This is a genomic window from Cupriavidus nantongensis (assembly GCF_001598055.1).
In the GTDB taxonomy this organism is placed as follows: Bacteria; Pseudomonadota; Gammaproteobacteria; order Burkholderiales; family Burkholderiaceae; genus Cupriavidus; species Cupriavidus nantongensis.
The window spans coordinates 4,122,773-4,576,397 of record NZ_CP014844.1 but is presented as its reverse complement, the minus strand read 5'-3'; the positions used below and the strand labels follow the sequence as shown (position 1 = coordinate 4,576,397).

420 protein-coding genes, 2 tRNA genes, 3 rRNA genes and 1 pseudogene (1 of these 426 only partly in view) are annotated in these 453,625 nt (G+C 66.8%); 256 read left to right on the top strand and 170 right to left on the bottom strand.

Annotated elements, in window-relative coordinates; genetic code table 11:
* The 10 genes from secY to dsbD form a co-directional block, all read left to right on the top strand.
* On the top strand, positions 1–261 hold the end of the coding sequence (gene secY, locus A2G96_RS21160) for a preprotein translocase subunit SecY (RefSeq protein ID WP_062801963.1). 1,083 nt of this gene lie to the left of the window's left edge; the window shows 261 of its 1,344 coding nt (coding positions 1,084–1,344); its start codon lies beyond the left edge, outside the window; it ends in the stop codon at positions 259–261.
* Between the two features lie 23 nt (positions 262–284).
* Positions 285–503, top strand: a complete 219-nt coding sequence (gene infA, locus A2G96_RS21155) for a translation initiation factor IF-1 (RefSeq protein ID WP_010812378.1) — start codon at positions 285–287, stop codon at positions 501–503.
* 30 nt (positions 504–533) lie between these two features.
* Positions 534–650 carry a 50S ribosomal protein L36 gene (gene rpmJ / locus A2G96_RS21150; RefSeq protein WP_008642959.1) on the top strand — a complete coding sequence of 39 codons (117 nt, stop codon included), beginning with the start codon at positions 534–536 and terminating at the stop codon, positions 648–650.
* Positions 651–669: 19 nt separating this feature from the next.
* Positions 670–1,035 carry a 30S ribosomal protein S13 gene (gene rpsM, locus A2G96_RS21145; protein ID WP_008642961.1) on the top strand — a complete coding sequence of 122 codons (366 nt, stop codon included), beginning with the start codon at positions 670–672 and terminating at the stop codon, positions 1,033–1,035.
* Positions 1,036–1,059: 24 nt separating this feature from the next.
* A complete protein-coding gene (gene rpsK, locus A2G96_RS21140; protein ID WP_010812376.1) occupies positions 1,060–1,458 on the top strand; it encodes a 30S ribosomal protein S11 in 399 nt (132 codons plus the stop codon).
* A gap of 315 nt (positions 1,459–1,773) precedes the next feature.
* Positions 1,774–2,397, top strand: coding sequence for a 30S ribosomal protein S4 (gene rpsD / locus A2G96_RS21135; RefSeq protein ID WP_012354133.1), 624 nt, complete (start codon positions 1,774–1,776; stop codon positions 2,395–2,397).
* 165 nt (positions 2,398–2,562) lie between these two features.
* Positions 2,563–3,543 carry a DNA-directed RNA polymerase subunit alpha gene (locus A2G96_RS21130; RefSeq protein ID WP_010812374.1) on the top strand — a complete coding sequence of 327 codons (981 nt, stop codon included), beginning with the start codon at positions 2,563–2,565 and terminating at the stop codon, positions 3,541–3,543.
* 135 nt (positions 3,544–3,678) lie between these two features.
* Positions 3,679–4,074 (top strand): 50S ribosomal protein L17, encoded by a 396-nt coding sequence (gene rplQ / locus A2G96_RS21125; protein ID WP_010812373.1) that lies wholly within the window; start codon positions 3,679–3,681, stop codon positions 4,072–4,074.
* A gap of 125 nt (positions 4,075–4,199) precedes the next feature.
* The gene (gene cutA, locus A2G96_RS21120) at positions 4,200–4,610 is read left to right on the top strand and encodes a divalent-cation tolerance protein CutA (protein ID WP_062801962.1); all 411 of its coding nucleotides are present in this window, start codon (positions 4,200–4,202) and stop codon (positions 4,608–4,610) included.
* Positions 4,607–6,523 (top strand): protein-disulfide reductase DsbD, encoded by a 1,917-nt coding sequence (gene dsbD, locus A2G96_RS21115; protein ID WP_062801961.1) that lies wholly within the window; start codon positions 4,607–4,609, stop codon positions 6,521–6,523. Before cutA ends, dsbD begins: the two co-directional genes overlap by 4 nt.
* A gap of 28 nt (positions 6,524–6,551) precedes the next feature.
* Here the strand turns inward: dsbD and A2G96_RS21110 are convergent, their stop codons facing one another.
* From A2G96_RS21110 to yihA, 3 genes are all read right to left on the bottom strand, one after another.
* Positions 6,552–7,772: a magnesium transporter CorA family protein gene (locus tag A2G96_RS21110; RefSeq protein ID WP_062801960.1), complete on the bottom strand. Its 1,221-nt coding sequence runs from the start codon at positions 7,770–7,772 to the stop codon at positions 6,552–6,554.
* A 17-nt stretch (positions 7,773–7,789) separates the two neighbouring features.
* Positions 7,790–8,782 carry a porphobilinogen synthase gene (gene hemB / locus A2G96_RS21105; protein ID WP_062802261.1) on the bottom strand — a complete coding sequence of 331 codons (993 nt, stop codon included), beginning with the start codon at positions 8,780–8,782 and terminating at the stop codon, positions 7,790–7,792.
* Positions 8,783–9,033: 251 nt separating this feature from the next.
* Entirely contained in the window at positions 9,034–9,744 is a 711-nt protein-coding gene (yihA, locus tag A2G96_RS21100) for a ribosome biogenesis GTP-binding protein YihA/YsxC (protein WP_062801959.1), read from the bottom strand.
* Between the two features lie 498 nt (positions 9,745–10,242).
* On the opposite strand from yihA, the gene A2G96_RS21095 reads away from it, so the two are divergent.
* The 8 genes from A2G96_RS21095 to msrQ all read left to right on the top strand — a co-directional run bounded on the left by A2G96_RS21095 (position 10,243) and on the right by msrQ (position 18,438).
* Positions 10,243–10,902, top strand: a complete 660-nt coding sequence (locus A2G96_RS21095) for a c-type cytochrome (RefSeq protein ID WP_062801958.1) — start codon at positions 10,243–10,245, stop codon at positions 10,900–10,902.
* Between the two features lie 188 nt (positions 10,903–11,090).
* Positions 11,091–13,298, top strand: coding sequence for a cytochrome c biogenesis protein ResB (locus A2G96_RS21090; protein WP_062801957.1), 2,208 nt, complete (start codon positions 11,091–11,093; stop codon positions 13,296–13,298).
* A gap of 49 nt (positions 13,299–13,347) precedes the next feature.
* Positions 13,348–14,514, top strand: a complete 1,167-nt coding sequence (gene ccsB, locus A2G96_RS21085) for a c-type cytochrome biogenesis protein CcsB (protein ID WP_150124222.1) — start codon at positions 13,348–13,350, stop codon at positions 14,512–14,514.
* A gap of 157 nt (positions 14,515–14,671) precedes the next feature.
* Positions 14,672–15,109, top strand: a complete 438-nt coding sequence (locus A2G96_RS21080) for a COG4315 family predicted lipoprotein (RefSeq protein WP_026164031.1) — start codon at positions 14,672–14,674, stop codon at positions 15,107–15,109.
* Between the two features lie 51 nt (positions 15,110–15,160).
* The gene (locus A2G96_RS21075; protein ID WP_062801955.1) at positions 15,161–15,700 is read left to right on the top strand and encodes an RNA polymerase sigma factor; all 540 of its coding nucleotides are present in this window, start codon (positions 15,161–15,163) and stop codon (positions 15,698–15,700) included.
* Positions 15,697–16,560 (top strand): anti-sigma factor family protein, encoded by an 864-nt coding sequence (locus tag A2G96_RS21070; protein WP_062801954.1) that lies wholly within the window; start codon positions 15,697–15,699, stop codon positions 16,558–16,560. The genes A2G96_RS21075 and A2G96_RS21070 overlap by 4 nt, the downstream gene beginning before the upstream one ends.
* Before the next feature lie 178 nt (positions 16,561–16,738).
* Entirely contained in the window at positions 16,739–17,740 is a 1,002-nt protein-coding gene (msrP, locus tag A2G96_RS21065) for a protein-methionine-sulfoxide reductase catalytic subunit MsrP (RefSeq protein ID WP_062801953.1), read from the top strand.
* Positions 17,741–17,754: 14 nt separating this feature from the next.
* Positions 17,755–18,438 carry a protein-methionine-sulfoxide reductase heme-binding subunit MsrQ gene (gene msrQ / locus A2G96_RS21060; protein WP_062801952.1) on the top strand — a complete coding sequence of 228 codons (684 nt, stop codon included), beginning with the start codon at positions 17,755–17,757 and terminating at the stop codon, positions 18,436–18,438.
* A gap of 26 nt (positions 18,439–18,464) precedes the next feature.
* Here the strand turns inward: msrQ and lysA are convergent, their stop codons facing one another.
* Entirely contained in the window at positions 18,465–19,724 is a 1,260-nt protein-coding gene (gene lysA / locus A2G96_RS21055) for a diaminopimelate decarboxylase (RefSeq protein WP_062801951.1), read from the bottom strand.
* A gap of 369 nt (positions 19,725–20,093) precedes the next feature.
* Between lysA and cyaY the strand changes: the two genes are divergently transcribed.
* The gene (gene cyaY / locus A2G96_RS21050) at positions 20,094–20,429 is read left to right on the top strand and encodes an iron donor protein CyaY (protein WP_062801950.1); all 336 of its coding nucleotides are present in this window, start codon (positions 20,094–20,096) and stop codon (positions 20,427–20,429) included.
* A gap of 81 nt (positions 20,430–20,510) precedes the next feature.
* Here cyaY and A2G96_RS21045 read toward each other — a convergent pair whose 3' ends face one another.
* Positions 20,511–22,886, bottom strand: a complete 2,376-nt coding sequence (locus A2G96_RS21045) for a penicillin-binding protein 1A (RefSeq protein WP_082819027.1) — start codon at positions 22,884–22,886, stop codon at positions 20,511–20,513.
* Between the two features lie 399 nt (positions 22,887–23,285).
* On the opposite strand from A2G96_RS21045, the gene pilM reads away from it, so the two are divergent.
* The 11 genes from pilM (at position 23,286) to A2G96_RS20990 (ending at position 39,064) form a co-directional block, all read left to right on the top strand.
* Positions 23,286–24,356 (top strand): type IV pilus assembly protein PilM, encoded by a 1,071-nt coding sequence (gene pilM, locus A2G96_RS21040; RefSeq protein ID WP_174549321.1) that lies wholly within the window; start codon positions 23,286–23,288, stop codon positions 24,354–24,356.
* A 17-nt stretch (positions 24,357–24,373) separates the two neighbouring features.
* Complete coding sequence (locus A2G96_RS21035; RefSeq protein ID WP_062801947.1) at positions 24,374–25,051, top strand: PilN domain-containing protein; 678 nt, start codon at positions 24,374–24,376, stop codon at positions 25,049–25,051.
* Between the two features lie 2 nt (positions 25,052–25,053).
* Positions 25,054–25,725, top strand: coding sequence for a type IV pilus inner membrane component PilO (locus tag A2G96_RS21030; protein ID WP_062801946.1), 672 nt, complete (start codon positions 25,054–25,056; stop codon positions 25,723–25,725).
* Positions 25,722–26,270 (top strand): pilus assembly protein PilP, encoded by a 549-nt coding sequence (locus A2G96_RS21025; RefSeq protein WP_062801945.1) that lies wholly within the window; start codon positions 25,722–25,724, stop codon positions 26,268–26,270. The genes A2G96_RS21030 and A2G96_RS21025 overlap by 4 nt, the downstream gene beginning before the upstream one ends.
* Complete coding sequence (pilQ, locus tag A2G96_RS21020; protein WP_062801944.1) at positions 26,267–28,411, top strand: type IV pilus secretin PilQ; 2,145 nt, start codon at positions 26,267–26,269, stop codon at positions 28,409–28,411. The genes A2G96_RS21025 and pilQ overlap by 4 nt, the downstream gene beginning before the upstream one ends.
* A 222-nt stretch (positions 28,412–28,633) precedes the next feature.
* Complete coding sequence (locus tag A2G96_RS21015) at positions 28,634–29,314, top strand: shikimate kinase (protein WP_417926418.1); 681 nt, start codon at positions 28,634–28,636, stop codon at positions 29,312–29,314.
* Positions 29,311–30,417 carry a 3-dehydroquinate synthase gene (gene aroB, locus A2G96_RS21010; RefSeq protein ID WP_062801943.1) on the top strand — a complete coding sequence of 369 codons (1,107 nt, stop codon included), beginning with the start codon at positions 29,311–29,313 and terminating at the stop codon, positions 30,415–30,417. Before A2G96_RS21015 ends, aroB begins: the two co-directional genes overlap by 4 nt.
* 48 nt (positions 30,418–30,465) lie before the next feature.
* Complete coding sequence (locus tag A2G96_RS21005; protein WP_062801942.1) at positions 30,466–31,608, top strand: deoxyguanosinetriphosphate triphosphohydrolase; 1,143 nt, start codon at positions 30,466–30,468, stop codon at positions 31,606–31,608.
* A 55-nt stretch (positions 31,609–31,663) separates the two neighbouring features.
* Positions 31,664–32,383, top strand: coding sequence for a transposase (locus tag A2G96_RS21000; RefSeq protein WP_062801941.1), 720 nt, complete (start codon positions 31,664–31,666; stop codon positions 32,381–32,383).
* Positions 32,384–32,675: 292 nt separating this feature from the next.
* Positions 32,676–37,472, top strand: a complete 4,797-nt coding sequence (locus A2G96_RS20995; protein ID WP_417926417.1) for a glutamate synthase-related protein — start codon at positions 32,676–32,678, stop codon at positions 37,470–37,472.
* Between the two features lie 128 nt (positions 37,473–37,600).
* Positions 37,601–39,064 (top strand): glutamate synthase subunit beta, encoded by a 1,464-nt coding sequence (locus tag A2G96_RS20990; protein WP_062801939.1) that lies wholly within the window; start codon positions 37,601–37,603, stop codon positions 39,062–39,064.
* A 74-nt stretch (positions 39,065–39,138) separates the two neighbouring features.
* On the opposite strand, the gene A2G96_RS20985 is transcribed toward A2G96_RS20990, so the two are convergent.
* Positions 39,139–39,678 (bottom strand): GNAT family N-acetyltransferase, encoded by a 540-nt coding sequence (locus A2G96_RS20985; RefSeq protein WP_062801938.1) that lies wholly within the window; start codon positions 39,676–39,678, stop codon positions 39,139–39,141.
* A gap of 221 nt (positions 39,679–39,899) precedes the next feature.
* Here A2G96_RS20985 and A2G96_RS20980 point away from each other — a divergent pair, with 221 nt between their 5' ends.
* From A2G96_RS20980 to A2G96_RS20850, 27 genes are all read left to right on the top strand, one after another.
* Positions 39,900–40,988 carry a Bug family tripartite tricarboxylate transporter substrate binding protein gene (locus tag A2G96_RS20980; protein WP_062801937.1) on the top strand — a complete coding sequence of 363 codons (1,089 nt, stop codon included), beginning with the start codon at positions 39,900–39,902 and terminating at the stop codon, positions 40,986–40,988.
* A gap of 178 nt (positions 40,989–41,166) precedes the next feature.
* A complete protein-coding gene (locus A2G96_RS20975) occupies positions 41,167–41,985 on the top strand; it encodes an ABC transporter ATP-binding protein (RefSeq protein ID WP_062801936.1) in 819 nt (272 codons plus the stop codon).
* An 8-nt stretch (positions 41,986–41,993) separates the two neighbouring features.
* Entirely contained in the window at positions 41,994–42,773 is a 780-nt protein-coding gene (mlaE, locus tag A2G96_RS20970) for a lipid asymmetry maintenance ABC transporter permease subunit MlaE (protein ID WP_062802259.1), read from the top strand.
* A 133-nt stretch (positions 42,774–42,906) separates the two neighbouring features.
* Positions 42,907–43,419, top strand: coding sequence for an outer membrane lipid asymmetry maintenance protein MlaD (gene mlaD / locus A2G96_RS20965; RefSeq protein ID WP_062801935.1), 513 nt, complete (start codon positions 42,907–42,909; stop codon positions 43,417–43,419).
* Positions 43,416–44,351 (top strand): MlaA family lipoprotein, encoded by a 936-nt coding sequence (locus A2G96_RS20960; protein ID WP_062801934.1) that lies wholly within the window; start codon positions 43,416–43,418, stop codon positions 44,349–44,351. The genes mlaD and A2G96_RS20960 overlap by 4 nt, the downstream gene beginning before the upstream one ends.
* Positions 44,352–44,549: 198 nt before the next feature.
* Positions 44,550–45,179 (top strand): MlaC/ttg2D family ABC transporter substrate-binding protein, encoded by a 630-nt coding sequence (locus tag A2G96_RS20955; RefSeq protein WP_012354098.1) that lies wholly within the window; start codon positions 44,550–44,552, stop codon positions 45,177–45,179.
* Between the two features lie 146 nt (positions 45,180–45,325).
* Positions 45,326–45,622 carry an STAS domain-containing protein gene (locus tag A2G96_RS20950; RefSeq protein ID WP_062801933.1) on the top strand — a complete coding sequence of 99 codons (297 nt, stop codon included), beginning with the start codon at positions 45,326–45,328 and terminating at the stop codon, positions 45,620–45,622.
* A 259-nt stretch (positions 45,623–45,881) separates the two neighbouring features.
* Positions 45,882–46,832, top strand: a complete 951-nt coding sequence (locus A2G96_RS20945; protein WP_062801932.1) for an ABC transporter ATP-binding protein — start codon at positions 45,882–45,884, stop codon at positions 46,830–46,832.
* Positions 46,829–47,650, top strand: coding sequence for an ABC transporter permease (locus tag A2G96_RS20940; protein ID WP_082819026.1), 822 nt, complete (start codon positions 46,829–46,831; stop codon positions 47,648–47,650). Before A2G96_RS20945 ends, A2G96_RS20940 begins: the two co-directional genes overlap by 4 nt.
* Before the next feature lie 50 nt (positions 47,651–47,700).
* A complete protein-coding gene (locus A2G96_RS20935; protein WP_062801931.1) occupies positions 47,701–47,949 on the top strand; it encodes a BolA family protein in 249 nt (82 codons plus the stop codon).
* A 73-nt stretch (positions 47,950–48,022) separates the two neighbouring features.
* Complete coding sequence (murA, locus tag A2G96_RS20930; RefSeq protein ID WP_062801930.1) at positions 48,023–49,273, top strand: UDP-N-acetylglucosamine 1-carboxyvinyltransferase; 1,251 nt, start codon at positions 48,023–48,025, stop codon at positions 49,271–49,273.
* 20 nt (positions 49,274–49,293) lie between these two features.
* Positions 49,294–49,968 (top strand): ATP phosphoribosyltransferase, encoded by a 675-nt coding sequence (gene hisG / locus A2G96_RS20925; protein ID WP_062801929.1) that lies wholly within the window; start codon positions 49,294–49,296, stop codon positions 49,966–49,968.
* A 32-nt stretch (positions 49,969–50,000) separates the two neighbouring features.
* Positions 50,001–51,338: a histidinol dehydrogenase gene (gene hisD, locus A2G96_RS20920; RefSeq protein ID WP_062801928.1), complete on the top strand. Its 1,338-nt coding sequence runs from the start codon at positions 50,001–50,003 to the stop codon at positions 51,336–51,338.
* 30 nt (positions 51,339–51,368) lie between these two features.
* Entirely contained in the window at positions 51,369–52,469 is a 1,101-nt protein-coding gene (hisC, locus tag A2G96_RS20915; protein ID WP_062801927.1) for a histidinol-phosphate transaminase, read from the top strand.
* Between the two features lie 4 nt (positions 52,470–52,473).
* On the top strand, positions 52,474–53,061 hold the full coding sequence (gene hisB / locus A2G96_RS20910; RefSeq protein WP_010812330.1) for an imidazoleglycerol-phosphate dehydratase HisB: 588 nt from the start codon (positions 52,474–52,476) through the stop codon (positions 53,059–53,061).
* 88 nt (positions 53,062–53,149) lie between these two features.
* The gene (locus tag A2G96_RS20905) at positions 53,150–53,773 is read left to right on the top strand and encodes a YchE family NAAT transporter (protein WP_062801926.1); all 624 of its coding nucleotides are present in this window, start codon (positions 53,150–53,152) and stop codon (positions 53,771–53,773) included.
* Positions 53,770–54,423, top strand: coding sequence for an imidazole glycerol phosphate synthase subunit HisH (gene hisH / locus A2G96_RS20900; RefSeq protein ID WP_062801925.1), 654 nt, complete (start codon positions 53,770–53,772; stop codon positions 54,421–54,423). Before A2G96_RS20905 ends, hisH begins: the two co-directional genes overlap by 4 nt.
* Before the next feature lie 166 nt (positions 54,424–54,589).
* Entirely contained in the window at positions 54,590–55,336 is a 747-nt protein-coding gene (gene hisA / locus A2G96_RS20895; RefSeq protein WP_029047635.1) for a 1-(5-phosphoribosyl)-5-[(5-phosphoribosylamino)methylideneamino]imidazole-4-carboxamide isomerase, read from the top strand.
* 68 nt (positions 55,337–55,404) lie between these two features.
* A complete protein-coding gene (gene hisF / locus A2G96_RS20890; RefSeq protein WP_062801924.1) occupies positions 55,405–56,175 on the top strand; it encodes an imidazole glycerol phosphate synthase subunit HisF in 771 nt (256 codons plus the stop codon).
* A 2-nt stretch (positions 56,176–56,177) separates the two neighbouring features.
* Positions 56,178–56,582 (top strand): phosphoribosyl-AMP cyclohydrolase, encoded by a 405-nt coding sequence (gene hisI / locus A2G96_RS20885; protein WP_062801923.1) that lies wholly within the window; start codon positions 56,178–56,180, stop codon positions 56,580–56,582.
* Positions 56,579–56,950, top strand: a complete 372-nt coding sequence (locus A2G96_RS20880) for a phosphoribosyl-ATP diphosphatase (RefSeq protein ID WP_012354084.1) — start codon at positions 56,579–56,581, stop codon at positions 56,948–56,950. Before hisI ends, A2G96_RS20880 begins: the two co-directional genes overlap by 4 nt.
* Positions 56,951–57,009: 59 nt before the next feature.
* Positions 57,010–57,402, top strand: a complete 393-nt coding sequence (locus tag A2G96_RS20875) for a DUF4870 family protein (protein ID WP_018004939.1) — start codon at positions 57,010–57,012, stop codon at positions 57,400–57,402.
* A gap of 61 nt (positions 57,403–57,463) precedes the next feature.
* Positions 57,464–57,820 (top strand): histidine triad nucleotide-binding protein, encoded by a 357-nt coding sequence (locus A2G96_RS20870; RefSeq protein WP_018004940.1) that lies wholly within the window; start codon positions 57,464–57,466, stop codon positions 57,818–57,820.
* A gap of 147 nt (positions 57,821–57,967) precedes the next feature.
* On the top strand, positions 57,968–58,198 hold the full coding sequence (gene tatA, locus A2G96_RS20865) for a Sec-independent protein translocase subunit TatA (protein WP_062801922.1): 231 nt from the start codon (positions 57,968–57,970) through the stop codon (positions 58,196–58,198).
* 94 nt (positions 58,199–58,292) lie between these two features.
* Positions 58,293–58,814 (top strand): Sec-independent protein translocase protein TatB, encoded by a 522-nt coding sequence (gene tatB / locus A2G96_RS20860; protein WP_062801921.1) that lies wholly within the window; start codon positions 58,293–58,295, stop codon positions 58,812–58,814.
* A 124-nt stretch (positions 58,815–58,938) separates the two neighbouring features.
* Positions 58,939–59,745 carry a twin-arginine translocase subunit TatC gene (gene tatC, locus A2G96_RS20855; RefSeq protein WP_062801920.1) on the top strand — a complete coding sequence of 269 codons (807 nt, stop codon included), beginning with the start codon at positions 58,939–58,941 and terminating at the stop codon, positions 59,743–59,745.
* 234 nt (positions 59,746–59,979) lie between these two features.
* Positions 59,980–61,074, top strand: a complete 1,095-nt coding sequence (locus tag A2G96_RS20850) for a porin (RefSeq protein ID WP_062801919.1) — start codon at positions 59,980–59,982, stop codon at positions 61,072–61,074.
* A 412-nt stretch (positions 61,075–61,486) separates the two neighbouring features.
* Here the strand turns inward: A2G96_RS20850 and A2G96_RS20845 are convergent, their stop codons facing one another.
* Positions 61,487–62,680 (bottom strand): Do family serine endopeptidase, encoded by a 1,194-nt coding sequence (locus A2G96_RS20845; protein WP_018004945.1) that lies wholly within the window; start codon positions 62,678–62,680, stop codon positions 61,487–61,489.
* A 20-nt stretch (positions 62,681–62,700) separates the two neighbouring features.
* Here A2G96_RS20845 and A2G96_RS20840 point away from each other — a divergent pair, with 20 nt between their 5' ends.
* Complete coding sequence (locus A2G96_RS20840) at positions 62,701–63,447, top strand: Nif3-like dinuclear metal center hexameric protein (protein ID WP_062801918.1); 747 nt, start codon at positions 62,701–62,703, stop codon at positions 63,445–63,447.
* Between the two features lie 56 nt (positions 63,448–63,503).
* Here the strand turns inward: A2G96_RS20840 and mscL are convergent, their stop codons facing one another.
* Positions 63,504–63,929 carry a large conductance mechanosensitive channel protein MscL gene (mscL, locus tag A2G96_RS20835; RefSeq protein ID WP_062801917.1) on the bottom strand — a complete coding sequence of 142 codons (426 nt, stop codon included), beginning with the start codon at positions 63,927–63,929 and terminating at the stop codon, positions 63,504–63,506.
* A 213-nt stretch (positions 63,930–64,142) separates the two neighbouring features.
* Between mscL and petA the strand changes: the two genes are divergently transcribed.
* The 8 genes from petA (at position 64,143) to A2G96_RS20795 (ending at position 70,337) form a co-directional block, all read left to right on the top strand.
* Positions 64,143–64,760 carry a ubiquinol-cytochrome c reductase iron-sulfur subunit gene (gene petA / locus A2G96_RS20830; RefSeq protein ID WP_012354074.1) on the top strand — a complete coding sequence of 206 codons (618 nt, stop codon included), beginning with the start codon at positions 64,143–64,145 and terminating at the stop codon, positions 64,758–64,760.
* A 2-nt stretch (positions 64,761–64,762) separates the two neighbouring features.
* Positions 64,763–66,166 carry a cytochrome b gene (locus tag A2G96_RS20825; RefSeq protein WP_062801916.1) on the top strand — a complete coding sequence of 468 codons (1,404 nt, stop codon included), beginning with the start codon at positions 64,763–64,765 and terminating at the stop codon, positions 66,164–66,166.
* Positions 66,167–66,202: 36 nt separating this feature from the next.
* A complete protein-coding gene (locus A2G96_RS20820; RefSeq protein ID WP_062801915.1) occupies positions 66,203–66,946 on the top strand; it encodes a cytochrome c1 in 744 nt (247 codons plus the stop codon).
* Between the two features lie 206 nt (positions 66,947–67,152).
* Positions 67,153–67,764 (top strand): glutathione S-transferase N-terminal domain-containing protein, encoded by a 612-nt coding sequence (locus tag A2G96_RS20815; RefSeq protein ID WP_010812311.1) that lies wholly within the window; start codon positions 67,153–67,155, stop codon positions 67,762–67,764.
* Between the two features lie 57 nt (positions 67,765–67,821).
* Positions 67,822–68,310, top strand: a complete 489-nt coding sequence (locus A2G96_RS20810) for a ClpXP protease specificity-enhancing factor (RefSeq protein ID WP_062801914.1) — start codon at positions 67,822–67,824, stop codon at positions 68,308–68,310.
* A 52-nt stretch (positions 68,311–68,362) separates the two neighbouring features.
* Positions 68,363–68,438: transfer RNA gene (locus tag A2G96_RS20805), tRNA-Thr, on the top strand.
* 208 nt (positions 68,439–68,646) lie between these two features.
* A complete protein-coding gene (locus A2G96_RS20800; RefSeq protein WP_062801913.1) occupies positions 68,647–69,561 on the top strand; it encodes a sensor histidine kinase in 915 nt (304 codons plus the stop codon).
* A gap of 14 nt (positions 69,562–69,575) precedes the next feature.
* Positions 69,576–70,337 carry a LytR/AlgR family response regulator transcription factor gene (locus A2G96_RS20795; protein WP_062801912.1) on the top strand — a complete coding sequence of 254 codons (762 nt, stop codon included), beginning with the start codon at positions 69,576–69,578 and terminating at the stop codon, positions 70,335–70,337.
* Between the two features lie 38 nt (positions 70,338–70,375).
* On the opposite strand, the gene A2G96_RS20790 is transcribed toward A2G96_RS20795, so the two are convergent.
* Both A2G96_RS20790 and A2G96_RS20785 read right to left on the bottom strand, forming a co-directional pair.
* A complete protein-coding gene (locus tag A2G96_RS20790; RefSeq protein ID WP_062801911.1) occupies positions 70,376–70,696 on the bottom strand; it encodes a 2TM domain-containing protein in 321 nt (106 codons plus the stop codon).
* 155 nt (positions 70,697–70,851) lie between these two features.
* A complete protein-coding gene (locus A2G96_RS20785; protein WP_231909661.1) occupies positions 70,852–71,373 on the bottom strand; it encodes a carbohydrate kinase family protein in 522 nt (173 codons plus the stop codon).
* 837 nt (positions 71,374–72,210) lie between these two features.
* On the opposite strand from A2G96_RS20785, the gene istA reads away from it, so the two are divergent.
* The 3 genes from istA to A2G96_RS20770 are packed head-to-tail and all read left to right on the top strand — an operon-like array spanning position 72,211 to position 74,670.
* Positions 72,211–73,713: an IS21 family transposase gene (gene istA / locus A2G96_RS20780; protein WP_062797539.1), complete on the top strand. Its 1,503-nt coding sequence runs from the start codon at positions 72,211–72,213 to the stop codon at positions 73,711–73,713.
* Positions 73,700–74,467 carry an IS21-like element helper ATPase IstB gene (istB, locus tag A2G96_RS20775; RefSeq protein WP_062797542.1) on the top strand — a complete coding sequence of 256 codons (768 nt, stop codon included), beginning with the start codon at positions 73,700–73,702 and terminating at the stop codon, positions 74,465–74,467. The genes istA and istB overlap by 14 nt, the downstream gene beginning before the upstream one ends.
* Entirely contained in the window at positions 74,464–74,670 is a 207-nt protein-coding gene (locus A2G96_RS20770) for a hypothetical protein (RefSeq protein ID WP_062797544.1), read from the top strand. Before istB ends, A2G96_RS20770 begins: the two co-directional genes overlap by 4 nt.
* Positions 74,671–74,780: 110 nt before the next feature.
* Here A2G96_RS20770 and A2G96_RS20765 read toward each other — a convergent pair.
* The 3 genes and pseudogenes from A2G96_RS20765 to manD all read right to left on the bottom strand — a co-directional run.
* Positions 74,781–75,170 (bottom strand): annotated as a pseudogene (locus A2G96_RS20765) (PfkB family carbohydrate kinase); the annotation flags it as partial.
* 1 nt (position 75,171) lies between these two features.
* Positions 75,172–76,206: a Zn-dependent oxidoreductase gene (locus A2G96_RS20760; RefSeq protein WP_062801910.1), complete on the bottom strand. Its 1,035-nt coding sequence runs from the start codon at positions 76,204–76,206 to the stop codon at positions 75,172–75,174.
* Positions 76,207–76,240: 34 nt separating this feature from the next.
* Positions 76,241–77,467: a D-mannonate dehydratase ManD gene (manD, locus tag A2G96_RS20755; RefSeq protein ID WP_082819061.1), complete on the bottom strand. Its 1,227-nt coding sequence runs from the start codon at positions 77,465–77,467 to the stop codon at positions 76,241–76,243.
* A gap of 251 nt (positions 77,468–77,718) precedes the next feature.
* Between manD and A2G96_RS20750 the strand changes: the two genes are divergently transcribed.
* The 4 genes from A2G96_RS20750 to A2G96_RS32705 all read left to right on the top strand — a co-directional run bounded on the left by A2G96_RS20750 (position 77,719) and on the right by A2G96_RS32705 (position 82,796).
* Complete coding sequence (locus A2G96_RS20750) at positions 77,719–79,164, top strand: mannitol dehydrogenase family protein (RefSeq protein ID WP_062801908.1); 1,446 nt, start codon at positions 77,719–77,721, stop codon at positions 79,162–79,164.
* 36 nt (positions 79,165–79,200) lie between these two features.
* Positions 79,201–80,220: a TRAP transporter substrate-binding protein gene (locus tag A2G96_RS20745; RefSeq protein ID WP_062801907.1), complete on the top strand. Its 1,020-nt coding sequence runs from the start codon at positions 79,201–79,203 to the stop codon at positions 80,218–80,220.
* Between the two features lie 38 nt (positions 80,221–80,258).
* Complete coding sequence (locus tag A2G96_RS20740; RefSeq protein ID WP_062801906.1) at positions 80,259–82,133, top strand: TRAP transporter large permease; 1,875 nt, start codon at positions 80,259–80,261, stop codon at positions 82,131–82,133.
* A gap of 192 nt (positions 82,134–82,325) precedes the next feature.
* Positions 82,326–82,796 (top strand): hypothetical protein, encoded by a 471-nt coding sequence (locus tag A2G96_RS32705; RefSeq protein WP_082819025.1) that lies wholly within the window; start codon positions 82,326–82,328, stop codon positions 82,794–82,796.
* Between the two features lie 177 nt (positions 82,797–82,973).
* Here the strand turns inward: A2G96_RS32705 and A2G96_RS20735 are convergent, their stop codons facing one another.
* Complete coding sequence (locus tag A2G96_RS20735; protein ID WP_062801905.1) at positions 82,974–83,162, bottom strand: DUF1484 family protein; 189 nt, start codon at positions 83,160–83,162, stop codon at positions 82,974–82,976.
* 540 nt (positions 83,163–83,702) lie between these two features.
* Here A2G96_RS20735 and A2G96_RS20730 point away from each other — a divergent pair.
* The 4 genes from A2G96_RS20730 (at position 83,703) to A2G96_RS33445 (ending at position 90,495) form a co-directional block, all read left to right on the top strand.
* On the top strand, positions 83,703–86,588 hold the full coding sequence (locus tag A2G96_RS20730; protein ID WP_062801904.1) for a type VI secretion system Vgr family protein: 2,886 nt from the start codon (positions 83,703–83,705) through the stop codon (positions 86,586–86,588).
* Between the two features lie 13 nt (positions 86,589–86,601).
* Positions 86,602–88,854 (top strand): hypothetical protein, encoded by a 2,253-nt coding sequence (locus A2G96_RS20725; RefSeq protein WP_062801903.1) that lies wholly within the window; start codon positions 86,602–86,604, stop codon positions 88,852–88,854.
* Positions 88,842–89,513 (top strand): hypothetical protein, encoded by a 672-nt coding sequence (locus tag A2G96_RS34045; RefSeq protein WP_197672298.1) that lies wholly within the window; start codon positions 88,842–88,844, stop codon positions 89,511–89,513. Before A2G96_RS20725 ends, A2G96_RS34045 begins: the two co-directional genes overlap by 13 nt.
* 148 nt (positions 89,514–89,661) lie before the next feature.
* Positions 89,662–90,495: a hypothetical protein gene (locus A2G96_RS33445; protein ID WP_150124190.1), complete on the top strand. Its 834-nt coding sequence runs from the start codon at positions 89,662–89,664 to the stop codon at positions 90,493–90,495.
* Between the two features lie 6 nt (positions 90,496–90,501).
* On the opposite strand, the gene A2G96_RS20720 is transcribed toward A2G96_RS33445, so the two are convergent.
* Entirely contained in the window at positions 90,502–91,917 is a 1,416-nt protein-coding gene (locus A2G96_RS20720) for an amidohydrolase family protein (protein ID WP_062801902.1), read from the bottom strand.
* Between the two features lie 4 nt (positions 91,918–91,921).
* Complete coding sequence (locus tag A2G96_RS20715) at positions 91,922–93,271, bottom strand: nucleobase:cation symporter-2 family protein (RefSeq protein ID WP_062801901.1); 1,350 nt, start codon at positions 93,269–93,271, stop codon at positions 91,922–91,924.
* A gap of 506 nt (positions 93,272–93,777) precedes the next feature.
* Between A2G96_RS20715 and A2G96_RS20710 the strand changes: the two genes are divergently transcribed.
* Positions 93,778–94,785, top strand: coding sequence for an AraC family transcriptional regulator (locus tag A2G96_RS20710; protein ID WP_062801900.1), 1,008 nt, complete (start codon positions 93,778–93,780; stop codon positions 94,783–94,785).
* Between the two features lie 31 nt (positions 94,786–94,816).
* Here A2G96_RS20710 and A2G96_RS20705 read toward each other — a convergent pair whose 3' ends face one another.
* From A2G96_RS20705 to A2G96_RS20680, 6 genes are all read right to left on the bottom strand, one after another.
* Positions 94,817–95,920 carry a CobW family GTP-binding protein gene (locus tag A2G96_RS20705; RefSeq protein WP_062801899.1) on the bottom strand — a complete coding sequence of 368 codons (1,104 nt, stop codon included), beginning with the start codon at positions 95,918–95,920 and terminating at the stop codon, positions 94,817–94,819.
* Positions 95,921–96,082: 162 nt separating this feature from the next.
* On the bottom strand, positions 96,083–97,186 hold the full coding sequence (locus tag A2G96_RS20700; protein ID WP_062799342.1) for an IS5 family transposase: 1,104 nt from the start codon (positions 97,184–97,186) through the stop codon (positions 96,083–96,085).
* Positions 97,187–97,314: 128 nt separating this feature from the next.
* Positions 97,315–97,911, bottom strand: a complete 597-nt coding sequence (locus A2G96_RS20695; RefSeq protein WP_062801898.1) for a UbiX family flavin prenyltransferase — start codon at positions 97,909–97,911, stop codon at positions 97,315–97,317.
* A complete protein-coding gene (locus A2G96_RS20690; RefSeq protein ID WP_082819023.1) occupies positions 97,908–100,196 on the bottom strand; it encodes a xanthine dehydrogenase family protein molybdopterin-binding subunit in 2,289 nt (762 codons plus the stop codon). The genes A2G96_RS20695 and A2G96_RS20690 overlap by 4 nt, the downstream gene beginning before the upstream one ends.
* Positions 100,196–100,708 (bottom strand): (2Fe-2S)-binding protein, encoded by a 513-nt coding sequence (locus A2G96_RS20685; protein ID WP_062801896.1) that lies wholly within the window; start codon positions 100,706–100,708, stop codon positions 100,196–100,198. Before A2G96_RS20685 ends, A2G96_RS20690 begins: the two co-directional genes overlap by 1 nt.
* Positions 100,696–101,580, bottom strand: coding sequence for an FAD binding domain-containing protein (locus A2G96_RS20680; protein WP_062801895.1), 885 nt, complete (start codon positions 101,578–101,580; stop codon positions 100,696–100,698). The genes A2G96_RS20685 and A2G96_RS20680 overlap by 13 nt, the downstream gene beginning before the upstream one ends.
* 210 nt (positions 101,581–101,790) lie before the next feature.
* Between A2G96_RS20680 and A2G96_RS20675 the strand changes: the two genes are divergently transcribed.
* Entirely contained in the window at positions 101,791–102,714 is a 924-nt protein-coding gene (locus A2G96_RS20675; protein WP_470290485.1) for a LysR family transcriptional regulator, read from the top strand.
* Between the two features lie 24 nt (positions 102,715–102,738).
* Here A2G96_RS20675 and A2G96_RS20670 read toward each other — a convergent pair whose 3' ends face one another.
* The 4 genes from A2G96_RS20670 to A2G96_RS20655 all read right to left on the bottom strand — a co-directional run bounded on the left by A2G96_RS20670 (position 102,739) and on the right by A2G96_RS20655 (position 107,786).
* Positions 102,739–104,130 carry a nucleobase:cation symporter-2 family protein gene (locus tag A2G96_RS20670; RefSeq protein WP_062801893.1) on the bottom strand — a complete coding sequence of 464 codons (1,392 nt, stop codon included), beginning with the start codon at positions 104,128–104,130 and terminating at the stop codon, positions 102,739–102,741.
* A 237-nt stretch (positions 104,131–104,367) separates the two neighbouring features.
* A complete protein-coding gene (locus A2G96_RS20665) occupies positions 104,368–105,819 on the bottom strand; it encodes a UbiD family decarboxylase (protein ID WP_062801892.1) in 1,452 nt (483 codons plus the stop codon).
* Between the two features lie 98 nt (positions 105,820–105,917).
* Positions 105,918–106,832 carry an amidohydrolase family protein gene (locus tag A2G96_RS20660; protein WP_062801891.1) on the bottom strand — a complete coding sequence of 305 codons (915 nt, stop codon included), beginning with the start codon at positions 106,830–106,832 and terminating at the stop codon, positions 105,918–105,920.
* A gap of 51 nt (positions 106,833–106,883) precedes the next feature.
* The gene (locus tag A2G96_RS20655; RefSeq protein WP_062801890.1) at positions 106,884–107,786 is read right to left on the bottom strand and encodes an amidohydrolase family protein; all 903 of its coding nucleotides are present in this window, start codon (positions 107,784–107,786) and stop codon (positions 106,884–106,886) included.
* A 582-nt stretch (positions 107,787–108,368) separates the two neighbouring features.
* Here A2G96_RS20655 and A2G96_RS20650 point away from each other — a divergent pair.
* Positions 108,369–109,253, top strand: coding sequence for an endo alpha-1,4 polygalactosaminidase (locus A2G96_RS20650; RefSeq protein ID WP_062801889.1), 885 nt, complete (start codon positions 108,369–108,371; stop codon positions 109,251–109,253).
* Here the strand turns inward: A2G96_RS20650 and A2G96_RS20645 are convergent.
* Together A2G96_RS20645 and A2G96_RS20640 are read right to left on the bottom strand one after the other, a co-directional pair.
* Entirely contained in the window at positions 109,235–109,768 is a 534-nt protein-coding gene (locus A2G96_RS20645; protein WP_062801888.1) for a M48 family metallopeptidase, read from the bottom strand. The genes A2G96_RS20650 and A2G96_RS20645 overlap by 19 nt on opposite strands.
* Before the next feature lie 49 nt (positions 109,769–109,817).
* Positions 109,818–110,042 (bottom strand): hypothetical protein, encoded by a 225-nt coding sequence (locus A2G96_RS20640; RefSeq protein WP_010812270.1) that lies wholly within the window; start codon positions 110,040–110,042, stop codon positions 109,818–109,820.
* A gap of 149 nt (positions 110,043–110,191) precedes the next feature.
* On the opposite strand from A2G96_RS20640, the gene ettA reads away from it, so the two are divergent.
* A complete protein-coding gene (gene ettA, locus A2G96_RS20635; protein WP_018005229.1) occupies positions 110,192–111,859 on the top strand; it encodes an energy-dependent translational throttle protein EttA in 1,668 nt (555 codons plus the stop codon).
* A gap of 497 nt (positions 111,860–112,356) precedes the next feature.
* Here ettA and A2G96_RS20625 read toward each other — a convergent pair whose 3' ends face one another.
* Positions 112,357–113,505: a metallophosphoesterase gene (locus A2G96_RS20625; RefSeq protein ID WP_062801886.1), complete on the bottom strand. Its 1,149-nt coding sequence runs from the start codon at positions 113,503–113,505 to the stop codon at positions 112,357–112,359.
* A 242-nt stretch (positions 113,506–113,747) separates the two neighbouring features.
* Between A2G96_RS20625 and A2G96_RS20620 the strand changes: the two genes are divergently transcribed.
* The 4 genes from A2G96_RS20620 (at position 113,748) to A2G96_RS20605 (ending at position 122,255) form a co-directional block, all read left to right on the top strand.
* A complete protein-coding gene (locus tag A2G96_RS20620) occupies positions 113,748–116,189 on the top strand; it encodes a carbohydrate-binding family V/XII (RefSeq protein WP_062801885.1) in 2,442 nt (813 codons plus the stop codon).
* Positions 116,190–116,374: 185 nt separating this feature from the next.
* Positions 116,375–117,616 carry an efflux RND transporter periplasmic adaptor subunit gene (locus A2G96_RS20615; RefSeq protein WP_082819022.1) on the top strand — a complete coding sequence of 414 codons (1,242 nt, stop codon included), beginning with the start codon at positions 116,375–116,377 and terminating at the stop codon, positions 117,614–117,616.
* On the top strand, positions 117,613–120,810 hold the full coding sequence (locus tag A2G96_RS20610; protein WP_062801883.1) for an efflux RND transporter permease subunit: 3,198 nt from the start codon (positions 117,613–117,615) through the stop codon (positions 120,808–120,810). The genes A2G96_RS20615 and A2G96_RS20610 overlap by 4 nt, the downstream gene beginning before the upstream one ends.
* Complete coding sequence (locus A2G96_RS20605) at positions 120,807–122,255, top strand: efflux transporter outer membrane subunit (protein ID WP_062801882.1); 1,449 nt, start codon at positions 120,807–120,809, stop codon at positions 122,253–122,255. Before A2G96_RS20610 ends, A2G96_RS20605 begins: the two co-directional genes overlap by 4 nt.
* 15 nt (positions 122,256–122,270) lie before the next feature.
* Here A2G96_RS20605 and A2G96_RS20600 read toward each other — a convergent pair whose 3' ends face one another.
* The 3 genes from A2G96_RS20600 to A2G96_RS20590 all read right to left on the bottom strand — a co-directional run bounded on the left by A2G96_RS20600 (position 122,271) and on the right by A2G96_RS20590 (position 125,185).
* A complete protein-coding gene (locus A2G96_RS20600) occupies positions 122,271–123,629 on the bottom strand; it encodes an MATE family efflux transporter (RefSeq protein ID WP_062801881.1) in 1,359 nt (452 codons plus the stop codon).
* Complete coding sequence (locus A2G96_RS20595; protein ID WP_062801880.1) at positions 123,622–124,137, bottom strand: winged helix-turn-helix transcriptional regulator; 516 nt, start codon at positions 124,135–124,137, stop codon at positions 123,622–123,624. Before A2G96_RS20595 ends, A2G96_RS20600 begins: the two co-directional genes overlap by 8 nt.
* A gap of 133 nt (positions 124,138–124,270) precedes the next feature.
* Entirely contained in the window at positions 124,271–125,185 is a 915-nt protein-coding gene (locus tag A2G96_RS20590) for a LysR family transcriptional regulator (protein WP_062801879.1), read from the bottom strand.
* 69 nt (positions 125,186–125,254) lie between these two features.
* On the opposite strand from A2G96_RS20590, the gene A2G96_RS20585 reads away from it, so the two are divergent.
* The 4 genes from A2G96_RS20585 to A2G96_RS20570 all read left to right on the top strand — a co-directional run bounded on the left by A2G96_RS20585 (position 125,255) and on the right by A2G96_RS20570 (position 130,366).
* Positions 125,255–126,802 carry an acyl-CoA synthetase gene (locus A2G96_RS20585; protein WP_257732247.1) on the top strand — a complete coding sequence of 516 codons (1,548 nt, stop codon included), beginning with the start codon at positions 125,255–125,257 and terminating at the stop codon, positions 126,800–126,802.
* 52 nt (positions 126,803–126,854) lie between these two features.
* Positions 126,855–127,871, top strand: coding sequence for a Bug family tripartite tricarboxylate transporter substrate binding protein (locus A2G96_RS20580; RefSeq protein ID WP_062801877.1), 1,017 nt, complete (start codon positions 126,855–126,857; stop codon positions 127,869–127,871).
* A 103-nt stretch (positions 127,872–127,974) separates the two neighbouring features.
* Positions 127,975–129,465 carry a chloride channel protein gene (locus A2G96_RS20575; RefSeq protein WP_150124189.1) on the top strand — a complete coding sequence of 497 codons (1,491 nt, stop codon included), beginning with the start codon at positions 127,975–127,977 and terminating at the stop codon, positions 129,463–129,465.
* 169 nt (positions 129,466–129,634) lie between these two features.
* The gene (locus A2G96_RS20570) at positions 129,635–130,366 is read left to right on the top strand and encodes a hypothetical protein (protein ID WP_062801875.1); all 732 of its coding nucleotides are present in this window, start codon (positions 129,635–129,637) and stop codon (positions 130,364–130,366) included.
* A gap of 45 nt (positions 130,367–130,411) precedes the next feature.
* Here the strand turns inward: A2G96_RS20570 and dapB (A2G96_RS20565) are convergent, their stop codons facing one another.
* Positions 130,412–131,221 carry a 4-hydroxy-tetrahydrodipicolinate reductase gene (dapB, locus tag A2G96_RS20565; protein WP_062801874.1) on the bottom strand — a complete coding sequence of 270 codons (810 nt, stop codon included), beginning with the start codon at positions 131,219–131,221 and terminating at the stop codon, positions 130,412–130,414.
* 45 nt (positions 131,222–131,266) lie between these two features.
* The gene (locus A2G96_RS20560) at positions 131,267–131,716 is read right to left on the bottom strand and encodes an Lrp/AsnC family transcriptional regulator (protein WP_062801873.1); all 450 of its coding nucleotides are present in this window, start codon (positions 131,714–131,716) and stop codon (positions 131,267–131,269) included.
* A gap of 128 nt (positions 131,717–131,844) precedes the next feature.
* Here A2G96_RS20560 and A2G96_RS20555 point away from each other — a divergent pair, with 128 nt between their 5' ends.
* The 3 genes from A2G96_RS20555 to A2G96_RS20545 all read left to right on the top strand — a co-directional run bounded on the left by A2G96_RS20555 (position 131,845) and on the right by A2G96_RS20545 (position 134,884).
* Positions 131,845–133,026: a saccharopine dehydrogenase family protein gene (locus A2G96_RS20555; protein WP_062801872.1), complete on the top strand. Its 1,182-nt coding sequence runs from the start codon at positions 131,845–131,847 to the stop codon at positions 133,024–133,026.
* Entirely contained in the window at positions 133,023–134,540 is a 1,518-nt protein-coding gene (amaB, locus tag A2G96_RS20550) for an L-piperidine-6-carboxylate dehydrogenase (RefSeq protein ID WP_062801871.1), read from the top strand. Before A2G96_RS20555 ends, amaB begins: the two co-directional genes overlap by 4 nt.
* A gap of 143 nt (positions 134,541–134,683) precedes the next feature.
* Positions 134,684–134,884, top strand: coding sequence for a hypothetical protein (locus A2G96_RS20545; protein ID WP_025585764.1), 201 nt, complete (start codon positions 134,684–134,686; stop codon positions 134,882–134,884).
* A gap of 28 nt (positions 134,885–134,912) precedes the next feature.
* On the opposite strand, the gene A2G96_RS20540 is transcribed toward A2G96_RS20545, so the two are convergent.
* The 6 genes from A2G96_RS20540 to hemA form a co-directional block, all read right to left on the bottom strand.
* Positions 134,913–135,536, bottom strand: coding sequence for a UbiX family flavin prenyltransferase (locus tag A2G96_RS20540; protein ID WP_062801870.1), 624 nt, complete (start codon positions 135,534–135,536; stop codon positions 134,913–134,915).
* 8 nt (positions 135,537–135,544) lie between these two features.
* Positions 135,545–135,856, bottom strand: a complete 312-nt coding sequence (gene grxD, locus A2G96_RS20535; RefSeq protein ID WP_012354019.1) for a Grx4 family monothiol glutaredoxin — start codon at positions 135,854–135,856, stop codon at positions 135,545–135,547.
* 120 nt (positions 135,857–135,976) lie between these two features.
* A complete protein-coding gene (gene prmC / locus A2G96_RS20530) occupies positions 135,977–136,870 on the bottom strand; it encodes a peptide chain release factor N(5)-glutamine methyltransferase (protein WP_062801869.1) in 894 nt (297 codons plus the stop codon).
* A 160-nt stretch (positions 136,871–137,030) separates the two neighbouring features.
* The gene (locus tag A2G96_RS20525) at positions 137,031–137,357 is read right to left on the bottom strand and encodes a hypothetical protein (RefSeq protein WP_062801868.1); all 327 of its coding nucleotides are present in this window, start codon (positions 137,355–137,357) and stop codon (positions 137,031–137,033) included.
* Positions 137,358–137,547: 190 nt separating this feature from the next.
* On the bottom strand, positions 137,548–138,630 hold the full coding sequence (gene prfA, locus A2G96_RS20520) for a peptide chain release factor 1 (protein ID WP_018005249.1): 1,083 nt from the start codon (positions 138,628–138,630) through the stop codon (positions 137,548–137,550).
* Positions 138,631–138,729: 99 nt separating this feature from the next.
* Positions 138,730–140,034: a glutamyl-tRNA reductase gene (gene hemA / locus A2G96_RS20515; RefSeq protein ID WP_062801867.1), complete on the bottom strand. Its 1,305-nt coding sequence runs from the start codon at positions 140,032–140,034 to the stop codon at positions 138,730–138,732.
* A 166-nt stretch (positions 140,035–140,200) separates the two neighbouring features.
* Between hemA and A2G96_RS20510 the strand changes: the two genes are divergently transcribed.
* Entirely contained in the window at positions 140,201–140,446 is a 246-nt protein-coding gene (locus tag A2G96_RS20510) for a hypothetical protein (protein WP_062801866.1), read from the top strand.
* Between the two features lie 72 nt (positions 140,447–140,518).
* Here A2G96_RS20510 and A2G96_RS20505 read toward each other — a convergent pair whose 3' ends face one another.
* The gene (locus A2G96_RS20505) at positions 140,519–141,286 is read right to left on the bottom strand and encodes a 5'-methylthioadenosine/adenosylhomocysteine nucleosidase (RefSeq protein ID WP_062801865.1); all 768 of its coding nucleotides are present in this window, start codon (positions 141,284–141,286) and stop codon (positions 140,519–140,521) included.
* 153 nt (positions 141,287–141,439) lie between these two features.
* Between A2G96_RS20505 and A2G96_RS20500 the strand changes: the two genes are divergently transcribed.
* From A2G96_RS20500 to A2G96_RS20490, 3 genes are read left to right on the top strand one after another with little or no spacing between them, the layout of a single operon-like run.
* A complete protein-coding gene (locus A2G96_RS20500) occupies positions 141,440–142,486 on the top strand; it encodes a DUF2157 domain-containing protein (protein ID WP_062801864.1) in 1,047 nt (348 codons plus the stop codon).
* Positions 142,483–143,598, top strand: coding sequence for a DUF4401 domain-containing protein (locus tag A2G96_RS20495; RefSeq protein WP_062801863.1), 1,116 nt, complete (start codon positions 142,483–142,485; stop codon positions 143,596–143,598). Before A2G96_RS20500 ends, A2G96_RS20495 begins: the two co-directional genes overlap by 4 nt.
* Entirely contained in the window at positions 143,595–144,092 is a 498-nt protein-coding gene (locus A2G96_RS20490; RefSeq protein WP_062801862.1) for a GDYXXLXY domain-containing protein, read from the top strand. Before A2G96_RS20495 ends, A2G96_RS20490 begins: the two co-directional genes overlap by 4 nt.
* A 38-nt stretch (positions 144,093–144,130) precedes the next feature.
* On the opposite strand, the gene A2G96_RS20485 is transcribed toward A2G96_RS20490, so the two are convergent.
* The 5 genes from A2G96_RS20485 to A2G96_RS20470 all read right to left on the bottom strand — a co-directional run bounded on the left by A2G96_RS20485 (position 144,131) and on the right by A2G96_RS20470 (position 148,763).
* Positions 144,131–144,772 carry a LysE family translocator gene (locus A2G96_RS20485; RefSeq protein WP_062801861.1) on the bottom strand — a complete coding sequence of 214 codons (642 nt, stop codon included), beginning with the start codon at positions 144,770–144,772 and terminating at the stop codon, positions 144,131–144,133.
* A gap of 87 nt (positions 144,773–144,859) precedes the next feature.
* Positions 144,860–146,692, bottom strand: coding sequence for an NAD(P)-binding domain-containing protein (locus A2G96_RS20480; RefSeq protein ID WP_231909602.1), 1,833 nt, complete (start codon positions 146,690–146,692; stop codon positions 144,860–144,862).
* A 153-nt stretch (positions 146,693–146,845) separates the two neighbouring features.
* Positions 146,846–147,130 (bottom strand): DUF2237 domain-containing protein, encoded by a 285-nt coding sequence (locus A2G96_RS33440; protein WP_150124188.1) that lies wholly within the window; start codon positions 147,128–147,130, stop codon positions 146,846–146,848.
* Between the two features lie 10 nt (positions 147,131–147,140).
* On the bottom strand, positions 147,141–148,232 hold the full coding sequence (gene ychF, locus A2G96_RS20475) for a redox-regulated ATPase YchF (RefSeq protein ID WP_062802256.1): 1,092 nt from the start codon (positions 148,230–148,232) through the stop codon (positions 147,141–147,143).
* Positions 148,233–148,517: 285 nt separating this feature from the next.
* A complete protein-coding gene (locus A2G96_RS20470) occupies positions 148,518–148,763 on the bottom strand; it encodes a hypothetical protein (RefSeq protein WP_062801860.1) in 246 nt (81 codons plus the stop codon).
* A gap of 228 nt (positions 148,764–148,991) precedes the next feature.
* Here A2G96_RS20470 and A2G96_RS20465 point away from each other — a divergent pair, with 228 nt between their 5' ends.
* From A2G96_RS20465 to A2G96_RS20445, 5 genes are all read left to right on the top strand, one after another.
* Positions 148,992–150,281, top strand: coding sequence for a UbiH/UbiF family hydroxylase (locus A2G96_RS20465; RefSeq protein WP_062801859.1), 1,290 nt, complete (start codon positions 148,992–148,994; stop codon positions 150,279–150,281).
* Positions 150,282–150,358: 77 nt separating this feature from the next.
* Positions 150,359–151,117, top strand: coding sequence for a DsbC family protein (locus A2G96_RS20460; protein ID WP_062801858.1), 759 nt, complete (start codon positions 150,359–150,361; stop codon positions 151,115–151,117).
* 112 nt (positions 151,118–151,229) lie between these two features.
* Complete coding sequence (gene acuI / locus A2G96_RS20455; RefSeq protein ID WP_062801857.1) at positions 151,230–152,234, top strand: acrylyl-CoA reductase (NADPH); 1,005 nt, start codon at positions 151,230–151,232, stop codon at positions 152,232–152,234.
* Positions 152,235–152,317: 83 nt separating this feature from the next.
* Positions 152,318–154,132 (top strand): M61 family metallopeptidase, encoded by a 1,815-nt coding sequence (locus A2G96_RS20450; RefSeq protein WP_062801856.1) that lies wholly within the window; start codon positions 152,318–152,320, stop codon positions 154,130–154,132.
* A gap of 59 nt (positions 154,133–154,191) precedes the next feature.
* Entirely contained in the window at positions 154,192–156,567 is a 2,376-nt protein-coding gene (locus A2G96_RS20445) for an FUSC family protein (protein WP_062801855.1), read from the top strand.
* Between the two features lie 157 nt (positions 156,568–156,724).
* Here A2G96_RS20445 and A2G96_RS20440 read toward each other — a convergent pair whose 3' ends face one another.
* The 3 genes from A2G96_RS20440 to A2G96_RS20430 form a co-directional block, all read right to left on the bottom strand.
* Complete coding sequence (locus A2G96_RS20440; RefSeq protein WP_062797860.1) at positions 156,725–157,717, bottom strand: IS110 family RNA-guided transposase; 993 nt, start codon at positions 157,715–157,717, stop codon at positions 156,725–156,727.
* 226 nt (positions 157,718–157,943) lie between these two features.
* Positions 157,944–159,275, bottom strand: coding sequence for an ABC transporter ATP-binding protein (locus tag A2G96_RS20435; protein ID WP_062801854.1), 1,332 nt, complete (start codon positions 159,273–159,275; stop codon positions 157,944–157,946).
* A gap of 12 nt (positions 159,276–159,287) precedes the next feature.
* Positions 159,288–161,042, bottom strand: coding sequence for an ABC transporter permease (locus A2G96_RS20430; protein ID WP_174549305.1), 1,755 nt, complete (start codon positions 161,040–161,042; stop codon positions 159,288–159,290).
* 217 nt (positions 161,043–161,259) lie between these two features.
* Here A2G96_RS20430 and A2G96_RS20425 point away from each other — a divergent pair, with 217 nt between their 5' ends.
* Positions 161,260–161,538 (top strand): acylphosphatase, encoded by a 279-nt coding sequence (locus tag A2G96_RS20425; RefSeq protein WP_062801853.1) that lies wholly within the window; start codon positions 161,260–161,262, stop codon positions 161,536–161,538.
* A gap of 12 nt (positions 161,539–161,550) precedes the next feature.
* On the opposite strand, the gene A2G96_RS20420 is transcribed toward A2G96_RS20425, so the two are convergent.
* The 8 genes from A2G96_RS20420 to rpe all read right to left on the bottom strand — a co-directional run bounded on the left by A2G96_RS20420 (position 161,551) and on the right by rpe (position 168,888).
* Positions 161,551–162,327, bottom strand: coding sequence for a uracil-DNA glycosylase (locus tag A2G96_RS20420; RefSeq protein ID WP_062801852.1), 777 nt, complete (start codon positions 162,325–162,327; stop codon positions 161,551–161,553).
* 29 nt (positions 162,328–162,356) lie between these two features.
* A complete protein-coding gene (locus A2G96_RS20415; RefSeq protein WP_062801851.1) occupies positions 162,357–162,986 on the bottom strand; it encodes a CYTH domain-containing protein in 630 nt (209 codons plus the stop codon).
* 11 nt (positions 162,987–162,997) lie between these two features.
* The gene (gene trpC / locus A2G96_RS20410) at positions 162,998–163,801 is read right to left on the bottom strand and encodes an indole-3-glycerol phosphate synthase TrpC (protein WP_062801850.1); all 804 of its coding nucleotides are present in this window, start codon (positions 163,799–163,801) and stop codon (positions 162,998–163,000) included.
* Between the two features lie 11 nt (positions 163,802–163,812).
* The gene (gene trpD, locus A2G96_RS20405; RefSeq protein ID WP_062801849.1) at positions 163,813–164,838 is read right to left on the bottom strand and encodes an anthranilate phosphoribosyltransferase; all 1,026 of its coding nucleotides are present in this window, start codon (positions 164,836–164,838) and stop codon (positions 163,813–163,815) included.
* A 74-nt stretch (positions 164,839–164,912) separates the two neighbouring features.
* On the bottom strand, positions 164,913–165,482 hold the full coding sequence (locus tag A2G96_RS20400; RefSeq protein WP_062801848.1) for an aminodeoxychorismate/anthranilate synthase component II: 570 nt from the start codon (positions 165,480–165,482) through the stop codon (positions 164,913–164,915).
* Positions 165,483–165,502: 20 nt separating this feature from the next.
* Positions 165,503–167,020, bottom strand: a complete 1,518-nt coding sequence (trpE, locus tag A2G96_RS20395) for an anthranilate synthase component I (protein WP_062801847.1) — start codon at positions 167,018–167,020, stop codon at positions 165,503–165,505.
* A 426-nt stretch (positions 167,021–167,446) separates the two neighbouring features.
* On the bottom strand, positions 167,447–168,190 hold the full coding sequence (gene gph, locus A2G96_RS20390; RefSeq protein ID WP_062801846.1) for a phosphoglycolate phosphatase: 744 nt from the start codon (positions 168,188–168,190) through the stop codon (positions 167,447–167,449).
* Positions 168,187–168,888 (bottom strand): ribulose-phosphate 3-epimerase, encoded by a 702-nt coding sequence (rpe, locus tag A2G96_RS20385; RefSeq protein ID WP_062801845.1) that lies wholly within the window; start codon positions 168,886–168,888, stop codon positions 168,187–168,189. The genes gph and rpe overlap by 4 nt, the downstream gene beginning before the upstream one ends.
* A 225-nt stretch (positions 168,889–169,113) precedes the next feature.
* Between rpe and apaG the strand changes: the two genes are divergently transcribed.
* Positions 169,114–169,488 (top strand): Co2+/Mg2+ efflux protein ApaG, encoded by a 375-nt coding sequence (apaG, locus tag A2G96_RS20380; protein WP_012353991.1) that lies wholly within the window; start codon positions 169,114–169,116, stop codon positions 169,486–169,488.
* Positions 169,489–169,501: 13 nt separating this feature from the next.
* Here the strand turns inward: apaG and A2G96_RS20375 are convergent, their stop codons facing one another.
* Positions 169,502–169,720 carry a hypothetical protein gene (locus A2G96_RS20375; RefSeq protein ID WP_062801844.1) on the bottom strand — a complete coding sequence of 73 codons (219 nt, stop codon included), beginning with the start codon at positions 169,718–169,720 and terminating at the stop codon, positions 169,502–169,504.
* A 122-nt stretch (positions 169,721–169,842) separates the two neighbouring features.
* Here A2G96_RS20375 and mltA point away from each other — a divergent pair, with 122 nt between their 5' ends.
* Positions 169,843–170,997, top strand: coding sequence for a murein transglycosylase A (gene mltA, locus A2G96_RS20370; RefSeq protein WP_062801843.1), 1,155 nt, complete (start codon positions 169,843–169,845; stop codon positions 170,995–170,997).
* Positions 170,998–171,002: 5 nt separating this feature from the next.
* Here mltA and paaK read toward each other — a convergent pair whose 3' ends face one another.
* The 3 genes from paaK to paaG are packed head-to-tail and all read right to left on the bottom strand — an operon-like array spanning position 171,003 to position 173,678.
* The gene (paaK, locus tag A2G96_RS20365) at positions 171,003–172,307 is read right to left on the bottom strand and encodes a phenylacetate--CoA ligase PaaK (protein WP_062801842.1); all 1,305 of its coding nucleotides are present in this window, start codon (positions 172,305–172,307) and stop codon (positions 171,003–171,005) included.
* A 52-nt stretch (positions 172,308–172,359) separates the two neighbouring features.
* Complete coding sequence (gene paaI, locus A2G96_RS20360) at positions 172,360–172,812, bottom strand: hydroxyphenylacetyl-CoA thioesterase PaaI (RefSeq protein ID WP_062801841.1); 453 nt, start codon at positions 172,810–172,812, stop codon at positions 172,360–172,362.
* A gap of 41 nt (positions 172,813–172,853) precedes the next feature.
* Positions 172,854–173,678, bottom strand: coding sequence for a 2-(1,2-epoxy-1,2-dihydrophenyl)acetyl-CoA isomerase PaaG (gene paaG, locus A2G96_RS20355; protein WP_062801840.1), 825 nt, complete (start codon positions 173,676–173,678; stop codon positions 172,854–172,856).
* A 241-nt stretch (positions 173,679–173,919) separates the two neighbouring features.
* Here paaG and A2G96_RS20350 point away from each other — a divergent pair, with 241 nt between their 5' ends.
* From A2G96_RS20350 to A2G96_RS20335, 4 genes are all read left to right on the top strand, one after another.
* Positions 173,920–174,711 carry an amino acid ABC transporter substrate-binding protein gene (locus tag A2G96_RS20350; RefSeq protein ID WP_062801839.1) on the top strand — a complete coding sequence of 264 codons (792 nt, stop codon included), beginning with the start codon at positions 173,920–173,922 and terminating at the stop codon, positions 174,709–174,711.
* Positions 174,712–174,817: 106 nt separating this feature from the next.
* Positions 174,818–175,471, top strand: coding sequence for an amino acid ABC transporter permease (locus tag A2G96_RS20345; RefSeq protein WP_012353984.1), 654 nt, complete (start codon positions 174,818–174,820; stop codon positions 175,469–175,471).
* A 37-nt stretch (positions 175,472–175,508) separates the two neighbouring features.
* Positions 175,509–176,261 (top strand): amino acid ABC transporter ATP-binding protein, encoded by a 753-nt coding sequence (locus tag A2G96_RS20340; protein WP_062801838.1) that lies wholly within the window; start codon positions 175,509–175,511, stop codon positions 176,259–176,261.
* 90 nt (positions 176,262–176,351) lie between these two features.
* A complete protein-coding gene (locus A2G96_RS20335) occupies positions 176,352–177,128 on the top strand; it encodes an enoyl-CoA hydratase (protein WP_062801837.1) in 777 nt (258 codons plus the stop codon).
* A 115-nt stretch (positions 177,129–177,243) separates the two neighbouring features.
* On the opposite strand, the gene A2G96_RS32690 is transcribed toward A2G96_RS20335, so the two are convergent.
* Positions 177,244–177,696 carry a hypothetical protein gene (locus A2G96_RS32690; protein ID WP_197672297.1) on the bottom strand — a complete coding sequence of 151 codons (453 nt, stop codon included), beginning with the start codon at positions 177,694–177,696 and terminating at the stop codon, positions 177,244–177,246.
* On the opposite strand from A2G96_RS32690, the gene A2G96_RS20330 reads away from it, so the two are divergent.
* From A2G96_RS20330 to A2G96_RS20315, 4 genes are all read left to right on the top strand, one after another.
* Positions 177,687–179,234: ribosomal RNA gene (locus tag A2G96_RS20330) — 16S ribosomal RNA — on the top strand. The two genes, A2G96_RS32690 and A2G96_RS20330, sit on opposite strands and share 10 nt — an antisense overlap.
* A gap of 335 nt (positions 179,235–179,569) precedes the next feature.
* Positions 179,570–182,473: ribosomal RNA gene (locus A2G96_RS20325) — 23S ribosomal RNA — on the top strand.
* Positions 182,474–182,588: 115 nt separating this feature from the next.
* Positions 182,589–182,701: ribosomal RNA gene (gene rrf, locus A2G96_RS20320) — 5S ribosomal RNA — on the top strand.
* The 16S, 23S and 5S rRNA genes sit together here, the layout of an rRNA operon.
* Before the next feature lie 295 nt (positions 182,702–182,996).
* On the top strand, positions 182,997–183,944 hold the full coding sequence (locus tag A2G96_RS20315) for a DUF3047 domain-containing protein (RefSeq protein WP_062801836.1): 948 nt from the start codon (positions 182,997–182,999) through the stop codon (positions 183,942–183,944).
* Positions 183,945–183,965: 21 nt separating this feature from the next.
* On the opposite strand, the gene A2G96_RS20310 is transcribed toward A2G96_RS20315, so the two are convergent.
* Both A2G96_RS20310 and A2G96_RS20305 read right to left on the bottom strand, forming a co-directional pair.
* On the bottom strand, positions 183,966–184,991 hold the full coding sequence (locus A2G96_RS20310) for a DUF2891 domain-containing protein (protein ID WP_062801835.1): 1,026 nt from the start codon (positions 184,989–184,991) through the stop codon (positions 183,966–183,968).
* 87 nt (positions 184,992–185,078) lie between these two features.
* A complete protein-coding gene (locus A2G96_RS20305) occupies positions 185,079–186,272 on the bottom strand; it encodes a M20 aminoacylase family protein (RefSeq protein ID WP_062801834.1) in 1,194 nt (397 codons plus the stop codon).
* Positions 186,273–186,328: 56 nt separating this feature from the next.
* On the opposite strand from A2G96_RS20305, the gene A2G96_RS33430 reads away from it, so the two are divergent.
* From A2G96_RS33430 to A2G96_RS20280, 6 genes are all read left to right on the top strand, one after another.
* Positions 186,329–186,529 (top strand): hypothetical protein, encoded by a 201-nt coding sequence (locus A2G96_RS33430; RefSeq protein WP_145987336.1) that lies wholly within the window; start codon positions 186,329–186,331, stop codon positions 186,527–186,529.
* A gap of 66 nt (positions 186,530–186,595) precedes the next feature.
* Positions 186,596–188,182, top strand: a complete 1,587-nt coding sequence (locus A2G96_RS20300) for an ABC transporter substrate-binding protein (RefSeq protein ID WP_062801833.1) — start codon at positions 186,596–186,598, stop codon at positions 188,180–188,182.
* A gap of 131 nt (positions 188,183–188,313) precedes the next feature.
* Positions 188,314–189,291, top strand: coding sequence for an ABC transporter permease (locus tag A2G96_RS20295; protein ID WP_012353976.1), 978 nt, complete (start codon positions 188,314–188,316; stop codon positions 189,289–189,291).
* A gap of 3 nt (positions 189,292–189,294) precedes the next feature.
* On the top strand, positions 189,295–190,227 hold the full coding sequence (locus A2G96_RS20290) for an ABC transporter permease (RefSeq protein WP_062801832.1): 933 nt from the start codon (positions 189,295–189,297) through the stop codon (positions 190,225–190,227).
* A gap of 13 nt (positions 190,228–190,240) precedes the next feature.
* The gene (locus tag A2G96_RS20285; RefSeq protein ID WP_018003713.1) at positions 190,241–191,239 is read left to right on the top strand and encodes an ABC transporter ATP-binding protein; all 999 of its coding nucleotides are present in this window, start codon (positions 190,241–190,243) and stop codon (positions 191,237–191,239) included.
* Positions 191,236–192,306, top strand: a complete 1,071-nt coding sequence (locus A2G96_RS20280) for an ABC transporter ATP-binding protein (protein WP_150124186.1) — start codon at positions 191,236–191,238, stop codon at positions 192,304–192,306. The genes A2G96_RS20285 and A2G96_RS20280 overlap by 4 nt, the downstream gene beginning before the upstream one ends.
* A 25-nt stretch (positions 192,307–192,331) precedes the next feature.
* On the opposite strand, the gene A2G96_RS20275 is transcribed toward A2G96_RS20280, so the two are convergent.
* A complete protein-coding gene (locus A2G96_RS20275; protein WP_062801831.1) occupies positions 192,332–193,534 on the bottom strand; it encodes an ABC transporter substrate-binding protein in 1,203 nt (400 codons plus the stop codon).
* 289 nt (positions 193,535–193,823) lie between these two features.
* Between A2G96_RS20275 and A2G96_RS20270 the strand changes: the two genes are divergently transcribed.
* From A2G96_RS20270 to A2G96_RS20255, 4 genes are all read left to right on the top strand, one after another.
* Positions 193,824–195,932 (top strand): molybdopterin-containing oxidoreductase family protein, encoded by a 2,109-nt coding sequence (locus tag A2G96_RS20270; protein ID WP_062801830.1) that lies wholly within the window; start codon positions 193,824–193,826, stop codon positions 195,930–195,932.
* On the top strand, positions 195,929–197,062 hold the full coding sequence (locus A2G96_RS20265) for an aminopeptidase (protein ID WP_062801829.1): 1,134 nt from the start codon (positions 195,929–195,931) through the stop codon (positions 197,060–197,062). Before A2G96_RS20270 ends, A2G96_RS20265 begins: the two co-directional genes overlap by 4 nt.
* 68 nt (positions 197,063–197,130) lie before the next feature.
* Entirely contained in the window at positions 197,131–197,793 is a 663-nt protein-coding gene (locus A2G96_RS20260) for a TetR/AcrR family transcriptional regulator (RefSeq protein ID WP_062801828.1), read from the top strand.
* Between the two features lie 189 nt (positions 197,794–197,982).
* Positions 197,983–199,665 carry a long-chain fatty acid--CoA ligase gene (locus A2G96_RS20255; protein ID WP_062801827.1) on the top strand — a complete coding sequence of 561 codons (1,683 nt, stop codon included), beginning with the start codon at positions 197,983–197,985 and terminating at the stop codon, positions 199,663–199,665.
* A gap of 76 nt (positions 199,666–199,741) precedes the next feature.
* Here A2G96_RS20255 and A2G96_RS20250 read toward each other — a convergent pair whose 3' ends face one another.
* From A2G96_RS20250 to A2G96_RS20235, 4 genes are all read right to left on the bottom strand, one after another.
* The gene (locus A2G96_RS20250) at positions 199,742–200,185 is read right to left on the bottom strand and encodes a hypothetical protein (protein ID WP_062801826.1); all 444 of its coding nucleotides are present in this window, start codon (positions 200,183–200,185) and stop codon (positions 199,742–199,744) included.
* Entirely contained in the window at positions 200,182–200,685 is a 504-nt protein-coding gene (locus tag A2G96_RS20245; protein ID WP_062801825.1) for a MarR family winged helix-turn-helix transcriptional regulator, read from the bottom strand. The genes A2G96_RS20250 and A2G96_RS20245 overlap by 4 nt, the downstream gene beginning before the upstream one ends.
* A gap of 164 nt (positions 200,686–200,849) precedes the next feature.
* Entirely contained in the window at positions 200,850–201,851 is a 1,002-nt protein-coding gene (locus A2G96_RS20240; RefSeq protein ID WP_062801824.1) for a Bug family tripartite tricarboxylate transporter substrate binding protein, read from the bottom strand.
* Between the two features lie 181 nt (positions 201,852–202,032).
* Positions 202,033–203,166 carry a porin gene (locus A2G96_RS20235; RefSeq protein WP_062801823.1) on the bottom strand — a complete coding sequence of 378 codons (1,134 nt, stop codon included), beginning with the start codon at positions 203,164–203,166 and terminating at the stop codon, positions 202,033–202,035.
* Between the two features lie 347 nt (positions 203,167–203,513).
* Between A2G96_RS20235 and coq7 the strand changes: the two genes are divergently transcribed.
* The 18 genes from coq7 to lpxC all read left to right on the top strand — a co-directional run bounded on the left by coq7 (position 203,514) and on the right by lpxC (position 224,182).
* Complete coding sequence (coq7, locus tag A2G96_RS20230; RefSeq protein WP_062801822.1) at positions 203,514–204,137, top strand: 2-polyprenyl-3-methyl-6-methoxy-1,4-benzoquinone monooxygenase; 624 nt, start codon at positions 203,514–203,516, stop codon at positions 204,135–204,137.
* A gap of 437 nt (positions 204,138–204,574) precedes the next feature.
* Positions 204,575–205,003: a division/cell wall cluster transcriptional repressor MraZ gene (mraZ, locus tag A2G96_RS20225; protein WP_010814778.1), complete on the top strand. Its 429-nt coding sequence runs from the start codon at positions 204,575–204,577 to the stop codon at positions 205,001–205,003.
* A 7-nt stretch (positions 205,004–205,010) separates the two neighbouring features.
* A complete protein-coding gene (rsmH, locus tag A2G96_RS20220) occupies positions 205,011–206,012 on the top strand; it encodes a 16S rRNA (cytosine(1402)-N(4))-methyltransferase RsmH (protein ID WP_062801821.1) in 1,002 nt (333 codons plus the stop codon).
* Positions 206,009–206,320: a cell division protein FtsL gene (gene ftsL, locus A2G96_RS20215; RefSeq protein WP_062801820.1), complete on the top strand. Its 312-nt coding sequence runs from the start codon at positions 206,009–206,011 to the stop codon at positions 206,318–206,320. Before rsmH ends, ftsL begins: the two co-directional genes overlap by 4 nt.
* Entirely contained in the window at positions 206,320–208,125 is a 1,806-nt protein-coding gene (locus A2G96_RS20210) for a peptidoglycan D,D-transpeptidase FtsI family protein (protein WP_062801819.1), read from the top strand. The genes ftsL and A2G96_RS20210 overlap by 1 nt, the downstream gene beginning before the upstream one ends.
* A gap of 10 nt (positions 208,126–208,135) precedes the next feature.
* Entirely contained in the window at positions 208,136–209,707 is a 1,572-nt protein-coding gene (locus tag A2G96_RS20205) for a UDP-N-acetylmuramoyl-L-alanyl-D-glutamate--2,6-diaminopimelate ligase (protein WP_062801818.1), read from the top strand.
* Positions 209,704–211,104 (top strand): UDP-N-acetylmuramoyl-tripeptide--D-alanyl-D-alanine ligase, encoded by a 1,401-nt coding sequence (locus A2G96_RS20200; RefSeq protein WP_062801817.1) that lies wholly within the window; start codon positions 209,704–209,706, stop codon positions 211,102–211,104. Before A2G96_RS20205 ends, A2G96_RS20200 begins: the two co-directional genes overlap by 4 nt.
* A 13-nt stretch (positions 211,105–211,117) precedes the next feature.
* Complete coding sequence (gene mraY / locus A2G96_RS20195) at positions 211,118–212,287, top strand: phospho-N-acetylmuramoyl-pentapeptide-transferase (protein ID WP_012353957.1); 1,170 nt, start codon at positions 211,118–211,120, stop codon at positions 212,285–212,287.
* Between the two features lie 73 nt (positions 212,288–212,360).
* Complete coding sequence (murD, locus tag A2G96_RS20190) at positions 212,361–213,875, top strand: UDP-N-acetylmuramoyl-L-alanine--D-glutamate ligase (RefSeq protein WP_062801816.1); 1,515 nt, start codon at positions 212,361–212,363, stop codon at positions 213,873–213,875.
* Positions 213,872–215,125 (top strand): putative lipid II flippase FtsW, encoded by a 1,254-nt coding sequence (gene ftsW, locus A2G96_RS20185; protein ID WP_062801815.1) that lies wholly within the window; start codon positions 213,872–213,874, stop codon positions 215,123–215,125. The genes murD and ftsW overlap by 4 nt, the downstream gene beginning before the upstream one ends.
* Positions 215,122–216,192: an undecaprenyldiphospho-muramoylpentapeptide beta-N-acetylglucosaminyltransferase gene (gene murG / locus A2G96_RS20180; RefSeq protein WP_062801814.1), complete on the top strand. Its 1,071-nt coding sequence runs from the start codon at positions 215,122–215,124 to the stop codon at positions 216,190–216,192. Before ftsW ends, murG begins: the two co-directional genes overlap by 4 nt.
* A 21-nt stretch (positions 216,193–216,213) precedes the next feature.
* The gene (gene murC / locus A2G96_RS20175; RefSeq protein WP_062801813.1) at positions 216,214–217,641 is read left to right on the top strand and encodes a UDP-N-acetylmuramate--L-alanine ligase; all 1,428 of its coding nucleotides are present in this window, start codon (positions 216,214–216,216) and stop codon (positions 217,639–217,641) included.
* On the top strand, positions 217,638–218,621 hold the full coding sequence (locus A2G96_RS20170) for a D-alanine--D-alanine ligase (protein ID WP_062801812.1): 984 nt from the start codon (positions 217,638–217,640) through the stop codon (positions 218,619–218,621). The genes murC and A2G96_RS20170 overlap by 4 nt, the downstream gene beginning before the upstream one ends.
* 27 nt (positions 218,622–218,648) lie before the next feature.
* Complete coding sequence (locus tag A2G96_RS20165; protein WP_062801811.1) at positions 218,649–219,587, top strand: cell division protein FtsQ/DivIB; 939 nt, start codon at positions 218,649–218,651, stop codon at positions 219,585–219,587.
* Entirely contained in the window at positions 219,584–220,816 is a 1,233-nt protein-coding gene (gene ftsA, locus A2G96_RS20160) for a cell division protein FtsA (protein WP_010814765.1), read from the top strand. The genes A2G96_RS20165 and ftsA overlap by 4 nt, the downstream gene beginning before the upstream one ends.
* A 179-nt stretch (positions 220,817–220,995) precedes the next feature.
* Entirely contained in the window at positions 220,996–222,189 is a 1,194-nt protein-coding gene (gene ftsZ, locus A2G96_RS20155; RefSeq protein ID WP_012353949.1) for a cell division protein FtsZ, read from the top strand.
* Positions 222,190–222,594: 405 nt separating this feature from the next.
* Positions 222,595–223,101 carry a peroxiredoxin gene (locus A2G96_RS20150; RefSeq protein ID WP_062801810.1) on the top strand — a complete coding sequence of 169 codons (507 nt, stop codon included), beginning with the start codon at positions 222,595–222,597 and terminating at the stop codon, positions 223,099–223,101.
* Positions 223,102–223,264: 163 nt separating this feature from the next.
* On the top strand, positions 223,265–224,182 hold the full coding sequence (gene lpxC / locus A2G96_RS20145) for a UDP-3-O-acyl-N-acetylglucosamine deacetylase (RefSeq protein WP_062801809.1): 918 nt from the start codon (positions 223,265–223,267) through the stop codon (positions 224,180–224,182).
* Between the two features lie 69 nt (positions 224,183–224,251).
* On the opposite strand, the gene A2G96_RS20140 is transcribed toward lpxC, so the two are convergent.
* Positions 224,252–224,755 carry a DciA family protein gene (locus A2G96_RS20140; protein ID WP_062801808.1) on the bottom strand — a complete coding sequence of 168 codons (504 nt, stop codon included), beginning with the start codon at positions 224,753–224,755 and terminating at the stop codon, positions 224,252–224,254.
* A gap of 257 nt (positions 224,756–225,012) precedes the next feature.
* Here A2G96_RS20140 and secA point away from each other — a divergent pair, with 257 nt between their 5' ends.
* The 5 genes from secA (at position 225,013) to A2G96_RS20115 (ending at position 232,716) form a co-directional block, all read left to right on the top strand.
* Entirely contained in the window at positions 225,013–227,790 is a 2,778-nt protein-coding gene (secA, locus tag A2G96_RS20135) for a preprotein translocase subunit SecA (protein WP_062801807.1), read from the top strand.
* 140 nt (positions 227,791–227,930) lie between these two features.
* Positions 227,931–229,169, top strand: a complete 1,239-nt coding sequence (argJ, locus tag A2G96_RS20130) for a bifunctional glutamate N-acetyltransferase/amino-acid acetyltransferase ArgJ (RefSeq protein WP_062801806.1) — start codon at positions 227,931–227,933, stop codon at positions 229,167–229,169.
* Between the two features lie 68 nt (positions 229,170–229,237).
* A complete protein-coding gene (locus A2G96_RS20125; protein WP_062801805.1) occupies positions 229,238–230,143 on the top strand; it encodes an ATP-binding protein in 906 nt (301 codons plus the stop codon).
* Complete coding sequence (locus A2G96_RS20120; protein ID WP_062801804.1) at positions 230,140–230,586, top strand: NUDIX domain-containing protein; 447 nt, start codon at positions 230,140–230,142, stop codon at positions 230,584–230,586. The genes A2G96_RS20125 and A2G96_RS20120 overlap by 4 nt, the downstream gene beginning before the upstream one ends.
* Before the next feature lie 90 nt (positions 230,587–230,676).
* A complete protein-coding gene (locus A2G96_RS20115) occupies positions 230,677–232,716 on the top strand; it encodes an OPT family oligopeptide transporter (RefSeq protein ID WP_062801803.1) in 2,040 nt (679 codons plus the stop codon).
* A gap of 25 nt (positions 232,717–232,741) precedes the next feature.
* On the opposite strand, the gene A2G96_RS20110 is transcribed toward A2G96_RS20115, so the two are convergent.
* The 6 genes from A2G96_RS20110 to pilB form a co-directional block, all read right to left on the bottom strand.
* Positions 232,742–232,930, bottom strand: a complete 189-nt coding sequence (locus A2G96_RS20110) for a DNA gyrase inhibitor YacG (protein WP_018006248.1) — start codon at positions 232,928–232,930, stop codon at positions 232,742–232,744.
* A gap of 17 nt (positions 232,931–232,947) precedes the next feature.
* Entirely contained in the window at positions 232,948–233,706 is a 759-nt protein-coding gene (gene zapD, locus A2G96_RS20105; protein WP_062801802.1) for a cell division protein ZapD, read from the bottom strand.
* A 230-nt stretch (positions 233,707–233,936) separates the two neighbouring features.
* Positions 233,937–234,563 (bottom strand): dephospho-CoA kinase, encoded by a 627-nt coding sequence (gene coaE, locus A2G96_RS20100; protein WP_062801801.1) that lies wholly within the window; start codon positions 234,561–234,563, stop codon positions 233,937–233,939.
* 83 nt (positions 234,564–234,646) lie between these two features.
* Complete coding sequence (locus A2G96_RS20095; protein ID WP_062801800.1) at positions 234,647–235,570, bottom strand: prepilin peptidase; 924 nt, start codon at positions 235,568–235,570, stop codon at positions 234,647–234,649.
* A 3-nt stretch (positions 235,571–235,573) separates the two neighbouring features.
* Positions 235,574–236,845, bottom strand: a complete 1,272-nt coding sequence (locus tag A2G96_RS20090; protein WP_062801799.1) for a type II secretion system F family protein — start codon at positions 236,843–236,845, stop codon at positions 235,574–235,576.
* A gap of 65 nt (positions 236,846–236,910) precedes the next feature.
* The gene (pilB, locus tag A2G96_RS20085; protein WP_062801798.1) at positions 236,911–238,635 is read right to left on the bottom strand and encodes a type IV-A pilus assembly ATPase PilB; all 1,725 of its coding nucleotides are present in this window, start codon (positions 238,633–238,635) and stop codon (positions 236,911–236,913) included.
* A gap of 319 nt (positions 238,636–238,954) precedes the next feature.
* Between pilB and A2G96_RS20080 the strand changes: the two genes are divergently transcribed.
* A complete protein-coding gene (locus tag A2G96_RS20080) occupies positions 238,955–239,293 on the top strand; it encodes a type II toxin-antitoxin system RelE/ParE family toxin (protein ID WP_062801797.1) in 339 nt (112 codons plus the stop codon).
* Positions 239,274–239,594, top strand: coding sequence for a helix-turn-helix domain-containing protein (locus A2G96_RS20075; RefSeq protein WP_062801796.1), 321 nt, complete (start codon positions 239,274–239,276; stop codon positions 239,592–239,594). Before A2G96_RS20080 ends, A2G96_RS20075 begins: the two co-directional genes overlap by 20 nt.
* Positions 239,595–239,653: 59 nt before the next feature.
* Here A2G96_RS20075 and A2G96_RS20070 read toward each other — a convergent pair.
* Positions 239,654–239,730 (bottom strand) — tRNA-Pro (locus tag A2G96_RS20070).
* A gap of 107 nt (positions 239,731–239,837) precedes the next feature.
* Positions 239,838–240,767, bottom strand: coding sequence for an octaprenyl diphosphate synthase (ispB, locus tag A2G96_RS20065; protein WP_062801795.1), 930 nt, complete (start codon positions 240,765–240,767; stop codon positions 239,838–239,840).
* 49 nt (positions 240,768–240,816) lie between these two features.
* On the opposite strand from ispB, the gene A2G96_RS20060 reads away from it, so the two are divergent.
* The 5 genes from A2G96_RS20060 to proB all read left to right on the top strand — a co-directional run bounded on the left by A2G96_RS20060 (position 240,817) and on the right by proB (position 244,243).
* Positions 240,817–241,050 carry a hypothetical protein gene (locus tag A2G96_RS20060; RefSeq protein ID WP_150124185.1) on the top strand — a complete coding sequence of 78 codons (234 nt, stop codon included), beginning with the start codon at positions 240,817–240,819 and terminating at the stop codon, positions 241,048–241,050.
* 196 nt (positions 241,051–241,246) lie between these two features.
* Complete coding sequence (gene rplU / locus A2G96_RS20055; RefSeq protein WP_006576525.1) at positions 241,247–241,558, top strand: 50S ribosomal protein L21; 312 nt, start codon at positions 241,247–241,249, stop codon at positions 241,556–241,558.
* A gap of 39 nt (positions 241,559–241,597) precedes the next feature.
* Positions 241,598–241,858, top strand: coding sequence for a 50S ribosomal protein L27 (gene rpmA, locus A2G96_RS20050; protein ID WP_012353931.1), 261 nt, complete (start codon positions 241,598–241,600; stop codon positions 241,856–241,858).
* 121 nt (positions 241,859–241,979) lie between these two features.
* A complete protein-coding gene (gene obgE, locus A2G96_RS20045; RefSeq protein WP_062801793.1) occupies positions 241,980–243,077 on the top strand; it encodes a GTPase ObgE in 1,098 nt (365 codons plus the stop codon).
* 47 nt (positions 243,078–243,124) lie between these two features.
* Positions 243,125–244,243, top strand: a complete 1,119-nt coding sequence (gene proB / locus A2G96_RS20040) for a glutamate 5-kinase (RefSeq protein WP_062801792.1) — start codon at positions 243,125–243,127, stop codon at positions 244,241–244,243.
* A gap of 69 nt (positions 244,244–244,312) precedes the next feature.
* On the opposite strand, the gene A2G96_RS20035 is transcribed toward proB, so the two are convergent.
* Positions 244,313–244,894: a CNP1-like family protein gene (locus A2G96_RS20035; RefSeq protein ID WP_062801791.1), complete on the bottom strand. Its 582-nt coding sequence runs from the start codon at positions 244,892–244,894 to the stop codon at positions 244,313–244,315.
* Positions 244,887–245,570, bottom strand: a complete 684-nt coding sequence (locus A2G96_RS20030) for an RNA pyrophosphohydrolase (protein WP_062801790.1) — start codon at positions 245,568–245,570, stop codon at positions 244,887–244,889. The genes A2G96_RS20035 and A2G96_RS20030 overlap by 8 nt, the downstream gene beginning before the upstream one ends.
* A 193-nt stretch (positions 245,571–245,763) precedes the next feature.
* Here A2G96_RS20030 and A2G96_RS20025 point away from each other — a divergent pair, with 193 nt between their 5' ends.
* From A2G96_RS20025 to A2G96_RS20000, 6 genes are all read left to right on the top strand, one after another.
* Positions 245,764–247,485, top strand: a complete 1,722-nt coding sequence (locus A2G96_RS20025) for a proline--tRNA ligase (protein WP_062801789.1) — start codon at positions 245,764–245,766, stop codon at positions 247,483–247,485.
* A gap of 5 nt (positions 247,486–247,490) precedes the next feature.
* Positions 247,491–248,252, top strand: coding sequence for a lytic transglycosylase domain-containing protein (locus A2G96_RS20020; RefSeq protein ID WP_062801788.1), 762 nt, complete (start codon positions 247,491–247,493; stop codon positions 248,250–248,252).
* A complete protein-coding gene (locus tag A2G96_RS20015) occupies positions 248,249–249,139 on the top strand; it encodes a 2OG-Fe(II) oxygenase (RefSeq protein WP_062801787.1) in 891 nt (296 codons plus the stop codon). Before A2G96_RS20020 ends, A2G96_RS20015 begins: the two co-directional genes overlap by 4 nt.
* Complete coding sequence (locus tag A2G96_RS20010) at positions 249,136–249,975, top strand: AraC family transcriptional regulator (protein WP_062802253.1); 840 nt, start codon at positions 249,136–249,138, stop codon at positions 249,973–249,975. The genes A2G96_RS20015 and A2G96_RS20010 overlap by 4 nt, the downstream gene beginning before the upstream one ends.
* Before the next feature lie 88 nt (positions 249,976–250,063).
* Complete coding sequence (locus tag A2G96_RS20005) at positions 250,064–250,735, top strand: LysE family translocator (RefSeq protein WP_062801786.1); 672 nt, start codon at positions 250,064–250,066, stop codon at positions 250,733–250,735.
* A 125-nt stretch (positions 250,736–250,860) separates the two neighbouring features.
* Positions 250,861–251,484, top strand: coding sequence for a LysE family translocator (locus A2G96_RS20000; RefSeq protein WP_062801785.1), 624 nt, complete (start codon positions 250,861–250,863; stop codon positions 251,482–251,484).
* Between the two features lie 58 nt (positions 251,485–251,542).
* On the opposite strand, the gene A2G96_RS19995 is transcribed toward A2G96_RS20000, so the two are convergent.
* Positions 251,543–252,085, bottom strand: coding sequence for a hypoxanthine-guanine phosphoribosyltransferase (locus tag A2G96_RS19995; protein ID WP_062801784.1), 543 nt, complete (start codon positions 252,083–252,085; stop codon positions 251,543–251,545).
* A 54-nt stretch (positions 252,086–252,139) separates the two neighbouring features.
* Positions 252,140–253,534 carry a signal recognition particle protein gene (gene ffh / locus A2G96_RS19990; RefSeq protein ID WP_062801783.1) on the bottom strand — a complete coding sequence of 465 codons (1,395 nt, stop codon included), beginning with the start codon at positions 253,532–253,534 and terminating at the stop codon, positions 252,140–252,142.
* Between the two features lie 142 nt (positions 253,535–253,676).
* On the opposite strand from ffh, the gene A2G96_RS19985 reads away from it, so the two are divergent.
* From A2G96_RS19985 to A2G96_RS33420, 10 genes are all read left to right on the top strand, one after another.
* Complete coding sequence (locus tag A2G96_RS19985) at positions 253,677–254,612, top strand: cytochrome C assembly family protein (protein WP_062801782.1); 936 nt, start codon at positions 253,677–253,679, stop codon at positions 254,610–254,612.
* 6 nt (positions 254,613–254,618) lie between these two features.
* Positions 254,619–254,942 (top strand): PP0621 family protein, encoded by a 324-nt coding sequence (locus A2G96_RS19980; protein ID WP_062801781.1) that lies wholly within the window; start codon positions 254,619–254,621, stop codon positions 254,940–254,942.
* Positions 254,939–257,086, top strand: coding sequence for a sensor histidine kinase (locus tag A2G96_RS19975; protein WP_062801780.1), 2,148 nt, complete (start codon positions 254,939–254,941; stop codon positions 257,084–257,086). The genes A2G96_RS19980 and A2G96_RS19975 overlap by 4 nt, the downstream gene beginning before the upstream one ends.
* Positions 257,087–257,112: 26 nt before the next feature.
* Positions 257,113–258,756, top strand: a complete 1,644-nt coding sequence (locus A2G96_RS19970; protein WP_062801779.1) for a sigma-54-dependent transcriptional regulator — start codon at positions 257,113–257,115, stop codon at positions 258,754–258,756.
* Positions 258,753–259,397, top strand: coding sequence for a 1,6-anhydro-N-acetylmuramyl-L-alanine amidase AmpD (gene ampD, locus A2G96_RS19965; protein ID WP_062801778.1), 645 nt, complete (start codon positions 258,753–258,755; stop codon positions 259,395–259,397). The genes A2G96_RS19970 and ampD overlap by 4 nt, the downstream gene beginning before the upstream one ends.
* Before the next feature lie 491 nt (positions 259,398–259,888).
* A complete protein-coding gene (locus A2G96_RS19960; protein WP_062801777.1) occupies positions 259,889–262,828 on the top strand; it encodes a ribonucleoside-diphosphate reductase subunit alpha in 2,940 nt (979 codons plus the stop codon).
* A gap of 233 nt (positions 262,829–263,061) precedes the next feature.
* A complete protein-coding gene (locus tag A2G96_RS19955; protein ID WP_062797860.1) occupies positions 263,062–264,054 on the top strand; it encodes an IS110 family RNA-guided transposase in 993 nt (330 codons plus the stop codon).
* A 129-nt stretch (positions 264,055–264,183) separates the two neighbouring features.
* Positions 264,184–265,371 carry a ribonucleotide-diphosphate reductase subunit beta gene (locus tag A2G96_RS19950; RefSeq protein ID WP_062801776.1) on the top strand — a complete coding sequence of 396 codons (1,188 nt, stop codon included), beginning with the start codon at positions 264,184–264,186 and terminating at the stop codon, positions 265,369–265,371.
* Between the two features lie 371 nt (positions 265,372–265,742).
* Positions 265,743–266,387 carry a hypothetical protein gene (locus A2G96_RS33425; RefSeq protein ID WP_150124184.1) on the top strand — a complete coding sequence of 215 codons (645 nt, stop codon included), beginning with the start codon at positions 265,743–265,745 and terminating at the stop codon, positions 266,385–266,387.
* A gap of 2 nt (positions 266,388–266,389) precedes the next feature.
* Positions 266,390–267,526: a hypothetical protein gene (locus tag A2G96_RS33420; RefSeq protein WP_150124183.1), complete on the top strand. Its 1,137-nt coding sequence runs from the start codon at positions 266,390–266,392 to the stop codon at positions 267,524–267,526.
* 265 nt (positions 267,527–267,791) lie between these two features.
* Here the strand turns inward: A2G96_RS33420 and A2G96_RS19940 are convergent, their stop codons facing one another.
* The 3 genes from A2G96_RS19940 to A2G96_RS19930 form a co-directional block, all read right to left on the bottom strand.
* A complete protein-coding gene (locus A2G96_RS19940) occupies positions 267,792–268,367 on the bottom strand; it encodes a TetR/AcrR family transcriptional regulator (RefSeq protein ID WP_062801774.1) in 576 nt (191 codons plus the stop codon).
* A 285-nt stretch (positions 268,368–268,652) separates the two neighbouring features.
* Entirely contained in the window at positions 268,653–269,723 is a 1,071-nt protein-coding gene (hisC, locus tag A2G96_RS19935) for a histidinol-phosphate transaminase (RefSeq protein WP_062802252.1), read from the bottom strand.
* A 72-nt stretch (positions 269,724–269,795) separates the two neighbouring features.
* Positions 269,796–271,514, bottom strand: a complete 1,719-nt coding sequence (locus A2G96_RS19930) for an ATP-binding cassette domain-containing protein (RefSeq protein ID WP_231909601.1) — start codon at positions 271,512–271,514, stop codon at positions 269,796–269,798.
* A gap of 320 nt (positions 271,515–271,834) precedes the next feature.
* Here A2G96_RS19930 and A2G96_RS19925 point away from each other — a divergent pair, with 320 nt between their 5' ends.
* From A2G96_RS19925 to A2G96_RS19890, 9 genes are all read left to right on the top strand, one after another.
* On the top strand, positions 271,835–272,377 hold the full coding sequence (locus A2G96_RS19925) for a PAAR domain-containing protein (protein ID WP_417926416.1): 543 nt from the start codon (positions 271,835–271,837) through the stop codon (positions 272,375–272,377).
* A gap of 7 nt (positions 272,378–272,384) precedes the next feature.
* Positions 272,385–272,888: a DUF4123 domain-containing protein gene (locus A2G96_RS19920; protein ID WP_062801771.1), complete on the top strand. Its 504-nt coding sequence runs from the start codon at positions 272,385–272,387 to the stop codon at positions 272,886–272,888.
* Positions 272,872–273,237 carry a hypothetical protein gene (locus tag A2G96_RS19915; RefSeq protein WP_062801770.1) on the top strand — a complete coding sequence of 122 codons (366 nt, stop codon included), beginning with the start codon at positions 272,872–272,874 and terminating at the stop codon, positions 273,235–273,237. Before A2G96_RS19920 ends, A2G96_RS19915 begins: the two co-directional genes overlap by 17 nt.
* 148 nt (positions 273,238–273,385) lie before the next feature.
* Positions 273,386–273,976, top strand: coding sequence for a restriction endonuclease fold toxin 5 domain-containing protein (locus A2G96_RS32685; protein WP_082819019.1), 591 nt, complete (start codon positions 273,386–273,388; stop codon positions 273,974–273,976).
* Positions 273,973–274,683, top strand: coding sequence for an Imm52 family immunity protein (locus A2G96_RS19910; protein WP_062801769.1), 711 nt, complete (start codon positions 273,973–273,975; stop codon positions 274,681–274,683). Before A2G96_RS32685 ends, A2G96_RS19910 begins: the two co-directional genes overlap by 4 nt.
* Positions 274,684–274,831: 148 nt before the next feature.
* A complete protein-coding gene (locus tag A2G96_RS19905; protein ID WP_167354379.1) occupies positions 274,832–275,476 on the top strand; it encodes an Imm52 family immunity protein in 645 nt (214 codons plus the stop codon).
* Between the two features lie 35 nt (positions 275,477–275,511).
* On the top strand, positions 275,512–276,240 hold the full coding sequence (locus tag A2G96_RS32680; RefSeq protein WP_082819017.1) for an Imm52 family immunity protein: 729 nt from the start codon (positions 275,512–275,514) through the stop codon (positions 276,238–276,240).
* A 69-nt stretch (positions 276,241–276,309) separates the two neighbouring features.
* On the top strand, positions 276,310–276,672 hold the full coding sequence (locus A2G96_RS19895) for an Imm52 family immunity protein (protein ID WP_062801766.1): 363 nt from the start codon (positions 276,310–276,312) through the stop codon (positions 276,670–276,672).
* Positions 276,673–276,916: 244 nt separating this feature from the next.
* Positions 276,917–278,089, top strand: a complete 1,173-nt coding sequence (locus A2G96_RS19890) for an MFS transporter (RefSeq protein ID WP_062801765.1) — start codon at positions 276,917–276,919, stop codon at positions 278,087–278,089.
* Between the two features lie 32 nt (positions 278,090–278,121).
* On the opposite strand, the gene A2G96_RS19885 is transcribed toward A2G96_RS19890, so the two are convergent.
* Positions 278,122–278,919 carry a PaaX family transcriptional regulator C-terminal domain-containing protein gene (locus A2G96_RS19885; RefSeq protein WP_197672296.1) on the bottom strand — a complete coding sequence of 266 codons (798 nt, stop codon included), beginning with the start codon at positions 278,917–278,919 and terminating at the stop codon, positions 278,122–278,124.
* 114 nt (positions 278,920–279,033) lie between these two features.
* Here A2G96_RS19885 and A2G96_RS19880 point away from each other — a divergent pair, with 114 nt between their 5' ends.
* From A2G96_RS19880 to A2G96_RS19855, 6 genes are all read left to right on the top strand, one after another.
* Positions 279,034–280,680 carry an isovaleryl-CoA dehydrogenase gene (locus tag A2G96_RS19880; RefSeq protein WP_062801763.1) on the top strand — a complete coding sequence of 549 codons (1,647 nt, stop codon included), beginning with the start codon at positions 279,034–279,036 and terminating at the stop codon, positions 280,678–280,680.
* A 34-nt stretch (positions 280,681–280,714) separates the two neighbouring features.
* Positions 280,715–282,223, top strand: coding sequence for an o-succinylbenzoate--CoA ligase (menE, locus tag A2G96_RS19875; RefSeq protein WP_062801762.1), 1,509 nt, complete (start codon positions 280,715–280,717; stop codon positions 282,221–282,223).
* Between the two features lie 188 nt (positions 282,224–282,411).
* The gene (locus A2G96_RS19870; protein WP_062801761.1) at positions 282,412–283,359 is read left to right on the top strand and encodes a LysR family transcriptional regulator; all 948 of its coding nucleotides are present in this window, start codon (positions 282,412–282,414) and stop codon (positions 283,357–283,359) included.
* A gap of 61 nt (positions 283,360–283,420) precedes the next feature.
* The gene (locus A2G96_RS19865) at positions 283,421–284,386 is read left to right on the top strand and encodes a Bug family tripartite tricarboxylate transporter substrate binding protein (RefSeq protein WP_062801760.1); all 966 of its coding nucleotides are present in this window, start codon (positions 283,421–283,423) and stop codon (positions 284,384–284,386) included.
* A gap of 59 nt (positions 284,387–284,445) precedes the next feature.
* Positions 284,446–285,684, top strand: a complete 1,239-nt coding sequence (locus A2G96_RS19860) for a CaiB/BaiF CoA transferase family protein (protein ID WP_062802251.1) — start codon at positions 284,446–284,448, stop codon at positions 285,682–285,684.
* Positions 285,681–286,484: an enoyl-CoA hydratase/isomerase family protein gene (locus tag A2G96_RS19855; protein WP_062801759.1), complete on the top strand. Its 804-nt coding sequence runs from the start codon at positions 285,681–285,683 to the stop codon at positions 286,482–286,484. The genes A2G96_RS19860 and A2G96_RS19855 overlap by 4 nt, the downstream gene beginning before the upstream one ends.
* A gap of 90 nt (positions 286,485–286,574) precedes the next feature.
* Here A2G96_RS19855 and A2G96_RS19850 read toward each other — a convergent pair whose 3' ends face one another.
* Positions 286,575–287,084, bottom strand: coding sequence for a GNAT family N-acetyltransferase (locus tag A2G96_RS19850; protein ID WP_062801758.1), 510 nt, complete (start codon positions 287,082–287,084; stop codon positions 286,575–286,577).
* 389 nt (positions 287,085–287,473) lie between these two features.
* On the opposite strand from A2G96_RS19850, the gene A2G96_RS19845 reads away from it, so the two are divergent.
* Together A2G96_RS19845 and A2G96_RS19840 are read left to right on the top strand one after the other, a co-directional pair.
* Complete coding sequence (locus tag A2G96_RS19845; RefSeq protein WP_062799342.1) at positions 287,474–288,577, top strand: IS5 family transposase; 1,104 nt, start codon at positions 287,474–287,476, stop codon at positions 288,575–288,577.
* A gap of 391 nt (positions 288,578–288,968) precedes the next feature.
* The gene (locus A2G96_RS19840) at positions 288,969–289,490 is read left to right on the top strand and encodes a hypothetical protein (RefSeq protein WP_062801757.1); all 522 of its coding nucleotides are present in this window, start codon (positions 288,969–288,971) and stop codon (positions 289,488–289,490) included.
* 39 nt (positions 289,491–289,529) lie between these two features.
* Here A2G96_RS19840 and A2G96_RS19835 read toward each other — a convergent pair whose 3' ends face one another.
* Positions 289,530–290,066, bottom strand: a complete 537-nt coding sequence (locus tag A2G96_RS19835; protein WP_062801756.1) for an ureidoglycolate lyase — start codon at positions 290,064–290,066, stop codon at positions 289,530–289,532.
* Between the two features lie 301 nt (positions 290,067–290,367).
* On the opposite strand from A2G96_RS19835, the gene A2G96_RS19830 reads away from it, so the two are divergent.
* Complete coding sequence (locus A2G96_RS19830) at positions 290,368–291,702, top strand: MFS transporter (RefSeq protein ID WP_062801755.1); 1,335 nt, start codon at positions 290,368–290,370, stop codon at positions 291,700–291,702.
* A gap of 101 nt (positions 291,703–291,803) precedes the next feature.
* Complete coding sequence (locus A2G96_RS19825) at positions 291,804–292,511, top strand: FadR/GntR family transcriptional regulator (protein WP_062801754.1); 708 nt, start codon at positions 291,804–291,806, stop codon at positions 292,509–292,511.
* Between the two features lie 15 nt (positions 292,512–292,526).
* Here A2G96_RS19825 and A2G96_RS19820 read toward each other — a convergent pair whose 3' ends face one another.
* The 4 genes from A2G96_RS19820 to A2G96_RS19805 form a co-directional block, all read right to left on the bottom strand.
* Complete coding sequence (locus A2G96_RS19820) at positions 292,527–294,029, bottom strand: methyl-accepting chemotaxis protein (protein ID WP_150124182.1); 1,503 nt, start codon at positions 294,027–294,029, stop codon at positions 292,527–292,529.
* A gap of 223 nt (positions 294,030–294,252) precedes the next feature.
* Positions 294,253–295,293 carry a TauD/TfdA family dioxygenase gene (locus tag A2G96_RS19815; RefSeq protein ID WP_062801752.1) on the bottom strand — a complete coding sequence of 347 codons (1,041 nt, stop codon included), beginning with the start codon at positions 295,291–295,293 and terminating at the stop codon, positions 294,253–294,255.
* 36 nt (positions 295,294–295,329) lie between these two features.
* Positions 295,330–296,100 (bottom strand): class II aldolase/adducin family protein, encoded by a 771-nt coding sequence (locus tag A2G96_RS19810; protein WP_062801751.1) that lies wholly within the window; start codon positions 296,098–296,100, stop codon positions 295,330–295,332.
* Between the two features lie 27 nt (positions 296,101–296,127).
* Positions 296,128–297,111, bottom strand: coding sequence for a tripartite tricarboxylate transporter substrate binding protein (locus A2G96_RS19805; protein WP_062801750.1), 984 nt, complete (start codon positions 297,109–297,111; stop codon positions 296,128–296,130).
* Between the two features lie 243 nt (positions 297,112–297,354).
* Between A2G96_RS19805 and A2G96_RS19800 the strand changes: the two genes are divergently transcribed.
* Positions 297,355–298,254 (top strand): LysR family transcriptional regulator, encoded by a 900-nt coding sequence (locus A2G96_RS19800; protein ID WP_062801749.1) that lies wholly within the window; start codon positions 297,355–297,357, stop codon positions 298,252–298,254.
* Between the two features lie 23 nt (positions 298,255–298,277).
* On the opposite strand, the gene A2G96_RS19795 is transcribed toward A2G96_RS19800, so the two are convergent.
* Positions 298,278–299,270 carry a Bug family tripartite tricarboxylate transporter substrate binding protein gene (locus A2G96_RS19795; RefSeq protein WP_062801748.1) on the bottom strand — a complete coding sequence of 331 codons (993 nt, stop codon included), beginning with the start codon at positions 299,268–299,270 and terminating at the stop codon, positions 298,278–298,280.
* Between the two features lie 287 nt (positions 299,271–299,557).
* On the opposite strand from A2G96_RS19795, the gene A2G96_RS19790 reads away from it, so the two are divergent.
* Positions 299,558–300,001 carry a thioesterase family protein gene (locus A2G96_RS19790; protein ID WP_018006295.1) on the top strand — a complete coding sequence of 148 codons (444 nt, stop codon included), beginning with the start codon at positions 299,558–299,560 and terminating at the stop codon, positions 299,999–300,001.
* Positions 300,002–300,055: 54 nt separating this feature from the next.
* On the opposite strand, the gene A2G96_RS19785 is transcribed toward A2G96_RS19790, so the two are convergent.
* Positions 300,056–300,955: a recombination-associated protein RdgC gene (locus A2G96_RS19785; protein WP_018006296.1), complete on the bottom strand. Its 900-nt coding sequence runs from the start codon at positions 300,953–300,955 to the stop codon at positions 300,056–300,058.
* Between the two features lie 107 nt (positions 300,956–301,062).
* Positions 301,063–301,641, bottom strand: coding sequence for a BPSL1445 family SYLF domain-containing lipoprotein (locus A2G96_RS19780; RefSeq protein WP_062801747.1), 579 nt, complete (start codon positions 301,639–301,641; stop codon positions 301,063–301,065).
* Between the two features lie 215 nt (positions 301,642–301,856).
* Here A2G96_RS19780 and A2G96_RS19775 point away from each other — a divergent pair, with 215 nt between their 5' ends.
* Positions 301,857–302,270, top strand: coding sequence for a hypothetical protein (locus A2G96_RS19775; protein ID WP_062801746.1), 414 nt, complete (start codon positions 301,857–301,859; stop codon positions 302,268–302,270).
* 18 nt (positions 302,271–302,288) lie between these two features.
* Here the strand turns inward: A2G96_RS19775 and A2G96_RS19770 are convergent, their stop codons facing one another.
* From A2G96_RS19770 to A2G96_RS19760, 3 genes are all read right to left on the bottom strand, one after another.
* On the bottom strand, positions 302,289–303,122 hold the full coding sequence (locus A2G96_RS19770; protein WP_062801745.1) for an aldo/keto reductase: 834 nt from the start codon (positions 303,120–303,122) through the stop codon (positions 302,289–302,291).
* A gap of 101 nt (positions 303,123–303,223) precedes the next feature.
* Positions 303,224–304,615, bottom strand: coding sequence for a GntP family permease (locus A2G96_RS19765; RefSeq protein WP_062801744.1), 1,392 nt, complete (start codon positions 304,613–304,615; stop codon positions 303,224–303,226).
* A 201-nt stretch (positions 304,616–304,816) separates the two neighbouring features.
* Positions 304,817–305,209, bottom strand: coding sequence for a tautomerase family protein (locus A2G96_RS19760; protein WP_062801743.1), 393 nt, complete (start codon positions 305,207–305,209; stop codon positions 304,817–304,819).
* 132 nt (positions 305,210–305,341) lie between these two features.
* Here A2G96_RS19760 and A2G96_RS19755 point away from each other — a divergent pair, with 132 nt between their 5' ends.
* Both A2G96_RS19755 and A2G96_RS19750 read left to right on the top strand, forming a co-directional pair.
* Positions 305,342–306,214 carry a LysR family transcriptional regulator gene (locus tag A2G96_RS19755; RefSeq protein ID WP_062801742.1) on the top strand — a complete coding sequence of 291 codons (873 nt, stop codon included), beginning with the start codon at positions 305,342–305,344 and terminating at the stop codon, positions 306,212–306,214.
* A gap of 179 nt (positions 306,215–306,393) precedes the next feature.
* Positions 306,394–308,535 (top strand): TonB-dependent receptor, encoded by a 2,142-nt coding sequence (locus tag A2G96_RS19750; protein WP_062801741.1) that lies wholly within the window; start codon positions 306,394–306,396, stop codon positions 308,533–308,535.
* A gap of 125 nt (positions 308,536–308,660) precedes the next feature.
* Here A2G96_RS19750 and A2G96_RS19745 read toward each other — a convergent pair whose 3' ends face one another.
* Positions 308,661–309,125 (bottom strand): DUF2147 domain-containing protein, encoded by a 465-nt coding sequence (locus tag A2G96_RS19745; protein ID WP_062801740.1) that lies wholly within the window; start codon positions 309,123–309,125, stop codon positions 308,661–308,663.
* Between the two features lie 1,517 nt (positions 309,126–310,642).
* Between A2G96_RS19745 and A2G96_RS19740 the strand changes: the two genes are divergently transcribed.
* Positions 310,643–311,224, top strand: a complete 582-nt coding sequence (locus tag A2G96_RS19740) for a histone H1-like DNA-binding protein (RefSeq protein WP_062801739.1) — start codon at positions 310,643–310,645, stop codon at positions 311,222–311,224.
* A 270-nt stretch (positions 311,225–311,494) separates the two neighbouring features.
* On the opposite strand, the gene A2G96_RS19735 is transcribed toward A2G96_RS19740, so the two are convergent.
* From A2G96_RS19735 to A2G96_RS19690, 10 genes are all read right to left on the bottom strand, one after another.
* Positions 311,495–311,971, bottom strand: a complete 477-nt coding sequence (locus A2G96_RS19735; protein ID WP_062801738.1) for an outer membrane lipoprotein — start codon at positions 311,969–311,971, stop codon at positions 311,495–311,497.
* Positions 311,972–312,009: 38 nt separating this feature from the next.
* Positions 312,010–312,957 (bottom strand): carbohydrate kinase family protein, encoded by a 948-nt coding sequence (locus tag A2G96_RS19730; RefSeq protein WP_062801737.1) that lies wholly within the window; start codon positions 312,955–312,957, stop codon positions 312,010–312,012.
* Between the two features lie 131 nt (positions 312,958–313,088).
* Complete coding sequence (tpx, locus tag A2G96_RS19725) at positions 313,089–313,589, bottom strand: thiol peroxidase (RefSeq protein ID WP_062801736.1); 501 nt, start codon at positions 313,587–313,589, stop codon at positions 313,089–313,091.
* Between the two features lie 98 nt (positions 313,590–313,687).
* Entirely contained in the window at positions 313,688–315,115 is a 1,428-nt protein-coding gene (locus A2G96_RS19720) for a DUF3426 domain-containing protein (RefSeq protein WP_062802250.1), read from the bottom strand.
* Positions 315,116–315,124: 9 nt separating this feature from the next.
* A complete protein-coding gene (prmA, locus tag A2G96_RS19715) occupies positions 315,125–316,018 on the bottom strand; it encodes a 50S ribosomal protein L11 methyltransferase (protein ID WP_062801735.1) in 894 nt (297 codons plus the stop codon).
* Positions 316,019–316,057: 39 nt separating this feature from the next.
* A complete protein-coding gene (accC, locus tag A2G96_RS19710) occupies positions 316,058–317,410 on the bottom strand; it encodes an acetyl-CoA carboxylase biotin carboxylase subunit (protein ID WP_062801734.1) in 1,353 nt (450 codons plus the stop codon).
* A gap of 246 nt (positions 317,411–317,656) precedes the next feature.
* Entirely contained in the window at positions 317,657–318,124 is a 468-nt protein-coding gene (accB, locus tag A2G96_RS19705) for an acetyl-CoA carboxylase biotin carboxyl carrier protein (protein ID WP_062801733.1), read from the bottom strand.
* Between the two features lie 167 nt (positions 318,125–318,291).
* On the bottom strand, positions 318,292–318,789 hold the full coding sequence (gene aroQ / locus A2G96_RS19700) for a type II 3-dehydroquinate dehydratase (protein WP_062801732.1): 498 nt from the start codon (positions 318,787–318,789) through the stop codon (positions 318,292–318,294).
* A gap of 197 nt (positions 318,790–318,986) precedes the next feature.
* The gene (locus tag A2G96_RS19695; protein ID WP_062801731.1) at positions 318,987–319,535 is read right to left on the bottom strand and encodes a TlpA family protein disulfide reductase; all 549 of its coding nucleotides are present in this window, start codon (positions 319,533–319,535) and stop codon (positions 318,987–318,989) included.
* Positions 319,536–319,570: 35 nt separating this feature from the next.
* On the bottom strand, positions 319,571–320,260 hold the full coding sequence (locus A2G96_RS19690; protein WP_062801730.1) for a hypothetical protein: 690 nt from the start codon (positions 320,258–320,260) through the stop codon (positions 319,571–319,573).
* A 192-nt stretch (positions 320,261–320,452) separates the two neighbouring features.
* On the opposite strand from A2G96_RS19690, the gene mpl reads away from it, so the two are divergent.
* From mpl to mtgA, 8 genes are all read left to right on the top strand, one after another.
* Positions 320,453–321,841: a UDP-N-acetylmuramate:L-alanyl-gamma-D-glutamyl-meso-diaminopimelate ligase gene (gene mpl, locus A2G96_RS19685; RefSeq protein ID WP_062801729.1), complete on the top strand. Its 1,389-nt coding sequence runs from the start codon at positions 320,453–320,455 to the stop codon at positions 321,839–321,841.
* Positions 321,842–321,852: 11 nt separating this feature from the next.
* Positions 321,853–322,467, top strand: coding sequence for a YqiA/YcfP family alpha/beta fold hydrolase (locus tag A2G96_RS19680; protein ID WP_062801728.1), 615 nt, complete (start codon positions 321,853–321,855; stop codon positions 322,465–322,467).
* On the top strand, positions 322,464–323,129 hold the full coding sequence (locus A2G96_RS19675) for a chorismate--pyruvate lyase family protein (protein WP_062801727.1): 666 nt from the start codon (positions 322,464–322,466) through the stop codon (positions 323,127–323,129). The genes A2G96_RS19680 and A2G96_RS19675 overlap by 4 nt, the downstream gene beginning before the upstream one ends.
* Positions 323,126–323,866, top strand: coding sequence for a 3-oxoacyl-ACP reductase FabG (gene fabG / locus A2G96_RS19670; RefSeq protein ID WP_062801726.1), 741 nt, complete (start codon positions 323,126–323,128; stop codon positions 323,864–323,866). The genes A2G96_RS19675 and fabG overlap by 4 nt, the downstream gene beginning before the upstream one ends.
* 261 nt (positions 323,867–324,127) lie before the next feature.
* Positions 324,128–326,230, top strand: a complete 2,103-nt coding sequence (locus A2G96_RS19665) for a ribonuclease catalytic domain-containing protein (protein ID WP_062801725.1) — start codon at positions 324,128–324,130, stop codon at positions 326,228–326,230.
* 144 nt (positions 326,231–326,374) lie between these two features.
* Positions 326,375–327,307, top strand: coding sequence for an energy transducer TonB (locus tag A2G96_RS19660; RefSeq protein ID WP_082819012.1), 933 nt, complete (start codon positions 326,375–326,377; stop codon positions 327,305–327,307).
* Positions 327,307–328,194 carry a shikimate dehydrogenase gene (gene aroE, locus A2G96_RS19655; RefSeq protein WP_062801723.1) on the top strand — a complete coding sequence of 296 codons (888 nt, stop codon included), beginning with the start codon at positions 327,307–327,309 and terminating at the stop codon, positions 328,192–328,194. The genes A2G96_RS19660 and aroE overlap by 1 nt, the downstream gene beginning before the upstream one ends.
* An 85-nt stretch (positions 328,195–328,279) precedes the next feature.
* A complete protein-coding gene (mtgA, locus tag A2G96_RS19650; RefSeq protein ID WP_062801722.1) occupies positions 328,280–328,981 on the top strand; it encodes a monofunctional biosynthetic peptidoglycan transglycosylase in 702 nt (233 codons plus the stop codon).
* An 11-nt stretch (positions 328,982–328,992) separates the two neighbouring features.
* On the opposite strand, the gene corA is transcribed toward mtgA, so the two are convergent.
* Together corA and A2G96_RS19640 are read right to left on the bottom strand one after the other, a co-directional pair.
* Positions 328,993–329,955, bottom strand: coding sequence for a magnesium/cobalt transporter CorA (gene corA / locus A2G96_RS19645; protein ID WP_018006324.1), 963 nt, complete (start codon positions 329,953–329,955; stop codon positions 328,993–328,995).
* A 566-nt stretch (positions 329,956–330,521) separates the two neighbouring features.
* Entirely contained in the window at positions 330,522–331,421 is a 900-nt protein-coding gene (locus tag A2G96_RS19640; RefSeq protein WP_062801721.1) for a DMT family transporter, read from the bottom strand.
* A gap of 218 nt (positions 331,422–331,639) precedes the next feature.
* Here A2G96_RS19640 and pyrF point away from each other — a divergent pair, with 218 nt between their 5' ends.
* Positions 331,640–332,458: an orotidine-5'-phosphate decarboxylase gene (gene pyrF, locus A2G96_RS19635; RefSeq protein WP_062801720.1), complete on the top strand. Its 819-nt coding sequence runs from the start codon at positions 331,640–331,642 to the stop codon at positions 332,456–332,458.
* A 92-nt stretch (positions 332,459–332,550) separates the two neighbouring features.
* Here pyrF and A2G96_RS19630 read toward each other — a convergent pair whose 3' ends face one another.
* The 3 genes from A2G96_RS19630 to thiL form a co-directional block, all read right to left on the bottom strand.
* A complete protein-coding gene (locus A2G96_RS19630) occupies positions 332,551–333,048 on the bottom strand; it encodes a CinA family protein (RefSeq protein WP_012353857.1) in 498 nt (165 codons plus the stop codon).
* A gap of 46 nt (positions 333,049–333,094) precedes the next feature.
* Positions 333,095–333,661: a phosphatidylglycerophosphatase A family protein gene (locus A2G96_RS19625; RefSeq protein WP_062801719.1), complete on the bottom strand. Its 567-nt coding sequence runs from the start codon at positions 333,659–333,661 to the stop codon at positions 333,095–333,097.
* Between the two features lie 125 nt (positions 333,662–333,786).
* Positions 333,787–334,767, bottom strand: coding sequence for a thiamine-phosphate kinase (thiL, locus tag A2G96_RS19620; protein WP_062801718.1), 981 nt, complete (start codon positions 334,765–334,767; stop codon positions 333,787–333,789).
* Positions 334,768–335,158: 391 nt separating this feature from the next.
* On the opposite strand from thiL, the gene A2G96_RS19615 reads away from it, so the two are divergent.
* From A2G96_RS19615 to A2G96_RS19605, 3 genes are all read left to right on the top strand, one after another.
* A complete protein-coding gene (locus A2G96_RS19615) occupies positions 335,159–337,480 on the top strand; it encodes an NADP-dependent malic enzyme (RefSeq protein WP_062801717.1) in 2,322 nt (773 codons plus the stop codon).
* 382 nt (positions 337,481–337,862) lie between these two features.
* A complete protein-coding gene (locus tag A2G96_RS19610; RefSeq protein WP_062801716.1) occupies positions 337,863–338,234 on the top strand; it encodes a guanyl-specific ribonuclease in 372 nt (123 codons plus the stop codon).
* Positions 338,231–338,848, top strand: a complete 618-nt coding sequence (locus A2G96_RS19605) for a barstar family protein (protein WP_062801715.1) — start codon at positions 338,231–338,233, stop codon at positions 338,846–338,848. The genes A2G96_RS19610 and A2G96_RS19605 overlap by 4 nt, the downstream gene beginning before the upstream one ends.
* 80 nt (positions 338,849–338,928) lie before the next feature.
* On the opposite strand, the gene A2G96_RS19600 is transcribed toward A2G96_RS19605, so the two are convergent.
* From A2G96_RS19600 to A2G96_RS19590, 3 genes are read right to left on the bottom strand one after another with little or no spacing between them, the layout of a single operon-like run.
* Complete coding sequence (locus A2G96_RS19600; protein ID WP_062801714.1) at positions 338,929–339,561, bottom strand: YidB family protein; 633 nt, start codon at positions 339,559–339,561, stop codon at positions 338,929–338,931.
* Between the two features lie 57 nt (positions 339,562–339,618).
* Complete coding sequence (locus tag A2G96_RS19595) at positions 339,619–340,380, bottom strand: 16S rRNA (uracil(1498)-N(3))-methyltransferase (RefSeq protein WP_062801713.1); 762 nt, start codon at positions 340,378–340,380, stop codon at positions 339,619–339,621.
* The gene (locus A2G96_RS19590) at positions 340,380–340,814 is read right to left on the bottom strand and encodes a VOC family protein (protein ID WP_062801712.1); all 435 of its coding nucleotides are present in this window, start codon (positions 340,812–340,814) and stop codon (positions 340,380–340,382) included. Before A2G96_RS19590 ends, A2G96_RS19595 begins: the two co-directional genes overlap by 1 nt.
* Before the next feature lie 324 nt (positions 340,815–341,138).
* Between A2G96_RS19590 and tkt the strand changes: the two genes are divergently transcribed.
* From tkt to A2G96_RS19575, 3 genes are all read left to right on the top strand, one after another.
* Positions 341,139–343,172, top strand: a complete 2,034-nt coding sequence (gene tkt / locus A2G96_RS19585; protein ID WP_174549304.1) for a transketolase — start codon at positions 341,139–341,141, stop codon at positions 343,170–343,172.
* A gap of 84 nt (positions 343,173–343,256) precedes the next feature.
* Positions 343,257–344,255: a type I glyceraldehyde-3-phosphate dehydrogenase gene (gap, locus tag A2G96_RS19580; protein WP_062801710.1), complete on the top strand. Its 999-nt coding sequence runs from the start codon at positions 343,257–343,259 to the stop codon at positions 344,253–344,255.
* Between the two features lie 371 nt (positions 344,256–344,626).
* Positions 344,627–345,622, top strand: a complete 996-nt coding sequence (locus A2G96_RS19575) for a LysR family transcriptional regulator (protein WP_062802249.1) — start codon at positions 344,627–344,629, stop codon at positions 345,620–345,622.
* A gap of 91 nt (positions 345,623–345,713) precedes the next feature.
* On the opposite strand, the gene fur is transcribed toward A2G96_RS19575, so the two are convergent.
* Positions 345,714–346,145, bottom strand: coding sequence for a ferric iron uptake transcriptional regulator (gene fur / locus A2G96_RS19570; protein WP_012353845.1), 432 nt, complete (start codon positions 346,143–346,145; stop codon positions 345,714–345,716).
* Between the two features lie 246 nt (positions 346,146–346,391).
* On the opposite strand from fur, the gene A2G96_RS19565 reads away from it, so the two are divergent.
* The 9 genes from A2G96_RS19565 to A2G96_RS19525 all read left to right on the top strand — a co-directional run bounded on the left by A2G96_RS19565 (position 346,392) and on the right by A2G96_RS19525 (position 356,303).
* Positions 346,392–347,048, top strand: a complete 657-nt coding sequence (locus tag A2G96_RS19565) for an outer membrane protein assembly factor BamE (RefSeq protein WP_062801709.1) — start codon at positions 346,392–346,394, stop codon at positions 347,046–347,048.
* Positions 347,049–347,156: 108 nt separating this feature from the next.
* A complete protein-coding gene (dapB, locus tag A2G96_RS19560) occupies positions 347,157–347,954 on the top strand; it encodes a 4-hydroxy-tetrahydrodipicolinate reductase (RefSeq protein WP_062801708.1) in 798 nt (265 codons plus the stop codon).
* 169 nt (positions 347,955–348,123) lie between these two features.
* Complete coding sequence (gene leuS / locus A2G96_RS19555; protein ID WP_062801707.1) at positions 348,124–350,745, top strand: leucine--tRNA ligase; 2,622 nt, start codon at positions 348,124–348,126, stop codon at positions 350,743–350,745.
* Positions 350,746–350,789: 44 nt separating this feature from the next.
* Positions 350,790–351,305 carry an LPS-assembly lipoprotein LptE gene (locus A2G96_RS19550; RefSeq protein ID WP_062801706.1) on the top strand — a complete coding sequence of 172 codons (516 nt, stop codon included), beginning with the start codon at positions 350,790–350,792 and terminating at the stop codon, positions 351,303–351,305.
* A gap of 21 nt (positions 351,306–351,326) precedes the next feature.
* The gene (gene holA / locus A2G96_RS19545; RefSeq protein ID WP_062801705.1) at positions 351,327–352,385 is read left to right on the top strand and encodes a DNA polymerase III subunit delta; all 1,059 of its coding nucleotides are present in this window, start codon (positions 351,327–351,329) and stop codon (positions 352,383–352,385) included.
* Positions 352,386–352,567: 182 nt separating this feature from the next.
* Positions 352,568–353,848, top strand: a complete 1,281-nt coding sequence (locus A2G96_RS19540) for a glutamate-5-semialdehyde dehydrogenase (protein ID WP_062801704.1) — start codon at positions 352,568–352,570, stop codon at positions 353,846–353,848.
* 62 nt (positions 353,849–353,910) lie between these two features.
* A complete protein-coding gene (locus tag A2G96_RS19535; protein ID WP_035817206.1) occupies positions 353,911–354,333 on the top strand; it encodes a CopD family protein in 423 nt (140 codons plus the stop codon).
* Between the two features lie 47 nt (positions 354,334–354,380).
* A complete protein-coding gene (locus A2G96_RS19530; RefSeq protein WP_062801703.1) occupies positions 354,381–354,986 on the top strand; it encodes a 2-hydroxychromene-2-carboxylate isomerase in 606 nt (201 codons plus the stop codon).
* Between the two features lie 63 nt (positions 354,987–355,049).
* Complete coding sequence (locus tag A2G96_RS19525) at positions 355,050–356,303, top strand: THUMP domain-containing class I SAM-dependent RNA methyltransferase (RefSeq protein WP_062801702.1); 1,254 nt, start codon at positions 355,050–355,052, stop codon at positions 356,301–356,303.
* A gap of 27 nt (positions 356,304–356,330) precedes the next feature.
* On the opposite strand, the gene A2G96_RS19520 is transcribed toward A2G96_RS19525, so the two are convergent.
* The 5 genes from A2G96_RS19520 to A2G96_RS19500 all read right to left on the bottom strand — a co-directional run bounded on the left by A2G96_RS19520 (position 356,331) and on the right by A2G96_RS19500 (position 361,103).
* A complete protein-coding gene (locus A2G96_RS19520) occupies positions 356,331–357,377 on the bottom strand; it encodes a response regulator (protein WP_062801701.1) in 1,047 nt (348 codons plus the stop codon).
* A gap of 217 nt (positions 357,378–357,594) precedes the next feature.
* Entirely contained in the window at positions 357,595–359,070 is a 1,476-nt protein-coding gene (locus A2G96_RS19515) for an NAD(P)(+) transhydrogenase (Re/Si-specific) subunit beta (protein WP_062801700.1), read from the bottom strand.
* A complete protein-coding gene (locus A2G96_RS19510; RefSeq protein WP_035817213.1) occupies positions 359,070–359,411 on the bottom strand; it encodes an NAD(P) transhydrogenase subunit alpha part 2 in 342 nt (113 codons plus the stop codon). Before A2G96_RS19510 ends, A2G96_RS19515 begins: the two co-directional genes overlap by 1 nt.
* Before the next feature lie 150 nt (positions 359,412–359,561).
* Positions 359,562–359,924: an aspartate 1-decarboxylase gene (gene panD / locus A2G96_RS19505; RefSeq protein WP_012353832.1), complete on the bottom strand. Its 363-nt coding sequence runs from the start codon at positions 359,922–359,924 to the stop codon at positions 359,562–359,564.
* A 57-nt stretch (positions 359,925–359,981) separates the two neighbouring features.
* Positions 359,982–361,103 (bottom strand): Re/Si-specific NAD(P)(+) transhydrogenase subunit alpha, encoded by a 1,122-nt coding sequence (locus A2G96_RS19500; protein WP_062801699.1) that lies wholly within the window; start codon positions 361,101–361,103, stop codon positions 359,982–359,984.
* Between the two features lie 246 nt (positions 361,104–361,349).
* Between A2G96_RS19500 and A2G96_RS19495 the strand changes: the two genes are divergently transcribed.
* Positions 361,350–361,841 carry an NUDIX hydrolase gene (locus tag A2G96_RS19495; protein ID WP_062801698.1) on the top strand — a complete coding sequence of 164 codons (492 nt, stop codon included), beginning with the start codon at positions 361,350–361,352 and terminating at the stop codon, positions 361,839–361,841.
* Complete coding sequence (gene mnmA / locus A2G96_RS19490; protein WP_062801697.1) at positions 361,838–362,923, top strand: tRNA 2-thiouridine(34) synthase MnmA; 1,086 nt, start codon at positions 361,838–361,840, stop codon at positions 362,921–362,923. The genes A2G96_RS19495 and mnmA overlap by 4 nt, the downstream gene beginning before the upstream one ends.
* Positions 362,924–362,996: 73 nt before the next feature.
* Here mnmA and A2G96_RS19485 read toward each other — a convergent pair whose 3' ends face one another.
* The gene (locus A2G96_RS19485; protein ID WP_062801696.1) at positions 362,997–363,611 is read right to left on the bottom strand and encodes a glutathione S-transferase C-terminal domain-containing protein; all 615 of its coding nucleotides are present in this window, start codon (positions 363,609–363,611) and stop codon (positions 362,997–362,999) included.
* A 349-nt stretch (positions 363,612–363,960) separates the two neighbouring features.
* Between A2G96_RS19485 and purB the strand changes: the two genes are divergently transcribed.
* The 8 genes from purB (at position 363,961) to A2G96_RS19445 (ending at position 372,725) form a co-directional block, all read left to right on the top strand.
* Positions 363,961–365,337, top strand: coding sequence for an adenylosuccinate lyase (gene purB, locus A2G96_RS19480; protein WP_062801695.1), 1,377 nt, complete (start codon positions 363,961–363,963; stop codon positions 365,335–365,337).
* Between the two features lie 281 nt (positions 365,338–365,618).
* A complete protein-coding gene (locus A2G96_RS19475) occupies positions 365,619–366,173 on the top strand; it encodes a cytochrome b (protein WP_062801694.1) in 555 nt (184 codons plus the stop codon).
* A 66-nt stretch (positions 366,174–366,239) separates the two neighbouring features.
* On the top strand, positions 366,240–366,821 hold the full coding sequence (locus tag A2G96_RS19470; protein ID WP_062801693.1) for a YceI family protein: 582 nt from the start codon (positions 366,240–366,242) through the stop codon (positions 366,819–366,821).
* A 75-nt stretch (positions 366,822–366,896) separates the two neighbouring features.
* Positions 366,897–367,487, top strand: a complete 591-nt coding sequence (locus tag A2G96_RS19465; protein ID WP_062801692.1) for a YceI family protein — start codon at positions 366,897–366,899, stop codon at positions 367,485–367,487.
* Between the two features lie 348 nt (positions 367,488–367,835).
* Positions 367,836–369,239, top strand: coding sequence for a class I SAM-dependent methyltransferase (locus A2G96_RS19460; protein WP_062801691.1), 1,404 nt, complete (start codon positions 367,836–367,838; stop codon positions 369,237–369,239).
* Between the two features lie 4 nt (positions 369,240–369,243).
* On the top strand, positions 369,244–370,581 hold the full coding sequence (locus A2G96_RS19455; RefSeq protein ID WP_062801690.1) for a sensor histidine kinase: 1,338 nt from the start codon (positions 369,244–369,246) through the stop codon (positions 370,579–370,581).
* 6 nt (positions 370,582–370,587) lie between these two features.
* Positions 370,588–371,718 carry a hybrid sensor histidine kinase/response regulator gene (locus A2G96_RS19450; RefSeq protein WP_062801689.1) on the top strand — a complete coding sequence of 377 codons (1,131 nt, stop codon included), beginning with the start codon at positions 370,588–370,590 and terminating at the stop codon, positions 371,716–371,718.
* The gene (locus tag A2G96_RS19445; RefSeq protein ID WP_062801688.1) at positions 371,718–372,725 is read left to right on the top strand and encodes a response regulator; all 1,008 of its coding nucleotides are present in this window, start codon (positions 371,718–371,720) and stop codon (positions 372,723–372,725) included. Before A2G96_RS19450 ends, A2G96_RS19445 begins: the two co-directional genes overlap by 1 nt.
* Before the next feature lie 69 nt (positions 372,726–372,794).
* Here A2G96_RS19445 and secF read toward each other — a convergent pair whose 3' ends face one another.
* From secF to queA, 5 genes are all read right to left on the bottom strand, one after another.
* Positions 372,795–373,766 (bottom strand): protein translocase subunit SecF, encoded by a 972-nt coding sequence (gene secF / locus A2G96_RS19440; RefSeq protein WP_062801687.1) that lies wholly within the window; start codon positions 373,764–373,766, stop codon positions 372,795–372,797.
* 41 nt (positions 373,767–373,807) lie between these two features.
* Complete coding sequence (gene secD, locus A2G96_RS19435) at positions 373,808–375,679, bottom strand: protein translocase subunit SecD (RefSeq protein ID WP_062801686.1); 1,872 nt, start codon at positions 375,677–375,679, stop codon at positions 373,808–373,810.
* 216 nt (positions 375,680–375,895) lie between these two features.
* A complete protein-coding gene (gene yajC, locus A2G96_RS19430) occupies positions 375,896–376,222 on the bottom strand; it encodes a preprotein translocase subunit YajC (protein ID WP_012353816.1) in 327 nt (108 codons plus the stop codon).
* A 187-nt stretch (positions 376,223–376,409) separates the two neighbouring features.
* The gene (gene tgt / locus A2G96_RS19425; RefSeq protein ID WP_062801685.1) at positions 376,410–377,540 is read right to left on the bottom strand and encodes a tRNA guanosine(34) transglycosylase Tgt; all 1,131 of its coding nucleotides are present in this window, start codon (positions 377,538–377,540) and stop codon (positions 376,410–376,412) included.
* A gap of 16 nt (positions 377,541–377,556) precedes the next feature.
* Positions 377,557–378,633: a tRNA preQ1(34) S-adenosylmethionine ribosyltransferase-isomerase QueA gene (gene queA / locus A2G96_RS19420; RefSeq protein WP_062802248.1), complete on the bottom strand. Its 1,077-nt coding sequence runs from the start codon at positions 378,631–378,633 to the stop codon at positions 377,557–377,559.
* A 239-nt stretch (positions 378,634–378,872) separates the two neighbouring features.
* Between queA and recG the strand changes: the two genes are divergently transcribed.
* The 5 genes from recG (at position 378,873) to ubiA (ending at position 385,648) form a co-directional block, all read left to right on the top strand.
* Positions 378,873–381,074: an ATP-dependent DNA helicase RecG gene (gene recG, locus A2G96_RS19415; protein ID WP_062801684.1), complete on the top strand. Its 2,202-nt coding sequence runs from the start codon at positions 378,873–378,875 to the stop codon at positions 381,072–381,074.
* Between the two features lie 119 nt (positions 381,075–381,193).
* Positions 381,194–382,144, top strand: a complete 951-nt coding sequence (locus A2G96_RS19410; RefSeq protein WP_062801683.1) for a LysR substrate-binding domain-containing protein — start codon at positions 381,194–381,196, stop codon at positions 382,142–382,144.
* Between the two features lie 407 nt (positions 382,145–382,551).
* Positions 382,552–383,994 carry a catalase gene (locus A2G96_RS19405; RefSeq protein ID WP_062801682.1) on the top strand — a complete coding sequence of 481 codons (1,443 nt, stop codon included), beginning with the start codon at positions 382,552–382,554 and terminating at the stop codon, positions 383,992–383,994.
* A 169-nt stretch (positions 383,995–384,163) separates the two neighbouring features.
* Entirely contained in the window at positions 384,164–384,649 is a 486-nt protein-coding gene (locus tag A2G96_RS19400) for a Dps family protein (protein WP_012353810.1), read from the top strand.
* Positions 384,650–384,790: 141 nt separating this feature from the next.
* On the top strand, positions 384,791–385,648 hold the full coding sequence (gene ubiA, locus A2G96_RS19395; RefSeq protein WP_062801681.1) for a 4-hydroxybenzoate octaprenyltransferase: 858 nt from the start codon (positions 384,791–384,793) through the stop codon (positions 385,646–385,648).
* A 187-nt stretch (positions 385,649–385,835) separates the two neighbouring features.
* On the opposite strand, the gene proC is transcribed toward ubiA, so the two are convergent.
* A complete protein-coding gene (proC, locus tag A2G96_RS19390; protein WP_062801680.1) occupies positions 385,836–386,672 on the bottom strand; it encodes a pyrroline-5-carboxylate reductase in 837 nt (278 codons plus the stop codon).
* Positions 386,673–386,715: 43 nt separating this feature from the next.
* Entirely contained in the window at positions 386,716–387,405 is a 690-nt protein-coding gene (locus A2G96_RS19385; RefSeq protein WP_062801679.1) for a YggS family pyridoxal phosphate-dependent enzyme, read from the bottom strand.
* Positions 387,406–387,471: 66 nt separating this feature from the next.
* On the opposite strand from A2G96_RS19385, the gene A2G96_RS19380 reads away from it, so the two are divergent.
* The 3 genes from A2G96_RS19380 to A2G96_RS19370 are packed head-to-tail and all read left to right on the top strand — an operon-like array spanning position 387,472 to position 390,247.
* Positions 387,472–388,515 (top strand): type IV pilus twitching motility protein PilT, encoded by a 1,044-nt coding sequence (locus A2G96_RS19380; protein WP_025583874.1) that lies wholly within the window; start codon positions 387,472–387,474, stop codon positions 388,513–388,515.
* Positions 388,516–388,558: 43 nt separating this feature from the next.
* Positions 388,559–389,698, top strand: a complete 1,140-nt coding sequence (locus tag A2G96_RS19375; RefSeq protein WP_062801678.1) for a PilT/PilU family type 4a pilus ATPase — start codon at positions 388,559–388,561, stop codon at positions 389,696–389,698.
* 54 nt (positions 389,699–389,752) lie between these two features.
* Positions 389,753–390,247: a glutathione peroxidase gene (locus tag A2G96_RS19370; RefSeq protein ID WP_062801677.1), complete on the top strand. Its 495-nt coding sequence runs from the start codon at positions 389,753–389,755 to the stop codon at positions 390,245–390,247.
* A 14-nt stretch (positions 390,248–390,261) separates the two neighbouring features.
* Here the strand turns inward: A2G96_RS19370 and A2G96_RS19365 are convergent, their stop codons facing one another.
* The 11 genes from A2G96_RS19365 to A2G96_RS19315 all read right to left on the bottom strand — a co-directional run bounded on the left by A2G96_RS19365 (position 390,262) and on the right by A2G96_RS19315 (position 400,691).
* A complete protein-coding gene (locus tag A2G96_RS19365; RefSeq protein WP_062801676.1) occupies positions 390,262–390,951 on the bottom strand; it encodes a helix-turn-helix transcriptional regulator in 690 nt (229 codons plus the stop codon).
* A 22-nt stretch (positions 390,952–390,973) separates the two neighbouring features.
* Positions 390,974–391,345: a VOC family protein gene (locus A2G96_RS19360; protein ID WP_179949068.1), complete on the bottom strand. Its 372-nt coding sequence runs from the start codon at positions 391,343–391,345 to the stop codon at positions 390,974–390,976.
* Between the two features lie 99 nt (positions 391,346–391,444).
* Entirely contained in the window at positions 391,445–392,170 is a 726-nt protein-coding gene (locus A2G96_RS19355) for an LrgB family protein (protein WP_082819011.1), read from the bottom strand.
* Positions 392,167–392,553, bottom strand: a complete 387-nt coding sequence (locus tag A2G96_RS19350) for a CidA/LrgA family protein (RefSeq protein WP_062801674.1) — start codon at positions 392,551–392,553, stop codon at positions 392,167–392,169. The genes A2G96_RS19355 and A2G96_RS19350 overlap by 4 nt, the downstream gene beginning before the upstream one ends.
* A gap of 85 nt (positions 392,554–392,638) precedes the next feature.
* The gene (gene glcF, locus A2G96_RS19345) at positions 392,639–393,892 is read right to left on the bottom strand and encodes a glycolate oxidase subunit GlcF (RefSeq protein WP_062801673.1); all 1,254 of its coding nucleotides are present in this window, start codon (positions 393,890–393,892) and stop codon (positions 392,639–392,641) included.
* Between the two features lie 40 nt (positions 393,893–393,932).
* Complete coding sequence (glcE, locus tag A2G96_RS19340; RefSeq protein ID WP_062801672.1) at positions 393,933–395,036, bottom strand: glycolate oxidase subunit GlcE; 1,104 nt, start codon at positions 395,034–395,036, stop codon at positions 393,933–393,935.
* 35 nt (positions 395,037–395,071) lie between these two features.
* On the bottom strand, positions 395,072–396,001 hold the full coding sequence (locus tag A2G96_RS19335; protein ID WP_062801671.1) for an ion transporter: 930 nt from the start codon (positions 395,999–396,001) through the stop codon (positions 395,072–395,074).
* Positions 396,002–396,009: 8 nt separating this feature from the next.
* Complete coding sequence (locus tag A2G96_RS19330; RefSeq protein WP_062801670.1) at positions 396,010–397,551, bottom strand: FAD-linked oxidase C-terminal domain-containing protein; 1,542 nt, start codon at positions 397,549–397,551, stop codon at positions 396,010–396,012.
* A gap of 256 nt (positions 397,552–397,807) precedes the next feature.
* On the bottom strand, positions 397,808–398,335 hold the full coding sequence (locus tag A2G96_RS19325; RefSeq protein WP_082819059.1) for a GNAT family N-acetyltransferase: 528 nt from the start codon (positions 398,333–398,335) through the stop codon (positions 397,808–397,810).
* 21 nt (positions 398,336–398,356) lie between these two features.
* Complete coding sequence (locus A2G96_RS19320; RefSeq protein ID WP_062801668.1) at positions 398,357–399,247, bottom strand: LysR substrate-binding domain-containing protein; 891 nt, start codon at positions 399,245–399,247, stop codon at positions 398,357–398,359.
* Positions 399,248–399,260: 13 nt separating this feature from the next.
* A complete protein-coding gene (locus A2G96_RS19315; protein ID WP_062801667.1) occupies positions 399,261–400,691 on the bottom strand; it encodes an FAD-binding oxidoreductase in 1,431 nt (476 codons plus the stop codon).
* A 303-nt stretch (positions 400,692–400,994) separates the two neighbouring features.
* Here A2G96_RS19315 and A2G96_RS19310 point away from each other — a divergent pair, with 303 nt between their 5' ends.
* From A2G96_RS19310 to dnaJ, 3 genes are all read left to right on the top strand, one after another.
* Positions 400,995–401,555, top strand: a complete 561-nt coding sequence (locus tag A2G96_RS19310; protein ID WP_062801666.1) for a cob(I)yrinic acid a,c-diamide adenosyltransferase — start codon at positions 400,995–400,997, stop codon at positions 401,553–401,555.
* Positions 401,556–401,751: 196 nt separating this feature from the next.
* A complete protein-coding gene (gene dnaK / locus A2G96_RS19305; RefSeq protein ID WP_062801665.1) occupies positions 401,752–403,698 on the top strand; it encodes a molecular chaperone DnaK in 1,947 nt (648 codons plus the stop codon).
* Between the two features lie 171 nt (positions 403,699–403,869).
* On the top strand, positions 403,870–405,003 hold the full coding sequence (gene dnaJ, locus A2G96_RS19300; protein WP_062801664.1) for a molecular chaperone DnaJ: 1,134 nt from the start codon (positions 403,870–403,872) through the stop codon (positions 405,001–405,003).
* Positions 405,004–405,171: 168 nt separating this feature from the next.
* Here the strand turns inward: dnaJ and A2G96_RS19295 are convergent, their stop codons facing one another.
* The gene (locus tag A2G96_RS19295; protein WP_062801613.1) at positions 405,172–406,347 is read right to left on the bottom strand and encodes an IS481 family transposase; all 1,176 of its coding nucleotides are present in this window, start codon (positions 406,345–406,347) and stop codon (positions 405,172–405,174) included.
* A gap of 204 nt (positions 406,348–406,551) precedes the next feature.
* On the opposite strand from A2G96_RS19295, the gene pabB reads away from it, so the two are divergent.
* Positions 406,552–408,480: an aminodeoxychorismate synthase component I gene (gene pabB, locus A2G96_RS19290; protein WP_062801663.1), complete on the top strand. Its 1,929-nt coding sequence runs from the start codon at positions 406,552–406,554 to the stop codon at positions 408,478–408,480.
* An 8-nt stretch (positions 408,481–408,488) separates the two neighbouring features.
* Here the strand turns inward: pabB and A2G96_RS19285 are convergent, their stop codons facing one another.
* From A2G96_RS19285 to A2G96_RS19245, 9 genes are all read right to left on the bottom strand, one after another.
* Positions 408,489–409,187: an ATP-binding cassette domain-containing protein gene (locus A2G96_RS19285; RefSeq protein ID WP_062801662.1), complete on the bottom strand. Its 699-nt coding sequence runs from the start codon at positions 409,185–409,187 to the stop codon at positions 408,489–408,491.
* A complete protein-coding gene (locus tag A2G96_RS19280) occupies positions 409,184–409,882 on the bottom strand; it encodes an ABC transporter permease (protein WP_062801661.1) in 699 nt (232 codons plus the stop codon). Before A2G96_RS19280 ends, A2G96_RS19285 begins: the two co-directional genes overlap by 4 nt.
* A 4-nt stretch (positions 409,883–409,886) precedes the next feature.
* Positions 409,887–410,708 carry a 3-methyl-2-oxobutanoate hydroxymethyltransferase gene (gene panB, locus A2G96_RS19275; protein ID WP_062801660.1) on the bottom strand — a complete coding sequence of 274 codons (822 nt, stop codon included), beginning with the start codon at positions 410,706–410,708 and terminating at the stop codon, positions 409,887–409,889.
* Positions 410,709–410,810: 102 nt separating this feature from the next.
* A complete protein-coding gene (locus A2G96_RS19270; RefSeq protein WP_062801659.1) occupies positions 410,811–411,452 on the bottom strand; it encodes a deoxynucleoside kinase in 642 nt (213 codons plus the stop codon).
* Positions 411,453–411,508: 56 nt separating this feature from the next.
* Positions 411,509–412,048 (bottom strand): 2-amino-4-hydroxy-6-hydroxymethyldihydropteridine diphosphokinase, encoded by a 540-nt coding sequence (folK, locus tag A2G96_RS19265; RefSeq protein WP_062801658.1) that lies wholly within the window; start codon positions 412,046–412,048, stop codon positions 411,509–411,511.
* Positions 412,049–413,578, bottom strand: coding sequence for a polynucleotide adenylyltransferase PcnB (gene pcnB / locus A2G96_RS19260; RefSeq protein WP_062801657.1), 1,530 nt, complete (start codon positions 413,576–413,578; stop codon positions 412,049–412,051). It lies immediately after the preceding gene.
* A gap of 1 nt (position 413,579) precedes the next feature.
* Positions 413,580–414,254, bottom strand: a complete 675-nt coding sequence (locus A2G96_RS19255) for a histidinol-phosphatase (RefSeq protein ID WP_062801656.1) — start codon at positions 414,252–414,254, stop codon at positions 413,580–413,582.
* Between the two features lie 74 nt (positions 414,255–414,328).
* Positions 414,329–415,036, bottom strand: a complete 708-nt coding sequence (hda, locus tag A2G96_RS19250) for a DnaA regulatory inactivator Hda (RefSeq protein WP_062801655.1) — start codon at positions 415,034–415,036, stop codon at positions 414,329–414,331.
* A 66-nt stretch (positions 415,037–415,102) separates the two neighbouring features.
* Positions 415,103–416,173 carry an AI-2E family transporter gene (locus tag A2G96_RS19245; protein WP_062801654.1) on the bottom strand — a complete coding sequence of 357 codons (1,071 nt, stop codon included), beginning with the start codon at positions 416,171–416,173 and terminating at the stop codon, positions 415,103–415,105.
* Between the two features lie 191 nt (positions 416,174–416,364).
* Between A2G96_RS19245 and purM the strand changes: the two genes are divergently transcribed.
* The 5 genes from purM to A2G96_RS19220 all read left to right on the top strand — a co-directional run bounded on the left by purM (position 416,365) and on the right by A2G96_RS19220 (position 422,683).
* A complete protein-coding gene (gene purM / locus A2G96_RS19240) occupies positions 416,365–417,417 on the top strand; it encodes a phosphoribosylformylglycinamidine cyclo-ligase (protein ID WP_062801653.1) in 1,053 nt (350 codons plus the stop codon).
* 271 nt (positions 417,418–417,688) lie between these two features.
* A complete protein-coding gene (locus tag A2G96_RS19235; RefSeq protein ID WP_062801652.1) occupies positions 417,689–419,017 on the top strand; it encodes an MFS transporter in 1,329 nt (442 codons plus the stop codon).
* A 42-nt stretch (positions 419,018–419,059) separates the two neighbouring features.
* The gene (gene hydA / locus A2G96_RS19230; protein ID WP_062801651.1) at positions 419,060–420,496 is read left to right on the top strand and encodes a dihydropyrimidinase; all 1,437 of its coding nucleotides are present in this window, start codon (positions 419,060–419,062) and stop codon (positions 420,494–420,496) included.
* A gap of 42 nt (positions 420,497–420,538) precedes the next feature.
* On the top strand, positions 420,539–421,930 hold the full coding sequence (locus A2G96_RS19225; protein WP_062801650.1) for an amidase: 1,392 nt from the start codon (positions 420,539–420,541) through the stop codon (positions 421,928–421,930).
* Between the two features lie 9 nt (positions 421,931–421,939).
* Positions 421,940–422,683: an aspartate/glutamate racemase family protein gene (locus A2G96_RS19220; protein ID WP_012353775.1), complete on the top strand. Its 744-nt coding sequence runs from the start codon at positions 421,940–421,942 to the stop codon at positions 422,681–422,683.
* Positions 422,684–422,720: 37 nt separating this feature from the next.
* On the opposite strand, the gene A2G96_RS19215 is transcribed toward A2G96_RS19220, so the two are convergent.
* The 4 genes from A2G96_RS19215 to mutL all read right to left on the bottom strand — a co-directional run bounded on the left by A2G96_RS19215 (position 422,721) and on the right by mutL (position 427,142).
* Positions 422,721–423,464 (bottom strand): GntR family transcriptional regulator, encoded by a 744-nt coding sequence (locus A2G96_RS19215; RefSeq protein ID WP_062801649.1) that lies wholly within the window; start codon positions 423,462–423,464, stop codon positions 422,721–422,723.
* Positions 423,465–423,561: 97 nt separating this feature from the next.
* Positions 423,562–424,086, bottom strand: coding sequence for a GNAT family N-acetyltransferase (locus A2G96_RS19210; RefSeq protein WP_062801648.1), 525 nt, complete (start codon positions 424,084–424,086; stop codon positions 423,562–423,564).
* Positions 424,087–424,165: 79 nt separating this feature from the next.
* A complete protein-coding gene (miaA, locus tag A2G96_RS19205; protein WP_062801647.1) occupies positions 424,166–425,134 on the bottom strand; it encodes a tRNA (adenosine(37)-N6)-dimethylallyltransferase MiaA in 969 nt (322 codons plus the stop codon).
* 31 nt (positions 425,135–425,165) lie between these two features.
* On the bottom strand, positions 425,166–427,142 hold the full coding sequence (gene mutL, locus A2G96_RS19200; RefSeq protein ID WP_062801646.1) for a DNA mismatch repair endonuclease MutL: 1,977 nt from the start codon (positions 427,140–427,142) through the stop codon (positions 425,166–425,168).
* A gap of 166 nt (positions 427,143–427,308) precedes the next feature.
* Between mutL and A2G96_RS19195 the strand changes: the two genes are divergently transcribed.
* Positions 427,309–427,962: a VTT domain-containing protein gene (locus A2G96_RS19195; RefSeq protein WP_062801645.1), complete on the top strand. Its 654-nt coding sequence runs from the start codon at positions 427,309–427,311 to the stop codon at positions 427,960–427,962.
* 24 nt (positions 427,963–427,986) lie between these two features.
* Here A2G96_RS19195 and A2G96_RS19190 read toward each other — a convergent pair whose 3' ends face one another.
* Complete coding sequence (locus tag A2G96_RS19190; protein WP_062801644.1) at positions 427,987–428,835, bottom strand: SirB1 family protein; 849 nt, start codon at positions 428,833–428,835, stop codon at positions 427,987–427,989.
* Between the two features lie 91 nt (positions 428,836–428,926).
* Positions 428,927–430,477 carry a murein biosynthesis integral membrane protein MurJ gene (murJ, locus tag A2G96_RS19185; protein ID WP_062801643.1) on the bottom strand — a complete coding sequence of 517 codons (1,551 nt, stop codon included), beginning with the start codon at positions 430,475–430,477 and terminating at the stop codon, positions 428,927–428,929.
* A 320-nt stretch (positions 430,478–430,797) separates the two neighbouring features.
* Between murJ and rpsT the strand changes: the two genes are divergently transcribed.
* Positions 430,798–431,064 (top strand): 30S ribosomal protein S20, encoded by a 267-nt coding sequence (rpsT, locus tag A2G96_RS19180; RefSeq protein WP_006579059.1) that lies wholly within the window; start codon positions 430,798–430,800, stop codon positions 431,062–431,064.
* Positions 431,065–431,184: 120 nt separating this feature from the next.
* Here rpsT and A2G96_RS19175 read toward each other — a convergent pair whose 3' ends face one another.
* Positions 431,185–431,484 (bottom strand): DUF3579 domain-containing protein, encoded by a 300-nt coding sequence (locus A2G96_RS19175; protein WP_012353767.1) that lies wholly within the window; start codon positions 431,482–431,484, stop codon positions 431,185–431,187.
* A 442-nt stretch (positions 431,485–431,926) separates the two neighbouring features.
* On the opposite strand from A2G96_RS19175, the gene argF reads away from it, so the two are divergent.
* On the top strand, positions 431,927–432,850 hold the full coding sequence (gene argF / locus A2G96_RS19170; protein ID WP_062801642.1) for an ornithine carbamoyltransferase: 924 nt from the start codon (positions 431,927–431,929) through the stop codon (positions 432,848–432,850).
* Positions 432,851–432,929: 79 nt separating this feature from the next.
* The gene (ppnP, locus tag A2G96_RS19165; protein ID WP_062801641.1) at positions 432,930–433,241 is read left to right on the top strand and encodes a pyrimidine/purine nucleoside phosphorylase; all 312 of its coding nucleotides are present in this window, start codon (positions 432,930–432,932) and stop codon (positions 433,239–433,241) included.
* A gap of 30 nt (positions 433,242–433,271) precedes the next feature.
* On the opposite strand, the gene murB is transcribed toward ppnP, so the two are convergent.
* The gene (murB, locus tag A2G96_RS19160) at positions 433,272–434,291 is read right to left on the bottom strand and encodes a UDP-N-acetylmuramate dehydrogenase (RefSeq protein ID WP_062801640.1); all 1,020 of its coding nucleotides are present in this window, start codon (positions 434,289–434,291) and stop codon (positions 433,272–433,274) included.
* A gap of 122 nt (positions 434,292–434,413) precedes the next feature.
* Here murB and A2G96_RS19155 point away from each other — a divergent pair, with 122 nt between their 5' ends.
* Complete coding sequence (locus A2G96_RS19155) at positions 434,414–434,899, top strand: YajQ family cyclic di-GMP-binding protein (RefSeq protein ID WP_012353763.1); 486 nt, start codon at positions 434,414–434,416, stop codon at positions 434,897–434,899.
* A gap of 47 nt (positions 434,900–434,946) precedes the next feature.
* On the opposite strand, the gene A2G96_RS19150 is transcribed toward A2G96_RS19155, so the two are convergent.
* From A2G96_RS19150 to A2G96_RS19140, 3 genes are all read right to left on the bottom strand, one after another.
* Positions 434,947–435,399, bottom strand: coding sequence for a DUF192 domain-containing protein (locus A2G96_RS19150; protein ID WP_062801639.1), 453 nt, complete (start codon positions 435,397–435,399; stop codon positions 434,947–434,949).
* 171 nt (positions 435,400–435,570) lie between these two features.
* Entirely contained in the window at positions 435,571–435,780 is a 210-nt protein-coding gene (locus A2G96_RS19145) for a hypothetical protein (RefSeq protein WP_062801638.1), read from the bottom strand.
* A gap of 107 nt (positions 435,781–435,887) precedes the next feature.
* Positions 435,888–436,550 (bottom strand): pseudouridine synthase, encoded by a 663-nt coding sequence (locus tag A2G96_RS19140; RefSeq protein ID WP_062801637.1) that lies wholly within the window; start codon positions 436,548–436,550, stop codon positions 435,888–435,890.
* Between the two features lie 278 nt (positions 436,551–436,828).
* Between A2G96_RS19140 and icd the strand changes: the two genes are divergently transcribed.
* Both icd and A2G96_RS19130 read left to right on the top strand, forming a co-directional pair.
* Positions 436,829–438,079, top strand: coding sequence for an NADP-dependent isocitrate dehydrogenase (gene icd / locus A2G96_RS19135; protein ID WP_062801636.1), 1,251 nt, complete (start codon positions 436,829–436,831; stop codon positions 438,077–438,079).
* A gap of 141 nt (positions 438,080–438,220) precedes the next feature.
* Entirely contained in the window at positions 438,221–438,682 is a 462-nt protein-coding gene (locus tag A2G96_RS19130; RefSeq protein ID WP_062801635.1) for a VOC family protein, read from the top strand.
* Between the two features lie 228 nt (positions 438,683–438,910).
* Here the strand turns inward: A2G96_RS19130 and A2G96_RS19125 are convergent, their stop codons facing one another.
* The gene (locus tag A2G96_RS19125) at positions 438,911–439,117 is read right to left on the bottom strand and encodes a cold-shock protein (RefSeq protein ID WP_012353757.1); all 207 of its coding nucleotides are present in this window, start codon (positions 439,115–439,117) and stop codon (positions 438,911–438,913) included.
* Positions 439,118–439,626: 509 nt separating this feature from the next.
* Between A2G96_RS19125 and clpS the strand changes: the two genes are divergently transcribed.
* From clpS to A2G96_RS19105, 4 genes are all read left to right on the top strand, one after another.
* Positions 439,627–439,953 (top strand): ATP-dependent Clp protease adapter ClpS, encoded by a 327-nt coding sequence (gene clpS / locus A2G96_RS19120; RefSeq protein ID WP_010814998.1) that lies wholly within the window; start codon positions 439,627–439,629, stop codon positions 439,951–439,953.
* Positions 439,950–442,244 carry an ATP-dependent Clp protease ATP-binding subunit ClpA gene (gene clpA, locus A2G96_RS19115; RefSeq protein WP_018007976.1) on the top strand — a complete coding sequence of 765 codons (2,295 nt, stop codon included), beginning with the start codon at positions 439,950–439,952 and terminating at the stop codon, positions 442,242–442,244. Before clpS ends, clpA begins: the two co-directional genes overlap by 4 nt.
* 129 nt (positions 442,245–442,373) lie before the next feature.
* Positions 442,374–443,381 carry a tripartite tricarboxylate transporter substrate binding protein gene (locus A2G96_RS19110; protein ID WP_062801634.1) on the top strand — a complete coding sequence of 336 codons (1,008 nt, stop codon included), beginning with the start codon at positions 442,374–442,376 and terminating at the stop codon, positions 443,379–443,381.
* 44 nt (positions 443,382–443,425) lie between these two features.
* On the top strand, positions 443,426–444,274 hold the full coding sequence (locus A2G96_RS19105; protein ID WP_062802246.1) for a VOC family protein: 849 nt from the start codon (positions 443,426–443,428) through the stop codon (positions 444,272–444,274).
* Positions 444,275–444,330: 56 nt separating this feature from the next.
* On the opposite strand, the gene dut is transcribed toward A2G96_RS19105, so the two are convergent.
* The 5 genes from dut to A2G96_RS19080 form a co-directional block, all read right to left on the bottom strand.
* A complete protein-coding gene (gene dut, locus A2G96_RS19100) occupies positions 444,331–444,831 on the bottom strand; it encodes a dUTP diphosphatase (RefSeq protein WP_062801633.1) in 501 nt (166 codons plus the stop codon).
* A 29-nt stretch (positions 444,832–444,860) separates the two neighbouring features.
* Positions 444,861–446,063 (bottom strand): bifunctional phosphopantothenoylcysteine decarboxylase/phosphopantothenate--cysteine ligase CoaBC, encoded by a 1,203-nt coding sequence (gene coaBC, locus A2G96_RS19095; RefSeq protein ID WP_062801632.1) that lies wholly within the window; start codon positions 446,061–446,063, stop codon positions 444,861–444,863.
* 46 nt (positions 446,064–446,109) lie between these two features.
* On the bottom strand, positions 446,110–446,634 hold the full coding sequence (gene lspA, locus A2G96_RS19090; RefSeq protein ID WP_062801631.1) for a signal peptidase II: 525 nt from the start codon (positions 446,632–446,634) through the stop codon (positions 446,110–446,112).
* Complete coding sequence (gene ileS / locus A2G96_RS19085; RefSeq protein ID WP_062801630.1) at positions 446,634–449,525, bottom strand: isoleucine--tRNA ligase; 2,892 nt, start codon at positions 449,523–449,525, stop codon at positions 446,634–446,636. The genes lspA and ileS overlap by 1 nt, the downstream gene beginning before the upstream one ends.
* A gap of 119 nt (positions 449,526–449,644) precedes the next feature.
* The gene (locus tag A2G96_RS19080) at positions 449,645–450,658 is read right to left on the bottom strand and encodes a bifunctional riboflavin kinase/FAD synthetase (RefSeq protein WP_062801629.1); all 1,014 of its coding nucleotides are present in this window, start codon (positions 450,656–450,658) and stop codon (positions 449,645–449,647) included.
* 236 nt (positions 450,659–450,894) lie between these two features.
* Between A2G96_RS19080 and A2G96_RS19075 the strand changes: the two genes are divergently transcribed.
* Positions 450,895–452,709: a hybrid sensor histidine kinase/response regulator gene (locus A2G96_RS19075; protein ID WP_062801628.1), complete on the top strand. Its 1,815-nt coding sequence runs from the start codon at positions 450,895–450,897 to the stop codon at positions 452,707–452,709.
* 45 nt (positions 452,710–452,754) lie between these two features.
* On the opposite strand, the gene A2G96_RS19070 is transcribed toward A2G96_RS19075, so the two are convergent.
* On the bottom strand, positions 452,755–453,414 hold the full coding sequence (locus tag A2G96_RS19070; protein WP_012353747.1) for a response regulator: 660 nt from the start codon (positions 453,412–453,414) through the stop codon (positions 452,755–452,757).
* Positions 453,415–453,625: the final 211 nt, after the last annotated feature.

Sequence of the window (453,625 nt, the reverse complement as noted above, 5' to 3'; positions counted from 1 at the left end):
GAGCAGACGACGCGCTATATCGACAAGATCCTGGTGCGTCTGACGCTGGCTGGTGCGATCTACATCACACTGGTCTGCCTGTTGCCGGAATTCCTGGTGCTGCGCTGGAACGTTCCGTTCTATTTCGGCGGAACTTCCCTGCTGATCATCGTGGTCGTCACGATGGACTTCATGGCCCAGGTTCAGTCCTATGTCATGTCGCAGCAGTATGAGTCGCTGCTGAAGAAGGCGAATTTCAAGGGCAATCTGACCTTGCGCTGACTTCGGATCGGTACAGGCTAGGTATGGCTAAAGACGACGTCATCCAGATGCAGGGCGAGGTCCTGGAAAACCTGCCCAACGCGACGTTCCGAGTCAAGCTGGAGAATGGCCATGTAGTGCTGGGCCATATCTCCGGCAAGATGAGAATGAACTACATCCGGATTCTTCCGGGTGACAAGGTGACGGTCGAGCTGACCCCATATGATCTGTCGCGCGCACGAATCGTCTTCCGGACGAAGTGAGCGAACAGGAATTGAAGGAAGAGGAAAATTATGAAAGTGCTGGCTTCTGTTAAGCGCATTTGCCGCAACTGCAAAATCATCAAGCGCAACGGTGTCGTGCGCGTGATCTGCTCGTCGGATCCCCGCCACAAGCAACGCCAAGGCTAATCGGAAAGAGGATTGACGAATGGCACGTATCGCAGGGGTTAACATCCCGAACCACAAGCATACCGAAATCGGCCTGACGGCTATTTACGGTATCGGCCGCTCGCGCGCCCGCAAGATTTGCGAGGCCACCGGTGTACCGTTTGACAAGAAGGTCAAGGATCTGACCGACGCCGACCTGGAAAAGCTTCGTGACGAAGTGGGCAAGGTCACGGTCGAGGGTGACCTGCGTCGTGAAACCACGATGAACATCAAGCGTCTGATGGACCTTGGTTGCTATCGTGGCATGCGTCACCGCAAGGGCCTGCCGATGCGCGGCCAGCGTACGCGCACCAACGCCCGTACCCGCAAGGGTCCGCGCAAGGCCGGCGTGGCTCTGAAGAAGTAAAGCCGAAGGCAGAGGAAGAAACTAATGGCAAAAGGTCCGAATAACGCCGCTCGCGCGCGTAAAAAGGTCAAGAAGAACGTTGCCGACGGCATTGCGCACGTCCACGCTTCGTTCAACAACACCATCATCACGATCACCGATCGCCAGGGCAACGCCCTGTCGTGGGCGACCGCCGGTGGCCAGGGCTTCAAGGGTTCGCGCAAGTCGACCCCGTTCGCTGCCCAGGTTGCTGCCGAGAACGCCGGCCGCGTGGCGCAAGACCAGGGCATCAAGAACCTGGAAGTGCGCATCAAGGGCCCCGGCCCGGGCCGTGAATCGGCTGTCCGCGCGCTGAACGCGCTGGGCATCAAGATCGCGATCATCGAAGACGTCACGCCGATTCCGCACAACGGCTGCCGTCCGCCGAAGCGCCGCCGCATCTGATGCGTTGGCGTGTCCGCAGCCGGCGGGTTTACCTGCCGGTTTCGGATATGGTAGTATCGCGCGTTGACCTGCTGCATTTTAATGCGGCAGGTTTTCGTTTTGCGCCGGAGCAGTGTCTTTCAAGGCACATTGCAGTCCCGGCGCATTGGTGAAGTACTGGTAAATGCTTGCAGCGACGCCTCCCGCAACGGAGCGCGCTTAATAAGCCCACCGTCCGTCACGGTCTGGCGCGTGCCCCGAGGCACCGCGGCAGCACTGCGTTGGCGGACTCACGGCGCGTCCTGAAGGCGCCGTGATCGATCAAAGGAAGACAACGTGGCACGTTATACCGGCCCGAAGGCCAAACTTTCCCGCCGTGAAGGCACCGACCTGTTCCTGAAGAGCTCGCGCCGCTCGCTGGCCGACAAGTGCAAGCTGGACAGCAAGCCGGGCCAGCATGGCCGCACCTCGGGTGCCCGCACCTCGGACTACGGCAACCAGCTGCGCGAAAAGCAGAAGGTCAAGCGCATCTACGGCGTGCTCGAGCGCCAGTTCCGCCGCTACTTCGCCGAAGCCGACCGCCGCAAGGGCAACACCGGCGAAAACCTGCTGCAACTGCTGGAATCGCGCCTGGACAACGTGGTGTACCGCATGGGCTTCGGCTCGACCCGCGCCGAAGCGCGCCAGCTGGTGTCGCACAAGGCGATCCTGGTGAACGGCCAGACCCTGAACGTGCCGTCGGCCCAGATCAAGTCGGGCGACGTCATCACCATCCGCGAGCAGTCGAAGAAGCAGGTCCGTATCGCCGAAGCGCTGTCGCTGGCCGAGCAGTCGGGCTTCCCGACCTGGGTCGCGGTGGATGCCAAGAAGTTCGAAGGCACCTTCAAGCAAGTCCCGGATCGCGCCGATATCTCGGGCGACATCAACGAAAGCCTGATCGTCGAACTGTACTCGCGTTAATCCGCGAGCATCCGGCCCAGAGCTTGCGTTCGTCGCAAAGCTTCTCCTTCAGCCCGACGCGCTTCGCGCGCGTCGGGCTTCGCCCATCGTTACGATGGGATTTCCAGGTTCCAAACGTCAGCCTTATCGGTGTAACGAGCCGAGGGTATTGAAAAGGACAACCTAATGCAAACAGCACTCCTCAAGCCAAAAATCATCGCCGTCGAGCCTCTGGGCGACCATCACGCCAAAGTCGTGATGGAGCCGTTCGAGCGCGGCTACGGCCATACGCTCGGTAACGCCCTGCGTCGCGTGCTGCTGTCGTCGATGGTCGGTTATGCCCCGACCGAAGTCACGATCGCTGGGGTGGTCCACGAGTATTCCACCATCGACGGCGTGCAGGAAGACGTCGTCAACCTGCTGCTCAACCTGAAGGGCGTGGTGTTCAAGCTGCACAACCGCGACGAAGTCACGGTGTCGCTGCGCAAGGATGGCGAAGGCGTGGTCACGGCCGCCGATATCGAGCTGCCGCACGACGTCGAGATCATCAACCCGAACCACGTGATCGCCCATCTGTCGGCCGGCGGCAAGCTGGACATGCAGATCAAGGTCGAGCAGGGCCGCGGCTATGTGCCGGGCAACGTGCGCAAGTTCGGCGACGAATCCGGCAAGGTCATCGGCCGCATCGTGCTGGACGCCTCGTTCTCGCCGGTGCGCCGCGTGTCGTACGCGGTGGAATCCGCCCGTGTCGAGCAGCGTACCGACCTCGACAAGCTGGTGATGAACATCGAAACCGACGGCGTGATCTCGCCCGAGGAAGCGATCCGCCAGTCGGCCCGCATCCTGGTCGACCAGCTGTCCGTGTTCGCCGCGCTGGAAGGCACCGAGTCGGCCGCCGAGGCCGCCTCGAGCCGCACGCCGCAGATCGACCCGATCCTGCTGCGCCCGGTCGACGACCTGGAGCTGACGGTGCGTTCGGCCAACTGCCTGAAGGCCGAAAACATCTACTACATCGGCGACCTGATCCAGCGTACCGAGAACGAACTGCTGAAGACCCCGAACCTGGGTCGCAAGTCGCTCAACGAGATCAAGGAAGTCCTCGCCTCGCGTGGCCTGACCCTCGGCATGAAGCTCGAGAACTGGCCGCCCGCAGGTCTGGAGAAGTAATCGTGGCGCGGGGCATCCGTCCCGCACCGCAGCAACCGCCCCGGCTCCGGCCGGGGCATGTATGACTACCGGCCCGCGTCCAGCCGCATCGGACGATAGAAGAGCTGGTCAAACACTTAACTGAAAGGAATCATCATGCGTCACCGTCATGGTCTGCGGAAACTGAACCGCACCTCGTCGCACCGTCTCGCGATGCTGCGCAACATGTCCAACTCGCTGTTCCAGCACGAGCTGATCAAGACCACCGTGCCCAAGGCCAAGGAACTGCGCAAGGTCGTCGAGCCGCTGATCACGCTGGCCAAGAAGGACACCGTTGCCAACCGCCGCCTGGCCTTCGCCCGCCTGCGCGACCGCGACATGGTCACCAAGCTGTTCACCGAACTGGGCCCGCGCTACGCCACCCGTCCGGGCGGCTACACCCGCATCCTGAAGTTCGGCTTCCGTCAGGGCGACAACGCGCCGATGGCGCTGGTCGAGCTGGTGGATCGTCCGGAAATCACCGAAGCCCCGGCCGAAGAAGCCGCGGAATAAGTGCGTTTCCTGCCCGCTGCCGTCGCGCGACGGTTGCGGGCACACCGCTTACAATCGAGCCAGGCAACCGCCTGGCTCTTTTGTTTTGTGCGGCCCGGATGCAAACGGCCACAGGGAGAGTGTCGATGCAAAGCCATACCGATCAGGGTGCCGGTCCGGACGAGGTGCTCGTCGTCCTCACCAATACGCCCGATGCGGATACCGCGGCGCGCTTGTCGCGAGCCGTGCTGCAGGCGCGCGCCGCTGCCTGCGTGAACCGTCTGGCGCCGGTCGAATCCGAGTACTGGTGGCAGGGCAAGCTCGAGCAGGCGCAGGAATGGCCGCTGCTGATCAAGACCACGCGCGCGCGCTACGCTGCGCTCGAGGCCGTGATCCGGCAACATCACCCCTATGACGTGCCGGAGCTGCTGGCGTGGCCCGTGTCAGCGGGCTACGCGCCCTACCTGGAATGGGTGCGCGGAGAGACCGCCGGCTTGCCGGCGCAGGGTGGCACGGCAGCACCCCGGGATAATGACCAACAGGAATCGGCTTCATGAACATCGGTTTGGCACGGCGGGCGGGCACGCCCGGGCAGATGTGGGCGCGGCATATTGCCGCAGCGCTGCTGGCGGCGCTGGCCTGGCTGTGCCTGGCGGGCAGCCTCCACGCCGCTACCGAGGACGACTTCCTGCCGCCCGAGCAAGCCTTCCGCTTCGCCGCCAGCCAGGCTGACGACAAGACCATCGAAGTGCGCTTTGACGTCGCGCCCGGCTACTACATGTACCGCGAGCGCTTCGCCTTCGCCGCGCAGCCGGCCGGGGTGAAGCTGGGCGCGCCGGGCTACCCGCAGGGCAAGGTCAAGTTCGACGAGACCTTCGGCAAGGAGATGGAGACCTACCGCGACAGCGTGGTCATCCGTGTGCCGGTCGAGGCCGCGCCAGCCGATGGCAAATGGACGCTGACGGTGACCTCGCAGGGCTGCGCCGACAAGGGCCTGTGCTATCCGCCGATGGAAAGCGTCTACAAGGTGGGCGGCAGCGCGCTGGCCGACCTGTTCGGCAAGCGCGGCCGCAGCGACGCACCGGCGGCCGAGCCGGTTCCGGCGCCCGCGGTTCCCGCAGTACCGGGTTCGGCCGCGACCCTGCGCGCCGACGACAGCGACCGCATCGCCGGCGCACTGGCCAGCCGCAACCTCGGCCTGATCGGAGCACTGTTCTTCGGCCTGGGCCTGCTGCTGACCTTTACCCCATGCGTGCTGCCGATGGTGCCGATCCTGTCGTCGATCGTGGTCGGCGAGCATGTCACGCGCGGCCGCGCGCTGCTGGTGTCGCTGGCCTATGTGCTGGGCATGGCAGTCGTGTACACCGCGGTCGGCGTGGCCGCGGGGTTGCTCGGCGAAGGGCTGTCGGCGGCGCTGCAGACGCCCTGGGTGCTGGGCGCGTTCGCGGCGCTGATGGTGGCGCTGGCGCTGTCGATGTTCGGCTTGTACGAACTGCAGCTGCCGCAGCGCTGGCAGACCCGTCTGACGGAATCGTCCAACCGCCGCCAGGGCGGTCAGGTGGCCGGGGCCGCGGCGATGGGGGCAATCTCCGCGCTGATCGTCGGGCCGTGCGTGACGGCACCGCTGGCGGGTGCGCTGGCCTATATCGCGCAGAGCCGCGATGCCGTGATCGGCGGCGCGGCGCTGTTCGCGATGGCATTGGGCATGGGCGTGCCGCTGGTGCTGGTCGGTGTGGGCGCGGGCAACCTGCTGCCGCGCGCCGGCCGCTGGATGGAGGTGACCAAGCGCTTCTTCGGCTTCCTGCTGCTGGGCGTGGCGCTGTGGATGCTGGGGCCGGTGCTGCCGGCGTGGACCACGATGCTGCTGCTGGCGGCGCTGCTGCTGGTGGCGGCGGTGTTTCTCGGTGCCTTCGACGGGCTGGGGCCGGATCCGCGCAACCTGGTGCGGGTGGGCAAGGGCGTGGGCGTGCTGTTTGCCATCGCCGCCGCAATCGTGCTGATCGGCGTGGCTTCGGGCGGACGCGACCCCCTGCAGCCGCTGTCGCATTTGAGCGTGGCGCGCACTGGCGGCGAAAGCGCCGGTGGTGCGCAGGCGGTGCGTTTCGAGCGCGTGCGCAGCGTGGCCGAACTCGACGCCCGCGTGGCGCAGGCTGCCGCCGCGGGCAAGCCGGTGCTGCTGGACTTCTATGCCGACTGGTGCGTCAGCTGCAAGGAAATGGAGCGCATGACCTTCGTCGATCCGCGCGTGCGCGCGCGGCTGTCGGAAATCGTGCTGCTGCAGGCGGACGTCACCGCCAACAATGCCGACGACAAGGCCCTGCTCAAGCGCTTCGGCCTGTTCGGCCCCCCCGGCATTATCCTGTTCGGCCCGGATGGTCGCGAGCGCCCGGTGCGCGTGATCGGCTACCAGTCGGCCAACCGCTTCCTGGAAAGCCTGGAGCGCGCGTTCGGCACGCGTACGCGTACCTGAAGCAGCCGGGGCGTACCCGGGCCTGCGGCTAGCGCTCCAGTTGCCGCGCCAGCGCCCACAGCGCCGCCAGTACCACCGCCACCGCACCCATCAGGCCGATCGACCACCAGAAGCCCTGCGGCTCCTGCAGCCAGGGCATGCGCTCGAAGTTCATGCCGAACACGCCGGTGATCAGCGTCAGCGGCATGAACAGCGCCGTGATCAGCGTCAGCGCGCGCATGGTGCGATTGGTCCGGTGCGCCACCGCCGAGAAGTGGATCTGCACCGCCGATTCGATCGAATCCTCCAGCCGGCGCGCATGCGCCAGCACCCGCTGGATATGCTCCATGACGTCGTTGATGCGCACCAGCAGCACCTCGTCGCGACCTGGCGCATTGGCCGCGCCGCCGGGCTGGTCGCTGCTGTAGCGGTTGTCGAGCAGGCTGTCGCGGAATTCCTGCAGCGCGTCGCGCTGCTCCTCGCTCAGGTGCTCCAGCTTGCGCAGCTGGATGCGCGCATCGAGCAGTCCTTCCCAGCTGGAAAAGCTGCGGCGCGAGTTCAGCAGCGCGCGCTGCCAGCGGTCGAGCTGGCGCGTCAGCGGCGCGCGCAGTTCCAGGTAGCGGTCGACCATGGCGTTGAGCAGCCGCAGCATCAGGTCTTCGGGCCGGCTGGGCGGGCGGATGCCGTGGAGCAGCGACTGGCCGTTGCCGCGCGCGGGCGCGGCTTGTGGACGCGGGGCCTGGCACAGCTCGAGCAAACGCTGGCGCACCTGGTCGATGGTGCGCGACGGCCCCGAGCGCACCGTCACCAGCACCGTGTCGAACATGAAGAACGTGACCGGCTGGGTATCGATCTTGGCCAGTGCCGGCAGGAAGCCGGGCGCATAACGCTTCTGCCGGGCCGCTGCCTCGGCCGCGGGCGGCTTGGCGGTGCTGGCGCCGCCGGGCGCATCCTGCGGCTCGGCTTCGGCGATGGCGCGGCTGGTTTCGAAGGTGAGCTTGCGGAAGATCACCATGTCGTACGCATGGGTCGTATCGAAGTACGACGGATGCGCGGCGTTGGTGGCGTCGGCCAGGTGCAGGTCGAGGATGGGCGCGCCGGCCAGCTGGCGCACCTGCTCGCGCCACGTGTCGGGCGCCGCGGTGACTTCTTCGGTGGAAAAATCCGCCCACACGAACAGCGACGCGGCATTGCCCGACAGAAAGCTGCCCGCGTCGGTGAGCGAGGCGAGCGGGTGTACCTGGCTCGCTGAAAACCCTAGCAACTCCATGCGCGCTCGGTCGGCCGTCAGGCCTGCAGCAGCCGCGCGGCGTCGCGCGCGAAATAGGTCAGGATGCCGTCAGCGCCGGCGCGGCGGAACGCCAGCAGCGATTCCATCATGACCTTGTCGTGGTCCAGCCAGCCGTTCTGCGCGGCGGCCTTGAGCATCGCGTACTCGCCGCTGACCTGGTACACGTAGGTGGGGAAGCGGAACTCGTCCTTGACGCGGCGCACGATGTCCAGGTACGGCATGCCGGGCTTGACCATCACCATGTCGGCGCCTTCCAGGATGTCCTGCGCCACTTCGCGCAGGGCCTCGTCGGTATTGGCCGGATCCATCTGGTAGGTCATCTTGTTGCCCTTGCCCAGGTTCGCGGCCGAGCCCACCGCGTCGCGGAACGGGCCGTAGAACGCCGACGCGTACTTGGCCGAGTACGCCATGATGCGGGTATGGATATGGCCGTTGTCCTCCAGCGCGGTGCGCACCGCGCCGATGCGGCCGTCCATCATGTCGGACGGGGCGACGATATCGACCCCCGCCTCGGCCTGCGCCAGCGCCTGGCGCACCAGGATCTCCACCGTCGCATCGTTGATCACGTAGCCGTTGTCGTCGAGCACGCCGTCCTGGCCATGGCTGGTGTACGGGTCGAGCGCCACGTCGCACAGCACGCCCAGTTCGGGGAAGCGGTCCTTGAGCGCGCGCACGGCGCGCGGCACCAGTCCGTCCGGGTTGGTGGCCTCGATGCCGTCGGGCGTCTTCAGCGACGGGTCGATCACCGGGAACAGCGCCAGCACCGGGATGCCGAGCTTGACGCAGTCTTCAGCCACCGGCATCAGCAGGTCGACCGAGACGCGCTCCACGCCCGGCATCGAGGCTACGGCCTGGCGCTGGTTGTGGCCGTCGAGGATGAAGACCGGGTAGATCAGGTTGTCCGGGGACAGGCGATGCTCGCGCATCATGCGGCGGGAGAAATCATCGCGGCGCATGCGGCGCGGGCGGAAGTCGGGGAAGGTGGACATGGCGGCTTCTTGGCGGAAGAGGACGGAATGCAGGGCCGGCAAGCGCGGCGCGCGCAGCGTCGTGCGGCTGGCCGAAGAAAAACTAAACTTTTGTGCGTGCCCGCCATCATACTCGCGGACACTTTGCGTTGCGCGCTGCGTGGCGCGGTGTTCCCCGCTACTCCTCCCTGAGCGGGTACCCGCCCCACCGGCGGGAAAGTTTGTCCCCGTTGCTTGCGACGGGGCTTTTTTTTGCGCGCTCGCTGCCGGGGTCACGCGGCCGGATCGGACGCGGGGGGCGCGGCGGGGGGCGCGCCGTTCGCGGCGGCGGCCTCGCGTTGCTTCTGCGCTTCGGGCAGGTTCAGCCAGCCGGCGATCACGCCCTGGGCTTCTTCGATGCCGCGGCGCTTCAGGCTGGAGAACAGCTGCGCCGTCATCGGCACCGGCGTTTCCAGCTGCTCGGCATAGCCTTGCAGCATCTTGCGGGTCTCGCGCAGGGCCTTGGCGTTGTCGCTGTTGGTGAGCTTGTCGGCCTTGGTCAGCAGCACGTGGATCGGCCGACCGGTGGGCAGGAACCACTCGACCATCTGGCAATCGAGATCCGTGAAGGGCCGGCGCGCATCCATCATCAGGATCAGGCCGGCGAGCTGCTGGCGGGTCTGCACGTAATCGCTCAGCAGGCCCTGCCAGTGGTACTTGGCCGAGCCCGAGACCTCGGCATAGCCGTAGCCGGGCAGGTCGACCAGGAACGCGAGCGGGTCGGGCGCCTTGACCGGTGCCACCGAGAAATAGTTGATGTGCTGGGTGCGCCCGGGGGTGCGCGACGAGAACGCCAGCCGCTTCTGGTTGCACAGGATGTTGATCGCCGTGGACTTGCCGGCGTTGGAGCGGCCGGCGAACGCGACCTCGGGCACGGCCGTGGCGGGCAGGTCGCGCAGGTGGTTCACGGTGATGAAGAAGCGGGCCTGGTGAAGAAGGGACATGCGCTAGAGCGGTGGGGCGGGCCGCGGAGGGCGCGCGCAAGCGCGTGCCGGGGCCGGGGTCTCGCCAGGGTGGGATGGCTGCGGCGTGGGCCGCCCGCCGGGCTTGATCTGGCGCAGCCCGAAGCGGGCACGACAAGGCGCAAGGCATCAATCCGGCACATAACTTATTGTACAATACGCCGGTTTACGGTCTCCTGAGCGGGTGACGCGTGGCATCCATGCCGCGTGCCTCGGCTGCCGTCGTCCGGGCGGGAAGCCTAGTGTGTCGTTCCATCGTGGGCAAGGCCTTGCCCCGCATTGCGCGTTGCACCGGACGGTGCGGCGGCGGCGGGCGCGGGCTGGCGGGGTCTGCCGCCACGGCCAGCGTTGCGCGGATCGGTCAGCCGCACGCGGGTCGCCACGATTCCCAGCCTTTTGCACCGGCGCGTCCTCACCGCCGGCAAAGCGCCGGAGCGGCACGCATCACGGTATCCAAAACAATTCAGAGAAGGTGTGCGAATGAACCGCATTGCGAAGATTCTGGGTGTCCTGGCTCTGGCCGTTCCTGCCGCCGCCCTTTCCGGTCTGGCATCTGCCGCAGAGCAGGCCGCGCCGAAGGCGGACCCGGCCAAGGGTGAAACGCTGTACACGCAAGGTGCCCCCGATCGCAATGTGCCCGCCTGCCTGAGCTGCCACGGTGCCGCCGGCAACAGCGCGGCCGCCGCCAATCCCAAGCTGGCCGCGCAGCATCCCGAGTACGTGCACAAGCAGCTGGCCGACTTCAAGGCCAAGACCCGCAGCAACGCGATCATGGTGCCGATGGCGTCGGTGCTGACCGACGAGGAAATGCGCAACGTCGGCGCCTACCTGGCCAAGCAATCGCTCAAGCCGGCCACCGCCAAGAACAAGGACAGCATCGAAGCCGGCCAGAAGATCTACCGCGCCGGCATCGCCGCCAAGGGCGTGCCGGCCTGCGCTGCCTGCCATGGCCCCGCCGGCGCAGGCATTCCGGCGCAGTATCCGCGCATCGGCGGCCAGTGGGCCGACTACACCGAGGCACAACTGGTGGCATTCCGCCAGGGCACCCGCAAGAACAACCCGGTCATGACGACCATCGCCGCCAAGATGTCGGATGCCGAGATCAAGGCGGTGGCGGACTACGTCGCCGGGGTTCGCTGACGATCCGGGATTCCGCGACGCTGGCGCCTTTGCGCGCCGGCGCATCGGTTGAGCGGCCGCCGCCGGATGGCGCGGCCAGTCATGCAACCGAACGCGCTTGTCACAATCGAAAAGGGTGGCCTGCTTGCCAAAGCATGTCCACCCTTTATTCATTTCCAGGCCGTACGCTGTTTTAGGTTTCACTGCACATGTCGACCGCTTCCACTTCAGGGCTGCACCTGAAGACCTCTCACCGCGTGCTGCGCGACGCGGTCGAATTGTTGTCCTCGATGCGCTTTGCGATCGCGCTGCTGACGGTGATCTCCATCGCCAGCGTGATCGGCACCGTGCTCAAGCAGAACGAGCCATATCCCAACTACGTCAACCAGTTCGGGCCGTTCTGGGCCGATGTGTTCCACACGCTGTCGCTGCAGAAGGTCTACGGTTCGTGGTGGTTCCTGCTGATCCTGGCGTTCCTGGTGGTGTCGACCAGCCTGTGTCTGGTGCGCAACGCGCCCAAGATGATCGCGGACATGCGCTCGTGGAAAGACCATGTGCGCGAGCGCAGCCTGCGCGCCTTCCATCATCGCGGCGAATTCGACGGCGCGCGACCGCGCGCCGAGGCTATCGGCCGGCTGACGGCGTTGCTGCGCAACCGCGGCTACCGCGTCAAGGCGGTCGAGCATGACGGCGCCACGCTGCTGGCGGCCAAGGCCGGCGCCGCCAACAAGGTCGGCTATATCCTGGCGCACACCGCCATCGTGGTGATCTGCATCGGCGGGCTGCTCGACGGCGACCTGCTGATCCGCGCGCAGATGTGGCTGGGCGACAAGACCCCGATCCGCGGCAACGCGGTGATCAGCGAGATCCCGCCGCAGCACCGGCTGTCGGTGAACAACCCCGGCTTCCGCGGCAACGCCTACGTGCCCGAGGGCTCGACCGTCTCCACCGCCATCCTCAACATTGCCGACGGAGCGCTGGTGCAGGATCTGCCATTCGCGATCACGCTGAAGAAGTTCAAGGTCGACTTCTACGAGACCGGCATGCCCAAGCTGTTTGCCTCGGACGTGATCGTGACCGATCGCGCCACCGGCAAGCGCACCGAGGCCACCATCAAGGTGAACGAGCCGCTGATCATCGACGGCATCGCCATCTACCAGTCCAGCTTCGAGGACGGCGGTTCGCGCCTGAAGTTCGTCGGCTACCCGATGCAGGGCAGCGGTCACGCCACCTTTACCATCGACGGCGCGGTGGGCGGCAACAAGCCGCTGGCCGGCACCGGCACCAGCGCGGACAGCGACGGACTGACGGTGGAGTTCAGCGACTTCCGGCTGATGAATATCGAGAACGTCACCGATGCCTCGGGCAAGCCCGATGCGCGCGGCGTGGCGCGCAAGTCCTTCAACGAAACGCTGGACCAGCATCTCGGCGCGGCCGCCAGCACCGACCGCGCCAAGACCCTGCGCAATGTCGGCCCGTCGGTGCAGTACAAGCTGCGCGATCGCACCGGACAGGCGCGCGAGTACAACAACTACATGGTGCCGGTGCAGATGGACGGCCAGTCGGTGTTCCTGGCCGGCATGCGCGAGTCGCCCAGCGAGCCGTTCCGCTACCTGCGCATTCCCGCCGACGACCAGGGCAGCGTGGCCGACTGGATGCGCCTGCGCGCCGCGCTGCAGGACCGCGCGCTGCGCGGCGAGGCCGCGCGCCGCTTTGCGCTGGCGTCGATGCCCGGCGACGACAAGGCCGAGCTGCGCCGGCAGCTGGCCGAAAGCGCGCTGCGTGCGCTCGACCTGTTCGCGGGTGCGACGCGCCCCACGCCGGACTCGCCGCCGGGCGGCTTCACCGCCATCGCCGCCTTCCTGGAAAAGTCGGTGCCGCCGGCCGAGCAGCAGAAGGCCGCCGACGTGCTGCTGAAGATCCTGAACGGTTCGATGTGGGAGCTGTGGCAGCTCGCGCGCGCGCAGGACCAGTTGCCGGTGGTGGCCAACAGCGCGCAGAGCGGCGCCTTCCTGCAGCAGGCCATCAATGCGCTGTCGGATAGTTTCTTCTACGGCGCACCGGTGTTCCTGCAGCTCGACGACTTCCAGGAAATCAAGGCCAGCGTGTTCCAGCTGACCCGTGCGCCGGGCAAGAACATCGTGTATCTTGGCTGTCTGCTGCTGGTGCTGGGCGTGTTCGCGATGTTCTATATCCGCGAGCGCCGGGTCTGGATCTGGGTGAAAGACAAGCTCGCGGACCAGTCTGCCGCGGGCGACACCGGCGACGGCGATGCCGGCAGCCATGTGCTGATGGCGATGTCGACCCAGCGCCGCACCATGGATTTCGAGAAGGAATTCACGGCACTGCGCGACGACATCGGCCGCGCCGCAGGCGGCCGCAGCGCCGCCCATGAGCCCGCCGGCACTCCCCACTGAATCGAGCAGGTACGCTATGTCTTCTAATGTGAACCAGGCCGGTCCCGCCATGCGCGGCACTCCGCACGCCGACAGCGGCGCCGACGAGGCCTACCTCGAACCCTCTTTCCTGCGCCGGCTGAGCTGGGTGGACTGGCTGTTCGCGCTGGCGCTGGCCGCCGGCGCCGGCGTGGCGCTGGCGCAATACGGGCAATGGATGGACGGCTACGACAAGGCCGTGCTGATCGGCGCAGTGCCCACCTTCGCGCTGCTCGGCTGGCACTGGAAGCCGGTGCGGCCGCTGATGGTGGCGCTGGCGGTGCTGTCGCTGTTCGCGATCCAGCTCTACCAGGGCCAGTTGGCGCGTGCCGACCAGGCCTTCTTCCTCAAGTACTTCCTGTCGAGCCAGTCGGCCATCCTGTGGATGAGCGCGCTGGTGTTCCTGTCGACGCTGTTCTACTGGGTCGGGCTGGCCACGCGCTCGGGTACGGGCTACAGCATCGGCAGCAAACTGTGCTGGGCGGCAGTGGTACTCGGCTTTGTCGGCATGCTGGTGCGCTGGTATGAGTCCTACCTGCTCGGCGCCGACATCGGCCACATCCCGATCTCGAACCTGTACGAAGTCTTCGTGCTGTTCACGCTGATCACGTCGCTGTTCTACCTGTACTACGAAGGCCGTTACGCCACGCGCGCGCTGGGCCCGTTCGTGATGCTGGTGGTATCGGCCGCGGTGGCCTTCCTGCTGTGGTACACGGTCAGCCGCAATGCGCAGGAAATCCAGCCACTGGTGCCGGCGCTGCAAAGCTGGTGGATGAAGATCCATGTGCCGGCCAACTTTATCGGCTACGGCACCTTTGCGCTGGCGGCGATGGTTGCGGTGGCCTACCTGCTCAAGCAGCGCGGCATCCTGGCCGAGCGCCTGCCGTCGCTGGAGCTGCTCGACGACGTGATGTACAAGGCCATCGCGGTCGGCTTTGCCTTCTTCACCATCGCCACCATCCTGGGCGCACTGTGGGCGGCCGAGGCCTGGGGCGGCTACTGGAGCTGGGACCCGAAGGAAACCTGGGCGCTGATCGTCTGGCTGAACTACGCGGCCTGGTTGCATATGCGGCTGATGAAGGGGCTGCGCGGCACGGTGGCGGCCTGGTGGGCGCTGGTCGGCCTGCTGGTGACGACCTTTGCCTTCCTCGGCGTGAACATGTTCCTGTCGGGACTGCACAGCTACGGCGAACTCTGACGCGCGCATGCTGCAATGCAAAAGACCTGCCTCCGGGCAGGTTTTTTTTCGACTTTTTCAATTTTTTTGGCCGCTTTGGGAATAAAGAGATCACATCCAGTGTTTACTGGAGGGACGGTGCCGGCTGGCGGCGCCGAATTGCATGGAGAACAAGATCATGGCAAGTCTGCGTCGTAACGCTGCTGCATCCCTGGTTCGTCCCGGCGCGCTCGCGCTCGGCTGCGCGGCCGTCCTGCTCGCCGGTTGTGCCGGCATGGGCATGGGCGGCGGCAGCGCCGGCAATCTGCCGCCCACGGTGAAGGTGACCAATGGCGTGCTGACCGATCCGCAGGGCCTGACGCTGTACACCTTTGACCGCGACACCGCCGGCAGCGGCAAGAGCGCCTGCAACGGCCCCTGCGCGACCAACTGGCCGCCGCTGATGGCGGCCCCGGGCACCAGCGGCTCTGGCCAGTACACCATCATCACGCGCGACGACGGCAGCAAGCAGTGGGCCTACCGCGGCCAGCCGCTGTACCGCTTCGCCAAGGACGCCAAGCCGGGCGACCGCACCGGCGACAACGTCAACAACGTCTGGCACGTGGCCAAGCCCTGACGCGGCGGCAGCCACCCCCAGAGCCACCACAACCACCACGGCCACCCCGGCATGGAAGGGTTTGACGGCCAGCTCGTTGCGCTGGCGCCGCGGCTGCGGCGCCATGCGCGCGGCCTCACCGGCGACGCGGCGCTGGCCGACGACCTGGTGCAGGACACGCTCGAGCGCGCGCTGCGCTACCGCTGGCGCTTCCGCCTGCGCCCCGGCGCGTGGTGGGGCGACGGCGCCGATGGCCTGTTGCCGTGGCTGCTGACGCTGATGCACCGCCTGCGCCTGAACGCGTTGCGCCGCAATGACCTGGTGGTGACCACCGACACCCTGCCCGAGGTCAGCGGCCCCGCCGAAGACCCGGGCCTGCGCCGCGACCTGTCGCAGGCGCTGGCGCAGCTGCCCGAGCCGCAGCGCGCGGTGCTGCTGCTGGTGAGCCTGGAACAATTGACCTACGCCGAGGCCGCGCGCGTGCTCGACATCCCGCCAGGCACGGTGATGTCGCGGCTGGCGCGGGCACGCGAACAGATGCGGCGGCTGCTCGACGGCGCGGCGCCGACACGAACCCCCACGGCCGCCAATGCGCTGCAACGGGTGAAATGATGGCGGGCATCCACGAAGCCGATCTCCACGCCTATGCCGACGGCCAGCTGGCCGGTGCGCGCCGTGCCGCCGTCGAGGCCTACCTGGCGCAGCACCCGGACGCGGCGGCACAGGTTGCCGCCTGGCGCCGGCAGGCCGAGGCGCTGCACCGCGCGCTCGACCCCGTACTCAACGAACCGGTGCCGCTGGCGGCCTTGCCGCCGGCTTTGCACGGCGACCAGGGACGCAAGAGCGGCCGCGACGGCCGGCGCGATGGCGCCCGTCCCTGGCCGCGCTGGACCATGGCCCTGGCGGCCACCTGCGCGTCGGTCGCGCTGCTGGCCGTCGGCGGTACGCTGGGCTGGCTGGCGCACGACCGCCTTGGCGGCAGCACGCTGGTGCTGGCACCCGGCGAGCGCTTTGCGCGCGAGGCGCTCGCCACGCACGCGGTCTACGCCCCCGAGATGCGCCACCCGGTCGAAGTCGCCGCGACCGAAGAGGCCCACCTGGTCGCCTGGCTGTCCCGGCGCCTGGGCACGGCGCTGCAGGTGCCCGACCTGCGCGCCCAGGGCTTCCACCTGATCGGCGGCCGGCTGGGCGTGGCCGAGGGCGGCCCGTCGGCGATCCTGATGTATGAAGCCGACGACGGCACGCGCCTGTCGCTGCAGCTGCGGCGCATGGCGCAGGGCACGCCCGATACCGGCTTCCGCGTCGAGCGCATGACGGGCGAGGGCGCGCGGCGGCGAGCGCCGGGCCGCGACCCGATGATGGCGTTCTACTGGATCGACCGTGACCTGGGCTTTGCGCTGGCGGGGCCGCTGGAACGCGCCCGGCTGCTGACGCTGGCGCAGGTGGTGTACCAGCAATACCAAGGCGGATAACGCACCTGCACCGCGCTTGCGGCACATGGCCGGCGCAGGCCTGCGTCATTTCGACCCCATCACAAAAAACTGTCAGGACTGGCCAGCACTCCACGACCAAGCCCGGAGTCCAATCCTGCAAGCACGCGGCGCCGCCGGCGCCGGCACGACCGGGCAACCGAGGCAACCGAGGCAAACCATGCTGATTCCTTCCCCCAAATGGCTGCGCGGCGGCGACATTGCCGCCAGCGAGATCACGCCGCGCCATGTCTTCGAAGCGCGCCGCCGCATGCTGGCGCTCGCTGCCGCCGGTGCCGCCGGCGGCACGCTGGCGCCGTGGTTCGCGCGCCAGGCCTTCGCGCAAGGGCAGCATGGCGCCCGGCTGCCCGCCACGCCCAACAACGCCTATGTCATCACCGAGAAGCGCACGCCGTACGACGACGTGACCACCTACAACAACTTCTACGAGTTCGGCACCGACAAGTCCGACCCGGCGCGCCACGCCGGCACGCTGCGTCCGCGTCCGTGGCAGGTGGCGGTCGAAGGGCTGGTGAAGAAGCCGAAGGTCTATGACCTGGACGAGCTGACAAAGCTGGCGCCGATGGAGGAGCGCGTCTACCGGCTGCGCTGCGTCGAGGGCTGGTCGATGGTGATCCCGTGGATCGGCTATCCGCTGGCCGAACTGATCCGCCGCGTCGAGCCGCAGCCGGGGGCGAAGTACGTGCAGTTCATCACGCTGGCCGACAAGAAGCAGATGCCCGGGCTTAGCAGCGGCGTGCTCGACTGGCCGTACAGCGAGGGCCTGCGCATGGACGAGGCCATGCATCCGCTGGCGTTGCTGACCTTCGGCCTGTACGGCGAGGTGCTGCCCAACCAGAACGGCGCGCCGGTGCGCATGGTGCTGCCGTGGAAATATGGCTTCAAGAGCGCCAAGTCGATCGTGAAGATCCGCTTTGTCGACAAGCAGCCGCCGACCAGCTGGAACCTGGCCGCGCCGCAGGAATACGGCTTCTATTCGAACGTGAATCCGGACGTCGACCATCCGCGCTGGAGCCAGGCCACCGAGCGCCGCATCGGCGAAGAGCGCGGCAGCGGCTTTGGCGCGCTGTTCGCGCCCAAGCGGAAGACCTTGCCGTTCAACGGCTATGGCCAGCAGGTGGCGGCGCTGTACCAGGGCATGGACCTGAAGAAGTTCTTCTGATGCAAGGCGAGCGTATGGCTACCTCCTCCCCCGCGGCCGCGGCAGCGGCACGCAAGCCCGCCGGCCAGGCCACGCTGTCGCCGCAGCGGGTGCGCGCGCTCAAGCTGGTGATCTGGGTGCTGGCGCTGCTGCCGTTCGTGCGGTTGCTGTACCTGGGCGCGACCGGACAATACGGCGCCAACCCGCTCGAATTCGTCACGCGTTCCACCGGCACCTGGACCCTGGTGATGCTGTGCCTGACGCTGGCGATCACGCCGCTGCGCCGCCTGACCGGCTGGAACTGGCTGATCCGGATGCGGCGCATGCTGGGCCTGTTCGCGTTCTTCTATGGCCTGCAGCACTTCCTGCTGTGGATCGGCGTCGACCGCGGCTTCGACCTCGCCTACATGATCAAGGACGTGTACAAGCGGCCCTTCATCACGGTCGGTTTCACCGCGTTCATGCTGATGGTGCCGCTGGCGCTGACCTCGACCAACGGCATGGTGCGCCGCCTCGGCGGCAAGCGCTGGCAGGCGCTGCACCGGCTGGTCTATGCCATCGCGGTGCTGGCCATCCTGCACTACTGGTGGCACAAGGCCGGCAAGAACGACTTCGGCGAGGTCTCGATCTACGCCGCGGTGGTGTTCGTGCTGCTGGGGATGCGGGTGTGGTGGCGGCTGCGCAAGCCAGCCGCGGGGACGCGCCAGCCCGCCGCGTAAGCAGCGGCGGGCCGGGCCTGTGGGGCTCAGTCCTGCAGCAGGCGCTCGTCGCGGAACATGTCTTCGACCAGCTCGCGCTCGCGCACCAGATGCACCTTGCTGCCGTCGACCATCACTTCGGCGGCGCGCGGGCGGGTGTTGTAGTTGGAACTCATGGTGAAGCCGTAGGCGCCGGCCGACATCACCGCCAGCAGGTCGCCGGGCTGCACCGCCAGCGCGCGGTCGCGGCCGAGCCAGTCACCCGATTCGCACACCGGGCCGACGATGTCGTAGGTCACGGCCGCGCCATCGCGCAGCGCCACCGGCTCGATGCGGTGGTAGGCCTCGTACATGGCCGGGCGCGCCAGGTCGTTCATGGCGGCATCGACGATGCAGAAGTTCTTGGCCGCGCCCGGCTTGAGGAACTCGACCTGTGTCAGCAGCACGCCGGCGTTGCCGACCAGCGAGCGGCCCGGCTCGAACAGCACCTCGCGATGGCCATGGCCGCGCGCGGCAACGCGCTCCAGCAGGGTGGTGGCGAAGCCGGTGATGTCCGGCGGGGTCTCGTCGGTGTAGGTGATGCCCAGCCCGCCGCCCACGTCGATGTGCTCCAGGCTGATGCCTTCGCGCTCGAGCGCCTCGACCACGTCCAGCACCTTGTCCAGCGCTTCCAGGTAGGGCTCGACCTCGGTGATCTGCGAACCGATATGGCAGTCGATGCCGGTCACCGCCAGGTGCGGCAGCGCGGCGGCGGCGCGGTAGGTCGGCAGCACGTCTTCGAAGGCGATGCCGAACTTGTTGCCCTTCAGGCCGGTGGAGATATAGGGATGGGTCCTGGCGTCGACGTCGGGGTTGATGCGCAGCGACACGCGCGCGCGCTTGCCGGCGCGGCCGGCCACTTCATTGAGGCGGTCCAGCTCGGGGATCGACTCGACGTTGAAGCAGCGCACGTCCTGCGCCAGCGCCAGTTCCATTTCGGCGGCGCTCTTGCCCACGCCCGAGAACACCACCTTGCGCGGATCGCCGCCGGCGGCCAGCACGCGCTTGAGCTCGCCGCCCGAGACGATGTCGAAGCCCGCGCCCAGGCGGGCGAACACCTGCAGCACCGCCAGGTTGGAGTTGGCCTTCATCGCGTACTGGACCTGCGCCTTGCGGCCCGCGCAGGCGGCGGCGTAGGCCTGGTACGCGGCGGTCAGCGCCCCGCGCGAATAGACGTAGGTCGGCGTGCCGAACTCGGCGGCGATGCGCGCCAGCGGCACCTGCTCGACGGCAAGCGCGCCGTCCTGGCGATGGAAAAATGCGGTCATGGTTATCGGGTGGTGGGGGCGGCGGGGGACGATGCCGGTGCCGGCGTGGCCGCTGCAGGCGGCACGGCATCGGCACGGCCCAGCCCAGGATCCGGCACGGTCGGCGGGGTTGGTTCGGGCGGCACCTTGGGCAGGGTCAGCGGCCCGCGGATACCGCATCCGCCCAGCAGGGGCATCGCAAGGGCGGCGGCAAACGCCGATACAATCGCAACACGACGCAGCATCGGGTCGTCCTTTTGGCTTGTTGGCAAGGCGTTGGAGGGCCCGGCGCGATGGCCGGCCATCCGGAGGATTCTTAACAAAAAAAGCCGTTCGCGCCACGTACGCCCGGTCCGGGCAGCGGCGGCAACGGCGGTCTCGGAGTTTAGCATGCCCCCCTTGAGCGAAAGCGAGTTCCTGGCCCTGGCCACGCGCGAGCTGGACCGCATCGAAGCCGCGGTCGAGGCGGCCGCCGACGCGGCCGATGCCGACATTGAAATCAGCCGCACCGGCAACGTGATGGAACTGGAATTCGAGAACGGTTCCAAGATCATCATCAACAGCCAGGCGCCGATGCAGGAACTGTGGGTGGCCGCGCGCGCGGGCGGTTTCCACTTCCGCCGCGAGGGCGAGCGCTGGGTCGATACGCGCAACGGCGGCGAGCTGTACGCGGCGCTGTCGGGCTATGTCAGCGAGCAGGCGGGCGCCAGCCTCAGCCTGCACTGAAGCCGGCATTCCGGGGCGGGTCCCCGAGCGCAAAAAAAAAGCCGGCCTCGCGGCCGGCTTTCTGCTGTCTGGCGAGCCCGTTCAGGCGCCGCCGAACATTTCCAGGATCTTGCGTTTCTCGGACTCGGTATCGACCGGCGGGGTGGAGGACTCCTCCGGCTTGCCCGGCCACGGATCGCCCAGGCCCACCGATGCCACGCCGGCGCCGCCGGCGTTCTCTTCGAAGGTCCAGTCGCCGCCCACCATCAGCACGCCTTCGGGCGCGGGCCGTTCCGGAGATTCCGGCACGCCCTTGAGCGCCTTGCTCATGTAGCCGACCCAGATCGGCAGCGCCAGGCCGCCGCCGGTCTCGCGCACGCCCAGGCTCTTGGGCTGGTCATAGCCCATCCAGGCGATCGCCACCAGGTTGGGGGTGTAGCCGGCGAACCAGGCATCGACGGCGTCGTTGGTGGTGCCGGTCTTGCCGGCCAGGTCGTTGCGGCCCAGGCGTTGCTTGGCGCTGTTGGCGGTGCCGTAGCGCACCACGTCGCGCAGCATGGTGTCGGCGATAAAGGCGGTGCGGGCGTCTAGCACGCGCACGGCGTCGGTGCCGGCGCGCTGCGGACGGGTTTCAGAGATCACGTTGCCGCGCGCGTCGACCACCTTCTGGATCAGGTAAGGGTTGACGCGGTAGCCGCCGTTGGCGAACACCGAGTAGGCGCCCGCCATCTGCAGCGGCGTCACCGCGCCGGAGCCCAGCGCCATCGGCAGGTAGGCGGGGTGCTTGTCGGCCTCGAAGCCGAAGCGGGTGATGTAGTCCTGCGCGTACTGCGTGCCGATCGCGCGCAGGATCCGCACCGAGACCAGGTTCTTGGACTTGGCCAGCGCGCGGCGCATGGTCATCGGGCCCTCGAAGCGGCCGTCGTAGTTCTTCGGTTCCCACACCTGGCCGCCGGTATCGGGCCCGATCGACAGCGGCGCGTCGTTGATCACCGTGGCCGGCGAGAAGCCCTTTTCCAGCGCCGCCGAGTAGATGAACGGCTTGAAGCTGGAACCGGGCTGGCGCCAGGCCTGGGTCACGTGGTTGAACTTGTTGCGGTTGAAGTCGAAGCCGCCCACCATCGAGCGGATCTCGCCATCCTGCGGGTTGATCGACACGAACGCCGCGGCCACTTCGGGCAGCTGCGTCACCGACCAGTTGTTCTTGTCGTCCTGCGTCACGCGGATCACCGCGCCCGGGCGCATCTTCATCTTGGGCTGCGCGTTGGCCGACAGCGACGGCGCGATAAAGCGCAGCGCCGAACCTTCGATGGTCGCGACTTCGCCGGACAGCAGCGTCGCCTTGACCTGCTTGGGCGACACGCTGGTGACCACGGCCGAGCGCAGGTCGCCGCTGCCCGGGTGCTCGACCAGCGCATCGTCGATGGCCTGCTCGCGCTCGGCCGGGTCGGAGGGCAGGTCGATAAAGGCCTCGGGACCGCGGTAGCCGTGCTTGCGCTCGTAGTTCATGATGCCGGTGCGCACGGCTTCATAGGCGGCGTCCTGGTCGGTCTTGGTCAGCGTGGTGTAGACCGTCAGGCCGCGCGTGTAGGTTTCCTCGCGGTACTGCGCGTACATCAGCTGGCGCACGATCTCTGCGACGTATTCGGCGTGCGTCGAGAACTCGTTGCCTTCGGTGCGTACCTTCAGCTCGGCCTGCACGGCTTCGTCGTACTGCTCGGGCGTGATGTAGCGCAGGTCGCGCATGCGCTGCAGGATGTATTCCTGGCGCACCTTGGCGCGGCGCGGATTGACCACCGGGTTGTACGCCGACGGCGCCTTCGGCAGCCCGGCCAGCATCGCCGCCTCGGCCGGCGTCACATCGCGCACCGACTTGCCGAAGTACACGCGCGCGGCACTGTCAAAGCCGTAGGCACGCTGGCCCAGGTAGATCTGGTTCATGTACAGCTCGAGGATCTGGTCCTTGCTCAGGTTGGCCTCGATCTTGTACGCCAGCAGCATCTCGTAGATCTTGCGGGTGTAGGTCTTCTCGCTGGACAGGAAGAAATTGCGCGCCACCTGCATGGTGATGGTCGAGGCGCCCTGCGACAGCCCGCCGCGCAGGTTGGCCAGGCCGGCACGCATCACGCCGACGAAGTCGACGCCGCCGTGCTCGTAGAAGCGGTCGTCCTCGATCGCCAGCACTGCCTTTTTCATCACGTCGGGGATTTCGGCGATGGGCACGAAGTTGCGCCGCTCCTCGCCGAATTCGCCGATCAGCACATTGTCGGCGGTGTAGATCCGCAGCGGAATCTTGGGCCGGTAGTCGGTGATGGTGTCCAGCGAAGGCAGGTTGGGCGCGGCCACCAGCAGCGCGTAGCCAAGCAGCAGCGCAATCACGACGGCACCGGCAACAACCAGTCCCACCGCCCAGAACATGAGCCGCGTCCAGATCGAACGGCGGGCAGGGTGGGGCGGCTTGTGTTGTGCTGTGGCCATAAGGGAAATACCTAGTCAGGGGTGCCCGCGATTATATCTTCCGGCATCGGCCGGCCCGGGCGCACAGTGGCGGGGGCGCCGCTATCGCGCTGTTACAAGATGTAAGGCCACGGATGCCGGCGTGCAGGGCGACGTTGGGGACCACTACGGGGGAAGCGCGCGGCACAGGCAGGCATGGAAGGGAACCCGACGACCGTGGGGTTTTGACAACGGATTGATGAGGGCCTTCTCAAAAACAAGTTCGGCCCAGTTCGGCACGTTGCCACCAATGCTGGATTTTGTGAGAATCGGCCAACATAAAAAGCAGACGTTTCATTCAAGAAACTAGGCTCGCCCGATTAGAGCGTTCAAGCCAGGGGCGAGTTCAAAAGTCAGGGGGTCACCTTGCGTCGGGGCATTTTGTCGGGGCTTCTGCGCCGGACTACGGTCGGCGTGGATATCGGGTCGTCCAGTGTCAAGGTAGTCGAGCTCTCCGTGGGGGGCAGCAGGCAAGACTACCGGCTGGAAAAATGCGCCAGCGAACTGCTGGACCGCAATGCCGTTGCCGATGGCAACGTCATCAACATCGAGGCAGTCGGGATCGCGCTCAGGCGTGCGCTCGGCAAGGCCGGCATCCGCTCCAAGGACGTGGTGCTGGGCGTTCCCTCCATGCTGACCGAATCGCAGACGGTCAGCCTGCCGGACAACCTGTCCGAAGACGAACTCTATTCCCAGGTCGAATCCGAGGCGCACCGGCTCTATCCGCCGTCGCAGGCGGTCAACTTCGACTTCGCCGTGATCGGCCCCAGCGAGACCGAGGGCGGCATCGGCGTGCGCGTGACCGCGGCCAACAGCGACCGCGTGCAGGAACGCGTGACCGCGGCTGAAATGGCCGGCCTCAAGCCGCAGGTGATGGACGTCGAGGAATACGCGGTGCAGCGCTCGATCGTGCAGATGCTGGGCGTGCCGCACGAGATGTCCGAGGCCGACGCGCGCGCGCTGCCGGTGGTGGCGGTGGTCCACCTGGGCGGCAGCCGCTCCAAGGCCATCTTCTACCAGGGCTGGAAAGAACTGTACGAACAGCCGCTGAACAGCTACGGCGACCAGCTCACGCAAAGCGCGGCGCGCATGTTCACGCTCGACGCGCTCAAGGCCGAGATCAAGAAGCGCAAGAACACGCTGCCCGAGGCCTGGCGCGCGCAGCTGCTCAAGCCATCGCTCGATGCCCTCGCCATGGAAGTGCAGTCAGCGATCGGCAACTTCATCGCCAGTTCCAGCCTGGGCCGGGTCGACGAGATCCTGCTGTCCGGCGGGCACGCCTCGCTGTTCGGCGTGCAGGCGGCGATCCAGCACCAGACCAAAATCACCACCACGCTGGCGAATCCGTTCGCCAACATGGCGACCAACGCCAAGGTCAATGAGCGCTACCTGCAGCGCGACCTGCCGGCGTATATCGTCAGTGCCGGCCTGGCCCTGCGCGGCCTGCAATAACGCACCGGAGGCAACAGATGTCAACGAACACACTGCCTTCGGTCAACCTGCTGCCCTACCATGAAGCCCGCAAGGCGGCGCGGCGCAAGAAGGTCTTCACCATGCTTGGCGCAGCGGCGGGGGCCGGCGCGGCCGTGGTGCTGCTGGGCGGGGTCTATATCGACGGGCGCATCGCGTCCGTGGTGGCGCTCAACCAGGTGCTGAGCGCGGAAAACGCCAGGCTCGACGGGCAGATCCGCGAGGTCAACACGCTGAAGAAGGACATCGACGCGCTGCTGCAGCGCCAGAAGGCCGTCGAGAGCCTGCAGACCGAGCGCAACCGCCCGGTGCAGCTGCTCGAGGAACTGGTGCGGCAGGTGCCCGAAGGCGTCTACCTGACCAGCCTGAAGCAGGCCGGCGAGGCCTTCACCATCGCCGGCGTGGCGCAGTCCAACGAACGTATCTCGGAGCTGCTGCGCAACCTGGGCGGCGTGGCCTGGCTCGACAAGGCCGAGCTGGTCGAGTCCAAGGCGGTCACCATGACCAACAACCTGCGCGAGCAGCGCCGGCTGTTCGATTTCTCGATGCGTTTTGCGTACCGTGCGCCGGAGGCCCCGGCCGACGGCAAGAGGGCTGCGCCGGGCGCTTCGGCGCCATCCGCCGCACCCGCAACAGTACCCGTAACCGCACCCGCCCCCGCGGCCGGAAAGGCCTGACCATGGCGCTCAATACCGAAATCGACCTGGCTGACCTGACCAGCCAGTTCCGCGGGCTCAACCTGAACGAGCCGGAGACCTGGCCGGCCGCGCCGCGCGTGCTGTTCGCGGTGCTGGCCGCGGCGGTGGTGCTGCTGCTGGGCTGGCAGTTCTACTGGAGTGCAAAGTTCGACGAACTCGAGCGCCAGCGCCAGGAGCAGGAAAGCCTGAAGCAGGCGTACCAGTCCAAGGTGGCGCAGGTCGCCAACCTCGAGGCGCTGCGCGAGCAGAAGAAGCAGGTCGAGCAGCGCGTGGCGCTGTTGGAGCGGCAACTGCCCAACAAGACGGAAATGGATGCGCTGCTGGCCGACGTCAACCATGCCGGCGTCGCGCGCGGGCTGCAGTTCGAGCTGTTCAAGCCGCAGGCGGCGGTGATCAAGCCCTACTTTGCCGAGATCCCGGTGAACCTGCGCGTGACCGGGCGCTATCACGAGGTGGCGCAGTTCAACGCCGACGTCGCGGCGCTGTCGCGGATCGTGTCGATGCAGAACCTGCAGCTGGCCAATACCAAGGAGGGCGGGCTGTCGATGGAGGCGGTGGCGATGGCCTACCGCGCGCTCGATGCCGAAGAACAGGCGGCGCAGCGCAAGGCCGCCGCGGCCGCGGCTGCAGCCAAGGCGGGAGGCGCGAAATGAGCCGCATCGTTCGAACCCGCGCCCTGGCCCGGAGCGCGTCGCGGCGCACGCTGGCGGCGGCGCTGGCGCTCGGCCTGCTGGGCGCCTGCGGCGCCAGCGACGAGGACGCGCTGCGCCAGTGGATGGACGCCACCCGCAGCGCCCGCGCCAAGCCGCCCGAGCCCGTGCCCGACGCCCGCCCCTACGTGCCGCGCGAATACGCCGCGGCCAGTGCGCCCGAGCCGTTCGCGCAGGCCAAGATCGGCGAACTGAACAAGACCCTGGCCGATTCGCCCGAAGCCGGCCGGCGCCGCGAGCCGCTGGAAGACTATCCGCTCGAAAACTTCAAGATGCTCGGGATGATGAAGAAGCAGGGGGAAACCTTCGGCATCGTCCGTGTTGATAACAAGATCCACCATGTGAAGGTGGGTCAGTATCTCGGCCAGAGCTATGGCCGGGTGGTCCGCATCACCGATCAGGAGATCGTGCTGCGCGAATTGGTCCGGGAGGGGGTATCCGAGTGGAAAGAGAAAATGACCAGCCTGAAGCTGGACGTGGCGGCATGACCCCCGCGCGCTGGTATCGTGCGCGCGCGGGCGCCGTGGTCAGGACCGTGGCCACCGCGCTGGCGCTATGGCTTGCGCTTGGCGCACCGGAGGCGCTGGCACAGGGCAACCGGATCAAGTCGGTCGACGTCAGCACGACCGGGGAGCAGACCGTGCTGGTGGTCGAGCTGGAACGGCCGCTGGCGCAGAAGCCGGCGGACTTCACCACGCAGAACCCGGCACGGCTCGCGATCGATTTCTTCGATACCGGCTTTGCCGAGCGGCGCGCGCAATATGAATACGGCGGCAAGCTGGTCAAGGCCGCCAATGTGATGCAGATCGGCGACCGCACGCGCGTGATCCTCGACCTGACGCGCAGTGCCACCTATCGCACCGACCAGCGCGGCAATGTCTTCGTGGTGTCGCTCGATAACGTGGCGCCGGCGGCCAAGAGCGCCGCGCCGACCTTCGCGCCGGCCGCGACGGCGCCTGGCGCCGCGGCGGGGCGGCCGTCGGTGCGCGCGATCGACTTCCGCCGGGGCGCCGACGGCGCCGGGCGCGTGGTGGTCGACCTGTCCTCGCGCGAGTCGGGCATCAATATCGCGCAACAGGGCAAGAACGTGGTGGTCGATTTCCTCGGCACCACGCTGCCGGAGAACCTGCGGCGGCACTTCGACGTCAGCGACTATGGCTCGCCGGTGCAGGGCATGCGTGCCTCCGACGCCAATGGCAACGCGCGCCTGACCATCGAGCCGCGCGGCAACTGGGAATACAGCTCGTACCAGACCGACACCCAGTTCGTGGTCGAGGTCCGCCCGGTCAGGGAAGACCCGACCAAGCTGATCAGCGGCCCGGGCTACCGCGGCGAGCGCCTGTCGCTGAACTTCCAGAACATCGACATCCGCTCGCTGCTGCAGGTGTTCGCCGACTTCACCAACCTGAACATCATCACCAGCGAAAGCGTGCAGGGCAACCTCACGCTGCGGCTCAAGGACGTGCCGTGGGACCAGGCGCTGCAGATCGTGATGGATGCGAAGGGGCTGGCCTCGCGCCGCAACGGCAATGTGCTGTGGGTGGCGCCCAAGGCCGAGCTGCAGACCAAGGAAAAGCTGGAGCTCGAGTCGCAGCAGCAGATCAACGACCTCGAGCCGATCCGCAGCCAGGTGTTCCAGCTCAATTACCAGCGCGCCGAGGACGTGCGCAGGATGCTGCTGGGCATGGGCGCCGGCGGCGGCGCGGCCGCGCCCATCGCGCCCATCGGGTCCGCCGGGGCGGCGGGTGCCAGCACGCGCATGCTGTCCAGGCGCGGTTCGCTGACGGCCGATGCGCGCACCAACCAGCTCTTTGTGTCGGATATCGCTTCCAAGCTGGAAGAGGTGCAGAACTTTATCGGCAAGATCGACATCCCGGTGCGCCAGGTCATCATCGAGGCCCGCATCGTCGAGGCCACCGATACCTTCAGCCGCAACCTGGGCGTCAAGCTGGGCTTTGCCGGGCAGTACAACAATGCCCGCGTCGGCAACACCTACAACAACGTGCTGCCGGGCTCGACCTCCGACAACGGCCCGTTCCTGAGCCTGCCGGCCGGATCCATCAACGGCACCAACCCGGCCAATATCGCGGTGAGCCTGTTCAACAGCGCCGCCACGCGCTTCCTGGCGCTGGAGCTGTCGGCGCTGGAGGCGGACGGCAAGGGCAAGATCATTTCCAGTCCGCGCGTGGTCACGGCCAACAACATCAAGGCGCTGATCGAGCAGGGCACCGAACTGCCTTACCAGGCGGCCACGTCCAGCGGCGCCACCTCGGTGCAGTTCCGCAAGGCCAACCTGAAGCTCGAGGTGACGCCGCAGATCACGCCCGAAGGCAATGTGCTGCTCGACGTCGACGTGAACAAGGACAGCGTGGGCATCCAGACCACCTCGGGTTTTGCCATCGACACCAAGCACGTGCAGACCCAGGTGCTGGTCGAGAACGGCGGCACCGTGGTGATCGGCGGCATCTATACCCAGACCGAGTCCACCGATGTCGACAAGGTGCCGCTGCTGGGCGATATCCCGGTACTCGGCTACCTGTTCAAGAACAACGCCAAGGTCCGCAACCGGACCGAGCTGCTGGTGTTCCTGACCCCGCGCATCCTCAACGAAAGCGTATCGCTCAGGTAGGGTCGGGGCGCCGGATACAGTAGACTGGCAGGCCGCATCGACCGATGCGGCCTTTTTTTGCGCCGCGCGCCGCGAACCGCCGGGCCAGAATGCCGGCGCGACGGCAGGAAATGCGGTCTATGCCGCATTCGGCACTTGCCGGCCGCGCCACAACATAAGAAGATGATGCAGTTCCCAACCGGGGAGGACGGCCCGCATGCCGCGCTCCCGAACCACAGTCCCGTGACAGCCTCAGCGACAGGGCCGGCGGCGCAGCGCCAGGCGCCGGATCGGCGCGAAGCCGAACGATCCGGTGCCGAGCGCCCCGAATCCGATCGACCCAACCTCTTTTTCGTCGGCCTGATGGGCGCCGGCAAGACCACCGTGGGCCGCACGGTGGCGCGGCGCCTGCACTATCCGTTTTTCGATTCCGACCACGAGCTGGAGGCGCACTGCGGCGTGCGCATCCCGGTGATCTTCGAGCTCGAGGGCGAGGTCGGCTTCCGCGACCGCGAGGCCGCGATGATCCGCGAACTGGCGCAGCGCCAGGGCATCGTGCTGGCCACCGGCGGCGGCGCGGTGCTGCGCGCCGAGAACCGCGAGGTGCTGAAGGCCCGCAGCACGGTCGTGTACCTGCGCGCCAGCCCGCACGACCTGTGGCTGCGCACCCGGCACGACCGCAACCGGCCGCTGCTGCAGACCGAGGACCCCAAGGGCAAGCTCGAGGCGCTGTACGCCGAGCGCGATCCGCTGTACCGCGAAGTCGCCGACTTCATCATCGAAACCGGCAAGCCCTCGGTGGCGCAGCTTGCTAATATGGTGTTGATGCAACTTGAAATGGCCGGTTTCCGGATCGATCCCCCGCAGCCGGCGTCGCCGCCCGCGGGCGATGCCGGGCCGCCGGCGCAGGACCCCAATCCATGATTACCCTTGAAGTCGACCTGGGCGAGCGCAGCTACCCCATCCATATCGGCACCGGGCTGCTCGACAACGCCGAGCTGCTGCGCCCGCATGTGCGCGGCCAGCACGCCGTCATCGTCACCAACGAAACCGTCGGGCCGCTCTATGCGGCGCGGGTCGAGGCCGCGCTGGCGGCGCTGGGCAAGACCGTGCGCACCGTGACGCTGCCCGACGGCGAGGCCTTCAAGCACTGGGAAACGCTGAACCGCATCTTCGACGCGCTGCTGCAGGCCGGCGCCGACCGCAAGACCACGCTGGTGGCGCTGGGCGGCGGCGTGGTCGGCGACATGACCGGGTTTGCGGCCGCCTGCTACATGCGCGGCGTGCCCTTCGTCCAGATGCCGACCACGCTGCTGGCGCAGGTCGATTCGTCGGTGGGCGGCAAGACCGGCATCAACCACCCGCTCGGCAAGAACATGATCGGCGCGTTCCACCAGCCCAACGCGGTGATCGCCGACATCGACACGCTGCGCACGCTGCCGCCGCGCGAACTGGCCGCCGGCATGGCCGAGGTGATCAAGCACGGCGCCATTGCCGACGCCGATTACTTCGCCTGGATCGAGCGCAACATCCAGGCACTGAATGCCTGCGACCCGGAACTGATGGCGGTTGCCGTGCAGCGCTCGTGCGAGATCAAGGCGGGCGTGGTGGCGCAGGACGAGCGCGAGGGCGGGCTGCGTGCCATCCTCAATTTCGGCCATACCTTCGGCCACGCGATCGAGGCCGGCATGGGCTACGGCGCCTGGCTGCACGGCGAAGCGGTGGGCTGCGGCATGGTGATGGCCGCCGACCTGTCGCACCGGCTCGGCTTTATCGATATCGAGACGCTGGCGCGCGTGCGCACGCTGACGCAGGCGGCGATGCTGCCGGTGGTGGCGCCGGAACTGGGCGCCGACCGCTATATCGAACTGATGAAGGTCGACAAGAAAGCCGAGGCCGGCAGCATCAAGTTCATCCTGCTGAAGAAGCTCGGCGAGGCGTTCATCACCAGCGTGCCGGACGCGGATCTGCGCGCGACGCTGGCCCACGCCGTGCTGAAACCTCCCACCGAGGCACCGGTCGCCTGACCGATCGGTTATGCCTCGCCACCCCGACCCAGCCACCGGACGCGCTGCATGACCGACTTTGAAAGCCACCTCGCCCCGTACGCCGCCCGCTCCGCGCAGACGCGCGGGCGCGTGCACGCCGAACCCGCGTCGCTGTCGCGCAGCGAATTCCAGCGCGACCGCGACCGCGTGATCCACAGCACGGCGTTCCGGCGGCTCGAGTACAAGACCCAGGTCTTCGTCAACCATGAGGGCGACCTGTTCCGCACTCGGCTGACGCACAGCCTGGAGGTGGCGCAGATCGCCCGTTCGATCGCGCGCAACCTGCGCCTGAACGAGGACCTGGTCGAGGCGATCTCGCTGGCGCACGACCTGGGCCACACGCCCTTCGGCCACGCCGGGCAGGACGCGCTGAACCAGTGCATGAAGAACCACGGCGGCTTCGAGCACAACCTGCAGAGCCTGCTGGTGGTCGACGAGCTCGAAGAGCGCTACGGCGGCTTCAACGGCCTGAACCTGACCTTCGAGACGCGCGAGGGCATCCTCAAGCATTGCTCGCGCGTCAATGCGTCGGCGCTGGGCGAGCTGGGGCGGCGCTTTCTGGAGGGCACGCAACCGTCGCTGGAGGCCCAACTGGCCAACCTTGCCGACGAGATCGCCTACAACAACCACGATATCGACGACGGCCTGCGCTCCGGGCTGCTGACGCTGGAGCAGCTCGACGAGGTGCCGATGTGGGGCCGCCACCGCGCCGAGGTGACCGAGGCCTTCCCCGGCATCAATGGCCGGCGCGCCATCAACGAGACGGTCCGGCGCATGATCAACACGCTGATCGTCGACCTGATCGAAACCACCAGCCGCAATATCGCCGACGCCAACCCGCGCAATATCGACGCGGTGCGGGCTGCCGGCCCGCTGGTCGGCTTCAGTACGCAGATCCACGAGGAAGCCGCGGCGCTCAAGCGCTTCCTGTTCCGGCACCTGTACCGGCACTACCTGGTGATGCGGATGTCGGCCAAGGCCCAGCGCATCGTCGGCGACCTGTTCCAGGCGTTCATGTCCGACCCGCGCCTGCTGCCGCCGCAGTACCAGGCCAGCCATGGCGGCGACCAGTCGCGGCTGATCGCCCATTACATTGCCGGCATGACCGACCGCTACGCCATCCGCGAGCATCGCCGCATCTTCGCGGTGAGCGAGGGCACCTCGCCCTGAAAATTGGGGACGGATCAGGCTATGATGCGGGCATCGCAGCCCGCACGATCCTGTCATGGCCCGCCTTCCCCGTTTTTCCCCCACCGGACTGCCCGCGCTGGTGTTGCAGCGCGGCAACAACCGCCAGCCCGTCTTCCTGCGCCCCGATGACTACCTGCATTACCTCGATTGCCTCCGCATGGCCGCGCGCGAGCACGACCTCGCCGTCCACGCCTATGCGCTGCGGCCCAACCATGTACACCTGGTGGCAACGCCGAAAAGTGAGGACGCGCTTAGCCTGACCATGCAGGCGGTCGGGCGCCGCTACGCGCGCTACTTCAATCGGGTCGCGGGCCGCACCGGCACCTTGTGGGAGGGGCGCTTCCGCTCCGCCGTGTTCGATCCGGCGCAATGGATGCTGCCGGCAATGCTCTACGTCGAGGGCAATGCGGTGCGCGCGGGGGAGGTCAGCACCCCTGAGGCCGACCGCTGGAGCAGTTACCGCCACCACGCCGGCATCGAGGCCAGTCCCTTTGTCAGCGACCACGCCGCTTACTGGGAACTGGGCAATACCCCGTTCGAGCGGCAATCGAATTACCGGATGCTCAGCGCCGAAGGCCTGTCCGGCAAGACCCTGGAGGTGTTGCGCGCCCATGCGCATAGCGGCTGGCCCCTAGGAGACGAGGCATTCCTGGCGCAGCTGGAGAGACATGGCTCAAGACGCGTTCAGCCCTTGCCGAAGGGACGCCCCAAAAAGGTGCAATCGCCACCAGAAAATGCGGCAAAAACGTCATAAAAATAATGTGTCCCCATTTAATCGATTCACCGAAACGGTGCGTTATTTAATGTATTCCGACCCCATTTAATTTTTTTGCGAGCCGCAGGCGATTCCCATATAGTTGCTCCACCCACAGTCATTGTGCGGCGCGTCACGCTCGTGTACGCCGCTGCGGCCCGCTGACAGCTTCGTCCCCATTTCCCTTCCCGCCGGTCCACCGGTTTGGGTGGATTTAAAGAAAGCGCGCGGTCCCCGTTCCGGTAGTCCAGCAGTTCGCGCAGCCTTCACCGGAATTCAGCCCGTGGACCAAATGAAGAACCTTTCGGCCCAAGCGCAGACCAGCGAGCAAATCAGCGAGTCTTCCTCCGCCATCGACCTGCGTCCGCAGGCGCAAGGCATGTACGACCCGAGCAACGAGCATGACGCCTGCGGCGTCGGCATGGTCGCGCATATCAAGGGCAAGAAGTCGCACGAGATCATTTCCCAGGGCCTGAAGATCCTGGAGAACCTGGACCACCGCGGCGCCGTCGGCGCCGACCCGCTGATGGGCGACGGTGCCGGCATCCTGATCCAGATCCCCGACCAGTTCTACCGCGAGGAAATGGCGGCGCAGGGCGTGAGCCTGCCGCCCGCCGGCGAGTACGGCGTGGGCATGATCTTCCTGCCGAAGGAACACGCTTCGCGCCTGGCCTGCGAGCAGGAACTGGAGCGCACGGTCCGCCTGGAAGGCCAGGTCGTGCTGGGCTGGCGCGACGTGCCGGTCGACGCCGCCATGCCGATGTCGCCCACGGTGCGCAAGACCGAGCCGGTGATCCGCCAGATCTTCATCGGTCGCGGCCGCGACATCATGACCACGGACGCGCTGGAACGTAAGCTCTACGTCATCCGCAAGACCGCCAGCCACGCCATCCAGGCGCTCAAGCTCAAGCACGGCAAGGAATACTTCGTGCCGTCGATGTCGGCCCGTACCGTGGTGTACAAGGGTCTGCTGCTGGCCAACCAGGTCGGCGAGTATTACCTGGACCTGCAGGACCCGCGCGCCGTGTCGGCGCTGGCCCTGGTGCACCAGCGCTTCTCGACCAACACCTTCCCGGCCTGGGAACTGGCCCACCCGTACCGCATGGTCGCCCACAACGGCGAAATCAACACGGTCAAGGGCAACGTCAACTGGATCAACGCGCGTACCGGCGCGATCTCGTCGCCGGTGCTGGGCGACGACCTGCCCAAGCTGTGGCCGCTGATCTACCCGGGCCAGTCCGATACGGCATCGTTCGACAATTGCCTCGAACTGCTGACGATGGCCGGCTACCCGCTGGTCCACGCGATGATGATGATGATCCCGGAAGCGTGGGAACAGCACACGCTGATGGACGATAACCGTCGCGCCTTCTACGAATACCACGCCGCCATGATGGAGCCGTGGGACGGCCCGGCCGCAATCTGCTTCACCGATGGCCGCCAGATCGGCGCCACGCTGGACCGCAACGGCCTGCGCCCGGCACGTTTCTACGTGACCGAGGACGACGTCGTGGTGCTGGCCTCGGAAGCCGGCGTGCTGCCGTTCCCCGAGTCGCGCATCGTGCAGAAGTGGCGCCTGCAGCCGGGCAAGATGTTCCTGATCGACATGGAGCAGGGCCGCATCATCGACGACAAGGAGCTCAAGGACAACCTGGCCAACGCCAAGCCGTACAAGAGCTGGATCGACGCCGTGCGCATCAAGCTGGACGAGATCGATGCCAAGCCGGAAGACGTCGCCGCCGAGAAGAAGCCGGTGGCCAAGCTGCTGGACCGCCAGCAGGCCTTCGGCTACACCCAGGAAGACGTCAAGTTCCTGATGGCTCCCATGGCGCTGGCCGGCGAGGAAGCCACCGGCTCGATGGGCAACGACTCGCCGCTGGCGGTGCTGTCGTCGAAGAACAAGACGCTGTACCACTACTTCAAGCAGCTGTTCGCCCAGGTCACCAACCCGCCGATCGACCCGATCCGCGAGAACATGGTGATGTCGCTGGTGTCGTTCATCGGCCCGAAGCCGAACCTGCTCGAGCTGAACAACATCAACCCGCCGATGCGCCTCGAAGTGTCCCAGCCGGTGCTGGACTTCAAGGACATCGCCAAGATCCGCAACATCGAGCACTACACCGGCGGCAAGTTCCGTTCGTACGAACTGAACATCTGCTACCCGACCGCGTGGGGCAAGGAGGGCATCGAAGCGCGCCTGGCCTCGCTGTGCGCCGAAGCCGTGGATGCGGTGCGTTCGGGCTACAACATCCTGATCGTGACCGACCGCCCGGTCGATGCCGACCATGTCGCCATCCCGGCGCTGCTGGCCACCTCCGCGATCCACCACCACCTGGTGGAGAAGGGCCTGCGCACGTCGACCGGCCTGGTAGTCGAGACCGGCACCGCGCGTGAAGTGCACCACTTCGCGCTGCTGGCCGGCTACGGCGCCGAAGCCGTGCACCCGTACCTGGCGATGGAAACCCTGGCCGACATGGCCAGCGGCCTGTCGGGCGACCTGTCGCCGGAAAAGGCGGTCAAGAACTTCGTCAAGGCGATCGGCAAGGGCCTGTTCAAGGTGATGTCCAAGATGGGCATCTCGACCTACATGTCGTACACCGGCGCGCAGATCTTCGAGGCCATCGGCCTGTCGCGCGAGCTGGTGCAGAAGTACTTCCACGGCACGCCGTCGAACGTCGAGGGCATCGGCATCTTCGAGGTCGCCGAGGAAGCGCTGCGCCTGCACAAGGACGCCTTCGGCAACAGCCCGGTGCTGGAGAACATGCTCGACGCCGGCGGCGAATACGCCTTCCGTATCCGCGGCGAAGAGCACATGTGGACCCCGGACTCGATCGCCAAGCTGCAGCACTCGGTGCGCGCCGACGACGGCAAGGGCGCCTACCAGACGTACAAGGAATACGCCAACATCATCAACGACCAGAGCAAGCGCCACATGACGCTGCGCGGCCTGTTCGAGTTCAAGGTCGATCCGGCCAAGGCGATTCCGCTGGAAGAAGTCGAGCCGGCCAAGGAGATCGTCAAGCGCTTCGCCACCGGCGCGATGTCGCTCGGCTCGATCTCGACCGAGGCCCACACCACGCTGGCGCTGGCGATGAACCGCATCGGCGGCAAGTCCAACACCGGCGAAGGCGGCGAGGACGAGAAGCGCTACCGCAACGAACTGCGCGGCATTCCCATCAAGCAGGGCGACACGCTCAAGGGCGTGCTCGGCGACGGCGTGATCGAGAAGGACCTGGAACTGCAGGCCGGCGACTCGCTGCGCTCGAAGATCAAGCAGGTGGCGTCGGGCCGTTTCGGCGTGACCGCCGAATACCTGGCCTCGGCCGACCAGATCCAGATCAAGATGGCGCAGGGCGCCAAGCCGGGCGAAGGCGGCCAGCTGCCGGGCCACAAGGTCTCGGACTACATCGGCAAGCTGCGTTACTCGGTGCCGGGCGTGGGCCTGATCTCGCCGCCCCCGCACCACGACATCTACTCGATCGAGGACCTGGCGCAGCTGATCCACGACCTGAAGAACGTCAACCCGTCGTCGGATATCTCGGTCAAGCTGGTGTCCGAAGTGGGCGTCGGCACCGTGGCCGCGGGCGTGTCCAAGGCCAAGGCCGACCACGTCGTGATCGCCGGCCATGACGGCGGCACCGGCGCCTCGCCGTGGTCGTCGATCAAGCACGCCGGCACGCCGTGGGAACTGGGCCTGGCCGAAACCCAGCAGACGCTGCTGCTCAACGGCCTGCGCAACCGCATCCGCGTGCAGGCCGACGGCCAGATGAAGACCGGCCGCGACGTCGTCATCGGCGCGCTGCTGGGCGCCGACGAGTTCGGCTTCGCCACCGCGCCACTGGTTGCCGAGGGCTGCATCATGATGCGCAAGTGCCACCTGAACACCTGCCCGGTGGGCGTGGCCACGCAGGATCCGCAGCTGCGCAAGAAGTTCCAGGGCAAGCCCGAGCACGTGGTCAACTTCTTCTTCTTCGTTGCCGAGGAAGCGCGCGAGATCATGGCCCAGCTGGGCATCCGCACCTTCGACGAGCTGATCGGCCGCGCCGACCTGCTCGACACCAGGGCCGGCATCGAGCACTGGAAGGCGCGCGGCCTGGACTTCAGCCGCATCTTCCACCAGGTGTCGCTGGGCGCGGACGTGCCGCTGTACCACACCGACGTGCAGGACCACGGCCTGTCGGCCGAGGCCGGCAAGGCGCTCGACCACGTGCTGATCGCCAAGGCCCGTCCGGCGATCGAGAAGGGCGAGCGCGTCTCGTTCATCCAGCCGGTCAAGAACGTCAACCGTACCGTCGGCGCGATGCTGTCGGGCGTGGTGGCCAGGCAGTACGGCCATGAAGGCCTGCCCGACGACACCATCCACATCCAGCTGCAGGGCACCGCCGGCCAGTCGTTCGGCGCGTTCCTGGCGCACGGCATCACGCTGGACCTGGTCGGCGACGGCAACGACTACGTCGGCAAGGGCCTGTCGGGCGGCCGCGTGATCGTGCGCGCCCCGCACGAGTTCCGCGGCGATCCGACCCGCAATATCATCGTCGGCAATACCGTGCTGTACGGTGCCATCGCCGGCGAGGCGTTCTTCAACGGCGTTGCCGGCGAGCGCTTCGCGGTGCGCAACTCGGGCGCCGTGGCAGTGGTGGAAGGCACCGGCGACCACGGTTGCGAGTACATGACCGGCGGCACGGTGGTGGTGCTGGGCGGCACCGGGCGCAACTTCGCGGCCGGCATGTCGGGCGGCGTGGCCTACGTCTACGACGAGGACGGCCTGTTCGACAAGCGCTGCAACACCTCGATGGTGGCGCTGGAAGCGGTGCTGGCCTCGGCCGACCAGGAGAAGGGCCAGCCGCAGGCTTCGTGGCACAAGGTCGACGGCAAGCGCGTGCTGGATGAAACCATCCTGCGCAGCCTGATCGAGCAGCACTTCCGCTACACCGGTTCCGAGCGCGCCAAGGCGCTGCTGGCCGACTGGACCACGGCACGCCGCAAGTTCGTCAAGGTCTTCCCGACCGAGTACAAGCGCGCGCTGGGCGAGATGTACGCCAAGGAACAGGCCGCCCGCGACAGCGACCGCGAAGCCATCGCGGCCTGAGCCAGGCGAACGCAGCAAACCAACGTAGCGAAGGGCCGCGGCTAGCCGCCGCGGCCCCGACAAGATACTGACCCCACCGCAGGGCCGGCGACGCCGCCGGTCCCGCGCAGCATGACCAAGGACGCAACATGGGTAAGGCGACTGGCTTTCTCGAATTTCCGCGCCAGAATGAGGGCTACGAACCGGTAGTCAAGCGCGTGAAGCACTACAAGGAATTCGTGTTCGCGCTGTCCGACAGCGAAGCGAAGCTCCAGGGTGCGCGCTGCATGGACTGCGGCATCCCGTTCTGCAACAACGGCTGCCCGGTGAACAACATCATCCCCGACTTCAACGACCTGGTGTACCGCCAGGACTGGAAGTCGGCGATCGAGGTGCTGCACCAGACCAACAACTTCCCGGAATTTACCGGCCGCATCTGCCCGGCACCGTGCGAGGCCGCCTGCACGCTGGGCATCAACGAGCTGCCGGTGGGCATCAAGTCGCTCGAGCACGCCATCATCGACAAGGCCTGGGAAGAAGGCTGGGTCAAGCCGCAGCTGCCGCGCCACAAGACCGGCAAGACCGTCGCCGTGGTCGGCTCCGGCCCCGCCGGCATGGCCGCCGCGCAGCAGCTGGCACGCGCCGGCCATGACGTGACCGTGTTCGAAAAGAATGACCGCATCGGCGGCCTGCTGCGCTACGGCATTCCCGACTTCAAGATGGAGAAGTCGCTGATCGACCGCCGCATGGAGCAGATGCAGGCCGAAGGCGTGACCTTCCGCCCCGGCGTGATGGTGACCGACGGCGAACTGCCGGCCGGCATCAAGAACTATGCGCGCGAAACCATCCCGGCCCAGGCCCTGATGGAACAGTTCGACGCCGTGGTGCTGGCGGGCGGCTCGGAAGTGCCGCGCGACCTGCCGGTGCCGGGCCGCGACCTGGCCGGCATCCACTTCGCGCTGGAATTCCTGATCCCGCAGAACAAGGAAGTCGCCGGCGACGGCGCCAACGAGATCCGCGCCGAGGGCAAGAACGTGATCGTGATCGGCGGCGGCGATACCGGCTCCGACTGCGTCGGCACGTCCAACCGCCACGGCGCCACCTCGGTGACCCAGTTCGAGCTGCTGCCGCAGCCGCCGGAAGAAGAGAACAAGCCGCTGGTGTGGCCGTACTGGCCGATCAAGCTGCGCACCTCGTCGTCGCACGACGAAGGCTGCGAGCGCGACTGGTCGGTCGCCACCAAGGAATTCATCGGCGAGAACGGCAAGGTCACCGCGCTGAAGGCCTGCCGCGTCGAATGGAAGGACGGCCGCATGCAGGAGGTGGAAGGCAGCGAGTTCATCCTGCCGGCCGACCTGGTGCTGCTGGCGATGGGCTTTACCAACCCGGTGGGCTCGATGCTGGAAGCCTTCGGCGTCGACACCGACGCGCGCAAGAACGCCAAGGCCTCGACCGAAGGCGAGCGCGCCTACCACACCAACGTGCCCAAGGTGTTCGCCGCCGGCGACGTGCGCCGCGGCCAGTCGCTGGTGGTGTGGGCGATCCGCGAAGGCCGCCAGGCCGCGCGCTCGGTCGATGCGTTCCTGATGGGGCATAGCGACCTGCCGCGCTGATTCGGCTTCGTCATCCCAACAAAAAGCCCGCCTGGCGCAAGCCGGCGGGCTTTTTGTCTGCGCGCTTGCGGCGTTCAGCCGGCCAACGTCCGCTCCATCAGCACCGCGCTGGCACCGTATGCCGCCAGTTTGCCGGCATGTCGCGCGGCAATTTGCGCCGGCACCGGGGCGTACCCGAGCCTGCGCCACCACGGCGCCGCCGATTGCACCGCGATCAGCCGCGAGCGCCGCAGGCCGGGGGCGTGCGCGGCCGCCTGCGCCGCCGCGTACAGGCGCGGCGCCAGCCCGGCACCGCGGCCGGCCGGCGCCACGGCCATGTCGTGCACGAACCAGGTCAGGGTGTCCGGGGCGGCATGCGCGCGCCAGCTATCGTCGAGCAGGCCGTCCAGCGGCGGCAGGCTGTCGTCGGGCCAGGCGTGGGTGAACAGGTAGGCGGCGAGGGTGCCGCGCTGCGCGGGATCGTGCGCGACCCAGCAGGTGGCCGGCGCCAGCGCCAGCCGGCTGGCCAGCGCCGCCTCGCTTTCCAGCAGTACTTCGGTATAGCAGCTGGCCTGCACCGCCAGCACGGCAGGCAGGTCGGACAAGACCATCGGCCGAACGGTGAATTTCATCATCGGCGGATTATAGCGGCGCGCTTTGCGTGGCCAGGCGCGAGGGCGCATTTGGCAAGGCGCAGCAAGGCCTTCAGGGTTCTCCCGGCTATGGTTTACGTGCCTGTGGCGGCCCGGACATTGTCCTTACAATTTTCAAAAACAGATAACGGAAACTGCCTCGCCAATCCTTTTTCCCCAGAACCAGTTTGCCGTCTCCTCAGGAGACGGGCCGGAGGAAAACGATGTCCGAAGTGCGCAACTTGTCGCGACTTTGGCGAGGTAAAGCGAAAATCGCGCCGCGCCTGCCCGCGGCCGCTGCCCGGCGCTGGCTCCCGCCCGTGCTGTGCCTGGTCGCGCTGGGATGCGCCACGCTGGCGTTCGCCGTGCCGGCCGCGCCAGCGCATGCCGGCACCCAGCCGCTTGCGCGCAGCATGTCGTTCCCGGATCGGCCGATGCGCCTGATCGTGCCGTTCCCGGCCGGCGGCGTCGCCGACGCCGTGGCGCGGATGCTGGCCGAGCGCCTGTCGGCCAGGCTCGGCGTGCCGGTCGAGGTCGACAACCGTCCCGGCAGCGCCGGCACCATTGCCGGCGATGTCGTCGCCAAGGCCAGCTCCGACGGCCATACGCTGTTGTTCCACCAGGCCAACATGCTGATCCAGCCGGGGCTGGAGCCGGTGCCCTACGACGTCGTGCGCGATTTCACGCCGGTGGCGCGCGTCGCCACCACGCCGCTGTTCCTGGTGATCGACGCCCGGCTGCCGATGCGCACCCCGGAGCAGTGGATGACGGCGGTCAGGTCTAATCCCGGTTCCTACAGCTACGGCTACGGCCAGCCCGGCAGCCCTTCGCACCTGTACGCCGAATACGCGGTGCGCGGCCTGCGCGGCGGCGTGCCGCTGGTCACCGGCAAGGGCGAGGCCGCGGTGGTGCAGGAGATGCTGGCCGGCCGCATCAGCGCCTGCTTCTGCTCGTACGCGGCGGTCCAGAGCCAGGTCAGGAACGGCGGGCTGCGGCTGGTTGGCGTGACCGGCGTGGCGCGTTCCCCGCTGGCGCCGCTGGTGCCGACGCTGCAGGAATCCGGGCAGGACGGCTACGCCGCGGCGGCCTGGTTTGGCGTGATGGCGCCGGCCAAGACGCCGCGCGCGATCGTGGCACGGCTGGCCGGCGAGCTCGACGGCGTGATGGCGGAACGCGAGGTGCGCTCGCGCCTGCAGGCCGCCGGCCTGACGCCGCTGCGCGACTCGCCGGAGGCGTTTGCCACTGCGATCCGCTCGGAATCGATCCAATGGCAGGTCATCCTGAAGGACGTGCCGATCGCGCAGGAGCCCTGAGCGGCACTGCGGCGCGGCGGGACACCGGCCGGTTTCGGGCGGAAACCGGCCGGTTTGTCTGGCGGCCAGGAGAATTCTGAGGCACCACAGGCACGCTTCATGTGGCGCGGGACACACGGGTGCCAGCAGGGCTAGGTAGTACACCTTATAATGCGCCCCTGTCCCGACCGGTGCCAACGTGACCGATTCTGCTCAAAACCTTGTCGAACTGACTGCGGTGGATTTCGCCTACGCGGACCACGGCAAGCCGATCCTGTCCGGCCTGACCATGCAATTCCCGCGCGGCAAGGTGATCGCGGTGATGGGCGGATCGGGCTGCGGCAAGACCACGGTGCTGCGGCTGATCGGCGGCCAGGTGCGGCCGCAGGCGGGCGCGGTGCGCTTCGCCGGCACCGACATCCACCAGCTCGACACCGCCGGCCTGTACGCCGTGCGCCGCCAGATGGGCATGCTGTTCCAGTTCGGCGCGCTGTTTACCGACCTGTCGGTGTTCGACAACGTCGCCTTCCCGCTGCGCGAGCACACCGACCTGCCCGAGTCGATGATCCGCGACCTGGTGCTGATGAAGCTCAACGCGGTCGGCCTGCGCGGCGCGCGCGAGCTGATGCCGTCGCAGATCTCCGGCGGCATGGCGCGGCGCGTGGCGCTGGCGCGCGCGATCGCGCTGGACCCGGCGCTGCTGATGTATGACGAGCCCTTCGCCGGCCTGGATCCGATCTCGCTGGGGCTGACCGCGCGGCTGATCCGCAGCCTCAACGACGCGCTCGGCGCCACCACCATCATCGTCTCGCACGACGTGCACGAGACCTTCCAGATCGCCGACTACGTCTATTTCATTGCCGACGGGCGCATTGCCGCCGAAGGCACGCCCGAGGCCCTGCGCGCCTCCACCGATCCGTTCGTGCACCAGTTCGTCCACGCCGAGGCCGATGGCCCGGTGCCGTTCCATTACGCCGGACCGTCGCTGGCCGAGGATTTCGTCGGAGGGGCGCGATGACCGGCTTGGTGACGGGCTTCTTCAGCGCCATCGGCGCGGCGGTGCGACGCAGCATTGCCGGCCTGGGCCACGCCACGCGCATGTTCCTGACGGTGCTGGCACTGTCGCCGGCGCTGCTGCGCCGCTTCCGGCTGGTGACCGACCAGGTCTTCTTTGTCGGCAACCTGTCGCTGGTGATCATCGCGGTGTCGGGCCTGTTCGTCGGCTTCGTGCTGGGGCTGCAGGGCTACTACACGCTCAACCGCTACGGCTCCGAGCAGGCGCTGGGGCTGCTGGTGGCGCTGTCGCTGGTGCGCGAGCTGGGCCCGGTGGTGACCGCGCTGCTGTTCGCCGGCCGCGCCGGCACCTCGCTGACCGCCGAGATCGGGTTGATGAAGGCGGGCGAGCAGCTTACGGCGATGGAAATGATGGCGGTGAACCCGCTGCAGCGCGTGGTCGCCCCGCGTTTCTGGGCGGGCGTGATCGCCATGCCGGTGCTGGCTGCGATCTTCAGCGCGGTGGGCATCCTGGGCGGCTACGTGGTCGGGGTGCAGCTGATCGGCGTCGACGCCGGCGCCTTCTGGTCGCAGATGCAGGGCGGCGTCGATGTGCGCGCCGACGTGCTCAATGGCGTCATCAAGAGCTTTATCTTTGGCATCGCGGTGACGTTCATTGCGCTGTACCAGGGGTTCGAGGCCAAGCCCACGCCGGAAGGCGTCTCGCGCGCGACCACCCGCACCGTGGTGATCGCGTCGCTGGCGGTGCTGGGACTGGATTTCCTGCTGACGGCGCTGATGTTCAGCAACTGAGGCGGGCGCTCGCGGCAACCATACGGGAAGTACGATAACAAGCAGCGATAACAAGCATCAACAACAAGCCGCGATAACAAGCCGCGATAACAAGGCAGCGACAGACACTACGGGGTTGAAGAAAGAGATTCCAATGAAAAAGAACACACTCGATTTCTGGGTGGGGCTGTTTGTGGTGGCGGGATTCGTCGCCTTGCTCTTCCTGGCCCTCAAGGCGGGAAACATGAGCGCCTTCAGCTTCCAGGACACCTATAGCGTGCAGGCCCGCTTCGACAATATCGGCGGGCTCAAGCCGCGCGCGCCGGTCAAGAGCGCGGGCGTGGTGGTCGGCCGGGTCGCCGCGATCCGCTTCGACGACAAGACCTACCAGGCCACCGTCGAGATGAGCCTGGAGACGCGCTATCAGTTCCCCAAGGACACCTCGGCCAAGATCCTGACCTCGGGCCTGCTGGGCGAGCAGTACATCGGCCTCGAGGCCGGCGGCGACACCGCCATGCTGGCCAACGGCGCGCGCATCACCATGACGCAGTCGGCGGTGGTGCTCGAAAACCTGATCGGGCAGTTCCTGTACAACAAGGCCGCCGATGCCGGCGGCGGCTCGTCCCCCGGCGCCAGCGCGCCGGCCCCGGCTGGAGATCTCAAGTGAACGCCGCCCGCCCCATCCGCAACCTGTTGGCAACGGCCGCCGCCGCCGCGGCGCTTGCCGGTTGCGCCACCGGCCCCACCGCCAACCCGAAAGACCCGCTGGAGCCGTTCAACCGCGAAGTCTCGAAGATCAACGAGGACTTCGACAAGGGCATCATGCGCCCGGTGGCCGAGCTCTATGCCGATTACATGCCGACGCCGGTGCAGCGCGCGGTGGAGAATTTCTTTTCCAACGTCAGCGATGTCTATTCGGCGGTGAACAACCTGCTGCAGGGCAAGCCGACGCGCGCGGCCGAAGACACCATGCGCGTGGCGATGAACACCGTGCTCGGCATTGGCGGCCTGATCGATATCGCCACCCCGGCCGGCCTGCCCAAGTACAAGGAAGACTTCGGCCAGACGCTGGGCGTGTGGGGCGTGCCGGCCGGTCCGTACCTGGTGCTGCCGCTGTTCGGGCCCAGCACCTTCCGCGACACCGCCGGCATGCTGGTCGACCGCCAGGCCGATCCGTCGGCGTACTTCTATCCGGTTTCGCTGCGCAATTCGCTGGTCGGGGTGCGCATCGTCGCCGGCCGCGCCCAGCTGCTTGGTGCCAGCAACCTGCTGGAGCAGGCGGCGCTGGACAAGTACTCGTTCCTGCGTGACTCCTACCTGCAGCGGCGCCAGTACCTGATCTACGACGGCAATCCGCCGGGTGGCGAAGACGACGCCGACGCCGACGGCGCGGCGCCGCCCGCCACGACCGACACCGGTGCCGCGCCGGCAACGGCCCCGGCTCCGGCTCCGGCTCCGGCTCCGGCAGTGGATGGCGCTTCCGCCCCCGCCGCCGAGCCGCCCAAGCCCGGCGCCGCCGGCGAAACCCAGCCCGAGGGCCAGAGCATGCCGCTGCCGCCGGTGCTGCCGGGCGGCCTGCCGGGTGTACGCTTCCGTTAAGGCGCTGAAGGCGTCACTGGCGCTGTGAATGCGCTGTGACCGCTGAAACAAATTGTTTGTAGGTGGCGTCCGATGCGCTTTCGATGGCAACGCGCGCGACGCCGCTATGTTCCAATCTGCAAGGACCCGTGGCTTTCCAGCCGCGTTTCGACGCGCAGGCGCGGGTCACGACCTCTTTGATAAAGAAGGAAAACTCACATGCTCAAGCGACTGTTGCTCCCCCTCCTGACGGCGGTTGCCTTCGCGGGGACCGCGCAGGCCCAGGTATCGGCTCAGGACGCGGCCACCCCGGACGGGCTGGTCAAGGCCGTGGTCAATGACGTGATGTCGACTGTCAAGGCCGACAAGGACATGCAGGCCGGCAATATCGGCAAGATCACCGCGCTGGTCGAACAGAAGATCATCCCCAACGCCAACTTCCAGAAGACCACGCAGATCGCCATGGGCCGCAACTGGTCCAAGGCCACGCCCGAGCAGCAGAAGCAGATCACCGAGGAATTCAAGACCCTGCTGATCCGCACCTACGCCGGCGCCATCGCGCAGATCCGCGACCAGACCGTGCAGTACCGTCCGTACCGCGGCACCGCCGACGATACCGATGCCACCATCCGCACCCAGGTCATCAACAAGGGCGAGCCGATCCAGATGGACTACCGCCTGGAAAAGACCGCGCAGGGCTGGAAGGTCTATGACATCAACGTGCTGGGCGCATGGCTGACCGAGGCCTACAAGGGCAGCTTCAACACCATCGTCGGCCAGCAGGGCGTCGAGGGCGTGATCAAGACGCTGCAGGACCGCAACCGCCAGCTCGCCAACGCCAAGAGCTGACGGGCAGGCCCGCGGCGCGCCGCTGCAATGCAGCACGGCGCGCCCAAGTTGCACTACAATGGCCGTTCGCGACACAGGCTCCCGCTCCGCGCGGGAGTCTTCGTTTCAGACCTCAATCTTCTTTCCGCATCCAGGCCACTGACGCCATGCTTTCGCCGGGTAACTCGCTGACCAACCAGAATGCCGCCGCGGTGCTGCGCGACGGGCTGGCACGCGTGGCGCAGGGCGACGTCGAAGTGGACTGCGCCGGCCTGGCGCAGGTAGATTCCTCCGCCGTCGCCGTGCTGCTGGCATGGCATCGCGCCGCCGTGGCGCGCGGCCAGGCGCTGGTGCTGCGCGGCGTGCCGGCGCAGCTGGCGCAACTGGCCAGCCTGTATGGCGTCGACGGCCTGCTCGGCCTGGCGCCCGCCGCCATCCCACCGGCGCACCATCACCGACATTGATCCGGCATCGCCGGTCGCCAGCCAGGCGGCCGCACGCGATGCCGCGGCGACCGCTGGTGCGGCCGCCGAGCCCCCGGGGCGGATCCGGCGGGGATCAAGCGGGACCGACCCCGCATCCCCTATAATTCCGGGTTGTTCGCCCATCCCCCCGCCTGTTGCCGGTCCAGTCCATGCCGGAGCAGGATATCCGGGCACGCTTTGCTCCCCATTTCCTGGCGGCCGGCCCTGAAAGAGCCGGACCCGCCACAAACAATCGGCCATGAAAGCCATTGAAATCCACGACGTTCGCAAGCGCTACCGCAACCTGCAGGCGCTCAAGGGCGTCAGCTTCACCGTCGAACGCGGCGAATTCTTCGGCCTGCTCGGGCCCAACGGCGCCGGCAAGACCACGCTGATCTCGATCCTCGCCGGCCTGAACCGGGCCGATTCCGGCCGCGTCAGTGTGCTGGGGCACGATGTCGTCGCCGATTACCGGATGGCGCGGCGTATGCTGGGCGTGGTGCCGCAGGAGCTGGTGTTCGATCCGTTCTTCACGGTCCGCGAGACGCTGCGGCTGCAGTCAGGCTATTTCGGCCTGACCCGCAACGACGACTGGATCGACGAAATCATGGCCAACCTGGACCTGACCGGGAAAGCCGATGCCAATATGCGCCAGCTGTCCGGCGGCATGAAGCGGCGCGTGCTGGTGGCGCAGGCGCTGGTGCACCGCCCGCCGGTGATCGTGCTCGACGAGCCCACCGCCGGCGTCGATGTTGAGCTGCGGCAAACGCTGTGGAAGTTCATCTCGCGCCTGAACCGCGAAGGGCACACCATCATCCTGACCACGCACTACCTCGAAGAGGCCGAGGCGCTGTGCGACCGCATCGCCATGCTCAAGTTCGGCGAAGTGGTGGCGCTGGACCGCACCAGCAACCTGCTGACGCAGTTTGCCGGGCTGCAGCTGGTGCTGACCTTCGCGCGCGGCAGCCTGCCGGCCGCGCTGGAGCCGCTGCGCATGCCGGCCAACCCCGGCGAGCGCGCGGTGCGGCTGCGGCTGTCGGGCTACCAGGCGGTCGAACCGATCCTGGCCGCCTGCCGCGAAGCGGGCTGTGACATCGAAGACATGGAAATCAACAAGGCCGACCTCGAGGACGTATTCGTGCAGATCATGCGCCGCGAGGGGCATATGCCCGGCGCGCTGCCCGACCCGGCGATGGAGGCCGCGGCATGAAGCAGCCTGGCGACATCGAAATCCTCGACGACACCCGCCTCGGCGCGATGGCCGTCGGCGGCCTGGTGGGCTTCCGCACGCTGCTGTACAAGGAGGTGCTGCGCTTCTGGAAGGTCAGCTTCCAGACCGTGGCCGCGCCGGTGCTGACCGCGGTGCTGTACCTGCTGATCTTCGGCCATGTGCTGGAAGACCGGGTCAAGGTCTATGACCAGATCAGCTACACCGCTTTCCTGGTGCCCGGGCTGGTGATGATGAGCGTGCTGCAGAACGCGTTCGCCAACAGTTCTTCATCACTGATCCAGTCGAAGATCACCGGCAACCTGGTGTTCGTGCTGCTGCCGCCGCTGTCGCACTGGGAGATGTTCGGTGCCTACGTGGTGGCCTCGGTGATCCGCGGCCTGACCGTCGGCCTGGGCGTGCTGCTGGTGACGGCGTGGTTCGCCAACCTGCATTTCGCCAACGTCGGCTGGATCCTGGTATTCGCGCTGCTGGGTGCGGGCATCCTGGGCACGCTCGGCCTGATTGCCGGCATCTGGGCCGAGAAGTTCGACCAGCTCGCCGCATTCCAGAATTTCCTGATCATGCCGGCGACCTTCCTGTCCGGCGTGTTCTATTCGATCCATTCGCTGCCGGCCTTCTGGCAGGCGGTGTCCCATGCCAATCCGTTCTTCTACATGATCGACGGCTTCCGCTATGGCTTCTTCGGCGTCTCGGACGTGTCGCCGCTGTTCAGCCTGGCGGTGGTCGGATCGGCGTTCGTAGTGCTGGCCGCGCTGGCGCTGCGCCTGTTGAGGTCCGGATACAAGCTGCGCCACTGAGCCGCGGCCGGCCCTGTTGAATCAAGCTGAATCACGCTGAAGAGAACCCCATGCTGCCTACACCGGAACAAGTCAGGGACTACATTGCCCAAGGACTGCCCTGCGAACACCTGCAAGTCGAGGGCGATGGCCAGCATTTCTTTGCCACCATCGTCAGCAACGAATTTGAAGGCAAGCGGTTGATCCAGCGCCACCAGCGCGTCTACGCGGCGCTGGGCGACCGCATGCGCGCCGAGATCCATGCGCTGTCGATGAAGACCCTGACCCCCGCGGAGTGGCAGGCGGGCGAAGGCAAGTAAGAATCGTGCGCCGCGCGAACGCGCGGCTCCAGAACAATGACGCCGGGCGCGTGCCCGGACCAGACCACAGAACATGGACAAATTCCAGATTCACGGCAACGGCCCGCTCAAGGGTGAAATCCGCGTCTCGGGCGCCAAGAACGCCGCCCTGCCGATCCTGTGCGCGGGCCTGCTGACGGCCGACACCGTCGCGCTGGACAACGTGCCCAACCTGCAGGACGTGCGCACCACGCTCAAGCTGCTGCGCCTGATGGGCATGCAGGCCGAGTTCGACGGCGCGCGCGTGACCCTGAACGGCGCCGACGTCAATGTGCTCGAGGCCCCGTACGAGCTGGTCAAGACCATGCGCGCCTCGATCCTGGTGCTGGGCCCGCTGGTGGCGCGCTTTGGCGAGGCCCGCGTGTCGCTGCCGGGCGGCTGCGGCATCGGCGCACGGCCGGTCGACCAGCACATCAAGGGCCTGCAGGCGATGGGCGCCGAGATCACCATCGAGCATGGCTTTATCCATGCGCGCGCGAAACGCCTGAAGGGCGCGCGCGTGGTCACCGACATGATCACCGTCACCGGCACCGAGAACCTGCTGATGGCGGCGACGCTGGCCGAAGGCGAGACCGTGCTGGAAAACGCCGCGCGCGAGCCCGAGGTGACCGACTTGGCCCAGCTGCTGGTGAAGATGGGCGCGAAGATCGACGGCATCGGCACCGACCGCCTGGTGGTGCATGGCGTTGAGCGCCTGCACGGCGCCAGCCACAGCGTCATCGCCGACCGCATCGAGGCCGGTACCTTCCTGTGCGCGGCGGCCGCGACGCTGGGCGACCTGGTGCTGCGCGGCGTGCAGCCCGAGATCCTCGACACCGTGCTCGACAAGCTGCGTGAAGCCGGCGCCAGCATCGAGACCGGCGCCGACTGGATCCGCCTGGCGATGCCGCACCGCGCCCGCGCGGTGAGCTTCCGCACCTCGGAATATCCCGCCTTCCCGACCGACATGCAGGCCCAGTTCATGGCCCTGAACGCGGTCGCCGAAGGCACCGCGCGCGTGACCGAGACCATCTTCGAGAACCGCTTCATGCACGTGCAGGAACTGAACCGCCTGGGCGCCGACATCGCCGTCGAGGGCAATACCGCGGTGGTCAACGGCGTGCCGCGCCTGTCCGGTGCCAACGTAATGGCGACCGACCTGCGCGCCTCGGCCAGCCTGGTGATCGCCGGCCTGGTGGCCGACGGCGAGACCGTGATCGACCGCATCTACCACCTGGACCGCGGCTACGACCGCATGGAAGACAAGCTGTCGGCAGTGGGCGCGAAGATCCGCCGCATTGCCTGAGCACCAAGGACTGAAGCCCGATGAGCCCCGCTTTCAACGCATCGCCCAACCAGCTGACGCTGGCTTTGTCCAAGGGCCGCATCTTCACCGAGACGCTGCCGCTGCTGGAAGCGGCCGGCATCCGCGTCACCGAGGATCCCGAGACCTCGCGCAAGCTGATCCTGCCGACTTCCGATCCGGCGGTGCGCGTGGTGATCGTGCGCGCCTCGGACGTGCCGACCTACGTGCAGTACGGCGCGGCCGACTTCGGCGTGGCCGGCAAGGACGTGCTGATGGAAAGCGGCATGGCCGGCCTGTATGCGCCGATCGACCTCAACATCGCACGCTGCCGCATGTCGGTGGCGGTGCCGGCCGGCTTTGACTACGCCAAGGCCGTGCGCCAGGGCGCGCGCCTGGCCGTGGCCACCAAGTACGTGCAGACCGCGCGCGAGCATTTTGCGAAAAAGGGCGTTCACGTCGACCTGATCAAGCTGTACGGTTCGATGGAGCTGGGCCCGCTGGTGGGCCTGTCCGATGCCATCGTCGACCTGGTCAGCACCGGCAGCACGCTGCGCGCCAACAATCTGGTGGAAGTGGAAGAGATCGTGCAGATCTCGTCGCGGCTGGTGGTGAACCAGGCCGCGCTCAAACTCAAGCGCGAGCGGCTGGCACCGATCCTCGACGCCTTCGAACGCGCTTCAGCGGCGCTGGCCTGAGGCCGGGTCGCCGCCTGACAGGAACAGAAGTCATGAACCCAACCGAAATGGAAAGCCTGCCGATCCGCCGGCTCGATTCCAGCGAGCCGGGCTTTGCCGAGGCGCTGCGCCAGGTGCTGGCCTTCGAGGCCGGCGAGGACGAGGCCATCGATCGCGCCGCCGCGCAGATCCTGGCCGACGTGAAGTCGCGCGGCGATGCCGCGGTGCTGGAATACACGCGCCGCTTCGACCGCGTCGAGGCAGCGTCGATGGGCGCGCTCGAGGTCTCGCAGCAGCAGCTCGAAGCCGCGCTCGAAGACCTCGAGCCCAAGCGCCGCGCCGCGCTGGAGGCGGCCGCGGCGCGCGTGCGCGCCTACCACGAGAAGCAGAAGATCGAATGCGGCAGCCACAGCTGGGAATACACCGAGGCCGACGGCACCATGCTGGGCCAGAAGGTGACGCCGCTGGACCGCGTCGGCATCTATGTGCCGGGCGGCAAGGCCGCCTACCCGTCGTCGGTGCTGATGAATGCGATCCCGGCGCGGGTGGCGGGCGTCAAGGAGATCATCATGGTCGTGCCCACGCCCGGCGGCGTGCGCAATGAACTGGTGCTGGCCGCGGCGCAGATCGCCGGCGTCGACCGCGTCTTCACCATCGGCGGCGCACAAGCCGTGGGCGCGCTTGCCTACGGCACCGCGACGCTGCCGCAAGTCGACAAGATCGTCGGCCCCGGCAACGCCTACGTGGCCGCGGCCAAGCGGCGCGTGTTCGGCACCGTCGGCATCGACATGATCGCCGGCCCGTCCGAGATCCTGGTGATCTGCGACGGCACCACCGACCCCGACTGGGTGGCGATGGATCTGTTCTCGCAGGCCGAGCACGATGAACTGGCGCAGTCGATCCTGCTGTGCCCGGACGCGGACTATATCGCCCGCGTCGAAGCCAGCATCCAGCGCCAGCTTGGCACCATGCCGCGCCGCGACGTGATTGCCGCGTCGATCTCCGGCCGTGGCGCGCTGGTCAAGGTGCGCGACATGGAGGAAGCCTGCGAGATCGCCAACGCGATCGCGCCGGAACACCTCGAGATCTCGGCCGAGAACCCGCGCCAGTGGAGCGAGAAGATCCGCCATGCCGGCGCCATCTTCCTGGGCCGCTATACCAGCGAGTCGCTGGGCGACTACTGCGCCGGCCCCAACCACGTGCTGCCGACCTCGCGCACCGCGCGCTTCTCGTCGCCGCTGGGCGTCTATGACTTCCAGAAGCGCTCGAGCCTGATCGAGGTGAGCGAGGGCGGCGCGCAGATGCTGGGCCAGATCGCCGCAGAACTGGCCTATGGCGAAGGCCTGCAGGCCCACGCCCGCAGCGCGGAATACCGTTTCAAACGTAGCTGAACCCCTGACCCACCCCACACTGGAGCTTCCATGTCAGCCGTAGAGCCCTCCCTGATCGAACGCATCATCCGTGACGACGTGCGCGCCATGGGCGCCTACCACGTGCCGGATTCGCACGGTCTGGTCAAGCTCGACGCGATGGAGAACCCGTACCGCCTGCCGCCCGCGCTGCGCCAGCAGCTGGCCGAGCGCCTCGGCGAGGTGGCGTTGAACCGCTACCCCGTGCCGAGCAGCGAAGCGCTGCGCGCCGCGCTCAAGCGCGTGATGCAGGTGCCGGCCGGCATGGACGTGCTGCTCGGCAACGGCTCGGACGAGCTCATCAGCATGCTGGCGCTGGCCGCGGCCAGGCCGGGCGCGAAGGTGATGGCGCCGGTGCCGGGCTTTGTCATGTACGCGATGTCCGCGCAGTTTGCCGGCCTGCAGTTCGTCGGCGTGCCGCTGCGCGACGATTTCACGCTGGACCGCGCCGCGATGCTGGCGGCGATGGCCGCGCAGCAGCCCGCCATCATCTACCTGGCCTACCCGAACAACCCCACCGGCAACCTGTTCGACGCCGCCGACATGGAGGCCATCATCCGCGCCGCGCAGGGCGAGGTCTGCAACAGCCTGGTGGTGGTCGACGAGGCCTACCAGCCGTTCGCCCAGCACAGCTGGATGCCGCGCCTGACAGACTTCGGCAACCTGCTGGTGATGCGCACCGTATCGAAGCTCGGCCTGGCCGGCATCCGCCTGGGCTACCTGGCCGGCGCGCCGGAATGGCTGTCGCAGCTGGACAAGGTGCGCCCGCCCTATAACGTCAACGTGCTGACCGAGGCCGCCGCGCTGTTCGCGCTCGAGCATGTGGCGGTGCTGGATGACCAGGCCGCGCAACTGCGTGCCGAGCGTACCCGCGTGGCCGACGGCATGGCCGCGCAGCCCGGGGTCACCGTGTTCCCCAGCGCGGCCAACTTCCTGCTGGTGCGCGTGCCGGATGCCGCACAGACCTTCGAGCGCCTGCTGGCGCGGAAGGTATTGATCAAGAACGTGAGTAAAATGCACCCGTTGCTGGCCAATTGTCTGCGCGTCACGGTCAGCACGCCCGAAGAAAACGCGCAGTTCCTTGAGGCATTCGCAGCTTCGCTGCAGGATTAACACCATGCGTGTTGCAGAGGTCACCCGCAATACTTCGGAAACGCAGATTCGCGTTTCCTTGAATCTCGACGGCAGCGGCCGCCAGAAACTGGCGTCGGGCGTGCCGTTCCTCGACCACATGCTGGACCAGATCGCCCGCCATGGCATGTTCGACCTGGAGGTCGAAGCCACCGGCGACACGCATATCGACGACCACCATACGGTGGAAGACGTGGGCATCACGCTCGGCCAGGCCGTGGCCAGGGCCATCGGCGACAAGAAGGGCATCACCCGCTACGGCCACAGCTATGTGCCGCTGGACGAATGCCTGTCGCGCGTGGTGATCGATTTCTCCGGCCGCCCGGGCCTGGAGTTCCACGTTCCGTTCACGCGTGCGCGCGTGGGCAGCTTCGACGTGGACCTGACCATCGAGTTCTTCCGCGGCTTCGTCAACCATGCCGGCGTCACGCTGCATATCGACAACCTGCGCGGCATCAACGCCCATCACCAGTGCGAGACCGTGTTCAAGGCCTTCGGCCGGGCACTGCGCATGGCGGTGGAGCTGGATCCGCGCGCGGCCAACACGATCCCGTCGACCAAGGGTACGCTCTGAGCTTGCTGAAACCGTAGGCGTGCCGGCTGGTTGCGGCGCCCGCTGACCTTCCCCGAACCTGGCCAGCGACGCTGGCGACCCGCAACCAATGGATACGCTCAAGTCGTTTATCTCGCTGCTGGCGCTGATCAACCCGATCGGGGCGATCCCGTTCTTCATCAGCCTGACCAGCCAGCAGACTGAAGCGGAAAAGCTGCGTACGATCAAGATCGCGTCGATCTCGGTGGCGATCGTGGTGGCGGTGTCGGCGTTGCTGGGTCAGCAGATCATCGAGTTCTTCAATATCTCGGTGGCATCGCTGCAGGTGGGCGGCGGACTCATCATGATCATGATGGCCATGAACATGCTGAATGCGCAAACCAGCCGCACCAAGGCGACGCCGGAAGAAGAGGACGAGGCCGGGGTAAAGTCGAGCATTGCGGTGGTGCCGCTGGCGTTGCCGCTGCTGACCGGGCCGGGCTCGATCAGCACGGTGATCGTCTATGCCGGCAAGACCCAGCACTGGTACCAGTTGCTGATCCTGGTCGGCATCGGTGCGCTGCTGGGTTCGGTGGTGTACCTGGTGTTCCGCGCGGCGGACCCGATCGCCCGGGTCATCGGGCGCACCGGCATCAATATCGGCACGCGCCTGATGGGCTTGATCCTGTCGGCGCTGGCCGTGGAATTCATCGTGGACGGGCTGAAGACATTGTTGCCTGTTTTGAAATCATGACTACCATAGCAATTGTGGATTACGGCATGGGCAACCTGCGCTCGGTGGCGCAGGCGCTGCGCGCCGCGGCACCGGAAGCCGATGTCCGGGTGGTGGATGCGCCCGAAGGCATCCGCTCGGCGGACCGCGTGGTGCTGCCGGGCCAGGGCGCGATGCCCGACTGCATGTCGGCGCTGGGCGCGTCCGGCTTGCAGCAAGCGGTGGTCGAGGCTGCCGCGAGCAAGCCGATGCTGGGCGTGTGCGTGGGCGAGCAGATGCTGTTCGAATTCAGCACCGAAAGCCGCGCCGGCACGGATCGCACCCCGGCGCTGGGGCTGATGCCCGGGCAGGTCGTACGGTTTGCGCTGGATGGCATGACGCAGCCCGACGGCTCGCGCTTCAAGGTGCCGCAGATGGGCTGGAACCGGGTGCGCCAGGCCGGGCCGCACCCGCTGTGGAACGGCATTCCGGACGACAGCTGGTTCTATTTCGTCCACAGCTACTATGTGCAGGCGCAGGATCCGGCCCATATTGCCGGCGAAACGGAATACGGAGTCGTATTTACCAGCGCGGTAGCGCGCGATAATATTTTCGCGACGCAGTTCCACCCGGAGAAAAGCGCGGCCATGGGCCTGCAGCTGTACCGGAACTTCGTCCACTGGAATCCCTGAAGCGCAGCTTGCCGATTCGCGATTCGCTTGTTTTCGCTTGTTGACCCGATGCTCGACCGCTGACCGACCCGGCACCTGACCCGTATCCGATCGACTATCGACCCGACCTGACCGGCATGCGCCGGTCTCGCTCAATCTCACTCACTCAACCACGCTCGTCACGCATATGTTGCTCATTCCGGCCATCGACCTGAAGGACGGTCAGTGTGTACGCCTCAAACAAGGCGACATGGACCAGGCCACCGTCTTTTCCGAAGATCCCGCCGCCATGGCACGCCACTGGGTGGAGCAGGGCGCCCGCCGCCTGCACCTGGTGGACCTGAACGGCGCGTTCGTGGGCAAGCCCCGCAACGAGGCCGCCATCAAGGCCATCATCGCCGAGGTCGGCGACGAGATCCCGGTGCAGCTGGGCGGCGGCATCCGCGACCTGAATACCATCGAGCGCTGGCTGGACGACGGGCTCTCGTACGTCATCATCGGCACCGCGGCAGTGAAGAACCCTGGCTTCCTGAAGGACGCGTGCTCGGCCTTCGGCGGCCATATCATCGTCGGGCTCGATGCCAAGGACGGCAAGGTGGCCACCGACGGCTGGAGCAAGCTGACCGGCCACGAGGTGGCGGACCTGGCGCGCAAGTACGAAGACTACGGCGTCGAGGCCATCATCTACACCGACATCGGCCGCGACGGCATGCTGCAAGGGATCAATATCGATGCCACCGTCAAGCTGGCGCAGTCGATGTCGATCCCGGTGATCGCCAGCGGCGGGCTGTCCAACCTGGCCGATATCGACAACCTGTGCGCGGTCGAGGGCGAGGGCGTGGAAGGGGTCATCTGCGGCCGCGCGATCTACTCCGGCGACCTCAACTTTGCCGACGCGCAGGCGCGCGCCGACAAGCTGCGCGACGGGCAATAAGGCAACGGCGCCGCGGGCGCGGCCGCCGGCCGCTGCCGGCACGGCAGCGGTGGCGGACAAGGAATCTCATGCTAGCCAAACGTATCATCCCCTGCCTGGACGTGACCAACGGGCGGGTGGTCAAGGGCGTCAACTTTGTCGAGCTGCGCGACGCGGGCGATCCCGTCGAAATCGCGCGCCGCTATGACGAGCAGGGCGCCGACGAAATCACATTCCTCGACATCACCGCGACCAGCGACGGGCGCGACCTGATGCTGCATATCATCGAGGACGTCGCCTCGCAGGTATTCATCCCGCTGACGGTGGGCGGCGGCGTGCGCACCGTCGAAGACGTGCGCCGGCTGCTCAATGCCGGCGCCGACAAGATCAGCGTCAATTCGTCGGCAATCGCCAACCCGCAGCTGGTGTCGGACGCCACCGCGCGCTATGGCTCGCAGTGCATCGTGGTGGCGATCGACGCCAAGCGCAGCTCCGCTCCGGGCGAAGCGCCGCGCTGGGAAGTCTTCACCCACGGCGGGCGCAAGGCAACGGGGCTGGACGCGGTGCAATGGGCGCGTGAAATGGCGACGCGCGGCGCCGGCGAAATCCTGCTGACCAGCATGGACCGTGACGGCACCAAAAGCGGCTTCGACCTGGAACTGACGCGCGCCGTCAGCGACGCGGTGCCGGTGCCGGTGATCGCCTCGGGCGGCGTCGGCGGCCTGCAGGACCTGGCCGACGGCATCACCCAGGGCCGCGCCGACGCGGTGCTGGCCGCCAGCATCTTCCACTACGGCCAGCATACCGTGGGCGAAGCCAAGGCATTCATGGCCCGCGAGGGCATACCCGTGCGGATCTGATCATGCCGAAGAAGTGGCTCAACAAGGTTAAGTGGGACGACAACGGCCTGGTGCCGGTGATCGTGCAGGAAGTCGGCTCGAACGACGTGCTGATGTTCGCGTTCATGAACCGCGAGGCGCTGCTGCGTACCGTGGAGCTGGGCGAGGCCGTGTTCTGGTCGCGCTCGCGCAAGCGCCTGTGGCACAAGGGCGAAGAATCGGGCCATGTGCAGAAGGTGCACGAGGTCCGTCTGGACTGCGATGAAGACGTGGTGCTGCTGAAGGTGACGCAGATCGACAGCATCGCCTGCCATACCGGGCGCCATTCCTGCTTCTTCCAGAAATTCGAGGGCGATGCCGATACCGGGGACTGGCAGACGGTCGAGCCGGTGTTGAAGGACCCTGCCCAGATCTACACCAAGCCATGAGCGACAACGCACTCAGCAGCAACGATGTCCTGGCGCGCCTGGCCGAGGTGCTGGAATCGCGCAAGCCCGCCAACGGCGGCGACCCCGACAAGTCCTACGTGGCGCGCCTGTTCAGCAAGGGCGACGACGCCATCCTGAAGAAGATCGGCGAGGAGGCCACCGAGACCGTGATGGCCGCCAAGGACGCGCGCGCCGCCGGCGAGAGCGGCGCCGCCGCCGGCAAGGTAGTCTATGAAGTGGCCGACCTGTGGTTCCACAGCATGGTGCTGCTGGCAAACTTCGGCCTGACGCCGGCGGATGTGGTCAACGAGCTGGCGCGGCGCGAAGGGCTGTCCGGCCTGGAAGAGAAGGCCCGGCGCAAGGACTAGCCGGCGCGGGTGCCGGCCGGTTTCCCGCCTGCCGCGAGGCAGGCTTTCAACCGAGGGCGATGATGGCGAACGACTACACCGGGCAGGTCACCACTCCCAGCGGCGAACAGCTGGGCAGCCTGCGCAAGCTGCTGCACATCCTTTACGCGTTGTATGCGATCTTCTGGCTCACTGGCGGCATCACCGCGCTGATCGCCATCGTGATCGACTACGTCAAGCGCGATGACGCACGCGGCTCGCTGTATGCCTCGCACTTCGCCTGGCAGATCCGCTCGTTCTGGTGGTCGGTGGCGTGGGGCGTGCTGGGCGGAGTGCTGTTCGCGACAGTCGTGCTGATGCCGCTGGCCTTTGCCGTGTGGGGCGTGCTGTCGCTGTGGATGCTGTATCGTATCGTCAAGGGCTGGCTGTATCTGAACGACAGCAAGCCGATGTACCCGGACCAGCAGTTCTGAGCTCGGGCAGACCGATGCATCAGGTGGTAACCGGAGCCGCGGCCGTCGCAATGAAATTTTCATGAACGCTCAGGATAATTGCATCTTCTGCAAGATCGTGGCCGGCCAGCTGCCGTCGAACAAAGTCTATGAAGACGACGACATGCTGGCTTTCCACGATATCCATCCCAAGGCGCCGGTACACTTGCTGGTCATTCCCAAGGCACATGTCGACTCGCTGGCCGATTGCGGCGCCGGCGAAGGAGAGGTGCTTGCTAGAATGATGCTGAAGGTGCCAGAACTGGCGCGTGCGGCCGGCTGTTCCAACGGCTTCAGGACGGTGATCAACACCGGCCCGGACGGCGGACAGGAGGTCTACCACCTGCACCTGCATGTGCTCGGTGGACCGCGCCATGCCTGGAAGGGACCGCTGCCCTGACCGGGCAGCCTTGGCAGGGGAGTGTCCGCGGCGGCAACGCCCGGGCAGAAGCTGTGCCGGCAACCGTCGCCCGGCGCGGCCATCACGGGACGGAACAACGGGTCCGGGCATCAATGATTGCGCCCGCGGCTGCATCAGGAGCAAGAGATGGGTTCGTTTAGCATTTGGCACTGGCTGATCGTGCTGGTGATCGTCATGCTGGTGTTCGGCACCAAGAAGCTGCGCAATATCGGCCAGGACCTGGGCGGCGCGGTCAAGGGCTTCAAGGACGGCATGAAGGACGGCGAGGACAAGGCTGCCCAGCCGGGCGCGTCCAAGGAACTGCGCGATTCCACCACCATCGACGTCGACGCCAAGGAAAAGTCCCGCCAGCAATAAGCCGGCGGTGTGCCCTCCCTTCCACGCAAATCTCGCTGCGCGTGTCGTTGCGCGCCCCGCGCTATTCCGCATGTTGTCCGCATGATGTGTCCGCATGATTGATCTCGGCATTTCCAAGCTGGCGCTGATCGGCGCCGTGGCACTGATCGTGATCGGTCCCGAACGGCTGCCCAAGGTCGCGCGCACGGTAGGCGCGCTGGTTGGCCGCGCGCAGCGCTACATCAACGACGTCAAGGCCGAAGTCAGCCGCGAGGTCGAACTGGAAGAACTGCGCAAGATGCGCACGGAATTCGAGGACGCCGCGCGCGATGTCGAGCGCACCATCCACAAGGAAGTCAGCGAGCAGACCCAGGCGCTCAACGAAGCGCTCGGCGGCGCAGAAGCCAGCGGCGCCACCGGCGCAGGCGGCAGCAGCGACGCCAGCGGCGGCTTCGTGCCCAGCTGGGACGCGGCGCACAAGGCGCACAACGGGCGCAAGAGCTGGCGCGTCAAGCAGGGCGCGCGTCCGCTGTGGTTCAAGCGCCAGCACAATGTCCGCGTCTGGGTGCAGTCGGGCGCGGCGCGCGTCAAGCGGCACCGGCCGGCGAGCCGGCCCTCCCGTTCCTTCTTCGAATAAGCATGGCGCGCGGCGAAGTCCTGCCGGCCGCGGTGGCCGCTGTCGTTGTGTCCGCCTCCCCACGCCGCCACGTTGCGGTTTCATCGATCCACTTGCCAGCCCTCGCGGCTGAGCGGTTCACGCCATGAGCGACACCCGGTCCTCCGATCCCCAAGACCCGCAAGACGAGTCGCAGCAGGAAACCTTTATCTCCCACCTGATCGAGTTGCGCCAGCGACTGGTCAAGGCGGTGGCCGGCATCATCCTGGTGTTCGTCTCGCTGGTCTACTGGGCGCCGGTCATCTTCAACCTGTTCTCCGCGCCGCTGATGGAATCGCTGCCCAAGGGCGGCAAGATGATCGTCACGGACGTGACCGGCTCGTTCTTCGTGCCGATGAAGGTGACCTTGCTGGTAGCGTTCCTGATCGCGCTGCCCTGGGTGCTGTACCAGGTCTGGCAGTTTGTCGCGCCGGGCCTGTACCAGCATGAGAAGCGCCTGATCCTGCCGCTGGTATCGAGCAGTTATTTCCTGTTCCTGTGCGGCGTGGCGTTTGCGTATTTTCTGGTGTTCCCCACGGTGTTCCATTTCATGGCGCACTACAACGCGCCGCTGGGGGCGGAGATGTCCACCGACATCGACAAATACCTCAGCTTCGCCATGACCACGTTCCTCGCTTTCGGGATTACCTTCGAAGTGCCGGTGGTGGTGATCGTGCTGGTGCGGTTCGGTGTGGTCGAGCTGGAAAAGCTCAAGCAGATCCGCCCCTATGTGATCGTCGGGGCCTTCATCATCGCGGCCATCGTCACGCCGCCGGATGTGCTGTCGCAACTGTTGCTGGCGGTTCCCCTGGTGGCCCTCTATGAACTTGGGCTGATACTCGCCCGTTTCATCGGCCGTCCGGCAGCCGAGCAGGCCACTTCCGCAGAAACGCAACCGGACGAATCGCGCTGAGGCAGGCTTTTTTTCGCAAGCCGCGCGCTGGTTTGCACCAAAATGGGGATTTTTGCCCGCATTCCTGTTGCTCCCCCACAACAAAAACCGCCGGTAAGCATGGTTTACGCCGAAAAAGCCTTCTGACGGCCGGGGGGGCTGGCACATAATACGCAGCAGACGTGAATGTAAATGCGTCGCCCAAGCACTTGGGCAACCAAGATTTCCCAATCAGTTGACAAGGAAAGTGTCGATATGAAGATGAAACTGTTTGCTGCTGCCGTCGCCGCTCTGGCCGCTGGTGGCGCGTATGCCCAGTCGAGCGTGACCCTGTACGGCGTGGCTGACGTCGGCCTCGAATACGTCAGCAAGGCCAACGCTGCCGGCGACGATCTGTTCCGCATGTCGTCGGGTAACCAGTCCGGTTCGCGCTGGGGCCTGCGTGGCGTGGAAGACCTGGGTGGCGGTCTGAAGGGCGTGTTCGTCCTGGAAAGCGGTTTCGACCTGGATGACGGTCGTTCGTCGCAAGGCGGTCGCCTGTTCGGTCGTCAAGCCTACGTCGGTCTGCAAAGCAACTTCGGTTCGCTGCTGCTGGGCCGTCAACAGACCGCCTTCTACGACTTCGGTCTGATCTATGACCCGATGGCCATCTCGTCGCGCTACGGTATCCTGGCTCAGGACGCCGCCTTCGCTTCGCGCGCCGACAACACCGTCAAGTACATCGGCAAGTTCGGTGGCCTGACCGCTTCGGCCTTCTACAGCTTCAACAACAACGGCCAAGAAGTCGCCGGCGCCTTCCGCCGCGGCCAAGAGTACGGCGCAATGCTGAACTACGCAGCTGGCCCGTTCTCGGTTGGTGCTGCTTATGACGAAGTGCACGGCACGACCACCGGCACCGCCGCTGCTCCTGTCGACGCAAGCGGTCAGCGTATCCGCCGCGCCACCGTGGGTGCCAACTACGCCTTCGGCCCGGCCAAGGTCTACGCTGGCTACCGTTGGGCCAAGGCTGCCGACGGCGCCGCTCTGCCGGGCCAAGTGGCGACTGCCGCCAACCCGCTGGGCATCAACGGTACCTCCAACCTGTACTGGCTGGGCCTGGGTTACCAGCTGACCCCGGCGTTCTCGCTGTCGGGCGCTGCGTACTACCAAGACTTCCGCAAGACCGACGCCGATCCGTGGCAATTCGTCGTGACCGCCGACTACGCGCTGTCGAAGCGTACCGACGTGTACACCTCGCTGTCGTACGCTCTGAACGACAACGGTTCGCTGCTGGGCGTGAACGGCTTCAACACCGTCCAAGCTGGCAAGGACCAGTTCGGTGCTGTGGTCGGCCTGCGCCACAAGTTCTAATCTGACGCGGGCTTCCGCCCGCTTAAGGTTGACTTGAATAACGCCGGCATCCGCAAGGATGCCGGCGTTTTCTTTTGTGCAATTCGATGGCGGCAATCAGCGACACGGCTGGGGCCTTGCGCCGCTTACGCATTGCCGCCGGACCGCGCGACGGTCCATTGGTCCTCGGGGCCGAGAAGCTCGCCGGCGCGCCACACGGATCGTGGCCGCCAAGCATGGCATGCCGGTGGACCGGTCCCGATGGGCTGCAATCGCCTGAACAACCGGCGTCGTGCGGCATGACGCCTGCGGCTATGCTGCAAGTCGAAGCACGCCGACTCGTCCTGCCGCCGCCACGTCCCCCGGGAATGCGGCCATAAAAAACCCGCCATCGCTGGCGGGTTTGCTGACTCCGGTGGGGAAAAAAACCCGCTTACTCTTCCTCTTCAAACGGCAGCGACCGGCGCGGCGGCGGTGGCCGCTTGCCGATGGTGACCGTCAGGTCCGTCGGCTTGCCACGCCGGATCACCGTCATCTTGATGTCCACGCCGGGCTTGAGCTGGGCAATCGCATTCAGAAGCGCGGTGGTGTCCGTGATCGACAAGCCATCCACCTTGGTCAGCACATCGCCGGGCCGCACGCCTGCCTTGTCCGCCGGGCCGCCCTGGACCACGGCGGCGATCAGTGCGCCTTCCTTGGCATCGAGCCCGAACGATTCGGCAATCTCCGGCGTCATGTCCTGCGGTTCGACGCCGATCCAGCCGCGCGTCACGCTGCCGGTCGAGATAATCGACTCCATCACCTGCTTGGCCGTCGATACCGGGATGGCGAAGCCGATACCCAGTGAGCCGCCCGAGCGCGAATAGATCGCCGTGTTGATGCCGAGCAGGTTGCCCTGCGCATCCACCAGCGCGCCGCCCGAGTTGCCGGGGTTGATCGCGGCATCGGTCTGGATGAAGTTCTCGAAGGTGTTGATGCCCAGGTGGCTGCGGCCCAGTGCGGACACGATGCCCATGGTCACGGTCTGGCCCACGCCGAACGGATTGCCGATGGCCAGCACCACATCGCCGACCTTCACGTTCTCGAGCCGGCCCAGCGTGATCGCAGGCAGGTCCTTCAGCGTCACCTTCAGCACGGCCAGGTCGGTTTCCGGGTCGGAGCCGACCACCTTGGCATTGGCCTTGCGGCCATCGGTCAGCGCGATCTCGATCTCGTCGGCGCCGTCGACCACGTGGTGGTTGGTTAGAATGTAACCCTCGGCACTGACAATGACGCCCGACCCCAGGCTGGAAACCGGCTCCTGCCGCTCGGGCAGGCGGTCGCCGAAGAAAAAGCGGAACCACGGATCCTCGGCCTGCGGGTTGGGCGAGCGCTTGTTGCCGTTCTTGCTGGTAAAGATATTGACCACCGCCGGCATGGCCAGCTGAGCGGCTTCACTGTATGACCCTTCGGCCGCAGGACCGGACACGTTGGGCACGACTTCCTTGAGCGCCACGATGGGCGAGCCGGATTGGACCGCGACGCGCCCCCTCTGCAGCCATTCAGGCTTGAGCGTTGCCACGACGAACCAGACCGCCAGCACGACGGTGACAGCCTGGGCAAAGAACAGCCAAAAGCGCCGCAACATATTGGAGTTTTGAGCAGAAAATGAAAACAAAAGAGCTTGAATTGTACTTGAACGACCTGTTGGAAGTTTCCCGCTACAAGGACTATTGTCCCAATGGGCTGCAAGTGCAAGGTCGACCTGAGATCACACATGTGGTGACCGGGGTGACGGCAAGCCTGGCGCTGGTCGAGGCCGCGGTCGAGGCGGGCGCCGACGCCATCCTCGTGCATCACGGCTATTTCTGGAAAAACGAGGACGCGCGCGTGGTGGGGCAGAAGCATGCGCGCCTGAAGCGCCTGCTCGGGGCCGATATCAATCTGTTCGCCTATCACCTGCCGCTGGATAATCACCCGGAATTCGGCAATAACGCGCAACTTGGCCTGCAGCTCGGATTCACTCCCACCGGCCGCTTCAGCGACGACCAGCTGGGCTGGACCGGCACGCTGCCCGCGCCGATGCCGCTGTCCGCGCTGGCTGCGCATGTCGGCGGCGTGCTCGGGCGCGAACCGCTGGCGATCGGCGCGCCGGAGCAGATGATCCGCACCGTTGGCTGGTGCACGGGCGGGGCGCAAGGGTACTTCGATGCCGCGGTGGCCGCCGGCGTCGATGCCTATCTGAGCGGCGAAGTCTCGGAGCAGACCACGCACCTGGCGCGCGAGAGCGGCGTGGCGTATCTGGCGGCGGGCCATCATGCGACCGAGCGCTATGGCATTCGCTCGCTGGGCGAGCATGTGGCCGAGCGCTTCGGCCTGCGCCATACCTTTATCGATATTCCGAATCCGGTCTGATCTGACAAAAAACAAAACGGCCCCAGCGGGGCCGTTTTATCGTTCGGGATTCGAAATCAGCGGGCTTTCAGGCTGTCGCGGATTTCACGCAGCAGCGCCACTTCCTCGGGCGGTGCGGCGGGAGCCGGCGCCGGTTCCTGGGCGCGCATCCGGTTGAAGGCGCGCACCATCAGAAAGATGATGAAGGCCAGGATGATGAAGTTGACGACGATGGTGAGGAAATTGCCATAGGCAAACACCGGTACGCCAGCTTTCTTCAGGGCATCGAGCGTCAGTGGTGTCCCGGGAGGGGGATCCGCCAGAACGATGAACATGCTGGAGAAATCCAGCTTGCCCACCACACGGCCCACCAACGGCATGATCAGGTCGTTGACCACCGAATCCACGATCTTGCCGAAGGCCGCACCGATGATCACACCGACAGCGAGGTCGATGACGTTGCCGCGTACGGCGAAGGTTCTGAATTCCGAGATCATGCCCATGGGGGGTTCTCCTTCTTGTGGCGATGGCTGAACGGTTTCAAGCTGGAAGCCTGCCGCATCACTCACCGGAAATCAAGCGTGCAGGGGATTTCCGGGATGCATGTCCGATAATCGCGCGAGGCCGTGGCATTTTCTGCCTATCTAGTGCGCAGGTGTCTAAGGTACACTTTATGGTTGACGCAAAATCTAAATTGACTTCCCCTGGGGTTTGGAATGAGTGACCAGCAAGACGTGAAGAGCGTGGATAAAGGTCGCCGCAATTGGTTGATCGCGACATCCGTCGCTGGCGGCGTCGGAGGCGTGGCGGTAGCGGTTCCTTTCGTCAGTACCTTTGCACCATCGGAGAAGGCCAAGGCCGCGGGTGCCCCAGTCGAGGCGGATATCGGCGCCCTGAAGCCGGGCGAGATGATGACCGTCGAGTGGCGCGGCAAACCGGTCTGGATCATGCGGCGCACGGAGGAGCAACTGGCGTCGCTGAAGAAGACGGACGGCGAAGTCGCCGATCCCAATTCCGATATCCCATTCACCATGCAGACGCCCGAGTACTGCAAGAACGAAACCCGTTCGCGTCCGGAGCACAAGGACGTGCTGGTGGTAGTGGGCATCTGTTCCCATCTCGGCTGTTCCCCCTCGGGCCCCTTCGCCCCCGGTGCCAACCCTCAGCTTGGCACTGATCCCGGTTTCCTCTGCCCCTGCCACGGATCGACCTTCGACCTGGCCGGGCGCGTCTTCAAGAACAAGCCGGCTCCGCAGAATCTCGATGTTCCCCCCTACCAGTTCCTGTCCGACAGCAAGATCGTGATCGGCAAGGACGAGAAAGGAGAAGCCTGATCATGGCGGCCGAAAAACAAGTCAAGACGACCGGCCTGCTGGGCTGGATCGACGCCCGCTTTCCCGCGACCCAGCTGTGGGAAGACCACCTGTCCCGCTACTACGCGCCGAAGAACTTCAACTTCTGGTATTTCTTCGGTTCGCTGGCGCTGCTGGTGCTGGTGATCCAGATCGTCACCGGCATCTTCCTGGTGATGAACTACAAGCCGGACGGCACGCTGAACGCCGCCGGCATTCCGGTGGCCTTTGCCAGCGTGGAATACATCATGCGCGAAGTCCCGTGGGGCTGGCTGGTGCGCTACATGCATTCGACCGGCGCCTCGGCCTTCTTCGTCGTGGTCTACCTGCATATGTTCCGCGGCCTGCTGTACGGTTCGTACCGCAAGCCGCGCGAGCTGGTCTGGATCTTCGGCTGCCTGATCTTCCTGTGCCTGATGGCCGAAGCCTTCATGGGCTACCTGCTGCCGTGGGGCCAGATGTCGTACTGGGGCGCCCAGGTGATCGTGAACCTGTTCTCGGCCATTCCGGTGATCGGCCAGGACCTGTCGCTGTTTATCCGCGGCGACTACGTGGTCAGCGACGCGACCCTGAACCGCTTCTTCTCGTTCCACGTCATCGCGGTGCCGCTGGTGCTGCTGGGCCTGGTGGTCGCCCACATCATCGCGCTGCACGAAGTGGGCTCGAACAACCCGGACGGCGTCGAGATCAAGGCCAAGAAGGACGAAAACGGCATCCCGCTGGACGGCATCCCGTTTCATCCGTACTACTCGGTGCATGACCTGCTCGGCGTGGGCGGCTTCCTGATCGCGTTTTCGGCCGTGATCTTCTTCTTCCCCGAAGTGGGCGGCTATTTCCTGGAAGCCAACAACTTCTTTCCGGCCGATCCGCTGAAGACCCCGCCGCACATCGCGCCGGTCTGGTACTTCACGCCGTTCTACTCGATGCTGCGCGCCACCACGTCGAACTTCCTGCCGATCCTGTGGGTGTTCTTCGCGCTGCTGCTCGGCATGGTGTTCCTGCGCAGCAAGGATGCGCGCGTCAAGATCGGTGCCATCGCCGTCGCGGTGATCCTGGCCGTGGGCTTCTACTTCATCGACGCCAAGTTCTGGGGCGTGCTGGTGATGGGCGGCTCGGTGGTGATCCTGTTCTTCCTGCCGTGGCTCGACTGCTCGCCGGTCAAGTCCATCCGCTATCGTCCCGCTTTCCACAAGACCATCCTGATCGTCTTCGTGGTGGTGTTCCTGGTGCTCGGCTATCTCGGCGTGCAACCGCCGTCGCCGGTGGGTGAGAAGGTGTCGCAGCTCGGTACGCTGCTGTACTTCGCCTTCTTCCTGACCATGCCGCTGTGGAGCCGTGTCGGCGAGTTCAAGCCGGTCCCGGAGCGTGTCACGTTCCACCCGCACTGAGCGAAGCGAACCCCGACAAGAGCACAAGGACACAAGATGAAAAAGCTGCTTTCGATCCTCGCGCTGGCCGGCGCCTGCATTGCCGGCGCGCCCGCCATGGCTGCCGAGGGGGGCTTCCCCCTCGAGCCGGCGCCGGTGAACACCGCCGACCTGTCGTCGCTGCAGCGCGGCGCCAAGGTGTTCGTCAACTACTGCCTGAACTGCCACGGCGCATCGATGATGCGCTACAACCGGCTCAAGGACATCGGCCTGACCGACGACCAGATCCGCGAGAACCTGCTGTTCACCGCGGACAAGGTGGGCGAGACCATGAACATCGCCATGCAGCCGAAGGAAGCCAAGGCCTTCTTCGGTGCGCAGCCGCCGGACCTGTCCGTGATCGCGCGCGCCCGTGGCGACGACTGGCTCTACACCTACCTGCGCACGTTCTATCGTGACGACAGCCGCGCCACCGGCTGGAACAACCTGGTGTTCCCGAGCGTCGGCATGCCGCACGTGCTGTGGGAACTGCAGGGCCAGCGCGCCGCCAAGTTCACCGAAGTGGAAGAGCATGGCGAGAAGGTGCACAAGTTCGCCGGCTTCGAGCAACTGAGTCCGGGCAAGCTGAGCAAGGTCGAGTACGACCAGATGACCGCCGACCTCGTCAGCTTCCTCGACTGGATGGCCGAGCCCGCGCAGAACCACCGCAAGCGCCTGGGCGTCTGGGTGCTGCTGTTCCTGGGCGTGTTCACCGTGTTCGCCTGGCGCCTGAACGCGGCGTACTGGAAAGACGTGAAGTAAGACCGTGACAGGGCCCGATCGGGCCCTGATCCAAAAAGGCCAGGGGCGGTCGCTGCGAAAAGGCAGCGCCGCCCCTGGCCTTTTCTATGTTGTGAACGCTAAAAAGCGCCTTATTTGTCACTTATTTGCTTTTCGGTAGCCGAGTTTGGCAGAATGGCAGACCTTACTGTCCGACCCAGCTCCGGCTAAGCCCAAGGAATCCAACCATGATGGTGTTGTATTCGGGTACGACTTGCCCGTTTTCCCAACGTTGCCGCCTTGTCCTGTTCGAAAAGGGCATGGATTTTGAAATCCGCGACGTCGACCTGTTCAACAAGCCCGAAGATATTTCGGTGATGAACCCGTACGGCCAGGTGCCCATCCTGGTCGAGCGCGACCTCATCCTGTATGAGTCGAACATCATCAACGAGTATATCGACGAGCGCTTCCCGCACCCGCAGCTGATGCCGGCCGACCCGGTGCAGCGCGCCCGCGCTCGCCTGTTCCTGTTCAACTTCGAAAAGGAACTGTTCACCCACGTGTACACGCTGGAGAACGAAAAAGGCAAGGCTGCGGAAAAGAACCACGAACGCGCCCGCGCCGCGATCCGCGACCGCCTGACGCAGCTGGCACCGATCTTCGTCAAGAACAAGTACATGCTGGGCGAAGAGTTCTCGATGCTCGACGTCGCCATCGCGCCGTTGCTGTGGCGCCTGGACCACTACGGCATCGAGCTGTCGAAGAACGCCGCGCCGCTGCTGAAGTATGCTGAACGCATTTTCAGCCGTCCCGCGTACATCGAAGCGCTGACCCCGTCCGAAAAGGTGATGCGCCGCTAACCGGCACCGGCCCGACGGCAACCGCCCTCGGGCCATCGCGGCGCCATTGGAAGCACAATGCCTGAAACCTCCACCAAGCCCTACCTGATCCGCGCCATCTACGAATGGTGCACGGACAACGGCTTCACGCCGTACATCGCCGTCTTCGTCGACGCCAACACCAACGTGCCGCGCGAGTTCGTCAAGAACAACGAGATCGTGCTAAACGTCAGCTTCGACGCCACCAGCGGCCTGGACATGGGCAACGAGTGGATCACCTTCAGCGCGCGCTTCGGCGGTGTATCCCGCAAGATCGACGTGCCCGTCGAGAACGTGCTGGCGATCTACGCGCGCGAGAACGGCCAGGGCATGGCGTTCCCGGTCGAACGCAGCCTGCCGGAAACCCAGGCCGCCACCGAGCGTGAAAACAATCCGCCGCCCAAGCTCGCCCCGGTCGAAGCCGAAACCCCGGCAACCCCCAGCGACACCGGCCCCGGCGACGACGACACGCCGCCCCCGGTGCCCCGCATCGGCGGCAAGAAGCCCGCACTGAAAGTGGTGAAGTAAGCCATCCCAAAGCCGACCGCAATGCAGTAGAATCGCGGTCTGCACCAGACATGCCGGCTTAGCTCATCAGGTAGAGCAGTTGATTTGTAATCATCAGGTGGCGGGTTCGAGTCCTGCAGCCGGCACCAGAATTGAAAGACGGGCTACGCATTGCGTGGCCCGTTTTGTTTTTGGGGTGTCCGAGGCATTGTCACAGCGGTAGCCGGCCCGCACCCCGGGCATCGACGCCTGATTCCCGTCGTTTCACGCCGCCATCCTGTCGATTCCCGGCACCCGCATATCAGCCTCTTTGGCCTGGTGGTAATCTGCGCCCAATTGCCGCCCCAACCACCGCCCGTGCCTTTTCCCCATTCCCGCCTCTGGCGCGCCGCCCCCGAGCAGCGTGCCTATGAAGAAGCCCGCCACCGCGTGCGCGCGTTGCGCTTCTTCTATCTGCACGCCATGGTCTACGTGGTAGTGAACGCGATGCTGATCGGCTTTCACCTGATGGGATCGTCGCACCGGCCCTGGGCGGGGGGCCCGCTGATGGGATGGGGCATCGGACTGGCGGTGCACGGCATCATGACCTGGGGCCGTGTGGGCTTGCTGGGACGGCGGTGGGAAGAGCGCAAGATTGCCGAGTACATGGCGCAGGAACAGGTGCGCACGCTGTCGACGGAGAAGCAGCTGGTCGAGGCGCGCATGAAGCTGCTGCAGGCGCAGATCGAGCCGCACTTCCTGTTCAATACGCTGGCCAACGTGGTCAGCCTGATCGAGCCCGCGCCGCAGAAGGCGACGATGATGCTGGAGCATTTCATCGCCTATCTGCGCGCGTCGCTCGCCGCCAGCCGCGCGACGCAAGGCACGGTGGCGCAGGAGGCGAAGCTGCTGCGCGATTATCTGGCGCTGATCCGTATTCGCATGGGCGAGCGCCTGCACTACACGGTCGATGTCGATCCCGAGCTCGAAACGATGCCGCTGGCGCCGATGCTGCTGCAGCCGGTGGTCGAGAATGCGATCAAGCATGGCCTGGAGCCGAAGATCGAAGGCGGGCGGCTGCTGGTCCGGCTGGAGCGGCGTGGCCCGCGCATGCTGGCGACGATCGAGGACGATGGCATGGGATTCCGGCCATCGGCGGGCGCCGGGGTCGGCCTGTCGAACCTGCGCGAACGGCTGGCGGTGTTGTATGACGGCGATGCCCACGTCCGGATCGAAGAGCGCTCGCCGGGCACCGCGGTGCTGATCGATCTTCCGCTGTCGCCTGAATCCTGAACCGGAGACACCCGATGACGCCCACCGCCCTGATCGCCGATGACGAAGAGCACCTGCGCGCGTACCTGCGTGGCAAGCTGCAGCGCCTGTGGCCGGAGTTGCAGATCGTTGCCGAAGCGACCAACGGCATCGAGGCCGCCGAGGCCATCGCACGGTGGTCGCCGAGCGTGGCCTTCCTCGATATCAAGATGCCGGGCCTGTCCGGGTTGGAAGTAGCGCAGGGCATCGAAACCGATACGCGGCTGGTGTTCGTCACCGCCTATGACGAATTTGCGCTCGATGCCTTCGAGCGCGCGGCGGTGGACTACCTGGTCAAGCCGGTCAGCGAAGAACGGCTCGGCCGCACCATCGAACGTTTGCGCAAGTCGCTGCAGGAGGCCGCGCCCCTGCCCGAACTGGCGCAGTTGCTGAACCAGCTGACCCGCGCCCAGCCGCGCGCGGAAGGCGGCGGCCAGTTGCGGTGGGTCCGCGCCAGCCGCGGCAATACCACCAGCCACGTGCCGATCCAGGAGGTGATGTACTTCCAGAGCGACGACAAGTACGTGGTGGTCCATACCCGCGATGGCGAGCACCTGATCCGCACGCCGCTGGCGGAACTGATGGCCGGCCTGGACCCGGAGGTGTTCTGGCAGATCCACCGCTCCTCCATCGTCAATATGGAATACGTGGCCGGCACGCGGCGCGACGAGTCGGGCCGGCTCTTTGTCCGGATGCGCGGCAGCGATGCCGAACTGCCGGTGTCGCGCGCGTATATGCATCGGTTCCGGCAGATGTAGGCCGGCCGGCGCCGTGCGCCGGCGGCCAAGGGGTGTGGCTAGTGCCGGTCCATGAATTCCTGGATCTTGCGCTGTTCCCAGTCGCGGCCGCGGCGCGACAGCCGCGTCCAGACCAGCAGCCCGTGCAAGGCCAGTCCCAGGCCCCAGGCCAGCGTGGTGGTCAGCGGCCACGGCCAGCCGGTGGTGGCGTAGTGCGACCATGACGGCGACGGGAAGTAGAAGAAGCGGAACCACAGCCACGCATTGACCACGGCGTAGACCAGCAGGTGGATATACCAGCCGCGCAGCGCGCGCACCATGCGGCGCGCGCGCCAGTAGGCCATGGCGTTGGGATCGTTGGGCGGGAAGGCGTGGTGCATGGGATACCTCGTCGTCAGGAAGATTGGCATGCGACAGGTATAGGCCACCACCAGGCGTCGTTCCAGGCCCGTGGGCTGAATCGACGGATTTCGTTCGCGAGCGGGCGCGCAGTCGGCGCGAATGAGGCAACGTAAATGTCGCGGCGACGCCGCTTTCAAGCTTTCGCCTTCAGCGCATTCCAGACGGCTTGCACGCCTGGAAGCGGTGCCACGGCGCCTTGACCCATGGTGGCCAGCGCCGCCGCCACGCAAGCCCATCGCGCAGCGGACACGACATCATCCCCGGCCACCAGCCGCGCCAGATAAGTGCCGTCGAAGCAGTCGCCGGCGCCGGTCGCATCGACTGCGTCGACGCGGAAGGGCGCCACGGCAGTCGGCGGTCCGCCGTCGGATACCAGGCAACCCTGGCTGCCAAGCTTCAGGACCACCTGCCGCGCGCCCATCCGGTGGCACCAGTCGACGATGCCTGCGGGATCGTCGATGCCGGCAAGCTGGCGCACGTCGTCCAGGCTGGGCAGGAACAGATCGCACAGCGGCAGGGTGGCGAGGATGACGTCACGCGCGCGCTCCAGTGGCCACAGCGCAAGCCGCAGATTGGGATCGTAGGACACCCTGGTGCCGGCCTGGCGGGCGATGCGGATGGCCTCGCGTACGGTACGTGCGGCAGACGCGCTGATGGCCTGGCTGATGCCGGAAACGTGGATGTGAATGGCTGTCTAAAACCGGCACTAAACGGCGGCGCGGCTTAAAGATGCGGAGCAACTCCTGCATTGCAGGATTGTCTCGAGGTCTTCTGATTCGATATTGAAGGTGGCCACCGGGCGCGTCGGAGCGAGCCCGTAGGGCGAGTGCAGACGCGCCCGGTGATGGGCATTCCGCAAGGTGGTGACGTCGCAGTGGGGATGCGGTAAAAAGGTTGGCTTTACCGCCGAAAAGAAACAGGCACGACACCGGTCCAAACCGCCAAGTTCATCCCGATGTCGTGCCCCACTCGTGCCAAGGGCGCGCGTGCCGAGCCAGTATGGCACGGCTCGTCCATCCCGTCGAGGCCGTTTCGGCATGACTGGGGGATCGCCGATGCCGGCCACGGGCCGCCTCTTTGTGTGCGCCCATTGCCGGGCGCAGGTCGTTGTTTGCCGCCGCTGCGACCGCGGTCAGATCTACTGCAATGGCGGCTGCTCGCAAGCAGCGCGTCGCGCCAGCCTGCGCGAGGCCGCTCAGCGCTATCAACGCAGCCGCCGCGGCCGCTTGGCGCACGCGGAGCGGATGCGCCGCTACCGCTGTCGCCAAAAGAAAGTGACGCATCAGGGTTCCGCCGCGCAGGCCGCCGATGCTCTACTGCCGCTGACCTTGACGACGCCGGCCAGAGCACCGGCGCCCGCTGGCGCCTCAACACCGGTGCCTGAGCATTGCCACTTCTGCCGTTGCACATATTCGGGCTTTGTCCGCCTCGGACCACTGCGTCGTCGGGTCTTCCGTGATGTTCGTACGACTGACCGCACAGGACACGACCCATGACCATTGGAGTAGAACTTGAAGCCCAGATCCTGCGTTACTACCACGTCGAGAAATGGCGCGCCGGCACCATCGCGCGCCAGTTGCATGTGCACCGCGACACCGTCCAGCGTGTGCTGGCGCAGGCCGGCCTGCCCAGGATTGGCAGCGTGCAGCGGCCGTCGCAGATCGACGCCTACCTGCCATTCATCCATGAGACGTTGAAGAAGTTCCCGTCGCTCACGGCCAGCCGCCTGTATGCGATGGTGACCGAACGCGGCTACCGCGGGAGCCAGCACCACTTCCGGCACATGATCGCGCTGCACCGGCCGCGCCCACAGCCGGAAGCCTATCTGCGTCTGCGTACCTTGCCGGGCGAACAAGGGCAAGTCGATTGGGGTCACTTCGGCCATCTGCAGATCGGCCGCGCACGCCGGCCGCTGATGGCCTTCGTGATGGTGCTGTCATGGTCGCGGCAGATCTATCTGCGCTTCTACCTTGATGCACGCATGGACAGCTTCCTGGCCGGCCATGCCGGTGCCTTCGAAGCCTGGTCCGGCCTTCCCAGGGTCCTGCTCTACGACAACCTGAAGAGTGCCGTGCTGGAACGCCAGGGCGATGCGATCCGTTTCCATCCGACACTGCTCGCGTTCGCGGCGCATCACCGCTACGAGCCCCGGCCGGTTGCCGTCGCCCGTGGCAACGAGAAGGGGCGCGTCGAGCGCGCCATCCGCTATGTACGCGAGAGCTTCTTCGCCGGACGCACCGTGACCGACCTCGATGAGCTCAACGCCCAAGCCGCCCATTGGTGTGCGGGACTTGCGGCCGATCGTCCCTGCCGGGAAGAACCGACGATCAGCGTACGCGAGGCGTTCTCCCGCGAGCAGCCCAGCCTGCTCGCCTTGCCGGAGAATCCCTATCCATGCGAACTGCAACTGGCTGTCAAGGTCGGCAAGACACCGTATGTGCGCTTCGATCTGAATGACTACACGATCCCGCATACGCATGTGCGACGCACGCTCACGGTGCGGGCCAGTCCCCGGCAGGTACGCATCCTCGATGGCACGGAACTGCTCGCCACTCATGAGCGCAGTTACGATCGCGGCGCGCAGATAGAGATTGCCGCGCACATCAATGCCTTGGTCGAACGCAAACGCGAAGCCCGCCACCATCGCGGACTTGACCATCTGGCTCGGGCGGCGCCGGCCAGCCAGGCGCTGCTGCAGCGCGCAGCGGAACGGGGCGGCAATCTGGGCAACATCACCACCCACCTGCTGCGGCTGCTCGACCGCTATGGCGCCGCTGAATTGCAAGCGGCGATCGAGGAAATCCTCGCCAGCGATGCGGCGCCTCACCAGAATCCGGTGCGCCTGGCGCTGGAGCGCCGGCGCGAGGCGCGCCAGGCACCGCCGCCCGTGGGTATCCATCTACCTGAACACGTCCGGCACAAGGACAAGCTGGTGATACCCCACCGCCTCGACATCTACGATCAGCTCACGGGAGATGCCAATGAACACGCCTGAGAACCTGCAAAGCCGTGCGAACGCCTTGCGCCTGCATGGGCTACTGGCACACTGGCCGGAGGTCGCCGACGCCGGCTGGGTGGCGCCGCTGCTGCAATGGGAAGAAGAGGAGCGCTCGCGCCGCTCGCTGGAGCGACGCATCCGGGATGCCCGACTGGGCAACTTCAAGCCCTTGTGCGACTTCGACTGGGCCTGGCCGACGCGCTGCGACCGGGCCGCCGTCGAAGAATTGATGTCGCTGGAGTTCGTCAAGGACTCGGCCAACGTCGTGCTGATCGGCCCGAACGGCGTCGGCAAATCGACCCTGGCGCTGAATCTGGCCTATCAGGCGCTCGTCCAAGGGCACACAGCGCTGTTCACCACCGCCGGCCAGATGCTCGGCGAGCTGGCCGCCCTCGACAGCGATTCGGCCTTGCGTCGACGCCTGCACCGCTATGCCTCGCCGGACGTTCTGGTCATCGACGAGGTCGGCTACCTGTCGTACTCGAACCGACATGCCGATCTGCTGTTCGAGCTCATCAGTCGCCGATATGGCGCCACCAGTACGGTGGTTACAACAAACAGACCATTCGCCGAATGGTCGGAGGTGTTCCCGAACGCCGCCTGCGTCGTCTCGCTGGTTGACCGACTGGTGCATCGTGCCGAAGTCATCGCGATCGAGGGCGAGTCGTATCGCGTCAAGGAAGCGCGTGAGCGGGCCGATCAGCGAGCAAAGAAACGCAGCGTGGCCCGGGCGGAGAAAAAGCCATCATGACGCATCTGCACCTGCCTTCAGGAATCACCAACGGGCTGGACTTCCTGATCCCAGACAACTGGTCCCCAGAACAGGCCCTCGCCGTCGTCGAACTCATCGACGATCTACGCGAGCGAATCTGCGCGCACTACCAGCTCGCACTGCATGACCTGCTGCGTGAGCAGCGCTCGCCCCCCGAGAAAAGCCTCGACGATCCGTTCTAGCCTGCACCATCCAACCCAAACAGCAAGGGGCCGCATGCGGCCCCTTGCTGTTGACCTTCTGACCCAACCATACGCCGCCATTTACTGTCGCTTTTACACCGCCGTCAACAGTGGAGCCACGTAGCCCGTTCCAGCAATGCCACCGGCAGGTCAGCGGGCTGCATGCGGCTCGCGGCGGAGCCTGCGCGCCGATAGGTGAAGGCGTGGCCTGCCGGCCCGTGATGGACGAAGTAGAGGCCGGTTGGTGCCGATGGGTCGATGACCACGCCGCTGGTGTCGACATGCTCGGTGCGCAGCAGGTACAGGCACATGCGGCCAAACTCGTCGTCGCCCAGCCTGGTCACGTAGGCGCACCGCGCACCCTGGCGGGCCGCGGCGATGATGGCGTTGGAGGTATCGCCGCCAAAACCCTGCACATAGGTACGCGAATCGCGCGGGCCGGCGTGGTTGAACTCCACCATGGGCTCGCCGAGCGCGACGATGTCGAAGGTCGCGCGCATGTCAGGCGTCCTCGCCCAGGTCGAGCAGTACCTTGCAGCAGGCGCGCGGGTGGCTTTCGGCGAGGTCGAAGGCGCCCGCCACGTCGCGGAAGTTGATCTGATGCGTAACGATGCGGCCCGGATCTACCAGCCCGCGCACGATCCAGTCGATCACGGTGGGAAACATCGCGCAGTTCAGGCGCGACGCGTACAGGGTCAGCTCCTTGCTGGTCAGCGCCTGCTGCGGCACGGCCGACGGCGTGGCCGAAAACCCCAGCACGCCGATGCGGCCTGCCGGCGCGGCTATGGCCACGGCTTCCTCCAGGATGGCGGGATGGCACACCGCGTCGTAGATCAGCGTTGGCCCGCCCGCCACGCCGCGCCGTTCGAGCGCGCGGGCCAGCGGCTCGCGCGCGGTGTTGATGATCTCGTCCTCTTCCGCGCCGCAGCCGCGCGCCAGGGACAGCCGTTCATCGACATGGTCGGTGATGAAGGTGCGCATGCCATACACGCGCTTTAGCACCTGCAGCAGGTTAAGGCCGACCGGTCCCGCACCGTAGATCAGCGCCACGTCGGAGGGCAGCACGCCGGTGCGGTGGGTGACGTTGGCCGCCACGGCAAACGGCTCTATCACCGCGGCACTGGCGCTCGGCATGCCGTCAGGCACCGTGTAGGCGTTACGTGCCGGCACGCATGCAAACTGGCTGAAGCCACCATCGCGGTGCACGCCGATCACCTGCAGCCGCTGGCAGACATTGTGCCGGCCGATGCGACAGGCATGGCACTGGCCGCAACTGACCACCGGATCCACCACCACCCGCTCGCCGATGCGGTCCTTGCCGACGCCAGCGCCGACCGCATCGATATGGCCGACAAACTCGTGACCGATCACGCGCGGATACGTCGCGAACGGATTCCTGCCATGGAAGATATGCAGGTCCGAACCGCAGATGCCGGCGAGGCGGACGCGCACCCGCACCTCGCCTTCGGCAGGGCATGGGTTGGGCCGCTCGCGCACGGCCATGCGGTTCGGTTGCTCTACGACTATGCTCAACATGCTTGCTCCTTGTTCCGGTCAACTGGCCCAAGCGCTACCAGTTCCACATCGCGCCGTCGCGCAGCCGGGCCACCGGCAAGTAAGCGCGCTCGTACGGATACCGGGCCGCCAGCGCCTCGTCGATATCGACGCCCAGGCCGGGCACGTCGTCCATCACCAGGTAGCCGTCCTCCAGCCGGTAGTTGTGCGGAAACACCTCGTCGATCAGCGCGCCATGCGGCATCAGTTCCTGGATGCCGAAGTTCGATGCCCACAGCCCGAAGTTGACCGCCGCCGCCATGCATACCGGTGACAAGTCGGTGGCGCCATGGAAGCCGGTGCGGACCTGGTGGATCGCGGCGAAGTCCGCGATGCGGCGCACATGCGTGATGCCACCGGCGTGGACGATGGTGGTGCGAATGTAGTCGATCAGCTGATGGCCGATCAGGTCCTTGCAGTCCCACAGGGAATTGAAGATCTCACCGACCGCCAGTGGCGTGGTGGTGTGCTGGCGGATCAGCCGGAACGCCTCCTGGTTCTCGGCCGGCGTTGGGTCTTCCAGCCAGAACAGGCTGAATGGCTCCAGCGCCTTGCCCAGGCCGGCCGCCTCGATCGGTGTCAGCCGGTGGTGCGCATCGTGCAGCAGGTGCGGGCCGAAGCCGACGGCCTCGCGCACCTTGCGGAACAGTTCCGGCGTGTGGCGCAGGTACAGCGACGTGTCCCATGGCTCTTCCGGCGGCAGCCCCTTCTTCGCCGGTTCATAGTGGCCGGGCTGGGTGCCGACGCCGTACACCTTGGACAAGCCTGGCACGCCCGACTGCACGCGGATTGCCTTGTAGCCTTGCTCGATATGGCGGTGCACCGCGTCGATGGCTTCGGCGTGGTCGCGGCCGGTAGCGTGGCCGTACACCATCAGGCCATGGCGGCTGCGCCCGCCCAGCAACTGGACCACCGGCATGCCGGCCAGCTTGCCCAGGATGTCCCACAGCGCCATGTCGATGGCGGCGATCGCGGTCATCGTGACCGGCCCGCGCCGCCAGTACGCGCCGCGGTAGAGGTATTGCCAGATGTCCTCGATGCTGCGCGGATCGCGGCCGATCAGGCACGGGATCACATGCTCGTCCAGGTACGCGCGCACCGCCAGCTCGCGGCCGTTGAGCGTGGCGTCGCCCAGCCCGTACACGCCCGCATCGGTGATCACCTTGACCGTCACGAAGTTGCGCCCCGGGCAGGTGACGATGGTTTTTATCTGTTCGATCTTCAAGGGTGTCTCCGGCCGGATCGTCGTTGTCGTAGCCCGATGGCGCCGTATGGTGGCGCAACGCCTGCATCGGTGTGGATGCGGCCCAGAGTACTGCGGGCGGATTGCGGCGGAGTACGGCCGATTCCGCAATCAAATGCAGCGCTTGCCGCAGTGAATCGCGAAAGCACCGCATGTCGGACACCACGGCTGCGTGCAAACTTCTTCGCATCGAAGACAACGCCGGATGCACGCACGATGCTGCTGCCAACAGACCTGCCGAGGGACCGCCGATGAGGCTCACACAACGCAACTGCTGCCGCGCCAACGCTGAAGTGCAACAGCCCGGCTACGACCGCGGCCGCTTGTCGCGCGGCATGCTGCATCTGGGCCTCGGCGCGTTCCATCGTGCGCACCAGGCGCTGTACACCGAGGCGGCGATACGCGCCGGGGACCACCGCTGGGGCATCGTCGGCGTCAGCCTGCGGGAGCCACGCACACCCCGCACGCTGGCGGCGCAGGACTTCCTGTATTCGGTGACAGAGTGCGAAGGCGCGGCCGCCACGACGCGCATCGTAGGCGCCGTGGTGCAGGCGTGGTACGCCCCGCATGCGCTGGAGGAGGTGCTCGGCGCGATGGCCGATCCCGGTGTCGCCGTGGTGACCAGCACCGTGACAGAAAAGGGCTACTGCCAGCATCCGTCCAGTGCCGACCTGGATGCGGACCATCCCGATATCCGCCACGACCTGGCCCATCCGGACACACCCAGAAGCACGCTCGGCGTGCTTGCTGCAGGACTGCGCCGCCGGCCCGCCGGGGCGCCGCTGAGCATCGTCTGCTGCGACAACATGGCAGCCAACGGCGACACGCTGCGCAGGCTGCTGGCGCAGTACGCAGCGCTGACGGACCCCGCGCTGGCTCGCCGCGTGCGCGACGACGTGGCATTCCCCAACACCATGGTGGACCGCATCGTCCCCGCCGCCACGCCGGCATCGCGCCGCGACGCGCAGCGCCGCCTGGGTTTGCGCGACGAGGCCGCGATCGTCTGCGAAGCCTTCACGCAATGGGTGATCGAGGACCGCTTTGCCGGGCCCCGGCCGGCATGGGAGGCGGGCGGCGCGCTGCTGACCGGGGATGTTCGTCCGTTCCAGGCGATGAAGCTGCAGCTGCTCAACGGCACGCATTCCGCCATCGCGTATGCCGGACAACTGTGCGGGCTGCAGACCGTTGCCGAGGCCATGGGCGATCCGCTGGTCGGCGCCTTCGCGCGCGGCGTGATGGCAGACCTGCGCGCCACCGTGCAAGCGCCGCCAGGGTATGACGTGGCCGCTTACAGCGAGGCCTTGCTGCAGCGCTTGCGCAATGCTGCGCTCGACCATCGCACCGCGCAGATTGCAGCCGACGGCACGCAGAAGGTGCCGGTGCGCTGGTTGCCCGCGCTGCGCGCCAGCGCCGGCACCGAGCGGCCGTGGCTCGAACGCGCGCTTGCGGCGTGGCTGCATTGCCTGCGCAGCGGACGCAGCGATAGCGGCCACGCGCTTGCCTTTGATGACCCCGGCGCGCCCGCGCTGGCGGCGTGCCTGCGCGATGCCCACAGCGATGCCGACGCCGTCAGACAGGCACTCGCCCACGCACCTGTCTTTGGCAGCGAGCCGTGGCCCGCACCGCTGGCTGACCGCCTGGCCCGCCACCTGGCGGTGCTGCGCGCCGGCGGCGCCGCCGCGCTGCTGTCGTCCTGAGCCATCCCCAACCGACAACGAGGAGACCACCCCACCATGGCCGTTCTGTTAACCCGACGCCGTTTCGGCGCGCTGGCCGCCGGCACGCTGGCGATGACGCTGCCGGCAGCCCATGCACTGGCCCAGGCCGCCACCATTCGCCTGAAGTACGGCACCTCCTTTCCCGCCGATCATCCGGGCACGCTGCGCATCCAGCAGGCGGCGGTGGCGATCCGCCAGGACACCGGTGGCAAGGTCGACCTGCAGGTCTATCCCAACAGCCAGCTGGGCAGCGAGCCCGACATGATTGCGCAGGTGCGGACCGGCGCGATGGATTTCATGTCGACGGCCGGCACCAACCTGCAGACCCTGGTGCCGACCGCCGGCATCAACGGCGTGGCCTTTGCCTTCAAGGACTACGCCACGGTCTGGGCCGCGATGGACGGCGATGTCGGCGCCTATGTGCGCGCTGCGCTCGGCAAGGTGAACCTGCACGTCTTCGACAAATGCCTGGACAACGGCTATCGCAACATCACTTCGGCGAGCCGGCCGATCAACACGCCGGCGGACCTGAAGGGCTTCAAGGTGCGCGTGCCCGGCATCCCGCTGTGGATTTCGATGTTCAAGACACTGGGCGCGTCGCCCACAGCCATCCCGTTCGGCGAGCTTTACTCGGCGCTGCAGACGCGCGTCGTCGACGGACAGGAGAACCCGCTCGCGCTGATCCGCAGCGCCAAGCTCTATGAAGTGCAGAAATTCTGCGCGCTCACCGGACACACCTGGGATGGGCACTTCATCTTCGGCAACGCGAAGAAATTCCGGGCGCTGCCGGCTGAAGTCCAGGCCGCCATCACGACCCACTTCACCGCGGCGGCGCTGAAGCAGCGCGAGGACATCGCGCGCCTGAATACCGATGCGCAGGCCGAGCTGAGCCGCCTCGGCATCGTCTTCAACCAGCCCGATCCCGCGCCGTTCCGTGCCTTGCTGGAAGGCGCCGGCTTCTATACCGAATGGAAGAAGCGGTACGGCGACGAAGCGTGGTCCAAGCTGGAGAAATACGCGGGCCGTCTCGCATGACGGCTGGTACCAATGATAAAGAAGGAAAGGAGACATCGATGGAGCACACCGCTGAAGCCATTGCGCCAGCGCCCTCGGCGCGTTCAGCGCCGTCAGCCGCCGCGGCGTGCTGGCGCCGCCTGATCGCGTGCGTGGTGGAAGTGCCGGCCGCGCTGATCGTGCTGGCAGAGATCCTGTTACTGGGCGGCGGCGCGTTCGCGCGCTACGCCCTGCATCAGCCGGTGCCCTGGACCGATGAACTGGCCAGCATCCTGTTCCTGTGGCTGGCGATGCTCGGCGCCATCATCGCGCTGGACCGCGGCAGCCACATGCAGCTGACCACCTTTATCAAGAACCTGTCGCCGGCCCGGCGCGCCTGGGTGGATGCGCTCGGCATGTGGCTGGTGGTGGCATTCCTGTCGCTGTTGCTGCGGCCGGCATGGGAGCACCTGACCGAGCATCTCGAGGTGTCGACACCGACGCTGGAGATCAGTGAAGCCTACCGCGCCGCCGCGGTGCTGGCCGGTGTCGTGCTGATGCTGCTCGCGGCAAGCTTGCGACTGCTTGCGGCGCACTGGAAGCCGGTGGCGGCGACCGGCCTGATGGTGGCGTTGTGCGGCAGCCTGCTGTGGCTGCTGTCGCCGACGCTGATGACGCTGGGCAATGTCAATCTGGTGATCTTCTTCCTGCTGATGCTGGTCGCATGCGTCGCGATCGGCGTACCGATCGCCTTCGCCTTCGGACTGGCCACACTGTGCTATCTGTCGCTGTCCACGGCCACGCCGCTGTCCATCATCCCGAACCGCATGCAGGAAGGCATGTCGCACCTGATCCTGCTGGCGGTGCCGCTCTTTGTCTTCCTGGGCGCGTTGATCGAGATGACCGGCCTGGCGCGCGCGATGATCCATTTCCTGGTCAGCCTGATCGGTCATCTGCGCGGCGGCTTGCAGTATGTGCTGCTGGGCGCGATGTATATCGTTTCCGGAATCTCCGGCGCCAAGGCCGCCGACATGGCCGCCGTGGCGCCCAGCCTGTTTCCTGAAATGAAGCGGCGCGGTGCCAACGATGGCGACCTGATCGGACTGCTGTCGGCGTCGGGCGCGATGTCCGAGACCATCCCGCCCAGCATCGTGCTGATCACGGTCGGATCGGTAACGGGGGTGTCGATCACCTCGCTGTTCATCGGTGGCCTGATGCCCGCGGCAGTGGGCCTGGTGATGATGTCGCTGGTGGTCTGGTTCCAGACCCGCAAGGAAGACATGAGCCGCGTGCCCCGGCCGTCGCGCTCGGCGATCGTGAAGGCCTTGCTGGTTGCGCTGCCAGCGCTGGCGCTGCCCGTCATCATTCGCACCGCCGTGGTGGAGGGCGTCGCCACCGCCACCGAGGTGTCCACCATCGGCGTCTTCTATGCGGTGGTGGCAGGGGTCCTGGTGTACCGCCAGTTCGACTGGCGCCGGATCTACCCGATGCTGCTGGATACCGCGGCGCTGTCCGGGGCAATCCTGCTGATCGTCGGCTGCGCCACCGCGATGGCCTGGTCGCTGACCCAGTCCGGCTTCGCGCAAGACCTGGTCGAAATCCTGTCGGCCGTCCCCGGCGGCAAGACCGGCTTCCTGCTGGTATCGGCGCTGGCGTTTGTCCTCCTCGGTAGCCTGCTGGAAGGCATCCCGGCAATTGTGCTGTTCGGGCCTTTGCTGTTCCCGATTGCGAAGCTGGTCGGCGTGCATGAGGTGCACTACGCCATGGTGGTGATCTTTGCGATGGGGCTCGGGTTGTTCGCGCCGCCTTTTGGCGTGGGATTTTATGCGGCCTGCGCGATTGGCCGCGTGTCGCCCGACGTGGCGATGCCAAAGGTATGGCCGCATATGGCGGCGTTGTTTGTGGCGCTGGTGCTGTTGACGTTGGTGCCTTGGTTTTCGATTGGGTTTTTGTGATTCGACTTTACGTGACGCGGCACTCAGGAAGCGGGCCTTAACGCAGAGTGAACCGGTGAGCGCGCTGCTGTCGCGGATGAGCACTTAGAACCTTTTTCCTCCCGCCTGTTTGCTCCCCTCTCCCGCTTGCGGGAGAGGGGCGGGGGAGAGGGCCAGCGCATCAACGAAGTCATCAACTAGCCGACATGGAAGATGTACCACTACACAGACAGCGGTCTCAAGAACGTATGGCTGGCCAATGGATACAAAATCCTAAACACGCCCTACGGTAAAGGTGTGTCCATCATAGATTTGGATGGCGTTTTCGTTGCCATCTGCCTCGCTCTGGCAAAGAAGCCATCTTCGCTCACCGGTTCGGAATTTCGCTATGTCCGCAGTGTTGGCTTGATGCAATCGCAAGGCGGTTTGGCGAAACTGCTGGGAAGCAATGAAGAGGCCGTCACCCGTTGGGAAGCGCGCGGCAAGGTGCCAAGCTGGGCCGACAAACTGATGCGTCGGCTTTACCCGACGAACGCAGAAGGCAGAGTGTTGAAGGCCACGGAATGTGAACGAATCAAGGTAACGAAGAGCACGGCGCAGCACAGGATCGTATTGCGTAGAGCGAAGACGGGATGGGCCATCAAGGCGGAGTCACAGTGCGGTGACGCTGGCTCTGCGGCATAGGAAGGCGCGGTCTTACGCTTCGTGGTGCTCGGCGCGATAAGACCCTTCGCACGCCGATTCACTTTGTTGATGCTCTGGCCCTCGCCCCTCTCCCGCAAGCGGGAGAGGGAAGAAAACAAGCAAGAGAAGACACGCTTAACCGCAATGCCAACCGTTGGTGCCGGCAAGCGGCCAGCATCAAGCGGCCGGCAACTCGTCCTCCAGCACCCGCTCCAACTGCGCCTTCACCAATTCCAACAGGCAAAACGCCGCAAAGCCGCCTTCCCACCATTCACTCTGCTGCTCCAGCAAGGCAAGCACCCCATCAATGCCCGCTGCCACCGCCAAGAGACTGTACCGCGCCGTAGATAGATCGATTTCCGACATAGGACCTCCAATCGTTGCATGAAGGTCCGCCGCGCGACGCAAGAGGAGGGCGGCGGGCCTGACGACGAGGGTGGAAACCGGTGCTTACCCCAATCCCGGTCAGCCTGACGGCTGCCTCGCCCGGCCCGCCATAAAGGTGGCTTTCGCGCGTAAGCGGATGCGGGCAATCGCCAGAGCGATTGCCGCAGGGGTAAGCGTTCGAGTTTCCACACTCGGTCACCGTTGTTCGATGACAGCCTCAGTCTCTCGCGCCACGGCACGCGGCGCGATAAGACAGTTCGCATTCCGATACGGACGCCGCATCCTGCCCGAGCCTTCCTCGCCAGCAAATAGCCGAAATACTAAGAGCGCATTCCAAGTGAGATCACGTGCCGTTGAGAAGACAAAAGCTTCGGTAAATTTGATCGAGATAAATATTGCGCGTCGAATCCGGGGCGCTTCGTTGATTTCCTTTAGATGCAGAGGCACAAATAGCCGATTGCTATGCGCCGAGGTCGCAATAGCGCGTCCGAACAACACGGCGGTTTGACGCATCGGAAAATGGACACTGCAAGCCTCTACCAACATCTCTTTTCCTCTACCCATCGTCTGTATGCACTGGATGGAGAAGGGCCGCTCGAGGAGTTGGCGGTGGAGGGCTGGATCGGCCGCGAAGCCATCTCGGCGCTGTTCGAATGGCGCATCGTTGCGGTCAGCGCCAATGTCGATATCGCGCTGGACAGTCTGATGGGGCAGCGCGTCACGTTGCTGACTACGCTCGCCGACGGTAGCCAGTCACGCCGCACCGGCCTGATCCGGCAGGCCGAGAAGCTTGGTGCCGACGGCAGCCTGGCGCGCTATCGCCTGACCGTGATCCCTTGGCTGTGGCTGACCACGCAGCAGCGCCACAGTCAGGTGTTCCAGAAGCGCACGCTCGACAGCATCATCGAAGCCGTTCTTCAGGACTATGCGCCGTATGCACACTGGCGTTACGCCGCCGGTGCCGAAGCCCGCATCGCCGCGTTCGGTGAACGCGACCACATCGCGCAATTCCGCGAGACCGACTACCAATTCTTGTCGCGCCTGCTGGCTGAGGCCGGTCTCGGATATACCGTGGTGGAAGACGACGAATCTCCCTTCGGCCATGCCGTGGTGATCTTTGCCGACAGCGCGCAATTGCCGGAAGACCCCGAATCTGCGGCCGGCGGCGGCATTCGTTACCACCGTGCGCATAGCCAGGAATCGGCTGACGCCATCCAGCAGTTGATCTGTGAGACGCGGGCTGCGGTGGGCGGTGTGGCAGTGAGCGCATGGGACCCCGAAGCCAAGCGCGCGATCCGTGGGCATGCGCCGTCGCGCTACGGCGTTTTTTCCGTCCGTGCCGTGAGCCCGGATCCCTATTTTTCAGTCAGCCTGTCGCTGGCGCCGGACACGGCCAGCGCGCAGCGCGTCGCCGAACAGGTGATGGAAGCGATCGAGGTCCGCGCGCTGGTCTTCACCGGCAGCGCCTCGGTGCGCACGCTGCGCAGCGGCACGCGCCTCACCGTCACGGATTGCCCGCATCTGCCGCCCCAACCGGACGATACGGCGGGGTATCCGCTGCTGCTCGATGCGGTAGAACACTGCGGCATCAATAATCTCGCCGTGGAAACGCGTGCCGCGCTCGCCGACCGGATCGGGCCGCTGGAAGCGGCATTGTGCTTCGACACGCCGCCGCCGGCTCCAGATGCCGTGGCGACCACCGCCGGCTTGATGAACAGCTTCTTCGACGACGCCGCCGAGCGGCTGGTACCGGCCGCATCCCTGCCCACGGCCGCACGGGAACACGGCTATGCGGCGCTTTTCCGCGCCTTCGATGCGCGCCGCCCATGGCGCGCCGCTGTGCTGGAGGGCGATTGTCCGCGCCTCTATAGCCGAGCTATCCCGCTTGGCGCCCACACCGCGATCGTGGTGGGCCCGGACGGGCAGACGCAGGCCGATGGCAACGCCGAACACCACGCCAGCCCGCGCGGGCAGATCCGCGTGCGCTTCCCCTGGCAGCGCGGCGAGCGCGCCGACGACCGCGGCAGCCGCTGGATCCGCGTCGCGCAGCGCCAGGCCGGCGCCGGCATGGGCTGGCAATGGCTGCCGCGTATCGGCCAGGAGGTGCTGGTCAAGTTCACGGACAACGACATCGACCAGCCATTCGTGATCGGTGCGCTGTACAACGGGCAGGGCGAAGCCGGCATCGCTCCCACGCCGGGCGGCAGGTCCATGAGTGGCACCACGTTCGCCCAGCCCTATGACGCTAGCGGCATCTATGCAATGGGCTCCGACAGCCAGCCCAGCGCACAGGGCAACCTGGCCGGCGGCAACAGCCCGGCGTGGCACGGCATGAGCGCGGACCCGGAAGGCCATCGCAACGACGCCGCGCTGACCGGCTTCAAGAGCCAGGAACACGGCAGCAAGGGCTACAACCAGCTGGTGTTCGACGACTCCGATGACCAACTGCGCACGCAACTTGCCACGACGGAACAAACCACCCAGCTCAATCTCGGCCATGTGATTCACCAGCAGGACAACCGCCGTGGCAGCTTCCGGGGCCAGGGGTTCGAGTTGCGCACCGATGGCTACGCCGCGGTACGTGGCCGGGCTGGGCTGCTGTTGACGACCTATCGCGATGCCGTCACGGGCCACGTGTTGCCAACCGGCGACAACGCTGCCGGTATCGCACTGCTGCGGCAGGCGGGCGATCTGGTCAGGACGCTCAGCGATGGCGCGACCACGCACCAGACCCAAGCCCTGTCGACCGGCAAGGGTGTCGATTCGCCGCTGGCGAAGCAAGCCAAAGCGGCAGCCGGCATGGTCAATGGGCAATCGCTGGAAGCGGCGAAGGAGGATGCGGCTATTGGCAATACCAGCACGCCGGGAAAGGTGCCGCACCAGGGCGAGCCGATGGTCCACCTCAACGGCCGGGCTGGCGTGGCCATGGTGGCAGGCCAGGACCTGCAAATCGCCAGTGGGGAAAGCGTCGTGCTCGCCAGCGGCCAGGACAACAATATCGCCGTCGCGGGACAGGGGCGCATCCATGCGGGACAGGCGATTGGCGTGGCCGCAGGACTGTCTTCGGCCGGCGACGGAAACGTTGGCCTGCAACTGACGGCAGCCCACGGCGATATCGATCTTCAGGCGCAGCATGATCTGCTGAAGCTGGCGGCGCTGGAGGACCTGACCATTGTGTCGGCCAACATGAATGTGGACTTTGCCGCGGCCAAGCGGATTCGCATTGCGACGGCTGGCGGGGCTGCCATCACGATTGAAGGCGGCAATATCACCTTCGAATGTCCCGGCCCGATTACTTACAAGGCGGCGCAGAGGAAGTTCGAGGCAGGCGTCCGCCACGACTATCCGCTGCCAATGGCACCGGCGACTCCATGGGAGATACCCGGTTCCTTCCCATACTCCTGACCTGAATCCCGCCATGATCATCAGCTATCCCATCCTTACAATGCCGTCGGCAGGCAACGCCATGGAGGAATCGGAGGACGCCTGGCTGACCCGGCTGCTGGCCGAGTCAGACGACCCGAAGGGCGCGTATCCGGCGCGCATGGTCGGCAATATGTATTGTTGGCACGGCGGCCTGCATGTCGGTGCCAATTCGGCCACGCCGGTTCGTGCTATTGCAGATGGCACCATCGTCGCCTACCGGCTGGCGCCCAAGACCGAAACTTATGAAGGCCAGCCCTATGACACCAGTTTCGTGCTGCTGCGCCATGAGACCGAGACCGGCGCCGCCACGCCAGTGGTGTTTTACTCGCTGTATATGAACCTTGCCGCCGCTGAGCATTTGCACGGCCGTACCGACACGCTGCCGGCGTGCTATCGAACCCGGACCAGCCCAGACGCGAGGGTTCCGGACGATCCAAAGAACGCCAAGATTTACCGGCGCGACATATTGGGCTATCCGGGAAGCCAACATCAGACCGGGCGCAGCGGCTTCCATTTCGAAGTCTTCTGCACGGACGAGGCACTGGCCAGGTTCTTCCGCGACAGCAGCCGCATCACGGACAAGGGCAGCGCCGACATCTACGGCGACATTCACTTCGTTATCCCGGAAGGCAAATCATTTTCAGCGGCGCATCCGCGCTTGCCCAAGGGCGATGGGGTATGGCGGACAGCGGACAAGAATGGCAACCTGATGTTTCCCGCCGGTACAGCCGGAAGCAATACCGGGCAGCAACTCTACGTCAGCGTACGCCTGGACAAGGACAAGCGCATCACGACCTCACGCATACGTACCGCGCAAGGGCAGTACCGCAACCTCGGCCGGGTCGAACAGCCGGGCTATGGCTACGCCATGCTGGCCCTTGCCGAGGCGCTGTATCCAGACAACCCAAGCGCCGGCCTGGAGTGGCTTACCTTCGGGCGTGTACTGAGCGAAGAGCGCAGCCGCCACAACGACAATTGGCAATTGGTGCCCTATGCGCCCGGCTCGGTGGGCTATATAGACCTATCGCAAGCCGGCATCGTGCGGCTGTCTGACGCGGACTTCCCACATTGGCTGGGATGGAAGAAGGTCGAAGAAGGCGCGATGCTGAGTCCGGCCGATGCCATCGTCGACGATCCGGCGACGCTACAGATGCTGAGCGGAAACGGCGACGCGGCTAAGGCGGCGCTGCGTCATCTGGTAGTCAAGCATCCCACTGAATGGGATGTCTCTGACGTAGACACACGTTTTGCGCGTCTGCGCAAACCGGGCATGCCGTTGGTGGCGGAGGATAGTTGGCAGCGGTTCAAGGAACAGGCGCAGAAGCTCGCATTCTGGCAGCACACAGGGCTGCCTCGTGCGGTATGGCATTTCCATCCGCTGCAGTTCATCCATCATATGCGTCGGGCGCTGTGGCTTAGTGTTGATGAACTCAGGCAGGCTGTGCCGGCGAGGATGTTGCGTGGCATTGGGGCTGGGATTCCGGCCAAGATAGTTTATGAAGCAGCACAGGTTAGGGCCGGGACGTTGATCGCATCCCACTATAAGCAGTTGAACACCATGTGGCGAAAATATGGGGTAACTTCGCGGCGGCGTCTTGCCGCCTTCTTAGGCAACTCGGTACAAGAAACGATCTGGCTGAGTACCTTCGTAGAGGTCGGTGGAAAGAACAACTGGTATGCGCCATGGTACGGGCGGGGAGCTTTGCAACTTACGCATCCAGGGAATTACATCGGGTATTGGAAGTTTCGGGGGCGGAGCATTGATGCCTCGCTCAATACGCTGCTCGCCACGGCTCACAAAAAGGCAAACAAGCTACGGAGTAACGTGCCGCTTGGCGCTGTGGAGGTTCACATACCAGACGCGGTGGCAAGGTGGCGTGAGGAGATAGTGGACAAGCATTATGAGGCGGCGGACAGCGCTGGCTACTATTGGCTATTGAACCGGGCTAACGAGGAGGCCGACGAGTACACCCCTAACAAGCGGCGGACCTTCAACATTCATTCCAGCAGCCGGCTTAAGAAACAAGAGCCGTATGTATTCTACGAGAACGCGTCGTTCCGGCGAGTGGCCTGCACCGTTAACCTGCCCGATCATTTGGGACGGGATAATCCATCGTTGAACGGCCTTGTGGATCGGTATCACGCCTACGCCTATGCACAAGTATTGCTGTTCGAGCATCCCACCTTTCCCGATGGTGCTGGCACGGAGCAAATCAAACCGGAGGACTATGGATGGAAAAAGTAAAGCTGCAAGACCGCCTAGCGCCGGCTAGACGTTGGGTCGTCCTTGCCTTGCTGCCTGCCGCACTGAACGCCCGCGCTGGCCCGGACAGTGACGCGACCCTGCCCGATGGCATGCAGCGCTACATAATCCCAATGAGCGGTTGCGCGGTCGAGTTCGTAGCAAAAGCCGGTGGCTATGCTGACCTTGCCGAGCCAAGTCCTGCTCTATTCGGCTATTTTCGACACGACAACCACTATCCGAAAGATCGATATGCTCGTGATCTGAGTTTTTCGATCAGTTGCCATCTTGGCAATGCAAAAGAGATATGCCCTAGGCTGATGGAGGCATACCGTGGGGTTGAAAAGGGCTATGCGCGCGATATACAACTCAGACGACTTAGCGAGTTGAATCCACGTTATTACAGCGAGGCCTACATCCAGACATGGAGTGCAATAGCGCCGCCACGCCCGCGCACATTGGGCTTCTGCATAGGAGATGAGCATCGGGCAGTTATGAGTGAGAACGGCGATGTGCTGTTAGGCTACGACCCGCGCGAGATCACCGAAACGCGCGGCAAGCCGATCTTGAAACGATCGGAGCACGCGCTGCCCGACGTACTAGCCATCATCCGGTCGATGCGGTTCATACCTGATTCAGCGTCAAAACAAGACAGTCGGTAGACCTCGGAATGCATGAGATAGCTCAAAAGGCTCGTCGCGCGCTGACACGACGGTGGATAGTTTTTGCCGTCCTTGCTGACAGCCTGACTGCACGAGCCACGGCGCAAGACCAGGGTGCGTCTGTGCTGAAAGGAATGCAGCGCTACCCATGTTGATGCATATGATCGCAGCGTTTGCTGCCTTTGGCGTGCTGCCTCTTGCCAATGCCGCTGATGCGTATGTGTTTGAGTTGGATGCGCAGAGGCAGAATGTCTCGATTTCAGGAAAGGCTGGGGTTCTCCGCGCTTGCCGGTTTCCTCGGCAGGTCCAATTCGCGAACGCTTCATTTGACGGTTCGGCCCTGATTGTCTCTGCTACCGAGTATGTTCCTGTGCGAGCATTGCTCTTATGTGATCGCAATCCAGTTGACTTAAGGCGAGTGCCATCAAGAACGGGATATTTGGTCGATGTGAATATCGAGCATGGACTATATTTGACCGTGGACGTTGTTTCAGCTTCGCCGTTAAGTTTTTTGGCGACCGTTGCAAGGATTGGCAGCTCGCGCACCATCGTGAATATTCCAGGAACGTATCATTCCTCCTTGCCCCTAACTAAGCTCCAGGAGTACGGCTTTTCCTATGATGAGTCCCGCGCACGAGGGAAAATTTCACCGGATGGCAACTATGTCGCTCCGAATGGAGAAATAGATTGCAGTGCGCACGCATATCCGGGTGTTTGGGACATCAAGCGAAACCGTCGCGTGCGCGTCCCGGAAAGCGTAGATGCACAGGGCGATGATGATAGGAGCGAATGGTGCCGTTCGCTGTTCAGGAATACGGCACCGGTTTCCAAGAAGTCCAATGAGACGATACCGCGGTACGGCCCAACTCCGGACCTTCGACACTCCCGCTTTGCCCCGGCTGCCATCCGGTCCCATCGGCGCAACCGACCAGCGGGACCTCACAAGAGGGGCGGCAGCGTACGTGATGGTGTCGTGAGTTAAGCCCGCTCAATCCACCAGCGACACCAACGCCTCCCGCGCCTCCCTCCGCAACTTCTCCAAATCCAACCCCACCACCACCCCATCCCGCACCACCTGCCGCCCCCGCACCAGCACATCCCGAACCGGCGTCGGCTCCCCCGCCGCGACCGGCGCCGTACCGATGTCATGAAACCCATGAAACCGCAGCCCGCTGACGTCATAAATCGCCAGATCCGCCGATTGCCCCGGCGCAAGCGTGCCGATACCGGGCAGCCCCAGAACCTGCGCACCGCCTGCAGTGCCCCAATGAATCACTTCCTCGACGCGCGTTTGCGCGGCGCCGCCGAGGGCGCGATGCACCAGCCACGCAAAATTAGCCTCATGCACCATGCTGCCCGACTCGTTGGAAGCGACGCCATCGACGCCGAGTGAAATCGGCACGCCGGCATCCGCCATCGCGCGTACCGGCGCGATGCCGCTGCCGAGTCGTGCATTGCTGACCGGGCAATGCGCCATGCCAGTGTTGGTCACGGCCAGCATGCGGATTTCCTCCGGATTGACGGTGACGAGGTGCGCGAACCAGACGTCTGGCCCCAGCCAGTCGTGGTCTGCGACGAACTGGACCGGTGTGCACTGGTATTTCTCGCGGCAGAACCTGACGTAGTTGTCGGTCTCGGACAGGTGCGAGTGCAGACGCAGGTCCATGCCGCGGCCAAAGGCGGCGAGTTCGCGCAGCAGGGCGGGCGGCAGCGAGAAGGTGGGGGTGGTCGGAGCCACCACCACGCGGCGCAGGCCGTCGGGGGCGGCGTCGTGGTAGCGCGCTTTCAGGCGTTCGATATCGGCGAGCATTTCGTCCAGCGTCTCGGGCACCAGCGCGGTGGCGCGCATGCCGGGATGATCGGAGGCCGACTGGATGGCGCCGCCGCGGCACAGCACCAGGCGCATGCCGAGCTCTTCGGCTACCTCGAACAGCACGTCGCCGGTTTCCGCGCCGTGGCCGTGGTGATACAGGTAGTGGTGATCGGCGCACGTGGTGGTGCCGGACAGCAGCAGTTCCGCCATGCCCAGCCGCACCGCGGTGCGGAAGATCTCGGGGGTGAAGCGCGCCAGGCGCGGGTAGGCGACGGCCGCCAGCCATTGCTCCAGCCCGACGTTCATGCCGCCGGGCACGGCCTTGAGCAGGTTCTGGAACAGGTGGTGATGGGTGTTGACCCAGCCCGGATAGACCACGCAGCCGCTGGCGTCGAGCACGGCTTCGCCGTCGTGGCGGGCCAGGCGGGCGCCGATCTCGGCGATGCGGCCGTCGCGGATGCGGATGTCGGCGGCGCCGGCGCGCGCGGCAGTGCCGGCGCGGCCGGTCATCACGGCGGCGGCGTTGCGGATCAGCACGGCGCCGGCGGGTGCGTTGGCGGCGGCGGTGGTGGCGTTGGTGTTGTGCACCATGTTGTCAGACCCCTTGGACGTTGTCGGCACTGGCGGGCAGCTCGTCGGCTTCACGCGCTGGCAGGCCGTTGAGAATCAGGTTGAGGACCACGGAAACCACGCAGGCGATGATCACGCTGCTGTGGACGAAGGGCTGCAGGAAGCCGGGCAGCTTCTCCAGCATGCCGGGCAGCATCACGGGCATCATCGCGCAGCCGAGCGTGATGGAGACGATGGAGAGGTTGTTGGGGTTGCGCTCGTAGTCCACCTCGCCCAGCGTCTTGATGCCGGCGGCAACGACCACGCCGAACATCACCATGGTGGCGCCGCCCAGCGCCGCGGCGGGGATCGATGCAAACAGCGCGCCGATCTTGGGCACCAGCGCCACCGCGCACAGCATCACGCCGCAGGTGGCGACCACCCAGCGGCTGCGCACGCCGGTGACGATCACCAGCCCTACGTTCTCCATGAAGGCGATGTACGGGAACGCCGCGAACATGCCGCCGATGGCGCTGGCCAGGCCGTTGGCGCGCAGGCCGCGGGTGGCGTCGCGCTCGGTCAACGGACGCTTGACGATGTCGCCGACGGCAACGAACAGCCCCATCGATTCCACCATCTGCACCACCATCACGATCACCATGGTGGTGATCGCGCCGATGTTGAAGGTGGGCATGCCGAACGCGAACGGCGTCACCATGGTGAACCACGGCGCGCGCGTGACTTCATCGAAGCTGCCCATGCCCAGCATCCACGCCACCGCGCCGCCAACCAGCAGGCCGATCACCACCGACAGGTTGCGCACCAGCTCGCCGCCGTGCCGGTTGATCAGCAGGATCAGTGCCACCACGCCGAAGGCGACCAGGAAAAAGATGGGCGCGCCGAAATCCGGCGCGCCCCTTCCGCCTCCAAACCAGTGAAACGAAACCGGGAACAGCGACAAGCCCACCGCGGTGATGGTGCAGCCGCTCACTACCGGCGGGAAGAAGCGCTTGAGCTTGCCGATCACCGGCGCCAGGAACATCGCGATCACGCCGGCGGCGATGATGGCGCCACAGACGCCGTTGAAGCCCAGCTTGGGATCGGTGCCGATGGCGATGACCGGGCCCACGGAGCTGAACGCCACGCCCTGCATCAGCGGCAGGCGCACGCCGAACTTCCAGAAGCCAACGGTCTGCAGCAGCGTGGCGATGCCGGAGGTGAACAGCGCGGTGCTGATCAGCATGGTGGTCTGCGCCGGCGTCATCTTGAGCGCGCCGGCGACGATCATCGGCACCGCGATTGCGCCGAGGTAACTGACCAGCATGTGCTGGAAGCCGAGCGACGCCATGGCGCGTGCCGGCAGGATCTGGTCGACGGGGTGAACCGCTGGTTTCATGATGGGTCTCCTGCCGCGTACTGGGGGAAAGTGCGCCATGCCGGCGGCGGCTGGCCCGGTCTGTGGTTGCAGGGCTCGGTCCGTCACGGTGCCATGCGCGGCGCATGGCCCACGCATGCCTTGCACAGTAGCGATGCATGGCATGCCGTCATAGCGTTATTGCGAAGGCCCTGGCACGGGGCCGCAAGCGGGGTTGCAAAATGCGCGCCGGGGGGATCAGGGGTTTCCCTTGGGTTGCGTGAGGGCGGGGGTGGCAATACGATGGATGCGCTAGTTTGCTCCCCTCTCCCGCGCGCGGGAGAGGGGTTGGGGGAGAGGGCCAGCGTGTGCAAAAGCGAGGTGGTATGTATGGCTCGGAGCCTTGCGCCGGTGGCTTTTGATACTGCATCGCAATTGCAAGCTCCTGCCCTCTCCCCCGCCCCTCTCCCGCAAGCGGGAGAGGGGAGCAAACAGTCGGATGTTGATGGAGCGGTAGCCGTTGATCCGTTCACTTTTTTTCCAACGCCATGTCACCCACTGTCGGATGGTTTGCCGCACCCTCCCGTTCGCCCCTTGGCCGCGGCGGCGACCTCGATCGCATCCAGTCGCTGTCCGGCCGCGTGTTCGGTCCCACGCGCCTGCGCGCGGCGGAGGACGATGCGGCGCTCGATGCGCGCATCGATACCAGCACCATCGGCCGGCTCACGCTGGTGACCATCGCCTATAACCAGGCGGTGCAGATCGAGCCGCAGCCGAACAAGGACGAGTTCGTGATCCAGACCGTGCTGGCAGGCACCTGCCGCGTGGAAACGCCGCGGGGCGCGATGCTGATGCCACCGGGCGCTACCTTTGTGTTCTCGCCTACCGTGCCGACCACGCTGTCGCTGGATCCGGGCTGCGAGCGCTTCAGCGTGGTGATCCGGCGCCAGCTGATCGAAGAGGCATTCCGCCAGCAGTTCAGCTTCGAGCCGCCGGCGCCGATCGAATTCGACATGCAGCCGGTGGCTGACGATGGCCGTGCCGAGCGCTGGCAGGCGCTGGTGGGCTACCTGCGCGCGGAAACGCGGGTGCGGCGCGATGGCAGCGGTGTGCCGGCGGTCGATGCCAGCATCGAGCGCATCGTGCTGTCGACGCTGCTGCTCGACCGCTTTGCCGCGGACGGCAATATGCTGCCGCGCCGCTTCGAGGCGGTGCTGCCGGATTATGTGCGCCACGCCATTGCCTACCTGCGCGCCAACCTGGACCAGCCACTGACGCTGGAGCAGATCGCCGCGCATTGCGGCGTGTCGGCGCGCACGCTGCAGCTGGGCTTTCGCAAGAGCAAGAACACCACACCGATGGAATACCTGCGGCTGCTGCGCCTGCATGGCGCGCGCGCCGACCTGCAGCGCGCGACGCAGGAGAGGGGCATGGTCGGCGCGATCGCGCTGCGGCACGGCTTTACCCACTTGAGCCTGTTCTCGCGCGAGTACCGGCGCGAGTTCGGCGAGCTGCCGTCGCAGACCTTGCGCGCGGCAGCATTGCAGCGGGACTGACGGCAAGCCAGTCCCGCCGCCGACAGCGCGATCAGGCGGCCTGCGCCACCGGCAGGCACACCTTCAGCAGCGTCTGCAGCCGCAGCTTGTCGAGATGGCGGCCGATAAACACGAACTTGCTTTGCGCGGGTTCCGTGCCCCAGGCGTCGGCGGGATGGAAGTCCATCAGCCGGTGCACCGCCTGCAGCACGTAGCGGCGGTCATCGCCCTCCACCGCGACGATGCCCTTCATGCGGAACACATCGTCGCCCTGCGCGGCCAGCAGCGCCTTCAGGCCATGCTCGAGGCGCTGGCGGTCGAACGGCTGGTCGAACACCAGTGAGACCGATGTGACCGACGGATCGTGGCGGTGTCCGTGCGTATCGTCATCGTGCGCGTGGTCGCAATGCTCGTCGCACACGTGGTCGTGATGCGCGTCGTGCAGATCGTGCGCATGGCCGGCGTGCTCGTGCGCATCGTGGCCATCCTGCGCCTGGATCGTCCCCGGCGTGAACCCGCCGATGCCCAGGATCTTGCCGAGGTCCACCTGCGCGAAGTTGGAGCGCAGGATCTGCGCGCCCTCGTTCAGGCGGTGGATGCGCGCTTCCAGCCGGTCGAGCTGCGCGGCGTCGACCAGGTCGGTCTTGTTCAGGATCACGCGGTCGGCGGCGACGATCTGGTCGACCGCCTGGTTGTCGAAGCCGGTCAGTTGGGGGTCGTCGAGATGGCTCTCGATATGCACCGCATCGACCAGTGTCAGGATGCCGTCGAGCGTGACTTGCCGGGCGACTTCGTTATCCATGAAGAAGGTCGCTGCGACCGGGGTCGGGTCGGCCAGGCCGCTGGTCTCGACCAGGATATGGTCGAAGCGCTCGGGCCGTTCCAGCAGCTTCTGCAGGATGCGCACCAGGTCCGTGCGCACGTCGACCACGCAGCAGATGCAGCCGTTGGTCATCTGGTAGATCTCTTCGTCCGAGGTCATCACCAGGTCGGAGTCGACGTCGACCTCGCCGAACTCGTTCTCGATCACGGCGATGCGGTGGCCGTGCTTCTGCGTCAGGATGTGGTTGAGCAGCGTCGTCTTGCCCGAGCCGAGGAAGCCGGTAAGGATGGTGACCGGGACGGGCGGCTGTTGTGCGACGGCAGGTGCGTTCATGTTGTCTCCTGATTAGCAGGTTGCTGAAGTACTCCCCGTACAAGAGGCGAGGCTTCCCCCTGCAAGGCAGTAGGCTTGCGATTTTTCACAATCTGGAAGCGGGACGTCCCTACATCGATTTTTTCGGCGGTTTGGCGCCCGATTCCGGCCTCATTACCGCGATTACTGCAACTGCGGACGGATTTGTCCCAGTGAGCGCATGCGCACGAGGTTGTAGGCGGCCATGCTCAGCACGAACATCTGGTCGACTCGCTTCAGTCCACGCACCATCACCTGGCGCATGCGCCCGACAGTCTTGACCCATCCGAAGCCTTGTTCGATCAGCTTGCGCTTTTGCTGCGAAACGGCATACCCGGCGCTGCAAGCAATGGCATCAGGAACGGCCGAGCGGCGCCCCGAGGTGTTCTGTGCCACGTGGGGCGTCACCTTCAGTTCCAGGCAGGCTTGAATGAACTCTTGCGCGTCGTAGCCCTTGTCTGCACCCACCGTGATTTCGGTGTTCGGGTCGTCCGTCACCTGTCGGGCATCGTTGAGCATCACCTTCGCGGCCTCGCGCTCAGCATGTCCGTCCGCATTGGTCACCATGGCGCTCACCACCAGGCCGTGACGGTTGTCGCTCAGGGTATGACCCATATAGCGAAGTTCACTCGCAGTTTTGCCCTTGCGGTACAGCTTGGCATCGGGATCGGTCTTGGACTCGTGCGTCTCGTTGCTGCGCGTGCGACCTTTGAAGTTGGCGCCGTCGTTGTCGTCCTTGTCGTCGCCGCCGTCCTTGCGCACGAAGCTCTTGTGGCCTGCCCACGCCTGAATCAGCGTGCCGTCCACGCTGAAGTGCTCGCCCGACAGCCAGTTCTTCTTCTGCGCGATGGCCAGCACCTCGTTGAAAAACTGGATCACCGCATCATGCTTGATCAGCCGCTCGCGGTTCTTGGTGAAGACCGTGGGCACCCAAACGGTGTCGTCCATCGACAGCCCGATGAACCAGCGAAACAGCAGGTTGTACTGCGTCTGCTCCATGAGTTGGCGTTCGGAGCGAACGCTGTAGAGCACCTGCAGCAGCATGGCCCGCAGCAACTTCTCCGGCGCGATGCTGGGCTGGCCACCCTTGATATCGTCCTCGTACATCTGTGCGAACAACCGGTCCATCTTTACCAGCGCCTGGTTGGCCATGGCGCGGATCGAGCGCAGCGGGTGGGACTTCGGCACGAAATCATCCAGCCTCCGCATAGTGAACAAACTTTCCGTGAAGGTATCTGCGCCGCGCATGAAAGTGGAGTTGGATGGGTTCCTCAAATCAACGCTTCAGCCAGTTGTCGCGCTGACGTCCACCGGAGGTATTTCAGCGGCCTGTTAGGGTGCTGCGTTCCCCGCTAGCGCGAGGCGAAAGTGCTTTCTCATGCGGTGGCGACGTTGGGGCGCAGGCCTTGCCAGCGTGTCACCAGGCCGTCGTGCGGTACGTCGAACAGGTCCAGCACGCGCCCCACGGTGTGGTCGACGATGTCGTCGACCGATTGCGGATGTGTGTAGAAGGCCGGCACCGGCGGCAGCACGATGGCGCCCATCTCGGTCACCGTGGTCATGTTGCGCAGGTGCACCAGGTGGAAGGGGGTCTCGCGCGCCAGCAGCACCAGCCGGCGGCGCTCCTTGAGCATGACGTCGGCGGCGCGGGTGACGAGGTTGTCGGCAAGGCCCGTGGCGATGGCGGCCAGCGTGCGCATGGAGCAGGGCGCCACCACCATGCCGTCGCAGCGGAACGAGCCGCTGGCGATGGTGGCGCCGATATCGCGCACGTTGTGCACCACGTCTGCAAAGGCCTCGATCTGCGGGCGCTGCAGGCCCAGCTCATGGTGCGCGGTCAGCAGGCCGGACGGCGAGCACACCAGGTGGGTCTCCCAGCCGTCCAGCGCGGCCAGCGCCTGCAGCATGCGCACGCCGTACACCGCGCCGCTGGCGCCGGTGATGGCGACCACCAGGCGTTGCTTGCGGCTCATGGATGCCCGCCTTCCCGCGCCGCCTTCTCGGCCAATGCCTGCAGCACCTGCTCGGGCTTGATCGGGTAGTGGCGGAAGCGCACGCCGATGGCATCGAACACCGCGTTGGCAATCGCCGGCCCGATCGCGACGATCGGATCCTCGCCCACGCCCTTGGCGCCGAACGGGCCGCCGGGATCCGGCGCGGCTTCCAGGATCACGGTGCGGATCTCGGGCATATCCATCGCCAGCGGCATCTTGTAGTCGACGAAGTTGGCGTTGAGCGAGCGGCCGCTGCGCATGTCGATCTGGTAGTCCTCGTACAGCGTGTGGCCGATGCCCTGCTGGATGCCGCCTTCGATCTGGCCCGCGGCCGCGACCGGATGGATCACCTTGCCCACGTCATGCACCGGCACCACCTGCCGCACGGTGATGAAGCCGGTCTCGGTATCGACCGCGACTTCGACAAAATGCGCGGCGAACGAATACGACTTGGTCGGGTGGTAGGTGGCGGTGCCCACCAGCTGCGCGGCGGGAATGCCCTTGCGCGGCATCACCGCCTCGCGCACCGTCAGCGTGGGGCCGTCGCGGTCGCGCACGGCGATGACGCCATCGGCCAGCGTCAGCGCTGCGGGCTCGCACTCCATCAGCTTCGCGGCGCGCTCGAACAGCTGGCGCCGGATCTCGCCCGCCGCCATCTGCGCGGCCTTGCCGACCATGTACGTGGTGTGGCTGGCAAAGGCGCCGATGTCCCAGGGGACCACGTCGGTGTCGCCATGCACCACCGATACCGCCTCGAACGGCAACGTCAGTTCTTCCGCCACGATTTGTGCGAGGGCGGTGTGCGCGCCGGTACCCAGTCCCGCCGCGCCGGTCAGCAGCACCACGGTGCCGTCCTCGTTCATCTTGATGATGGCGTTGCCCTGTTCCTTGATGCCGGGATAGGCGCTGCTGCCGTGCATCTCGCAGCCCAGGCCCCAGCCGGTGCGGACGGGGCCGCTGGTGTCGCGCGGACGGCGGCGCAGCGCGGGCCAGTCGAGCAGTGCCATGCCGTGCTCGATGCAGGCCTCCAGGCCGTGACCGATCAGCGGATGGTTCGACGGCGCGATATCGCCTTCGCGCACGGCGTTTTTGAGCTTGAGTTCGGCGGGATCGATGCCCAGGTGCGCGGCGGCCTCGTCCATCTGCACGTCGAGCGCGTAGTAGGTCTGCACCACGCCGTAGCCGCGGAACGCGCCGGCAATGGGGCTGTTGGTGTAGACACAGCGCCCTTCGAGCAGCACGTTGTCGCAGCGGTACAGCGATACCAGCGCGGCGGTGCCGACATTGGTCACGCCGGGGCCGTGCGAGCCGTAGGCGCCGGAATTGAACACCACCCTGGCCTGGCGCGCGGTGATGGTGCCGTCGTTGCGGAAGCCCTGCTTCAGCCAGATTTTTGCCGGATGGCGCGTGCGGCCGCCGAGGAAGGTTTCCTCGCGGGTGTATTCCATCCGCACCGGCCGGCGCGTCTCGCGCGCCAGCAGCGCGCACAGGAACTCATGCTGGAACAGGTCCTGCTTGGCGCCGAAGCCGCCGCCCATGTGGTCGACCAGCACGCGCACCTTGTGCAGCGGCAGCCCCAGCACCTCGGCCATGATGCCGCGCACCATGAAGGCGGTCTGGGTCGAGATCCACACCGTCAGGTTGCCGTTGCCGTCCCAGCTGCAGGTGAGCACGTTGGGCTCCATGTAGGCCGGCGTGGGGCGGCCGCCCTCGTAGATGCCTTCGAGGATGAAGTCGGCCTCGGCAAAGCCGGCTTCGACATCGCCGCGGCTGACGATCACCGGCGGCAGCACCAGGTTGCCGCCAGGCTCGCGGTCGTGAATGCGCGGGGCGTCGGAGCGTTCGGCGTCTTCGGTGGTGAAGACCGCGGGCAGCGTGTCGTACTCGACCTCGATCAGTTCGAGCGCGCGCTCGGCGATCTCTTCGCTGACCGCCGCGACCGCGGCCACGCCCTCGCCCCAGTAGCGCACTTTGTCGTCCAGGATGTACTGGTCGCAGGTCACCGACGCCGAGCGCGGGTGCGGCGAGCCGGCATGCAGCACGCGCGGCACGTTCTCGTGCGTCAGCACGGCCTTGACCCCGGGCAACGCCAGCGCGCGCGACGCGTCGATGCGGCGGATGCGGGCGTGGGCGACGTTGCTGCGCTTGATCTTGCCGTATAGCAGGTCGGGGAAGGGCATGTCGGCAACGTATTTTGCGTTGCCAGTGACCTTGTCGAGCAGGTCGGTGCGCTTGACGCTGTGTCCGATCACGGCGTGGGTCATCATGCCTCCTCGCTGGCGCGGGTACGGTGCTCGCACCCGGCCGCGTCCATGGCCGCGGCGGTCTGCTCGATGGCCTCGATGATCTTGGTGTAGCCGGTGCAGCGGCAGATATTGCCGGCAATGGCAAAGCGGATCTCGTCGCGCGTGGGATGAGGGTTCTCGTCGAGCAGCGCCTTGGCCATCACCACGAAGCCCGGCGTGCAGAAGCCGCACTGCGCGGCGCCGCAGCGCATGAACTGCTCCTGCAGCGGATGCACGGTGTCGGGCGCGGGCTGCACGCCTTCGATGGTGGTGATGTGGCAGCCGTTTGCTTCCGGCGCCAGCACCAGGCAGCTGTTCATCGGCCTGCCGTCGATGATGACGGTGCACGAGCCGCATTCGCCGACGTCGCACCCCTTCTTGGTGCCGGTCAGGCCGGCGTCGTGACGCAGCGCGTCGAGCAGCGTGCTGTGGGGTTCCACCGCCAGTTCGCGCGGCTCGCCGTTGATGACGAGTTCGATCATTTTTCGCATGATGCTCCGCGCAGGGCGGCCTCCAGGGCTTGTTCGAGGGCGCGGCGGGTCAGCACGCTGACCATCTGCCGCCGGTAGGCTGCGCTGGCGCGCACGTCGCTGATCGGACGGGCCTCGTCCATGGCGGCGTGCGCGGCTTGCAGGACCAGGGCGTCGGTCACGCGCTGGCCGCGCAGCAGCTGCTCGGCGCGCGCCGCGCGCACGGGGGTGGGGCCGACCGCCGCCAGCACGATGCCGGCGTCGACGCAGTGGCCGTGCTCCACCGTCAGCGTTACCGCCACGCCCACGGTGGCCAGTTCCATCTGCACGCGGCGGCCATGCTTCAGATAGACCTTGCCGGTGCCGGGCCGAGGGGCCGGCACGGTGATGCGGGTGACGATCTCGTCCGGCGCGATGGCGGTCTTGCCGACGCCGGTGACAAAGTCCTCGACGCGCAGTTCGCGCGAGCCCGACATGCCGTACAGGTGCACCGAGGCGCCATCGGCGACCAGTGGCGCGATCGAATCCGCCGATGGCGACGCGCGGCAGACATTGCCGACCACGGTGGCGCGATGCCGCACCTGGATCGACGCGAAGTCGGTCACCGCCTTCGCCAGGCCGGCATAGTGGCGCTGCACGAAGCCCGAGGTTTCCACCGCGCGCGTGGTTACCAGCGCGCCGATGCGCAGGCCGTTGACCGGATCGAAGGTCAGCACGTCCATGCCCGGGATCTTCTTGATGTTGATGACCTGCTCGGGCTTGCGCACGGACTCCTTGATCTGCACCAGCAGATCGGTGCCGCCGGCCAGCACGCTGGCCTTGCCACCGCACCGGTGCAGCATGGCCGAGGCTTCGGCCAGCGTCGCCGGTTCGAAATACTCAAACGCTCTCATTGCTCCTCCTGGTCTGTGCCATCGGCGGCTGCCGGTCTTGCCGGGGTCGTGCGGGGCGCGCGCCGTTGAATCCATCATGGGCGGCAGGTCTTCATCGGTAAAGGCCCGGTATCGGATTAATTGATCGTGTTACCCTCTGAATCAGACGCGCCGCGAAAGCCCCGGCTTTCGCCGCAGAGCGCGCACCCCGAGATCCCGGAGGTAGACAACGTGCCCCACCTCAGCAACATGAACGTGTCGCTGCGCCAGCTGCGCGCGTTTATCGCCGTGGCGCAGGAGCGCCACTTCACCCGCGCCGCCGAAAGGCTGGACCTGTCGCAGTCGTCGGTCAGCGCGCTGATCCACGAGCTGGAAGCCAACCTCGGCCTGAAGCTGTTCGACCGCCACACGCGCCAGCTGCACATCACGCAGGCCGGTGCGGAACTGCTGCCGCTGGTGAAGAAGGCGGTGGCCGATATCGACAGCGTGATCGAGAACTCCAGCGAGTTGCGCACGCTGGGACGCGGGCGCGTGTCGATCGCGGCATCGTCGATCCAGGCGGCGCTGATGCTGCCGCGCGTGATCCGCGAGTTCTGCGTCAGCCATCCGGGCGTGAAGGTGGAGCTGCACGATGTGTCCGAGCACGAAGTGACCAAGATGGTCAGCTCGGGCGAGGTCGACTTCGGCATCGGCACCATCCCAGAGGGCCAGCCCGACCTGAGCGCGCACCGGCTGCTGGACGATGCCTTCGTGATCGTGATGCCCGCGCACCATCCGCTGCGCCGGCGCAAGACGCTGCGCTGGGAGGACGTGGCCGGGCTGCCGGTGATCGGGCCGCACAAGGGCAACCCGATCCGCGATTGCCTGGACACGGCGCTGGCCGCGCGCGGCATTACGCTGCAGCGGGTGCACGAGGTGTTCCTGCCGCTGACCATGGTCGGCATGGTCGACGCCGGGCTCGGCATCGCGGTGATGAGCGCGGCGGTGACGCGGCTGACCGGCGCGCTGGGGCTGGCCACGGTGATGCCGACCGATCCGGTGATCCACCGCGAGATCTCGCTGCTGGTGCACGCGGACCGGTCGCTGTCGCCGCCGGCGCAGGCCTTCCGCGACCTGCTGATGCGCTACCGGGCCAGGCTGGCAGAAGCCAGCTGACGGCGCCTGACTGCGGCCACTACCTCATGCCGGTTCCTTGGCCAGCCCGTGGGGCTGGGGGGCCGGCGAACGGGCGTTGAACAGCAGGTTCAGCAGCACCGCGGACAGCGTGCCGAGCAGGATGCCGTTCTGGCAGAACTTGGCCAGCAGCTCCGGCATCTGCGCGAAGAACTTGTCCGATACCAGCGGGATCATACCCAGCGCCACGCTGACGGCGACGATGTAGGCGTTCTTCTTGTTGTCGACAAAGTCCACATGGCCGAGGATGCGCACGCCGGTGGCCGCCACCATGCCGAACATCACCAGCGCCGCGCCGCCCAGCACGTACTGCGGGATCGATGCCGCGAAGAAGGCCAGCTTGGGCAGGCAGCCCAGCACGATCAGGATGCCGCCGGCGGTGGCGCAGACCCAGCGGCTGCGCACGCCGGTCACCTGCACCAGCCCCACGTTCTGTGCGTACGAGGTGTAGGTGAAGGTGTTGAACACCGCCCCCACCAGCGCGCCGATGCCGTCCGCGCGCAGGCCGCGCGCCAGGTCTTCGGAGTCGACCGGCCGGCCGACGATCTCGCCCAGCGCCAGGAACTGCCCCACGCCTTCGATCATGATCACGATCATCACCACGCATAGCGTGACCGAGGTCATCGCGTCGAAGGTGGGCCAGCCGAAGTGGAAGGGCGTGATGAACTCGACCCAGTGGGCGTTGTGCAGGCCGTCGAAGCTGACCTTGCCCAGCGCCAGCGCAATCACGAAGCCCACCGCAATGCCGATCAGCACCGCCACGTTGCACAGGAAGCCGCGCGCGAACGCCACCAGCGCCAGCACCGTGCACAGCACCGCGGTAGCGATGGCGATGTTCACCGGCAGGCCGAAGTTGGGATTGGGCACCGGACCGCTCGCGGTATTGATGGTGGGATTGCCGCCCGCGGCCCAGTTGATCCCGACCCGCATCAGCGAGACCCCGATCACCAGCACCACGGTGCCGGTCACCACCGGCGGGAACCAGCGCACCATCTTGCCGACATAGGGCGCGGCAAAGTAGGTGAAGACGCCCGCCACCATCACCGCGCCGAACACCGCCGGCAGCCCCAGCGACGGATTGGAGCCGGTGGCGATGATCGGCGCGATCGCGGTGAAGGTGACGCCCATCATCACCGGCAGGCGGATGCCGACCTTCCAGATGCCGATGCTCTGGATCATCGTCACCAGGCCGCAGCAGAACAGGTCGGCGGCAATCAGGAAGGCGACCTGGTCTTTGGGCAGCTTGAGCGCGCCGCCGATGATCATCGGCACGGCAATGGCGCCGGCATACATCACCAGCACATGCTGCAGGCCCAGGGCCAGCAGGCGCGGTGGGGGCAGGACCTCGTCGACGGGATGCACGGCGGCATTCCCTTGCGTAGGCAGGGTGGGGTTCATGCTGTCTCCTTTGGTCGGTATCACGCCGGTTGCGCATTGCGCTAACGTGTCGCCAAGGTGCCGGCGCTTCCTCTTGCGGGATGGTCCTGCCATCCTCTCGTGCGAAGCCCGCGCCTGTCCTGTCTTGTCAGTCCAGCATGACAGCGGCGCAGGGAAGGTACAACGTTCGCGGTGGATTTATCGATCGGGTGAAACGATGAATCGACCGTTTTCAGCGGGTTATCCCTGAGCCGCGCCTCACGGCACGTGCGATGCCGCACGCTCCAGCCGCGCCAGCAGCGCGGCCGCGCGTGTCATCGCGGCAGGGTCGATGCGCGCGCGGATGCCGTCGAAATTGGGCCCGCGCGTCGCATCCAGCCCCATGCGTGACGTGGTGCCGACACCGGATGCCGACGGATCCAGCGCACTGCCCGGCAGCCCGTCCACCACCACCACGTCCAGGTGCGGCTGCAGGTGCGTGGCCATGGCCCACAGCACTTCCTCGTCGCGGGTGATATCGACGTCCTCGTCCACCGCGACCACGGTCTTCAGGTACGGGTCCCAGCCGAGCAGGCCCAGCATCACCTGGCGGGCCTCGCCCGGGCGGCTCTGGCGCAGCGCCACGTAGGCATGGAAATGCGTGCCGGAGCTTGGGTAGTGCACCGCGGTGACGCCGGGGAAGCGCTCGCGCAGCTTCTCCACCATCTCGGACTCGCGCGGGATCCGGCCCAGGTTCAGGTGCTCGGCCGAGTTGCCGCCGACCACGTCGACCAGCCACGCGTCCGTGCGCCGCATCACGCTCTGCACGCGCAGCAGGTTGTTGGTCGAGCGGTCCGACGAGTAGCCGGTGAACTCGCCGAACGGGCCTTCGTCGACGCGGGCCTCGGGATCGATCACGCCTTCGAGCACGATCTCGGCATGCGCCGGCACCAGGATGCCGTGGCGCGGCGTGCGTACCACTTCCAGCGGCGCGCCGAACAGGCCGCCGGCGACATGGCGCTCGTCCACGCCGAACGGCAGCCGCGCGGCGCCGGCCAGCATGAACAGCGGATGCGCGCCGATCACCATCGCCACCGGCAGCGGCCGGCCCAGTTCGGCGGCGCGCTGCTGCATGCGCCACAGGTGGCCGCGCGAATGGAGGCTGGTGGCGATCTCGCTCGGCGAATGCAGCATCGAGCGGTGGTAGCTGGCGTTGCCGATGCCGCTGTCGGGGTCTTCCGCGATCAGGATCGCGTTGGTGATGTAGGGGCCGCGGTCGGTGGCGAAGTGCCGGATCGCCGGGATCGTGCGCAGGTCGATGTGCTGCGTCTCGACATGGCCGGTGACGGCGCCGCTGTCGAGCACGCGCGGCGCCACCATGCGGCGGCTGCGGGCCTGGTACTCGGCATGGATGCCAGCGGGCGGCACGCCGCCCAGCATGCGCCCGACGCGCTCGCGCGAGGCGAACAGGTTGGTGGCGAGCGATGTGCCCAGTCCCTCGACATGGTCGAACAGCAAGGCCGGATGGCGCCCTTGCGCGGCCAGCGCCCACACCAGCGCGGTCGGGTCCTGGTCGGCGCCGACCGGCTCGCGGATATGCAGCACGTCTTCGGGAAAGGCCTCGCGGTAGGCGGCCAGGAACTGGTGGAAGTCCTGCGAGGTGTCGTGGAAAGACTGGCGCGCCGGCGTCGCCGGGGTCGCGGGAACGAAGCGCGCTGCGGGTGAGTTCATGGATCGGCTCCTGTGGTCAGGGTGGGCCAGGGCGAAGGCTGCCCCGGCGGCCGGGAACATTCCCGGCCGCCGTGCCGTGCCTGCCGGACAGCTGGTGACTACCGGGTGCTGGCGTAGGTATCCTTCAGCCGCGCCAGGGCCTCTTCCTGCGTCCTGGGCGGCGCGGTGGTCTCGATGCCGACCAGCCGGGCGATGTTGTTGCCCATGTAGTCCTCGAGCCCGTCCTCGTCCAGGTCCATACCCTGCGGCGCGGGGCCGCACAGCATTTCCAGCTCGCGCAGCCACATGCCGGGCTCGTTGGGCGGCGTGTCGGTGCCGAACACGATCTTGTCGCGCGGCAGCTGGCGCGCGAACTCGACGATGCGCGACTGGAAGCACCAGCCCGATTCGCAGTACACGTTGGGCGTGTCCATCGCCATCCAGAACGCCTCGAACGAATAGTTGCCGCCGGTCTGGATGCCGAAATGCCCGATGATGAAATTGACCATCGGGAATTCGCGGATGATCGGGTAGAACATGGTCGGAATCGTGTACGGCCCGTCGCCGGTATGGATCAGCACCACCACGTTGTACTTGGCGCAGACCTTCATCGCCGGGCGCAGCCAGTCGAGCGCGCGGTCGGGCCGGTAGCCGTGCATGTTGGCATGCAGCTTCAGCATCTTGAAGCCGTACTCCTTGACGTGGAATTCGAGCTCCAGCGCGCCTTCTTCCGGGCCCCAGCGCGGGTTGAAGGTGAAGTTGCCGATAAAGCGGTCGGGGTACTTCTGGCACAGCTCGGCGATATACGCCATGTAGTCGCGGATGCCTTCGCGGCCGCGGCGGTTGCCGTCGCGGTAGCCGGTGTTGCCCGGCGGCGGCTGGATAAAGCCCATGTCGATGCGGCGCGGCTTGCCGTTGATCATGTAGGGGCCGTCCATCATCTTGAGCATGCGCTCGCCGTTGAAGGGCTCGCCGGTGTGGCGCCAGGCTTCGTCGACCAGGTTGGTCGGGTGCAGGTGGGTGTCGATAATCATGTTCAGGTGCTCCGGAGTCCGTTGTCGTTGGCGCGGGTGCGGGTGCGGACCTTATGCGGCCAGGCGCGCTTTCGCCTCTTCCAGCGTGCGCGGCACCGGCGTCGGCTCGAGGCCGATCATCCGGGCGACGTTGTTGCCGAGGTAGTCCTCGAGCGTGTCCTCGTCCAGGTTCAGCCCCTGGGGCGGCTCGAAGCACAGCACTTCCAGCAGGCGCAGCCACATGCCGGGCTCATTGGGCGGGGTGTCGGAACCGAACAGGATCTTGTGCTTGGGCAGCACCTTGGCGAACTCGACGATGCGCGACTGCAGGCACCAGCCCGATTCGCAGTACACGTTGGGCATGTCCATCGCCATCTGGAACGGCTCGAAGCAGTACACGCCGCCGGTCTGAACGCCGAAGTGGGCCATGATGAAGTTCACCGTTGGGAACTCCTTCATCATCGGCACCCATTCGGTCGGGATGCTGTAGGGACCGTCGCCGGTATGCAGCTTGACCAGCACGCCCAGCTCGGCGCATTTCTGCAGCGCCGGACGCAGCCAGTCGAGCGCGCGGTCGGGGCGGTAGGCGTGCATGTTGGCCTGGAACTGGACCATCTTGAAGCCCAGCTTCTTCACGTAGTGCTCGATGGCGTTGACGCCGTTCTGCACGCCGCAGCGCGGGTTGTAGACGAAGCAGCCGATAAAGCGGTCCGGGTACTTCCGCACCATCTCGACCGTGTACGCCATGTACGCGTCGATCGATTCGCTGCCTGACTTCACGCCGTCGGTGTAGGTGTAGATGGTGTTGCCCTGCGGCGGCTGGATAAAGGCCTTGTCGATGCGGCGCGGCTTGCCGTTGATGGTGAATGGGCCGTCCATCATCTGGATCAGGCGCTCGCCGGTGAACGGGTCGCCGTCGTGGCGCCAGGCCAGGTCCACCAGGTTGGTCGGATAACAGCTGGTGTCGATGATCATGGGAGATCCCCTAACAATGACTAGTGTCCTGTTACGCAAGTAACTTGCCAAAATGAAATCGTCCAGTTGCTCGTCAGGCTAGGCGCGAGGAGGCGCCATAGCCGTAGCTATGGCAACGACGAGCAACGACGCATGGCGGGCAACTGGGCGATTTCATGGCAAGGTATTTGCGGAACAGGACACCAGGGTTGGACACGCATGCGGCGGGCGCGCGCGAACAACGCCGCGGGGCCGGCCTTGCATGCTGCGATCGGGAGTCTTTGTCAGGGGAGCGTTGGACCATTGCGCCACCGACGAAACACTCCGTCAGTGAGCAATCTCCAGTTGAACGTCGCGGCATTGCACCGCTGCTGTCCAATCGACCGCTTCTACCCACGCGCTCTTTATACATAGCGCCTCGGCATGGGTCAAGCGCATCATGTGTTGCGCCGCACGAACAGTGGGGCCGGCCTGCATTCCGGACCGGGCCGCGAATCCGCTACATTGCGGGGACCGCAGCGGCAGGCCCGGCCGCCACGGCATATCGACAACAGGGCCGATCGCTTCGAACGGGGTTTATCACAGGGAAGGGGGAAAGAACCTATGCATGGCAACGATGCGAAGAAGGCAGCGGCGCTGCTGTCGGTTGCGCTGAGCCTGGCACTGGGCGGCTGCGGTGGCGACGGCGGACAGACCGAGATGGTGTCGCCGACCGCCGCGGCCACGACGCGGCACATCAACGACACGACGACCAGCGCCACCACGCGCTGGGCCCCGGCGCTTACCGACACCTGGCAGATCCAGCTGACCGGCAGGCTCAATACCAGCTATGCGGTGACCGCCTATGACTTCGACTTGTTCGATACGCCCCAGGCCACCATCGATGCGCTCAAGGCGCAGGGCCGGCGCGTGATCTGCTACTTCTCGGCTGGCAGTTCCGAGGACTGGCGCCCCGACTTCAACCAGTTCACCGAGGCGGACCAGGGCGCCCCGCTGTCGGGCTGGGCCGGCGAGCGCTGGCTGGATACGCGCTCGGCCAACGTGCGTCGCATCATGCAGGCGCGCAGGGACCTGGCGGTCAGCAAGGGCTGCGATGCGGTCGATCCCGACAATGTCGATGGCTATACCAACAGCCCCGGCCTGCCGTTGACGGCCGAGACCCAGCTCGACTACAACCGCTTCCTGGCGGCTGAGGCGCATGCGCGCGGGCTGGCGGTGGGCTTGAAGAACGACGTGGGCCAGGTGGCCGAGCTGGCCGCGAGCTTTGACTTCGCCATCAACGAACAGTGCTTCCAGTACCGCGAGTGCGGTGCCTATACCGCGTTCACGGGACAGGGCAAGCCGGTATTCCAGATCGAATACGCCACCAAGTACCGGGACGCCGCCACGCGCGCCGGGTTGTGCGCCAAGGCCCAGGCGGCCAACCTGCGCACGCTGGTGCTGCCCAGGACGCTGAACGGGTCGTTCCGCTACGCCTGCGACGCCTGAGTGCGCGGCTCGATGCCGGCGGCGGGGGCGGCGCGTTCCAGCTCCCGCCAGGCCAGGTAGAGCCGCGTATCGAACTCGAGCTGGTGGTAGCGCGGCTCCATGTATTCGCAGAGGCGGTAGAAGGCCTTGTCGTGCTCGCTTTCCTTCAGGTGCGCAAGCTCGTGCACGACGATCATGCGCAGGAACTCCGGCGGCGCCTCCTTGAACAGCGAGGCGACGCGGATCTCTTTCTTGGCCTTGAGCTTGCCGCCCTGCACGCGCGAGATCGCGGTATGCAGGCCGAGCGCGCGCTGGGCGGAATCCAGCCGCGCATCGAATCCCACCTTGTGCAGCGGCGGCGCGCTGCGCAGGTATTCCTGCTTGATGTCGGTGGTGTATTCGTACAGCGCGCGGTCGGTCTGTACGGTGTGGCGCCCCGGGTAGCGGCGGGCCAGATGATCGCCGAGCCGGCCGGCGGCGACCAGTTCGCGCACCTGCTCCAGCACGCCGGGCGGATAACCGCCCAGGAAACGCATCGGATCCTTGCCGGCGGGACGCCAGGTCTCATTCACCACGGTGGCCGGCTCAGTGGTGGTGGTGATGGTGGTGCATCCAGCTGTTGTCCAGCGAATTGACGAAGGACTCGACCGCGTCCTTGTCGCCGGTGGCATGGCGCATCATTTCGCCGCACTTGCAGAAACCCTGGTACGGGGTGATGTGCGAGCACGCCGACGTCTTCTGCAGGTACAGCGTGACGGGTTTGGTGCACTTCTTGCACTTGAACTTCAGGGTCAGGGCGGGTTTGCTCATGGCGATGGCTTGAAAAATCGGCGGAAAGACGAACCTGCGATTGTACCGGCGCAGGCCAAAGCTGGCCGGGCCCGGGCTGCGCGCGCCGGCGTGCCTGATACACTCCGCCATTCCCGCACCTACTCCAGCACCATCACCAACACGCACCCATGGCACAGTACGTTTTCACCATGAATCGCGTGGGCAAGATCGTTCCGCCCAAGCGTCACATCCTGAAGGACATCTCGCTGTCGTTCTTCCCGGGCGCCAAGATCGGCGTGCTCGGCCTGAACGGCTCGGGCAAGTCCACGCTGCTCAAGATCATGGCCGGCCTCGACAAGGAGATCGAGGGCGAGGCCACGCCGATGCCGAACCTGAACATCGGCTACCTGCCGCAGGAGCCGCAGCTCAACCCCGAGCAGACCGTGCGCGAGTCGGTGGAAGAAGCGCTGGGCGGCGTGTTCGAGGCGCGCAAGAAGCTCGATGAAATCTATGCCGCGTATGCCGAGCCGGACGCCGACTTCGACGCGCTCGCCGCCGACCAGGCCAAGTACGAAGCCATCCTGGCCGCCAGCGACGGCAACAACGTCGAGCTGCAGCTGGAGATCGCCGCCGACGCGCTGCGCCTGCCGCCGTGGGACGCGAAGATCGAACACCTGTCCGGCGGCGAAAAGCGCCGCGTGGCGCTGTGCCGCCTGCTGCTGTCGCGCCCCGACATGCTGCTGCTGGACGAACCGACCAACCACCTCGACGCCGAATCGGTCGACTGGCTGGAGCAGTTCCTGACGCGCTTCCCCGGCACCGTGGTGGCCGTGACCCATGACCGCTACTTCCTCGACAACGCCGCCGAGTGGATCCTGGAACTGGACCGCGGCCACGGCATCCCCTGGAAGGGCAACTACAGCTCGTGGCTGGACCAGAAGGAAGCGCGCCTGAAGCAGGAAGAGGCCAGCGAATCGGCGCGCCAGAAGGCGCTGCACAAGGAACTGGAGTGGGTGCGCCAGAACCCCAAGGGCCGCCAGGCCAAGTCCAAGGCGCGCCTGGCCCGCTTTGACGAGCTGAACAGCCAGGAATACCAGAAGCGCAACGAAACCCAGGAAATCTTCATCCCGGTGGGTGAGCGCCTGGGCAACGAAGTGATCGAGTTCGACAACGTCAGCAAGGGTTTCGGCGACCGCATGCTGATCGAAAACCTGAGCTTCAAGGTGCCGCCGGGCGCCATCGTCGGCATCATCGGCCCGAACGGCGCCGGCAAGTCGACCTTCTTCAAGATGCTGACCGGCAAGGAGCAGCCGGACAGCGGCGAGATCAAGATCGGGCCGACCGTGAAGATGGCCTTTGTCGACCAGAGCCGCGACGCGCTGGACGGCACCAAGACCGTGTTCGAGGAAATCTCGGGCGGCGCCGACGTGCTGACCGTCGGCCGCTACGAGACCCCGTCGCGCGCCTATATCGGCCGCTTCAACTTCAAGGGCGGCGACCAGCAGAAGCAGGTCGGCACGCTGTCGGGCGGCGAACGCGGCCGCCTGCACATGGCCAAGACGCTGATCGCCGGCGGCAACGTGCTGCTGCTGGACGAACCGTCCAACGACCTCGACGTGGAAACGCTGCGCGCGCTGGAAGACGCGCTGCTCGAGTTCGCCGGCTGCGTGATGGTGATCTCGCACGACCGCTGGTTCCTGGACCGGATCGCCACCCACATCCTGGCGTTCGAGGGCGACTCGCATGTCGAGTTCTTCCCCGGCAACTACCAGGAGTACGAGGCGGACAAGAAGAAGCGGCTGGGCGAGGAAGGGGCCAAGCCGAAGCGGATCCGGTACAAGCCGATCGTGCGGTGAAGCACTGCTGAGCGAGCAAGAGAACCAGGTCTGCGGGCCTGGTTTTTTTATGGTGCTGGCTGTATGTGCTGTCGAAAATTCTGAAACGTGTTGCCAGACCTTTGGCATTAGTGTGATGCCGGATAGGTTTGGGGGATGCGAAAGTCAATCCACCTCTTCGTTCTAAAGCGGCTACCTGGACGACTCGTGGCACCCGGCAGGGTAATTCGTGAACTGGAAAGGAGGTATGGCGATGAAATCCGCAAGATCTTCGGCATTGCCACCCACGCCCTCACCGCGGATTAAGCGGGGTACCTCATCGGTTTCCGTACATCTGACGAAATCCGAAATCGCCGAGCTAAGGCGGAACAAGAAACGCATCTCCGACTTGGCGCGAAAGGCATTCAGCTCGATGAACCTGAAGGCCAAGTAAAGCCCAGGCGCTGACCGCCGGTAGCTGAGCTTGCAAAATCCCCGCTTCAAGCCCGCGAAGAGTCTTCCTCTTTTACGGCACTTTCCTAGTTGCCCCGCACCAACCTCACCCGCGTAATCTCCGACGGCGCCCCGAACCGCTTCGGGGGGCCCCAATAGCCGGTGCCACGGCTGATATAGATCCACAGCGATCCATGCCGCACCAGGCCGGCGGTGTACGGCTGCTGCATCGGCACGAACAGGTTCCACGGCCAGAACTGGCCGCCATGGGTATGGCCCGACAGCTGCAGGTCGAAGCCCGCTTGCGCTGCCGCGGGCGCGGTGCGTGGCTGGTGGGCCAGCAGCACGCGCACGCCGGCGTCGGCGGGAGCGCCGGCGATGGCGCGCTGCGGGTCGCTGCGGTGGCTTTCATGGAAGCGGCCGGCGGAGTAGTCGGTGACGCCGCCCAGCACCAGCGCGTTGCCGTCATGCTGCAGCACCACGTGCTCGTTCATCAGCACGCGCACGCCCAGGCGGCGCAGTTCCTGGATCCACGGTTCCGCGCCCGAGTAGTACTCGTGGTTGCCGGTGACGAAGTAGGTGCCGTGGCGTGCCTGCAGCCGGGCCAGCGGTGCGGTGTGGGCCGACAGCTCGCGCACGGTGCCGTCGACCAGGTCGCCGGTGATGGCGACGGCATCGGCCTGCAGGCTGTTGACGCGGTCGACGATGCGGTCAAGATAAGGCCGCTTGATGGTGGGGCCGACATGGATGTCGCTGATCTGCGCGATGGTGAAGCCGTGCAGCGCATCGGGCAGGCCCGGCACCGGCACGTCGACCTCGACCACGCGCGCCAGCCGGCGCGCATTGACATAACCGGCCAGCGTGACCAGCAAGGCCAGCAGCGGCACTGCCACGGCGCTGCCGGCGGCCAGGCCGGGCGCACGCCAGCCCAGCAGTTGCCCCGCCAGCCAGGCGGCGGCGAGGGCCACGTCGCGGACCAGCGTCAGCACCAGCAGCGATGAGAAGAATCCCATGGCGAGCATGCCGATCCACGACACCAGGTCCGACCACGGCTGGCTGACGCGCCGCGCCAGCAGCCCGGCCGGCAGCAGCGCGCAGGACAGGGCCAGCCAGGCCACCGCCAGCGCCTTGACCGCCATCGGCGCCGGCATTGCCGGCAGCAGGCGCAGCCCGATATAGCCGTGCAGCAAGGCCGTGACGAGCGCCGCGGTCAGGATGGTGGTGCGTGGAGGCATGGGCGGGGATGCGGGGTGGAGTGAACAGAGATGAGGCCGTGCCGGGACGCTTCAAGGGCACCCGGGCCCATGGCCCGGTGCCGGCGGCTGATCTGTCTTTTTTCTGGCGCATCCTGAATGTTTTCAAATCGGATTGTTCGCGTTGACGGGCTACTCTAGATTCGCGCAATGGGCCGCCTGTTGTGCAGCATCCTGCCCGCGCGTGCCGGCAGCCGGCAGGCGGCGCCCTCCCGGAGAAACCCATGTCGTTTCGGATAAATCGGACCAGCAAGCAGACCAGCGCGCTGGTCGCGGCGGCCTGGCTGGCGCTGGCGCCGCTCGCCGCGCAGGCCGCCACGCCGGCCAAGCCGCCGTCAGCGGCGGCAGCCACGGCCGCGGCCCCTCTGACCTGGCCGCGCAGCTTTGATGCGGCCACCGACCATGTCGAGCTGTACCAGCCCCAGATCGAGACCTGGGAGGGCAACCGCCTGTCCGGGCGCGCCGCGGTGGCGGTCGGCGACAAGGCGGGCACGCCGACCTACGGCGTGGTCCATTTCTCGGCCACCGGCGATATCGACAAGCCGTCCGGGCTGGTGCAGCTGAGCCGGATCACGGTCGACAGCGTCGAAGTGCCGACGCAGCCCGACGCCGCCGACCGCGTGCGCCAGGTGCTGGTGTCGCGCCTGCCGGCCAATGGGCTGACGGTGCCGCTGGATCAGCTGCAGGCCAGCTATGCGGTATCGCAGCAACTGGCAAAAGCCGGCCGCGTCGCGGTGCGCAATGACGCGCCGCAGATCCTGTTTGCGACCACGCCGACGCTGCTGGTGCTGGTCGATGGCGAGCCCGCCTGGCGCGCCGTGCCCGGAACGTCGTACGAACGCGCGCTGAACAGCCGCGCGCTGCTGCTGCGCGCGCCCGATGGCGAGTTGTGGCTGAAGGCGGCCGGCTACTGGTATCGCTCCGAATCGGCCGGCGGCGCCTGGGAGGTGATGACGACCGTGCCCAAGGCGCTGGAGACCGCGGCCGGCAAGGCGGCCGCCGGCATCAAGCCCGACGCGATGCTGCCAGCCGACGGCAAGCGCCCTGCGCGCGCCCCGGCCATCCTCTTTGCCACCCAGCCGACGGAGCTGGTGGTGACCAGCGGCGCACCGCAGATGGCACCGGTCAGCGGCGTCAGCCTGCTGACCATGACCAATGCCGACCACGCGGTCTTTGTCGATCCGGCCGCCAACCAGTATTACGTGCTGGTCTCGGGGCGCTGGTTCCGCGCGCCGATGCTGACCGGACCGTGGCAGTACGTGCCGGGCAGCCAGTTGCCGGCGGACTTCGCCCGCATCCCGCCCACCGATCCCAAGGCCAATGTGCTGGTCTCCGTGCCCGGCACGCCGCAGGCGCGCGAGGCCGAGATCGCCGCCACCATCCCGCAGACCGCCACGGTGTCGCGCAGCAAGGCCAGCCTGACGGTGGCGTATGACGGCGCGCCGCGCTTCGTGCCGATCACCGGCACCTCGCTCAGCTACGCGGTCAATACCGGCACGCCGGTGATCGAGGTCGACGGCAGCCATTACTACGCGGTGGCCAACGGCGTCTGGTTCACCGCGCCGGCGCCCACTGGTCCGTGGCAGGTGGCGACCGAGGTGCCGTCGGCGATCTATACCATCCCGCCGACCTCGCCGGTGTACTACGTCACCTACGTGCGCATCTACGCCGTCACGCCGCAGACCGTGGTGGTCGGCTACACGCCCGGCTACATGGGCGTGGTTGTGAGCGCCGACGGTACCGTGGTCTATGGCACGGGCTATGTCTATCCGCCCTACGTGGGCGCGGTCTACTACGGCTATCCGGTGACCTATGGCTACGGCGCCGGCTTCGGCATCGGCATGGCCGAGGGCTTTGCCTTCGGCTTCGCCGCGGGCGCGTTCTGGGGCGCTGCGTCGCCGTACTGGGGCCCGTACTGGTGGGGCGGCCCGTACAACTGGAACTACGTCAACGTGAACCAGGCCAACTTCTACGGCCGCTGGGGCCAGGGCACGGTCACCCACGCGCAGGGCTGGAACGCCTGGACCGGCACCGAATGGCGCGGCACCGCGGGCGCCGGCTACAACCCGGCCACCGGCGCGCGCTACCAGGGCAGCCGCGGCGCCGCGTTCAATCCCTATTCCGGCAACTATGCGGCCGGCCGCCAGGGCAGCTTCGCCAACCCGTCGACCGGGCGCGAAGGCGCGGCGCGCGGCGGCGTGGCCGGCAACACCTACACCGGCGACTATGCCGCAGGGCGGCAGGCCGCAGGCTACAACGCCCAGACCGGCCGCGTCGGCGCCGCCGAGGCCGGCATCGCCGGCAATACGCAGACGGGGCAACACAGTGGCGGCAGCCGCGGCTTTGTCGCCAACCCGGGCAAGGACAACGCGGTGGTCTGGAACAACGGCAATGTGTATGCCGGGCACGACGGTTCGGTCTACCAGCACACCGACAGCGGCTGGCAGAAGCACACCCCCGGCGGCTGGGAGCCGGTGCAGCCGGGCAACGACGCCACCGCGAGACTGGAGCAGCAGCGCCAGGCGCGCGAGATCGGCCAGCAGCGGCTGCAGGGTTCGGCGCACGCGTGGCAGGGGCGCGGCTTCGTCGGCGGCGCTGGAGCGGGATTCGGCGGCCGCGCCGGGGGCTTCCGCGGCGGCGGCTTCCATGGCGGTTTCCGTCGCTGAAGCCATGGCGGCGGCGCGCTGACCGGCGCTTTCGAAAGTAGTAAAGACGTCGACAAAAGAATTGAATTGGCGCGCGGCGGGGCAGGGTCTTACCCTGCCGGAGAGAAGGGGAGCGCGGCCGGCGGACCGGTGCGGCGTAACACGGCCGACCACGGCGACCGCCCGCAGCCATCGCATGCATAACCATGGCGGGAGGGGGATCCGTGAATACTGCATTCCAATGGCGCGGCGCGCTCGGGCTGGCTTGCGCCATGGCGCTGGCCGCCTGCGGCAACGACAAACCGGCGGCGCACGCGCCGCCCGCGGCCGAAGTCAGCGTGATGACCGTGGCGCTGCGCGACGTGCCCATCGTCTACGACTTTGTTGGCCAGACCCAGAGCTCGCAGCAGGTGGAGATCCGCGCGCGGGTCAATGGCTTTCTCGACCAGCGCGTCTATACCGAGGGCGCGGTGGTCAAGGCCGGCCAGACCATGTTCCTGATGGACCCGAAGCCGTTTGCCGCGGCGCTCGACGCCGCCAACGCTGAGCTGGCGCAGCAGGTGGCGCGGCTCAAGACCGCCAATGCCGACCTGGCGCGGGTGCGCCCGCTGGCCGAGCGCAACGCGCTGAGCCAGCGCGACCTGGACGACGCGACCGGCAAGCAGCAGTCCGCCGCGGCCGCAGTCGAGGCGGCGCGCGCCAACGTCACCAACGCCAAGCTCAACCTGGGCTACACCACCATCAAGTCGCCGGTCACCGGCGTGTCCAGCTTTGCCAAGAAGCAGGCGGGCAGCTATATCGATCCGTCCAACAGCCTGCTGACCTACGTCGCCAAGCTCGACCCGATGTGGGTCAACTTCAGCCTGTCCGAGAACGAGGTGTTGACCGCGCGCGCCGGGCAGCAGTCCGGCGCGCTCAGGTTTCCGGCGCAGGGCGCCTTCGACGTGGTGATCGTGCTGGCCGACGGCAGCCAGTTCCCGCATCACGGCAAGATCACCTTTGCCGATGCCGCCTTCAACGCGGAAACCGGCACCTACATGATCCGCGCCGAGGTTGCGAATCCCGACGGCACGCTGCGCCCCGGCCAGTTCGTGCGCGTGAAGCTGCATGGCGCCGAGCGCCGGCAGGCCATCGCGGTGCCGCAGGAAGCCATCATCCAGGGGCCACGCGGCCAGCAGGTGTGTGTGGTCGGCCCCGACAACAAGGCGCAGCAGCGCGTGGTCGAGGCCGGCCAGTGGAGCGGCGACAACTGGATCGTCAGCACCGGCCTGAAGGCCGGTGAGCGCGTGGTGGTCAGCGGCATGCTGCGGCTCGCGCCCGGCGCGCCGGTGCGGCCGGTGGAAGCCACCGCGGCGCGGCCCGCGCCCGCTGCCGCGGCGGCCGCTTCAGGAGCGGCAGCGCCGCCACCCCAGCCCCAGGCTGCCGCCGGCGCCGGGGGCAAGCCATGAAGCTATCCCACTTCTTTATCGACCGGCCGATCTTCGCCTCGGTGCTGTCCATCATCATCGTGGTGGGCGGCCTGGTGGCGCTGACCAAGCTGCCGATCGCACAGTTCCCCGAGATCACGCCGCCGTCGATCACGGTCAGCACCAAGTATCCGGGCGCCAGCGCCGAAGTGGTGGCGCAGAACGTGGCCGCACCGATCGAGCAGCAGGTCAACGGCGCCGACAACATGATGTACATGAACTCGTCGAGTTCCTCCACCGGGGACATGACGCTGAACGTGTATTTCGAGATCGGCACCGACCCGCAGCTGGCGCAGGTGGACGTGCAGAACCGCGTCAACCTGGCGCTGCCGACCTTGCCGGATGCGGTCACGTCGCAGGGCGTGTCGGTGCAGAAGCGGTCGTCGGCGTTCATGATGGTGATCGCGCTGTATTCGCCCGACAACAGCTACGACCAGACCTTTGTCGGCAACTACGCCAATATCTACGTGCTGGACGCGCTCAAGCGCATACCTGGCGCCAACCAGGCGTCGATCTTCGGCAGCCCCGACTACGCCATGCGCATCTGGCTGCGGCCGGACCGGATGGCGTCGCTCGGCATCACCGTGGAAGACGTCAAGAACGCGGTCAGCGCGCAGAACCAGCAGTATTCCGCCGGGCGCATCGGCCAGTCGCCCACCGATGGCGAGGTCAAGCTGACCTTCCCGATCGCCACCAAGGGCCGCATGACCGAGCCCGCCGAGTTCGAGAACATGATCCTGCGCGCCCAGTCGGGCGACGCCGCGCTGGTGCGCCTGAAGGACGTGGGCCGGGTCGAGCTGGGCCAGAAGGACTATTCGCTGCGCAGCCGCTACAAGGGCAAGACCGCGACGCTGATGGCGGTCTACCAGCAGCCCGGCGCCAATGCGCTCGACGTGGCCAAGCAGGTGCGCGGCACGCTGGAAGAGCTGAAGAAATCGTTCCCGCCCGGACTCGAGTATGAAATCGCGCTCGACACCACCGAGTTCGTGCAGGAGTCGATCGGCGAGGTCGTGCACACGCTGCGCGACGCGGTGATCCTGGTGATCCTGGTGGTGTACCTGTTCCTGCAGAGCTTCCGCGCCACGCTGGTGCCGATCCTGGCGGTGCCGGTATCGATCATCGGCGCTTTCGTCGGCATGAGCATGTTCGGCTTCTCGGTCAATATGCTGACGCTGTTCGGCATGGTGCTGGCGATCGGCATCGTGGTCGACGACGCGATCGTGGTGATCGAGAACGTCGAGCGCAACATGACCGAGTTCAACCTGCCGCCCAAGGAAGCCGCCAAGAAGGCGATGGACGAGGTCAGCGGCCCGGTGGTGGCGATCGTGCTGGTGCTGCTGGCGGTGTTTATCCCGGTGGCGTTCCTGTCGGGCATCACCGGGCAGCTGTACAAGCAGTTCGCGGTGACGCTAGCGTTTTCGGTGGTGCTGTCCGGCGTGGTCGCGCTGACGCTGTCGCCGGCGCTGGCGGCGATCCTGCTCAAGCCGGGCGAGCAGAAGAAGAACCGCTTCTTCCGCTGGTTCAACGCCAAGTTCGACCGGCTGATCGATCGCTATGACGCCGCCAACCAGGCAGTGATCCGGCGCACGGTGGTGTCGCTGGGGGTGATCGTGGCGATGCTGGCGGCGATCGGGCTGATGTTCGCGCGTATCCCGTCGTCGTTCCTGCCGGTGGAGGACCAGGGCTACCTGCTGGGCGCGGTGATCATGCCGGATGCGGCCAGCCTGGACCGCACCCAGGCGCTGTCGCGCCGCGCCGAGGACTGGTTCTCCAAACAACCGGGGGTGGCCGCGGTGGCGGCGCCGACCGGCTTCAGCCTGATCGATTCGCAGAACAAGTCCAACGCCGGCACGCTCTTTGTCTCGCTCAAGGGCTTCAGTGAGCGCGGCGACGGCGAAAGCGCGGCCGACCTGATCGCCAACGCCAAGAAGGAGTTCTCCACCTACCAGGACGGCGTGGTGATCCCGATCAACCCGCCTTCGATCCCGGGCCTGGGCAGCACCGGCGGCTTCGAGTTCTGGCTGCAGAGCACCGGCGACGGCACCTACCAGCAGCTCGAGGGCAAGGTGCGCGCCTTTATCGCCAAGGCGCACCAGCGGCCGGAGCTGACCGGCGTGAACTCCACCATCAACACGCGCTCGCGCCAGCTGATGGTGGAAGTCGACCGCGAGCGCTCCGAGACCCAGGGCGTGCCGGTGGAACAGGTCTACTCGGCGCTGCAGACCATGTTCGGCTCGCTCTACGTCAGCCAGTTCCCGAAGAACAGCCGGCTGTTCCAGGTGATCCTGCAGGCCGAGCCCGACTACCGCTCGCGCCCGGAGGATATCGACAAGGTCTACGTGCGCAACCGCAACGGCGAGATGGTGCCGATCAAGGCGGTCACCACGGTCAGGTACGTGCCCGGCGCCGACATCGTCACGCGTTTCAACAACTTCCCGGCCGCCAAGATCATGGGCGACGCCGCGCCCGGCTACAGCTCGGGCCAGGCGCTGCAGGCGATGGAGGACATTGCGAAGGAGGTGCTGGGCGAGGGCTACAGCTATTCCTGGAGCGGGCAGGCGTACGAGGAAAAGACCGCGGGCTCGACCGCGATCTATGTGTTCGCCTTTGCCTTGCTGATGGTGTTCCTGATCCTGGCGGCGCAATACGAGAAGTGGTCGTTGCCGATCGGCGTGCTGCTGGCGGTGCCGTTCGCGCTGTTCGGCGCGCTGCTGGCGATCCTGATGCGCGGCATGCAGAACGATGTGTACTTCCAGATCGGCCTGACGGTACTGATTGCGCTGGCGGCCAAGAACGCCATCCTGATCTTCGAGTTCGCGGTGGAGATGCGCCACAAGGAGGGCCTGAGCGCCTACGACGCCGCGCTGCACGCGGCCAGGCTGCGGCTGCGGCCCATCATCATGACGTCGCTGGCGTTCATCCTGGGCTGCGTGCCGCTGGCCATTGCCAGCGGCGCCTCGGCGGCGAGCCGGCAGTCGCTCGGCACCGGCGTGATCGGTGGCATGCTCGGCGCCACGGTGATTGCGCTGTTCTTTATCCCGCTATTCTTCTGGGGGCTGGAGACCATGTCCGAGCGCAAGCCCAAGGCCAAGGGCGCCGCGCCGACGACCACAACACCACCCACAGCGCCACCCACAGCGCCACCAGCCACGCCGCCGACGGGAGAGCCGTCATGAGCGCGCGCCACAAGCTTGCCGGCGCCTGCCTGGCCGCGCTGCTGGGCGGCTGCGCCATCGGCCCCAACTACCAGCGCCCCGAGACCCCGGACCCGGCGCAGTACCGCCTCGACACCGGCGTGCTGACGGTGGCCGCCGACAGCGCCTGGTGGGACAGCTTTGGCGACCCGGTACTCAATGCGCTGGTGGAAGCGGCGCTGCGAAGCAACTACGACGTGCGCATCGCCGCGGCCCGCATCGACGAGTTCCGCGGCCAGCTGATGGTGGCGCGCAGCGGCTTCTTCCCGCTGCTGGGGCTGTCCGCGTCGGCGGCGCGCCAGCGTGCCGGCACCTTCAACGGCACGCCGTTCGCCGGGCTCGACGGGCCGCGCAATTCGTACCAGCTGCTGGCCAATGCCAGCTGGGAACTGGACCTGTGGGGCCGCATCCGGCGCCAGGCCGAGTCGGCCGAAGCCGAGCTGTGGAATGCCGAGTACGGGCGCCGCGGCGTGGTGCTGGCGCTGGCGGCGTCGGTGGTGCAGGGCTATGCCACGCTGCGCGGGCTCGACGCGCAGCTGGAGATCGCACAGCAGACGCTGGCGTCGCGCGCGAGCGGCCTGGATATCTTCCGCCAGCGCTACGAAGGCGGCGTGATTTCGCAGGTGGAACTGGCGCAGGCGGAAAACGACTACTACTCGACCGAGGCGTCGATCCCGCCGCTGCGCACCGCCATCGCCCAGACCGAGAACGCGCTGTCGCTGCTGCTGGGACGCGAGCCGGGCCCGGTCGAGCGCGGCAAGCCGGTGCACGACCTGCTGCCGCCACCCGCGGGCGCCGACCTGCCGGCGGCGCTGCTGTCGCGCCGCCCCGACGTGCTGCAGGCCGAGCAGGCCGCCATCGCCGCCAACGCGCAGCTGGGCGCGGTGCAGGCGCTGTACCTGCCGGCGGTGAACCTGAGCGGGCTGTTCGGCGCCATCGCCAGCACGCCCGGCGCGCTGTGGCACAGCGCCTCGCAGGTGTGGGGCATCGGCGCCGGGCTGACCCAGCCGATCTTCCAGGGCGGCGCCATCCGCGGCCAGGTGCAGAGCGCCGCGGCGCAGCGCCAGCAGGCCATGCTGGCGTACCAGGGCACGGTGCTGGCGGCGCTGGCCGACGTCAACAGCGCGCTCGCCAACAGCATCGAGACCCGCAAGCGGCTGGTCAGCCTGCGCCAGCAGGAGAAGAGCCTGCTGGTCTATGCCGACCAGTCCAGCGCGCGCTACGAAGGCGGCTATTCCAGCTACCTGGAAGTGACCACCGCGCAGGAGAAGCTGTTTGCCACGCAGCTGGCGGCGGTGCAGGGCCAGGTCGATGTGCTGACCGGCGCCGCGGCGCTGTACAAGTCGCTCGGCGGCGGCTGGCCCGCGGTGCCGCAGGAGGTAAGAGAGGCGGGGATGCAGGGGGAGGCGAAGGTGTTGACGCGGTAGTCGTGGTCGAGCGCGTTATCGCGGCGACCACTCCCCCTGCCTGACTCCCAGCGCCGTGACCACGCCATACGCCGTGATCCCCAGCGCCACGCCCAGGAAATGCCCGTCCAGCCCCATGCCGAACGTATTGGCCAGCAGCCAGCCGCCGCCCGCCGCCAGCGCGATCCGGCAAAGCCCGGCCGCCACCGGCCAGCGCATCCGGCCCGCGCCCATCGAGGCGAAGTACAGCGCCATGCCGAGCCCGAAGCCGCCGAATGCCGGTCCGACCCACGACAGCGCGCGCGCGGCGATCGCGATCACTTCCGGATCTTGGGTGAACAGGCTGGCAAAGCGCACCGGCGCCAGGCCGACTGCCGCGCCCGCGGTGCCGGCGATGGCCAGCGCCAGCAGTGCGCCAACCCAGGCCGTGCGCCGCGCCGTATGCCAGTCGCCGGCGCCGACGGCGCGGCCGACCAGCGCCGTCAGCGCCGAGCCCACGCCGAACGCGAGCGGGATCATCAGGAATTCCAGCCGCGCCGAGATGCCGTAGGCCGCCACCGCGGCGGTGCCATGGTGGCGCAGCTGTGCGGTGACCAGGATGGTGGTCAGGTTGGCGACCGAGGCCAGCGTGCACGCCACCAGTCCCACCGACAGGATGCGCGCGAACAGCGGCCACGACAGCCGCACCCGCAGCACCGGCACGAAACCCGCGCCGCCGCGCGCGACCACGATCGCCATCGCCAGCGCCGCGGCCCACGACACCGCCGCCAGCGCCGCGCCGATGCCGGCCAGGCCCATGCCGGCGGGCTCGGCCAGCAGCCACGACAGCGCCGGGAACGCGATCCACATCAGCGCCAGCACGCGCGCCGCCAGCGCATGGCGGCCGCCGCCGCGCAACACCGACGCCAGCGTGTTGGCCAGCCAGGCCGGGACGGCGCCGGCGCCGAACAGCCAGATCGCATAGGTGGCGGCCGCTTCGGCGGCGGTGGCGCCGGCCACCGCGCCCAGCACCGCGCGCGGGAACCCGGCCAGCGCCACGGCGAACGCCAGGCCGGCGATCACGGCGATCCACAGCGCATGCATCACCAGCGCCGAGGCATCGTCACGCTTGTTGGCGCCCAGCGCGCGCGCGATCGCCGCGACCACGCCGCCGCCCATGGCGCCGGTCGACATCTGCTGCAGCAGCAGCGCAAACGGCAGCACCACGGCCCAGCCGGCCAGCGCCGCGGTGCCCTGGCGCGCGGCGAGCCAGGTTTCGATCAGCTGTGCCGCCGCCTGCAGCAGGGCGATCAGCGCGGTGGGCGCGGCCAGCTTGCCGATGCGGCGGGCGATTTCGGTGGCGGGCGCCGTGTCGGCGGGCAGGGCGCCGGCGGGCAATGCGCGCGTGTCAGTCATGGCCGCGCTCCGGCGCGGCCGCGGCGGCCTCGTTGTCGCCGAAGCGCCGGCGCAGGAAGCGGCCAGCCCCGGGGCCCGGCAACACGCGCACGTCGTCCAGCGTGATCGCGCTGCCGTCGGCGCGTGTCAGCGCGGGCTCGGCGATCTCGGTGCCGGTGCGGCGGTCCTGCAACAGCGTCAGCGGTCCCTTGTCGTCGGTCATCCAGCGGTCGGCCCAGGCCTTGAGCGCGACGTAGGCCGGGAAGAAGTCGCGGCCCTTGTCGGTCAGCTGGTAGACATGGCGGGCGCCGCCCTCGGGTGCGACGCGCGCCAGCAGCCCGTGCGCAACCAGCGTCTTCAGCCGCGCGCTGAGGATATTGGGGGCGATGCCCAGGTTGCGTTCGAATTCGTCGAAGCGGGTGCTGCCGTAGAAGGCCTCGCGCAGCACCAGGATGGCCCAGCGTTCGCCCAGCACGGCCATCGAGCGGGCCACGGGGCAGGGCATCGCGGTGAAATCGGTAGGGGGCATGGGTCTCCGCCGTTATGTGCGGCTTGCTTTCAGTTTGCAAGCTGGCTGCAGCATAGCTTGCAAATCGAAAGTTTGCAGGCGGGCTGCTTCCATGACCTGGCGAAAGCGTGCGTTCACCGGCCAGCGGTGCCGGCTACTTCACCGCGTCGCGGAATACCTCGAGCTTCTCCAGTTCCTCGCGCAGGAAGCCGATCAGCGCGCGCGTCGCCATCGACGGATGCAGGTTGGGCGTGGTGATGATGAACAGCTTGTTGCCCAGCCCCTCCGGACGCCAGTCCGGCAGCACCGGCACCAGGTGGCCGGCGCGCACTTCTTCCCAGCCGATATAGACCGGCAGCATGCCGATGCCATGGCCTTCGCGCACGGCGCGCGCCAGGAACAGGAAGTGCTCGGACTGCAGCGTGGGCGTCAGCGCCACGTCCACGCGCTGGCCGTCCCGATACAGCGACAGCGGGAACTGCCGCGGCGGGTAGGGCGGGCACAGGAAGCTGCAGCCGGCCAGGTCGGGCGGCACCCGCACCGGCGCAATCCTGGCGAGATATTGCGGCGATGCATACAGTTGCCAGCGGATATCGCAGATTTCACGCGCCACGTGGTCCAGCGGCGGCGCCGAGGTGACCTTCAGCGCCACGTCGATCTCGGCCGCGATCAGGTCGTTGACGCGGTTGGCAAAGAACACCCGCAGCGTGATGCCGGGGTGCTTGTGCGCGAACTGCAGCAGCAGCGGCGCGATATAGGCGTCGCCCAGCCCTGTCGGCACGCTGACGCGCACATGGCCGCGCAGGGTCTTGCCCAGGCTGTCGATCTCGGCCTGCGCCGAGGCCACTTCCTGCAGCATGCGCACACCGTGCTGGTACAGCGCATGGCCGGGTTCGGTCAGCTCCAGCCGGCGCGTGGTCCGGCGCAGCAGTTGCGCGCCCGCCTGGTGTTCCAGCTCGCGCAGCTGGCGGCTGACCTGCGAACGCGTCACGCCGCGCCGGCGCCCGGCTTCGGCAAGGTTGCCGGCATCGACGATGTCGACGAAGGCCTGGATCAGGTTGAGGTCCATCGGGAATTGCCTGCAGCATTGTCACGTCTGGCGCAACATTGTGATTCCGTCCGGCCTGATTGTCGATGCGTGGCGACGCCGATACAGTGGTCGGCTGACAGAACCCAGGCAAGGAGACAGCGGATGGCCACGGACCTTTGGTATCAAGACATGCACCGCAGCGGCGAGGACCTGCTGGCGCGCGGCGCCCGCCTGGCCGGCGGCCTGCGTGCGCTCGGCGTGCAGGAGGGCGACGTGATCGCGGTCCTGCTGCGCAACGACCCGGTGTATGCCGATGTGGTCCATGCCTGCCGCATCGCCGGCTGCTACTACTGCCCCATCAACTGGCACTTCACCGCCGAGGAAGTGCGCTTCCTGCTGGGCGACAGCGGCGCCAGGGTGCTGCTGGTGCAGGATGACCTGCTGCCCGCGGTGCGCGACGCGGTCCCGGCCGGCATGCCGGTGTTGGCGGTGGGCGGTCCCGCTGAAGGTGCGACGGAATATGAAGCGTGGCTCGCGCAGCAGCCCGCCTACGACGGCCCGCGCGTGGCGCCGCGTGGCCATATGGCGTACACCTCGGGCACCACCGGCCGGCCCAAGGGCGTGGTGCGCCAGGCGCTGCCGCTGGACGGGCTCGAGCAGCAGCTGGCGCGCATGCGGTCGGTGGTGCGGCAGACCTACGGGCTGGAGCCGGGCTGCCGCGCGCTGATGTCGGCGCCGCTGTACCACAGCGCGCCGGGCTCGTTTATCCAGAACGCGCTGCAGATGGCCGAGCGGCTGGTGCTGACGCCGCGCTTCGACCCCGAGCAGGTGCTGGCACTGGTGGAGAAGCACCGCATCGACGTGCTCTACCTGGTGCCGATCATGTATGTGCGCCTGCTCAAGCTGCCGCCCGAGGTGCGCGCGAAGTACGACCTGTCTTCGATCCGCTTCGTCGCCTCGACCGGGTCGCCGTGCGCGCCCGAAGTCAAGCGCGCGATGCTGGAGTGGCTGGGCCCGGTGATCCATGAAACCTATGCCTCCAGCGAAGCCGGCATGATCACCGTGGCCACGCCGGCCGACGCCGCCGCGCGCCCGGGTACCGCCGGCCGACCGGTCGACGACGCGCAGCTGCGCATCCTCGATGAACACGGCCGCGAGTGCGCGCCGGGCGAAATCGGCCTGGTCTACGTGCGCCAGCCCGCTTACCCAGACTTCAGCTACCGCAACAATGAGGCCGCGCGCGCCGCGATCGACCGCGACGGGCTGGTGACGCTGGGCGACATGGGCTATGTCGATGCCGACGGCTACCTGTTCATCTGCGACCGCGCCTCGGACATGGTGATATCCGGCGGCGTCAACATCTACCCGGCGGAGATCGAGCACGAACTGGTGCGCTACCCCGGCGTTGCCGACTGCGTGGTGTTCGGCATTCCCGACGCGGAATACGGCGAGCGCCTGCTGGCCATGGTGCAGCCGATGCCGGGCGCCGAGATCCGCGAGGCCGAGGTGATCGACTGGCTGCGCCAGCGGCTGTCCGGCTTCAAGGTGCCGCGCAGCATCGTGGTCGAGGCGCAACTGCCGCGCGATGAAACCGGCAAGCTGGCCAAGCGCCGGCTGCGCGACCGATACTGGGAAGGCCGCCAGCGCCGCGTCTGAGCGCACCGGTGGGACTGCGAAGCACAAGCCGATAACGACAGGAGGAGACGCGATGCAGAACAAACCGACCAAGACCACCGGACGCAAGCCACGGCGCGCCTGGTTCGCCGCGATCGCGGCCAGTGCGGGGTGCGCGCTGGCGCTGTGGGGCGGGGCCGCGCAGGCGGCCTATCCGGACCGCCCGCTCAAGCTGGTGGTGCCCTACACGCCGGGCGGCTCGACCGACCAGTTCGGCCGCGCGCTGGCCGACGGCATGTCGCGCCAGCTGGGCCAGACCGTGGTGGTGGAAAACCGCCCCGGCGCGGCCACCATGATCGGCACCACCAGCGTGGCGCGCGCGCCGGCCGACGGCTACACCATGGTGCTGGCGACCAACGGCAGCATGGTGCTGAACCCGATGCTGTACAAGAAGATCCAGTACGACCCGCCCAAGGATTTCCGCATCTTCAGCATCGGCGCCGAGGCCCCGCTGGTGGTGGTCACCAACACCCGCGTGCCGGCCGGCAATATCCGCGAGTTCGCGGCCTACGCCAAGGCCGAGGGCGGCAAGCTCAACTACGCCTCGGTGGGGCTGGGCAACGCGCTGCAGCTGGCCACCGAGATGCTCAAGACCGAACTCGGCATCGGCATCACGCACGTGCCCTACAACGGCAGCGCGCCGGCGCTGGCGGCGCTGCTGGCCAACGACGTGCAGCTGATGGTCGATGTGGTCAGCACCTCGCTGCCGCATATCAAGGCGGGCAAGCTCAAGGCGCTGGCGGTGACCGGGCGCAGCCGGCTGGAGGTGCTGCCGAACGTGCCGACCGTGGTCGAGAGCGGCTATCCCAACTTCCAGGCCGCGACCTGGTTCGGCCTGGCCGTGCCCGCGCAGACGCCGCCCGAGGCGGTGGCCAAGCTGCAGGCCGCCGCCGACCACGTGCTGAAGGATCCGCAGTTCCGCGCCACCTTCAGCGCGCTCGGGCTGCTGGTGCAGCCGCCGCGCACGCAGGCCGAGATCGACCGCTATCTCGAGGCCGACCGCGCGCACTGGGGCAAGGTGATCAAGGCGAACAACATCTCGCTGGACTGACGCGCCGGCCGGGCGCGTGGGGAGCGGATGGCGATGGGCGTATAGTTTCAGCTCATCAAGGCGGCGGGGCGTGCCCCGCCCGATGCCTGCGCCCGCCCCAGCCATGACCGATCGCGATCCCAACGATCCCCAGCCTGCCTCTTCGTCGTCCGCCGCTCCCGGCGCCAGCCCGGACTCCCAGGCGCAGCCCGACCCCGGCGCGCCGCCGCCCGATCCCCGCCTGCTGGACCAGATCAGCCGCCGCGCGCGCGTGGCGGCGTGGCGCAAGTCGCGCCAGGCCGGGCGCATCTCGCGCACCACGCTGCGCTATGCCGCGTTCATGTTCGGCGCGGGCTGCGTCGGGCTGTTCTCGCTGGTGTTCGCGTGGATCGCTGAAGTGGCGCTGCACTGGAACCGCCAGCTGACCCAGGCCACGCCGTGGCTGGCGTTCGTGATGCTGCCGTTCGGGCTGGCCGCGCTGCGCTGGCTGACCATCCGGCTGGCGCCGCAGGCGCGCGGCAGCGGCATTCCGCAGGTGATCGCCGCATTCAGCTTGCCGCCCTCGGGCCCGGCGCAGACGCTGCTGGTGTCGTTGCGCCAGTCGATGTGGAAAGTGGTGCTGACCGCCGCCGCGCTGCTGGCCGGCGCCTCGGTCGGGCGCGAGGGCCCGTCGGTGCAGGTAGGGGCGGCGGCGATGCTGGCCTGGGGCCGCTGGTGCCAGGAGAAGCTGCGCTTTCGCATCGGCTTCCATCCCAATGCGCTGATTGCCGCCGGCGCGGCCGGCGGCCTGGCCGCGGCGTTCAACACGCCGCTGGCCGGGGTGGTGTTCGCGATCGAGGAACTGGGCCGCGGCACCGCGGTGCGCTGGGACCGGCTGGTGCTGTCGGGTGTGCTGACTGCAGGTTTCCTGTCGCTGGCGGTGCTGGGCAACAACCCGTATTTCGTGGTCAAGGTGCCGATGCTCGGGCTGCATGAGGCCTGGGGTCCGGTGCTGCTGTGCGCGCTGGTCACCGGCGTGCTCGGCGGCGTGTTCGCCAAGGCGCTCAAGGGCGGCGTGCCGGGTCTGCTGCCGGCCGCTTGGCGCGACTGGCCGGGGCGGCATCCGGTGTGGACCGCGTTCGGCTGCGGGCTGGTGGTGGCGATCGTCGGCTGGGCCACCGCGGGCGCGACCTTCGGCACCGGCTATGAGCAGGCGGCGGCGCTGATCAATGGCGAATCGCATGCCACGCTGTGGTTCGGGCTGGCCAAGCTGGTGGCGACCGTGGTGTCGTATTTCGCCGGCATCCCGGGCGGGATCTTCACCCCCGCGCTGGCGATCGGCGCGGGCATCGGCGAGAACGTCGCGCATTTCGTCGGCGGCATGGCCGAGCCGCGCGTGCTGGCGCTGGTGTCGATGGCGGCGTTCCTGGCCGCGGCCACGCAGGCGCCGATCACCGCCAGCGTGATCGTGATGGAAATGACGCGCACGCAGGACCTGACGGTGTTCCTGCTGGCGGCGTCGTTGCTGGCATCGTTCATCTCGCGGCAGTTCTCGCCGCACCCGTTCTACCACCAGGTCGGCCACACCTTCCGGCGCGAGGCGCTGGGGCTGACACGCAAGGCGCCGGCGGGGTGATTCCGGGCGACGCCCGCAAGTGGCGGCGGCGCCGGCACCATCGGGTAAGCTAGCGCACGCCCCTTTGCCGTCGTGGCCAGATGTGAGCGGTTCGTCACGATCCCGCGCCGCGCAGGAACAACCCGGCGGGGGCGGGCTCCAACCCGGAGCCTTACACCAGGAGTCCGTCTTGAAATTCCCCGTTGCCGGGCTGGCGCTTGCCGGCCTGCTGGGCGCCGCCGGCGTCAATGCCGCCCCTGCTGCCCATTCTGCCACCCCTGCCTCCGCACCGGCCGCCAAGCCCACGGTCCAGGCCGAAAACAGCGCGCTGGCGCCGCTGCTGGCGATGCTGGAAATCGGCAACCCGCTGCCGGCGCTGCCCGACTGCGCCGACAAGCGCACGCCCGACGGCCGCGATGTCACCGGTTTCTGCGTCGAACTGAAGGGCGATGGCCTGATGCGCCAGGTCGGCGTGCCGCGCGCGCAGCGCCCGGCGTTCATGGATGGCCCCTACGTGGTGGCCTTTGTCGACCGCAACGCGCTGGTCGGCCTGATGGTGCCGACCGCCGGCGCCAATTCGCAGCAGGCCGCGGCCGACAGCATCAGCGCGCTGTATGGCAAGCCCTTCCGCCAGGAGCAGGAGGACATGCGCGACAAGGCCGGCAAGACCGTCAAGACGCTGCATGCCGGGTGGATGCACAAGCCGCTGACGGTGGAGCTGTACGCGATGCCGGAAGACCCCAGCACCGGCACCATCGAGATGCTGCTGCCGCAGGCGCGCGCGCTGATGGCCGACAAGGACGCCGAGGTCGACAAGCAGCTCAACCCGCCTCCGGCACCGGCGGCCAAGGGCGGCAAGGCCGCCGCGGCCAAGCCCGCGCCGAAGGCACCGGCCAAGCCGGAAAAGCCCGGCAGCTGGTAACGGCACAGGCCGGCGGCGCTGCGCACGGCTGCGCCGCCGGCAGCCTCACAGCCCTTCCATCACCTGGTCCAGCCCCCGCACCACGCCGCGCACGGTGTGGACCTTGCGGATCGCCAGCAGCGCGCCGGCCACATAGGGCTTGGAGCCGTCGCCGGCCTCGTGCTTCAGGTGCAGGCGCTGGCCGTCGGCGCCGAAGATCACCTCCACGCCCAGCTGGTAGCCCGGCAGCCGCACCGCATGCACCTGCGTGCCGGACATGGTGGCGCCGCGGGTTTCCCTGGGGCCGTTGACCTGGTCGACCGGCACCGCCTGCGCGGCGGCCTTGACCTGGCCGAGCCGGTACGCCAGCTCGCGCACCGTGCCGGAGGGCACGTCGATCTTGCCGGCCTTGGCGTAGTCGATGATTTCCCAGTGCTCCAGATGGCGCGCCGCCATTTCGGCAAACTTCTGCAGCAGCACCACCGTGATGGCGAAATTGCCGCAGGCGAGCACGCCGCGCTCGGCCTGGCGCGCGGCCGCGTCGATCTCGGCATAGTCGTCGTCGGTCAGCCCCGAGGTGCCGACCACCACGTGCGCGCCGTGCGCCAGCGCCTGCAGGATGTTGTGCTTGGCGATGCCGGGCTTGGTGTATTCGACGTAGACGTCGTACGGCGTCTGGCCCAGCGCTTCGATGCTGGCGGCGGCCACGCCCGGGGTATCGGCATGGCCGGTCAGCTGCGCCAGGGTCTGGCCGGCGGCGCCGCGCGACAGGCCGGCCACCAGGGTCATGTCGGCCGCATGGGCCACGCCGCGCGCCAGTTCGCCGCCGGCCCAGCCGGTCACGCCGCCCACGGCGACACGGATCGGGTTATTCATGTTCTGTTGCTCCGCAAAGGCTGATGGGTCTGGCAGCATACCGCGTCAGCCGGCGGCGCGCCGGCGGTCGAGCTTGCGCGCCAGCACGATCGAGGTGGTGGTGTGGTTGACGCCGTCGAGCATGCCGATCTCGTCGAGCAGCCGGTCGAGCCGGTCGTGCGTGTCGCAGCGGATCGCCACCAGGTAGTCGACCGGGCCGCTGACGGAATTGACCTCTTCGATCTCGGGCAGCCGCTGCAGCGCGCGCAGGATCGCGGGCGCGGCCTTGGGCTGCACCGACAGGCCGCAATACGCCAGGATGGCGCTGTCTTCCATGCGCTGGCCCAGCCGCACGCCGTAGCCGGCGATCACGCCGCTGCGCTCCAGCCGCGCGATGCGCGCCACCACCGTGGTGCGCGCGATCCCCAGGTGCCGGGCCAGGTTGGCGGCGCTTTCGCGGGCGTTGGCCTGCAGCAGCGACAGCAGGTGGCGGTCGGTGGTGTCGAGTTCGGTCATTGCGTCGGGATACCTCGTCGTTTCGTTCGATTATGGCGGTTTTTCGTCGTTCTTGTGCCTTCATTGTGCCGGCCGGGCTATCCATACTCCAGTCAACGGAATCTTCTTTTCTTGTGGACGGAGACACCATGCAAGCCTCGAACCTCGGCCGGCAGGCCCCGCGCGACCTGCCCAAGGCGGCCCGCCCGCTGCACGTGACGGTGCTGGGCGCCGGCAAGATCGGCCGCACCATCGCGGCCATGCTGCACGACAGCGGCGACTACCGCGTCAGCGTGGTCGACCACGACGCACGCCGCCTCGATGGCCTGCCGCGCGGCGTGCTGGCGCGCGCCGGCGACCCCACCGAGCCCGGCACCTGCGCCGCGCTGCTGGCCGGCGCCGACGCCGTGCTGAACGCGCTGCCGTTCCATGCCGCGATCAGCGTGGCCTCGGTGGCGGCGCGGCTGGGCGTGCATTACTTCGACCTGACCGAGGACGTCGCCGCCACCCAGGCGATCCGCCAGCTGGCGCAGGGCGCGCGCTCGGTGCTGATGCCGCAATGCGGGCTGGCGCCGGGCTTTATCGGCGTGGTCGGCCACGACCTGGCGCAGCGCTTCCTGCGCGGCGGCGGCGAACTGCTGGACCTGCAGATGCGGGTGGGCGCATTGCCGCGCTACCCCAGCAACGCGCTCAAGTACAACCTGACCTGGAGCACCGAGGGACTGATCAACGAGTACTGCAACCCGTGCGAGGCCATCGTCGACGGCCGGCGCGTGGAACTGACGGCGCTGGAAGGGCTGGAGAGCTTTGCGCTGGACGGCATCGAATATGAAGCCTTTAATACATCGGGCGGCCTCGGCACGCTGCCCGAGACGCTGGCCGGGCGCGCGCGCCATGTCGACTACAAGTCGATCCGCTATCCCGGCCACTGTGCGCTGATGAAGCTGTTGCTCAACGACCTGCGCCTGCGCGAACGCCGCGACTGGCTGCGCGATATCTTCGACCGCGCCATTCCGCTGACCGAGCAGGACGTGGTGATCGTGTTCGCCACCGCCACCGGCTATCCGGCCGGCGGCGAACGCGGGCGCGGGCCGCTGACGCAGGCTTCGTTCTCGGCGCGCATCGGCGGAGTCGACAGCGCCGACGGGCACGTCAACGCGATCCAGCTGACCACCGCCGCGGGCATCTGCACCGCGCTGGACATGGTGGCCAGCGGCGCGCTGCCGCAGGCGGGCTTCGTGCGGCAGGAGTCGATGCCGCTCGACGCCTTCCTCGCCAACCGCTTCGGCCGCCACTACACGCAGCATCCGCTCCAGGAGAGCCTCGTATGAAAGCGCAAGAGTTTGCAGCCTGCTGGGATTCGCTGGGCCTGCCGCGGCCCTGGCGTGAGGGCACGCCAGCCGGCGCCGTGACGGTGCGCTCGCCGGTCGACGGCGAGGCCATCGGCCACCTGCCGCCCTGCACGCCGGCGCAGGCCGACGCGCTGATCGCGCGCGCCCACGCGGCGCAGAGCACCTGGGCGCTGCTGCCGGCGCCGGCGCGCGGCGAGATCGTGCGGCGCTTCGGCGAGGTGCTGCGCGAACACAAGGCGGCGCTGGGGCGGCTGGTGTCGCTCGAAGCCGGCAAGATCCTGCAGGAAGGGCAGGGCGAGGTGCAGGAGATGATCGACATCTGCGACTTCGCGGTCGGCCTGTCGCGCCAGCTGCACGGGCTGACCATCGCCTCCGAGCGCCCGCAGCACGCGATGCGCGAGACCTGGCACCCCTACGGGCTGTGCGGCGTGATTTCGGCGTTCAACTTCCCGGTGGCGGTGTGGGCGTGGAATGCGGCGCTGGCGCTGGTATGCGGCAATGGCGTGATCTGGAAACCGTCGGAGAAGGTGTCGCTGTGCGCGCTCGCCGCGCACGGCCTGCTGGAGCGTGTGCTGGCCGCGGCGGCGCCGCAGCACAGCGGCATCTCGGCGGTGCTGCCGGGCGGGCGCACGCTGGGCAGCCACCTGGTCGAGCATCCCGCGGTGCGGCTGGTCAGCGCCACCGGCTCGACCCGCATGGGGCGCGAGGTCGGCGTCGCCTGCGCCGGGCACTTCAAGCGCTGCATCCTCGAGCTGGGCGGCAACAACGCCGCCATCGTCGCGCCCTCGGCCGATATCGAGCTGGCGGTGCGCGCCATCACCTTTGCCGCGGCCGGCACCGCGGGGCAGCGCTGCACCACGCTGCGTCGCTGCTTTATCCATGCCGACCTGATGGACACCATGGCAAGCCGGCTGATCACGGTGTTCGACCGGCTGCCGGTCGGCGATCCGCTGGCAGACGGCACGCTGGTCGGCCCGCTGATCGACAGCGCCGCCGGCGACGCCATGGCCAACGCGCTGGCGGCGTGCCGCGCGCAGGGCAATATCGTCACCGGCGGCGAGCGCCTGCTGGCAGACCGCTACCCGCATGCCTACTACGTGCGGCCCGCGCTGGTGATGACCGACGCGCAGCACGACACCATGCTGACCGAGACCTTCGCGCCGATCCTGTACCTGATGCCGTACACCTCGCTGGACGAGGCCATCGCGCTGAACAATGCCGCCGCGCACGGGCTATCGTCGTGCATCTTCACCGAATCGATGCGCGAGGCCGAGCGCTTCCTGTCGTCGGCGGGCAGCGATTGCGGCATCGCCAATGTCAATATCGGCACCAGCGGCGCGGAAATCGGCGGCGCCTTCGGCGGCGAGAAGGCAACCGGCGGCGGGCGCGAGTCGGGCTCGGATGCGTGGAAGGGTTATATGCGCCGTGCCACCAACACCATCAACTACGGCGATTCGCTGCCGCTGGCACAGGGCATCCGCTTCGAAATCTGACGGCATCCAGGGAGCTGCGACATCGCGCGTAGGGAACGGTAACAAGCGTTACACGGCTTTGACGCCGTATTACGTGTTCCGCCCGTATAACGTCAGCAAGGCAGGCACATGCCCGTTGCGACCCCAAGGATGAAATGATGAGAATGCTGACGATTGGACTGGCTGCCGGTGCGGCATCGGTGACCCTGCTGGGCGGCTGCGCCGTCTATCCCACGCCCGCCGGCCCGGCGGTCGGTCCGGCGCCGGTGTACGTCGCGCCCGCGCCGGTGGTGGTGGCGCCCCGTCCTTACTACTACGGCGGCTATGGCTATGGTTACTATGGCCGCGGCTATCGCCGCTGGTAATCCTTGCCGGTAACCGGGGCGGCCGGACTCAGTTCCCGGTCGCGTCGCCGGCGCGGGCGTTCAGCCCGCCCCAGCTTGGCGCCAGGGTCTGGCCGATCTGCGGCAGGTCCACCAGGTCAAGCACGCGCCCGACCGTATGGTCGACCAGTTCGGCAATGCTCTGCGGCTTCTGGTAGAAGCCCGGCACCGGCGGGAATACGATCCCGCCCATTTCCGTCACCGCTGTCATGTTGCGCAGGTGCGCAAGGTTCAGCGGCGTTTCCCGCACCATCAGCACCAGCTTGCGGCGCTCTTTCAGCGTGACGTCGGCGGCGCGGGTGATCAGGTTGTCCGAGAAGCCGTGTGCGATGGCAGCCAGCGTGCGCATCGAGCACGGCGCCACCACCATGGCGTGCGCGCGGAACGAACCGCTGGCGATGGTCGCGCCGATGTCGCGCACGTTGTGCACCACGCTGGCCAGCGCTTCGACCTCGGCGCGGCCGATGTCCAGCTCGTGCTGCAGGTTCATCACGCCGGCCGGCGAAATCAGCAGGTGGGTTTCCACCGTGGGCGCCGCGCGCAGCACCTGCAGCAGGCGCACGCCGTAGATGGCCCCGGTGGCGCCGGTGATGGCGACGATCAGCCGTTGCGGTGTGCCGCCAGCCCCGGACATGGCGAGGCTCAGCCCTTCAGCAGGGTTTGCAGTTCGCCGTTCTGGTACATCTCCATCATGATGTCCGAGCCGCCGATGAACTCGCCATTCACGTAGAGCTGGGGAATGGTCGGCCAGTTGGCGTATTCCTTGATGCCCTGGCGGATGCCTTCGTCGTCAAGCACGTTGACCGTTGTCGGCGCGTCGACGCCGCAGGCCTTCAGGATCTGGATGGCGCGGCCCGAGAAGCCGCACATCGGGAATTGCGCGGTGCCCTTCATGAACAGGACTACCGGGTTGCCCTTGACGATCTGGTCGATCTGTTGCTGCACGTCGCTCATGGTTTGCTTTTCAGTGGGGCGAGGCCGTGTCGAAGGCGCCGCCTGGGGAGAATGGAATACCGCGCGGCCGGCCGCACGGCGGGTATCTGACGCCGATTTTACCGGAATCGCCGCGGCGCTTCAGGGTGCCGCGGCCGCCCCGGCGGGCAGCGCGCCCGGCCAGCGTCCGCCGGTGCAGCGCTCCAGCCCGGCCAGGTCGCGCGCGGTGAAGACCTCGTCGAAGCCGCCGGCTTGCAGCAGCTGGCGCGTGGCCGCGGCCTGGTCGTAGCCGTGCTCCATCAGCAGCCAGCCGCCCGGCAGCAGCCGCGCGCCGGCGCCGCCGACGATGGCGCGCAGGTCGGAGAGGCCGTCGTCGTGGTCGGTCAGCGCGTCGATCGGCTCGAAGCGCAGGTCGCCTTCGGCCAGATGCGGGTCGCCCGCGGCGATATAGGGCGGGTTGCTGACGATCAGGTGGAAGCGCAGTTCCGGCGGCAGCGCCGCGTACCAGTCCGAAACCAGGAACTCGATATGCTCGGCGCCCAGCGCGCGGGCATTGTCCTGCGCCACCATCAGCGCACCGGGCGAGATGTCGGTGGCCCAGACCCGCGCGTCGCGCCGCTCGCGCGCCAGCGTCACGGCAAGGATGCCGGAGCCCGTGCCGAGGTCCAGCACGTTGGGTTGCGGTACCGTGGCCAGCCGCGCCAGCGCGGCTTCGGCGGCAACCTCGGTATCGGGGCGCGGGATCAGCACATCGGGCGTGACGCGGAACTTGCGGCCAAAGAACTCACGCTCGCCGATCAGGTAGGCCATCGGCTCTCCTGCCAGCCGCCGCGCCAGCAGCGTGGCAAGGGCGTCGCGCTGGGCGATGGTGAGCACGTCGGTGTCGCGCGTGATCAGCTGGGTACGGCTCAGGCCGGTGACGTGGGTCAGCAGCATGCGCGCTTCCAGCGCTGGCAGCCCGGCCATGGCGGCGAGGGTCTGCGCTTCGCGCAGCGTGGGGGTGGCCGGCAGCGCGGTGGAGTCGGGGGTGGACATCGCGTGGGTAAAAGGCGGTTCTGGTGCCGGCTATAAAAAACCCCACCGGTGCGGGACCTGGCGGGGCTTTGGAGGCGGTGCTCTGGTGAAAACTTCCGGCTTCGTGCCAGTGTACCGCTCATCGGCGGCGGCGGGCGCAATGCCCCCGCCGGGGCGATTACTAATTGACGGCGTCCTTGGCTTTGTCGGCGCCGGCGTTGACGGCATCCTTGGCGGCCTGCTTGGCGTTCTCCATGGCGTTGCCGGCGTCTTCCTTGGCGCGTTCCGCGGCTGCGGACGCGTTCGAGGCGGCGTCGCTGGCTGCAGCCTTGGCGGCATCTGCGGCGTTGCTGGCGGCAGCGGCGGCATCGCTTGCGGCGGCCTTGGCGGATTCCGCGGCGCTCTGCATCGCGCTCTCGGCGTTCGAGGCGGCGGGCGGCGCTTCTTCCTTCTTGCTGCAAGCGGCCATGGCCGCGGTGATCATCAACAGCGCGAGCAGTTTTTTCATGATTTCGTCCTAGTATGTTCTCGGGAGTGACTACCCGGCACCATTCTCCGTTTGCCGGTCGAAATCGATTATAGACAGCGGCCTTACCCCTGCCAGTGCTGTTTCAAGCATTTACAACAGATACAAAGACATCGGCGACTTTACGCGCTGTTCATCGCCGAAGCCTCGACGGGATGTCACAAAGTAGCGCTCACGCGTCTTCGCCCAACGCCGCCAGCTGGTCCGCCTGGTGCTCGGCGGACAGCGCCGACAGCAGTTCGTCCAGGTCGCCGTCCATGATCATGTCGATCTTGTACAGCGTCAGGTTGATGCGGTGGTCGGTCACGCGGCCCTGCGGGAAGTTGTACGTGCGGATGCGGTCGCTGCGGTCGCCCGAGCCGATCAGGTTGCGCCGGGTGCTGGCTTCGCGCGCCTGCGCGGCGCGCGCCTGCATGTCCTTGATGCGCGCCGCGAGCACCTTCATCGCCTTGTCCTTGTTGCGGTGCTGGCTGCGGTCGTCCTGGCACTCGACCACGATGCCGGTGGGCAGGTGGGTCAGGCGCACCGCGGAATCGGTCTTGTTGACGTGCTGGCCGCCCGCGCCGGAGGCGCGGAAGGTGTCGATGCGCAGGTCGGCCGGGTTGATCTCGACCTCGCCGACCTCGTCGGCCTCGGGCATCACCGCCACCGTGCAAGCCGAGGTATGGATGCGGCCCTGCGCCTCGGTGGCGGGCACGCGCTGCACGCGGTGGCCGCCCGATTCGAACTTCAGCCGCGAAAACGCGGCATCGCCGGCGATCCGGATGATCACTTCCTTGTAGCCGCCCAGGTCCGATTCGGACTCGCTCATCACCTCGACCTGCCAGCGCTGCCGTTCGGCATAACGCGTGTACATCCGCAGCAGATCGGCGGCGAACAGCGCGCTTTCCTCGCCGCCGGTGCCGGCGCGGATTTCCAGCAGCAGGTTGCGGTCGTCGTTGGGGTCGCGGGGCAGCAGCAGGCGCTGCAGGCTGGCCTGCAGCGCTTCGAGCCGGTCGCGTGCGGCGGCGATCTCGTCGGCGGCGAAGTCCTTCATCTCCGGATCGTCGAGCAGCGCCTGCGCGGTGGCGAGGTCATCCTGGGCCTGGCGGTACTGGCCGTACTGCTCGGCCACCGGCGACAGTTCGGCATGTTCGCGGCTGAGCTTGCGGTACTGGTCGATATTGGCGGTCGCGTCTTCGCGCGCGAGCAGGGCGTTGACTTCGTCGAGTCGCTCGGCCAGTTGGTCGAGCTTGGCAAGCATGCTGGCTTTCATCGGGGCGGACAGGGAATCGGGTGGGCCGGGCCGCGCGCGCGATGGCGGAGGCGGCGGCGAGGGCGTGCCGGGCGCGGCGCGCCGGCGCGGCGAGCGCGGCTAGCGCTCGGAATGGCTGCTGTGGCGGAACAGGCCCGGCACCAGGCGCAGCAGCGCCTCGCGGTCCTCGCCCTGGGTGTGGTTGAGCGCGTGCGTGGGGCCGTGCAGGAACTTGCGCGTGAGCGCGCCGGAGAGCGCCTCGAGCACGGCCTGCGGATCGTCGCCGCGCGCCAGCATGCGGCGCGCGCGCTCGAGCTCGGCCTGGCGGATGGCTTCGCCGCTGCTCTGCAGCTCGCGGATCACCGGCACCACGCTGCGGGTTTCCAGCCAGTGCATGAAGTTCTGCACGCGGCTTTCGATAATGGCTTCGGCCTGCGCCACCGCGGCCTGGCGCAGCGCGTTGCCCTCGCGCACGACCGCGCCGAGGTCGTCGACGGTATAGAGGAAGACGTCGTCCAGGCGCGAGACTTCGGGCTCGACGTCGCGCGGCACGGCCAGGTCGACCATCATGATGGGGCGGTGCTTGCGCCGCTTGACCGCGCGCTCGACCGCGCCCAGGCCGATGATCGGCAGCGAGCTGGCGGTGCACGACACCACGATGTCGAACTCATGCAGGCGCTCACCCAGGTCCGACAGGCGGATCGCGTTGGCGGTCAGGCCCTGGCCGCTGAGCTGCTCGGCCAGCTTCTCGCCGCGCTCGACGGTGCGGTTGGCGACCACGATCTGGCGCGGCTGCTGCGCGGCAAAGTGGGTGGCGCACAGCTCGATCATCTCGCCCGCGCCGATAAACAGCACGCGCTGGGTCGAGACGCTTTCAAAGATCCGCTGCGCCAGCCGCACCGCGGCCGCTGCCATCGACACCGAATGCGCGCCGATCTCGGTCTGGCCGCGCACTTCCTTGGCCACCGCGAAGGTGCGCTGGAACAGCTGGTTCAGGTACGTGCCGAGCGAGCCGGCTTCGCCGGCGGTGCGCACCGCGTCCTTGAGCTGGCCCAGGATCTGGGTCTCGCCCAGCACCATCGAATCGAGCCCGCTGGCCACGCGGAAGGCATGGCGCACGGCCTCGGACTGCGGCAGCGCGTACAGGTGCGGCGCCAGTTCGGTGGCCGGCACGTTGTGATGCTGCGACAGCCAGCGCAGGGTGTGCTCGAAACCATCGGTGCCCGGCGTGAGCACGTCGGTGGCACAGTAGATCTCGGTGCGGTTGCAGGTGGACAGGATCGCGGCTTCGGTGCCGCTGCGCCCCGACAGGTGGGAGCGCAGCGCCCCAAGAGCCGGCTTGATCTGCTCGAGCGGAAACGCCACCCGCTCGCGCAGCGAGACGGGTGCCGTAGTGTGATTGATGCCGATCGCGAGCAGTTGCATTGTTGGGGACTGGTGCGGTCCGGAGCGTGGCCGGACCGGATGCCATTATACCGCCGGGACCGATCATTGCAGTCGCCCGCCGCGGCGGGTGGCAGGGCCGCCGGATTGCAGTATCGTTACGCCGCGGCCGCTTGCGGTTGTGATGCGGACAACACAGGAGAAGCGGATGCTGGGCACCTTGATCGTGGGTTTGCTGGTCGGACTGGCGGCACGCCGGCTGCATCCGGCGGGGCGCGTGGTGACCCTGCCGGCCGCGCTGGTGCTGGGCGCGGCGGGCGCGGCGGCGGCTTTCTATGGCGGCCGGGCGCTGCATTGGTTCGTCGACGGGCAGCTCAGCAGCTGGCTTGCGGTGATCGCAGGGTCGGCGCTGCTGGTCGGATTCTGGGGCACGGTACGGCCGCGCGGACGGTAAATACTGAACCGACTTTCCGGTCGGGAATCTGCACGCGGCTTGATCCCGGTCAGACGGCCGCAGGGCCTGGCGTCAGGCGCGCGCAGCCAGCAGGCGGCGCAGTACCCCATTGGAATAGTGGCTCGCCACGTCGGTCAGGAATGCCGAGAAATCCACATGCGCGGTGTCGTCGGCGCGGTCGGAAATGGTCCGCATCACCGCGTAAGGCACGCCATATTCATGGCAGACCTGCGCCACCGCGGCGCCTTCCATCTCTACTGCGAGCAGGCCGGGCAACCGCTCGCGCAACTCCGCCACCGCGGCGGGCGAACCGATGAACTGGTCGCCGCTGGCGATCATGCCCCGGTGCAGGGTCGGCGCCGCGACGCCGAACTTCTCGCGCACCGCGCGCGGCACGTCGACGGCAAGATCGTCGCGCAGGAAGTCCGCCGCGGCGGCATGCAGCTCGGCCGCCAGCGCCGCATCGGCGGGGAATTCAGCGCGCTCCAGCAGCGGCACTTCATGGCGGCCGAAGAACGGGCGCGCGTCCAGGTCATGCTGCAGGGTGCGGTCGGCGATGACGATGTCGCCCACCTGCGTGGCCGCGCCGATGCCGCCGGCCAGGCCGGTAAAGACGATGTGCGTGGCGCCCAGTTCGCGGATCAGCGTGACCGTGGTGGCCGCCGCCGCCACCTTGCCCATGCGCGCCAGCACCAGCACGCACGGCTGCCCGTACAAATGGCCGCTGTAATAGTCGCGCATGCCGATGGTGCGTACGGTGGCGCGGCTGTCGTCATGGCGCATGGCGGCGACGAGGCCGTCGACTTCATCGTGGATGGCGGCAAGGATTCCGAGGGTCATGGGTGTGAGCGGATAGGACAAGGGCCACAGCATACCGGCCCGCGCAGGTCCGGCCTAGCTGGGAGCGCGAGCGCACGCCCCCTCCCACGCAACAGGTGCGGCCCACGTATCACTTTGCTAAAGTCGCCGTCATTCCAGCACGCAAGGGCGAGCATGCAAGCAACCCGCATCGGAGCAAATGGCCCGGACCACGAAGCCGTTGGCGAGCGGCGCGCCATCCGCCAGGCACTGGCGCACTGGCGCGCGCTGGGCCGCCTGGCGCCGGCGGCGGTCGCTGTACCGTGGGCGCGCACCGAACCGGTCGCCGGCGACTGGCGCCGCTGGCTCGACATCGCGCTGATGGCGCTGGGCACCGCGCTGCTGTGCGCCGGCGTGATCGTGTTCTTTGCCTTCAACTGGCAGGACCTGCACAAGTTTTCCAAGTTCGGCCTGCTCGCCGGCGCGATCACGCTGCTGGCCAGCTTTGCCTGGCTGCGCCCGGCGGGCGATGCCGCCGGCCGCGCCGCGCTGGGCGGCGCGCAGGTGGTGGCGGGCGTGCTGCTGGCGGTGATCGGCCAGACCTACCAGACCGGCGCCGACCCCTGGCAGCTGTTCGCGCTGTGGGCGCTGCTGGCGTTGCCATGGGCGCTGGCGGCGCGCGCGGCGCCGCACTGGTGGCTGGTGATCGTGGTCGGCAACCTGGCGCTGCTGCGGTACTTCAGTCTTCGCTTCGGCGTCGATGGCGTGTTCTCGCTGCTGTTCGATTCGCGCCACGTGCGCACCGCCACGCTGACGTTGCTGGGCGCGGTGGCGCTGCAGCTGGTGCTGTGGCAGCTCCTGTGCGCGCAGGCGCCGGCGCTCGGCTTCCGCGGGCTGACCGGCGGCCGCATGCTGGCGGCGCTGGCGTGCCTGCATGCCGGCTCGCTCGGGCTGGCCAGCCTGCTGCGCAGCGATTTCGACGGCGCCGCCTTTGCGCTGGCGGTGCTGGCGCTGGCCGCACTGGTCTGGTGGTTCCGCTGGCACGTTTTCGACATCGTGGTGCTGAGCCTGGCCTGCCTGACCGGCATCGTGCTGGCCGTGGCCGCGATCGCCAAGGTGCTGTTCGAGGGCAAGGATGATTTCGGCGCGTTCCTGTTGCTCGGCCTGCTGACCATCGGCCTGGCCGCCGCCGCGGCCGCGTGGCTGATGCGGGCCTGGCGCAGCCAGCTGGAGCAGGCATGAGCAACGTACTTCAGACTGAGCAACGGCTCTGGCAACAACTCGCCGCCCGCGGCGAGGTACAGGGCGAGCCGCCCGCGCATCCCCATACGCCGTGGTCGGTACGCTGCCTGATGGGCGCGGCGGGCTGGCTCGGCGCCTTGTTCTTCCAGTTTTTCCTGGTCGGCACGGTCTTCGTTGCCGCGCGCGAGAACGGCGTGGCGATGGCCGTCACCGGGCTGGCGATGATCGCGCTGGCGGCGCTGCTGTACTGGCGCGGCGGCGGCATCGCCGCGGGGCAGTTCGCGCTGGCGGTCAGCCTGAGCGGGCAAGGCATGGCCGTGTTCGGCCTGACCGAGGCACTCGGCTTCACGCGCGTCGCCGAGAGCGCTGGCTTCTGGGCCGCGCTGGCGCTGTTCGAGGCCGCGCTGGCGTGGCTGGTACCCAACCGGCTGCACCGGCTGCTGTGCGGGCTGGGCGCGTGGATCGGGCTGGCCGGCGCGGTGCATCTGCTCATGGCGGGGAGCAAGCCGGAGGACTGGCTGTTGCTGACGTGGTCGCTCGGCTGGCTGGTGCCGCTCGGCGCCGCGCTGGCGACCGGCTTCACGCTGGCCGAGGCGCGCCTGTGCGCGCACGGCCGCCATGCGCTGCTGGAACCGCTGGCCGACGCAACGCTGCTGTTCACGCTGGCGGCGGCGCTGGTGGTCACCGGCATGAGCCATCCGCTGGCCTGGCTGGAGGGCCCGGAAGCGGCGCGCATCCCGCTGGCACACTGGGCAGCGGGCGGTCTGACTACGCTGATGCTGGCCGGCTTCGCGCTGGCCGAATGCCGCCGCCTGGCCCTCGGCGCAGCGACGCAAGGCTTCGTGCTCGCCGGACTGGTGGCGTTTGGCGCGCTGATGGCGGCCGCGCCCGCGGTGGTGGCCGGCGTGCTCGCGCTCGGGCTGGCGCTGCGCCGGGCCTCGATGCCGTGGCTGGGGCTGGGCGTTACCAGCATCGCCATCGGCTTTATCTGGTACTACGCGGCGCTGCACTGGACCTTGCTGGCCAAGTCCGCCACGCTCGCCGCGGCCGGCGTGCTGCTGCTGGCCGGACGCCACTGGCTGCTGCGCCGCGCACGGATGGAGGCCGCATGAAACGCTGGATCCTGATCGCCTGGGCGCTGACGCTGGCGCTGGCCGCCGTCGGCATCGCCGGCAAGGAGCGCCTGCTGGCGCGCGGCGATACCGTCTTCCTCAAGCTCGCGCCGGTCGATCCGCGCTCGCTGATGCAGGGCGACTATATGGCGCTGAACTTCGACATCGGCAACCAGATCCGAGCCGCACGGGCGCAAGACCGGCAGCTTCCGCGCGACGGCGTCGCCGTGATCCGGCGCGACCCGCAGGGCGTTGCCAGCTTCGTGCGCGTGCACGGCGCCGAGCCGCTGGCGCCGGGCGAGCAGCTGCTGCGCTACCAGACCGCGCGCTCGCGCTGGGGGGGCATGCAGGTGCAGGTGTCGACCGATGCGTATTTCTTCCAGGAGGGGCAGGGCAAGCGCTTCGCGCAGGCCGAGTATGGGGAATTCCGCGTGGGGGCGGACGGGCAGGCGCTGCTGGTGGGGTTGCGGGGGAAGGGGATGGAGAAGCTGTAAGGTCCCCTGTCCTGTCGCATCAAATTCGAATGCACTCGTCAATGCAGGGCCTCCGCTGCTAACAGAGTGGCCATCGAAATCATCAGTCCGCCACCAATGATGTTGAAGAGCCTTAGCCTTTTCCCGCTGAACAATGTGCTCGAACTCGCGACATGAGCGGCGGCGACCCACGCCGCATCTATGACCAGCCCCAGGCCAATCGGTATCAGTGAAAAAACTAGCAAGTAGACGATCGGACGGTCCGCCCCGTCGCCCATAAAGCTGGGGACTATCGAGCCAAACATAATCAATGCTTTTGGATTGGTCGCGCCCACGATGATTCCTGCAACCAATGATTGCTGGCTCTTTCGGGGGGTGCTTTTTCCTCCTGCCAGCATAGGTCTGGAAAAGAGCAAATATTGAAAGCCGATGCCTAGCAAGACGACGGCACCTAGCAGTCGAATGAAAATCAAGACATGGTCGGAGCGCATCAGCAGCGTGCCGATTCCCATCGCTACGATCACAGCAACACAATAGGTCCCGATCGCATTGCCGATCACACCTCGTAACGCATTCCTCCGTCCCACTGCTATCGTTTGCCCGACAAGAAACATGATGCTCGGGCCTGGAACGGCGATCAGCACAGCGGAGGTCAGCACGAGCCCCAGAACGCCATTGAACGCAGTTAGCTCTACAGGCATGGATAGTCCCTTCTATCGACCTGATTCAGGTCAGCGTCACGCTGTTCATCAGCCATTCTTCCACCGCTTGTGGCCGGAGAGGAAGTCTTAGGGTTGTGTTCTCATAAGCCACGCCAGGGTTGGCTGCACCCGCAGTGCCTCGGCAACTTCTTCCTCGCTCATCAACGGATAGCATTTACCTACATGCTCATCGTGCACTGGCAGCGTGCTCCGGCGCTCTTCAAGGCCCAGCGCACAGGAGCAAGCATTGAAAGCGACGTTCCTGTACTGGTCAACGTTGGTCTCGGCATCAACGTAGTCGTCCAGATCCCAACGACCGATTAGGCTCTCCTGCATATGGAGTGAATCGACTTCCACGCCTCCGCGGAAAACATGGAGGACAGGGTGAATATACGCGCTCTTGGATGTGTCGAAATGATCCGCTGGTAGCGTGAAGTAGTGCGTTGGGAGTTCGCCATTTCCATACTGGGAAAAACCATACTGGAAAACTATTTCAATCCGATTCTGTTCATTTCCCCAACGTTCGTAGTTGTACTCGCGCGGAAATGCTGGCCACACACATGCACGAACAACGCTTTCCTCATCGCTTTCTTCAAACGTGACAGCGCTTCCGAAATAGCTGAAGAGTTCAAACAAGGACATGCTGGAACTTACATACTGAACGATGAATTCTGCAAGAGCGGTGAGTGCACTAGCAGGGTCTTCCATCGGTACTTTGCACTCAAATATCGGCTTAAGCGCCATATCATGATGTCGTTCCGCGATGATGTTGCCCAGTGCCTGAATGTTGCATCGAAAGCCATGTACAAAACCAGAAGCGGCGTCTGGGTCGTTGACGCGCATCGAGGCACCTATGAAATACAGACCAGGCTCCGTCACGGACTCCCAACTTGATGTGAGGAGGTAGTACTTCCCTTTCTCGTCCGTGGCTGGCCGGACGGTCTCCATATCGAAGATATGGGGCATGGTGTAGTTAAATCCGCAACAAACAATCAGATCATCTATGATTCCCGATCGCTTCAACCATCTCGGCGGCGTCCAATGGGGACAGGGTGTTTCGTAGCGAATCAACAGCCGCCCATCGTTCTTTCCGCCGGCTATCCGATGAACCTCTACGATACGGTCACTAACAATATTGTTGTTCGACTTGAGTTGCATCAGGTCAAAGATATCCGAAACTTGAGCACGTAAATCGTGTACGTTGTGAGTCTGCCGAGCGAACAACGGTAAGGAACGTGTGACAACGCGCGTCTCAGCCGTAATATCGACAAGGTGATGCGCGATTTCGAAAGCAGAGTTACCTCGTCCCAGCACGACGACAATCTTGTTCCTGTAGCGCTCAGCAGCCATGTCAGCATCGAAGTCTTCGTACAAGGTACAGGTATCAGGGCCGATACCTTTTATATCAGGCAGAATAGGTTCCGATTTTCCCGTGGCGAAAAATATTCGATCTGCTGAGGTGCATACAGAGTCAGATATTTGGACGGTGAAGTGACCATTGTTTCGCGACACACGGCGAACATACGTGCCGGTGCGAATATGCTTTGTCAGTCCCATCCGTTCGGCCACATACTTCAGATACTCTTTGTAAATCTTTGCAGGTGGCCAATGTTCTGATGTCCATTCGGTAAACAGGAGTTTGGGGTCTTTGGCTACATCTTCAGCGCTGATGGTACTGAGTGAGTGCCAGTCATAGCGCATTCGATAGGTGTGATTTTCACCGGGGACGTATTTTTTGTTGAGCGAAATTAGTTGGCCGCATACAGGATGGCGGTCCCATTGTCCGCCAACACTTTCGCTTGCTTCTAGCAAGAGATATTCGATGCTGCGCTTGCTGAGTCCAAGGGCCATATTAAGCCCGGCAGGGCCCCCGCCAATAATGATGTTTGGGTAATATTCTTGCATTGCGTTCACCTCCATGCGGATTTCCAGTTGAAACGTACTGGAAGACTCATATCGAGTGATATTTGTGGTGCGCCCTTAAGTAGCAAGGTTTCGGGTTGTCGAGGATATTCCAATGCCAGCCAGTGCTCTCCACGTACCTTCAGCACGCACGGCCCGGTATGGAGGCCTTCAGGATTCATGCTGGACAACGCAGGAGGAAATAAATGTGAGAGGAATCCTCAAAGCAGTACTGAAATTTCCGAACTTGCTTGGGATCTGACTGTGCAGGGTGGTGTGGAAGCCACGCTGGTCGCGCACGTCCCGTGTACGGCTTTGGGGCAGCGCGCTGGCATTCGTCGCGGCGAGGCGGCTGAGCGGTGCTAAACCATCGTCCGCTGCCGTGAGGAAGAAAAAAGCCCAGCAGTTGCTGGGCTTCTTGATGGTCTCGATATGTCGTGAGACATCTTGAATCAACAGCTTTGGCTTAGACGTTGAACAGGAAGTTCATCACATCCCCATCCTTCACCACATATTCCTTGCCTTCGGCGCGCATCTTGCCGGCTTCCTTGGCGCCGGTCTCGCCCTTGAAGGCGATGAAGTCGTCATAGGCGATGGTTTGCGCGCGGATAAAGCCGCGTTCGAAGTCGGTGTGGATCACGCCGGCGGCCTTGGGCGCGGTGTCGCCCACGTGGATGGTCCAGGCGCGCACTTCCTTGACCCCGGCGGTGAAGTACGTCTGCAGGCCCAGCAGCTTGAAGCCGGCGCGGATCACGCGGTCCAGGCCCGGCTCGTCCATGCCCAGGTCGGCCAGGAACTCGGCCTTGTCGGCGTCGTCGAGGTCGGCGATCTCGGCTTCGATGGCGGCGCAGACGGCGACCACGGGGGAATCGGTCTGCTTGGCGTATTCGCGCACCGCGTCCAGGTGCGGGTTGTTGTCGAAGCCGTCTTCACGCACGTTGGCCACGTACATGGTCGGCTTGGCGGTGATCAGGCAGAACGGGCGGATCGCATCCCACTCTTCCGGCGCCAGGTCCAGGGTGCGCACGGCCTTGGCCTGGTCCAGCACGGACTGGGCCTTTTCCAGCACGGCCACCAGGCGCTGGGCTTCCTTGTCGCCGGCGCGGGCCGGCTTGACGTAGCGCGCCAGCGCCTTCTCGACGGTGGCCAGGTCGGCCAGCGCCAGTTCGGTGTTGATGACTTCGATGTCCGACAGCGGGTCGACGCGGCCGGCCACGTGGATCACGTTGTCGTCCTCGAAGCAGCGCACCACGTGGGTGATGGCATCGCATTCGCGGATATTGGCCAGGAACTGGTTGCCCAGGCCTTCACCCTTGGAGGCGCCCGCCACCAGCCCGGCGATGTCGACGAACTCGACCGTGGCCGGCAGGATGCGCTCGGGCTTGACGATCTCGGCCAGCTTCGCGAGCCTCGGATCCGGCACTTCCACCACGCCCACATTGGGCTCGATGGTGCAGAACGGATAGTTTTCGGCGGCGATGCCGGCCTTGGTCAGGGCATTGAACAGCGTGGACTTGCCGACGTTGGGCAGGCCGACGATGCCGCATTTGAGGCTCATGGTGTGGTCTTCGGAATCAATGGGTTGCGTGATGCCACCGGTGCCCGCAGCGCCGTGGTGGCCGCGCATCGCGCGCTACCGCGGGGGGCTGCATCGGGACGAGACAAAGACATCACATCGCGCTGGCTCGGCGAAGTTGCACGCGTTGCCACGGAAAACCGCGATTGTAACCTTTTGGGGGGCTGGAGCGGTGTCAGGGCAGAAGCGACGCCCTGGCAAACAAAACGGCCAAGGTGTCAGCTTGGCCGTGCATCGTGGTCTGGTGCCGGATCGTTATGGTGGTGATCAGGCGCCGTCGCTGAATTGGTCGCGCATATCCGTGGTTTTTGCGCCGTCGGTGAACGTGTCGCGGGTTCCCCGCGCGCCGTCGGTGTAGACATCAAACTTTGAAACCTTGGCACCATCGGTGTAGACATCAAACTTCGAAACCTTCGCGCCATCCGTATAGACGTCGCGAAGACCGGTACCCCCGAATGCCGTGCCCATGGCCCCAGCGGTGACGACGGCAATCAATAATGCTTGTTTGATCATTTTTCCACCTCCCTTCAGGTGGTGAGTTCCCCGGTCAGAAATGTTCGCTTCAATATAGGCCCCGGCGTGTCGGTGGGCGCAAGCGCCGACCCTATTGTTTTGTTCTAAGGCTTATGACGTGCAGCTATAAGGGCCGGCCGATGAGGGCGCAGCGTCGGACGCTTCTTGCTGCACCGGGGCGCCGCCTGGCGCGGACAGGCCCCGGAGTGACGTGGCTATAATCCAGCCATGACCCGATCCCACGCGTCCGCGCGACCTGCCGCGCGCAAATCCTCCGCTTTCCAGGTTGCCGTCGTCGGCGGCGGCATCGTTGGCAAGTCCTGCGCGCTGCTGCTGGCGCAGCAGGGCATGGACGTCGCGCTGATCGCGCCCAGGCCCGCGCGCGCAGGGGCCGGTGCCGGGCCGGACGACTGGGACAGCCGCATCTACGCCTTCTCCGCCAGCTCGCAGGCGCTGCTCGAGCGCATGCGCGTGTGGGAGGCGCTGGACCCGGCGCGGATCCAGCCGGTGCGCGACATGCGCGTATTCGGCGACGTCAGTGCCGCCGAGACCTCGCCCAGCTTCGACGGCGACCTGCATTTTTCAGCGTATGCCGCGGCGGTGCCGCAGCTGGCGTGGATCATCGAGTCGCGGCTGGTCGAGCGCGCGCTCGACACCGCGCTCGGTTTCCAGCACCAGGTGACGTGGCACGACGGCACCGCGGGTGTGTGCGAGCGCGACCCCGACGGCATCACCCTGACGCTGGACAACGGCAGCAAGGTGCGCACCGCGCTGGCGATCGGCGCCGACGGCGCGCGCTCGTGGCTGCGCCAGCAATGCCATATCGGCGTCAGCACGCGCAAGTACCGCCAGCTTGGCGTGGTCGCCAACTTTGCCTGCGAGCGGCCGCATCGTGAAACCGCCTGGCAGTGGTTCCTGGGCGCGCCGGAAAAGCTGATGGCCGACGAGGAACCCGCCAACGGCGAAGTTCTGGCCATGCTGCCGCTGCCGGACAACCATGTATCGATGGTCTGGTCCGCCGACGAGGCCCACGCGCGCGAGCTGTTGGCGCTGTCGCCCGAGGCGCTCGCCGCCACCGTGATGCAGGGCGCCAGTGGCGCGGTCGGCGCGCAGTTCGGCGCGCTGCGCTGCGTGACCCCCGCGCAGGGCTTCCCGCTGGTACTGCAGCGTGCCGACCAGTTCGTGCAGCCGCATGTGGCGCTGGTGGGCGACGCCGCCCACGTGGTGCATCCGCTGGCCGGCCAGGGCATGAACCTGGGCCTGCGCGACGTCGCGGAACTTGGCCGCGTGATGGCCGACAAAGAACCTTTCCGCAGCGAGGGCGACCTGCGCCTGCTGCGCCGCTACGAGCGCGCGCGCGCCACCGATTTGTTATCGCTGACCGCGGCCACCGACGGGCTGCACCGGCTGTTCTCGCTGCCGGGCAGCGTGGCGCGGGTGGTGCGCAATACCGGCATGCGCGCGGTCGGCGGCCAGTCGCTGCTCAAGCGCATGCTGATCGGGCGCGCACTCGGCTAGGTTCGCACGCATACCGTCCGACCCCGTACGCCCCCACACGCCCCCACACGCCCCCTTACCGAATTCCTGGAGTCAACATGTTCCCATCCCTGCGCCGCCGTCCCGCCGTCTATGCCACCATCACCGCCATTGCCGGCGGACTGGCCGCGGCCGGCTTCGCGCTGCACGCCATGGCGGCGGGCGAGCCCGGCACCGACCGCATCAAGGAGTCGCTGCAGAAGATGCTGGGCGGCCGCGCCGAAGTGAAGAGCGTCGGCAAGACCCCGGTGCCGGGCCTGTTCGAAGCCAATATCGGCGGCCAGGTGGTGTACACCGACGCCACCGGCCGCTACATCCTGAACGGCGAGATGATCGATACCCGCACCGGCACCAACCTGACCGAGGAGCGGCTGGCGGAGATCAACCGCATCAAGTGGTCGGACCTGCCGCTGGCGCGCGCGATCAAGTGGACCAAGGGCGATGGCAGCCGCCAGGTGGCGGTGTTCTCCGATCCCAATTGCGGCTACTGCAAGCGCATCGAGCAGACCTTCCAGCAGATGGACAACATTACCGTGTACACCTTCCTGTACCCGGTGCTGTCGCCGGATTCTGAGACCAAGTCCAGGCAGGTCTGGTGCGCGGCCGACCGCACCAAGGCCTGGCGCGACTGGATGCTCAAGCAGGTGGCGCTGACCGGCAACGGCAGCTGCAAGACGCCGCTGGAAGAGAACCTGGCCTTGGGTCACAGCATGAACGTGACCGGCACTCCGGCGGTGTTCTTCACCGACGGCACCCGCATCCCCGGCGCGGCGGACGTCGCCACGCTGGAACGCAAGCTCGCCAGCATCAAGAAGTAAGCGCGCGCCGGACCTGTCCCGGCCCGAGCGACGGCCGGACCTGTCCGGCCGTCATGCTTTCTGCCTTTCCCATCATTGCATGCGATCGCCGCCAGGCGACCAAGGAGACACCATGACTTTCCAGGCAGTGCTGCTGACCCAGGCCGACGGCGCCACCCAGGCCAATCTCGCCACCCTCGACGAGGCCCAGTTGCCAGCCGATGGCGACGTGCTGGTCGCCGTTGATTACTCCACCATCAATTTCAAGGACGGCCTGGCCATCACCGGGCACTCGCCGGTGGTGCGCAAGTGGCCGATGGTGGCGGGCATCGACGGGGCCGGCACGGTGCTTGAGTCTGCGCATCCGCGCTGGAAAGCCGGCGACAAGGTGGTGCTGAACGGCTACGGCGTGGGCGAGACCCACTGGGGCTGCCTGGCGCAGCGCGCCCGCCTGAACGGCGACTGGCTGGTGCCGCTGCCCGCCGCCTTCACCACGCGCCAGGCCATGGCGATCGGCACCGCGGGCTATACCGCGATGCTGTCGGTGCTGGCGCTGGAGCGCGGCGGCGTCAACGGCCCGGTGCGCCCGGGCGACGGCGAGGTGCTGGTGACCGGGGCTTCGGGCGGGGTCGGTTCGGTGGCGATCGCGCTGCTGAGCAAGCTGGGCTACCAGGTGGTGGCTTCCACCGGCAAGACGCGCGAGGCAGATTTCCTGAAGGCGCTCGGCGCTCACGACGTGATCGACCGTGCCGAGCTGGGCGTGCCGGGCAAGCCGCTGCAGAAGGAACGCTGGGCCGCGGTGGTCGATTCGGTCGGCTCGCACACGCTGGTCAATGCCTGCGCACAGGTGCGCTACGGCGGCGTGGTGACGGCGTGCGGGCTGGCGCAGGGGCTGGATTTCCCGGGCTCGGTGGCGCCCTTCATCCTGCGCGGCATCACGCTGCACGGCATCGACAGCGTGATGGCGGCGATGCCGCTGCGCGAACAGGCCTGGCAGCGCCTGGCCAGCGACCTGGAACTGGACCGGCTGAATGCGCTGACGCGCGAGATCGGCCTCGGCGAAGCCATCGACGCCGGCCGCAAGATCATGGAAGGCGCCATGCGCGGGCGCGTGGTGGTGGATGTGAATCGCGGCTGAGCGGCACCGGGCGGTCTCGCCGCGCCTTCTTCGCGCCTTCCCGCGTCGGCGCTGCACGCAGCGCCGACGTTACAATCCTGCCCATGACGCCGATCCGCTACGCCATCGCCCCGCTTCAGCCTGAAGCGCACCTGTTTGCCGTTACCGTCACCGTGAGCGAGCCCGATCCGGCCGGGCAGTGTTTCTCGCTGCCGGCGTGGATCCCCGGCAGCTACATGATCCGGGACTTCGCGCGCAATATCGTGCGTATCCGCGCCGACGCGGGCGGGCGCGAGATCGCGCTGACCAAGCTCGACAAGCAGCGCTGGCAGGCCGCGCCGGTCGCGCTGGCCGACGGCCCGCTGACGCTCAGCTACGAGGTCTACGCGTGGGACCTGTCGGTGCGCGCCGCGCACCTGGACACCACCCATGGCTTCTTCAACGGCAGCTCGGTGTTCCTGTGCGTGGAAGGGCAGGCCGAGCGCCCATGCACCGTCGACATCCATGCCCCCGCGGGCGAGGCCTACCGCGACTGGCGCGTGGCCACCGCCATGCGCGAGGCGCCCGGCCGCGACGGAGCGAAGCGCTACGGCTTCGGCCGCTACCAGGTGGCCGACTATGACGAGCTGGTCGACCACCCGGTCGAGATGGGCACCTTCCAGCTGGCCAGCTTCCGCGCCTGCGGCGCGCAGCACGACGTGGTCTTCACCGGGCGCGTGCCGCAGCTGGACCTCGAGCGCGTGTGCCGCGACCTGAAGCGCATCTGCGAGACCCAGATCCGGCTGTTCGAGCCGCGCACCGCGCAGGCGCCGTTCCTCGACAGCAACCGCCGCTACGTGTTCATGACCATGGTCACCAGCGACGGCTACGGCGGCCTGGAGCATCGCGCCAGCACCGCGCTGATCTGCTCGCGCAACGACCTGCCGGTGCGCGGCAACAGCGAAACCAACGAGGGCTACCGCACCTTCCTCGGACTGTGCAGCCACGAGTATTTCCACACCTGGAACGTCAAGCGTATCAAGCCGGCCGCCTTCGTGCCGTACCGGCTGGCGCAGGAGACCTACACGCCGCTGCTGTGGCTGTTCGAGGGCTTTACCAGCTACTACGACGACCTGGTGCTGGTGCGCTCGGGCTGCGTCACCGAGGCGCAGTATGTCGAGATGCTGGCCAAGACCTGGAACGGCGTGCTGCGCGGCAACGGCCGCACCAAGCAAAGCGTCGCCGAAAGCTCCTTCGACGCGTGGACCAAGTACTACCGCCAGGACGAGAACGCGCCCAACGCCATCGTCAGCTACTACACCAAGGGCGCGCTGGTGGCGCTGGCGCTGGACCTGACCATCCGCGACAAGACCCGCGGGCGGCGCTCGCTCGACGATGTCATGCGCGCGCTGTGGCGCGCCTACGGCCGCGGCTTCTACGGGCCGGACGCAGTGCAGCGCGGCGTGACCGAGGCCGAGGTTTACGCGCTGTTCGATGAAGTCACGGGCCTGCGCATGGGGCCGCTGCTGCGCGCGCTTACCGAAGGCACCGGCGAGTTGCCGCTGCCGCCGCTGTTCAAGACATTCGGGATCAAGGCCGAGGCGCAGAAGCCGGCGCGCACCGCCGCGCTGGGGATCAAGGTCAAGACCGAGGACGGCTGGGTGCGCGTGACCCAGGTGCTCGACGGCGGCGCCGCGCAGGCCGCGGGCCTGTCCGCCGGCGACCTGCTGGTCGCCGTCGACGGCGTGCGCGTGGCGCCGGGCCAGCTGGACAAGCTGCTGGCACGCTACCGCCCTGGCGACCGCATCGCGCTGCACGCGTTCCGCCGCGACGAGCTGCAGGCGCTGCCGGTGACGCTGGCGCGCGAGCCGGCGGCGCAGTTCAAGCTCAAGGCGGAGGGCGGGCGGCATGCGGCGCGCTCGCGCTGGCTGGGCCAGTAAGCTAGTCTTCCTTCGCCGCGACACCAGACCCCGCCACCGCGGTCCTCCGCCCCCGCTGCATGCAATACGCGCACGATCCCCGCACCTTCCTGTATTCGCACTATGTGTACCGCGGGCTGCGCTCGGCCACGGGCGTGATCGGCGCGACGCTGATCGCGCTGCACTTCAGCGACCTGCCCACCGCGATGGTGGTATCGATGGGCGCGCTGTGCACCAGCCTGATGGACCTGCCCAGCCCGCTGAACCACAAGTTCAACGAGATGCTGGCCAGCGTGCTGCTGTGCAGCGTGGTCACGCTGGTGGTGGCGCTGGCCACGCCGTTCCCGCGCGTGATGCCGTTCCTGCTGGTGCTGGTGACGTTCATGGCCGGCATGATGACGGTGTACGGCAACAAGACGCTGCCGCTGCAGTTCGCCGCGCTGTTCGTGATGACGCTCACCATCAACGAAGACTTCCTGGTGCGGCGCGCGCTGGAGCATGCGGCGCTGTTCAGCGTCGGCGCGGTGGCCTACCTCGGTTACGCGATGCTGGTGAGCTGGGTTACCGAGCGCCGCACCCGGCAGCAGGTGCTGGCCGAATCGCTGTACGAGCTGGCCGGCTATCTCGAGATCAAGGCCGGCTTCTACGACGCCGGCAATGACTTCGAGGCCCAGTTCAACCAGCTGGTGCGGCAGCAGATCGTGGTGGCCGAGCGCCAGCAGGCCGCGCGCGACCTGGTGCTGCGCGGCAACCGCACCCCGCACGACGGGCTGCTGGTGCAGGTGCACCTGCGCATGCTCGACCTGTACGAGTACATCCTGTCGACCAACACCGACTATCCGATGCTGCGCCAGACCTTCGCCGGCACGCCGGTGCTGGACCACCTGCGCGGGCTGGTGATGCAGATGTGCAAGGACGTCGAAGAGATCGCCTACGAGGTCACGCGCGGGCGGGGCTCGTACGCCACGGTGGAATACCGCCCGGGCCTGCGCGCGGTCGAGGCGGAGATCGCGCAGCTGCGCCACCACCATATCAACCCGGCGGCGATGACGGCGCTGGTCGAGACCCTCGACATGATGCGCGGCGCGATCACGCTGATCGGCCAGCTGCACGAGGCCTCGCGCACCCCGGTGGAGCCGGCCAAGGTGCTGCCCGGCTCCGACATGACGCCGTTCCTGACGCGCCAGAAGTACGAGCTGAGCGTGCTGCGCGACAACCTGAAGTGGCGCTCGCCGGCGTTCCGCTTTGCGCTGCGGGTGTCGATGGCGGTGGCGCTGGGGCTGTGGATCGCCGAGCGCCTGCCCTACGTGTCGCACAGCTACTGGATCCTGCTGACCATCATCGTGATCCTGAAGCCCAACTTCAGCATGACCAAGCAGCGCTACAACGACCGCGTGATCGGCACGCTGATCGGCTGCGTGGTCTCGGTCGCGATCCTGAAGGTGGTGCACCAGCCGCTGATCCTGCTGGGCGTGCTGTTCCTGTCGCTGGTCGCCAGCGCCGCCTTCGTCACCATCAAGTACCGCTACACCGCGATCGCCGCCTGCATCCAGGTGCTGATCCAGATTCACCTGCTGATGCCGAACAGTCCCACCGTCGCGGGCGAGCGGCTGGTGGATACGGTCATCGGCGGCATCATCGCGTCGCTGTTCAGCTTCGTGCTGCCGAGCTGGGAGTACCGTGCCATCCCCAAGCTGGTCGAAAACGTGCTGCAGGCCAACCGCCGCTATATCGCCGCCACGCGCGACCTGCTGCTGCGCCGGGCCAAGGATGACTTTGCCTACCGCGTGCAGCGCAAGCAGTTCATGGACAACCTGTCGGCGCTGATCTCGTCGTTCCAGCGCATGCTGGACGAGCCCAGGAGCCGGCATCGCGCGGTCGACAACCTGAACCGCTTCATCGTGCAGAACTACCTCGTCGCCGCACATGTGGCGGCGGCACGCATCCATGTGCGCCAGCACTACGAGGAACTCGATCTCCCGGCCGCCGAGGCCGCGATCGAACAAGCCACCGAGGCCGCCAGCCACAGCCTGCAATTGGCCAGCGAACGCCTGCACGCCGACGAGCGCGGCGGCGGCCGCGGCGCCGGCTTTATCCGCAGCGCCAAGGCGCCGGTGGCAGTTGTTGTCGAGGCGGTCCCTGAAGCGGCCCCCGGGGCGGCCCCTGAAGCGGCCCCTGAAGCGGTCGCGGCAACCGTCACGCCCGAAGCCGAGGAAGACGCCGCCGCGGAACGCCGCGCCCGGCTGGCGGACTCCGCCGACAAGCGCCGCACCGACACGCTGGTGCAGGCCGCCGCGGCGGGCGAGTCGAGCGAACAGGCAGGGCCGACATCCAGCTCCACCGGCCGCCCCGCCAACGCGGTGCTGGAGCGCCGGCTGCGCGCGCTGCGCGAGGACGCGGCCAAGATCGCGCTGCGCACGGGGGCGATTGGCAGGGCGATGCGGGCGCGGTCGTAGGGATCCGGAACCGATTGTTTTCGCCCCTCTCCCGCTTGCGGGAGAGGGGCGGGGGAGAGGGCAGGAGCCTCCACGAAGTGAACGCCGTCGCCCGGGCCAGCGCCGGCCCTCTCCCCCAACCCCTCTCCCGCGCGCGGGAGAGCAACTGTGTTTAAAGTCAAGGTTTGACGGACGGCATAGCATGCTTAGTCGGGTCCCACACTGCGCCGTCTCTGGCCATCGCATTCAGGATGGTAAGGAGCTTGCGCATGCAGGCAACGATGGCAACTTTCTTGGCCTTGCCGGCCGCCAGCAGGCGCTGGTAGAACGAAGCAATAGCCGGGTTATAGCGCTTGGCCGACAGCGTAGCCATGTACAGCACCGCGCGCACTTCGCCACGTCCGCCCCAGATGCGGCGTGGACCTTGCCGTTTGCCAGAGTCATTGGCCAGCGGAGCAACACCGACGAGCTTGCCGATGGCCCTTCGCCCCAGCTTGCCCAACTCCGGCAGTGCCGCCAACAACGTCATGGTGGTCACCGCGCCGACACCTTTGACCGCTTCAAGCAGCGCACGCTGGTCTTTGAAGTGCTTTTCGATGTGCCAGTCCACATCCTTGTCGATTTGGCCTATCTGTTTGTCCAGCGTGCGAATCACCGCCCGGATGCTGCGTGCTGCCTCTGGCGACGCCTTTTCCAAGCGATTGCCTTCGGCCACACGCATCTCCAGCAACTGCCTGCGGCGCGTCATCAGCGATGTCAGTTGCTCGCGATGCGCTTCCAACCGGGCTGTGACGTACTTTTGGCGGTCCTGATGGCGCGCCAGCACGTTGGCGAAGTCTCGCAAACACCGGGCGTCCACCTGGTCGGTCTTGGCCAACATGCCCATCGACTTGGCAAAGTCGCGGGCCTGGCGCGGATTCACGCGCGCAACTTCAAGACCGGCCTGCTGGAGCGTACAAACCAGCCCACGCTCATAACCACCGGTGGCCTCAATCACCACCAGATCAACTTCGGACGCTTTGAATTTCCCGGCCAGCTCGTTCCATCCCGAGGCGTCATTGCTCAAGCGCAGACACTGATCGTTCCAGGAAGCATCGAGATGCTCTTTGGATACGTCAATTCCAGCGTTGGGCCGTGGTCCTTGGTTCGATTCCCTGCCTTGCGGATGCATACTCGGTATTGGCAACTGTTCGGGTTACACGAATTGGATAGAACGGGCCGGTGCGTTGACCAAGTGCTCTCCCACGAGCTGCGAACTCTGAGGGGTTTCAGGTTTGGCGCACCAACCACGAAAAACAAGCAATCCTACATTGACGACTCTGCCGGTCGCTACTCTTCTTGAATGCCTTCAGAACAACGTTCCGAGAACATACAAGGGGAGCAAACCAGCAGTGAGATTAAACGCCGCGCTCCGCCGCCCCCTCATCCTCCGGCAACGTCAGCACCCCGCTGTTATAGCTGTACTCGAAAATCTCCCCATACCGCCCCCAACCGATCGCCACGCTCAGCACGCGTTCGGCCTCCGCCGGCTTCAGGAACTGCTCCAGCGCTTCGAGCACCTGTTCCTCGCCGATCTCGCCGCTTTCGCTCGCCACCAGCTCGCGCCGCACATGCGCGGCCAGCGCGATGTTGGCGAGCAGTTGCCGGCCGAAGATGGCCTTGCGCTGCTGCGGTCCGGCCGCGTAGTAGGCGCGGCCGGCGTCGGTGGCGGTGATGTCGCCGGCCTCGATCGACACCAGTTGCACCAGTTGCAGCGCTTCGCAGGCCGGCAGCAGTTCGTCGTCGGTCAGGCCGGCTTCGTCGGCCAGGTGGGGCAGGTCGGCGCGGCAGTGGAAGGGCGCCTCGCACAGCAGATCGAGGATGGCTTCCATCTGGCTGATGTCGGCGTCCGGCAGCCGGTAGCCGATCTCGCGCGCCGGCGCTGGCGCGAGCGCTTCGGCCGCCGGGGCTGTCATCAGCGCGTAGATCTGGTCGACCAGCGCGCGCACCTGGGCACTGTCGCGGTTGCGCGGGCGCGGCAGCGCCACCGGCACCTCGGCGCGGATGCGGCCCGGGTCGCTCGACAGGATCACGATGCGGTCGGCCATCATCACCGCTTCCTCGATATTGTGCGAAACGATCAGGATGCTCCTGATGTTGGCGCGGCCGCTTTCCCACAGCGCCAGCATTTCGTCGCGCAGGGTCTCGCCGGTCAGCACGTCCAGCGCCGAGAACGCTTCGTCCATCAGCAGCAGGTCGGGCTCGGTCACCAGCGCGCGCGCGATGCCGACGCGCTGGCGCATGCCGCCCGACAGCTCGCGCGGCAGCGCGCTGTTGAAGCCGGCCAGGCCGATCATGTCGATCGCGGCCTCGGCGCGGCGCTCGCGCTCGGCTTTGGGCACGCCCTGCGCCTCCAGCCCCAGCTCGACGTTCTGCTGCACCGTCAGCCACGGGAACAGCGCGAACGACTGGAACACCATGGCGATGCCCTCGGCGGTGCCGGCCAGGCGCTGGCCGCGAAATCGCACCTCGCCGCGGTCGGCGCCGACCAGGCCCGCCATGATGCGCAGCAGCGTGGACTTGCCCGAGCCGGACTTGCCCAGCATGGCGACGATCTCGCCCTCGCGCAGGGTCAGGTCGACGCCTTCGAGCACGGCGCGGTCGCTCTGGCTGGCGGTGCGGAAGATCTTGCCGACGCCGCGCAGTTCGATCACCGCCGCGGCGGTGGGGGTTGCAATGTTCTCTGCCATCGTTGCCGTGCCTTACAGGCGTGTGCGCTCCTGCGCGAGTTGGTACAGGCGGTTCCACAACAGCCGGTTGAAGCCCACCACGAACAGCGCCATCACGCCGATGCCCAGCGCAATGCGCGGGAAATCGCCGCGCGCGGTGGTCTCGGCGATATAGCTGCCGAGCCCGGTGGCGACGATGGTGCGATCGCCCCAGGTCACGTATTCGGACACGATGCTGGCGTTCCACGAGCCGCCCGCGGCCGTGACCAGCCCGGTCAGCAGGCTGGGAAAGACTGCAGGAATCAGGAAGCGCTTCCACAGCAGCCAGCCGCGCAGCCCGAAGTTGCGCGCGGCAAGCTTCAGCTCGGTGGGAATGCCCGAGGCCCCGGCGATCACGTTGAACAGGATGTACCACTGGGTGCCGAAGATCAGCAGCGGGCTCAGCCAGATCTCCGGGTTCAGCGCGAAGCGCGCGATCAGCATCACCGCCAGCGGGAACATCAGGTTGGCCGGGAACGCCGCCAGGAACTGCGCGATCGGCTGCGCAATGCGTGCCAGGTCCGGGTTCAGGCCGATGCGGATGCCGATAGGCACCCACACCAGCGCCGCCAGCGCAATCAGCACGATCACCCGCAGCATGGTCAGCGTGCCCAGCCACAGCACGTGGACCACTTCGCCCCAGCCCACCTCGCTGTGGACGAAATAGCCCACGCGCAGCAGCGCGGCCAGCGCCACCAGCACGATCACGGCGTCGCGCACACGGCCCAGCCATAGCGCCCGGCGCGGATCGACCGCACGGGCCGGTGCCGGCATGCGCGTGCGCGCGCCCCACGCCAGCGTGCGCGCGGCCAGCGCGGCGGCCTGCGCCAGCAGCGCGCCGACCCATGCCGAGCGGCGCAGCAGGTCCAGCAGCCACGACTGCGGCAGCTTGTCCTGCGCCAGGGTCTCGAAGCGGAAGCGGTCGGCCCAGGCCACCAGCGGGCGGAACAGCAACTGGTCGTACAGCAGGATGCCGACCAGCATCGCCACGATGGCCCAGCCGATCGCGGCGAGGTCCTGCTGCTGGATCGCCAGCGCGATATAGGAGCCGATGCCGGGCAGCCGGATATCGTGGCCCGACACCGAGATCGCCTCGGACGCGACCACGAAGAACCAGCCACCGGACATCGACATCATCATGTTCCACAGCAACCCCGGCATGGCGTACGGCACCTCCAGCCGCCAGAAGCGCTGCCACGCCGAGAGCCGGAACATGGCCGCGGCCTCGAGCAAATCGCCCGGGATGGTGCGGAACGACTGGTACAGGCTGAAGGCCATGTTCCAGGCCTGCGACGTGAAGATGGCAAAGATCGCCGCGCACTCCACCCCCGCCAGGTTGCCCGGGAACAGGGCGATGAAGCCGGTCACGGTGATCGACAGGAAGCCCAGCACCGGGATCGACTGCAGGATGTCCAGCGCCGGCACCAATACCTTCTCGGCGGTGCGGCTCTTGGACGCCAGCGCGGCAAAGGCCAGCGAGAACAGCAGCGATGCCGCCAGCGCGGCCAGCATGCGGATGCTGGTGCGCATCAGGTAGTAGGGCAGGTAGGCCACGTCCAGGTGCACCGCCAGCGGCTGGTCGGGTCGGAACGGGACATTCATCTGCTGCGCGGCGAACGCGATCATCACGATCACGGCCAGGATGATCGGCAGCAGCACCAGGTCGAAGCGGTTGGGCGGGGCGCGCAGCAGCTGGCTGTCGAAGCCAGGGGCGGGCGGGGCCGCGTTGCGGTCGGCGGGTGGCATCATGGGCGCTTGTCGTGTATCGAGCTGGCGGGGCGGAGGCTTGTGGCCTGCCCCGGGTTCGCGGCCCCGGCGGACAACGGCAAAGCCCGCATGCCGCCGGCTTCATGCTGATCACGCCGGGCGGCGCGCATCCACTGGTAACGCCCGGCATGGCGGTCTAGTTTACTTGGTGTCGATGACACAACGCGCACGCGTCGCGTGCGCTCACGGGGAAGCCACCATGAACAAGGCAACCTGGCGCCTGGTCGCGCACGGGCGCGTGCAGGGCGTGGGCTATCGCGCCGCCTGTGCCGACGCGGCGGATGAACTCGGGCTGGGCGGCTGGGTGCGCAACCGGGCCGACGGCACCGTCGAGGTGATGGCGCACGGCACGGTCAAGCAGCTGGAGGCGCTGCAGGCGTGGATGGAAACCGGCCCGCCGGCGGCGCAGGTGGCGTTTGTCGAGGTCGGGCGCGGGGAAGGGGAGTTTGCCGGCTTCGAGTTCCGGCCGACGGTCTAGCGGCCCGCTGCGCTAGGCCGCAGTCCAGTCGATCGCCGTGCGGCCGTGGGCTTCGAGCCAGCGATTGGCTTCGCGGAAGTGGCCGCAGCCAAGGAAGCCCCGGTGCGCCGACAAGGGGGACGGGTGCGGCGCTTCCAGCACGCAGTGGCCCGCGCCCAGCAAGGGCTTCTTGGCCTGCGCATGGCTGCCCCACAGCATGAACACCAGGTTGGGCCGGCTGGCGGCGAGGTGCCGGATCAGGCAATCGGTGACGGCTTCCCAGCCGCGCCGCGCATGGCTGGCGGCCTGGCCCTGCTCGACCGTCAGCACGGTATTGAGCAGCAGCACGCCCTGGCGCGCCCAGCCTTCCAGGTTGCCGGAGGTGCGCGGCGGGCAATTGCCGTCGGCGCCGAATTCCGCCGCGATCTCCTTGAAGATGTTGCGCAGGCTGGGCGGCACCTTGATGCCTGCCGGCACCGAGAAGGCAAGCCCGTGCGCCTGCGGCAGCTCGATGCCGCCGACCGTGCCGGTGCCGTGGTAAGGGTCCTGGCCCAGGATCACCACCTTGACCGCATCGGGCGGCGTCAGGTGCAGCGCGTGGAAGACATGGTGCGGAAACACCGGCTTGCCGGCGGCGCGTTCGCCATCGACAAAGGCGGCCAGCTCGCGCCACGCCGGCACCGCGATGCAGGGCTCGAGCAAGGCGCGCCAGGCGGCGGGCAGGGCATCGGCCTGCGCTTGCAGGCTGGCGGCGGGAGACGGTTCGCCGGGGGCGCGGGGCGCTTCGGCGGCAAAGAGATCGGCTTGCATGCGGGAAATGCGCGGCGGGAAAACCGCGATTATGACGCCTTGCCCTCGGCGATCCCGGCCAGGCGGTAGCCGCGCGCTGCCTTGCTCAGGTCCGACGGCGCCAGTGCCGCCACGGCGGCAAGCCGCGCGGCGAAGGCACGCAGCGCATCGGCGGCGTGCGCGGCATCGCCATCGAGCCATTCCAGTTCGAGTTCCTGGATGGGCTCTTGCGCGGCACTGCCTGGCGCGCTGATGGTGCCGGTGTCGAGCGCAGCCTCGATCCGTGCGCCGTCCTGCGTGACGATCCAGCTGCGGCGGACAAAGTCGGTGCGGAACACCGGCGCCAGGCTGCCGATCATCGGCGCCAGCACGGCTTGCGCCTCGGCGGGAAAAGCTTGCAGCTCGATGGCGTCGCCGGCGGTGGCGGTCTCCCACTCATGCCGCGTGGCCAGCCCGCCCTGGCTGTTGCCGGCGGTCTTCAGCGTCTGCAGCCACTGCGCGCCCTTGCGGCGCAGGCGCAGCGCGGCGCGCGCCTGCGCCAGGTCGCGTTGGGGCGTGTCGAGGTAAACGTTGAGCAGCGTGGCCTCGCCTTGTGGCTGGCCGTTGGCGTCGAGCCAGGCGGCCAGCGGGGCGAGGGCGGCGTCGGGGACGGCGAGCTTGAGTTCGATTTCCTGGGGCATGGCGGGAGGAATCAACCAAACAACCGCGCCAGCTCCACCCCCGGATCCTTCGCCCGCATGAACGCCTCGCCCACCAGGAACGCATGCACATTGGCATCGCGCATGCGCTGCACGTCCGCCGGCCCGAGGATGCCGGACTCGGTCACCACCAGCTTGTCGGCCGGCATGCGCGGCAGCAGCTCGAGGGTGTTGTCCAGCGACACGTCGAAAGTGCGCAGGTTGCGGTTGTTCACGCCCAGCAGCGGCGTCTTCAGCCGCAGCGCCACGTCGAGTTCGTCGCTGCCATGGACTTCCACCAGCACGTCCATGCCGAGCTCGTGCGCGCACGCTTCCAGCTCGGCCATCAGTCCCGGGTCCAGCGCCGCGACGATCAGCAGAATGCAGTCGGCGCCCCAGCTGCGCGCTTCATAGACCTGGTACAGGTCGACCATGAAGTCCTTGCGCAGAGCGGGCAATGGGCAGGCGCCGCGGGCGCGCTTCAGGTAGTCGGCGTGGCCCTGGAAGAAATGCTCGTCGGTCAGCACCGACAGGCAGGCCGCGCCATGCGCGGCATAGCTCTCGGCGATGGCCTCGGGCAGGAACTGCTCGCGCAGCACGCCCTTGGACGGCGATGCCTTCTTGATCTCGGCGATCACGCCGGCGTGGCCGCCGGCGATCTTGTCGCGCAGCGCGCGCTCGAAGCCGCGCGGGGCGAAGCCGGCCTCGGTGCGCAGGCTTTCGGCCTCGGCGCGCAGGCTGGGCAGGTCGCGCCGCTTGCGCGCGGCGGCGACTTCGTCGGCCTTTACGGCCAGGATTTTCTGCAGGATGTCTGACATATCGGCGTCTCTTACTTGAACTGCTGCGTGGCGCGCACGAAGGCGTCGAGCTTCTGCCGGGCGGCGCCGCTGGCGATGGCTTCGCGCGCGCGGCGGATGCCGTCCTCGACCGAGTCCGCCACGTTGGCGGCGTACAGCGCGGTGCCCGCGTTCAGCGACACGATCTCGCGCGGCGTGCCGGGCGCGTTGGACAGCGCCTCGAGCAGCATGTCCTTCGACTCGGCGGCATCGGCCACCTTCAGGCCGCGGTTGGAGATCATCGACAGGCCGAAGTCCTCGGGGTGGATCTCGTACTCGCGCACTTCGCCGTCCTTCAGTTCGCCCACCAGCGTCGCGGCGCCGAGCGAGACCTCGTCCATGCCGTCCTTGCCGTAGACCACGATGGCGTGCTGCGCGCCCAGGCGCTGCATCACCCGCACCTGGATGCCGACCAGGTCGGGATGGAACACGCCCATCAGGATATTGGGCGCATCGGCCGGGTTGGTCAGCGGCCCCAGGATATTGAAGATGGTGCGCACGCCCATTTCCTTGCGGATCGGCGCGACGTTCTTCATCGCCGGATGGTGCGTGGGCGCGAACATGAAGCCGATGCCGGTCTCTTCGATGCACTGGCCGACCTGCTCGGGCGTCAGCATGATGTTGACGCCCAGCGCCTCCAGCACGTCGGCGCTGCCCGACTTGGAGCTGACGCCGCGGTTGCCGTGCTTGGCGATCTTCGCTCCGGCGGCGGCGGCGACGAACATGGACGCGGTCGAGATATTGAAGGTGTGCGAGCCGTCGCCGCCGGTGCCGACGATATCGACGAAGTTCTCGCGGTCCTTCACCGGCACCTTGTTGGCGAACTCGCGCATCACCTGCGCGGCGGCGGAGATCTCGCCGATGGTTTCCTTCTTGACCCGCAGCCCGGTCAGGATCGCGGCGGCCATTACCGGCGAGATCTGCGCCTGCATGATCTGCCGCATCAGGTGCAGCATTTCGTCATGGAAGATTTCGCGGTGCTCGATGCAGCGCGTCAGGGCTTCTTGCGGCGTGATCATGGCGTTCTCGTTGACAGTCTGCGGGGTGTGGGCGGTGGCGTGATGGGGGCTGGCAGGCGCGGAGTCGAGCAGTCTCATCGCGGCGCCTTGACGAAGTTGGCCAGCATCGCATGGCCGTGCTCGGACAGGATCGACTCGGGATGGAACTGCACGCCTTCGACGGCGAGCGTCTTGTGGCGCACGCCCATGATCTCGCCGTCCGGGGTCCAGGCGGTGATCTCCAGGCAATCGGGCAGGGTCTCGCGCTCGATCGCCAGCGAATGATAGCGCGTCACGTCGAAGTGCCTGGGCAGCCCGGCGAAGACGCCTTGCTGTGTGGTCTCGATGGTGCTGACCTTGCCGTGCATCACCTGCTTGGCGCGGATCACCTTGCCGCCGAAGGCCTCGCCGATGGCCTGGTGGCCCAGGCACACGCCCAGCATCGGGATCTTGCCGGCGAAGTGCTGCAGCGCTGCCACCGAGATGCCGGCTTCCTTCGGGCTGCACGGGCCGGGCGACACGCAGATATGGTCGGGCTTCATCGCCTCGATCTCTTCGATGGTGATCTCGTCGTTGCGATAGGTGCGCACGTCGACGCCCAGTTCGCCGAAGTACTGGACCAGGTTGTAAGTGAACGAATCGTAGTTGTCGATCATCAGCAGCATGGCGTCTGTCTCCTGTTCTCTCAGATGTCGGAGTCCAGGCCATCCTGGACCTGCTCGGCGGCGCGGATCACGGCGCGCGCCTTGGCCTCGGTTTCCCTCCATTCGGCTTCGGGGTCCGAATCGGCGACGATGCCGGCGGCGGCCTGCACATAGAGGTTGCCGTCCTTGACGATGCCGGTGCGGATGGCGATGGCCAGGTCCATCTCGCCGCCGAACGACAGGTAGCCCACCGCGCCGCCATAGATGCCGCGCTTGCGCGGCTCGAGCTCGTCGATAATCTCCATCGCATGGACCTTGGGCGCGCCCGACAGCGTGCCGGCCGGGAAGGTCGCGCGCAGCACGTCGAGGTTGCTCATGCCCTCGCGCAGCGTGCCTTCGACCGAGCTGACGATATGCTGCACGTGCGAGTATTTCTCGATCACCATCTTGTCGGTGACCTTGACCGAACCGGTCTCGGCAATGCGGCCGATGTCATTGCGCGCCAGGTCGATCAGCATCACGTGCTCGGCGATCTCCTTCGGGTCGTTGAGCAGCTCGGTGGCCAGCTGCGCGTCCTTGTCCGGCGTATTGCCGCGCGGGCGCGTGCCGGCCAGCGGGCGGATGGTGACGATGTGTTCGGTGCGGGTGTCCCCGTTGGCGCCCACCTTGCGCGCTTCCTGGCGCACCAGGATTTCCGGCGACGCGCCCACCACCTGGAAGTCGCCGAAGTTGTAGAAGTACATGTACGGCGACGGGTTCAGCGAGCGCAGCGCGCGGTACAGCGACAGCGGCGCGTCGCGGTAGGGCTTGACCAGGCGCTGGCCGATCTGCACCTGCATCATGTCGCCGGCCATGATGTACTCCTTGGCCTTGTGCACGGCGGCCAGGTAGTCGGCCTTGGCGAATTCGCGGTAGACCTCGGTCTGCACCGACGGGCTGGTCACCGGCACGTCGACCGGCTGGCGCAGCTTCATGCGCAGCTCGCGCAGGCGCTGGCGCGCGCGCGAGTAGGCCTCGGGCGTGGTCGGGTCGGCGTAGACGATCAGGTAGAGCTTGCCCGACAGGTTGTCGATCACCGCCAGCTCTTCGCACAGCAGCAACTGGATGTCGGGCAGGTTCAGGTCGTCGGGCTTCTGGGTATTGGCGAGCTTCTTTTCGATATAGCGCACCGCGTCGTAGCCGAAGTAGCCGGCCAGGCCGCCGCAGAAGCGCGGCAGTCCGGGGCGCAGCGCCACCTTGAAGCGCTTTTCGAAGGCGGCGATGAAGTCGAGCGGATTGCCTTCGTGGGTTTCCACCACCTTGCCGTCGGTCACCACCTCGCTGCGGTTGCCGTAGGCGCGCAGCAGCGTGCGGGCATGCAGGCCGATAAAGGAATAGCGGCCGAAGCGCTCGCCGCCCACCACCGATTCCAGCAGGAAGGTGTTGACCCCGCGGGTCTGCGACTGGGCCAGCTTCAGGTACAGCGACAGCGGCGTTTCCAGGTCGGCAAAGGCCTCGGCGATCAGCGGGATGCGGTTGTAGCCCTGGTCGGCCAGCGATTTGAATTCCAGTTCGGTCATGTCGGTCCTCTTGTTCGGCCCGCGCCGCTGGCAATGGCCTGGCGCGGTGCCGCTTGTCGGCAGAGTTGGCTGGAGCGTAAGGGAATTCCGCCCCGGTTGCGGACCGTGGTGCGGCAAGCTTGCGGACAAGGCTGCACACGGCCGGAAAGAGGGCGCGCGGCGCGTTCTTGAGCTAAACGTAGCAGAGAAATATGGCTACGCTGGCTTTCGGCGGGTTTGGGTGATGATGCCCGGCATGGCTGGTCGCCTGGGCCGGTGGTGGCGACGCCTTCTGGTCGAAGGCGTGTCAGCAGACTCGCGAACGCACTTTACGCCTGTTGGGAGGCGCGCCAGCGACGCCAGGGCCAGGCCTGCCGATCACTGCCAGAAAAGATGCGTTTGCGGTTGAGAAACATTGAAGTTCAGGATTTGGTCGGGATCGACGGACTATCGATGACCGGCCCAGTGTGCGGCAAAGAGCGCTGCGGCATGGGCAATGGAGTCGACTATACCATCGGCGTCGACGCCTTGTACAGGGTTGCCATGGTTGTAGCCATAGGGCACCAGCAGCACGCCCATGCCGGCCGCGCGGGCCGCCTGGGCGTCGTTTTCGGAGTCGCCGAGCGCCGCCATCGCCGACGGCTCGAGCCCGAAGGCATCGGCCACCTTGAGGAGCGGGAACGGGTCGGGCTTGCGCAGCGGGAAGGCATCGCCGCCATAGACCAGCTCGAAATACTGGGCCAGCCCGGTCTTGGCCAGCAGCGGCTCGGTGAAGCTGTAGGGCTTGTTGGTCACGCAGGCCAGCCGCAGCCCGGCCGCCTTCATCGCCGCCAGGCCTTCGCGCACGCCCGGGTAGACCTGCGAGAACTGGCCGTTGATGCGGATGTATTCGCGGTCGTAGAGCGCGTAGGCATCGGCAAACAGGCCGTTGGCGTGCAGCGGCGAAAAGCGCGCGTCGAGCACGCGCCGGATCAGGTTTTCCGAGCCCTTGCCGACGTAGCTGACGATCTCCTGCTCGGACATCGGCGCCACCGGCCCCAGGTTGGGATGCTGGCGGCCCAGCGCCAACAGCATGGCGTTGATCGACGCGTGGAAGTCGCCCGCGGTATCGACCATGGTGCCGTCCAGGTCGACGATCACGCCTTCGATGCCGCGCCAGTCGGCGCGGCGCAGCACCACGCCCGCGCTCATTGGCCGGCCTTGGCCAGTTCGCCGCGCAGCGCGCCGATGATGCCGCGGTAGCCGCCGTCGGCATCAGGCTTGCCGAACACGGCCGAGCCCGCCACGAAGGTGTCGGCGCCGGCCCGGGCGATCTCGGCGATGTTGTCGACCTTCACGCCGCCGTCGACTTCCAGCAGGATTGTGCGGCCGGTGCGCGCGGTATAGGCGTCGATGCGCTGGCGCACGGCGCGCAGCTTGTTCAGCGTCTCGGGGATGAACGACTGGCCGCCGAAGCCCGGGTTGACCGACATCAGCAGGATCACGTCGAGGCGGTCCATCACGTGGTCCAGGTGGTGCAGCGGCGTGGCCGGGTTGAACACCAGGCCGGCCTGGCAGCCGTGATCGCGGATCAGCGCGAGCGAGCGGTCGACGTGTTCGCTGGCTTCCGGGTGGAAGGTGATGATATTGGCGCCGGCCTTGGCAAAGTCCGGGATGATCCGGTCCACCGGACGCACCATCAGGTGCACGTCGATGGGGGCGGTCACGTGGGGGCGGATCGCCTCGCACACCAGCGGGCCCACGGTCAGGTTGGGCACGTAATGGTTGTCCATCACGTCGAAGTGGATCCAGTCGGCGCCGGCCTCGGTCACGCGGCGCACTTCCTCGCCCAGGCGGGCAAAGTCGGCGGACAGGATGGAAGGGGCGATACGGAAGGTGGGCTGGGTCATGGTGGCGACGCGGTGAATGCGGGGAGTGCGGGGAATGCTGTTATCGCCGCTGGCGGCGTGCCGTACGGCGTTGAAAGACCGCTATTCTACGCCCGCCCGGGGCGATCGCGTCCGGCCGGCGGCGGGCCCGCGCCGGGGCCGTGCTCTTGCCCGACCCGCGCCCATCCCGCACAATGCGGCTACCCATTTCCCTGCCGGCCGACCCCGCCGCCGGCCCCTGCCCAAATGAGCGAGTACGCCTTCTCCGTGTCGGTGCGCACCCAGTACCTGCCGGACCAGTCCGACCCCGAGCGCGGGCGCCATGCCTTCGCCTACACCATCACCATCCACAATACCGGCGAAGTCGCGGCACAGCTGATCTCGCGCCACTGGATCATCACCGACAGCGACAACGGCACGCAGGAAGTCGCCGGGCTGGGGGTGGTCGGCCACCAGCCGCTGCTCAAGCCGGGCGAGCATTTCGAGTACACCAGCTGGGCCACGATCTCGACCCCGGTGGGCTCGATGAAGGGCGAATACTTCTGCGTGGCCGAGGACGGCCACCGCTTCGAGGTGCCGATTCCCGAGTTCGCGCTGGTGCTGCCGCGCATGCTGCACTGAGCGCGGCGGGAACCTACGGGCGCTGTGCGTTGTCCTGATCCTGCTGCGGCGCTTGCGTGTCTCCCTGCGCCGGCTGCTGGCGCGACGGGTGTTCCGACGGCGCGCGGGTGGGACGCGGATGCTTTTTCGCCGTGCCCATGGTCCAGACCACGATAAAGATCAGCAGGAACAGCGCCACGCCGGCTTCCAGGGCGAACAGCAGCATGGGATGGGCTTCGAAGAACTTGCTCATGGCAGATGCAGCGCGGCCCGCGGGGGCGCAGGCGATGGTTTGAGAATGACGGTGGCATTGTAGGGGCATTCCGGCGGATTGCGCCTGCAGGCCGCGCCTCGAGGACTTTGAACAATAGCAAGATGGCATACGCGGACGCTTTCCCGACTCCCCAGGTTTCCCACCTTTCCCAGTTTTCTTCCCGGCCGGCGCGCCGCGTGCGCGGCTGGCTGGCGCTGGCCGGCGCCGCGGTGCTGCTGGCCGGCTGCATGAGCGGCCCGCCGCCGCGCATCGAGACCACCCCGTCCGGCACCACGCCGCCGACGGCGTCGTCGCAGAAGGGCCGGCTGCAGGCGGCCAGCTGGGCCGAGATCGGCGGCTGGGCCCAGGATGACGTGCGCGCCGCCTGGCCGGCGCTGCAGCAAAGCTGCCAGGCCCTGAAGAAGCGCGCGGAATGGAGCCGCGCCTGCGCCGCCGGCATGATGGTCAATGCCGGCGACATCAACGCCATGCGCGCCTACTTTGAAAGCAACTTCCAGCCGTATCGCGTGGTCAACGGCGACGGCACCGACAGCGGCCTGATCACCGGCTACTACGAGCCGATCCTGCATGGCTCGCGCACGCGCCAGGGCAAGTTCCAGGTGCCGCTGTACCGCAAGCCGGCGCAGTTCGGCAACCGCCCGCTGCCGGCGCGCGCCGAGCTGCTGCAGAACCCGGCCATGCGCGGCAACGAACTGGTCTGGGTCGACGACGCGGTCGAGGCCGCCTTCCTGCAGATCCAGGGCTCGGGCCGCATCCGCATGGCGGATGGCAGCATGATGCGGGTGGGCTTCGGCGGCACCAACGACCAGCCGTTCCGCTCGTTCGGCAAGTGGCTGCTCGACCGCGGCGAGATCACCCCGGCGCAGGCCACCATGCAGGGCATCAAGGCCTGGGCGCGCGCCAACCCGGGCCGGGTCGAGGAGATGCTGAACGTCAACCCGCGCTTTGTCTTCTTCCGCGAGCTGCCGCCCAACAACGACGGCCCGGTGGGCGCGCTGGGAGTGCCGCTGACCGCGGAGCGCTCGATCGCGGTCGACCCCGCCACGATCCCGCTGGGCGTGCCGGTGTTCCTGTCGACCACGCGCCCGCTGTCGACCGAGCCGATCCAGCGCCTGATGTTCGCGCAGGATACCGGCAGCGCCATCAAGGGCGGCGTGCGTGCGGATTTCTTCTGGGGTGCCGGCGATGCCGCCGGCGAGACCGCCGGACGGATGAAGCAGGGCGGCAGGATGTGGGTGCTGATGCCGCGCAGCTAGCAGGTTCAGCGCCTGCGCTGATCCACGATCCGCCTGGCCTTCCCCACCGACCGCTCGATCCCGCCCTCCGGCAGCACCTCGATCCCCGCGGTCACGCCGATATAAGACTTGATCTCGTGCGCGAGCCGCTCGCGCGCGGGGTGTGCCAGCGCCGTGTCGCTGCCGTGCGCGCATTCGACCCGCACCGTCAGCGTATCGAGGTGACCTTCCCTGGCCAGCACGCACTGGTAGTGCGGCGCCAGCTCGGCGTGCCTGAGGATCAGTTCCTCGATCTGCGACGGGAACACGTTGACGCCGCGCACGATCATCATGTCGTCGGTGCGGCCGGTGACCTTCTCCATGCGGCGAAATGCCGCGCGGGCCGTGCCCGGCAGCAGCCGGGTCAGGTCGCGCGTACGGTAGCGCACCACCGGCATCGCTTCCTTGGTCAGCGAGGTGAACACCAGCTCGCCGAACTCGCCGTCGGGCAGCACCGCGCCGGTGTCGGGGTCGATGATCTCGGGGTAGAAGTGGTCTTCCCAGATGGTGGGACCATCCTTGGTCTCGGCGCATTCGTTGGCGACGCCGGGCCCCATCACCTCCGACAGCCCGTAGATATCGACCGCGGAAATGCCCAGGCGCTTCTCGATCGCCAGCCGCATCTCCGGCGTCCACGGCTCGGCGCCGAAGATGCCCACGCGCAGCGAGGTGCTGGCCGGATCGATGCCCTGGCGCTCGAACTCGTCGGCGATCGCCAGCATGTAGCTGGGGGTCACCATGATCACTTCCGGCTTGAAGTCCTGGATCAGCTGCACCTGCCGCTCGGTCTGCCCGCCGCCGAACGGGATCGCGGTCAGGCCGGCCTTCTCGACCCCGTAGTGCGCGCCCAGACCGCCGGTGAAGAGTCCGTAGCCGTAGCTGATATGCACCTTGTCGCCGCGCCGCGCGCCCGAGGCGCGGATCGAGCGCGCCATCACCGTGGCCCAGTTGTCGATGTCCTGCAGCGTGTAGCCGACCACGGTGGGCTTGCCGGTGGTGCCGGACGAAGCATGGATGCGCGCCACGCGGTCCTGCGGCACCGCGAACATGCCGAACGGGTAGTTGTCGCGCAGGTCCTGCTTGCTGGTGAACGGAAAGCGGGCCAAATCGGCCAGCGATTGCAGCTGGTCCGGATGCACGCCGGCCTCGTCGAACTTGCGCCGGTAGACCGGCGAATTGGCGTAGGCGTGGTGGAGCGACCATCTCAGGCGCTCCAGCTGCAAGGCCTGCAGCTCGGCGCGGCTGGCGGTCTCGATCGGGTCCAGGGGCAGATCGGTCAGGCGCGTGCTCATGGGGTCTCCTGCACGGGGGGGCGTTTATCGTCAGTATCTTGCCAGGGCTGGCTCAGGCGCCTTCAGTTGCGTCGGGCGGCGGCACCACGTGTCCCTTGATCTGGGCGGACTTGCCGCGGAACATCGCCACCACCTGGCCCGCGGCATTGGTTACGCGGATATCGTAGATGCCGTGCCGGCCCGACAGGACCTGCTCGGTGGCCTCGGCGGTGAGCACGTCGCCGCCATGCACGGGCCGCAGGAACTCGATGCTGCAGCCGGCCGCCACGGTGTTGATGTTATGGCTGTTGCAGGCAAAAGCGAAGGTCGAATCGGCCAGCGTAAACATCAGGCCGCCATGGCAGATGCCGTGCCCGTTGAGGAATTCCTTGCGCACCGGCATGGTCAGCCGCGCATAGCCCGGCCGCACCGCGTCGACCGTGATGCCCAGCCAGCGGCTGCAGGTGTCGGCGTCATACATCGCCGCCGCGGCGGCTTCCGCGAGGGCCTGGGGGTCCTGTTTCAAGCTGGTCTCCTGTCTGGGGATGCGGGCGCAAGGCCCGCGGTCTACTTGCCGGTGAAGTGCGGGGCGCGCTTGGCGAGGAAGGCGTTGACCCCCTCGGCATAGTCGGCGGACTGGCCAAGCTCGCGCTGCAGGTCGCGCTCCAGATCGAGCTGGGCGTCGAGCGTGGCGGTGGCGCTGGCATACATGGCGCGCTTGATCGCGGCCAGCGCGCGAGTCGGCTGCGCGGCCAGGTGTGTGGCCAGGGCCAGCGCCTGTTCCGGCAGCAGCGGATCGTCCATGGTCTGCCAGACCAGGCCCCAGGTTTCGGCCTCCTCGGCGCTCAGGCGCTCGCCGGTCATGGCCAGGCCCAGCGCGCGCGCCATGCCGATGCGCTGCGGCAGCAGCCAGGTGCCGCCCGAATCGGGCACCAGCCCGATCTTGACGAAGGCCTGGATAAAGCTGGCGGAGCGCGCCGCCAGCACCATGTCGCAGGCCAGCGCCAGGTTGGCGCCGGCACCGGCCGCGGTGCCGTTGACCGCCGCCACCACCGGCAGCGGCAGCGCTTGCAGGCGGCGGATCAGCGGGTTGAACCAGGTATCGATCAGTTCGCCCAGGTCGGTCATCTGCCCGGGGGTGAAGTCCAGGTCGGCCAGGTCCTGCCCGGCGCAGAAGCCGCGGCCCGCGCCGGTCAGCAGCAGGGCCCGGGCGCCGCCGGCCTCGACGTGGTCGAGCGCCTGCTGCAGCGCCTGGTGCATGGCGCGGGTAAAGCTGTTGAGCTTGTCGGGACGATTCAGCGTGATGACCGCGACCGGCCCCTGCCAGGCCAGCAGGATTGGGCCGCTGTCGATGCTGACCGGCTGGCCAGCGGGCGTGGGCGTCGGGGGCATGGTTGTCTCCGTTACGTGAGGTCGGTGCGGGCTGATGCCTCTAAAATAAACCGACCAGTCGGTCGGCAAATCTTAGCATTAATTTTTGCCGGCGGGTGTCGCGAGATTGGCGCGAATGCCGGCCGTCCGCAATGCCGGCTTGCGGCACCGCTCTATAATCGCGCTGCCAACAACAATCTGAAACCCCGCCGGCCTGCGCAAGCGAAGCCCGGCGCGCTCTCCCATCCGTATTGGAAATCCTATGAAGAAGTTCGCCGCATTGCTCCTGATCTCGTCCGTCGCGCTGTTCGCCGCGTGCGGCAAGAAAGAATCCGCCCCCGCGCCGGCCGCCGGCACGGATACCGCCGCCAGGATCATCGTGGGCCTGGACGACAATTTCCCGCCGATGGGTTTCCGCGATGCCAACAACGAGCTGGTCGGCTTCGATATCGATATGGCCAAGGAGGCCAGCCGCCGTCTCGGCATGACGGTCGAATTCAAGCCGATCGACTGGAGCGCCAAGGAGGCGGAGCTGAACGGCAAGCGCGTCGACGTGCTGTGGAACGGGCTGACCATCACCGAAGAGCGCAAGAAGAACATCAGCTTTACCGCGCCCTATATGACCAATCACCAGATCGTCATCGTCGGCGCCCAGTCGCCGGTGAAGGGCAAGGCTGACCTGGCTGGCCGCACCGTCGGCGCGCAGGACGGCAGCAGCGCGGTGGATGCGATCAAGAAGGAAAGCCAGATTGCCGCGAGCCTGAAGGAACTGAAGACCTTCGGCGATAACGTGACGGCACTGATGGACCTGTCGGCGGGCCGCCTCGACGCGATCGTGGTGGATGAAGTGGTGGGCCGCTACCTGATCAGCAAGCGTGCCGGCGAATACCGCGTGCTGGAAGAGAACTTCGGCACCGAGGACTACGGCGTCGGCGTGCGCAAGGATGACGCCGAACTGCTCGGCAAGCTCGACCAGACCCTGGCGTCGATGAAGCAGGACGGCACCGCGGCGCGTATCGCCACCCAGTGGTTTGGCGCCGACATCACCAAGTAATCCAGACCTGGCGTGACACCCCTCGCGGTTGCGGCGAGGGGCACGCCAACTCCGGACCCGTTCGGCGGGCTTCCCGGAGGCCTTACCTCCTTCTGTACGCGCGAGCATGGATTACGTCTTATCTCTTCTGCTGCCGCTGGCGCAGGGTGCCAAAGTCACGCTGACGCTATTCGCCATCACGCTCGCCCTGTCGGTGCCGCTCGGGCTTGCGCTGGCACTGGCACGCATTTCGTCATGGCCGCTGCTGAGCGGCCTGGTCAACGGCTATATCTGGCTGATGCGGGGTACGCCGCTGATGCTGCAGATGCTGTTTATCTATTTCGCGCTGCCGTTCGTGCCGGTCATCGGCGTGCGGCTGCCTGATTTTCCCGCGGCAGTGGTGGCGTTCGCGCTCAACTACGCCGCGTACTTCGCGGAAATCTTCCGCGCCGGCATCAAGTCCGTCGACCGCGGCCAGTACGAGGCCAGCAAGGCGCTGGGCATGACCTATTTCCAGACCATGCGGCGCGTCGTGCTGCCGCAGATGGTCAGCCGCGTGCTGCCGCCGGTCAGCAATGAAACCATTACGCTGATCAAGGACACCTCGCTGATCTACGTGCTGGCGCTCAACGACATCCTGCGCACCGCGCGCGGCATCGTGCAGCGCGATTTCACCACCACGCCTTTCCTCGTCGCCGCGCTGTTTTATCTGGTGATGACGCTGATTCTGACCTGGTTCTTCCAGAACCTGGAAAAACGCTATGCCAAACATGATGACTAGCCCGAACGGCGCCCCTTCCCACGATGCGCCCGGCGTCATGATCGCGGCACGGGACATCTTCAAGTCGTTCGGGCCGCTGCAGGTCTTGCGCGGCGTTTCGCTGACCTTGCGCAAGGGCGATGTCACCGCGGTGATCGGCCCGTCGGGCTCGGGCAAGAGTACCTTGCTGCGCTGCCTGAACCACCTCGAGGTGATCGACCGCGGCACCCTGCACATCGAGGGCGAAACGCTGGCCGCAGCTGGCCCCGACGGCGCGGCCCGCTATGTGGCGGACGCCGAAGTGCGCCGCATCTGCCGGAAGATGGGCATGGTGTTCCAGTCGTTCAACCTGTTTCCGCACATGACGGTGCTGCAGAACATCATCGAGGCGCCGGTGACGGTCAAGGGGCTGCGGCGCGATGCGGTGATCCCCAAGGCCGAGGAACTGCTGCGCAAGGTCGGCCTGCTGGCCAAGCGCGACAGCTATCCGGCGCGGCTGTCCGGCGGCCAGAAGCAGCGCGTGGCGATCGCGCGCGCGCTGGCGATGGAACCGGACATCATGCTGTTCGACGAGCCCACTTCCGCGCTGGACCCGGAACTGACCGGCGAGGTGCTGCGCACCATGCGTCAACTGGCGGAGGAGCATATGACCATGCTCGTCGTCACCCATGAAATGGGGTTTGCGCGGGAAGTGGCGAACCACGTCGTGTTCATGGACGAGGGCCGGATTCTCGAGGAAGGCCCGCCGGGCGAGGTGTTCGGCGCGCCGGCCCACGCGCGCACCCGTGAATTCCTGGCGCACATGCTCTAGCCGGCGGCGTCACGCCGCAACCGATGGCAGAATAGCCCGCAGCCGGTGGCGCCATGCCATCCGCCTGACCACACACAGATAGGAGAAGACATGCCGTACGAAAACATCCTGGTCGAGACCCGCGGCCGCGTTGGCCTGGTCACGCTGAACCGCCCGAAGGCCCTGAATGCGCTCAATGATGCGCTGATGGATGAACTGGGCGCCGCGCTGACCGCGTTCGACCAGGATGAAGGTATCGGCGCCATCGTCATCACCGGCAGCGAGCGTGCCTTCGCCGCCGGCGCCGATATCGGCATGATGGCCAAGTACTCTTTCATGGACGTCTACAAGGGCGACTACATCACCCGCAACTGGGAAACCATCCGCAAGATCCGCAAGCCGGTGATCGCGGGCGTGGCCGGCTATGCGCTGGGTGGCGGCTGCGAACTGGCGATGATGTGCGACATCGTCATCGCGGCGGACTCGGCCAAGTTCGGCCAGCCCGAGGTCAAGCTCGGCACCATGCCCGGCGCGGGTGGCACGCAGCGGCTGCCGCGCGCGGTTTCCAAGGCCAAGGCGATGGACCTGTGCCTGACTTCGCGCATGATGGACGCCGCCGAAGCCGAGCGCTCCGGCCTGGTGTCGCGCGTGGTGCCCGCCGACAAGCTGCTGGACGAGGTGCTGGCGGCGGCCGAGACCATCGCCGGGTTTTCGCTGCCGGTGGTCATGATGATCAAGGAGTCGGTCAACGCCGCCTACGAGACCACGCTGGCAGAGGGCGTGCACTTCGAGCGCCGCCTGTTCCACGCCACCTTCGCCACCGAAGACCAGAAAGAGGGCATGGCCGCCTTTGTCGAGAAGCGCAGCCCGAATTTCCAGCACCGTTAAACGCTGGAATCAGGGAATACCCGAGGGGCGAGCAGGGATATTGCTCCGTTTTCGTCACCAGCCGAGGCGATTTCCCTTTGCCGTTCAAGGCCTTACGCGGGAACCGCGGGAACGTTTAGCGCATCGCCGTGACAAAGGTGTTGCAAGGGCGGCGAAACCGGCCCAAGCCGCGCGCACCCGCGCCGGAAAGGATCTTCATCAGCCCGACCGGCAGCGCCGGGACAAAATCGGTATTGACGCCCAGCATCGCGAAGCCGTGCATCAGCCAGCTCATCAGCACGTCCATGCAGCCCGCGGCGCGGAACAGGCCAATGGCGATCAGGATCGCAACCAGATAGGGAATGATCTGCACCGCGACGCCGAAGCCTTCCTTGGCACCATCGATAAACGCCTCATACACATTGATCCGGCGCAGCGCCCCGCAAATCAGGAAGAGGGTGATCAGGGACAGGATGAAACCGGCGCCAGCCAGCGCCGTCACGGTGCCGACCTGCTCGGGCGGCGCATGCTGCAACCACGCGAACATTGCCCCAAGCAACCCGATCACCAGTCCGAACGTAATCAGCACTGCTGGCCGCAGCAGGTTGATCCGCTGGACCCACGCCACCGCGAGCAATCCGGCCAGGCAGGCTCCGCCTGTGGCCAGCAGCGTGGGCAAGAAGATATCGGCGGCGACGGGTGAGTAATACATCGGAACGTGCCCTGTCGTGGGGGATAACTAGTCGAAAGATTAGCTAATACCGCATACGACCCGAGGGTGAAAGCGGGGGACCGGTAACGGCCTCGCGCGATAGGAGCGGCCGATGTCTGATTAGCTAGTTGGTGGGGTAAAGGCCTACCAAGGCGACGATCAGTAGCTGGTCTGAGAGGACGATCAGCCACACTGGGACTGAGACACGGCCCAGACTCCTACGGGAGGCAGCAGTGGGGAATTTTGGACAATGGGGGCAACCCTGATCCAGCAATGCCGCGTGTGTGAAGAAGGCCTTCGGGTTGTAAAGCACTTTTGTCCGGAAAGAAATGGCCTGGGCTAATACCTCGGGTCGATGACGGTACCGGAAGAATAAGCACCGGCTAACTACGTGCCAGCAGCCGCGGTAATACGTAGGGTGCGAGCGTTAATCGGAATTACTGGGCGTAAAGCGTGCGCAGGCGGTTTGATAAGACAGGCGTGAAATCCCCGGGCTCAACCTGGGAATGGCGCTTGTGACTGTCAGGCTAGAGTGCGTCAGAGGGGGGTAGAATTCCACGTGTAGCAGTGAAATGCGTAGAGATGTGGAGGAATACCGATGGCGAAGGCAGCCCCCTGGGACGTGACTGACGCTCATGCACGAAAGCGTGGGGAGCAAACAGGATTAGATACCCTGGTAGTCCACGCCCTAAACGATGTCAACTAGTTGTTGGGGATTCATTTCTTCAGTAACGTAGCTAACGCGTGAAGTTGACCGCCTGGGGAGTACGGTCGCAAGATTAAAACTCAAAGGAATTGACGGGGACCCGCACAAGCGGTGGATGATGTGGATTAATTCGATGCAACGCGAAAAACCTTACCTACCCTTGACATGCCACTAACGAAGCAGAGATGCATCAGGTGCCCGAAAGGGAAAGTGGACACAGGTGCTGCATGGCTGTCGTCAGCTCGTGTCGTGAGATGTTGGGTTAAGTCCCGCAACGAGCGCAACCCTTGTCTCTAGTTGCTACGAAAGGGCACTCTAGAGAGACTGCCGGTGACAAACCGGAGGAAGGTGGGGATGACGTCAAGTCCTCATGGCCCTTATGGGTAGGGCTTCACACGTCATACAATGGTGCGTACAGAGGGTTGCCAACCCGCGAGGGGGAGCTAATCCCAGAAAACGCATCGTAGTCCGGATCGTAGTCTGCAACTCGACTACGTGAAGCTGGAATCGCTAGTAATCGCGGATCAGCATGCCGCGGTGAATACGTTCCCGGGTCTTGTACACACCGCCCGTCACACCATGGGAGTGGGTTTTGCCAGAAGTAGTTAGCCTAACCGCAAGGAGGGCGATTACCACGGCAGGGTTCATGACTGGGGTGAAGTCGTAACAAGGTAGCCGTATCGGAAGGTGCGGCTGGATCACCTCCTTTCAGAGCGTGCAGCCAACGTTGAGCGTCCACACTTATCGGTAGTTTGTTGGTTAAGGCCAGATGGCCAAATGCAAGCGCTTAAGCTTTGAGCGTTTGCATTTGGCATTGCCAAGCGAGCGCGGGTCTGACCTGCGGATCGGCTGTTCTTTAACAATATGGGATGTAGTAAAGGTGTCGCGGTGCTTTGATGAGAAGCACAGTAGTTGAACGCGATACCGGGTTGTGATTGTATCAACCAAATGTATTTTAAAGTGATCGAAAGATGACTTGGAATACGGCACAAATGCGAGAACTCAACCTGTAGTGAGCGTGTCGATGAGACACACTTGTTATAGGGTCAAGCGAACAAGTGCATGTGGTGGATGCCTTGGCGATCACAGGCGATGAAGGACGCGGTAGCCTGCGAAAAGCTTCGGGGAGCTGGCAAACGAGCTTTGATCCGGAGATGTCCGAATGGGGAAACCCGGCCCGTATGGGTCATCCCACACTGAATCCATAGGTGTGGGAAGCGAACGCGGCGAACTGAAACATCTAAGTAGCTGCAGGAACAGAAATCAACCGAGATTCCCAAAGTAGTGGCGAACGAAATGGGAACAGCCTTGTACTCTTTAGCAGTGGTGTTAGCAGAACGGGATGGAAAGCCCGGCCATAGCAGGTGATAGCCCTGTATGCGAAAACACGATTGTGGAACTAGGTGTACGACAAGTAGGGCGGGACACGTGAAATCCTGTCTGAAGATGGGGGGACCATCCTCCAAGGCTAAATACTCGTGATCGACCGATAGTGAACCAGTACCGTGAGGGAAAGGCGAAAAGAACCCCGGGAGGGGAGTGAAATAGATCCTGAAACCGCATGCATACAAACAGTCGGAGCCCTTTCGGGGGTGACGGCGTACCTTTTGTATAATGGGTCAGCGACTTACATTCAGTGGCAAGCTTAACCGGTTAGGGAAGGCGTAGCGAAAGCGAGTCCGAACAGGGCGTTGAGTCGCTGGGTGTAGACCCGAAACCAGATGATCTATCCATGGCCAGGTTGAAGGTGCGGTAACACGTACTGGAGGACCGAACCCACTAACGTTGAAAAGTTAGGGGATGAGCTGTGGATAGGGGTGAAAGGCTAAACAAATCTGGAAATAGCTGGTTCTCTCCGAAAACTATTTAGGTAGTGCCTCGTGTCTCACCTTCGGGGGTAGAGCACTGTCATGGTTGGGGGGTCTATTGCTGATTACCCCGCCATAGCAAACTCCGAATACCGAAGAGTGCAATCACGGGAGACAGACATCGGGTGCTAACGTCCGGTGTCAAGAGGGAAACAACCCAGACCGCCAGCTAAGGTCCCAAAGATTGGCTAAGTGGGAAACGAAGTGGGAAGGCTAAAACAGTCAGGAGGTTGGCTTAGAAGCAGCCCCAGTCACCGAAGCTGCGGACGCGTGCGTTCCTTTAAGTGCACCAAGCTTGTCGATGCGCAGCATCGACAAAGCCACCAACAATGATCGCTGGTGGTCGTGCTAGTGGATTTAAAGGAGCGCACGCGTGGTAGGAGAGCGTTCTGTAAGCCTGTGAAGGTGTCTTGTAAAGGATGCTGGAGGTATCAGAAGTGCGAATGCTGACATGAGTAGCGATAAAGGGGGTGAAAGGCCCCCTCGCCGTAAGCCCAAGGTTTCCTACGCAACGTTCATCGGCGTAGGGTGAGTCGGCCCCTAAGGCGAGGCAGAGATGCGTAGCTGATGGGAAGCAGGTTAATATTCCTGCACCGTCGTATGATGCGATGGGGGGACGGATCGCGGAAGGTTCTCCGGGTGTTGGAAGTCCCGGTCCCTGTAGTGGAGAAGGCGCTTAGGCAAATCCGGGCGCGTAATTCAAGGCTACGGGGCGAGCGGCCTAGTGCTGCGAAGCAATTGGAAGTGGTTCCAAGAAAAGCCTCTAAGCTTCAGTCATACGAGACCGTACCGCAAACCGACACAGGTGGGCGAGATGAGTATTCTAAGGCGCTTGAGAGAACTCGGGAGAAGGAACTCGGCAAATTGGTACCGTAACTTCGGGATAAGGTACGCCCTGGTAGCTTGACTGGCCTGCGCCAGAAGGGTGAAGGGGTTGCAATAAAATGGTGGCTGCGACTGTTTAATAAAAACACAGCACTCTGCAAACACGAAAGTGGACGTATAGGGTGTGACGCCTGCCCGGTGCCGGAAGATTAAATGATGGGGTGCAAGCTCTTGATTGAAGTCCCGGTAAACGGCGGCCGTAACTATAACGGTCCTAAGGTAGCGAAATTCCTTGTCGGGTAAGTTCCGACCTGCACGAATGGCGTAACGATGGCCACACTGTCTCCTCCCGAGACTCAGCGAAGTTGAAGTGTTTGTGATGATGCAATCTCCCCGCGGCTAGACGGAAAGACCCCATGAACCTTTACTGTAGCTTTGCATTGGACTTTGAACCGATCTGTGTAGGATAGGTGGGAGGCTTTGAAGCGTGGACGCCAGTTCACGTGGAGCCGTCCTTGAAATACCACCCTGGTTTGTTTGAGGTTCTAACCTTGGCCCGTGAATCCGGGTCGGGGACAGTGCATGGTAGGCAGTTTGACTGGGGCGGTCTCCTCCCAAAGTGTAACGGAGGAGTTCGAAGGTACGCTTGGTACGGTCGGACATCGTACCTAAAGTGCAATGGCAAAAGCGTGCTTAACTGCGAGACCGACAAGTCGAGCAGGTGCGAAAGCAGGACATAGTGATCCGGTGGTTCTGAATGGAAGGGCCATCGCTCAACGGATAAAAGGTACTCTGGGGATAACAGGCTGATACCGCCCAAGAGTTCATATCGACGGCGGTGTTTGGCACCTCGATGTCGGCTCATCTCATCCTGGGGCTGTAGCCGGTCCCAAGGGTATGGCTGTTCGCCATTTAAAGAGGTACGTGAGCTGGGTTTAAAACGTCGTGAGACAGTTTGGTCCCTATCTGCCGTGGGCGTTGGAATCTTGACGGGGGCTGCTCCTAGTACGAGAGGACCGGAGTGGACGTACCGCTGGTGTACCTGTTGTCTCGCCAGAGGCATCGCAGGGTAGCTATGTACGGAAGAGATAACCGCTGAAAGCATCTAAGCGGGAAACTCGCCTGAAGATGAGGATTCCCTGGAGGCTTGACCTCCTTGAAGGGTCGTTCGAGACCAGGACGTTGATAGGCTGGGTGTGGAAGCGCAGTAATGCGTTAAGCTAACCAGTACTAATTGCCCGTAAGGCTTGATCCTATAACCAGTGTGTTTCACCTGGTTGAGCGTCGCCTTGTGCCTCGATACACGCACAACCAACACTACATCCCGATTCGTGATGCTGGCCTCAACCCCAGCGTCACAACCCCTCATGCCTGGTGACCATAGCGAGCCGGAACCACCCCTTCCCATCCCGAACAGGACCGTGAAACAGCTCCGCGCCGATGATAGTGCGGATTCCCGTGTGAAAGTAGGTCATCGCCAGGCTCTTATTGTGCAAAACCCCTCGACAGCGTGTGCTGCGAGGGGTTTTGTCTTTGGCGCGGCCAAAATGCTGCGCTCGCCATTGCCGTAACGCCGGCACCCCGATCCCCCGTTGTTTTCATGCCGCATTGCGGGTCGCGGCGCATTCCTGCCCGGTCCGCCTTCTGCTATGTTCGACCCTCAAGTGCCAACGGGTGGCACGAAGGCGGTTGCAACACGCGTTTGCAGCAAGCAGTGAGCAATAGAGCGGGCCGATGCCGACAGAGCGGGCCCGCGATTTCGGGTTTCGAGGGGTTACATGACGGCCAAGATGTTTCGGCTGGTTTCGACTGGCGCCGCCAGCGCGCTTCTGCTGGCAGGGTGCGCTTCCACTCCCCCTGAATCTTCCGCCCCGCAAGGACAACCGGCTTTGGCCGTCCCTGCCGCCTCCAGCTCCGCCATCGATTGCCAGGCCTTCACAGCGCGCATGGCGGCCCACGCCGCCGCGCAGGCCGAGACCGCAGTCCCTGAACCCGACGCCCTGGCCGCTGCCAACACCCTGGCAGCGGATGCCGAAGCAGGGGACGATGGCGAACCCGCCGAGGCCTCGCCGGCCACCCTCGCCAGGTTGCCGCTGTTTTCGGTTTCACCTCGCGGCGACCGGCTGCCTGTAGGCTGGCACCCGTGGACCATCAACCGCAACAAGACTCCCACCACTTACACGCTGGCCGAGGTCGATCAGCGTGTCGTGGTGCACGCCAAGGCCGACAGTTCGGCCTCCGGACTTTATGTGCCGCTGCGCGAGCGCGATGCCGGCATGGTGCGCTGGACCTGGAAGACCAGCGGCATCATCCGCAACGCCGACAACAGCCATGGCCCGCGCGAGGATTCGCCGCTGCGGCTGTTCGTCGCCTTTGACGGCGACAAGGGCGCGCTGCCGCTCAAGGACCAGTTGATGTACGAGATGGCGCGGCTGACCACCGGGCGCGAGATGCCGTACGCCACGCTGATGTATATCTGGGGCGGCCAGCGCGCGGAAGGCGCGGTGGTGAAGAACCCGCACACCGATCGTGTGCGCATGATCGTGGTCGATAGCGGCATGAAGCACGCCAATGAGTGGCGTTGCCACGAGCGAGATCTGCGCGCAGACTATCGCAAGGCGTTCGGCACTGACCCCGGCCGCGTCATCGCGGTCGGCATCATGACCGATACCGACAATACCAAGAGCAAGGCCGAAGCCTGGTACGGCGACATCGCGCTGGACTAGGTTGCCGCGCCGGCGGCGCCCTCAGCCGCCGATCGGTTCGGCCAGCGCGAGCACCGCGAACGAGGCCAGCCAGTGCGTGGACACATACTCGCCCTCCACCGCCTGGGGCAGCGACGCCTCGATATGGTCCGACCACGCACGGATCGCCAGCGGCCGCAGCGGATCGGGCAGGGCGGGTTCCAGCAGGCGCCAGCACCAGGCGCGCGACAGGTTCAGTCCGTCCAGGTGTGCGGCCTTGGGATCGTTGCGGTTGGTCACCGTCACCGGTGTCAGCCAGTTGGCCAGTTCGGCCTGGCCCGGCACGAACAGCTCCCACCACTCCGAGAACGCGCAACCGTCCATCACCGCGTGCATCAGCACGGCTTCGGTCAGCCCACCGGACAGGAACTCGTCGCCGCCGGGCTCGTAGCGGGCCGGATACTTCTGGTCGTGGCCGAACCAGCGGTGGGCGCGCCGTACGATGGCGCGCCGCAGGGCCAGGTCCTGGTGCGTGCGCGCATAGGCCAGCGCCATGACCAGCGCGAAGGCGCTGTTGTAGTGGGTGCCGGTGCGCACCGGGAACGCTGCCGCATCAAGGAATTCCGCCAGTTGCTGCGATAGATGCGAGGCCAGCGGCGCGCAGGCTTCGGCCCAGACGCTGGCATGCGGGTCGTGCCGTGCCAGCGCCAGCAGTTCCGCTTGCAGCTTCAGCATCCAGCCCCAGCCGTAGGGGCGCTCGAAGGTGCGTGAGTCGTGCCGGCGGAAATACGCGAGTTCGGCGGCCATCGCGTCCGGCCGCAACTGGGCGTCCAGCATGGCGCGGATGCGCGGCGCTTCCTCGAGGTCCGGATGCAGTGCCAGCAGCCGCACCAGCAGCCAGTGCATATGCACGCTGGAGTGCCAGTCGTAGCTGCCGCAAAACACCGGATGCCAGGCGGCCGGTCCGGCGAGATCGCCGGCGCCCGCCATCATGTGGTCCAGCTTGTACGGATAACGGCGCAGGATATTCTCCAGCGCCACGCGCGCAAAGCTGCGCGCGGTCTCGCGATCCAGCGCCGAACGCCCCATCGCCGAAGCTCCCCTTTGTGATCGTATTGCCCTGCTCAGGCAGGCGTGCTCGGGCACGCTCGGGTCTATGCCATCAGCTACCTGCCATCAGGCAGGTGCGAGCCACTTCTCCACCAGCCGCACGAAGAAGGTCGAGCCGACCGGCAGCAGTTCGTCGTTGAAATCGTAGCTGGGGTTGTGCAGCATGCAAGGCCCGAGGCCATGACCGGCGTCGCGATGGCCGCCGTCGCCATTGCCGAGGAACAGATAGCAGCCGGGCCTGTGCTGCAGCATGAACGAGAAATCCTCGGCGCCCATGGTGGGCTCGACGTTGCTGTCGACGTTGTCCGCGCCGACCAGCTCGGCGGCGACCGTGGCGGCAAAGCCGGTTTCGGCCTCGCTGTTGATGGTGGGCGGGTAGTTGCGGTGGAATTCGTATTCGACGGTGCAGTCGAATGCCGCCGCCACCGCGCGCGCCACCTCTTCCATGCGCCGCTCGATCAGGTCGAGCACCGGCACCGTGAAGGTACGCACGGTACCGCCGATCCAGGCCTGGTCCGGCACGATGTTGGTGGCATCGCCGGCATGGAACTGCGTCACCGAGATCACCGCGGTATCGATCGGGCGCTTGTTGCGCGTGATGATGCCCTGCAGCGCCGACACGATCTGCGCCGCGGTGAATACCGGGTCGTTGCCGTTGTTGGGCATGGCCGCATGCGCGCCCTTGCCGCGCACGACGATGCGGAACTCGTTGCTCGATGCCATCAGCGGACCCGCGCGTGTGCCGAAGGCGCCCATCGGCATGCCCGGCCAGTTGTGCACGCCGAACACCGCGTCGCACGGAAAGCGCTCGAACAGGCCGTCCTTGATCATCTCGCGCGCGCCGCCGCCGCCTTCCTCGGCCGGCTGGAAGATCAGGTGCACGGTGCCGTCGAAGGGCTTGTGCTGCGCCAGGTAGCGCGCCGCGCCGAGCAGCATCGCGGTGTGGCCGTCATGGCCGCACGCGTGCATCTTGCCGACGTGCTGCGAGCGGTGCTCGAAGGTATTGGCTTCCTGCAGCGGCAGCGCGTCCATGTCGGCGCGCAGGCCGATGGTGCGCGAGCTGCTGCCATTGCGGATCACACCAACCAGGCCGGTGGTGCCGAGCCCGCGGTGGACTTCGATGCCCCACGCTTCGAGGTTGCGCGCGACCACGTCGGCGGTGCGCTGTTCTTCGAAGCAGAGTTCGGGATGGGCGTGGATGTCGCGCCGGATCGCGCGGATTTCGGCTTGTGCCTGCAGGATTTCGGGGATCAGCTTCATGATGCCGGGCGGCCTTGGGGTCGAAGGCGTTAGCAATGGGATACCCGGATCATACGATGCCAGTCGCGAAAGCGCCAAAACGCGGCGATTTGCTGCGCGCTCGCCGCGTTGGCGCAGTGCAATATGCCGGCGCGGGTGGGTTTCCCCGCATTGCCGTGGCATGTGCACTGCTGGAACAGTTCATGCTTGAAGTGCCCGGCCGGCAATACCGTCGCTTTGTGATGCCCCATCGCACCAAAAAGCAGCGCCGCTCGTGACCCGCTGCGCGCGCGCATTGCCGATCCTAAAACGTCTGCTTCACTTCCTACAGGGAGAATTGCGCGATGTCCCTTCGCACTTTCAAGAAGGCAATTGGCGCGGTCGCGGTGGCGGGGGCCCTTGGCCTTGCGCTGGCCGGCACCGCCCAGGCTGCGGACCTCAAACTGACCATGAGTTCGCCGCCGACCTCGATGGATCCGCACTTCTACAACCTGTTCTCCAACATCAACGTTTCCGAGCATATCTTCGACTCGCTGACCAAGATGGACCCGGACAGCCGCATCATCCCGGGCCTGGCCGAGTCGTGGAAGCTGGTCAACAACCTCACCTGGGAATTCAAGATCCGCAAGGGCGTGAAGTTCCACGACGGCTCCGAGCTGACCGCCGAGGACGTGATCTGGTCGCTCGACCGCCCCGCCACGATCCAGAACAGCCCGGGCAAGTTCGACGTCTACACCAAGGCGATCGTCAACAAGAAGATCATCGACAAGCACACCATCCAGCTCACCACCAGCCAGCCGTATCCGCTGATGCTGAACGACCTGACGTCGATCTTCATCGTGCAGAAGAAGGCCACGCAGGGCCTGGGCTCGGATGACTTTGCGCAGGGCAAGGGCATGATCGGCACTGGCCCGTTCAAGTTCGTCAGCTATGCGCGCGACGACCGGGTCGAGCTGGTGCGCAACAACGATTACTGGGGCAACAAGCCGGCCTGGGACAAGGTCACGCTGCGCTTTATCCCCAACCCGGCGACGCGCCTGGCGGCGCTGCTGTCGGGCGATGTGCAGGCCATCGAGAACGTGCCCACGCCCGACCTGCCCAAGGTGCGCAAGGATCCCAAGCTGGCGTTCTTCTCCAAGATCTCGCATCGCGTGATCTACCTGTATTTCGATGCCAAGCGCGACAAGTCGCCTTACGTCACCACCAAGGAAGGCGCGCCGCTGGACAAGAACCCGCTGAAGGACACGCGCGTGCGCAATGCCATCAGCATGGCGATCAACCGGCAGGGCATCAAGGACCGGCTGATGGAAGGCCTGTCCGAGCCAACCAACAACCTGGTGCCGCCCACGCTGTTCGGCTACAACCCCAACCTGAAGACGGTCAAGTACGACCCCGAGGGCGCCAAGAAGCTGCTGGCCGAGGCCGGCTTCCCCAATGGCTTCGGCGTGACGCTGCACACGCCCAACAACCGCTACGTCAACGACGAGAAGATCGCGCAGACCATCGCGCAGAACCTGACCCGCATCGGCATCTCGACCAAGGTCGAGGGCATGCCGATGGCGACGTACTCGTCCAAGGGCATCAAGCACGAGTGGTCGTTCGGCCTGCTCGGCTGGGGCGCGCAGACCGGCGAGGTCAGCTCGCCGCTGCGCGCGCTGCTGGCATGCGAAGACAGCAAGAAGGGCTTCGGCACCACCAACTGGGGCGAGTACTGCAACCCGAAGATGGATGTGGTGCTGGAAAAGGCGCTGTCGACGGTGGACGACACCGAGCGCTCCAAGCTGCTGCAGGAAGCCACCGCGATCGCGATCAACGATGGCGGTATCATCCCGATCCACCAGCAGGTGACCACCTGGGCCACGCAGAAGGGCATCGTCTACGTGCCGCGCACCGACGAGCGCACGTACGCGCATAATTTCAAGCCCCAGTAAGTCAAGCCCCCGGTAAGCAGGCTGCCTGCTGCTGAGTTCGCGGTGCCGCGCATGGCTGCCGCGCCGCCTGGAAGCGCATCGCGCTCCCGGGCGGCGTGCGCATTCGCGCGCGAAAGGATAGTGGTCTGAATATGCTGGTCTTTATCATCCGGCGCCTGATGCAGAGCGTGGTCGTGCTCTTCGTCATGTCGCTGCTGGTTTTCCTCGGCGTCTTTGCCATCGGCAATCCCGTCGACATCCTGATCAACCCGCAGGCCGACCAGGAGGACATCAAGCGCACCATCGCGGCGCTGGGCCTGGACAAGCCGCTGTGGGAGCAGTACTGGGTGTTCCTGCAGAACGCGCTGCAAGGCAACCTCGGTACCTCGTTCGCGCATGGCACGCCGGCGCTCAAGCTGATCTTCGAGCGCATGCCGGCAACCATGGAGCTGGCGGTCTGCGCGATCCTGCTGGCGATCGTGCTGGGCATCCCGCTGGGCCTGTGGGCCGGGCTGCGGCCCAAGGGCATTGCCGGCAAGTCGATCATGACGGTGTCGATCCTGGGTTTCTCGCTGCCCACCTTCTGGGTCGGGCTGATGCTGATCATGGTGTTCGCGGTGCAGCTGGGCTGGCTGCCGTCCAACGGCCGCGGCGAGACCGTGCGCGTGCTGGGCATCCCGCTCAGCTTCCTGACCGCCGATGGCATCCGCCACCTGATCCTGCCGGCCGTGACGCTGTCGCTGCTCAACATCGCCATGGTGATCCGGCTCACGCGCGCCGGCACGCAAGAGGCGATGCTGCAGGACTACGTCAAGTTCGCGCGCGCCAAGGGGCTGTCCAACACCCGCATCGTCGGCGTGCATGTGCTGAAGAACATCCTGATTCCCATCGTCACCGTGATCGCGCTGCAGTTCGGCTCGATCATCGCCTTTGCAATCGTGACCGAGACCATCTTCGCCTGGCCCGGCATGGGCAAGCTCATCATCGATTCGATCCAGCTGTTGGACCGGCCGGTGATCGTCGCCTACCTGATGGTGATCGTGACGCTGTTCATCCTGATCAACCTGGTGGTGGACATCATCTACAGCATGCTCGATCCACGCGTGCGCATTGCCGATAACAAGGGCTGAGCCATGACCGCAGTCACCGTCGAACCCGAAGACAAGACGCCGCCGCGCGCCGCGGCGCGCGAGCAATCCCCCTGGCGACGCTTTGCCGCCGAGTTCTTCGCCAGCAAGATCGCCGTGGCGGGGCTGGCCACGCTGGTGACGATCATCCTGATCGCCATCTTCGCGCCGTGGCTGGCGCCGCAGAACCCGTATGACCTGGCCACGCTGGACGTGCTCGACGCGCGCCTGGCGCCGGGCGAGCAGGCCGGCAGCGGCATGACCTTCCTGCTGGGCTCGGACGAGCAGGGCCGCGACATCCTGTCGGCGGTGATGTACGGGTTGCGCATCAGCATCGGCGTGGGCGTGGTCAGCACCCTGATCGCGCTGCTGCTAGGCGCCACGCTCGGGCTGCTGGCCGGTTTCCTGGGCGGACGCACCGAGGCCTTCATCATGCGCGTGGCGGACCTGCAGCTGTCGTTCCCGCCGATCCTGCTGGCGCTGATCCTGCTGGCCTTCCTGCGCCCGGGGCTGGGCAATATCGTGATCGCGCTGGTGGCGGTGCAGTGGGCCTACTACGCGCGCACCACGCGCAGCGCCGCGCTGGTCGAACGGCGCAAGGAGTACATCGAGGCCGCCACCTGCCTGGGCCTGCCGCCCGCCCGCATCATGTTCCGCCACCTGTTGCCCAACTGCCTGCCGCCACTGATCGTGATCGCGGCGCTGCAGGTGGCCTCGGCGATCACGCTGGAGGCGACGCTGTCGTTCCTCGGGCTGGGCGTGCCGATCACCGAGCCGTCGCTGGGTTCGCTGATTTCCAACGGCCAGCAGTACATGCTGTCGGGCAAGTACTGGATTAGCTTCTTCCCGGGCATTGCGCTGGTGGTCACCATCGTGGCGATGAACCTGGTCGCCGACCAGCTGCGCGATGTGCTGAACCCGCGCCTGCAGACGCAATAACCGGAAGCGCAAGATGGCACAACCGACGCTGGTGGTCGAACACCTGAAAACGCATTTCTATACGCGCGGCGGCATCGCCCGGGCCGTCGACGACGTGTCCTTCACCGTGGGCCGCGGCGAGATCATGGGGCTGGTGGGCGAGTCCGGCTCGGGCAAGTCCATGACCGGCTATTCGATCATGGGCCTGATCGACCCGCCCGGGAAGATCGTCGACGGCCGCATCGCGCTGACCAGCCGCGACGGCGTCACGCGCGACCTGCGCGCGCTTACGCCGGCGCAGCAGCGCGACGTGCGCGGCAACCGCATCGCGATGATCTTCCAGGATCCGATGATGACGCTGAACCCGGTGCTGCGCATCGATACGCAGATGATCGAGGCGGTGCTGGCGCATGAGAACGTAAGCAAGGCGGTGGCGCGCGAGCGCGCGCGCAATGCGCTGGCGCGGGTCGGCATTCCGTCGCCGGACGAGCGCCTGCAGGCCTATCCGCACCAGTTCTCGGGCGGCATGCGCCAGCGCGTGGCGATCGCCACGGCGCTGCTGAACAAGCCCGACCTGATCATTGCCGACGAACCGACCACGGCGCTCGACGTGACCATCCAGGGCCAGATCCTGTACGAGATGCAGACCCTGTGCCGCGAATCCGGCACGGCGCTGATCTGGATCACGCACGATCTGTCGGTGGTGGCGGGGCTGGCCGATTCGGTCTGCGTGATGTATGCCGGCAAGATCGTCGAGGCCGGCGACGTGCGCCAGGTGCTGGAGCACCCCGAGCATCCCTACACGCACGGGCTGATCAGCTCGGCGCCGTCGCGCAATCCGCGCGGCGCGCCGCTGCGGCAGATCCCGGGCATGACGCCATCGCTGCTGAACCTGCCGGGCGGCTGCTCGTTCCGCGAGCGCTGTCCCTATGCGACCGCGGCCTGCAAGACCGAACCCCCGCTGGAAACCGCCGCGGACGGGCGCCGCCTGCGCTGCTTCCATCCGGTGCTGGCCAACCAGGAGGCGGCATGAACGCCACTGCACTGCAATCCCGCCCGATGACCGAACCGGCCGCACCGGCCGAAGCAGAAGGCGCCACGCCCGCTGCGCCGATCCTCGAACTGCGCGGCGTGTCCAAGCGCTTCGTCAAGTCGCTCGATGCCGCCGCGCGCATCGCCAACCTGTTCGGCGCGCATGCTCGCGAAGAGGTGGTGCATGCGGTCGACCGCGTCGACCTGAGCATCCGCGCCGGCGAGGTGGTGGGGCTGGTGGGCGAATCCGGATGCGGCAAGTCCACGCTCGGCCGCATGGCCGTGGGCCTGCACTCGCTGACCGAGGGCGAACGGCTGTGGCGCGGCACCAACCTGGACCACCTGCCGCCCGACAAGCGCCGCGAAAAGCAGCTGGCGATCCAGATGATCTTCCAGGATCCGTATGCGTCGCTGAACCCGCGCCTGCGCGTGCTCGACATCGTCGGCGAGGCGCCGGTGGTGCACGGCATGGTCGGACGCGGCGCGCAGAAGGGCTATGTCGAGGACATGCTGGTGCGCGTGGGCATGGACCCGACTGTGCTGCGCCGCTTCCCGCACCAGTTTTCCGGTGGCCAGCGCGCGCGCATCGGCATTGCGCGCGCGCTCGCGGTGAAGCCCGAGTTCCTGGTCTGCGACGAATCGGTGGCGGCGCTCGACGTATCGATCCAGGCCCAGGTGCTGAACCTGTTCATGCGCCTGCGCGAAGAGCTGAACCTGACCTACCTGTTCATCAGCCACGACCTGGGCGTGGTCAAGCACATCAGCGACCGGGTGGTGATCATGTACCTGGGACGGGTGGTCGAATCCGCGCCGACCGAAGACGTGTTCGCCGCGCCCAACCATCCCTATACGCAGGCGCTGCTGGCGGAGGCGCCCAAGCTGGAGGTAGCGCGCAAGACCTACGTCGCGATCCGCGGCGAGATTCCGTCGCCGCTGCATCCGCCGAGCGGCTGCCATTTCCATCCGCGCTGCCCGCACGCGATGCCGCGTTGCCGCGAAGAGCAGCCGCTGCTCAAGGAGATTGCGCCGCTGCGGTTCTCGGCATGCCACCTGAATGACATGAAATAAGGCCTGCAAATCGCGGGGGCGCGCTTCACCGAATCACCTGCCCCTTGGAATTGATGATCGTCATCTCCACGAACTTCGAGCCGACATGGTTCTCCGGCGTGAAGTTGACGATAAACCCGCCCAGGTCGTAGTTGCGCATCGATTCCAGCGCAGTCACCAGCTTCTCGCGCGTCAGGTCCTTGCCCGCGCGGCGCAGGCCTTCGGTGAAGGTCTTGGCGGCGATGAAGCCCTCGATGCTGGCGTAGTCGAATTCGCTGGGCTTGCCCGCGGCCTGCAGCAGCCGCAGGTATTCGCGCACGATCGGCAGCGTGGCGTTGCCCGGGTGGGGCATCACCTGCGAGATGATCACGCCGCTGCCCTGCGCGCCCACCACATTGGCCAGCGCCTGCGTGCCGACGAAGGACACGTTGTAGAACTGGCCGTTATAGCCGCGGCGCAGCGCTTCCTTCACGAACGCGCCGGCGGTGCGGTAGGCGCTGATCATCACCACCGCGTCGGGCTTCGCCTTCATCGAGCCCTGCATGGCGTCGCCGATCTCAGTCGTGTTGCGCACCACCGGCTCGCGCGCGACGATCTGCACGCCGCTGTCGGGCGCGGCCTTGAGCGCGCGCTCGAGCCCGTCCAGGCCGGCCTTGCCGTAGGCATCCTCGTTGTAGACCACGGCCACGCGCTTGAGCCCGGTGGTCTGGATCTGGCGCACGATGGCCGCGGTTTCCTCGTTGTAGCCGGCGCGCACATGGAACACGTAGCGGCTGCGCGGCTCGCGCAGCGACTGCGCGCCGGTGTACGGGCCGAAGAACGGCACCCTGGCTTGGATCGCCAGCGGCAGTGCGGCCTGGCTGGTGGGCGTGCCGACATAGCCGAACAGGGCGAAGACGCGATCCTCTTCGATCAGCTTCTTGGTGTTCTTGGCCGCCGGTTCGGGCTCGTAGTAGTCGTCGAGCGCCTCGAGCCGGATCTTGCGCCCGTGGATGCCGCCCTGCTGGTTGATGTGGTCGAAATACAGCCGCGCGCCCGAGTTCATCTGCTTGCCGAGTACGGCGGTCGGGCCCGTCAGCGCGGCGGACTGGCCCAGCAGGATGGTGTCGGCGGTGACGCCTTGCTCGGATGTGGCAGTAGTGGTTGCGGTGTTCGCCGCCCAGGCGGCGCAGGACGCGCCGCCCGTGCCGATGGCGCACGCCACCAGCAGGCCGGCAAGCCGGCCGTTGACCCCGGATCGGAAAGACATAAACCCCCCGCGAATGATGGTTCGGTTACCCGTTCGCCGCGTTGGCCGGTCTGCGCCGGCGAGCTGCTGGATCGTGCGGCATGGTGCGCGTCCCGGTCTGTGCCGCGAGCGCGCCGGCACATCATAATCGAATACAATCGGGACGAGATACTCCCCGCCGTCGCCCCGCACGCCCGGGGGAATGCGCCGCCGGCCGGCGCGACGCAGGTACCGCCATCCGCGGCCTGCGCCGGCATCTCCCGTTCCGTACGACCGAACGAAAACAACACAGCCCCCGCCCGGAGACCCCATGGCTTCCCGCATCGTCCGCGCCGCCTGCCCGCATGACTGCCCCGATACTTGTGCCTTGCTCGTCACCGTCGAGGACGGCCGCGCCGTCAAGGTAGCGGGCGATCCCGACCATCCCGGCACGCAGGGCGTGCTCTGCACCAAGGTGTCGCGCTACACCGAGCGCACCTACCACCCGGACCGCCTGCTGACGCCGATGAAGCGCGTCGGCAAGAAGGGCGAGGGCAAGTTCACGCCGATCTCGTGGGATGAGGCGCTCGATATCATCGCCACGCGCCTGCAGGCGATCGCCGTGCGCGATCCGCAGGCGATCGTGCCGTACAGCTATGCCGGCACCATGGGGCTGGTGCAGGGCGAGAGCATGGCCGCGCGCTTCTTCAACAAGCTGGGCGCGTCGCGGCTGGACCGCACCATCTGCGCCAGCGCCGGCGCCACCGCGCTGCGCTACACCTACGGCGCCAGCGTGGGCATGGACATGGAGCACGTGGTCGATGCCAGGCTGGTGATCATCTGGGGCGGCAACCCGATTGCCTCTAACCTGCACTTCTGGACCCGCGCACAGGAGGCCAAGCGGCGCGGCGCCACGCTGGTGGCGATCGACCCGTACCGCTCGCTCAGCGCCGAGAAGTGCCACCGCCATATCGCGCCGATGCCCGGCACCGACGGCGCGCTGGCGCTGGCGATGATCCATGTGCTGATCCGCGACGGCCTGCTCGACCACGACTACATCGAACGCCATACCGTGGGCTTCGAGGCGCTGCGCGAGCGCGCGCAGGCCTATCCGCCGGCGCGCGCCGCCGAGATCTGCGGCATCCCGGTCGAGGACATCGAATGGCTGGCCGGCCTCTACGGCCAGCAGGCGGTGCGCGAGCGCCAGCCGGTGGCGATCCGGCTGAACTACGGCATGCAGCGGGTGCACGGCGGCGGCCAGGCGGTGCGCGCGGTGGCGTGCCTGCCGTCGCTGGTGGGCGCGTGGCGCCATCCGGCGGGCGGGCTGCAGCTGTCGACCTCGGGTTTCTTCCCGGTCAACGAAGCCGCGCTGCAGCGGCCGGACCTGCTGCCCGGATGGCCGCAGCAGCTGCCGCGCCTGGTCAACATGAGCACCATCGGCGATGCCTTGCTGGCCGAGGGCGCGCCCGGCGCGCCGCGCATCGAGGCGGTGGTGGTCTACAACAGCAACCCGGTGGCGGTGGCGCCGGAGTCCGGCAAGGTCGCCGCGGGCTTCGCGCGCGAGGACCTGTTCACGGTGGTGCTGGAGCATTTCCGCACCGACACCGCCGACTATGCCGACATCATCCTGCCCGCGACCACGCAGCTCGAGCACACCGACGTACACAAGGCCTACGGCCATACCTATTTCCTCGCCAACAACGCCGCCATCGCGCCGCTGGGCGAGGCCCTGCCCAACACCGAGATCTTTCGCCGGCTGGCGCAGCGCATGGGCTTTACCGAGTCCTGCTTTGCCGACAGCGACGAGGCCATCGCCGCGCAGGCGATCCTGCCGGACGATGCGCGCGCGGCCGGCATCAGCTGGGATTCGCTGAAAGCGCAGGGCTGGCAGAAGCTGGCGCTGCCGGCGGCGCCGTTCGCCGAGGGCGGCTTCCCGACACCATCGGGCAAGTGCCAGTTCTATTCGGAGCCGATGGCGCGCGACGGCTTCGATCCGCTGCCCGACTACGTGCCGCAGTACGAGGCGCCGCAGACCGCGCCCGAACTGGCGGCGCGCTATCCGCTGGCGATGATCTCGCCGCCGGCGCGCAATTTCCTCAACAGCTCGTTCGTCAACGTCGACAGCCTGCGCGCCACCGAGGGCGAGCCGCACCTGGACATCCATCCGGCCGACGCCGCCGAGCGCGGCATCGTGCACGGCGCGCTGGTGCGCGCCTTCAATGACCGCGGCAGCATGGTGGCACGCGCGCGCGTGACCGACCGCGCCCGGCGCGGCCTGGTGGTGGGGCTGTCGATCTGGTGGAAGAAGCTCGCGCCCGACGGCAAGAACGCCAACGAGCTGACCAGCCAGCGCCTGACCGACCTGGGCCGCGCGCCGGTGTTCTACGACTGCCTGGTGCAGGTCGAAGCCTGCGCGCAAGGGGCAGCCGAGGCGGCATGACGCGGCCGCGCGGCCGCCGCGGCTGGGCGGCACTCGTTGGGGCGGCGGCGCTGTCGGCCCTGGTGCTGCTGACGGCGGGATGCGAGGCGGTCGGCTACTACGCGCAGTCGATCGGCGGCCATCTTGGCGTGATGGCGCAGGCGCAGCCGCTGACCGATGCCATCGCCAGCGCGCGCGACGCCAACGATGCGCGCCTGGCCCAGCGGCTGGCGCTGGCCGGCCGCATGCGCGACTTCGCCTCGCGCGAGCTGAAGCTGCCCGACAACGGCAGCTACCGCCGCTACGCCAACCTGCACCGGCCCTATGTGGTATGGAGCGTGTTCGCCACGCCCGAGCTGTCGATGGAGCTGCGCAAGTGGTGCTTCCCCATCGTCGGCTGCATCAGCTACCGCGGCTACTACGCCCAGTCCGACGCCGAGCAGTACGCGCAAGGCCTGCGCCGCGACGGGCTCGAAACCTATGTGGCCGGCGTCCCCGCCTATTCGACGCTGGGCTATTTCGACGACCCGCTGCTCAACACCTTCGTCTACCTGCCCGAGGGCGAGCTGGCGCGGCTGATCTTCCATGAACTGGCGCACCAGGTGGTGTACGTGCGCAACGACACCGCGTTCAACGAGTCCTTCGCCACCGCGGTCGAAGCGGCCGGCGTGGAGCGCTGGCTGGACCAGGATGCGTCGGAGGACGCGCGTACCAGCTATCGCCAGTACGATGCCCGGCGCCAGCAGTTCCGCGCGCTGCTGCTGGGCACGCGCGACCGGCTGGTGGCGCTGTACCAGACCCCGCTCGACGACGCCGCCAAGCGCGAGGGCAAGGCGAAGATCTTTGCCGACCTGCGCGCCGGCTATGCGCGGCTGCGCGCGGAGTGGGGCGGCTACAGCGGCTATGACCGCTGGTTCGACCAGCCGCTGACCAACGCCCACCTGGCCGCGGTGGCGACCTACCAGCAATGGGTGCCGGCGTTTACCGCGCTGCTGGCGCGCTGCGACGGCGACTGGCAGCGCTTCTACGACGAGGCGCGCCGCATCGGCGCGCTGCCCGCGCGCGAGCGCGAGGCGGCATTGCGCCGGCTGGCGCCGCCGGCGACCCGCACCGACACGCTTACCGCGGGCGCCAAGGCCGCCGCCAACTAGGCTGCAGGCAGTCCCTGGGCGGGTAACCACGGTGCTGCGCCGCCCGCGCCGCATGCGAGAATGCCGTCATGTCGATTGCTCCCAGATCCGAACCGCTGGCGCCGCCGTCGGGCGCGCCGACGGAGCCCCAGCCGGCCCGCCCGCATATCGCCGAGCGCCAGGAGGCGCGCCGCCGGCAGATCCTCGATACCGCCGCGCAGCTGTTCTACAGCAAGGGCTACCCCGGCATGACCATGAACGACCTGTGCCGCGCGCTGGGCGTGACCAAGCCGGCGGTCTACTACTACTTCACCGACAAGTACGAGATCTTCGACATCCTGTGCCGCGAGTCGGCCCAGACCTGCCTGCCGGTGATCCGCGAGACCGCCGACCCGGCGCAACCCGTCACGGAGCGCCTGCACGCCTGCCTGCTCGAGATGGCGCGGCGCTGCATTGCCTGCCACGTGCCGGCCACGCTGAGCTTCCGCGACCGGCAGTACCTGCGCCCGGACACCGTGGCCTGGCTCGACAGCATGGCGCGGGACTTTTATCGCGACCTCTATGCGCTGCTGGACGAAGGCCAGCGCGAGGGCGTGTTCGCCTTTGGCGACGCGCGCGTGACCGCGCATGCGATCGGCAGCGTGGTCGGCTTCCTCTACACCTGGCACGAGCCCGGGCGCACCGACCCCGAAACCCTGGCGCAGGAACTCGCGGCCAGCATGATGAAGCTGGTGCTGCCGAGCGGCCGGTGAGTATGGGCTGCGCGCGTTAGGGGTTATCCCGCTGCTTATGTCCGGTCGGTGGCGCATAATGCTCGCCAGGGGCCGCCACGATTGGCGAATGACCCTGAGGACTTCGTCTAAGTTGTTGTTTTAACCGGGACGCACGTTTAGCATCTCGGAAAAATCGAACGACCATTCAGAAATTCAGGAGACGGTGCTATGGAAAGAATTTGGCTGAAACACTACCCGGCCGGTGTCCCTGCCGAGATCGATGCCAGCCAGTTCCGCTCGCTCGCTGCGCTGCTCGAGGCGTCTTTCCACAGCTATGCCGACCGCAAGGCCTTTATCTGCATGGACAAGGCCATCACCTACGGTGAACTGGACCGGCTCTCGACCCACTTTGCCGCATGGCTGCAGTCGCGCGGGCTGCGTCCCGGCGCGCGCGTGGCGATCATGATGCCCAACGTGCTGCAATACCCGGTGGTGCTGGCCGCGGTGCTGCGCGCGGGTTTCGTGGTGGTCAACGTCAATCCGCTCTACACCCCGCGCGAGCTCGAGCACCAGTTGAAGGACAGCGGCGCCGAGGCCATCGTGATCCTGGAGAACTTTGCCGCGACGCTGCAGCAGGTGCTGCCGCGGACGCCGGTCAAGCACGTGGTGGTGGCCAGCATGGGCGACATGCTGGGCGGGCTGAAGGGCGCGATCGTCAATTTCGTCGTGCGCAACGTCAAGAAGATGGTGCCGGCGTGGGAGCTGCCCAACTGCGTGCGCTTCAACAGCGTGCTGGCCGAAGGCCGCAAGCTGACGCTGCAGCCGGCCACCACCGGCCCCGACGACATCGCCTTCCTGCAGTACACCGGCGGCACCACGGGGGTGTCCAAGGGCGCGGTGCTGCTGCACCGGAACGTGGTCGCCAACGTGCTGCAGTCCGAGGCATGGATGCAGCCGGCGCTGAACAAGGGCGCGCATATCGACCAGCCCATTACCATCACGGCGCTGCCGCTGTACCACATCTTCGCGCTGACGGTCTGCTGCCTGCTGGGCATGCGCAGCGGCGGCACCAGCGTGCTGATCCCGAATCCGCGCGACATCCCGGGCTTTATCAAGGAACTGCAGAAGTACAAGTTCAACATGTTCCCGGCCGTCAACACGCTGTACAACGCGCTGCTCAACCACCCGGACATCGGCAAGGTCGACTTCTCCGGCCTGCGCGTGGCCAACGGCGGCGGCATGGCGGTGCAGGAGGCGGTGGCCAAGCAATGGCTGGCCAAGACCGGCTGCCCCATCATCGAAGGCTACGGCCTGTCCGAGACCTCGCCTTCGGCCACCTGCAACCCGACCGACACCGATGCGTTCTCGGGCACCATCGGCATGCCGCTGCCGTCGACCGAAGTCGTGATCCGCGACGACGACGGCAACGACGTGCCGCTGGGCCAGCCCGGCGAGATCTGCATCCGCGGCCCGCAGGTGATGGCCGGCTACTGGAACCGCCCGGACGAGACCGCCAAGGTCATGACCCCCGACGGCTTCTTCAAGACCGGCGACATCGGCACGATGGACGAGCGCGGCTACACCAAGATCGTCGACCGCAAGAAGGACATGATCCTGGTGTCGGGCTTCAACGTCTATCCGAACGAAGTCGAAGGCGTGGTGGCGGAGTGCCCGGGCGTGCTGGAAGTGGCGGCGGTCGGCGTGCCGGACACGCACTCGGGCGAGGTGGTCAAGCTGTTCGTGGTGAAGAAGGACCCGGGGCTGACCGAGGCCGACGTGATCGAATTCTGCAAGGAGCGCCTGACCGGCTACAAGCGGCCCAAGTACGTCGAGTTCCGCACCGAGCTGCCTAAGACCAACGTCGGCAAGATCCTGCGCCGCGAACTGCGCGACAGCCGCGCGGCAGCCTGATCGCGGTCCTGCTGCCACGGCAAACGACAACGGCCTCCTCGGAGGCCGTTGTGCTTTCAGGCGGGGCCGCTCAGGCTCAGCACTCGTTCGACGGCGCCAGCCGCGCCTCCTGGCCGCCGTCGGGGTAGATCACGCGCACGCAGGCGCCGGGCTCCAGCCCCGGCGCCGCCGGTGCGTTGGCCGACACCATCGCGCCGTCCAGCGTGCGCACCTTGTACTGGAACAGGTCCACCTGCTGCACCGGCGCCGGCTTGTTGAACAGCCGGCTCAGGTCGAAGGCGAAGCCCACGCCGACGCCGCCACCGTGGCCGCCACTGGCCACACCCACGCCGACACTGGTGCCGCCGCCGTAGTAGGAAGGCACCTGGGCCACGTCCAGGCGGGTCAGGAACACCTTTTCGGTGACGCGCCCCAGCTTGATGGTGGCGTTCACCGGGGTGACCTGCGGTGGCTGCGGCGTGCTGCTGCAGGCGGCCAGCAGCAGCACACCGCACAGCGTAACGAAGGCAAGCGGTTTCATGGCGAGATCAGGCCGGATTTGAGCCGGCCCAGCAGTCGGAACAAGGCGCGCCGGTCGGTCTCGGCCAGGCCCGAGAACAGTTGCCCGATCCAGTCCTCGTGCGCGCGCGCCATGCGCGAGAACGCGGCGCGCCCGGCCGGCGTCAGGCGGATCAGGTAGGCGCGCCGATCGGTGGGCAGGGCCTCGCGCGAGACCAGCCCTTCCTGCTGCAGCTGGTCGGTGATGCCCGTGACATTGCCGCCGGTCACCATCATGCGGCGCGACAGCTCGCCCATCTTGAGCCCTTCGGGATGGCGGTCGAGCTGCGCCATCAGGTCGAAGCGGGGCAGGGTGCAGGCGAAGTCCTGGCGCAGCCGCGAGCGGATATCGGCTTCGATCAGGTTGGTGCAGGTCAGCAGCCGCAGCCACAGCCGCAGGGCCTCGTGCTCGGTGTGGTCGGCGCGGGTTTCGAGGTCGACCGGCGCGCTCTCGGCGCCGGCCGCGGGAGACAGGTTGGGCATCTTCGGTGCAGCCTGGGGTGGCAGGTGTGCGGCAAGCGCCGCCAGGGGCCGCCCACGCTGCGGGCGGCCGACATTTGATGCCTCAAGTATATGCGCGATATCTACACGACAAGCGCCGCGCCCCTGCAGGTGATCAATTCAGGTTGAGCCGGCGCAAGCCGGCATCAATCCACCTTGGCGCCCGAATCCTTGACCACCTTGGCCCATTTCGCGGTTTCGGCGCGGATGAAGGCGGCGAACTGCTCGGGCGTGTTGCCGATGGGCTCGGCGCCCTGCGCCTGCAGCCGCTCGCGCACCGCCGGGGCGCCCAGCGCCTTGGCCACTTCCTGCTGGACGCGCTGGATCACCTCCGGCGGCGTGCCGGCCGGCGCCAGCATGCCGAACCAGGAGCTGGCCTCGTACTGCGGCAGGCCGGCGGCCTGGGCGATGGTCGGCACGCCCGGCAGCGCCGGCGACGGCTTGGCGCTGGTCACCGCCAGCGCCTTGAGCTTGCCGCTCTTGATCAGCGCCATCGACGACGGCAGGTTGTCGAACATCACCTGCATGGTGCCGCCCGCCAGGTCGGTCAGCGCGGGCCCGCTGCCCTTGTACGGGAAGTGCACCATGAAGGTCCGGGTTTGCGTCTTGAACAGCTCGCCGGCCAGGTGGATCGAGGTGCCGTTGCCGCTCGAGGCCATGTTGATCTTGCCGGGGTTGGCGCGCGCATAGGCGATCAGGTCCTTGACGCTGTCGATCTTGTTCTGCTGCGCAAACGCCGGATTGAGCACCAGCACGTTGGGCACCGCCGCCACCTCGGTGATCGGCGCGAAGTCCTTGATCGGGTCGAACGGCAGCTTGCCGTACAGCGACTGGTTGATGCCGTGGGTGCCGACCGTGCCCATCAGCAGCGTGTAGCCGTCGGGCGCGGCCTTGGCGACGATGTCGGCGCCGATATTGCCACCGGCGCCGGGCTTGTTGTCGACCACCACGTTCCAGCCGGGCAGCTTGCCCAGCTCGGCCGCGACCGCGCGCGCCAGGATGTCGGTGGTGCCGCCGGCGGCGAAGGGCACCACCAGCCGGATCGGCTTGGCCGGATACGGGTCGGCGGCCAGCGCCGGCTGGCCGGCAAGCGCGCCGAGGCTGACGGACAGCAGCAGCGCAACGACGCGCCGGCGATTGGGTTGCATGCTTGGTCTCCTGTGGTAGCCCGCTGGATAGCCCACGGTGCGTATGGTCAGTGCATTCTAGTCGGCACCCGCGGCGGCGCCGATGAGGTGATGCCCTATGGCGTGCGCGCGCCGTGCGGGCATGAAAAAAGGCACCCGAAGGTGCCTTGCAGGATCTGCCCGGAAAGGCGGATCAGGCGGATCAGAACTTGTGGCGGATGCCCAGCGCGACGCCAACCATGTTGTCCTTGCCGGTGCCCAGGAAGTAGCCGTTGGCGAAGCTGATGGCCGAGGTGTCGAAGTTGACGCCGGCGTTCTTCGCGTAGGCGGTGGTCAGGTACACGTCGGTGCGCTTGGACAGGTTGTAGTCGGCGACGAACGAGATCTGCCAGGGGTTCTTGATGTTGTTGGTGGTGCCGGTGGCAGCCAGGTTCAGGTTCTTGACGTCGTCGTAGAAGTAGGCGAGCGTCAGGCCCAGCGCCGGGGTGACCTGGTAGTTGGCACCGACCCAGTAGTAGTTGTCCTTCAGGATGGTGTTGTTGTTGGGGGCCTTGTTCATGCCCCAGCGGTAGCCGGCCATCAGCTTGGCCGGGCCGAAGGCGTAGCTCGCCGCAACCGCCGCCTTCTTGAACTCGCCAGTGCCGCCGGCGGCGTTCAGGGTCGGGTTGTACTGGTCGTAGGCCGCCGAAACGCCGAACGGACCTGCCGCCCATGCCAGGCCGGCACCGTAGCCGGTGTCGCGGCGGAACTGGCCCGGGACCTCGCCGCCGCCGGCCACGCCGTTGCCGAACGACCAGTGGGCGATCGCCGTGACCGGACCGAACTTGCCGGTGTACTTGGCGGTATTGTCCGAGCGGAAGTTCAGGCCCAGCTGCGCCACCACCGGCTCATACTGGGTGGCATAGCCGGTCGGCGAGAAGTTGGCCATCAGGTCGAACAGCGTGGTGTACTGGCGACCGAAGGTGAAGCGGCCGGCCTGGGCGCTTTCCAGGCCGACATAAGCCTGACGACCGAACAGGCGGCCGCCTTGCTGCAGCCTGCCGTCATCGATACCGAAACCGCTTTCGAGCACGAACAGCGCCTTCAGGCCGCTGCCCAGGTCTTCCACGCCGCGCAGACCCCAACGCGAAACGGACAGGCCGCCCGAGGTCAGGCGGAAGGCGTTTTCAGCCGGGCCGACCGCCAGGCCGTTGGCGGCCGACGGCGTGACGCTGGACATGTTGCTCACGTATTCGATGTTGGCATCGACCACACCGTACAGGGTCACGCTCGATTGGGCCTGCGCCGCCCCAGCAAATGCGCCAAGCGCTGCCAGCGCCAGAAGCGATTTCTTCATGCTCGTTGATCTCCACTGTAAGAATTATTGGTGACGGCGCGGGAGAACCTCCTGATGGTCTCCATCTCCCGTGCGTCAAACTTCCTTGGAAGTTGCGAAGTATTGTAACAAACAACTTTTCGTTCACCATTGGGGCCCAACCCCTTGTCTTGTTTTAACAACTCAGGGTTTCTGAGTAGCCGGGCGTATCAATGCAAGGCGGGATGCGGGCTGGCGGCGATTAGAGGCAAGCTACAATACGGGTAATCCCGATGGCGCCCTGCCGTGCCCCGCCATGCCGCGCCGCGGCCGCGCACCCCACCATGGCAGGGGCTTGCTCCGGGCCCGATTCCAACCGCCTCTGCGACATGGACACCCTGATCAAAGAATTCGACGTGGCCCTGCGTGCCATTGCCGGCGCCACGCGCTCGGCGCGCACCAATCCGGCTGACCGGCTGGCGCCCGACACCGAACAGATGAGCGCCGGCGAGCGCCGCCATGTGGCCGGCCTGATGCGCATCAACCATGTCGGCGAGGTCTGCGCCCAGGCCCTGTACCAGGCGCAGAAGCTGACCGCGCGCAACGGCGCGGTGCGTGCGCAGATGGATGCCGCCGCGCGCGAAGAGGAAGACCACCTGGCCTGGTGCGCCGAGCGCCTGCGCGAACTGGGCTCGCGTCCCAGCCTGCTCAATCCGCTCTGGTACGCCGGCGCCTTCGCCATCGGCTGGGTCGCCGGCCGCGCCGGCGACCGCGTCAGCCTGGGCTTCGTGGCCGAGACCGAGCGCCAGGTCGAGCACCATCTCGGCGGACACCTGGACCGCCTGCCCGAGTCCGACGGCCGCTCGCGCGCCATCCTCGAACAGATGCGCGACGACGAGATCCGCCATGGCGACGCCGCGCGCGAGGCCGGCGGCATGCCCCTGCCCGCGCCGGTGCGGGCGCTGATGCGCGGCGCGTCGCGCGTGATGACCACCGCCGCCTACCGCATCTGAGGTCGGTTGCCCGGGATCGGGCGTCTCCTGCCCAGCCCTGAATTCAACAGGGCTGGCGGGCAATTGTTGTATCCTCGGAGCGCGCGCCGGGACAGGTCTTTCCTGCGCGGTCGGCAGTTCCTCCGCAAGTGGTTCTCAGGTGGTTTCTCTGCTTTCCTCCCTAAGATCTTCATTTCATTAAGGATTCACTTTTCCGGTGCGTGAGGTGTGCGCGCTAAGTCATTGTTCTGATTAAAAAAATCTCGTTTGCTGCCCCGCCTGCAGCCTTGACCGCCCATATCGCTTCCTCTAAAGTGGGAAATAGTGTGAGGAAGTGTATTTTTGTGTGAAAAAGGGCCCCGGCCATGGGATGATTCTCACCATAGTCGGAACGGAAGGATTCAAGCGCAGGCCGGCCGGCGAACCGTTCGCAGGGCCGGCGTGGACCGGGAGCAAGCTTGTTTCAGGGAGCATCGGCGCTGTCGCTGGATGCCAAGGGGCGGATGTCGATTCCGTCGCGGCATCGCGAAGCGCTGCAACAGCAGGCCGAGGGCCGGGTGACGCTGACCAAGCACCCGGATGGCTGCCTGCTGCTGTTTCCCCGGCCGGAGTGGGAAACCTTCCGCACGCGCATTGCAGCGCTGCCGATGGATGCGCACTGGTGGAAGCGCATCTTCCTGGGCAACGCCGCCGACGTGGAAATGGATGGCGCAGGCCGGGTGCTGATCGCACCGGAGCTGCGCAGTGCCGCCATGCTCGACAAGGAAGTCATGCTGCTCGGCATGGGCAGCCATTTCGAAGTGTGGGATGCCGCGACCTACGCCGCCAAGGAACAGCAGGCGATGGCGCAGGGCATGCCCGAGGCATTGAAGAATTTCTCTTTCTGAAGAGGTCATGAGTCCTACCGGAACCCCGGCAACCCCCGCCCTGCAGCATCGCACCGTGCTGCTGGACGAGGCCGTCGACGCGCTGGTCTGGCGGCCCGACGGGGTTTATGTCGACGGCACCTTCGGCAGGGGAGGGCACAGCCGGGCGGTACTGGCCCGGCTGGGGCCAGACGGGGCCCTGGTTGCGTTCGACAAGGACCCAGCAGCAATCGCAGAAGCGGGCACCATCAAGGATGCCCGCTTCTCCATTGAGCACGCGAGCTTTGCGGCCATGGCCGAACGCCTGGCAGGGCGCGGCCATGTCGCCGGCGTGCTGCTCGACCTGGGGATCAGCTCGCCCCAGATCGATGAGGCGGCGAGGGGGTTTTCCTTTCGTTTCGAGGGCCCGCTGGACATGCGCATGGACACCACGCGCGGCATCACTGCCGCCCAGTGGCTGGCGCAAGCGGATGAGCAGGACATTGCCAGGGTGATACGAGACTATGGGGAAGAACGGTTTGCTGTACAGATTGCAAAGGCGATTGTTGCTCGCCGGAGCGAATCCGGCGATGGCGGACCCGTCGCCACTACTGCCGACCTTGCCGCGCTCGTGGCGAAAGCCGTCAAAACACGCGAGAAGGGTCAGGACCCTGCGACCCGCACCTTTCAGGCTCTACGGATTCACGTCAATCAAGAGCTTGAGGACCTCGAAAGAGGGCTGAAGGCGGCTTATGACCTGCTGCAGGTAGGGGGACGCCTGGTGGTGATCAGCTTCCATTCGCTGGAGGACCGCATCGTCAAGCGGTTCATGGCGGCGCACGCCCGTCCCCAGCAGGATGCCGACCCGGCGCTGCGCCGCGCGCCGCTGCGCGCGGCCGACCTGCCGCAACCGACGCTGCGCCTGCTCGGCCGCTACAAGCCGGGCGCCGAAGAGGTGGCGGCCAACCCGCGCGCGCGCTCGGCGGTGATGCGCGTGGCCGAGAAGCTGGCGCCTGCTGCGCCAACCGCAGGCGGAGGTGCGCGCGCATGAACCGCCTGACCTTCTTCCTGCTGGCCGCGCTGATCCTGTGCGCGCTGTCGCTGGTGAGCGCGCAGCACCAGGCGCGCACGCTGTTCGTCGCGCTCGAGCGGGCCCAGGCGGAAGAGCGGCAGCTCGATGTCGACTGGTCGCGCCTGCAATACCAGCAGAGCGCGCTGGGCAAGAGCGCGCGCATTGCCGAGGCGGCGCGCGCGCAGCTGAAGATGGCGCCGGTCAACCCCGGCAAGACCCAGTACCTGTCCGGCATCGTGCTGCCGCCGGCACCGTCAGCGCCGGCCAGCGCAGCGGAGGCGCGCTGATGAGCATGGCCCGCCCCAACCCGCCCCGCCGTGACCGCAACGGCACCGCCTCGCGCCCGCGCAGCGGCCAGTTCGCCGCCAGCCCGGTGCTGGGCCTGCGCCTGCCGATGTGGCGCTCCAAGCTGGTGGTGTTCCTGATGTTCGCCGCATTCGCCGCGCTGGCCGTGCGCGCGGCGTGGATCCAGGGCCCCGGCAACCAGTTTTATGAGGCCGAGGGCAAGAAGCGCTTCCAGCGCACGCTCGAACTGCCGGCCACGCGCGGCAAGATCCTCGACCGCAACGGCCTGGTGCTGGCCACCAGCCTGCCGGTCAAGGCGATCTGGGCGGTGCCCGAGGACGTGCCCAACCAGGTCGAGGCCGGCAAGATCCGCCAGCTGGCCCGGCTGCTCGGCATGTCCGAGAAGGACCTGGGCAAGAAGCTGTCCGAGGACAAGGGCTTCGTCTACCTGAAGCGCCAGGTGCTGCCCGACGTCGCCGACAAGATCGCCGCGCTGAAGATCGACGGCATCCACCAGACCCGCGAATACAAGCGCTTCTACCCGGAAGGGGAGGCGATGGCGCATATCGTCGGCTTCACCAATGTCGAGGATCGCGGCCAGGAAGGCGTCGAGCTGGCGCGCGAGAGCGGCCTGGCCGGCCGCGCCGGCGCGCGCCAGGTGATCAAGGACCGGCTCGGCCGCGTGGTCGAGGACATCGGCGTGCTCAAGACCCCGCGCGACGGCGAGGACATCCAGCTGTCGATCGACGCCAAGATCCAGTACCTGGCCTACAACGAGCTCAAGGCCGTGGTCGACAAGCACAAGGCCAAGGCCGCCAGCGCGGTGGTGCTCGACGCCCAGACCGGCGAGGTGCTGGCGCTGGCCAACTGGCCCACCTACAACCCCAACGACCGCACCCGGCTGTCGGGCGAGCAGCTGCGCAACCGCGTGCTGACCGACACCTTCGAGCCCGGCTCGATGATGAAGCCGATCACGGTGGGGCTGGCGCTGCAGCTCAAGCGCGTGTCGCCGTCGACGGTGATCGCCACCACCGGCAAGTACCAGTTCGAAGGCGCCACCATCACCGACACCCACAACTACGGCGCGCTCACCGTCACCGGCGTGATCCAGAAGTCGTCCAACATCGGCACGACCAAGATCGCGATGATGATGAAGCCGCAGGAGATGTGGGACATGTACACCAGCATCGGCCTGGGCCAGGCGCCCAAGCTCGGCTTCCCCGGCGCGGTCGCCGGGCGCGTGCGCCCGTACAAGAGCTGGCGCCCGATCGAGCAGGCCACCATGTCGTATGGCTACGGCCTGTCGGTGTCGCTGTTCCAGATGGCGCACGCCTACACCATCTTCGCGCATGACGGCGAGCTGATCCCGGTGACGATGTTCCGCACCAGCGGCCCCGCCACCGGCGAGCGCATCCTGTCGCCGCAGGTGGCGCGCGACGTGCGCGCGATGATGGAAACCGTGACCGCCCCCGGCGGCACCGCGCCCGAGGCGCAGGTGATGGGCTACCGCGTCGGCGGCAAGACCGGCACCGCCTACAAGCATGAAGGGCGCGGCTACAACCGCAGCAAGTACCGCGCCTCGTTCATCGGCCTGGCGCCGATGTCGAACCCGCGCATCATCGTCGCCGTCAGCGTGGACGAGCCCACCGCCGGCAGCCACTACGGCGGCACGGTGGCGGGCCCGGTGTTCGCGGCCATCACCGGCGGCACGCTGCGCGCACTGAACGTCCAGCCCGATTCGCCGATCCGCCAGCTGGTGGTCAGCGACAAGGTGCAGGAAAGCGAACCGTGGAGTTCGACCCAATGAGATCGACCCGATGACGGCCAAGCCCCTGCTCCCCCTCGAGGTCACCGCCCAGGCCAGCAACGCGCTGGCCTGGCTGCGTACCAACGTGGCCGCCGCGGCGCAGCTGAGCGGCGATACCCGGCGCCTGGCGCGCGGCGATGTGTTCTTCGCCTACGTGCTGGGCAACGACCGCCTCGCCACCGACGGCCGGCCCTATATCGCGCAGGCGATCGCCGCCGGCGCCGGCGCCGTGGTCTATGAGGCCGACGGCTTCGACTGGCCCTTTGGCGACGCGGTGCCGCACCTGGCCGTGAGCCGCCTGCACCAGCTGGCCGGCCCGATCGCCGCCGGCTGGCACGGCAACCCGGCGCGCGGCCTGGCCGTGACCGGCATCACCGGCACCAACGGCAAGACCTCGTGCAGCCAGTGGCTGGCGCGCGTGCTGCAGGCCGCCGGCACGCCGTGCGCGGCGATCGGCACGCTCGGCACCGGCTTCCCGGACGCGCTGCAGGCCACCGGCTTCACCACCCCCGACGCGGTGCAGCTGCAGGCCAGCCTGGCCGCGCTGCACGATGCCGGCGCGCGCGCCGTGGCGATGGAAGTGTCGTCGCACGGCCTCGAGCAGGAGCGCGTGGCCGGCACGCATTTCTCGGTGGCGGTGCTGACCAACCTGACCCAGGACCATCTCGACTACCACGGCTCGATGGCCGAGTACGAGGCCGCCAAGGCGCGCCTGTTCCGCTGGGACGGCCTGCGCACCGCGGTGGTCAATCGCGACGACGCCATGGGCCAGCGCCTGCTGGCGGCCGACGCCGCCGCCGTGGCCGCGCCGCACGTGATCGAATACGGCATCGACGGCCCCGCCGCCGCCACGGTGCGCGGCCCGCGCGGCGCCTGGCTGCGCGCCACCAACGTGCGCGCCACCGCCACCGGCACCGCCTTCCATATCGACGGCAGCTTCGGCCACGCCGAGATGGCAACGCCGATGATCGGCGCCTTCAACGTCAGCAACCTGCTCGCGGTGCTGGGCGCGGCACTGGCCAACGGCGTGGCGTGGGACGCGGCGCTTGCCGCGCTGCGCGCGCTGGCGCCGGTGGAAGGACGCATGGAGCTGTTCGGCGCCGGCGCCGGCCACGACGCCGCGCAGGCGCCGCTGGCGGTGGTCGACTATGCCCACACCCCCGACGCGCTCGCGCAGACGCTGGCCGCGCTGCGCCCGGTGGCGCAGGCGCGCAACGGCCGCCTGTGGTGCGTGTTCGGCTGCGGCGGCGACCGCGACCCGACCAAGCGCCCGCTGATGGGCGCCGTGGCCGAGCGCCTGGCCGACGAAGTCGTGCTGACCAGCGACAACCCGCGCAGCGAAGACCCGCAGGAGATCCTCGACGCGATTGCCGACGGCATGGCCGAGCGCGCGCGCGGGCGCCAGATCGAAGACCGCGCCGCCGCCATCCTCTACGCCGTGCGCCACGCCGCGCCGGCCGACGTGGTGCTGGTGGCTGGCAAGGGCCACGAGGCTACCCAGGAGATCCAGGGCCGCAAGCGCCCGTTCTCGGATCGCGAACACGTACGGCTGGCACTGGCCACGCGCGGAGTATCGGCATGAGCCAGACCACCATGACCACCTTGCAACAGGCCGCCGGCTGGATCGCCGGCGCGCGCATTAGCGGCGACGGCGCCGTGCCGTTCGCGCGCGTGCATACCGACAGCCGCAGCGTCGAGCCCGGCGACCTGTTCGTGGCGCTGCAGGGCGAGCGCTTCGACGCGCACGACTTCATTGCCGACGTGGTCGCGCGCGGCGCCGCCGCGGTGCTGGTGAGCCGCGAGGTCGATGCCGGGGTGCCGGCCATCGTCGCGCCGGACACGCGCATTGCGCTGGGCCAGCTCGGTGCCGGCTGGCGCCGCCAGTTCACGCTGCCGGCGGTGGCGGTGACCGGCAGCAATGGCAAGACCACGGTCAAGGAAATGATCGCGGCGATCTTCGCCGCGGCCGTCGGCGAGGACCAGCGCCTGGCCACCGGCGGCAACCTGAACAACGATATCGGCCTGCCGCTGACGGTGCTGCGCCTGCGCGCCACCCACAAGCTGGCGGTGCTGGAACTGGGCATGAACCATCCGGGCGAGACCGTCTACCTGGCCGGCATCGCCCAGCCCACCGTGGCGGTGATCACCAACGCCCAGCGCGAGCACCAGGAATTCATGGTCAGCGTGGAAGCCGTGGCGCACGAGCACGCCGCCGCGATCGCGGCGCTGCCGGCCGACGGCGTGGCGGTGTTCCCGCTCGACGCGGAAAGCGGCGGCGCCTACGCGCCGGTGTGGCGCGCGGCTGCGGGTGCGCGCCGCGCGCTGTCGTTCGGCACCTCGCAGCAGGCCGACGTGCATGCCACCGTCGAACTGGTCGACGGCGTGCAGGTGATGCAGGTGCGCGCGCCGGGCCATGCCTTCGAGGTGCGGCTGGCGCTGCTGGGCGAGCACAACGTGCGCAACGCGCTGGCGGCGATCGGGTGCGCGCTCGCCGCGGGCGTGCATGTGCCGGCGATCCAGGCGGGCCTGGCGGAGTTCAAGCCCGTCAAGGGACGGCTGCAGGTCAAGTACACGCCGGCCGGCACGGTGGTGATCGACGACACCTACAACGCCAACCCCGACTCGATGCGCGCCGCCATCGACGTGCTGGCCGGCTTTGCCGCGCCGCGCGTGCTGGTGCTGGGCGACATGGGCGAGGTGGGCGACCAGGGGCCGGCGTTCCACGAAGAGATCGGGGCCTACGCCCAGGCGCGCGGCATCGATGCGCTGTGGGCCACCGGCGCGCTGGCGGTGCATGCGGTGCAGGCATTCGGCGCCAACGGCCGCCATTTCGGCAGCGCGGAAGACCTGGCCAGGGCCTTGGAGGAAGACAGCGGGGGCATGGTGGCGCAAGCGGGCGCCGTGCTGGTGAAGGGATCGCGCTTCATGCGCATGGAACGGATGGTCGCGGCGCTGGTCGCAGACACTTCCGCACACTAAATAAGACAACACGATGTTATTGGCTCTGGCCCAGTGGCTGCAAAACGACTACAGCTTCCTCCGGGTCGTCAACTACCTGACTTTCCGCGCGGTGATGGCCAACGTCACCGCGCTGGTGATCGGCCTGGCGTTCGGGCCGTGGGTGATCCGCAAGCTGACCGAGCTGAAGGTCGGCCAGGCGGTGCGCACCATCGGCCCGCAGACGCACCTGGTCAAGTCCGGCACGCCCACCATGGGCGGCGTGCTGGTGCTGGTGTCGATCGCGGTATCGACGCTGCTGTGGTGCGACTGGGGCAACCGCTTTATCTGGGTGGTGATGCTGGTCACCTTCGGCTATGGCGCGATCGGCTGGGTCGACGACTACCGCAAGGTGGTGTATCGCGACCCGCGCGGCATGTCGAGCCGCGAGAAGTTCTTCTGGCAGACGCTGATCGGCCTGGTGGCGGCGGTCTACCTGGCGTTCTCGGTGTCCGAGAGCAGCAACGTGCGGGTGTGGGAGCTGTTCCTGAACTGGGTCGAGGGCGGGCTGTCGCTGGACATGCCGTACAAGTCCAACCTGATCGTGCCCTTCTTCAAGGAGATCAGCTACCCGCTGGGCGTGGCCGGCTTCATCGTGCTGACCTACCTGGTGATCGTGGGCTCGAGCAACGCCGTCAACCTGACCGATGGCCTGGACGGCCTGGTGATCATGCCGGTGGTGCTGGTCGGCGGCGGCCTGGGCGTGTTCGCCTACGTGATGGGCAACGCGGTCTACAGCAAGTACCTGCTGTTCCCGCATATCCCGGGCGCGGGCGAGCTGCTGATCTTCTGCTCGGCGCTGGGCGGGGCGGGGCTGGCCTTCCTCTGGTTCAACGCACATCCGGCGCAGGTGTTCATGGGCGACGTGGGCGCGCTGGCGCTGGGCGGCGCGCTGGGCACGGTGGCGGTGATCGTGCGCCAGGAGATCGTGCTGTTCGTGATGGGCGGCATCTTCGTGGTGGAAACGCTGTCGGTGATGGCGCAGGTCACGTGGTTCAAGATCACCAAGCGCCGCTATGGCGAGGGCCGGCGGCTGTTCCGGATGGCGCCGCTGCATCACCATTTCGAGCTGGGCGGCTGGAAGGAAACCCAGGTCACGGTGCGCTTCTGGATCATCACCATGCTGCTGGTGCTGATCGGGTTGTCGACGCTGAAGCTGCGTTAACTGCGTTAAGAAAGACGCCGCGCTGAAGAGGCGCGGCTTGATCGATACAGGAAACCAAGGGCAGGAAATCGAAGTGTTTGGCGAGCTGCAAAAACCTCATGTGCTGGTACTGGGCCTCGGCGAGTCGGGGCTGGCCATGGCGCGCTGGTGTGGCCTGAACGGCTGCGCGGTGCGCGTGGCCGACACGCGCGAGGCGCCCGCCAACCTTGTGTTCCTGCAGGCCGAACTGACTTCGGCCGAATTTGTCGGCGGCCCCTTTGCCGAAAGCCTGCTCGACGGCATCGGCCTGGTCGCGATCAGCCCCGGCCTGTCGCCGCTCGAAGCCGCCACCGGCGCGCTGCTGGCCGCGGCGCAGGCGCGCGGCATCCCGGTGTGGGGCGAGATCGAGCTGTTCGCGCGCGCGCTGCGCCATCTCGAAGCCGAGTCCGGCTATGCGCCGAAGCTGCTGGCGATCACCGGCACCAACGGCAAGACCACCACCACCGCGCTGACCGGCCGCCTGGTCGAGCGCGCCGGCAAGAGCGTGGCGGTGGCGGGCAATATCAGCCCGTCGGCGCTGGACAAGCTGTCGGCCTGCATCGCCTCGGCGTCGCTGCCGGAGGTCTGGGTGCTGGAGCTGTCGAGCTTCCAGCTGGAAACCGCCCATACGCTGGCGCCGCATGCCGCCACGGTACTGAACGTGACGCAGGACCACCTCGACTGGCACGGCTCGATGGAAGCCTATGCCGCGTCCAAGGCGCGCATTTTCGGCCCGGCCGGCCACGCCTGCGTGCAGGTGCTGAACCGCAACGACCGCCTGACGCTGGACATGGCACGCCCGGGCTCGACCCCGGTGACCTTCGGCATCGACCTGCCCGAAGTGCCGGGCAGCTTCGGCATCCTGCGCGAGGGCGGCATGCCCTGGCTGGTGCTGGCCGAGCCCGATCCCGACGCGGAAGGGGAGGGCAAGCCCCGTCGCCGCAAGGCCGCGGCCGAGGCCGCGCCGGAAGCGGTGCCGGTGCGCCACAAGCGCCTGATGCCGGCCGATGCGCTCCATATCCGCGGCATGCACAACGCCACCAACGCGATGGCCGCGCTGGCGCTGTGCCGTGCCATCGACCTGCCGCTGAACGCGCTGCTGCACGGCCTGCGCGAATACCGCGGCGAGCCGCACCGCGTCGAGTGGGTCGCCACCATCGACGACGTCGAATATTTCGACGACAGCAAGGGCACCAACGTGGGCGCCACCGTGGCCGCGCTGTCGGGCCTGGACAAGCGCGTGGTGCTGATCGCCGGGGGCGAGGGCAAGGGGCAGGATTTCTCGCCGCTGGCCGCGCCGGTGGCGCAGTATGCGCGCGCGGTGGTGCTGATCGGCCGCGCCGCGGCCGAGCTGCGCGATGCGCTGCAGGGCAGCGGCGCCAGCCTGGTCGACGCCGCCACGCTGGAAGAGGCCGTGACGCAGGCGGCCGCGCTGGCCCAGGCCGGCGACGCCGTGCTGCTGTCGCCGGCGTGCGCCAGCCTCGACATGTTCCGTAACTACGTGCATCGCGCCGAGGTGTTCCGCGGCGCGGTGGAAGAACTGGCCCTGTCCCGGGGGATCCTGCCATGAGCCAGCTTGAGACCAACCCACAGGTCAAGCGCAGCGGTTTTATCGGCGCCACCATCGGCAATGCCTGGGGCGGCCTGCGCGACGCGGTGTCGGGCGTCAAGCCGACCCGCTCGCGCATGATGGAGTACGACCAGCCCATGCTGTGGGTTTCGATCGTGCTGCTCGCGCTCGGCCTGGTGATGGTCTACTCGGCCTCGATCGCGCTGCCGGACTCGCCGCGCTACGCCAACTACCGCGAAAGCCACTTCCTGCTGCGCCATGCGTTCGCGCTGGGGATCGGACTGTCGGTCGGGCTGGCCGCGTTCCAGGTGCCGGTCAAGGTGTGGGACCGCTACGCGCCCAAGCTCTTCATCTTTGCCCTGATCCTGCTGGTGATCGTGCTGGTGCCGTTCGTCGGCAAGGGCGTGAACGGCGCGCGGCGCTGGATTCCGCTGGGCGTGATGAACTTCCAGCCGTCCGAGCTGATGAAGCTGGCGGTGGTGCTGTATGCGGCCAACTACACCGTGCGCAAGCAGGAGTGGATGCAGACCGTGTCCAAGGGTTTCCTGCCGATGGGCGTGGCGGTGGTGGTGGTGGGCCTGCTGCTACTGCTCGAGCCCGACATGGGTGCGTTCCTGGTGATCGCCGCGGTAGCGATGGGCATCCTGTTCCTGGGCGGCATCAACGGCAAGCTCTTCGCCGGGCTGGTCGGGGTGGCGGTGGGCGCGTTCGCGCTGCTGATCACTGCGTCGCCGTGGCGGCGCGAACGGATCTTTGCCTACCTGAATCCGTGGGAAGAGAGCAACGCATTGGGCAAGGCCTACCAGCTGACGCACTCGCTGATCGCGTTCGGGCGCGGCGAGTGGACCGGCGTGGGGCTGGGCGGCAGCATCGAAAAGCTGCACTACCTGCCCGAGGCGCATACCGACTTCATCCTCGCCGTGATCGGCGAGGAATTCGGCTTTATCGGCGTGCTGGTGGTAATCGTGCTGTTCTACTGGCTGGTGCGGCGCGCCTTCAATATCGGCCGCACCGCGCTGCAGCTGGACCGCACCTTTGCCGGCCTGGTGGCCAAGGGCATCGGCGTCTGGATCGGCTGGCAGACCTTTATCAACATGGGCGTGAACCTGGGCCTGCTGCCGACCAAGGGGCTGACGCTGCCGCTGGTCAGCTATGGTGGCTCGGGCATCCTGATGAATTGCGTGGCGCTGGCGATCTTGCTGCGGATCGATTACGAGAATCGGGTGTTGATGCGTGGGGGCAAGGTATGACCCAGCCGCGCACCCTGCTCGTGATGGCCGGCGGCACCGGGGGACATGTGTTCCCCGGGCTGGCGGTTGCGCAGGCGCTGCGCGCGCAGGGCTGGAACGTGGTCTGGCTGGGCAACCGCACCGGCATGGAAGCCACGCTGGTGCCGAAGCACGACATCCCGATGGAATTCATCCAGTTCGGCGGGCTGCGCGGCAAGGGGCTGGTGACCAAGTTCCTGCTGCCGCTGAACCTGCTGCGTGCGTTCTGGCAGAGCATCGCCGCGCTGCGCCGGGTGCGTCCGAGCGTAGTGCTGGGCATGGGCGGCTATATCACCTTCCCGGCCGGCATGATGGCGTCGCTGCTGGGACGGCCGCTGGTGCTGCACGAGCAGAACTCGATCGCCGGGCTGGCCAACAAGGTGCTGGCCCGGGTGGCAGACCGCGTGCTGTGCGCGTTCCCGGACACGCTGCCCGGCGGCGAATGGACCGGCAACCCGGTGCGCGAGGAGCTGGCGCAACTGGACGCCCCCGAGGCGCGCTACGACCGGCGCGAGGGCCCGCTACGGATCCTGGTGGTGGGCGGCAGCCTGGGCGCGGCCGCGCTCAACGAGGTGGTGCCCAAGGCCGTTGCACTGTTGCCGCAGGACCAGCGCCCGGTGGTGACGCACCAGGCGGGCGCCAAGCAGATCGACACGCTGCGCGCCAACTACGCCGCGGCGCAGGTGCCGGCGCAGACGCTGCCGTTCATCGACGACATGGCGCGCGCCTATGCCGATGCCGACCTGGTGATCTGCCGCGCCGGCGCGATGACGGTGTCGGAAGTGGCCGCGGCGGGCGTGGCGGCGCTGTTCGTGCCGTTCCCGCATGCGGTGGACGACCACCAGACCACCAACGCACAGTTTTTATCGAGCCAGGGCGCGGCCCTGCTCGTGCAGCAGAAAGACCTGACGGCCGAGGGCCTGGCGCAGACCATCGCCAGCCTGACCCGGCCGCAGCTGAAAGACATGGCGCGCCTGGCGCGCGGACTGGCCCGGCCCGAGGCAACCCGGCGCGTCGCCGAGGTATGCAGCGAGCTGGCCAGGGACTGAAGTGAGCGAAGCAGCAATCCAATGAAGCATATCGTCAAGAACATCCACTTCGTGGGCATCGGCGGCGCCGGCATGAGCGGCATCGCCGAGGTCCTGCTGAACCTGGGATACAAGGTCTCGGGCTCGGACGTGGGCAACAATGCCGCCACGCGGCGCCTGGCGTCGCTGGGCGCCACCGTCATGCACGGCCACGACGCCGCCAATGTGAGCGGCGCCAACGCGGTGGTGGTGTCGACCGCGGTCAGCGGCGACAACCCCGAAGTGCTGGCCGCGCGCAGCCAGCGCATCCCGGTGGTGCCGCGCGCGGTGATGCTGGCCGAGTTGATGCGGCTCAAGCAGGGCGTGGCCATCGCCGGCACGCACGGCAAGACCACCACCACCAGCCTGGTGGCATCGGTGCTGGCAGAAGGCGGCCTCGATCCGACCTTCGTCATCGGCGGCCGGCTGAACTCGGCCGGCGCCAACGCGCGCCTGGGCACCGGCGATTTCATCGTGGCCGAGGCCGACGAATCGGATGCCTCGTTCCTGAACCTGTTCCCGGTGATCGAGGTCATCACCAATATCGATGCCGATCACATGGACACCTACGGGCACGACTTTGCCCGGCTCAAGCAGGCGTTCATTGAATTCACCCAGCGGCTGCCGTTCTACGGCATCGCGGTGCTGTGCGTGGATGATCCCAACGTGCGCGAGATCCTGCCGTTCGTGTCCAAGCCGGTGGTGCGCTACGGCTTTGCCGAAGACGCGCAGATCCGCGCCGTCGATGCGCGCGCGGTCGACGGCCAGATGCACTTCACCGTGCTGCGCCAGCTGAACCACCACGCCGAGCCGCCGCTGGAGATCGTGCTGAACCTGCCCGGCATGCACAACGTGCAGAACGCGCTGGCGGCGATCGCCATCGCGACCGAGCTGGAAGTGCCCGATGCCGCCATCGTCAAGGCGCTGCGTGAGTTCCACGGCGTCGGCCGCCGCTTCCAGCGCTACGGCGAAGTCGCCACGCCCGATGGCGCCGGCACCTTCACGCTGGTCGACGACTACGGCCACCACCCGGTGGAAATGGCCGCCACGCTGGCCGCGGCGCGCGGTGCCTTCCCCGGGCGCCGCCTGGTGCTGGCGTTCCAGCCGCACCGCTTTACCCGCACGCGCGATTGCTTTGAAGACTTCGTCAAGGTGCTGGGCACGGTCGATGCCCTGCTGCTGTCCGAGGTCTACGCCGCCGGCGAGACTCCGATCGTCGCCGCCGACGGCCGTGCGCTGACCCGCGCGCTGCGCGTGGCGGGCAAGGTCGAACCTGTTTTCGTGGAGCAGATGGAAGAGATGCCGCAGGCCATCCTGAATGCCGTACGGCCCGGCGATGTGGTCGTGACCATGGGCGCGGGCTCCATCGGCGGCGTGCCCGGCCAGCTGGTGTCGCACCAGCAACCGCTGCAGCAAGGGAGCCAGGCATGAGCTTCGTCGCCCATCCCAATATCGATCCGAAGTCGCTGGGCAAGGTCGGCGTGCTGCTGGGCGGCCGCTCGGCCGAACGCGAGATCTCGCTGATGTCCGGCAACGGCGTGCTGGCCGCGCTGCAGTCGCGCGGCGTCGACGCGCACGGCTTCGACCCCGGCCTGCAGGGCGTGGCCGAGCTGGCGGCGGCCGGTTTCGACCGGGTCTTTATCGCGCTGCACGGCCGCTACGGCGAGGACGGCACCATCCAGGGCCTGCTCGAGCAGCTGGGCGTGCCGTACACCGGCAGCGGCGTGCTGGCGTCGGCGCTGGCGATGGACAAGCAGGCCACCAAGCGCCTGTGGATGACGCACGGCCTGGCCACGCCGCGCTTTGCCATGCTGCATGCCGATACCGATTTTGACGCGGTGGCGGCCGACCTGGGCCTGCCGCTGATCGTCAAGCCGGCGCGCGAGGGCTCGTCGATCGGCCTGACCAAGGTCACCGCCGCCGACCAGATGCGCGCCGCCTTCGACAAGGCCGCGGCGCTGGACAACGACGTCATCGCCGAGACCTTTATCGACGGCGCCGAGCTGACCTGCCCGGTGGTGGGCGAGGGCGAGACCGCCGAAGCGCTGCCGGTGATCCGCATCGTCGCGCCCGAGGCCAACTACGACTATCAAAACAAGTACTTTACTGACGATACCCAGTACTTATGTCCGTCGGGCCTGGATGCCGAAGTCGAACGGCAGGTGCAGGCGCTGGCGGTGCAGGCCTACCGCGTGCTGGGCTGCCGCGGCTGGGCGCGCGCCGACGTGATGCTGCGCGCCGACGGCACGCCCTTCCTGCTCGAGATGAATACCTCGCCCGGCATGACCGGCCATTCGCTGGTGCCGATGGCGGCGCGCGCGGTCGGCATCAGCTATGAGGACTTCGTGCTGCAGGTGGTGGCCGCCGCCACGCTGGACCTGCATCCCAACGAGCATTGGAAACCCGAATAACTTCACCCGACAGGACCGCACCGGACCATGTGGCATAACGCACGCCTGCTCAACCTGATCGCCTCCACGCTGTATGCGGTGGTGGCGCTGATGGCGCTCGCGGCGGGCCTGCTGTGGCTGGCGCAGCGGCCGGTGTTTGCCATCACGCATGTGGAGATCGGCCCGATGGACGGCGGCGCGCTACGCCACGTGAACGCCCCCAGCGTGCGCGCCAGCGCACTGGGCAAGCTGACCGGCAATTTCTTCACGCTCGACCTGAACGCGGCGCGCCAGGCGTTCGAGTCGGTGCCGTGGGTGCGGCGTGCCAGCGTGCGGCGCGAATGGCCCAACGGCCTGGCGGTCGAGGTCGAGGAGCACGAGGCGCTGGGCACCTGGGGCGCGCCCGACAGCGGCCGGCTGATCAACACCTATGGCGAGATCTTTGTCGCCAACACCGCCGAGGCGGAAGAAGACGCGCAGCTGCTGGCGCTGGACGGGCCGCCGGACAGCGAAGCCGACGTGATCGAGAAGCTCGAGGTGATGCGCCAGTGGTTCAAGCCGCTCAAGGCCGAGCCGCTGGCGGTGGCGCTGTCCGGCCGCTACGCCTGGCGCGCGCGCCTGTCCAACGGCATGGAGGTCGAGCTGGGCCGCGAGCAGAACGACGAGGACCGCACCGCGATGGACCAGCGCGTGCGCCGCTTCGTCGCGGCCTGGCCGCAGGTCACGCAGCAATGGGGCAGCCAGATCGAATACGCCGACCTGCGCTATCCCAACGGCTTCGCCATCCGCGCCGCCAACGCGCGCTTCCTGACCGAGGCGCAGATCGCGGCGGCGGTGCGGGCGGAAAAGGCAGAACGAGCGGCCAAGGCGAAGGCGGCGAGCGCGGCGACGAGTGCTGCCAGGCCGGGGGCGGCCGCAACGGTTTCAGGTACATCCAACAACAATCCGACGCGACTGAAGAGCAAGAACGCGGAGAAAACCCGATGAGCAAGGAATACAAGGACCTGTTGGTCGGTCTCGATATCGGCACCTCGAAGGTGGCGGCCGTGGTGGCGGAACTGCGCCCCGACGGCAGCTACGAGGTGATCGGGATGGGCCAGTCTGAGTCCAAGGGTCTGAAGAAAGGGGTCGTGGTCAACATCGAGGCCACCGTGCAGTCGATCCAGAAGGCGCTGGAAGAGGCCGAGCTGATGGCCGACTGCAAGATTTCGGAGGTCTTCACCGGCATTGCCGGCAGCCATATCCGCAGCTTCAACTCCAGCGGCATGGTGGCGATCAAGGACAAGGAGGTCACGCAGACCGACGTCGCGCGCGTGATCGAGACCGCCAAGGCGGTCAATATCCCGACCGACCAGCAGATCCTGCACATCCTGACGCAGGAATTCATCATCGACGGCCAGGAAGACGTGCGCGAGCCCATCGGCATGAGCGGCATCCGCCTGGAAGTGAAGGTGCATATCGTCACCGGCGCGGTCAGCGCCGCGCAGAACATCGTCAAGTGCGTGCGCCGCTGCGGGCTCGAGGTGCACGACCTGATCCTGCAGCCGCTGGCGTCGAGCCTGGCGGTGCTGACCGAGGACGAGAAGGAACTGGGCGTGGTGCTGGTCGACATCGGCGGCGGCACCACCGACATCGCCATCTTCAGCGAAGGCGCGATCCGCCATACGGCCGTGATCCCCATCGCCGGCGACCAGATCACCAACGATATCGCGATGGCGCTGCGCACGCCGACGCCGGACGCCGAGGACATCAAGATCCAGTACGGCATCGCCAAGCAGGCGATCGCCGACCCGGACGACATGATCGAGGTGCCGGGCGTGGGCGACCGCGGCACGCGCACGCTCAGCCGCCAGGCGCTGGCCGCGGTGATCGAGCCGCGCATCGAAGAGCTGTACTCGCTGGTGCACCAGGTGGTGCGCGAGTCGGGCTATGAAGAACTGTTGTCGTCGGGCGTGGTCATCACCGGTGGCACCGCAATGATGCCGGGCATGGTCGAGCTGGGCGAGGACATCTTCCTCAAGCCCGTGCGCGTCGGCGTGCCCGAGTATCGCGGCAACCTGCACGAGGTGGTGAAGAGCCCGCGCTACGCGACGGTGATGGGCCTGCTGCTGGAAGGCCGCGTGCAACGCATGCGCGGGCGCAAGGTGGCGGTGCAGAGCGGGTCGGTCAAGCAGGTGTGGACCCGCATGAAGGAATGGTTCGTTGGCAATTTCTGATTCACGCAGAGATTGACGCGACAGGGATGCAACGGTGCGCGGGCAGGACGGTCTACCGGTCAGGCTTGCGTGCCAGGTAGCGGTTTTCAGGTTTTCTTTTTTTGGTTTCTTGTTCAGAAACCAGGGGTTGCGGCGGGGAGGCCGCATCGTCTGGGGACTGATTTTTCTCGGAGGCAGTGATGGACTTTGACATGATCGAAACGGAAGTGCAGGACGGCACCATCATCAAGGTGGTCGGCGTGGGCGGCGCGGGCGGCAACGCCGTGCAGCACATGATCAGCCGCGGCGTGCAAGGCGTCGAATTCATCTGCATGAACACCGACGCCCAGGCGCTCAAGCGTTCGACCGCTTCGCGCGTGCTGCAGCTCGGCAATACGGGCCTGGGCGCCGGCGCCAAGCCGGAAGTGGGCCGCAACTGCGCCGAATCGGCGCGCGATCAGATCGCCGACGCGCTGCGCGGCGCGCACATGGTCTTCATCACTGCCGGCATGGGCGGCGGCACCGGCACGGGCGCCGCGCCGATCGTCGCACAGGTGGCCAAGGAGATGGGCATCCTGACCGTGGGCGTGGTCAGCAAGCCGTTCGACTTCGAAGGCGCGCGCCGCGCCAAGGTGGCCGAGCACGGTTCCAGCGAGCTGGAATCGAGCGTCGACTCGCTGATCGTGGTGCTCAACGAGAAGCTGTTCGAAGTGATGGGCGACGACGCCGAGATGGACAAGTGCTTCCAGTGCGCCGACGACGTGCTGCACAACGCGGTGGCCGGCATTGCCGAGATCATCAACGTTGACGGCCTGGTCAACGTCGACTTCGAAGACGTCAAGACGGTGATGGGCGAGCAGGGCAAGGCCATGATGGGGACGGCCACTGTGTCGGGCGTCGACCGCGCCCGCCTGGCGGCCGAGCAGGCCGTGGCCAGCCCGCTGCTGGAAGGCGTGGACCTGTCCGGTGCGCGCGGCGTGCTGGTCAACATCACCGCCAGCCGTTCGCTGAAGCTGTCGGAAACCAAGGAGGTCATGAACACCATCCGCAGCTACGCCGCGGAAGATGCGACCGTGATCTTCGGTACGGTGTACGACGATTCGATGAGCGATGCGCTGCGCGTGACCGTGGTCGCGACCGGCCTGGGCCGCTCGGCCAAGAAGCAACAGCCGATGACGCTGCTGAAGACCGGCACCGACAACATGCCGGTGCAGATGATGGCCAACATGGCCGCCACCGCCGCGCAGCACAGCTCGCCGGACTACAGCAACCTGGATACGCCGGCAGTGTGGCGCAGCTCGCGTGAGTCGGCCTCGGCCCACGTGGCGGCGCTGCAGGAAAAGGGTGTGGATACGTACGATATCCCGGCCTTCCTGCGCAAGCAGGCAGACTGAAGCCTGCCTGGCGCGGCATCGGTGCCTCCACCGGCCGCCTGACGGAACGCGTCGCCTGGTCGCGATGCACGTGCGCTCCCCATCCGCGCGTGCCTTGCATGGCTGACGTGAACCGCCGGGCTGCCGGCGGCGCCGCGCCTGCGCCGGACTGGCTTCACCCGCATCCCGTTGCCGGGTTCGGGCGTGCCGCTGGCCGCCTCCCCGGACTGGTTTCCCGCCTTCCCGGTCGGGATGTATCGCCGTCCGCGCGGCGCACCCAAAAGGTGCGCCGCGCGGACGTCTTTGTAGCGTCTGCAGCGGTATCGGCGTTCGTCCCGATACTGGTCCGAATATTGGGCCGCGTATCCCCGCATCCGTCCTATCCTTCATAGACCCGTTCAGACATCCAAGGAAAACCACAAGGCCATGATCACAGTCGGTTCCCGCGTCCCCGACGCCACGCTGCAGGAATTCTTCGAGACCGAAAGCAACGGCTGCGCGCTCGGCCCCAATGCGTTCAAGGTGGCGGACCTGGTCCGCGGCCGCAAGATCGTGGTGTTCGGCCTGCCCGGCGCGTTCACCCCAACGTGTTCGGCCAAGCATGTGCCGGGCTTCGTGCAGCATGCCGAGGCTCTGCGCGACGCCGGCGTGGACGAGGTCTGGTGCGTCTCGGTCAACGATGCCTTCGTGATGGGCGCGTGGGGCCGCGAGCAGCAGGTGGCCGGCAAGGTCCGGATGATGGCCGACGGCAGCGCCGAGTGGATCCGCGCGCTGGGCCTGGACCAGGACCTGAGCGCGCGCGGCATGGGCGTGCGCGCCAAGCGCTTCGCCATGGTGATCGACGATGGCGTGGTGACCCGGCTCGAGGTCGAAGCCCCGGGTGAGTTCCGTGTCAGCAGCGCCGAGGCGGTGCTGGCGGCGTTGCGTGGCTGACACAGTCATCCGGCTAAACGTGGATAATACGTAACTTGTGACGGGCGTTGACGGACTTGTTAACAGCCGGAAACAAAAGCCGGCTGCAGCGCCCCGGATGTGGTGGTAAAATCCCTTAATCAAAAAGATAACACGATAGATTTTAATAATTGTTGAGGCTGTCATGCTCAAACAGCGCACGATCAAATCCCTGGTGAAGACCGTCGGCATCGGCCTGCACTCCGGCCGCAAGGTCACGCTGACGCTGCGTCCCGCGCCGGCCGGTACCGGCATCGTCTTCACCCGCGTCGACCTGCCCGAGGCCGTCGAGATTCCGGTGGCCGCGTCGGCCATCGGCGACACGCGCCTGGCGTCGGTGCTGCAGAAGGATGGCGCGCGCGTCTCCACCGTCGAGCACCTGATGTCCGCCTGCGCCGGCCTGGGCATCGACAACCTCTATGTCGACGTCGACGCCGAGGAAATCCCGATCATGGACGGCAGCGCGGCGTCCTTCGTGTTCCTGCTGCAGTCGGCCGGCATCGAAGAACAGAACGCGGCCAAGACCTTCATCCGCGTGAAGAAGCCGGTGGAAGTGCGCGAAGGCGACAAGCTGGCGCGGCTGGAGCCGTTCTTCGGCTTCAAGCTGTCGTTCACCATCGACTTCCGCCATCCGGCGGTCGACAAGACCGGCCAGACCTTCTCGATCGATTTCGCCGACACCAGCTATGTGCGCGAGATCGCCCGCGCCCGCACCTTCGGTTTTGCGCACGAGGTCGAGGCCCTGCGCGAAATGGGCCTGGCGCGCGGCGGCAGCCTGGACAACGCGATCGTGCTGGACGAACATCGCATGCTCAACAACGAGGAACTGCGCTACGGCGACGAGTTCGTGCGCCACAAGATCCTGGATGCGATCGGCGACCTGTACGTGGTCGGCCATCCGCTGATCGGCGCCTATGTGGCGAACAAGTCCGGCCACGGCCTGAACAACCAGCTGCTGCGCGCGCTGCTGGCGGACCAGGAAGCCTATGAACTGGTCACCTTCGACCGCGTCGAGGAAGCCCCGGCGGCGTTCCTGCCGCAGGCCCAGCCGGCCTTCGCCTGAGCGGCCTCGCATAAAAAAAGAGCCGACCTGCACAGGTCGGCTCTTTTGCTTTGGACGCGGCGCGGCCGCTCAGCGGTGGTGGGACAGCAGCGTATTGAGCGCGTCGCGCAGCGGCGAATCGGGCAGGCTGCGCGCGAGCTGGTCGAGATTGGCCAGCCCGGCCGGCGTCATGCGTCCGCTGGTGCGCGGGCGTGCTACCGGCTCCACCTCCCAGTCGGAATGGCGCTGCACCTCGGGCTGCACCCGCACGCGGATCGAGGTGACCGGCGAGCCGCGCTGCTGCAGCCGTCCGAGCAGCGTCGGCACGACCTGGCGCACCCGCGCCGCGGCCGCGCCGTGAGCCGCCAGCAACAGCAGCACCTGGCCATTTGGGTCGGACGGGTCGCGTTTGATGCCTGCTACGGCCAGGCCCGCGCGCATGCCGGCCGGCAGCAGCGCCAGCACCTCGGCCTCCAGCACCGACAGCTGCCGCGCGGTCTGCAGCAGCGTCGACACCGGGCCGGCCTTGTCCAGCCAGTCGTTGAGCGGCCTGGCGGCGGGGGTCTGCAGGGCGGGATGGGTGAAGCGGCGCATGGGTCCATTCTAGCAAGGGGCGGCGCGTGCACGCAGGCAGCGCGGGCCGTAAGCGAGAGCGGCCGGATTGAAGCCGGCGCGACCATCCCAAACTGCTTGCGGCAGGGCCCGCGCCAGCGGCCGGCAGCGCCGGGCGTGACCCCGGCACATGATAAACTCGGCGTTTTGCGCCAATCTATCCATTACCGCGCCCGGCCGCCGGGGCAGTCCGCCTTCCCTGGGGATGCCACCCGGTTCCGCGCAGGTGAAAGCAATCGATGATCACGGGCCTTCTCAAGAAAGTCTTCGGCAGCCGCAACGAGCGGCTGATCAAGCAATACCGCCGCACGGTGGCGCAGATCAATGCGCTGGAGCCGAAGTTCGAGCAGCTCTCCGACGACGAGCTGCGCGGCATGACCGAGGCCTTCCGGCAGCGCCACGCCGGTGGCGAATCGCTCGAGGCGCTGCTGCCCGAAGCCTTCGCCGTGTGCCGCGAGGCCAGCAAGCGCGTCATGAAGATGCGCCACTTCGACGTGCAGCTGATCGGCGGCATGGTGCTGAACGACAACAAGATCGCCGAAATGCGCACCGGCGAAGGCAAGACCCTGACCGCGACGCTGGCCGTGTACCTGAATGCCATCACCGGCAAGGGCGTGCACGTGGTCACCGTCAACGACTACCTGGCGCAGCGCGATGCCGAGTGGATGGGCCGGCTGTACAACTTCCTGGGCCTGTCGGTGGGCGTGAACCTGTCGCAGATGGCGCACGACCAGAAGCAGGCGGCGTACAACGCCGACATCACCTACGGCACCAACAACGAGTTCGGCTTCGACTACCTGCGCGACAACATGGTCTACGACCCGTCGCAACGCGTGCAGCGGCCGTTGCACTACGCCATCGTCGACGAGGTGGACTCGATCCTGATCGACGAGGCCCGCACCCCGCTGATCATCTCCGGCCAGGCCGAGAACCAGACCGACCTGTACCAGCGCATGAACGGCATCCCCAAGCTGCTCGAGCGCCAGATCGGCGAAGAAAAGGCCGACGGCACCGGGGTCGAGAAGCCGGGCGACTACTACGTCGACGAGAAGGGCCACCAGGTCTACCTGACCGAGTCCGGCCATGAAAAGGCCGAAGAGATCCTGTCGCAGCTGGGCCTGATCGGCGAAGGCGAATCCCTCTACGCGCCGCAGAACATCACGCTGATGCACCACCTGTACGCGGCCCTGCGCGCGCACAGCCTGTTCCACCGCGACCAGCACTACGTGGTGCAGAACGACGAAGTCGTGATCGTCGATGAGTTCACCGGCCGCCTGATGACCGGCCGCCGCTGGTCCGACGGCCTCCACCAGGCCGTCGAAGCCAAGGAAGGCGTTACGGTCCAGCAGGAAAACCAGACGCTGGCGACCGTCACGTTCCAGAACTACTTCCGCATGTACGAGAAGCTGGCCGGCATGACCGGCACGGCCGACACCGAAGCGTACGAGTTCCAGGAGATCTACGGCCTGGAAGTGGTGGTGATCCCGACCAACCGCCCGACCCAGCGCAAGGACCTGCAGGACCAGATCTACAAGACCGGCAAGGAGCGCTACGACGCCGTGGTGCGCGATATCCGCGACTGCTACGAGCGCGGCCAGCCGGTGCTGGTGGGCACCACCTCGATCGAGACCTCGGAATACCTGTCGGGCCTGCTCGACCGCGAAAAGCTGCCGCACCAGGTGCTCAACGCCAAGCAGCATGCGCGCGAAGCCGAGATCGTGGCGCAGGCCGGCCGCCCCAAGATGATCACCATCGCCACCAACATGGCGGGCCGCGGCACCGACATCGTGCTGGGCGGCAACGTCGAGAAGCAGGCCGGCTTCATCGAGGCCGACGCCAGCCTGGCCGATGCCGACAAGGCCGCGCGCATCCAGCAGCTCAAGGATGAATGGCAGTCGCTGCACGAGCAGGTCAAGGCCGCCGGCGGCCTGCATATCGTCGGCACCGAGCGCCACGAGTCGCGCCGCATCGACAACCAGCTGCGCGGCCGCGCCGGCCGCCAGGGCGACCCGGGTTCGTCGCGCTTCTACCTGTCGCTGGACGACCAGCTGCTGCGCATCTTCGCCGGCGACCGCGTGCGCGCCATCATGGAGCGCCTGAAGATGCCGGAGGGCGAGCCGATCGAGGCCGGCATCGTCACGCGCTCGATCGAATCGGCGCAGCGCAAGGTGGAAGGCCGCAACTTCGACATCCGCAAGCAGCTGCTGCAGTACGACGACGTCGCCAACGACCAGCGCAAGGAAATCTACAAGCTGCGCAATGACGTGCTCGAGGCCAATGATGTCGGCGAGATGGTCACCAACCTGCGCGAGAGCGTGCTGATCGAGCTGTTCCGCGACCATGTGCCGGCCGACACCATGGAGGAGCAGTGGAACATCGCCGGCCTGGAAACGCGCCTGCGCGAGGACTGGGGCCTGGAAGTGCCGCTGGCGCAGACCATCGAGGGCGCGCAGAGCATCGAGGACGAAGAGCTGCTCAACCTGATCCTGAAGGCGGCGACGGAGCGCTACGACAGCAAGGTGGCGATGGTTGGCCGCGAGTCGTTCGCCGGCTTCGAGCGCTCGGTCATGCTGCAGAGCATCGACACGCACTGGCGCGAGCACCTGGCCGCGCTGGACCACCTGCGCCAGGGCATCCACCTGCGCGGCTATGCGCAGAAGGACCCCAAGCAGGAGTACAAGCGCGAGTCGTTCGAGCTGTTTGCGCGCCTGCTCGACGTGATCAAGAACGAAGTCACGCGCGTGACCTTCAACGTGCAGATCCAGTCGCCGGAAGAACTGGAACAGGCGTCCGAGCAGATCGAGGAAGGCCTGTCGCACCTGGAGAACGTGCAGTACAAGCACGACGAGTTCGCCGAAGGCCGCGAGCCGGTCGAGGAAGCACCGTCGCCGCGCACCGGCACGGCCATGGCCGCCGCCGAGCTGGCGCTGGCGGGCATGCCCAAGGTTGGCCGCAACGATCCGTGCCCGTGCGGCTCGGGCAAGAAGTTCAAGCAGTGCCACGGCAAGCTCAGCTGAACTGAGCCAGGCCGGGCATCCGGTATGACGCCGCTCCCCGCAGCACGGGAGTGGCGCAAGAGGAATCGAACATGCCCGCCCTTCGCGGGCATGTTCGTCTGAGACAGCAAGTCGCAAGCAGCAACATCGAGGAGTCCTGCATGCCCGTCAATCTTCCGCTGCCCCAGGCAGAGAACCTGAAATCCGTCGCCGGCGTCGAGCTCGGCTGGGCCGAGGCGGGCATCCGCAAGGCCAACCGCAAGGACGTGCTGGTGGTGCGCGTGGCCGAAGGCAGCACCGTCGCCGGCGTCTTCACCAGCAACCGCTTCTGCGCCGCGCCGGTGCAGGTCTGCCGCGAGCATCTGGCGGCTGCGGGCAAGTCGGGCAAGGGCATCCGCGCGCTGGTGGTCAACACCGGCAATGCCAACGCCGGCACCGGCGAGCAGGGCCTGGCCAACGCCCGTGCCACCTGCGACGCACTGGCCGCGCAACTGGGCATCGATGCCGCGCAGGTGCTGCCGTTCTCGACCGGCGTGATCCTCGAGCAGCTGCCGATGGACCGCCTGCTGGCCGGCCTGCCCGCCGCCATCGCCAACGCCAGCGCCGACAACTGGCTGGCCGCGGCGGAAGCGATTATGACCACCGACACCCAGCCCAAGGTCGCGTCGCGCACGGTGCAGCTCGATGGCAAGACCGTGACGCTGTCGGGCATCAGCAAGGGCGCCGGCATGATCCGCCCCAACATGGCGACCATGCTCGGCTTCATCGCCATGGACGCCGCCGTGGCGCAGCCGGTGCTGCAGGGTCTGGTGACGCACGCCGCCGACCACTCGTTCAACAGCATCACCATCGACGGCGACACCTCGACCAACGACTCCTTCGTGCTGATCGCCTCGGGCAAGTCCGGTGCCGTGGTCGACCGCGCCGAAGGCCCGGCCTTCGAAGCGCTGCGCGAGGCGGTGACGAGCCTGGCGCAGGAACTGGCGCAGATGATCGTGCGCGACGGCGAAGGCGCGACCAAGCTGATCACCATCCGCGTCGAAGCCGGCAAGGACGTGGCGGAATGCCGCCAGATCGCCTACGCGGTCGCGCATTCGCCGCTGGTCAAGACCGCGTTCTACGCCTCCGACCCCAACCTGGGCCGCATCCTGGCCGCGGTGGGCTACGCCGGCGTCAATGATCTCGACGTCGGCCGCGTCAACCTGTGGCTGGACGATGTCTGGGTCGCCCGCGACGGCGGCCGCAATCCCGACTACCGCGAGGAAGACGGCCAGCGCGTGATGAAGCAGGCCGAGATCACCGTGCGCATCGCGCTCGGCCGCGGCAATGCCGAGGCGACCGTGTGGACCTGCGACCTGTCGCACGACTACGTGTCGATCAACGCCGACTACCGTTCCTGAGCCTGTCCGTCCTTCCCGCGCGCGCGGGAAGGACATCGATCCTCCCTGCCTGTCACCGCCCCGCCGCCATGTCTGACCTCGCCGCCCGCCTCGACAACTTCCTCGCCCGACTCGAACAATGGCTGCCGCCGCAACTGAGCGATGCCGACTGGCAGGAGGCGGTCGCGTTCCGCTGGCGCAAGCGCCAGAGCCTGTTCGGCAATATCGGCTACCTGCAGCCGGTGCGCCAGCTGCCGCCGATCCACCTGGACGACCTGAAGAACATCGAGCGCCAGAAGGACGCCATCGTCGGCAATACGCGCCAGTTCGTGAACCGCCTGCCGGCCAACAACGTGCTGCTGACCGGCGCGCGCGGCACCGGCAAGTCGTCGCTGATCAAGGCCTGCCTCAATGCCTTCGTCAAGGACGGGCTGCGGCTGGTCGAGGTCGACAAGGACGACCTGGGGGACCTCGGCGATATCGTCGAGCTGGTCTCGCAGCGGCCCGAGCGCTTCGTGATCTTCTGCGACGACCTGTCGTTCGAGGAGGGCGAGTCGGGCTACAAGTCGCTCAAGTCGGCGCTGGATGGCTCGGTCGCGGCGCAGTCGGACAACGTGTTGATCTACGCCACCTCCAACCGCCGGCACCTGCTGCCGGAGTACATGAAGGACAACGAAAGCTACCGCCACACCGACGACGGCGAGATCCACCCCGGCGAAGTGGTGGAAGAGAAGATCTCGCTGTCCGAGCGCTTCGGGCTGTGGCTGTCGTTCTACCCGCCCAAGCAGGACGAGTACCTGGCCATCGTCGGCCACTGGCTGCGGCACTTCGGCTGCACCGACGAGGACATCGCCGCCGCGCGCGGCGACGCGCTGGTGTGGGCGCTGGAGCGCGGCTCGCGTTCGGGCCGCGTGGCCTGGCAGTTCGCGCGCGACTGGGGCGGCAAGCACGGCAAGCCGTACATCGCCGATGTTGCCGGGGACGCCAAGGCATGAGCGCGGCGACGCAGAACCCCGCAGCCACCGGCGGCAACCCGCCGCGCAAGGTGACCGAGGTCGCGGTCGGCGTGCTGGTGCAGCCCGACGGCCGCTTCCTGCTGGCGCAGCGCCCGGCCGGCAAGCCCTACGAGGGCTACTGGGAATTCCCAGGCGGCAAGCTGGAGCCAGGCGAGTCGGTCGAGGCAGCGCTGGCGCGCGAGCTGCACGAAGAGCTGGGACTTGATGTCACGCAATGCGAGCGCTGGCACATCCTGGAACATGACTATCCGCACGCCTATGTGCGGCTGCATTTCTGCAAGGTCACGGCCTGGCAGGGCGAACCCGTCGGCCGCGAGGGCCAGGCGTTCTCGTGGCAGGGCACGCCGGTGTCGGTGGGGCCGCTGCTGCCGGCCACCATTCCCGTGGTGGCGTGGCTGGACGAGGAAGCGCGCAACGGCTGACCCTGCCGTCGGCATCGCTGACAAGCGGCCGCGGCGCCCGCTTGTGCGCCGCCCGGGCCAGCGGCCCGGATCCACAGGAAAGGAACCTGCATGCTACGTGTCGATCGTATTGCCGACGACGTTTCCCTGCCTGAACTGACCCTGCGCGGCATCATCCTCGGTGCGCTGATCACGGTCGTGTTCACCGCCTCCAATATCTACCTGGGACTGAAGGTCGGCCTGACCTTCTCGTCGGCGATCCCCGCGGCAGTGATCTCGATGGCCGTGCTGCGGCTTTTCCCCGGCGCCAACGTCCTCGAAAACAACATGGTGCAGACGCAGGCCTCGGCCGCGGGCACGCTGTCGTCGATCATCTTTATCCTGCCCGGGCTGGTGATGCTGGGCCACTGGCAGGGCTTCCCGTTCTGGCAGACGCTGGCGATCTGCGCGGCCGGCGGCATGCTGGGCGTGGTGTTCAGCATCCCGCTGCGCCATGCCATGGTGGTGCAGAGCGACCTGCCTTATCCCGAGGGCGTGGCGGCGGCGGAAATCCTGCGCGTGGGCAGCGCCGCGCCCGCCGAAGCCGCGCCGGGCCAGAAGCCGCAGGCAACCGGCCTGGCCGACCTGATGGCCGGGGGCCTGGTGGCGGGGCTGTTCAGCTTCGGCGCCGGCGGGCTGCGTGTGCTGGCCGAGGGCGCCAATTTCTGGCTGTCGGCGGGCGCCTCGGTGGTGCGGCTGTCGATGGGTTTCTCGCTGGCGCTGGTGGGCGCGGGCTACCTGGTCGGCATCGTTGGCGGGCTGGCCATGCTGCTCGGGCTGGTGCTGACCTGGGGCGTCGCGGTGCCGTGGCTGACCGCCGTTACGCCGCGCCCGGACGGCGCCACGCTGTCGGCCTTCGGCACCATGGTGTGGAGCCAGCAGGCACGCTTTATCGGCGCCGGCACCATCGGCATCGCCGCGATCTGGACGCTGCTGTCATTGGCCAGGCCGATGCTGTATGGAATCCGCGCCTCGTTCGGCGCGCTGCAGGCCGGCCCGGCGGGGCAGGGCAGCGTGCCGCGCACGCAGCAGGACATGCCGGCGAAGTGGATCGGGCTGGTGATGCTGGCGCTGCTGGCGGTGCTGGTGACGGTGTTCGCGTGGTTCCTCGCCCCCGCGCCGCTGGATGGCGGGGCGCGCTGGCGCCTGGTGATCTACGCGGTGGTGTTCGCGTTTATCTTCGGCTTCCTGGTGGCGGCGGCGTGCGGCTACATGGCCGGGCTGGTGGGCTCGTCGGCCAGCCCGATCTCGGGCATCGGCATCATCGCGGTGATCCTGGTGTCGCTGCTGATCCTGCTGGCGGGCCAGGCCGACGGCCTGCTGGCCACGCCCGAGGGCGGCCAGTTCGCGATCGCGCTGGCGATCTTCACCACCTCCGCGGTGGTGGCGGTGGCGTCCATCGCCAACGACAACCTGCAGGACCTGAAGACCGGCTGGCTGGTCGGCGCGACGCCGTGGCGCCAGCAGGTGGCGCTGCTGATCGGCTGCGTGGTCGGCGCCGCGGTGATCCCGCCGGTGCTCGAGCTGCTCTACAGCGCCTATGGCTTTGCCGGCGCGCTGCCGCGTGCGGGCATGGACCCGAACCAGGCGCTGGCCGCGCCGCAGGCAACGCTGATGACCGCGATCGCCACCGGTATCTTCACCCACCAGCTCAACTGGAACATGATCCTGATCGGCATCGGGCTGGGCGTGGTGCTGATCGCCATCGACGACATCCTGCGCCGCCGTGGCGGCGCGGCGCGGCTGCCGGTGCTGGCGGTCGGCATCGGCATCTACCTGCCGCCGACGATCAGTTCGGCGCTGGTGGTGGGGGCGGTGCTGTCGTGGCTGCTGCTGCGCGCCGAGCGCCGCCGCGCCACCGCGCGCGGCGACGACGTGCAGCTGGCGCTGGAGCATGCCGAGCGCCGCGGCACGCTGCTGGCGTCCGGCCTGATCGTCGGCGAAAGCCTGGTCGGCGTGATGCTGGCCGCGGTGATCGGCCTGTCAGGCAGCGATGCGCCGCTGGCCGTGGTCGGGGGCGGGTTTGAAGCGACCGCGCAGTGGCTGGGCCTGGCGGTGTTCGTGCTGGTGTGCGTGGGCTTCTACCGCCGCGTGCTGGCGGCGGCGCACTGAGGAAGGGGGCGCCGGTTGTGCGCCCTCAGTCGTCCTCGTCTTCAGACCGGTCGGGGGAAGTCTCGCCCGGCTTGCCGCCGATCACGTACTTCTCCGACGCCCAGGCGCCGAGATCGATCTGCTTGCAGCGCTCGGAACAGAACGGGCGGAATTTGTTGTCGGGCACCCAGGCCACCTCGGTGCCGCAGGTGGGGCATTTGACGACAGCAGGCATGGCGTTCAGCGCAGGCTTCAGAAATTGCAGAGTTTCAGCAGGAACGGGATATCGGCATCGACCGAGCGCGGGCGCAGGTCGCCGTCCTGCTGCGTGAAGCGCACCCACAGCATGTACTTGTTGGCGCTCATCTCGGGGATGAAGGCCAGCAGCGAATCGTCCAGGTAGACCTGCATCAGCTGGTAGCTGCGGCCCGACAGCATCTGCTGGTAGCTGCCGCCGGTGGCGATCACCTTGCCGCTCTGGCCCGCTTCGCGCAGCAGCCGCAGCACGATGGTGGTGCCCATGCGCAGCGACACCAGCGGACGCGCCCATTTCAGGATGTCGGCGCGGCGGTCTTCGGCGGGGCGATGCTGCCATGCATAGTACGCAGGCAGGTCGAACTCGCAGGTGCCGCCGGGGATGATGGCGCGGCTGCGGATGCTGGTCAGCCACTCGTTGTCGGTCAGCAACTGCCCGGCCTTGCCCACGGTCTGGTTGAGCAGGCTGATGCCCTGCTCGATCTCGCCGATGACCGAGTCGAGCGCATCCTGGTCGATCTGCGGATTGGCGCGCAGCGGCGCCAGGGCCTGGCGCTGGCGCTCCAGTTCCTTGATCAGGTCGGTCTTGAGGTCGGCGCGGCCGGCAACGTCGATGATCTCGAACAGCGTGGTCAGCGCGACATGGTGCTGCTGGGCATGATCCTGGCCGAGGAAGTATTCCAGCCGATCGAACAGGTCCTCCAGTCGCAGGAGAGTCCTGATGCGTTCGTTGAAAGGATATTCGTACAGAATCAAGTGCTGTGTCCGTGCAGGGCGTCGGGCGCTTCAGGGGCGGCCCGGTGCAGAATGAGGCCCGGGAAATACCGGAAAGGGCGATCCATGCGGGTGGGGATATCGGCACTATGCGACACTATGCGGCGATTTCCCGGCATGTTCCAGCGCATTCTATGCGAGACCAGGTCCGACGACAATGTCGCGCGCATGATGCAATGCGCCACGGCGCCGGCCTGGTGCGTATCGATGCGTTATCGATGGACCATGCCCGCGGCCGACAGTTCACGGTAGTAGCGGTCGAGCCGGTCGACCTGCGCCACCAGCGCCTCCACCGGCCCGTCGTTGTCGATGACGTCGTCGGCACATGCCAGTCGCGCCGCGCGCGTGGCCTGCCTGGCCATGATCGCCAGCACCTGTTCGCGGCTGAAGCCGTTGCGCGACATCACGCGGGCCACCTGCGTGGCCTCGGTGCAGTCGACCACCAGCACGCGGCCAACGCGCTCGCGCCACGAGCCCGATTCCACCAGCAGCGGCACCACGTAGATCAGGTAGGGATGCGCGCCGGCAGCGCGGATCGACTGCGCGCGCTCGGTCGTCAGCGCGCGGATCAGCGGGTGCGTGATGGCTTCGAGCCGCGTCTTGGCGTCGGGGTCGGCAAACACCAGCGCGCGCATTGCGTCGCGGTCCATGGCACCGTCCGGGCGCAGGCAGGCGGGGCCGAAGGCTTCGACCAGCGCCGGGATCGCGCGCCCGCCCGGGGCCGTGATCTCATGCGCGAGCAGGTCGGTATCGATGATCGCGGCGCCGCGCGCGGCAAACATGTCGGCCACGCGGGTCTTGCCGCTGCCAATGCCGCCGGTCAGTCCGATTTCCAGCATGTGAGGTTTCTGTCAGACGTCGTTGCCGCAACGATACCAGCTTCGGCCGCTTCGCCTGTGTCCCGCTCACGGCCGCGCGGCCATCACCAGGCAAACAGCGGCAGCACCCCGGGGCCGAACAGCAGCACCACCACGCCGGCCAGCGCGATGAAGGGTCCGAACGGGAACGGCGTGTCGCGCTCCTGGCGGCGCAGCGCGATATTGGCCAGCCCGAACAGCACGCCGGCCACCGACGACAGCAGCACCAGCGCCGGCAGCGCCTGCCAGCCGAACCAGGCACCGAGCGCCGCCATCAGCTTGAAGTCGCCGAAGCCCATGCCCTCCTTGCCGCGCAGCAGCCGGAACAGCCAGTAGGCGATCCACAGCACCAGGTAGCCGGCGGCGGCGCCGATCACCGCGTCGGGCAGCGCCACGAACAGGCCGGCCAGATTCAGCAGCAGGCCGAGCCACAGCAGCGGCAGCGTGATCTGGTCCGGCAGCAATTGCGTATCGGCGTCGATCATGGTCAGCGCCAGCAGCCCCCACACCAGCACCAGCGCGGCCAGCGCCTGCGCGCTGGGGCCGAAGCGCCATGCCACCAGCGCGCTCAGCACGCCGCAGGCCAGTTCCACCAGCGGATAGCGCACGCTGATCGGCGCCTTGCACGCCGAGCAGCGGCCGCGCAGGAACAGGTAGCTCAGCACCGGCACGTTTTCCCACGGGGCGATGGCGTGGCCGCAATGCGGGCAGGCCGAGCGCGGCACCATCAGGTTGTAGCGGCCGGGGTAGGGCAGCGGGTCGCCGCGCAGCTCGGCAATGTAGTTGGCCTCTTCGCGCTCCATCATGCGTGGTACGCGGTGGATCACCACATTGAGGAAGCTGCCGACCACCAGCCCCAGCAGCGCCGCTGCCGCCACCAGGAAGACTGGCGGCAGCGCCGCCAGCGCGTGCAGCAGCGGGGCGGTGCCGGTCGCGGTTCCGGTCGCGGCTCCGATGGGATAAGGGGAAGCGGACCACACCGGCTGCATCGCTTACACCACCTGTCCCAGCTTGAAGATCGGCAGGTACATCGCCACCACCATGCCGCCGATCAGCACGCCCAGCACCACGATGATCAGCGGCTCGATCAGGCTGGAGATGGCGGCGACGGCATCGTCGACCTCGCGCTCGTAGAACTCCGCGACTTTCAGCAGCATGTTGTCCAGCGCGCCGGATTCCTCGCCGATCTGCGTCATCTGCAGCACCATGTTGTCGAACACATGGGTCGCCTGCATCGCGTTGGTCAGGCTGGTGCCGATGCGTACCGATTGCTCGATCTCGCGGGTGGCGTCGTAGTAGACCCAGTTGCCGGCGGCGCCGGCCACCGACTCCATCGACTCCACCAGCGGCGTGCCGGCAGCGAACATCGTCGCGAGGGTACGGGTCCAGCGCGCGATCACGGCCTTGCGGAACAGGCTGCCGAAGATCGGCAGCTTCAGCAGCGCGCGGTCGGTGGCGCGCTGCACCTTCTCGGACTTCTTCAGCGCGCGCAGGTAGAAGCTGATGCCGGCCACCGGCGCGCCGATCACCAGGTACCAGTACTGCACGAAGAAGTCCGAGATCGCGATCACCAGCAGCGTCGGCGCCGGCAGGTTGGCGCCGAAGCTGGAGAACACCCCCTTGAACGCCGGGATCACGAACAGCATCAGGATCACCGTGACGGCAAAGGCGACGGTCAGCACCGCGATCGGGTAGATCATCGCGGACTTGATCTGCCCCTTCAGCGCGATGGTCTTCTCCATGTAGAGCGACAGGCGCTCCAGCAGCGAGTCCAGGATGCCGCCCTGTTCGCCGGCATCGATCAGGTTGCAGTACAGCGTGTCGAAGTATCTGGGATGGCGGCGGAACGCCGCGGCCATGCTGCTGCCGGCCTCGATGTCGAAGCGGATGTCGGACAGCAGCTGGGTGAAGTTGGGATTCACGTGCCCGCGCGCGATGATGTCGATCGACTGCAGCAGCGGGATGCCGGCCTTGAGCATGGTCGACAGCTGCCGGGTGAAGTAGGCGATGTCCTTCTCGGTGATCTTGCGCCCGCGCGCGGCCTTGCGCTTCTTGAGCTTGACGATGGTCAGGCCCTGCTTGCGCAGCGTGGCGGTGACCTCGGCCTGGTTTTCGGCGCGCAGCTCGCCGGTGAAGGTCTTGCCCTTGCGGTCCTTGCCTTCCCACTCGAAGATGTACTGGGTGGGTGCCTTGCGTCCCTTCCCCGATTTGGCCCGTGACGGTGCCCCCGTCCGGGCGCCCGCTGCTGGTGCGCGCGTCGCCATGTGATTGACCCCCGATGACAATGACGCTTGTTCTGCGTCTTGTATTTACGTTATGTCTTGCTTGCCTACGTATTCGTGGTCGCCAGCACTTCTTCGAGTGACGTGACGCCCTGCCTGACCTTCAGCAGCCCCGCTTCGCGCAACGATAGCACGCCGTCCTTGCGCGCCTGCTCGGCAATCTGCAGCGCGGTGCCGTGCGCCAGGATGATCTCCTGCATGGCCTCGGTGATCGGCATCACCTGGTAGATGCCGCAGCGGCCCTTGTAGCCGCTGCCATTGCAGCGCTCGCAGCCGACCGGATGGTAGGGCTGCCAGCTGCCGTCCAGGTCCTGCTCGCGAAAGCCCGCTTCCAGCAAGGCCTCGCGCGGGATCTCGCCCTCGCGCTTGCAGGTGCACAGCCGCCGCGCCAGCCGCTGCGCGGTGATCATCAGCACGCTCGACGCAATGTTGAAAGGGGCCACGCCCATGTTCATCAGCCGTGTCAGCGTGGTCGGCGCGTCGTTGGTGTGCAGCGTCGACAACACCAGGTGGCCGGTCTGCGCGGCCTTGATGGAGATGTCGGCGGTTTCCAGGTCGCGGATTTCGCCGACCATGATGATGTCCGGATCCTGGCGCAGGAACGAGCGCAGCGCGGTGGCGAAGGTCAGCCCGGCCTTGTCGTTGACGTTGACCTGGTTGATGCCCGGCAGCTGGATTTCGGCCGGGTCCTCGGCCGTCGAGATATTGATGTCACCCTGGTTCAGCAGGTTCAGGAAGGTGTACAGCGATACCGTCTTGCCGCTGCCGGTGGGGCCGGTCACCAGCACCATGCCGTAGGGACGCTTGATCACGTCCAGCAGCAGCGCCTTCTGCTCGGGCTCATAGCCGAGCTGGTCGATGTCGAGCTTGTCGGACGACGATTCCAGGATCCGCATCACGATCTTCTCGCCGAACAGTGTCGGCAGCGTCGACACGCGGAAGTCCACCGCCTTCTCGACGGTTTCCTTGGCATCCTTGTCCTTGGGCAGCGCGATCAGCAGCTTCATGCGGCCGTCCTGCGGCACGCGCTTTTCAGAAATATCCAAGCGCGACAGCACCTTGATCCGGGTCGCGATCTTGTCGCGGATATCCAGCGGCGGGCGCGCGACCTCCTGCAGCACGCCATCGACACGGAAGCGGATCCGGTAGAAGGTTTCGAACGGTTCGAAGTGCAGGTCGGAGGCGCCGCGGTGGAAGGCCTCGGTCAGCAGCTTTTGCAGGAAGCGCACCACCGGGGCATCGTCGATATTGTCGGCCGTGGTGCGGTTGCGCGGGTTGGCGGCGGCGGCGACCGGATCGTATTCGATCATCTTGCGCTCGGCCTGCACCGGCGAGATGTTCTTGAGCGTGCCCAGCGCCTCGCCGGCGGCGCGCACATGCTTCATCAGCTTGTCGTGCTCGACCACCACCGCTTCGACCGGCAGCTTGTACTTGTCGCGGATCGCGTCCAGGCCGGCCTGGTTGGACGGATCGGACAGCGCCAGCACCAGGCGATTGTCGCGCCGGCCCAGCGGCAGCAGCCGGTGGGCATGGAATTCACGGTTGCCTGCCAGCGCCGGCGGCACCTTGGCGAGGTTGTACTGGGCCAGGTCCAGCAGCGGCAGCTGGTACTTGTCCGCGGCGAACAGCGCCAGGTCGTGCGCGCTCATGGTGCCGCTGCCGACGATCTCGTCGATCAGCTGCGATTGCTTTTCACGCGCGGCCTGCTCCAGCTGAGCAAGCAGGGCGGGCGCGATACGCCGGCTCTGGGCCAGGGCAAGTCCGAGTGTCATGGCAGGTGCGCAGTGATTGGAGCAGTGTCCGCGGACAGGGCAGGACGAGACGAGCCCGCTTCTAGGGATCGGGGCAGTTTGCCGATGGGGTCACTTTTTGTAAAGGCGACGGCGGGACGTATTGGCGTTTGTGCGACACCGGCGCAACCCTAATGCGCGGGGCCTAGTACGACGGGGCCGCGAACACCGCAGACGGCAATTTGAGAGTTGCCTCAATCCCGGTGGGGCGCTGGCCCGCCATGCTTCTCGGCACGGTGGCTCGCCGGCGTCCGGCATAGCCTGATCTGTTATAGAATCAAAAACGAGTGTATAACATCGCATGAGGCGAAACTACAAGAAGCCCTTCGCTCAGTTCGTCAAGAAGGCACACAAGCCGCTGCAACTGGCGATCGAAGACGAGGTTGAGGAGCTCTGTGCGGCGCCCCAGCTGGGGGAAGCGAAGATCGGGGACTTGGGTGGCATCCGGGTGCACAAATTCCGGTTCAACCGGCAGCAATACCTGATCGCCTACCGGGCACTGCCGCAGGAGTTCAACGCGAAAGGCGTGGCACTTGAAGTGCTATGGATCGATTTCTACAAGGTGGGCTCGCATGAGAACTTCTATGACGAACTCAAGAAATACCTGAAGGCAGAAAGGAATGGACACGATGACGGCTGAAGATCTGCTGCATGCCCTCGGCGAGTTGCCCCCGCGCGAGCGCGTCAGGTTCTTCACACTGATCGGGCAGCAGGCCTTTGGTGACGAGAATTTCTCGCACGAGGAAGTCTTTGGCCATCTGGCTGAGGACGATTTCACCGCGGCAGAGGCTGCCCAATACCTCGAAATCTCGATTGCCACCTTCCGCCGGCTGGTGCGCGATGGCAAGCTGGCTCCACGGGCGGAAGTCGGGCGCAGCCAGCTTTTCTCCGTGGCGGAGCTGAAAGCATTCAAGCGACGGCGAAAAGCCATCAAGGGCTGAGGAGGGGGGTAGAAAGACAAAAAGCCGAACCAACTTTCGTTGATTCGGCTTTCTAAATCTGGTCGGGGTGAGAGGATTCGAACCTCCGGCCTCTACGTCCCGAACGTAGCGCTCTACCAGGCTAAGCTACACCCCGATTTGGTTTTGCCGGCAGACGTTTTGGCGTCAGCAGCAAAGAACGTAAGTTTAGCAGCGTTTTTTTTGGAATGGAAGAGGGCGGAGGAAAACGCCGCTCGTCCCGCCTCAGGACTGCCGCTGCAGCGAGAACGCGCAGAGCTGGATCAGCGTTTCCTTCAGCGCGGACGGCGGGAACTGCCGCGCCGCCTGCTCGGCGGCTTCGGCTTCGCGCCGTGCCGCTTCGAAGGTGACCTCGAGCGCGCCGCTGGCGTGGATCGCGGCGAAGACCGCGTCGAAATGCTCGGTGCCGCCCTGCACGATCGCGTCGCGGGCCAGCTGGCGCTGCTCGGCGGTGCCGTGTTCCAGCAGGTGCAGCAGCGGCAGGGTGGGCTTGCCTTCGCGCAGGTCGTCGCCGGCGTTCTTGCCCATCTGCTCGGCGCTGGCGGTGTAGTCCAGCATGTCGTCGATCAGCTGGAACGCGGTGCCGATGCGGCGGCCGTATTCGGCGGCGGCTTCTTCCATCTGTGCGTCGGCGCCGGACAGCACCGCGCCCAGTTGCGCGGCGGCCTCGAACAGCTTGGCGGTCTTGTAGCGGATCACCTGCAGGTAGCGCTCGACGGTGACGTCGGGGTCGTGCATGTTCAGCAACTGCAGCACTTCGCCCTCGGCGATCACGTTGGTCGCGTTCGACAGGATTTCCATGATGCGCATGCTGCCGGCATCGACCATCATCTGGAACGCGCGCGAATAGAGGAAGTCGCCCACCAGCACGCTGGCCGCATTGCCGAACACGGCGTTGGCGGTGTCGCGCCCGCGCCGCAGCTCGGACTCGTCGACGACATCGTCGTGCAGCAGGGTGGCGGTGTGGATGAACTCGACGACGGCGGCCAGCTCATGGTGGCGGTTGCCGTCGTAGCCCAGCGCGCGCGCCGTCAGCAGCAGGATCACCGGGCGCAGGCGCTTGCCGCCGGCACCGATGATGTATTCGCCGATCTGTTCGATCAGCGGGACTTCGGAGGACAGCCGCTGGCGGATAACAGCATCGACCGCGCGCATGTCTGCAGCGACCGGGGCAAGCAAGGCAGTGGCGGAAGGCTGGGACAAGATGATCACCGTTACGCAAAACCGGACGATTATATGCGATGCGGGCGGCGTTCTACGCATGCCCCGCATAGTTTGCCGGCGCTGGGCTCAGGGTATGCGCGCAGCGGCGCCGATCATCGGCGCCACTATAATTGCAGCCATGGACAAGCCCTTACCTCGCCGCCAACTACGCCGCACTGCCTGGTGGGTGGCGTTTGCCGCACTGGCGGGCTTCCTGCTCGCCGACCTGACCTGATCCAAAGCGGCCGCCGATTGTGCCGGCCGCGCCGCTCACAGGCTATGTGCCTGTTTTCTTTGCAGTTTTACCCGATCTCGTTTACAATTCCCGGTTTCCTCCGGTAGTCGCTCGCCTTGCGGGTCCTTGCCGGTGGGAGATAACCGGGCCGCATCGCGCGGCTTCGGCGTTTTATTCACATCCGAGAGGTTCGACAATGTACGCGGTCGTAAAAACCGGCGGCAAGCAATACAAGGTTGCTGCTGGCGAAAAACTGAAAGTAGAACAGATACCGGCAGACATTGGCGCAGAAATCACGCTCGACCAGGTGCTCGCAGTGGGCGCCGGCGACCAAATCAAGTTTGGTACGCCGCTGGTGAGCGGGGCTTCCGTCAAGGCTACCGTTATCTCCCAGGGTCGTCACGACAAGGTGAAGATCTTCAAGATGCGCCGTCGCAAGCACTACCAGAAGCGTCAGGGCCATCGTCAGAATTACACCGAACTGCGCATCGAAGCGATCGTTGCCTGATCGATCGAGCGTAATCCGGTAAAGCGACAGGAGTAAGACATGGCACAGAAAAAAGGCGGCGGTTCCACGCGGAACGGCCGTGATTCCGAATCGAAGCGTCTGGGCGTGAAGGTGTTTGGTGGCCAGGCCATCAACGCCGGCGGCATCATCGTGCGCCAGCGCGGTACCCGCGTGCATGCCGGCGACAACGTCGGCGTGGGCAAGGACCACACGCTGTTCGCCCTGATCGACGGCCACGTGCAGTTCGCCGTCAAGGGTCCTGCCAAGAAGCAGCAAGTCAGCGTCGTTCCGGCGGCCTGATAACAGCCTTTGCAGGACGAAAGGCCCCGCAACGCTTGCGGGGCTTTTTCTTTTCTGGCGAAGTAAACTACGCCGGCACCCGCTCTGCCGAGCCCTGCCGATCCATCACGGAAAACCCATCATGAAGTTCATCGACGAAGCCCGAATCGAAGCCATCGCCGGCAACGGCGGCAATGGCAGCGCCTCGTTCCGGCGCGAGAAGTTTGTGCCCTTCGGCGGCCCGGATGGTGGCGACGGCGGCCGGGGCGGCAGCGTGTTCGCCGTGGCGGACCGCAATATCAATACGCTGATCGACTTCCGCTACGCCAAGAAGCATGTGGCCAAGAACGGCGAGAACGGCCGCGGCTCCGATTGCTACGGCGCGGCCGGCGAAGACATCACGCTGCGCATGCCGGTGGGCACGCTGATCACCGACATGGACACCGGCGAGGTCATCGCCGACCTGACCGAGCACGGCCAGCGCGTGTGCCTGGCCGAAGGCGGCATGGGCGGCTGGGGCAACCTGCATTTCAAGTCCAGTACCAACCGCGCGCCGCGCCAGCAGGTCGACGGCAAGCCGGGCGAGCGCCGCATGCTCAAGCTCGAGCTGAAGGTGCTGGCCGACGTCGGCCTGCTGGGCATGCCCAATGCCGGCAAGTCGACCTTTATCTCGCATATCTCCAACGCGCGCCCCAAGGTGGCGGACTATCCGTTCACCACGCTGCATCCCAACCTGGGCGTGGTGCGCGTGGACCACGAGCAATCGTTCGTGGTCGCCGACATTCCCGGCCTGATCGAGGGCGCGGCCGAAGGCGCGGGCCTGGGCCACCAGTTCCTGCGCCACCTGCAGCGCACCGGCCTGCTGCTGCATATCGTCGACCTGGCGCCGTTCGACGAGGCGGTCGACCCGGTCGCCGAGGCCAAGGCCATCGTCAACGAGCTGAAGAAGTACGACGAGACCCTGTACGAAAAGCCGCGCTGGCTGGTGCTGAACAAGCTCGACATGGTGCCCGAGGACGAGCGCGCGGCGAAGGTGAAGGACTTCCTCAAGCGCTACAAGTGGAAGGGCCCGGTGTTCCAGATCTCGGCGCTCACCGGCGAAGGCTGCCGCGAGCTGATCTACGCGATCAAGGACCACCTGCAGGCGATCAAGGCCGAAGAGGCCGCGGCGCTGGCAGAGCCGGACATCCGCCTGGACGACCGCCTGCATAACGTCGACCAGGACCAGCGCGAGGCATAAACAAGAATCAGCGGTTCCGAACGAACTCCGGAGACAGGATTTCCACCATGCAATCGGTCATCGCGCAGGCAAAGCGCATCGTCGTCAAAGTCGGCTCCAGCCTGGTCACCAACGACGGCAAGGGGCTGGACCACGACGCCATCGCCCGCTGGGCGGCCCAGATCGCCAAGCTGCGCGTGGCCGGCAAGGAAGTGGTGCTGGTCAGTTCCGGCGCCATTGCCGAAGGCATGCAGCGCCTCGGCTGGGCGCGCCGCCCGAAGGAAATCCATGAGCTGCAGGCCGCCGCCGCGGTCGGCCAGATGGGGCTGGCGCAGGTCTACGAGAGCCAGTTCGGCCGCTATGGCATCCGCACCGCGCAGGTGCTGCTCACCCACGCCGACCTGGCCGACCGCGAGCGCTACCTGAACGCCCGCTCGACGCTGCTGACGCTGCTGTCGCTGGGCGTGGTGCCGATCATCAACGAGAACGACACCGTGGTCACCGACGAAATCAAGTTCGGCGACAACGACACGCTGGGCGCGCTGGTCACCAACCTGATCGAAGGCGACGCGCTGGTGATCCTGACCGACCAGCGCGGCCTGTACACGGCCGATCCGCGCAAGGACCCGGCCGCGCAGTTCGTCGACGAGGCCCTGGCCGGCACGCCCGAGCTGGAGGCGATGGCCGGCGGCGCCGGCACCTCGATCGGGCGCGGCGGCATGCTGACCAAGATCCTGGCGGCCAAGCGCGCAGCCAAGTCTGGTGCGCATACCACCATCGCCTCGGGCCGCGAGGCCAATGTGCTGGAACGCCTGGCCGCCGGCGAGGCCATTGGCACCCAGCTGCTGGCGCCGACCGGCCGGCTGACGGCACGCAAGCAATGGATGGCCGACCACCTGCAGCTGCGCGGCCGCGTGGTGATCGACAACGGCGCGGTCGAGAAGCTGACCGGCGGCGGCAAGTCGCTGCTGCCGATCGGCGTGGTCGAGGTGCAGGGCGAATTCGCCCGCGGCGAGGTGATCGCCTGCGTCGATGCGCAGGGCAAGGAGGTGGCGCGCGGCATCACCAACTATTCCAGCGCCGAGTCGCGGCTGATCGCGCGCAAGCCGTCGTCCGAGATCGAATCCGTGCTCGGCCACCTGAACGAGCCCGAGCTGATCCATCGCGACAACCTGGTGCTGGTCTGAGCGATGCAAGCAAAAACGGCGGGACTGCCTGGCAGTCCCGCCGTTTTTTTTATGCCTGCACCGGTTGCCTCAGCGTTTGCTCGGCGCGCGCGATTGCAGCTCGCGCACCATGTCCGCGGGCTTGCCGGCGACGGTGCGGCCCTCGCAGAAGAAATCGATCGCGAGCGTGGCAGCATAGGCGTTGCGGACACCGGTCTGCATGCGGTGCCAGGTCTCGCCGTAGTCGCTGCTGTTGGGCACCCATTCGGCGGCGCCGGGGGGCAGGGTGGCGTACAGCTTGCGCTCGAATGCGTCGCAGCGCATGCCTTCGAAAGTCACGTTGCGGGCGCCGCTCTGGCTGGTGGTGACCACGGTATAGCGCACCACATTGTCCTTGCCCACCGAAATGGACTTGCTGTCCACCGCGAACGACAGCGTGCCGGTGCCCGACACCGAGAACGGAATCAGGTTGGCCTCTTGCGGCAAGGGCGGCAGCATGGCCTTGGCTTCCTCGAAGGTCTTGGGCGCGAACGGGTTGTTCCAGGTGCTTTCTTCCTCGGCCATCTCCTTGCCGGTGGTCTTGCAGCCGGCCAGCGCCAGGCTGGCCGCGGCAAGCAGCAATGCGGCAGCGCCCAGGCCGCCGCGGCGGCCCACGCCGGTCAAACTAGTCATCAGTGCTCCGTGAAGTGGATACCGGCGTCGCCGGCGAAACGTAGTCGGCCGCGGCCGGGGCTTCGGCATTGCCGTCGGCGTCGGCCTGCTGCGCGGCCTGGGCGCGGCTCAGCGCCTGGCCGCGCGGACCGCCGTGGCGACCGTGCACGCCGTGGGCGCCATGGTTGCCGTGCGTGCCATACGGGCTCAGCGGCACGCGCGGGTGCCGGTTCAGGAAGCGCGACAATTCCGTCAGCGCCATCTGGTAGACATCGCGCTTGAACTCGATCACGGCCTCGAGCGGCACCCAGTAATGGCTCCAGCGCCAGGCGTCGAACTCCGGGTGCTCGGTGGCGCGCAGGTGGATGTCGCAGTCCCTGCCGGCCATGCGCAGCAGGAACCAGATTTGCTTCTGGCCCTTGTAGTGGCCGCGGATCTCGCGGCGGATGAACTTGTCCGGCACCTCGTAACGCAGCCAGTCGCGCGTGCGACCGACGATCCTGACGTGCTCCGGAAGCAGGCCGATTTCCTCATGCAGTTCGCGGTACATGGCCTGTTCCGGCGTTTCGCCGTACTTGATGCCGCCCTGCGGAAACTGCCAGGAGTGTTCGCCGATTCGCTTGCCCCAGAAAACCTCGTTTCTTGCGTTGAGGAGGATGATGCCGACGTTCGGGCGAAAGCCTTCACGATCGAGCATGACTGCACCTCGAATCCTTTAGAATTACGCTGATTATAAAGGAAGCGCGCAGCCGGGCCCGGACCCGGGGATGGTGGTTTTCCCCGAGCGGAAGGGCAGTTTCAGGCGCGTGCGCATAATTCAGCGCCGCCGGCCCGCCGGATTGTGCCGGGACGGATTTTTCCGACCGCGGCGGCCCAGAGAGAAATTACGGATGAAAGCCTCGCAATTCTTCATTTCCACCCTCAAGGAAGCGCCCGCCGACGCGGAAATCGTTTCGCACAAGCTGATGATGCGCGCCGGCATGATCAAGAAGCTGGGCGCCGGCATCTACACCTACATGCCGGTCGGCCTGCGCGTGATCCGCAAGGTGGAGAACATCGTGCGCGAGGAAATGAACCGCGCCGGCGCGGTGGAGCTGTCGATGCCGGTGATCCAGCCGGCCGAACTGTGGCAGGAGACCGGCCGCTGGGACAAGATGGGCCCCGAGCTGCTGCGCCTGAAGGACCGCCATGAGCGCGACTTCGCGGTGCAGCCCACCTCCGAAGAGGTCGTGACCGATATCGCCCGCTCGGAAATCCGCAGCTACAAGCAGCTGCCGCTCAATTTCTACCAGATCCAGACCAAGTTCCGCGACGAGCGCCGGCCGCGCTTCGGCATCATGCGCGGGCGCGAGTTCACCATGAAGGACGCCTATTCCTTCGACCGCGACACCGACGGCCTGCGCAAGTCGTACGAGAACATGTACGAGGCCTACGTGCGCATCTTCCGCCGCTTCGGGCTGGAATTCCGCGCCGTGGCGGCCGACAACGGCGCCATCGGTGGCTCGGGCTCGCATGAGTTCCACGTGATCGCCGACACCGGCGAAGACGCCATCGTCTATTGCCCGACCTCGGCCTACGCCGCCAACATGGAGGCCGCCGAGGCGCTGCCGCTGCTGGCCGAGCGCGCCGCGCCCAAGCAGGACCTGGTCAAGACCTTCACCCCGGAGAAGGTCAAGTGCGAGCAGGTGGCGGAATTCCTGAACCTGCCGCTCGAGACCAACGTCAAGTCGATCGTGCTGGCCACCGACGGCGACGCCGGCACCCAGATCTGGCTGCTGCTGATCCGCGCCGACCACGAGCTGAACGAGGTCAAGGCCTCCAAGGTGCCGGGGCTGGCCGATTTCCGCTTCGCCACCGAGAACGAGATCGTCGAGGCGTTCGGCTCGCCGCCGGGCTACCTTGGCCCGATCGACATGAAGAAGCCGGTCAAGGTGGTGGCCGACCGCACCGTCGCCAACATGAGCGACTTCGTCTGCGGCGCCAACTACCGCGACTACCACTACACCGGCGTCAACTGGGGCCGCGACCTGCCCGAGCCGATCGTGGCCGACCTGCGTAACGTGGTGGCGGGCGACGCCTCGCCGGACGGCCAGGGCACGCTGGAAATCTGCCGCGGCATCGAGGTGGGCCACGTGTTCATGCTGGGCACGCGCTACTCGGAATCGATGAACGCGACCTTCCTCGACGAGAACGGCAAGACCCAGCCGATGCAGATGGGCTGCTACGGCATCGGCATCACCCGCATCCTGGGCGCGGCGATCGAGCAGAACTTCGACGAGCGCGGCATCATCTGGCCGGCCGCGATCGCCCCGTTCGCGGTGGTGATCTGCCCGGTGGGCTACGACCGCTCCGAGGCCGTCAAGGCCGAGGCCGACCGCATCCATGCCGAGCTGCTGGCGGCCGGCGTCGACGTGATCCTCGACGATCGCGGCGAGCGCCCGGGCGTGATGTTTGCCGACTGGGAGCTGATCGGCGTGCCGCACCGCGTGGTGGTGGGCGACCGCGGCCTGAAGGAAGGCAAGGTCGAGTACCAGGGCCGGCGCGACGCGCAGGCCACCGCCGTCGGCGTGGCCGAGGTGGTCGCCCACGTGCGCAACCTGCTGGCGAACTGAGCCCCATGCGCGCCGTCCGCGGCCTGACCGCCGCAACTGCCGCCGCCCGCCGCCTGGCGGGCGCGCTGCTGGTGGCGCTGCTGGCCGTGGCGGCCACGGCGGCGCACGCCGGCGCGCAGAAGGAAGAAGACCTGGCCGATTCCGTTCGCGGCGCGCTGGCCGCGGCCATTGCCGATGACCGGCCGCTGCGGCCGGTGTTCGCGTCCGGCGGCGAGCGCCTGGCCTACCTGAAGTGGCTGGGCGAGATGTCGGCGCGGCTGGCCTCGCGCATCCCCGAGCCGCAGGTGCGGGTCGAGCTGATCGAGGTGGCCTACTACGAAGCCAAGCGCGCCGGCCTGGAGCCGGCGCTGGTGCTGGGCCTGATCCAGGTCGAAAGCAACTTCCGCAAGTACGCGATCAGCTCGGCCGGCGCGCGCGGGCTGATGCAGGTGATGCCGTTCTGGGTGCGCACCATCGGCGACAGCGACGCGCGCAAGCTGTTCCACCTGCAGAGCAACCTGCGCTACGGCTGCACCATCCTGCGCTATTACCTGGACCGCGAGCAGGGCGACCTGTACCTGGCGCTCGGCCGCTACAACGGCAGCCGCGGCCGCCCGGAATATCCCAACGCGGTGCTGGCGGCGTGGAAGCGCTGGCAGTATTCCGAAGCCACCGTCACGGTGGCCGGCGATCCTGAGATCGCGCCGTCGCGCCCGCGCGCGCCGGTGGCCGAGCCGCCTGCCCGCAACCCGTTCTCGTCGCAGCGCGTCGCAGCCAATCCGTCATGATCCGCGAAGCATCCGTTGCCGGCGGCAAGGCCGGCTACACCGAATCCTCGCCCGAACTCGAACAATGGCTGGCCCGGCATATCGCCCAGGGGTTTGCAGCCGATGCGCTGGTGCTGTCGATGCTGCGCTCGGGCTACGACGACGCCTTCGCGCGCCGGTCGGTGGCCGCGGCGTTTGCCCGGGACACCGGCGGCGCGGCGCCGGCACGGCCCGCGCCAGCTGAACCCGCGGCGGCCGGCACGCCCGCGGTCTACGCCGCCGACGGCGGCGACCGCCGCGTGCCGGTGCTGTTCCGGCTGGCGTCGCCCCAGGTGCAGCTGTTCCAGCAGCTGCTGAGCGACGACGAATGCGATGCGCTGGTGGCGCTGTCGCGCGGCCGGCTGGCGCGCTCGCCGGTGGTCAATCCCGACACCGGCGACGAGAACCTGATCGACGCCCGCACCAGCATGGGCGCGATGTTCCAGGTGGCCGAGCACGCCCTGATCGCGCGCATCGAGGCCCGCATCGCCGCGGTCACCGGGGTGCCGGCCGAGCACGGCGAAGGGCTGCAGATCCTCAACTACAAGCCGGGCGGCGAATACCAGCCGCACTTCGACTACTTCAACCCGCAGCGCCCCGGCGAAGCGCGCCAGCTGTCCGTCGGCGGCCAGCGCATCGCCACCCTGGTGATCTACCTGAACACGCCCGAGGCGGGCGGCGCCACCGCGTTCCCGCGCGTAGGCCTGGAGGTGGCGCCGGTCAAGGGCAACGCGGTCTACTTCAGCTACCTGCTGCCCGACGGCACGCTCGATGACCGCACCCTGCACGCGGGCCTGCCGGTGGCCGCCGGCGAAAAGTGGATCGCCACCAAATGGCTGCGCGAACGGCCGTACCGCAGCGCGGCGTGAGCCTGCCCGCGGATGCACCGGCGGCCCCGGCCGCCAGCCGCTGGTGGGCCGATCCCGCGCTGCCGTTTGCCGAAAGCCGGCGCGCCAGCCACAGCAGCGCCAGCTACCTGCCGCATAGCCATCCCACCCTGTCGGTCGGCGCCGTCGACGGCGGCGCCAGCCGCTTTGCCTGCGGCGATGAAAACGCGGTGCTCGGGCCGGGCGCGGTGGTGGTGATCCCGGCGCAGCAGGTCCATGCCTGCAATCCGGAGCCGGACGGGCGCTGGAGCTACCAGATGCTGCATTTCGACCCGGCGTGGGCCGCGGCCGTGCTGGACGAGGACAGCGCGGCGCGGGCCTGGCTGCCGGCCCGCGTGATGACCTCGCCGTCGGTCTACGGGCTGGTCTGCGGGTTGAACCGCATGCTGTTCTCGCCTGCCGACAGCGTCGAGAAAGAGGCCGCGCTGGTGGCCTTCATCGGCGATCTGCATGCCGCCATCGACACCGGCGCAAGCGCCCGGACGCTGCCGGTACCGGCCGCCGTCTCCGCCCGCGTGGCGCAGTTGTGCGAGCTGCTGCGCGAACGCCATGCCGAGCGGCTGCCGCTGGCCGAACTGGCGCGCGCCTGCGGCCTGAGCCGCTACCACCTGGTGCGGGCCTTCCGCGCCGAAACCGGCATGACGCCGCACGCCTACCAGCTCGACCTGCGCATCCAGCACGGGCGCCGCCTGCTGCGGCAGGGCGCGGCGCTGGCCGACGTCGCGCTGGCGCTGGGGTTTGCCGACCAGAGCCACTTCCAGCGCGCCTTCAAGCAGCGCGTGGCCATGACGCCGCGCGGGTACCAGCGCGCCGCCTGAGGCGCCGGCCTGGCGCCACACCGCAACTTTCTTCAAGACCGGCCACCGCGGTGCGCACCACACTGCGGACTCTTTACGGAGGGTCGGCATGGACATGGTCTTCGATCTCGCCCCGGGGGCATTGCCGTGGCAGCAATTCGCCATGGTGGCCGGCGCGCATGCGCTGGCGCTGCTCAGTCCGGGGCCGGACTTCTTCCTGGTGGTGCGCAGCGCGCTGCTGCACGGGCCGCGGCGCGCCGGCGCCGTATGCCTGGGAATTGCGCTGGGCAACGGCGTCTTTATCGGCCTGGCGCTGGCCGGCGTGGCCGCGATGCGGGATTCGCCGCTACTGTTCGCGGCGTTGCAGTGGGCCGGCTGTGCCTACCTGGCGTGGCTGGGCTGGCGCCTGCTGAACGCCTCCGGCGAACTGTCGATTCCGGCGGCCAATGCTGCCGATGCTGCCGCGAGGCCCGCGCCCGCAGCCCGGCTGGCCCAGCTTGCCAGCGGCTTCCTGTCCGCCGTGCTGAACCCGAAGAACGGCCTGTTCTACGCCAGCCTGTTCTCGGTGCTGGCCGCCAGCCGCACGCCGCCGGGCGTACAACTGGCCTATGGGATCTGGATGTTCGCGGTCGTGCTCGGCTGGGACCTGCTGGTGGCCTACGGCATCGGGCATCCGGCGATTGCCGCGCGCTTCGGGCGTTCGGTACGGTGGGTCGAGCGCCTGACCGGGGCCGTGCTGTGGCTGCTGGCGCTGGGCGTCGCGTGGCACGCGCTGGGTTGAGCCGATTGCCTCCGGAGTGGGCGATCCTGTATCGGCGTATTTCCCTCAAAGTGTACCGGTACTGTACCGTTAAGTGACCGTAGACTGATTTCCCGAAAACAGATGAGTCCCCCTTGGAGTCAGTCATGGAAGTGTCCCAACTCGCCGCCGGCACCGGTGTCTTCGCCGCCTTTGCCGGCTTTGCCCTGGTGTCGTCGATCACCCCCGGTCCGAACAACACGATGCTGCTCGCCTCCGGCGTGAACTTCGGCTTCGTGCGTACGGTGCCGCACCTGCTCGGTGTCAGCATCGGCTTCGCGCTGATGGTGGGGCTGGTCGGGCTGGGTCTGGGGTCGCTGTTCCATGCCTTCCCGTGGACCTGGCAAGTGCTGCGCGTGGTGGCGACGGTCTACCTGGTCTGGCTGGCGTGGAAGCTGGCCACCGCCGGCGGCGTGCAGGACCAGCAGGTGGCGCGGCCGATGGGCTTCTGGGCCGCCGCGGCGTTCCAGTGGGTCAATCCCAAGGCCTGGGTGATGGCGGTGGGTGCGTGCAGCACCTATGTGCTGCACGGCAACTTGTGGCTCAACGTGCTGCTGCTGTCCGGGATCTTCGGGGTGGTGAACCTGCCCAGCGTGGCGATGTGGGCCTTGTGCGGCTCGGCGCTGCGGCGCTGGCTGGCGCGGCCGAAGGTGCTGCGGGCGTTCAATATCGGGATGGCGGTGTTGCTGCTGGCGTCGCTGTGGCCAATTTTGGGGACACACCAGGCGTAACGCTTTTTCTCCCCTCTCCGCTTGCGGAAGAGGGGAGCAAACCATCAGTCCAGCTAGATCAAACCAGCGCCCGGATCGAATCCAGGTTCCGCCAATAGCCCTTCGCATCCATGCCGCAGCCGAACACATAGCGGTCCGGCACCGCAAAGCCGCAGAAATCCGGATGCATGGGCTTGGCCTTGCTCAGCGTCTTCTCGCACAGCACCGCGGCGTGGAATTCCTTGGCGCCCATGTCCATGATGCGCTGGCGGATCGCGGCCATGGTCTCGCCTTCATCCAGGATGTCGTCCAGCACCAGCACCACGCGGTCCTTGACCGATTCGCGCGGGGCCACGCGCCACTGCATCTCGCCGCCGACGGTCTTGTTGTTGTAGCGCGAGAGGTGGATGTAGTCGAACTCCAGCGGGAACGCCAGCTTGGGCAGCAGCATGCCGGTGAAGACCACCGCGCCGCCCATCACCGACAGCACCAGCGGGAAGTCATTGCCCATCCTGGCGGTGATGTCGGCGGCCATGCGGTCCAGCGACGCCTGGACTTCCGCGGCGGAGACGATTTCTTCGGAATTGGCCCACAGCTCGCGGGCCTGTTCGGCACTCATCATGATGTCTTTCCTGTTCTTTTGCGGGGGAGGCAGTTCGGCTTGCGGCGGCCGGCTTCAGCGATTGAAGAGGCCCTTCATGCCGCCCTTCATCGCGCCCATCTGGCGCATCATCTTCATCATGCCGCCGCCCTTGAGCTTCTTCATCATGGACTGCATCTGGTCGAACTGGTTGAGCAGGCGGTTGACCTCCTGCACCGGCACGCCGGCGCCCGCGGCGATGCGGCGCTTGCGGCTGGCCTTGATCAGGTCCGGCTTGGCGCGCTCGGCCGGGGTCATGCTGTTGATGATGCCTTCCATGCGCGCCACCTGCTTCTCGGCCTGGTCCATGTTGGCGCCCTGCGCCTGCTGGGCGAACTGCGCCGGCAGCTTGTCGACCAGGCTGCCCAGCCCGCCCATCTTCTTCATCTGGCCGATCTGGGCCTTGAAGTCTTCGAGGTCGAAGTCGCCGGTCTTCTTGATCTTCTTGGCCAGCTTCTCGGCCGCTTCCATGTCGACGCCGCGCTGGGCTTCCTCGACCAGCGCCAGGATGTCGCCCATGCCCAGGATGCGCTGGGCCATGCGGTCGGGGTAGAACGGCTCCAGGCCATCGAGCTTTTCGCCGACGCCGACGAACTTGATCGGGCGGCCGGTGATATGGCGCACCGACAGCGCCGCGCCGCCGCGCGCATCGCCGTCGAGCTTGGTCAGCACCACGCCGGTCAGCGGCAGGGTGTCATTGAAGGCCTTGGCGGTGTTGACCGCGTCCTGGCCGAGCATGGCATCGACCACGAACAGGGTTTCGGCCGGCTTCAGTTCGGCGTGCAGCGCGGCGATTTCCTGCATCATGGCCTCGTCGATACCCAGCCGGCCGGCGGTGTCGACGATCAGCACGTCGTGGTAATGCTTGCGCGCCCAGTCCACCGCCGCGCGGGCGATGTCCACAGGCTTCTGGTCCGGCTGCGACGGGAAGAACTCGGCGCCGACCTGCTCGGACACGGTCTTGAGCTGGGCGATGGCGGCGGGGCGGTAGACGTCGCACGAGACCGTCAGCACCTTCTTCTTTTTGTTTTCCTTGAGCCACTTGGCCAGCTTGCCGGCGGTGGTGGTCTTGCCCGCGCCCTGCAGGCCGGCCATCAGGATGATGGCGGGCGGCTGCACCGCCAGGTTCAGCTCGGACTCCTTATTGTTGCCGGTCGCGGCGTCGGCGCCGCCGATCACCGCGGTCAGCTCGCGCTGGACCACGCCGACCAGGGCCTGGCCAGGGGTCAGGCTGCTGACCACCTCTTCGCCCATGGCCTTTTCCTTCACGCGGGCGACGAATTCGCGCACGACCGGCAGCGCCACGTCGGCTTCGAGCATGGCAAGGCGCACTTCGCGCAGCATCTCGGCGGTATTGGCCTCGGTCAGGCGCGCCTCGCCGCGCATGGTCTTGACCACACGCGCCAGGCGTTGAGTGAGATTGTCCAGCATGGCAGGAATCGGGGGAAAAGTCGGAGCAGGGCTCGGGGCTGAAATCGGGAGGCAGTCCGGCACACGGGGCAGGCTGGGAACACCGGCTACACCGGTTCAAGCGGGCCGCCACCGGCCGTGGGCACTAAGGTAAACTGCGTAAATGGTCATTGTACTGTATGCCCTGACGGCACTTCTCTATTGCGGCCTGGCCTGGCACGGCTGGGCCACGCGCCATCCGCGCGTGGCGGCTACTGCCGGCCAGGCTGGCGGTTCCGCGGCCGCCGTGCTGGTGGCGGGCGGCGGCATCCCCCCGGCAGGCGGCGCGCACGGCGAGGGCCGCCCGGCCTGGTGGCACGTGCTGATGCTGGCAGCGCTGGCCAGCCACGGCATGCTGCTGCACGAAACCATCTTCCCGGCCGAGCGCATGATGTTCGGCTTTGCCTTTGCGCTGTCGGCCATGCTGTGGCTGGGCGTGGGCATCTACTGGATCGAGAGCTTCTTCTTCTCGCTGGCGGGGCTGGGGCTGATCGTGATCCCGGTGGCGCTGGTGGCCAGCCTGATGCCGCTGGCCTTTCCTGGCGCGCAGATCCTGGGCTACGCCGCGCGGCCACTGTTCAAGCTGCATTTCATCATCGCCAACGTGGCCTATGGGCTGTTCACGCTGGCCGCGTTCCACGCTTTCCTGATGCTGCTGGCGGAGCGGCGCCTGCATGGCTTCCGGCACGCGCCGGCGCGGCCGTCGGCACCGCAGCCGGGCCAGTGGCTGGGGCGCTGGCTGGACCTGCTGCCGCCGCTGCTGACACTGGAGAAGCTGCTGTTCCGGCTGATCGGCGCCGGCTTCGTGCTGCTGACGCTGACCATCGGCTCGGGCCTGCTGTTCTCCGAAGAGCTGTTCGGGCGCGCGTTCCGGCTAGACCACAAGACCGTGTTCGCGCTGATCTCGTGGGCCATGTTCGGCGGCATCCTGGCCGGGCGCATCTTCCGCGGCTGGCGCGGCAAGGTGGCGCTGCGCTGGGTCATCGCGTCGTTCGGCATCCTGCTGCTGGCCTATGTCGGCAGCCGTTTCGTGATTGAAGTCGTACTGCACCGGCTCTGATTTCCCATGGCACGTATCCTGATCCTGCTGGCCGTGGTGCTGGGCGTCTTCTGGTGGCTGCGCGCCCGCGCCGAGGCCCGGCTGGCCGAGCATCGCGCGCGCCAGGCGCGCGAGGCCAGCGACCACGCCGCGGCCGGCATGCCCGACGCCGCCGCCGAGCGCATGGTTCAGTGCGCCCAGTGCGGCGTGCACCTGCCGCAGGGCGACGCCATTGCCTGGCGCGGCCTGCACTACTGCCGGCGCAGCCACCTGCCCGATGAAAGCCGCACAGAAGGCCGCACTGAAGGCCGCACTGAAGGCGGCGACGGCGGCAACGGCCCGCGCCCATGATCCAGCCGGCGCCATCGGCCTGGCAGCGGCTGAACGCCTGGCGCGGCCTGGCGCAGCTGTGGCGCCAGCCCGAGCCGCCTGATTTCCACTGGCGCCTGCTGCGCTATTTCTGCTGGACCCGCGTCGCGGTGGGCCTGCTGCTGGTCGGCTTTGCGCTGATGCGGCGCGGCGAGCCGGCCACCGGCGCCGCCAGCGCCGCCGCTTCCACCATCACGGCCGCAATTCCCGCCTTGCCCTTCGGCCTGGAAGCCATGGGCGGCATCGAGCATGCGGCGGCCATGGCCGTCGCCGTCCCTTACCTTGGCATTGCGCTGGCGATGCTGGCCGGCACGCTGTGGCGCCGGCATTTCCATCTGCGCGTGCGGGTGCAGGTGCTGGCCGACCTGGCGCTGCTGGCGCTGGTCTTCAGCGTGCTGGGCCGCGGCGGGCATGCCGAGGGCCTGGCCATGATCTTCCTGCTGCCGGCGCTGGAAGCCGGCGCGCTGACCAGCCTGCTGTTTGCGCTGTTTGCGGCGGCGATCTCGGCGCTGGTGGTGATGAGCGGGCCGTTCATGCAGACCATCCTGCTGCGCCAGGCCGATGCCGGGCTGCTGGGCTCGGGCCTGTTCGGGCTGGTGTTCATGATCGCCGCGCTGCTGATGTATATGCTGGCCAACCGCCAGATTGCGCAGGAGCGTCTGGCGCTGGCGCGCGAGCAGGAGCTGCGGCTGCAGCAGCTGGTCAACCGGCTGATGGTCAACGACATGCAGGACGGCGTGATGCTGGTGCGCGCCAACGGCGCGGTGGTGGCCGCCAATCCCGCCGCGGTGGTGCTGCTGGGCGTGCAGCCGCACGAGCGCATCTACTCGCGCAAACTCGGCGGCGCGCCCGCAGGCGAAGCCGGGCTTGGCGGCGGCGATACCGTGCTGTTCGACCTGCGCCGCATCCCGCGCCTGCAGCCGCTGATGGAAATGCTGCGCGACTGGCTGCGCAGCAAGGACGACGTGCCGCGCATCCTGCAACTGCTGCCGATGGCCTCCGGCGCCGCGCTGGCCGACGGCACCATGCAGCATACCCGGCTGCGGCTGCGCTTCGTGCTGCCGGGCCTGGCCGGGCTGCGCTCGACCATGGCGCACGGCCGCACCGTGCCCGCCGCGCTCGACACCGCTGCATGGAACGAACTGTCGCCCGAAGCCGCCGCCCGCCTGCGCCTGGCCATCGCCCAGAACGAGGCCATGGCGTGGTCGCAGCAGGATGAGGCGCTGCTGCGCAGCGAGATGCGCGACACCGTGCTGGTCCATATCGAAAGCTGGGAGCGCATTGCCGAGCAGGTGCAGCAGGAGAAGCTGGCCGCGATGGGCCGGCTGGTGGCCAGCATCGCGCACCAGATCCGCAATCCGCTGGCGGCGATCAGCCAGGCCAGCGAGCTGCTGGGCGATTCCGGCCGGCACGGCCCTGAAGCGCAGGACCCGGGCAGTGCCGATGTCGATATCGACGCCCGCCTGCTGCGCATCATCCACGACAACGTGCGCCGGCTCGACCAGGTGGTGTCGGACGTGCTGCAGATGTCGCGCCGCCCGCGCACCGGCCGTAGCACCGTGCACCTGGCGCAGGCGCTGCCCGAGATCGTCGAGCGCTGGCGCGCCGAAATGCGCCAGCGCCGCCCGCGCGCCGGCGAGACCCGCCCGGCCGGCCGCGCCGACATCAACGCCAATGCCATCCGCCTGACCGTCGACGTGGCCCAGCCGGTGGTGTTCGACGCCTCGCAGCTGCAGCAGGTGCTGGGCAACCTGCTCGATAACGCGTGGCGCTACTGCAGCCGGCTGCCCGGCTCGATCCGGCTGCTGGCGCACGCGCTGGACCAGCACCATGCCGAGCTGATCGTCTGGAACGACGGCGCCGAGGTGGCGCGCGAACACCAGCGCAGCCTGTTCGAGCCGTTCTTCACCAGCAACGCCCAGGGCACCGGGCTGGGCCTGTTCATGGCGCGCGAGCTGTGCGGGGCCAATGACGCGCAGGTGCGCTACGGCGCCATCTCGCTGCCGGCGCTGATCGAGCGCACCGGCATGCTGGCCTCCAGTGCGCGCGATACACTGCCGGGCAAGGCCTTCGTGCTGACCCTGCGCATCGAGAGCGCAGAGGCTGCCGCGGCGGCCGCCGTCTGACCTGTCTTCCATCCAGCCACCATTCCATGCCACCCCGAATGTCCCGCGCGCCCGATCCCATCCTGGTCATCGACGACGAGGCCGACCTGCGCGAGCTGCTGGACATCTCGATCCGCCGCATGGGCCATGACGTGGTGCTGGCCGGCTCGCTGGCCGAGGCGCGCGACAAGCTGGCGCAGGGCCGCTACAGCCTGGTGCTGACCGACATGCGCCTGGGCGACGGGCTTGGCATCGAGATCGTGCGCCAGCTGTCGGCCGCGCCGGAACGCATCCCGGTGGCCGTGATCACCGCCTACGGCAGCGCCGACAACGCCGTCGAAGCGCTCAAGGCCGGCGCCTTCGACTACATCGCCAAGCCGGTGTCGCTGGAGCAGCTGCGCAGCCTGGTGCTGAACGCGCTCGGCCGGCAGCCGCGCAATAGCGCCGACGTCGACGCCGATGCCGACGCCGCCACGGCCGCGGAGCAGGCCGCCGGCCGCGCCGCGGCGCTGCTGCCCGGCCATTCCGCGGCGATGCAGGAGGTGCGGCGCTCGCTGTCGCGGCTGGCGCGCAGCATGGCGCCGGTGGTGATCAGCGGCGAATCCGGCAGCGGCAAGGAGCGCGCCGCGCGCGCCATCCACGCCACCAGCGCGCGCGCCGCGCATCCGTTCGTCGCGGTCAACTGCGGCGCCATTCCCGAGAACTTGATGGAGTCGGAGTTCTTCGGCTACGTCAAAGGGGCGTTCACCGGCGCCGACGCCGAGCGCGGCGGCTTCTTCCAGGCCGCCAACGGCGGCACGCTGCTGCTTGACGAGGTGGCCGACCTGCCGCTGCCGATGCAGGTCAAGCTGCTGCGCGCGCTGCAGGAGCGCCGCGTGCGCAAGATCGGCGCCAGCCGCGAAGACGCCGTCGACGTGCGCGTGATGTGCGCCAGCCACAAGGACCTGGCCGCAATGGTGGCCGCGGGGCAGTTCCGGCAAGACCTGTATTACCGCCTGAACGTGCTGGCGCTTCGCATGCCCACGCTGCGCGAGCGCGGCGAAGACATCCCGGTGCTGGCGCGCGCCATCCTGGACCACCTGGCGGTGCGCTACGGCGATGCGCATCCCAAGCGGCTGTCGCCGGCGGCGCTGCAGCGGCTGGCGGCCTATCCGTTCCCGGGCAATGTGCGCGAGCTGGAAAACCTGCTCGAGCGCGCCTACGCCTTTGCCGAGAGCGAGGACATCGAGCTGGCCGACCTGGGCCCGCTGGACGCCGGCGCCGCGCGTGCCGGGCTGATGCCTGCCCCGGCGCCGGCGATGGCGATGGTGCCGCAGCCGATGGCGCCATACCCCTACGCGCCCTGGGGCACGGCCGGGGTTGCGGCGGAGCCGGCCGCGGCCACGCCTGCGCCGGTCCCGGCCGAGCCGCCAGCGGCGGCCGCTGCTGTCGTGCCCGAGCCCGCCGGCGACCCCGCCGAGCGCGCCTGCCGCGGCATCGTCTTCCCGATCGACCTGCCCGCCAGGCTGGAAGCGGTCGAGCGCGAACTGATCCTGCAGGCGCTGGCGCAGACCAACTTCAACCGCACCGCGGCCGCGCCGCTGCTGGGCCTGAACCTGCGCCAGCTGCGCTACCGCATCCAGCAACTGGGCATCCGCGAGGCCATGGACGCCGCCGACCGCGGCGCCGTGGAAAGCGAGGGCACGCCATGACCGCGCCCGCGTCCTCGCCGTCGTCCTCGTCGTCGCCCTCGTCCTATCTGCCCGGCGCCGACGGCTGGGTCCCGGCCGCGCGCCGCGTGCCGTCGCCCAATTTCGACGCGCGCCCGGACGGCATGCCGGTGGACCTGGTGGTGCTGCACAACATCAGCCTGCCGCCCGGCCAGTTCGGCAGCGGCGACATCGAGGCGTTCTTCCAAAACCGGCTCGATCCGGGCAAGCACCCGTTCTTTGCCACCATCCACCAGGTCCAGGTGTCGGCGCACTTCCTGGTGACGCGCACGGGCGAGCTGGTGCAGTTCGTGCCGTGCACGCAGCGCGCCTGGCATGCCGGGCAGTCAGACTTCTTCGGCCGCGCGCGCTGCAACGATTTTTCGATCGGTATCGAGATCGAAGGCAGCGACGACCTGCCGTTCACCAAAGCCCAGTACGACACCGTGGCCGCGCTGGTGCCCGCGCTGATGGCCGCCTATCCGGTGCGCGCGATTGCCGGCCACAGCGACATCGCGCCGGGCCGCAAGACCGATCCCGGCCCGCATTTCGACTGGGCGCGGTTTGCCAGCCAGGCGGGCATCGGCCCCCAAATGTTGCCCTACCAGTGTCCTGGCGCCGCGGGGCAGGTGACGGATTCCTAACGTCATTTGCTGCCCCGTGCTCGCTATCTGGGCACCGATGCCCCACGTCGGTGTGGGGCTATCGCAACCTCGCAACAATCAAAAAAATTTTTGTGAAATGTGCAGTTGCGAACGGTTTGGCCGAAACCCTTGCGAGTACTAGGCTTGCGGGCATGTGGCGCTGCCGCACACCCGCCCGCGTGCCCCAAATAGCGGTTGTCAAGACTGGTCATTCGGATTCGTTTCACTATACTTAGCCCAGTTTTCCGCGTCACACACTATATCTAGTAGTCAAACCGGGGAGCCGGCCCCAGGAGCGAGGCAGCAGCCGCGAAGTTCGCGCATCGACTGCAAACCTTCCCCGCAAGGCCGGCATCACAAGAGTCCTGGCGAAATGTTCACGTAAAGGCAGTCAGTCGCACCCGCTATGCAGCCGGGAGGGACGTTCTTTTTCGCCGCATTTCGCCAGGGACTCTTTGTCTCTTATTGCCAGGGTAAAAACAGGAGTTCTCATGCAAACGGCCCAGAACGAAATCACCACGGGTGGCGCCGCCGCCGGCGTTGCCAGCCAGGCTTCGACCACGCAGCAGACCCCCAGCGCCGCGACCACGAACTACCCAGATCACAAGATCATTCGTCGCAACGGTGCCGTGGTGGCGTTCGAGCCGTCCAAGATTGCCGTTGCCATGACCAAGGCCTTCCTCGCCGTCAACGGCGGGCAGGGCGCCGCCAGCGCGCGCGTGCGCGAGATCGTCGAGCAGCTGACCGACAACGTGGTGCGCGCGCTGGTGCGCAGCCGCCCGAGCGGTGGCGCCATCCATATCGAAGACGTGCAGGACCAGGTCGAGCTGTCGCTGATGCGCTCGGGCGAGCATGAAGTCGCGCGCGCCTACGTGCTGTACCGCGAGAAGCGCAAGGCCGAGCGCGCCAGCGCCAGCGCGCAGGCCGTGGCCCGCGTGCAGGAAGCCGGCATCAGCATCAACGTGACCGACGCCGGCGTGAGCAAGCCGCTCGACATCGTCGCGCTGCACGCGCTGATCGACAACGCCTGCTCCGGCCTGGGCGATGCCGTCAGCGCCGAGCCGATCCTGAAGGAAACTCTGAAGAACCTGTACGAAGGCGTGCCGATGACGCAGGTGTACGACTCCGCCATCCTGGCCGCGCGTACCCTGATCGAAAAGGACCCGGACTACAGCCAGGTCACCGCCCGCATCCTGCTGCACACCATCCGCAAGGAAATCCTGGGCACCGAAGTGACCCAGGCCGAGATGGCCACGCGCTACGCCGAGTACTTCCCCAAGTTCATCGCCCGCGGCATCGCCGCCGAGCTGCTCGACGAGAAGCTGGCCACTTTCGACCTGGCCCGCCTGGGCGCCGCGCTCGACGCCGGCCGCGACTTCCAGTTCAACTACCTGGGCCTGCAGACCCTGTACGACCGCTACTTCCTGCATATCGATGAAACCCGCATCGAAATGCCGCAGGCCTTCTTCATGCGCGTGGCCATGGGCCTGGCGCTGAACGAGAAGGACCGCGAAGCGCGCGCCATCGAGTTCTACCAGCTGCTGTCGTCGTTCGACTTCATGTCGTCCACGCCGACGCTGTTCAACTCGGGCACGCAGCGCTCGCAGCTGTCGTCGTGCTACCTGACCACGGTCTCGGACGACCTGGAAGGCATCTACGAAGCGCTGAAGGAAAACGCGCTGCTGTCCAAGTTTGCCGGCGGCCTGGGCAACGACTGGACCAACGTGCGCGCGCTCGGCTCGCACATCAAGGGCACCAACGGCAAGTCGCAAGGCGTGGTGCCGTTCCTGAAGGTGGTGAACGACACCGCCGTCGCCGTGAACCAGGGCGGCAAGCGCAAGGGCGCGGTCTGCGCCTACCTGGAAACGTGGCACCTGGACATCGAAGAATTCCTCGAGCTGCGCAAGAACACCGGCGACGACCGCCGCCGCACCCACGACATGAACACGGCCAACTGGATTCCGGACCTGTTCATGAAGCGCGTGATGGAAAACGCCGAATGGACGCTGTTCTCACCGTCCACCTGCCCGGACCTGCACGACAAGGTTGGCAAGGAGTTCGAGAAGGCCTACCTGGGCTACGAAGCCAAGGCCGCCAGCGGCGAGCTGAAGCTGTTCAAGAAGATCCCTGCGATCCAGCTGTGGCGCAAGATGCTGGGCATGCTGTTCGAAACCGGCCACCCGTGGATCACCTTCAAGGATCCGTGCAACATCCGCAGCCCGCAGCAGCACGTCGGCGTCGTGCACAGCTCCAACCTGTGCACGGAAATCACGCTGAACACCAACGACAGCGAAATCGCCGTGTGCAACCTGGGCTCGGTCAACCTGGTGGCACATCTGGCCAAGCAGGCCGACGGTTCGTACGCGCTCGACCACGCCAAGCTGCAGAAGACCATCCGCACCGCCATGCGGATGCTGGATAACGTCATCGACATCAACTACTACGCCGTCGACAAGGCCCGCAATTCCAACCTGCGCCACCGTCCGGTCGGCATGGGCATCATGGGCTTCCAGGACTGCCTGCACGTGCTGCGCACCCCGTACGCCAGCGACGCCGCGGTCAAGTTCGCCGACACCTCGATGGAAGCCGTGTGCTACTACGCCTACCAGGCGTCGACCGAGCTGGCCGAAGAGCGCGGCCGCTACAGCACCTACGAAGGCTCGCTGTGGGACCGCGGCATCCTGCCGCAGGACTCGCTCAAGCTGCTGGCCGAAGAGCGCGGTGGTTACCTGGACGTGGACCTGTCCAGCACCATGGACTGGGACAGCCTGCGCGCCCGCATCAAGCAGCACGGCATGCGCAACTCGAACTGCATCGCGATCGCCCCGACCGCGACCATTTCGAACATCATCGGCGTGTCCGCGTGCATCGAGCCGACCTTCCAGAACCTGTACGTCAAGTCCAACCTGTCGGGCGAGTTCACCGTGGTCAACGACTACCTGGTGCGCGACCTGAAGGAACGCGGCCTGTGGGACGAGGTGATGGTTGCCGACCTGAAGTACTTCGACGGCTCGCTGGCCCGCATCGACCGCATCCCGCAAGACCTGCGCGACATCTACGCCACCGCGTTCGAAGTCGAGCCGACCTGGCTGGTCGAAGCCGCCAGCCGCCGCCAGAAGTGGATCGACCAGGCCCAGTCCCTGAACATCTACATGGCCGGCGCCTCGGGCAAGAAGCTGGACGACACCTACAAGCTGGCCTGGCTGCGCGGCCTGAAGACGACGTACTACCTGCGCACCATGGCAGCCACCCACGTGGAGAAGTCCACCGTGTCGCGCGGCTCGCTGAACGCGGTGTCGTCGGGCAGCGACAGCGGCTCGGCCCTGGACGCAGCGGCTGCATCGGCTCCGGCCATGCCGGAAGCTGAAGGCGCGGTGTGCACGATGCGCCCGGGTGATCCTGGCTTTGAAGAGTGCGAAGCCTGCCAATAAGTCTCACCTAACCCCTCGGTTTGCTCCCCTTGTATGTTCTCGGAACGTTGTTCTGAAGGCATTCAAGAAGAGTAGCGACCGGCAGAGTCGTCAATGTAGGATTGCTTGTTTTTCGTGGTTGGTGCGCCAAACCTGAAACCCCTCAGAGTTCGCAGCTCGTGGGAGAGCACTTGGTCAACGCACCGGCCCGTTCTATCCAATTCGTGTAACCCGAACAGTTGCCAATACCGAGTATGCATCCGCAAGGCAGGGAATCGAACCAAGGACCACGGCCCAACGCTGGAATTGACGTATCCAAAGAGCATCTCGATGCTTCCTGGAACGATCAGTGTCTGCGCTTGAGCAATGACGCCTCGGGATGGAACGAGCTGGCCGGGAAATTCAAAGCGTCCGAAGTTGATCTGGTGGTGATTGAGGCCACCGGTGGTTATGAGCGTGGGCTGGTTTGTACGCTCCAGCAGGCCGGTCTTGAAGTTGCGCGCGTGAATCCGCGCCAGGCCCGCGACTTTGCCAAGTCGATGGGCATGTTGGCCAAGACCGACCAGGTGGACGCCCGGTGTTTGCGAGACTTCGCCAACGTGCTGGCGCGCCATCAGGACCGCCAAAAGTACGTCACAGCCCGGTTGGAAGCGCATCGCGAGCAACTGACATCGCTGATGACGCGCCGCAGGCAGTTGCTGGAGATGCGTGTGGCCGAAGGCAATCGCTTGGAAAAGGCGTCGCCAGAGGCAGCACGCAGCATCCGGGCGGTGATTCGCACGCTGGACAAACAGATAGGCCAAATCGACAAGGATGTGGACTGGCACATCGAAAAGCACTTCAAAGACCAGCGTGCGCTGCTTGAAGCGGTCAAAGGTGTCGGCGCGGTGACCACCATGACGTTGTTGGCGGCACTGCCGGAGTTGGGCAAGCTGGGGCGAAGGGCCATCGGCAAGCTCGTCGGTGTTGCTCCGCTGGCCAATGACTCTGGCAAACGGCAAGGTCCACGCCGCATCTGGGGCGGACGTGGCGAAGTGCGCGCGGTGCTGTACATGGCTACGCTGTCGGCCAAGCGCTATAACCCGGCTATTGCTTCGTTCTACCAGCGCCTGCTGGCGGCCGGCAAGGCCAAGAAAGTTGCCATCGTTGCCTGCATGCGCAAGCTCCTTACCATCCTGAATGCGATGGCCAGAGACGGCGCAGTGTGGGACCCGACTAAGCATGCTATGCCGTCCGTCAAACCTTGACTTTAAACACAGTTGCTCTCCCGCTTGCGGGAGAGGGGCCGGGGGAGAGGGCCGGCGCCACCACGAAGTGAAAAGTCAAAACACTGACCAACCGCCGCCCCCAAACACCGAATCACGGAGAACCACATCATGCTGAGCTGGGACGACGACGTTCAAGCCACCCCGCAGGCCGCACCGCAGCCTGCCCTGCAACCCGCTGCTGCCGCCGCCTCGGTCGACCAGCAAGGCATCCTGCCGCCGAGCGCCACGCAAGCCGGCATCCTGGGCAACAACCCCAACGCCGCCGCCGCGCAAAGCACCCGCCGCGTCAACGCCGCCGACAAGCGCGTCATCAACGGCGCCACCGACGTCAACCAGCTGGTCCCGTTCAAGTACAAGTGGGCGTGGGAAAAGTACCTGGCCGGCTGCGCCAACCACTGGATGCCGCAGGAAATCAACATGTCCCGCGACATCGCCCTGTGGAAAGACCCCAACGGCCTGACCGAGGACGAGCGCCGCATCATCAAGCGCAACCTGGGCTTCTTCGTCACCGCCGACTCGCTGGCCGCCAACAACATCGTGCTGGGCACCTACCGCCAGATCACCGCGCCGGAATGCCGCCAGTACCTGCTGCGCCAGGCCTTCGAAGAGGCCATCCACACGCACGCCTACCAGTACATCGTTGAATCGCTGGGCCTGAACGAAGCCGAGATCTTCAACGCGTACCACGAAGTGCAGTCGATCCGCGACAAGGACGAGTTCCTGATCCCGTTCATCGACACGCTGACCGACCCGTCGTTCAAGACCGGCACGCCGGAAAACGACCAGAAGCTGCTGAAGTCGCTGATCGTGTTTGCCTGCATCATGGAAGGGCTGTTCTTCTATGTGGGCTTCACGCAGATCCTGGCGATGGGGCGGCAGAACAAGATGACCGGGGCGGCGGAGCAGTATCAGTACATCCTGCGGGATGAGTCGCTGCATTGCAATTTTGGGATTGACCTGATTAATCAGATCAAGCTGGAGAATCCGCATCTGTGGACGGCGGAGTTCAAGGCTGAGATTACGGAGCTGTTCAAGAAGGCTGTTGACCTGGAGTATCGCTATGCAGAGGACACCATGCCGCGCGGCGTGCTGGGTCTGAATGCGCCGATGTTCAAGTCTTACCTGCGGTTCATCTGCAATCGTCGGTGCCAGCAGATTGGGTTGGATCAGCTGTTCCCGAATGAGGAGAATCCGTTCCCGTGGATGTCTGAGATGATCGATCTGAAGAAGGAGAGGAACTTCTTTGAGACGCGGGTTATTGAGTATCAGACGGGTGGGGCGTTGAGCTGGGATTGAACCACCTGCTGTTATCATGCAATGACAGAAATGGGAGCTGAGGCTCCCATTTCTTTTGGCTGCGAGTAAAAGAAGCGAGATGGCCGCTATCTGTTCCAGATTCAACCCCTCGATGCAGCACCAGATCAGAAAGCCAATGACCCAACTCGCGCCACTTCACTCGAATCTCACCACGATGGCGAGATTGGCTACCCGGCATTACAGCGGTCGTTCGCGTGCTCTTCCATAGAGTATGATCTCGCCTATTCAGCCCGGAGGTTGGCGAATCAATAAAGCGCATTCGCTGTTCAGAAAGCAGCCTCCGCTCGACAACGATTGAAGATACGGTAGATCAACAACCTTTTGCTGTGACGTAGCACTGACAATACTCCATGATTACCGCATATACCTTTATTGATTGGGATAGCGCTAGGCGAATAATCCGGCCAAAATGGAATCCGTCCGATGACCAGAAAGTAACGTTGAGGGACCGGGCATCAAACGTCGAAGAGTGTTTTACTGAACTCCAATCTCGGGTCGCAGCTAAGCTGGTTGACATTGAACCCGGACGGCAGATCCGAATTATTAGGAACCGTATTTATCACGGTTGGCATAGCGGGAAGACAGAGACATTGGATAGAAGGGCTTGGGAGGATGCTGTTCCCAGACTACGCCCAGTTGTAAGAAACAAAATTTCATTTCTTGCAGATGTGGAATATGGAAACGTTTTGAGTTGTGGTGGCCGACGTTTACCTCTGTTTGATACGCTTCGACACCGTGATGGGGGGCAGGATCAACAGAAGATGGTTGACACGGCCCTCGTTTCAGATCTTCTCAGTTACTGTCGTACCGAAAGCAGAAATTTTAAACGCGGTCAAAAACCCGACTCTATGGCAATTGTTATCGGAGATGATGATGATCTTTTGCCCGGAGTTATCGTTGCTGAGCAATGGGGATTGCCGACCTATGTGTTTAGGGTGACTCGCGAAGACGAAAGCAAGCATCTTAATATTGCAGGCCTCACCTACAGGCTATAGACATGAGCGAACAACATTCCTTTTGGCAGGACGTGATCGCCTTTGCCGACCCATTTACAGAACAAAAGATCAAGCGAGTTCAGGGTAAAAGCAGAATTAATTTGGTTCGCAACGGGCGTGACGTTGTCTACGAGCTGCATCCAGAAACAGGATCCGTAACGGCGAAGCATCGTGAAAGAACGTACCCAAATATGCGATCGTTGCTCGCGTCTGAGGAGTTTGCCAACATCGCGAAGTTTGCCGAAATACAGCGTCGCATTTTTGATAAGCAACCTAGCGGTCTGGCGATACCATCGACTATAAAGCTTGACGGCGCGGCAGTGACCTCTGCCGAACTCGCTGGTCGGCTCGGAGGAGCTTCAGAGAAGACAATCTTAATTCTATTGGATGGTCCCGCCGGAGTTGGCAAGACATTTCAAGTCGAGCAGCTCGCACGTGCTCAAGCGGCAAAGTGCGCACGCGGGGCAGTCGCTCCCCCTATACTCCATATATCGAGTCGGGGTCGACGCTTGTCAAATTTTCGAGATGTTCTCGCTGCAACGACCCAGGAGATGGGGACGGCGTTCGGAGCGCGACATGTACCCATCCTCGTTAGACATGGTCTATTGGTCGCAGCCATCGACGGGTTTGATGAACTTGTCGATGCAGATGGCTATGAGGACGCGTGGCTTGCGCTGAAGGAATTCATCGACGATGTAGGCGGTGGTGGCACAGTAATCCTTGCTGCGCGAGATACCTTTGTTGAGGAACAGGAACTACTGCGCCGAATTGAACGTGCAGATGGGAGCGTCTCTCTACAGATGGGTCATATTCAGGCCGTCAATCCTGAGGATGCAACTCAGTGGCTTATTAAAGCCTGCAACTGGAAATCCGCTGATATCGACGCAGACATCACTGCCGATATTCTGCGCGAAGGAAGCTATGCGTTGCGCCCTTTCTTTCTCAGATCATTAGGAGATGCTGGCGGCTGGGTTAATGTTGTGGATGCCGGGCCGCGAACGTTCCTTGCAGACAGTCTGGTATGGCGCGAGTCTAAGTTGGTTGCTCAACAGCTAGGTGGAATTACAGCCAACGAGATCGCACCGGCGCTCACCAATCTGTTCCACGAAATTGCTCTCGAAATGGCCGCGCGTGAGTGATTGTTTAGTTCGCCCCTGTTCGTAGGGCGGCCGGGTACTTGAACACCGCTGGCAAATCGGCCCGCATCCTTCCCCTCGCGGGTCTTGTATCGATGCGCGCTACCCGGCCTCTGCAAGGCTATGGATAGAAATACCGCAGGCTGACGGGCGCGGTGAGGCCGTTACCAGAGGTGTGTTCAGCACCATGGGCAAGCCTACGCGTCACGCGCACGTCGGAGAATGAGACGAGTCTAAGTTCACAGCACAGGATTGCCGACGCGGTCAGTCAGCCCTCACCCCGCTGCGAAAACCCCCGAAAAAACAACCGAACAGCACGCCGCACCTTCTCACGCCGCGGCGCATCCAACCCCGCCGCATCCAATCCCTGAACCGCCCGATGGCATGGCTCGGCCGCCACGCTCTGCAGGAACTGCGAGGCCACGAAGCCGATCTCGTCATCGCTCGGATTGCCCGCAGCCCAGGTGCGGAATACCGGCTCGAATGAGCGTGCCGCGCCGAGGATCGCGAAGTCGACCACGGTTCGGGCCAGTTGTGGAAACCGTGGTGCTTCGGCAATCGTCACGCGATACAGGCCCAGGACCTTGGGTCGCGGGATCCATTCGAGCAGTTCACAGGCCATGCGGACCAGGCGTTCCTCCAGCGGCTCGCTGTCGGCTTGCGCCGGCTGTCCGGTTCGCAGGTTCTGCGCCACGTAACGCAGCACGGCCGCCTCGAAGACTTCTGCCTTGCCGGCAAAGCGGGTGTAGTAGGTCTTCTGGGAAATGCCTGCGGCGGCGGCAATAGCCTCCACGCTGGTGGCGCCATAGCCATGCTCGATGAAGAGCCGGGTGGCGTGCTCCATGATGGTGTCGGCAAGCTGCCCGGCCCGTTCCAGCGAAGGACGTCCGGATGCCCGCACGGATGGTTGTCCGGATGGCGCCGCCGTCATTGCGGTTTCTCTGCCCTTGCGCATTGCATACTGTTCTCAGCTGTCGGCCCGATTGGGTGAGTGCCACGGCAGATGCGGGCCCGCATCTGCGCATAGGGAAAGCATGGACTTGCGCATCGGCATCGGGCGTCCGCGGCTCCAAGCCTGAACGCGCCGTATACTCCATCGGAATCAAGCATTCTTCGGCGGCCAGGAACGTCATCCAGACCGATCAGATAGCACTTTCCTCAGCGCCATCACCAGCGCTCTACAATCGCTTTCCGAACCGATCGTGATACGCAGGAAGTTCTCAGTTCGCGGGCTCACGAAATGCCTGACCAGCACACCGTTCTGGCGCAGACCGGCCAGCAGGCGTGATGCGGGGCAGGCTGGATGTGCTGCGAACAGAAAATTGGCCGATGACGGAAGAACCAGCATCCCCAAACGTCCGAGTTCCCCGGCCACGAGTTGGCGCAGCCGAATGATCTCGGCAACGGTACTGGCAAAATGGTCCGTGTCCCCTAGCGAAGCAATGGCTGCGGCGGCTGACAACGACGACACCGGGTACGAGTTGAAGCTGTTCTTGATCCTATTCAAGCCGCCAATCAATGCCGCGTGGCCCAGCGCGTAGCCAACTCGTATCCCCGCCAGGCCCCTCGACTTAGAGAAGGTACGGACGACCAACAGATTGGGGTAGCGCTCCGTCAATTCGATTGCGCTTTCACCGCCGAAATCCACGTAGGCTTCATCGACGACGACCACTTGGTCCGGATGCGATGCCAGCAAGCGTTCGATGTCGGCGCGCGCCAGCGCGATGCCGGTGGGTGCATTCGGATTGGCCAGCACCACGCCGCCGCAGGGCACCTCGTACGCGCTCACATTGATCCGATACTCCGAATCGAGTGGAATCGCCTTGTAGGTAATGCCATACAGCGCGCAGTAGGTCCGGTAGAAGGCGTAGGTCACGTCCGGAATTAGAATTGGCTGGTCATGCCTGAGCAGTGCGCAGAACGTATGTGCCAGCACTTCGTCGGAGCCATTTCCGACGAACACATTGTCGACGCGCACGCCGTGCTCGCGGGCCAGTGCGTTGCACAACGCGGTGGAATCTGGATCGGGATAGCGCCTCAGTTGCTCGGCGGGCCAAGTCCGAAGCACATCGGTGACCGCGGGAGAAGGTCCGAACGGACTCTCGTTAGTATTTAGCTTGATCAAGCCGCTCTGCCGGGGTTGCTCGCCCGGTGTGTACGGGGTCAATCCATCCAACCCCCGACTCCAGAATTTACTCATCCTAGCCCCTTGATTCGATAAGCTATCCGATCCGCCCTGCATCGGAGAATAGCGATGATCCCTGTCGCCTGGTCACCCCGCGGCGTTCGCAACCCTTGAAGAATCCTCTTGAACACTTCCGTTCGCAACGCGATATACGCGATCTGCCGCCTGGACAAGCGCATGGCGATGCGTAACCACGATAAGGGTTGGCACCCGCTGCCGAACACGTGCGAAGATTCGCGCCTCGCGCTCCGGATCGAGCGATGAGGTCGGCTCATCCAGAATGATGACCGCCGGGCGGCGCGCGAGAGCACGGCCCAGTGCGACACGCTGGCGTTCTCCGCCTGATAGGGCCCTGCCTTGAATGCCGAGCGGGCGCTCCAGAATATCGCCGTTCCCTTCTGCCGCGATATCCTGCAGTTCGAGCAAACTAACGAGTTCGTGCAGTGCCTGGTCTGACGGCAAGTTGTCGCAGCCGTAAATCAAATTTTCCCTGAGAGAGCCCGTCAGTATCATCGGCGCCTGCGGTGCGACAGCGACTTCCTGGGCGATATCGCTAACGGATAGCTTGCTGACGTCGGAGTCAAACAGATAGATGGCGCCAGCGGCGGGGCGGGCGAGACCGAGCAGCAAGTGGACCAGGCTCGATTTGCCCGCACCGGATGGTCCGGTGAGCGCGACAAGCTCGCCCTGCCTGACAGTGATGTTCACGTTCTGCAGAATCTGCTTGCCGCCTTGTATGACAGTTGCGCGCTCGATTCGGCAGACTTCGTTCGCGGCGCGATCGATGTGGGCTGCAGATTCACTGCGCTCGATTTGCAGCTCCAGTAGCCCGAAACTCTCGCGCAGCGCGAGATGGTTGCGGCGCAAATCGGACAGCGACCCAGCGAGGTTAGTGAAAGGTGTTGCCAGTGTCACGATGTAGCTGGCAATCATAACGAAATCGCCTGCGCGGAGACTTGCATGGATGACGCCGTAGGCGGTCGTCATCGTGAACAGCGTGAGCAAAAGGCCGGTGATGATGGCTTGTGCCGCGAGCAACAGCGCGAGCCGGGTGTTTCCGCGGGTCACTTTGCCGATATAGACGTCCAGTATGCGGTGCAACGCGGCATCCTCTCTGGCGTATGCGTTGTTGACTTTGATGTCGAGCGTGAATCCGAGCTTCTCAACAAGATGGCTCGACAGCATGTCGACACCGCAGAAAATTTCCTCGTGAGCGCCCTTGCTTTTGTCGGCGAGAAGCCATGTCGCCGCAAAGAGAAGCAGCATGGAGCTGGCAAATCCCAGCGCAAAAGCGCCACCAGTCAGTTGCCAAAGGACGACGCTGGACATAATCAACTGCATGACAGTCGGGCCGATCGCCCAGAACACCGCAAACGTGATCGCACTGAAAGCGGCGCGGCTTCGAGCGATGACTGAAACCAGCTTGCCTGGGTCTTCTTCAGCCAGGCGCGGGTAGTCAACCCTGATGAGTCGCGCAAAGATCGCGTGATGGAACGCGGCGTCGCATCTTGCGAGTACGGCCGCGGAAAGCATGGCTTTCAGCCAGTCGAATGCGCGGGCAGCAGTCCAGGCCAGTCCGTAAGCGGCTGCAAGTAGCAGCGGCAAGCTTGAAGGGTCCTGCCTGGCGTCTACAGACAGAGCATTGGTTGCCTCACGCAAGAGGTAGGGGACTAGCGTGGACAATGCTGCGCACAGGGCTACAAACAGGGTTGCTCCGCCGAAGTGGATTGGCAAGGCCGGGTACTTCTTGACTGTGATTCGGTAAGCGAAAAGCCAGTCCTTAGACAGATCCAAAAGAAACCTCATCGCCATCACCTTGGGTCATCAAAGTTGTGGGATTCAGGAACACGATTTGGCTTCGCCATGCTGCTCGAGACCATCTCCGCGCAGGTTAGGTGCGTTGTCGGACAAAGGTCGTCAGAGTATTCGGAAGATTGGCGAAGAAAGTTCTGGCAAGTTGCGAATCGCGGGCTGGGCACGCTGTGGCGCGCGGATGTTTCCTCGCTTTGCACGGAGGCTTCGCGAGCGCGTGGAGGTCCACAGCTGGCACCGCCTCTTCGATGGGCCGGTAACCATTTGACTCAAGGCTTCGTCTATCGCGCAGCCGGCCACCTTTGGTGACCGGGATGCAGCCCTTTCCATCACCCTTGCAGAAACGGACGCATATCTTTGCGGATTTGGTCTGTTGCCATGACCCCTTTGCGCCAACTACCTTGAGCAAGCATTCAACGGCATCAGGCGGCTCTTTCAGGCATAACGAAGGTGGAGGGGTTAGGGTGATCTCCGGACTCATTTGCGTTGGCGACCGGACAACGCACGGAGGGACAGTCATTACCGGCGATGGCACCAGCATCATCGGTAATCGCGCCATGGCACGTGCAGGGGACATGACCATCTGTCCCAAGTGCAAGGGCGCTTTTCCGATCCTGGCGGGCAACGGAATTATCACTGCGCCCAATGGCGTTCCCTACGCCAGGCATATGGACCGCACCGCCTGCGGTGCCAGGTTGCTAGCCAGCCAGGACAGCACGTTGGCAAGCGACATGGAGACACCATCGGTCACCGACTTCGAGCCGGCAGCGATCGCGGCTGTAACGGGTTCTGGCCTCTGCCTGGATTGCTTGATGAAGGCAGTTGCGACAGGATCGGCGACTGTCGTCCGAGGGTAGCCGGCTAATGGATGTCCTCGATCGATACAGCCAACTGCGTGCACGCTTGCAGACGCTCAACCTGTATGCGCTGGTGGATGGCGCGCTGTATCAGCAGCATCGGGAGCGACAGCTTGAACACGTGCCCGGCGTGGTGGTTGCTTTGTTTTCCGGTACAGCGGATGACGCGCTGGCACCCGCCGGCCCTTGGCTGGTTGATGCGACGCAGGTAACCGATGCAGTCCTGCGTGACTTGACCTCGCTGGAGACGACGGCACCGGCCGTCACCTGGCTCATTGCTGAAGCCGACCTGACGGGGCTTTCACAATTGCTGCAGCTGCGACTCGGCGTCAAGCTGCCAGACGGACGAACCGCACTCTTGCGGTTTTGGGATCCACGTGTGCTGGCAGCTCTCTTCCAGTTGATGGCAGGTGACCAACGAGCGGAATTCTTCGGTCATATCTACGAGTGGCATTTCTTCGACAAGGGCATGAGAGTCTGGATAGGGAGGCATCATGCTGACGCTCAGTGAAGCGCAGTGGCAAGCGCTGCGGAAGACAGAGGCTCGGAATTTTGTCAGGGCGGTCTGTGAGCAGTTCCTGGCTCGTCGGCCGGAGCTGTTGCTAGAACCAGGTAAAGACGAAGTCCTCGGCCGAATGCTGGCTGGGCATGACCTTGCCGCACGAATTGGGCTGCAATCAACGCCGCATATCGTGAAGCTTCTCTATCTTTGTGCCGATGCACCGCAATTGGCGGCGGACGAGCAAGTACAGATGTATCTCTTGAAGCCAGGAGCGTCGCCGGAACTGAGACTGGATGACTTGTCTGCAGTGATCGCGTACGTCCTAAATGAAATTGGGAAAGGCATACCGCCGGCGTAATGCGTGCAATTGCAGCTGCGGCGAACCAATAGCTGGTCGTGGCCGCGCGCAGACACGAGATCCGCGCTCGGCTAACCAAGGCCTGCAGTGAATGCGCAATGGATGATTCTGTCTCGGCAGAAACGTGGAAGATGGAGGGCTATCGCCAATGGCTACACTCGCAGTCCCGGTAATCGAGAGTATCGCTGTACGCGTCTTGACTGCACTCGGTCTCGGCCTCACTGCAGGTGCAGCAATTGAGGAGATGCGAAAGCGAAACGAGGAGGCAGAAAAGGCTAAGGATAGCCCACTGGCCCATACCGATGCTCAAACGAAAACAGAAAAGGAAAAATGCAAGGAGTGCCCGCCGGACCGCGGGAATCCGGTGGCGAGAAGCTGGCACATGTCGGAGTCCTCACAGGCGTATCAGGCGCGCATCACTGGATTTCCACCGGGTACAGAGTGGAATTTTGCTGGACTGGATTTCGATGGTTTCCGATCTTCGCAGTGCCTGCTGCAGGAAGCCAAGGGAAAGTACGATCAGTTCTTTGACGAGGACGGCATACCGAAGGAGTGGTGGGCAAGCAGTTCAGGCGGGGAGAACGGCTTGATCCGACAAGCGGGTATGCAGTACGCGGTTGCGCGTCCAAGACCACCGGTCCGGTTGAGCTGGTACTTCATGGAGCCGAAGAGTTACTCCCACTTTGCTTCGCTCTTCTCGGTCCAATATCCAGGTCTGGAATCGGTCTTTGAACCATGAAACGCACACTGCTGCCCGAAATTACAGCCCTCATCCGCCCACCGATCGACCCGTCGCTGCAGGATCAGTTGATCCAACTGCGCAGATTCATTCATGTGATTCAGGCCTGGGGCCCGTTGTTTAGCAAGTGGTACCTGGGCGGCGACAGCAAGGAAGAGGCACTGCGGTATGAGGCCTTTGGCGAAGGTGAATTCAAGGCAGCGGCGCTCGCGGTCCTCCGAGCGACGAATCGCGGTAAGGAGACGGCGTGCGACATCGGCCTTTGGAACGGGCAAGACGGCTCCCAGGCTGCAGGGTTGAAGTACTTGATGGGAGGACTTCGTCCGTGGACCGTCAATCTTAGGCCAAGAGTCGATCCGGCAATTACTACCTCGCAGGTCGTCTCCGTGGTGGAGCAAGCCGCTTCAATCTGGTCGCCCACGCTGATTACCGCGCATCCTCCGGCTTATATGGCGAAGAAGGTGTTTCGCGATCGACCCGGCGTCGGGAACATGCTCTATCTGCCGCGCGCAGTCACAGAACGCGAGGTACCGGAAGCAGGTGCTCTGGTCCCTGTCATAAGAGAGCGTTGTCATATCGGGACAATCATCATCAGTGTCGTCGATCAAATGTTCTCGGACTTGCTTCCTGAACACGTAAGGCTGGCGAACAGTATTGAGGTGCGGCTTGTCGACCAAGACCTGCTCCCCCGATACGCTGACCTCTAGTAATCGAAGCAAGCATGGCTGAGCGGCTCCGCGTATCGGGGCAGAAGTCAACCGAGTTATTGCTATGTCGCATGAGCTATACCTTCACTTCCGCACCTCCACAGATCGACGGCTAGATATCGCGGATCACCTTGCCATGGTTAGGCGCTTGATCCAAATACTAGGTGCGGAAGACGCGCTGCTCGGCGAATCCGCATGGTATCTAAGCGGGGATACGAAGGACGATTCCTATCGATATCAACTTTTTGGAGACGAGGGTCCGAATGCGGCAGCATTAGCCGTATTGAAGCGCGAACAGGAAAGCAAAGAAGTCGTAAAGTCATTTGTCATATGGAACGGGCAATTGGAGAACGAGAAGGGCGCCTCCATTTCCTACTATTTCGACCGTACGGACGGCTCCACGTCGGGGCTCCGGCTTACGTTGGGGGCAAAGCCATCGGCGAGCAGACTGGGCCATTGGACTACGGTTGCGCGAGTTTTCAGTGAGGCGGTAAAGATATGGCAGCCGGTGGTCGCCACTATCGACACAAGAAACTACGACGGTGTCTTCCCCGACCGTCCAAGAGCCGGCTGGATGCTCTATCTGCCAACGGTCCTCACGGATCGGCAAGTTCCGGAAGCTCGCGCGCTTGTCAGCGTCCTAGACGAGAACAACAAGCAATTGGGAACCATTGTTGTAAGCGTAGTTGACGGTCCATTCTCCGGAAGCGATCCGGATCATGTCAGCGTGGCCCATGCCATTGAGGTACGGCTCGTTGATCAGGACCTTCTGCCGCGGTACGCCGATCTGTAACTCTCGAAAGCAATCGACAGAAGAGGTTCCCTGCCATGTCGCACGAGCTACGCCTGCGGTTTCGGCCCGCAGCCGATTCACCTCTCACTTTGAAAGACCATCTGTCTCTCATCCAGAAGCTGACGCGATTTGTAGGAACACAAGATGCCCTGCTGGATGAGTCGGCGTGGCTGTTGGCGGGTGAAACGAAAGAAGACTCTTACCGATACTTGGTCTTCGACAGACAAGGCCCCACCACAACTGCATTGTCTGTCCTGAGCCAAGAATTGGAAGGAGAGAACACCATAAAGTCTTTCGTCATATGGAACGGGCAACTGGCGAAGTCGCAAGGCGCGTCCATTTCCTACTATTTCGATCGGGCTGACGGTGCAGCGTCAGCGCTGAGTCTTACTTTAGGGTCTAAGCCTCCAGCAAGTCGTTTGGGCCCTTGGTCCGCGGTCGCCAAGCTCTTGAGCGAGGCGGTAAAGATCTGGCGCCCGTTAGTCGCCACCGTCGATACACAGAAGTATGTCCGTGTCTTCCCGGATCGTCCCGCTGTAGGCTGGATGATCTATCTGCCGACCATCCTTACAGAGCACCACGTCCCGGAGGCGCACGCGCTCATCGGCGTAGCGGATGAAGGTAACCAACAGATGGGAACAATTGTCGTAAGCGTCACCGACGGGGCATTCTCAGGAACTGATCCAGAGCATGTGAGGTCGGCCAATGCCATCGAGGTCCGGCTTGTCGACCAGGATTTGCTACCGAGATACATCGATCTGTAGAGGACGGGCGTCGGCCTCTGCCTTCGAGCGCCTCCGAGTGTCAGCGGCGGAGCCAAACGAGATGTTGATATGTCGCCGGCCAGTCGGCTGGGTGCTTGGACTACGGTTGCGAAAGTTCTCAGTGAAGCGGTGAAGATTTGGCGCCCATTGTTGGCTACCGTCGACACGCGAACCTACGATGGTGTCTTTCCCGACCGGCCGGGGGTTGGCTGGATGATCTATCTGCCGACAATTCTGACGGAGCAGCACGTTCCCGAAGCTCGCGCGCTTGTCAGCGTGCTGGACGAGAACAACAAGCAAATCGGAACGATTGTCGTAAGCGTAACCGATGCCCCTTTTTCCGGAACTGATCCGGAACACGTCAGGTCGGCCAACGCCATTGAGGTTCGGCTTGTCGATCAAGACTTGCTACCGAGATACATTGATCTGTAGAAGGTATAGTCGGTTGCAGAATTCCATGAGCGAGCCGTCAACCTTTGGAGCAGCGAGGGCGGCGGGTGCTGTTGAACGATCTTGGCTTACTTGAATAGTGTCGCACGCAGTGGCCAGTTGCTAGACTTGTGTGGCGGCGAAGGTAAATCTCCCTCGCCGGCTATGCCAATTCGATATCCTTGCAAACCACAGATTTGTCGAGTCACGTGAGCGCAACTACCGGTCAGACGGTAAGGAACACGGGTTGACACGAAGCCAATCAAGTAGCGCCGCCATCCTAGTTTTCCTACAAGGTGCACTGTTCTGGACTGCATCAACGGCCGCTATCGGCTTCTTTCCACTTCTGGCTGAGAACCTGCGCCTGTCTGCCTTTGAGGCAGCGGTGTTCCTCGCCGGAGCCGCGCTAGGGCGAACGCTATTTCAGCCTTGCGCCGGCCTGATCATAAGGCCCGGCAATGCGGGCCGCTACTACCTGACCGGCTTGGCATGCTCTCTAATCAGTAGCATTGTGATGGCCTACTGTCACCATGTGGTTTTGGTGATATCGGCGCGCTTTGTGGAAGGCGTGGGCTTGTCGCTGTTCGTCGTTTCGTGGCGAACATTGCTGAACCGGATGGCGGGGCTTCCTTGTTTCGACGCTGTCAACGAAAGCTATGTGCTATCGCAGAACGTCGGCCGGTTGATTGGACCTGCCCTTGGTGGCGTGCTCGTTGCTCACTTCGGTATCCAGGCTGCATTTATCTTTCCGGCGCTACTTTATTCGTTATGCCTTCTGGTTTCGAGCGATCGGCGGGATTCCACCCGGGCGGAGTATGGCCTGAAGGAACGAATCTCAACGAAATTCTCGGATCAGATCCGCGCCCTTGGCCAGCAAAGAGGCATCCTGATCGTTCACCATGTCGAGTTTTTCTGCCTGGGATTGTGGCTGGCGGGCTGGCCAATGTATGCAGTTTCAGCGCATCGGCTATCGGCCGAGCAGCTAGGCTATTCGTTTACGATGGCCGCTGCTGGGGGATTAGCCCTATTCCTCGTCAGACCTTGGACGTCGAGGCTTTCTGTTCAAAACCGATTAATCGTCGCCGTGACCTTGCTGTGCGCGCAGCCCTTAGCAGCACTGCTCATACAGCATTGGTCCTGGTTGCTTGGTCTCGGCTTCGCCGTGGGCGGGCTTGGAGTCTCTATTTATTTCACGAGCTTTCATCGCTTGCTGACCGACACCTATTCACTGGAACAAATACCATTCGTCTATGGCATGCTGGGATCCAGCACTTTTCTATTCCAGGCCGCAGGGCAAGCGATCACTCCCTTCTTGTCGGAATATTTTTCGCTGGAAGCCCCGATCCTCCTTGATGCCATGATGTTGTTGGGGTGTTTGGCTTTTCTTGCCCTGGGCAGCGCAAGGCAAAGACTGCCTTGAGATGCGTTGCGCTTTGGAGATCCCTACATCCATCACCGCCCCGCCAAAAACCTCCTCCAAATCCCATGCCCAACTTCGTCATACCGTAACACCGCCCCCCCAAACGCCACCCGATCCGCCACGCTCACCAGCGGCTCCGGCAACATCGGATCGAACACCAGCTGCCGAATCGCTTGGTCTCCCAGCAGATACGCTTCCTTGGCCGCCACCTCTATCGGCAATGAATCGAGCTTGGAACTCGACTTCTCAAGCAGGCGCCTGCTGTCCCGATAGCCTTTCACCAGCTCCTTGCCGTTCCACAGGTCCCGGGCTTTCGATTCCAGCCCGGCATCGAGATCCCGCACCGTAAAGACCGGCGCACTGTCCTCGACGCCAAGTCCGTAGAGCCGCTCACGCGTCAGGGCGACGCCTCCGACCAGGTTATCCGGCCTGACATACAGCCCTTCCTCCAGTTGCCGCATGCCGGCCAGCGCCAGCGCACGCTCACGCACGCGCAGCGCCGAGCGGTCGCTGCGTCCCAGGCCGGCGATCAGCACGGCTACCCATGTGCCGTCCCAGGGGCGCACGCGCTGCTCTGCGATTCGCCATGCGGAGATGTCTTCGCCCAGCGCCCGGCCCGCGCGGCCGAGCCGGTAGGTGCCTCTTCCCGCGGTCTCGATCAGGTCGGCGCTGGCCAGGCGGGTGAGCGCGACGCGCGCGTTGTTGTCGGAGATGCCGAAGAGCGCGCAGGCACGGATCGCGTCAGAGGCGTCGAGGGTTTCCGTCTCAGAGGCCACCAGCAGCTTGAGAATCAGGTGGCGCGCTGCGGGGCCAGGGGCGCTTTCGTCCAATGCCGTCTTTGATGCCTCAACCATAGGGTAGGGTTCTTCCTGATATTACGTTCTTATGCAAATTATGCGATGCTGTGTAATATACATACCGCTTCCACGGATGAGAGTCTACCCATGTCAGCCAGCTCACAGTTCAGCACTCACGATGTCCAGAACCAGCCGTTGCCCCTGCCCGCGTATAACGCCTGGTCAACGGATCGCGCCTTGCAGGAGGCCGTGACGAGGCACGGCGGAGCATGGGCGAGCGAGCACCTTGCAGCCCATGGTGAAGTCACCGGCGGCAAGATGATGGAGTACGGCGAGCTGGCGAATCGTCATAAGCCGATCTTGCACAGCTTTGACAGGTATGGGCGGCGTATCGATACGGTGGAGTTTCACCCGGCCTACCACCAGCTGATGGCTCATGCGATGCAGGGACAGGTGCACAGTTTTTCCTGGCGGCATGAAGACAAGGTTGGCGCGCACGTTGCGCGTGCAGCTTTGGTGTATCTGAACACCCAGCCGGACGCCGGCACAGGCTGTCCGCTGACGATGACGCATGCCGCCATTCCGGCGTTGCGCAAGTCTCCGGCTGTTGCAGATGCATGGATTTCTCGTGTGACAGCGAGTGAATATGACCCGCGTGAATTGCCTGCCCACCAAAAGACCGCCAACACGATCGGCATGGGCATGACGGAAAAGCAGGGCGGCTCGGATGTTCGCAGCAACACCACGCGGGCGCACCGCCAAACGGACGGTACCTATGAAATCGTCGGCCACAAGTTCTTCTTCTCGGCGCCGATGTGCGATGCGCATCTGGTGCTGGCGCAGGCGGAAGGCGGGCTCAGTTGCTTCCTGATGCCGCGTGTGCTCCCTGACGGGTCGCTCAATGCGGTCCGGATCCAGCGCTTGAAAGACAAGCTGGGCGACTGGAGCAATGCCTCGTCCGAGGTTGAATTCCACGGCGCTACCGCCAGCCTGGTAGGCGAGGAGGGCCGTGGTGTCGCGACGATTATCGAGATGGTTGCGCTGACGCGGCTGGATTGCATCCTCGGCTCGGCCGGGCAGATGCGGCAGGCCGTTGTGCAGGCGCTTCACCACACGCGCCAGCGCAAGGCCTTCGGGCGGCTGCTGATTGACCAGCCGCTGATGCGCAATGTGCTGGCCGACCTGGCACTGGAGAGCGAGGCGGCCGTCGCGCTGGCGATGCGGATTGCTGCCGCCGTGGACGCCTCGCCGCGCGATCCGCATGAGGCCGCGCTGGCCCGCATCGGCACCGCCATTGGCAAGTACTGGGTCTGCAAGCGTACGCCGGCGCATATCAACGAAGCGCAGGAATGCCTGGGCGGGATTGGATATGTCGAGGAAAACATACTGCCGCGACTGTATCGGCAAGCGCCGCTGAATTCGATCTGGGAAGGCAGCGGCAACGTGCAGTGCCTGGATGTCTTGCGTGCCTTGCAGAAAGAGCCCGGCGTTCGCGATGCCTTGTTCAAGGAGCTGCAGGCGGCGCGTGGCTTGCATGCGGTCTACGACCAGCATCTGGCATGGCTGCACAAGGCGTTCGAAGATCAGAGTACGCTGGAAGCGCGCAGCCGGCTGGTGGTGGAGCGCACCGCATTGGCTCTTCAGGCGGCGCTGCTGCTGACCTCCGGCAATGACGAAATCGCCAATGCCTTCTGCCGCGCCCGCCTGGCGCGCGAGTGTGGCTTTACCTATGGCACGCTGGATCCGCAGGCGCCGATTGCGCAGCTGATCGACCGCGCCAGCCTGATGGCCTGACCTTTCCACCGCGAGCTGACGAACAACTGACATCATGCCCCTGCATCTCTCGCAACTGCTTGCGCAGCGCGCCGCGCTGTCGCCAACCCGCGAAGCCATCGTGTGCCCGCGTGGACGCTGGACCTATGCTCAGTTCAATGAGCGCTGTACACGGCTTGCCGATGCATTCGCGGCGCTGGGCGTTGCGGAAGGGGACCGGGTTGCGATCTACGCCAAAAATGGCGAGGCCCTGGCCAATGCGGTGTTCGCTGCCGCGCGTGCTGGCGCCACAGCGGTGGTTTTGAACTGGAGGCTGAGTGCCGCGGAGCTGACGTACATTCTCGGCGATGCCGAGCCTGCCGTGCTCCTGTACGAGGAGGAATTCGCGCCTGTCGTCGAGCTGCTGGTTAAGGCGCAGCCTTTGCGCGGCTTGATCCGGGTGGGCGAGCGCGGACCCGGCGTCGACTACGACAGTATCGTGAACGCGTCCAGCCCGACGGCCTCGGTCTCCCGTGAAGTTGCGGGCGACTTGCCGGCGGTCATCATGTACACCTCAGGCACGACCGGACGCCCCAAAGGGGCGATGCTGTCGCACGAAGCGCTGATCTGGGCCGCGCATGGCAGTGCCAATACGCTCGACTGGCGCCAGGACGCGCGCTTCCTGCTGGTCGCGCCGATGTTCCATATTGGCGGACTGTCGCCGCTGATCACCAATGTGCTGAAGGGATGCACCACCGTCCTGCGGCCGGAGTTCGATCCGCAGGCGGTGTGGCAGACCATTGCCGCGGAACGCATCACGGGCATGATGTCGGTCCCGCTGATGCTGCAGGCCATGCTCGCCGTGGCAAAGGCGACGACGGTCGACGCGTCGAGCCTGGCGTGGATCAGTTGCGGCGCGTCTGCCGTGCCCAAGGCGCTGATCGAAGCGTACCGGGAGCTGGGCATCAGCGTGCACCAGGTCTACGGCATCACCGAGTTCTCCGGAGCGGTGTCATTCTGGACTGCGGAAATGGGGCTGGAGAAGGCTCATTCGCAAGGCAAGCCCCATCTGCATGCCGAAGTCAGGATCGTCAATCCGGCGACAGGAGCCGCGCTGCCGGCAGATCAGGACGGGGAAATCTGGTGCCGGGGCCCGATGGTCTTCTCCGGCTACTGGCGCAACCCGGACGCCACGCGCTCCGCGCTGCATCAGGGCTGGTACCGCAGCGGTGATATCGGCCATCTTGATAAAGACGGTTTCCTGTACGTCGTCGACCGCCTGAAGGACATGATCATCAGCGGCGGCGAGAATATCTATCCCGCGGAACTGGAAGCCGCGATCCGCAACGTCGATGGCGTTGCCGATGTGGCGGTGGTGGGGCGGGCCGATGACAGGTGGGGCGAGATCCCGGTGGCGTTCGTGGTGTGCAAGCCGGGGATGTCGGTGACCGAGGCGGATATCCTGGCCGCTTGCCGCGAACGGCTGGCCGGGTATAAATGCGTGAAGGCCGTTGAATTCCTCGGTGGTCTGCCGCGCAACGCCGTCGGGAAGATCCTGAAACAGGAACTGCGCGCGCTCCCGTGATTGTTGCTGGGCGGGTGCGGCGAAGGTAAGTCGCAGGTGTTGCCCGGCACGGGAAACCCGCAATTGCCGGGGCCCGACGTTGAGCGGAGAATGGGCAAGCAGTCGCAGCAATCCCTGTATTGCTCGTGACGGTTTCTCGAACTTTCTCCGTAGCCGCCCCAACGACGCCTACCAGCGCGCAGACCATCGTGACGTCCCCCGCCCACTCACGCCACTCACCCAATCCCCGGCTGCATTTCGACCTCACCACTATCCAGCTCTTCATCGCCGTCGCCGACCAGGGCAGCATCACTCGAGGCGCCGAACGTCTCCATCTGGCCCCTGCCGCCGCCTCGCGCCGCATCCTCGAACTGGAATCCCAGCTAGGCGTCTCGCTGTTCGAGCGCCTGCCCCACGGCATGGCCTGTACCGAAGCCGGCCGCGCGCTGCTGGCCCACGCGCGCGGCATTACCCATACGGTGCAGCGCATGCAGGACGATGCCGCGTCCTTCGTCGGCGGCGATCTCGGCGTGGTGCGCGTGGCCGCCCCCAAGTCCGCCGTCATCCAGTTTCTGCCGTTCGACATCCAGCGCTGCACCACGGAATGCCCCGGGGTCCGGATCGACCTGCAGGAAATGAACAGCCAGGAAGTCCAGCAGTCGCTGCGACGGGGTACCGTCGATATCGGCATCTATGAAGGCAGCCTCGGTGTGGTCGACCTGCCGACCGCGCCGTACCGTAGCGACCGGCTGGTGCTGGTGGTGGCGCGCGGCCATGCGCTGGCGAAGCGCAAGAAGGTGACGACGGAGGAGGTGCTGGACTGCGACCTGATCGTGCTGGGCGAGAGCTCGGCGATCTCGATCGGGCTGGAGCGGCTGGCGGAGGATGCGGGGCGGGTGTTGCGCATGCGCATGCGGGTGAGCGGGTTCGACAGCGTCGCGGCGCTGGTGGCGCAGAACCTGAGTGGCGGGGTGATGCCGGAGGCGATTGCGCGCGAGGTGGCGGGCGGCAGCCGCTTCGTGCGGTTGCCGATCACGGGGGAGTGGGCGGCGCGGCATTTTGTGCTGTGCCATCGGCCCCACGGGACGCTGTCGTCGGCGGCGCTGAGCGTGCTGCAGGTGCTTGCGCAAAACGCGAAACCTGAATCCCGAAAATAGCGATAGCGCTTGGCCGGTGCATTGCGGAAGATGGACTCCATAACGATAGAGGAGACACGCAATGCAGCGCAGGCAATTTCTTCTGGCGGCCGCGGCCGGGCTGGCGGTGCCGGGCCTGGTGCGCGCGGCCAATGTGGCGGGGCCGGTTCGCATCGTGGTGGGCTTTGCGCCCGGCGGCGGCACGGATGTGCTGGCGCGCGTGATCGGACAGAAGCTGGGCGTAATGTGGAACACCAGCGTGGTGGTGGAGAACAAGCCCGGCGCCACCGGCGCCATTGCCGCTGCCTATGTGGCCAAGCAGCCGCCTGACGGCACCACGCTGCTGATGGCGCATGTCAACAGCCATGCGATCGCGCCGGCGCTGCTGGACGTCAAGTACGACCCGCGCGCGGACTTTACGCCGATCTCGATGGTGGGGGTCACGCCCAATATGCTGACCTGCCGTCCGGAACAGAAGGTGCGCACGGTGGCGGACATCGTCGCGCTGTGCCGCAAGAACCCGGGCAAGATTTCGTTCGGCTCGTCTGGCATCGGCTCGGCGCAGCACCTGGCGCTGGAGCTGTTCCGGATGCAGGCGAAGATCGACGTGGTGCACGTGCCGTACAAGGGCTCGGGCCCGCTGGTGGCGGACCTGATGGGCGGGCAGATCGACTATGCGTTCGACACCATGACCGCGGCCACGCCGTTCGTGCAGCAGGGCAAGGTGATCGCGATCGCGCAGACGCGCCTGAAGCGCGCGGCCAGCCACCCGAGCGTGCCGACGCTGGCGGAGTCGGGCTTTCCCGGCCTGGACGCGGCCTCGTGGTACGGGCTGGTGGGCCCGAAGGGGATGCCCTCGGCGCTGGCGCAGCGCATGAACGAAGACGTCAACCGCGTGCTGGCGATGCCGGACGTGGCCGAGCGGCTGAAGAGCTTCGGCGCCGAGGACTCGGGCGGATCCAACCAGCAGTTCGCCGCCTACATCACCGCGGAATCGACCAAATGGGCCAAGGTGATCAAGGACGCCGGCGTGAAGGCGGAGAGCTGATGGGCGACCGCCGCCGTTCCGATGCACGCAGCCCGAACCAATTTCCCAGGACGCAACCGATGATGGATACCCGCGACTCCGGCGCCACCGCTGCCAACGCTACGCCCCTGCCGCTTGCCGGCGTGCGCGTGCTCGACGTCAGCCAGGTCATGGCCGGCCCCTACGCCTGCATGCTGCTGGCCGACCTTGGCGCCGACGTGATCAAGATCGAGCCGCCCGACGGCGGCGACCAGACCCGCGGCTCGATGGGGTTCAAGATGAAGGGCCCGGACAGCATGGGCTTCCTCAACATGAACCGCAACAAGCGCAGCGTCACGCTGGACCTGAAGACCGAATCCGGCCGCGAGGTGCTGTACCGGCTGGCGGAAACCGCCGACATCCTGGTCGAGAACTATCGCCCCGGCGTGATGAAGCGCCTGGGCATCGACTACGAGACGCTCAGCCAGATCAACCCGAAGCTGGTCTATTGCAGCATCTCCGGCTTCGGCCAGAGCGGGCCGTGGGCCACGCGGCCGGGTTTCGACCTGATGGCGCAGGCGATGTCGGGCGTGATGAGCGTAACCGGCTACCCGGGCGGCGCGCCGGTCAAGGCGGGCGTGCCGGTGGCCGATATCGGCTGCGCGCTGTTCGCGACCTACGGCATGCTGTCCGCCTATATCGGTGCCAAGGAGACGGGCAGGGGGCAGTATGTCGATGCGTCGCTGTTCGATTCGGCGCTGGCATTCTCGGTGTGGGACACCTGCGAATACTGGGGCACCGGGCGCGAGCCCGAGCCGCTCGGCACGGCCAACCGCATGAGCGCGCCGTACCAGGCGATGAAGGCCGCCGATGGCTACTTCGTGATGGGCGCGACAAACCAGAAGCTGTGGCAGCTGCTGTGCAAGACGCTGGACCGGCCCGACCTGCTGGCGGACGAACGCTTCGCCACCGTCGCGCTGCGCCTGGCCAACCGGCAGGCATTGATCGCGGAGCTGGAAGAGAGCTTCGGCAAGCAAAGTGCCGACTACTGGATCGAGCAACTGCTCGAGGTCGGCATCCCGGCCGGGCCGATCCTGACCTACCCGCAGGCGTTCGACAGCGAGCACGGCAAGCACCGCCAGATGCGCATCGAGATCGATCATCCGATCGAAGGCAAGGTGCCCAATATCGGCTTCGCGGTGAAGATGGGCGGCACGCCGCAGCAGGTACGGCGCCCGCCGCCGCTGCTGGGCCAGCACACCGCCGAGATCCTCGCCGAGCTGGGCATGTCGCAGGACGAACAGCAGTCGCTGGCGGCGGCCGGCGCATTTGGCGCATGAGCGCCCCGCAGGCGGTGCCCGGCGAAGGGCAGGTCACGCTGACGCGACAGGGCCAGGTCGCGACGCTGACCTTTGACCGCCCGGCTGCGCGCAATGCGATGACATGGGCGATGTACGGGCAGCTCGCCGGGCACTGCCGCACGCTTGCCGCCGAAGGCACCGCCGGCGCGCGCGTGGTGGTGCTGCGCGGCGCGGGCGGCGAGGCCTTTGTCGCCGGGACCGACATCGCGCAGTTCCAGCAGTTCTCGGGCGGCGATGACGGGGTCGCGTACGAGGCGCGCATCGATGAAGGCATCGCGCTGATCGAGCAGCTGCCGATGCCTACCGTTGCGGTGATCGAAGGCTGGGCGGTGGGCGGCGGGCTGGCCATCGCCACCGCGTGCGACTTCCGGCTGGCGACGCCCAAGGCCCGCTTCGGCGTGCCAATCGCGAAAACGCTGGGCAATACGCTTTCCGCTCAGAACCTGGCCAAGCTGCGCGCGGCATGGGGACTGCAACCGGTGCGACGCATGCTGTTGCTCGCGCAGATTCTCGATGCCGACGCGGCGCTGGCCTGCGGCTTTCTCGAAGGCGTGCATGCGCCCGAGGCGCTGGACGCCGAAGTCGCCGCGCTATGCGAGCGGCTCGGCGCGCTGGCGCCGGTGACGCAGGCGGTCATCAAGGAGTCGTTGCGCCGCCAGACCGTTGCGGCGGTGGCGGATACCGACGATCTGGTGCGGCAGTGCTATGGCAGCGACGATTTCCGGGAAGGGGTGGAAGCGTTCGTCGGCAAGCGTCCGCCGGTGTGGAAGGGGCGTTGATTCTTCGGACCGCCCGACCCTATAGATAGGGGCGTCGGGCCGATTCGCTGGTCGGTGGCCATCGGCTGCTGATGCCGTTCGGCCGTCCAGCTACCTCACCGGCACCGAATAGACCACCCGCACAAACTTCCGTGCCGGCTGCCGGTCCACCACCACGCCGCCCATCGCTTCCGCAATCCGGCAGCTCTTCCAGTTCTGCTCCGCGGCCGGATACACAAACCGCGCCGGCCGCAAGGTGGCCGTCGCCCACCCCGCCACGGCCAGCACCGCTTCCTTGCCGTAGCCGTGCCCATGGGCGTCTTCGCGAATCCAGATGCCGAACTCCGGCGCGGGCGTATCGGCATGATGCAGCCCGGCCAGGCCGAGGAAACAACCGTCGCTGGTCCGTCGGACCGTGAAGATGAAATCCGTTCCGTCTTCCATGGCCGGCAGCCATGCCTGCCAGACGTCGCGAAACGCCTCGGGGGACGGGGCTGGGTCCCATTCCATGTAGCGGGCGAGCGTGGGGGTGATGCAGGGCCATGCTTCGGCTGCGTCGTGCCCGCGGAAGGGCGACAGGGTCAGGCGGTCGGAGTGGATCGGCGGGAAAGGGACAGGCATGGAGAGGTAGGCTGGGTCGGCCGGAAGTGAGCGCTGTTCAGCGGCAGTGTACGCCGACAAAGGATGACAGCGCCTGGCAAGCCGACGCAGGCCAGCGGTTGACGATTTCCGAAGCTGCGTCAGGAGACTTTGCTTACAGAGTCGTCTTAACGCCACGAACCGCGCATAGCCGGACAATTCTCCAATTGCATTGCAAGGGGCTGAGCCCTTGGTTGTCACTTGACAACCGTAAACCATGCCTCTAGCCTTGGAGAAATCGATGGCCCGTGCCCAACACCCCAGGAAGGAAATTGAAGGTGCCTTAACAGGCCGCTGAAATACCTCCGGTGGACGTCAGCGCGACAACTGGCTGAAGCGTTGATTTGAGGAACCCATCCAACTCCACTTTCATGCGCGGCGCAGATACCTTCACGGAAAGTTTGTTCACTATGCGGAGGCTGGATGATTTCGTGCCGAAGTCCCACCCGCTGCGCTCGATCCGCGCCATGGCCAACCAGGCGCTGGTAAAGATGGACCGGTTGTTCGCACAGATGTACGAGGACGATATCAAGGGTGGCCAGCCCAGCATCGCGCCGGAGAAGTTGCTGCGGGCCATGCTGCTGCAGGTGCTCTACAGCGTTCGCTCCGAACGCCAACTCATGGAGCAGACGCAGTACAACCTGCTGTTTCGCTGGTTCATCGGGCTGTCGATGGACGACACCGTTTGGGTGCCCACGGTCTTCACCAAGAACCGCGAGCGGCTGATCAAGCATGATGCGGTGATCCAGTTTTTCAACGAGGTGCTGGCCATCGCGCAGAAGAAGAACTGGCTGTCGGGCGAGCACTTCAGCGTGGACGGCACGCTGATTCAGGCGTGGGCAGGCCACAAGAGCTTCGTGCGCAAGGACGGCGGCGACGACAAGGACGACAACGACGGCGCCAACTTCAAAGGTCGCACGCGCAGCAACGAGACGCACGAGTCCAAGACCGATCCCGATGCCAAGCTGTACCGCAAGGGCAAAACTGCGAGTGAACTTCGCTATATGGGTCATACCCTGAGCGACAACCGTCACGGCCTGGTGGTGAGCGCCATGGTGACCAATGCGGACGGACATGCTGAGCGCGAGGCCGCGAAGGTGATGCTCAACGATGCCCGACAGGTGACGGACGACCCGAACACCGAAATCACGGTGGGTGCAGACAAGGGCTACGACGCGCAAGAGTTCATTCAAGCCTGCCTGGAACTGAAGGTGACGCCCCACGTGGCACAGAACACCTCGGGGCGCCGCTCGGCCGTTCCTGATGCCATTGCTTGCAGCGCCGGGTATGCCGTTTCGCAGCAAAAGCGCAAGCTGATCGAACAAGGCTTCGGATGGGTCAAGACTGTCGGGCGCATGCGCCAGGTGATGGTGCGTGGACTGAAGCGAGTCGACCAGATGTTCGTGCTGAGCATGGCCGCCTACAACCTCGTGCGCATGCGCTCACTGGGACAAATCCGTCCGCAGTTGCAGTAATCGCGGTAATGAGGCCGGAATCGGGCGCCAAACCGCCGAAAAAATCGATGTAGGGACGTCCCGCTTCCAGATTGTGAAAAATCGCAAGCCTACTGCCTTGCAGGGGGAAGCCTCGCCTCTTGTACGGGGAGTACTTCAGCAACCTGTTAAGACACGCCGAGTCTCGCGGCTGGCGTGTCGAGGCGGCGAAAGGCAGGGGCCATGCCTGGGGGCGGATCTTCTGCTTGCACAATGACAGCGCATGTCGTGCCGGGGAATTCTGTGTCATCAGCATCTATTGCACACCCAGGAGCCCATCCAACCACGCAACCCGAATCCGTCGGATCGTGGACCACTGCTTGCATCGGTGCGAAGTCGTGATGTCGATCGAGCCGAAGGAGAAACCACCGCCATGGAATACGCGTTCACCTTGAGATACCAGTTGTCGGCGGATGACTGCGATCCCGACACGCTGGTCGAACGACTCTACGAAGCCGGATGCGACGATGCCACCGTGGGCACCGGCGTGGCGGGCCGGATTGCGCTCGCATTCGACCGCGAAGCGGAATCAGCGGCCGACGCCTTCGTCAGCGCGCTCACCGATGCCAGGCGCGCCATGCCGTCCGCCACGCTGATCGAAGCGGCTCCGGACCTCGTCGGCCTGACGGACATTGCCGACACCCTCGGCATGTCGCGCCAGAACATGCGCAAGCTGATGCTCGGTTATCCGGCTAGTTTCCCCCCGCCTGTGCATGAGGGCGCAAGCGCGCTCTGGCATTTGTGGGAAGTGCTGTTGTGGCTGAGCGGCAAGGGTTACGAGATCGAACAGCGGCTGATGGACGTCGCTGCGGCGGCGATGCAGGTCAACCTGGCCAGGAGCGCGGGAAACATCGTCCCGGCGATGGAGCGGCGGCTGCGCAAGCTGGTGGCGTGAGGCAGCGTGGCGCAGATTCCGCGCCATGCCCTCTAGTTGTCAGGCGTCTGGCAGTTCAAGCCGCAGCGGCTGTGCCAGCCAGCGCTCTTCACAGTTGTTTCCATCGCCGCCGCGGTCCACCACCGCGAAGCATGAGGGCGCGTCCAGGGCCAGCAGCATGTGATGCCAGACACCGGCGTGGTAATTGACGCCTTGCCTGCCGTTGGTGATGAACGCCCGCACTGACCCGGCTTCCAGCGTGTTGCCGGGCGGCGCGACCACGACCAGAAAAGGACGGTCCGAAAGCGGGATGAACGCCTGGCTACCAAGCGGATGGCGCTCCAGCATGGCGATTTCCATCGGGTAGGCGTAGGGCCTGGCCTCGAACAGGTTGATCAGCGCACGGCCGCCGCCGAGTTCGACCGTGGCCAGGTCATGGTGGCGCGTGACCATGCCGCCGTTGATCGGAAAGGCGCCGGGATCGCCTGCGGGGCGGGTCTCGATGACATCGCCGAAGGGCGCAAAGGCGGCTGCGTTCAGCGGCTGCGGATGCAGGCTCATGCGGGCGCCTGCCATGCGCGCGAGCGTGGTTTCCATCAATAAGTCTCCGGATCTGGGAATCGCGGCGAGCGGCTGACCGGGCGCCAGCGATCCCGTGAATGGCTTGACTGGTCAGACCAGCTGAGCCGGATTCTGCAGCAAGTCACGGCGTAGCACAAGCGTCCGGGCGGCCGTCGACTCGCCGATTTCGCGCCTATACGGGCTTTCCCCCACATGACATCGCCTTGACACCGGCAAGGGGCCTCCCTACCATTCGGCATCTACTGGTCAGACCGGTATGACGATGAGCCGGCCGCGACCGGATGCGTCGATGACTCGAACAACCAAGGAGACTTCCATGATTCCCACTGAAACCGCGCATGCCGGGCCGGATGGCCTAGCCGTGCCGCAGCCGCACGCCCAGGCCAGGGAGGACGCGGTATACCGCAAGGTGGCCTGGCGGCTGCTGCCATTCCTGATGCTGTGCTATGTGGTGGCCTACCTGGACCGGGTCAACGTGGGCTTTGCCAAGCTGAACATGCTGGCCGACCTGCAGTTCAGCGAGGCGGTGTATGGCCTTGGCGCGGGCTTGTTCTTTATCGGCTATTTCTTCTTCGAGGTGCCCAGCAACCTGCTGATGCACCGCATCGGCGCCAAGGCCACGATCTCGCGCATCATGATCCTGTGGAGCCTGATCTCCGCGGCGATGATGTTCGTGCAGACCAGCACGCAGTTCTACGTGCTGCGCTTCCTGCTGGGCGCGGCCGAGGCCGGCTTCTATCCCGGCATGATCCTGTACCTGACCTACTGGTTCCCGTCGCACCGGCGCGCGCGCATGGTGGCGCTGTTCATGGCTGCGATCCCGATCTCGGGCATCTTCGGCGGGCCGCTGTCGGGTTGGGTCATGGAAGCCATGCACGGCGTCAACGGCCTGCGCGGCTGGCAGTGGATGTTCGTGATCGAGGCGGTGCCGTCGCTGCTGGTGGGCGTGGCCGTGCTCTGGTACCTGGACAACAACATCCAGTCCGCGCGCTGGCTGACGGCGGACGAAAAGGCGCTGCTGGAGCGCAATATTGCCGCGGAGAATGCGCACAAGAGCGCGCACATGTCGCTGCGCAACGTGGTGACCGATCCGCGCGTGTTGAAAATGACGATGATCTGCTTCTGCACGGTGATGGGCCAGTACGGGTTGACCTTCTGGCTACCCACGCTGATCAAGCAGACCGGTGTGAAAAGCGTGCTGGACGTGGGCTTGCTGACCGCGATTCCCTTCGGCGTGGCAGTGTGTTCGATGATCCTGGTCAGCCGCAGTTCGGACCGCATGCGCGAACGCCGCTGGCACCTGATCGTGCCGTTCTGCTGCGCGGCCACGGGGCTGGTGCTGAGCGCCGTGTTCAGCCACAACACCGCGCTGTCGCTCGCCGCGCTGGCGCTGGCGGCCGGCGGCAGCCTGGCCACGTCGCCGCTGTTCTGGAGCCTGCCCACCGCGATCCTGTCGGGAGTGGGCGCCGCGGCGGGCATTGCGCTGATCAACTCGTTCGCCAACCTCGCCGGCTTTATCAGCCCGTACATGATCGGGCTGATCAAGGACGCCACCCAGAGCACCGATGCCGCGATGTTCGTGCTGGCGGCGGTGCTGCTGTGCGGCGCGCTGCTGACGTACTCGGTGCCGGCCAAACTGGTCAACAAGTAAGGGGCGGGGCGGGCGGGTTTGTCGGCTAGAATTTGCGGCAACCGGCCCTGCGCCCCTTTGCCGTTCCTTACGCGTCACCCTTACTGGTCAATCCCGCACGTATGACAGGATCTTCCGCCTCCGTCGCCAACCAGGCCGTCAGCCTTATCCAGCAATGGGTGCGCGACGGCACGTTCCCCGCGGGCACGCTGCTGCCGGCACAGCGGGAACTGGCGGCGAAGGTCGGCATCAGCCGCGCGTCATTGCGCGAGGCGATCTCCACGCTGCAGGGCATGGGCGTGGTGGTGTCGCGCCCGGGCAAGGGCGTCTATGTGACCACCGCCGGCGACAGCGCCGCGGCTACGCCGCCGTGGCGCTTTGCCGCCACGCATTCGCTGATCGATATCTACCAGCTGCGCTTTGCGCTGGAAGGCCTGACCGCGCGGCTGGCCGCACTGGCCATCTCCACCGGCGAGATCGAGCAGCTGCGCCAGAACGCGGCCACCATGCAGCGGGCGATCGAGGCCGATGCCTACGACGAGGCCTCGCAGCTGGACTATGAGTTCCATACGCTGATCGTCACGGTGTCCGGCAACCAGGTCATCCGCGAGATCCTGCGCGAAAGCGCCGAGGTGATGCGCGAGAGCCAGCGCCTGCCGTACTATCGGCGCGGCGCGCGCAACGCCACCTTTCTCGAGCACAGCGCCATCATCGAGGCGCTGGCCGCGCGCCAGCCGGAACAGGCGCAGCGCGCCATGGAACGCCACATCATGCTGGCGGCACGCCGGGCCGGCGTCCATTTCCCCACCGGCGACGAAAAGGACGAGTAAGCGTCGGGCCTGACCTCAATCCAGCCTGAACACCCCCACCGCCCGGTTCAACCCTTCGGTCTGCGCCCGCTGTGCCCGCGCCGCCTCTGCCGCGCCGGCCACCAGTTCGGCGTTCTCCTCGAATGCCGCCTGGATCTCGGCCACGCGTTGCGCCATGCCCTCGATGCCGCTGCGCTGGTGGTCGCCCAGCGTCGCCAGTTCCTGCACCAGCGCGGCGAGCTTGCCGATGCTGGCCACCACCTCGTTCATGGTCTCGCCGGTGTGGCCCACCAGCTCGGTGCCGGCGTGGGCGCGCTCGACCGAGGTGTTGATCAGGCCGCGGATCTCCCGCGCGGCGGCGCCGCAGCGGTGCGCCAGTTGCCGCACCTCGCCGGCCACCACGGCGAAGCCCTTGCCGTGCTCGCCGGCGCGCGCGGCTTCGACCGCGGCGTTCAGCGCGAGGATGTTGGTCTGGAAGGCAATGCTGTCGATCACGCCGATGATCTCGGTGATGCGCCCGCACGCCTCGTCGATCTCGCCCATGGTCTGGATCACCGACAGGATCTCGCCGCTGCCGCGCGCCACCACGGCGCTGGAGGCCCCGGCCAGCTCGCAGGCGCCGCGGGCCTGGTCCGCGCTGGCGCGCGCGGACTGGGTCAGTGCCTGCATATCGTGCATGGTCCGGGCCACGATGCGCGCTTGTTCATCGGTGCGGCGCGCGACGCTGGCGCTGGTGTCGAGGATCTCGCCCGCGGCGCTGGCGACGGTGCCGGCGGTGTCGCGTACCTGCAGCAAGGTCTGGCGCACGGTGTCCAGGGTCTTGCGGAAGGCGCGGGCAAAGTCGCTGTCTGGCTCGCTGCCGTCGCCGGCCAGGGTCAGATAGCCGGGTTCGCGCCCGATGCCCGCGGCCAGCGCGCTCAGTTCATCGGCGGAATGGGCGTCGCGCTCCAGCCGCCAGGCGATCACGCACAGCACCGCAGTCTGCGCGATGACAAAGGCCGCATGGAACAGCACCATGTTGAAGCTGGGATCGGTGAAGCAGATGGTGTTCCAGCCCCATTGCTGGAAAAAGTTGAAGCTCAGGTGATGCAGCGCGATCACCAGCGCCGCCAGCAGGATCACGCGGAAGTCGCGATAGGCCAGCAGCATCGACAGCGACACGAACACCAGGAAATGGAATTCCACCTGCCCGTGCGCCTGGTGGATCAGCAGCGCCACAAAGACCATCATCAGCACCGCCATCGCCAGCCGCGTGGCCAGACGGGCCGGCAGGGCGACCACCATCAGCGTGCCGAGCAATGCGATCGGCAGGCCAAGCGTCAGCGTCAGGCCGGTGGATCCATAGTGATTGCCGACCACCAGCGACAACAGGCAGAGCAGCCACAGCAGCGCCGTCATCAAGCGGTCTGAGCGGCGGTGCACGCCTTGCAGCAACGGCATATGCGGCGCGGCCGGTGCGGAAACGGAAGGGCCCGCGGCACGGCGGGCAGGGATGGTCGCGGACAGGCGTCCGGACAGGGCGTGGTCAGCGCTGGTCATGTTTACCCCGCAGCGTGGTTCGAGAAGACGCTGCACCCCGTCCGCATGGGATCTATTGTTTTACTGTTCTTGTTTTGGGTATTGCGCGGCTGATTATATCGACGCCCATGGCACGCGGCGGGCCATGCCGCGGGCGCGCAACACCGGGCAGCAAATTGCTGCAATTGAGTGATGTTCGAGGGCGGCGCGAGCAGCTACGATGTTCCGCCCGCGCCGCGGAGCTTCAATCCAGCAGCGCCACCTGGACGTCGCGCGTGCCCTGGTAAGGGTTGCGGCCGTGCCAGACCTGCAAGTTGTCCAGCACCATCACGTCGCCGTCGCGCCAGGGCCAGCTATAGGTGGTCTGGTCGCAAAGCTGGTTGATATGGGCGCGCTCGGCATCAGTCAGCGCTTCGCCATTGCCCAGCGTGGCACCGGTGGGGTACTTCTGGCGCTGGCGCCGTTCCCGCTCCTGCTCGGGATGCTCCACCTGCGGCTGCATATGCAGGATCGATCGGTAAAGCTTGCGGCCGGTCTGCGGATGCACCACGAACGGTTCCAGCACATTGAACACGGTCAGGCTGCCGTCGTCATGCCACGCCGGCTCCAGCCCGCGCTCGGCGCACAGGCGGTTCACCTCGGCCGGGTCTTCGGTATGGAACGACTGGTTCCAGCCGCGCTCGTCCATATGCGCGTAAGAGGCATCATCCGCATCGCGCCGCGGGCCGAAGTTGATGGCGGTGCGGGACCCCAGCGCGGCGATCTTGCCGACCAGTTCCGGAACCATGCGCTCGGCCAGGTCACGCACGTCGGCGATCAGGGTCTCGCCGCCCACCTCGGCGGTCTTGCGCGAGAAAAAGGCGATGCGGCGCGGGTAGTCGCGGCGGTAAGCCATTTCGGAATGCACCGCCAGGCGCACGCTGGCCGACAGCCGCGTGGCTTCCATCACGCGGCCGCTGATGGTTTCGCGCGGGGCACGGCCGCCGGCGTAGCCGCCGTCAAAGGCGGGAAACTGTTCGATGAAAGCGGCGAAGTCCTCGGTGCCGACGGTGGGGAAGCCGCGCAGCACGATGCCACCGTGCTCCAGGATCAGCGCGTCCAGCACCGGGCGTGCCGCGCGCGTCCACTCGCGAAAGCGCGCGCGCTCGCACAACGCCGCGCCGGCCGGTTCGATGAACAGCGGCGGGCGGCCTGGCCGCAGCACGTGGCAGCGCACGTTCGGCCCAAGGTCGGGTACTGGCACCGCAACGGTTGCGGCCTCGGCGGTGGGGATGGCTTGGGTCATTGTGATCTCCATTCGGTAGTCGTCGGTCGCACGGGCTCAGGCCCGGTAGGAAGGATCGATGCGGTCCAGTTCGCGCCGCACTGCGGCCCATTCGCGTTCGCCGCGGATGGCGATGCGGCCGAAGGCCTTGCGGCTGGCTTCCAGCGATGCCTGCGATGGCATCACCAACTCGCCGCCGGCCATGGCGTCGACCTGGATCTTGCAGGCCGTTTCCAGCCAGTAGATGTTGAAGAAGGCTTCGGCGATGGTCCGGCCGCAAACCAGCAGCCCGTGGTTGCGCAGCATCATCGCGTGGTGCGCGCCAAGGTCGCGCACCAGCTGGCCCTGCTGCGCCAGGTCGACCACCGGGCCGGAAAAATCGTGGTACGCAATGCGTCCGTAGAACATGTGCGCATGTTGCGATACTGGCAGCAGCCCGCAGGCCATCGCCGACACCGCCGACGACGCGCGTGTATGGGTGTGCAGCACGCACAGCGCGTCATGGCGCGCGGCATGCACGGCGGTGTGGATCACATAGGCTGCGGGGTTCAGGCCAAGTTCGCCGGTGTCGCCCTCGGGCCGGTAGACGATGTCGCCGTTCAGGTGAATCTTGTACAGGCTGGAGGCGGTCACCTCGTGGTACAGCAGCCCGTAGGGATTCAGCAGGATGTGCTCGGGCTCGTCGGGCACGCGCGCGGTGATGTGGTTGTAGATCAGGTCGGTCATGCCGTACCGGTGGATGGCGCGATACAGCGCCGCCAGCTCGACACGGGTCTCCCATTCGGCCTGCGCGATGCCGACGGGACGGATCGGATCGGTGTCGCTCATGTCATGGCTCCTGCGCGGGGCATCGGCTCAGTCCAGCCGGATGCCGAGTTCGGCCACCAGGCGCTTGTCGCTGGCGAATTGCGACGCGGCGTAGTGCTGATAATCGGCGGTATTCATATAGCGGTTGGGCATCGATTCGGCTTCCAGCGCGCGCACGTAGCCGGGGTCCGACGTGGCCTGGCGGAAAGCGTCGTGCAGCGTGGCGACGACTGCGGGTTCCAGCGCACGCGGGCCGGCGATGCCGATTTCCGACTGCACGATGATGTCGTAGCCCAGCTCGCGCAGGGTGGGTACGGCCTGCCAGCGCTTCAGGCGCTGCGGCTCGGCCACGGCCAGCAGGCGCACCTTGCCCGCTTCGGCCATGGCGCCCCAGCCGGCTTCGATCATCACGTCGACATGGCCGCCCAGCAGCGCCGAAAGCGCATCGGCACCGCCCTTGAACGGGATGAAGTTGAGCCGGATCCCGGCCTGCTGCTCGAGCCGGCGCACCGTGATCTGGCCGAGCGAGCCGGTGCCGACGGCTGCCACATTGAGCTTGCCCGGGTTGGCCCGCGCATATTCGATAAAGTCGCCGAAGCGCTTCCACGGCGAACCGGCCGGCACGGAGATGCCGTAGACATAGCTGGTCAGGCCGATGATGTAGGTGAAGTCTTTCAGGGCGTCATAGCTCACCGGCTGCAGGTGGGGCAGGCGAAACAGCGCCGGCGTGATCAGCGCCAGCGTGTAGCCGTCGCGTGCCGCGCTGCGTGCCATCGCGGCAGGCCCCAGCGTGCCGCTTACGCCGGGCTGGTTCTGGATCACGATCGGCTGGCCCAGCGTCTTAGAGGCCGCCAGGCACAGTGCGCGCATCTGCACGTCGGTGGCGCCGCCGGCGGTAAAAGGCACGATCAGGGTGATGGGCCGCGTGGGCCAGGCCTGTGCGCGCACGATGGCGGGCACGGCGGCGGCGAGGGCTGCCGCCGGCATGGCCTTTAGCAGGGCGCGCCGGCGGGCGTCGGGGATTGGGGGCATGGGGTCTCCTGGTCTGGTCGGCGGCAGCGCGCGCTCGGCTGTGGCCGGATGCGTGCAAGGCGTCCCGTGTGTCCGGGCTGTGCAGGATTGCCGTCCTGTGCTGCCTGCGGAAAAGTCTATGGCGCTTGCCCGGGTGCAGCGATGCCGGCGTCCGGCAAAGCGATTCCGAACTGGAATCGCGCACTAGAATGGCCTTCGCCGGACCGGCAACATCGCGCAACCCCGGCCTGTTACTGGAGCGCCATGAAAACCGAAGACCTCCGACTGTTCCTGGCAGTGGCCGAGCACGGCAACCTGCACAAGGCCGCAGGCACGCTGGGGCTGACCCAGTCGTCGCTGTCCAAGGTATTGGCAAGGCTGGAGGCGGAAGCAGGAATGCAGCTGTTCGAGCGCATGCCGCGCGGCGTCATGCTGACACCGGTCGGCCACAAGCTGCTGGCGCACGCACGGCGCATCGTGCTGGCCCACGACGACATGGAAAGCGAGATCAACGACGAGCGCCACGCGCGCGTCGGCCAGGTGCGCGTGGCAACGTTGCCGCACGTGGTGCCATCGCTGTTCTCGCCGCTGCTCGAGCAATTCCTCGCTAGCCGGCCGCTGGCCCGGTTCTCGATCGCTACCCACCTTAGTCCGCAGCTGATGGCCGCGCTGCAGGATGGTGAAGTGGACCTGGTCTGTGCCGCGCTGCCTGACGGTGCCACCGAGGGCGTCCAGTATTTGCCGCTGGGGGCGCTGACGCTGCAAGTGGTGGCGCGGACGGAGCATCCGCGACGCGCGCGCTTCCGCTCGCTGGCAGACCTGGTGGACGAGCATTGGGTGGCGCCCGCCACCTCGCTTTATGTGCGCAGCGGCTTCGAGGGGCGTTTCACCAGCCGCGGCCTGCCGCCGCCGCGCGTGACAGTCGAAAGCACCAGTTCATCGGTGTCGTTTGCCGACCTGCTGCGCAACACCGACCTGCTCGGCATCATGCCGCAGCGCCTGCTGGGCCAGGCAGTGGGGCAAGGGCTGCAAGCCATCGAGGGCGAGGGCATGTGCTGGCAGTATGAGCTGGCCGTGTTCTGGCGGACCAGCGCCTACCTGTCGCCGCTGTGCCGCGACTTCCGCGATGCGCTGGTGCGCTGGTGCAGGGAAGCCGGCATCTGAACCGATGCCGGCGGTGTCACCCCTCAGTCGAGCCGAATATTGTTTTCCTTGATCACATTGCCCCAATACGCCTGGTCGGCACGCGTCGTCGCCGCGAAGGCCGCGGGCTGCGTGGTCTTGACGATCAGCCCGAGATCGGCCAGCCGTTGGCGGATGTCCGGCGCAGCCATCACCGTTTCCACGTCGGCCGCGATCTTGTCGACGATGGCCTGCGGCGTGCCGGCCGTGGTGAACAGGCCCAGCCACGCCGGGCCGTCCAGGCCCTTGTAGCCGAGTTCCTGGAAGGTGGGCACGTCGGGCAGCATCGGCGCGCGGGTGTTGCCGGTCACTGCCAGCGGCTGCAGCTTGCCGGTGCGCGCATGCTGGCGCACCGTCATCGGCGACAGCGTTCCCAGCGAGATCTGGCCGCCGATCAGGTCGGTGGCGATCGGCGCTTCGCCCTTGTACGGCACGTGCACCAGCTCGGCGCCGGCGCCCTTGAGGAAGACCTGCATATAGAGATGCGCGCCGGTGCCGATGCCATAGGTGCCATACGAGAACTTGTCCGGCTGGGACTTGGCCAGCGCCACCATTTGCGGCAGCGTGCGCGGCATGGCGCTGCTCGCGGTCAGCACCAGGCTGGAGGTGCACAGCTGGCCGATCGCGGTCAGGTCGCGCAGCGGGTCGAACGGCGGCTTGGCCACCATATAGGGCGTCTGCACCAGGCTGGGCAGGCCGAGCAGCAGCGTGTAGCCGTCCGGCTGCGCCTTGGCGACCACGTCGGCGCCGATCATGCCGCCCACGCCGGGACGGTTTTCGACGATCACCGGGCGCTGCCACAGCTTGCCCAGCGGGTCGCCCAGCGCGCGCGCCAGCACGTCGGTGGCGCCGCCGGGCGGGTAGGGCACGACCAGGCGCACCGGACGCGCCGGCCACGCCTGCTGGGCCCGGGCCGGGCCGATTCCCAGGGTTGAAGCGGCGGCGGCCAGGGATCCGGCTCCCAGCCAGTGCAGGGCCTTGCGGCGGTCGGCTTGCATGGTGTTTCCTCCAGTGGTTGACGTCGTGTCGGCATGCGGCCCTGGCATCTGTGGGTCAGTGCGGCAGTGGCCACGGCAACGCGCAGCGTACGAGGCCGCAATGCGTCGCTGCATCGGCGGGATGGACGAAAACGGTGGGGAGTACTTACCCGGATCGGGTTTGCGCAGGGGCATGCGACCGCGCCGCAATCCGAACCGCGGCATCGCTTATGATGGCGCCGCCGCTGCGGGCGCGTGCAGTCTTTCCGGTCCGTGCGGCGCTTGATCCATTTACTGCTTGAACCCTCATGGCCCGCCTCAAACTCGACCTGCCCGCCGACCAGCTTTGCTACGCCACGCACCTCACTGTGCGCGTGACGGACATCAATTCGGCCAACCACCTTGCCAATGATTCGATGATCTCAATGATTTCGGAGGCGCGGGCGCGGTTCCTGTTCGAATTCGGCAGCGAGGATGTGCGCGAGGAAGGCGTCGGCATCATCGTCACCGACCTGGCGACGATGTACCGCAACGAGGCCCATGCGCGCGACCAGCTGCTGTTCGAGGTGGGCGTGATGGACTTCAACAAGTACGGCGGCGACATCATCTTCCGCATCACGCGGCCGGCCGATGGCGCGCTGATCGCGATGGCCAAGTCGGGCTTCGTGTTCTTCGACTACGTGGCCAAGCGCGTGGTGGCGATGCCGGCGGGATTCGCCGGGCGCTTCCCGAAGGTGAACTGGGTGGAATAGGCGCCGGCGTGGCGCGGTCCGGGGACAGCGCCACGTGTTTTGGAAGGAGCCGGCTCAGGCCTTGCGCTCGCCGCCCAGCGCCTCGGTCAGGTCGACCAGCATGCCGGACAGCTCGCCGGCCATCATGGTGAAGTCCGCGTCGAAGCGCTCGTCTTCATCGTGCGCGGTGCCGTCGGCCTGTTCCTTGATCACGTCGAGCGGCGCGACTTTCTTGACTACCAGCCCGTCGGTCAGCACGAACGAGACGCGGTCGTTCCAGGTCATCGCCAGGCGCGTGCAGCGCTTGCCGGCAGCGATGTGGCGGCGCAGGTCTTCGGGGTCGAGCGGGTGGCGCACGTAGCGGACCGTGGCCTTGCTTTCGGCGCCGGACTGCAGCTCGATTTCCTGGTCGACGGTAAAGCCGGCGGGGGCCGCATCGCCGGCCAGCCATTCGGTCATGGCCGCCACCGGCGACTGGTTGACGTGCAGGTTGATCAGCGGCAGCGGGTCCAGCGCCTTGAACAGCATGCCGCGCACTTCATCGGCCTTGGCCGCGGCGGCGGCATCGATGGCGAGCCAGCCGTTGTCAGGATCGATCCACACGCGCGTGTCGCGGCGGATGCTGAAGGCGCGCGGCAGCAGCTCTTCGGTGACCTGCTCCTTCAGTTCCTTCATTTGCTTGCGGCCCGGCTTGTAGCCTTGCTGCTCTTCGATCTCGGCGGCGCGGGCGCGCGTGACCTGGTTGACCACGGTGGTGGGCAGCAGCTTCTTTTCGGTGCGCAGCGTCAGCAGCATCTGGCGGCCGACGGTATGGACCAGCTGGCCGTTGTCACGCGGCGAAGCCCAGCCCTGCGTCTGCATCTCGAGGCTGGTGCCGGGAAAGAAGGCGTGCTTTGCCAGGCTGGCTTCGACCTCGTCGGCGCTGGGCGACCACGGGGCGGAGAAACGATGGACCTGCAGATTCTTGAACCACATGGGGAATTCGGCCAAAGGGACGAATTCTAACGCCCGCGACGCGCGGTCGAGAAAAAAGTCCGGCGCCGCGCGACCTGCCGGCCGCGCGGCGGCACCCCAAGCGGCTGTTACAGGTCCAGCCTGGTGATCTTGCTGCCTTCGAAGCTCAGGCCCGCCATCAGGCCGGCATTGGTCAGCACGAAGCCGACGATGGGCTGCTGGGCGGTGTTGGTGTCGAGCACGCCGTTTGCGCCAACGGTGGCCAGCGCCACGGTGGCATCCACGCCCGCGGTCCAGCCGCTGCTGCGCACGAACTTGTCGTAGGCGTCCTGCGTCATGAACATCAGGATCACCGATTTGGACTGCGCCCCGATCTGCCAGCCGACCGAGCCCGAGATCAGCCGGTAATAGCCGCGCGTGCCGCCACCCGAGCGCAGCGCGCCGTCGCCATACTCGCCGCCGACGATAAAGCCCGCCGACAGGGTCTTGGGGAACACCAGGATGCCGCGCGCGCGGCTGCCCAGCTCGCGCGAGCCGTTGACCGAGCTGTACAGGCGCGACAGCGTGGCGTCAGCGCCGGAATCCAGTTCGCGCCGGCGCGCGGCCTTGTCGGCCGGCGCGTCGGGCTTGGTGGTGGTACACGCGCCGGTGGCCAGCGTGCCGAGGGCCAGACCCGCGCTGGCCGTCAGGAAGGTTCGACGTTTCATCTCGTCTCCTTAGTGTTGTTGTCGCCTTTGAAGCATAGGCGCCGAAATCACCCGGGCAAATGATTCCGGCCAACTAGTCGTTTCCATTTGTGACGAAGGTGGTACGGGACGGCCTTTCGCGGCAAGAATAATGGGCCTTGCGCCCGGTACGTCCCATGGCTGGCTTCTGGCCACCATGTGACCGCCGCTGCGCCGTCACCGCATCTTGATAAGTCATGAAGAAACTTCTCACTGCCTTGCCGCTGCTTCTGCTGGCCGCCTGCGCCTCCCAGCCTCCGGGGGCTTCCACTGACGCCGCGGCATCGGCCCCGGCCGCCGACAGCGGCAGCGAATGGCAGGCGCTGCGCGCCAAATACATGGATTGCACGCAGAAGAAGGCCAGCGCCAATCTGTCGGCCAAGGGCCAGCCCAAGGACGTGGCCGATCTCGCGCTGTCCGCGTGCCAGCCGGAACTGGACGCGATGCACCAGTCGTTCCGCAGCTATCTGGATGGGCAGATGTCGTCGTCGCACGGCAAGAGCAGCGCGCGCCAGGCGGCGGCGCGCGTGACCAGCGACACCCGCGACAAGGCGCGCAATTACCTGGTGCGCTACGTCGAGCGCGAGCGCTACCTGGCCCGCCAGAACTGACGGCGGACCGCGGTCGGCTCAGAGCATTTCCAGCGGCGCCGGGCCGTCGGGCGGCGGGAAGATGCGGTCGATCTCGGCCAGTTGCGCCGGCGACAGCGTCTTCGACAAGGCCTCCAGGTTTTCCTGCAGCCGCTCGCGCCGGCTGGTCTTGGGGATGGCGATGACGCCGTCCTGCGCCAGCAGCCAGGCCAGCGCCGCCTGTGCCGCGCTCATGCCGTGGTCGCGCGCGAAGCGCTTGAGCCCGGGATGGCCCAGCAGGCGCGACTGCTCGATCGGGGAATAGGCCATCACCGGCACGCCGCGCTGGCGCAGCCACGGCAACAGGTCCCACTCGATGCCGCGCCGCCCCAGGTTGTACAACAGCTGGTTGGTGGCCACGCGGCTGCCCCCCGGCGCGTCCCACAATTCCTGCATATCGGACAGGTCCAGGTTGCTGACGCCCCAGTGACGGATCTTGCCGTCGCGCTGCAGCGCCTCCATGGCCTGCACGGTCTCTTCCAGCGGCACGCCGCCGCGCCAGTGCAGCAGGTACAAGTCGATGCGGTCGGTGCCCAGCCGCTGCAGGCTGCGCTCGCAGGCCTGCACGGTGCCGCGCCGGCTGGCGTTGAACGGATAGACCTTGCTGACCAGGAAGGCCTGGTCGCGCCGGCCGGCGATGGCCTCGCCGATCATGGCCTCGGACTGGCCCTCGCCGTACATCTCGGCGGTGTCGATCAGGCGCAGGCCCAGGTCCAGCCCCAGGCGCAGCGTGGCAATCTCTTCCGCGCGCGCGGCGGGCGACTCGCCCATATTCCAGGTGCCCATGCCGAGCGCCGGGACGCGCTCGCCGTCGGGCAGGGTGACTTGCTTCATCGCTTGGCTTCCAGTTTGGCCGGGGTCGGGCGACCCGGCGGCACCCAACCACACTAGTTAACAACACCCGCAATGTACAACCCGCGCGCGCCGGCAATGCTTCACACCAGTCCGGTCAGAAAATACAGCGCGATGACGAAGAACACCGCACCGGTCTTGATCAGCGTGACCGCGAAGATATCGCGGTAGGACTCGCGGTGGGTCAGGCCGGTCACTGCCAGCAGCGTGATCACGGCGCCGTTGTGCGGCAGTGTGTCCATGCCGCCGCTGGCCATCGACACCACGCGGTGCAGCACCTCCAGCGGGATCTGCATCGCCTGCGCGCCGGCGATGAAGGCATCCGACATCGCCGCCAGCGCAATGCTCATGCCGCCCGAGGCCGAGCCGGTGATGCCGGCCAGCGTGCTGACCGAGACCGCGGCATTGACCAGCGGGTTGGGGATGGCGCGCAGCGCGTCGCTCACCACCAGGAAGCCCGGCAGCGCGGCGATGACGCCGCCGAAGCCATATTCCGACGCGGTGTTCATCGACGCCAGCAGCGCACCGCCGACCGCGCCCTTGGTGCCCTCGGCAAAGCGCTCACGCAGCGCGCCGAAGGCGGTCACCAGCACCACGGCGATGCCCAGCAGCAGCGCGCCTTCCACCGCCCAGATCGCGGTGACGCTGGCAATCTTGGTCTCCACCGGCCTGGCCAGGCCGGGCAGCGCCACGCTGTTCGATTCGCCGTACCACAGCGGAATCATCCGCGTCAGCCAGAAGTTGGCCACGCCCACCACCACCAGCGGCAGCAGCGCCAGCAGCGGATGCGGCAGCTTGCCGGCCTGGCTGCGCTCGGGCTCGTTGCGCAGGTTGGTGCCGTAGCCCTCGCCGCGCGCGGCGGCGGCGCGGCGGCGCCATTCCAGGTAGCTCAGGCCCACCACCAGGATAAACACCGAGCCGGCGACGCCCAGCGCCGGCGCGGCCCAGGAGGTGGTGTTGAAGAAATTGGTGGGGATGATGTTCTGGATCTGCGGCGTGCCCGGCAGCGAATCCATGGTGAACGAGAACGCGCCCAGCGCGATCGCGCCCGGCATCAGCCGCTTGGGGATGTTGCTCTGGCGATACAGCTCGGCGGCGAACGGGTAGACCGCGAATACCACCACGAACAGCGACACGCCGCCATAGGTCAGCAGCGCGCATACCGTGACGATCACCGCGTTGGCGCGCGAACGCCCGATATAGCGGATCGCCGCGGCGACGATGGACTCGGAAAAGCCTGACAGCTCGACCACCTTGCCGAATACCGCGCCTAATAAGAAGACAGGGAAATACAGCTTCACGAAGCCGACCATCTTCTCCATGAAGATGCCGGTGAACACCGGCGCCACCGCCGACGGGTCGGTCAGCAGCACCGCCGCCAGCGCGGCGATCGGCGCGAACAGGATCACGCTGTAGCCGCGGTAGGCGGCGAACATCAGAAAGGCAAGGGCTGCCAGTACGATCAGGAACGACATCGGATCTCCTTCAGGTTTGCCTTCTCCTGAGGTGCGGTCCGTTGCCGCGCGGGGGCCTGCGCTTGTGGCGCGTTGTCTCTTTCTGTGCGTCAGGAAAAGGGATCAGCCGGCGACTGTGCCACAGCTTGGCCTGCGGCGAAACCTTGGGGCTGGCCGCGGCCGCGGCCGTGGCGGCCGCCGGCGGGAAGGAGAAGGCGGGCTTCACCGGTGCTGGTGGCGATACTCCTGCGTGCGGCCGCCGTAGCCATAGGCCGCGGCGCGGGCGTCGATCACGTGGACGTAGGAGACCGGATGCAGCTTGCCCAGCAGACCGGACATGGTCTCGAACACGGCCGCGATGAATTCGGATTTTTCCGCCTTGGTGTTGGTTTCATCGGTCACGCTGATGTCCAGGTGGAAGGTGTTGCAGCCCTGCTCGGACAGCGGCGTGTCGGCGATGATCCAGCTGTCGTGCGGGATGTACTGGACCGTTACGGCGATCACGTCGCGCTGCTTGCCGAGCACGCGCTCGGTCAGGTCGGCAATGGCGCTGGCGCTGCGGCGGGTGAGGTCGGCATCGGGTTGGCCGGACAGGTGCAGGACGATGTGGGGCATGGCGGGCTCCTTGGGTTTGGGGCGGGTGGGTGAAGCCATGGTAGGGCGTGGTGTAGTATCGGAAAAGCGGGAATAACCGATGCCTTCCATCGGCTATGCCGAAACCACTCCACCCCTGCCCGGAGGCTTGCCATGCGTGGATTCGACACCGACCAGTTGCGCACCTTCGTGACGGTTGCCGACAGCGGCAGCCTGTCGGCCGCGGCGCCCAGGCTGTTCCTGTCGCAGTCGTCGGTCAGCGAGCAGCTGCGCAAGCTGGAAGAGCGCGCCGGCGTGCCGCTGCTGACGCGCGGCCGCCATGGCGCGCACCCGACGCCGGCCGGACAGCGGCTGCTCGCGCACGCGCGGCGCATCCTGGACCTGAACGAACTGGCCTTGCAGGAGCTGCGCGGCCACGCGCTGGAAGGCGAGCTGCGCCTTGCGGTGACCGACTATTTCCGCCCCGGCGAGATTGCCGGCATGCTGCGGCGCCTGCGCGAGCGCTATCCGTACCTGCGCCTGCACGTGACGGTGATGAAGAGCGCGGCGATCGATGCCGCGGCCGGGCGCGACACCTTCGACATCGGACTCAGCATGCGGCTGCCGGGCACGCGCGGCGCAGCTTCGCGTGGCATGGTGCTGCGGCGCGAGCCGCTCGCCTGGGTCGCCGCGCCGGCCGAGGCCGACAGCCTGCCCGCGACCCTTCCCCTGGTGCTGCTGCCCGATACCTGCTCGCTGCACCAGTACGTGGTGCAGCGGCTGCTGCGCAAGCGGGTGCCGTTCGAGATCGCGCACTCCGCGTCCGGCGTGGCGGGGCTGCACCTGGCGCTGGCGGCGGGGCTGGGGGTGTCGTGCCTGAACGCCTCGGCTATCGGGCCCGGCGTGGCGCCGCTGGATGCCGCCACCGTCGCGCGGCTGGGATTGCCGCGGCTGCCGGAGGCGGAGTTCTTCCTGCTGCCCGCGCGGCGCGGCGAGTCTGCCTTCATTGCGGAAGCGCGCGATGCGCTGGCCGCACAACTGGCCTAGCGCGACCCCTTCGAAGTCAGAAAAGGATCACAAATCGGTCCATGCAAGGGAGCGCGGTTGTGTTGAAAGCAACATATCCGGATTGTGAATAGGAATAATTCGCAATCTCGTTGACCATGACAATCCCGTAATCGATAATTCGCCCGCTTTTCCAAATTATTACAGTCGATTACAGGCCAATGAGAATAAAACTTCACCCGATTTGTGCCGCGGTGGCGGGGAGCTTCGTATTTCAACCGATGCTGGTGTGGGCACAGTCCTCACCGGCGGCGACGCCGGCGCAGTTGCCGGAAGTCACCGTCAAGGCGGACGTCAGCCGTGAGCTGGGCGCGGGCTACAACCCGCCCAATGCGGTCAGCGCGACCAAGACCGAAGCGCCGCTGCGCGACGTGCCGCAAACCGTCAACGTGGTTACCGCCGAGGTCATGCGCGACCAGCACGCCACCTCGATGCAGGACGCGCTGAAGAACGTGCCGGGCGTGTCGTTCTCGCACGGCGACGGCCAGCGCGACCAGGTCTCGATCCGCGGATTTACCGCCATCGCCGACCAGTTTGTCGACGGCATCCGCGACGATGCGCTGTACTTCCGCGACCTGTCCAACGTCGACCGCGTCGAGGTCATCAAGGGACCGGCCGCGGTGCTGTACGGGCGCGGCTCGTCGGGCGGCCTGATCAACCGCGTGACCAAGAAGCCGGGCATCGACGTTACCGATTTCGCACTCAGCTACGGCATGTGGGCCGACCGCCGTGCCGAGGCCGACGTCGGCCGCGTGTTCGCCGACGGCGCCGCGGCGTTCCGTATCACCGGCGCGGTGGAGAAGGCCAACAGCTACCGCTCGCAGCAGTTCCTGGACCGCAAGGCAATCGCGCCGTCGCTGGAATTGCGCGTCGCGCCCGAGACCACCGTGCTGTTCCAGGCCGACTACCTGGAAGACCGCCGCGTGACCGACTTCGGCATCCCGGCGTACCGCGGGCGGCCGGTGGACGTGCCCGCGTCGCGCTACTACGGCGCGGCCAACGCGCGCGACGCCGACTACTCGCAGTCGCGTGTGTTCTCCGGCACTGCCACGATCAACCATCGCTTCAATGAGAACTGGTCGATCCGCAATGCGACGCGGTACTACCACTACTCGCTGGACCGGAACAATACGTTGACCAGGTCTGTCGATGAAGCGGCCCGCACGCTGACGATGAACCACGGTAACGTCCGTCGCGAGGAGCATGGCTGGTTCAACCAGACCGACCTGACGCAGAAGGCGACCATCTTCGGCACGAAGCACGAGATCCTGTACGGCATGGAGATCGGCCAGCAGAACAAGGATCAGGTCAACAATACCCAGCCAGTGCGTAACGCCAGTGGTGGCATTGCTCAGTTTGACTTGTTTAACCCGGTGCTTCCGGTGCTTCCGCGCCTTGTGCCAGGCAACCCGGCCACCTCGAACCTGGGTATCTTCAACACCCTGGCTTTCTACACCCAGGACATGATCACCTTCAGCGAGCAGTGGAAGGCGCTGGTTGGGGTGCGCTACGACAACTTCCAGCAGGAGACCAAGAGCCGCATCGCAGGCCAGCGCGATCTGTCGCGCACTGACACCGCCTGGAGTCCGCGCGCGGGCCTGGTGTGGCAGCCGACCAAGACCCAGTCGTACTACGTGTCCTGGAGCAAGTCGTTCCAGCCGTCGGGCGAAGCGTTCGCCGTGGCGGCCAACAATGCGGATCTCGGTCCGGAGAGCACCAGGAACACCGAAGTCGGGGCCAAGTACGATTGGCTGAACGGGAAGGCCAGCACCACAATCTCGGTGTTCCGCCTGGAGCGCAGCAATATGAAGGTGCAGAACGCTGCCGGGACTGCAATCCTTCCGATCGGCACGCAGCGAACCGATGGCGTGGAACTGTCCGGCGCAGCAGAGTTGCCGCAAGGCTGGCGTGTCCTGGCAGGCTACGCGTACCTTGACGCCCGGGTCACTAGCTCCACCCAGATCGATGCCGGACAGCCGGTGCAAGGCAAGCGCGCGACGATTACGCCGATGCACAGCGGCAACGTTTGGCTGACCAAGGATCTGGGCCACGGCTTCGGCGTGGGTGCCGGCTTGAACCTGGTCGGCAAGCGCTTCGCGAATCCGGGCAACACCGTGACCCTGCCCGGCTATGTCACCGCCGACGCGATGGCCTGGTACCGCCGCGGTGCCTTCGAGGCCCAGCTGAACGTGTACAACCTGTTCGACAAGGGCTACATCGTCTCGGCGCACGGCACCAACGCCAACCTGAACATGCCCGGCGCTCCGCGCAGCGTCATGGCCACCCTGCGCTACCGCATGTAAAGCGCAGCATCGGGGACAAAAAAACCGGGCGGTTCGTCACCGCCCGGTTTTTTTTCGCCTGCTGTTTCTTCTTCTGCCGGTCACGCAACCGCATGCCCCGGAGAAACCCTGAGTGCCGGCATCGCTCAGTGCTCGCGCTCCCAGGTCTGGGTGCGGCCGATCAGGCTGATGCCGATGAAGCCGCGCACGTTGAGCTTGTTGCCATCTTCGCTGAGCGCCATCTTGCTCTTGTAGACCTTGCCGTTCTCCGGATCGAGGATCTCGCCGCCGCTCCACTCGTTGTCGCCGGTCTTGCGCAGGCCGGACAGGATGGTCATGCCGATCAGCGGCTGGTCCTTGCGTGCATCGGTGCACTTGTCGCAGACGCGCGGCTTGCCGTCGCTGTCGACGAAGCTCTTGAGCAGGCGTCCGCTGTAGACGCCGTTCTTCTCGGTGATCTCCACCAGCCCGCGCGGCTTGCCGGTGTTGTCGTCGATGGTCTTCCACGTGCCGGTGGGCGTGGCCTGCGCCAGCGCCGCGGCGCTGCCGAGCAGGGTGGCGGCAAGCACCGCGGCGCGCACGGTGCAGGCGATGAGGGAAGGGCTGCGCATGATGTCTCCTTTGAGGTCCGTAGCGACGCCAATCTACTGGCGCAGCCGCCGCGCCGCAATCCGGCGCGGACGCGCGCGCGCCGCTCCGCGGCGCTTGCCTGCTTCCCGCCAGCCCGCATGCAGCGGGCGTTTGCGGGTTATTGTGGCGCAGCAAAACGTGCCTGCGCACGGCTGCTGAAGCAATCCTCTAAGCGGACGTACGACCCACCGCGCGCCACCTCGCCACGTCCCTGCGCGAGCGCGCGAACGCATCCGCAAAGCACGGCGCGCGCGCTCCGCATCGCGCGGCACGACGCGGCCTGATCGCAGCGACTGCCGGACTGTTGCCGCGACGCTTCGCTGTCGTCGCGGCTTGGCTCGATCGCAACGCTTCGATGCCGTCGCGATGTCCTTGCGATGCCTTCGCGATGCCTTTCGATGTTGCGTCGATGCAAACCGTTGCGTGCACGCATCACTCTCTCGCGCGCTCGCCGATGGTGTCGCACAGCGACCGACGCCGGTGTCGTCGAGCATCGAGCATGGCGTCGCGCGTGCGTGTCGGCTCGAGTGTGTAAAGCATGCAGGGCGCGCGCCGGTGATCGCGTCGCGCGCGTGTCGAAGCGTGCCGCCGCACAGCGCGAAGCGCGCCGCTCGCGTATCGGTGCATCGCCCGCAAAGCCTTTGTCCATGCGGCTTTTCGGAAAGTGCGAGGACACTCGGCAGCTCTGTTCGCAGTCGTCGCGCGCACGCTGCGCGGCTTGTCATCGCTACGCGCGACGGTGTGTAAAAGCTGCGGCGCGCGCGGTCGGCGAAGGGGCATCGCGCGGCGTGCGCGAGCGCGCGTGGTGGGTCCCGACATCGGCATGCGCGCGACGCGTTTCGATGTCGTCGGCAACGTCTTCGTGACGACGCGCGTGAGAACTAGTTGGAGCGATGCATGCAGGCAAGTTTTTTTGCACTTTTTTCTTAACATCATCGTGCAAACGAATTATGATTCGCCTTGACAAGAGTCTCACTTCATTGCAGCGAAGCAGGAAGCAAGATGGAACCGAAAAGCGCGATGCGCGCTTCGATGCAATGACGAAGGTAGTAGCTGAGGAGCACGAGAACTTTGACGCAGACCAGCCCCGACCGGCTTCTTAAAACGCGTGCAGTCTCCCTTGGTCCATTGACGGGTTGGACCCGCTACCACCGAATGAATGCCGCCTGCCGTGCGCGAGGCCAAGCCCGCACCGCAGGCCTGCTGTCCGATATCTCCTCAATTCTGGCCGCGCGCCGGCTCAACGGGCGGTGCGGGCTGATCGAATATTCCAGGGCGCGGCATGTGCCCGAGACCCGCTTGCGGGCTCGCGCCGGCCGCCAAGTCACCGCCATGGGCGGTGCCCCTGCAACCGAATTCATTAGCGTGCAGCAGTGGTCGGGCCGCACGCCGATGAATCGCTCGCTCGACTGGGGCCGCGCTGCTGTGGCGCGCCTCGGGTCGGTCGGGTCGCCAACTTAGGTCATTCGATATTCACTCTCTAGTGAAGGAGTTATCCATGGCAACTGCTGCAAAGAAAAAGCCGGCGGCTAAGAAGGCCGCCAAGCCGGCCGCCAAGAAGGCTGCTGTGAAGAAGGTCGCCGCCAAGAAGGCTGCACCGGCCGCCAAGAAGGCAGCCGCCAAGAAGGCACCGGCCAAGAAGGCCGCGGTGAAGAAGGTCGCCGCCAAGAAGGCCGCACCGGCCAAGAAGGCAGCCGCCAAGAAGGCAGCACCGGCCAAGAAGGCCGCAGTGAAGAAGGTCGCCGCCAAGAAGGCAGCACCGGCCAAGAAGGCAGCCGCCAAGAAGGCACCGGCCAAGAAGGCCGCAGTAAAGAAGGTCGCCGCCAAGAAGGCAGCACCGGCCAAGAAGGCTGCTGCCAAGAAGGCGCCTGCCAAGAAGGCCGCTGCCAAGAAGGCTGCACCGGCCAAGAAGGCTGCTGCGAAGAAGCCGGCCGCCAAGAAGGCTGCTGCCAAGAAGCCGGCTGCCAAGAAGGCTGCCGCCAAGCCTGCCGCGGCCCCTGCCGTTGCTCCCGCTTCGGCTGCCAAGACCGCGCTGAACCCGGCTGCTGCCTGGCCGTTCCCGACGGGCAACCGTCCGTAAGCTGCGCCGCCAAGGCGTGGATCCTACCCGTTCCGCAAGGAACCACAACGGCACGCACGTCGTGCCCGCATGACCGGATACCGCGTATCCGGTCCGCAAGACACCTGGTCTTGCCCGACCCGCCGATGGCAACCCGCCCGGCGGGTTTTTTCATGGGCGCGCGCGGGCTGCGTCCGGGCCTGGCAAGACCCCTGAGCGGCCAAAGAAAAAGCGCCGCACCCTTGCGGGTACGGCGCCCGGGAGCGCCTTGGGTGAGGGCCTGCGTGGCCGTCAGTGCGTGACTCGGGTCACGCCGCCGGAGGACAGCAGCCGCACCCGTTCGCCGGGGCGGAAGGCTTCGTCGGCTTCCTGCGTGATCGCGCGCATCTCGCCGTTGTCCAGGCGCACGGTGATCTCCAGCGCGCGGCGCTGGTTGATCTTGTTCTCGGCCGCGCTGCCAGCGATGCCGCCCAGCACCGCGCCGAGGATGCCGGCCGCGACCGCGCCGTTGCCGCCGCCGATGGTGCTGCCGGCCGCGATGCCGCCGATGGCGCCGCCGGCCAGCGTGCCGGCGCCGCTCTGGCTGCCCTGGATGGTGACCTCGCGGATGCCTTCGACCACGCCATAGCGCACGGTCTGCTCGCGCTGCGCCTGGCCGGTGCTGTAGACGCTGTTGGAATTGGATTGCGTGGCGCAGCCGGCCGCCAGCGTGGCAACCAGGGTGGCCCCCAGGACGGCAAGCGCGCCGCCGCGTAGCTTGTTGTTCATGTCAGTTCCCGAAAATTTCGCCACGCGCCGGCCGCAGCTCAGGCGTAGCGGTACCCGAACGCAGACTGGAACCGGTTGCCGATTTCATCGCGCGACAACCAGTGGTTCTGCGGACCCTGCTGCGCGATCTTGACCGACCCCATCAGCGATGCGAGGCGGCCGGTCGTTTCCCAGTCTAATCCGTTTTCGATGCCGTAGAGCAGGCCGCCGCGGAAGGCGTCGCCACAGCCGGTCGGATCGACGATGCGCTCGGCTGCAACGGCCGGGATCGCGTACTGGCGGCCATCGGCAAAGATGCTGGCGCCGCGTTCGCCGTGCGTGACGATGAAGGCACGGACCTTGGCGGCAACCTCGGCGCTGGTCCACGCGGTGCGCGACAGCAGGACCTGCGCCTCGTAGTCATTGACTGTCACGTAACTGGCGAGTTCAACGAACTCGCGCAGGTCGTCGCCATTGAACAGCGGCATGGCCTGGCCCAGGTCGAAGATGAACGGCACGCCGGCCTCGGCGAACTGGCGCGCGTGGTGCAGCATGCCTTCGCGGCTGTCGGGCGCGACGATGCCCAGGCTCGGCGCCGGCGTTCCGCCGAGCGCGTCCTTGACGTGGTTCAGCTGCGACTGGCTCATCGCGCCAGGGTGGAAGGCGGTGATCTGGTTGTTGTCCAGGTCGGTGGTGATCATCGCCTGCGCGGTGAAGGTCTCCGGCAGCACGCGGATGTGGCCGGTCGGGATCTCCAGCTTGCGCAGGTATTCCAGGTAGGGTTCGGCGTCGATGCCGACGGTGGCCATCACCACCGGATCGCCGCCCAGCATCTTCAGCGTGTAGGCGATGTTGCCGGCGCAACCGCCGAACTCGCGGCGCATGCCGGGCACCAGGAACGAGACGTTCAGCATGTGGATCTGGTCCGGCAGGATGTGTTCGCGGAAGCGTCCGTCGAACGTCATGATGGTGTCGTAGGCGACGGAGCCGCAGATCAGGCTGGCCATGCTCTCTCCAGGTGTTCGGGTTTGGGTTCGGGTGGATCGGCGCCCTTTGCGGGCAGAAGCAGTAACGCACAAAACAGAAGCGGCCGCCCCGTGGTCGCGGGCGGCCGCTGACATCGCAGGCGCGCCGCCTGTTACTTCAGCGCGGCCAGGGCGGCGTCGTAGTCGGGCTCGGTCTTGATCTCGGGCACCAGCTGGCTGTACTTGACGGTGTCGTTCTCGTCCAGCACCACCACGGCGCGCGCGGTCACGCCGGCGAGCGGGCCGGTCTTGATGTCGACGCCGTAGTTGCCCTTGAACTCGGCGCCGCGCATGGTCGACAGCGGCACCACGTTGGCCAGGCCTTCGGCGCTGCAGAAGCGGCCCATGGCGAACGGCAGGTCGGCGGAGATGGTCAGCACCACGGTGTTGGCCAGGCCGCTGGCGGCTTCGTTGAACTTGCGCGCCGACGCCTGGCACACCGGCGTATCCAGGCTCGGGACGATGTTCAGCACCTTGCGCTTGCCGGCGAAGTCGGCCAGCGTGACGTCCTTCAGGTCCTTGCCGACCAGCGAGAAGGCGGGGGCCTTGTCGCCGACTTGCGGGAACTTGCCTGCGACTTCGATGGCGTTGCCGCCGAGGGTGACGTTGCTCATGTCTACTCCTTGCTATCTGATGGATTTCCGGTTGCAGTCCGGAGCGGGGGCAAGGCCCGCCGCCGGACTCGGATTCGGTCAGGCAGCGGGCCAGGAATTCAGGGATAAAAAATCAGCACGCGATAGTTGGCTGGCGCCTGCTGCGTCCGGAATCGTACCCGAACCGGCAGCTCCATGCCCGCGCGCAGCCCTTGCGCGGCAAAGGCCTGCTGCGACGGCTCCAGGTATTCGGCGGGCTGCAGCACCCGGCGCAGCAGCAGCTGGTCCTGCAGGTCGGTCATCACCAGCTCGATCGCCGGCAGCGCAGTGCTGGCGCGGCCCAGGTTGCGCAGCGTGACGGCCAGCAGGTAGGTGTCGCCGCCTTCATCCTGGCGCTGCAGCTGCGAGCTCTCGATGCGCAGCGCATCGATGTCGCGCCACGGCGGCACGGTGCAGCCCAGCGGCGCGCATGCCGCCTCGAGTGCCGGGCGCAGCATCGGAAAGTGCCCGGCGAGCTGGCTGCGTCCCAGGTAGGCAAGCTGCAACAGCGCGGCGATGGCGAGTACCACGGCTGCCGCGCGCCACGCGGCGCTGGGCACCGCAATGGGCCGGCGCGGCTGGCGTTCGCGTTCGCGCTCGCGCGCGTGCCGCAGGAAGTCGGGGGCGAACACCGGGCCGGCCGGTGCTTCGGTGCGGACCCAGCGGCGCGTCGCCTGCTCGCGCGCGACCGCGCCACCGGTGACGCTGCCAAGGGTGTCAGGGCCGGCGGCGCGCGCTTCGTCCTGCTCGCCGACCGCGGGCGATGCGTTCGGCGGCGTGGCGGCCGCAGCCGGGTCAGCGGGGCGCCGCGTTTGCTCCGGCCACGGCGCCGACTCGGATGCCTGATCGGCCGATGCCGCGCGCAGGAATTCGCTCGCGCTGGGGATGGCGCCGGGAGCCGGCGCCGCGGGTTTACCGGCCGGGCTATCGAGTGCGCCGTGATCGAGTGCCGGCCAGGCGGTTGCCGGCGCGGGCGGCTGTGCCGCCGGTGCCGGTGCCGGGGATGGGGCTGCTTCGACGACCGGGCCTGCGGCCTGGCGCTGCGCGTCGCGCGCATCGCGGTCGGCGACCGCCGCGTTGGCTTCGCGCAGCGCGCGCTCGATCTCGGCATCGTCCATGCCAGCCTGCGGCGGCGCGGCCATGTCCTCGGGCGACGACATCAGCATGGTCGGCGCATCGAGCGCCGGCACGTCGTAGCCGGGATCGATGGTCGGGGTGAAGGCGGGAGTCGGGGCGGGCGTCGGCGCGGGTGCCGGTGCTTGTGACGATGCCGGCGGCGCGGTGGTGTCGGCGGCAGCGGGGGCAGGCGCTGCCGGCTTCTGTGCCGGAGCGCTGCCCGCGGTGTTGCCCGCCGGCAGCGGGATCTCGATCAGGTGCTCGCGCGCGTCGAACACCGTCTCGCACTGGCCGCAGCGCACCAGCCCCTGGCGCAGCCGCAGCTGGTCGGCGACCAGCCGGAAGGCGGTGCGGCAGGCCGGGCAGCGCGTGACTAGCTTGACGGCGGCCATCGGGCGCAATCAGGGACGGGTGCCGTGCAGGCAGACCCAGCCTTCCTCGCTGCGCCACACCGTCAGCGGCAACCACGGCGCATAGGCCGCGGCGACTTCGTCGGCCTGGCGCTCGAGCACGCCGGACAGCACCAGCCGCCCGCCGGCGCGCACGCGCGCGCTCAGCATCGCGGCCATCAGCTTGAGCGGGTTGGACAGGATATTGGCGACCACCAGGTCGTAGCTGGCGTCGGACACCGATTCCGGCAGCGCGAACGACGCCTCGACGCGGTTGCGCTCGGCGTTGTAGCGCGACGCTTCCACCGCGTTGGGGTCGATGTCGATGCCGACCGTGTCGCCCGCGCCCAGCTTGCGCGCGACGATCGCCAGGATGCCGGAGCCGCAGCCGTAGTCGAGCACGGTTTCGCCTGGTGTCAGGTTCTGCTCCAGCCACTGCATGCACAGCCGCGTGGTGGGATGGCTGCCGGTGCCGAAGGCCAGGCCCGGGTCGAGCTCCAGCACCACGGCGTCGGGCTCGGGCGCGTCGTGCCACGACGGCACCACCCAGATGCGCTCGCCCACGCGGATCGGCTCGAACTGCGATTGCGTCAGCCGCACCCAGTCCTGGTCCTCGACCGCGCGCAGCTGGTACGCCGGCACCGGGTCGATGCCGAGCTGGTTGGCGGCGGCCGCCACCACCACGGCCGGATCGGCATCGTCGCCGAACAGCGCGACCACGCGCGAGCGGTTCCACGCGAGTTGCTTCGGTTCCAGCCCGGGCTCGCCAAAGAGCGGCTGCTCGTCGGGCGTGTCGGCGTCGGCGTCTTCCACCGAGACCGACAGCGCGCCGAGGTCGAACAGGGCGTCAGACCAGGCTTCGGCCTGGTCCTGCGCCACTTCGATCACACATTCCTGAAATGCCACGGGCTTCCTTCTGTTGCTGCGGGTTGCTCGGACCGGTGCTCAGGCCTTCGCGCGTTCTGCCAGGCGATGCTCGAGATAATGGATGCTGGTGCCGCCCTCGACGAAGTTGGCGTCCATCATCAGCTCGCGGTGCAGCGGCACGTTGGTCTGGATGCCGTCCACCACCATTTCCGACAGCGCGATGCGCATGCGGGCGATGGCCTGCTCGCGCGTGGCGCCGTAGGAGATGATCTTGCCGATCATCGAATCGTAGTTGGGCGGGACGAAGTAACCATCATACGCGTGCGAGTCGACCCGCACACCCGGGCCGCCGGGCATGTGCCAGGCGGTGATGCGCCCCGGCGACGGGATGAACTTGAACGGGTCCTCTGCGTTGATGCGGCATTCGACCGCGTGGCCGCGGAACTGCACGTCCTTCTGGCGGAAGCGCAGCTTTTCGCCGAAGGCGATGCGGATCTGCTCCTGCACGATATCGATGCCGGTGATCATCTCGGTGACCGGGTGCTCGACCTGCACGCGCGTGTTCATCTCGATGAAGTAGAACTCGTTGTTCTCGTACAGGAACTCGAAGGTGCCGGCGCCGCGGTAGCCCATCTTCTTGCACGCGTCGGCGCAGCGGTCGCCGATGCGCTCGATCAGGCGACGCGGGATATGCGGCGCGGGAGCTTCCTCGATCACCTTCTGGTGGCGGCGCTGCATCGAGCAGTCGCGCTCGCCCAGCCAGATGGCCTGCTTGTGCTGGTCGGCCAGGATCTGGATTTCCACATGGCGCGGGTTCTCGAGGAACTTCTCCATGTAGACCTCGGGATTGCCGAAGGCGCGGCCGGCTTCTTCGCGCGTCATGTTGACGGCGTTGATCAGCGCGGCTTCGGTATGCACCACGCGCATGCCGCGGCCACCGCCGCCGCCGGCGGCCTTGATGATCACCGGGTAGCCGACGCGGCGCGCGGTCGCCAGGATTTCCTTGGGATCGTCGGGCAGGGCGCCGTCCGAGCCGGGCACGCACGGCACGCCGGCCTTGATCATGGCCTGCTTGGCCGAGACCTTGTCGCCCATCAGGCGGATGCTGTCGGCGGTCGGGCCGATAAAGACGAAGCCGGACTTTTCCACGCGCTCGGCAAAGTCCGCGTTCTCGGACAGGAAGCCGTAGCCGGGGTGGATGGCCTGCGCGTCGGTCACCTCGGCGGCCGAGATGATGGCGGGCATGTTCAGGTACGACAGCGGCGACGGGGCCGGGCCGATGCAGACGGCTTCGTCTGCCAGGCGCACGTACTTGGCCTCCTTGTCGGCCTCGGAGTACACCACGACCGTCTTGATGCCCAGTTCGCGGCAGGCGCGCTGGATGCGAAGAGCGATTTCGCCGCGGTTCGCGATCAGAATTTTTTCAAACATGGTCTCTCTCTGCGAGAACAGTAGCGGTCCCGCTGCGCGGCGCCATGATGCGCCGGGCGCGCTCCGCGGTGGCCTGTGGCCACCCGGGCCGCGATACTGCGGGAACTGCATGGAACTGCACGGAACGGGCCGCGAAGCCCACAACGTCCCTGGCGCCCAAAGCGCCGCGGCATGCCGCGCGGGACGGGCCGCAGGAGGCCGCTTGCGCGGCCGGCGGCAGCCCCGGGGCCGGCATGCCGGTCAGGATCAGCCGATGACGAACAGCGGCTGGCCGTATTCCACGGCCTGGCCGTTCTCGACCAGGATTTCCTTGATGACGCCGGCCTTGTCGCACTCGATCTCGTTGAGCAGCTTCATGGCTTCGATGATGCAGACGGTCTGGCCTTCCTTGACCGAATCGCCGACGTTGACGAAGGGCGCGGCGCCGGGCGACGGCGCGCGGTAGAACGTGCCCACCATCGGCGAGGTCACCACATGGCCGGCGGGCAGCTGCGCAACCGGTTCGGCAGCCGGCGCGGCGGCGCCGGCTGGGGCGGCCGCGGCAGGCGCGGCGGCGGGCAGGGCCTGCATCTGCGGCATGGTCATCGGCGCGGCGACGACTTGCGGCGGTTGCTTGACGATGCGTACCTTGCCGTCGCCTTCGGTGACTTCCAGCTCGGAGATGCCGGATTCGGCCACCAGGTCGATAAGCGTCTTCAGCTTGCGCAGGTCCATCTTTTTATCCTCCTGAATCGGGTTTTCCGCCGCTGCCCGGGACGGGCCGTGGCGGAACAATCGTTGTGCCGGCCACCGGAAATCCGCGCCCGCCGTGCCGAGGCACGCCAACGGGCGCAGGCCGCCGGGCAGCGCGCGCAGGTTGTCGAAAAAATCCTTGTGGGGGTTCAGCTCCCCGAACCGTCGGGCGGGGGCTGCTCCTGGCCCAGTACATAGTCCAGCGCCAGCAGGTAACCCTGCCAGCCAAGCCCGCAGACCACCCCGACCGCCACGTCCGAGAAGTAGGAGTGGTGCCGGAAGCTTTCACGCCGGTGCACGTTCGACAGGTGCACCTCGATGAACGGGATCGCCACGCCAGCCAGCGCATCGCGCAACGCCACGCTGGTATGCGTATAGGCAGCCGGGTTGATGATGATGAACTCGACCCCTTCCGCGCGGGCGGCATGGATGCGGTCGACCAGCGCTCCCTCGTGGTTGGACTGGAACGTCTCCAGCGCCGCGCCGGCTTTCGCCGCGCGTTCGGCCAGGGCCGCGTCGATATCGGCCAGCGTGGTGTGCCCGTAGGTCTCCGGCTCGCGCGTCCCCAGCAGGTTAAGGTTTGGCCCGTGCAGGACCAGCACCTTGCGGTAGCGGGGTGAGCGACGGATAGAGCGGGATGCAGTCACGGCGGCTCGACCAGATCAACGAAATTGCGCGGAGATTACCGTAGCTTAGAGGGATTTGTCTAGCGCGCAATACAGGCCTCGACGGCCCTTGGCGCGCTCTCGGCGGCCTTTTGAGCACTTTCGCACCTGAGCGGTCTTCAGCCGAAACAAATCGTTGAAGAAAGCCGAAATTCCGCGATGTTGGTGCAAGAAGTGGCTCAGGTGCGCGGCAGCACGGCACGCAGTTCGTCCGCGGTGACCCGGCCCATCTTGCGATACTTCACCGATCCGTCCGGATTGATGACGACGGTATAGGGCAGGCCGCCGGCGCTGTTGCCGAAATTGCGGGACAACTCGGTGCCGGCAAATCCCGCCACCGCCAGCGGGTACGCAACTGGCACCTTCTGGGTGAACTGCTGGATGTTCGCCGCCGAATCGATACCGATCCCGACAAATTCCACCTCGCGATGCTTGAACTCCTCATGCAAGGCAGTCAGTTCCGGCATTTCCTCGACGCACGGTCCGCACCACGGCGCCCAGAAGTTGACCACCACGGTCTTGCCACGCAGCTTGCCCAGATCGAGTTCCGTGCCAGCCGGGTCGGGCAGCCGCGACTGGAACAAGGTTTCGACGGCCTGGTCATTGGCTGGCTTGGGCGAAAAGACGAAATGCCCGGCCAGCGCACCGGCGGCACAGGCGATCACGGCGACAGCGATCCACAGCCAGAGGCGGGAGCGGCGGGCGGGCGGGGCGATGGTATCAGTCATGGAATGGCTGGGACCCGTAAAGATAAGTAGGGGCTTCAGGCGTTGCCGGCGGCGTCAGCGGCATCGACCAGGGCTTGCACGGCCTGCACATCGGCGCGTACCGCGCGCCCGGAGGCGTCTGTCCGCATGGCGCCGCGTTCATCGACCGCATCATACAGGGCTATATGGATGCCGACTGGCGCACCCAGTTCCGCGCGGACCTCGCCGGCCAGCAGGCGCGCCTCGCGGCGGTCGGGCCACTGGCCCTTCCACAGGAAGCTGAGGGTCTCGACCTCGCCGCGGCCGCCGAAGTGGCGGCTTTCGCTGGTTTCGAAGTCGACCCCGGCATTGATCAGGTGCAGCGCGGCATCCTTGGCGCTGTCACAGAAGCACTGCAGATAGATATCGGAGTGTTCGGTGGCGGTGCCGTTGAGCACCGCGCCGACCAGATACGGCCGGAACGGCGCCAGGTCGTGCATTGCCATCACCGCGAGCCGGCGCAGCAGCGCCAGCACGCGCGGCTGGCTGTCGGCGTGGAACAGCGCCTGGTAGGCGCGAACTTCAGCTTCGACCTGCTCGTTGTCGGGCAGCCATTCGCCCGGCACGCGTTGTTCGCCCAGCACCTGGCGCGCGGCCTTGCGCTTGGCGGTGGCGTAGTCGGCACCGTCCTCGGCGATCATGCGGGCGGCGGCCTGGGCGATTTCCTCGCGCAGGCGGGTGGGGTCTGGGGCGGTACGTCGGTTCATGCCCCATGATACCGGAGGCGTCCGCGCACGCGGTGCGCGCGCTGCCGCAGTGCAGCGAAGGGCGCTGGCGCTCGGGTACAATCGGAGGCTTCCTGCCCGGCCGCCGCACCGCACGACACGGCTCCAACCCAGCCGCCGCGCCGCCGGGCCCGAATCCCCACGCCTGCGGGCTTCAAGTCTTTCCGGGAACCCATGCATATTCATATCCTTGGCATCTGCGGCACCTTCATGGGCGGCCTGGCGGTGCTGGCCAAGCAGGCCGGCCACCGCGTCACGGGCTGCGATGCCAACGTCTACCCGCCGATGAGCACCCAGCTCGAAGCCCAGGGAATCGAACTGATCGAGGGCTTCGACCCCGCCCAGCTGTCGCTGGAGCCGGACCTGTTCGTGATCGGCAACGTGGTCTCGCGCGGCAATCCGCTGATGGAGGCCATCCTTGACCGCAACCTCCCTTATGTGTCGGGCCCGCAATGGCTGGGCGAGCACGTGCTGGCGCGCAAGTGGGTGCTGGCGGTGGCCGGCACGCACGGCAAGACCACCACCACCTCGATGCTGGCCTGGATCCTCGAGGACGCCGGCTACAACCCGGGCTTCCTGGTCGGCGGGGTGCCGCAGAACTTCGGCATCTCGGCGCGGGTGACCGAATCGGACTTCTTCGTGATCGAGGCCGACGAGTACGACACGGCGTTTTTCGACAAGCGCAGCAAGTTCGTTCACTATCGCCCGCGCACCGCCATCCTGAACAACCTGGAATACGATCACGCCGACATCTTCCCGGATCTGGCCGCGATCGAGACCCAGTTCCATCACCTGGTGCGCACCGTGCCTGGCCAGGGCCGGATCGTCGTCAATGGCGTCGAAGAGAGCCTGGCGCGCGTGCTGGAGCGCGGCTGCTGGAGCGAAGTGGAGCAGTTCGGCGTTGGCGACTGGCGCGAGAGCGACGCTGCCGGCAGTGAGGCGGCGCCGGGCAAGGACGCGTTCGATGTGTGGTTCGGCGACGCCGTCGAAGGCACGGTGGTGTGGGACCTGCAGGGCACCCACAACCGCATGAACGCGCTCGCCGCGATCGCCGCCGCGCGCCATGTCGGGGTGCCGGCCGCGCAGGCCATCGCGTCGCTGTCGCGCTTCGCCAACGTCAAGCGCCGCATGGAAGTGCGCGGCGTGGCCGGCGGCGTCACGGTCTACGACGATTTCGCCCACCATCCCACCGCGATCCAGACCACGCTGGACGGGCTGCGCCGCCGCGTCGGCAAGGCCCGCATCCTGGCGGTGCTGGAGCCGCGTTCCAACACCATGAAGCTGGGCGTGATGAAGGCGCAGCTGCCGGCCAGCCTGGAGCAGGCCGACCTGGTGTTCGGCTACGGCGCTCCCGCCGGCAAGGACGCGCTGGGCTGGGACCTGTCCGAAGCACTGGCGCCGCTGGGCGCCACGGCCACCGCGTTCCAGGACCTGGGCGCGCTGGTGCAGGCGGTGCGCGCCGCGGCGCGGCCCGGCGACCATGTGCTGGTGATGAGCAACGGCGGCTTCGGCGGCGTGCACCAGAAGCTGCTGGACGCGCTGGCCCAGGGCACGGCCGGCTGACCGTACGCGCCATGCTGCTGTATCTGCACGGATTCCGCTCTTCGCCCCAGTCGTTCAAGGCCCAGCTGGTGCAGGCGCGCATGCGCGAGTGGGGCGTGGGCCGTTACTACGCCTGCCCCACGCTAAATGTCTCGCCGGCGCTGGCGATCGCGCAGGCCGAGGCGGCGATTCGCGCCGCGCGGGCGGGCGGCGACCAGGACATCGCCATCGTCGGCTCGTCGCTGGGCGGCTTCTATGCGCGCTGGCTGGGCGAGCAGCACGGCTGCAAGACCGTCTTGCTCAATCCCGCCATCCATCCCTGGACCGACCTCGAAAGCTACCTGGGCGAACAGCCGCTGTGGCACGGCGGCGGTTCGGTCACGGTCGAACGCCGCCACTTGCAGGAACTGCTGGACCTGCGCGTGGACACCATCACCCGGCCCGAGCGCTACTACCTGATTGCCGCCACCGGCGACGAGGTGCTGGACTACCGCGAAATGGTGCAGGCATGCCCCGGCGCGAACATCCGCGTGATCGAGGGCAGCGACCACGGCATCAGCGAATTTGCCGACTACGTCGACGATGTGCTCGCCTTCTGCGGCTATGGCCCGGGCGGCAAGGTGCCCGCCGGCGCCGGCGCGGCATGAGCGCGCAGTCGGTGCGCCGCGGCGGCTGGAGCCCGCATCTGGCCTTCGATGCGGCCATCACGCCCAACCTGCGGCGCTGGGTTACCGGCGATGACGGCTCGCTGACGGCGCGGCTGGTGGCCGCGTCCGCGCGCTTTCGCGTGGCGCGGCTGCTGCAGGCGCCGCAGCGCCCGCTCGCCGACGAATGGCAGGCGCTGGGCCAGGCCGATCGCACTCCCGCGCTGACGCGCGAGGTGCTGCTGATCTGCGACGACATTCCCGCCATATTCGCCCACACCGTGGTGCGGCTGCGCCATGCGCGCCGCGACTGGCCGTTCCTGCGCGGGCTGGGCGAGCGCCCGCTGGGCGGGCGCCTGTTCGTCGATCCGGCGGTGCGGCGCGAGCCGTTCCAGTTTGCGCGGCTGCTGCCGCACCACCCGCTGCGCCAGGCCCTGCACCGCGTGCTGCCGGACATGGCGGCCGTGCCCATGCTGACCGCGCGGCGCTCGGTGTTCCGGCGCGGCGGCGGCGTCATGCTCGTGACAGAAGTGTTCCTGCCGGACCTGCTGTCGCGGCCATCCCCGGGGACCGAGGCGGTTCCGCATCCCAAATATATGCGGACCACAGACCGAAGCCCTGTTTCGACACACACTACCGAAACCACGAAAGAGACCACGAGATGAAACTGCAGGGTCGGGTTGCCATCATCACCGGTGCCGCCGCCGGCATCGGCTTTGCCACCGCGCAGCGCTTTGCCGAAGACGGCGCCATCGTCGTGCTGTGCGACGTGCAGGAAGCGCGCGTGCACGAGGCCGCCGCCAGGCTGGCGGCCACCGGCGCCACCGTATCGGCCTACCGCGTCGACGTGACGCGCCGCGACGAGGTCGACGCCATGGTCGCCGCCGTGCTGGCCGCGCACCAGCGTATCGATATCCTCGTCAACAACGCCGGCATCACCAAGGACGCGCGCCTGGCCAAGATGACCGAGGCCCAGTTCGATGCCGTCATCGACGTCAACCTGAAGGGCGTGTTCAACTGCGCGCAGGCCGTGGCCGGGCTGATGACCGAGCAGGGCAAGGGCGTGATCCTGAACGCTTCCAGCGTGGTCGGCCTGTACGGCAATTTCGGCCAGACCAACTACGCCGCCAGCAAGTTCGGCGTGATCGGCTTCACCAAGACCTGGGCGCGCGAACTGGGCCCCAAGGGCGTGCGCGTGAACGCGGTGTGCCCGGGCTTCGTCAATACCGAGATCCTGCAGACCGTGCCGGACAAGGTGCTGGACGGCATGAAGTCGTCGTGCTGGCTGCGCCGGCTGGCCGAGCCGGCCGAGATCGCCAGCATCTACGCCTTCCTGGCCAGCGACGACGCCAGCTACGTCAACGGCGTGGCGATCGAGGCCAGCGGCGGCATGTCGCTCTGAGCCCGGCGGGCGGCCGGACCGGGGTGCGGTATCATGCCAGGTCTCAGGCCGGGGCCTTGCCGGTCACCGGCAGGCCGACGACGGGCCGCAGACAGGCCCTCGCCCCGCACCCGTTCCCGTTCGCACGCGTTGATGTCCGGGTGCGCGCGGTGGCACCGGCGGTGGCACCCGCAGTGGCACCATTTCTCCCACAGGATCCGCTCCAGCGCTGGCCACAAGGCCGCCCGGCGCGGTTCCGCGCATAGTTGAAAGTACCGATCGATGCAGTTGCTGTTCGAAGAAGGCGGCGAGATCCGCGCCGGCACCGTGCTGAACCAGCAGGGCGAGGCTTACCAGGTGGAGCTGCCGGCCGGCAAGCGCACCAAGGTCAAGTCGCGCGACGTGCTGCTGCAGTTCGCGCAGCCGTCGGCGCCCGAGCTGGTGCGCCAGACCGGCGAGCTGGTGGCCGAGATCGACCTGGACTTCCTGTGGGAATGCGCGCCCGAGGCCGAGTTCGGCTTTGCCGAGCTGGCCGCCGAATACTACGGCGCCGAGCCCGGCGCGGTGCAGCAGGCGGCGCTGGCGATGGCGCTGCACGGCAATCCGGTGTACTTCCGCCGCAAGGGGCGCGGCCGCTACCAGCGCGCGCCCGAAGACCAGCTCAAGGCCGCGCTGGCCGCGCTCGAGCGCAAGCGCCAGCAGGCGCTGGTGCAGGCCGAATATGAAGACCAGCTGAAGGCGCTGACGCTGCCGGAATCGTTCCGCAACAAGGTGCTGCAGCTGCTGTTCAAGCCCGACAAGAACAGCCTGGAATACAAGGCCATGGACGCCGCCTGCACCGCGCTCGGCATGTCGCCGATGCGGCTGATGGTGGCCGCCGGCGGCGTCGCCAGCGCGCGCGCGCTGCACGAGGCCAAGTTCCTCGCCGAGTGCTTTCCCAAGGGCACCGGCTTTCCCGATACCGACGTGCCCGAGCCGCCGGCCGACCTGCCGCTGGCCGAGGTCGAGGCGTTCTCGATCGACGACGTCACCACCACCGAGATCGACGACGCGCTGTCGGTGACGCAACTGCCCGACGGCAAGCTGCGCATCGGCATCCATATCGCCGCGCCGGCGCTGGGCATCCGCCGCGGCGAGCCGCTCGACGTAATCGCGCGCCAGCGCCTGTCGACGGTCTATTTCCCGGGCGACAAGATCACCATGCTGCCTGACCCGGTGGTCGAGCGCTACACGCTGCAGGAAGGCCGGGTGTGCCCGGCGCTGTCGCTGTACGTGACGGTGGACCCGTCGGTGTGGCTGATCACCGGCAGCGAGACCCGCGCCGAGATGGTGCCGATCGCCGCCAACCTGCGCCACAACCTGCTCGACGATGTCATCACCGAGGCCTCGTTCGCCGAAGGCACCGGCGACTACCCGTTCCGCGAGGCGCTGACCCGGCTGTGGCACTTTGCCGGCTATCTGTACGACGAGCGCCAGAAGGCGCGCCTGGCCAGCGGCCTGCGCCCCGAAACGCATAACCGCGCCGACTTCAACTTCTATCTCGACGACCAGGCCGACGGCAGCCAGCGCGTGCGCATCGAGCAGCGCAAGCGCGGCTCGCCGCTGGACAAGATCGTGGCCGAGATGATGATCCTGGCCAACAGCACCTGGGGCAAGCTGCTGGCCGACCATGGCGTGCCCGGCATCTACCGCACGCAAAAGGCGTGGGGCATGCACCGCACGCGCATGCAAACCTACCCCGCGCCGCACGAAGGCCTGGGCGTGGCGCAGTACGCGTGGAGCACCTCGCCGCTGCGCCGCTATGTCGACCTGGTCAACCAGTGGCAGATCCTGGCGGTGGCCCAGCATGGCGTGACCGCCAAGCTGGTGGCGCCGTTCAAGCCCAAGGACGCCGACCTGCTGGCCGCGGTGGCCGACTTCGAAGGCACCTACGCCGCCTATGCCGACCACCAGTCGACCATGGAGCGCTACTGGTGCCTGCGCTGGCTCAAGCAGGAAAACCGCGAGCGCATGGTGGCGTCGGTGCTCAAGGAAGGCGCGGTGCGCTTTACCGAGATCCCGCTGGTCACGCGCGTGCCCGAGCTGGTGCAGGCGCAGCGCGGCACCCAGGTGCTGCTCGAGATCGGCGAGACCGACGAGATCACGCTGGAGGTCTCGTGCCGGGTGCTCGAGATCTTCGCCGGTGAAGGCGAAGTCCCCGAGGAAGAGCTGGAAAGCGACGAGGAAGCCGCGGAGATCTCGGCTGAAGCCGCTGCCGAGGAAGCGGCCGAACAAGCCGCCGAGCACGCCGCGGGCGTGGCCGACGAGGAGCCGGCCGCAGCCGGCGGCGACGCTGGCGGCGAGGCGTCGGGCGAGCGCGACACCGGCACCCCGGCGGCCGGCTGAAGCCTTCGGAAATCGGCGGGGCTCCCTTACAATGCGGGTCGGGTCTGTCCGGACCCGCGGGCCTGCAGGCCCGCTCTGGCGCCGCTAATGGCCGGTACCGGCCGGTGCCGCCGCGGTTGTCTCCCGAGCCCTCATGCATCCATCGTGAACGCCACTCTTGCCGCTTCCCGCCCCTGGTGGCATGCCAGGTGGCAAAACAGCAGTATGCTGGCCCGGGCGCTGGCCATTTCCGTGGCTGTGCACGCGCTGCTGCTGATGGTGCGGGTGGCCGCGCCGGAAGTGTTCGAGATCAAGCGCAGCGATGCCGCGCTGGACGTGGTGCTGGTCAATGCCAAGTCGGCGCAGAAGCCGCGCAACCCGACCGCGCTGGCGCAGGCCAACCTCGACGGCGGCGGCGACCATGACCTGCAACGCGCCACCACGCCGCTGCCGGCGCAGACGCTGACGCAGGAGGGCGACCTGGTGCGCCAGGTGCAGCGCCGCGTCGAGCAGCTGGAACAGGAGCAGCAGCGCCTGCTGACCCAGGCGCGCGAGGCCGCGCCGGCGGTGCGCAACCAGCCGCTCAAGCCGGGCGAGAAGCGCCAGGACACGCCGCAGCGCGGCCAGGACGAGCGCACCTCGGCCGACGAGATGGCCAGGCTGGAAGCCGAGATCGGCCGCAACCTGGAGCACTACGCCAAGCGGCCCAAGCGTTTCCAGCTGACCGCCACCAGCGCGCAGGCGGTCGACTACGCGCAGTATTACGACCGGCTGCGCCGCAAGATCGAGGCGCGCGGCACCACGGATTTCCCGCAACGCAACGGCAAGCCGCTCTACGGCCAGCTGATCCTGGTGATCAACGTCAACCGGCAGGGCAAGCTCGGCTACAACCGCGATGGCTACAACGTCGATGCCATCGACGTGGTCAAGAGCTCGGGCGATCCCGCGCTGGACCGCCAGGCGGTGGCGATCGTGCGCGCAGCCGCGCCGTTCGGCGCCTTTACCGCGGAGATGTCGGCGCGCCAGGACATCCTCGAAGTCATATCCACTTTCAAGTTTTCGCGCAGCGGGCTGGAAACCCGCCTGCAGGCACGCTGATGACATCCACTGACTCTTCCCAAGCCAGCGCCGACCGCTATGTGGTGATCGGCAACCCGGTCGCGCACAGCCGCTCGCCGGCGATCCACGCCGCCTTCGCGCGCCAGACCGGCGAGGCCGTGCAATATGACCGCCTGGAGGCGCCGCTGGACGGGTTTGCCGACACCGTGCGCCAGTTCTTTGCCGACGGTGGCTACGGCTGCAACGTGACCGTGCCGTTCAAGCTGGAGGCCTATGACCTGGCCGACCGCCTGACCGAGCGCGCCGAGGCCGCCGGCGCGGTCAATACGCTGTGGATCGAGGAGGGCTTGATCCATGGCGACAATACCGACGGCATCGGCCTCGTGCGCGATATCCAGGACAACCTCGATACGCTGATCGAGGGCAAGCGCGTGCTGCTGCTGGGTGCCGGCGGCGCGGCCATGGGCGCAATGCTGCCGCTGATCGAATGCCGGCCGTCGCGCATCGTGGTGGCCAACCGCACCGCGTCGCGCGCCAGCGACATGCTCGAGGAGTTTGTCGAGGCGGCCGACCAGTATGGCGTCGAGCTGTGGGGCGGCGGCCTCGATGCGCTCGAGGGCCTGTCCGAGGACGAGGCCGTCGACGTGGTGATCAACGCCTCGTCCAGCAGCCTGCAGGGCGAGGTGCCGCCGGTGCCGGAGTTCCTGCTGGGTGAAGGCGTGCTGGCCTACGACATGATGTACGGCGCCGAGCCCACCGTGTTCCTGCAGTTCGCCGCGCGCTGCGGCGCGCGCGTCAGCGACGGGCTGGGCATGCTGGTCGAGCAGGCCGCCGAGGCCTTCTATATCTGGCGCGGCGTGCGGCCCCGCACCGCGCCCGTGCTGGCCGAGCTGCGCGCCGCGCTGCAGGCCGAACGCAAGGGCTGAGCGGGCGTCGCCAGCCGTGGCCATCCGTAATCGCACGGCCAGCGCTGCCCGCGGCGCTGCTTCCGCCGGATCGGTACTGAATCCGGTGCGCTGGCTCGGCTACCTGCTGGGCTGCATGGTCGCGGGCGTGCTGGCGATGCAGTTGTACTTCTTCGTGCAGATTGCCAGCTGGCAGTATGTCAATCCGTCGAGCACGACCTTCATGCGCGCCGAGCGCTGGCGGCTGTGCGGCTTCAACTTTTGGAGCTGCGGGCTGGAACGCGACTGGGTGCCGTATGAGCGCATCTCGCGCAACCTCAAGCGCGCGGTGATCGCCAGCGAGGACGCGGGCTTCGTCAACCATCCCGGCTACGAACTCGATGCCATGCTCGATGCCTGGGAGCGCAACAAGAAGCGCGGCCGCATCGTGCGCGGCGCATCGACCATCACGCAGCAACTGGCCAAGAACCTGTTCCTGTCGTCGGAGCAGCATTACCTGCGCAAGGGACAGGAGCTGGCGATCACGTGGATGCTGGAATTCTGGCTCGACAAGCAGCGCATCTACGAGATCTATCTGAATTCGGTCGAGTGGGGCGAGGGCGTGTTCGGCGCGCAGGCCGCGGCGCAGCACTACTTCCGCACCAGTGCCGACAAGCTCAGCGTGGGCCAGTCAGCGCGCCTGGCGGCGGCGCTGCCGGCGCCCAAGTGCTTCGACAAGAAGGAATACTGCGCCAACGTGCGCGTGAACTTCCGCGCCAAGGCGGGCATCATCGCGCGGCGGATGGGGGCGGCGACGCTGCCCGACTGAAGCCGCCGCCCTCAGCTCAGCCAACCCTTCCTGCGGAAATACACCAGCGGGATCGCCGCCGACACCGCCATCAGCGCAATCGCCCACGGATAGCCGGCACCCCAGTCCAGTTCCGGCATGAACTTGAAGTTCATGCCGTAGATGCTGGCGATCAGCGTCGGCGGCATCAGCGCCACCGACACCACCGAGAACAGCTTGATGATCTTGTTCTGGTTGATGTTGATGAAACCGACCGTGGCATCCATCAGGAAGTTGATCTTGTCGAACAGGAACGCGGTGTGGTTCTCGATCGAGTCGATGTCGCGCAGGATCTGGCGTGCCTCGTCCTGCTGCTCGGCCGACAGCAGCTGGCTGCGCATCAGGAACGACACCGCGCGGCGCGTGTCCATGACGTTGCGGCGGATGCGGCCGTTCAGGTCTTCCTCGCGCGCGATGGTTTCCAGCACGTCGGCCGCGGCGGCATCGGTCACGTTCTCGGCCAGCACGCGGCGGCTGGCTTCTTCCAGGCGTTCGTAGATTTCCTCGATCGAGTCGGCCGAGTATTCCGCGTCGGTCGCGTACAGGTCCATCAGCACGTCCTTGGCGTTGCGCACCGAACCCGGGCGCATGCGCGCGCGCAGCCGCACCAGCCGGAACACCGGCAGGTCTTCGTCGTGGATGGAGAACAGCACGTCCTTGGTCAGCACGAAGGCGACGCGCACGTTGCGCGACACCTCTTCCTCGTCGAGCAGGAAGTCGGTGCGGATATGGATATTCTCGTCCTCGCCCTCGAAATAACGCGCGGACGCTTCCAGATCGCCCAGGTCTTCCAGTTCAGGAAGGGCGACGCCATAGGCTTCCTTGATCCAGTTCAGTTCCTCGTCGTCGGGATTGACGACATCGATCCAGATCGGCTTGTGCTGCAGCAGCTCATTGCGCTCGTCGACCTGCTCCTGGGCAAGCCGGCCTTTCTGCAGGACGAACAGGTTGATCATCCCCGGGATTCCTTATTGCTGATTGCGACGAAAAACAAAGACAAGCGCGAAGACAAGCGCAGGCGGCTCGCCGCATTCCCAGGTATTGCGTCATGCCCCGTCATGGCCCCGCGGCATGCCGCAAAAGGAGCCGAAAATGGCCGGGCCACGGGCAAGCGTGATCGCGCTGTCCCGCGGCTGCGCGGGGCAGGCGGACAAGGCGATGGCGTTTGCCTGGGTTGGCTGGCTAGCCGGGAGAGGGAAGATCCGCCACGGTGGGCGCGCATGGAGGCGCCGCCGGTGGCACGGAAAGACACTCGCCCGCAGTTCTGACTGCGGGCAAGGCCGACGAAGCGCGGAGCCGGGTGCTCCGGGCGGGTCGTCGTTACGCAGCCCGCAGTGACATGGCATTCGCAGAGGTCGCAGCGTTGCTGCGCCAACTCGAACACCCGATGCTACTGCCCACGTAATTTCTCCGGGATTGTGATGGCCGCGAGTGTAGCCCAACGGAGGGTGGCTTGTTAAGTGAAATCTCCGCGACGGGCGCGCGCCGTTGCCGCCCCGCGACCCGTCACGCACCGCTGGCGTCAGCCGGCCACGCCGCGCAGCCGGCGCCACAGCAGCGGCGCCAGCATCACCGAGGACAGCGCCAGGAACATCAGCACGATCGCGGCGTAGTCCTGCCAGTGCGGCTGCTCGCCCAGCATCCACATCCCGGAGAACACGCCGACCACCGGGATAAACATGATCGACAGGCTCGACACCACCGGCGGCAGGCTGCGCGCCAGCCCGAACCAGACCAGGTGGCAGAAGGCGAAGACCACCACCGCGTTGTAGGCGATCGCGGCCCATTCGATGGCGGTGGGCATGCGCCAGCCGTCTTCCAGCAGCAGCGAGCCCAGCGCCAGGAAGGGCAGCGTCACCGCCAGCATCCAGAAGGTCATGGCGCCGATCGGCACGTCGGTCTGGGTGCGCTTCATCAGCTGGGTGCCGAAGCCCCAGCCGGCCGCGGCCAGCAGCATCAGCAGCGTGCCGGCCGGGCTGCCGGTCAGCGCGGCAAGCTCGCCCGACAGCAGCAGCACCGTGCCCGCGAGCGCGCAGCCGATGCCCAGCCAGGCCCACCCGCCGATACGCTCGCGGAAGAACACCAGGCCCCAGACCACCGCCCAGATCGGCATGGTGTAGCCCAGGATCGCGGCGCGGCCCGACGACAGCATCTTGACCGCGCAGATCGCGAACAGGTGCCAGATCACCATGTTTGGCAGCGCCAGCCGCAACACCGTGCCCCATTCGCGCCGGGGCACCGCCAGCGAATCGCCGCGCAGCCGCAGCGCCAGCCCCAGCGCCACCAGCCCGCCGGCCATGCACAGCAGGCGGAAGCCCATCGCCGGGAAATGCGCCACGCCCACCTTCATGATGGGCCAGTTGATGCCCCAGGCGAGCGTCAGCACCACAAGCAGGAAGAGACCACGGCGATCGAGAGACATGACGGGACGCGGCTGTGCGGGATGCCGCGCATTGTTTTGAGACGAAGCGCAAAACGATAGCACGCAGCGGGTAAAATTGCCGAAAGCGACATATGCTGCAGGGATGAAAGGTTTTCACGCCGCTGCGGCCAACCGCGCCGGCCGAGTCCATCGGCCAGGATCGACCAGGATCGGCCTCACGATGAGACGCCGGCGCCACCAGGACATTCCGAGTACCCATGACTTTCACCGAGCAGCTTGCTGCCGCCTGGCAGCGCAACGATTCCCTCCTGTGCGTCGGGCTCGATCCTGATCCGCACAAGCTTCCGCTGTCCCTGACCGGGGCCGGCGGCGCCATCTTCTCGTTCTGCCGCGAGATCGTCGACGCCACCGCCGACCTGGTCTGCGCCTTCAAGCCGCAGATCGCCTACTTCCATTCGCAGCGCGCCGAAGACCAGCTCGAGCAGCTGATCCACTATATCCACGATGCCCACCCCGGCATCCCGGTGATCCTCGACGCCAAGCGCGGCGACATCGGCTCGACCGCCGAGCACTATGCGCTGGAAGCCTTCGAGCGCTACCAAGCCGATGCCGTCACGGTCAGCCCGTACATGGGCTTCGACTCGATGCAGCCCTATCTCGCCTATCCGGACCGCGGCGTGATCGTGCTGTGCCGCACCTCCAACCCGGGCGGTTCGGACGTGCAGTTCCTGCAGGTCGACGGCAAGCCGCTGTACCAGCTGGTGGCCGAGGCCGCGCGCGAACGCTGGAACACCACCGGCCAGATGGGCCTGGTGGTCGGCGCGACCTTCCCCAACGAGATCGCGCGGGTGCGCCAGATCGTCGGCGACATGCCGCTGCTGATTCCCGGCATCGGCGCCCAGGGCGGCGATATCGAAGCCACGGTAAAGGCCGGGCGCACCGCCGACGGCACCGGCATGATGATCAATTCGTCGCGCGCCATCCTGTACGCCAGCCGCGAGAAAGACTTCGCGGAGGCGGCGCGCAGCGTCGCGCTGCAGACGCGCGAAACCATCAACCGCTACCGCCACGGCTGACCGCCGCACGCGGCACAACAAAAAACCGCGCCTGCTGTGCGCGGTTTTTTGTTGGATCGGGCTGCTTACGGCGGCGGGCCTTCAGGGCCGTTTCAGGCCTCGTTGCGCAGCAACTCCACCAGGCCCCGCATCGCGTGCTCGGCCGCCTGGCGCCGGATCTGTGCGCGGTCGCCGGGAAAGCGCTGGGTCTCGACGATGGTGGTGATGCGGTTGCTCCAGCCAAAGCACACCATGCCGACGGGTTTTTCCGGGGTGCCGCCGTTGGGGCCGGCGACGCCGGTGATCGACAGCGACACCTGCGCGCGGCTGTTCAGCAGCGCCCCTTCCGCCATCGCGCGCGCAACCTCTTCGCTGACTGCGCCGTGATCGCGTATCAGCTTGGCTGGCACCCCCAGCATGGTCGACTTGGCCTCGTTGGAATACGTGACGAAGCCGCGCTCGAACCAGCCCGACGAGCCCGACACGTCGGTAATGGCGGCGGCGACCAGGCCGCCGGTGCAGGATTCGGCGGTGGCCAGCATCAGGGATTTGTCGGCTAGGGCGACGCCGGCCTGGATGGCGAGCTGGTCGAGCAGGCGGCTGACGGACATGATGGGTGCAGGGGTTGTTTTGGGGAATCAGTCTGGCGTTCGCCGCTCAGAACGAGCGCCACAGGGCAAACACCAGCAGCGTGTAGAACGCCGCGAAGATGTCGTCGAACATCACGCCGAAGCCGCCGCGCAGGCCCGGGCCTTTCAGGCTGCGGTCATAGTGGCCGATCGGCGCCGGCTTGGCGATATCGAACAGCCGGAACCACAGGAACGCGGCGAACTGGCCCCAGAAGCCGGTCGGCATGACAAAGGCCAGCACCAGCCAGAACGCCACGATCTCGTCCCAGACCATGCTGCCGTGGTCGTGCACGCCCATGTCGCGCGCGGTGCGGGCGCACGCCCACAGGCCCAACACGAAGCCGCCGCTGATGATCCACAGCCAGGTGGCGGGCTCGATCCACAGCGAAATCACCACGAACGACAGCCAGGCGTAGAGCGTGCCGACGGTGCCGGGGCCGACCGGCGACAGGCCCGAGCCGAAGCCGAAGGCAATCAGGTGCGCCGGATGCGCCAGCATGAAGCGCGCGCTCGGGCGCGTGACCTTGACGGTCTGGCCGGCTTCCAGGGTCAGGGCGGGGTCGCGCGGCGCGGCCCCGGGAGGGAAGGTGGACATCAAAGTTGGCTCGTGTGATGCGGATACGGCTTATGGTTATGGCCGGCTTGCGCTGCGATGCGTGCGGGACTCCCGTGCCCGCGCAGGCGCCGATGCCGGCATCATGACATGCCTGTGACCCGGTGTCAGGGGGCTGCGAAATGGTCGAAGCTGGCGCCCTCGTAGCGGGTCGGGTTGCCGGCGCGGTCGACCAGCCGCAGGCCGGGCTCGGGCGTGATCGCGCCGACGCGCGTCAGCGGCAGCGCCAGCCGCTCGCTGATGGCCGCAATGGCGTCGCGATGGCCGGCGGGCGCGGTGAAACACAGCTCATAGTCGTCGCCGCCGGCCAGCACGCATTCGCGCTGGATGGCGTCGGGCTGCCCGGCCAGCACTGCCGAGCGGGGCAGGGCATCGACATCCACCAGCGCCCCCACCTGCGAACGCGCCAGGATATGGCCGAGATCACCGACCAGGCCGTCGGAGATATCCAGTGCTGCATGCGCCACGCCTCGCAGGGCCATGCCCAGCGCCACCCGCGGCGTGGGTGTGTCCATGCGCGGCCGGACCTGGCTGAATTCGGGCTCGGGCAGCAGCCATTCGCCGCGGCAGTCGCCCAGCGCCAGCCGGGCATCGCCCAGGGTGCCGGAGATCCAGATATCGTCGCCGGGGCGCGCGGCGTCGCGGCGTAGCGCCGCGCGCAGCGGCACGTCGCCGAATACCGTCAGCGACAGCGTCAGCGGGCCGCGCGTGGTGTCGCCGCCCACCAGTTCGCAGCCGTGTTCGTCGGCCAGCGCCAGCATGCCTGCGGCAAGTTCGGCCAGCCACTCGGGCTCGGCCGCGGGCAGCGCCAGCGCCAGCGTGAAGGCGCGGGGCTCGGCGCCCATCGCGGCCAGGTCCGACAGGTTCACCGCCAGCGCCTTGTGGCCGAGCGCGCGCGGCGCCACGTCCGCGAAGAAATGCCGGCCGCTGACCAGCATGTCGGTGCTGATGGCGAGATGATGGCCAGGCCGGCCTTCGATCAGCGCGCAGTCGTCGCCTACGCCGAGCGCGGCCTTGCGCACCGGCCGCGTGAAGTAGCGGCGGATCAGGTCGAATTCGGAAAGCGGGGCGGGCTGGGCGTTGGGCATTGTCGAGCGGCAGCCCGGTGCGGGCGGATGGGGTGACGGCGGTTTTCCAGGGAGATCGCCGGCGTTTGCCGGCAGATCCCGCAGCGGGCACTTGGCGTCAGCATGGGGCGTACCCAGCGTTTCAGCAAGATACTGCCGCACATCACAGCCATGACCGCCATGCGCTGCGCCGCTCGGGCGCGCGGACGCTACGCTTGCTGGTGTTGCCCCGGAGGATGGGGCATATTGTACCGAATCGCAAAGGTGCCCCAAGCAAAAGGCTTATTGTGAAATAGTTTTTCACTATATAAAATGCTGGGTTCCAAAGGAAGAGAAGGGCGGACGCGTGGAGCCGGTCCGCCGATCGTCCCCGCCTTGTCAATGACGGCTCCACCGATTGGAAGATGCGCCGATGACCAGCCCACAGTCCCCGTCCCAAGACGATCTGAAACAGCAGCAGCGCGAGGCGCTGCGCAAAGCGGCGCTCGAATATCACGAGTTTCCCACCCCCGGCAAGATCTCGGTCACGCCGACCAAGCCGCTGTCGAACCAGCGCGACCTGGCCCTGGCGTATTCGCCCGGCGTCGCCGCGGCTTGTGAAGAAATCGTTTCCGATCCGGCCAACTCGTTCCGCTACACCGCGCGCGGCAACCTGGTCGCGGTGATTACCAACGGCACCGCCGTGCTGGGCCTGGGCGACATTGGCGCCGCGGCCTCCAAGCCGGTGATGGAAGGCAAGGGCGGGCTGTTCAAGAAGTTTGCCGGTATCGACGTGTTCGATATCGAAATCGACGAGAAGGACCCGGAAAAGTTGGTCCAGATCATCGCCGCGCTCGAGCCCACCTTCGGCGGCATCAACCTGGAAGACATCAAGGCACCAGAGTGCTTCTACGTCGAGCGCAAGCTGCGCGAGAAGATGAAGATCCCCGTCTTCCACGACGACCAGCACGGCACCGCCATCGTGGTCGCGGCGGCCGTCATCAACGGCCTGAAGGTGGTCGGCAAGGATATCGCCAAGGTCAAGCTGGTGGCCTCCGGCGCCGGCGCGGCCGCACTGGCCTGCCTGGACCTGCTGGTCGACATCGGCCTGCCGATCGAAAACATCTGGGTGACGGACCTGGCCGGCGTGGTCTACGAAGGCCGCACCGAGCTGATGGACCCGGAAAAGGCGCGCTTCTCGCAAAAGACCGACAAGCGCAAGCTGGGCGAAGTGATCGACGGCGCCGACATCTTCCTGGGCCTGTCCGCGGCGGGCGTGCTGAAGCAGGACATGGTCCAGCGCATGGCCGACAAGCCGCTGGTGCTGGCGCTGGCCAACCCGAATCCCGAAATCTCGCCGGAACTGGTCAAGGAAGTGCGTCCGGACGCGGTGATGGCCACCGGCCGTACCGACTATCCGAACCAGGTCAACAACGTCCTGTGCTTCCCGTTCATCTTCCGCGGGGCACTGGATTGCGGCGCGACCACCATCACGCGCGAGATGGAAATCGCCGCGGCCAATGCGCTGGCCGAACTGGCACGCCAGGAGCAGAGCGACATCGTAGCCACCGCCTACGGCATCCAGGACCTGTCGTTCGGTCCCGAGTACCTGATCCCGAAGCCGTTCGACCCGCGCCTGATCGTCAAGGTGGCGCCGGCCGTGGCCGAAGCCGCGATGAAGTGCGGCGTGGCCGCGCGCCCGATCGAGGACATGGACGCGTACCGCCTGCAGCTGCAGCAGTTCGTGTACCACTCCGGCACGGTGATGAAGCCGATCTACGCCGCCGCACGCAAGGTCGAGATGGAGAAGAAGCGCATCGTCTTCGCCGAGGGCGAGGAAGAGCGCGTGCTGCGCGCGGTGCAGGTGATCGTCGACGAAAAGCTGGCCAACCCGATCCTGATCGGCCGTCCCGCCGTGCTGCAGCACCGCATCGAGCGCTTCGGCCTGCGCCTGCGCGCCGGTGTGGACTTCACCGTGGTCAACCCGGAACACGACGAGCGCTTCCGCGACTATTCCGACGCCTACTTCCGCATGATGGCCCGCCAGGGCATCACGCCGCAGTACGCCAAGCTGGAAATGCGCCGCCGCACCACGCTGATCGGCGCGATGCTGGTGCACAAGGGCGAGGCCGACGGCATGATCTGCGGCACCGTCAGCAACACTGCGGCGCACCTGCGCTATATCGACCAGGTGCTGGGCGGCACCAACAAGGTCTATGCGGCGATGAACGGCCTGGTGCTGCCGGGCCGTCAGATCTTCCTGGTCGACACCCACGTCAACGTCGATCCGAGCGCCGAGGAACTGGCCGCGATCACGCTGATGGCGGCCGAAGAGCTGAAGCGCTTCGGCATCGAACCCAAGGTCGGCCTGCTGTCGCATTCGAACTTCGGCTCGTCCGAGGCGCCATCGGCGCGCAAGATGCGCGAAACCCTGGCGATCCTGCGCGAGCAGGCGCCGGAGCTGGAGATCGATGGCGAGATGCACGGCGACTGCGCGCTCGACCAGAAGCTGCGCGACCAGTTGGTGCCGGACGGCACGCTCAAGGGCGAAGCCAACCTGCTGGTGTGCCCGAATATCGACGCGGCCAATATCTCGTACAACCTGCTCAAGGTTGCCGCGGGCAACAACGTCGCGATCGGCCCGATCCTGCTGGGCGTGAAGGCGCCCGTGCACATCCTGACGCCGTCGGCGACGGTGCGCCGCATCGTCAACATGACGTCGCTGGTGGTGGTCGACGCCGCCGCCAAGCGCTAAGCCGACCGCGCTGGCCCCGCGCGGGCCAGTGTGAGGAAAAGCCGGGTTCGCCCGGCTTTTTTAATCGCCTCAAGATGGCGGTTAGTATGCGCACACATACGCTTAACATATTGAAACAATTGAAGAAATTGCGCTGCAATAGCACCGGGATTGATTAATTGCGTGCATGCGCGTAACCTTACGCCTTTGATACAGGCGCTCGCCATGAGCGCCCCGGTGCGGCCGGCATTCCTCGCGCGACGCTTCATGAGAGCGCAGAGGGGGCAGGCCAGGGTGGCCCGGACAGATCGTCTACCCAACCAGCGGCAGGCTCGATTTCCGGTTCAACCAAGACACAAGCAACGTGGGTTTCCAAGTTTCTCCGATGCGGCACGCAACGCGCATGCTGGCCCGGTCCCTGACCGGCGCGGCGCTGGTGCTGGCCCTGGCGCAACCGACGCTGGCGCGCCAGGCACAGACCGAAGGGCTGGGAACCATTGCAGTGCAGCAGTTGCCCAACGAAGCGCGGCAGACCCTGGAGCGCATTGAAGCCGGCGGCCCGTTCCCGTATGACAAGGACGGCTCGCGATTCGGCAACTACGAACGCATCCTGCCGCTAAAAGAACGCGGTTACTACCGCGAATACACGGTCAAGAGCGCCAGGAGCCGGAACCGGGGAGCCAAGCGGATCGTCTGCGGCGGGGAACAGCGCGCTGCCAACGATTGTTACTACACGGAAGACCACTACAACAGCTTCAAACGGATACTCAAATGATGACTGACATTTTCGGACTGGGCGACGCCCTTGCCGCCCGCGAAGAGCGCGGCGCCGGAGATGGCTGGCAGCGGGCTCAGCAGCAGGCCCAGAACCTATACGACAACGTGCTGATGATGCCGAGCCACGAGCTCATGCAAAAACTCCCGCCCGCGACCGCGCCCGTGGCCATGCCCGCCGGTCCCGGTTGGAACGACGGCACCAGCGAGGGGGCCATGAACCTGTTCAAGACGGTGCGTCCGAACATCGTCCAGTCGATCCGCGCCTTCCGCGTGCCGGAACTGGCGCAGGCCGCGGCCGACCTCGGCCAGCATTTCCTCTATGCCAATTGCGCGCATTGCGCGAGCAAGGCGGAGATCCTGGAAACCATCGCCACCTCGTTCACCTTCCCCAAGCATTTCGGCAAGAATTTCGACGCGCTCGCCGACTGCCTGACCGACATGATCTACAAGGCTGGCCCGCAGCCGGGTTTCGTGATCGTGCTGGAGGGCTTGCCGATCGCGCAGAAGTTCGACAAGGAAGCGCGCGAGGTGCTGCTCGACGTGTTCCGCGACGCCGCCGAGTTCTGGGGCGAGCGCAAGGTGCAGTTCCGCGTGTTCTATTCGTTCGCCTGACCGCGCTGACTGCCGTTCCACGGCGTACCAGACAAAAAGCCCGCTGATGCGGGCTTTTTGCATGTTGGGGCAGTGCCGCGCTATTCCTGCGCCGGCAGGTGGCCATGCGGCGTGAGCCGGTCGATCAGCTCCGGCAGGCCTTCGCTCAGTTGCGCCGCGACGTCGTCCTGTGACATGCCGGTGCTCTGCGCCAGCGACTGCAGCGCGCCGGTGTCGTTGAGCGCGTCGCTCAGCGCCGACGGCGTGACCGGCTGGTTGGCGCCGCTGCCGATCCATGAATTGACCTGCTCGCCCAGCCCGGCCTGCGCCAGGATTTGCTGCAGCGCGCCGATGCCGCCAGCGGCAGCGCCCAGCGCCTGGCTGTTGGCGGGCGCGCCGCCCTGGCCGCCCAGCAGGCCGCCGAGCAGCGAGCCCAGGTCGAGTCCGCCGGTAGCGCCGCCCGGCGCGGTGCCAGCGCTGGCGCCGCCGCCGAGCATGCCGCCCAGCAGCCCGCCGAGGCTGCCCAGCCCGCCCAGGCCATCATCGGCCGCGGCTCCGCCGCCGGCGGCATCGCCGCCTTGCGCGCGGCTGCGCATGGCCAGCGTTGCCAGCAGGCCGAGCGCCATCATCAGCTTGGGGTCGAGCCCGCCGGCCTGGCCGCCCTGGCCGTTCTCTCCGCGCGCGCCGCCGAGCTGTCCGAGCACACCGCCCAGCACGCTATCGAGTAGTCCCATGGTCGACTCCTTTCAGTCAGGGTTGCAAGGTGACACAGGGCCGGGGTGGCCCCGTCGTCAGAATCCGCCCAGCAAGGCGTTCAGGGTTGCCAGGCATGCCAGCCCGGCGGTTTCCGTGCGCAGGATGCGCGGGCCGAGCGACACGCCGGTGAAACCGGCCTGCAGCGCGGCCTGTTCTTCTTCGGGGGCCAGGCCGCCTTCGGGGCCGATCAGCAGGGTGATGCCATCGGCCAGCAGCGTCTCGCGCCGTTCCGCCACCAGCGCCGGCAGCGCTTGCGCGGCACGCGGCGACACCAGCAGCCTGGTGCCGCCGTTGCCGGACCGGTCTGCGCGCGCCAGCCACGTATCCAAGTTAGTGACCTCCGCCACCGCCGGCAAACGATTTCGGCCGCATTGCTCGCAGGCGGCTTGGACCAGCGCCTGCCAGTGCGCGTGGCGCTTCTGTGCGCGCTCGCCGGACAGGCGCACCACCGAGCGGCTGGCCTGCAGCGGCTGGATCGCCGCGACGCCGAGTTCGACCGCTTTCTCGATCAGCCAGTCCATCTTGTCGCCGCCGGCCAGCCCCTGCGCCAGCGTGACGCGGAAGGGCGGCTCGGCCTCGGCCGCGTCATGCGCGCCGATGCGGGCCAGCGCGTGGCGCTTGCCCAGTTCGACCAGCGTGGCGGCGTGGCTGCCGCCGCGGCCGTCGAACAGGGTGATGGCGTCGCCCGGCGCCAGGCGCAGCACCTGCGCGTGGCGCACCACCGGTTCGGGCAGCGGGAAATCGGACTCGGCGGCCAGCACGGTATCCGCGCCGCCGACAAAAAATCTTGGCGCCATCAGCTTGCCTGGCCTGCCTGGTTCGCCTGGGCCAGCGGCTTGCCGAAGCCCCAGCGGTAGCCGTCGGGATCCTCGACCATGCAGTAGCGGTCGCCCCAGAACTGGTCGGCGGGTGCCATCAGGCTGACCGCGCCGGCATCGACCGCGCGCTGGTGCATGGCGTCGACATCGTCGCAATAGACATAGAAAGTCTGCGGGCATTCCACGCCGAGCGAGCGTGGCGTGCGCGCGGTGCTGCCCCATGCGCCCTCGGGCGCGAACATCACCACCAGCTGGCCCTGGTAGTGCATCTCGGCGTGCGTGGGGACGCCGTTTTCGTCGACCACGTTGCCGGGGGTGAAGCCGAAGGCGCGGCCATAGAAGTCCAGCGCGGCGCGGCCGTTGGCGACGGTCAGGTAGGGGGTGAGCCAGGGGGTGTTGGCCGGTCTGCTCATGATCGTCTCCTTGATCGTCTCCTGGTTGCGGGAAACCCGGCGCGACGGCGTGCCGCGCGGTGCGAGAGTGCATCTTACGCGTGCCGCGCTACGCTGTCGAAGTGCCGCGCCACGGTCCGCGCCGCGTCCTCGCCACGGTGCCGGGGTGAAGCATCAGGCATGCCGGGCCCCGGATAGTTCCGGTTGCCGGCATGCAGCGGTGCGGGCGGCCTGCGATGATCGCCCGGACTCGGCCGAGGGGGCGTCCGGGAGTCCGGAAAACCCCCTAGCTTCTGCTAAAATTGCGGTTTTCCTGCCGCCAAGGCTCACGCCGAATCCGCCCGCATGTCCGCCCTTGCCCATCCCGCCACAAGTCCCTTTGCTTCCCAGCCCGCCAAGCTGATGGCCGACGCCATCCGCGTGCTTGCCATGGACGCCGTCCAGCAGGCCAATTCCGGCCACCCCGGTGCGCCGATGGGCATGGCAGACATCGCCGTGGCGCTGTGGGGCCGGCACCTGAAGCACAACCCGAGCAACCCGCAGTGGGCCGACCGCGACCGCTTCGTGCTGTCCAACGGCCACGGCTCGATGCTGATCTACGCGCTGCTGCACCTGACCGGCTATGACCTGCCGATCGAAGAGCTGAAGAACTTCCGCCAGCTGCACAGCAAGACCGCCGGCCACCCGGAATACGGCATCACCCCGGGCGTGGAAACCACCACCGGCCCGCTCGGCCAGGGCATCACCAACGCCGTCGGCATGGCGCTGGCCGAGCGCCTGCTGGGCGAGGAATTCAACCGCCCTGGCTTCGACATCGTCGACCACTACACCTATGTGTTCCTGGGCGACGGCTGCCTGATGGAAGGCATCTCGCACGAGGCCTGCTCGCTGGCCGGCACGCTGAAGCTGAACAAGCTGATTGCGCTGTGGGATGACAACGGCATCTCGATCGACGGCGACGTGGTGCACTGGTTCAACGACGACACCCCGAAGCGTTTCGAGGCCTACGGCTGGAACGTGATCCGCGGCATCGACGGCCACGACGTGGTCGCGGTCGACAACGCCATCGCGCAGGCCAAGGCCAGCGACAAGCCGACCCTGATCTGCTGCCGCACCAAGATCGGCAAGGGCGCGCCCAACAAGGAAGGCGGCCACGACGTGCACGGCGCCCCGCTGGGCGGTGCCGAGGTGCTGGCCACGCGCGAGGCGCTGGGCTGGGCCCACGCCCCGTTCGAGGTGCCGGCCGAGGTCTACGACGCCTGGGACGCCAAGGCCAACGGCCAGGCGCTCGAGCGCGCCTGGAACGCGCTGTTCGAATCGTATGCCGAGCGCCACCCGTACGAGGCCAGCGAGTTCACCCGCCGCATGAAGGGCGAGCTGCCGGGCTCATTCGACGCCGCGGTCGAAGCCTTTATCGCCAAGTGCGAGGAAAAGGCCGAGACCATCGCCACCCGCAAGGCCAGCCAGAACACCATCGAGGCCTTCGGCCCGGTGCTGCCGGAGTTCCTCGGCGGCTCGGCCGACCTGACCGGCTCGAACCTGACCAACTGGTCGGGCAGCAAGGCGGTGCGCGTCGATGCCTGGGGTAACCACATCAACTACGGCGTGCGCGAGTTCGGCATGAGCGCGATCATGAACGGCATCGCGCTGCATGGCGGCTACATCCCCTACGGCGCGACCTTCCTGACGTTCTCGGACTACAGCCGCAATGCGCTGCGCATGGCGGCGCTGATGAAGATCCGCTCGCTGTTCGTGTTCACCCATGACTCGATCGGCCTGGGCGAGGACGGCCCGACGCACCAGTCGATCGAGCACGTCGCCAGCCTGCGCCTGATCCCGAATATGGACGTCTGGCGTACCGCCGACACCACCGAGACCGCCGTGGCGTGGGCCGAGGCGATCCGCCGCGAGAACGGCCCGAGCTGCCTGATCTTCAGCCGCCAGAACCTGCCGTTCCAGCAGCGCGACGATGCCACCCGCGCCAATATCGCGCGCGGCGGCTACGTGCTGCGCGACAGCGTGAATCCGAAGACTAGCCGTCCGGACGCCGTGATCCTGGCGACCGGCTCGGAAGTCGGCCTGGCCGTAGGCGCCGCCGACGCACTGGCCGCCGAGGGCGTGCACGTGCGCGTGGTGTCGATTCCCGCGACCACCGTGTTCGACAAGCAGGACACCGCCTACAAGGCCAGCGTGCTGCCGGCCGGCGTGCCGCGCGTGGCGGTCGAGGCCGGCGTGACGGACTTCTGGTGGAAGTACCAGGTCCAAGCGGTGGTGGGCATCGATACCTTCGGCGAATCGGCCCCGGCCGGCGTGCTGTTCAAGCACTTCGGCTTTACCGTCGACAATGTGGTCCGTACGGTGAAGGACACCCTTATCTAAGCATCCGGGCGCTGGAACCGCGCGGTGCGCCGCGCGGCGGACGCGGCGCCCACCGGTTTCAATCGATCCTCAGGAGAGACAGTCATGACCATCAAGATCGGCATCAACGGCTTCGGCCGCATCGGGCGCATGGTGTTCCGCGCCGCCGTCGCCAACTTCAAGGACATCGAAGTCGTCGGCATCAACGACCTGCTCGAGCCCGACTACCTGGCGTACATGCTGAAGTACGACTCGGTGCATGGCCGCTTTGACGGCGAAGTGTCGGTCGACGGCAATACCCTGGTCGTCAACGGCAAGAAGATCCGCCTGACCGCGGTCAAGGATCCGGCCGAGCTGAAGTGGGGCGAGATCGGCGCCGACGTGGTGGTCGAGTCGACCGGCATCTTCCTGACCAAGGAAGGCGCGCAGAAGCACATCGACGCGGGCGCCAAGAAGGTGATCATGTCGGCCCCGTCCAAGGACGACACCCCGATGTTCGTGTACGGCGTCAACCACGACACTTACAAGGGCGAGGCGATCATCTCCAACGCCAGCTGCACCACCAACTGCCTGGCCCCGGTGGCCAAGGTGCTGAACGACAAGTGGGGCATCAAGCGCGGCCTGATGACCACCGTGCACGCCGCCACCGCCACGCAGAAGACCGTCGACGGCCCGTCCAACAAGGACTGGCGCGGCGGCCGCGGCATCCTGGAAAACATCATCCCGTCGTCGACCGGCGCCGCCAAGGCCGTGGGCGTGGTGATCCCGCAGCTGAACAAGAAGCTGACCGGCATGTCGTTCCGCGTGCCGACCTCCGACGTGTCGGTGGTTGACCTGACCGTCGAGCTGGAAAAGTCGGCGTCGTACGAAGAAATCTGCGCCGAGATGAAGGCCCAGAGCCAGGGCGCGCTGAAGGGCGTGCTCGGCTATACCGAAGACAAGGTCGTCGCCACCGACTTCCGCGGCGATGCCCGCACCTCGATCTTCGACGCCGAAGCCGGCATCGCGCTGGACGGCACCTTCATCAAGGTCGTGAGCTGGTACGACAACGAGTGGGGCTACTCGAACAAGGTGCTGGAAATGGCCCGCGTGGTGGCCAAGTAATCGGCGCCTTCGCCAGCCATGGAAAACGCGCCTGCGGGCGCGTTTTTCGTTTCTCGGGCAGGATGGCGATCCTGGCGGCGGCTGAAACAGGCGCGTCAGAAAAGAGTGATAAAAGTGGGAGCCGGTAGAGGAGGGGCAGGGGCGGAAGTGCCGGTTGCGCCGCCGGCAATGTACGCATCTCCGATCAATTGCGGCAAAATCGCGCAATTTTTCGCAGTTATGTTATGGATGCCCGTTTCAGAAATGCCGAATTTGCTTTTCGAGCCTGATTTTTCCTCTTACACTATTAAGACCCTGTTGAAATCTGATGTGCAGCCAGTGCAAGTGGTGGGGCCATCTTAGCTGTGAAAAATCTGACCGGGGGCCTGATCATGGTGAACGTAGACACAAAGCTTTTAGTGATCTTCACCGAGCTGCTGAGCAAGCGTAATGCCACCTACGTGGCTGAAAAGATGCACATGACCGCGCCGGCGGTCTCGCATTCGCTGGGCAGGCTGCGCGAAATCTTTGACGATCCACTCTTTATCCGCGTCCCGCACGGGCTGACGCCGACGCCGCGCGCGCTCGAGCTAGGCCCCAAGATCCGCGACATGCTGGACCTGTGGTCGTCGATCAACGAAGGCGACGCGGACAACTTCGATCCGGCCACCGCCACCGGCACGCTGAGCATCGGCTTTGCCGCGGAACTGGGCGATACGGTGTTCAACCGTTTCGTGCTGCGCATCAAGGCGCTGGCGCCGGACCTGCATATCAAGCTGGTCGAGTCCCATTCGTGGGAAACCGATGTGGCGTCGATGCGCGCCAATGAACTCGACCTGGCATTCTCGCCGTTCCCGACCCGCCATCCGGAAATCGTCGAGGAAATGGTGACGTCGCTGAACCTGTGGGTATGCGCGCGCAAGGACCATCCGGTGCTGAAGGGCCACTGCACGCTCGAGCAATACCTGGACTGCGGCCATATCTTCATGGCGCATTCCGGCGGCTCGGGCCGGCCGGCACCGTCGCTGATCCCGCTCGACTACGCACTGCAGCAGCGCGGCCTGAAGCGCAACGCCTCGCTGACGGTACATTCGTGGCGGGCCCAGGCCGAACTGGCCTCGCAGACGGACATGATCTTCACCGTCAATGCGCTGACCAAGGACATGGCCTGTGAAACCTACGGCCTGAAGGCCTTCCCGCTGCCGGCGGAGCTGAACACCACGCTCGGCCTGAACATGTTCTGGCACCGCAGCCGCAACACCCACCCGATGCTGGTGTGGGCGCGTGGCCTGTTCCGCCAGGTGGTGGGCGAGTTCGTCGGCCTGCCGCAAGCACGCCCCGCCCGGGTGGTAAGCGATCAAGACTTGCAGGACCTGCAGGCTCGCTGACCTGCGGCGGCAAGCCCCCAACAAAAAACCGGCGCCTGGCGCCGGTTTTTTGTTGCTCCGTCTGCGCTCCGGCAAGGGAGCGAGCGGTTGCTTATCGTTTGGGTCTGTGGGGACAGTTTGTTTTGGTGCAGTTGCCGTACAGCGACAACGCGTGTTCCTGCAGGGTAAAGCCGCGCTCGCGCGCAATGCTTTGCTGGCGCTGCTCGATCTCGGAATCGAAGAATTCCTCGACCCGGCCGCAATCCAGGCACACCAGGTGGTCGTGGTGCTTGCCTTCGTTGAGCTCGAAGATGGCCTTGCCGGACTCGAAGTTGTTGCGCGACAGCAGGCCGGCCTGTTCGAACTGGGTCAGCACGCGGTAGACGGTGGCCAGGCCGATATCCATATGCTCGTTGAGCAGGATGCGGTAGACGTCTTCCGCGCTCAGGTGTCGCTGTTCGCTGGTCTGAAAAATTTCAAGAATCTTCAGCCTGGGCACGGTCGCCTTCAGGCCGATATTCTTGAGGTCCGCCGGACTCGGCATGTGGGTGACTCCCTAGAGTACAATGTCTGGATAGTTGAATCATAAGGGTTTTGGCAGCAAAAGTCGCTCGTGCCGACGATGTCCAGAGGTCGGCATCGCGCGCCCGGCAAGCTTGCCGACCCATGTGGTTGCGGCGGCAGATGCCATCCGCTCGTGTGTTGCAATCGGCGCATTTTGCGCCGTTTTCATGCCCGCGCAGCCCGATCTCTGCCGCGTTACTTTTCTTTCCCTCCGGAAACGAGATCCATGCGTTCTATCCGTTCGTCCGCCATGCGTCCGACGCTGGTTGTCTCTTTGCTGGCCGCGGCCCTGCTGGCCGGCGCCTGCTCGGCCTACGATTCCACTTCGCGCAAGGTAGCCAACGCCATCACGCCGTACCGGATCAACATCGTGCAGGGCAACTTCGTCTCGCGCGAGGCCGCTTCGCAGCTGCGCGAAGGTATGACCCGCGACCAGGTCAAGTTCCTGCTCGGCACGCCGCTGCTGACCGACGTGTTCCACGCCAACCGCTGGGATTATGTGTTTTCGTTCCGCCGCGGCAATACCTCGGTGGTGCAGCAGCGCCGCTACACGGTGTTCTTCGACGGCGACCGCCTGGTCAAGTTTGGCGGCGACGAACTGCCGTCCGAATACGAGCTGATCGCCGAGATCGACGGCATGAAGAAGGCGCTCAAGGAGCAGACGCCGGGCAAGATCTCCACCAGCAGCGCCGCGGCTCCGGCCCCGGCCCTGGCCGAGCCGCAGACCACGGTCGAGAACTTCGTGCCGCGGCAGGCGCAGCAGCAGCCGGAAGCGTCCGGCGCTCCCGCACAACCGGCGCAAGCGGCCCAGCCCGCCGCCGAAGCGCCGGCGCCGGCCCAGGCCACCGCGCCGGCCGACGCGGCCAGGCCCGCCGCCAACTGATCGATCACGCGCGCGCGCCGCGGCGCGCTGCTGGTTTTCCGGGCCGGCCAGGCATGGCCGGCTCGTTCCTCTTTCGCGCACCGCGCATATTCCGCAGAGCCAGACACCATGAACATCGCCATTGCAGGCGCAGCGGGCCGCATGGGCCGCATGCTGATCGAACAAGTGCTGAACACCGACGGCGTGAAGCTGTCGGGCGCGCTCGACGTGCCGGGCTCGCCGGCGCTGGGCCAGGATGCGGGCCTGTTCCTGGGCCGCAATACCGGCGTGGCGATCACGGCGGACCTGGAAGCCGGCCTGGCCGGCGCAGACTGCCTGATCGACTTCACCCGCCCGGAAGGCACGCTGGCGCACCTGGCCGCGGCAAAGCAGAAGGGCATCAAGATGGTGATCGGCACCACCGGCTTCGACGAGGCCGGCAAGGCCGCGCTGGCCGAGGCCGCCAGATCGATCGGCATCGTTTTTGCCGCCAACTTCAGCGTCGGCGTCAATGCCACCTTCAAGCTGCTGGAAGTCGCGGCCAAGCTGCTGTCGAGCGGCTATGACATCGAGGTGATCGAGGCCCACCACCGCTTCAAGGTCGACGCCCCGTCGGGCACCGCGCTGAAAATGGGCGAAGTGATCGCCGATGCGCTGGGACGCGACCTGAAGACCTGCGGCGTGTTCGCGCGCGAAGGCCATACCGGCGAGCGCGATCCGGGGTCGATCGGCTTTGCCACCATCCGCGGCGGCGATATCGTCGGCGACCACACCGTGATGTTCGCCGGCATCGGCGAGCGCATCGAGATCAGCCACAAGTCGTCGAGCCGCCAGTCGTATGCCGACGGCGCGGTGCGCTCGGCCCGTTTCCTGGCCGACAAGCCGACCGGGCTGTTCGACATGCAGGACGTGCTGGGCCTGAAGTAAGGCCGCCCGGGGCGGCCAGCGCTGCCGCCACGGTTATAATCGATTGCTTTAGCATTGCACGCCGGGCGGGCGCCCACACTGGCCCCCGCCGCTTTCCTTCGAACGAATCTTCCCGGATGCCGGCAGGCCAGTTGCCGCGCAGACGCTGTCCTTGACCGCTGTCCCGACCATGCAAGACAAATACCTTCCTTCCGCCGTTGAACAAGCCGCCCAGCAGCACTGGCAAGCCATCGACGCCTATCGCGTGTCGGAGCATGCGGCCGGGCCCGACGGCAAGGAAAAGCCCAAGTTCTACGCCTGCTCGATGCTGCCGTACCCGTCGGGCAAGTTGCACATGGGCCACGTGCGCAACTACACCATCAACGACGTGATGGCGCGCTACCTGCGCATGAACGGCAACAACGTGCTGATGCCGATGGGCTGGGACGCGTTCGGCATGCCGGCGGAAAACGCCGCGCTGAACAACGGCGTGGCGCCGGCCGCCTGGACCTACGACAACATCGCTTACATGAAGAAGCAGATGCAGTCGATGGGCCTGGCGATCGACTGGTCGCGCGAGGTGGCCACCTGCAGCCCGGACTACTACCGCTGGAACCAGTGGCTGTTCCTGAAGATGCTGGAGAAGGGCATCGCCTACCGCAAGACCGGCACCGTCAACTGGGACCCGGTCGACCAGACCGTGCTGGCCAACGAGCAGGTCATCGACGGCCGCGGCTGGCGCTCGGGCGCGGTGGTCGAAAAGCGCGAGATCCCGATGTACTACCTGCGCATCACCGATTATGCGCAGGAGCTGCTGGGCGACCTGGACCAGTTGGGCTGGCCCGAGCGCGTCAAGGTGATGCAGCAGAACTGGATCGGCAAGAGCGTGGGCGTGCGCTTCGCCTTCACCCACGACATCCCGGGCGAGGACGGCAAGCCGATCAACGACGGCAAGCTCTACGTCTTCACCACGCGCGCCGACACCATCATGGGCGTGACCTTCTGCGCGGTCGCCGCCGAGCACCCGCTGGCCACGCACGCCGCGCTGAACAACCCGGAACTGGCCGCCTTCATCGACGAATGCAAGCACGGCTCGGTCATGGAAGCCGACATGGCGACCATGGAGAAGAAGGGCATGCCGACCGGGCTGCAGGTGGTGCACCCGCTCACCGGCGACAAGGTCGACGTTTGGGTCGGCAACTACGTGCTGATGAGCTACGGCGACGGCGCCGTGATGGGCGTGCCCGCGCACGACGAGCGCGACTTCGCCTTCGCCAACAAGTACAAGCTGCCGATCCGGCAGGTGATCGACGTCAAGGGCCAGCCGTACTCGACCGAAGCCTGGCAGGAGTGGTACGCCGACAAGGAAAACGGCACCTGCATCCATAGCGGCAAGTACGACGGCCTGGGCTACCAGGCCGCGGTGGAGGCGATCGCCGCCGACCTGGGCGCGATGGGCCTGGGCGAGAAGAAGACCACCTGGCGCCTGCGCGACTGGGGCATCTCGCGCCAGCGCTACTGGGGCACGCCGATCCCGCTGATCCACTGCGACAGCTGCGGGGTGGTGCCGGTGCCGGAGCAGGACCTGCCGGTGGTGCTGCCCGAAGACCTGGTGCCGGACGGCACCGGCAATCCGCTGGCCAAGGATCCGCGCTTCCTGCAGTGCAGCTGCCCGTCGTGCGGCAAGCCCGCGCGCCGCGAGACCGACACGATGGATACCTTCATCGATTCGTGCTGGTACTACATGCGCTATACGTGCCCGGACGCGGCCACCATGGTCGATGCCCGCAACGACTACTGGATGCCGATGGACCAGTACATCGGCGGCATCGAACACGCGATCCTGCACCTGCTGTATGCGCGCTTCTGGACCAAGGTCATGCGCGACCTGGGCCTGGTCAAGTTCGACGAGCCGTTCACCAACCTGCTGACCCAGGGCATGGTGCTCAACGAGACCTACTACCGCGAAGACGCCGCCGGCAAGAAGACCTGGTACAACCCGGCCGAGGTCGACCTGCAGACCGACGAGCGCGGCCGTCCGGTGGGCGCCACGCTGATCGCCGACGGCCAGCCGGTGGTGATCGGGGGGGTCGAGAAGATGTCGAAGTCCAAGAACAACGGCATCGACCCGCAGGCGCTGATCGACCAGTACGGCGCCGACACCGCGCGCCTGTTCGTGATGTTCGCTGCGCCGCCCGAGCAGCAGCTGGAGTGGAGCGGTTCGGGCGTGGAGGGCGCGTCGCGCTTCCTGCGCCGCGTGTGGAACTACGGCTATGCCAACGCCGCCGCGATCCGCGACGGTGCCGCCGGCGCGCCCGGCGCGGACGATGCCGAGCTGCGCCGCGAGATCCACGGCGTGCTCAAGCAGGCCAACTATGACTACCAGCGCATCCAGTACAACACCGTGGTGTCCGCCACCATGAAGATGCTGAACGCGCTGGACGACGCCAAGACCGCGTCGCCGGCGGCGCGCCGCGAATGCTTTGGCATCCTGCTGCGCGTGCTGTACCCGGTGGTGCCGCACATCACCCACGGCCTGTGGGAGCAGCTGGGCTATGCCGCCGAGGCCGGCGACCTGCTCGACGCCCCTTGGCCGCAGGTCGATGAAGCCGCGCTGGTGCGCAGCGAGATCGAGCTGGTGCTGCAGATCAACGGCAAGGTGCGCGGCAGCATCACCGTGCCCGCCGACGCCGACCGCGCCGCGATCGAAGCCACCGCCGCCGCCAGCGAAACCGTGGCCAAGTTTGCCGAGGGCAAGGCGCCCAAGAAGATCGTGGTGGTGCCCGGCCGCCTGGTCAACGTGGTGCTCTGACATTGCCGTCGGCCCGCCGGAACCTGACAAAGGAATCGCCAACCATGAAGCGACTGAACCTGGGACGCCGCAAGCTGCTCGCGGCCCTGCTGGCAGTGCCGGCCACGGGCCTGCTGGCCGGCTGCGGCTTCCATCTGCGCGGCAACTCGGACTTCGCCTTCAAGCGGCTGTATATCGGCATCCCGCCCAACTCGCTGATGGGCGCGGACCTGCGCCGCGCCATCCGCGGCGGCTCGGACACCCAGGTGGTGGCCGACCAGAAAGAGGCCGACGCGCTGCTGGACGTGCTGCAGGACACCCGCACCAAGTCCATCCTGTCGATCACGACCGAGGGCGTGGTGCGTGAATACCGCCTGACCCAGCGCTTCACCTTCCGCCTGCGCGACCCCGCCGGCAAGGAACTGATCGCGCCGTCGCAGCTGGTGCTGACGCGCGACCTGACCTACAACGAAGCCAATACGCTGGCCAAGGACTACGAAGAGCAGCAGCTGTACCGCGACATGCAGCGCGACATCGTGCAGCAGCTGATGCGCCGGCTCGCCGCCGTCAAGGCGATCTGAGCGCGCGGGCAGGCTGACGGCATGCAGCTCAAGCTCGACGGGCTCGACGCGCACCTGCGCCAGGCCAAGGCCAAGGGGCTGGCGCCGCTGTACGTGGTGCATGGCGACGAGCACCTGCTGGTGCTTGAAGCGGCCGACCGCCTGCGCGCGGCGGCGCGCGAAGCCGGCTTCTCCGAACGCGAGGTGCTGGTGGCCGAGCGCGGCTTCCACTGGGGCCGGCTGGTCGAGGCGCAACAGTCGATGTCGCTGTTCGGCGACCGCAAGATCGTCGAGCTGCGCATTCCCTCGGGCAAGCCCGGCAAGGATGGCGGCGAGGCGCTGCGCGCCGTGGCCGCGCAGCCGTCGCCCGACGTGGTGATGCTGGTGACGCTGCCGCGGCTGGACTTTGCCGCGTCCAAGTCGGCCTGGTTCCAGGCGCTGGAAGGCGCCGGCGTGTCGATCAAGGTCGACAGCGTCGACCGCACCCGCTTGCCGGCGTGGGTCGGCGAGCGGCTGGCGCTGCAGCAGCAGCGCGTGCAGGGCGGTGAGCCCGGACGGCGCGCATTGCAGTTCATTGCCGACAAGGTCGAGGGCAACCTGCTGGCGGCGCACCAGGAAATCCAGAAGCTGGGCCTGCTGTACCCGCCCGGCGAACTCAGCTTCGACCAGGTCCACGACGCGGTGCTGAACGTGGCCCGCTACGATGTCTTCAAGCTATCGGAATCGATGCTGTCGGGCGACGTGCCGCGGCTGGTGCGCATGCTCGAAGGGCTGCGCGGCGAGGGCGAGGCCACGGTGCTGGTGCTGTGGGCGCTGACCGAGGAAATTCGCGTATTATCCAAGGTCCGGCAAGGGCTGGCGGCGGGCAAGCCGGCGGGCGTGCTGATGCGCGAACTGCGCGTCTGGGGCCCGCGCGAGCGGCTGGTGCCGCAGGCCGCGCAGCGCCTGTCGCAGCCCCGGCTGGAAGCAGCCCTGGCGCTGGCCGCGCGGCTGGACCGCCAGGTCAAGGGCCTGCAGGACCTGCCGCCGCCAGGCGCCGCGCCGCTGCCGGCCGAGCCGTGGGACGGCTTGCAGCAGCTGGCGCTGATGATTGCGCGCTGAAGCGTCGATCGCTGAATGTTTGCTCCCCTCTCCCGCCTGCGGGAGAGGGGCCGGGGGTGAGGGCAGGCGGTGAGTCTTGCGATATCGCCCGTTGAGGCTCTGGCCCTCTCCCCCAACCCCTCTCCCGCGCGCGGGAGAGGGGAGAAACACACACACTGACGGCCTTCCCCCCGGCCACTGACATGACCGAGTTCGACCTCAACCAATACATGGACCGCGTCGGCCGCCAGGCCCGCGCCGCGTCGCGCGCGATGGCGCGTGCCTCCACCGCCGACAAGAACCGTGCGCTGCTGACCATTGCCGCGGCGATCCGCCGCGATGCCGGCAAGCTCAAGGCCGTCAACGCGCGCGACGTCGAGCGCGCCCGCGCCAACGGCCAGGACGCCGCCTTCGTCGACCGCCTGACCCTGTCGGACAAGGCCATCGACACCATGGCGACGGGCCTGGAGCAGATCGCCGCGCTGGCCGACCCGATCGGCGAGATCTCGAACATGAAGTTCCGTCCGACCGGCATCCAGGTGGGACAGATGCGCGTGCCGCTGGGCGTGATCGGCATCATCTACGAGTCGCGCCCCAACGTGACCATCGACGCCGCGGCGCTGTGCCTGAAGTCGGGCAACGCCACCATCCTGCGCGGCGGGTCCGAGGCGATCGAATCCAACACCGCGCTGGCGGCGCTGGTGGCCGAGGGCCTGTCCGCGGCCGGCCTGCCGCCCGAGGCGGTGCAGGTGATCGAGACCACCGACCGCGCCGCGGTCGGCCGGCTGATCACCATGACCGAGTACGTCGACGTGATCGTGCCGCGCGGCGGCAAGAGCCTGATCGCGCGGCTGATGGAAGAAGCGCGCGTGCCGATGATCAAGCACCTGGACGGCATCTGCCACGTCTATATCGACGCTGAAGCCGACCTGGACAAGGCCGTGCGCGTCTGCGACAACGCCAAGACCCAGCGCTACGCGCCGTGCAACACCATGGAAACGCTGCTGGTGTCGCGGGACATCGCCGCCGCGGCGCTGCCGCCACTGTGCCGCATCTACCAGCAGAAGGGCGTCGAGCTGCGCGTGTGCCCGGCCACCCGCGCCACGCTCGAAGCGGCGGGCTTCGGCGGCCTGGTCGATGCCACCGCGGAAGACTGGCGCCTGGAATACCTGGCCCCGATCCTGGCCATCAAGACCGTCGCCGGCCTCGATGAAGCCATCGCGCATATCAACGAATATGGCTCGCACCATACCGACTCGATCATCACCGAGAACTACTCGGCGGGCATGCGCTTTATCCGCGAGGTCGATTCGGCCAGCGTGATGATCAATGCCTCGACCCGCTTTGCCGATGGCTTCGAGTACGGGCTGGGCGCGGAGATCGGCATCTCCAACGACAAGCTGCATGCGCGCGGGCCGGTCGGGCTGGAAGGGCTGACCTCGCTCAAGTACGTGGTGTTCGGGCACGGCGAGATCCGGACCTGATGTCGGACCTGAAGCCGGCCCGTCAACAACAATAACCTCCGCAAGCCAAGGTCTGTCCGCCGATGCTCTGGGTCAAAGCGCTGCATATCGTCTTCGTCGTTTCGTGGTTCGCCGGCCTGTTCTACCTGCCGCGCATCTTCGTCAACCTGGCGATGGAAACCGATGCCGCCAGCACGCAGCGCCTGCTGCTGATGGCGCGCAAGCTGTTCCGCTTCATGACCATGCTGGCCGTGCCGGCGGTGGTATTCGGGCTGTGGCTGTACCTGGGCTATGGCATCGGCCGCGGCGCAGGGCAAGGGTGGATGCATGCCAAGCTGGCGCTGGTGCTGGTGCTGATCGGCTACCACCACGGCTGCGGCGTGCTGCTGCGCAAGTTCGAGGCGGGGCGCAACGCGCGCTCGCACAAGTTCTATCGCTGGTTCAACGAGCTGCCGGTGCTGGTGCTGCTGGCGGTGGTGATCCTGGTCGTGGTCAAGCCGTTCTGAGGCTGGCCTCTTTTATATTGCTGCCTGATTCCGTCGCGGATACCAACATGAGCAAGCTGGTCGACTACTACCTGACGCCGCAATCGCCGTACGTCTACATGGGCCATGCCCGTTTCAGCGACATCGCCGCGCGCCACGGCGCGCAGGTGAACCTGAAGCCGTGCGATCTCGGCAAAGTGTTCTCGGTCTCCGGCGGGCTGCCTCTGGCGCAGCGCCCGCCGCAGCGGCAGGCGTACCGGCTGGTCGAACTCAGGCGCTGGAGCGCGTTCCTGAACATCCCGCTGAACCTCGAGCCGACGTTCTTCCCGGTGTCCGGCGACGCCGCCAGCAAGCTGATCATTGCCGCCCAACTGGCGCACGGCACCGCGCGCGCGATGGCACTGACCGGCGCGATCGGCGCGGCGGTGTGGGCGCAGCAGCGCAATATCGCCGATGCCGCCACGCTGGCGCAGATCGCCGACGAGACCGGCCTCGATGGCGCCGGCCTGCTCAAGGCCAGCGAGGCGCAGTCGGTGCAGGCTGCCTATGCGCAGAACACGCAGGACGCGATCTCGGCCGGCGTGTTCGGCGCGCCGTGGTACGTGTTCGACGGCGAGCCGTTCTGGGGCCAGGACCGCCTCGACTTTCTCGAGCGCGCACTGGCCGCGGCCTGACCTAAGCTACTGATACTTCCCCGTCCGCCACGGCGGACGTTTTTGTTTGCAGGAATCCCTCTCATGACCCAAGCCTTCTTTGCCCCTTGCCCGCGCGGCCTGGAGAGCGCGCTCGCCGAAGAGCTGCGCGAGATCGCCGCGATGCCGGGCATGGCCGCGCTGGCACCGTTCGCGGTGCACCAGGAAGTGCCGGGCGGCGTCAACTTCTCGGGCGAGATGGCCGCCGCCTATGCGGTCAACCTGCATTCGCGCATTGCCAGCCGGGTGCTGATGCGCGTGGCCGCGCGCGGCTACCGGCACGAGGACGACATCTACACGCTGGCGCGCGGGGTGCGCTGGGAGCAGTGGTTCTCGCCCGACGAGTCGCTGCGCGTGGACATTACGTCGCACAAGTCGCCGCTGCGCAGCCTCAATTTCACCGCGCTGCGGGTCAAGGACGGCGTCTGCGATGCCATGCGCGAGCGGATGGGCGCCCGGCCGAGCGTCGACACCGTCAGCCCGGATGTGCGTATCTACGCCCACCTGACCGAGCGCGACTGCACGCTGTATCTCGACACCACCGGCGAGCCGCTGTTCAAGCGCGGCTGGCGCACCGAGAAGGGCGAGGCGCCGCTGAAGGAAAACCTCGCGGCCGGCATCCTGCGACTCGCGGGCTGGGTTCCGGGCCAGACCTTCCGGCCGTTCTACGACCCGATGTGCGGCAGCGGCACCTTCCTGGTCGAGGCCGCGCAGGTGGCGCTGGGCATCGCGCCGGGCGGCAGCCGCAGCTTTGCCTTCGAATGGCTCAAGGGCATGGACACCAAGGCCTGGCAGAAGCTGAAGTCAGACGCGCAGCGCGCGCGCATGCTGGCCTCGGCCGATGAGCTGCAGGTGGTCGGTTCCGACATCTCCACCGACATGCTGGCGATCACGCGCGCCAACTGGGAACGTGCCGGCCTGCCGGGCGAGGCGCGCACCAAGCAGGTGGACGCACGCTTCGTGCAGCCGCCGTTTGACGAGCCGGGCCTGTTGCTGATGAATCCGCCGTACGGCGAGCGCATTGCGGTGCGCGGGCAGCGCCGCGTCCCGGAAGACGAGCAGCCGCGCGACGAGGTCGAAGAGGCCGCCGCCAACCAGTTCGCCAGCGCCTTTGCCACCACCCTGAAGCAGCATTTCGCGGGCTGGCAGGCGTGGGTGTTCACCGGCGACCTGGGCTTCCCGCGCCGGCTGCGGCTGAAGGAATCGCGCCGCACGCCGCTGTACAACGGCAATATCGAGTGCCGGCTGTTCCGTTTCGACATGGTGCGCGGCGCCAACCGGGCGCCGCAGGCGGACTGACCCCGGCCACGCGCCGGCGTTGTGGCGTCAGGGGCGCTTGCGCCCCGTCAGCGCGTCCGGATTGCGGCTGAAGTCCGCCAGGAAGCTCTGCAGGCTGACCACCGGCTCCTGCAGCAGGTGGCGCGGCAGGTCGAACAGCGCGTAGAAGAATTCTTCCCTGCCTTCGCAGCGCTCGGCCGGCAGGCAGTATTGTTCCCAATCGACGCAGGCCGGCGTGTACATGCCGTTGCCGGGCCAGAAGAACGGCACCAGCCGGCCTTCGCGCAGGCCTTCGATCAGCGCGGCGGGGGCATCGTAGGCCTCGGCCGACTCCACCTGCGTCAACAGTCCGGCGCGGGTCTCGATCACCATCAGGGTGGCGTGGCCCTGTGCGGTCAGCAGCAGGATGCCGGCGGGATTGGGGTACAGGTAGTACTCGACAAAGCCGTAGCGCGCGGTCAGCTGGCGCACGCGCTCGGTCATGGCCGGATCGGACAGGAACGAGAACGAATGCCGCGTCAGCAGCTCGCGCAGCGTGCGCGACAGCGTGGCGAAATACGCCTGCTGCATCGCCTCGATTTCCTGGTCCAGCCGCTCCACCATATTGCTGTCGTGCTTTTTCACGTAGCGGTCGATCAGCCCGTGGTTGAAGCCTTGCACCGCGATGCTTTCATCGGCGGTGCCGGTCAGCAGGATGGTCTTGCACGGCAGGTCCTGCAGCGCCTGGCAGAATTCCAGGCCGTCCATCTGCGGCATCGAATAGTCGACCACCACCACGCCGGCCTGCAGGAAGCGGTTGACGTCGTGGATCTGGCGGTAGATGCGGTCGATGTCGAGCTGGACCGTGCGGCGCTCGGTCAGGAAGGTCAGGTCGTCGTGGGTCACGCGCACCGGCAGGAAGCCCGGGAAGCGGGTGGCGTAGGCTTCGCGGATCCACTGCAGCGCTTCGCGCGGATCGGTGAAGGTGATCACCCCGCGCGCGGCATCCATCTGGAACGCCAGGCTGTCGATGAAGGACTTGCTGTCATCCACAAGGACAGTCAGGACCGGGTGATGGAAGACCGACAGATTCCTGTCGTGCGGATTGAAGGTCATTGGAGCGGCGGGCAGGAGTTGGCACCGGCATGGCGCAAGTGGCAAGCCAGCGTGCGTATTCGCAGGCCAGTATAGCGCGCCATGGCTGCCTTGCAAGGCACGCCTTGTGGCCGGGGCTGCCCGCGGCGGGTCGTGAGGGGAGGCCGGCCCTTGCTACAGCAGGGCCGGCGGGCGAGGGCCCGCGCCCTGGGGCGCGGGCCGGACCGGCGGTGCGATCTTAGTCGACCGCCTTGAACATGTCCTCAACCACCTTCTTGGCGTCGCCGAACACCATCATGGTCTTGTCCATGTAGAACAGCTCGTTGTCCAGCCCGGCGTAGCCGGCCGCCATCGAGCGCTTGTTGACGATGATGGTCTTGGCCTTGTACGCCTCCAGGATTGGCATGCCCGCGATCGGCGACTTGGGATCGGTCTTGGCCGCCGGGTTGACCACGTCGTTGGCGCCCAGCACCAGCACCACGTCGGCCTGGCCGAACTCGCTGTTGATGTCTTCCATCTCGAAGACCTGGTCGTACGGCACCTCGGCCTCGGCCAGCAGCACGTTCATGTGGCCCGGCATGCGGCCCGCCACCGGGTGGATCGCGTACTTGACGGTCACGCCCTTCTCGGACAGCTTCTCGGTCAGTTCCTTGAGCGCGTGCTGCGCGCGCGCCACCGCCAGGCCGTAGCCGGGCACGATGATCACGGTTTCGGCGTTGCCCATCAGGAAGGCGGCGTCGTCCGCCGAGCCCGACTTGACGTTGCGCTGCGCCTGCGCGCCGGCGGCTGCGCCAGCCGACGCATCGCCGCCGAAGCCGCCCAGGATCACGTTGAAGAACGAGCGGTTCATCGCCTTGCACATGATGTACGAGAGGATCGCACCGCTGGATCCCACCAGCGAGCCGGCGATGATCAGCATCGGGTTGTTCAGCGAGAAGCCGATGCCGGCCGCAGCCCAGCCCGAGTACGAGTTCAGCATCGACACCACCACCGGCATGTCGGCACCGCCGATCGGGATGATGATCAGCACGCCCAGCACGAAGGCGATCGCCAGCATCACCAGGAACGGCAGCCATTCCTGCGTCATGAAGAAGGCGATGCCGAAGCCGACCATGGCCACCGCCAGCGCCAGGTTCAGCATGTGCTGGCCGGCGAACACCACCGGCGCGCCCTGGAACAGGCGGAACTTGTAGCGCCCGGCCAGCTTGCCGAAGGCGATCACCGAGCCCGAGAACGTGATCGCGCCGACGAAGCAGCCGATAAACAGCTCGATGCGGTTGCCCAGCGGGATCAGGTGCGAGCCGGCCGGGCTGATGCCGAACGCCGCCGGCTCGGCCACTGCCGCCACCGCGATGAACACCGCAGCCAGGCCGATCAGCGAGTGCATTGCCGCGACCAGCTCCGGCATCTTGGTCATCTGCACCTTGCGCGCGACGTAGGCGCCGATGCCGCCGCCGACCACCAGCGCCGCGAAGATCAGCGCGATGCCGGTGCCCACCGACGACTGGGCCGTGCCCGCGGCGAGGAATTCATTCTTGAGCTTGATGATCAGCACCAGCGTGGTGACCACCGCGATGGCCATGCCGATCATGCCGAAGGCATTGCCCTTGCGCGCCGAGGCCGGGTGCGACAGCCCCTTGAGCGCCTGGATAAAGCAGACCGAGGCCACCAGGTAGAGCAGGGTGACGAGGTTCATGCTGACAAGGCCCGCCATCACGCGCCCTCCTTGGCCAGTGCCGGCTTGGCCTCGGGCGCCTTCGCCTTCGGTTCCTTCTTCTTGAACATCTCCAGCATGCGCTGGGTCACCAGGAAGCCGCCGAACACGTTGACCGCGGCCAGTGCCACCGCCAGCGTGCCCATCACGCGCCCGACGCCGCCTTCGGTCAGGCCCGCGGCGAGCATGGCGCCGACGATGATGATGGCCGAGATCGCGTTGGTTACCGCCATCAGCGGCGTATGCAGGGCCGGCGTGACCGTCCAGACCACGTGGTAACCCACGTAGATCGCCAGCACGAAGATGATCAGGTTGATCACCGTGTGGTTCACCATCTCCATCGACTTCTCCTCCGTTGCTTTGAAACCGGGATGCTGCGTGTTGCTGTGATTGTTCTGTGCAGTATTACGGTGGGGCACGCCAACGGCCATTGGCTCAATACGGCCTATCGCGTGCTCCCTCTCCCGCTTGCGGGAGAGGGGCGCAAGGCGTCAGACCTTCTTGATTTCCTTGATGCCGTTCTTCTCGTTCACCAGGATGACCTTGGGCTTGTAGGTGGCGATTTCCTCGTCGGTCATCGGCGCGTAGGTGCAGATGATCAGCTGGTCGCCCAGGTGCGCGCGGCGCGCGGCGGCGCCGTTCAGCGAGATCTCGCCGCTGCCGCGCTCGCCCTTGATGATGTAGGTGGAGAAGCGCTCGCCGTTGTTGACGTTGTACAGCTCGATCTTCTCGAACTCCTTCATGTCGGCAGCGTCCAGCAGGTCCTGGTCGATGCCGCACGAACCCTCGTAGTTGAGGTCCGCCTGCGTCACGGTGACGCGGTGGAGCTTGGCGCGGAGCATGATGCGTTGCATGGGTGATACGTCCTTATATCTGAAGCGAAAGCAGTGGGCGCGCTGCGCCCGTTGGAGTTACGCCGCCTCGCGCACGACCTGGCCGTCCCTGCACATCAGGCAGGCGGCGACGATGTCGTCCTCGAGGTTGAGCGTGAACTGGCCGTCCTTGTCGACGACCAGCTTGAGGAAGTCCAGCACGTTGCGGGCGTAGAGCGCCGAGGCGTCGGCCGCGACCATGCTGGCGAGGTTGGTATGTCCGACCAGGATCACGCCGTTGTGGTTGACCACCTGGTCGGCCACCGTCAGCGGGCAGTTGCCGCCCTGCGCGGCGGCCAGGTCCACCACCACCGAACCTGGCTTCATTTGCGCCACGGTCGCTTCCTGCAACAGCACCGGCGCCTTGCGGCCCGGGATCAGCGCGGTGGTGATGACGATGTCGGCCTGGATTGCGCGCTGGTGCACCAGCTCGGCCTGGCGCTTCATCCAGTCCGGAGGCATCGGGCGCGCGTAGCCGCCTACGCCCTGCGCGATCTCGCGCTCTTCGTCGGTCAGGAACGGCACGTCGAGGAACTTGGCGCCGAGCGATTCGATCTGCTCCTTGACCGCAGGGCGCACGTCGGACGCCTCGATCACCGCGCCCAGGCGCTTGGCGGTGGCGATCGCCTGCAGCCCGGCGACGCCGGCGCCGAGGATCAGCACGCGCGCGGCCTTGACGGTGCCGGCGGCGGTCATCAGCATCGGCATGAAGCGCTGGTAGTGGTGCGCGGCCACCAGCACGGCCTTGTAGCCGGCGATATTGGCCTGCGACGACAGCACGTCCATGCTCTGCGCGCGCGTGGTGCGCGGCGCGGCTTCCAGCGCGAACGCGGTGATGTTGGCGGCCGCCATGCGCGCGTTGTTGTCGGCATCGAAGGGATTGAGCATGCCCACCAGCACCGCGCCGGGCTTCATCTGCGCCAGCTCGGCGGGCTCCGGTGCGCGCACCTTCAGCACCAGTTGCGCGCCGAGCGCGTCGGCGGCGCTGCCGATGGTGGCGCCGACCGCCTCATACGCGCCGTCGGGCTGGCTGGCGCCCAGGCCGGCGCCGGCCTGGATCACCACCTTGTGGCCCTGGGCGACGTATTTCTTGACGGTCTCCGGGGTGGCGGCGACGCGAGTCTCGCCGGCCCGCGTCTCCTGCGGGATGCCGATGTACATCGTCAATTTCTCCTTTAGCTGGCGTCTTGTCTGGTTGGGCGGACCGACGTCTGGCCCGTGCGCGCTGCCGGACCGGGTTAAGCCGCAGCGCACAATTTTTCCGCAGCTTACAGGAATCTGACTGGCTATGGTGACCGGTTGGTCGGCTTTTGCCGGACCTGGAACCAGGGCTCCGGTGTCCCCCCGCGGCGCTGCACGATGGGCCCGCAACCGGTAGAATGCGGGATTGCCTAAAAATTGAGCATCATGCCAAGTGACTGGAATGCCAGCGTGACCGTTGCCGCCGTGATCGAACGCGGCGGCCGGTTCCTGCTGGTGGAAGAGGAAACCGCCGACGGGCTGCGCCTGAACCAGCCTGCGGGGCACCTGGATCCGGGCGAAAGCCTGATCCGCGCCGTGATCCGCGAAACCCTGGAAGAAACCGCCCACACCTTCGAGCCGCGCGCGCTGCTGGGCTGCTACATGGGGCGTTCGCTGTCGTCGCGCACCGGCGGCGACGTGACCTACGTGCGCTTCGCCTTTACCGGGGACCTCGGCTCGCTCGACGCCGGCCGCCAGCTCGACACCGGCATCGTGCGCACGGTCTGGATGGGCGCCGACGAGCTGCGCGCCTGCCCGGAGCGGCATCGTTCGCCGCTGGTGATGGCGTGCGTCGACGACTACCTGGCCGGCAAGCGCTTTGCGCTGGATGCGCTGTACACGCACCCGTCGGTGCTGCAGGCGGGGGCCCAGTCGTGAGCGGTGCCGCAAAGCGTGTCGTGGTGGGGATGTCGGGCGGGGTCGATTCGTCGGTCACCGCATGGCTGCTCAAGCAGCAGGGCTACGAGGTCATCGGCCTGTTCATGAAGAACTGGGAAGACGATGACGACAGCGAATACTGCTCCACCCGCCAGGACTGGCTCGACGTGGTCTCGGTGGCCGACCTGATCGGCGTCGACGTCGAGGCGGTCAACTTCGCCGCCGAATACAAGGACCGCGTCTTCGCCGACTTCCTGCGGGAATACTCGGCCGGCCGCACGCCCAACCCGGATGTGCTGTGCAATGCCGAGATCAAGTTCAAGGCCTTCCTGGACCACGCCATGTCGCTTGGCGCGGAAACCATCGCCACCGGCCACTATGCGCGCGTGCGCCAGAACGCGGCCGGCCGCTTCGAGCTGCTCAAGGCGCTCGACCATACCAAGGACCAGAGCTACTTCCTGCACCGGCTGAACCAGGCGCAGCTGTCGCGCACGCTGTTCCCGCTGGGCGAGATCCCGAAGACGCGCGTGCGCGAGATCGCCGCCGAGATCGGCCTGCCGAACGCGAAGAAGAAGGACTCGACCGGCATCTGCTTTATCGGCGAGCGTCCGTTCCGCGATTTCCTGAACCGCTACCTGCCCACCAAACCGGGGCCGATGAAGACGCCCGAGGGCAAGGTGGTCGGCGAGCATATCGGCCTGGCGTTCTATACGCTGGGGCAGCGCAAGGGCATCGGCCTGGGCGGCAGCCGCGACGGCAATGGCGACGCCTGGTATGTCGCGCGCAAGGACATGGCGAACAATACGCTTTACGTGGTGCAGGGCCACGATCATCCGTGGCTGCTGACGCCGGTGCTGACCGCGTCGGACCTGTCCTGGGTGGCCGGCGAGCCGCCCGCCGCGGGCGCGGCGATGGCGGCCAAGACCCGCTATCGCCAGAGCGATGCCGCCTGCACGGTGCAGGCGGTTGACGCGCAGGCGCTGACGCTGTCGTTCGCCGAGCCGCAATGGGCGGTCACGCCCGGGCAGTCGGCGGTGCTGTATGACGGGGATGTCTGCCTGGGGGGCGGGATCATCCAGTAAGGACCCGGTAAACCCACACCACAGCCCGAAAAACACCCGCGCCAGGCGGGTGTTTTTCATCCGGGGCTAGGCGTCAGCCGCGCGGTGGCTCGGTATCGATGAACGACTGCCGCTTCGATAGCTTTTCTTCAAGCGCGGCCAGGTTCGGATGGCGCTCGCGCCAGGCGATCTCCGGGAAGCGGAAGTCCAGGTAGGACAGCGCGCAGCCCACCGCCACGTCGGCCAGCGAGTAATGCGTGCCGGTGCAGAACGGGCGGTCGGCCAGGCCGTGGGCCATGGCCACCAGTGCCGCATCGATCTTGCCGCGCTGGCGCTGCACCCAGCGCTCGCTGCGTTCGTGCGGCTCGCGCTGGGTGGCCTCCAGGCGCACCAGCAGCGCGGCGTCGAGCAGGCCGTCGGCCAGCGCTTCCCAGCAGCGCACTTCCAGGCGCTCGCGCCCGCCCTGCGGGATCAGCCGGCTGACCGGCGTCAGCGTGTCGACATACTCGACGATCACGCGCGAATCGAAGATCGCGCCGCCGTCTTCCATTACCAGGCACGGCACCTTGCCCAGCGGGTTGTACTGGCCGATCCGGGTTTCAGGCGACCAGACGTCCTCTTCGATCAGCTGGCACTCGATCTTCTTCTCCGCCATCACCACGCGCACCTTGCGCGCGTACGGACTGGTCCGGGATGCATACAGCTTCATGTTCTCCCCTTGAGCTTGTTATGAAGTGCATCGTCGCTCGGTGGCAGCGCGGCGGCGGGGAGGCAGCGATGGCTTGCCCGATGCACTTCATAACAGGCTACTGGAACGGCGTGCGCGAGTATACCCGCGGCGCATGGCGAATGCGGGCTCGCGCACCGATGCCCCGCGGCCGCGCTTTGCCGCTGCCCGGAGCGGGGGCAGGGGTGGTAAAATCGCGCGTTGCGCAGCGCCGGCCGCCCGCCGATGCGGCGTTTCGGGCTCATCGCCCCGTCGGCGCTCGCCAGCGCCGCCAGCCCCCGCGGCGCCCCTTGTTCGCCTTCTTCTATTCCTCCCTTTCCCGGTTTCCAGCATGACCTCCTCCTCGCTTTCGCCGCTCACCGCCCTGTCCCCGATCGATGGCCGTTACGCCGCCAAGGCCGATGCGCTGCGCGAATGGCTGTCCGAGGCGGCCTTCATGCGCAACCGCGTCAAGGTCGAGGTGCACTGGCTGATCGCGCTGGCGCAGGCCGGCCTGCCCGACATGCCGAAGTTCTCGGCCGCGTCCGAGGCCGCGCTGCTGGCGCTGGTCGACAAGTTCAGCGAGTCCGACGCCGCCCGCATCAAGGAAATCGAGGCGGTCACCAACCATGACGTGAAGGCGGTCGAGTACTGGCTCAAGGAGCAGGTCAAGGGCAACGCCGAACTGGAAGCCGCCAGCGAGTTCATCCACTTCGCCTGCACCTCGGAAGACATCAACAACACCTCGCACGGCATGATGCTCAAGGGCGCGCGCGAGGGCGTGGTGGTGCCGGCGCTGAAGCGCGTGCACGCGCGCCTGGTCGAGCTCGCCAGGCTCAATGCCGCCCAGCCGATGCTGTCGCGCACCCACGGCCAGCCGGCCAGCCCGACCACGCTCGGCAAGGAAATGGCCAACGTCGCCGCGCGCCTGGCGCGCGCGATCCAGCGCATCGAGCAGGTCGAGCTGCTGGGCAAGATGAACGGCGCCGTGGGCAATTACAACGCCCACCTGTCGGCCTATCCCGCGTTCGACTGGGAAGCGTTCTCGAAGCAGGTCATCGAAACCCGCCTGGGCCTGACCTTCAACCCGTACACCATCCAGATCGAGCCACACGACTACATGGCCGAGCTGTTCGACGCGATCGCCCGCGCCAACACCATCCTGCTCGACCTGAACCGCGACGTCTGGGGCTATATCTCGCTGGGCTACTTCAAGCAGAAGACCAAGGCCGGCGAAATCGGCTCGTCGACCATGCCGCACAAGGTCAACCCGATCGATTTCGAAAACTCGGAAGGCAACCTGGGCCTGGCCAACGCGGTGCTGCGCCACCTGTCCGAGAAGCTGCCGGTGTCGCGCTGGCAGCGCGACCTGACCGACTCGACCGTGCTGCGCAATATCGGCGTGGCCTTCGGCTACAGCCTGCTGGCGTACGAGGCCTGCCTGCGCGGCCTGGGCAAGCTCGAGACCAACCCCGAGCGCCTCGACGAAGACCTCGACAACTGCTGGGAAGTGCTGGCCGAGCCGGTGCAGACCGTGATGCGCCGTTTTGGCGTGCCCAATCCGTACGAGCAGCTCAAGGAGCTGACCCGCGGCAAGGGCATCTCGCGCGAAGCGCTGCAAACCTTCATCAACGGCCTGGCGATCCCCGACGATGCCAAGAAGCTGCTGCTGGAGATGACGCCCGCCAGCTATATCGGCAAGGCCGTGACGCTCGCCGAGCGCATCTGACGCCACTTTTATGGCTGCCAGACTGGCGGCGCAAACGGAAAGCCATCCCTCGGGATGGCTTTTTTGCTTTTTTCGGCATGCTGGACCGCAGGCGCTGCGCCGTTGTGACGCTTGCGCCAGAATGTCGCTTCAAAGCATTTGAATAACTTAATGAAGGACTGTCCTGCACCGGCGCACATCCGGCCGCAATAATGCGAGAATCGTCAGCGCACGGGCGGGTGGATCCGGCCCTTGCCTTCCCCAAAATTGTGAAACGCCCGTGTGCGGGCAAGAGGAATCCGATGCGTTCTACCGCCACTGCCCCCGCCGGCTACGGTGCCACCGCGATCGCCCTGCACTGGCTGGTGGCGCTGGCCATCTTCGCCGCTTTCGGGCTGGGCCTGTACATGACCGGCATTCCGGGGCTGACGCCGACCAAGCTCAAGCTGTACTCCTGGCACAAGTGGCTGGGCGTGACGATCTTCGCCATCGCCGTGCTGCGCGTGCTGTGGCGCGCCACCCACGCCGCGCCGCCGGTCGCGCCCGGCACCCCGGCGTGGCAGGCCAGGGCGGCGGCCGGGGCCCACCACCTGCTGTACCTGCTGATCGTGATCGTGCCGATCAGTGGCTACCTGTACAGCTCGGCCGCGGGTGTGCCGGTGGTCTACCTGGGCCTGTGGAAAATGCCGGCGCTGATCGAGAAAAGCGATGCGCTGAAGGAAGTGCTGAAGTTCACCCATATCTGGCTGAACTACCTGATGGCCGCGGTGGTCGTTGTCCATGCGGCGGCGGCGGTGAAGCACCAGTTTGTCGACCGTGACGGCACGCTGGGCCGGATGCTGCCGTTCCTGCGCTGAGCCTGGCGCGCCAACCATTTTCGTTCCGCGGCGCGCCTGCGCCGTCCCTGACAGGAGTTTTCCCCGATGAAAAGCAATTCCCGCCGCGGCTCGGCAACTCTCCGCGCCACCCTGGCCGCCGTGCTGGCCGCCACCGGCATCGCCGCCAACCTGGCCTGGGCCCAGGTCGACGCCGCCAAAAGCTCGGTCACCGCGGTGGCACGCCAGATCGGCGTGCCGATGGAAGGCAAGTTCAGGAAGTTCGACGCCAACGTCAGCTTCGACCCCGCCAAGCTGGCGACATCGACGGCCAAGATCGAGATCGACGTGGCCAGCTTCGAGATCGGCGATGCCGAGACCACCAGGGAAGTGAAGGGCAAGGACTGGTTCGACGCCGCCAAATACCCCAAGGCGGTGTTCCAGTCGACCAGCATCAAGAACGGCACGCCGGGCAAGTACGACGTGGCCGGCAAGCTGACCATCAAGGGCAAGACCGTGGACGTGGTGGTGCCCGCCACCTACCGCCAGGAGGGCGGCGCGCAGGTGTTCGAGGGCGCGCTGCCGATCAAGCGCACCGCGTTCAATATCGGCGACGGCGAATGGAAGGACACCTCCGTGGTCGCCGACGATGTCCAGATCAAATTCCGTATCGTGCTGGCCAAGAAGTAAGGCCGGCATTCCGCTGACGTACCCCAGGACCTACCTGAACCGCTCCATCCCAACCCTGATTTGTCGGGAGACACCATGAAACTGCGTTCCCTCGTTGCCGCCGTCGCGGCCGTTTCCGCAACCGCCGCCTTCGGCGTGGCTTCGGCCAACACCGTGACGTACAACCTCGATCCGACCCATACCTATCCCAGCTTCGAGGCCGACCACCTGGGCGGCCTGTCGACCTGGCGCGGCAAGTTCGACAAGTCCAGCGGCGTGGTGACGCTGGACCGCGCCGCCAAGGCGGGCTCGGTCGAGGTCAACATCGACCCGGCTTCGATCGATTTCGGCAATGCCAAGCTGAACCAGCACGCCAAGGGCCCGGATATGTTCGACGTGCAGGCCTTCCCCGAGGCCACCTACAAGGGCAAGTTCTCCAAGTTCAAGGGCGACGTGCCGACCGAGGTCGACGGCGTGCTGACGCTGCGCGGCGTGTCCAAGCCGGTCAAGCTGGAAATCCGCGAGTTCAAGTGCATCCAGCACCCGATGCTCAAGCGCGAAGCCTGCGGCGCCGACGCCGTGGGCCAGTTCAACCGGACCGATTTCGGCCTGGACTATGGCGTCAAGATGGGCTTCAAGCCCGAAGTCAAGCTCGCCATCCAGGTGGAAGGCGTGCGCGCCGACTGAGCGCGCGGCCCGCTACGGCGGGCAAACCGCTGTCAAGGCCGGCCCATGCCGGCCTTTTTTGTTGCCTTACCCCGTGCGGGGGGCTGCCGGGGCACTTTGTTGTGCGAGTTGCGACGGGCACAGTACAATGGCCGCGGCAATCCACCATGATCCGGGGTATTGCGACTCCTGCCACGGCGGGGGGCAGCCATGCCCGCAACTGGCCTGAGCGCATCACTATGAGCATTCGCTGCATGTCCCGATACCGGTAGCCATTCCCGCGACCCCCTCGCCCCTCATGCTGTACCCGGCCGTTCCGCCCTGGCTGTATGGCCCGCAGCGTTTCCCGGTTTTCCCTGGCGCTATACCGTGTACTCCAAAACGCAAATCGATCCGGTAGTTAGTTTCCGCAACTCGCAGGGCGAGCAGGTGCGGGGCACCATCGTCAATCTCCAGAGAAAGTCTCTGGTGATGGAGATTTACAACCCGTATTCGATCGTGCAGGTCAGCGAGGTGCTGAGCGAGCTCAGCGTCCGCATGGGCGCGAAGAACGCGTATCTCGGCAAGGCGGTGGTGATGAGCCTGGTCAACACCGGCCTGACCGCGGTGGTGTCGCTGACGCTGATCGACGAATGGCTGGAGCTGAGCAACCTCGACGACGAGCCCAAGTCGGTGGCGCGCGAATCGCTGCAGTTCGTGCAGGACTGGGAGAAGCGCTTCAATATCCGCCGCGACTACCAGATCGTCGTCAACGAGATGCGCGCGTTCCTGTCCGAGGTGTCGCGCTGGGTCGAGCAGGTCGACATGACCAGCACGCTGCCCAAGGAAGGCGATACCCTGCGCATGGACGTGTTCGAGGAACTGGCCACGCCGATCGCGCTGAAGATCCGTGAATATTCCGCGCGGCTCGACGGCGAAGCGGCGCATGTGCCGGAAGAAGACACGGTGATGCACCGCACCTTCACCCAGGCGGCGCTGCATCCGTTGTTGCTGCGCTCGCCGTTCGTGTTCCGCACCTACACCAAGCCGCTGGGCTATGCCGGCGACTACGAGATGGTCAACCAGATCCTGTCGGATCCGCGCCAGGGGCCCAGCACCTACTTCCAGATCGTCAATGCGACCTTCCTGCAGTCGTCGGTAGCCGCTGCGCATCGCAACCGCATCGACCTGCTGGTGGATTTCCTGGCGCGCATGGCCGACCAGGCGCGGGCCGCGGGCAAGCCGTTCCGGCTGCTTAACGTAGGCTGCGGCCCGGCGGTGGAGATCAACCGCTTCATTACCGAATATCCCGAGCCGCACTGGCTCTCGTTTCAGCTGCTCGACTTCAGCCAGGAAACGCTCGATTACGCCCGCGAGCGCATCAACGAGAGCTGCCGCAAGGCCAACGCCAGGGTCGAGGTGGAGTATGTCCACCACTCCGTGCATGAGCTGCTCAAGCGCCGCATCGATCCGGACCCGTCGCTGCGAGAGTTCGACGGCGTCTATTGCGCCGGCCTGTTCGACTACCTGTCCGACCGGGTCTGCGCGCGCCTGCTCAGCTATTTCTCCACGCGCACCCACCCCGAGGGGCGCATCCTGGCCACCAACGTCCACGTCAACAACCCGGAACGGTACAGCATGGAACATATGCTGGAGTGGTACCTGATCTATCGTGACGAGGCCGGCATGGCGTCGCTGCTGCCGTCCAATACGCGCGACAGCCGAACCTATGCCGACCCGACCGGCGTCAATGTGTTCGTGGAAGCGGTAGTGACCGAGCCGGCCAAGGCCTGACACCATGCTCAAACGGACCGCGAGCAGGTATTCCCCGTACGAGGCCGACCTGCGCGAATTCCGCCTGGTATCGAGCCGGGCCGGCGCGCTGACGGCCATCGTGCTGGTGATGGCCGGGGTCGGGCTCGACTACGGCATCTATCCCGGGCACCAGCTGCAGTTCTTCGTCGCGCGCCTGGTGGTGTCGGCCCTGATCGGGCTGATCCTGCTGATGCTGATCAACGAGGCCGGCAGGCGCTTCGTGCAGCCGCTGACGCTGGCATGGCTGCTGCTGCCGCAGATGATGATCGCGTGGATGATCGCCACCACCGACGGCGCGGCATCGATCTACTATGCGGGCCTGAACCTGGTCATCTTCGCGGTCGGGATCGCCATGCCGATGGGCTTGTGGCAGACCATCGGCTTCGGCGTGGTGACCTACCTGATGTACCTGGCCGCCTGCCTGGTCCACCCCGACGGGCTGGCGCAGCGCGCTCACTTTATCGTCAATTCGCTGTTCATCCTGTTTTCGATCGTGGCCAGCGCGGTCTACACCTTCATGAACGAGCGCGGGCATTTCCACCTGATCCGCCTGAAGGAAGAGCTGGCGCGCAAGAACGAGGAACTGGCCGACATCAACCGGCGCCTGGCCGACATCAAGGGCCAGATGCTGCAGCAGGAAAAGATGGCCGCCATCGGCACGCTGGCCGCGGGGCTGCTGCACGAGGTCAACAACCCGGTCAACTTCTGCCTGATGGCGATCGAAGTGGCGATGGAAGAGCCGCCAGCGAAGGAGAGTCCGGCGCTCGAAGAATGCCTGGTCGACGCCAAGCAGGGCATGCAGCGCATCCAGCATATCGTTTCCGACCTGAAGACTTTTGCCTACCGCAAACCTGGCGCCGAGGTCGAAGGCACGCCGTTCCTGTTCGAGAAGGCGCTCGATTCGTCGCAGCGCCTGACCGCGCACGAGCTGCGCGGCGTCACCCTGACGCGCGAGCTGGCCCCCGACACCCTGGTGCTCGGCGACGAGGCCGCCATCATCGGCGTGCTGATCAACCTGTTCTCGAACGCCGCGCTGGCCATGCGCAAGGCCGGCACGGTTGCGCCGGCGATCCACACCACGGCGCGGTGGGACAACCATCGTCTCCATGTCACCGTGCGCGACAACGGCCCCGGCATCCCGAAGGAAAACCTGGCGCGCGTGTTCGAGCCGTTCTTCACCACGCGCGAGGTGGGGCAGGGGCTAGGCCTGGGCCTGTCGATCAGCTACGCGGTGATCGAGCGCCATGGCGGGCAATTGTTTGCCGAGAGCGAGCTCGGCCAGTGGACCGCCTTCAGCTTCGACCTGCCGCGTGCGGAGTAACCAGCCATGAGCGATGTCCTGCAGGCGCGGCCCGCCATCCTCTACGTCGATGACGAGGACATGGCGCGCAAGTACTTCGCCCGCGTGGTCGGCACCGACTATGAGGTGCTGCTGGCCGGCAGCGCCGACGAAGCCATGTCGGTGCTGCGCTCCGATCCCGCCCGCGTTGCCATTCTCGTGACCGACTTCCGCATGCCCGGGCGCGATGGCGGCGTGCTGCTGCGGCAGGTGGCTCAGGCCTATCCGCAGGTGGTGCGCATCCTGGTCACGGCCTATGCCGACAAGGACGTGCTGCTGCAGACCGTCAACAGCGGCGAGATCTTCCAGATCCTGGAAAAACCGCTGAGCGTGAGCAACCTGCGCGACGTGCTGGCGCGGGCCGCCGAGCGCCATCGCGAACGCACGCTGCGCCAGCACCGGCTGATGGCGATCGACGAGACCCTGGCCTTCCTGGCCCACGAGCTGAACACGCCGCTGGCAGCCATCGCCAATTTCGCGCGCGGCATCAGCGGCCGCGTGGCGGGCGAATACAGCGCCCAGCGCCAGAATGAAATCGGCCAGGCCGCCAGCGCCATGCATGACAACGCCCAGTATTGCCTGGCGGTGCTGTCGTCGTTCCTGCAATCGGTGCGCGACAGCGCCGGCAGCGCCCCGGCCCGGCGCGGCACCGGCAACGAGGTCCGTGCCGGCGCGCTGGTGTCCGCGCTGCTGGACAGCTATCCCTTCGTGGGTGACCAGCGTAGCTGGGTGGAAGTGGACCTGCAGGGAGATTTTCCGGTGCAGACCTTGCCCAACTGCGTGGCGCTGGTGCTGTCGTCGGTGATGAGCAATGCGCTGCGCGCGCTGGCCGATGTCCGTGCGCCGTCGCTGCGCTTCGTCGTGACGGCGCAGCCGCATGCTGAAATCCGCATCTGCGACAACGGCCCCGGTATCCCGCCCGAGGTGATGGACCGGCTCCTGGTCGATCCGGTCACCACCCACGCCAATGCCGGCGGCAGCGGCCTGGGCATGATTTTCTGCAACCGCGTCATGCAGTCCTTTGGCGGCGGGATCCGGATCGAATCCGCATCCGGCGCCGGCACGACGGTGACGCTGGACTTTCCAAGTTTCAAGAGTCGAACGCACAGGAGTGAGTAATGACCGAACCGATTGCCACCCAGGCACCACCCCCGGCGATTCTGTTCGTCGATGACGAGGCCACCGCCGTCAAATATTTCCAGCGGGCCATCGGCGCGCTGGCGCCGGTGGTGACTGGCGGCTCGGTGGAGGAGGGCAAGGCGCTGCTCGACGCCCATGCCGACAGCCTGGCGGTACTGGTGTCGGACCAGCGCATGCCGGGCGAGTATGGCAACGAACTGCTGCGTTACGCGCGCGAGCGCTACCCGCATATCGTGCGCATCCTGACCACCGCGTATTCGGAGCTCGACCAGACCGTCGAGGCGGTGAACCAGGGGCAGATCCACCGCTATATCAAGAAGCCGTGGGACATCACCGCGCTGCGCATGGAGCTCAAGCAGGCGCTGGAACTGGCGGGGCTGCGCAAGGAGCGCGATCAGCTGATCCGCGAGAAGCTGTCGGTGCTGCAGACCCAGACCGTGGCCTCGCGCATCGGCATGGTGCACGCGCTGTGCGCCAGCCTGATCGGCCCGGGCCGCTTCCAGCCGGTGGAAACTTACCTCGCCGCAGTCGACCTGGCCGGCGCGGGCAGTGTCGATCCGGACTGGCAGCGCATGGACTACGCCGACCTGGTGCGCGCCGAGGCCGAACGCAGCGGCAGCTTCGGGCATGCGGTCGGCACGCGCCTGGCGCAATTGCGCGCCGCCCACGCCGGAAAGGGGGCGGCGGACGCCGCCGCGGTGATCGCCGATGCGCTCGGCAGCGAAGTGGTGCGCCGCGACGGCGACGCCGTGGTGTGGACCGCGCCGGCCACGCTGGCCGAGTTCCTGGCGCAGCCGGTGGGTTCGCCGGTGTCGGCGCCGCACGCAGGCTGGCTGGCCAGCCTGCTGTGGCTGGAAGAGGCGGGTGGCGCGGTCAGGCTGGTGCGCGACGGCGACACCATCGTCTGCCGCGCCGCCCCGCGCAGCGAGAGCTTCGCCGCCGACCGCCTGGCCGCGTGGATCGAGCGCTTCTCGATGCCGGCCTGAGTTTTTCCGGCCCGGCCATGAAAAACGGCGCCCCGCGGGGCGCCGTTCTGTTTTGCGGCAGGGCAGGGCTCAGGCCTGCGCGCCGTAGTTGGGGTCGTTGCGGTCGGTCGACTCGCCCTTCTTCTCGCCCTTGACCAGGTCTTCGCGCTTCACGCCCAGCCACATCGCCAGCGCCGCCGCGACGAACACCGACGAGTAGATGCCGAACAGGATGCCCACCGTCAGCGCCAGCGCGAAGTAGTGCAGCGTCGGGCCGCCAAAGAAGAACATCGACAGCACCATCATTTCGGTCGAGCCGTGGGTGATGATGGTGCGGGACATGGTGCTGGTGATGGCGTGGTCGATGACCTCGTGGGTGGTCATCTTGCGGTACTTGCGGAAGGCCTCGCGGATCCGGTCGAAGATCACCACCGATTCGTTGACCGAGTAGCCCAGCACCGCCAGGATCGCCGCCAGCACCGACAGCGAGAATTCCCACTGGAAGAAGGCGAAGAAGCCCAGGATGATGACGATGTCGTGCAGGTTGGCGATGATGCCCGCCACCGCGAACTTCCATTCGAAGCGGAACGACAGGTAGATCACGATGCCCGCCACCACGCACAGCAGCGCCAGCAGGCCGTCGGTGGCCAGCTCCTTGCCGACCTGCGGGCCGACGAACTCGACGCGCTGCAGCTTGACCTCAGGCGCCGCCGCGCTCAGCGCGCCCATCACCTGCTCGCTCTGCTGCGCCGAGGTCACGGGCTTGCCGTCCGGCCCCTTTTGCAGCGGCAGGCGGATCATCACGTCGCGCGAGGTGCCGAAGTTCTGCACCTGCACGTCGGTGTAGCCCAGCTTGCCCACCTGGCCGCGGATCTTTTCCAGGTCGGCCGCCTGCTGGTAGCTGACCTCCATCACCGTGCCGCCGGTGAATTCGATCGACAGGTGCAGGCCCTTTTGCCAGAGGAAGAACACGGCCGCGGCAAACGTCAGGAAGGAAATCACGTTGAAGATCAACGCGTGCTTCATGAACGGAATGTCGCGCCGGATGCGGAAGAATTCCATGTTGAATCCTGTTCTGTACTACGTGTTGTGCCGCGGGCCGCTTACTTGGCGACCGGCGTGTCGGTGGTATTGCCCGGCTTCCAGATCTGGCCGATGGCCACGCTCTGCAGCTTCTTCTTGCGGCCGTACCAGAGGTTGACCAGGCCGCGGTTGAAGAACACCGCCGAGAACATCGAGGTCAGGATGCCCAGGCAGTGCACCACGGCGAAGCCGCGCACCGGGCCCGAGCCGAACGCCAGCAGCGCCAGGCCGGCGATCAGCGTGGTCACGTTGGAGTCCAGGATGGTGGCCCAGGCGCGGTCGAAACCGACCGCGATCGCCATCTGCGGCGACGCGCCGGCGCGCAGTTCCTCGCGGATGCGCTCGTTGATCAGCACGTTGGCGTCGATGGCCATGCCCAGCACCAGCGCGATGGCGGCGATGCCCGGCAGCGTCAGCGTGGCCTGCAGCATCGACAGCACCGCGATCAGCAGCAGCAGGTTGACGCCCAGCGCGACCACCGAGAACACGCCGAACAGCATGTAGTACAGGATCATGAACACGCCGATGGCGGCAAAGCCGTAGGCGACCGAATCGAAGCCCTTCTCGATGTTGTCGGCACCCAGCGACGGGCCGATGGTGCGCTCTTCGATGATCTCCATCGGCGCGGCCAGCGAGCCGGCGCGCAGCAGCAGCGCCAGGTCGTTGGCGGCTTCGGTGGAGTAGGAGCCGGTGATCTGGAAGCTCGAGCCCAGTTCGGACTGGATCGTCGCCACCGTCAGCACTTCGCCCTTGCCCTTCTCGAACAGCACGATCGCCATCGGCTTCTTCAGGTTCTCGCGCGAGACATCGCGCAGCACGCGGCCGCCCTGGGCGTCGAGCTTGATGTTGACCGAAGGCTGCTGGTTCTGGTCGAAGCCGGCCGAGGCGCTTTCGATGCGGTCGCCGGTGAAGATCACCTGCTTCTTCAGCACCACCGGGGCGCCGTTGCCTTGCGTGAACAGTTCGCTGCCGAACGGGATCGGGTCGCCCGGGCGCGGGCTGCGCGGCGCGTCGTTGTCGACCAGGCGGGCTTCCAGCGTGGCGGTGCGGCCGATGATGTCCTTGGCCTTGGCGGTGTCCTGCACGCCCGGCAGCTGCACCACGATGCGGTCGGCGCCTTGCTGCTGGATCACCGGCTCGGCCACGCCGAGTTCGTTGACGCGGTTGTGCAGCGTGGTGATGTTCTGCTTGACCGCGGCGTCCTGCACGGCGCGGCGGGCGGCTTCGGTGAAGGTGCCGACGATGTTGTTGCCGTCCATGGCGAAGGCCACTTCGCGCAGGTTGTCGGTCAGCAGCGCGCGCGCGCGGCCGGCGTCGTCGGCGTTGTTGAAGCGCACCGTCAGGCGTTCGCCGTCGCGGTCGATGCCGCCGTGGCGGATGTTCTTGTCGCGCAGCAGCGTGCGCGCGTCGCCGGCCAGGCTGTCGAGCTTCTTGTCGACCGCGCCCTTCATGTCGACCTGCAGCAGGAAGTGCACGCCGCCGCGCAGGTCCAGGCCCAGGTACATCGGCAGCGCGTGCAGCGAGGTCAGCCAGCGCGGCGAGCCCGACAGCAGGTTCAGCGCGACCACGTAGGCGGGGTCGGACGCGTCCGGGTTCAGCGCGCGCGACAGCACGTCCTTGGCCTTGAGCTGCTCGTCGGTGGTGCGGAAGCGCGCCTTGACCGAGCCCGACTGGCCGGAAATATCGAAGAAGACGCCGTCGGGCTGCAGCTGGTTCTGCGCCAGGATCTCTTCGACCTGCTTCTGCATCGACAGGTCGACCTTGACCGTGGCCTTGCCCGAGGACACCTGCACGGCAGGCGCCTCGCCGAAGAAGTTCGGCAAGGTGTAGATGATGCCGATGGCCAGCGCCACCAGGATCACGAGGTATTTCCAAAGCGGATAACGATTCATCTCGGGCCAGTCATTCAGCGGTTGGCGGGGCCGGCGCAGGCGTGGCGCGCCACGTCGGCGGGGCCGAACCGGTTTGGCAAACAGCCGCCTGGCAGCCGCGGAGCGAAGCCGTGGGGCTTACACGGGCTTCGTCGGGCTGGATCAGGCGGCTGCCGGGGCATGCGCGAACGGGCATGCCGGAAAAGACAAAGGCGGGAGTCGCGAGCGATCCGGGGATCAGAGCGCCTTCAGCGAGCCCTTGGGCAGCACCGTGGTCACGGCATTCTTCTGCACCGTGATCTCGGTGCCTTCGGCGATTTCCAGGCTGACGTACTGGTCGGTGACCTTGGTCACGCGGCCCAGGATGCCGCCGGCGGTGACGACTTCGTCGTTCTTGGCCAGCGCTTCGAGCATTGCCTTGGCTTCCTTCTGGCGCTTCATCTGCGGGCGGATCATGATGAACCACAGCACACCAAACATCAGGATGATGGGCAGGAAGCTCATCAGGCCGCCAGCCGCGCCGCCGGCACCGGCGGTCTGGGCAAATGCGTTAGAAATCAGCACGTTGATTCTCCGTCACAAAAGTCAGTCAATTAATCGAACATTCTACCATTCGCACCCGGCCCGCCCTTGGCATTCTAGGGCGGAATACGGGTTTGTTCGGGGTGATGCCGGGGCGACTCACAGCTTGCATGGAAATGACCCCGCTATTCGACCGGCACGGCCGCGAAAGTTCTCGAACCGGCCGCCGTTACTGCGTGCCGCGCGCCCGGTCGGCGGCGAACTGGCGGCGGAAGTCGGTAAAGCGGTGCTGCTCGATCGCCTCGCGCACCTCGCGCATCAGCTGCAGGTAGTAGTGCAGGTTGTGGATCGTGTTCAGGCGCGCGCCTAGGATCTCGCCGACGCGGTGCAGGTGGTGCAGGTAGGCGCGCGAGAAATTGCGGCAGGTGTAGCAGGCGCAGCTCTCGTCGAGCGGGGGCGGGTCGTTGCGGTGCGCGGCGTTCTTGATCTTGACGTCGCCGTAGCGGGTGAAGAGCCAGCCGTTGCGCGCGTTGCGGGTCGGCATCACGCAGTCGAACATGTCGACCCCGGCGGCGACGCCGGCGACCAGGTCCTCGGGCGTGCCCACGCCCATCAGGTAGTGCGGCTTGTTGGCCGGCAGGCGCGGCGCCACGTGTTCCAGCACGCGCATCATGTCTTCCTTGGGCTCGCCCACCGACAGCCCGCCGATGGCAAAGCCATGGAAGTCCAGCTCGGACAGCCCCGCCAGCGACTCGTCGCGCAGGTCTTCGTACATGCCGCCCTGGACGATGCCGAACAGCGCGTTCGGGTTGGCCAGCCGCTCGAATTCATCGCGCGAACGTTTGGCCCAGCGCAGGCTCATGCGCATCGACTTGGCCGCTTCCTCGTGCGTGGCGGGACGGCCGTCGATCTCGTACGGGGTGCATTCGTCGAACTGCATGACGATGTCGGAATTCAGCGTGCGCTGGATCTGCATCGAGATCTCGGGCGACAGGAACAGCTTGTCGCCATTGACCGGCGACGCAAAGGTGACGCCATCCTCGGTGATCTTGCGCAGATCGCCCAGCGAAAACACCTGGAAGCCGCCGGAGTCGGTCAGGATCGGTTTGTCCCAGCCGATAAAGCGGTGCAGGCCGTCATGGGCATTGACCACGTCCAGACCCGGGCGCAGCCACAGGTGGAAGGTGTTGCCCAGGATGATCTGTGCGCCGATCTCGTTCAGTTCCAGCGGCGACATCGCCTTGACCGAGCCATAGGTACCCACCGGCATGAAGATCGGCGTTTCGACCACGCCGTGGTTCAGCGTGACGCGGCCGCGGCGGGCGTTGCCGTCGGTGGTGAGGAGTTCGAAGTTGAGCATGTCGGATAGTCTGAGATCAGGCCGCCGCCGCGGCCGCGGCGTCCGGCTGGCGGGTCAGCAGCATGGCGTCGCCGTAGCTGAAGAAGCGGTAGCGCTGCTCGACCGCATGGCGGTAGGCGGCGCGGATGGCTTGCACCCCGGCCAGCGCCGACACCAGCATCAGCAGCGTCGACTTGGGCAGGTGGAAGTTGGTGATCAGCGCGTCGACCAGGCGGAAGCGGTAGCCGGGCGTGATGAAGATATCGGTGTCGCCGCTGCCCGCGGCGAGCGTGCCGTCGGGCTGCGCGGCCGATTCCAGCGCGCGCAGCGAGGTGGTGCCGACCGCGATCACGCGGCCGCCGCGCGCGCGCGTGTCGCGCACCGCCTGCGCCAGCTCTTCGGAGATCGCGTACCACTCCGAATGCATCTTGTGCTCGGCCAGGTTCTCGGTGCGCACCGGCTGGAAGGTGCCGGCGCCCACATGCAGCGTCAGGAAGGCGCGGCGCACGCCCGCGGCATCGAGCCGGGCGAACAGCGCGTCGTCGAAATGCAGGCCGGCGGTGGGCGCGGCCACCGCGCCCGGGCTGCGCGCGTAGACGGTCTGGTAGCGGGTCTCGTCGTAGGCGTCCGGGTCGTGCGTGATATACGGCGGCAGCGGCGGGCGGCCGTAGCGCTCGATCAGGTCCAGCGCCGGCTCGGGGAAGCGCAGCGTAAAGAACTGGTCCACGCGCGGGCCCACGGTCACGGCAAAGGCATCGTCGGCCAGGTGCAGGGCGCTGCCTTCGGCCGGCGTCTTGGACGCGCGCACCTGGGCCAGCACGGTATGGGTGTCGATCACACGCTCCACCAGCACCTCGACCTTGCCGCCGCTGGGCTTGTGGCCGAAGAAGCGGGCCTTGATCACGCGGGTGTCGTTGAACACCAGCAGGTCTTCCGGACGCAGGTAGTCGACGATGTCGCTGAAGGCGCGGTCGGCCATGCGCACCGCGTCGGCGGTGTCTTCAGGGGCGAGCCGTTCCACCACCAGCAGCCGGCTGGCGCTGCGGTCGGGCAGCGCGCTCTGGGCGATCAGTTCGGGCGGCAGCGGAAAGTCGAAATCGGAAAGCGTCAACATCGTGGGAGGGGCGGTCTGCGCGGTCTGCAGGGTGTGGCGGAGGTGCGCGCCGGGCATGGCGCGTCACTCCGCTGCCCGGTTTGGCAGCCGGCATGGGTACAATCGGCGAATCCGATATTGTAAGGCCACGGGCGCGCTTGCCGCCGGCCCGCGCGTGATACCGGCCATTACCGTCCATGCGCCGGCGCCGCGCCAGCCAGTACCGAAGCCCGCAGCGACCGCTGCCAACTTTTCCACCGATGCCCGGAACCGCCGCCGAACCGATCCAGGACCCTGCCGACGCCAGCGATGCCAATGGCGCCAAGGGCACGGCGGCGCCCGCGCGCGGCAAGGCGGGCGCGGCCAAGGGCAAGGCCGCAGGCTCGGGCGCATCCACCGCTGCCGCGCGGCTGGCCAAGCTGGGCCTGCGCCGACCGGTCGACCTGGTGCTGCACCTGCCGATGCGCTACGAGGACGAGACCACGGTGGTGCCGATCGCCGAGGCCATCCACCGTGCCGGGCTGGGGCTGCCGGCGCAGGTGGAAGGCGAGGTCGTCTCCAACGAGGTCACGTTCCGGCCGCGCCGCCAGCTGGTGGTGAAGCTTGCCGACGACAGCGGCGAGCTGACCCTGCGCTTCCTGAACTTCTACGGCAGCCAGACCAAGCAGATGGCCGAGGGCGTGCGCCTGCGCGTGCGCGGCGAGGTGCGCGGCGGCTTCTTCGGCGCCGAGATGGTCCATCCGACGGTGCGCCCGGTGCTGGCGGGCGAGGCGCTGCCCGACCGCCTGACGCCGGTGTACCCGTCCACCGCCGGCATTCCGCAGGCCTATTTGCGCAAGGCCATTGGCGGCGCGCTGGCGCGCACGCCCCTGCCCGAGACGCTGCCGCAGCCGGTGCTGAAGGGGCCGCTGGCGCGCCTGCAGCTGCGTCCGCTGGCCGACTGCCTGCGGCTGCTGCACGCGCCGCCGCCGCAGGAAAGCGAGGCCGCGCTGGCCGACCGCTCGCACCCGGCCTGGCAGCGCGTCAAGTTCGACGAACTGCTGGCGCAGCAGATCTCGCTGCGGCGCGCGCACGCGGCGCGCCGCGACAAGACCGCGCCAACCATGCCGCGCCGCGAGGGCGGGCTGCTGACGCGCTTCCTGGCGGCACTGCCGTTCCGGCTGACCGGCGCGCAGCAGCGCGTGGTCGGCGAAATCGCCGCCGACATGAGCCTGCCGCACCCGATGCACCGGCTGCTGCAGGGCGACGTCGGCAGCGGCAAGACCATTGTCGCCGCGCTGGCGGCGTGCCAGGCCATCGATGCCGGTTTCCAGGCGGCGCTGATGGCGCCGACCGAGATCCTGGCCGAGCAGCATTTCCGCAAGCTGTCGGCGTGGCTGGAGCCGCTGGGCGTGCCGGTGGCGTGGCTGGCCGGCAGCCAGAAGGCGCGCGACAAGCGCGCGGCGGTGGCGCGCGTGGAATCGGGTGAAGCCCAGCTGGTGATCGGCACCCATGCGCTGATCCAGGACACCGTGCGTTTTGCCAGGCTGGGGCTGTCGGTGGTCGACGAGCAGCACCGCTTCGGCGTGGCGCAGCGGCTGGCGCTGCGCGGCAAGGCCGGCGCGGCCGATGCACCGGTCGCGCTCAGCGCCGCCGAAACCGTGCCACACCAGCTGATGATGTCGGCCACGCCGATCCCGCGCACGCTCGCCATGACCTACTACGCCGACCTCGACGTCTCGGTGATCGACGAGCTGCCGCCGGGGCGCACGCCCATCGTCACGCGGCTGGTCAACGACGAGCGCCGCGACGAGGTGATCGGGCGCATCCATCATGCCGCCGCCGAAGGCCGCCAGGTCTACTGGGTGTGCCCGCTGATCGAGGAAAGCGAGGCGCTGCAGCTGCAGACCGCGGTCGAGACCTACGAGACCCTGGTGGCCGCGCTGCCGGACCTGCGCGTGGGCCTGGTGCACGGGCGCCTGCCGCCGGCGGAGAAGGCCGCGGTGATGGATGACTTCAGCGCCAACCGGCTGCAGGTGCTGGTGGCCACCACCGTGATCGAGGTCGGCGTGGACGTGCCCAATGCCTCGCTGATGGTGATCGAGCATGCCGAGCGCTTCGGCCTGGCGCAGCTGCACCAGCTGCGCGGCCGGGTCGGGCGCGGCAGCGCCGAATCGGTGTGCCTGCTGATGTACCAGGCGCCGCTGTCGCCCACCGCGCGCGAGCGCCTGGCGACCATGCGCGAGACCACCGACGGCTTCGAGATTGCGCGGCGCGACCTTGAGATCCGCGGCCCGGGCGAATTCCTGGGCGCGCGCCAGTCCGGCGAGGCGATGTTGCGCTTTGCCGACCTGCAGACCGATGCCTGGCTGGTCGAGTACGCCCAGGCGGCGGCCGAGCTGATGCTGGCGCACTATCCGGAAGCGGTCGAAGCGCACCTGTCGCGCTGGCTGGGTGGGCGCGAGCACTACCTGAAAGCCTGAATGACGTCTTTGGCCGGCTTTGTGGCGGAGCCTGCGCATACCGGCTCGCGTGAAGTGGGCACTCTGACAGATCCGACAATCGAAGGTAAAATCTATCGCCTACCCGGATTTGATAAGTCATGACGCTCACCGAACTCAAGTACATCGTCGCCGTGGCGCGCGAGCGCCATTTCGGCCGGGCCGCCGAAGCCTGCTTCGTGTCGCAGCCGACGTTGTCGGTCGCCATCAAGAAGCTGGAAGACGAACTCAACGTGCAGATCTTCGAGCGCGGCACCTCCGAGGTGTCGGTGACGTCGGTCGGCGAGCAGATCGTGGCGCAGGCCCAGCGTGTGCTGGAGCAGACCATGGCCATCCGCGAGATCGCCAAGCAGGGCAAGGACCCGCTGGCGGGGCCGCTGCGCGTGGGCGTGATCTATACCATCGGGCCGTACCTGCTGCCGTCGCTGGTCAAGCAGATGATCGACACCGTGCCGCAGATGCCGCTGATGCTGCAGGAGAACTACACCCACAAGCTGATCGAGCTGCTCAAGCAGGGCGAGATCGACTGCGCGGTGATGGCCGAGCCGTTCCCCGATTCGGGCCTGACGGTGCGCCCGCTCTATGACGAACCCTTTGTCGTGGCGGTGCCGCGCGGCCACCAGCTGGCGCAGGCGCACGCGGTCGATCCCGAGGAACTGAAGCAGCAGACCATGCTGCTGCTGGGCAGCGGCCACTGCTTCCGCGACCACGTGCTGGGCGTGTGCCCCGAGCTGTCGCGCTTTTCGCAGGCGGCCGACGGCATCCAGAAGACCTTCGAGGGCTCGTCGCTCGAGACCATCCGCCATATGGTGGCCAGCGGGGTCGGCATCACCGTGCTGCCGCGCACCTCGGTGCCCGACCTGAAGGCCAAGGGCGACATGCTGTCGTACGTGCCGTTTGCCGACCCAGTGCCAGACCGGCGCGTGGTGCTGGCCTGGCGCAAGAGCTTCACCCGCCTGCCGGCGATGGAAGCGCTGGCCAACGCCGTCGCCGCGTGCGACCTGCCCGGCGTGCGCAAGCTCGACGCCAAGGAACTGGCCGAAGCCGCCTGAGCGTCGCGTCGAAGAACTGTCAATGCAATGGCCGCAGCGGAGTTTCCGCTGCGGCCATTGTCGTTTTTGCTTCCCTGACCGGCTATTTCTGCGGCGCTGTCTTGGGGTGGTCACCTGCCGCTGGCATAAGTTTCACTAACCCCGGATAGATTTGACCTAATACATAGGTATAAATAATTAAATTCTCAATCTAATAGATAATTTGTAGACTGGATCCTGTCGATGCGGATGGCGTCGACGCAAGACAGGAACCGATGATGAGCACCAGCGCCCAGTCACTGACAACGACACCGACCCAGCCCCGTTTTTCCCTCCGCATGGGGCGCTGCCTGCTCGATTGCCTTGCCTGCTATGCCGCCGCGCACTGACGCGGCGTTCCCTTTCAGCCCACCCACAAAGAGGAAAAGATGAGCAAGAAGGACACTCTCACCACTGCTGCCGGCGCACCGGTCGCCGATAACCAGAACTCGCAGACCGCCGGCCCGCGCGGCCCGATGCTGCTGCAGGACGTCTGGTTCCTCGAAAAGCTGGCCCACTTCGACCGCGAAGTCATCCCCGAGCGCCGCGTCCACGCCAAGGGCTCCGGCGCCTACGGCACGCTGCGCATCACGCACGACATCACCAGGTACACCAAGGCCTCGGTGTTTGCCGAGATCGGCAAGGAAACGCCGCTGTTCATCCGCTTCTCCACCGTCGCCGGCGAACGCGGCGCGGCCGACGCCGAGCGCGACGTGCGCGGCTTCTCGATCAAGTTCTACACCGACGAAGGCAACTGGGACCTGGTCGGCAACAACACGCCGGTGTTCTTCGTGCGCGACCCGCTCAAGTTCCCCGACTTCATCCACACGCAGAAGCGCAACCCGCGCACCAACCTGCGCGACCCGATCGCGGTGTGGGACTTCTGGTCGCGCCATCCGGAATCGCTGCACCAGGTCACCATCCTGATGAGCGACCGCGGCCTGCCGCAGAACTACCGGCAGATGCATGGCTTCGGCTCGCACACGTATTCGTTCATCAACGCCAGTAACGAGCGCTTCTACGTCAAGTTCCACTTCAAGTCGCAGCAGGGCGTGGAGAACTGGACCAACGAGGAAGCCGCCAGGGTGGTGGCGAACGACCGCGAGAGCGCCCAGCGCGACCTGTTCGACAATATCGAGCGCGGCAACTTCCCGCGCTGGAACCTGCGCGTGCAGGTCATGCCGGAGGCCGAGGCGGCCAAATACCACATCAACCCGTTCGACCTGACCAAGGTCTGGCCGCACAAGGACTACCCGCTGATCGACGTGGGCGTGGTCGAGCTCAACCGCAACCCGGACAACTACTTTGCCGAGGTCGAGCAGGTGGCGATGAACCCGGCCAATATCGTGCCCGGCATCGGCTTCTCGCCCGACAAGATGCTGCAGGGGCGGCTGTTCTCGTATGGGGACACGCAGCGCTACCGCCTGGGCATCAACCACGCCCAGATCCCGGTCAATGCACCCAAATGCCCGTTCCACAACAGCTTCCACCGTGACGGCGCGATGCGCGTGGACGGCAACCAGGGCGGCAAGCTCAACTACGAGCCCAACCGCGAAGGCGCCTACGCCGCCAGCGAGCGCATGATCGAGCCGCCGCTGGCGCTCGACGGCGCCGCCGACCGCTGGGACCACCGCGTCGACACCGACTACTACAGCCAGCCCGGCGCGCTGTTCCGGCTGTTCGACGAGGGCCAGCGCCAGCGCCTGTTCGCCAATATCGCCGCGGCGATGCAGGGCGTGCCGGAGGCCATCGTGCGCGTGCAGCTGGAGCACTTCAGCAAGGCCGACCCGGCCTATGGCGAGGGCGTGAAGCGGGCGCTCAACCTGCAATAAGCGCGTGCAATAAGCGCCCGCCCGGCAACGGCCGCCCGGCACGGGGTTTGGCGGGACCGTTGCCCGGTGCAATAATGCGGGGTACCGCGCCGCCCGGCCCCCGAATCACCACGATTCGGCAAGCCCGGCGGCGCGCCTCGTGGCTATACCTGAACGGAGCGTATCTACCATGGCAAAGAAGAACGAGATGAGCGTGAATATCGGTATTTCCGACAAGGACCGCAAGAAGATCGCGGAAGGGCTGTCCAAGCTGCTGGCGGACACCTATACCCTCTACCTCAAGACCCACAACTTCCACTGGAACGTGACGGGTCCGATGTTCAATACGCTGCATCTGATGTTCGAGACCCAGTACAACGAGCTGGCACTGGCCGTGGACTCGATCGCCGAGCGTATCCGCGCGCTGGGCTACCCGGCCCCGGGCACCTACAAGGAATACGCGCGCCTGTCGTCGATCGCCGAGGAAGAGGGCGTGCCCGAGGCCACCGAAATGATCCGCAAGCTGGTCGAAGGGCAGGAAGCCGTGGTGCGCACCGCGCGCTCGATCTTCCCGGTGATCGACGCCGCCGGCGACGAGCCCTCGGCCGACCTGCTGACCCAGCGCATGCAGACGCATGAAAAGACCGCGTGGATGCTGCGCTCGATGCTGGCCTGAGGCCGGCCCGCTCTCCTGGCTGCCGCGCCCGCGGCGGCCGGCGCCGCGCGTCGCAGCCGTCCGGGCTGCGGCGCGTTTTCATTGAATCGCCCGCCCCGGATCCACGCCGTGCAGACCCTCTCGCCGTTGCCCCCGACCCCCATGCTTGAACGCCTTGCCCTCTACGCGCGCCTGGTGCGCATCGACAAGCCCATCGGCACGCTGCTGCTGCTGTGGCCGACGCTGTGGGCCATGTGGATGGCGGCGGACGGGCCGCCGCGCTGGGGCCTGTTCTGGATTTTCGTCGCGGGCACCTTCCTGATGCGCTCGGCCGGCTGCGCCATCAACGACTGGGCCGATCGCGACTTCGACAAGCACGTCAAGCGCACCCGCGAAAGGCCCCTGACGGCCGGCAAGATCGCCGCGTGGGAAGCGCTGGCGGTGGCCGCCGTGCTGGCGCTGGTGGCGTTTACGCTGGTGCTGCCGCTGAATGCGCTGACCAAGTGGCTGGCGGTGGTGGCGGCGGTGGTGGCGGGCACGTACCCGTTCTTCAAGCGCTTCTTTGCGATCCCGCAGGCCTACCTGGGGATCGCATTCGGCTTCGGCATCCCGATGGCGTTCGCCGCGATCCAGGACCAGGTGCCGCCGGTGGCGTGGCTGATGCTGGTGGCCAATGTGTTCTGGGCGGTGGCGTATGACACCGCCTATGCGATGGTCGATCGCGACGACGACCTGCTGATCGGCATGAAGACCTCGGCCATCACCTTCGGGCGCTTCGACGTGGCGGCGATCATGCTGTGCTACGCCGCGTTCTTTGCGCTGATGGCGTGGACGGGCGTGCTGCTCGGGCTGGGATGGCCGTACTGGGCGGGGCTGGTTGCCGCGGTCGGCTGTGCCGGCTACCACTACACGCTGATCCGCGAGCGTGACCGGATGCGGTGCTTCGCGGCGTTCCGGCACAACAACTGGCTGGGGGCCTGCGTGTTTGCGGGGACGGCGCTGGCGTATGCGGTGCGGTGATTGCTATCGGTGATTGCTACGCTGGCTGAGGGTTTGCTCCCCTCTCCCATTTATGGGAGAGGGGCGGGGGAGAGGGCCGGCGTGTCAACGGAGTGAGATGCCGGCGTCCTTGGCACACGCCTGCCCTCTCCCCCGGCCCCTCTCCCGCAGGCGGGCGAGGGGAGCTTGCTGCGGGCGTCCTGGTACTTCAATCCTTCCCGAACTCCGCCCCCATCTCCTTGCCGCGCGCCGCGGCCGCGTGCATCGCGCGCACGAAGGCATCGCCGATGCCGGAAGCTTCCATCGCGGTCAGCGCCGCATAGGTGGTGCCGCCCTTCGACGTCACGCGCTCGCGCAGCGTCGCTACCGGTTCGGGCGACTGCCCCGCCAGCGTGGCCGCGCCGCGGAAGGTTTCCACCGCGAGCTCGCGGCCCTGTTCGGCGCTCAGTCCCAGTTCGGTGGCGGCGCGCTGCATGGCCTCGATGAAATAGAACACGTAGGCCGGGCCGCTGCCGGAAATCGCGGTGACGGCGTCGATCTGGTCATCGCCATCGACCCACACGCACTTGCCGACGGCCTCGGCCACGGCGCTGGCGATCGCCCGGTCCCCGGCCGACAGCGCAGCCGGTGCCGCCAGCCCGGTCATGCCCATGCCCGACAGCGCCGGCGTATTCGGCATCGCGCGCACCACGCGGCTGCGCCCGCCCAGCCAGCGTTGCATGTCCTGCAGCCGGATGCCGGCGGCCACGCTGATCACCAGGTTGCCCGGGCCATCGGCCGGCAGGTGCGGCAGCAGCTGTGCAGCGGCGTCGCGGAACTGCTGCGGCTTGACCGCCAGCACCAGCACATCGCTGGCGCCGAAGGCGGCGTCCGGCGCCGCGGCCGCATGTACGCCGAGGTCGCGCGCCAGGCGCTGCTGCGCTTCCGGGAACGGGTCGACCACGCGGATCGCGCCGGCGGGCACGCCGCGTGCGATCAGGCCGCCGATCAGTGCGGAAGCCATGTTGCCGCCGCCAAGAAAACCGAAGGTGAGGGTGTCGAGCATGAAGGTCTCTGGGGTCTGAAAGATTCCGGGCGGCGCGCGGACGTCAGCCGCGCGCGCCGAAGATGGCGGTGCCGATCCGCACCAGGGTCGCGCCCTCGCCGATGGCGGCCTCCATGTCGCCCGACATGCCCATCGACAGCGTGTCGAGCTGCAAGCCGTCGGCGCGCAGCGCCTGCAGCATGGCGCGCATGGCGGCGAACGGTCGGCGTTGCGCGGCGGGATCGTGTTCGGGTTCGGGGATCGCCATCAGCCCGCGCAGCCGCAGGTTGGGCAGCGCCGCGACCGCATGCGCCAGCGCAGGCACCTCGGCCGGGGCGACGCCGCTCTTGCTGGCTTCGCCGCTGATATTGACCTGGATGCAGACCTGCAGCGCCGGCATGCCGGCCGGGCGCTGCGCCGACAGCCGCTCGGCGATCCTGAGCCGGTCGATGGTGTGGACCCAGTCGAAATGTTCCGCCACCGGCCGCGTCTTGTTGCTTTGCAACGGGCCGATGAAATGCCATTGCAGGCGGTCGCGCAGGTCGGCCAGCGCGGCGATCTTGTCGATGCCTTCCTGGACGTAGTTCTCGCCGAATTCGAATTGTCCGGCGGCGTATGCGGCCCTTATGCGGTCGGGGGAAACGGTCTTGGAAACGGCCAGCAGGGCGATGTCCGCGGGTCGCCTGCCGGCCTGTTGTGCTGCCGCCGCAATGCCCTGGCGCACGGCTTGCAAGTTGGCGGCAATCACAGACATAATCCGGCGAACATATATAAAAGGTACCTCAAGTACCGATAACAAATCAGGGTGGGGTCATTATAGATGGACATCGCGCAGCTATTGGCTTTCGCCGTCAAGAACAAGGCGTCCGATCTTCATCTGTCCGCGGACATGCCGCCGATGGTGCGGATCCACGGCGACATGCGGCGCATCAACGTCGCCTCGATGACGCACAAGGATGTCCACGCCATGGTGTACGACATCATGAGCGACACCCAGCGCAAGGCTTACGAGGAACGCCTCGAAATCGATTTCTCGTTCGAGATCGCCGGCCTGTCGCGCTTCCGCGTCAATGCCTATAACACCCAGCGCGGCGCCGCCGCGGTGTTCCGTACCATTCCGTCCAAGGTGCTGACGCTGGAAGAGCTGCGCGCGCCGGCAGTGTTTGCCGACCTGTGCATGAAGCCGCGCGGGCTGGTGCTGGTGACCGGCCCGACCGGCTCGGGCAAGTCCACCACGCTGGCGGCGATGGTCGACCATCGCAATGAAAACGACATGGGCCACATCCTCACGGTGGAGGACCCGATCGAATTCGTGCACAGCTCCAAGAAGAGCCTGATCAACCAGCGCGAGCTGGGGCCGCATACGCATTCGTTTGCCAACGCGCTGCGCTCGGCGCTGCGCGAAGACCCCGACGTGATCCTGGTGGGCGAGCTGCGCGACCTGGAGACCATCCGCCTGGCGCTGACCGCGGCCGAGACCGGCCACCTGGTCTTCGGCACGCTGCACACCAGCTCGGCGGCCAAGACCATCGACCGCGTGGTCGACGTGTTTCCGCCCGAAGAAAAGGACATGGTGCGCACCATGCTGTCGGAATCGCTCGAGGCGGTGATCTCGCAGACGCTGCTGAAGACCCGCGACGGCAACGGCCGCACCGCCGCGCACGAGATCATGATCGCCACGCCCGCGATCCGCCACCTGATTCGCGAGAACAAGATCGCGCAGATGTACTCGATGATGCAGACCAGCAGCGGGCTGGGCATGCAGACGCTGGACCAGTGCCTGTCGGACCTGATCAAGCGCAGCGTCATCAGCTACAACGACGCGCGCGCGATTGCCAAGAACCCGGACGCGTTCATGGGCTGAGGCCCGGCTTGCGCCTTCGCCCTTCCTCCAGCAGGACACCGCCATGCTCGACCGCGAATCCGCCGCCAAGTACATCAACGACCTGTTGGAGCTGATGGTCAGCAACCGCGGCTCGGACCTGTTCATCACTTCGGACTTCCCGCCGGCGATCAAGGTCGACGGCAAGATCACGCCGGTGTCGCAGCAGCCGCTGAACCCGACCCAGGCGCTGGGGCTGGTGCGCTCGGTGATGAACGAGCGCCAGGTGCAGGACTTCGACACCAGCCGCGAGTGCAACTTCGCCATCAGCGCGCCCAAGGCCGGGCGCTTCCGCGTCTCGGCCTTTATTCAGCAGGGCAAGGCCGGCATGGTGGTGCGCACCATCAATACGCGCATCCCGTCGGTGGCCGACCTGGACCTGCCGCAGACGTTGCATGAGGTGGTGATGGCCAAGCGCGGGCTGGTGATCGTCACCGGTGCGACCGGCTCGGGCAAGTCGACCACGCTGGCGGCGATGCTGGACCACCGCAACGCGCATTCCTACGGCCACATCATCACCATCGAGGATCCGATCGAATACGTGCATGCGCACCAGAACTGCATCGTCACGCAGCGCGAGGTCGGCATCGATACCGAGTCGTGGCACGTGGCGCTGAAGAACACGCTGCGCCAGGCGCCCGACGTGATCCTGATCGGCGAGATCCGCGATCGCGAGACCATGGAGTACGCGATGCAGTACGCCGAGACCGGCCACCTGTGCCTGGCCACGCTGCACGCTAACAACGCCAACCAGGCGATCGACCGCGTGGTCAACTTCTTCCCCGAGGAAAAGCGCCAGCAGCTGCTGATCGACCTGTCGCTGAACCTGAAGGCGATGATTTCGCAGCGCCTGCTGCCGCGCGCCGGCCGCAAGGGCCGGGTGCCGGCGGTGGAGATCATGATCGGCACGCCGCTGGTGGCCGACCTGATCTTCAAGGGCGAGATCCACGAGCTCAAGGAGGTCATCAAGAAGTCGCGCGAGCAAGGCATGATCTCGTTCGACCAGGCGCTGTTCGACCTGTACGAGCAGGGCAAGATCACCTACGAAGACGCACTGCGCAATGCCGACTCGCTCAACGACCTGCGCCTGATGATCAAGCTGCACAGCACGCATGCCAGGGACTCGGACCTGGGTGCCGGCACCGAGCATCTCAACGTCATCTGAGGGCTGCACATTGCTTCTCACGGCGGTATGCTTGGCTATCTACAGGAGTCTGCCATGAGCAATGTCTACCAGTTCGAAGCCAACTCGCTCGCCGGCCAGCCGGTGCCGCTGTCGCAGTTCCAGGGCAAGGTGATGCTGGTGGTCAATACCGCCAGCGAATGCGGCTTTACCCCGCAGTACGAGGGCCTGCAGAAGCTCTATGACGAGTACCACGGGCGCGGCCTGGAGGTGCTGGGCTTTCCGTGCAACCAGTTCGGCAAGCAGGAACCGGGCGATGCGCAGCAGATCGGCCAGTTCTGCGAGACGCGTTTCGCGGTGCGCTTCCCGATGTTCGCCAAGATCGACGTCAACGGCCCCAACGCCCATCCGCTGTACCGGTGGCTGACCACCGAAAAGCGTGGCGTGCTCGGTACCCAGGGCATCAAGTGGAATTTCACCAAGTTCCTGCTGCGCCGCGACGGCACCGTGTTCAAGCGCTATGCGCCGACCACCAAGCCGGAAGAGCTGCGCACCGATATCGAGCGGCTGCTGTCCGACCCGGCGGCCTGAACTCGGCCTGAGCCTCAGCTGCTGCTCGCGCGCACCGCGCGCAGGAAACCGTTGAGCGAACGCTCCGGGGTCTCGTGGAAGTGGTCGTCGAGCATGCGGATGGCGCGGCAGCGGTCGAGCCGGAAGCTGCGGTAGTCCTCGCGCGTGGTGCACCACGTCGCCAGCAGCCAGGCATTGCCCCAGAAGAACAGCCCCAGCGGCATCACCACGCGTTCGGTGATGCGCTGCTGCACGTCGCAGTAGTCGAGCTGCAGCAGCTTGTGCGCGCCCAGCGCGCCGTGCACCACGTCGAAGGCCTCGCGCACATGCGCCTGGTTGACGTACTCGGGCGCGAACACACGGCTTTGCTGCGCCGCCAGCCGGCGCGGCGGCGGCAGTGCCGCCATCAGCTTTTCAAGCGCGGGATCGGCCGCGGCGGCGAGCGCGCCGCCGCCCCAGGCCTTCAGCAGCCGCAGGCCGGCGACCAGCGCTTCCACTTCGATGGCGGTGAACATCAGCGGCGGGACGTCGAAGTCGGCGCGCAGCCGGTAGCCGATGCCGGCCTCGCCCTCGACCGGCACGCCCGACAGCGACAGCGCCTGGATATCACGGTAGACGGTGCGTTCCGAGACCCCGAGCCGCTGCGCCAGCAGCGCCGCCGTGGTCAGGCGGCGGCCGCGCAGCACCTGCACAATCTGGAACAGGCGGTCGGCGCGGCGGCTCATCGGTCGGCGTGGTCCAAGGCAGTCATCCGGCCACCGGTTCGTGCAGGCCGATGCGGTTGCCTTCGCTGTCGGTGATATGCGCGATGCGGCCGATCTCGCCCGGCAGGCGCAGCGGCCCGAACACGGTCTTGCCGCCGGCGCGCGCCGCGCGCGCCAGCAGCGCGTCGAGTTCCGGCGCGTGCAGGTACGGCACCGTGCCGTAGTAGTTGCTGGGCCGGTAGCCTTCGCCGGCGACCAGCGCGCCGCCGGGATCGGGATGCGGGAACACCGCCATGTCGACCTGGCTCATGGTTTCGCGGCGCAGCCGGATATCGAAGACCTGCTCGTAGAAGCCGATGGCGCGGGGCATGTCGACGACGGGGATTTCCAGCCAGTTGATCAGACGTTGGCTCATGATGGGCTCCTGGGTTCCATAGGTAAGGGAGTGAGGAGCTCGCATCATGCGCGGGGGCTGCTGACAGCGTGCTGTCAGGAGGATGTCAGGGAAGGGAGGTCAGTGCGGCATCCACGCCGCCATCACCGGTACCAGGATCGCGGTCAGCACGCCGTTCAGGCCCATGCCGAGCGCGGCGAAGGCGCCGGCCTCCTGGTTGACCTGGAACGCGCGCGCGGTGCCGATGCCGTGCGCCGCCACGCCGGTGGCAAAGCCGCGCACGCTGTAGTCGCGGATGCGCAGCAGGTTCAGCAGCATGGTCGCGCTGACCGCGCCGATGATGCCGGTGCCCATCACCAGCACCGCCGTCAGCGACGGCAGGCCGCCGATCTTCTCGGCCACGCCCATGGCGATCGGGATCGTCACCGACTTGGGCGCCAGCGAGCGCACCGTTTCCGGCGAGGCGCCGAGCAGCCACGCAATGCCCACCGCCGACACCACCGCCACCACCGACCCCGCCACCAGTCCCGCCAGCAGCGGGAACACATGGGTGCGCAGCTTGGGCAGCTGCAGGTACAGCGGCACCGCCAGCGCCACCGTTGCCGGCCCCAGCAAAAAGTGCACGAACTGCGCGCCGTCGAAGTAGGTCTTGTAGGGCGTGCCGGTGACGGTCAGCACCGTGACCAGCAGCGCCACCGCGATCATCACCGGGTTGGCCAGCGGCGAGAAGCGCGATTTCTCGTAGATGCGGAAGGCGAACACATAGGCCAGCAGCGTCGCGGTCAGGCCCACCAGCGGGCTGGCGGCCAGGTAGACCCAGATCTCGTTCAGGCGCGGCGTCATCATGCCTGTTCTCCCTTGGCGTCGGCCGGCGGCGCGTCGGGCGTGCCGGAACGCTTGCGCATCAGCATGCGCGTGACCACCGCGGTGGTGGCGATGGCCAGCCAGGTGGACACCACCAGCGCGACCAGGATCGGCATCCACTCGCCCTCGATGCGGTTGGCGTGGACCATGATGCCGACGCCGGCGGGCACGAACAGCAGCGACAGGTGCTTGAGCAGTTCGGTGGTGGTGCCCTGGATCACGGGCAGCAGCCGGTCGTCGAAGACGAGCCAGCCGAACAGCAGGATCATGCCGAGCACGGGGCCGGGCACGGGCAGGGTCAGCGCGTAGCTGATCACCTCGCCGACGGACTGGAAAACCAACAGGATGGCAAAGGTCTGGAGCATGGGGGCGTGGTTGGTTGGCTCTTCCGCCCCTCTCCCGCAAGCGGGAGAGGGGAGACAACCACAGGGCCTTGCTCCGGTCGGGGGCTTATCCCAGCATCCGGTCGACCAGTTCGATCCAGTGCATGACCGGCGTATCGGTGCCGCCCTGCAGGTGCGAGATGCAGCCGATATTGGCCGAGACGATGGCTTCGGGCTGCGTCGCCTGCAGTTTGGCGAGCTTGTCGTCGCGCAGGCGCTGCGACAGTTCCGGCTGCAGCACCGAGTAAGTGCCCGCCGAGCCGCAGCACAGGTGGCTGTCAGCGCAGAGTTTGACTTCCACGCCGAGGCCGGTCAAGAGCGCTTCGACTTTGCCGCGGATCTGCTGGCCGTGCTGCAGCGTGCACGGCGGGTGGTAGGCCACGCGCCGGCCGTCGCGCGGCACCGCGCCGGCGGCGGCGTGCAGGTCGTCGGCGAAGTCCGGCAGGACCTCGGACAGGTCGCGCGTCAGCGCCGAGATGCGGCGCGCGCGCTCGGCATAGGCGGGATCGTTGCGCAGCAGGTGGCCGTAGTCCTTGACCATCGCGCCGCAGCCTGACGCGGTCATCACGATGGCTTCGGCGCCGGCCTCGACATGCGGCCACCAGGCGTCGATATTGCGGCGCATATTGTCGAGGCCGCCATCGTGGTCGCCGGTGTGGAAGCGGATTGCGCCGCAGCAGCCGGCCTCGCGCGCCACCACCAGTTGTACGCCGACACGGTCGAACACGCGCGCGGTGGCGGCATTGATGTTGGGCGACATCGCCGGCTGCACGCAACCGTCGAGCAACAGCATCTTGCGCGCATGGGTGTTGCGCGGCCACGCGCCCGGCGCGGCGCTGGCCGACAGCGGCGGCACCTTGGCGCGCAGCGTGCCCGGCAGCAGCGGGCGCACCATCTGGCCCAGGCGCAGCGCCGTGCCGAACAATGCCGGGCGCGTCAGCCCCTCGCGCAGCACCCAGCGCGCGATGCGCTGGCTGGCGGGACGCCGCACGCCTTCGGCCTCGAGCTTGTCGTCGACCAGCTGCCGGCCGATGTCGACCAGCCGTCCGTAGCGCACGCCGGAGGGGCAGGTCGATTCGCAGTTGCGGCAGGTCAGGCAGCGGTCCAGGTGCAGGCGCGTGCTTTCGGTAATGGCATGGCCTTCGAGCACCTGCTTCATCAGGTAGATGCGACCGCGCGGCCCGTCCAGTTCATCGCCGAGCAGCTGGTAGGTCGGGCAGGTGGCGGTGCAGAAGCCGCAATGCACGCATTTGCCGACGATGGATTTGGCTTCCTCGCCTTCGGGCGTGTCGCGGAGAAAATCGGCCAGGGTCGTTTGCATGATGTGGGGTGTAGTGCCTGGAGTGTCTTGGCCCGCGGGTTCAGAGCCCGGGGTACATGCGCTGCGGGTTGAAGATGCCGGCGGGGTCGAAGGTCTCCTTCAGGCGGCGGTGGATCGCGGCCAGCGGGGATGCCAGCGGCGTGAACACGCCCATCGACTTGTCGCCATGGCGAAACAGCGTGGCATGGCCGCCGGCAGCCTGGGCCACCGCGCGCACGCTTTCGGCGTCGGCCCTGGCCGAGCCCTCTTCGGGCAGCCACCAGCGCTGGCCGCCGCCCCATTCGACCAGCTGTTCGCCCGGCAGCGCCAGCGGCGCGGCCACGGTGGGAACCGCCAGCCGCCACAGCGCGCGGCCGGCGTGCGCCGGGGCAAAGAACGGATGGGTCTGCTCGCGCAGCGCTTGCCACAGCGCGGCAGCCGACTCCGGGTCCAGCCGTTCGCCGCCGAGCCGGGCGCAGGCAGCACGCACCGCGGCGCCGGCGCCGGACAGGCGCACGTGCAGCACGCCCGCATGCCACACCGAAGATGCCAGCGGCAGCGGCTGCCCGCCCCACTGGTTCAGTTGCCGGATGGCTTCGTCCTGCGCCATCTCGAAGCGCAGCGTGGCCTCGTCGAACGGCGCCGGCAGCACCTTGACCGAGACCTGCAGGATCAGCCCGAGCGTGCCGAGCGAGCCCGCCAGCAGCCGCGACACGTCATAGCCCGCGACGTTCTTCATCACCTGGCCGCCGAAGTCCATCACCTCGCCGCGGCCGTCCATCAGCTGCGCGCCCAGCACGAAGTCGCGCAGCGCGCCCACCGACTGCCGGCGCGGGCCCGACAACCCGGCGGCGACGGCACCGCCCAGCGTCGCCACGCTGGGCTGGCCGGGCAGTGCGAAGTGGGGCGGCTCGAATGCCAGGATCTGGCGCTTTTCCGCCAGCGCGGCTTCGATCTCGGCCAGCGGCGTGCCGCAGCGCGCGGTGATGACCAGCTCGGCCGGGTCGTAGTCGACGATGCCGGTGTAGGCGCGCGTGTCCAGCAACTGGCCTTGCGGCGGCTGGCCGTAGAAGTCCTTGCTGCCGCCGCCGCGCAGCCGCAGCGCGGTGCGGGTCTCGGTGGCTTGCCTGACGGCGTCGCGGAAGGCGTCGAGGGTGGCTTGCATAGTCATGCGAGATGGGGATGAGTTTCTGGCCAGGCTCAGGGACCGGGCGAGCCGTCGCGGCCGCCCGGGACTTCGGGCCGGTCGTTCTGATAGGCCGGCAGCGAGCTGCCGCAGTGCTTGCAATACTGCGCGTCGGGCTCGTGCCCCTCGGTCAGGCAATGGGTGCAGGTGCGCGTGGTCAGCGGCCGCTTCATGATGCTGGCGGCCAGCTCGGCGCCGACGATGCCGGTGGGAAAGGCGATGATGCCGTAGCCCAGCAGGATCGTCAGCGAGGTAATGAACTGCCCCAGCGCCGTCTTCGGCACCATGTCGCCGAAGCCGGTGGTGGTCAGCGTCACCACCGCCCAGTACATGCTGACCGGGATGCTGTGGAAGCCGTGCTCCGGGCCCTCGACCACGTACATCACGGTGCCGAGGATCACGGTGATGATGAACACCGCGGCCAGGAACACGAAGATCTTGCGCCGGCTGTTGACCAGCGCGCGGTACAGGATCTCGGCTTCCTCGAAGTACACGGTCAGCTTCAGGATCCGGAATACGCGCAGCAGCCGCAGCAGCCGCACGTCGATCAGGAAATGCAGTTCCGGCACGAAGAACGCCAGCCAGGTCGGCATGATCGAGATGAAGTCGATCACGCCGTAGAAGCTCAGCGCATAGCGCCACGGCCGCCGCACCACCAGCAGGCGCATGGCGTACTCGGCCGTGAACAGCAGCGTGAACATCCATTCCAGCGCCGTGAAGACCCCGCCCAGGCGCTGGTTCACCGCGGGCAGGCTGTCGAGCATCACGATCATCACGCTGGTGATGATGGCGAGCAGCAGCGCGACATCGAAGATGCGCCCTTCGCGCGTATCGGCCTCGAAGATGATGGTGTACCAGCGCTGGCGCCAGCCGGCCTCGGGCTGGCCCAGGCGCTGGCGCACCACGGCTTCCTGGTGCTGGCGCCGGCGTGGATTCTCTCGCATGGCGGGGCTCAGAAGCGCGGCAGCTCGGGATGCGGCAGCAGGCCCTTCTTCACGTGCATCTTGCCGTACTCGGCGCAGCGCGCCAGCGTCGGGATGGCCTTGTCGGGGTTGAGCAGCCGCGCCGGGTCGAAAGCGGCCTTGACGCCGAAGAAGGCGTCGCGCTCGGCGGTCGAGAACTGCACGCACATGGAGTTGAGCTTTTCCACGCCGACGCCGTGCTCGCCGGTGACGGTGCCGCCCAGCTCGACGCAGGTTTCCAGGATGTCGGCGCCGAACAGCTCGGCGCGGTGCCATTCGTCCTGGTCGCCGCCGTCGAACAGCACCAGCGGATGCATGTTGCCGTCGCCGGCATGGAACACGTTGATGCAGCGCAGGCCGTACTTCACTTCCATCGCCTCGATGCGCTTGAGCAGCGTGCCGATGTGCTTGCGCGGGATGGTGCCGTCCATGCAGTAATAGTCGGGCGAGATCCGCCCCGCCGCCGGGAAGGCGTTCTTGCGGCCGCTCCAGAAGCGCAGCCGTTCGGCCTCGTTCTGCGAGACCACGATGCGGGTGCAGCCCGATGCCGTCAGCACCGCGCTCATGCGCTCGATTTCCTCGGCCACTTCCTCGGGCGTGCCGTCGGACTCGCATAGCAGGATCGCGGCGGCATCGAGGTCATAGCCCGCGTGCACGAACTGCTCGACCGCGGCGGTGGCGGGCTTGTCCATCATTTCCAGCCCGGCCGGGATGATGCCCGCGGCGATCACGTCGGCGACCGCGTTGCCGCCTTTCTCGACATCGTCGAAGCAGGCCATGATCACCTGCGCCAGCTGCGGCTTGGGGATCAGGCGCACGGTGACCTCGGTGACCACCGCCAGCATGCCCTCGGAGCCGATCAGCACGGCCAGCAGGTCCAGCCCGGGCGCGTCCGGGGCCTCGGAGCCGAACACCACCACCTCGCCCGACATCGTCACCGCGCGCACGCGCAGCACGTTGTGCACGGTCAGGCCGTACTTCAGGCAGTGCACGCCGCCGGAATTCTCGCTGACATTGCCGCCGATGGTGCAGGCGATCTGCGACGACGGGTCGGGCGCGTAGTACAGGTTGTGCGGCGCGGCGGCGTCCGAGATCGCCAGGTTGCGCACACCCGGCTGGACCACCGCGGTGCGTGAGTACGGGTCGACCGACAGGATGCGCTTGAACTTGGCCAGCGACAGCACCAGGCCCTCGGCGATCGGCATGGCGCCGCCCGACAGGCTGGTGCCGGCGCCGCGCGGCACCACCGGCACGCCCAGCTGGTGGCACAGCCGCAGGATCGCGCAGACCTGCTCCTCGGTGTCGGGCAGGGCCACCGCCATCGGCACCTGGCGGTAAGCGGCCAGGCCGTCGCACTCATAGGGCACGGTGTCTTCCGGCTTCCACAGCACAGCGGCGTCGGGCAGGATCTGCGCCAGGCCGGCCAGCAGCGCGTCGCGGCGGCCGTCGGCGGCCGTGGCCGTGGCCGCGGCCGTTGCCGAACTGTCGGCGGCGCCGGGAGCGAGGGTTTGGGCTTCGTGCGGGGCATTCATCAACGACTCCTGTGGGGTCTCCTGAACGGCGGCCTGTGGTGATCGTGTGCGGGCCTGCCGGCCGCGGCGGTGCAGGGCCAGCCGCGGGGGACGGGTGACTATAGCGCAGGCCACCTGGCGCGGGCACCACGCCGGACGTGAATTCGGCATGCCGGGCCGATCAAAAATGCTCATCATGCCCGGCGGGCACGGGCGCCGGTTTCAGCGTAGCACCGGCGGCGCGCCAGCGGTAAAGCGGGACAGGCGGGGGCTGCCTTCAGAGATCCGGCCGCGCCGGGGCGGCCGGCAGCCGCAGCACCATGTCGAGCTTGTCGTAGAAGTGCGGCGCGACATACAGCGCGTCGGGCTCGAGCCCGAAACGCTCGAAGCCGAGCGACTCGTAGAGACGCACCGCGCCCGCGCTGCCGGCATTGACGCACAGGATCACCTGGCGCACGCCCTCCATGGCGACGGCCTGCTCCAGCGCGCGCTCCATCAGCGCGCGGCCGAGCTTCTTGTCGCGCCAGCCCGGCGCCACGTACATGCCGAAGATCGACGCCTTGTGCCAGTGCTTGCGGCGCGGCTCGCGCATGATGCCGACCGCGCCGGCCAGCGCGCCGCCGTCGAAGGCGCCGAACACAGCCTTGTCGGCGCTCGGCGCGAGCCGCTGCGCCACCGCCTCGGGCTGCAGGTCCTGTTCTTCTTCCAGGCTGGCGGCAAAGGCTTCCGGCGCCTCGGCCAGGCCCTGCAGGCGCAGCGCGTGGAAGGCCTCTGCATCGGCGGGTGTCAGCAGCCGGATCTCCAGATTCTGCATACGGGCGGTCTCCTACCAGTCCAGGCTCAGCAGCCAGTCGACGAAATAGCGCGCCTCGGGCTTGAGCGGCGCCTGTTCGCGCTCGACGATGTAGTAGCCGTGCGGCGATACCGATTCCACATCGAGCAGCCGCACCATCTGTCCCAGCGACAGCCAGTGCCGCGCCATGCGCTGGCGCACCAGCGCCACCCCCTGGTTGGAGGCGATCGCTTCCAGCATCAGCCCGATGTCGTTGAACTGCGGGCCGGTCTGCGGCTCGGGCCAGTCCAGCCCGGCGGTCTCGAACCACGGCTTCCACGGCTCCAGCGGGCTGCGCAGCAGCACCAGGCCGTGCAGGTGCTCGGGCCGCGTGATGGCGCGGCCGTTGACGCGCTCGTAGTATTCGCGCCCGCACGCCGGGAACACCGGCTCGACCAGCAGCCTGGTGGTCTTCAGGTCGGGGTAGCGGCCGGTGCCGTAGCGGATCTCGACATCGGTGTCCTCGGCCTTGACGTCGAGGAACGGGATCGCCAGGTGCAGCTCGAGGTCGATATGCGGATAGAGCGCGCCGAACTCCGGCAGCCGCGGCACCAGGTGCTGGCGCCCGAAGGTGGGCGGGATCGCCACGCGCAGGCGCGTGCGCATCTTGTTGTACTCGGGCCGCGCCAGCTCGTTGAGCGACTTGAGCGCGTCCTGCACGTTGCGCAGGTAGCGCGTGCCGGCCGCGGTCAGGCGCAGCGCGGCGTTGGCGCGCACGAACAGGTCTTCGCCCCACAGCTCCTCGAGGTTCTTGATCCGGTGCGAGACCGCGCTGGGCGTCACCGACAGCTCCTCGGCCGCGCGCGCGAAGCTGCCCAGGCGCGCCGCGGCCTCGAACGCGATCAGCAGGTGCAGCGGCGGCACGCGGTTGAACATGGAGGCCATCCGGTTGCGAGCTTTACTGCGCGGCGCCGCGCGTGGCGCTGAAGATCTTGCCCGGGTTCAGGATGTGGTTGGGGTCGAGCGCAGCCTTGATCGCGCGCATCAGGTCGAGCGCGTCCTCGCCGTGCTCCGCCACCAGGAAGCGCTGCTTGTGCAGGCCCACGCCGTGCTCGCCGGTGCAGGTGCCGCCCATCGCCAGCGCGCGTTCGACGATGCGCTGGTTGATGGCCTCGGCCTCGGCCATCTCCTCGGGTTTGTCGGGGTCGACCAGGATCGCCACGTGGAAGTTGCCGTCGCCGACATGGCCGACGATGGGGCAGGGCAGCGCCGACGCGTTCAGGTCCTTCTCGGTCTCGGTGACGCAGTCGGCCAGGCGCGAGATCGGCACGCACACGTCGGTGGTGACCGACTTGCAGCCCGGCTTGAGCTGCAGCATCGCAAAGTACGCGGTATGGCGCGCGTTCCACAGCCGGCTGCGGTCTTCCGGGCGCGTGGCCCACTCGAAGCCCTGGCCGCCGAAGTCGGCGGTGATCTGCTGCACGGTCTCGGCCTGCTCGCGCACGCCGGCCTCGGTGCCGTGGAATTCGAAGAACAGGTGCGGGGTCTCGGGCAGGGTCAGGTTGTCGTGGCGGTTGATGGCGCGGATCGCCAGCGCATCGACGAATTCCACGCGCGCCACCGGCACGCCCAGCTGGATGGTCTGGATCACCGCCTGCACCGCGCTGCCCATGCTGGGGAAGGCGCACACCGCGGCCGAGATCGCCTCGGGCTGCGGGTAGAGCCGCACCGTGACCTCGGTGATGATGCCGAGCGTGCCTTCGCTGCCGATAAAGAGCCGGGTCAGGTCATAACCGGCCGACGACTTGCGCGCCTGCGTGCCGGTGCGGATCACGCGGCCGTCGGCGGTCACCACCGTCAACGCCAGCACGTTCTCGCGCATGGTGCCGTAGCGCACCGCGTTGGTCCCCGACGCGCGCGTGGCGCACATGCCGCCCAGCGACGCGTCGGCGCCCGGGTCGATCGGGAAGAACAGGCCGGTGTCCTTGATCTCCTGGTTCAGCTGCTTGCGCGTGACGCCGGGCTGCACGGTCACGGTCAGGTCCTCGGGCTGCACCGCCAGCACCCGGTTCATCTGCGACAGGTCCAGGCTGATGCCGCCGGCCACCGCCAGCAGGTGGCCTTCCAGCGACGAGCCCGCGCCGTACGGGATCAGCGGCACGCCGTGCTGGTTGCACAGGCGCGCGACCTCGGCCACTTCCTCGGTGCTGTGGGCAAACACCACCGCATCCGGCAGCGCCGGCGGGAACGGCGATTCGTCGCGGCCATGGTGCTCGCGCACGCCGGCGGAGGTGGTAAAGCGCTCGCCGAAGCGTGCCGCGAGGGCGTCGGCGATGGCGGGCGGCAGCGGACGGCGGGCGAGGGAGGCGGACGGCGTGGGGTGGTTCATGCGGGGTCTCCGGCGGGTCGGTGCGGCCTCATGGACTTGCGAGGCCGCCGAAGGTGCCGGCGGCAGGCTGGGGCGCGACCCGGTTATCGAATGGACGAACAACTGGACGAACAACTGCATTCTACGCCGCGCGGCGGCTGGTGCACCTTCAGGTGGCGAGCGCGCGGCCGATAGCCGCACAAGCAGAATGGCCGTGCAAGCCGCAGCCGGCGGCTGCGCCCCGCATGGCTAATGGCTAAGTCAGCGGCTCTGGCGCGATAATGCGCCATTTCCCAACGACCAACCGCTGACAAGGAGACCGGCATGGGCAACCGCCTGTCGAAGATCGCCACCCGCACCGGCGACGCCGGCACCACCGGCCTGGGCGACGGCAGCCGCACCGGCAAGGACAGCCTGCGCATCGCCGCGATCGGCGACGTCGATGAACTGAACTGCCACGTCGGCGTGCTGCTGACCGAAGAGCTGCCCGCCGACCTGCGCGCCGCGCTGCTGCATATCCAGCACGACCTGTTCGACCTGGGTGGCGAGCTTTCCATCCCGGGCTACACGCTGCTCAAGCCCGAGCAGGTGGCGCAGCTCGACACCTGGCTGGCCGACTACAACGCCAACCTGCCGCGCCTGGCCGAGTTCATCCTGCCCGGCGGCAGCCGCGCCGCGGCGCAGGCGCATGTGTGCCGCACCGTGTGCCGGCGCGCCGAGCGCGCACTGGTGGCGCTGGGCGCGGCGGAGGCGCTGAACGAGGCGCCGCGCCAGTACCTGAACCGGCTCTCGGACCTGATGTTCGTGCTGGCGCGGGTGCTGAACCGGGCGGGCGGCGGCTCGGACGTGCTGTGGCAGCGCGACCGCGATGCCGCGAAGAAGTAATCCAGGGGCCACATAACACGGCTTGTCAGCACTGCCGGCTCAAGCCGGGGCCGCGGCTGCCGTTGAACGGGGGCAGAAACCGAGAAAATTACTCGGATTTGCCGGTTCTGCCCTTGAAAAGCCCCCGGGCGGCCACATTTCGGCCTCAGGTTGAATTGCAGCCGCGTGGATAGCGCTGGCTCAAGAGGAGAGAATAATGGGTAAGATCATCGGTATCGACCTCGGTACCACCAACAGCTGCGTCGCGATCCTGGAAGGCAACACGCCCAAGGTCATCGAGAATTCCGAGGGTGCCCGCACCACCCCGTCGATCATCGCCTACATGGAAGACGGCGAGATCCTGGTCGGCGCGCCGGCCAAGCGCCAGGCCGTGACCAACCCGCGTAACACGCTGTACGCGGTCAAGCGCCTGATCGGCCGCAAGTTCGAAGAGAAGGAAGTCCAGAAGGACATCGGCCTGATGCCGTACGCCATCGTCAAGGCCGACAACGGCGACGCATGGGTGTCGGTGCGCGACCAGAAGCTGGCGCCGCCGCAGGTCTCGGCCGAAGTGCTGCGCAAGATGAAGAAGACCGCCGAGGACTACCTCGGCGAGCCGGTGACCGAAGCCGTGATCACCGTGCCGGCCTACTTCAACGACTCGCAGCGCCAGGCCACCAAGGACGCCGGCCGCATCGCCGGCCTCGACGTCAAGCGCATCATCAACGAGCCGACCGCGGCCGCGCTGGCCTTCGGCCTGGACAAGAACGAGAAGGGCGACCGCAAGATCGCCGTGTATGACCTCGGCGGCGGCACCTTCGACATCTCGATCATCGAGATCGCGGACGTCGATGGCGAGAAGCAGTTCGAAGTGCTGTCGACCAACGGCGACACCTTCCTGGGCGGCGAAGACTTCGACCAGCGCATCATCGACTACATCATCGCCGAGTTCAAGAAGGACCAGGGCGTCGACCTGTCCAAGGACGTGCTCGCGCTGCAGCGCCTGAAGGAAGCCGCCGAAAAGGCCAAGATCGAGCTGTCGAGCTCGCAGCAGACTGAAATCAACCTGCCGTACATCACCGCCGATGCCTCGGGTCCGAAGCACCTGAACCTGAAGATGACCCGCGCCAAGCTGGAATCGCTGGTCGAGGAGCTGATCACCCGCACCATCGAGCCGTGCCGCACCGCGATCAAGGATGCGGGCGTCAAGGTCAGCGACATCGACGACGTGATCCTGGTCGGCGGCATGACCCGCATGCCCAAGGTGCAGGAACAGGTCAAGGAGTTCTTCGGCAAGGAAGCGCGCAAGGACGTGAACCCGGACGAAGCCGTGGCCGTCGGTGCCGCGATCCAGGGCTCGGTGCTGTCGGGCGACCGCAAGGACGTGCTGCTGCTGGACGTGACGCCGCTGTCGCTGGGCATCGAGACCCTGGGCGGCGTGATGACCAAGATGATCACCAAGAACACCACCATCCCGACCAAGCATGCGCAGGTGTTCTCGACCGCCGACGACAACCAGCCGGCGGTGACCATCAAGGTGTACCAGGGCGAGCGCGAGATGGCCACCGGCAACAAGCTGCTGGGCGAGTTCAACCTCGAGGGCATTCCGCCGGCACCGCGCGGCACGCCGCAGATCGAGGTCTCGTTCGACATCGACGCCAACGGCATCCTGCACGTGGGCGCCAAGGACAAGGCCAGCGGCAAGGAAAACCGGATCACCATCAAGGCCAACTCGGGCCTGTCGGAAGACGAGATCCAGCGCATGGTCAAGGATGCCGAGGCCAACGCCGAGGAAGACAAGAAGGCCCGCGAGCTGGCTGATGCCCGCAACCAGGCCGACGCGCTGATCCACTCGACCAGGAAGGCGCTGACCGAGTACGGCGACAAGCTGGACGCGGGCGAGAAGGAAAAGATCGAGGCCGCGATCAAGGAACTGGAAGACGCCGCACGCGGCGGCGACAAGACCGAGATCGACGCCAAGGTCAACGCGCTGTCCGAAGTCAGCCAGAAGCTGGGCGAGAAGGTCTACGCCGACATGCAGGCCAAGGCCGGCGAAGGCGCCGCGGCAGGTGCCGCGGGTGCCGCCGGCGGCCAGCAGCAGGCCCAGCCGCAGGACGACAACGTTGTGGACGCCGAATTCAAGGAAGTCAACGACAAGAAGTAATCGGGATACGCGGGCGGCGGTGCAGGCACTGGCCGGCGCCGCTCCCGTCCCGACGCCGGGCGACGGCCATCAGACCTGCGGGAAACCGCCGTCGGATGCCGCGCTCGGCTTTTTTGCTATTCGCCGGCCCGTGCCGCTTGCACCCGCCGGCCAATGAGGTAATGAGCCACCATGGCAAAACGTGACTATTACGAAGTGCTCGGGGTAGGCAAGAATGCGAGCGAAGACGAAGTCAAGAAGGCTTATCGCAAGCTCGCGATGAAATACCACCCGGACCGCAATCCGGACAGCAAGGAATCCGAGGAAAAATTCAAGGAGGCCAAGGAGGCCTACGAGATGCTTTCCGATCCGGAGAAGAAGGCCGCCTATGACCAGTACGGCCATGCCGGCGTGGACCCGAACATGGCGGGCGGCTTCGGCGGCGCGCAAGGCTACGGCGGCTTCGCCGAGGCCTTCGGCGACATTTTCGGCGACATCTTCGGCCAGGCCGGCGGCGGCCGGCGCGGCGGCGGCCCGCAGGCCTACCGCGGCGCCGACCTGCGCTACAGCATGGAGATCTCGCTGGAGCAGGCCGCGCACGGCCACGAGGCCCAGATCCGCGTGCCGCACTGGGACGACTGCGACCACTGCCACGGCAACGGCGCCGAGCCCGGCTCGAGCGTGGAAACCTGCCCCACCTGCCACGGCGCCGGCCAGGTGCGCGTGTCGCAGGGCTTCTTCACCATGCAGCAGACCTGCCCGAAGTGCCACGGCAGCGGCAAGTACATCCCCAAGCCCTGCACCAAGTGCCACGGCCAGGGCAAGCTGAAGTCGCAGAAGACGCTGGAAGTGAAGATCCCGGCCGGCATCGACGAAGGCATGCGCATCCGTTCGTCCGGCAACGGCGAGCCGGGCATCAACGGCGGCCCCCCGGGCGACCTGTACGTCGAAGTCCACATCAAGCCGCACGCGGTGTTCGAGCGCGACGGCGACGACCTGCACTGCCAGATGCCGATCTCGTTCGCCACCGCGGCACTGGGCGGCGACCTGGAAGTGCCGACGCTGAGCGGCAAGGCCACCTTCCCGGTGCCCGAGGCCACCCAGTCGGGCAAGACCTTCCGGCTGCGCGGCAAGGGCATCAAGGGCGTGCGCTCCGGCTACCCGGGCGACCTCTACGTGCATGTGAACGTCGAGACGCCGGTCAAGCTGACCGAGGCGCAGAAGGAAATGCTGCGCCAGTTCGACCGCTCGGTGCACGAGGGCGGCTCGCGCCACAGCCCGCAGGAAACCTCGTGGCTGGACAAGGTGAAGAGCTTCTTCAGCTGATCCGGCTTGGCAGTATGGAACCGGCCACGTGCGAGCGTGGCCGGTTTTTTGTTTTTGGCGCATGACGCCGGCGCACCGCGGGTTTGCTCCCCTCTCCCGCCTGCGGGATGTATAGACCGGGGACATGGTGGACGCATGTGCGAGGACATGGTGGACACATTGTAGACGTCAAGGGGTTACGTCCCTAGGTGATGCTTGTGGCCTGCACGCCGCTACGGCGTGCAGGCTAATTTCGCCGATTTCAAAGCGGCTGAACCATATGGCCAACACGCCGTCGCGCCGGGTCGGGCGTAGCGCGATCCACTGGCCGATGAACGCCTTGCCGATCTTGATGCGCCGGTTGCCAACCATGATCCGTGCGCTGCTGTCGACCTTGTAGACACGGTCGCCGCTCTGGTACTGCACCTCCGGCAGCGCCTCCGGGTAGGCCACGTTGCTCACGCGATAGCGTTGGGCCGGCACCTGCATTCCCAGGGCCTGATGGGGTCGCTCGTGGTTGTACACGTACCGATATCGATCGAAGACCTGCTGCGCCTCGGTGTTGTCCACGAAGCGGCGGTGCTGCAGGACTTCGGCCTTCAGGGTGCGGTGGAACCGCTCGTCCTTGCCCTGTGTTTGTGGGTGATAGGGCCGTGAATGGCTGACCCGGATCCCTAGTTGCATTAACCAGACCGTCAGCCTGGTGTAGCCCAGCCCCTCTTCGTCGCCGCCTCCCCATGGAGGGCCGTTATCCATGGTGATGCGCCGGGGCAGGCCGTAGCGGCGGAAGGCCCCGATCAGCTGCTGCTGCACCGTCTGGCGGCGCTGGTCCGCGCAGGCTGCCAGGCACAGGTTGAAGCGGGAATGGTCGTCGATCAGCGTGAGCGGAAAGCAGACGCCCTGCTCATTGGGCACCTGACCCTTGAAGTCCATCTGCAGCAGCTCGTTGGGTTCGTCGTGCTCGAACCGCCGCCAGGGGGTGGCCTGGGCGCTGGCCTGCGGATCGATCAGACCATGTCGATGCAGGATCGAGGTCACCGTGCTGGGCGCAGGCACCTCGGCGTGGCCCAGGTCGGACAGCCTGCGGCTGATCTTGCGCCCACCCCAGGTCGGGTGTTCGCGGCGCAGCATCAGCACCAGTTCCTCCAGGAAATCAGCGGTGCGCTCGGGGCTGTGGTGCGGCCGCCTGGGCCGGTCGGCCAAGCCCGCGGCGCCTTCCTGCCGATGCCGGGCCAGCCACTTATAAGCGGTTTGCGGACTGATCGAGAACCGTCGGCACAGCTCCCGACGGTTGCATCCCGGCTGGGAAGCCAGGGCAATGAACTCCAGGCGAAGGCTCATGGTGTCTCGGGCGCTCCACGGCATGGTTCGTTCTCCCGGGCAGATATCTGCCCGGGAGTGTCAACCATGTCCTCGCACACCTGTCACCTATGTCCCCGGTCCATACAGCGGGAGAGGGGCCGGGGGTGAGGGCCGGCGCGTCCATCGCCGCCATGCCTGCGCCGCGCGATAATGCATGCCGGCGCCCTGTCGGTACGCCGGCAATCCTGTTTTCCCTGAAGATTTCCCGTGGTAGCAAGCATCCAGCGCCCCCCCTCACCCCCAGCCCCTCTCCCGCAAGCGGGAGAGGAGAGCACGCAAGCGGGCGGCGTTGACGCCTTCGTCCTGCTCGACGACGCCACCGCACCCGCCGCACAACCCGCATCCCGCCTCTACACCGGCTTCGTCCACGAAGACCTGCTGCCGCCCGGCAGCGACATCGCCCGGCTCGACGCCATGCTTGCCGAAGGCTGGCGCCAGGGCTGGCACGCGACCCTGTTCGCGCCCTACGAATTCGGTGGTGCGCTGGTCGATGCGCCGGTGCATACCGGCAACGCCATGCCGTTCCACGACGGCGCGCTGCGCCTGCTGTGGTTCCGAGATTTGCAGCGGCTCGATGCCGCGGCGGTGGCGGCGTGGCTGCAGGCCCATGCGCACCCGCAGCCGGCGGGCCTGATGGATATCGCTTCCGATACTTCGCGCGCGGCCTTCGACGACGCCATCGCGCGCATCCACCAGTGGATCGAAGCCGGCGACACCTACCAGGTCAACTACACCCAGCGCCTGCGCTGCGAGGCCTTCGGCGATCCGGTGGCGCTGTACGCGGCGCTGCGCGCCGCGCAGCCGGTGCCTTATGGCGTGCTGGCGCGGCTGCCGGATAACGCCATGGTGCTGTCGCTGTCGCCCGAGCTGTTCGTGCGCCACGACGGCCAGGGCCATCTGCTGACGCGGCCAATGAAGGGCACCGCGCCGCGCGCTGGCGATGCCGCGCGCGATGCGCAGGCCGCCGCCGCGCTGGCCGCCGATGCCAAGAACCGGGCCGAGAACGTGATGATCGTCGACCTGCTGCGCAACGACCTGGGCCGCATCGCGCAGCCGGGCAGCGTGGCGGTGCCCGAACGCTTCGCGGTGCAGCCGTTCGGCGCGGTGCTGCAGATGACCTCGACCGTGACCGCGACGGCGCGGCCCGGCACCGGCTTCGGCGCGCTGATGGCGGCGCTGTTCCCGTGCGGCTCGATCACCGGCGCGCCCAAGCGGCGCACCATGCAGATCATCACCGAGCTCGAGCGCGCGCCGCGCGGGCTCTACACCGGCGCGATCGGCTGGATCGAGGCGCCGTCCGGCGCGGCCATGGCCGGTCCGTTCGCGCTGTCGGTGGCGATCCGCACGCTGGTGCTGGCACCGCCCGCGGCCAGCGCGCTGCGCGCCGGCGAGATGGGCGTGGGCGGCGGCATCGTCCATGACAGCGTGGCGGCGGAGGAATTCGCCGAATGCGGCTGGAAGGCGCGCTTCCTGACCCGGCACGATCCCGGCTTCACGCTGTTCGAGACCCTGCGCGTGCAAGACGGCGCGTGCCCGCACCTGGCGCGGCACCTGGCGCGCATCGGGGCGTCCGCGCGGGCATTCGGCTTTGCCTTCGACGCCGGCGCCGCGCGCGACGCGGTGGCCGCGCAGGTGGCAACACTGGGCGCCGGCAGCTGGCGCCTGCGCCTGAGCGTGGACAAGTCCGGCACGCTGTCTTTCGCCAGCGGCGCGCTGGCACCGCTGCCGGCGGGGCCGGTCGGTGTCGACCTCGCGCCGGACCTGCTGCCGCTTGCCGACCCGCTGCGCCGCCACAAGACCAGTGCGCGCGCGCTCTTCGATGCCGGCTGGCAGGCCGCCGAGCGCGCCGGCGGCTTCGACCGGCTGTTCTTCAACACCCGCGGCGAACTGCTCGAGGGCGGGCGCAGTTCCGTGTTCGTGCGCATCGATGGCCGCTGGCTGACGCCGCCGCTGTCGGCCGACATCCTGCCGGGCGTGATGCGGGCGGTGGTGCTGGAGACGGGCGGCGCGGCGCTCGGGGCGCCGGGCGAGCCGGTCGAAGAAGCGGTGGTCACGCGCGCGATGCTGGCGCGCGCCGAGGCCATCGTGCTGGTCAACGCCCTGCGCGGCGTGATGCCGGCGAGGTTGCAGGCCTGAGCTGGTGGCTAAGGGTGGTGGGTGTCGAGCACGCCGTCGCCCAGTTTCCAGCGCACCACGCCCGGCAGGTTGATCAGCTCGCGGTCGTGGCAGATCATCACCACGGTGCGGCCTTCGGCGGCGAGGTCGCCGACCAGCGCGATCACCTGCTCGCGCGCATGGCCGTCGAGGCTTGAGGTGGGTTCGTCGAGCAGCAGCAGTTCCGGCTCCAGCACCTTGGCGCGCGCCAGCGCGACGCGCTGGATCTCGCCGCCGGACAGGTATTCGGGCGCGGTGTCCTGCAGGTGCGAGACCCCGGCCCAGCCCAGCGCCTCGCCCACGCGCAGGTCGATGTCATGGCGCGGCAGGCCGCGTGCGCGCAGGCCGTAGGCGATGTTCTCGCGCACCGAGGTGCGGAACAGGTAGGGATGCTGGTGCAGGTAGGCAATGCGCCGGCGCAGCGCCGGCGGCAGCGGCGTCAGCGCCGCGCTGTGGGCGTGGCCGTGCGCATCGGTCCAGTGCGCGACCGCGCCGGGCGCGGGCTCCAGCCCCGCCAGCATGCGCAGCAGCGTGGTCTTGCCGGCGCCGTTCATGCCGGTCATCACGATCGCGGTGGCGCGCGGGATCACCAGCGTGTCGATCGCAAACAGCTTGCGCAGGCCGATGCTGCGCGCCAGCCCGCGCACGATCAGCAGCGGGCCGTGGTCGGCGGCGACGGTCGGTGTCATCGGCGAAAGCCTCCGGCACCCTGCAGCCAGGCCATGCCGATATTGACCAGCAGCGCCAGCGCCACCAGCACCAGGCCCAGCGCAATGCCCTGCGCGAATTCGCCCTTGCTGGTTTCCAGCGCGATCGCCGTGGTGATGGTGCGGGTCGAGCCCTCGATATTGCCGCCGATCATCAGCGCCGAGCCCACTTCGGCAATGACCCGGCCAAAGCCGGCGACCACCGCCGCCATCAGCCCGAAGCGCAGTTCGCGCAGTACCGTGACGAAGGTGCGCCAGCGGCCGGCGCCCAGCACCCAGGCGGTTTCGCGCAGGCGCACGTCGGCGCCCTGCAGCGTCGACAGCGCAAACGCCAGCACCACCGGGAAGCCGATCACGGCCTGCCCCAGCACCATGCCGGCCGGGGTGAACAGCAGGTGCAGGCTGCCCAGCGGCCCCTGGCGCGTGAACAGCAAATAGAGGATCAGCCCGACCAGCACGGTCGGGAACGACAGGAAGGCCTGCGCCACCACCACCACCGCGCGCCGGCCCGGGAACTGCCGCGTGGCGATCAGCCAGGCCGCGGCGATGGCCGGCACGGTGGCAATGGCCAGCCCCAGCACCGCCACCACCAGCGAGGTCCAGACGATGAACCACAGCCCGGCGTCGCCGCTCGCCAGCAGGCGGAAGGCTTCGGCGGTGGCGCTGCCGATCTCCACCGCGTCAGGCGGAGAAGGTGTGCTCGACGGCGGGGAAGCTGCCGTCCTTGACGGCGGCCACGTAGGCGCGCACCGCGGCCTCGATCGACGGCTGGCCGTCCATGAAGTTGCGCACGAACTTGGCCTTGCGGCCGGGATAGATGTTGAGCATGTCCTGCAGCACCAGCACCTGGCCCGTGCAGTCGGCGCCGGCGCCGATGCCGATGGTGGGCACCGCCAGCGACTGCGTGATCTCGCCGGCCAGCGCGGCCGGCACCGCCTCCATCAGCACCACCTGGGCGCCGGCGGCCTGCAGCGCGAGCGCGTCGCGCCTGAGCTGGGCCGCGCCGGCGTCGGTCTTGCCCTGCACCTTGAAGCCGCCCAGCGCGTGCACCGACTGCGGCGTCAGGCCGATATGCGCGCACACCGGGATGCTGCGCTCGACCAGGAATTTCACGATCGGCGCCAGCCAGTCGCCGCCTTCGAGCTTGACCATCTGCGCGCCGGCCTTCATCAGCGTGACGGCGCTGGCGAACGCGGCTTCCGGGGTCGGATAGGTGCCGAACGGCAGGTCGGTCAGCAGCAGCGCGGTCTGGTTGCCGCGTGCCGCGCATTCGGTGTGGTAGGCCATCTGTTCCAGCGTGACCGGCAGCGTGGTCTGCTGGCCCTGCATCACATTGCCCAGCGAGTCGCCCACCAGGATCATCTCGACGCCACAGTAGTCGAGCAGCGCGGCGAAGCTGGAGTCGTACGCGGTCAGCATGGCGATTTTCTCGCCGGCGTCACGCATCGCCTGCAGTTTGGGAATCGTGATGGTCTTGCGGGAGGGATCGAGGAGGTAGCTCATGGCAGTGCCCGTGTAGGACGGCCTTGCCGGTGCCGGGAGGGCTGCCCGCACGGCAACGACAGCCGTCGTTATTGTGTTGTGTCTGGCAGGCGAGGGGGCCTGTCAGGGCGCGGCGAGATTGAGAAAGGCCTTGCGGCCGCGCATGTTTTCGATGCGCGACAGTAGTGTACGGAAATCGTCGTCATTGTCCACCGGATTGAAGTGGGCGGTGTCGACCACCAGCACCGGGGCGTCGTCGTAGCGGTGGAACAGTTCGCCATAGGCGCCGGCCAGGCGCTGCAGGTAGTGCTCGTCGATGCCGGCCTCGCCGGGCTCGCCGCGGCGCACGATGCGCTCGCGCAAGAGCGACGGCGTCGCCTGCAGCACGATCACCAGGTCGGCGCGCTGCGGCGGCAGCGCCAGCCGGGCGGCGATGGCGTCGTAGAGGGCCAGTTCATCCCCGGACAGCGTCAGCGCGGCATGCAGGCGGTCTTTGGCGATCAGGAAGTTGCTGACCATGCGCTGGCCCGAGGCGACGCCCGCCTGCCACTGCTGCAGCTGCACCGCGCGCTGGGTCAGGCACCACAGCTGCAGCGCCAGTGCATGGCGCGCGGGGTCGCGGTAGAACGGCTCGAGGAACGGGCTGCGGCGGGCGTGGTCGGGCAGTTCCTGCGCCTGCAGCGTGCGCGCCAGGCGATGGGCCAGCGAGGTCTTGCCCGATCCGACGGGGCCTTCGACGACAATGCGGCGCAGGTGATCGAGCATGGCGCTCCGGGCGTCAGTGAGGAGGATGGCAGCGCCGCGGGCGCCGTCGCGCGGGATCAGCCGGGCGTGCCGCCATTGCCAGGTTCGCCGGCGGCGGCCTGCATGCGCAGGCACTTGCAGGTGGAGACCTTCTCGATGCGCTGCGCGCCCACGCCGGCCAGGTAGTCCGCGGCGCGGCCGCGCCCCGGGATCGCCAGCGCGGCGTCCAGTTCCAGCAGCGGCACCAGCGTGAAGGCGCGCTCGGTCAGGCGCGGGTGCGGCACGGTCAGGTGCTCGTGGTCGTGCTGTTCGTCGCCGAACAGCAGCAGGTCCAGGTCGAGCGTGCGCGGCGCGTTGCGGAACGGGCGCTCGCGGCCGAACTGGTCCTCGATGTGGTGGCAGATGCGCAGCAGCTGCGCTGCGGTGAACGAGGTCTGCACCTTGACCACCGCGTTGTAGTAGTCGTCGCCGCCGGCATCGACCGGCGCGGTGCGATAGAGCGAGGAGCGCGCCAGCACCGTGATGCCGACCTGCTGGGCCAGGCACACGATGGCGTCCTTGATGGCCTGGCGGGCATCGCCAAGATTTGCGCCGATGCCGATGAAGGCGAGAGTCATTTACGTTTCCTCCGGCTGGCCGGGGACGGCATGTGCTGCCTCGCCCGCGTCCGAGTCGCTCCGGGAAGAAACTTTATCCGATTTCCGCGGACCGCGCCGGCGGCGCTTCTTGCGCGCCGGGCCTTCGCCTTCCGCGCCCTGGGCGCCACCCTGGCCCCCACCCTGGGCGCGCGTGCTGCGCACCGCGTCGATCAGGTCTTCGCGCTCGTGCGGCTCGGCGTTCTGGAAATCGTTCCACCACGCGCCCAGCTCTTCCGGCAGCTCGCCGGACTGGCAGCGCAGCACCAGGAAATCGTAGCCGGCGCGGAAGCGCGGCGACTCCAGCAGCCGGAACGGCATGCGGCCCACGCGCTTCTCGAAGCGCGGCTGCATGCCCCAGATATCGCGCATGTCGATGACGAAGCGGCGCTGGATCGCGAGCTGGCCGGTCTGCTTTTCCAGCACCGTGTCCATGGCCGTGTTGAGCGCGGCGATGGCGTGCTCGCCCTCGTCGCGCAGCTGGTTCCAGCGCTGCAGCACGTGGTGCCACAGCAGCGCGGCGAACAGGAAGCCCGGCGACACCGGCTTGCCGGCCTGCACGCGGCGGTCGGTGTTGTCCAGCGCCAGCTGCACGAAGCGCTGGCCCATGGGCTGCTCCAGCGCCACGTCCAGCAGCGGCAGCAGGCCCTTGTGCAGGCCCGCCTTGCGCAGCTCCTGCAGCGAGGCCCAGGCGTGTCCGGACATCAGCAGCTTGAGCATCTCGTCGAACAGGCGCGCGCTCGGCACGTTGTGGATCAGCTCGGCCAGGCCGGCGATCGGCAGGCGCGTGGCCTCGTCGATGTCGAAGCCGGTCTTGGCGGCGAAGCGCACCACGCGCAGCATCCGCACCGGGTCTTCGCGGTAGCGCGTGGCCGGGTCGCCGATCATGCGCAGCAGGCGCGCGCGGATGTCTTCCATGCCGTGATGGTAGTCATGCACGGTCTGCGCGGCCGGGTCGTAGTACATCGCGTTGATGGTGAAGTCGCGGCGTTCCGCGTCTTCGGCCTGCGAGCCCCACACGTTGTCGCGCAGCACGCGGCCCGAGGCATCGATCGCATGGGTCTTGCTGTCGAGCTCGGCGCGCTTCAGGCGCCGGCCTTCGGGCAGGGTCTCGCTGGCGATGGCGTCGACCAGCGCGCGGAAGGTCGAGACCTCGATGATCTCCTGCTCGCGCCCGCCGTAGAAGGTCACGTGCACGATCTGGAAGCGCCGGCCGATGATGCGCGAGCGCCGGAACAGCGACTGCACCTGCTCGGGCGTGGCGTTGGTGGCGACGTCGAAGTCCTTGGGCTTGATGCCGAGCAGCAGGTCGCGCACGGCGCCGCCGACGATATAGGCCTGGTAGCCGGCCTGCTGCAGCGTCGAGGTGACCTTGACGGCATTGCGCGACAGCAGCGTCGGGTCGATCCGGTGTTCGTCGACGTTGACGATGCGCGGCGTATGGGCGCGGCCGGTACGGCGCTGCTTGGGGCCGGGTTTGCCCAGCAGCCGGGTAATGAGCTTCTTGATCACGTCAGAACAGATCCATGATGCGCCAGCCGGCCGCGGCGGCGTGGTGGCGCAGGCGATCGTCCGGGTTGGTGGCGATCGGCTCGGAGACCTTTTCCAGCAGGGGCAGGTCGTTGGCCGAGTCGCTGTAGAAGGTGGTGGTCTCGAAGTTGTCCCAGCCCGCGCCCTGGGCCTTGAGCCAGGCCTCGACGCGGGTGATCTTGCCTTCGCGGAAGCTGGGCACGCCGAAGACCTCGCCGGTGAACTGGCTCTCGGGCTTGCCGTCGACGGTGGCCGGCTCGGTCGCGATCAGGTGCTTGATGCCGAAGGCGGCGGCGATCGGCGCGGTGACGAAGCTGTTGGTGGCGGTGACCACGGCGCACAGGTCGCCGGCCTCGAGGTGCTTGTAGACCAGCGCGCGCGCCTGCGGCGTGATCACCGGGTCGATCACCTCGTGCATGAAGCGCACCCGCATGGCATCGAGCCGGTCGCGCGGGTTGGCCGCCAGCGGCGCCAGCGCAAAGCGCAGGAAGGCCTGGATATCGAGCGTGCCGGCCTTGTAGTGGCCGTAGAACTCATCGTTCTTCTGCCGGTAGATTACCTCGTCGACGACGCCCAGGCGGACCAGGAAACGGCCCCATTCATGGTCGCTGTCGGTCGGGATCAGGGTGTGGTCGAGGTCAAAGAGTGCCAGATTCATGGGCGGCGATTTTACCTGAAGGCAGGATGGGGGTAGGGGAGCATCGGTGCCGGGGAGGGGCCGTGGGCCATCGCCTAATCCCGGAATTCGGCGAACATCTCGCGCAGCAGCGGCAGCGTGACCGGCCGCTTGCGCTCGAGCGAATAGGTGTCGAGCGCGTCCAGCAGCGCCATCAGGCTGGGCATGTCGCGGTAATGCCGCGTCACCAGCCAGTGCGTGATCTCGGGCGACAGCTGCAGGCCGCGCTCGCGTGCCGCATGCAGCACGGCGGCCTTCTTGTCGTCGTCCGACAACGGCGCGACCTGGTACACCAGGCCCCAGCCCAGCCGGGTGCGCAGGTCTTCGCGCACCGGCATCGCGCGCGGCGCCAGGCCGCCCGCCACCACCAGCGCGGTGCGCCCGTGCGCGCGCACCTCGTTGTAGAGCGAGAACACCGCGATCTGGCGCGCCTCGTCGAGCAGCTCGACGTCATCGACGGTATAGAGCTGGCACCACGGGTCGAACATGAAATCGGACAGCGGGTGGTGCGGGCTCAGGTAGCGGCAGCGGATGCCATGTTGCGGCCCGGCCTCGCACACCGCATGCAGCAGGTGGGTGCGGCCGCAGCCGACCTCGCCCCACAGGTAGATCAGGCGGTCGCTGGCATGCTCCTGCGCCAGCGCGGGCGGCAGCTCGCGCAGCCGCTGCACCGCCTCGCGGTTGGACGCCACCACGAAATTCTCGAAGGTCGAAGGCGGCGGGCTGCCCAGCTCGAGCGACAGTTGCTTGGGACGCGGGGACATGACGTATGGCTAACTTCGGCTTAGATTCGTGGAGCTGCAGCGGGTGGCGGGCAGTGGCAGCAGCCGTTATTTTCGATAGAGATCGCTGGCCAGGTAAACCCGCCGCAGCTGGCGCGCCCCCACCAGCAGCACGGCGCAGGTCGGCAGCGCCAGCAGCACGCCGAAGAAGCCGAACAGCTGGCCGAACGCGAGCAGCGCGAAGATCACCACCAGCGGGTGCAGGCCGATGCGCTCGCCCACCAGCCTTGGGGTCAGGTAGAAGCTCTCGATGAACTGGCCGAAGCCGTAGACCACCGCCACCGCGGCCAGCCCGTACCAGTTGCCGAACTGCAGCAGCGCGGCCAGGATCGCCATCACCAGCCCGACGCCGAAGCCAATATACGGGATAAACACCGCCAGCCCGGTGAAGACCCCGACCGGCACGCCGATATCGAAGCCGGCGATGGTCAGCCCGATCGAGTAGATCGCCGCCAGGATCACCATCACCAGGATCTGGCCGCGCAGGTACTGCGACAGCAGCGCGTCGGTCTCGTTGGTCAGCTCGCGCACCTTGGGCACCCAGCGGCGCGGCACCACGCCCTCGATGCGGCGCATCACCATGTGCCAGTCCATCATCAGGTAGAACATGACGATCGGCACGATAAAGACGATGCCCGCCACCGTGATCAGCGCCGAACCCGACATCTTGACGTAGTTCAGCAGCACCACCAGCAGGTCTTCCGGGCTGGCGGCGAAGCGGTCCGACATCATGTTGCGCAGGCCGGGGAAGTCGAAGCGCACGCGCACGCCGAACTCGGCCAGCCGCGGCGACACCACCGAATTGAGCTTCTTCAGCAGGATCGGCAGTTGCTCGCGCACCTGCGGGATCTCGCGCTGGAGCACCGCGATCAGCAGCAGCACCAGCATCACGCAGACCACCGTCAGCAGCAGGATCATCAGCGTCACGCCGATCGCGCGCGGCACGCGGCGGCGCTGCAGCCAGTCGACGCCGGGGTTGAGGATATAGGCGAAGATGAATGCGAACAGGAACGGGGTCAGCACCGGCGCCAGCGCGATAATGGCGGCGAACAGCGCCACGGCCACGACGATCCACAGCAGGATGCGCTTGGCCTCTTGGTTCAACAGCGGGGCATTCATCAGGGGTTGCAGGAGGGCGGCAGCGCGGTTTGCGGCGCGATCTCGCCGGAAACTGGAAGCGGGGGGCCTCTATCCGTTAAAATTGCGATTCTACTGGACTCGCGCCCGCCTTCCGATGCCACGCGCCGGAAGCGACGGTGGCCCGAGCGCCGAATTCCTCACTTTATTTCCTCCAGGACAAGCAGGTTCCCATGAGCGCATCCCCGACCGCCGGCCAGGCAGGCCTTTCCTACCGCGACGCCGGTGTTGACATCGATGCCGGCGACGCGCTGGTCGACCGCATCAAGCCGTTCGCCAAGCGCACCATGCGCGAGGGCGTGATGGCGGGCATCGGCGGGTTCGGTGCGCTGTTCGAGCTGTCGAAGAAGTTCCAGGAGCCGGTGCTGGTGTCGGGCACCGATGGCGTGGGCACCAAGCTCAAGCTGGCGTTCCAGCTGAACCGCCATGACACCGTCGGCCAGGACCTGGTCGCCATGAGCGTCAACGACATCCTGGTGCAGGGCGCCGAGCCGCTGTTCTTCCTCGACTACTTCGCCTGCGGCAAGCTCGACGTCGACACCGCCGCCACGGTGATCCAGGGCATCGCCCGCGGCTGCGAACTGGCCGGCTGCGCGCTGATCGGCGGCGAGACCGCCGAAATGCCGAGCATGTACCCGGACGGCGAATACGACCTGGCCGGCTTCGCCGTCGGCGCGGTCGAGAAGAAGAAGATCATCGACGGCAGCACCATCGCCCCGGGCGACGTGGTGCTGGGCCTGGCCTCGTCGGGCGCGCATTCCAACGGCTACTCGCTGGTGCGCAAGATCATCGAGGTGGCCAAGCCGGACCTGAACGCCGACTTCCACGGCCAGCGCCTGCAGGACGCGATCATGGCGCCGACCCGGATCTACGTGAAGCCGCTGCTGTCGCTGATCGAGACGCTTCCGGTCAAGGGCATGGCCCACATCACCGGCGGCGGCCTGACCGAAAACGTGCCGCGCGTGCTGGCGCAGGACGTCACCGCGGTGCTGCATCGCGATGCCTGGACGCTGCCGCCGCTGTTCCAGTGGCTGCAGGCACAGGGCCGCGTCGCCGACGACGAGATGCACCGTGTCTTCAACTGCGGCATCGGCATGGTCGTGATCGTCGCCAAGGAAGACGCCGAACGCGCCATCCGCCACCTGCAGGCCGCCGGCGAAGCCGTGTGGCAGATCGGCGAGATCCGCGAGCGGGCCGAGGGCGAGGCGCAGACCATCGTGATCTGACGCTACTTCAGCATCGATAAAAAAAACGGCGCATGCCTTCGGGCATGCGCCGTTTTTTTTGCCGTGCGATATCTAGGTGTTTACCCGCAACAATATCCAGCATGCATATGCATCCTCACTGACAAACAATATTTCGCTTGATTGTATGGCGGTTTATGGCCTAATGTACTGAGCAAAGGCGAGGCACATGCATGCCTCGTCGGAGACAACCCGGCGCGACGCCAGCGAACGGCGCGCACCGGACCGGCCAGGGACCATTGGAGGATCCACCATGCAAGCAGTCAGCATCGACGCCGCGGACAACGGCGCGTCGGCCAAGAAACAGTCAGTCGCGCGAGTTGCCGGGGCCAGCCTGGCCGGCACCACGCTCGAGTTCTACGACCACTTCATCTACGGATCGGCCGCCGCGCTGGTCTTCCCCAAGCTGTTCTTCCCGCAGAGCGATCCGCTGACCGCGACGCTGCTGTCCTTCGCCAGCTACGGCGTGGCGTTCGTGGCGCGGCCGCTCGGTGCTGCGATCTTTGGCCACTACGGCGACAAGATGGGCCGCAAGTCGATCCTGATCATCACGCTGCTGATGATGGGCCTGGCCACCTTCGGCATCGGCCTGCTGCCGACCTATGCCACCGCCGGCGCGCTGGCGCCGCTGCTGCTGGTGCTGCTGCGCGTGGTGCAGGGCCTGGCGCTCGGCGGCGAGTGGGGCGGGGCGGCGATCATGGTCAACGAGCTCGATCCGGAAGGGAAACGGCGCGGTATCCTTGGCAGCCTGGTGCAGCTGGCGGCGCCGATCGGACTATTGCTGGCCAACGGCATCTTCGCGCTGGTGACCTGGCAGGTATCGGAAGAAGCCTTCCTCAGCTGGGGCTGGCGCGTGCCGTTCCTGCTGTCGGCGCTGCTGGTGGGCGTCGGGCTGTATATCCGTTCCAACGTGCGCGAATCCGGCATGTTCGAGAAGCTGGAGGAATCGCATGCCGAAGCACGCGCGCCGATCATGGAAGTGCTGCGCAACTACAAGAAGCAGCTGCTGATCGCATTCGGCGCGCGGCTGGGCGGCGACATCGCCTTCTACGTCTTCACGCTGTTCCTGCTGTATTTCGTGCCGACCAAGCTCGGCCTGCCCAAGAGCATCGCGCTCAATGCCGTGCTGCTGGGCGCGGTGGCGCAGATACTGTTCATCCCGATCGCCGGCCTGCTGGCGGACCGCATCGGCCGCCGTCCGGTGCTGATGATCGGCGGCATCGGCGGCGCGGTGTGGGCGTTCGTGTTCTTCGCCATGGTCAAGACCGGCAGCCCGGCGCTGATCATGCTGGCCTCGTTCGTCGGCATGGTGCTGGTGTCGTTCATGTTCTCGCCGCTGGCGTCGTTCCTGCCCGAGCTGTTCGCCACCCGGGTGCGCGTGACCGGCGCCTCGCTGGGCTTCCAGTTTGCCGGCGTGTTCGGCGGCGCGCTGGCCCCGCTGATCGCCGTGGGCCTGCTCGACCGCTTCGGCAACACCATGCCGGTGGCGCTCTACCTGGCGGCGGTGTGCGCGCTGATCGCGGTGGCGGCGTTCGCGGCGCGTGAAACCGCGCGCATGCACCTGGCCGACGCCGACCGCTGAAGCGCGGCCGCTCTCTCCTAGTCCTCACAACCAGACCGTACCGTGAAACAGTTCGACCTCATCATCCGCAACGGCACCGTGGTGACCGCCAGCGACACCATGCAATGCGATATCGGCATCGCCGGCGGCCGCATCGTGCAGCTTGGCCACGACCTGGGCGAGGCCGCGCAGGTCATCGACGCCAGCGGCAAGCTGGTGCTGCCGGGCGGTGTCGACGCGCACTGCCACCTGGACCAGCCGATGCCGGACGGCCTGCGCATGGCGGACGACTTCCGCACCGGCTCGGTCTCGGCGGCGTGCGGCGGCACCACCACGGTGATCCCGTTCGCCGCGCAGGAAAAGGGCCATTCGCTGCGCGCCGCGGTGGCCGACTACCATCGCCGTGCCGGCGGCAAGTCGGTGGTCGACTACGCCTTCCACCTGATCGTGGCCGACCCGACCGAGGCGGTGCTGAACGACGAGCTGCCGGGCCTGATCCGCGAAGGCTATTCGTCGTTCAAGGTCTACATGACCTACGACGACCTCAAGCTGAACGACCGCGAGATCCTCGAGGTGCTGTCGGTGGCGCGCCAGGAAGGCGCGCTGGTGATGGTGCATGCCGAGAACTCGGACTGCATCGCCTGGCTGACCGACAAGCTCGAGGCCGCCGGCAATACCGCGCCGAAGTTCCACGCGCTGGCGCGGCCGATGGCGATCGAGCGCGAGGCCACGCACCGCGCCATCACCTTCTCCGAGCTGGTCGACGTGCCGATCCTGATCGTCCATGTCTCGGGCAAGGAAGCGGTCGAGCAGATCCGCTGGGCGCGCAACCGCGGCATGAAGATCTTTGCCGAGACCTGCCCGCAGTATCTGTTCCTGACCGCCGAAGACCTCGACCAGCCCGGCTACCACGGCGCCAAGTGCGTGTGCAGCCCGCCGCCGCGCGACCGCAGCAACCAGCAGGTGATCTGGGACGGCTTGGCCGACGGCCTCTTCACCATCTTCTCGTCCGACCATGCACCGTTCCGCTACGAAGACGCGCAGGGCAAGAAGCCCGGCGGCCAGGAGGTCCCGTTCCAGTACATCCCCAACGGCATCCCCGGACTCGAGACGCGGCTGCCGCTGCTGTTCTCGGCAGGCGTGGTGGGCGGCCGCATCTCGGTCAACCAGTTCGTCGCGCTGACCTCGACCAACCCGGCCAAGCTCTACGGCCTGCATCCGCGCAAGGGCACCATCGCCATCGGCGCCGATGCCGACCTGGCGATCTGGGATCCGCGGCGCGAAGTGACGATCCGCAACGAGGAACTGCACCATGCCGTCGACTACACCCCGTACGAGGGCCTGCGCGTGACCGGCTGGCCGGTGACCACGCTGGTGCGCGGCAAGGTGGTGGCGCACGAGGGCGAGCTCATGGCCGAGGCCGGCCACGGCGAGTTCCTGCCGTGCGGCCTGCCCGAAATGGCGCGGCCGCGCTACCGCACCTCGGGCGGCAGCCTGTAAGCGCCGCCTTGCGCGATCGATACTTTGACCGACACTGTAGACATGGAACTGACCAACCGCCTGGATGCCGCCACCATCGCGGCCCGCGTCGCCGCCGGGCGCCTCGACCCCGCTGAGGTAACGGCGGCGTTCCAGGCGCGCATCGCGGCGCGCAACGACCAGCTCAACGCCGTCTTCGAACAACGCCAGGAGCTTGTCGATGCCGACCTGGCGCAACTGCGCGCGCGCCTGGCGCAGGGCGAGCGCCCGCTGCTGGCGGGGGTGCCGGTGATCGTCAAGGACGTGATCTGGAGCCAGGGCCGGCGCGTGACGCAGGGCTCGCAGCTGTACCGTGACTTCATCGCGCCCGCCGACGCGATCGCGGTCGAGCGGCTGCGCCGCGCCGGTGCGATCGTGCTCGGCATGGGCAACACCTCGGAGTTCGCCTGCAAGGGGCTGACCACCAACAAGGTCTACGGCCTGACGCGCCATCCGCTCGATGCCACGTTGACCGCGGGCGGCTCGTCCGGCGGCTGCGCGGTGGCGGTGGCCGCGGGCATGGCGCCGCTGGCGCTGGGCACCGATGGCGGCGGCTCCAGCCGGCGCCCGCCCGCGCATGCCGGCGTGGTCGGCTTCAAGCCCTCCTACGGCGCGATTCCGGATTCGGTCGGCTTTGCCCATGCCTTTAACGGCATCCAGGTGATTGCGCCGATCACCCGCACCGTCGCCGATGCCGAGCTGATGTTCGAGGCGCTGGCCGGCGCCGATCCGCGCGACCCCGACACGCTGGGCTTTGCGCTGGCCGCGGCGCGGCCGCTGCATACGCTGAAGATCGCGGTCAGCCCGCGCCTGGGGCTGGACACGCCGGTCGACGACGATGTCGCGCAGGCCTTCGACCAAGCCGTGGCGCGCCTGCAGGCCGCGGGGCTCAGCATCGAGCGCGCCGACCCGGTCTGGCCGCAGGGCGCCGACGAGGCCGCGCTGATGCCGCTGCAGCATGTCGGGCTGGCCCATCTCTATGGCGAGGCCTGGCGCCGCGACCCGGAAGTGTTCGATGCCGACATCGCGCGCCAGATCGAGCGCGGCCTGGCGTGGACCGGCGCCGAGGTGGCGCGCGCGCGCGAGGCCAGCCGACAGATCGCGCTGGCGGTGGCCGGCTTCTTTACCCGTTACGACCTGCTGCTGTGCCCGACCACGCCGTGCGTGGCATGGCGCAATGACCGCCTGGGGCCGGAGCGCATCGGCGGCATCGCGGTCGAGCCGCGCGCCCACGCGGTGTTCACGCCCTTCTTCAACCATGCGCTGGCACCCGCGATCTCGGTGCCTTGCGGCAGCGGCCGCGACGGCCTGCCGGTGGGCCTACAGATCGCGGGCCCGCGCGGTGCCGATCGCAGCGTGCTGGCCGCCGCCCGGCTGGCCGAAAGCCTGCTGGCGTCCCTAGTCAACCCTGCCTGATCCCCTGACATGCGAATCCTTGTCCTGAATCCCAACACCAGCGAAGGCATCACCGCGCGCCTGATGGCCGCGGCCACCGAGGCCGCCGCGCCCGGCACCGAGCTGGTGCCGCTGACCGCCAGCCGCGGCGTGCCGTATATCGCCACCCGCGCCGAGGCGCAGATCGGCGGCGCCATCGCGCTGGAAATGCTGGCCGAGCACCACGGCCAGTTCGATGCGGCGGTCATCGCCGCTTTCGGCGATCCCGGCCTGATGGGCGCGCGCGAGCTGTTCGACCTGCCCGTGGTGGGCATGGCCGAGGCCGCGATGCTGTCGGCGTGCATGCTGGGACGGCGCTTTGCCATCGTCACCTTTGCGCGGGCGCTCGGGCCCTGGTACGAGGAATGCGTCGACATGCACGGGCTGCGCGGCCGGCTGGCCGGCATCCGCATGCTCGACGGCAGCTTTGCGTCGGTGTCGGACGTGCAGGAAGAGAAGGAAGCCGTGCTGGTGGAACTGGCCAACCGCGCGGTGGTGGAGGACGAGGCCGATGTGGTGATCCTGGCCGGCGCGCCGCTCGCCGGCCTGGCCGCGCGCGTGCGCGACCGCATTCCGGTGCCGGTGGTCGACCAGATGGCCGCCGCCGTCAAGCAGGCCGAGGCGCTGGTCGCGCTGCAGCCGCGCAAGGCCACCGCGGGCACGTTCCGCCGCCCCGATGCCAAGCCCACGCTGGGTTTGCCGGCGGCGCTGGCGGCGCGCATCGAGCACCGCTAAGCCGCGCCGCGGCTTGCGTTCAGGCTAACGCCGCGGCTCAGACCGCGGCGAACACCGCTTCCAGGTCGACCTTTTCCTCGGCCGGCAACTCCAGCCGAAGCGTGCTTTCGACGTGGCCGAGGTGCTCGCTCATCAGCCGCGCGGCGCGTTCGCCGTCGCCGGCTTCCAGCGCATCGACGATATCGTCGTGCTCGTGATGCGGGCACGACGGCACGCCCGGCGCGTCATACAGCGCGATGATCAGGCAGGTCAGCGAGCACAGCTCGCGCATATACTTGCCCAGGTACTGGTTGCCCGTCATTTCCGCCAGCTTGCAGTGGAACTCACCCGACAGCCGGATGATGGCGCGGCGGTCGTTGCTGTCGCGCGCCTGCGCTTCCTGGCGCGTGGTTTCGCGCAGCGCGCGCACGCCTTTCGCACTGATCGCGCTGGCCAGGTCGCGCACCAGCGCTGGTTCCAGCAGGTGGCGCGAATGCAGCACCTGGCGCGCTTCGGCCACGCTCGGGCTGGAGACGAAGGTGCCGCGGTTGGGATGCACGGTCAGCACACCCTCGTGCGCCAGCTTGGCGAAGGCCAGCCGCACCTTGGTGCGGCTGACGCCGAACACACCGCCCAGCTTTTCCTCGACCAGCTTGGTGCCCGGCGGCAAGCGGTGCTCCCAGATCGCGGTCAGGATGCGGTCGGCGATTTCCTCGACCGATGCGCCGCGCGTGCCGTCCGCGTCGGTCTCAGGGAGTCCGTCGGCGGCGGGGGCGGGCGGTTCGGCTTTGGTGCGTGGCATGGCGGTTGGCGCGGTCCGGAAAAAAGACAGTTGGTGCTGCCATTGTATGGCGGTTCGGCATCAAGTGTATAACACCGACGGTGGACCGGTCGCCGTCTTATGCAGCGCCGAGCCGGTCCAGTGCGGCGCCGGTCACGCGGCAGATGCGCCAGTCGGGCATCACGTCGGCGCCCATGGCCCGGTAGAAGTCGATCGACGGCTGGTTCCAGTCCAGCACCGACCATTCGAAGCGGCCGCAGCCGCGCTCGATCGCGAGCGCGGCCAGATGCTTGAGCAGCGCCTTGCCCAGGCCGTGCCCGCGCCAGGCCGGATCGACGTAAAGGTCTTCCAGGTAGAGGCCCGGCTTGGCCAGGAAGGTCGAGAAGTTGTGGAAGAAGAGGGCAAAGCCGACCGCCTTCCGGCCTGCATTGCCGCCCGCATTGCCGCCAACATCGGTGTCGACTTCCACCAGCACGGCCTCGGCATGCGGCGTGGCGCCGAACAGCGCCGCCTCGATCTTCTGCGGCGTGGCTTCGACCAGATGGGTCAGCTTTTCGTATTCGGCCAGCGCCAGGATCAGGTTGAACAGGGTTTCGCTGTCGGCGGCGGTGGCGGGGCGCAGCGTGAAGGTGGGGTTGGACATGCGGGTCGGCCTTGCGAGGTCAGGGATCGGCAATTATCGCCTGTCCGTCACTCGCCATGCCAGCCGGCATGCCGCCGGATCAGTGGCCGAAGTCCGCCAGCCAGCGCACCTGGTCGACATAATCGGGCGCCAGGCAATCCACCACCAGCCGCTCGGGCGTGCTGCGCAGCCAGGTCAGCTGGCGCTTGCACAGCTGGCGCGTGGCGGCGATGCCGCGCTCGCGCATGGTGGCAAAGTCGGCCTCGCCGTCCAGGTATTCCCACACCTGGCGGTAGCCGACGCAGCGGATCGACGGCAGCCCCGGATGCAGGTCGCCGCGCGCGCGCAGCCGCTCGACCTCTTCGACAAAGCCGTGCGCCAGCATGGCGTCATAGCGTTGGGCGATGCGGGCATGCAGCGCCAGCCGGTCCGACGGTTCCAGCGCGATCACGCGGTAGCGCTGGTCGGCCGCGCCGGCAAAGGTGCGGCCCTCGGCCTGGCGTGCCAGCAGCGCCGACATCGGCTGGCCGGACAGCCGGTGGATTTCGAGCGCGCGCTGGATGCGCTGCGCGTCATTGGGCGCGAGCCGCGCCGCGGTGACCGGGTCGACCTCTGCCAGCATCGCATGCAGCGCCGGCCAGCCGCGTTCGGTGGCGAGCTGGTCGAGCTCGGCGCGCAGCGCGGCGTCGGCTTGCGGCAGGTCGTTGAGCCCCTGCGTCAGCGCCTTGTAATACAGCATGGTGCCGCCCACGATCAGCGGCACATGGCCGCGCGCGCGGATTTGCGCGACCAGCCGTTCGGCATCGGCGACGAACTGCGCGGCCGAGTAGCTGTCGGCCGGGTCGATGATGTCGATCAGGTGGTGCGGCGCCACGGCCAGTTCTTCGCGCGTGGGCTTGGCGGTGCCGATATCCATCTCGCGGTACACCAGCGCCGAGTCCAGGCTGATGATCTCCACCGGCGCGTCGGCCGCCAGCGCCAGCGCGGCGGCGGTCTTGCCCGACGCGGTGGGGCCGAGCAGGCAGACCACGGGCGGGTGCGAGGCGGAATCGGGGGGCACGGCGGACATCGAAAGCCTTGGATCGAAGATGCGAGCGCGCCTATTGCCCGCGCATAAAGAGCCGGTCGAGCTCGGTCACGGTCAGCTGCACCCAGGTGGGCCGGCCGTGGTTGCACTGGTCGGCGCGCTCGGTCTGCTCCATCTGGCGCAGCAGCGCGTTCATTTCCTCGACCGTGAGCTTGCGGTTGGCGCGCACCGCGCTGTGGCAGGCCAGCGTGGCGAGCAGCTCGTTGCGACGCTCGGCCAGCACGCGCGAGCCGCCGTAGGCGTGCAGGTCGCGCAGCACGTCGCGCGCCAGCGCCTCGGCATCGGCCTGCTGCAGCAGCGCCGGCACCGCGCGCACCGCCAGCGTGGTCGGCGACACCGGGGCGATATCGAAGCCCAGCAGCGTCAGCGTCTGCTGGTGTTCTTCGGCCACGCCGATCTCGACCGGGCTGGCGGTCAGTGTGACCGGGATCAGCAGCGGCTGCACCGCCAGTTCGCGCGCGTCCAGTGCGGCCTTGATCTGCTCGTAGAGGATGCGCTCGTGCGCCGCGTGCATGTCGACCAGCACCAGCCCGCGCGCATTCTGCGCCAGCACGTAGATGCCGTGCAGCTGGGCGATGGCATAGCCGAGCGGATGTTCGTCGGCGGCGCCGGGCTCGTCAGGCGCCGGCGCCAGCCGGTCCAGCAGGCCGGGCGGATCGCCGGCGCGCGCGGCCTGGACGTCGGCCAGCCATGCCGGCGGTTGCGCCGACGCGCCGGCCCAGCCGCCCGAGGGCGTTGCGGGTGCGCCGTAGGGGCGTGGCGCCGGTGCGGTCGCCTCGCGCACCATGCCCAGGTAGGCCTGGCGCGGCTGGGCGATGCCCAGTTCGGTCTGGCGCGCCGCGGAATAGTTGATCCACTGGCCCGGACCGCCGGCGCCAGGACGCGCCGCAGCCGCCGGCGTCGCGGCGCCCGGCGGCAGCGTGATCTCGTCGTCGGCATCGGTATGCAGGCTGTCGCCGTTGGCACCGGCCTGGCGTGCCAGGCAGCGCTGCACCGCGTGGTAGACAAACTGGTGCACGGCGCGCGATTCGCGGAAGCGCACTTCGATCTTGGACGGGTGCACGTTGACGTCGACCATCTCCGGCGGCAGGTCCAGGCACAGCACATACGACGGGAAGCGGTCGCCGTGCAGCACGTCCTGGTAGGCGCTGCGCACCGCATGGTTGAGCAGCTTGTCGCGCACGAAGCGGCCGTTGACAAAGAAGTACTGCTGGTCCGGCCGCCCGCGCGAGGCGGTCGGTAGCCCGGCAAAGCCGTACAGGCTCAGGGTGTCGGCGTGCTCGTCCAGCGCCAGCCGGGCGCGGGCGAAGTCGCTGCCCAGCACCTGCGCCGTGCGCGTGGCGACGTCGCCGGCATTCCAGTGCTCAAGCGGCTTGCCGTTGTGGTGGACCGAGATGGTCACGTCCGGCCGTGCCAGCGCGACGCGCCGGACCATCTCCAGGCAATGGCCCAGCTCGGTTTGTTCGGTCTTGAGGAACTTTCTGCGCGCCGGCGTGTTGAAGTAGAGGTGCTGCACGTCGACCGTGGTGCCGACGCCGCCGGAGGCGGGCTGGACCGCACCGGAATCGGCGCTGACCTGGGTGGCGTGGGCATCGGCCGCGGTGCGGCTGGTCAGAGACATCTGCGACACCGACGCGATCGAGGCCAGCGCCTCGCCGCGGAAGCCCAGCGTCAGCACCGATTCGAGTTCGTCGAGCGAGGCGATCTTGCTGGTGGCGTGCCGCATCAGCGCCACCGGCAGCTCGGCGGCGGGAATGCCGCAGCCGTTATCGGTGATGACGATGCGTCGCACGCCGCCTTCCTCCAGCCGGATGCCGAGCTGCGTGGCGCCGGCATCGAGCGCGTTCTCCAGCAGTTCCTTGACCACGGACGCCGGCCGTTCGACCACTTCGCCGGCGGCGATCTGGCTGATGAGCTGGTCCGGCAGCGGCCGGATCGGGCGCGGCTGCTGGGTGGTGCGCAAGGCAGTGCTGGAAGGGGAGGCGGGCATCCGGCGATTATACGTGCACGTTCCCCCACGCAGACGGGTTGCCGAGGAGGGGGAAAGGGGCGGCCGCTCTTGTATGATTCAGGCCATGGCGGCGCGGATCGGACACCCGCGCCGCATTGAAAGAAAACCGTCAAACCACCACACGGGGAACGACTTGGATCTCGCTTTGCAGCTCATCGACATGCTGGTGCATGTCGACAAATATCTCGGCACGGTCATCGACCAGTACGGCCACTGGGTCTATGCCATCCTGTTCCTGATCGTCTTTGCCGAAACCGGGCTGGTGGTGCTGCCGTTCCTGCCGGGCGACTCGCTGCTGTTTATCGCCGGCGCCTTCTGCGCGACCGGCGCCATGAACGAATGGGTGCTGATCGGCCTGCTGCTGGTCGCGGCCATCTCAGGCAATACCGTCAACTACTTCGTCGGCAGCTGGATCGGGCCCAAGGTGTTCGACCACCAGTGGCGCTTCCTGGACCAGGATGCCTTGCGCCGCACCCATGACTTCTATGAGCGGCATGGCGGCAAGACCCTGGTGATGGCGCGCTTCGTGCCGATCGTGCGCACCTTCGCGCCGTTCGTCGCCGGGGTGTCGCAGATGACCTTCGCGCGCTTCCAGATGTTCAACGTGGTCGGCGCAGTGGCATGGGTGGTCGGCCTGGTGTTTGCCGGCTACTTCTTCGGCAACCTGCCGTTTATCCGCCAGTACCTGAACCTGATCGTGCTGGCCGGCATCGGCGCGGCGGTGGTGCCGCTGGTGCTGGGCGGGCTGTGGAAGCTGGTGCGCGGCAACCGCCGCCGGCCCACGCGCGTCGAGCGCTGAGCCGCATGAGTCAAGCCCGCCGCCTCAGCTGAGGCTGCGGCTCATCATCCGCAGCGCGGGCATGCGCTCGCGGATCTGGCCGATATCGGCGGCGTCGGGGCGGGCCTGGACATAGGCTTCCAGGTCGGCCAGCGCGGGGCGGAAGCACTCCAGGTTGGCATAGGCCAGGCCCCGGTCGCGCACTTCCTCGATCGAACCCGGCAGCAGGATCACCAGCCGGTTCTGCACCGCCAGCAGCCGCTGCCAGCGCGACTCCTGCAGATAGATCGCCTTCAGGTTGCGCAGCATGCGCGCGATGATCTCGCGATGGCTGGCCGCGCGCAGGAACAGCCCCAGCGGCACCTGGCTGGCATCGCTGATACCTTCGCGCTCCAGGTACGGGTCCAGCATCTCCTGCAGCTGTTCCTTCGACAGGGTTTCGCCGGTGAGCGGGTCCAGTATCACTTCGCCGGCCGGGATCGTCATCCGCAGCAGGAAATGGTTGGGGAACGACACGCCCTTGAGCGGCAGGCCGATCTGCTGGCCCAGCTCCATATGCAGCACCGCGAGCGAGATCGGGATGCCGCGGCGCTGGCGCAGCACCACGTTCAGGTAGGAGTTGTCGGGGTCGTAGTAGTCGTTCGCGTTGGCGCCGAAGCCCAGATCGCGATAGAAGAAATGGTTCAGCAGCCGCAGCCGCTGGATCGCGGGGGTGCCTTCGGCAATCCGCCGCTTCAGCCGCAGCGCCAGCACGTCCAGCGCCGCCAGCTCGCCCTGCAGGTCCAGGTCTGGGTAGGCATCCTGCGCGATGGACAGCGCGGTTTCGGTCAGCGGGATGCCGTTTTCGTCGGCCACGAGGCTGGCGAAATAATCCAGGACTTTGGTGGATGTCATGTCGGTTTCCCGGTGCAGCCGCCGGCACCGCGCGCAGCGTGGGTCACCCATGCCAGGCCGTCAGCCGGCAATGGCAGTTGCCGCTGACCCATCAGCCGGCCCGGCGCCTGAAGGCAGAGTAGCGCAGTCCCATGAGCCACAGTGTACCGAAGTAGACCACCGCTGCAAGTACCAGGCACGAAGCCAGCAGCGCAATGCGCAGCAGCGGCGTCGCGCCCAGGCCGATCCAGTCGAAGTTGCGCGCGAACCAGAGCAGCATGCCGGACAGCAGCAGCACCGACGCGCTCAGCTGCGCCAGGAACAGCCACCAGCCCGGCGCCGGGCGGTACAGGCCGCGCCGGCGCAGGCCGAAGAACAGCAGCAGTGCGTTGAGCGTGGCCCCGGCGCTGATCGACAGCGCCAGCCCGGCATGGCCGATCCAGGGCACGAACGCCACGTTGCAGGCCTGCGTGATCACCAGCACCAGCAGCGCGATCTTGACCGGCGTGCGGATATCCTGGCGCGCATAGAAGCCCGGCGCGAGGATCTTGATCGAAATCAGGCCTATCAGGCCCACGCCGTACGAGACCAGCGCCTGCCGCGTCATCTCGACCGCATGGGCGTCGAACTTGCCATAGTTGAACAGCACCGCGGTCAGCGGCGCGCCGAACACGAACAGCCCGACCGCGCACGGCACGGCCAGCAGGAACGTCAGGCGCAGGCCCCAGTCGAGCAGGCTCGAGTACTCGGCATGGTCGCCCGAGGCGTTGGCCCTGGACAGGCTCGGCAGCAGGATCGTCGCCAGCGCGACGCCCAGCAGCGCGGTCGGGAATTCCATCAGCCGGTCGGCATAGGTCAGGTAAGAAACACTGCCCGCCGCCAGCCGCGAGGCGATATTGGTATTGATGATCAGGCTGACCTGCGCCACCGACACCGCCAGCAGCGCCGGCCCCATCTGGCGCAGGATGCGGCGCACGCCCGGGTCAGACCACGCCGCGCGCAGGTTGAAGCGGATGCGCGGCATCACCCCCAGGCGCCGTAGCGCCGGCACCTGGATCGCCAGCTGCAGCACGCCGCCGATCAGCACCCCCCACGCCTGCGCGTAGATAGGCTGCTCCATGTGGGGGCCGACGAACAGCGCCGCCACGATCAGGCACAGGTTGAGCAGCACCGGCGTAAAGGCCGGCACCGCGAACTTGCGCCAGGTATTGAGGATGCCCGACGCCAGCGCCACCAGCGAGATCAGCCCGATATACGGGAACATCACCCGCGTCATGAACACGGCCGCGGTATAGGTATCGGCCTGCCCGCGAAAACCCGTGGCGACCACCGTCATCACCAGCGGCGCGCCGATCACGCCGAGCAGCGACACGGCCATCAGCAACCAGGTCATCACGGTGGCGACCGCGTCGATCAGGGCCTTGGTCGGGGCATCGCCGCGCTTGGTGTGGTATTCGCCGAGGATCGGCACGAACGCCTGCGAGAACGCGCCTTCGCCGAAGATGCGGCGCAGCAGGTTGGGAATGCGGAACGCCACGTTGAACGCGTCGGTCATGTCCGACGCGCCGAAGGCGCGGGCGATCAGGATCTCGCGCACCAGGCCAGTGATGCGCGAGAGCATCGTCAGGCTGCTGATGGTGGCGAGCGCTTTGAGCAGGTTCAAGATGCGGACGGGTGCGGGAACGGTGGGCCGGTGCCGTCGGCACCGCGAGCTTCTTGAGACGCGGTCCGGGCAGTAAAGTTGCCGGCGCGCCACGTGGCCCGGCAGAATGTGGCGCTTATTATACGGATCGCGCCGCGGCGCCCGGCCTGCGCCGGCAAAGTCCCGGCGGTCTTGTCACATGCTCCGGCATCTGTGTATAATTGCCGATTCACAAGGACAGTTGCGTTCCGGATTCGTGTGTCAGTGCATCCCGGGTCGCTCGATATGACTTAATTGTTGTGTCCCCCGCGGCACGCATCTGAATTCAGGATATTTTTTACATGGCAAATTCCGCACAAGCCCGCAAGCGCGCCCGCCAGGCCGTTGCCCAGAACGCTCACAACTCCAGCCTGCGTTCGCGTCTGCGCACCGCCGTCAAGGCCGTCCGCAAGGCCATCGACGCTGGCGACAAGGCCGCAGCCGCCGAGATCTTCAAGAACTCGCAAGCCGTGATCGACAGCATCGCCGACAAGAAGATCGTGCACAAGAACAAGGCGGCACGTCACAAGTCGCGCCTGTCGGCCGCGATCAAGGCCATGGCTGCCTGATAGCAAACTGATAGCTGCCCGGGCCGCTCCAGCGGCCCAGCATGGGCGGATGCCACGGCATGCCGCCATAAAAAAAGCTCGTCATCCGACGAGCTTTTTTGCTTTCCGGCGTCGCCGGGCTTATTCGAGCGAGCAGGCTTCGACCAGCTGCAGGTTGTTGTCGCGGGCGAAGTTGAGCACGAAGTCCAGCGCCTTGGGTTCGATGTCGCGCAGGCGCACGTCCACCACCACGCATTTGACGTTGCCGGCAAAGATCGGCCGCACATACGGCGAGTACGTCAGGCGCGGGTCGCCGCTGTCGCCTTCGGGGCGGAACTGCGCCATTACGCCGCACAGTCGTTCAGCCCAGTCGCTCGGGCGGAAGGTCTTGCCTTCCTTGGTAATGCCTTGGATAAAGTATTCGCGAACGTTGGGGTTCATGAGGCTGGACACTGCGGGTGAGGCGGATGACTCGACGGTAAGCCCGCTGGACGGGGCGCCCGTTTGACGCGGCCGGGACGCGATTGGTTCGCGCTGGTTCCAGCCGGAAGGCGGGGCGTCGGTGTCCTGCAGGGGCACTTTTGATGCCGGCGGCGGGCACTGGCATGGGTATGCCGGGCCCCGCGTGAATCAGCCAGTATTATATCTTATATAAGAGTTGCGCATAAGGGCGAAATCCTGTCAGGAAGCTGTCAGCGCAATGGTGCGGCAGGCCGCAGGCGGGTTGATCCGGGCTCGCCAAAGCAGAAATAATCCCTTATGATCCTTGCAGTTAAATTGCGTATGCGACGCGAAAGGCGGCTCCGCGACGCGCTTCGATCATGAACGGTTTGCAAGAACAGTTCGTGACGGCGTGTCCCCACCGAGCCGCCTTCTTTGTTTTATGAGCTCAACCCCGATCAAGCATTACCTCCAGTTCAGCGACTTCACTCCCGACGAGTACGAGTACCTGCTGGACCGCGCGCGGATCCTGAAGGCCAAGTTCAAGAACTACGAGACCTGGCACCCGCTGCATGACCGCACGCTGGCCATGATCTTCGAGAAGAATTCCACGCGTACGCGCCTGTCGTTCGAAGCCGGCATCCACCAGCTCGGCGGCCACGCGGTGTTCCTGAACACGCGCGACTCGCAGCTGGGCCGCGGCGAGCCGATCGAGGATGCGGCGCAGGTGATCTCGCGCATGGTCGACATCATCATGATCCGCACCTTCGGCCAGGACATCATCGATCGCTTCGCCGCGCATTCGCGCGTGCCGGTGATCAACGGCCTGACCAACGAATACCACCCGTGCCAGGTGCTGGCCGACGTCTTCACCTATATCGAGCAGCGCGGCAGCATCCGCGGCAAGACGGTGGCGTGGATCGGCGACGCCAACAACATGGCGTACACCTGGATCCAGGCCGCCGAGCGCCTCGGTTTCACCTTCCATTTCTCGGCACCCGCTGGCTATCAGCTGGACCCGGCCATGGTGCCGGCATCCGCGTCCGGGCTGGTCAAGGTCTTCGACGACCCGCTCGCGGCCTGCCAGGGCGCCAGCCTGGTCACCACCGACGTGTGGACCAGCATGGGCTTCGAGGCCGAGAACGACGCCCGCAAGCGCGCCTTCAAGGACTGGATGGTCACCACCGCGATGATGGACCGCGCCGAGCCCGACGCGCTCTTCATGCATTGCCTGCCGGCGCACCGCGGCGAGGAAGTCGAGGCCGCCGTGATCGACGGCCCCAAGAGCGTGGTCTGGGACGAGGCGGAGAACCGCCTGCACGTGCAGAAGGCGCTGATGGAATACCTGCTCTGCGGCCGCTACTGAGCGCGCCCGGGGTGAACAGGAGAGGGGCCGTTGCGGCCCCTCTTTTTACGTCTTTCGCAAGACACCCAAGGAGATGGAAGTGAGCCAGTTCGACAACGTATCGGTCGTCAAGAAAGCCAACCTGTATTTCGACGGCAAGTGCGTGAGCCACACCGTGCTGTTCCCTGACGGCACCCGCAAGACGCTGGGCGTGATTTTCCCGGCCTCGCTGACCTTCAACACCGGCGCGCCGGAAATCATGGAAATCAACGCCGGCAGCTGCCGCGTGCGCCTGGCCGGCTCGGAAGACTGGCAGACCTACGGCGCCGGCCAGCAGTTCAGCGTGCCGGGCAACAGCAGCTTCGACATCGAGGTGCAGGAGACGCTGGACTACGTCTGCCACTTCGCGTGACAGTCGCGGCGGGCCGCTGGCCCGCCAGCTTTACAGCACCACCGGCTCGGGCTCGATGCGCACGCCGTAGCGGGCCTGCACGGTATCGGCGATGCGGTTGGCCAGCGCCAGCAGCATCGCGCCGGTGCCGCCGCCGTGGTGCACCAGCACCAGCGCCTGCTTGCCATAGACGCCCACCGGGCCGTCGCTCACGCCCTTGAAGCCGCAGCGGTCGATCAGCCAGCCGGCCGCCAGCTTGTACGAGCCGTCGGGCTGCGCATAGCTGACCAGGTCCGGATGCGCCTGCAGCAAGGCGTCGCGTTGCGCGGCGCTGACCAGCGGGTTCTTGAAGAAGCTGCCGGCATTGCCCAGCTGCGCGGGATCGGGCAGCTTGCGCGAGCGGATCGCGACCACGGCGTCGCGGATGGAGGCCGCGTCTGGTGCGGCCTGGCCGTCGAGTTCGCGCGCCAGTTCGCCGTACGACAGCACCGGCTGCCATGCCTTCGGCAGGCGCAGCGTAACCGCGGTAATGATGTAGCGCCCGGCCCCGGCACGCTTGAACAGGCTGTCGCGGTAGCCGAACCCGCACGCTTGCAGGTCCAGCCAGGCGAAGCTGCCGGTGTGCCGGTCATAGGCACGCACGCCGGCAAAGCGCTCGCGCAGTTCCACCCCGTAGGCGCCGATGTTCTGGATCGGCGCCGCACCGGCGGTGCCCGGGATCAGCGCCAGGTTTTCCAGCCCCGGCATGCCGTCGGCGATGGTGCGGTTGACCAGCGCGTTCCAGTTCTCGCCCGCGCCCACGGTGACCAGCCAGGCATCGCCGCCCGCTCCGGGGGCTTCGACCTGGTAACCGGGGATTTCCATCAGCAGCACCAGCGCGTCGAGATCGCCGGTCAGCACGACATTGCTGCCGCCACCCAGCACCACCAGCGGCAGGCCTTCGGCGCGCGGGTCGGCCAGGGCCGCGATCAGGTCGGTCTCGCTGCGCACATGCACTGCAAAGCGCGCGCGCGCATCGAATCCGAATGTATTGTGGCGACGCAGGGGATAGAATTCGTGGAAATCTGCCATGCAAGGGAAAGGTGACGCGGCCGCCGCTGGTGTGCGCGACCCGGAACTGCGAGGTAGGCTGGATTATACGGAAGCGCCGTGCGCGGCCGGCTTCCGGGCATACGGATCACAAGGAGAATGCAATGCCGTCGTTTGACGTAGTGTGCGAAGCGAATATGGTCGAGGTGAAGAACGCCGTCGAGCAGGCCAACAAGGAAATCTCGACTCGCTTCGATTTCAAGGGCTCCGACGCCCGGGTCGAGCACAAGGAAAACGAACTGACCGCCTTTGCCGACGATGATTTCAAGCTGGACCAGGTCAAGGACGTGCTGATCAGCAAGATGGCCAAGCGCAATGTCGACGTGCGCTTCTTGGATTACGGCAAGACCGAGAAGATCAGCGGCGACAAGGTCAAGCAGGTGATCACCATCAAGAAGGGCGTGACCGGCGACCTGTCCAAGAAGATCGTGCGCATGATCAAGGACAGCAAGATCAAGGTACAGGCCAGCATCCAGGGCGACACGGTGCGCGTGTCGGGCACCAAGCGCGACGACCTGCAGAACGTGATCGCCATGCTGCGCAAGGATGTGTCCGAGGCCCCGCTGGACTTCAACAACTTCCGCGACTGAGTGGCACCCGCGCCGGCTCCCTTGCCGGCGCCGCGCGCGGCCGCCGGTCAGCGCGGCTGCGGCAATCCCCCGATTTTCGCGCCGGCCTTGATGCCTTTCTGCGCGAACCACCCCTGGTTCATTTCCAGCGCATAGCGGATCGCCGTCTTGGGGCAATGGTTGTTCTCGGTGCGCGGCGCCATGTCTTCGATATTGACGATGGTGCCGTCGTCGGCCAGGAACGCAATCGACAGCGGCAGTTCGGTATTGCGCATCCAGAAGCAGTGGCCCGCCTTCTGCTCGAACACGAACAGCATGCCGGCGTTCGGCGCCATCGATTTCCGGTACATCAGGCCTTGCTCGCGCGCCGCAGGCGTGGCGGCGACTTCGGCCTGGATCGCATACATGCCCGCGGTCAGCGGCGCCACCGGCAGCGCGCTTTGCGCGTTGGCAACGCCGGCCGCCAGTGTGGCAAGCAGCAGACAGCAGCGTGAGGTCAGGGTCTTCGACAGCAAGGGCATGATGGTCAGTCCGGGAAGGCTCGGCGTCGGGCAGCCGCAAGCATAACGCAGGTTGCACGCGTGGCACGCCGCGCGTGGAACCGCCATCAAACAGAAAAGGCAGGCGCCCTGGGGCGGCCTGCCTTGATTTCTTGATGCCGGCGCACGGCCCGGCAATGGCGCCAGCCGTGGTTACGCGGCCGGGGCTGCGGCAGCAGCGGTTTCCTTCTTCTTGCTGTGCTTCTTGTGGGTGGACTTCTTCTTGGCGGTCTTCTTCGGGGCTTCCTTGGTGGCCGCGGCCGCGGGCGTGGCCGGGGTGGCGGGCTCGGCAGGCGCAGCGGCCTGGGCGAAGGCGCCGGTGGCGAACAGGCCGACAACCAGTGCAGCGATCAGTTTTTTCATGGCGTATTACCTCGAAGGATAAAAGCAGTCGGGAAAGTGGTGACGCGTGGTTGGACGTGTCCCCGACAAGAACGAGGCCGTTGCTGTCAGCGTTGACGGTCGATTTGTTAGCTTTTGTAACGTAAGCACCGCTTGGCGCCGTTCGCCTGTCTGGTCTTGGAGACATGACTGCGCGGGGCTGGTGCGGGGCGCCCTGGGGACGTTGCCAGCGGCAGGCCCGACTCCGCGAGCGGCACCTCGCAGCTTTCGCCGGGCGCGAGCCCGAGCACGCGCAGGTCGAGCGCGCCGATTGCCACCCGGATCAGCCGCAGCGTCGGAAATCCGACCGCCGCCGTCATGCGCCGCACCTGCCGGTTCTTGCCTTCCCGTATCTTTAATTCCAGCCACGACGTCGGAATGGCGGCGCGAAATCGCACCGGCGGATGCCGCGGCCACAGCCAGTCGGGGGCTTCGATGGCGCGCACCGTCGCCGGTTGGGTCACGAAATCGCCAAGATCGACCCCGGCGCGCAAGCGGGCGAGGGCGTCCGCGTCGGCAATGCCTTCGACCTGCGCCAGGTAAGTCTTTTCGAGCTTGTGGCGCGGGTCGGCGATGCGCGCCTGCAGCGTGCCATCGTCCGTCAGCAGCAGCAGGCCCTCGCTGTCGGCATCGAGCCGGCCAGCCGGGTAGACGCCGGGCACCGATACGCACGACGCCAGCGTCGGCCGCGTCGGGTGTTCCGAGAACTGGCTCATGGTGCCAAACGGCTTGTTCAGGGCAATCAGGGTCATGGGGCGCAAGTATGCCGCAGCGGCGCGTGTGCAGGTCGGTCAGGTCGGCCGGATCGGGGTCCGGCCCGATTGGCGGATGATGAAAAATTGCTGCATAATATAAAATTAGTCTTGTGTCTTATATAAGACTGAAGCCGACCAGGCATGGCGCCGGCATGATGCACGGCAGTATGGGCGAGGCATCCAGGCCCGCTACAATGCACAGCGCCATCTCCCCGAATCTCGCCGTCCGGCCACGAACCGGCGGCAGTCACAACCGTTCCGTAACTGGAGACGTCATGTACCAACACATCAAGGTTCCGGCAGGCGAAAAGATCACGGTCAACCAGGACTTTTCGCTCAATGTCCCGGACAACCCGATCATTCCTTATATCGAAGGCGACGGTACCGGCCTCGATATCACCCCGGTGATGATCAAGGTGGTCGACGCGGCCGTGGCCAAGGCCTACGGCGGCAAGCGCAAGATCGCCTGGATGGAGATCTACGCCGGCGAGAAGTCGACCAAGGTCTACGGCCCGGACGTGTGGCTGCCGGATGAAACCCTGGACGTGCTGAAGGAATACGTGGTGTCGATCAAGGGCCCGCTGACCACGCCGGTCGGCGGCGGCATCCGCTCGCTCAACGTGGCGCTGCGCCAGCAGCTGGACCTTTATGTCTGCCTGCGCCCGGTACGCTACTTCAAGGGCGTGCCCTCGCCGGTGCGCGAGCCGGAAAAGACCGATATGGTGATCTTCCGCGAGAACTCGGAAGACATTTACGCCGGCATCGAATGGGCGGCAGAAAGCGACCAGGCCAAGAAGCTGATCGCCTTCCTGCAGAACGAGATGGGCGTGAAGAAGATCCGCTTCCCGGCCACCTCGGGCATCGGCGTCAAGCCGGTGTCGCGCGAGGGCACCGAGCGGCTGGTGCGCAAGGCGATCCAGTACGCGATCGACAACGACAAGCCGTCGGTGACGCTGGTGCACAAGGGCAACATCATGAAGTTCACCGAAGGTGGCTTCCGCGACTGGGGCTACGAGCTGGCCCAGAAGGAATTCGGCGCCGAGCTGGTCGACGGCGGCCCGTGGTGCAAGTTCAAGAACCCGAGGACCGGCAAGGACATCGTGGTCAAGGATGCCATCGCCGACGCCTTCCTGCAGCAGATCCTGCTGCGCCCGGCCGAATACTCGGTGATCGCCACGCTGAACCTGAACGGCGACTACATCTCTGACGCGCTGGCGGCGCAGGTCGGCGGCATCGGCATCGCGCCGGGCGCCAACATGTCGGACTCGGTGGCGATGTTCGAGGCCACCCACGGCACCGCGCCGAAGTACGCCGGCAAGGATTACGTCAACCCGGGCTCGGAAATCCTGTCGGCCGAAATGATGCTGCGCCACATGGGCTGGACCGAGGCCGCCGACCTGATCATCGCGTCGATGGAGAAGTCGATCCTGTCCAAAAAGGTCACCTACGATTTCGCCCGCCTGCTGGAAGGCGCGACGCAGGTGTCGTGCTCGGGCTTCGGGCAGGTGATGATCGACAATATGTGAGTACAGACTCCCGCCACGGCGGGCCAGCTGTCGACAAGACCCCGGTGCCGGATACCCGGTGCCGGGGTTTTTTCTTGCCCGCCGCCGCCGCGTTGGCTAGAACTTCAGGACCGACGGGCATCCGGCCCGGGGGAGACTGGCATGGACGATCCCTTCCGCCGCACCGCCTTCGGCGCGGCGCTGTTCTACAAGGATCCGCTGGCGGCGCTGGACTGGCTGGAGCGGGCGTTCGGGTTCGAGCGGGTCATGGTGATCCGCGACCAGCAAGGGCAGCTGGTGCATTCCGAAATGCGTTTCGGCGACAGCTATCTGATGGTGGGCAGCGAGTGGGCAGACTTTACCGCCAGCCCGGCGTCGGTCGGCGGCAAGAACACGCAGACCGTGCATGTGCATCTGACCGACGGGCTCGACCAGCATTGCGAGCGGGCCCGGGCCGCCGGGGCCGTGATCCTGCGCGAGCCGCAGGATGAATTCTATGGCGACCGCACCTACACCGCGCGCGATGCCGAGGGCCATGTCTGGACCTTCGGCCAGACTGTGCGCAAGGTCACCAGGGAGGAGGCCGAACAGGCCAGTGGGCTGAAGATCGACGGCTGGACCTGAGCCGGCGCGAGCGGGCGGCGCAAGAAAGGCCGGCCCAAAAACCAGAAAGCCCGGCGCCAGGCCGGGCTTTCGATCGGGTGTGCGTGCCGCTGATGCGAGCCGGTGCCCGCCGCGCCGCCCCTGGCGGCCAGCGGGGCGCTGGCATCGGTCCCGTCCCGGGGGAATCCCCCCACACCCTGGTTGACCGCTCCGGTGGCTCTGCGGCCGGGGATGCGGTCGCGGCGCGCTTTAGCTGGCGTCCTGGATATTGGTGGCCTGCTTGCCCTTAGGGCCCTGGACCACCTCGAACGAGACGCGCTGGCCTTCCTTCAGCGTCTTGAAGCCCGCCATCTGGATAGCCGAAAAGTGCGCAAACAGTTCTTCTTCGCCCTCGTCCGGCTTGATGAACCCGAATCCCTTGGCGTCATTGAACCATTTGACGATACCGCTTGCCATATACTCCCCCAACGAAATAGCAGATTTTCAAGCGGGGAAGCTTGCCAGCCAGACGGCACGGACTGCGGCGCCATGGCTGGCCGCGTGCTGAAATGCGGCCGGCGATGACGCGCGGCGAGGTGCTATCGCGAAGCGGCCAGTCTGATTGCTGACTCGCCGCCGCGGGCCGTGGGCCTCCCTGCTCACGGATCACCCGCCCTCGGCTGTTGCTTTGGCTCGCTGCCTTCGGTGGGTGTGCGGCCGATTTTTCTGGCAAAGCCGGAGACTGTCAAGCTGGCGGATTCCCCACTGCCAGAAGGGTGTGGCAGGAACCGGACGGCGCGCGGTGTTACCGTTGCCAGGAATCGGCGGCTGCCGAGCCGGATTTTCGGCCGGGCGGCGACGTGCCTTGCAAGGCCTTCCGCGGAACTATCCGCTCCCATTTACCACGGAAAACCGGTGGCCGGACTCTTGAATCCACCGCCTTTTCCCCAAATTGCAGAGTTGCGAGTAAGGGTTAGAATAAAGCCATGGCTACACGGCTTGCGAATGTCCCACAACGCGAAGCGGGCACCATCCTGGAGCGCAAAGAGCAGGCGCTGAAACCGCCTGCCATGTTCAAGGTGGTGCTGCTGAACGACGACTACACTCCGATGGAGTTTGTCGTGATGATCCTGCAGCAGTATTTCAGCAGGGACCGGGAAACGGCGACGCAGATCATGCTGACCGTGCACCGGGAAGGAAAGGGCGTCTGTGGTATCTACACCAGGGATATCGCGGCGACTAAGGTCGAGCTGGTGTCAACGCACGCGCGGCAGGCGGGGCACCCCCTGCAGTGCGTGATGGAGGAAGCATGATTGCGCAAGAATTGGAAGTGAGCCTGCATATGGCTTTTGTCGAAGCCAGGCAGGCACGCCACGAGTTCATTACCGTGGAGCACCTGCTGCTGGCATTGCTCGACAATCCCACGGCAGCTGAAGTCTTGCGCGCCTGCGCGGCCAATATCGAGGACCTGCGCACCAGCCTTAAGAACTTCATCGCGGACAACACGCCGGTGGTGCCGGGTACCGACGAGGTCGATACCCAGCCCACACTGGGTTTCCAGCGCGTGATCCAGCGCGCCATCATGCACGTCCAGTCGACTTCCAACGGCAAGAAGGAAGTTACCGGCGCCAACGTGCTGGTCGCGATTTTCGGCGAGAAGGATTCGCACGCGGTCTATTACCTGCAGCAGCAGGGCGTGACGCGCCTGGACGTGGTCAATTTCATCAGCCACGGCATCCGCAAGGACCAGTCCGAGCCGGCCAAGCACGGCGAGGCGGCCGGCGAGGGCGAGGGCGGCGACGGCAAGGAAAGCCCGCTCGAGCAATACACCCAGAACCTGAACGCGCTGGCCAAGGCCGGCAAGATCGATCCGCTGATCGGCCGCGAAAGCGAAGTCGAGCGCGTGGTCCAGGTGCTGTGCCGCCGGCGCAAGAACAACCCGCTGCTGGTGGGCGAGGCCGGCGTCGGCAAGACCGCGATTGCGGAAGGCCTGGCGTGGCGCATCACCAAGAACGAGGTCCCGGACATCCTGGAAAAGGCCACCGTCTACTCGCTCGACATGGGCGCGCTGCTGGCCGGCACCAAGTACCGCGGCGATTTCGAGCAGCGCCTGAAGGGCGTGCTCAAGTCGCTCAAGGACAATCCGAACGCGATCCTGTTTATCGACGAGATCCACACGCTGATCGGCGCGGGCGCCGCCTCGGGCGGCACGCTGGACGCGAGCAACCTGCTCAAGCCGGCGCTGTCGTCGGGCCAGCTCAAGTGCATCGGCGCGACCACCTTCACCGAGTACCGCGGCATCTTCGAGAAGGACGCGGCGCTGTCGCGGCGCTTCCAGAAGATCGACGTGGTCGAGCCGTCGGTGGACCAGACCGTGCAGATCCTGCGCGGGCTGAAGTCGCGCTTCGAGGAGCACCATGGCGTCAAGTACGCGTCGTCGGCGCTGACCGCCGCGGCCGAGCTGTCGGCGCGCTTCATCACCGACCGCCACCTGCCGGACAAGGCCATCGACGTGATCGACGAAGCCGGCGCGGCGCAGCGCATCCTGCCGAAGTCCAAGCAGAAGAAGACCATCGGCAAGGGCGAGATCGAGGACATCGTCTCGCGCATCGCGCGCATCCCGCCGCAGAGCGTGAACCAGGACGACCGCAGCAAGCTGCAGACGCTGGAGCGCGACCTGAAGTCGGTGGTGTTCGGCCAGGATCCTGCGATCGAGGCGCTGGCGTCGGCGATCAAGATGTCGCGCGCGGGCCTGGGCAAGACCGACAAGCCGATCGGCTCGTTCCTGTTCTCGGGCCCCACCGGCGTGGGCAAGACCGAGGTCGCCAAGCAGCTGGCCTTCATCATGGGCATCGAGCTGCTGCGCTTCGACATGTCCGAATACATGGAACGCCATGCGGTCAGCCGCCTGATCGGCGCGCCGCCGGGATACGTCGGCTTCGACCAGGGCGGCCTGCTGACCGAGGCCGTCACCAAGAAGCCGCACTGCGTGCTGCTGCTGGACGAAATCGAGAAGGCGCATCCGGATATCTTCAATATCCTGCTGCAGGTGATGGACCATGGTTCGCTGACCGACAACAACGGCCGGCGCGCCGACTTCCGCAACGTGATCATCATCATGACCACCAACGCGGGAGCGGAGACCATGAACCGCGCCACCATCGGCTTCACCAGCTCGCGCGAGCAGGGCGACGAGATGGCCGACATCAAGCGCATGTTCACGCCGGAGTTCCGCAACCGGCTGGATGCCACCATCAGCTTCCGCTCGCTGGATGAGGAAATCATCCTGCGCGTGGTCGACAAGTTCCTGATGCAGCTGGAAGAGCAGCTGCACGAGAAAAAGGTGGAAGCCAGCTTCAGCGAGAAGCTGCGCAAGTTCCTGGCGCACAAGGGCTTCGATCCGCTGATGGGTGCGCGGCCGATGCAGCGCCTGATCCAGGACATGATCCGCAAGGCGCTGGCCGACGAGCTGCTGTTCGGCCGCCTGGTCTCCGGCGGCAAGGTGGTGGTGGATCTGGACGAGCAGGACCAGATCAAGCTCGATTTTTCCGAGATCGAGCCGGAACCGCCCGAGGCGCCCGAGGAACAGCGCGCAGAAGCCTGAGCGATATTCGGCCGCGTTGCCAGCAACGGGGTCGATCATCGGGCAAAATAGCGGGGCGGCCAGACTGGCCGCCCCGTTTCTTTTTCCCTGCCGCCCCACGCCCCCAGCGCCCCGAAACCGAACGCCCCGATGTCCTCTGCCGACCGCACGCGGCGCCGCCGCCTGCTGCTCAAGATCCTGCCGCTGGGCGCCCTGCCGGGCGCGATGCTCCATGCCGCCGCCGCCAGCGCTGCCGATGGCGCCGCCAGCCAACGTCCGATCGCCCTGGTGCTGCCGTTCCCGCCGGGCGGCAGCGTCGACATCGTCGCGCGCCAGCTGCAGCCCGGGCTGAAGGCGGCGCTGGGGCAGACCGTGGTGGTGGACAACAAGCCAGGCGCGGGCGGGCTGATCGCGTCGAGCACCGTGGCGCGCGCGCGTCCCGACGGCAATACGCTGCTGATGGCGTTCGACACGCATGCGATCAACCCGTTTGCCTACAAGCAGCTGCCCTACGACACCTTCCGCGACTTCTCGCCGATCTCGCAGCTGGTGCGCTTCCCGCTGGTGATCGCCGCCAACCCGGCGCTGCCGGCGTCGAACGTGCGCGAACTGGTGGCGCTGGCCAGGGCCAGGCATGACGGCGTGCGCTATGCGTCGTCGGGCATCGGCAGCCTGAACCAGCTCGCGGCCGAGGCGCTTGCGACCGAGGCCGGCGTGCATATGCTGCACGTGCCCTACAAGGGTGGCGGCCCGGCGGTGCAGGCGGTGCTGTCCAACGAGGTCGACATCTTCTTCAGCAGCTACGCCGCGGTGCAGGCGCACGTGGCCGCGCGCACGATCAAGGTGCTGGGCGTGACCGGCACCAGCCGCCTGCGCCAGCTGCCGCAGGTGCCCACGGTGGCCGAGCAGGGCCTCAAGGGCTTCGAGGCGTATTCGTGGATCGGCGTGTTCGGTCCAGCCGACCTGCCGGCAGCGACGGTGACGCGCCTGCACGGCGCGCTGGTCGAGTCGCTGCGCCAGCCGCGCGTGGTCGACGCGCTCGGCGCGCAAGGCTTCGAAATCGTCGGCGGCAGCCCGGCCGAGCTGGGCCAGCTGGTACGCCGCGAGCATGACAAATGGCAGGCGGTGGCGCGCAAGGCCAATATCCAGTTCGAATAAACCAGTCCGGCGCCGTCGCGCGCCATGCGTCCGGGGGAATGCCGATGGCAACGCAAGCAGAAATGTTCGATCACGCCGTGGTGGTGTGCCCAGACCTTGATGCCGCGGCACAGGCCTGGCAGCGCCTGGGCTTTACGCTGACGCCGCGCGGCTATCACACGCTGGGCTCGCAGAACCACTGCATCATGCTGCAGCGGGACTACCTCGAGCTGCTGCACGTTAGTGCGCCCAGTCCCAGCCGGCAATATTACTGGGACGCCCAGCAGCGCGGCGGCGGCTGTGCGGCGATGTCATGCAAGAGCGCCGATGCCTTTGCCACCGCGGCGCGGCTGCGCGCGGACGGCTGGCATACCTCGGAACCGATCGAATTCTCGCGTCCGGTGCGGCTCGACGATGGCAGCGAACATCCGGCCACTTTCCGCGTGACCGCGCTCGACGACGCCCCGGGTGCGCGCTATTTCGTCTGCGAGCATCGCACGCCCGAGCTGCTGTGGCGGCCCGAGTGGATGCGCCACGCCAATGGCGCGAGCAGCATCGCGACCATGTTCCTGGTGGTGGCCCCGGCGTTGGTGGATGCCGCCGCGCGCGCCTATGCCGAGCTTACCGGCGGCGAGCTGACGCAGCTGAGCGAACATGTCAGCAGCCTGGCGGTCGACAACGCCACGCTGGTGCTCAGCACGCCGCAGGCGCTGGCGTCAGCCACCGGCACCACGCATATCCGGCGCGACGGGCCGGGCTATGCGGCGATCCGCCTGCGCACCCACGACCTTGCGGCGGCCCGTGCCGGCTGGCGCGAGCAGGGCGTGCCGACCCACGACCTGGGCCCGCGCGAAACCCTGGTGACTGCCGATGCCGCCAGCGGCGTGGCCTTGCTGTTCGAACAGCAGGGCTGAAATGCAAACTGGCGCCCCGCGGGGCGCCAGTGCTTCATGCCGAGGCCGACAGCTCGTCAGGCGCTGGCCCTGGCGTGATGCACGCCGGTCGAGCCAAAGCCGCCCGCACCGCGTTCGCTGTCCTGGCTGAACTCTTCGACCGTCGAGAACACCGGCCGCAGCACCGGCACGAACATCATCTGCGCAATGCGCTCGCCCGGCTGGATCACGATCGGCTCGGTGCCGGGCGCGTTGCGGTTCCAGACGCTGACCATGATCTGGCCCTGGTAGTCGGCATCGATCACGCCGATCGAATTGCCCAGCACCAGCCCCTTCTTGTGGCCCAGTCCGGAGCGCGGCACGATGGTCGCGGCCATGTACGGGTTTCCCATATGCACGGCGATGCCGGCCGGCACCAGTTGCGCGGGCGTGCCAGGCGCGATCGCCACCGGCGCGTCGACGCAGGCGTGCAGGTCGATGGCGGCGGCCATCTCGCTCTGGTAGGCGGGCAGGCCCCATTGGTTCAGGCGCGCATCGAGCACCTTGATTTCGACGGTCGGGTTCAGAGGCTGGGTCATAGACAATCTCGGGGAATGCGTTGCAAAAGTCAGGGCCGCGCGCGGCCGGGCAGGCGCAGGCCGATCGCCGCGACCAGCTGGCGTGCCAGCGACAGCTTGTCGGCGCGTGGCAGCCGCGTCATGCCGGCGGCGTCGAACAGCACGATCTCGTTATCGTCCAGGCCGAAGGTGTGGTGGCCGATATTGCCCACCAGCAGCGGCACGCCCTTGCGCTGGCGTTTCTGCTCGCCGTACTGCTCCAGATTCTCGCTTTCGGCGGCAAAGCCGACGCAGTAGGGTGCGTCGGCGCGGGCCGCGACCGCGGCCAGGATGTCGGGGTTCTGCACGAACTGCAGCGTCGGGGTATCGCTGTCGTTGGCCTTCTTCAGCTTCTGCTGCGCGACCTCGGCCGGGCGCCAGTCCGCCACCGCGGCCACCGCGACAAAGACATCGACACCTTGCAGCTGCGCCATCACCGCGTCATGCATCTGCTGCGCGCTGCGCACGTCGGTGCGCATCACGCCGCGCGGCGTGGGCAGTCCGGTGGGGCCGGCCACCAGCAGCACTTCGGCGCCGGCCTCGCGCGCCGCGCGCGCGATCGAGAAACCCATCTTGCCGGACGACAGATTGGTGATGCCGCGCACCGGGTCGATCGCCTCGAAGGTCGGGCCGGCGGTGATCAGCATGCGCTTGCCTTGCAGCGGCTTGGGCTGGAAGAAGGCGATGATGTCGTCGAGCAGCTCCTCGGGCTCGAGCATGCGGCCGTCGCCGACTTCGCCGCAGGCCTGGTCGCCGCTGCCCGGGCCGAGGACCACCACGCCGTCGGCGCGCAGCTGGGCGGCGTTGCGCTGGGTGGCGGGGGCGGCCCACATCTGGCGGTTCATCGCCGGCGCCACCAGCAGCGGGCAATCGCGCGCGATGCATAGCGTGCTCAGCAGGTCGTCGCACAGGCCGTTGGCCAGCCGCGCCATGAAGTCGGTCGATGCAGGGGCGATGACAATGGCGTCGGCCTCGCGCGAGAGGTCGATATGCGCCATGTTGTTGTCGATGCGCGCATCCCATTGCGACAGAAAGACCGGCCGGCCCGACAGCGCCTGCATCGTCACCGGCGTGATGAAATGCGTCGCCGCCTCGGTCATGGCCACCTGCACGGTGGCGCCGGCCTTGGTCAGCAGCCGGACCAGCTCGGCCGACTTGTAGCAGGCGATGCCGCCGGTCAGGCCGAGAACGATGTGCTTGCCGCGCAAATCCATGGTGGGGAACCTGGCTGGGAAGGGAAGGGAAAGTTAGTGGCGCCGCTCAGTGCTTGCGCACCCGCCGCAGCTCGTCGACGATCAGCAGCACCGCGCCCACCGTGATCGCGCAGTCGGCGACATTGAAGGCCGGCCAGTGATACCGGCCCACGTAGAAGTCCAGGAAATCGATCACATGGCCGTAGACCACGCGGTCGATCACGTTGCCGACCGCGCCGCCCAGGATCAGCGACACCGCGAAGCAGAACAGCCGCTGGCCGGTATGGCGGTAAAGCAGCCAGACGATGAACGCGCCGACCACCACGCCCAGGCCGGTGAAGAACCAGCGCTGCCAGCCGCCGGCGTCAGCCAGGAAGCTGAACGCCGCGCCCTTGTTGTAGACCAGCACCAGGTTGAAGAAGCCGGTCACCGGGCGCGACTCGCCGTAGCTGAAGCTGCGCACGATCACGATCTTGAAGAACTGGTCGAGCAGCACCACCAGCAGCGCAAACGCCATCCACAGCAGCGGGGTGGTGGTGGCAGCCTTGTTGCGGCGCGCCGGACGCGCCGAACGGGACGTGGTCGATGCCATCAGGCATGGCTCCTGTGTTCGCCGGCGCCGAACAGGTTGCTGTCGCAGCGGCCGCAGAGGGTGGGGTGGTCGGGGTTGTGGCCGACGTCGGCGCGGTAGTGCCAGCAGCGCTCGCACTTGGCATGCGCCGACGGCGTTACCGTCACCAGCAGGTCGCCGGCCTCGGGCGCGGGCGCGACCTTGGCCGACGAGGTCAGCAGCACGAAGCGCAGGTCGTCGCCCAGGCTTTGCAGCGCCGCCAGCACCGGACCGCCGGCCTGGATGGTCAGCTCGGCCTGCAGCGACGAACCGATCTCGCCTTCCACGCGCACCGCTTCCAGCTGCCGCGTGACCTCGGCGCGCACTTCGCGCAGCGTATGCCATTTCTGCAGCAGGTCGTCGGCGTCGTCGACTTCCGGCACGGCGTAATAGGTGCTGGTGAAGATGGTGTCGGTGTGCTCGGTGCCATGGGCGAACACCTGCCACGCTTCCTCGGCGGTGAACGACAGGAACGGCGCCATCCAGTGCAGCATCGCCTGGGTGATGTGATACAGCGCGTTCTGCGCGGCGCGGCGCGCCTTCGAGTCCGGCGCGGTGGTGTAGAGGCGGTCCTTCAGCACGTCGAGGTAGAAGCCGCCCAGGTCCTCGGAGCAGAAGGTCTGCAGCTTGGCCACCACCGGGTGGAATTCGTAGGCCTCGTAGTGCGACAGCACTTCCTTCTGCAGCTGCGCGGTCAGCGCCACGGCGTAGCGGTCGATCTCCAGCCACTCGGCCGCCGGCAGCGCGTGTTTGCCGTGGTCGTAGTCGGACAGGTTCGACAGCAGGAACCGCAGCGTATTGCGGATGCGGCGATAGCCTTCCACCACGCGCTTGAGGATCTCGTCCGAGATCGACAGCTCGCCGGAGTAATCGGTCGAGGCCACCCACAGGCGGATGATCTCGGCGCCCATCTTGTTTGCGATGTCCTGCGGCGACACGGTATTGCCGACCGACTTGGACATCTTGCGGCCTTCGCCGTCGACGGTGAAGCCGTGCGTCAGCAGCGCCTTGTAGGGCGGCTTGCCGTACAGCATCGACGCGGTCAGCAGCGACGAGTGGAACCAGCCGCGATGCTGGTCCGAGCCTTCCAGGTACAGGTCGGCCAGACGGCCGTCGGTCTCGTCGGCGGCCGCATCGTACAGGTCGTCGCGGTGCGAGCCGCGGATCACGGTCCAGTGCGTGGTGCCGGAATCGAACCAGACGTCGAGCGTGTCGCGGTTCTTTTCATACTGGCTGGCCTCGTCGCCCAGCAACTCGGCCGGGTCCAGCGTCTGCCAGGCTTCGATGCCGTGCTGCTCGACGCGTTTGGCGATCGCTTCCAGCAGTTCAGGCGTGCGCGGATGCAGCGCGCCGGTTTCCTTGTGCACGAAGAACGCCATCGGCACACCCCACTGGCGCTGGCGCGACAGGGTCCAGTCCGGGCGGTGGGCGATCATGTTGTGCAGGCGCTGCTTGCCCCACGACGGATAGAACTCGGTCGCCTCGATGCCGGCCAGCGCGGTCTCGCGCAGCGTCGGCACGGGCTTGCCGTTTTCCTCGGTCGGGTCCACGTCCATGCCCGCGAACCACTGCGAGGTGGCGCGGTAGATGATCGGCGTCTTGTGGCGCCAGCAGTGCATGTAGCTGTGGGTGTACTTGTGCGAGTTGAACAGGTTGCCCGATTCCTGCAGCGCATCGACGATCTTGGGGTTGGCATCCCAGATCGACAAGCCGCCGAACAGCGGCAGCGTGGCGGCGTAGACGCCGTTGCCCATCACCGGGCTGATGATGTCCGCATCCGCCATGCCATGCGCCTTGCACGACTGGAAGTCTTCCACGCCATAGGCGGGGGCCGAGTGCACGATGCCCGAGCCGGTGTCGGTGGTGACGTAGTCGCCCAGGTAGATCGGCGACAGGCGGTCATAGCCGGCGTCCATCCTGGCCAGCGGGTGATGGAAGCGGATTTCCGACAGCGCAGCACCGGTGGCCGTGGCGACGACCTTGCCTTCCAGGCCATAGACCTTCAGTTGTTCCTCGACCCGCTCGGTGGCCAGGATCAGGTGGCCGCGCGGGGTGTCGACCAGCGCGTATTCCACCTCGGGGTGCACGTTCAGCGCCTGGTTGCTCGGGATGGTCCACGGCGTGGTGGTCCAGATCACGATCCAGCCGGGCCTGGCGTCGATCTGCTCGACCGGCACCTTGAACGCGTGCGCCAGCTTGTCGGTTTCCGCGAACGGAAAGCCCACGTCGATCGACAGGTCGACCTTGTCCTTGTATTCGACTTCGGCCTCGGCCAGCGCCGAGCCGCAGTCGAAGCACCAGTTCACCGGCTTCAGGCCGCGGAACACATAGCCCTTTTCCATGATCTTGCCGAGCGCGCGCAGTTCGTCGGCCTCGTTGCTGTAGTTCATGGTCAGGTAGGGGTGGTCCCAGTCGCCCAGCACGCCCAGGCGCTCGAAGTCCACCATCTGGCGCTTGATCTGCTCGGTGGCGTACGCGCGCGCCTTGGCCTGGACTTCCTGCACCGGCAGGCCCTTGCCGAACTTCTTCTCGATCTGGATCTCGATCGGCATGCCGTGGCAGTCCCAGCCCGGCACGTAGACGGCGTCGAGCCCGGTCAGGCCGCGCGCCTTGATGATCATGTCCTTGAGCACCTTGTTGACGGCGTGGCCGATATGGATATCGCCGTTGGCATACGGCGGGCCGTCGTGCAGCACGAACTTCTTCGCGCCCTTGCGCGCCGCGCGGATCTTCTTGTAGAGCTGCTTGTCCTGCCACTGCTTGACCCACTGCGGCTCGCGCTTGGGCAGGTCGCCACGCATCGGGAACGGCGTGTCGAGCAGGTTGACGGGATACTTGTTCTTCTCGGGCTTGGCGCGTTTGTCGTCAGACATTTCGATTCTCAGGGCAATTCGGTTGGCGCGCGGCCGGCAGTGGCCGGCGGGCGCGCGTGAAGACTGGGGCAGGCGGCGTGCGAACCGGGCCCGCGCAGCGGGATGCGGGGCGCCGGCCGCTACCTAATTCGGTCGGTGGCCGAGGTGGCGAAATCGCGGCCGCCGCTGCCGTCGGCTGCCACCGCCCCTGCCGAGGCGCCCGGCACCGTCAGGCCGAAGAAGGCGCGCGCATCGGCGCTGTCCTTGGCGATCGCGGCGGTGAGTTCATCCAGGGAGTCGAAGCGCGCCTCGTCGCGCAGCTTCTTCATGAATTCGACCCGCACCAGCTTGCCGTACAGGCTTTCATTGAAATCGAACAGGTGGACTTCGAGCAGCACCCGGCCGGCGTCCTCGATGGTGGGGCGCACGCCGATGCTGGCCACGCCCGGCAGCGGATGGTCGGCGATGCCGTGCACCTGCACCACGAAGATGCCGCTGACCGCGGGCCGCTTGTGCGAGATGCGCAGGTTCAGCGTCGGGAAACCGAGGTCGCGGCCCAGCTTGCGGCCGTGGATCACATGGCCGCTGATGGCGTAGCCGTGCCCCAGCAGCCGCCGCGCGTGCTCCAGGTCGCCATCGGCCAGCGCCTGGCGCACCGCCGAGCTCGAGATGCGGATGCCGCCCTCGGACACCGAGCCCATCTGCTCGACATCGAAGCCGTAGCGGCGTCCGGCCTCCTGCAGGTAGGCAAAATCGCCGGCGCGCTTGGCGCCGAAGCGGAAATCGTCGCCGACCAGCAGCCAGCGGGTGTGCAGGCCATGCCAGAGCACGTTCTCGACGAATTCCTGCGGCGACTGGCTGGCAAAGTGGGCGTTGAAGTGTTCCACCACCACGCGGTCGACGCCGTTGCGGCGCAGGCTTTCCAGCTTGTCGCGCAGCAGCGCGATGCGGGTGGGGGCCTTGTCCGGCGTGAAGAACTCGCGCGGATGCGGCTCGAAGGTCATCACGCACAGCGGCAGGCCGCGCGCATCCGCCGCCGCCCGCGCACGCGCGAGCAGCGACTGGTGGCCGCGATGCACACCGTCGAAATTGCCGATGGTGAGCGCGCAGGGCGCCCGGCTCTCGGCGTTGGGCAGGCCGCGGAAGACTTTCACGGGGACGGCGGGAAACGATTCGGGTAAAGCGAGCATTATAAGGCGAATGGGTCGGCTTGCCGCTGCTGCCGCCCCCGGCCGGTCCTGGCGCTGCGGCTTTTGTGCCGCAACCGGCCCTCCCGCCATGGCGCGATGCCGCGAAAGGCGGCATGATAGGCGCCACTTTGGCTCACCCATGGGATCGCTGCGGCACGCCGCGCGGCATGCCCGACCTTACGCCCATCCCTGATTCCCAGTTGAAAGCGCTGACCTATCGGTTCTTTTCCCGGCTCCTGCCCAGGGGCCTGCCTCAGCCGAGCGCCCAGCTCGACGTCGAGACGCGCGCCAAGCTGATGGCGATCGTGCACAAGAACGCGCCAACCGCCATCGTCGCCTCGGTGCTGCTGCCCGCGCTGACCACCGCCGGTTTCTGGAACGACGTCAGCCGCGCCGCGCTGCTGGGCTGGTGCGCGGTGATGCTGCTGCTGACTACTGGCGGCCTGTGGTTCTACATTGGCTACCAGCGCGACCATGCCCTGATGAGCCGTTCCGCGCACACGCACAAGTGGTGGAACAACATGCGCGCGGTCGCGTTCCTGACCGGCGTGACCTGGGGCAGTTCGGCGCTGCTGCATTTGTATACGGCCTCGCCGGTGTTCTCGAGCGTGCTGTACCTGCTGACCCTCGGCGTGCTTGCCGGCGGCGCGGTGTCGCAGGCGCCGGTGCCGTCAAACCTGCTCTATGCCGGCGTGCCGATCCTGGTGCCGAACCTGCTGATGGCGGAGTTCGCCTTCCCCGGCCACGGCGTCTATGTGCAGGGCCTGCTGGCAATCTACGCGCTGATGCTGTCGCGCCATGCCTTCAACCTGCAGGTGACGCTGGTGCGCGCGATCCAGCTGGAGGGCGACAGCCGGCGCCTGGCCAAGCAGTTCCAGGACGAGAAAGAGCGGGCGCTGCACGCCAGCGAAGAAAAATCGCGCTTCCTGGCCGCGGCCAGCCATGACCTGCGCCAGCCGGTGCATGCGCTGGTAATGCTGGTCGAGGCGCTGCGCGCGCGCAACCAGTCGAGCGCGCTGCATCCGCTGGTGGAGCAGGTGGCCGCGGGCACCCAGACCATCGACCTGCTGTTCCGCTCGCTGCTGGACCTGTCCAAGCTGGAAGGGCGCAAGGTCCTGCCGACGCTGGAGCCGTGCGAGCTGGGCGCGCTGATCCGCGACGTGATGAGCCAGTTTGCCGCCGACGCGCGCGAAAGCGGGCTGACCCTGACCCCGCGCGTGCCGGACGAACTGTACGCGATGGCCGAGCCGGTGCTGCTGCGCCGGGCCTTGTTCAACCTGGTGCAGAACGCGCTGCGCTACACCCAGCGCGGCGGCGTGCTGATCACCGCGCGCCAGCGCCGCAAGAACGTGCGGCTGGAGGTCTGGGACACCGGCGCCGGCGTCACGCCCGAGCATCTGCCGGACATCTTCTCGCCCTACTACCAGGTCCACAACCCGCAGCGCGACCCGTCGCAGGGCCTGGGCCTGGGGCTGGCGATCTTCAAGGAATGCGTGCGGCTGATGCGCGGCACCTATGGCGTGCGTTCGGTGCCGGGCAAGGGCTCGGTGTTCTGGTTCGCGCTGGCGCCGGTGCCGGCCGAGACCGTGGCCAGCGTGCGCGAGATGCGCGCCATGGCGCAGGCCGAGGAGGCCAAGCCCGATCGCCTGCAGGGCACGGTGCTGGTGGTCGACGACGACAGCCAGATCCGCAAGGCGTGGATCGCGCTGATGGAGGCCTGGGGCATCCGCGTCGCCTGCGCCGCGCACGGTGCCGAGGCCGACAAGCTGTTCGCGCAGGGGCTGCGCCCGGACATCATCTTCTGCGACCTGCGCCTGCCCGGCAGCGAGAACGGCCTGGACCTGCTCGAGCGCTGGCAGAACACGCAGCCGCAGGCGCGCAGCGCCTTGCTGACCGGCGACCTGAAGTCTGCGGCGCTGGCGGCGGCGGAGGAGGCGGGTTATTTCGTGCTGCCCAAGCCGGTGGACCCGGCCTCGCTGCGGATGCTGCTGCGGCGCTGGCTGCGGCCGGCCTGAGGCCAGCGGCCGGCGCGCCCTGGCGAGCGGGGAGGGCGGCTGACCTTACTGGCGCAGCCGGAACCGTTCCATGCGCGACATCACCTGCATGCGGGTGCGCACGCCCAGGCGCTGCAGGATCGCAGACACGTGTTCCTTGACGGTGTTCTCGGTCAGCCCCAGCCGCCGCGCGATCACCTTGTTGGGCAGGCCTTCGAGCACCAGCGCCAGCACCGAACCCTGGCGCGGCGTCAGGCCCAGTTCGGCGGGCGTGACCGGAATGCCGTGGGCCGGGCCGAACGACTGCGCGCGCCCGTTGAGGGCTTCATCGGTGGGGAAGGCGGTGTCGCCGGCCAGCACCTTGCGCACCGCGGCGGTGAAGGCATTGGCGTCGAGGTGCTTGCCGACGAAGCCGCATGCCGACAGCGCGCGGGCGCGGCCGACGATTTCGGGGGTGGCCTCGGCCGACATGAAGATAAAGCGCGCGCCCGGGATGACGGTCTTGAAGGTCTGCATGGCATCGAAGCCGGTACCATCGTTCAGCCAGATATCGAGCAGCACGATATCGGGGCGCAAGCCTTGCTGCAGGCTGGCCAGGGCCTCGCGGGCGCTGCCGGCGGCATGGACTGCCACATCCGGCATGACTTCGGCCAGGAAGGCGGTGGTCCCTGACAAGGCCATAGGATGATCATCGACCACCAACAACGTCGGTGCAGCGTTCGACATGCGAATTCCCGTTCAAATATCCCGTTTCGTCCTTGTTGTCACCTCTCCGGAGATCCTGTGTCATGCACAGGAATGGCGCGTGGACGTAGGGCCCACTCTAGCAGAGGGGGCGAAGCGTCACAATCCATCAATCGGGTTATACGGCTTCGCTACCACAGGCCAGTTAATCGGCGCCTGTCCGGATCTCGTGAATTAAGCACGTACTGGTCTG

Coding starts and splice junctions, on each gene's coding strand:
- A2G96_RS20815 (WP_010812311.1), top strand. CDS start 67,153: ATGATGGTGTTGTATTCGGGTACGACTTGCCCGTTTTCCCAACGTTGC.
- purM (WP_062801653.1), top strand. CDS start 416,365: ATGAGCGCATCCCCGACCGCCGGCCAGGCAGGCCTTTCCTACCGCGAC.
- hisG (WP_062801929.1), top strand. CDS start 49,294: ATGAGCCCCGCTTTCAACGCATCGCCCAACCAGCTGACGCTGGCTTTG.
- A2G96_RS20720 (WP_062801902.1), bottom strand. CDS start 91,917: ATGGTGCACAACACCAACGCCACCACCGCCGCCGCCAACGCACCCGCC.
- A2G96_RS19610 (WP_062801716.1), top strand. CDS start 337,863: ATGCTGGCCCGGTCCCTGACCGGCGCGGCGCTGGTGCTGGCCCTGGCG.
- A2G96_RS20545 (WP_025585764.1), top strand. CDS start 134,684: ATGCTGACGATTGGACTGGCTGCCGGTGCGGCATCGGTGACCCTGCTG.
- A2G96_RS19150 (WP_062801639.1), bottom strand. CDS start 435,399: ATGCCCTTGCTGTCGAAGACCCTGACCTCACGCTGCTGTCTGCTGCTT.
- A2G96_RS19895 (WP_062801766.1), top strand. CDS start 276,310: ATGTCGCCGGCCAGTCGGCTGGGTGCTTGGACTACGGTTGCGAAAGTT.
- prmC (WP_062801869.1), bottom strand. CDS start 136,870: ATGTCCACCCCCGACTCCACCGCGCTGCCGGCCACCCCCACGCTGCGC.
- A2G96_RS19110 (WP_062801634.1), top strand. CDS start 442,374: ATGTCCTCTGCCGACCGCACGCGGCGCCGCCGCCTGCTGCTCAAGATC.
- A2G96_RS19860 (WP_062802251.1), top strand. CDS start 284,446: ATGATGGATACCCGCGACTCCGGCGCCACCGCTGCCAACGCTACGCCC.
- msrQ (WP_062801952.1), top strand. CDS start 17,755: ATGGCTACCTCCTCCCCCGCGGCCGCGGCAGCGGCACGCAAGCCCGCC.
- A2G96_RS20820 (WP_062801915.1), top strand. CDS start 66,203: ATGAAAAAGCTGCTTTCGATCCTCGCGCTGGCCGGCGCCTGCATTGCC.
- A2G96_RS20525 (WP_062801868.1), bottom strand. CDS start 137,357: ATGAAAAAACTGCTCGCGCTGTTGATGATCACCGCGGCCATGGCCGCT.
- A2G96_RS19590 (WP_062801712.1), bottom strand. CDS start 340,814: ATGAGCAGACCGGCCAACACCCCCTGGCTCACCCCCTACCTGACCGTC.
- tatB (WP_062801921.1), top strand. CDS start 58,293: ATGATTGATCTCGGCATTTCCAAGCTGGCGCTGATCGGCGCCGTGGCA.
- paaG (WP_062801840.1), bottom strand. CDS start 173,678: ATGCCCCCGACGCCCACGCCCGCTGGCCAGCCGGTCAGCATCGACAGC.
- A2G96_RS20460 (WP_062801858.1), top strand. CDS start 150,359: ATGTTCCCATCCCTGCGCCGCCGTCCCGCCGTCTATGCCACCATCACC.
- A2G96_RS20470 (WP_062801860.1), bottom strand. CDS start 148,763: ATGATCAAACAAGCATTATTGATTGCCGTCGTCACCGCTGGGGCCATG.
- A2G96_RS19525 (WP_062801702.1), top strand. CDS start 355,050: ATGACCCAAGCCTTCTTTGCCCCTTGCCCGCGCGGCCTGGAGAGCGCG.
- A2G96_RS20425 (WP_062801853.1), top strand. CDS start 161,260: ATGAACAAGGCAACCTGGCGCCTGGTCGCGCACGGGCGCGTGCAGGGC.
- ftsZ (WP_012353949.1), top strand. CDS start 220,996: ATGGACTTTGACATGATCGAAACGGAAGTGCAGGACGGCACCATCATC.
- A2G96_RS32680 (WP_082819017.1), top strand. CDS start 275,512: ATGTCGCACGAGCTACGCCTGCGGTTTCGGCCCGCAGCCGATTCACCT.
- A2G96_RS19930 (WP_231909601.1), bottom strand. CDS start 271,514: ATGAGGTTTCTTTTGGATCTGTCTAAGGACTGGCTTTTCGCTTACCGA.
- A2G96_RS20850 (WP_062801919.1), top strand. CDS start 59,980: ATGAAGATGAAACTGTTTGCTGCTGCCGTCGCCGCTCTGGCCGCTGGT.
- amaB (WP_062801871.1), top strand. CDS start 133,023: ATGAAAGCGCAAGAGTTTGCAGCCTGCTGGGATTCGCTGGGCCTGCCG.
- A2G96_RS19595 (WP_062801713.1), bottom strand. CDS start 340,380: ATGGCGCCAAGATTTTTTGTCGGCGGCGCGGATACCGTGCTGGCCGCC.
- A2G96_RS19535 (WP_035817206.1), top strand. CDS start 353,911: ATGCTCTGGGTCAAAGCGCTGCATATCGTCTTCGTCGTTTCGTGGTTC.
- A2G96_RS20705 (WP_062801899.1), bottom strand. CDS start 95,920: ATGAACGCACCTGCCGTCGCACAACAGCCGCCCGTCCCGGTCACCATC.
- A2G96_RS19255 (WP_062801656.1), bottom strand. CDS start 414,254: ATGAATCTGGCACTCTTTGACCTCGACCACACCCTGATCCCGACCGAC.
- A2G96_RS19320 (WP_062801668.1), bottom strand. CDS start 399,247: ATGGCCTCCATGTTCAACCGCGTGCCGCCGCTGCACCTGCTGATCGCG.
- clpA (WP_018007976.1), top strand. CDS start 439,950: ATGATTGCGCAAGAATTGGAAGTGAGCCTGCATATGGCTTTTGTCGAA.
- coq7 (WP_062801822.1), top strand. CDS start 203,514: ATGGACACCCTGATCAAAGAATTCGACGTGGCCCTGCGTGCCATTGCC.
- A2G96_RS20940 (WP_082819026.1), top strand. CDS start 46,829: ATGAAGCAGCCTGGCGACATCGAAATCCTCGACGACACCCGCCTCGGC.
- A2G96_RS19405 (WP_062801682.1), top strand. CDS start 382,552: ATGAGCAAGAAGGACACTCTCACCACTGCTGCCGGCGCACCGGTCGCC.
- pilB (WP_062801798.1), bottom strand. CDS start 238,635: ATGACACTCGGACTTGCCCTGGCCCAGAGCCGGCGTATCGCGCCCGCC.
- ychF (WP_062802256.1), bottom strand. CDS start 148,232: ATGAGCCTCAAATGCGGCATCGTCGGCCTGCCCAACGTCGGCAAGTCC.
- A2G96_RS20935 (WP_062801931.1), top strand. CDS start 47,701: ATGCTGCCTACACCGGAACAAGTCAGGGACTACATTGCCCAAGGACTG.
- A2G96_RS20125 (WP_062801805.1), top strand. CDS start 229,238: ATGTCTGACCTCGCCGCCCGCCTCGACAACTTCCTCGCCCGACTCGAA.
- miaA (WP_062801647.1), bottom strand. CDS start 425,134: ATGTCCGCCGTGCCCCCCGATTCCGCCTCGCACCCGCCCGTGGTCTGC.
- A2G96_RS20985 (WP_062801938.1), bottom strand. CDS start 39,678: ATGATGAAATTCACCGTTCGGCCGATGGTCTTGTCCGACCTGCCTGCC.
- tgt (WP_062801685.1), bottom strand. CDS start 377,540: ATGCTCAACTTCGAACTCCTCACCACCGACGGCAACGCCCGCCGCGGC.
- A2G96_RS19410 (WP_062801683.1), top strand. CDS start 381,194: ATGACGCTCACCGAACTCAAGTACATCGTCGCCGTGGCGCGCGAGCGC.
- A2G96_RS21095 (WP_062801958.1), top strand. CDS start 10,243: ATGAACCGCATTGCGAAGATTCTGGGTGTCCTGGCTCTGGCCGTTCCT.
- A2G96_RS20710 (WP_062801900.1), top strand. CDS start 93,778: ATGTCACCCACTGTCGGATGGTTTGCCGCACCCTCCCGTTCGCCCCTT.
- A2G96_RS19950 (WP_062801776.1), top strand. CDS start 264,184: ATGCTGAGCTGGGACGACGACGTTCAAGCCACCCCGCAGGCCGCACCG.
- hisD (WP_062801928.1), top strand. CDS start 50,001: ATGAACCCAACCGAAATGGAAAGCCTGCCGATCCGCCGGCTCGATTCC.
- petA (WP_012354074.1), top strand. CDS start 64,143: ATGAGTGACCAGCAAGACGTGAAGAGCGTGGATAAAGGTCGCCGCAAT.
- A2G96_RS19220 (WP_012353775.1), top strand. CDS start 421,940: ATGCGAATCCTTGTCCTGAATCCCAACACCAGCGAAGGCATCACCGCG.
- A2G96_RS20170 (WP_062801812.1), top strand. CDS start 217,638: ATGAGCTTCGTCGCCCATCCCAATATCGATCCGAAGTCGCTGGGCAAG.
- murB (WP_062801640.1), bottom strand. CDS start 434,291: ATGGCAGATTTCCACGAATTCTATCCCCTGCGTCGCCACAATACATTC.
- A2G96_RS19810 (WP_062801751.1), bottom strand. CDS start 296,100: ATGAGCGACACCGATCCGATCCGTCCCGTCGGCATCGCGCAGGCCGAA.
- A2G96_RS19465 (WP_062801692.1), top strand. CDS start 366,897: ATGAAACTGCGTTCCCTCGTTGCCGCCGTCGCGGCCGTTTCCGCAACC.
- A2G96_RS20300 (WP_062801833.1), top strand. CDS start 186,596: ATGTCCCTTCGCACTTTCAAGAAGGCAATTGGCGCGGTCGCGGTGGCG.
- secA (WP_062801807.1), top strand. CDS start 225,013: ATGATCACGGGCCTTCTCAAGAAAGTCTTCGGCAGCCGCAACGAGCGG.
- A2G96_RS19330 (WP_062801670.1), bottom strand. CDS start 397,551: ATGAATGCCCCGCACGAAGCCCAAACCCTCGCTCCCGGCGCCGCCGAC.
- mutL (WP_062801646.1), bottom strand. CDS start 427,142: ATGCCCGCCTCCCCTTCCAGCACTGCCTTGCGCACCACCCAGCAGCCG.
- A2G96_RS19515 (WP_062801700.1), bottom strand. CDS start 359,070: ATGGCGGGCCTTGTCAGCATGAACCTCGTCACCCTGCTCTACCTGGTG.
- A2G96_RS19145 (WP_062801638.1), bottom strand. CDS start 435,780: ATGAAAAAACTGATCGCTGCACTGGTTGTCGGCCTGTTCGCCACCGGC.
- A2G96_RS20505 (WP_062801865.1), bottom strand. CDS start 141,286: ATGACCCTCGGAATCCTTGCCGCCATCCACGATGAAGTCGACGGCCTC.
- A2G96_RS19805 (WP_062801750.1), bottom strand. CDS start 297,111: ATGCCCCCAATCCCCGACGCCCGCCGGCGCGCCCTGCTAAAGGCCATG.
- dapB (WP_062801874.1), bottom strand. CDS start 131,221: ATGAATAACCCGATCCGTGTCGCCGTGGGCGGCGTGACCGGCTGGGCC.
- yihA (WP_062801959.1), bottom strand. CDS start 9,744: ATGTCCCTTCTTCACCAGGCCCGCTTCTTCATCACCGTGAACCACCTG.
- A2G96_RS19855 (WP_062801759.1), top strand. CDS start 285,681: ATGAGCGCCCCGCAGGCGGTGCCCGGCGAAGGGCAGGTCACGCTGACG.
- mpl (WP_062801729.1), top strand. CDS start 320,453: ATGCATATTCATATCCTTGGCATCTGCGGCACCTTCATGGGCGGCCTG.
- pilQ (WP_062801944.1), top strand. CDS start 26,267: ATGACCCCCGCGCGCTGGTATCGTGCGCGCGCGGGCGCCGTGGTCAGG.
- A2G96_RS19735 (WP_062801738.1), bottom strand. CDS start 311,971: ATGAACAACAAGCTACGCGGCGGCGCGCTTGCCGTCCTGGGGGCCACC.
- A2G96_RS20560 (WP_062801873.1), bottom strand. CDS start 131,716: ATGACCGAACTCGACACCACCGACCGCCACCTGCTGTCGCTGCTGCAG.
- A2G96_RS20725 (WP_062801903.1), top strand. CDS start 86,602: ATGATCATCAGCTATCCCATCCTTACAATGCCGTCGGCAGGCAACGCC.
- murC (WP_062801813.1), top strand. CDS start 216,214: ATGAAGCATATCGTCAAGAACATCCACTTCGTGGGCATCGGCGGCGCC.
- A2G96_RS20465 (WP_062801859.1), top strand. CDS start 148,992: ATGACCCGATCCCACGCGTCCGCGCGACCTGCCGCGCGCAAATCCTCC.
- A2G96_RS19565 (WP_062801709.1), top strand. CDS start 346,392: ATGCGTTCTATCCGTTCGTCCGCCATGCGTCCGACGCTGGTTGTCTCT.
- A2G96_RS19485 (WP_062801696.1), bottom strand. CDS start 363,611: ATGAAGCTGTATGCATCCCGGACCAGTCCGTACGCGCGCAAGGTGCGC.
- A2G96_RS20760 (WP_062801910.1), bottom strand. CDS start 76,206: ATGTTGAGCATAGTCGTAGAGCAACCGAACCGCATGGCCGTGCGCGAG.
- A2G96_RS20870 (WP_018004940.1), top strand. CDS start 57,464: ATGAACGCTCAGGATAATTGCATCTTCTGCAAGATCGTGGCCGGCCAG.
- A2G96_RS20980 (WP_062801937.1), top strand. CDS start 39,900: ATGTCCGAAGTGCGCAACTTGTCGCGACTTTGGCGAGGTAAAGCGAAA.
- A2G96_RS20540 (WP_062801870.1), bottom strand. CDS start 135,536: ATGTCCGGGGCTGGCGGCACACCGCAACGGCTGATCGTCGCCATCACC.
- hisC (WP_062801927.1), top strand. CDS start 51,369: ATGTCAGCCGTAGAGCCCTCCCTGATCGAACGCATCATCCGTGACGAC.
- A2G96_RS19920 (WP_062801771.1), top strand. CDS start 272,385: ATGGATGTCCTCGATCGATACAGCCAACTGCGTGCACGCTTGCAGACG.
- folK (WP_062801658.1), bottom strand. CDS start 412,048: ATGACTCTCGCCTTCATCGGCATCGGCGCAAATCTTGGCGATGCCCGC.
- A2G96_RS20740 (WP_062801906.1), top strand. CDS start 80,259: ATGGAGCACACCGCTGAAGCCATTGCGCCAGCGCCCTCGGCGCGTTCA.
- A2G96_RS20770 (WP_062797544.1), top strand. CDS start 74,464: ATGACGCATCTGCACCTGCCTTCAGGAATCACCAACGGGCTGGACTTC.
- obgE (WP_062801793.1), top strand. CDS start 241,980: ATGAAGTTCATCGACGAAGCCCGAATCGAAGCCATCGCCGGCAACGGC.
- hisC (WP_062802252.1), bottom strand. CDS start 269,723: ATGAGTAAATTCTGGAGTCGGGGGTTGGATGGATTGACCCCGTACACA.
- A2G96_RS19335 (WP_062801671.1), bottom strand. CDS start 396,001: ATGCGAGAGAATCCACGCCGGCGCCAGCACCAGGAAGCCGTGGTGCGC.
- A2G96_RS20490 (WP_062801862.1), top strand. CDS start 143,595: ATGAAACGCTGGATCCTGATCGCCTGGGCGCTGACGCTGGCGCTGGCC.
- A2G96_RS19575 (WP_062802249.1), top strand. CDS start 344,627: ATGGTGAACGTAGACACAAAGCTTTTAGTGATCTTCACCGAGCTGCTG.
- A2G96_RS20015 (WP_062801787.1), top strand. CDS start 248,249: ATGATCCGCGAAGCATCCGTTGCCGGCGGCAAGGCCGGCTACACCGAA.
- A2G96_RS20440 (WP_062797860.1), bottom strand. CDS start 157,717: ATGCATCCGCAAGGCAGGGAATCGAACCAAGGACCACGGCCCAACGCT.
- A2G96_RS19625 (WP_062801719.1), bottom strand. CDS start 333,661: ATGTCCACCTTCCCTCCCGGGGCCGCGCCGCGCGACCCCGCCCTGACC.
- A2G96_RS20595 (WP_062801880.1), bottom strand. CDS start 124,137: ATGCCCCCTACCGATTTCACCGCGATGCCCTGCCCCGTGGCCCGCTCG.
- argJ (WP_062801806.1), top strand. CDS start 227,931: ATGCCCGTCAATCTTCCGCTGCCCCAGGCAGAGAACCTGAAATCCGTC.
- A2G96_RS19730 (WP_062801737.1), bottom strand. CDS start 312,957: ATGGCCAGCCTGATCTGCGGCTCCGTCGCCTACGACACCATCATGACG.
- mscL (WP_062801917.1), bottom strand. CDS start 63,929: ATGGGCATGATCTCGGAATTCAGAACCTTCGCCGTACGCGGCAACGTC.
- A2G96_RS20415 (WP_062801851.1), bottom strand. CDS start 162,986: ATGCCCCAGGAAATCGAACTCAAGCTCGCCGTCCCCGACGCCGCCCTC.
- A2G96_RS19820 (WP_150124182.1), bottom strand. CDS start 294,029: ATGACCAGCGCTGACCACGCCCTGTCCGGACGCCTGTCCGCGACCATC.
- A2G96_RS20120 (WP_062801804.1), top strand. CDS start 230,140: ATGAGCGCGGCGACGCAGAACCCCGCAGCCACCGGCGGCAACCCGCCG.
- A2G96_RS21090 (WP_062801957.1), top strand. CDS start 11,091: ATGTCGACCGCTTCCACTTCAGGGCTGCACCTGAAGACCTCTCACCGC.
- A2G96_RS19155 (WP_012353763.1), top strand. CDS start 434,414: ATGCCGTCGTTTGACGTAGTGTGCGAAGCGAATATGGTCGAGGTGAAG.
- A2G96_RS20025 (WP_062801789.1), top strand. CDS start 245,764: ATGAAAGCCTCGCAATTCTTCATTTCCACCCTCAAGGAAGCGCCCGCC.
- istA (WP_062797539.1), top strand. CDS start 72,211: ATGACCATTGGAGTAGAACTTGAAGCCCAGATCCTGCGTTACTACCAC.
- A2G96_RS20090 (WP_062801799.1), bottom strand. CDS start 236,845: ATGGCGACGCGCGCACCAGCAGCGGGCGCCCGGACGGGGGCACCGTCA.
- tpx (WP_062801736.1), bottom strand. CDS start 313,589: ATGAGCAACGTCACCCTCGGCGGCAACGCCATCGAAGTCGCAGGCAAG.
- A2G96_RS20600 (WP_062801881.1), bottom strand. CDS start 123,629: ATGACTGACACGCGCGCATTGCCCGCCGGCGCCCTGCCCGCCGACACG.
- A2G96_RS20875 (WP_018004939.1), top strand. CDS start 57,010: ATGATGGCGAACGACTACACCGGGCAGGTCACCACTCCCAGCGGCGAA.
- ampD (WP_062801778.1), top strand. CDS start 258,753: ATGACCGCGCCCGCGTCCTCGCCGTCGTCCTCGTCGTCGCCCTCGTCC.
- A2G96_RS20165 (WP_062801811.1), top strand. CDS start 218,649: ATGTGGCATAACGCACGCCTGCTCAACCTGATCGCCTCCACGCTGTAT.
- grxD (WP_012354019.1), bottom strand. CDS start 135,856: ATGAGCGACGTGCAGCAACAGATCGACCAGATCGTCAAGGGCAACCCG.
- trpE (WP_062801847.1), bottom strand. CDS start 167,020: ATGACCGAACTGGAATTCAAATCGCTGGCCGACCAGGGCTACAACCGC.
- A2G96_RS19980 (WP_062801781.1), top strand. CDS start 254,619: ATGGCACGTATCCTGATCCTGCTGGCCGTGGTGCTGGGCGTCTTCTGG.
- A2G96_RS19520 (WP_062801701.1), bottom strand. CDS start 357,377: ATGACCTTCAATCCGCACGACAGGAATCTGTCGGTCTTCCATCACCCG.
- A2G96_RS20020 (WP_062801788.1), top strand. CDS start 247,491: ATGCGCGCCGTCCGCGGCCTGACCGCCGCAACTGCCGCCGCCCGCCGC.
- istB (WP_062797542.1), top strand. CDS start 73,700: ATGAACACGCCTGAGAACCTGCAAAGCCGTGCGAACGCCTTGCGCCTG.
- A2G96_RS19235 (WP_062801652.1), top strand. CDS start 417,689: ATGCAAGCAGTCAGCATCGACGCCGCGGACAACGGCGCGTCGGCCAAG.
- A2G96_RS19350 (WP_062801674.1), bottom strand. CDS start 392,553: ATGCTCCAGACCTTTGCCATCCTGTTGGTTTTCCAGTCCGTCGGCGAG.
- A2G96_RS20880 (WP_012354084.1), top strand. CDS start 56,579: ATGAGCGACAACGCACTCAGCAGCAACGATGTCCTGGCGCGCCTGGCC.
- acuI (WP_062801857.1), top strand. CDS start 151,230: ATGACTTTCCAGGCAGTGCTGCTGACCCAGGCCGACGGCGCCACCCAG.
- A2G96_RS20735 (WP_062801905.1), bottom strand. CDS start 83,162: ATGTCGGAAATCGATCTATCTACGGCGCGGTACAGTCTCTTGGCGGTG.
- secD (WP_062801686.1), bottom strand. CDS start 375,679: ATGAATCGTTATCCGCTTTGGAAATACCTCGTGATCCTGGTGGCGCTG.
- A2G96_RS20500 (WP_062801864.1), top strand. CDS start 141,440: ATGCAAGCAACCCGCATCGGAGCAAATGGCCCGGACCACGAAGCCGTT.
- hda (WP_062801655.1), bottom strand. CDS start 415,036: ATGTCCCCGCGTCCCAAGCAACTGTCGCTCGAGCTGGGCAGCCCGCCG.
- rpmJ (WP_008642959.1), top strand. CDS start 534: ATGAAAGTGCTGGCTTCTGTTAAGCGCATTTGCCGCAACTGCAAAATC.
- A2G96_RS19615 (WP_062801717.1), top strand. CDS start 335,159: ATGACCAGCCCACAGTCCCCGTCCCAAGACGATCTGAAACAGCAGCAG.
- rpsT (WP_006579059.1), top strand. CDS start 430,798: ATGGCAAATTCCGCACAAGCCCGCAAGCGCGCCCGCCAGGCCGTTGCC.
- paaK (WP_062801842.1), bottom strand. CDS start 172,307: ATGAGCACGCGCCTGACCGATCTGCCCCTGGACCCGATCGAGACCGCC.
- rsmH (WP_062801821.1), top strand. CDS start 205,011: ATGAGTCCTACCGGAACCCCGGCAACCCCCGCCCTGCAGCATCGCACC.
- A2G96_RS20445 (WP_062801855.1), top strand. CDS start 154,192: ATGCAATACGCGCACGATCCCCGCACCTTCCTGTATTCGCACTATGTG.
- A2G96_RS20285 (WP_018003713.1), top strand. CDS start 190,241: ATGGCACAACCGACGCTGGTGGTCGAACACCTGAAAACGCATTTCTAT.
- A2G96_RS19285 (WP_062801662.1), bottom strand. CDS start 409,187: ATGACACCGACCGTCGCCGCCGACCACGGCCCGCTGCTGATCGTGCGC.
- mlaD (WP_062801935.1), top strand. CDS start 42,907: ATGAAAAAGAACACACTCGATTTCTGGGTGGGGCTGTTTGTGGTGGCG.
- A2G96_RS19210 (WP_062801648.1), bottom strand. CDS start 424,086: ATGTCCAACCCCACCTTCACGCTGCGCCCCGCCACCGCCGCCGACAGC.
- A2G96_RS19845 (WP_062799342.1), top strand. CDS start 287,474: ATGCGCGGCGCAGATACCTTCACGGAAAGTTTGTTCACTATGCGGAGG.
- A2G96_RS20510 (WP_062801866.1), top strand. CDS start 140,201: ATGCTGGGCACCTTGATCGTGGGTTTGCTGGTCGGACTGGCGGCACGC.
- A2G96_RS20080 (WP_062801797.1), top strand. CDS start 238,955: ATGAGGCGAAACTACAAGAAGCCCTTCGCTCAGTTCGTCAAGAAGGCA.
- A2G96_RS34045 (WP_197672298.1), top strand. CDS start 88,842: ATGGAAAAAGTAAAGCTGCAAGACCGCCTAGCGCCGGCTAGACGTTGG.
- A2G96_RS19910 (WP_062801769.1), top strand. CDS start 273,973: ATGAAACGCACACTGCTGCCCGAAATTACAGCCCTCATCCGCCCACCG.
- A2G96_RS20345 (WP_012353984.1), top strand. CDS start 174,818: ATGGATTACGTCTTATCTCTTCTGCTGCCGCTGGCGCAGGGTGCCAAA.
- A2G96_RS32705 (WP_082819025.1), top strand. CDS start 82,326: ATGTACCACTACACAGACAGCGGTCTCAAGAACGTATGGCTGGCCAAT.
- A2G96_RS21035 (WP_062801947.1), top strand. CDS start 24,374: ATGTCAACGAACACACTGCCTTCGGTCAACCTGCTGCCCTACCATGAA.
- A2G96_RS19540 (WP_062801704.1), top strand. CDS start 352,568: ATGACCGAGTTCGACCTCAACCAATACATGGACCGCGTCGGCCGCCAG.
- A2G96_RS19675 (WP_062801727.1), top strand. CDS start 322,464: ATGAGCGCGCAGTCGGTGCGCCGCGGCGGCTGGAGCCCGCATCTGGCC.
- A2G96_RS20715 (WP_062801901.1), bottom strand. CDS start 93,271: ATGAAACCAGCGGTTCACCCCGTCGACCAGATCCTGCCGGCACGCGCC.
- tatC (WP_062801920.1), top strand. CDS start 58,939: ATGAGCGACACCCGGTCCTCCGATCCCCAAGACCCGCAAGACGAGTCG.
- A2G96_RS20845 (WP_018004945.1), bottom strand. CDS start 62,680: ATGTTGCGGCGCTTTTGGCTGTTCTTTGCCCAGGCTGTCACCGTCGTG.
- hemA (WP_062801867.1), bottom strand. CDS start 140,034: ATGCAACTGCTCGCGATCGGCATCAATCACACTACGGCACCCGTCTCG.
- A2G96_RS20685 (WP_062801896.1), bottom strand. CDS start 100,708: ATGCGAAAAATGATCGAACTCGTCATCAACGGCGAGCCGCGCGAACTG.
- panB (WP_062801660.1), bottom strand. CDS start 410,708: ATGAGCTACCTCCTCGATCCCTCCCGCAAGACCATCACGATTCCCAAA.
- A2G96_RS19470 (WP_062801693.1), top strand. CDS start 366,240: ATGAAAAGCAATTCCCGCCGCGGCTCGGCAACTCTCCGCGCCACCCTG.
- A2G96_RS20690 (WP_082819023.1), bottom strand. CDS start 100,196: ATGACCCACGCCGTGATCGGACACAGCGTCAAGCGCACCGACCTGCTC.
- A2G96_RS20005 (WP_062801786.1), top strand. CDS start 250,064: ATGGACATGGTCTTCGATCTCGCCCCGGGGGCATTGCCGTGGCAGCAA.
- A2G96_RS20610 (WP_062801883.1), top strand. CDS start 117,613: ATGAAGCTATCCCACTTCTTTATCGACCGGCCGATCTTCGCCTCGGTG.
- A2G96_RS19830 (WP_062801755.1), top strand. CDS start 290,368: ATGATTCCCACTGAAACCGCGCATGCCGGGCCGGATGGCCTAGCCGTG.
- A2G96_RS21030 (WP_062801946.1), top strand. CDS start 25,054: ATGGCGCTCAATACCGAAATCGACCTGGCTGACCTGACCAGCCAGTTC.
- dapB (WP_062801708.1), top strand. CDS start 347,157: ATGAACATCGCCATTGCAGGCGCAGCGGGCCGCATGGGCCGCATGCTG.
- A2G96_RS19780 (WP_062801747.1), bottom strand. CDS start 301,641: ATGAAACGTCGAACCTTCCTGACGGCCAGCGCGGGTCTGGCCCTCGGC.
- dut (WP_062801633.1), bottom strand. CDS start 444,831: ATGACCCAGCCTCTGAACCCGACCGTCGAAATCAAGGTGCTCGATGCG.
- lspA (WP_062801631.1), bottom strand. CDS start 446,634: ATGGCATCGACCACGTCCCGTTCGGCGCGTCCGGCGCGCCGCAACAAG.
- A2G96_RS20350 (WP_062801839.1), top strand. CDS start 173,920: ATGAAGAAGTTCGCCGCATTGCTCCTGATCTCGTCCGTCGCGCTGTTC.
- infA (WP_010812378.1), top strand. CDS start 285: ATGGCTAAAGACGACGTCATCCAGATGCAGGGCGAGGTCCTGGAAAAC.
- A2G96_RS20990 (WP_062801939.1), top strand. CDS start 37,601: ATGGGTAAGGCGACTGGCTTTCTCGAATTTCCGCGCCAGAATGAGGGC.
- A2G96_RS19840 (WP_062801757.1), top strand. CDS start 288,969: ATGGAATACGCGTTCACCTTGAGATACCAGTTGTCGGCGGATGACTGC.
- A2G96_RS20430 (WP_174549305.1), bottom strand. CDS start 161,042: ATGATGCCACCCGCCGACCGCAACGCGGCCCCGCCCGCCCCTGGCTTC.
- A2G96_RS20620 (WP_062801885.1), top strand. CDS start 113,748: ATGTCGTTTCGGATAAATCGGACCAGCAAGCAGACCAGCGCGCTGGTC.
- A2G96_RS20315 (WP_062801836.1), top strand. CDS start 182,997: ATGACGGCCAAGATGTTTCGGCTGGTTTCGACTGGCGCCGCCAGCGCG.
- accC (WP_062801734.1), bottom strand. CDS start 317,410: ATGTTTGAAAAAATTCTGATCGCGAACCGCGGCGAAATCGCTCTTCGC.
- A2G96_RS19225 (WP_062801650.1), top strand. CDS start 420,539: ATGGAACTGACCAACCGCCTGGATGCCGCCACCATCGCGGCCCGCGTC.
- hisF (WP_062801924.1), top strand. CDS start 55,405: ATGCTAGCCAAACGTATCATCCCCTGCCTGGACGTGACCAACGGGCGG.
- A2G96_RS20260 (WP_062801828.1), top strand. CDS start 197,131: ATGTCGATTGCTCCCAGATCCGAACCGCTGGCGCCGCCGTCGGGCGCG.
- A2G96_RS20035 (WP_062801791.1), bottom strand. CDS start 244,894: ATGACTAGTTTGACCGGCGTGGGCCGCCGCGGCGGCCTGGGCGCTGCC.
- A2G96_RS19835 (WP_062801756.1), bottom strand. CDS start 290,066: ATGGAAACCACGCTCGCGCGCATGGCAGGCGCCCGCATGAGCCTGCAT.
- dsbD (WP_062801961.1), top strand. CDS start 4,607: ATGAACATCGGTTTGGCACGGCGGGCGGGCACGCCCGGGCAGATGTGG.
- A2G96_RS19775 (WP_062801746.1), top strand. CDS start 301,857: ATGAAGAAACTTCTCACTGCCTTGCCGCTGCTTCTGCTGGCCGCCTGC.
- A2G96_RS20435 (WP_062801854.1), bottom strand. CDS start 159,275: ATGGCAGAGAACATTGCAACCCCCACCGCCGCGGCGGTGATCGAACTG.
- A2G96_RS20750 (WP_062801908.1), top strand. CDS start 77,719: ATGAGGCTCACACAACGCAACTGCTGCCGCGCCAACGCTGAAGTGCAA.
- rpmA (WP_012353931.1), top strand. CDS start 241,598: ATGGCACAGAAAAAAGGCGGCGGTTCCACGCGGAACGGCCGTGATTCC.
- A2G96_RS20420 (WP_062801852.1), bottom strand. CDS start 162,327: ATGCAAGCCGATCTCTTTGCCGCCGAAGCGCCCCGCGCCCCCGGCGAA.
- A2G96_RS20275 (WP_062801831.1), bottom strand. CDS start 193,534: ATGTCTTTCCGATCCGGGGTCAACGGCCGGCTTGCCGGCCTGCTGGTG.
- A2G96_RS20795 (WP_062801912.1), top strand. CDS start 69,576: ATGACGCCCACCGCCCTGATCGCCGATGACGAAGAGCACCTGCGCGCG.
- A2G96_RS19130 (WP_062801635.1), top strand. CDS start 438,221: ATGGACGATCCCTTCCGCCGCACCGCCTTCGGCGCGGCGCTGTTCTAC.
- A2G96_RS19605 (WP_062801715.1), top strand. CDS start 338,231: ATGATGACTGACATTTTCGGACTGGGCGACGCCCTTGCCGCCCGCGAA.
- prfA (WP_018005249.1), bottom strand. CDS start 138,630: ATGAAAGCCAGCATGCTTGCCAAGCTCGACCAACTGGCCGAGCGACTC.
- A2G96_RS19270 (WP_062801659.1), bottom strand. CDS start 411,452: ATGCTCGATCACCTGCGCCGCATTGTCGTCGAAGGCCCCGTCGGATCG.
- A2G96_RS19955 (WP_062797860.1), top strand. CDS start 263,062: ATGCATCCGCAAGGCAGGGAATCGAACCAAGGACCACGGCCCAACGCT.
- A2G96_RS19190 (WP_062801644.1), bottom strand. CDS start 428,835: ATGACATCCACCAAAGTCCTGGATTATTTCGCCAGCCTCGTGGCCGAC.
- A2G96_RS21130 (WP_010812374.1), top strand. CDS start 2,563: ATGCAAACAGCACTCCTCAAGCCAAAAATCATCGCCGTCGAGCCTCTG.
- ccsB (WP_150124222.1), top strand. CDS start 13,348: ATGCGCGGCACTCCGCACGCCGACAGCGGCGCCGACGAGGCCTACCTC.
- cutA (WP_062801962.1), top strand. CDS start 4,200: ATGCAAAGCCATACCGATCAGGGTGCCGGTCCGGACGAGGTGCTCGTC.
- A2G96_RS19760 (WP_062801743.1), bottom strand. CDS start 305,209: ATGCCCCACATCGTCCTGCACCTGTCCGGCCAACCCGATGCCGACCTC.
- A2G96_RS19550 (WP_062801706.1), top strand. CDS start 350,790: ATGAAGCGACTGAACCTGGGACGCCGCAAGCTGCTCGCGGCCCTGCTG.
- A2G96_RS19125 (WP_012353757.1), bottom strand. CDS start 439,117: ATGGCAAGCGGTATCGTCAAATGGTTCAATGACGCCAAGGGATTCGGG.
- ftsL (WP_062801820.1), top strand. CDS start 206,009: ATGAACCGCCTGACCTTCTTCCTGCTGGCCGCGCTGATCCTGTGCGCG.
- A2G96_RS21070 (WP_062801954.1), top strand. CDS start 15,697: ATGATGGCGGGCATCCACGAAGCCGATCTCCACGCCTATGCCGACGGC.
- A2G96_RS20650 (WP_062801889.1), top strand. CDS start 108,369: ATGCATGGCAACGATGCGAAGAAGGCAGCGGCGCTGCTGTCGGTTGCG.
- A2G96_RS19690 (WP_062801730.1), bottom strand. CDS start 320,260: ATGAACCGACGTACCGCCCCAGACCCCACCCGCCTGCGCGAGGAAATC.
- A2G96_RS19755 (WP_062801742.1), top strand. CDS start 305,342: ATGCGTGGATTCGACACCGACCAGTTGCGCACCTTCGTGACGGTTGCC.
- ileS (WP_062801630.1), bottom strand. CDS start 449,525: ATGTCTGACGACAAACGCGCCAAGCCCGAGAAGAACAAGTATCCCGTC.
- A2G96_RS20480 (WP_231909602.1), bottom strand. CDS start 146,692: ATGGAGGTGAACGCAATGCAAGAATATTACCCAAACATCATTATTGGC.
- aroE (WP_062801723.1), top strand. CDS start 327,307: ATGACATCCACTGACTCTTCCCAAGCCAGCGCCGACCGCTATGTGGTG.
- A2G96_RS19720 (WP_062802250.1), bottom strand. CDS start 315,115: ATGGCCGCCGTCAAGCTAGTCACGCGCTGCCCGGCCTGCCGCACCGCC.
- A2G96_RS20810 (WP_062801914.1), top strand. CDS start 67,822: ATGCCTGAAACCTCCACCAAGCCCTACCTGATCCGCGCCATCTACGAA.
- A2G96_RS19740 (WP_062801739.1), top strand. CDS start 310,643: ATGGCAACTGCTGCAAAGAAAAAGCCGGCGGCTAAGAAGGCCGCCAAG.
- apaG (WP_012353991.1), top strand. CDS start 169,114: ATGAGCGAGTACGCCTTCTCCGTGTCGGTGCGCACCCAGTACCTGCCG.
- A2G96_RS32685 (WP_082819019.1), top strand. CDS start 273,386: ATGGCTACACTCGCAGTCCCGGTAATCGAGAGTATCGCTGTACGCGTC.
- leuS (WP_062801707.1), top strand. CDS start 348,124: ATGCAAGACAAATACCTTCCTTCCGCCGTTGAACAAGCCGCCCAGCAG.
- A2G96_RS20110 (WP_018006248.1), bottom strand. CDS start 232,930: ATGCCTGCTGTCGTCAAATGCCCCACCTGCGGCACCGAGGTGGCCTGG.
- A2G96_RS20745 (WP_062801907.1), top strand. CDS start 79,201: ATGGCCGTTCTGTTAACCCGACGCCGTTTCGGCGCGCTGGCCGCCGGC.
- A2G96_RS19880 (WP_062801763.1), top strand. CDS start 279,034: ATGTCAGCCAGCTCACAGTTCAGCACTCACGATGTCCAGAACCAGCCG.
- A2G96_RS33420 (WP_150124183.1), top strand. CDS start 266,390: ATGAGCGAACAACATTCCTTTTGGCAGGACGTGATCGCCTTTGCCGAC.
- hisH (WP_062801925.1), top strand. CDS start 53,770: ATGACTACCATAGCAATTGTGGATTACGGCATGGGCAACCTGCGCTCG.
- A2G96_RS21075 (WP_062801955.1), top strand. CDS start 15,161: ATGGAAGGGTTTGACGGCCAGCTCGTTGCGCTGGCGCCGCGGCTGCGG.
- A2G96_RS21045 (WP_082819027.1), bottom strand. CDS start 22,886: ATGGCCACAGCACAACACAAGCCGCCCCACCCTGCCCGCCGTTCGATC.
- A2G96_RS20640 (WP_010812270.1), bottom strand. CDS start 110,042: ATGAGCAAACCCGCCCTGACCCTGAAGTTCAAGTGCAAGAAGTGCACC.
- A2G96_RS20335 (WP_062801837.1), top strand. CDS start 176,352: ATGCCGTACGAAAACATCCTGGTCGAGACCCGCGGCCGCGTTGGCCTG.
- A2G96_RS20245 (WP_062801825.1), bottom strand. CDS start 200,685: ATGCCCAACCTGTCTCCCGCGGCCGGCGCCGAGAGCGCGCCGGTCGAC.
- A2G96_RS20060 (WP_150124185.1), top strand. CDS start 240,817: ATGATCACCGTTACGCAAAACCGGACGATTATATGCGATGCGGGCGGC.
- A2G96_RS20240 (WP_062801824.1), bottom strand. CDS start 201,851: ATGCAACCCAATCGCCGGCGCGTCGTTGCGCTGCTGCTGTCCGTCAGC.
- A2G96_RS20375 (WP_062801844.1), bottom strand. CDS start 169,720: ATGAGCAAGTTCTTCGAAGCCCATCCCATGCTGCTGTTCGCCCTGGAA.
- murG (WP_062801814.1), top strand. CDS start 215,122: ATGACCCAGCCGCGCACCCTGCTCGTGATGGCCGGCGGCACCGGGGGA.
- A2G96_RS19400 (WP_012353810.1), top strand. CDS start 384,164: ATGGCAAAGAAGAACGAGATGAGCGTGAATATCGGTATTTCCGACAAG.
- lpxC (WP_062801809.1), top strand. CDS start 223,265: ATGCTCAAACAGCGCACGATCAAATCCCTGGTGAAGACCGTCGGCATC.
- A2G96_RS19915 (WP_062801770.1), top strand. CDS start 272,872: ATGCTGACGCTCAGTGAAGCGCAGTGGCAAGCGCTGCGGAAGACAGAG.
- A2G96_RS20270 (WP_062801830.1), top strand. CDS start 193,824: ATGGCTTCCCGCATCGTCCGCGCCGCCTGCCCGCATGACTGCCCCGAT.
- coaE (WP_062801801.1), bottom strand. CDS start 234,563: ATGCTGGAAATCGGACTGACCGGCGGCATTGGCAGCGGCAAGACCCGC.
- A2G96_RS20700 (WP_062799342.1), bottom strand. CDS start 97,186: ATGCGCGGCGCAGATACCTTCACGGAAAGTTTGTTCACTATGCGGAGG.
- A2G96_RS20655 (WP_062801890.1), bottom strand. CDS start 107,786: ATGATCATCGACACCAGCTGTTATCCGACCAACCTGGTGGACCTGGCC.
- A2G96_RS20305 (WP_062801834.1), bottom strand. CDS start 186,272: ATGAAGCTGATCCCCGAAATCCTGCAGGCACAAGCCGAAATCCGCGCG.
- A2G96_RS19365 (WP_062801676.1), bottom strand. CDS start 390,951: ATGAGCCGCCGCGCCGACCGCCTGTTCCAGATTGTGCAGGTGCTGCGC.
- hemB (WP_062802261.1), bottom strand. CDS start 8,782: ATGTCCACCTTCCCCGACTTCCGCCCGCGCCGCATGCGCCGCGATGAT.
- A2G96_RS19530 (WP_062801703.1), top strand. CDS start 354,381: ATGAGCAAGCTGGTCGACTACTACCTGACGCCGCAATCGCCGTACGTC.
- msrP (WP_062801953.1), top strand. CDS start 16,739: ATGCTGATTCCTTCCCCCAAATGGCTGCGCGGCGGCGACATTGCCGCC.
- tatA (WP_062801922.1), top strand. CDS start 57,968: ATGGGTTCGTTTAGCATTTGGCACTGGCTGATCGTGCTGGTGATCGTC.
- hisA (WP_029047635.1), top strand. CDS start 54,590: ATGTTGCTCATTCCGGCCATCGACCTGAAGGACGGTCAGTGTGTACGC.
- cyaY (WP_062801950.1), top strand. CDS start 20,094: ATGCCCCCCTTGAGCGAAAGCGAGTTCCTGGCCCTGGCCACGCGCGAG.
- tkt (WP_174549304.1), top strand. CDS start 341,139: ATGTCCGCCCTTGCCCATCCCGCCACAAGTCCCTTTGCTTCCCAGCCC.
- A2G96_RS19640 (WP_062801721.1), bottom strand. CDS start 331,421: ATGTCTCTCGATCGCCGTGGTCTCTTCCTGCTTGTGGTGCTGACGCTC.
- A2G96_RS19745 (WP_062801740.1), bottom strand. CDS start 309,125: ATGCGCAGCCCTTCCCTCATCGCCTGCACCGTGCGCGCCGCGGTGCTT.
- A2G96_RS19450 (WP_062801689.1), top strand. CDS start 370,588: ATGAGCGATGTCCTGCAGGCGCGGCCCGCCATCCTCTACGTCGATGAC.
- A2G96_RS20555 (WP_062801872.1), top strand. CDS start 131,845: ATGCAAGCCTCGAACCTCGGCCGGCAGGCCCCGCGCGACCTGCCCAAG.
- A2G96_RS20030 (WP_062801790.1), bottom strand. CDS start 245,570: ATGCTCGATCGTGAAGGCTTTCGCCCGAACGTCGGCATCATCCTCCTC.
- A2G96_RS19960 (WP_062801777.1), top strand. CDS start 259,889: ATGCAAACGGCCCAGAACGAAATCACCACGGGTGGCGCCGCCGCCGGC.
- A2G96_RS19070 (WP_012353747.1), bottom strand. CDS start 453,414: ATGTCGAACGCTGCACCGACGTTGTTGGTGGTCGATGATCATCCTATG.
- A2G96_RS33430 (WP_145987336.1), top strand. CDS start 186,329: ATGCCAGTCGCGAAAGCGCCAAAACGCGGCGATTTGCTGCGCGCTCGC.
- A2G96_RS19380 (WP_025583874.1), top strand. CDS start 387,472: ATGGACATCGCGCAGCTATTGGCTTTCGCCGTCAAGAACAAGGCGTCC.
- trpD (WP_062801849.1), bottom strand. CDS start 164,838: ATGATCACGCCGCAAGAAGCCCTGACGCGCTGCATCGAGCACCGCGAA.
- A2G96_RS19695 (WP_062801731.1), bottom strand. CDS start 319,535: ATGACTGATACCATCGCCCCGCCCGCCCGCCGCTCCCGCCTCTGGCTG.
- A2G96_RS20580 (WP_062801877.1), top strand. CDS start 126,855: ATGCAGAACAAACCGACCAAGACCACCGGACGCAAGCCACGGCGCGCC.
- A2G96_RS19680 (WP_062801728.1), top strand. CDS start 321,853: ATGCTGCTGTATCTGCACGGATTCCGCTCTTCGCCCCAGTCGTTCAAG.
- A2G96_RS20450 (WP_062801856.1), top strand. CDS start 152,318: ATGACGCCGATCCGCTACGCCATCGCCCCGCTTCAGCCTGAAGCGCAC.
- A2G96_RS19750 (WP_062801741.1), top strand. CDS start 306,394: ATGAGAATAAAACTTCACCCGATTTGTGCCGCGGTGGCGGGGAGCTTC.
- coaBC (WP_062801632.1), bottom strand. CDS start 446,063: ATGGATTTGCGCGGCAAGCACATCGTTCTCGGCCTGACCGGCGGCATC.
- purB (WP_062801695.1), top strand. CDS start 363,961: ATGACCTCCTCCTCGCTTTCGCCGCTCACCGCCCTGTCCCCGATCGAT.
- holA (WP_062801705.1), top strand. CDS start 351,327: ATGCAGCTCAAGCTCGACGGGCTCGACGCGCACCTGCGCCAGGCCAAG.
- ftsW (WP_062801815.1), top strand. CDS start 213,872: ATGAGCCAGCTTGAGACCAACCCACAGGTCAAGCGCAGCGGTTTTATC.
- A2G96_RS19765 (WP_062801744.1), bottom strand. CDS start 304,615: ATGTCGTTCCTGATCGTACTGGCAGCCCTTGCCTTTCTGATGTTCGCC.
- rplU (WP_006576525.1), top strand. CDS start 241,247: ATGTACGCGGTCGTAAAAACCGGCGGCAAGCAATACAAGGTTGCTGCT.
- A2G96_RS20150 (WP_062801810.1), top strand. CDS start 222,595: ATGATCACAGTCGGTTCCCGCGTCCCCGACGCCACGCTGCAGGAATTC.
- ffh (WP_062801783.1), bottom strand. CDS start 253,534: ATGCTGGACAATCTCACTCAACGCCTGGCGCGTGTGGTCAAGACCATG.
- fur (WP_012353845.1), bottom strand. CDS start 346,145: ATGCCGAGTCCGGCGGACCTCAAGAATATCGGCCTGAAGGCGACCGTG.
- A2G96_RS19445 (WP_062801688.1), top strand. CDS start 371,718: ATGACCGAACCGATTGCCACCCAGGCACCACCCCCGGCGATTCTGTTC.
- A2G96_RS20205 (WP_062801818.1), top strand. CDS start 208,136: ATGACGGCCAAGCCCCTGCTCCCCCTCGAGGTCACCGCCCAGGCCAGC.
- A2G96_RS20075 (WP_062801796.1), top strand. CDS start 239,274: ATGGACACGATGACGGCTGAAGATCTGCTGCATGCCCTCGGCGAGTTG.
- mraY (WP_012353957.1), top strand. CDS start 211,118: ATGTTATTGGCTCTGGCCCAGTGGCTGCAAAACGACTACAGCTTCCTC.
- A2G96_RS19360 (WP_179949068.1), bottom strand. CDS start 391,345: ATGAGCCAACGTCTGATCAACTGGCTGGAAATCCCCGTCGTCGACATG.
- A2G96_RS19295 (WP_062801613.1), bottom strand. CDS start 406,347: ATGCCGTGGAGCGCCCGAGACACCATGAGCCTTCGCCTGGAGTTCATT.
- A2G96_RS19455 (WP_062801690.1), top strand. CDS start 369,244: ATGCTCAAACGGACCGCGAGCAGGTATTCCCCGTACGAGGCCGACCTG.
- A2G96_RS20670 (WP_062801893.1), bottom strand. CDS start 104,130: ATGAACCCCACCCTGCCTACGCAAGGGAATGCCGCCGTGCATCCCGTC.
- A2G96_RS19385 (WP_062801679.1), bottom strand. CDS start 387,405: ATGTCTGTGATTGCCGCCAACTTGCAAGCCGTGCGCCAGGGCATTGCG.
- A2G96_RS20095 (WP_062801800.1), bottom strand. CDS start 235,570: ATGCAGCCGGTGTGGTCCGCTTCCCCTTATCCCATCGGAGCCGCGACC.
- A2G96_RS20905 (WP_062801926.1), top strand. CDS start 53,150: ATGGATACGCTCAAGTCGTTTATCTCGCTGCTGGCGCTGATCAACCCG.
- A2G96_RS20825 (WP_062801916.1), top strand. CDS start 64,763: ATGGCGGCCGAAAAACAAGTCAAGACGACCGGCCTGCTGGGCTGGATC.
- clpS (WP_010814998.1), top strand. CDS start 439,627: ATGGCTACACGGCTTGCGAATGTCCCACAACGCGAAGCGGGCACCATC.
- A2G96_RS20695 (WP_062801898.1), bottom strand. CDS start 97,911: ATGAGCCGCAAGCAACGCCTGGTGGTCGCCATCACCGGCGCCAGCGGC.
- A2G96_RS19815 (WP_062801752.1), bottom strand. CDS start 295,293: ATGACCCAAGCCATCCCCACCGCCGAGGCCGCAACCGTTGCGGTGCCA.
- hisI (WP_062801923.1), top strand. CDS start 56,178: ATGCCGAAGAAGTGGCTCAACAAGGTTAAGTGGGACGACAACGGCCTG.
- A2G96_RS20955 (WP_012354098.1), top strand. CDS start 44,550: ATGCTCAAGCGACTGTTGCTCCCCCTCCTGACGGCGGTTGCCTTCGCG.
- thiL (WP_062801718.1), bottom strand. CDS start 334,767: ATGCCCAACGCCCAGCCCGCCCCGCTTTCCGAATTCGACCTGATCCGC.
- A2G96_RS19140 (WP_062801637.1), bottom strand. CDS start 436,550: ATGACCCTGATTGCCCTGAACAAGCCGTTTGGCACCATGAGCCAGTTC.
- A2G96_RS19355 (WP_082819011.1), bottom strand. CDS start 392,170: ATGATGACGCCGCGCCTGAACGAGATCTGGGTCTACCTGGCCGCCAGC.
- panD (WP_012353832.1), bottom strand. CDS start 359,924: ATGCAACGCATCATGCTCCGCGCCAAGCTCCACCGCGTCACCGTGACG.
- gap (WP_062801710.1), top strand. CDS start 343,257: ATGACCATCAAGATCGGCATCAACGGCTTCGGCCGCATCGGGCGCATG.
- menE (WP_062801762.1), top strand. CDS start 280,715: ATGCCCCTGCATCTCTCGCAACTGCTTGCGCAGCGCGCCGCGCTGTCG.
- A2G96_RS20660 (WP_062801891.1), bottom strand. CDS start 106,832: ATGATTATCGACACCCACCTGCACCCGACCAACCTGGTCGACGAAGCC.
- A2G96_RS19940 (WP_062801774.1), bottom strand. CDS start 268,367: ATGGAGCACGCCACCCGGCTCTTCATCGAGCATGGCTATGGCGCCACC.
- proC (WP_062801680.1), bottom strand. CDS start 386,672: ATGCTCGACACCCTCACCTTCGGTTTTCTTGGCGGCGGCAACATGGCT.
- A2G96_RS20210 (WP_062801819.1), top strand. CDS start 206,320: ATGAGCATGGCCCGCCCCAACCCGCCCCGCCGTGACCGCAACGGCACC.
- murA (WP_062801930.1), top strand. CDS start 48,023: ATGGACAAATTCCAGATTCACGGCAACGGCCCGCTCAAGGGTGAAATC.
- A2G96_RS19665 (WP_062801725.1), top strand. CDS start 324,128: ATGCAGTTGCTGTTCGAAGAAGGCGGCGAGATCCGCGCCGGCACCGTG.
- A2G96_RS19500 (WP_062801699.1), bottom strand. CDS start 361,103: ATGTACATCGGCATCCCGCAGGAGACGCGGGCCGGCGAGACTCGCGTC.
- A2G96_RS19865 (WP_062801760.1), top strand. CDS start 283,421: ATGCAGCGCAGGCAATTTCTTCTGGCGGCCGCGGCCGGGCTGGCGGTG.
- A2G96_RS19175 (WP_012353767.1), bottom strand. CDS start 431,484: ATGAACCCCAACGTTCGCGAATACTTTATCCAAGGCATTACCAAGGAA.
- A2G96_RS20605 (WP_062801882.1), top strand. CDS start 120,807: ATGAGCGCGCGCCACAAGCTTGCCGGCGCCTGCCTGGCCGCGCTGCTG.
- rpsM (WP_008642961.1), top strand. CDS start 670: ATGGCACGTATCGCAGGGGTTAACATCCCGAACCACAAGCATACCGAA.
- ubiA (WP_062801681.1), top strand. CDS start 384,791: ATGCTTGAACGCCTTGCCCTCTACGCGCGCCTGGTGCGCATCGACAAG.
- A2G96_RS19215 (WP_062801649.1), bottom strand. CDS start 423,464: ATGCCACGCACCAAAGCCGAACCGCCCGCCCCCGCCGCCGACGGACTC.
- A2G96_RS20645 (WP_062801888.1), bottom strand. CDS start 109,768: ATGCGTTTCCTGGGCGGTTATCCGCCCGGCGTGCTGGAGCAGGTGCGC.
- A2G96_RS20290 (WP_062801832.1), top strand. CDS start 189,295: ATGACCGCAGTCACCGTCGAACCCGAAGACAAGACGCCGCCGCGCGCC.
- A2G96_RS21000 (WP_062801941.1), top strand. CDS start 31,664: ATGGCCCGCCTTCCCCGTTTTTCCCCCACCGGACTGCCCGCGCTGGTG.
- A2G96_RS20140 (WP_062801808.1), bottom strand. CDS start 224,755: ATGCGCCGCTTCACCCATCCCGCCCTGCAGACCCCCGCCGCCAGGCCG.
- A2G96_RS19785 (WP_018006296.1), bottom strand. CDS start 300,955: ATGTGGTTCAAGAATCTGCAGGTCCATCGTTTCTCCGCCCCGTGGTCG.
- accB (WP_062801733.1), bottom strand. CDS start 318,124: ATGGACCTGCGCAAGCTGAAGACGCTTATCGACCTGGTGGCCGAATCC.
- A2G96_RS20840 (WP_062801918.1), top strand. CDS start 62,701: ATGAAAACAAAAGAGCTTGAATTGTACTTGAACGACCTGTTGGAAGTT.
- A2G96_RS20730 (WP_062801904.1), top strand. CDS start 83,703: ATGGACACTGCAAGCCTCTACCAACATCTCTTTTCCTCTACCCATCGT.
- glcF (WP_062801673.1), bottom strand. CDS start 393,892: ATGCAAACGACCCTGGCCGATTTTCTCCGCGACACGCCCGAAGGCGAG.
- aroB (WP_062801943.1), top strand. CDS start 29,311: ATGATTACCCTTGAAGTCGACCTGGGCGAGCGCAGCTACCCCATCCAT.
- rpe (WP_062801845.1), bottom strand. CDS start 168,888: ATGACCCAGCCCACCTTCCGTATCGCCCCTTCCATCCTGTCCGCCGAC.
- A2G96_RS20625 (WP_062801886.1), bottom strand. CDS start 113,505: ATGCCTCCACGCACCACCATCCTGACCGCGGCGCTCGTCACGGCCTTG.
- A2G96_RS20250 (WP_062801826.1), bottom strand. CDS start 200,185: ATGAAACCGCTTGCCTTCGTTACGCTGTGCGGTGTGCTGCTGCTGGCC.
- A2G96_RS20790 (WP_062801911.1), bottom strand. CDS start 70,696: ATGCACCACGCCTTCCCGCCCAACGATCCCAACGCCATGGCCTACTGG.
- rplQ (WP_010812373.1), top strand. CDS start 3,679: ATGCGTCACCGTCATGGTCTGCGGAAACTGAACCGCACCTCGTCGCAC.
- A2G96_RS19770 (WP_062801745.1), bottom strand. CDS start 303,122: ATGAAGCAAGTCACCCTGCCCGACGGCGAGCGCGTCCCGGCGCTCGGC.
- A2G96_RS33445 (WP_150124190.1), top strand. CDS start 89,662: ATGTTGATGCATATGATCGCAGCGTTTGCTGCCTTTGGCGTGCTGCCT.
- A2G96_RS20665 (WP_062801892.1), bottom strand. CDS start 105,819: ATGAACTCACCCGCAGCGCGCTTCGTTCCCGCGACCCCGGCGACGCCG.
- recG (WP_062801684.1), top strand. CDS start 378,873: ATGCCCGGAACCGCCGCCGAACCGATCCAGGACCCTGCCGACGCCAGC.
- ettA (WP_018005229.1), top strand. CDS start 110,192: ATGGCACAGTACGTTTTCACCATGAATCGCGTGGGCAAGATCGTTCCG.
- A2G96_RS19245 (WP_062801654.1), bottom strand. CDS start 416,173: ATGAATGCCCCGCTGTTGAACCAAGAGGCCAAGCGCATCCTGCTGTGG.
- A2G96_RS20265 (WP_062801829.1), top strand. CDS start 195,929: ATGACGCGGCCGCGCGGCCGCCGCGGCTGGGCGGCACTCGTTGGGGCG.
- dnaJ (WP_062801664.1), top strand. CDS start 403,870: ATGGCAAAACGTGACTATTACGAAGTGCTCGGGGTAGGCAAGAATGCG.
- lysA (WP_062801951.1), bottom strand. CDS start 19,724: ATGACCGCATTTTTCCATCGCCAGGACGGCGCGCTTGCCGTCGAGCAG.
- A2G96_RS19510 (WP_035817213.1), bottom strand. CDS start 359,411: ATGGAGATGGTGAACCACACGGTGATCAACCTGATCATCTTCGTGCTG.
- A2G96_RS20400 (WP_062801848.1), bottom strand. CDS start 165,482: ATGCTGCTGATGATCGACAACTACGATTCGTTCACTTACAACCTGGTC.
- A2G96_RS33425 (WP_150124184.1), top strand. CDS start 265,743: ATGATTACCGCATATACCTTTATTGATTGGGATAGCGCTAGGCGAATA.
- ftsA (WP_010814765.1), top strand. CDS start 219,584: ATGAGCAAGGAATACAAGGACCTGTTGGTCGGTCTCGATATCGGCACC.
- mltA (WP_062801843.1), top strand. CDS start 169,843: ATGGCATACGCGGACGCTTTCCCGACTCCCCAGGTTTCCCACCTTTCC.
- hisB (WP_010812330.1), top strand. CDS start 52,474: ATGCGTGTTGCAGAGGTCACCCGCAATACTTCGGAAACGCAGATTCGC.
- trpC (WP_062801850.1), bottom strand. CDS start 163,801: ATGTCAGACATCCTGCAGAAAATCCTGGCCGTAAAGGCCGACGAAGTC.
- pyrF (WP_062801720.1), top strand. CDS start 331,640: ATGACTTTCACCGAGCAGCTTGCTGCCGCCTGGCAGCGCAACGATTCC.
- proB (WP_062801792.1), top strand. CDS start 243,125: ATGCAATCGGTCATCGCGCAGGCAAAGCGCATCGTCGTCAAAGTCGGC.
- A2G96_RS20115 (WP_062801803.1), top strand. CDS start 230,677: ATGCTACGTGTCGATCGTATTGCCGACGACGTTTCCCTGCCTGAACTG.
- A2G96_RS19790 (WP_018006295.1), top strand. CDS start 299,558: ATGGCCCGCCTCAAACTCGACCTGCCCGCCGACCAGCTTTGCTACGCC.
- A2G96_RS21025 (WP_062801945.1), top strand. CDS start 25,722: ATGAGCCGCATCGTTCGAACCCGCGCCCTGGCCCGGAGCGCGTCGCGG.
- A2G96_RS20945 (WP_062801932.1), top strand. CDS start 45,882: ATGAAAGCCATTGAAATCCACGACGTTCGCAAGCGCTACCGCAACCTG.
- A2G96_RS20485 (WP_062801861.1), bottom strand. CDS start 144,772: ATGCCTGTAGAGCTAACTGCGTTCAATGGCGTTCTGGGGCTCGTGCTG.
- A2G96_RS20575 (WP_150124189.1), top strand. CDS start 127,975: ATGACCGATCGCGATCCCAACGATCCCCAGCCTGCCTCTTCGTCGTCC.
- A2G96_RS19600 (WP_062801714.1), bottom strand. CDS start 339,561: ATGGGACTACTCGATAGCGTGCTGGGCGGTGTGCTCGGACAGCTCGGC.
- A2G96_RS20235 (WP_062801823.1), bottom strand. CDS start 203,166: ATGAAGAAATCGCTTCTGGCGCTGGCAGCGCTTGGCGCATTTGCTGGG.
- argF (WP_062801642.1), top strand. CDS start 431,927: ATGAGCTCAACCCCGATCAAGCATTACCTCCAGTTCAGCGACTTCACT.
- A2G96_RS20310 (WP_062801835.1), bottom strand. CDS start 184,991: ATGGGGCGTTCGGCGCTGGATCGCGAGACCGCGCGCAGCTTTGCGCGC.
- A2G96_RS21080 (WP_026164031.1), top strand. CDS start 14,672: ATGGCAAGTCTGCGTCGTAACGCTGCTGCATCCCTGGTTCGTCCCGGC.
- A2G96_RS20615 (WP_082819022.1), top strand. CDS start 116,375: ATGGCGGGAGGGGGATCCGTGAATACTGCATTCCAATGGCGCGGCGCG.
- dnaK (WP_062801665.1), top strand. CDS start 401,752: ATGGGTAAGATCATCGGTATCGACCTCGGTACCACCAACAGCTGCGTC.
- A2G96_RS20255 (WP_062801827.1), top strand. CDS start 197,983: ATGGAAAGAATTTGGCTGAAACACTACCCGGCCGGTGTCCCTGCCGAG.
- corA (WP_018006324.1), bottom strand. CDS start 329,955: ATGATCAACCTGTTCGTCCTGCAGAAAGGCCGGCTTGCCCAGGAGCAG.
- A2G96_RS19105 (WP_062802246.1), top strand. CDS start 443,426: ATGGCAACGCAAGCAGAAATGTTCGATCACGCCGTGGTGGTGTGCCCA.
- A2G96_RS19315 (WP_062801667.1), bottom strand. CDS start 400,691: ATGAACCACCCCACGCCGTCCGCCTCCCTCGCCCGCCGTCCGCTGCCG.
- glcE (WP_062801672.1), bottom strand. CDS start 395,036: ATGCAAGCCACCCTCGACGCCTTCCGCGACGCCGTCAGGCAAGCCACC.
- A2G96_RS19370 (WP_062801677.1), top strand. CDS start 389,753: ATGAGCAATGTCTACCAGTTCGAAGCCAACTCGCTCGCCGGCCAGCCG.
- A2G96_RS19995 (WP_062801784.1), bottom strand. CDS start 252,085: ATGATGAGTGCCGAACAGGCCCGCGAGCTGTGGGCCAATTCCGAAGAA.
- A2G96_RS20495 (WP_062801863.1), top strand. CDS start 142,483: ATGAGCAACGTACTTCAGACTGAGCAACGGCTCTGGCAACAACTCGCC.
- A2G96_RS19795 (WP_062801748.1), bottom strand. CDS start 299,270: ATGCAAGCCGACCGCCGCAAGGCCCTGCACTGGCTGGGAGCCGGATCC.
- A2G96_RS20680 (WP_062801895.1), bottom strand. CDS start 101,580: ATGAGAGCGTTTGAGTATTTCGAACCGGCGACGCTGGCCGAAGCCTCG.
- A2G96_RS20950 (WP_062801933.1), top strand. CDS start 45,326: ATGCTTTCGCCGGGTAACTCGCTGACCAACCAGAATGCCGCCGCGGTG.
- A2G96_RS19800 (WP_062801749.1), top strand. CDS start 297,355: ATGAAAACCGAAGACCTCCGACTGTTCCTGGCAGTGGCCGAGCACGGC.
- A2G96_RS19925 (WP_417926416.1), top strand. CDS start 271,835: ATGCAGCCCTTTCCATCACCCTTGCAGAAACGGACGCATATCTTTGCG.
- A2G96_RS20200 (WP_062801817.1), top strand. CDS start 209,704: ATGAGCCAGACCACCATGACCACCTTGCAACAGGCCGCCGGCTGGATC.
- A2G96_RS19985 (WP_062801782.1), top strand. CDS start 253,677: ATGGTCATTGTACTGTATGCCCTGACGGCACTTCTCTATTGCGGCCTG.
- icd (WP_062801636.1), top strand. CDS start 436,829: ATGTACCAACACATCAAGGTTCCGGCAGGCGAAAAGATCACGGTCAAC.
- A2G96_RS20000 (WP_062801785.1), top strand. CDS start 250,861: ATGGAAGTGTCCCAACTCGCCGCCGGCACCGGTGTCTTCGCCGCCTTT.
- A2G96_RS20280 (WP_150124186.1), top strand. CDS start 191,236: ATGAACGCCACTGCACTGCAATCCCGCCCGATGACCGAACCGGCCGCA.
- A2G96_RS19375 (WP_062801678.1), top strand. CDS start 388,559: ATGCTCGACCGCGAATCCGCCGCCAAGTACATCAACGACCTGTTGGAG.
- A2G96_RS19970 (WP_062801779.1), top strand. CDS start 257,113: ATGCCACCCCGAATGTCCCGCGCGCCCGATCCCATCCTGGTCATCGAC.
- A2G96_RS19850 (WP_062801758.1), bottom strand. CDS start 287,084: ATGCCTGTCCCTTTCCCGCCGATCCACTCCGACCGCCTGACCCTGTCG.
- A2G96_RS19630 (WP_012353857.1), bottom strand. CDS start 333,048: ATGTCCGTCAGCCGCCTGCTCGACCAGCTCGCCATCCAGGCCGGCGTC.
- A2G96_RS19825 (WP_062801754.1), top strand. CDS start 291,804: ATGACAGGATCTTCCGCCTCCGTCGCCAACCAGGCCGTCAGCCTTATC.
- rpsK (WP_010812376.1), top strand. CDS start 1,060: ATGGCAAAAGGTCCGAATAACGCCGCTCGCGCGCGTAAAAAGGTCAAG.
- A2G96_RS21005 (WP_062801942.1), top strand. CDS start 30,466: ATGACCGACTTTGAAAGCCACCTCGCCCCGTACGCCGCCCGCTCCGCG.
- fabG (WP_062801726.1), top strand. CDS start 323,126: ATGAAACTGCAGGGTCGGGTTGCCATCATCACCGGTGCCGCCGCCGGC.
- A2G96_RS21110 (WP_062801960.1), bottom strand. CDS start 7,772: ATGGAGTTGCTAGGGTTTTCAGCGAGCCAGGTACACCCGCTCGCCTCG.
- ispB (WP_062801795.1), bottom strand. CDS start 240,767: ATGCGCGCGGTCGATGCTGTTATCCGCCAGCGGCTGTCCTCCGAAGTC.
- A2G96_RS19975 (WP_062801780.1), top strand. CDS start 254,939: ATGATCCAGCCGGCGCCATCGGCCTGGCAGCGGCTGAACGCCTGGCGC.
- A2G96_RS20295 (WP_012353976.1), top strand. CDS start 188,314: ATGCTGGTCTTTATCATCCGGCGCCTGATGCAGAGCGTGGTCGTGCTC.
- secF (WP_062801687.1), bottom strand. CDS start 373,766: ATGGAATTCTTCCGCATCCGGCGCGACATTCCGTTCATGAAGCACGCG.
- A2G96_RS19495 (WP_062801698.1), top strand. CDS start 361,350: ATGCCAAGTGACTGGAATGCCAGCGTGACCGTTGCCGCCGTGATCGAA.
- A2G96_RS19475 (WP_062801694.1), top strand. CDS start 365,619: ATGCGTTCTACCGCCACTGCCCCCGCCGGCTACGGTGCCACCGCGATC.
- queA (WP_062802248.1), bottom strand. CDS start 378,633: ATGTTGACGCTTTCCGATTTCGACTTTCCGCTGCCGCCCGAACTGATC.
- A2G96_RS19310 (WP_062801666.1), top strand. CDS start 400,995: ATGGGCAACCGCCTGTCGAAGATCGCCACCCGCACCGGCGACGCCGGC.
- gph (WP_062801846.1), bottom strand. CDS start 168,190: ATGAGCGCGGGCGTGGTGCTGCGCCGCGCCGACTGGCGCGGCATCGAA.
- A2G96_RS20340 (WP_062801838.1), top strand. CDS start 175,509: ATGATCGCGGCACGGGACATCTTCAAGTCGTTCGGGCCGCTGCAGGTC.
- A2G96_RS20995 (WP_417926417.1), top strand. CDS start 32,676: ATGAAGAACCTTTCGGCCCAAGCGCAGACCAGCGAGCAAATCAGCGAG.
- A2G96_RS20590 (WP_062801879.1), bottom strand. CDS start 125,185: ATGGACCTCAACCTGATCCAGGCCTTCGTCGACATCGTCGATGCCGGC.